The sequence below is a fragment of the Rhodococcus sp. SJ-3 genome, assembly GCF_051918125.1.
Lineage (GTDB): Bacteria > Actinomycetota > Actinomycetes > Mycobacteriales > Mycobacteriaceae > Rhodococcus.
This window is the reverse complement of sequence record NZ_CM123306.1, coordinates 629,199-1,090,571: the sequence shown is the minus strand read 5'-3', so window position 1 is coordinate 1,090,571 and position 461,373 is coordinate 629,199. Positions and strand designations below refer to the sequence as shown.

Here is a 461,373-nt window from a genome sequence, read left to right as displayed (position 1 = left end):
CGGGCACGATGTGCTTGGGGTTGACGTTGACGCCGCGAAGCTAGCGAAACTTGAAGCAGGTGAGGTTCCGTTTTACGAACCTGGCCTCGAAGAAGTACTGAAACGGAATCTCGCGAACGGGCGCCTGCGTTTCACATCATCGTACGAAGCCGCGGCTGATTTTGCTGATGTTCATTTCATTGGCGTGGGAACTCCTCAAAGAAAAGGCGAGTTTGCTGCCGATCTCACATATGTCGATTCGGTTATTGAAACTTTAGCGCCGTTATTGACTCAACCTGCCGTCATATTCGGCAAGTCGACAGTGCCCGTTGGCACTGCCCATCGTCTCGGAGAACGTGCGAGGATGTTGGCGCCGGCAGGGGACGCAGTAGAACTCGCGTGGAATCCCGAGTTTCTACGTGAGGGGTATGCCGTTAAGGACACCCTCCACCCGGATAGGCTGGTGCTGGGGATCGATCGCGCTCGGCCAGGAAATGCAGAGGCGGTGGCACGCGACGTTTATGAGGACCTTCTGGGGGAGGGGATACCGTTCATCGTTACGGATCTGGCCACGTCCGAATTGGTGAAAACTGCTGCGAACGCGTTTCTGGCGACGAAGATTTCCTACATTAACGCGATGGCTGAAGTATGCGAGGCGGCGGGTGCCGATGTCTCGGTCCTTGCGGACGCCATCGGCCACGACGCTCGAATTGGGAGACGGTTCCTCAACGCGGGGATTGGCTTTGGCGGTGGCTGTCTGCCCAAGGATATCCGCGCCTTCATGGCACGCGCCGGTGAAATTGGGGCGGACGAAGCTCTGACTTTTCTCAGAGAAGTAGACAACATCAATATGCGACGGCGCACACGCATGGTGGAGCTGGTCCGCGACATCGTCGGCGGTTCACTGCTTGGGACTAGGGTTGCTGTACTCGGCGCGGCATTCAAGCCTGACTCTGATGATGTCCGGGATTCTCCGGCCCTAAATATTGCTGGTCAGATTCAGCTCCAGGGTGCTTCCGTCAGTGTTTATGACCCAAAAGCCATGGAAAATTCCAGGAAAATATTCCCGACACTTGAGTATTCCACAAGTGCCAAAGAAGCATGTCAGGGAGCTGACGTTACGTTGGTCCTCACTGAGTGGGAAGAGTTTCGGGCATTGATACCGGAGGACCTCGATTCGGTGGTGCGAAACCGGCGCATTGTGGATGGTCGAAACTGTCTGAATCCTGGAACTTGGGAGAACAGCAACTGGACATACCGGGGGCTTGGTAGATGATCGCTCTATGCACAGGATTGGGTATCGAACCTGATTTTCGACGAATCAAGACGGGCGTTTGATACAGGCGGGAAAACTGATGGAATCGATCTCGATCGGGAGAATTCACTCCAACCCAGAGACATTCGAAGGATCGGTCAAACGAATTCTCGCTTTGGCGAAGGACGACCGACCCCACCTTGTTGTAACCCCTAACATCGCGCACGTGTACCAAAGCCGGGCCGACGAAGTACTCTGCCAGGCGTATGAAAGTGCTGACTTCGCGCCTCCGGATGGATGGCCAGTAGTCACTGCGATCCGGTTGCTTGCAGATGAGGCGCTAGCGGTTGAGCGCGTCGCTGGCTCCGACCTTCTACTGGCGCTTTGTAAGGAGCCGGTCTCGGTGGCGCTTATCGGCGGTTCTGGAGATTCGGCAACTGTCGCCGCTGGACGACTCTCTGCTGAGAACCCCGATTTGCGGGTTGCCTTAACTGAGCCCGTACCGCGTGCCGAGTTGGAGGATCAGCACGCTAGAGCTGATTTGATTGCACGGATTAGGAAATCAGCGCCGGACATTATCTTCATTGGCCTAGGTGCTCCACGTCAGGAAGCGCTTGGCCTTGAGTTGCTGGACACCATTGATCAAGGTGTCATCATGTGCGTCGGTGCGTCGATTGAATTTGCGGCAGGAACACTACGCCGAGCGCCGGTCATTCTTCGAAAGTATCGTATGGAGTGGTTCTTCAGGTTGATGGTAGAGCCGCGTAAACTCGCACGGAGATACATGTTATCTGCGCCATACTTTGTCACTATTGTAATTTTAGAAAAGGCTCGCAGGAGCCGGAAAAAGAATGGGATAGCGGCAGACGTGAATACAGAAGGACTTCGGTTTGATCGCCTCATCATCCATCAGTTTGACCCGGCTCGGCCGTCGCCGGGTGGTATCGATACCTGTATTCGAGGTCTGCTCGCGTACGCGCCAACGGATCTGAAGATAGGCGTCATTGGGGTCGATACGTCATCGGCGGGCAACCGGTGTGGAAATTGGGAGAAGCATAACCTAGGAGGGAGCGACTTCTGGTTTATGCCGGTTGCTCACCTCGATCCGGCAGATCAGGTACGTCGAGTTCCACATTCAGTACGATTGGTGGGTGGATTACTGAAATACCGCGCGCGGGTGCCGCGCTCTGCGGTTATTCAAGCGCACCGAATGGACACAGCACTTTCGATACGAGCTCTAATGCGGAAGCCACTCGCCTATTTTGTTCATACTCAAGAATCAGGCCTCACCGGAAGCACCTCTGATTCAATGTGGCGCCACGCAGGGCGAATTCATGCGAAGTTGGAGCGTTTTGTGGTTAGGCGGTCGTCCAAGGTGTTTGTGTTCAACGAAGACTACGCAGAATTGGTGAGCTCCTGGAATCCTGCTGCAGAATTCTCACCTACATGGTTCGACCCTCGAATAATAGATCTCCAGAAATCTGACCGCGACTCCAACCGCGTTGTATGGGTGGGAAGGCTCGAAGAACCGAAAGACCCAATTCTCGCGCTCCGGGCCTTTGAAGAGCTAGTTCGGTTGGATCCAGACCAGAATTGGAGCTTAGACATTCTAGGTACCGGCACTCTACTCAACGAAACGCGACGTTACGCGACAGAAATGGTCGGATCTGATCGAGTCACAGTGCATGGACGAGTCGCGCCGGAGGCCGTAGCGTCGATAATGGCAAGGTCCGAAGTCTTCTTGATGACATCGCATCCGGGATACGAAGGATATCCCCGGGTATTGGTCGAGGCGCTAGCTTCAGGTGCTGCCGCGGTGGTCACTACCGGTGCAGATACGGGTGCTCTTGTGCGGAACGGATCGAACGGGTTCACCGCCGAGAGTCGCGATCCTGCAGAGCTTGCAACTCTGATCGCGAAAGCAGCATCCTGCAGTGGCGAGGCACCGCGCAGGTCTGTCGAACACCTAGAGGCTCCAGCAGTCGTAGCTCGCATTTTCAAATCACAAATTGGCGTTTGATTCCGGCAACTTCCAATAGGAAATGAGGCGCAAGAAGTTGAAGGCAATGGTTACGGGCGCAGCTGGTTTTGTCGGTTCGAATCTTGTGAGCGAACTACTCCGAAGAGGAGACACGGTTGTCGGCATCGATAGCCTCAGCGACTATTATTCGCCGACGTTGAAGCTCGCCAACTTGCATCGACTGAGCCATGAGCGTTTCAAATTCTTACACGCGGATCTGAACTCCGTTGACCTTGTGGAGTTACTGGACGGGGTGGAGGTCGTCTTCCACCAGGCTGGGCAACCTGGGGTTAGGAAGTCGTGGGGGGCAGACTTCGGCGGGTACGTGGATGCAAACGTATCGGCGACCCAAAGGCTGTTAGAACACGCACGTGACAGTTCGAGCCTCAAGCGGTTGGTCTATGCTTCCTCGTCTTCGATCTACGGGGAGGCAGAGCGCTACCCGACGTCAGAAGTTGACCGCCCACAGCCTCGAAGTCCATACGGGGTAACAAAACTCGCTGCAGAGCACTTATGCAGTCTGTATGCGTCGAACTTTGGCGTGCCGACCGTTTCGTTGCGCTATTTCACCGTATACGGCCCTGGTCAACGACCTGATATGGCGTTCACACGATTCACTCGCGCAGCGGTTAACGACACAGAGATTTCGCTCTTCGGTACCGGAGATCAGATCAGAGACTTCACCTATATATCCGATATTGTGGCTGCGAATATTTCTGCATCGGATAATCCTGTGGACCCGGGTTCAGTTTTCAATGTTGCTGGTGGTAGCAATATATCGGTTAATGGTGCGCTGGCTATCATCGAAGGCTTTGCTGAGCGCCCCTTGAAAGTCCGTCGTGAGCCGGTGGTGAAGGGAGACGTATTCCGGACGGGTGGCGATATATCCAGGATAAAAAAGACTCTGGGTTGGGAGCCTGTAGTTCCAATTACGGAAGGACTTCGTCGTCACTTCGAGTGGGCGAAGGAGCTGGGAAATGTCGAGTAAAACAAAATTTGATCGCATTTCGGGCCTGGGAGATTTCCGCCTATTTCGAAGGGCCGATCTAGAAGCATATAACGTGACGCGGTGGCGTTTTCACTATCGGCTCGTTTACCCAGGTTTATACTATCAGAGAATTTTGAGAAGCGTAGAGCTACTATATGCCATTAAATGGCGGCGCGCAGCGCTGGTGAGGCATGCGTACCTTAAACTCGTTGGAATAGTCCTGGGTATATCCGTGCCGCCGGGAGTGTTTGGCCGTGGTTTGTCGATACCTCACTACGGGAGTGTCATTGTCAATGACAAGGTGCGGGCAGGAAGGTACTGCCGGATTCACTCGGGCACTAATCTGGGCGAGCATAGAGGCAGCGCCCCAAATCTGGGCGACGGTGTTTACATTGGACCGGGTGCCGTGGCGTACGGAAGAATTCAAATCGGCGCTGGCTCTGTGGTCGCTGCCAACGCGGTTGTGAATACCGACGTGCCGGTCGGTGTGGTAGTCGCAGGGGTGCCGGCACGCATTATCTCGTCGTCTAACTCGGCGGATGTGATGCCGAGCTGGATCCCAGCCATTCCTGACGCGTGATACTACGGGTCCTGGAGAGAAGAGCCTAGGCCAATTATGCCCAAGATATCGGTGATCCTGCCCGTCAAGAATGGTGAGCGATATGTTCGGAGTGCAATAGTATCGACCCTGCGTGCCCTGCCTCGGGACGCCGAACTTGTGGTGCTGAATGATGGCAGTACGGACATGACTCAGGATGTCCTAGAATCGATTCTTGATATTCGAATGAGAATTCTAACATCATCTGGCTGTGGCGGTCTCTCCAACGCGCTGAACTTTCTTATTGAATCAACGGACAGCGAATTCGTAGCGAGAATGGACGCGGATGATATTTCACTGCCGTGGCGCTTCCGTCACCAGAGTGGACTACTAGATGACTCAGATCTTGTGTTCTCTCCAGTGATTCACCTAGGGCCTAGGCCCTATACATTGGTGCCCACACGTCCTGGACCCTTTGATTCAGAAATCGTTCCCCTCATGTTGGCTCTCGAGAACCCTATTGCGCACTCAACCGCCATTTTTAGAAGGAAATCTGTGGAGTCTGTCGGTGGATACCGAAGTGTGCGCTCCGAGGATTACGATTTGTGGTTGCGATTAGCCTGCGAAAAATACCAAATTAGGCGGTCACAACTTCCGGTTCTGATTTATCGGCATCATGGCGAGCAGATCACCGTGAACTCGAAGTGGGTTGCAGAGTCTCGGGTCGAGCCTCTCCTCCTAGAGTCCCACACTGAACTGGTAAACGCGCATATCGGGCGCTTTGGCGATACTCTATCCGGCTTACGGGATCCGAAGGCGTCGAATGACGCGCTGCAGCGCTCGTTAGATATGGTGGACACAATTGACCGCGGAATTCATGAGAGTACCCGCGTCGCTGGAAACGCTCATTTGGCCCGTCGGATTCGAGAAGTTAGACGTGCCCTCAGGCGTCGATTGGAGCCTGCATGATCATCGCGGTGATATTTGGAGTTTTCTTATGCGTAACGGTTGTACCCGTAGTTCCGGTGAGTGTTCTGGTGGTCGGTCTAGTGATAATCAGGTCACTTTCCGACTATGGAATTTCTACGGGTACTCGTCCAGCTATCTTGAGTGCGGTTAGTCTTGCTGTGTCATTTGTGGCGATCTATGCCCTGGTGCTGCATGCGTCGCGTTGGCAAGGACATCGGCGATGGGGAGCTGTGGCTCAATTGATGCTTGGAGCAATCGCCCTTTGGACGCTCGTTGGTATTTTTCACTACGGTATTAATTTGGATCTTCTTATCGACTCAGTACGGATTTTGTCTGCCGCCGCTGTCTTCGTGCTGGCGTACGCGTACGCAGAGGTGCCTGAGCCGCGAACTGCAGTTATCTGGATGGTCGGACCAGCGGCGCTTTTGGGTGTTATTGGCGGGTTGGCTTCTCTTGAAGGGTTTGTCAATCGATTTGGTCGTCTTGCCGGTACATTTAGCCATCCAAACGCTGCCGCTGCGTTTTATGGAATAGCGCTAATCGCCGTATTGTCCTTGTGGTTGAAAAGTCGAACCAAGTTGCTCGCCGCCGTGGGATTGCTTTCGTTTGTTGCATTGCTACTGACTGGCAGCCTAGGCGGAATTGCAGGTACTGTTGCGGGCATTCTTCTTCTCGTTTGGTCACGACGAGCCAGTTGGCCGATGAGGAGGATTATTCAGACAGTCGGAGTTCTTGGCTCTCTGGTGGTGGCATACTTCCTCACGGGACTATCGGACAGAATTGCCGAGTTTAGTTTCGGAGGTGCCGTCACTATCTCGTCATCGGACCCAGATTCGTTCCAGTGGCGTATTGAGAATTGGCGCCGACTCGTCGTTGAGTGGCGGGAAAATCCCATACTGGGCTTTGGGCTGGGTGCTTCAAACCATGAGGTGATGCCGTTGGGGGGGCCGCCACATAGCCTATACTTTCAGACGCTCGTTGATATGGGAATAATCGGGATTTTGGCGTTAGCGGTGATCTTTGTGTACTGGTGGAGAAAGGCCAGGAGGAATGCAAACGGAGATGGTTGGGAAGGTCCCACTCTTGTTGGTCTTTTCGGGTTTGTATTTGTAAACGGAATTGTAAGCAACTTTCTTGGCTATATGGCGGCGCTGTACTTGACAGTTGCCCTTGTTGGATTCTTACTTGCAGGGCGCGGATTCAGAAATTATGACTCAACCAGTAACGCACGCCCGGCAAATCTCGTATCCACCTCACCAGGAGCAGCCGAATGATCCGGGCAATTCTTCAAGACTTCGATGCTAATAGAGGACGCCCTCACCTGCAGCTGGTCCTAATTCTTCTCCGAGCGAGTCAGGCGTTTCGCGGGTCAGACCGGAAACTGATTCGGATTCTATTTGGATTCCCTACATCGGCTATCTACCGGGCATTCGGGATTGGGTGTTTCGGGATTGATATACCCACCTCGACTCGCATCGGCCCAGGGTTAGCCATACACCATGGAATGGGACTTGTGGTGCACAGTAGGTCGGTCATTGGCAATTCAGTGACGTTGCGGCACTGTACAACCTTGGGGGCAAAGCGCGATGGTCGAGCTCCTGAGCTGGCTGACGGGGTGGATGTTGGTCCGAACAGCGTGATCATTGGTGGGGTTCGGATTGGCGAGGCTGCGGTAGTCGGCGCTGGGAGCGTGGTCGTTCGGGACGTGGACGACAACGCGGTGGTAGCCGGAAATCCAGCACGACCCGTGGGGCACCCCGCTTGATTTCACCGTGTGTGTAGAGCGGCATGCAGTCGAAGACCCGGAGGAGGACTCGGTGTGACGTCGTGGCTTGGAAGAAGTAAAGTCGGCTGACCAGTGAATCCGCTCAGCTTAGTCGATATGAGGTCCCAGCCCAGCCCCTCATATCGTCAAATCGAAATGAGCCAAGTCAGGTGGAGACCTCCAGGTCGAGTACGTCCTGCTCGCCGTCGACGATGCGGCGGGCCCGGGGGAGTAGCACACCGAGTTAGCCATCGGTGTGCCGACCCGAGGTGTTCGATGATCTCGACCCTGCCACGGCTTTTGCGGGCGACCTGCACCGCGACCGCTCCCGACGCGGTCCGCACCTTCCGCACGTATGTCACCGCCGGAACGCTACCTGATTAGTACCCCGATCCACCCGACCGGAATAGCAAACACACAGGTCACGGAGCCGGGCACCTATCTACCTGTCGGTAATGTCTTAACTCAGGCAAGAGCTTGGCGGTCTCTGGTCACGACACGAGCGGAATGATCAGGAACGAAAGTGCCGCATACAACGCGCAGGCAAGTGCTAACGATTTTAGCGGGGCGTATTTCCCAGCGACGGAAACAAGAATTAACATTACGATTACCTCCCGCATCACTGCTAGCCCAGCAGCGAATTGAATTGAGTCGACGGCTGCAATAGCGATGGGGACGGAACACAGCGCTCCAATCATTTTCACAGGGGCAGCCCATTTGACCCGCTCTGCGGCGATAAGGATCACCGTCATGCACCACGCAAATAGGGTGGGTCCTGTGGCTAGGGATAGTATGACGGCGGCGTCTAGTGAATTGTCCCAGGTCGCGTCGAGTAACGGTCGAAGTAAAAGTTGTACCCCGGCGATTGTTGCAATTGTCGCGCCGAATGCGACAGGAGTTGCACGTTTCAAGACGTCCTCGGCGGTCTGACTTACGCGCTCGGGGCTGCGAACCGTGCTGTCAAAAAGTTTAGGGCGTAGAACATTTGCTGTTGAGGTAGAAATCGCGTCGCCAGCGCTGCGTGCAATTGACGTTGCGACGGTGTACTCGCCCAGTTTGTCGGTGCCGGCAATCGGCGTGAGTAGTACTCTGTCGGCTTGACTTTGAGTCCAAGCTATCACGGAATATAGTGATAGATGCGCAAACTCGTGCGCAATTTTGGTCGAGGTCTCCTGATTCCCGTCTGGTCCGCCGGATATCGCGTTTGATTTTCTACGGGATTGTATTGTAAATAATAGTTCGGTGATTAGAAGCTGGAGTGTCGGTGCTAGTAGAGACTGTGCGATTAGTAGTACGGGGACGCTCACTGCGAAGGATGAAATTGCGGCAATTAATTGATAATTGGCAAGAGCTTTCCACTTTCCTGCTTTCTGTAGGCGGGCAATTGCAGTCACGCGGAAGGCCGTGACGGGAGGTATGAATGCAAATAGCAAGAGTGGAACTAGACTCTGGCGATCTTGTGGCTTCAGTGCAAGATATACGCTGGCGAGTGCTAGCGTAATAGCTACCACACCTATGATCGGTGTAATGAGCTTGTACCTGTCCAGAAATCTCCGGCCTGAGGGGGTGTTGAGTGCTGGCACTGCTACCTGGCGGATCGCGGAATCGGTTGCGGCCTGAAATAGTGTCAGGATCAGGATTCCGATTGCGTATACGCCGACCGCTGATGGGGTTATGAAGAAGGTCATTCCCAGCATTACCAGGGCAGACGCTGCTCGAGGGAAGACGCGTTCAAGGAACGCCCAGATGAGATCCTTCATGGCGCCTTCCCTGTTTGCTTTGCCTATGACGTTAGATTAATTGCGTCTGAGAACGAATTGGCGAACCGTATATCTGGTTGTGCGTGCCCGAACCAGGTCTCCGCGTACTTCGTGAGTTTCTTGTTTTTGTTGTCTACTGCGATCACTCGGCGTCCCATCTGAAGCGATATCAACATGGCATGGAGGCGATCCGTGATGACGGTCTCACCTTGGCTGAGAATTGCAATGCCACGGTCGAGACGCTGTTGAGCGATGCGTTCCCAGCCGGATATCGACTTATTCAGAAACCTACCTGCAGGTGGAAGGCGCATAGATTTCCATCGAATAAAGCTCGATATTGCTGGCCGAAATGTGTCTTTCTTCCAGTCTTGCGCTTCGGCTGGGATGTCATTTGCGTTCGACTCTTGGTCTTTACGTGCAAGGACAAGTCTGGATTGGATTGGCGGGGGCGATGCTATCTGGCCGAGGTGATGGACAGCATCGGGCGCGAGAATCGGGTGGGCGATGATCCCAGTGAGATCTTCGACAGCGGTTGCGTCGCGTACGCACATGCGAAGGGCCTGTCTCGAAGAAAATTCCCGTATAAATCTTGAGCGCCCACGGTCGGTTGCGAAGTGTATTGATTGCGGAGCTTGGATCAGAAGGGTGTCTGAGTTGAGTCTTTGGGCAATCGAATTTCGGTGGTCGTCGATTCCATCAAATAGACCGGCAATATTTCCACCGCCGTTGATCATGACGGGTATTTTGGACTCGAACACGGATGATTGTAGCGTCGCAATGCAATATGCCGATTTGACGGATATTGAAGCTGTCGCGAAATAGCGCAATTGACCTAGTGCGATCGCCGAGTCCCCGACATTGGGATAGTCCGGGAAATCTGTGAAAACGAGTTCGCGGACTCCCTGGTAGACCTCATTATATGCGTTCTCGGCGATTCTCCGCATTTGCTCGATATAGGCCACGAGGTCTCCTGGCTGTGTAAATGGATCGGTTGTTTGTGGTTTAACCATATATCTTTGTAGTACTGGGAATTGTGCGGATTTTTACGTCCCTTGCTCTGCCACGTTGTGTGTTTCGATTTTGTTACGTGCAAGTCGGGACATCGGTAAGAATTGTTGCGTCGTCGATAAGCGGTTGCCTCGGAACGCTTGGGGATCCTGGAGCAGTGGGCTCGGTCAAGTTGTAGATTATCTCGACTGTCTCGCCTCGTGGTATTGGAATTTGCGCGTTGAACATAGGATGCCCACGCTCGGTACTGTTGAACACGAAACCAGATACCCCGTTGACTGACGACTTGTTCAGCTTGGCACCTTGGGTAGCGAGGAGCGCAACGTCAGCGAGGTTTGTGCCAACCGGTGCACCGATAGGATTGTCGAACATTCCCGCAACATAGTTGGTGTGGTCACCTGCTGGGAGATTATTCGTAAGCCGAACCGTAACGGTCGATTCGCGGGTCTCGCCCTCGCAGGAGCCAGCGGTGTACTCGATTTCCCGTTCAAGATAGTAGTCGAGCTTATTGCCACCCAGGTTGTTGATCACCACACCCGCGTACGGGGCAGGATCATCAGGGACGGTGTGTCCCAGCGCGGTGCCGGCAAGGACTTCCTGCTCTTCAGGGACTGAACTCCACACCGCAAGCCGACCTTCGCTCGCAGCCCGCCCCAAGGCTTCGAGAAGTGCCTGAGGACGGGAAATGCTACCGGTCAGCTTCTCGACCACCGTCTTGGCGACCAACTCGAGATATGCCTTTCGCGCTGCTTGGTTGTCGCCAAAACGGGAATACGCGGTCGATTCGGTCAATTCCACCACGTTGTCTGCGGTGATCTTCTCGCCGGTCGGCAGCGTGACGTCGCCTACGACCTCCAGTACATAGCTCAGCGCGACAGGGTCTGTCGCAATTGCGCCGTCCACACGCTCGCCGGTTTCTTGCTGCCACATCGACTGCCAGATCTGGCCCGCGTAAGGAAAGTGTGAACTGACATTGCTGTTGCGGAAATCCTGGGTGGCGCGGCTGTGGCCATAGGCCTGCTTGAAGTCGGGCCCGAGATCGAGAGGTTCGTAATCGAACTTCAACTCCCGGTTGCTGGCGACGTCGTCAATAGTCACCGCACCATCGTTGGCTTGCGCGATGGCAAAGCCGCCAAGCAACCCGCCAGTCCCGCGCGCCTCCGCGTTGGTTTGGAACCCGATGAAGTAACTGCGCGGACCGTCCGCACCCAGCATTGCCGGCGCGATTTGCGCTGCCGTCGACGTATTGTTCAGCAGCCCAGACAATTCGGACACCTGACTCTGAAGGTCCAGGCGCGCGTCATCGATCAGGTCGATATAAGTGCTGTCGACTGCTTGGGCCTGCACATCGAGGTCGGTGGCCGCGGCGGAAGTGGTCTCGAGCACCGGAGCAGCATCACGAAGAGCCGCGAGATTGATGCGCGCACCGCCGAGAATCAACTGATCTGGCGACACCGCACTGCCCGCGTCGACCGCGGGAAGCAACACATCGTGTGTGAGACCGCTCACAATTGTGGTCATTTGCCGGGTCGTGTCGAACGGGCTGCCCAACCATGGGACGGCACCGGCGACGCGCCACGGGAACGAATCGACCGACCCCTGCGCGTCCTGAGCGTAACGGTCGGCGTCGCCGGCCGCGCGCGTTGCTGTTTCTGTATCACCCGACAGCAACGCATCTTTGGCCTGCATTGCGAAGTCCTGCGCCTTCTCGAGGCTCGACTTCGCCTGGAGTCCTTCGTATCCGAGCCAGCCTACGAATCCGACCACCGCGAGAACGCCGACACCGCAGCCGATCTGCACGCGACGCCGCTTCTTGCGGCGTGCTGCAATCTCCTCGTCGGACAGACGTCGCCGCACCTTGCGTCGACGCTGGCCTGACGAATCTGACTCACCGGTAACATTGTTCACGCGGCTTGTGCCCCCTTCGTGTTCTCCCGCCGAGACGATAACCGACTTCGAGTTGGCCGTCCGTTCAAGTGGTGAGCTTCCGTAACCATAGATACACTTTGTGCGGTTGATCGTGGCAATGGTGTTGGGAGGCACTGTTCGCGATCTGTCGGGGCGGATGCAACAAAGCTGTCGAGCCTCGAGTACGTGTTTTGTCGGGTGAGGCGAGGGAGCGTGGTGCAAATACTTCCGCTGTCCCCAAGTCAGCGGGGTCTGTGGTACGCGCAGGCGTTGAACCCGGACGTACCCTTCATTACTGCCCAGTACTTGGAGTTTCGGGGCAGTCTCGATCACGGCCTTGTGGCGAAGGCGATGCTCCAGGCCGCGCGCGACGTGGAATCGGGATTTCTTTTTCTCGCCGAGCGTGCGGGTATTCCTGAGCAATTCGTGGACGCCGACTATGACGACGATGTCCCATATGTCGATTTCCGCAGTTTCGATGATCCCGAAGCGGCCGCGCACCGCTGGATGACGACGCGCTTCTCGAAGCCGCTCGATCCGCTTCGCGACCGTCTGATTGCCAGCTCGCTGCTGCAAGTCGAAGACGAACGGTATTTCCTGTCGAGCTATGTCCACCACATTGCGCTCGATGGTCACGGTGCGATGATTCTGCTGAGTCGAGCCGCGGATCTGTATTCCGCGTGGCTCGCCGGCGAGGAAACCCCGCCGGTCACCTCGTTGCAGATCGAGAAGATCATCGAATTCGAGTCCGCCTACATCGGATCGAAACGGCAGGCCGGCGACCGCGAGCACTGGGCCGACCGCCTCGCGGACCTGCCCGAACCGCTTTCTCTGATCGACGACGTTGCGCCACCCACGGTGCCTGCCCGCCGGTCTGCGACTGCAGTTTCTTCGGAGCTTGCGGAGGCGATCACCACACGGGCGCAGGAAGTGAACGCCACCGACGTTCCGATTGTGCTTGCCGCGTTCGCCGCATTCTTGGCACGCACTCGGAGCACCACCGATGTGGTGTTGTCGCTTCCGGTATCGGCGCGCACCACCGCTGCATTGCGCCGCTCGGCGGGCGTGGTGTCGAACGTCGTGCCCCTTCGGGTGCGCCTCGACCTGGCCGCCCCGGTGACAGCGCTGATCCGAGACATCCAGGTGGAGCTCAACGGAGCTCTACGCCACCAGCGATATTCGTACGCCGACATGCTCGCCGACCTCCGCGCGCTCGGCCGCGAACACACCGAGACGCGCAACGCTTTCGGGCCCGTCGTCAACGTCATGAATTTCCACCAGTCGATCGTCTACGGCGACGTGCCTGCCGACTATCACGTGCAATCGACCGGACCGGTCGACGACCTGTCGGTGAACGTGTATGCGGGAATCCCGGGTCGCTCTCTTCGCGTCGATTTCGAGGCGAACCCCAACCTGTACTCGCAGGATTACCTTGATTTCCTGCACCGCAGATTCCTCGATTTCCTGGCGCATTTCGTCAGTGATCCGTCGGCTCCCGTGGGCGACCTACCGTTCGCCACCGCCGATGAACTCGATGGGCTCACCCCGGCGCGTGGCAGAAAAGCACCCGCACCGGCGCTGCTGCCCGACCTGCTGACCGCACACGCCCAGACCTATCGGGTGGCTGTGCGCGACGGCAGCGAAATGCTCACCTACCGGGAGCTCGACGCGCGGTCCGACGAACTGGCCCACCGCCTCGTCGCCGCGGGCGCAGGCCCCGAAGACCGGGTCGCGGTGCTGCTCCCACGCTCCATCGACTCGGTGATCGCGCTGTGGGCCGTCGCGAAGACCGGCGCCGCGTACACCCCGATCGACCCGGAACTTCCCGCGATTCGCCTCGCGGAACTCTTCGCCGACATTCAGGTGGCCGTCGCGGGGGAGCACCCGCATCTGCCAGCGCACATCACCCGCATCATGCCTGGTCGCGAGCACGATGCGACGGTGGCGTTCACCGACGGCGACCGGCTGCGCCCCCTGCACCTCGACAACCCCGCGTGGGTCATCCACACCTCCGGTTCCACTGGCACACCCAAGGCCGTCGCCGTCGGGCACCGCGGCATCGCCGCGCTCGTGACCACTCTGCGCGACCGCTACCGCGCCGACGCCGGCTCGCGTGTGCTGCACCTCGCCGCACCCAGCTTCGACGCATCGCTGCAGGAGCTACTGCTGGCCTTCGACGCGGGCGCGACCGTGGTGGTTTGCCCGCCCGATGCCGTCGGCGGTCCCGCTCTCGCGACACTGCTGCGCACCGAACGCGTCACCCACGTCATCACCGCGCCCGCGGTCCTGTCCGTCACCCCGGAGCACGGGTTGCCCGATCTGACGATGCTCGACGCCGGTGGTGAATCGGTGCCGCAGGCCGTGGCCGACCGCTGGTCGCCCGGGCGCACCATGCTCAACGCCTACGGGCCGACCGAAACCACCGTCCTCGCAACGCTGAGCGCGCCGCTCGAGCCCGGCTCGGGTGTCCCCATCGGGCGACCCATCGACGGCATGACCGCCGTGGTCCTCGACTCTCGCCTGCACCCCGTCCCCGTCGGTGTGTCCGGCGAGCTGTATCTCGGGGGAGATGCCGTGGCCCGTGGCTACCTCGGTGCACCCGCACTCACCGCCGAACGTTTCGTGGCATCCCCGTTCGGTGGTCGGATGTATCGCACGGGCGACGTGGTGCGCTGGCATTCCAATGGTCAGCTCGTCTTCCTCGGTCGCGCCGATCAGCAGGTGAAGATCCGCGGCCGCCGCATCGAGCTCGGCGAAATCGAAACGGCACTCACCTCGTTCGACGCCGTGCGCGCCGCCACCGTGGTGGTGCGCGGTGAGCATCTTGCGGCCTATGTGGTGGGGGACGTCGATACGCCCGCCGTCGCAGACGGCACCTTCGTCACAGACCTCACCATCCACCTCGCCGAACAGCTCCCCGGTTACCTGCGGCCCACGTCGATCACTGTGCTCGACGCTTTGCCGCTCACCCCGGGCGGCAAGATCGACCATCGCGAATTGCCGGAACCCGCGGCCGTTTCCGCAGGTTCGAAACCGCTGAACGGCCCCACCGAAACCCTCGTCGCGGGCCTGTTCTCCGATCTCACCGGCGCCGACACCGTGGGCGGCGACGCCGACTTCTTCGAACTCGGCGGCCATTCGCTCGGGGCCGCGCAGCTCGCCGCGCGCCTCGGCGCTGCGCTCGGCCGCGACGTGCAGCTCCGCGATGTATTCGAGCATCCCACCGTCGCTCGCCTCGCCGTTGCAGCCGAAGCCCGTCCGCTCTCGGCCTCGACGCCTGTCGCGCTGGCCGATACCGGACCGGCGCCGCTCGCCCCGGCCCAGCAGCGACTGCTGCTTCTCGCCCGCGCACACCGCGACCCGGCGGCTTACCATCTGCCTTTCGCCTTGTACCTGGACGGCAGCCTCGACGTGCAGGCGCTGCGGGCCGCGATCTCGGATGTGCTCGGCCGCCACGACATTCTCCGCACTGTCTTCACAGTCACTTCCGACGGGCCGGTGCAGGAGGCACTGCACCTCGACCGCGCGATGCCAGCGCTCGACTTCTCGCTCGAAGACGCCGAAGGGGATGCCGTCGAGTCGCTGATCGCGGCGTGGGCGGCAGCGCCGTTCGACCTCGCTGTGGACATCCCGTTCCGCGTCCGGCTGCTGCGGGTCGGCGAGAACCGGCATGTGCTCGCGGTGGTCGCGCACCACATCGCGCTCGACGGCGCGTCGTTCGTGCCGCTCACCATCGACGTCGCCGCCGCGTACGCCGCGCGCGCAGGAGGGAACGCACCCGCGTGGGAGCCGCTGCCGTTGCAGTACCGCGACTATGCGCGCTGGCACCGCGACCGCCTCGGCGACCCCGCCGATTCTGCGAGCCTCGCGGGCCGCGAACTCGCCTACTGGAACGCGGCTCTCGACGGACTCGACTCCGCAACGCCGCTGCCCACCGACCGGCCCAGGGGCGGTGGGTTCGGCCCGGCCTCCACGGTGGAGTTCACGGTGCCCGCGGAACAGGTCGACGCACTGCGCGCGATCGCCGCTGCCCACGACGCCACCGTCTTCATGGCCGTGCACGCCGCGGTCGCGGTGTGGTTGTCGGTGTGGACTTCGGGCCGCGACATCGCGATCGGCACGGGCACCGCCGGCCGCGACTACCCCGACCTCGACGCCCTTGTCGGCATGTTCGTCGGCACCGTCGCCCTGCGTCTCGACGTCGATCCCACCGCGCCGTTCACGTCGCTGCTCACCGCAGCCAGGAGCGCCGACCTCGACGCGTTCGCGCACGCCACCGTGCCGTTCGAGCAGGTCGTCGACGCACTCGGTTTCAGCCCGTTCAGTGTGATGCTCGCCTACGACAACGTCGACGTCCCCGATCTCGAACTTCCGGGCCTTACGGTGCGGCCGCAGGAAATCGGCTCGGCGCAAGCACGGTTCGACCTCGAGATCTCGATACGCGCCATGCGCGATGGGTCTTTGACGGGCCGGCTCGTCTACGACACGGAACTGTTCGACCACGCCACCATCGCCACGTGGTCGCAGCGACTGGGTGTGGTGCTCGAACATGTGGCGCAGCACCCTACCGCGCCGGTGAGCGACGTCGACCTCGGTGCTGTGCCGGTGACGGTGGCCGAACCCGGACCCGAAGCGACCTTCGCCGAGATCATCGAACGGTCTGCGGCGCGGGTGCTCGAGCCGGGTGGCGAGCCGCTCCATATCGCGACTGCCGCGCGTCCGCTCGCGTGGTCGCTGATCGGCAGGGGAGTGGGAGCCGAAGACCGTGTGGCGGTGATGTTGCCGCGCGGGGCGTCGTCGGTGATCGCGGCCGCCGCGGTGGCACTGACCGGGGCGGCGTTCGTGCCCGTCGATCCCGGTCAGCCCGCCGCGCGCATCACTGCGCTGCTCACCGACTCCGGCGTCGAATTCGCCGTGGCGGGCCCCGATGTGCCCGTCCCGGCCGGTGTGGAGATCGTGCCGTTCACTTTCGACGGCAACACCCGCGAGATCACCGACCCCGACCGCGTGCGCCCGGTGCATCTCGACAATCTCGCCTATCTCGTTTACACCTCGGGTTCGACGGGTAAGCCGAAGGGCGTGGCGGTTTCGCAGCGCGGGCTCGGGCCGCTCGCACACTCCTTCATCGAGCGTTTCGCGCTGCACGACGGCGCCCGCGTATTGCATTTCGCGAACCCGGCTTTCGACGGCGCCGTCCTCGAACAGGTGATGGCCCTGACCGCGGGCGGAACGCTCGTGGTGGCGCCGCCCGATATGTTCGGCGGCGACGAATTGCTCGAACTACTTCGACGTGAACGCATCACGCACTGGTTCACCACACCGTCGGTGCCCACCCAGCTGGATGCGGCAGGTCTCGACGACCTGGAAGTCCTCGCGGTGGGCGGCGAAATGTGGCCTGCGGACACAGCGGCGCGGTGGTCACCCGGCCGCATCATGCTGAATGTGTACGGGCCCACCGAGACCACGGTGATCGCCACGTCCAGCACCCCGCTGCGGCCCGGCGACAAGCTCACCATCGGCACCGGCCTCGTCGGGGTCACCGCGGCGGTGCTCGATCACCGACTGCAGCCGGTGCCCGACGGCGTGACCGGCGAGCTCTACCTCATGGGGCAGGGCGTGGCGCGCGGCTACCTCGACGCGCCCGCTCTCACCGCCGAGCGTTTCGTCGCCGACCCTTTCGGTGGTGGACGCATGTACCGCACGGGCGACCTCGTCCGCTGGACTCGCGACCACGCCCTCGAATTCGTGGGACGCGCCGACCACCAGGTCAAGATCCGCGGGTTCCGCATCGAACTCGGCGAGATCGACACCGTGCTGCACAATCAGCCGGGCGTGCGCACCGCCGTCACCCTCGTCCGCGATGGCGCGCTCGCCGCTTACGTCCACAGCCCCGACACCGAACTCGACGGCCGCGAGATCCGCGATCGGCTTGCCGCGCGCCTGCCGCGTCACATGGTGCCTGCCACCGTCACCGTGCTCGACGCGGTGCCGCTGACCAGCACCGGGAAGATCGACCGTGCTGCACTGCCCGAACCGGCCGGTGAATCCACCGTCCACGGGTTCCGGAGCGTCACCGAAGAACTCGTCGCCGGGATCGTCGCCGATGTGCTGGGTGCTCCTGCTGTGTCGGGCGACGATGATTTCTTCGCGATCGGCGGCAACTCGCTGCTCGCTACCACCCTCGCAGCCAGGCTGGGTGAGGTCGCCGGCCGGCGCATGGGTGTGCGCGACGTGTTCGAGAACCCGACGGTGGCCGATCTCGCGCGCGTGGTGGGATCGTCCGTCGCGGTAGCGGGTATCCCGCTCATCGGTAGCGACGAACCCGGGATCGACGACACCGCCGACGCGCCGCTCGCTCCCGCGCAACAGCGGATGTGGCTCGTCAACCGGTTCGACGTTGCTGCCGAGACGGACGGCGGCGACCACATCGCGTTCGCTGTGGACCTCCCGTCCGACACCGACCTCGACGCCCTGCGCGGCGCGCTGTCGGATGTCATCGCCCGGCACGAGACGCTGCGCACCATCTATCCCGACAGTGGCGACGGCCCGCGCCAGCACCTGCTCGACGCCGTGGAACTCGACCTCGAGCCGCTGGATGCACCCGACCTCGACGATCGGATGGCCGAGTTCGCGCGGACACGTTACGACCTCACCTCCGACGCGCCGATCCGCGCGAGGCTCTACCGCACCGGCGACGGGTTCACGCTCGCTGTGGTGCTTCATCACATCGCAGCCGACGGTCTGTCGCTGCTCCCGCTCGGTCGTGATGCCGCCGTCGCCTACCTCGCCCGCCGCGACGGCCGCACACCGGACTTCGCCCGGACCGATGCCACCGGACGCTCGGCCACCTACCGCAACTACGCGCGCTGGCATGCCGCCGTGCTCGGCGACGAGAACGACCCTGCGAGCCTCGCCGCGACGCAGCTGGCGCACTGGAGGCGGACGCTCGCAGGCGCTCCGCCGCTGCTCGAACTTCCCGCCGACCGCCCGCGTAGCAATGTCACTACCGGCACGGCAGGGCAGGTCGGTTTCACCGTGCCCGCCGAATTGCACGCGGCGATCGACAAACTCGCCCGCGCCAACGACGTCACGCCCTTCATGGTGGTGCACGCCGCATTCGCGACGCTGTTGTCGTCGCTCGCCGCCACCGACGACATCGTCATCGGCGCGCCGGTCTCGGGACGTACCGATGCCGCGCTCGACGACATGGTGGGCATGTTCGTCGGCACGGTTCCGCTGCGCCTGTCGGTGCGGCCGTGGGAGAGCTTCACCGACCTGCTCGCCGACGCACGCCGCGCCGATCTCGATGCGTTCGCTCACGCCGACGTGCCGTTCGACCGCATCGTCGCCGGGGTGGACGCGAGTGCGAGCGGGCATCACCCGGTGTTCCAGGTGATCCTCGCTTACGAGAGCTTCGGCATCGACACCTTCACGGTGCCCGGTGCGACGGTGCGCGAGTTGCCGTCGGGCACTGCGCGGGTGGACCTCGAACTGAACCTTCGCGATCACCGCACCGACGCGGGCACGCCTGCGGGTCTCACCGGAACCTTCAGTTTTCCTGCGGAAATGTTCGACATGGACACCGTGGTTGAGTGGCGCAAATGGTTTGTGGGTATCCTCGACTCGGTTACCGCAGACCCGGCTCTGCCCGTCGGCGGTATTCCACTGCGTGGCGCCGACCACACCCCCGTCGGCGTCACGCTTCCCCCGGTGGCCGCTTCGCCCATCGATCTGCTCGCTGCCCGCGTCGCCGACGATGCCGAGGCCGTCGCGCTCTCTGCCGACGGGCAGTCCCTGAGCTACGGGCAACTGTGGTCGCGTTCGGGTGGGCTCGCCGCGATCCTGCGTGAGCGGGGTATCGGCACCGACGATGTGGTGGCCGTGGCGTTGCCGCGTTCGCTCGATCTCGTCGTCACGCTCCTCGCCGTCGCCCGGGCCGGGGCAACCTACCTGCCCGTCGACATCACTCACCCCGCGGCGCGTCTGCAGGCTCTCTTCGAGGATGCGTCGCCTTCGGTTGTGCTCGCGCAGAGCGGTTTCGACTCACCTGTGCCCGCATTGCACATCGACGACCCCGTGATCGCCGCCCGCATCGACGACGGCGCCGATTTCGACTCGGCCATCCACACCGACAGCGGTGCCTACCTGATCTACACGTCCGGTTCGACGGGCACCCCGAAGGGCGTGCTCGTCACCCATCGCAACCTCGCGACGCTGCTCGCCGCTACCACGTTCGATCTCGGTTGCGTCCCAGGCGATGTGTGGACGATGTTCCACTCGCCTGCCTTCGACTTCTCGGTGTGGGAGATGTGGGGAGCGCTCACCACGGGCGCGCGCCTCGTCGTGATCGATCACCACACCGTCCGCGATCCCTCCGCCTTCGCCGACCTCCTCGGCCGCGAGCGCGTCACGGTCCTGAGTCAGACCCCGCGCGCCTTCTACCAACTCGCAGACCTCGGCGCGGCCCTGCCCGGCCTGCGCCTCGTGATCTTCGGTGGTGAAGCACTCGATCCGGCGCGGGTGATGCCGTGGGCGCGGCGGCACCCGCACGTGCACGTGGTCAACATGTTCGGTATCACCGAGACCACCGTGCACGTCACCGCGGGGGAAGCCACGGCAACGGGAATCGGCAGCCCCCTCGCGGGGATGGGCGTCGACGTCCTCGACGTGTCGCTGCGGCGGGCGCTGCCCGGCGCGATCGGCGAAATGTATGTTGCCGGAGACCAGCTGGCCCGCGGCTACCGCGGCAGGCCCGGGCTCACTGCCACCCGGTTCGTCGCCGCCCCCGGTGGCGCCCGCCGCTACCGCACCGGTGATCTCGCCCGCCGCGACCGCGCAGGCGGGTTGCGTTACCTCGGTCGCGCCGACCACCAGATCGAACTGCGCGGCTACCGCATCGAACCCGGCGAGATCGAGGCGGCACTGCTCGCATGCGATGGCGTGTCCGAGGCCGCGGTGCTGCTGCGCGACGACAAGCTCGTCGCCTACCTCGTCGGCGGCGACAGCGCCGCTGTGCTGGACGAACTGCGCCACACTCTGCCCGACTATCTCGTGCCCGCGGCTGCCGTGTCGCTCGGTGCGCTGCCGCGCACCGCCAACGGCAAACTCGACCGCGACGCGCTTCCTTCGCCCGAGGTCGTCAGTGGTGGGGGAGCGGCCCCACACGGTCCTGTCGAAGAACTCGTTGCCGAGGTCGTCATCGATCTTCTCGACGCCGGCAACGCGAAAATCTCTGCGACCGACGACTTCTTCCACCTCGGCGGCAACTCGCTGCTCGCCACCCGCCTCGCCGGTCGACTCACCGACATCACCGATGTCGACGTCACCGTCCGCGACATCTTCGACGCCCGCACCGTCGCGGGGCTCGCCGCGATCGTCGCGGAACGCACCGGCGCCGGACGCTCGCGTCCGCCACTGGTGGCCGGCGAGGGCCCCGCTCCGCTGTCGGCGGCGCAGCAGCGTTTGTGGTTCGTCAACCGGTTCGACCCGGCTTCGCCCGGCTACAACCTTCCGTTCGCAGTGCAGCTCGATGGTGATCTCGACGTCGACGCGCTCGCCGCCGCCCTGAGCGATCTCGTCGAGCGGCACCGCACGCTGCGCACCGTGTACCCCACAGCGACCGAGCAGGTGCTGCTGCCCGCCGAACCCGTCGCCGCCGACCCCATCGCGATTCCCGCCGACGCGCTCGACGACGCCGCAGCCGAATTCGCTGCTGCCGGATTCGATCTCACCGTCGACCGGCCGATCCGCACCCGCCTGTACCGGACGGCCCCCGGGCGGCACGTGCTCGTGGTGGTGCTGCACCACATCGCCGCCGACGGATGGTCGCTCACCCCGCTGCTGCGCGACATCGCCGTCGCCTACGAGGCCCGCTGCGCGGGAACACCGCCGGCGTGGGCGCCGCTGCCCGTGCAGTACAGCGACTACGCGCGACGGCAACGCGCGATCGCCGACGACCAGCTCCCGTTCTGGCTCGCCGAACTGGCCGGACTGCCCGACGAAACGACCCTGCCCGGCGACCGGCCGCGCCCGTCCGAACCCACCGGGCGCGGCGCTGCGCACGTCGTGTCGCTCGATGCCGAACTGGTCGACGGTCTGCACGATCTCGCCCGTACCGGCCACGCGACGCTGTTCATGGTGCTGCACGCCGCGCTCGCGACCCTGCTGCAACGACACGGCGCCGGACGCGACATCCCCATCGGCACCGTCGTCTCGGGTCGCGGTGAGCCGCAACTCGACGACCTCGTCGGCATGTTCGTCGGCACCCACGTGCTGCGCACCGACGTGAATCCCGATGCGACGTTCGCGGAGTTCCTCGAGCAGGTGCGCGGCCGCGATGTCGCCGCCTACATGCATCCCGACGCGCCGTTCGAGATGCTCGTCGAACACCTCAACCCTGTGCGCAGCGCGGCGCGTCACCCGCTGTTCCAGGTGTCGCTGTCGCTGAGCCGCCCCGCGGCCGGACGCGCCGAACTGCCCGGCGTCGAGGTCTCGGTGCTGCCCATCGACACCCGCTACACGCAGCTCGACCTGCAGGTCACCGCAACCCCGACCGAAACCGGGCTCGATCTCGAATTCTTCTACAGCACAGACCTGTACGACGAGGCGACCATCGCCGCTGCCGCAGACCGGTACTCCGCGATCCTGCGGACCGCCGCCGGAGACCCGCATGTCCGCCTCGGCGACATCGACCTCATCGACGGGCAGACCCCCGTCGTGGAGGGACGCTTCGCCGCCTCGACCCGGTCGCTGCGGCAGCGCCTCGCCGCGGGCGCCGACTTCGGCGGCGACAACCTGGCCGTGCGCGACGGCGACCGTGAACTCACCTACCCCGAACTCGTCTTCTACGCCGACGATCTCGCCGCACGCCTGCAGGACGAGGGTGTGCGACCCGGCGATGCGGTGGCGTGCGCATACCCGCGGTCGCTGGAATCGGTGCTCGCCGTGTGGGGCGTCGTCCGGGCCGGGGCCGCCCCGATGCTCGTCGATCCTGCCCAGCCCACCGGGCGCCTCGCCGCGATGCTCGACGGTGTCGCTGTCGGAGTGGGGGAGAGCAACACCCTGCCGACCGCGGTGACGTGGATACCCGTCGACAACGGCACCGACTACGATCCGACCCCGGTGTTCGAGCCTGCGCCCGATTCGCCCGCGTACTACGTGTTCACCTCCGGCACGTCCGGAAACCCCAAGGGTGTCACCATCACCCAGCGCGGTGTGAGTGCCTTCGCCGACGACATCGCCCAGGATCTCGCTGCCACGCCCGGCGACCGGGTACTGCACGTGGCCGCGCCCAGCTTCGATGCGGCGATGCTCGAGATCCTCACCGCCGGGATCGCCGGTGCGACGCTGATCGTGGCGGGCGCCGACAGCTACGGCGGCGCCGCGCTCGGCGACCTCCTCGACCGCGACGCCATCACCCACGCGGTGATGACCCCGTCCACCCTCGCGACCGTGCCGCTCCGCGACCTGCCGCACCTGCGGGTGCTCATGCTCGGCGGCGACCGGCTCACGTCCGCGCTCGTCGACCGCTGGTCGCCGGGACGCACCCTGATCAACAGCTACGGCCCCGCCGAAACCACCATGTTCGTCACCAACTCGCGGCCACTGCATTCGGGCGACGACATCGTGATCGGCAAGCCTGTGCGCGCGACGTCGGTGGTCGTGCTCGACGACCGGCTGCAGCCCGTGCCCGTCGGCGTGATCGGCGAACTGTATGTGGGCGGCGGACGTCTCGCCACCGGCTACCGCGCAGCCCCGGCCCGCACCGCCGAATGGTTCATCGCCGCACCGGACGGCACCCGCCGCTACCGCACCGGCGATCTGGTGCGGTGGCGCCGCGACGGCAGCCTCGAATTCCACGGCCGCAGCGACAGCCAGTTCAAACTGCGCGGGGTGCGCATCGAACCCGGCGAGATCGACGCGGCATTGTCGGCCCTGAGTGCCGTCGATCGTTCTGTCACGTTGCCGCGCAACGGAATCCTCACCTCGTACGTCACACCCGGCGAGGTCGACGTCGACGAGATCCGCGGCGCCCTTCGCAGCGTGCTGCCCGCGCATCTCGTGCCCACGGTGATCGTGCCGCTCGAGGCGATCCCCCTCACCGCGCACGGCAAGCTCGACGTCGCGGCGCTGCCCGCGTTGTCGTCGCCGGAGTCGTCCGAGCCCGTGACCCCCACCGAGATCACGGTGGCGCGGATCCTGAGCGATCTGCTCGAGCGTGACACGGTGGGTCGCGGCGACGACTTCTTCGGCATCGGCGGCAACTCGCTGCTCGCGACCGTCCTCGTCGGTCGTCTGCGCGACGAGACCGGCGTGAGCGTGTCGCTGCGGACGCTGTTCACCCACCCGACCGTCGCCGCGCTCGCCGCGATCATCGACGCCGGTGGTCCCGCACGTGAGGACGGGCCGGTCGCCGTGTCGCCGCGACCCGACCGCATCCCGCTCAGCCGCGCCCAGCGTCGCCTGTGGAGCCTGGGCACCCTCGCACCCGAGGCATACCGCCTGCACAGCACCATCCGGCTGCGCGGCCCGCTCGACGTGTCGGCCCTCGAAGAAGCACTCGACGACGTGACACAACGCCACGAGATCCTGCGCACCGACTACGTCGTCGACGGCGACGGTGTGCAGCAGGTGGTGACCGGACGGGGACGGTGGTCGAGCCGGCTCGAACCCGTCGCGGAGAACCTGCACGTGCTGCACCTCGACGTCGACCACTCGATTGCCGACGGCGCGTCGCTGCGCCCGCTGCTGCGCGACCTCACCGTCGCCTATCTCGCACGGATCGCAGGTAGGGCCCCACAGTGGCCGCCGCTGCCACTGCAGTACGCCGACTACGCACTGTGGGAGCAGAACCGTGGTGTGCCCGCAGCCGATGTCGAGCACTGGCGGCGCGCCCTCGACGGTCTCGTCGTCACCGAACTGCCCTCGGACCACACCGGAGCCGAGAGCATCGCGCAACGCGTCGATTTCGAGATCCCCGCCGACGTGCGCGACCGTGTCGCGGAGCTGGCGCGCGAACACGGTGCCACCGAATTCATGGTGCTGCATGCCGCGCTGTCGGTGCTGCTCGCCCGCCTCGGCGCGCACGACGACATCGCGGTCGCCGCTGTCACGGGCGGACGCCACTGGGCGCAGCTCGAAGACCTCGTCGGCCCGTTCCTCGACACCCTCGTGCTGCGGGCACGCGTCGCAGCCGATATGCCGTTCGCCGGTCTGCTCGCCCAGGTGCGCGACTTCGACGTCGCCGCCTTCGATCACACCGCCATGCCGTTCGAGCAGGTCGTCGCCGACATCCACGGCACCCCGCAGGTGGCGCTGGCGCTGCAGGACTTCGGCACGGAGCCCCTGCAGGTGGGTGAGCTGACCCTCGAAGCGCAGGAAAGCGTCGACGACACACCGAAATTCGATCTGCAGTTCTCGCTGGCTGCGTCACCCAGCGGCTACGCCGGAACCTTGTTGTTCGACGCGTCCCGTTTCGCCGAGCCCACCGCCGCGCGACTCACCGAGCGATTCGTGACGATCCTGGACGCACTCACCGCCGCACCCGATGCCGCCGTGGGAGAAGCCGAGTTCGCCCCGGTAGCCGAGCCTCTCGCCGGTGGTGCTCCTGCACAGGCGCGCACCCTGCCGGAACTGCTGCGCGCCACCGCCGCGGCGCATCCCGACCGCGAGGCGCTGCGCGGCGACGGCACCTCGCTCACCTACCGCGAACTCGACGAACAATCCGACGCCCTCGCAGCCGACCTGCGCGCATCCGGTGCCGGGCCGGGCCGGGTGGTGCACATCGACCTGCCCCGCAGCGCCGACTACATCCGCATGCTGTGGGCCGTCACCAAGACCGGTGCGGCGTTCACGTCGTCCACCGGCATGGAACCCGCCGGCGTGGGGGAGCAGTGCCCGCCCGACGTCGCCTACGTGGTTGCGACGTCCGGTTCCACCGGCACCCCGAAACGTGTCGCGGTGACGCACCGCGGACTCGCTCCGCTCGCCGCCGAAGTCGGGCGACGCTACCGGGTGAATCCCGGAGACCGTGTGCTGCACGGCTATTCACCCGCCTTCGACGCAGCGCTGCTCGAGCTACTGCTCGCACACACCACCGGGGCGACGCTGGTGGTCGCGCCGCCGGACGTGTATGCGGGGCCCGACCTGCACCACCTGCTCGTCGACGAACACATCACCCACTACCTGTCGACGCCCACGGTGCTCGGCACCCTCGACCCCGACGGGCTACCCGACCTGCGCGTGGTCGCGTCGGGCGGCGAATCGCTCGCACCCGCGCTGGCCGCGCGGTGGGCCGCAGGCCGCACGATGCTCGACGCATACGGACCCAGCGAAGCGACGATCGTCTCGACCCTCGTCGAGATCACCGGCGACGCACCGGCAGGCATCGGAAGCCCGGTGCCCGGCACCGTCGCCCACGTCCTCGACGCCCGACTGCAGCCGGTACCCGACGGGGCCGTCGGCGAGCTCTACCTCGCCGGTGAAGGATTGGCCGCAGGCTACCTCGACGCGCCCGCGCTCACAGCCGAGCGCTTCGTCGCAGCACCGGACGGCGCCCGCATGTACCGCACGGGCGACCTCGTGCACCGCACCGGCAACTCACTCGCCTACCGGGGCCGCACCGACCGGCAGCTCAAGGTGCGCGGCGTGCGCATCGAACCCGGCGAACTCGAAACCTCGCTGCTCGCACAGCCCGACGTGCGGCACGCCGCGGTCCTCGCGCTCGGCGGCACGCTGGTGGCATTCGTCGCAGGTCACCAGCTGACCGCGCATGACGTGCACGCGTCGCTGTCGCTGGTGGTGCCGCCGCAGCGCATGCCCGGCCGGGTGCGTGTCGTGGACGCGCTACCGCTGACCGGCAACGGCAAACTCGACCTCGCGGCGCTCGAAGCACTCGATGCCGCGCAACCCTTCGACGACGTCGTGATCGACGATCGCCCGCTCACCGACGCCGAAGATCTCGTCGTCACGGTCGCCGAACACGTTCTCGGCACCCGGCCGTCGGCGCACCGCAGCTTCTTTGCGGCGGGCGGCGACTCGTTGTCTGCCGTCGGGTTCGCCGCGCGCCTGACCGACGCGTTCGGCACGGAAGTGCCCGTGCGCGCGGTGCTGCACGCACCGACACTCGCGGCGCTGGCCCACGGAATCGGGGGCGAGCGGAGCGACGGGGGGTGCCGGGGCGATGACGACACCCGGGCCCCGCTGCAACGGTCCAGCGCTGACGAACCCGCGCCGCTCGCTCCCGCGCAGCGACGACTGTGGCTGCTGAACCGTCTCGAACCCGACACCGCTGCGTATGTCGTGCCGGTCGTCCTCTCGCTCACCGGTGAACTCGACATCGACGCGTTGGCTGCGGCAGTGGGCGACGTGATCGACCGCCACCGGCCCCTGCGCACCGCTCACCTCGACACCGGCCAGATGCTTGTCGATCCCCCTGTGCTCGAACACCTCTCACCCACGGATATCGCCGCTGCGATCGTCGAGACCGTCACGACGCCCTTCGATCTGGTCACCGAGGCGCCGCTGCGGATCCGCCTGCTCGACGTCGAACCCGGCAAGTGGATCCTCGCCGCCGCGGTACACCACATCGCGTTCGACGGCGGCTCGGTCGGCCCGCTCCTCGACGATCTGTCGTGCGCCTACACCGCGCGCCTCGCGGGGGACGCACCCCGATTTGCGGAGCTGCCCGTCACCTACGGCGACTACGCCCGCTGGCAACGTGAGCTGCTCGGCGACCCCACCGACCCGGGCGCGCTCGCCGCACGGCAACTCGACTACTGGGCAACCACTCTCGACGGCGTCCCCGACAGCCCGCTGCCACTACCCGCCGACCGGCCGCGGCCCCCGCGCCCGACGCACCGCGGCGAGCAGACCGTCGTGCGCCTGGATGCCGAGCTTCACCGCCGGTTGCGCGAGACGGCACGCAGCCACGACGTGACGGTGTTCATGCTGGCCCACGCCGTGCTCGCCGCGCTGCTCGCGCGCCGCAGCGGACGCGACGACATCACCGTCGGCACCGTCGTGGCCGGTCGCGGCGACCGCAGGCTCGAGCGTCTCGTCGGCATGTTCGTCGGCACCGTGCCTCTGCGCACCGTCATCGACCCCGCCCAGCCCTTCGACGCCCTGCTGCGCGATGTGCGCTCCGTGGACCTCGGCGGTTTCGCCCATGCCGACGTGCCGTTCGAAGAAGTGGTCGCGAAGGTCGCGCCGACCCGCGAGCGGGCCTACCACCCGTTGTTCCAGGTGCTGCTCACCCACCGCGGCGTGGCCGGCGAGACGCTGCCGCAACTGCCCGGACTGCAGATCACCGAGGCCGAGGCCGGTGCACCGCCCGCGCAGTTCGACCTGGTGCTCGAGATCGTCGAGCGCGGCCATCGCGACGGCATCGACCTGCGCCTCGTGCACGCCGTCGACCTCTTCGACACCGCCACCGCAGAGTCGCTGCTCGCGGACTACGTGTCGCTGCTCGGTGCTGCCGTCGAGCGTCCGGAACTGCCCGTCGGCGACCTCGACGTCCCCGCACCCGCACCGCTGTCGTCACCCGCCGTCGAGATGCGCACCCTCGTCGACCTGCTCGACGCCGCCGCCGCCGAGCAACCCGGCGCGATCGCTGTGCAGGGCGGAGACGTGGTGTGGACGTACTCGGGCATCTCCGCCCGCGCCGACGAGATCGCCGCTGACCTCGCCCGGCGCGGCGTGGGCCCCGGCGATGTCGTCGCGATTTCGTCGCCGCGCGATCAGCATTGGCCGCTCGCGGTGTGGGCGGTCGCCAAGAGCGGTGCCGCGTGGGTCTCGGTGGATCCGGCGCAGCCCGCCGCGCGCGTCGACGCGATCCTGCGCGACTGCGGCGCCGTCTTCGGACTCACCGTCGGCGAGCACGGCCCAGGCAACCTCACCTGGCTCGACCTCACCGCCGACCGCGACGACCTGCTGGTGCCCGCGTCACCGACCGTGCGCGTCGACGACGTCGCCTACGTCATCTACACCTCCGGGACGACGGGCGTCCCGAAGGGCGTCGAAGTGACGCACCGCGGACTGACCGCCCTCGTCGACCTGCAACGCGAACGTCTCGGCGCCGCGCCCGGCGCGCGGGTGCTGCAGGCGGCATCGCACACCTTCGATGCCGCGGTGTTCGAACTGCTCACCGCGCACGCGCACGGAGGCACGCTGGTGACAGCACCCGAGCACACCTTCGCCGGGGAACCGTTGCAGCAGTTGATCGTCGAACAGCGCATCACCCACGCCAACCTCACGCCCACCGTGCTCGCGACCCTGTCGCCGGAAGTGGAACAGCTGACCCTCGTCGCTGCGGGGGAGTCGCTGCCCGCGTCGCTCGCCGGGAAGTGGTCGGGGCACCGGCTGTTCAACGGATACGGTCCCACCGAACTGACGGTCGGCGTGTCGGTGAGTGGACCGCTGCGCGGCGGCGAGAAGCCCGGCATCGGAATCCCGGTCGCGGGTGCGACCGTGCACGTCCTCGATGCGCGGCTGCACCCGGTGCCCGCAGGCGCGGTCGGCGAGCTGTACGTGAGCGGCACCGGACTCGCGCGCGGGTATCGCAACCGAAGTGCCGATACTGCAATGCGTTTCGTGGCCGATCCGTACGGGGCGCCCGGCGGGCGGTTGTATCGCACGGGTGATCTCGTGCGGGTCGTCCGCGGCGAACTGGAACATATGGGCCGGGCCGACGACCAGGTGCAGATCCACGGCATCCGCGTCGAACCCGCAGAGGTCGACGCCGTGCTCCTCGCCGACCCGCAGGTCGACGCCGCCGTCACCGTCCCGATCGCGGGCGCTGCCGCCCTCGCCTCCTACGTGCAGGGCACCGCGACGATCGAAAGCCTGCGACGACGAGTCGCCGCCCACCTCCCACGCCACCTGCGGCCCGCGAGCATCACCCTCGTCGACGCCATGCCGCTCACGTCCTCGGGCAAGATCGACCGCGCAGCGCTGCCGACGCCCGACGCAGCCGCGACCGAGTTCGTGGCACCGGTGGGGCCGGTCGCGCAGACTGTCGCCGCCCTCTTCGCGCGGCACCTCGACGTGCCCGTCGAAAACGTCTCGGCGGACCGCGGATTCTTCGATCTCGGCGGAAGTTCCATCACCGCCGTCGCGCTGGCCGGTGATCTGCGCACCGCACTCGATCGGGACATTCCACTCGAATGGCTCTTCACCGCAACGACAGTCGACGAGCTGGCCCGGCTCATCGAGCGCGGCGGCGACGTACCCGACCCGTTCGCGACGATCGTCGAACTCGCCCCGGGCGACGCCCGGCCGCCGCTGTTCTGCATTCACCCCATCAGTGGGCTCTCGTGGACCTACCGCGGGCTCGGCGACTACCTGGACGGCCGCGCCCTCTACGGGGTGCAGGCCACCGGATCGGGGGACATGGCGCACAGCATTCCGGAATTCGCCGCGCGGTATATCGACGCCATCCGTAAAGTACAGCCCGATGGCCCCTATCACCTGCTCGGATGGTCGGTCGGCGGCACCATCGCTCACGAAATCGCTGTGCAGCTACGAGAAAGCGGCGACCAGGTGGGGGTGCTGGCACTGCTCGACACCCTGACCCCGGAAACCCTTCCGCTCGGCGACACCCCCGAGCCGGACACCGCCGTCGACACCGCGTCGCTGCCCGACGACCTCGCGGGCGACGTGCTCCGCCGGGTCGACGCGGCAGCCGAAGCCATCGAAACCGCCGCGCTGCGCCACACCCCACGTACCTACGAAGGCGACATCGATCTGTTCGTCGCCACCCCCGATCTCGACCGGCACCCAGAGCTCGCTGCGACCTGGCAGCGATACGTGCGCGGTCTCGTCGTCGAACACCCTGTGCCGTACACGCACTCGGAGTTGACCGGTTCGGACGCAGTCCGTTCGATCGGCCCGGCCCTTGCCAGTGCGCTGGCAGACCGTGACGACCGTCCCACCGTGCCCGCTGGGTGCGCAGTAACCGCAACGAGGGAGACGCCCTGATGGAAGTACACGATTACCTGCGAATTCTGCAGGCGAGGTGGAAGATCGTCGCCGTGACGACGGTCGTCGCGGTCCTCGCCGCGCTCGGTGCGTCACTGCTCACCACTCCGCAGTACGAAGCGAAGACGCGGATGTTCGTGTCGACGTCGTCGGGCGGATCCGTGCAGGAGATCTACCAGGGCAACCTGTTCTCACAGCAGCGAGTCGCGTCGTACACCAAGCTGCTGACGGGCACGAACCTCGCCGAGCGCACCATCGACACGCTCGGATTCACCGACATGACACCCAACCAGCTGGCCTCGAAGGTCACGGCGGCGTCGGCACCCGACACCGTTCTGATCGACATGGCCGTGACCGACCCGTCGCCCGAGCGGGCGCGCGACATCGCCAACGCGATGTCCGACGAGTTCGTCACCATGGTCCGGGAACTCGAAACCCCCGAGAACGGTGGCCCTCCCACGGCGCGTGTCGTGGTGGAAACCCACGCCGCGACCCCGGCTGCGCCGGTGACACCCAAGACCATGCGCAACGTCGCGCTCGGCCTGGCCGTCGGTGTGCTGCTCGGCATTGCCCTCGCGGTGCTGCGCGACCGCCTCGACAACACCGTCAAGAACCGCGAAGCCATCGAGGAGATCGCCGGAGCCGGTGTGGTCGGTGTGATCCCGATGGACAAGGCGCGGCAGGAAACGCCTCCCATCTCGTTCGTCGACGCCAACAGCGGCGACGCCGAGGCCTACCGGGAAATGCGCACCAACCTGCAGTTCCTCGAGGTCGATCACCCGCCGCGCTCGATCGTGGTCACCAGTGCCCTGCCCACCGAAGGCAAGACGACCACCGCGATCAACCTTGCGCTGGTGCTCAGCGAGGCCGGGCACACCGTCGCACTGATCGAGGGCGACCTGCGTCGTCCCCGCGTGTCGAAGTATCTCGGAGTGATGGGCGGCGCCGGTCTGTCGACGGTGCTCGCGAACCAGGCCTCGATCGCCGACGTCATGCAGACCACCAAGTACGACGGCCTGTGGGTGCTCGGCGCGGGTGCGTTGCCGCCGAACCCGTCCGAACTGCTGGGCTCCGACCACGCCCGCGATGTGCTCGAAGACCTGCGGTCGCGGTTCGATTACGTCATCATCGACGCGCCGCCGCTGCTGCCCGTCACCGATGCCGCTGTGCTCAGCACCATCACCGACGGCGCTCTGCTCATCGCGCGCCACGGCAAGACCACCAAGGAACAGCTCTCCCGGGCGGTCGGGAACCTGCGTTCGGTGAACGCAACCGTGCTGGGCACGATCCTCAACATGACCCCGGCGAAGGGTCGCGGCGGCTCGTACGAGTACCGGTACTACTACGAGACCGACAAGCCGGCCGACGGCGGCGCGAAGGCGACGCCTGCGGCACCGGTCGCGGCGCAGCGGGTCGTGAATCCGCCCGTTCCCCAGCGTCAGACCGAGCAGTCCCCGCGCCGGGCGGCCCCCCAGCACCAGGAAAGTTCCGATTCGGGTCAGCATGCGACGCCCGACGCGACGCAGGCGATGCCGTACCGCACCAGCAGCGGTGACCATCCGCGCAGCAACGGCCACGGCAACGACTCGTGGCGGGTATCCGAGTTCCCGCAGGCGCCGGCACGTCACGGCGACGAGCAGTATCCGCCGCAGGCGTACTCGGCCGTGCACGGATTCGGACCCAACAACGGTCATGCAGCCGAGCACCAGGCGTCGCGGCCGGTGATCCAAGCACCGCGACGCCCGGTCGACGAATCAGACCCGGATTCGGGCAAGCAGGGGTAGCAACAGATCGGCAATCTCCGAACCGACCGAGACGAACGTCTCCTCGTCCTGGCCCATCGGATCGGTGATGTCTTCCGGCCCGGGCTCAGCATTGTGCTGAGCCCGGGCCGCTGCCAATTCTGCGACGGTGGTGGCGCTGCTCGCCTCCATGAGGCGGGCCGCTTCCTTGAGTGTGAACGTCACGCGCATCATGCGCGGTGCCACCTCGACGACCTTGTTGCGCTGCCGTTCGCTCATGGTGATAACCATGTCGGAATCTTCCGCGAGCGCCGGTGTGATGCGCTGGGCGGTGAAGCCCTCGGGGTCTCCACCGAGTTGCTGCAGCACGAGTGCTGCCGTGGGTTCCATCCCGTACCCGACCATTGCGCGGGTTCCACCGCTGTGCGCGGTGAGATCGGCCCGGCCGGCCTCTGCCGCGTATGCGGAGGTCAGGCGTTCAGCGGTGGGAGAGCGGCAAACGTTTCCGGTGCACACAAAGAAGATCCGCATTGGGCGATCGTAGGGGACGCTGCCGGGCGTGTCGGGTGTGGGACACCGCTGTGTGGTGTTGCAAACATGTTGTATTTCGCGCGAGCTGTATTGCTGCGAAAGAAAGTCCAGGTGAGCGACGAGGTGTGTCCGTTTCGTGACGGGAGTGTTGTCGTTACGTCCGGTAAGGGTGTTTGGCAGGCCCCTCGATTTCGCGCACACTGAGCTCATGTGGTGGTGGATCGCGGTGGGACTGGTGGCGTGGCTGGCAGTGTCGGCCGCTGTCGCGTTCGCTGCGGGGGTGTTCCTGAGGGTGGCCGAGCGAGAAGAAGAGCTCGTCGAATTGCAGCGTGATCAACGCGATCATGCGCGGCCGCCGCTGCTCAACTGACCTTCCCGATTCCTCGAAAAAGGGGACATTTCGGTTCTTCCCGACGCGTGTGCCTCTTCGTCGCGACACGGATCGTTACCTGCGATAACGTGCAGATGAAGCTGTGCCTGACAGAGGTCGGTTTCGCGTGCCGCTCACGACGCGGGCGCACCAGAAAATTTCGGGGAGGAAATTTATGAATTCTGTCGCGAAGAAAGCTGCCCTCACTGCCGCCGGCGCCGCTGCGCTGGCATTCGCCGTCCCGGGTGTCGCATCCGCTGCCGGCCCCAACGTGTCCGCTTCCGCGGACGACACCTCGATCACCGTCGACTTCGATCTGCCCGAAGGCTCGGTGGAACTCGGCGCCACCTGCGTCACCTACGTCCTCGAGCCGGGCACCGTCGATACCGCGACCCCGTCGGGCCGCATCGACAACCAGCCCGCGGGCACCGAGTTCTCGGTGAAGAACACCCAGACGTCCTCGGCCACCTATGTCAAGGACGGCGCACCCGCGCAGACCGGTGCTCGCGCGCTGACGCCGGGCACCTACGAGGTCTACTGGGGTTGCCAGGACGCCGCCGGTGCCACCTACGACAACATCTTCGACGCGTCGGGTCGCCCGTTCGCGAAGGAGCCCATCACGGTGACCGTCGGCGGTGGCGAAGCTGCACCCGCCGAGGCCGCGCCTGCTCCTGCTCCCGAGGCGGCTCCGGCGCAGGCCGGGCCTGTCTCCGACGAGCCGGTGACGACGCCGGAACCGCCCCTCGACGAACTGCCCATCGATCCGATCCAGTGGTTCCTGGACTTCATTCGTGACCTGCTGGCCCCGCAGTCCTCGCAGCCGTGAGCTGAGCTCGTAGTTCCGGCGGTGCCGTCTTCTGCTGGCACCGCCGGGTCGCTACGAGCCGGTTTGGCAGAGCCCGATTCCAGAGCTATAGTGACGTCGGTCACTCACACGGGGTGGTTGTGACCTGCGTCCGCCGGGCATACCGGCGTCGAGTGCGACGAGGATTGACTTGAGCACCTGCACCACCGATTCGACGTTCGACAGCTCCGCCGCACCGGGGAGCACCGAGTGGATCAAAGCCCACCTCGCGCGGATGGATGAAGACGTCCAGAGCGACGATATGGCAGTAGACCGACGCAACTGACGTCACCGCGTGCTGCGAAGGCAGCCGCGCGTTGCCTGCAGCGCGCGGTTGTCCGTAGCGGAAGTGTTCGGAGGATCGATGGCCGGTGTCCCCGGTTTCGACGATCTCGAGATCGATGCGCTGTCGTCCCGCGCGGGGGCGAAATGGGCGCAAGCGACAGCGGAAGGATTGATTCCCTCCTGGGTCGCAGATATGGATTTCCCTGTAGCGCCGGAGATTCGGCGCGCGCTACTCGAACGGATCGAAAGTAGCGATCTCGGGTACCCGGACTGGTTCCGCGGCACACCGCTCCGCGCAGAATTCGCTCGGCGCATGACCGCGCGATACGGGTGGGAACCCGATCCGGATGCGGTACGCGAGCAGACCGACCTCATCCAGGCGTTGCAGATCATCCTGCATCTCGCCACCACCCGCGGCGACTCCGTCGCGATCCAGACCCCGAACTACCCGCCGTTCCTCGCCACGATCAGGCGAATGGGTTTGCAGCAGATCGACTTTCCGTTCTTCGATGCCGGTGACGGATGGGAACTCGACTTCGAGACCTTCGAGCAGGCGGTCTCGCGCTATCGTCCGCGCGTCTTTGTCCTGGTGAACCCGCACAATCCGACCGGACGCGTGCACACCCGCGACGAGCTCGAGCGCATCGCCGACCTCGCCGAACGATTCGACATTCTCGTCGTCAGCGACGAGATCCATGCCGAACTGATCTACGAGCCGCACCGCCACATCCCGTTCGCGTCGATCAGTAGTGACGCCGCCGCGCGCACTGTGACGATCACGTCGGCGAGCAAGGCGTTCAATCTCGCCGGACTGCGATGCGCTGTCGTGCACTACGGATCGGCCGGGCTGCTGTCCCGGCGCGACGGCGAACCGTTCGATCTGTACGGGGCGGTGTCGGTGCCGGGAGTGGTGGCCACACTGGCCGCCTGGCAGGACGGCGACGCCTGGCAGTCCGACCTGCTGCGCGTGCTCGAACGCAATCGCCGACGCGTGCACGACGTGCTGCGCACCGAGGTTCCCGCCGCCCGGCATCACGTCCCCGAAGCGACCTACCTGTCGTGGATCGATGCCGGTCCACTCGGCATCGACGACCCTGTGGCCCGCATCGGCGAGAGCGGGGTTCTCGTCGACGGAGGTGCGCGGTTCGGGCGGGAATCCCGAAACCACGTGCGGATCAACTTCGCGACGTCGGATGCGCTTGTCGGGAAGATCCTCGACGGCGTCGTCGCGGGTCTGACGACGGGCGAGCGCAGGAAAGCCCCGCCGGCGGATTGAGGGGGGAGGAGCCAGCGGGGCTCTGCGCTGCATCTCCTGTGTCGGGGAGGACTTCAGGGAGATACGGCCACGCGAAGTGGCCGTGGGCAAGTCTAAGCGAGCCTGATTGATTCGTCCAGGATCGAGACCGAATGGTGATGTAACGCGGGGACATAGGCGATCTTATGGTCTAGTCGCCGACACGGACGGGTACCGCACGAGTGTCCTCGGGGCGTCGCTGGCCGGTTCTGTTCGCGGGTCGGCGACGCTGTCGCCGACGCCGGGCCCGGATGCTGTACCAGTAGCCCCACGCGGCGATGCACAGCCCCACGGCCGACAGCAGATCGGATTCGGTCAAGCCGTGATTGGGAGTCACCACATAGAGGACGCGGCCTTCGAGGGGGCCGTTGAGGATCACCCACAAACCGGAAGCGACTGCAGCGGCGAGGCTCGACAGCAGATGCGGACGGGCAAGGCACCACGTGGACGCGGCGAAGAGCGAACACATCGCGACGAGAGAATAGAACTCGACATTCTCCACGGGCGGTCACCGTCCTTCGCGCTGCGTACCCGCACCACTCTACTCAGCGCGCCCCCACGCCCGCCGTAGCAGCGCGAGTGTTCTGGGTTACTGCGCGGAGCCCTGGAGCCCGGTGCGCTCGCGCTGCTCGATCATCCACTTCGGGGCGATGAAGACACCCTCGGCTTCCACGCACACCCCGTCGGGGCCGGAGATGAAGCCCGTCGCGAATGCCTTCGCACCCTCGATCCGATCGAGTCGCGCCTCGCAGTGCAGATCGCCGAGCGGGGTGGGGCGCCGATACTTGACCGTCAGCGTGCCGGTCATCCCCGGAGCGCCCGCATGACGAGCCGTGTCGCCGAGGAGTTGATCGAGCACCATGGCCGAGACTCCGCCGTGCGCGAAACCGGCGGGACCCTCGTAGGCGGCGTTGAGATGGAAGTCGGCCCACACACGACCGTCGTCCTCGAACTGGAACTCGAGCGGCGGCGCAATCGGGTTGCGCAACCCGATCGCGGCATTCCCCCAGGTCCGGAAGCCGCCGGAGTCGTTGAAGCGGGTGCCGTACGGACCGGATTCCCGATCCCGTTCCAGGATCGACCTGGCCTCCGAGAGGTGCTTGCGAGCCTCGAGGATCTCGTCGTCGCCCCCACGAGACTGGATGGACAACACGATCAGGTCGCGCAGATCCTGGGCCAGCGGCTGATAGCGCGCGGCCTGAGCTGCGATTTCTTCGTCCGACAACCCATCGTTGACGTAGAGCCGGAAGGTGTCGAGCGAGTCCATCATCGTCGGTGTTCTCCAAATTCACGCAAGGGGATGCCTGCTATCCGAACAGGGAACATGGGCCCTTGTCAAAGCTCATTGCCGCTGATCGAGACGATTTCGCCAGCGGGCGGGGGCATCGGAGTCCGCCTCGAGGGGGCGCTGGTAGGACAGATCGGACGTGTCGCGGGTGCCTTTGAGGAAGGCCTGTTTCGTGAAGTACGGCGACTGTAGAAGCGACGCATCGGCCGAGGCGCTCCACTCCACCGTCGACCTGCGCACCGCGATCCGCCACGTGCCGTCGCGCTTCTCTAGCCGGTCGATGTATCGACCGCTCATCAATTGCACTGTGGACGAGCCTTTTCCGAGAAGGCCGACGATGACGTAGCTCTCGCAGTGTGCGGTATCGCCGTCGATCTCGCACGTGTGAGTGGTGATGTTGTGGGTGTGGGCGTCCGCCGTCGCGGCATGGACGGAATTGGCCCACTGCGCATAGTCCGGCCCGCTGTTGACGGTCGCGCCGTGCTCGTCGACACCGTCGTCGTGATACGTGCCGCCGAGAAGTTCCGTGTCGTGTCGGTCACACCCGCGCGCGTGGTTCGCGATGCAGTCGAGAATCGCGGCCCGATCCATCAGGTACTGCACGTTGCGCTCGAGGTCGGCGAGATCGGTCATGCCACGGCCTCCTCGCCCACGAGGGTGGTGCGGTGCAGAAGGCGCGGTGACGTCGCTGAATACGGCACGGCGCGGTGCAGCATGCCCGTGTTGTCCCACAGCACGAGGTCGCCGGGCTGCCAGTGATGACGCAGCGAGAACCTCGGCTGCGTCGACCACGCGAGCAGTCTGCGGATCAGATCGCTGCTCTCTTCTTCCGGCATGCCGACGACGTGTGAGGCGGTCGCGCCGATCAGCAACGACTTGCGTCCGCTGCGCCGCGTCCACACCAGCGGATGCTCACGCTCGGGTACCCGAGCCCACGCGGCCTCCTGCTTCTCCGTCGGCTCGGGGTTGGCCAGACGCTGGGCGGCGGCGAAGCTGTGCACCACGCGGAGCGTCTCGAACTCGGCCTTGTCCTGGTCGGAGAGTGCCTCGTACGACGCGTAGGTGTTCGCGAACTCGGTGTCGCCGCCCTCGTCGGACACCTGCAGCGCGGTCAGCAGCGTGCCCTTCTGGGGGACCTCGTCGGTGGCGCCGTCGATGTGCCAGTAGAAGGTGCCGGTGTTGTACGACGCCAGGACCGTCTTCGCGGGGTCGAGGCTGATCGCGGACACCTCGGGGTGGTCTTCCTGGCCGCCCATCGGCGGTACGACGACCTCACCGAGCATGCGGCTCAGTTCGACGAGGTCGCCGTCGGTGATCCTCGCTTCGCGGAACACCACGACGCCGTACTCGTCGACCAGTTCCTGGCAGCGCGCGGCGGCTTTCGGGTCGCTGAGGGTGTGGCCTGCGACGCCGGTGATTTCTGCGCCGATTTCTTCGGAGATGGGGGTGATGTCGGCAAACAAGGTGCGGCCTCCAGGTCGAGCAAGAAGTAGATAGTCTTATTAGGAGAGTACTATTCTCGCTGTGTATAAGTAAGGTTCTCCAAGGAGGCTCGTGGTGCGGATCGGGTTGACAGGTGGCGCATCGACCACCGACAAGATCGTGAAACAAGCACAGAAAGCGGAGGCCGACGGCTTCTCGTCGCTCTGGTACGCCAGCACGGTCGCAGGCGACCCCCTCACGGCGCTCGCCATCGCCGGTCGCGAGACGTCCACAATCGAACTCGGTACCGCTGTGCTCCAGACCTACCCCGTCCACCCGCTGCTGCAGGCGAACCGCGTTGCGGCAGTAGCGGAAGCTATGGGGCGCCCCGGTTTCACCCTGGGTCTCGGTCCGTCCCACGAATCTCTCGTGCGTGACGTGTACGGCATGTCGTACGACCGGCCCGGGCGCAACACCGAGGAATACGTCCGCATCGTCACCGCACTTCTGCGGGGCGAGGACATCGACTTCCAGGGCGGCGAGTGGAGTACCCGGAGCGAGGGCCGGATGGCGCGGGTCGCGCATGAGGTGCCCGTGTTGCTGTCGGCGATGTCGCCTCGGATGCTGCGTGTCGCAGGGCAATACGCCGACGGCACGGTGCTGTGGATGGCGTCGGCGAAGGTCGTCGAATCCGTCATCTCACCCGCGATCCGCGCCGCAGCGGAGAACGCGGGCCGCCCGTCGCCGCGCATTGTTGCGGGGCTGCCGGTCGCGGTGCACGACGACGCCGACGAAGCGCGCGCCGCGGTCGCTGCCACGGCCACCATGTACGCCGGAATGCCGAACTATCAGCGGGTCCTCGAGGTCGGGGGAGCGAGCACCCCGGCCGACGTCGCCATCGTCGGCACCGAGGAAGCCGTGCGCGCCCAACTGCAGAACCTGCTCGACGCAGGCGCCACCGACATCTGGGCCGCGATCTTCCCCGTCGGCGACGATGTGCGCGGATCGGTCCAGCGCACCCGAGACTTCTTGAGCTCACTGACCACCCGATAGTCCGCTTCCCGCGCAGAAATTCGCTTCCCACACCCGTAATAGGCGTTGTGGGAAGCGAATTGCGTCGCGGGAGTTATCCACAGTGACCGGAACCATCCACAGATTTGCGGCTTCCGCCGGATCCGGCACGGTGTGGACGTACCGCGATGAGAGTTTCGGTGTCATGACCTCACCGAAACCCTTCCGCCGCAGCGACGCTCTCAGCTCAGGTCTGAGCGACTCCGAAGTCCGTCGTGCCCTCCGGACCGGCGAACTCGAACGCCTCGCTCCCGGAATCTATCTGGACGGCCCTACCGCCGAGGGCCTCGACGCGATCGAACGACATCGAATCCGAGCGCACACCACGGGAACAGGACTGCCCGACGGGACCGCGATCAGCCATGTGTCTGCCGCCGTTCTGCACGGACTGGCATTGTGGCGTCCCGACCTGAGCCGCATCCACGTGACCCGTGACGGGCGATCGGGTGGCCGTCGCGGCGCCGGACGTCATGTGAATGTCGTACAACTCGGCGCCGACGACGTGGTCCAGGTCGACGGAGTGCCGTGTACGACCATTGCGCGGACAGTCGCGGACCTCGCCTGTACGGCACCGATCGACGAGGTCGTGATCGCCGGGGATTCGGCGTTGGCGGGAAACCCGTCTTGAAGGCGGCACTACCGGAGGCCCTCGAAGCCCTCGGCCGACGGCAAGGCATCGCCGCAGCGCGACGGATCATCGCTTTTCTCGACGGACGTAGCGAAAGCCCCGGTGAGTCGCTGAGCCGGTTGCGGATGGAACAGATCGGGTTGCCCGCCCCCTCACTGCAGGAGGTTGTGCACACCCCGGACGGAGAATTCGTTGCTCGCACCGACTTCTCTTGGAAGGAGCATCGGATCATCGGAGAGTTCGACGGCATGGGTAAGTACAGAGACGACGCCCCCGACGTTTTTCGTCGGGAGAAGCTTCGGGAGGACGCGCTACGCGATCTGGGTTTCCAAGTGATCCGCTGGACGTGGGCTGAACTGCCCCGGTTCGACGTCGTGCGTGCCCGCTTCGATCGGGCAGTTGAGCGGGCGAGGCGTCGCTAGCGATCGTGCGGTCTTCCCGCGCGGATACCAGCTTCCCGCGTCACCGATTGTCGTTGTCGGAAACTGACGGGCGCGCGGGAAGGGCGACTACTCCGGATCGAGGGCCGCGGACTCGTCGAGGCCGGGTACCGGGGAATGCGATCGGCTGCCGCTGTTCTGATTCCACAAGATCACTTCGGAGCCCGGCTCGGCGTCGGTGGCTCCGTTCGGTTGTTGCGCGATGATCACGCCGGTGGTCGGGGCCGGCTCGCCGTCCGGGCCCACCGGCGTGAATCCGGCTCCGAGCACCATCGTGCTGGCATCGTCGGCGTCGAATCCCACGACGTCCGGCACCTCGCGCGTCGGTCTGTCCCGCATACTGCGCATAACTCGCAGTGTACGAGGCTTGGGGAAAATTGGGATCAGACAGCGTGCGGTGTTCGGCGGACTAGCGCTTCGGTCGCTGAAGCGTGATCGTCAGCAGTGTGAGCAGCTTGTCTTCCGCACCGGAATCGACGAGTGCGACCTTGACCACCGAGTGGTCGTCGGCGTCGCGGACGATCGTGCCGTGCGACCGCGCCGGGCCCGTCTTCACCTGCGCCAGGTAGTGGACCTGGATGTCGGTGGCGACGAGACCGGGCCGCATTGCATGCGCGGCGGCCTCGCCGAGTAGGGCCTGTGCGCCGCCTTGGATGGTGCCGATGGAATTGGCGACGAATCCGGTGAGATCGAGCTCGAACTCGCCGTTGGCAGCGTCCACCTCGCGGAGATTCAGGCGGGAGAAGACGTCGTCGTCGATAGGGACCGGCGGGTATTCGCGAATCGTCCCGACCCACTGTTCGGGGGTGTACGACGCGACATCACCGTGGGTCGCGGCGGAGCGGGGGAGCCGCACGAACGTGACGAGACCGCGTGCGGCGAGGGTGAGGCCGCCCGTGCCGGGGGTGTCGATCGAGTTCGCGATCTCACGCAGATCGGTGACACCGTGCGTGTCGTACACGTCGGTCTCCACCAGGATCGTCTTCTTGCCCACGCGGATCAGCTTGGCGTCGACCGCGATCGGCCCGGGACGCAGGAAGCCGGCGGCATGGATCGACAGATCCTGTGTCGCGGTCCAGTCGGGGGAGCCCACGACGAGAGCCGGGGACGACGCGACGATGTCGACCAGTGTCGTGAGGAAACCGAGCGATGCCGTGCCGCTGGGGTTGCACAGCTTCTCGGTGACGAGTGCGCCCATGATCGCGCGGTCCCTCGAAACCTGGAGCGATTTGATGCCGAAATCCGAGGTGAAAGTGTGGTCTGCGGACACGGTCATCCCTCCCAGTGCGGAAATGCCATTCTCATTCATGGAAATGACTCTTCCATAAAAGTGTGCGTAGCGGGAGGGCTACGTTCAGCCGCGGTGCCCCGACCCGTCGGCCGCCAGCCGGATGTAGAGGAGCTTGTCGCGCGCAGCCAAGGCGCTGACCTCGGGTGATCCGACACGGAACAGACTTCCGTTGCGCTCGATCCCGAGCACGATCTGACCCAGATGACGAGGGTCTTGACCCACCTCCTCGAGGTCCACAGCGCGCTCGGCGATGGTGAACCCCTCCTCCGGAGTCAGGATGTCCTCGATCATGTCGACCACGCGGGGAGAGCTCCGCGCGGCACCGAGGAGCCGGCCTGCGGTCTCCGACGAAACCACCACCGTATCCGCGCCGGAGCGGCGCAGCAGATGCGCATTCTCCGACTCGCGGATCGCGACGACGATCTTCGCGTTCGGATTGATCTCGCGGGCAGCGAGCGTGATGAGTACGGCGGTGTCGTCGCGGTTTGCTGCGACGATCACCGATGCCGCACGCTGTACCCCCGCGACACGCAGCACGTCCTGTTTGGTCGCCGAACCGTGCACGGTCACCAGACCTTGCCCCGCCGCACTCTCGAGGACCACGGGATCGGTGTCCACCACTACGATCCGCGACGGCGGAACCTCGTCGCCGAGCATCGCGTCGACCGCGGAACGGCCCTTGGTGCCGTACCCGAGGACGACCGTGTGGTCGCGGACTCGGCGTCGCCAGCTCTGGATGCGGAACGTCTGACGCGACGTCTCGGTGAGCGCACCCAGCGTCGTACCGACCAGCACGATGAGGAAGAAGACACGCAGCGGCGTGATGACGAGGACGTTCATCAGTCGCGCGGACGGGGTGATCGGCGTGATGTCGCCGTAGCCGGTGGTCGAGAGCGACACCGACGCGTAGTAGAAGCAATCGAGCAACGACAGCTCGTTGTCCTGGGCGTCGCGGTAGCCGTCGCGGTCGATGTAGACGAGTGCGACCATCACGAGCAGGGCGACCAGGGCGTAGCCGATGCGCCGCACGATCGCGCGCGCCGGGCTGGTCGACATCTGGGGGACCCTCAGCACACCGACGAGAGCGAAGTCGGGGCGTTCCGTGAGCTGATCGGACCGGCTGAACCGGGCTCGCAACCTGTCAGGCATTACGTCACTCTTGCACGCGAGTGGCCGCTCCGTCGAAGTATCAGGTGACGACGATTTCGCGGAGGTCGGTTCGGATGGTGCGGTAGATCTCCACGAGGTCGGCATCTTCGCCGCGTTCGATGCGCCGGACCCAGGTGTCGAACGCGATACGCGAGACCACACCGGCCGATTCGACGAGTAGCCGCGCGAACGATTCGGAGCGGAGTCCGCGCAGGCGTTCGGCGACGCTCGTGGTGATGCGGCACATGGCCAGGGCATCGGCGGTGAACGCGGCGGCGCGCAAGTGGTCGTCGGAGGCGATGAGCCGGCGGGTGCGCAGAATGCGATCCCGCGTGGTCTCGGAGCCGGTCAGGAGCCGCTGCAGTGAGCGCTCGTAGAAGGCTTCGATGCCCGACAGGTTGATGTCTTCCTGCGGAACCGACCGAAGCCATTCGACGATGTCGGATTCGAGTTCGCGGTCCGGACCCCACACCGATTCCTCTTTGGTGGCGAAGCATCGAAAAAATGTGCTTGAAGACACACCGGCTGTTCGGGCAATCTCGTCGACGGTCGTAGCAGCGAATCCCTGGCGTTCGAACAGCGTCAGTGCGGCTTCGGAAATCTCGAGACGCGTCTCCTGCCTGCGCCGTTCTCGCAGGTCCGGGACACGTGCCTGGGTTTTCGGGGTCATCGGTGGGTTCCTTTCACCTCGGACCGCAGCGTTGAATGTCCGCGTCAATCTAACAGTGAAAATCAAGTTGACAGTCACTTCCAAGCCGGGCGAGACTTTCACGGTTGTCGCATTCGCGATCGATATACCCATTCAGGAAGCAATCGGATATGCAGTCACCTCAGTTGGAAGACCAGGCCGACGTCGGTCGCGAGGGCGATCTGGAGCCGGGCAGCAAGGTGCTGATCGGTGTCCTCGTCGTCGCGGCATTCGTCATGATCCTCAACGAGACGATCATGAGCGTCGCGCTGCCGCCGCTCATGGTGGATCTCGACATCACCGCGAGCACCGCCCAGTGGCTCACCACCGGCTTCATGCTCACCATGGCGGTCGTCATCCCGATCACCGGCTATCTGTTCGAGCGGTTCACGCTCCGCCAGGTGTTCATCGCGTCGATGAGCGTGTTCAGCCTCGGCACACTGCTCGCAGCGTCCGCACCGGGATTCGAACTGCTCCTCGCCGGTCGCGTGACGCAGGCCGCAGGCACCGCCATCATGCTTCCGTTGCTGATGACGACGGTGCTGCGCGTGGTGCCCGCCCACAAGCGCGGCGGCATGATGGGCATCATCTCCATCGTCATCTCCGTGGCTCCCGCTATCGGCCCCACCATCTCCGGGATCATCCTCGACGCCCTCGACTGGCGCTGGATGTTCTGGATCGTCCTGCCCATCGCACTGATCGCGTTCGCCATCGGTGTCGTGCTGGTCAAGAACTTCACCGAGACCAAGAAGGTCCCCCTCGACGTCCTGTCGGTCATCCTGTCGGTCTTCGCATTCGGCGGCATCGTCTACGGCCTGAGCAGTATCGGTCATTCGGCGGAGGAGTCGAGCATCCCGGTGTGGGTGCCGCTCGTCGTCGGTGTGGTGGCGTTGGCTGTCTTCGTGCTGCGCCAGCTGTCGCGGCAGAAGGACGGACGCGCGCTGCTCGACATGCGTCCGTTCGGTTACCCGGTGTTCAGCATCGGCCTGGGCATGGTCGTCGTCAGCATGATGGCGATGTTCGGCGCCTTGATCCTGCTGCCGCTGTACCTGCAGAACGTGCGCGGTCTCGATACCCTCGAGACCGGTCTGCTGTTGCTCCCGGGCGGCCTGGCGATGGGTCTGCTGTCGCCGTTCGTCGGACGCGTCTACGACCGCATCGGTGCGCGCCCCCTCGTCATCCCGGGCGCCGCTGTAGTCAGTGCGTCGCTGTGGTTGATGACGCTCCTCGACGCGGAGTCGTCGACGCCGCTGATCGTCTGCGTCCACGTGATGCTGATGCTCGGTCTGGCATCGGTGATGACGCCGCTGATGACGTCGTCGCTGGGATCGGTGCCGTCGGAGCTGTACTCGTACGGCAGCGCGATCTTCAACACCGTCCAGCAGCTCGCGGGTGCGGCCGGTACAGCGCTGTTCATCACCGTGATGACGGTGACCGCCACGTCCGCCGCATCCGAAGGTGCCAGCGAGCTCGCTGCGAACCAGGACGGCATCCACACGGCGTTCCTGTGCGGTGGCATCGTGTCGCTGCTGGCGGTGGTCGCGGCGTTCTTCATCCGGAAGCCCGCGACGACGCTCGCCGAAGCGAAGTAAGCGGGCCTGTTCAGATGTCGAGGAAGACGGTCTCGCGTCCGCCGTCCGGGGTGTCCTGCAACCGGATATCCAAGGTGTAGACGGGCTTTCCGTCGCGTTCGCTGCGCGTGGCGATCAGCGTATCGCGGCGGACCTCCCACTCGATCGAACTCAGCAGTGGGTCTGCGGCGTTGGCGTCGGGCTCGTCGTCGAAGTAGAGACGGGTGTGCAGGCCGACGTTGATGCCGCGCGCGAACAACACCATCAGCACGTGCGGGGCCTGGGTGTGGCCGTTGTTGCCGGGCACGGGGCCGGGCTTGACGGTCTCGAACGTGTAGACGCCCGTGTCGAAGTCACCCCCGGTGCGGCCCCACCCGCGGAACGACGGATCGACGTCCTTGTCCTGGGTGTCGCCGGGGTGGGCGTACTTGCCGTCGGCATTTGCCTGCCAGATCTCGATGAGCACGTCGCGGACCGGGGTTCCGGAACCGTCGAATACGCGTCCCTCGAGCGTGATTCGCTCGCCGCGCGTGTCGTCGGTGACGAGCACGTTGCCGAAGTTGTTCTCGAAGATGTCGAATCCGGCCTGCTGCGGCGCAAGACCGATGTGTACGTACGGCCCGCCGGTCTGCGAGGGGGTCTCGGGGCGACGCTGCACCATGGGCAACGGGGTGAGCGGCTGGTTCATGGTGGCTCCCTATGCGTTCTCGAAGAAGGTGGCGCGGCGGCCACGCAGCGTGATGTCGAACCGGTAGGCGCGGGCGTCGAACGGGGCGTCGTTCGCAGTGTCGGCCTGGGCGATCAGGCTGCGCACCTGGTCGCGGGAGGGGATGGTCGCGGCGATGGGGCACTGCTCGATCAGCGGGTCGCCTTCGAAATACGACTGCGTGATCAGGCGCTGCGCCCAGCCGTCGCCCATGATCGAGAAGTGGATGTGCGCGGGACGCCACGCGTTGGTGCTGTTGCCCCACGGGTACGGGCCCGGCTTGATGGTGCGGAAGAAGTAGTAGCCGTTGTCGTCGGTGAGCATCCGGCCGCAACCGCCGAAGTTCGGGTCGATCGGCGCGAGATGGTACGAATCCTTCTTGTGCCGGTAGCGGCCACCGGCGTTGGCCTGCCATGCTTCGACGAACGCGCCCTTCACGGGATTTCCGAACTCGTCGCGGACATAGCCGTGCATGATGATCCGCTCGCCGATCGGCAGACCGCCGTGCGCGAAGTTGAGGATCAGGTCGTTGTCGAGTTCGCCGAGTTCGCGTGCGGTGATCAGCGGAGCGGTCTTCTCCGACACCGTGTTCCGCGGTGAGATGAGCGCATTGCGCGGCGAACGCAGGACCGACGTGCGGTAACCCGGCGTGAGCGCCGGGGGATGCTGCGTGTGGTCGCGCTCGACGAACTCGCCGTAGGCGCTTCTTCCAGCGATGCTCATGGAGCCGCTCCTGTCGTGGGCTGTGGGTTGCATCTACGCTATGTGCGCCGAACGCTCATGTAAATTGACGATTCGGGTCGAGTTGCATAACTTGAGGTGATGGATCTTCACGGCCGTGTCCGGTTACGGCACCTGACCTGCTTCGTCGCGGTAGCGCACGAACGCCACGTCGGTCGTGCCGCTGAACGCCTGCATTTGAGCCAGCCCGCCGTCACCAAGACCATCAACGAACTCGAGCTGCTCGCCGGGATGAAACTGCTGGACAGAGGCCGTCACGGCGCCGTCCCGACCGCCGCGGGTGAACGGTTCCTCGACCACGCCGAACGCGTCGTCCAGGCCTTCGACACCGCGGTCGCGGGATTGGCGGGCGCCGGCGAATCCGAGCACACCGCCGTGCGTATCGGGACGTTGCCGTCGGCGGCGTCGGTGCTGCTCCCCGGGGTGCTCGGAGAGCTGCGCGTGCAACACCCCGAACTCGACGTCCGCCTGCGCACCGCCACCAACACCGAACTGCTCGCGGCGCTGCGCGCGGGTGACGTGGACGTGATGATCGGGCGGATGAGCGACCCCGAGACCATGGTCGGCCTGTCGTTCGAGCTGCTCTATGCCGAGGCGCTCGCATTCGTGGTCCGCCCCGGTCATCCGCTGGAGGGCACGCGGGCAACGTTCCCCGCGATGTGCGAATACCCGCTGATCGTCGGGGCTGCAGGCACCGTTCCGCGACACCACGCCGACGTGCTCCTGCGCAGGCACGGCCTGGAATTGCCACCGGGCACCGTCGAGACCATCGACGTCACGGTCGCCGCCGCGTACGTGCGCGAATCCGATGCCGTATGGGCCGTTCCCGAGCGTGTCCCCGAGCGGGACATCGCCGATGGGCGGCTCATTCGGCTTCCCGTCGACACCGTCGGCACGGCCGAAACGATCGGTGTCATCCGCTCGGCTGCGGCGACGTCCGCTATCGTCGACGACGTTGCTGCGCTGTTGCGCCGAGCCGGCCATCGAACAGTCAGTACGTGAAACCACGTTCTGGCACAGCTTTTCCGAGCGCACCCGAACCGATCCCGAGGTCTCCGATGTCACACCCCCACCAGGAATCCACCCGCGGGCCGTTGTTCGATCCCGTCTTCGGGGCCGACGACATGGCACCCGAGGTGTCGGACCGCGCGTGGATCGGAGCTCTGCTCGAAGTCGAGGCCGCGATCACCGCGGGCGCCGTCGGGATCGGGCGTGCGACCGAAGCGGACGCCGCTGCCGTGGCCGTCGTCGCCGCCGAACTCGCCCGCGACCTCGACCCCGCCGAGCTCGGTGCTCTCGCCGCGGCGGGCGGGAATCCCGTCATCCCGCTCGTGAAGCTGCTCCGCGATCGCGCCGATGCCCCCGCGACTGCCGTCCACGTCGGTGCAACCAGCCAGGACGTCATGGACACCGCGCTGGTACTCCTCGCGCGTCGTGCCGGACGACGCATCCTCGACCACCTCGCTGCCGCTGCCGACGCGGCCGCTGATCTTGCACGAGCGCACCGCGCGACACCCATGATCGCGCGCACCCTCGGCCAGCAAGCCCTGCCCACCACATTCGGCGCCCTCGCCGCCGGGTGGCTCACCGGACTCGACGACGCCCACACCGAACTCGACCGCGCACTGTCGGCGCTGCCCGTGCAGTACGGTGGCGCCGCAGGCACGCTCGCCGCTGTCGCACCCGACGGCATGTACTTCGCCGACGACCTCGCCGACCGGCTCGGACTCGCGCGCGCCGTTGTTCCTTGGCATACGGTGCGCACTCCGGTGATGCGACTGGCAGCGGCGCTCGGTGTTGCGGCAGGCGCGGTGTCGAAACCCGCGACCGATGTGGTGCTCATGGCCATGACCGAGGTCGGTGAGGTATCCGAAGGATCGCCCGGTGGTTCATCGGCCATGCCGCACAAGCGAAATCCCGTGGCGGCCGTTGCGGCGCGGGCAGCTGCACGTCGTGCGCCCGGGCTGGTCGCGACCGTATTGTCGTCGGCCGATCACGAATTCGCTCGCGCCGCAGGGGCGTGGCATGCGGAGTGGGAAGCAGTGACCGACCTGCTGCGCCTGACCGGCGGCGCTGCACAAAGACTTTCCGTGTGCCTCGGTGGACTGCGCGTGCATGTCGACGCCCTTGATCGCAACCTCGGGCTCACCGGGGGAGCGGTGCTCGCCGAGAAAGTGGTGAGCGCACTGTCGCGACACGTCGACGATGCACGAGCTGTCGTCACCGACGCCGCCGCCTCCGGAATCCCGCTCGACGCAGACCCGCGCATCACCGCGCACCTGTCGGCCGGCGAACTGGCCGAACTTCTCGATCCCACCCGCTATCTCGGGCACGCCGCCGATGTCGTCGACCGTGCCCTGGCCCGACACGAAGGACGGTCATGACTTCACTCGCCTATGAACGACATGGTGATCCTGCGGCCCCTTCGGTGCTGCTGCTGGGATCGCTCGGTTCCGACCGGCGGATGTGGTCGCCGCAGATCGTGGCGCTGTCGCCGATCGCCGACGTCATCGCGGTCGACCATCCCGGACACGGTGAATCCGATCCTGTCGCAGGCGCTTACACGGTCGCGGAACTCGCGGGGGATGTGCTGGCGTTGCTCGACGAGCTGGGTGCCGGCGCGGTGCACGTCGTCGGCCTGTCGTTGGGTGGTGCCGTGGGCCAATGGCTCGCCGCCCACCGCCCGGAGCGCGTGCGGTCGCTGACCCTGCTGTGCACGGCCGCCGCGTTCGAACCATCGCAGCAGTGGCGTGACCGCGCGGCGACGGTCCGCACGGACGGAGTGGGGTCGATCGCCGAGCAAATCGTCGGGCGTTGGTTCACGGCCGAGCTGGCGGAGCGCGACCCGGATCTGGTCCAGCGACACGTCGCGATGGTGTCGGCGACATCGAACGACGGATACGCCGGGTGTTGTGAGGCGCTCGCCGAGTTCGACGGACGCGCCGACCTCGCGCGAATCGTCGCACCGACGCTTGTGATCGCGGGTGCCCAGGATCCGGCGACCCCGCCCGCGGTCATGCGTGAACTTGCCGACGGTATCGCCGACGCCGACTTCCACATCCTCGACCCGGGCGCCCATCTGGTGAACGTCGAGCAGGCAGGTCGCGTGACGGCGCTGATCCGTGCGCACATCACCGGTTCGGAGCAGGTGGGTGCGTATCGTTCGGCAGCGGTCGAGGTGGGTATGCGGATGCGACGTTCGGTGCTCGGGAATGCGCATGTGGACCGTGCGATGGCGCAGGCCACCGCGTTCACACAGCCGTTCCAGGACTTCATCACCCGCACCGCCTGGGGCGATATCTGGGCACGACCCGGCCTCGATCACCACACCCGACGGCTGCTCACCCTCGCGATCCTCACCGCAGTGGGGAACGAGCACGAGCTCGACATGCACATTCGTGCCGCGCTGCGTGCTGGCGTGGATCCCGACGAGCTCATCGAGGTCTTCCTCCACACCGCCGTCTACGCGGGTGTGCCGAACAGCAACCGCGCCTTTGCCATGGGGAAGCAAGCGTTGGCCGACCTCGAGGGCTGACGTCGTGACCGTGAAGCACGCAACGCAAAGGTGAGGCTCGCAACGCCGATGGTCGACCATTAACGTTGCGAGCCTGAGATAAAGGGTGCGAGCCTCAGCCGAGCAACTCCCGCAACACCGCGGCAAAGCCTTCCGGGTCACCGGGGGTGCCGTATCCGTCGGCCGTGAACCCGGCGTGGCCGCCGGGAAACATGGTGAGCTCGACGCCCAGCCGCCGCGCGACCTCCGCTGCTGCGCGAGACCCGACTCGACCACAGAACTCATCGGCCTGCGACGGAACAACTCGACCGCCGATACCCACACGCCGAATCCCGGACCCGGAAATACTGGAGAGCGTCCGAGTTCACCTCGACCGAAGGACCGAATCGTGACCAGCTCCGACGACATGACAACCGATCGTGTTCTGATCGACCTGTACAAGGACCTTCACAGACATCCGGAACTCGGGTTCCAAGAACATCGCACTGCTGCGATCGTGGCCGAGCGATTGAGTGCTCTCGGGTTCGACGTCACCACCGGTGTCGGGAAGACCGGAGTTGTCGGGGTGTTGAAGAACGGCGCCGGCCCGACCGTGCTGCTTCGGGCCGACATGGACGCCCTCCCCGTCAAGGAGGAAACCGGTCTCGACTACGCCAGTACCGCTACCGCCGTCGACGAGCACGGCGAGTCGACACCGGTTGCACATGCCTGTGGCCACGACATGCACACGACGTGCCTACTCGGCGCAGCGCAGATTCTCTCCACCGACACTGCGAGCTGGTCAGGCACTCTGCTGCTCGTCTTCCAGCCGGCCGAAGAGCTGGGCGCGGGGGCCCAGGCAATGGTCGACGACGGGCTGTTCGTCAGGTTCCCCAAGCCGGATGTGGTCCTGGGTCAACACGTGGCGCCGCTTCCCGCAGGGAAGATTGCCGGACACCCGGGGCTTTCGTATGCGGGGTCGGATTCGCTGCGCGTGCGGGTCGTGGGTAGAGGGGCCCACGGGTCGATGCCGGAGGCATCCATCGACCCCATTGTCATAGCGGCCGAGGTGGTCCTGCGTCTGCAGACGATCATCTCGCGTGAGATCCCGAGCACGGCGACTGCAGTGCTCACGGTCGGCTCCGTTCATGCCGGAAATGCGGCCAATGTCATTCCCGGTGAGGCGGAGCTCCAACTGAACATCCGCAGCTACGACGCGGGGGTACGGCAAAAGATCCTCGACAGCGTCGACCGTATTGTTCGCGGTGAATCTGCGACAGCGGGAGCCCCGGAAGAACCTGAGATTACCTCGATCGAGCGGTTCCCGGTGGTCACGAACGATCCTTCCGCCCTGAACAAAACGTTGGATGCCTTCGCTACGTGGTTGGGGGAAGACAAGATCCTCGACCCGGGAGCGGGCGCGGGCAGCGAGGACGTCGGAGTGCTCGCCACGAGTGCGGGTGTGCCCCTGGCATATTGGCTACTCGGCGGAGCCGACCCGTCACTGTTCACTACGGGCGACATGGCGGATCCCGCGCTGCTCCAGGTGCCCTCGAACCACTCGCCGCACTATGCGCCGGTCATCGAACCGACGATGACGATCGGGGTCACGGCCTTGGTCACCGCAGCACGAACCTGGTTGCCGACGACATAGCCGAGTGCCGACGCGAACCCCCCACTACCACCCTTCCGGATTCTACAACCGTCCATATGGATTGTTACAGTGGTGTGCGTGACCGAAGAACAGACTCTTCCTTCCCGCGCCGGACGTCGCGAATGGTCGGCCCTGACCGTCCTCGTCCTCGTCGTGGTGTTGATTGCGGTCGACAACACAGTGCTCTACCTGGCCGTGCCGTCGATGGCCGCCGACATCGACCCCAGTTCGACGCAATTGCTGTGGATCGGCGACATCTACTCGTTCGTGCTGGCAGGTCTGCTCATCACGATGGGCAACCTGGCCGATCGCATCGGTCGCAAACGGTTGCTGCTCATCGGTGCTGCAGGGTTCGGTGTCGCATCCGTCATCGCGGCGTTCGCACCCAACCCCGAAACCCTCATTGCTGCACGCGTTCTGCTGGGCGTGGCAGGCGCGACGCTGATGCCGTCGACGCTGGCGATCATTCGTGCCACATTCCTCGACGCGAAACAACGCACGACGGCGATCGCCATCTGGGCGATGGGCGCCACCGGAGGCGCCGCGATCGGTCCGCTCGTCGGCGGTGTCCTGCTCGAGAACTTCTGGTGGGGTTCGGTGTTCCTGATCAATGTGCCGGTGATGGTGATCGTGCTGGTCGCCGGGCCGATCCTGCTGACCGAGTCGCGCGGTAGCTCCGCTCAGACGATCGACGTGCTCTCCGCATTGTTGTCGATCCTCGCCATCGTTCCGGTGGTGTACGCCGTCAAACACTGGGCCGGTAGTGGACTGGACTGGAGTGTTCCGGTCACCGCGGTGTTCGGGCTGATCATGGGATATTTCTTCGTGCGCAGGCAGATGCGACTGCCGAATCCGCTGCTCGACCTCTCACTGTTCCGGATGCCCGCATTCTCGGGCGCGGTGGCTGCGAACGGCATGGCCATCTTCGCGTTCCTCGGGCTGCTGTACTTCTTCTCGCAATATCTGCAGCTCGTCCGCGAATACGGTCCGCTGAAGGCCGGCCTTGCCGAATTGCCGTCGACGATCGCATCGATGATCGTCATTCTGTTTGTCGGTGCACTCGTGGCACGTATGGGAACCGGTCGCGCGATCGGGCTCGGGCTCGGGGCGGGGGCGATCAGCCTCGCCGGGCTCGGCCTGACCGTTTCGATGTCCAGCTATTGGGGCCTCGGTATCTCGCTGGTCCTCCTCGGCCTCGGTGTCGGTATCGCGATGACACTGTCGACCGACGCCGTGGTCTCCGCGGTGCCCGCGGAACGTGCCGGGGCCGCATCCTCGATCGCGGAGACCGCTTACGAGCTCGGCGGAGCCTTGGGGATCGCGGTGCTCGGATCCGTTCATCTGGCGATGTACCGGTCGCATCTGGATCTGCCCGCAGGCACCGACCCGTCCGACGCGGCGACCGCCGAAGATTCGCTGGTTTCGACTGTCGCGACCGTCCTCGACCCGATCGTGGTCGACCATGCCCGGTCCGCGTTCGCGACAGCGGTGCAGACCACGTCTTTCGTCGCCGCGGTGATCCTTGCGGTGTCGGCCGTGGTGGCCTGGCGTGTGATCCCTTCTCCGCGGGGTGCGACAGTAGGGACCCATGAAGCGCACTGATCAGGTGGTCACCCGAGACAAGGAACGGACCCGCCGAGCGATCCTCGACGCTGCCGAGCAGATGTTCTCCGAGCGTGGGTCGAAGGTAAGTCTCGCCGATATCGCTGCTGCCGCGGGGGTGACCAAGAGCGGGTTGATGCACCACTTCCCGAATCGGGATGCCCTCGTCTACGGCGTGATCGAACACGGCATCGTGCGCATGTGGGAGGAGGTGCACGCCCACATCGAGTTGTCGGAGAACAAGTCCGGCAAATTCACCCGAGGCTATGTGCGTGCACTCACCGGCGGCAGCGACTACCTCATGGACATCTTCAATCCTGGGACGTTGATCGCGACGCTCGGGAGTTCCGCCGAGGTCGAAGCGCTGTATGGGCGTGATGCCGAGAAGTGGGACGCCGCATTCGCTGCCGACGGCTTGCCGTGGCCACGTGTATTGGTCATCCGAGCGGCTGCGGAAGGACTGGCCATCGCCGCGGCGAGCCCGTATCTGTCCAGCGACGACCTCGCTCTCGCGCGTGCGGAACTGCTGGCGCTCACAGACGAGCCCTGAACGTGCGGAATCGGAGCCAGGTTGCGAGCTTCAGCGAGCGACGTTCTGCGAGCGTCCCCGCCCGATGACGTCTGCACGCCGATCCGCGACACGGTCGGGCGTGAAGCTCTCCAACCACGCCCGCGATGTTGCGTTCTCGACCCGCAGGGCGGGGTCGACGAGGTGCTCTTCGGCCCGGCGGTACGACGCGAGCAGGGTGCGGACACCGGGCTGATCGTTGCCAGCGATCGTCGTGGCGAGTTCGAGGGCGGTGTCGAGGAGGGCGTCGTGCTCAACTACTTCGGTGACCAGCCCCACGCGCAGAGCTTCTTCGGCGCCGACGAAATTTCCGGACAGGCTCATGCGCCGGGCGAACCCGCGACCCACCGCGGCGGGCAGGCGTGACGTCAGGCCCCAGCCCGGGAGTACACCGACGCGGGCATGGGTGTCGGCGAATCGTGCCCGCTTCGAGGCGATGAGAATGTCGCAGGCGAGCGCGAGTTCGAGGCCGCCGGTGATGGCGGCGCCGTTGATCGCACCGATCACCGGCTTCGTCAGGGGCGCCCAGGGATGCCCGACGGGAACGTCGTCGTCCTCCACCTTCAGGAGCGTGTTGCCGCCCGATCCGAGTTCTTGTAGGTCGAGGCCCGCGCAGAAGGCGGGGTCGGAGCCGGTGAGGATGACGACGCTTGTCCGGTCGTCGGCGTCCGCTGCGGCGAGTTCCGCGCGCAGGGTGTCGATGAGCGCCGAGCTGAGCGCATTGCGTTGCTGCGGTCGGTTGAACGTGAGAACGCGGACGGGACCGCGTTGTTCGACGAGCAGGATCGATTCCGACACAACTTCTCCTCAGTGCTCTCGTGCTGCGACTTGACCTCTGTCTACCCGACCGGAGACGTTCGGCGCTATCGGGGCCGGGGCAGTCCGCGCAGCACCTCCAATACCCGGTGGAGTGCGGGAGCGATGTTGTCGCGTCGCCACGCGAGCGCGATCGGAAGTACCGGGCCGCCGTCGAGCGGGATGTACTGCACGCCGTCGACGGTGATGTGCGCGGTCGACGACACGACGACGGCGATCCCCACCCCCGCGCCGACGAGGGCCAGGAGGCTGTACGGGTCGGGGGCTTCACGAGCGATGGTCGGTGCGAATCCCGCTGAGGCGCACACGGTGAAGGTGGCGTCGCGCACGAGTGAGCCGTGCGCTGCGGGATAGACCACCAGCCGCTCACCTGCGAGATCGCCGGGTTCGAGAGTGTCGCGGTCGGTGAGTCGATGCCCGGCCGGTACCGCGACCATCAGGGATTCGTGTCGCACGGTCTCGGTGGCGAAGTCACCGGGGACGGGGAGACCGACGATGCCCATGTCGAGCAGGCCCTGGGCGACGAGATCGAGCACCTCACCCGAATAGGTCTGCGGACGCAGATCGAGTTCGATGCCGGGATGGCGATCCGCGAGCGCCCGGGTCAGTTCGGACAGCACGGCGTAACCGCTCGCGCCGCCGAATCCGGCGCTGACCACGCCGGTCTCTCCGGCCGCGGTCGATCGCACTACCGCGCGTGCCACCTGGAGCTGTGCTGCGATTACCCGCGCGGGGGCCAATAATGCGGTGCCCGCGGCGGTGAGCTGCACCGATCTGGTGGTGCGCTCGAACAATCGGGCGCCGAGCTCTCGTTCGAGGGTGCGGATCATCTGGCTCAGCGGCGACTGTGCGATGTGCAGTCGTTCCGCGGCGCGTCCGAAATGCAGTTCCTCGGCAACCGCGAGGAACGCCTGCAGCTGACGGAATTCCATGTCGCCCTCAACTCAGTGGAATATCAACATAATCATGTCGAATTAGGTCTTGGACTTTACACGATCGTCCGTCGATAGTGATACACGCCTCATTCATTCGCGGACATGGCCCGCACGACACGCCTCGGAGTGCATCGTGAATCCAACCCCAGAGCACACCGCGCACGACACAAAAGCTGCGCGCCGAGCCGGCGTGACCGCCTTCGTCGGCACCACGATCGAGTGGTTCGACTTCTACATCTACGGCACGGCGTCCGCGCTGGTGCTGGGCAAGCTGTTCTTCCCCGATGTCTCCCCGGCAATCGGCACGCTGGCCGCATTCGCGACCTTCGCGGTCGGATTCATCGCACGACCACTCGGCGGCGTCGTCTTCGGCCACTTCGGCGACAAGTTCGGACGCAAGAACGCCGTCATCACCACCCTCGCGATCATGGGCATCGGCACTGTCGGCGTGGGCCTGCTGCCGACCTACGCCCAGATCGGTATCTGGGCGCCCATTCTCCTGGTCCTGTTGCGCGTGTTGCAGGGCATCGCGATGGGCGGGGAATGGGGAGGTGCCGTCCTCATCGCCACGGAATTCGCTCCACCACGCAAGAAGGTGCTCTACGGCGCGTTCGCGCAGCAAGGATCACCTGTGGGCAATCTCCTTGCGACAGTGGCCTTCCTCGGCCTGACCGCGATGTCCGATGCCGCATTCGAAGGCTGGGGTTGGCGGATCCCGTTCGTTGCCTCCGCCGCACTGGTGGTCGTGGCCCTCTACATCCGGCTGCGGATCCAGGAAACCCCCGAGATGAAGGCGGCAGTCGAGTCCCAGGAGAAGAAGCGTCTTCCGCTGGCCGAGGTGCTCAGCACGCACAAGACGGTCTTGCTGCTCGGAGTCGGTGCGGTGGTCGCCGGTGTCGCGATCACCTACGTCAAGACGACCTTCGCGCTGGCCTGGGCCACGACGGATCTCGGATTCGACCGGGGCGACCTTCTGCTCGTCATCACCCTCGCGCTGGTCGCGCAGGTCATCGTGCAGCCGTTCGGCGCCATCCTCGCCACCCGGATCGATGTGCGTCGAGCAGTGCTGTGGATGTTGATCCCCGAGCTCGTCGTCCTGCCGCTGATGTTCGTGCTCATCCAGACCGGCTCGCTCACCTGGGCGATCATCGGCATGGTCCTCGCAACGGCGCCGCACGCGATGTACTACGCGGCGCTGGCGGGCATCCTCGCGCAGGTGTTCCCCACTCACATCCGTTACACGGGAATCTCGCTGTCGTACCAGCTGTCGACGGCAATCTTCGCGGGTACAGCTCCGATGGTCAGCCAGTTCCTGCTCAATCGCACCGGAACGATCTGGCCGGTCGTCGGACTCGGGCTCGGATACGTTCTGCTCTCGCTGGTCTGCATGACAGCGCTCCTGCGCCGATCGGCCACCGCGTCCGGTGCCGACGCCGAACCTGCGGACCCCGCGCCCGCCCGCGCACCCGCTGCCACCCACTGACTTCCGCCGAGAACACACTGCCGAAAGGACGACGATGAACTACGCACACGAGGATCCCGCACTCCGGGCAGTGCTCGACCGGTGGATCGACGAACCCGACCGTGAACTCACCGAGCGTCTCCTCGACCGCCTCGGCGCCGACGCCGCACAGCGACTCGATGCACTCGCCGCCACCGCCAATGCGCACCCCCCGACACTTCGCCAATACGACTGCGACGGCGAGCGCATCGACACCATCGACTACCACCCCGCCTATCTGGAACTGTGCCGCGCCGCGTACTCGGAGTACGGACTCTCTGCGCTCTCGCATCGCCCTGTTCACGGCTGGACGGACGTGCCCCCGCATCTCGTCAAGTACCTCGCGTCCTACCTGTTCGTGCAGGCCGAGTTCGGGCTCGCATGCCCGGTGTCGATGACCGATGCCGCTGCCCGCACGCTGCGCATGTTCGGTGATCCCGACGTGTTCGGGCCCTACATCGACGGACTGACCTCCACCGACCCGGACGCGGCGCTGACCGGCGCGATGTTCATGACCGAGACGCAGGCCGGAACCGATATCGCGCAGACCGAGACCCGCGCCGAGCGCGACGGCACGGCGTGGCGCCTCACGGGCCGTAAATGGTTCGCCTCCAACCCGGACGCCGACGTCATCGTCACGCTCGCTCGGTTCCCCGGCGGCACCGAGAACTCCACGCGCGGCGTGGGAATGTTCATGGTGCCCAAGCGACTTCCCGACGGAACGCGGAACTCCTACACGATCGACCGCCTCAAGGACAAACTCGGCACCCGCTCGATGCCCAGCGGTGAAGTCACGCTGCACGGCGCATACGCCCTGCAGGTCGGCGAACTCGACCGCGGTTTCCGTCAGATGACCGAGATGCTCAACACCTCCAGGCTCTCCAACGCGATGCGTTCCAGCGCGCTCATGCGCCGCGCGCTGCGGGACGCGGTCGAACACACCCGGGTTCGGGAAGTGTTCGGCAAGACCCTGTTCGACCAGCCACTCATGCGCGCGACACTGCTGCCGCTCGCACTCGACGCCGAGGCAGCACTCGCACTCGTCGCCTACAGCGGAGCCACCCTCGACCGTGCCGACCGCGGTGACGACGCTGCACGCAGCATCGTCCGGATCCTCACCCCCGTCGCGAAGCACTACATATGCAAGCGTGCGCGCACTGTCACCGGCGAGGCGATGGAGATCCGCGGCGGCAACGGGTACATCGAGGACAGGGTGTTCGCGCGGCTCGTCCGCGACTCGCACCTCGGGTCCATCTGGGAGGGCTCGAGCAACGTCATCGCCCTCGACGTCCTGCGCTCCATGCGCAAGAACGGTGCACACCGAGTCCTGGCGGTAGCGATGCGCGCGATCCTAGAATCCGCGGGAGGCGACTGCGCACCCGCCGTCGCGGAACTGTGGGAACGGTGGGATGCGCTCGAAGCCAAGGGGGAGGAACTGCTCGCGAGCGACGACGTGCGCGCTCAAACCCTCTGCGCCACCTACACGGACGATCTCGCGCGCACCGTGATGGCCACCCTGCTCGTCGACCTCGCGTCCGACCGCATCGCGCGTGGTCGCGGATACCGGTCGCTGCTGGTGGCGAACGCCTATCTCAGCGGCCTTGCCGGCGAACCGAATGCCGTCGCGCTGGCACACCTCGATGCCGTCGTCGACGGCACCGACATCGACCCATCCGTTGCGCACGCCGCGGCGACGGACTCACTTGCAGGAGCACGCTGATGACCGAGAATCCCGTCACCGGACCGGCGCCCCTCGCCGGAGTCAAAGTGGTCGATCTGTCCAAGATCCTGGCCGGACCGTACGCAACGATGTCGTTCGCCGACCTCGGCGCCGACGTGACCAAAGTGGAGCATCCCGACGGCGGCGACCCCACACGCACGTGGGGCCCCCCTTTCGTCGGGGACGACGCCACCTACTATCTCGCGGTCAACCGCGGCAAGAAGTCGGTGACCCTCGACCTGAAATCGGAGGAAGGGCAGCGGATCGTCCACCGGATGCTCGAGGACGCCGACGTCGTCGTGGAGAACTTCAAACCGGGCAGCGGACTGCAGAAGATCTTCGACTATCGCGCACTGTCGGAACGGCACCCGCATCTCGTCGTCCTGCACATCTCGGCGTTCGGCGACGAAGGACCTTTGGCGGACCAGCCGGGCTACGACATGGTCGCGCAGGCCGCAGGCGGGCTGATGTCGTTGACCGGCGAGCCGGGTGGCGCACCCATGAAGTCCGGTTACGCGATGGGTGACCTCGGCGCAGCCCTGTTCGGTGTGATCGGCGTGCTCGCGGCCCTGGTCGAACGGAGCCGGACGGGACGTGGCCAGTACGTCACCACATCGCTGTTCGAATGCCAGCTCGCGATGCACGTCAACTGGGCGACCAACTACTTCGCGACGAAACAGCGCCCGCATGCCCTCGGCTCCGCGCATCCCAATCTTGCCCCGTACCAGGCATATCCGGCCAGCGATGGCTATTTCGTCGTCGCCGTCGGCAACGACGGATTGTGGGATGCCCTGTGCCGGGCGATGGGTCGCGCAGAACTTGCGATCGACCCGCGGTTCCACCGCAACCGAGACCGCATCGAGCACCGCGACGAACTCGAGCAGGTGCTCACCGAGGCATTCGCCGCGAATACCGTCGAGTACTGGTGCCGGGTACTCGAGGAACACGCGGTGCCGGTCTCGCCGATACGACACCTCGACGAGATCTACGACGACCCGCACACCGCCGCGATCGGCATGATCGGCACCGTCGAGCACCCCTCGGGCCCGCTCGAGCAGATCGCCTTCCCCGTCAACTTCGGGGGAGCGCGTCCACCGCTGCGTTCGGCGCCGCCGGCGCACGGTGAGCACACCGACGACGTGCTGGAGAGGTATCGGACCGCCCCCGTCTGACATTTGTCCTGATTCGGGTGTCGGTAGCGTCGCCATGTGCAGGAAGATCCCTATGTGCCCTGATCAGCTCGCTGCCTCGTGCATTTAGGTGGTCTGTGGTGGTCTCGTTGATAGGCAGTGGCAATGCTGTGCTGGTGGTCGGCTTTTCAGGGGGCATCTTCGCCGCCCAACGTCGATTGCGGACAGTGGGAGATAGATGTGGACGCTCAGATGAGTGTTGCGTTGTATGCCGCGAGGTGGGATCTGATCAACTCCGTCCCGGCGCGGTCATCGAGCGTGATCGGGCCCCGGGACACGGTCATCAGGTCATGCAGCCTCACGCCTGCATGGGATGTGATTGTCATGATGACGGAGAACTTGTCCTCGTCATTGCGTGCCCGGTACTTGATGCCGAGCACGCCGTCGGTCCCGCGCAGGATGGATGCTGCCCAGTCTCGGGTGGTCCGGTAGTCGACGGGGTCGCATTTCGTCGGCCAGGTGTCTTGGCCGATCGCTGCCAGATGAGAGCCGTGCAGCAGTGCGACCGGGACATCGTCGGTGACGGTGACCTGGGACAGGACTCGACCGGCCAGCTTGGCCTTCCTCAGGATTCTGGGAACGTGATCATCCAACGGCAGCGACCGGCAGTAGGTCTCCGCTATACACGTGGAGATGTCCTCCCCGAAATAGCTGTAGTGGTACGACCCGTCGGACGAGTCGAACCGTCCGCCTCCCGCTCCCGCCGGGGTCGGATTCAGGGTCAGGGCTCCCCGGTTCGGGTCGCCGGAGTGGATACGCCAGAGCGTGGTTCCGGCGGTGAGCGACCCGATGTGCGCGGTGACTGATGCCGGTGGTGGGCGGTTAGGCAATGTCGTCCGCGATCTCGGCATCCAGCAACGCGCGCACGGCGTCGAGCGATCCCTCGTTCAGAAGTTGGGCTGGAGACTTGCGGTCTTCGGCCGACGGGTTGGGTGAGAGCCACCATGACGCGACACCCCACGGGTCATCTCGGGCACCGAGATCCACGTTGCCTTTCCGCGCTACCTGATTCGCCTCGTCGGACTGCGAGAACTGAAACTCCGGATACCGGAACTTCCCGGCCCGTTTGAGTCCGATGACTTCGCCTTTGGCGCTGAGTTTGCGTAGCGCATCGCTGGGGTTGGTCCAGTTCTTGTTGTACTGGTTTGCGACCTCTTTGGCGGACAGGTGCGGGAACGACAGGATGTGTTCGACGGCGTCGCCCAGGACTGTCTTTTCGTCGAGGATGTCGTCCGATTCGATGAGTTCGAGGATCGGGTCGTCTCGATCGATCCGTCCGGCGAGCATGATGCGGGTGACCCTGTCGGCGATCAGGCGCATGCTTGGTCTCCTGTACAGCTCGGCTCGCATCCGGGCGATGAATTCGTGGTCGCTTGTGCTGCTGCGTTGTGGTTGTGGATCTGGCTGGTAGCTCGAGCCTGAGGTCTTGTGTGCCATGTCCCTCCTCGGTGCCCGGACGGGTGCCCTGAACACGATTCTATATAGAAGTCTACTGTAGATTGATCGGGCAGTGGCAGCGCGCGGAAAGAGCTCCCACTGTCATTGAGCCCACCTGACCTTGCCGGGTACCTGGACCGCTGCCGGCAGGCGCAGTGCGGGCGCCGGTGGGAAGCACTGTGATCGCCGCCGCGGGCGCGGGGGCGCGCGGAGGTCGCCTTCGTGGTAGCCGAGATGCCGGAATCCGCTCGGTGTGCACCGGCCACGGGTAGCTGATGTTCGATTCGATGTCGACTTTGCGCATGGCCTCGATGACGGCGTCGCTGTGTGGGTGTTGTTCGGGCTGGTGCCCGGCAGTCGGAACCCTCCGGGTTGCTCGAGGTCGGACAGCAGCCCTTCATGGCGTCGGGCGACGGCGTTGCGGCCCGCAGTGTAATGGTCGAGGCGGGTCAGCTTGTGCCCCAGGATGTCCGCTTGCACCTCGCGGAGGCGGGAGTTGTGTCCGGATGAGGGGCGCTCGTACCGCGCGTCCCGTCTGACATTTGTCATCGTGATCTTGTGACAGGCGGGGATCGCGGCGCACCCCGCGACGCAGCAGACTCCTGATCATGGACAACATGGATGGCGCAGCCATCGAGCTGCGCGGCGTCGTCAAGAGTTTCCGGCCCCGTGGCGGCGACGAAGTACGCGCCGTCGACCACCTCGACCTGACCGTGCAGCGCGGCGAAGTCGTCGCGCTGCTCGGCCCGAACGGCGCGGGCAAGACCACCACCCTCGACATGGTGCTGGGCTTCACCGAACCCACCGCCGGAGTGGTGTCGGTCTTCGGGAAACCGCCACGGCACGCCATCGCCGCAGGCCAAGTCTCTGCGGTACTCCAGACCGGAGGGCTGTTGCGCGACCTCACCGTCCGCGAGACCGTGCAGATGATCGCCTCCACCTTCCCCGAGCACCGCGACGTCGACGAGGTCCTCGAGCGGGCCGGGGTCGCGACACTTTCGGGCCGCATGGTGTCGAAGTGCTCGGGCGGTGAACAGCAACGATTGCGTTTTGCCCTCGCCCTGCTACCCGACCCCGACCTGATCGTCCTCGACGAACCGACCGCGGGGATGGACGTCGGAGCGCGCCGCGACTTCTGGACGACGATGCACGCCGAGGCCGACCGAGGACGCACCGTTGTCTTCGCCACCCACTACCTCGAAGAGGCCGACTCGTTCGCGGATCGCATCGTGATGGTCGCCGGGGGGCGCGTCGTCGCCGATGGCCCGACCTCCGAGATCCGTGCGCTCGCGACCGGACGGATCGTCTCCGCCGACATCGCCCACGGACGCGAAGACGACGTGCGCGCGGTGTTGGCGTCGCACCCCGGTGTCGCGGGTATCTCCGTGATGGGCAACCGGATCGAAATCAGGGCAACGGATTCCGACGGGGTGGCCCGCACGCTCCTTGTCGACCTCGGTGCCACCAACCTCGAAATCACCGGTGGTTCGCTCGAAACCGCGTTCCTCACACTCACCGAGAAGGTGCCCGCATGACAACTACGTTCATCCGCCTCGAATTGCGCCGCAAGTTCCGTGATTACGTGAGCGTCTTCTTCATCGCGATCCTGCCCGCCTTCTTCTACATCATCTTCGGTGCATCGCAGTCGTATTCGTCCGAATCGGCCGGCCACGGCAACGTCGCCATGTACATCATGATCTCGATGGCCGCATACGGCGCGGTCACCGCGACCACCGGCATCGGCGGGATGGCCGCCGTCGAACGCATGCAGGGGTGGGGACGTCAACTCGGTCTGACGCCACTGACGGATGCGGGATTCGTCGCGATGAAAGCGACCGTCGCGCTGGTGTTCGCCGCCATTCCCATCGCACTGATCTTCATCCTGGGTGTGTTCACGGGAGCATCGGGGGAGTGGAAGGCCTGGATCCTGAGTTCGATCGCCGTGCTAGTCGGTGCCGCCGTGTTCTCCGTGTACGGCCTGATGTTCGGCCTCGCATTCCGATCGGAGGCCGCTGTCGGCGCCGCGAGCGGCAGCCTGGTGGTTCTCGCATTCCTCGGCAACATCTTCATTCCGCTCTCCGGCACCATGCTCGCCATCGCGAAGTTCACGCCGCTCTACGGCTACGTGGCGCTCGCCCGGTACCCTCTGACCGAGGGCGTCCTGATCGACAGCAACGGCAACCCCCTACCTGCCGAACCGCTGTGGGTACCGGCGCTCAACTTGTCGGTGTGGGCGGTGATCTTCGTGGTTCTCTCGACCTACCTGGTGAAACGAGGGCGGGGCCGGCAGTGACCGAAAGCGGACGAACGGACGAGGACCCGTGGGCTCGGTTCGGATGGTTCATGGCCACCGTGTGGCTACTGTTCCTGATCTACCCCCTGTCCGAGGTGGTGACCACAGGATCGGCCCTCGGCAGGACGCTCGGCAGTGCGGGCATCGCCGCATTCGCGATCGTGTACATCCACGGCTTCCGTTCGCTCTATACCGAGAAGGCACCCCCGGCCCGTATCGCGGCCATCCACTTACCGCTACTGGTGCTGCTGATCTGCGCTGTGAGCCTGCACATCGGTACGGCCGCACTGGGTATGGGTGCTTTCGTCGTGTCCTTCGCGATGTTCACGCTGACGTTCGTGCCGAGGATGATCGTCCTCGCTGTCGTCGCCGCTGTATGCCTGCTGGTGCCGTGGTGGAACGGCACCCTTCGTGACGACTTCTTCTATACGTTGATCGTCGTGCTGGTGGGTGGGATCACCGCGGTGATCCGCGCAGTCGGCGACCGCGACGACGAATACAACGCACTGCGCAACGAACTCGTGATCGCCGACGAACGCGACCGCGTCGCCCGCGACGTGCACGACGTCCTCGGCCACAGCCTCACCGCAGTCACCGTGAAAGCCGAACTGGCCGAACGACTCGTCGACGTCGACCCGCAACGAGCGAAAGCGGAGCTCGCTGCGATCCGTTCCCTCACCCGCGAAGCCCTCGGTGAAGTGCGGGCCACGGTCACAGGGCTGCGTGTCGCGCGGCTCGGCGACGAACTCGACCGCGCAGGCACCGCACTCGGCGACGCCGGGATCGACGTCGAAATACGCGGCGACGCCTCCGTCGTCGACCCCCGCTATCGCCTTGTGCTCGGCTGGGTGCTGCGAGAAGCGGTCACCAATGTGGTGCGGCACAGCAACGCGTATCACTGCAAGATAGACCTCGACGGACATTCGTTGCGCGTCACCGACGACGGTGTGGGCACCGACGGCATTCGCGAGGGCAACGGCCTGCGAGGTCTACGCGATCGAGTCCGATCGGCAGGCGGGAAGTTCACCGTCGGTACAGGACCCGCGGGGGCAGGCACAGAGCTGAAAGTGGAGTTCGGATGATTCGCGTGTTGTTGGCCGACGACCAGGCACTCGTGCGCGGCGCGTTGGCAGCCCTGCTCGGACTCGAAGGGGACATCGAGGTCGTCGCCGAAGTAGGCAGAGGCGACGAGGTCATCGCCGCAGCACGGTCGAGCAACGCCGAAGTGTGCCTGCTCGACATCGAAATGCCGGGGCTCGACGGGATCACGGCGGCCGGGGAACTCGCCCGCGAACTACCCGACGTGCGGTCGCTGATCGTCACCACCTTCGGCAGACCCGGTTACCTTCGCTCTGCCCTCGAAGCGGGTGCGTCGGGGTTCGTCGTCAAAGACACGCCCGCCGCCGAACTCGCCGAAGCGGTGAGGCGAGTTCGGCGAGGCGAACGTGTCGTGGATCCGGCGCTGGCCGCCGAGTCCATCGCCGGTGGCAACAACCCCCTCACCGACCGCGAACGCGACGTGCTGCGCGCGGCATTGGACGGTGTGCCCGTCGCCGCGATCGCCTCAGCTGTGCACCTGTCGCAGGGGACGGTGCGCAACTACCTGTCGTCGGCGATCGGGAAGACGGGGACGACGACGAGGGTCGAAGCGGCACGGCGAGCCCAGCAGAACGGGTGGATCTGAGCGTGATGCCCGCGCTCGGGCGCCTGGCGGCTACTCGGGCCGGCCATCAGGCCGGGGCGCCGATCCGAACCTTGCCAGCGCACGCAACCGCACCCAATCGACCGGAGGCGGTGACGGTTTGGTGCCCGGACGCTCACGTGGCACCCGCACCCGCAGCGCCCCCGGTTCGATCGTGCACCGCACCGGCGTGGTCAACAGGAGAGACTCACCGTCCACCCCCACCGAGATCTCGGCTGTGTCGGCGTCGATGATCACCTCGGACGTCTCGTGCTGGGTCAGGCCGCGCGCATGAGTCCGTCGTAGCAGGGAGACTGCCTGGCCGGCACCGGCGACCGACACCGTCACGACGCCGAGCAGCCCCCGGTCGAGCCGGTCCCGGCGACTCATGCCCGCGAGGTCGCTTCCGCCGTAACGGTTGTTGCTCACCAGCACGGCCTGCGGGGAGCGGACGGTGACGTCGCCGATCTGCGCGACCAGGTTCGGACCGGACTGTCCGGCAAGCAGATCCGGAAGCATCTTCAGCACGGTCCGAGTCTTGTCGTCTCGGTAGGCGGGGCTACGTACCACCTCGGCGTACACACCGAACGACGCGTTGTTGACGAATGCCCGCCCGTTGATCCGCCCGAGATCGATGCGAATGTCGACGCCGTCGCGGAGCGCGTCGAGGCACCGCGTGGGATCGTCGCGATCGAGCCCGAGGTCCATCGCGAAATGATTGCGTGTCCCGGCGCTGATCACCATGAACGGCACCCGAAACTCGGCGGCGACCGCAGCGACACGTGCCTGGGTGCCGTCGCCGCCGGCAACGCCGAGCAGATCTGCGCCGTTCATGACTGCCCGGCGGGCGAGTTCATCGACGGCGGAAAAGTTCGTCTCGTCGAGCAGAACCACTTCGGCGCCGAGTTTCTCCGCTTTGTGCTGAAGATCGAACCGCGTGGCCTTTCCACCCCCGGATCGGGGGTTCATGATGAGGAACGGGTGGCTCGGTGGTGTTGCCGGGATCTCCAACATCACCTCGTCAGAAGCCTTGCGTCGCAACGCTGCACGAGCGCAGGCCGTAGCGAGGGCTGCGAGGGCCAGCGCCGCGATCACCACCGCGAGCAGATTCGCCCGGATGAAGAACACGAATACCGTCAGCGGTGCGAGCACCGCTACGGCCAAGGCCGCCCAGCGCAGCGAACCACGGCCGGCGAGGAACCAGTACAGCGCGGCCGCGAAAACCACCGCACCGCCGACCCCGATGAGGAGAATTCCCATCGTGCTCAGCAGACCGGCGAACAGCACGGGGACGACGACGGCGAGGAATGCGAGGGCGAAGGCGGCACGCGCCCACCAGCGTCGACCGGGTGTTCCGTTCTCGATGATCAGAGTTTCGGGCATGCCGGCCCACCTCTCGCACGCTGGCCCACGGTAGCTATCCGAGTATCGTGTTACGTCGGAATTGTGCCGTTATGCCGTCGAACCGTCCACAAAGGCGCACACTTGATTCCGTCCAATACATATTCGAGACGGGAACAGTCATGGCCGGAGAGCCGGATACCAAGCAGGCTGTCGCCAAGGGAACCGCCATGGGCGCAGCAATTCTTCTTGTCACCGTCGGTGTCCTGCAGATATTCCAGGGCATCGCGGCCATCGCCAAGGACGAAGTGTTCGTCACCGGCATCGAGTACATCTACAAGTTCGACTTCACCACGTGGGGATGGATCCACCTGATCCTCGGCATCCTCGTCACGCTGACGGGTCTGGTTCTGTTCACGGGCGCTCTCTGGGCGCGGTTCGCGGCGATCTGCATCCTCTGCTTGTCGATCGTCGCCAACTTCCTGTGGCTGCCCTACTACCCATGGTGGTCGATCCTGATCATCGCACTCGATGTCGTCGTCATCTGGGCAATCGCGACATGGAGCCCTGACCGGGTCAGCTCCGACCGGGTCGATTCCGGCCGGGTCTGATCGAGGCGAGTGCCGATGTCCGCTTCCGGTGTGGTCGCGCACCCGTCCCGTGAAGAGCGAGCACGGCGCGGTCGTGCTGCCCGGAAGATGACTCCGTTGGAGGCGCTCGCCGAAGTCGACACGGACTCCGCACGCGACCCGATCGGTTTGCTCGAGCAGCAGGCGATGTCACGAGTCCGAGAGCTCGTGCCGGTGCGGTACGGGCGGATGTCGGCCTCGCCCTTCCCGTTCTATCGGGGCGCGGCCCTCGTGATGGCCGACGACTTGTCGCGCACCCCGAACTCAGGTCTGCACACGCAGCTGTGCGGAGACGCGCATCTGAGTAATTTCGGGATCTTCGCGACTCCGGAACGCAAGCTGGCATTCGACGTCAACGATTTCGACGAAACCTACCCCGGCCCGTTCGAATGGGACGTCAAGAGGTTGGTGGCGAGCCTGGCCGTCGCGGGTCTCGAGAACGGGTACCGCCGAAAGCACATCAAACGGATCACACGGGCGTGCGCCGCCGAGTATCGGGAGACGATGCTCGTCCAGGCGGGGCGCGGCAATCTCGCGGTGTGGTACTCGCACATCGAGCCGACGACCGATCTCGTCGAGCTGCGGGACGTACTCGACACGACGATGAAGAAACGCACCCGCAAGATGCTCGAGAAGTCCAAGACCCGCGACAGCGTCCAGGCGTTGAGCAAACTCACCGAGGTCGTGAACGGAGAGCGGAAGATCATCCACAATCCGCCGCTGATCGTTCCGCTCGAGGAAGCCCTGGCCGTTGGTGACACCGCGGCGCTGTACGAAGAGTTGCATCAACGCATGTGCGCGTACCGGTCGACGCTGCAGTGGGACCGTCGCGTCCTGCTCGAACAGTTCGAGTTCGTGCAGGCAGCGCGCAAGGTGGTCGGTGTCGGCAGCGTCGGTACCCGGGCGTTCATCTTCCTGCTGGTCGGCGCCGACGACGGAGACCCGCTGTTCCTGCAGGCGAAAGAAGCGCAGAAGTCGGTGCTGTCCGGATACGTCGACGGCCCGACGTTCCAGAACGAAGGTGAACGGGTCGTCAACGGCCAGCGGCTGATGCAGGCGACCAGCGACATCTTCCTCGGCTGGGAACAGGGTCCCGGCGTCGACGGTGTGCGACGCGACTTCTACCTACGGCAGTTGCGCGACGGCAAGGGGTCGGCCGCGGTCGAGGTGATGTCGCCGGAAGGACTGGCCCTGTACGGACGGCTGTGCGGACGGACCCTGGCCTACGCGCACGCCCGCAGCGGCGACCGCATCGCCATCGCCGAATACCTCGGATCCGGCACCGAATTCGACGAGTCGATGGTGGCCTTCGCGAAAACGTACGCGGCGCGCAATCTCGACGATCATGCGCTGCTGATCGACGCGATCGGTCAGGGAAGGATCACCGCCCGACCCGGCCTGTGAGACGAGTCATCGCCCGGGGCCGGATTCATCGATCGCGATGTGGAGGAAGCAGTTCCGCGATCAAGGACTGCACCTTGGTCTTGATCTCGTCCCGGATCGGACGTACCGATTCGACGCCCTTGTCTGCGGGATCCTCGAGTACCCAGTCGCGGTAGCTCGTGCCCGGGAACACGGGGCACGTGTCGCCGCAGCCCATGGTGATGACGACATCGGAGGTCTGCACAGCGTCGACGGTGAGGATCTTCGGGTTCTCTGCAGAGATATCGATACCCACCTCCGCCATCGCCTCGATCGCGGCGGGGTTCACCCTCTCTGCCGGGGCGCTCCCGGCGGAACGGACCTCGATCGCGTCCCCGGCAAGCGCGGTGAGGAAGCCTGCCGCCATCTGCGACCGGCCCGCGTTGTGGACGCAGACGAACAGGACGGACGGTGTCTCGCTCATGAGGTGATCCGTTTCGGGTCTGGTGTTTTCGGAGAGAACCGGGAGCGCAGCGCGAGGGAGACGTAGACGAGGCCCACGAGAACGGGCACCTCGATGAGCGGGCCGACGACCCCGGCGAGCGCTTGCCCGCTCGTGACACCGAACGTCGCGATCGCGACAGCGATCGCGAGTTCGAAGTTGTTGCCTGCGGCCGTGAACGCGAGGGTCGTGGTGCGTTCGTAACCCAGGTCGATCGATTTGCCGAGCACATAACCACCGCCCCACATCAGGGCGAAGTACGCGAGGAGCGGGAGCGCGATGCGTGCGACGTCCCACGGCTGCGACGTGATCTGCCGACCTTGCAGCGCGAACAGGATCACGATCGTGAAGAGCAGTCCGTACAGCGCCCACGGCCCGATCTTCGGGAGGAAGCGGTCCTCGTACCATTGGCGTCCCTTCGCCTTCTCACCGAAACGGCGGGTGAGGAATCCGGCGACCAGAGGGATGCCGAGAAAGATCAGCACCGACTTCGCGATCTGCCACGGCGACACGTCGAGCGTGGTCTGTTCGAGCCCTAGCAGGCCGGGCAGCACCGACAGATAGAACCAGCCGAGCACGGCGAACATGATCACCTGGAACAGTGAGTTGATCGCGACCAGCACGGCGGCGGCTTCCCGGTCTCCGCAGGCGAGGTCGTTCCAGATGATCACCATGGCGATGCAGCGGGCGAGACCGACGATGATCAGGCCCGTGCGGTACTCGGGCAGGTCGGGGAGCATGAGCCACGCCAGCGCGAACATCAATGCGGGGCCGAGCACCCAGTTGAGCACCAGCGAGGAGATCAGCAGCTTGCGGTCGCCGGTGACGGTGTCGAGGCGGTCGTAGCGGACCTTCGCGAGCACCGGATACATCATGATCAGCAGGCCGAGAGCGATCGGTAGTGAGATGCCGTCGATCTCGATGATGCTCAGTACGTCGCCCAGACCCGGAATGATCCGGCCGAGCAGGAGTCCGGCGACGATCGCCAAACCGATCCACACCGGCAGGAATCGATCCAGCGTCGAGAGCTTGGCGACGACCGGGTCGTGGGTCGAGGTGCTCACGCGGTCACCTCCGGTGCACACGCCGATCCTGCGATCACACCGGTTTCGATCGCCAGCACGGCCGACAGCTGCTCTAGCGCGGACGGGATCACCCGGTAGTAGACCCATGTGCCGCGACGGTCACAGTCGAGGATTCCTGCCTCGCGTAGCACCTTCAGGTGATGTGAGAGCGTCGGCTGCGACAGGTCGAACGACGGCGCGATATCGCAGACGCAACTCTCCCCGTTCTCGTGGCTGGCGATGAGGCTCAGCATGCGCAATCGCACGGGGTCGCCGAGGGCTTTGAACATGCGGGCGAGGTCGGTCGCCGAGCCGGAATCGAGTGGTTCGCGGACGAGGGGAGCGCAGCAGGGTTCGCTGACGCTCGACTGATTCGACATGTGTCTATATTGACGATTATCGATATTCTGCGTCAAACGCACACGGGCGGAGCATGTAGCTGCCGGTCTACGGCTTCGCTTCGGTGCTTTCGGCCGCAGGCTGCTCGGCCGGGGGCTCTTCGTCCGCACGAATCGGCCGGGCGAAGCACAGTGAAGCAACGAACCCGACGGCCAGCACCGCCGCGGGCAGCAGTGTCGACTCGGCCATCGCCGAGCTGAAACCGTCGCGGACGAATTCCGGAATCTCGCCGGCCATGCCCTCCATACCACCGCCCCCACCGGACAGCCCGTTGGCAGACAGGCGCGCGGTGATGAGAGCGCCGATGGCAGCGCTACCGAGGACAGCACCGACCTGCCGGGTGGTGTTGTAGATACCCGAGCCCGCGCCCGCCTGATGCGGCGGCAGGTTGCGTGTTGCGGTCGCGGCAAGCGGCGACCAGATGAAGGCGTTGGCGATGCCCATCAACGAGATCGGCAGCAGCAATTCCCAGATCGCTACGTGCGGGGTCATCACCAGTGCCAGCCAGGCCAGCGAAATTGCGAGCATCAGGAACCCGGGTGCCGCGATGTAACGCGGATGCGTGCGGTCCACCAACTTTCCGACGACCGGCGCGAGCACACCGGACAGCACAGCCATCGGCACCATCAGCAGAGCGGACCCCGTCGGGGACAGTCCGCGCACACTCTGCGCATAGAACATCAGGGGCAGCATCATCGAGGTGATCGAGAAGCCCATCGACGTGATCGCGATGTTGGCCATCGAGAAGTTGCGGTCGCGGAAGAGAACCAAGGGGAGCAGGGGCTCGTCCTTGTTGCGCGACTGGTTCCAGACGAACAGCGCGAGTAGGACGAGTCCGGACCCGATCATCAGCCAGATCCGCAGCGACCAGTCGTAGGTGTTGCCCTCCTGCAGACCGAACACCAGAAGGAACATGCCCGCAGCGCTCAGTACGACACCGGGGATGTCGAACTTGTGCGGGTGTGTTTCGAGGGCGGGGACGTACCGCATCGCGGCGAGGAAGGCGATGACGCCGACCGGCACGTTGACGATGAAGATCCATTCCCAGCCGAGACCGTCGACGAGGATGCCGCCCGCCAGCGGACCGACCAGTGTTGCGACGCCTGCGGTCGCGCCCCACAGGCCCATCGCGGTGCCGCGCTTGTCGGGGGGGAAGGTGCGGGTGATGACGGCCATCGTCTGCGGGGTCATCATGGCGGCGCCGAAGCCTTGGAACACCCGCGCGATGATCAGTATCTCGATGCTGCCGGACAGGCCGCACCACAGGGACGCCACCGTGAACAGTGCAAGGCCTGTCAGATACAACTTCTTCGGGCCGTAGCGGTCGCCGAGGCGCCCGGTGATCAACAGGGGCACCGCGTACGCCAGGAGGTAGGCGCTGGTGACCCAGACGACGCTGTTGATGTCGGCGGAGAAGGCTTCGAGGATTGCCGGGTTCGCCACCGCAACGATGGTGGTGTCGACGAGGATCATGAAGAAGCCCAGGCACAGCGCCCACAGCGCAGGCCAGGGCCTGGCGTAGGTGTGCTGCTGGCTCGTATCGGTCACGCGCTGTTCCTCACCGTTCGTTTCGTATCGGCGACCGGCGAGCAAGGTAATCGTCCGGAACGATCAACGGCACCCGGCCACGGAAGCTCAGACGCATCAACGTACACCCACCATCGGACAACGTACGGACTCTCGCACACGCGAGCTCCGCATTCAGGAACGAGGGTTCGGCATGGGCGACGATTCGCTCACACCTGAGGGCGGCTCGTCTCGCGCGGAGCGCCGCTGGGCCGCATCGGCGTTCGTCCTGGTTGCGATGGCCGTGCCGCTCCTGTTGCCTGCGCGCTATTCGCCGGGCACCGACTGGTTCTTGCCAGCGATCGAAGGTTTCGTGCTCCTCGCGCTGATTGTCGTCGATCCGGGCCGAATCGACCGGCCCGGACGATGGGTGCGGGCGTTGTCGATTGCGCTCGTGGTGGCGATCGCCGCAGGCGCGGCGTGGGGTGCGGGGCGACTCGTCTGGGATCTGCTCCACGGCGCCCCGCAGACGCCGGAGCCGATCGAGCTGCTCGTGGCGGGAGCATTGGTGTGGTTGCAGACGGTGCTTGCGTTCGCCTTCCTGTACTGGGAACTCGACGGTGGTGGACCCGTGACCCGGCATCTGCGGCCGCCGGTCCACCCGGATCTGGCTTTCCCGCAGCAGCTCGACCCACGCCTCGCGCGGCCGGGATGGCGGCCGATCTTCGTCGATTATCTGTATTTGGCCCTGACCAATGCGACCGCGTTCAGTCCGACCGACGTCATGCCGCTGGCGCGATGGGCGAAGCTCACGATGGCGGTGCAGTCGCTTCTGTCGATCGTCATCCTCAGTCTCGTGGTGGCAAATGTAGTGAACCTGCTCGACTGAGATGGGTCGAGGGGGATGATATTCACATGAGCGCCACCGCGGAGGAGCAGGGTATATCCCGAGTGATCCAGCAGTTGAGCAGCCGTTTTCCTCAAGTTCCCGTCGCAGATATCGAGACGCTGGTCGCCGACCTCAGGGCCGAATTCGATGGTCGCAAGATCAGAGAGTTCGTGCCGTTGTTCGTCGAACGTCGAGCACGTGTCCTCCTGTCGAGGATGCCGGCGTCCGGCTGAGTTCGCCCGGGCGGGATGTACACCGGCCGTTCGCGCGGTGCTTCTCGCGGTTTGCCCGTCGCTCACATCCGTTGCGTAACAAGTCTGGTATGCGCTGCGCAGTGTTCGGAACAGGGTATTTGGGAGCCACGCACGCGGCCTGCATGGCCGAACTCGGGCACGACGTGCTCGGAGTCGACATCGACGCCGGCAAGATCGCGAAGCTAGAAGCAGGCGAGGTGCCGTTCTACGAACCGGGCCTGGCCGAGTTGCTCCGCCGCAATCTCGACGCCGGTCGCCTTGCCTTCACCACCTCGTACGAGGACGCGGCAGCGTTTGCCGAAGTCCACTTCATCTGTGTCGGGACTCCGCAGAAGCAGGGGGAATACGCGGCGGATCTGTCACACGTCGACGCAGTCGTCGACGCACTGAGCCCGCTCCTGACCGAGCCCGCATTGATCGTCGGTAAATCGACGGTACCGGTCGGGACGGCAGTCGACCTCGTGGAACGGGTGCGCGCTGCGGCGCACGCCGACGTCGAACTCGTGTGGAATCCCGAGTTCCTCCGCGAAGGATTCGCGGTGCAGGACACCCTGTCGCCGGATCGTCTCGTGTGCGGGGTGGAGCGAAAGGGAGCAGGACGCGGCGAAGCGATCCTGCGCGACGTGTACGCGACGCTGATCGACCGCGGCGTGCCCTTCCTCGTCACCGACCTCGCGACTGCGGAGCTCGCGAAATCGTCGGCGAATGCTTTTCTCGCCACGAAGATCTCGTTCATCAACGCAATCGCCGAGGTCTGCGAGGTCGCCGGGGCCGACGCCGTCGAACTCGCCGACATCCTCGGACACGACGAACGGATCGGCCGGCGCTTCTTGGGCAGCGGGCTGGGATTCGGTGGCGGATGCCTGCCGAAGGACATCCGTGCCCTGATGGCCCGCGCGGGTGAACTGGGCGCCAATCAGGCGCTGCATTTCCTGCGCGAGGTCGACAGCATCAACATGCGTCGACGGACACGGATGGTGGAACTGACGAGACGGGCGTGTGGCGGCTCGGTCCTCGGCGCACGAATCGCGGTTCTCGGAGCGGCGTTCAAACCGGGCTCCGACGACGTCCGTGACTCCCCGGCACTCAACGTCGCCGGTCAACTGCAACTCGAGGGTGCTGCGGTGACAGTGTTCGATCCGCAGGCAATGGACAACGCCCGGCAGGTGTTCCCGACCCTCGGCTACGCGACGAGCGCCATCGAGGCATGCGCTCGGGCAGACGCGGTGCTCGTGCTCACCGAATGGCCCGAATTCCGTGACCTCGACGCGACGGTGATCGCGTCGGTCGTCAACACCAAGGCAGTGCTCGACGGTCGGGCGTGCCTCGAGCGAGAAACGTGGGAAAGCGCCGGATGGACCTATTCGAGGCTGGGCGTCGCAGTTTGATAGTTACTTCACGTAACTGTCACGCGAGGTTCGGCGTGGCGAACCCGGCGCGATGCCAACCCGAATGATATGGAAAATCCCATTGGGTACCATCGTCCGGGTGCGAGGTGCCGGGGGTGGCTGACAGCCGGCGCGACAAACGACTGTCGAAGGCGGCTGATGAGTTCGGTTCTCGGGGTAACCGTGGGGGAAAGCGCCGTCCGGATTGTGCGTCCGATCGACCGGACTGCACCGTCGGCGGGATTCCAATTCCAAGTGGTGGACACGGGTAAGGACGAGCCCACTCGGCTCGCTGCCCGCACACTCGGGGTGCTGAGCCAGACCGGTATCGCCGGGGAGCCGATCGATGCGCTGGGCATCGTCTACCGTGACGAGGCTCAGGCCGAGCGCATCCGCGCGGCGCTGGCCGTCGAGCACCTGAGCAATTTCACGCTCGTCTCCGAGCCGGAAGCAGCGCTCGCGTACCTGCAGGCGACCGGTGAGCTGGGCAGCGACACCGCCGTGTTCTACGACCTCGGCGATTCCGGTCTCACCGTCACCGTCGTCGATCTCGGTCTCCGTGAGGTCCTTGCCGAACGCACCGACACCATCGGGGGCCGCATCTTCGATCAGGTGATCCGCGAGCACCAGCTCGACACCAACGGTGTGTGGCGACCCGACGACCCGGCGACCGACGACGAACTGTCGGCGCAATGCCGGGAGGCAAAGGAGAAGTTGTCGGCGACCGACAGCGTCGCCGTGCCCGGTGCCGCCGGTGTCGTGCTGATGTCGCGCGACACGTTCGACCCTCTCATCGCCCAGTGCGTCGAGTCGTCGGCGCAGTTCGTGCATCACGTCATCGCCCGTTCGGGCCGCAATCCCGAAGCCGTCGTCCTGCTGGGCGGGGGCGCTCACATCCCGCTCGTGCAAGAAGTGCTGCGCTCGTGGATCGGACTTCCGCTGGTCGTGCCCCACGAGCCCGAACTCGTGCTCGCCAAGGGCGGCGCGATTCTCGCTGGCAAACCGTCATCCTCGCAGCCGGTGAGCTCCCTGACCCGCATCGTTCCCCCCTCGGCGGACATGTCGGCGGTCACCGAGCAGATCCCGGTGGTCACCGCGCCGGTGCAACCGTCCGCTCAGCCGGAACCTGCCGCCACTGTGAAGAAGTCGTGGATCGGCGCGCTGAGCCATCGAGGACCCGAGGTGAGCGGCAAGCAGATCTCCGGCGCCGGTCTCGCCGGAACCGCGCTGGCCGTGGTCGCGGTGATCGGCGTGAGCCTCGGTGCAGGCAACGGCCTGTTTTCCGGATCATCCGACGACGATGGAACCAGCCCCACCGAGACGTTCGTGACGCCCACGACGTCGCGCAGCGTCCCGCGCCCGCAGCCTGCCGTCGCACCGGCGACCGTCACCACCACACCTCCCGTCACCACGACGGTGACGCAGAATGAACCGCGCCCGGTTCCTCCTTCCCCGGAGTCCACGCCGCCCCAGCCACCACAGCTGCTCCCAGGAGTCCAGCTTCCCGTCATTCAGCTACCGACGATTGAGCTGCCTCCGCTCCCGCAGATCCAGCTTCCGGGGCTCTGAGCGAGCTTCCCCCGTTTGCCCGGGGTCCCTCGGGTCGTGAGGGAACGGGAAGCCGGGGTAGCGGGGGAAGAATTGCCTCACGCATGCTTTCGGCTCTTGCCCGCGCGTGTGATACAGGCGGCGACGGCGTCGAATCGGTCCAGGTCGCGCCATGTCCAGCGGACGACCTGGAATCCGAGCTCGCGTAGAGCGTCTTCGCGCCGCTTCTCCGCCACCAGGTCGCGACGGTCGTCGTACTTGCCGAGACCATCGAACTCACCGACTACTCCGCTGTCCTTCCAGAAGAAGTCGAGACGGTAGGTGCGCCCATCGCGAGCCCGGACGGTTTGCTGCAGGATCGGCGTGGGTAGGCCGCACTCGGCGATGCGTACCCGCGACCGGGACTCACCGACACTCTCGCTGCGCCCGTCGAGAAACGAGACCACCGCGCGGGCAGCCGCCGCACCATGGCCCCACGATGCGGAGACCACGGCGCCGGGAAGCCGATCGCGGGCGGAGGGATCGAGCCTCAGCGCGGAGTCTCCCGCAACCACTGCCTGCTCGAAAGGCAGTGACCGGGCGAGGTCGACGATGGTCCGCTCGGTCGAGGTGACAGGAACACCGACGTCGACGAGGTCCCCGTCGGAGAATTGGGTCTGGTGCCGATACATGCTTTCGGTGATCCGCCCCTTGCTCCCCGAAACGTGTATCCGGCGCAGGTCGACATCCCACACGTCGAAGCCGTGGACGAGGGCCGCCGAGACATGGCTGAGCGCGTGACCGGGCTGGAGTCGGGACCCTTCATGCCTGGCGCGGACGCGATGGTGGCCGATGGCATCGAGCGCGTCGTAGTCGACCCGGCGGAGATACAGTCCGCGCTATCGATGCGAGAGTTCCGCTCCGAATCGCGTGGGTGATGCGGTCGTCGGAGACGCCACGTGAACGAAGGAGGGCGCGGGTGAGCGGTATGGGATCCGGCATGCAGTGAGCCTGCACCAATACGCGCCCCAAAAACCGAGCAAAGGCGACATTGTGGATAACTCCGGCGCCTGTGGATAATTCTTCCCCCACCACCCCGTCTTCCCTTTCCCTCACGACCCGAGGAAACCCGAGCAAGCGGAGGAAGGTTCGTCACCGTGAGTGACGGCCGGCGGGTGCGGCCGGGGTGCCGGTGCGAGCGAGCACCGCGGCGATACCGGTGGTGAGCGGCACCGACAGCGTCAGCGCGATACCACCGACACACGCGCGAACCACCTCGATGGCGACGGCGTCGCCGGTGAGCACATCCGACACCGACCGGCCCGCGACGGAGAACAGGAGCAGGAGCGGCAGCGCACCACCTGCGTAGGCCAGGACGAGGGTGTAGACGGTGCTGGCGATGTGATCGCGGCCCACGCGCATCGCCGACACGAAGATCTCTCGACGAGAGGCCCGCGGGTCGAGGCCTGCAAGCTCGAACGCCGACGACGCCTGGGTGATCGTCACGTCGTTGAGCACACCGAGCGAACCGATGATGAATCCGGCGAGCAGCAGCCCTGTGATCGACACCTGCTCGATATAGAGCTGTACGTCGGTGTTCTGTTCCTCCGACAGGCCCGTCAGGTGCGTCATCTCGATCGCGACATACGACAACACCGCAGCCAGGGCCATCGACGCGAGGGTGCCGAGGAGGGCGGAGCTCGTCCGCAGGTTGACGCCGTGTGCGAGATACAGCACCGCGTAGAGGATCAGCGAACCACCCACCAGCGCGACCGGGACGGCAGGCTGCCCGTCGAGCAACGCCGGGAGCATGAACATCACGAGCACGCCGAATGCGACACCGAGCCCGATCAGGGCGCGCAGACCGCGCCACCGGGCGACCGCGACGACGACGATCGCGAACGCCGCGACGATCAGCGTGAGCGGCAGTCCGCGGGCGAAGTCGTAGAACGAGTACACCGTCGCGCCGGTCGGATCGGTCTGACGTACCAGACGGATCGAATCGCCGCTGTGCAGTTCGGGTTGGCCGGGGCCCGGAATGACTTCGAGCAGAGTGCGGGTACCGGCGTTGGGGCCCGACTCGATGTCGATGACGCTGCGCTCGCATTCGAACGACTCGGTCGGCGGCGGCGTGGGCTCACCCGTGAACACCCGGCCCATCGACGCGCTTCCGCACCACCCGCTGGTCTGCTCGACGACCGTTCCGGCCTCGGTGACGACGGCGCCGCCGTCGGAGGTCTGGAACGGCGCGGGAATGTCGACGGATTGCTCGCTCGGCCAGAGCATCGCTGTGCCGACGAGCACCACAGCGCCGATCGCGACCAGGAGGCCGACGACGATCCTGGCGGCAAGGGGAGCGAGTGGAGCGGGTCCCTCGAAGTGGCCGTGTCCGTGCCCGTGTCCATGACTCACCGCAACAGGCTAGCCATAGCTGGGAAGAAGACTGGGAAGAAGATCCGCGTTGGGGGAGAAAGGGCTGGTGGTGGCGGGGAGCAGGGGGTGTCCCCGCCACCTTCACCTGGCTTCGCACAGGGGGGATGGCGTGAGCCAGGGAGCCCGGCACTCGAGGTGCCGATCACCAAGTTACTTGTAGTTTCACCAATCGGGGAAGCGGTTTACCGTGTGGGTCTGGTCACCCTAGGGCAATTCGCCTGCGTCGATTCGGGTGAACCTCCTGCGACCTGGTACTTTCTGGGCCAGGACTGCCCAGATATCCGTTTGGCAACGATTCCTACTGCTTGTAGCTGGACAGGAAGTTGCCGAATCGCTCGATCGCCACCGCAAGATCACGTGCCCACGGCAACGTCACGACGCGCAGGTGATCGTGGTTCGGCCAGTTGAAGCCCGTGCCCTGCACCATGAGGATCTTTTCCTGCAACAGCAGATCCTGGACGAGTTTCTCGTCATCGTGGATCTCGTACACCTCGGGATCGAGCCTCGGGAACGCGTACAGCGCGCCGCGCGGCTTGACGCAGCTGACGCCGGGGATGGCGTTGAGACGTTCCCACGCGACGTCGCGCTGCTCGAGGAGACGCCCACCGGGAAGCACCAGATCGTCGATGCTCTGGTAGCCACCGAGCGCCACCTGGATCGCGTGCTGTGCCGGGACGTTGGGGCACAGGCGAGTGGAGGCGAGCAGATCGATGCCTTCGAGGAACCCGGACGCGTGCTCCTTTGGACCGGTGATGACCATCCATCCCGACCGGTACCCGGCTACCCGGTAGGCCTTCGACAGGCCGTTGAACGTCAAGCACAGCAGATCGGGAGCCAGCGTCGCCAGCGAGATGTGCTTGGCGTCGTCGTAGAGGATCTTGTCGTAGATCTCGTCGGCGAGCAGCAGCAGCTGATGTTTGCGGGCGAGTGCGACCAACCGGGTGAGGACCTCCGCCGAGTACACCGCGCCGGTGGGGTTGTTCGGATTGATGACGAGCAGAGCCTTGGTCTTCTCGGTGATCTTCGACTCGATGTCGTCGATGTCCGGGTTCCAGTCGTTCGTCTCATCGCACAGGTAGTGGACGGGAGTGCCGCCTGCGAGCGACGTCATCGCCGTCCACAGCGGGTAGTCCGGCGCGGGGATGAGGACTTCGTCGCCGTCGTCGAGCAGCGCCTGCATCGTCATGGTGATGAGCTCGGACACGCCGTTGCCCAGGTAGACGTCGTTGATGTCGAACTTGGGGAAGCCCGGCACCAGCTCGTAGCGGGTGACGATCGCGCGGCGCGCGGAGGCGATACCGCGTGATTCGGAGTAGCCCTGCGCGTGGGGGAGCGACGCGATCATGTCCTGCACGATCGTGTCGGGGGCTTCGAATCCGAACGGAGCGGGGTTGCCGATGTTCAGCTTGAGGATGCGGTGACCTTCGGCTTCGAGCCGCGAGGCATGGGCGTGTACCGGCCCACGGATCTCGTACAGCACGTTCTGGAGCTTGGACGACTGTTCGAGTGTGCGTGTCATCCGATGATGAAGTTGGCCCTGATCCTCGTTGTTCACGGGGACCATCGTGCCACTGCCCAGCAAACGATTTTCACCCGGTTTTCCACGACACGCGAAATTTGTCGAAACTCGGGGGCGACGTTTGTCCGTATCAGTGCAATGATTGGGGCTCCATGCAAGATCTGCTTCGTCGGGGAGATGAAGCGGGACGATTTAGGAGTACTCGGAATGGCGCAGGGAACAGTCAAGTGGTTCAACGCAGAGAAGGGGTTCGGCTTCATCGAGCAGGACGGTGGCGGAGCTGACGTCTTCGTGCACTACTCCGAGATCTCGGGTTCGGGCTTCAAGAGCCTCGACGAGGGTGCACGCGTCGAGTTCGAGATCGGACAGGGGCAGAAGGGGCCGCAGGCTCAGGGCGTCCGCGTCATCTGACTCGACCCACAGTTTCTGTCGGCGGCGTTGCATCGTGAGATGCGGCGCCGTCGTCGTGTAGGTCGTGGTCGGTGGTGGCCCCTGTGCGTTGGGGCACAAACCTGCAGGGGATTGCTGCAGATGGGGTGAGTTTCGGTAACATCTACCCGCGTCGGGGGGGTCACAGAGATCAGCTTATTTCTGTGGGCAAGCAGGGATCGTGCTCGGGGGATTCTCCCGGGTGGCTTGGAGCGGGTTGATCGTGTCAGTGACAAGGGGAGGAAGCTCTGCTGCGCACAGCCAGCAGCGGCGCAGCAACCAGCGGCAATGGCGTGACCCCAAGCGATATCTGTGGCTGTACGGCCTGGCCATCCCGCTGAGTCCTTTTCTCGCGTGGCTCTTGGTCCACTATCTGCATCTCGGAGTTTTCTGGGCGACCGGCGCCATCATGATCGCCGTCATCTGCCCGCTGGTGGACCGTTACACGAGACTTGACACCAGTAATCCGCCGGACGAGGTCATGAAGGACCTCGAGAACGACAGGTACTACCGGCGTTGCACCTATGTGTATCTGCCACTGCAGTACGCGGGACTGGTCTTCGGCTGCTGGTTGTGGGTGTCACAACCGATGGGCTGGGCCGAACAGTTCGCCTTGGCCGCGACACTCGGCATCGTCGGTGGCGTCGGAATCAACGCGGCGCACGAGATGGGCCACAAGCGAACGAAAATCGAACGACGACTCGCGAAAATTGCCCTCGCCCAGTCGTTCTACGGCCATTTCTACGTCGAGCACAATTTCGGTCATCACATCCGTGTCGCGACCCCGGAAGATCCCGCGACCGCACGCTTCGGTGAGAGCTACTGGAAGTTTCTTCCGCGGTCCGTGATGGGAAGCTTGACGTCGGCGTGGAAATACGAGCGCGCGCGACTGGCCCGGCGCGGTGTGTCGACGTGGAATCCGAAACACAACAACGTCCTGAACGCGTGGCTGCTGAGCGCGGTGCTCTACGCCGCCCTCATTGCCGTGTTCGGCTGGCAGATCGCGCCGTGGCTCGTCGTGCAGGCCGTGATGGCGATCATGTTCCTCGAGGGCGCCAACTATCTGGAGCATTACGGGCTGCTGCGTCGCAAGCGGGACGACGGCAAGTATGTGCGGGTGGCACCTGAACACAGCTGGAACAGCAACCACATGTGTTCCAACCTGTTCCTGTACAACCTTCAGCGACACAGTGACCACCACGCCAACCCGATGCGTCGCTACCAGACATTGCGGTCCATGGAGGATGCGCCGCAGCTTCCCGCGGGATACGCCGTCCTGATCATCTTGTCGTTGTTCCCGCCGCTGTGGCGTCGCGTCATCGATCCGAAACTTCTCGAGCACTACGACTACGATCTGAGTCGTATCAACATGGATCCGGACAAAGTGGATGCACTGCTTGCGCGGTACGGACAGCCCGGTAATCCTGTAACAGGAAGATGAGTTTGCGATAACGATCGGATCGCGACTCGGGGGAGAGCGCGGGTGGGAGGCTAGTGTCAGCGGATTCGGGACCTGATGGACATCACGGGGGCAACGCCTCGCTCGACGGTTTTCCTCTCTCGACCGCCCAACGGGGCATCTGGTTCGCGCAGCACCTACTCGGCGATGTGCCGCTGACGATCGCCCAGTACCTCGACGTCCACGGCGAATTCGACCCCGAGATCTTCGCCGACGCAGGCGCAGAAGCCGCTCGCGAGATCGGTACGGGCATGCTGCGGCTCTACGAGATCGACGGCGAGCCGCTCCAAGCCATCGACGACACCCTCCACGACCGGGCCACGATCCTCGATCTCCGCGGCGAGGACGACCCCGAGGCGGCCGCGATCGAATGGATCCGCGCCGAGTGGATCGCACCGCTCGACATGCTCCGCGACCGGCTCATCGTGTGCGCTGTCCTCCGTGTCGCCGAGCAGCGACATTTCATCTACACCCGTATTCATCACATCGCTCTCGACGGCTTCGGCGCGATGACCTTCAGTAATCGCACAGCCGAGCGCTACACCGCGGTGGTCGAAGGCCGCGACCCCGAGCCGTTCGGCGTGAGCGCGCTACCCGACATCGTGGAGGACGAAGCCCGCTATCGCTCGTCGACCCGGTTCGACTCCGACCGCAACCACTGGGCCGAGCGTATCCGCAACCTCCCGCACCCCATCAGCCTCGCCGGTCGCGCGGCCCCCGTGGGTTCGCACCCGGTGCGGTGGAGTGCTCCGCTACCCGACCGTGTGGCCGAGGCCGTCGACCGGTTGCTCGTCGAACACGAACGCACCACGTTCGCAACGGTGGTCGTCGCGGCATTCGGAGCGTTCCTGTCGCGGGTGACGGGCGAACGTGAAGTGGTGCTGAGCCTGCCCGTCTCCGCACGCACCACCGCGAAACTGCGCCGGTCCGGCGGCATGGTCTCCAATGTCGTCCCGATCCGGATGACGGTGGGACCCGACGACACCGCCGCCGATCTCATGCGTCGCGTGCAGCTCGAACTGACCGGGGCATTGCGTCATCAGCGGTACCGGCACGAGGACATGCGCCGCGACACCGGGTACGGCAGTGCCGACCGCGGATTCTTCGGGCCTGCTGTAAACATCATGATGTTCCAGGGGCATGTCCGCCTCGGCGATGCGATCGGCAAGCTGCACGTGCTCAGCACCGGCCCTGTCGAGGATCTTTCGCTCAACATCTATCCGAGCGACGCCGACGATCCCGCGCACATCGACCTCGAGGCCAACCCGAATCTGTATTCGCGAGCGGAACTGCGTTCGCATCACGCACGTTTCGTGGAGTTCCTCGACGGTTTCGTCTCGACGGCCGGTCCGGTGGGAGCCCTCGATGTGTTGCACGACGACGAGCGCGCCGCACTCGTTCCCGCGCACGGGCCGTCCACCCGCCCGGTGCGGCACCTGCGCGATCTGCTCGCCGACGGTGTCGCGTGCAATCCCGATGGTCCCGCGATCATCGACGGTGCCAGGACCCTGACGTATCGCGAGCTCGATCGGCGCGCCGACCTGCTGGCCGGGGTGCTGAGTGCCGCGGGCGCCGGGCCCGAGGTCTTCGTCGCGCTGAGCATGGACCGCAGCGCGGAGGCCATCATCGCGATGTGGGCGGTGGCGAGGACCGGGGCGGCGTTCGTGCCGATCGATCCGGCGCTGCCCGCCGAGCGCGTCGCCTACATGGTGCGTGATTCCGGTGTGCGACTGGGTCTTACCGTGCGTGCACGGATCGACGGGCTCCCGGAAGGACCGCGTTGGATCGCAGTCGACGATCCGATCACGGCCGAGGAGTCCGCGGCCTCGTTCGTTCCGCCGTCGCTGCACCCCGACCACGCGGCCTACATGATCTACACGTCCGGTTCGACGGGAACACCGAAGGGCGTCGTCGTCGGTCACACCGGGCTCGCGACGTTCGCGGCCGAGGCGCGGCCGGAGCTGGGCCTGACGTCGCAGTCGCGGATGCTGCGGTTCTCGTCGGCGAGTTTCGACGCGTCGATCTTCGAGATGCTGCAGGCGTTCAGCGCGGGCGCCGTAATGGTCGTGGCCCCCGCCGACGTGCTCGGCGGAGACGACCTCGCCGAGGTGCTGCGCTGTCACCGCGTCACGCACATCGTGTCGGCACCGACGGTGCTCACCACCGTCGACCCCGCTGGACTCGACGATCTCGAGGCCGTTGTGGTGGGTGGCGACGTGTGCACCCCCGATCTCGTCGCCCGTTTCGGCGACACGTGCCGTTTCGTCAACAGCTACGGGCCCACCGAGACCACCATCATCGTCACCGCCGGTGAACCATTGACAGTGGGCGCACCGATCACGATCGGCCGCCCGATCGACGGTGTCACGGCCGTCGTCCTCGACCGCAGGCTCCGGCCGGTCCCGGTCGGCTTCGTCGGCGAGCTCTACATCGGCGGCGCCGGCCTCGCGCGGGGTTACCTGAATCGTCCGGGGCAGACCGCAGATCGGTTCGTGGCGAACCCGTTCGACCCCGGCACGCGTCTGTACCGTACGGGCGACGAGGTGCGCTGGACCGCCGATCACGAACTCGACTTCGTGGGACGATCCGACTTCCAGGTCAAGATCCGCGGTTTCCGTATCGAACTCGGCGAGATCGACGCGGCGTTGCGTGCGCTCGACGGAGTGGAGTACGCGGTCACCGTCGTCCACGATGCGGGGCATTCCGTAGTCCCCGTCTCGTACGTGCTGATGGAGCCCGGGGCTCTGTTCGACGCCGAGTCGCTCATCCGCGGCGTGGAACGCACTTTGCCGTCGCACATGGTGCCCGCGTCCGTCGTCGAACTCGACGAAGTGCCCGTCACTCTGGCAGGCAAGCTCGACCGTGCCGCATTGCCTGCGCCGAGGTTCGCGTCGGCCGAGTTCCGCGCTCCCCTCACCGGCACCGAGCGCCTGCTGACCGAAGTGGCGCAGGGTCTGCTCGATGTCGAACGCGTCGGTGCCGACGATTCGCTGTTCGCGCTCGGCGCCGACAGTATCGTCGCGATGCAGTTCGCGGCCCGCGCGAAGGATGTGGGCCTGTACATCACGGCGCGGCAGATCTTCGAACACAAGACGATTGCGGCACTGGCCAGGGTTGCGTCGGTGGTGTCGGACGACTCGGTCCTGCGTGAACTCGACGGTGGGGGCGTGGGGCCGGTACCGCTCACCCCGATCGTCCACGAAATGCTCGGCCGCGGAGACTATTCGACGTTCGCTCAGGCAGTGCTGGTAACCACCCCGGTCGATCTGACCCACGACCAGCTCACCGCCGCGGTCACCGCACTCCTCGGTCGCCACGACATCTTGCGCTCGATGTTCACCGCCGGTACGTGGCTGGTCCCGGAGGGAATTCCCGCGGGTGCGGTGGCGATCGAACGGATCACCGTTCCGGATGCCGAGTCGATCGGCGACCTCGTCGACGCCCGATGCGACTCGGCTGCACAGCGTCTCGACCCCTCCAGCGGGGTGATGCTGCAGTGCGTGTGGTTCGACGCCGCGCAAGGGCACGGCCGGCTGCTGCTCGTGGCGCACCACCTCGTCATCGACGGTGTCTCGTGGCGCGTGCTGCTGCCGGATCTCGCGCAGGCGTGGATGCAGATCGTCGCGAACACCGAACCTGTGCCGGCCCAGGGCGGAACCTCCTACCGCCGGTGGGCGCACGCGTTGCACTCCGATGCCCGCGACGGCGTGCACGCCGACGAACTCGGATTCTGGCAGCGCACCCTCGATGCAGTGACGCCTCTTCCGGGAATCGGTGAACTCGACCCGCGGATCGACACACTCGCGACCACCGAACGCATACGGGTGGACCTCGACCCCGCGACCACCGCCGCAGTGCTCACACGATTGCCCGAGGTGTTCCGTTCGGGCACTGCCGACGGGCTCATCGCCGCGCTTGCGCTGGCGCTGTCGAGGTACGGCCGCGCAGTGCCGATCCTGCTCGAAGGCCACGGCCGCGATTACGAGGGTGCCGACCTCGCGCGCACCGTCGGCTGGTTCACCAGTGTCTATCCGGTGCGTCCCGCCGTGCCCGAGTCGATCGACCTCGACGATGCATTCGTGGGCGGTCCCGCCGCGGGAGCGGTGCTCAAGGCAATCAAGGAGGAGCTCGCTGCCGTCCCGAATCACGGTGCGGGATACGGCATTCTTCGTCATCTCGACGACGAATCGCGCCCCGTCCTCGCCGCATCGCGCGTTCCGCAGATCGGGTTCAACTATCTCGGACGCCTGACCTCCGGGCACATTCCGGAGGAGATCCGCGATATCGGCTGGGTCCCGGCAGACGTCGATCTCGACCCGACACGCACCTCGCAGCTCGCGGTGTCCGCGGCCGTCGATATCAACGCCATGGTGATCGACGGCCCCGACGGGCCTCACCTGACCGCGACCTTCGCGTACGTGCCGCGGGTGGTGCAGGCGGAGTTCGTCACCGACCTCGCGACCCGCTGGCACACCGCTCTCGAAGCCCTTGCCGCGCATGTGGAGGGTCACGGGGCGGGCGGTCTGACCCCGTCCGACGTGCCGCTGGTGTCGGTGCGGCAGCATCAGATCGAACGGTGGGAAGCCGAATACCCAGGTGTGCAGGATATCTGGCCGCTGCCGCCGCTGCAGTCGGGACTGCTGTTCCACTCGCAGCTCGCCGCCGGGTCGCTCGACGTCTACGTCGCTCAGCTCACCCTGAACCTCACCGGCAGCATCGACGCGGCACGACTGCGCACTTCGATCGAGACCGTGGTCGCCCGGCACGCCAACCTGCGCACCGCGTTCGTCCACGACGAGACCGGAGTGCCCGCCCAGCTCGTGCTCGACCGGGTCGACGTTCCGTGGCGTGAGGTCGAAGTGGACGCGGACGCTCTTGCCGCAGTCCTCGATTCGGAACGCACATCGCCGTTCGACAGTGCGCGTCCGCCACTGTTGCGGGCCGTGCTCGTGCGTACCGGCGCGGACGCCGTGCTGGTGCTGACCAACCACCACCTCGTCCTCGACGGTTGGTCGATGCCGCTGCTCGTGCGAGAAGTGCTCTCCTGCTATGTCTCACCCGATGCGCTCGCCGAGCCGGTGCCCTACCGCGACTACCTGCGGTGGTGGAACGCCCAGGACCACGGCCGGTCGCTGCAGGCGTGGGGTGATGCGCTGTCGGGGCTCGCCGACCCCACGCTGGTCGCCCCGCATGCCGGGGAAGTGCTCGACGTCAATCCCGAGCAGATCGACGTCGAACTGCCCGCGTGGCTCCGCACGGGACTTGTCGCCCGCCGCGACACCGATGTCACCGTCAACACCCTGGTGCAGACGGCGTGGGCGCTCGTTCTCGGGCGCGTGCTGGGCCGCGACGACGTCGTGTTCGGCGCCACCGTATCGGGGCGTCCGGCCGAACTGCCCGGTGTCGAGTCCATGCTCGGCCTGTTCATCAACACCCTGCCGGTGCGGGTCCGGCTCGACGAGTCCGACACCGTCGTCGGCCTGCTCCGGCGCGTGCAGGACGACCAGGTCGCGATGCTCGAGCATCACCACATCGGACTCGGCGAGATCCAGGAGCGCGTCGGCGCCGGAACTCTCTTCGACACGCTGACCGTCTTCGAGTCGTACCCCGTCGACCGGGCAGGTTTCGACGAGACCACCGATCTCGCCGGGATGCACGTGACGGACATCGATGCCCGCGACGCCACGCACTACCCGATCACCGTGATGGCGATCCTCGAACCCACCCTGCGGTTGAGCGTGCGTTTCCGCACCGACCTGTTCGATCGCGCCACCGTCGAGCGGCTCGTGCAGCGGTTGCTCGGCGTACTCGAAACCTTCGTCGCCCATCCCGACACGCACATCCGCGACGTCGAAGTGTTCGTGCCGGGCGAACTCGGCGTGATCGCGAACTTCGAGCGCGGCGAGAACGTCGCGCTTCCGGCCAAGACACTTCCCGACCTGCTCCGCGAGCAGTCGGAACGCACCCCCGACGGCACCGCGGTCGTCGTCGACGGCGGCGGCGCGTTGAGCTACGCATCGTTCACAGGACGCGTGAATCGGGTCGCGCGGTCGTTGATCGCCGACGGGATCGGCCCCGGCGACCTCGTGGCGGTCGCGATGCCGCGGTCGCTCGAGCAGCTCATCGCGATACACGCCGTCGTCACCGCAGGCGCGGCCTACGTGCCCATCGATCCCGACCAGCCCGAGCAGCGCACCGCGCACGTCCTCGACACGGCACGCCCCGCTCGTGTGCTCGACGTGCTGCCCGACGCACTGTCGTTCTCCGACAGCGTGGTCACCGACGCCGATCGCCGTCGCCCCCTGCACTCCGACGACCTCGCATATGTGTTGTTCACCTCCGGTTCCACCGGGCGGCCCAAGGGCGTTGCGATCTCGCACCGCAGCATCGTCAACCGGCTGCAATGGATGCAGGGCCGCTACCCGCTGACCGGCGACGACGTCGTCCTGCAGAAAACCCCTGCGACCTTCGACGTGTCGGTCTGGGAGTTGTTCTGGCCACTGCTCACCGGTGCCGCCGTGGTGCTCGCAACCCCGGACGGGCACCGCGACCCCCGTTACCTGTCGCGAGTGATCGCCGAAAATCATGTCACCACAGTGCATTTCGTTCCATCGATGCTCGATGTCTTCCTCGCGGAAGGTGATCTGTCGCGGTGCGTCGCCCTGCGGCAGATCTTCACCAGTGGTGAGGCGCTGACCGCGGCGAGCGTGTCGCGGGTGGCCGAGGCGCTCGCCGTTCCCGTGCACAACCTGTACGGACCGACCGAAGCGGCCGTCGACGTCACCGCCCACGAGACGGTGCCCGGCGAAACCCCGGTCCCCATCGGTACGCCCGTATGGAATACGTCGGTGCGGGTGCTCGACCGGCGACTGCGTCCCGTGCCCATCGGAATCGAAGGCGAACTCTATCTCGGTGGCGTACAGCTCGCGACCGGCTATTACGGTGCCGCAGGGCTGACGGCGGAACGGTTCGTCGCCGACCCCGCAGGCAACGGACGCCTGTACCGTACGGGCGACCTGGTCCGGTGGCGCGCCGACGGCGCGCTCGAGTACCTCGGCCGCAGCGACTTCCAGGTCAAGCTCCGAGGCCAGCGCATCGAACTCGGCGAGATCGAAGCCGTACTGCTCGAGCCCGACACCGTGACCCAGGCCGTCGTCGTGCTGCATCGCGACGATGCCGACGGTGAACATCTCGTCGCGTACGTGGTGGGCGACCGTGATGCGGCTCTCGCACACGCCGAGTCGCGGCTCCCACGACACATGATCCCGACCCTCGCCGTGTCCCTCGACGCGATGCCCGTCACCGCGAACGGAAAACTCGACCGAAAGGCCCTGCCGGAACCCGAATTCGGATCGGCCGAGCATGTAGCACCGGCGTCGGGTACCGAACACATCGTCGCCGGGGTGATCGCCGAACTCGTCGGCCACGACCGTGTCGGAGCGACGACGAGCTTCTTCGACCTCGGTGGCAACTCGCTCACCGCGACCCGGCTCCTCGCCCGGCTCGACGACCACTTCGGCACCCGCCTGCAGGTACGCGACCTGTTCGACAACCCCACGGTCGCAGGACTGGCCCGGATCATCGACGGCCGCCGCGACGATCAGCGGACGCAACCGGCCGCGCGACCACGCCCTGAGCGGATCCCGCTGTCGCCCGCGCAAACGCGCATGTGGTTCGTCAACCGTTTCGACCCCACCTCAGGCGCCTACAACGTCGCGGTCGCATTGCGGCTCACCGGTGTACTCGACGAGGAGGCGCTGCGCGCCGCCGTGATCGACATCGCCGGGCGCCACGAGACGCTGCGCACCCGCTACCCCGACTCCGGCGACGGCCCATACCAGCAGATCCTGCCCGTTTCCGAGCCCGGACGGGTGCCGGCGGCCCAGCCACTCGACGGGCCGCTCGACGAGAGACTGCGCGCGGTGGTGGGACGCGGCTTCGACGTCACCGCCGCGCCGCCCGTCGCGTTGACGGTGCTGCGGGAGAGCAGTGCCGACGGCGCACTCGTCGACAGCCACGTGCTCGTGCTGGTGGTGCACCACATCGCCATCGACGGGTGGTCCATGCAGTCACTTGCCCGCGATCTCGTCGCGGCCTACGGCACCCGCGTCCTCGGTAACGCCCCCACCTGGGAGCCCTTGCCCGTCCAGTACGCAGACTTCGCGATCTGGCAGCACGACCTGCTCGGCGACGTCGATGACCCCGGCTCGCTCGGCGCCCGTCAACTCGGCTTCTGGCGCGACACCCTCGCCGGTGCGCCCGAGGTATCCGATGTGCCGACCGACCGCCGCCGTCCCGCGGTCCCGTCGTTCCGCGGCGGCACCGTGTCGGCCGAACTCGACTCGCAGCTGTACTCTCAGCTCGACGAACTCGCGCGCGTGCGCGGTGCGTCACTGTTCATGGTGCTGCACGCCGCACTCGCGGTGCTGCTGGCCCGGCTGAGCGGCACCGGGGACATCACCATCGGCACACCGGTCGCGGGGCGCGGACAGTCGAACCTCGACGATGTCATCGGCATGTTCGTCAACACGCTTCCGCTGCGCGTGTCGGTGGCCTCCGGTGAATCGTTCACCGATGTGCTCGCGCGGGTACGCGATGTCGACCTCGCTGCCTATGCACATGCGGATCTGCCGTTCGAGCGGCTCGTCGACGCCCTCGGTACGTCACGCGCCACCTCACACCATCCGGTGTTCCAGACCGTCCTGGCACTCGAGGTGCCGCGCCCGGCCTCCGTGTCGCTGCGCGGTCTCGAAATCGACGTTCTTCCCGTCGATTTCGGTATCGCCAAGTTCGATCTGGAATTCGCGGTCACCGAGCACGACGACCACGCCACCGTCGCATTGACGTTCGCACACGACCTGTTCGACGACCGCACCGCCGCCATGATGCTCGAGCGGTATGTACGCGTGCTCTCCGGTGTCGCAGCCGACCCGCAGTCGGCAGTGGGCGACGTCGAGCTGCTGTCGGATGACGAACACCTCACTCTGATGCAGGCCCCGGAATCCGCCCCCTACCGACCCCTGCCCGTTCTGTTCGCCGACGCCGCAGCCGACCCCGAGGCTCTCGCCCTCGTCTCCGGTTCCGCGACCGTGACCTACCGCGAACTGGATCTGCGCTCGAACATCCTCGCCCGCAACCTCATCGAGGCCGGGGCAGTGCCCGGGTCGGTCGTCGCGGTCGCGCTGCCGCGGTCGGTGGACTCGGTGATCGCATTGTGGGCCGTCGCGAAGACCGGCGCCACGTTCCTGCCCGTCGACCCCGGCTATCCCGCCGCGCGTATCGAGCACATGATCACCGACTCCGGTGCGCGTCTCGGTGTCGCGCACACTGCACTGCCCGGTGGCCTCACCTGGGTGGCGCCGCACACCGGCGGTGACGATCGGCCGATCACCGGTCGCCTGCCGCGCCCGGACGAGGCGGCCTATCTGATCTACACCTCAGGGTCGACGGGCGTACCCAAGGGCGTCGTCGTCACTCACCGCGGACTCGCCGCATTCGTCGCCGAGCAGCAACGCCACTATCGGGTGCAACCCGGTGACCGGGTCGCGGCGTTCGCATCGCCGAGTTTCGATGCGTCGCTACTCGAGATCTTCATGGCCATCGGTGGGGGAGCAACACTCCAGTTGATCCCCGCCGACGTCTACGGCGGCACCGAACTCGAAGAGCACCTCACGGGTGTGACTCACCTCTTCCTCACCCCCGCTGCCCTCGCGACGCTGAACCCTGCACGCCTCGAACATGTTCGAGTCGTCGTTGTCGGCGGCGAAGCATGCGAGCCATCGCTCGTCGAGCGGTGGGCACCGGGACGCGAGATGTTCAACGCCTACGGCCCGACCGAGGCGACCATCATGGCCACCCGTTTCGGACCGATGACGACGGGCGAGCCCGTGCGAATCGGCCGGCCCGTGCTCGGTACCGGCGCAGTGGTGCTCGACACGCGGCTGCGTCCTGTCCCGGCAGGAGTCCCGGGGGAGCTCTACGTGTACGGCGCCGGCCTCGCCCGCGGCTACCACGATCAGGCTGCGCTCACCGCATCCCGATTCGTCGCGAACCCGCTGCACGGCGGACTCATGTACCGCACCGGCGACCTCGTCCGATGGGTCGATGACCACCTCGACTACCTGGGGCGCACCGACTTCCAGGTGAAGGTGCGTGGTCACCGCATCGAACTGCCGGAAATCGACGCGGTGCTCGCCGGCCACCACGGAATCGACGCGGCGGTCACCGTGTCGCACGAAGCGACCGGCACCCTCGTGTCCTATGTGACGGCATCGAAGGAGACCGGCGCGCCGGATCCGGCCGAGCTGTCGGTGTACGCCGCGCAGGTGCTGCCCGCGTACATGGTGCCGTCGTCGATCACCGTCGTAGACACTTTCCCCCGCACGGGTGCAGGCAAGATCGACACCCGCGCGCTCCCCGAACCTGTCTTCGCCGCATCCGAGTTCGTCGAACCTCGCAGCGCGGACGAAGTGCGCGTCGCCGAGGTGTACGCCGAGATCCTCGGCGTCGACCGGGTCGGTGCGCACGACGACTTCTTCGCACTCGGCGGCAACTCGCTGTCTGCGACGCGGGTGATCGCGCGGCTCGACTCGTCGTTGGGTGTGCGTGCGCTCTTCGAGAACCCCACGGTCGCGGCGCTCGCGCTCGCCGTCCGTGAAGGCGCCGCGGATCAGCGCCCGCCACTGACCGCAGGTACTCGGCCCGAGCACATCCCGCTCTCGCCTGCGCAACAGCGGATGTGGCTGATCAACCGGTTCGATCCCGCATCACCGGTCTACAACATTCCCGTCGCGGTGCGCCTGACCGGCCACCTCGACATCGATGCGCTCCAGGCGGCGGTCGACGATGTCGTGCAACGGCACGAGACCCTCCGCACGGTGTTTCCTGCGACCGCAACCGACCCGCATCAGGTGGTGCTCGACGCCGCACCGCTCGATCTCACCCCGCGCGCAGCCACCGTAGACACGGTGCGCGACGAGATCGTCGCCGTGGCAGGTCACGGGTTCGACGTCACCGACGAGACCCCTGCTCGCGCAGCGCTGCTCCGGCTCGCCGACGACGAGCACATCCTCGTCGTCGTGGTGCACCACATCGCCGCCGACGGCGCCTCGACGATGCCGCTCGCCCGCGACATACTCGTCGCCTACCAGGCGCGACTGTCCGGAACGGAACCCGCGTGGGCCCCCCTCGCCGTGCAGTACGCCGATTACGCGCTGTGGCAACGCGCCTTGCTCGGCAACCACTCGGACCCCACATCGATCGCGGCGCGTCAGCTCGCGTACTGGACCGACACGCTCGCCGACAAGCCTGCGGTGCTCGATCTGCCCGCCGACCGCCCGCGCCCTGCCGTCGCCTCACAGCGCGGTGCCCGCACCGAATTCCGCATCGGCCCCGACACCGTGCGCGCGCTCGACAACCTGGCCCGAAGCCACGGCGCAACCCGCTTCATGGTGCTGCACGCGGCGCTCGCCGTGCTGCTCTGCAGGCTCGGATCCACCGACGACATCAGCATCGGCACGCCCATCGCCGGGCGCGGAGACGCCGCACTCGACGATCTTGTCGGCATGTTCGTGGGCACCCTCGTGCTGCGCACCCGCATCGACCCGGGTACCGGATTCGCCGAGTTCCTCGAACAGGTCCGCGACACCGACCTCGCCGCATTCGGCCATGCCGACGTGCCGTTCGAGGAGGTCGTCGACGCCGTCGACCCCGTCCGTTCGCAGGCGCATGCACCGCTGTTCCAGGTGTCGCTGTCGGTGCAGAACCAGGGCACCGGAACCCTCGAGCTGCCCGGCCTCGCCGTGGAGCCCCTCGACCCCGGCATCGACGTCGCCAAGGTCGATCTCGAATTCACCGTCCGTGACGGCGATGACGAGTCGCTTGCCGCATCGCTCACCTACGCCACAGACCTGTTCGACGAACACACCGCCGTGACTCTCGCCGAGCGGTGGACACGACTGCTCGGTGCGATCGCGTCCGAGCCGACCCTCGCAGTGGGCGACCTGCCGGTACTCGACGACGCAGAGACCTCCCGCGCACTCGCTCACGCGGTGCCCGCCGCATTGCCCCCGCAGACGTTGCCGCAGATCTTCGCTGCCGGCGTGGCAGCCGATCCCGACGGAATCGCCGCCACCGATGGCATCCGGCGTCTCACCTACACCGAACTCGACCGCGCCTCCACCCGCCTGGCGCACAAACTGACCGCCCACGGCGCCGGACCGGAAACCGCAGTGGCACTGTCGTTCCCACGCTCGATCGACGCGATCGTGGCGTTGTGGGCGGTCGTGAAGACCGGAGCGATGTTCGTACCGATCGATCCGGCGCTGCCCACGGCACGCATCGAATACCTGCTGTCCGACTCGGACGCGAACATCGGGGTCGGCACCGGACCGTCCGGCATCCCATGGCTGTCGGTCGACGCCGAAGACCAGCCCGATACTCCACTCGCACCGGCAATCACGGCACTGTCCGCGGCATACATGATCTACACCTCGGGCTCCACCGGCACCCCCAAGGGCGTCGTGGTCACCCACCGTGGTCTGGCTGCCTTCACAGCCGGGCACCGACCGGAACTCGGCCTCGACACGGCATCGCGGCTGCTGCGGTTCTCGTCGTCGAGCTTCGACGCATCGGTATTCGAACAGATCGCCGCGTTCTCCGCCGGTGCCACCATGGTGGTCGCGCCTCCGGACATCGTCGGAGGCGGCGAGCTCACCGACCTGCTCGGGCGCGAGCGCGTCACACATATCCTCACCGCGCCCGCCGCCCTCGGCACCCTCACCACCGGCGAACTGCCCGAACTCGAAGCCGTCGTCGTCGGCGGCGACGTGTGCCCTCCCGAACTCGTCGAACGGTTCGGCCCGGCCTGCCGGTTCATCAACAGCTACGGCCCCACCGAAACCACGATCATCATCACCGCCACCGCGCCTCTGACACCGGGCGACGAGATCACCATCGGCACACCCATCGAAGGTTCCGGCGCCGTGGTGCTCGACCACCGGCTGAAGCCCGTCGCCGACGGCGTCATCGGTGAGCTGTACCTGTCCGGGGCAGGCCTCGCGCGCGGCTACCACCGGCGCCCTTCCCAGACCGCGTCCCGATTCGTCGCGAATCCGTTCACCGGCGACCTCATGTACCGCACGGGCGACCTCGTGCGGCGCACCCCCGCAGGCGAACTCGATTTCATCGGCCGCAGCGACGCGCAGGTCCAGGTCCGTGGCCTGCGCATCGAACTCGGCGAAATCGAAGCCGCCCTCACCCGCGATGACGGCGTCGCACAGGCAGTCGTCGTCGTGCATTCCGACCCGCACACCGGCGACCGGATCATCGGATACGTGGTGCCCGCCACCGGCGTCACCGTCGATCCGCAGCAGATCCGCGACCGACTCGCAGACGAACTGCCCGCCTACATGGTGCCCGCGCAGATCCTCGTCCTCGACGCTCTGCCGATCACCGCGCACGGCAAGCTCGACCGGAAAGCCCTTCCCGTTCCCGGTTTCGAAGCCCGCGCATTCCGTGCGCCCGAGAGCCCCGTCGAGCAGACCGTCGCCGCCGTCTACGCCGACCTGCTCGGCGCCGCGCGCGTCGGGCTCGACGACGACTTCTTCGAACTCGGCGGCAACTCGCTCACCGCCACCCAGCTCGTCGCACGACTCGGGGCGGCCCTCGACACCACGGTGGCTGTGCGTGCCGTGTTCGAAAACCCGACGGTGAGCGCGCTCGCTGCCGTCGTCGCACACACCGCGGGGGAGGGATCGAGGCCCGCGCTGGTGAAATACGACCGACCCGAAACCATCCCGCTGTCGCTCGCGCAGCAGCGGATGTGGTTCTTCAACCGGTTCGATCCCGGATCGGCGGCGTTCAACATCCCGATCGTGCTGCGGCTGACCGGCACTCTCGACGAACCGGCGCTGCGGGCGGCGTTGTCCGACGTTCTCGAACGCCACGAATCCCTCCGTACCGTGTACCCCGACACCGACACCGGACCGACGCAGAAGATCGTGCCGGCAGATCGGCAGGTCACCGAGTTCGCGACGGTCGATGTCTCCGCGGAGGACATCGGTTCGTACCTCGTCGAATTCGTCTCCCGCGGATTCGATCTCAGTGCCGAAACGCCTGTTCGCGCGCGGCTGTTCAGAGTCTCCGCCGACGAGCACGTGCTCGCCGTCGTCGCCCATCACATTGCCAGCGACGGTGGATCGCAGGCCCCGATGTCGCGCGACCTCGTCACCGCATACCTTGCACGCTCGGGCGGTGCAGCCCCCGGCTGGGCGCCGCTGCCCGTGCAGTACGCCGATTACGCACTGTGGCAGAAAGACCTGCTCGGGAGCGAGACCGATCCGTCGTCCCTCCTCGCGCGGCAGCTCGCCTACTGGACCGCCGCCCTCGCCGATCTGCCCGACCTCGTCGAGATGCCCACCGATCATCCGCGTCCGGCCGTGCAGTCGTCGCGTGGAGCCACCGTCGAGTTCTCACTCGACACCGAACTCGCCGACCGCATCGAGCAGTTCACCCGCGAGCGCCGAGTCACGCTGTTCATGCTCGCGCACGCCGCCATCTCCGTGCTGCTCGCCCGGTGGTCCGACAGCACAGACATTCCGGTCGGCACCCAGATCGCGGGTCGGGGCGAACCCGCGCTCGACGACCTTGTCGGCATGTTCGGCAACACACTCGTGTTGCGCCTGCAGGTCGATCCCGCGGCGACGTTCGACGACATCCTCACACAGGCCCGCGACGTCGACCTCGCCGCGTTCTCACACCCCGACGTCCCCCTCGAACGTCTCGTCGAACTCCTCGACCCGGCACGGTCCACCGCCTATTCCGCGCTGTTCCAGACGTTGCTCGTCGTGCACAACTTCACCCGCTCCGAGGTGACGCTGCCCGGGTTGACCGTCGCACCGGTGGACACCGGCGCGGTCGGCGCGAAACTCGATCTCGAAATCCACCTCGGGGAACGCGTGGATGCCGACGGGCAGCGCACCGGCATCGACGGGTCCATCACCTACGCGACCGACCTGTTCACCGGCCACACAGTCGGCCGGTTGTCCGAACACCTCGTTGCGCTGCTCGACGCCGCGATCCGCGACCCTCGTGCCACGGTCGGCGACATCGACCTGCGCGGACCCGACGAGCGCGCACTCGCGCAGGCGGTCAACAACACCGCGACCGGACGTGACCCCGGCAACTGCGAGGAAACCGACACACTGCTCACCCGATTCACCACGCAGGCAGCGCGCACACCGGACGCGGCCGCACTCGTGCTCGAGGGTGACACGGTCACGTACGGGCACTTCGCTTCCCGCGTGAACCGGCTCGCCAGGCACCTCGTGGAAGCCGGCGTCGGGCCCGATACGCTCGTCGGGATCTATGCCGCACGCTCGGTCGAGATGATGGTCGCGATCTACGCGACGCTGCAGGCCGGCGGCGCCTACGTGCCGCTCGACCCCGAGCATCCCGCAGACCGCACCGAGTACGTGCTCGCCACCGCGCAGCCCGTGGTCGTGCTCACCACCTCGGCCGAACGGTCCACGCTTCCGGGCGAGCACCGGATCGTCGAGGTCGACGGCGCACCGCCCGAGGTGTCCGACGCGCCGCTCACCGACGCAGACAGGCTCGCACCGCTGCGAGGCGGCAACATCGCCTACATCATCTTCACGTCCGGATCCACCGGACGGCCCAAAGGTGTCGCTGTCGAACACCGTGCGGTGGCCAACCAGATCGCATGGATGCGCGAACGCTACGACCTCGGCCCCGGCGACGCTGCGATGCACAAGACACCGATCACGTTCGACGCGTCGGTATGGGAACTGTTCTACCCCTTGCAGGTGGGCGCGCGACTCGTCCTCGCCATCCCGGGCGGCCACCGCGACCCCGTCTACCTCGCGCAACTGTCGCGTGACGAGGGCGTGAACATCCTCGAATTCGTACCGTCGATGCTTGCGGTGTTCCTCGCCGACCCGGAACTCGAACTCCCCGACTCGGTGCGGTACCTGTCGGTCGGTGGCGAAGCGCTACCCGCCGACCTCGCCGCCGATGTCGCGGCGCGCTCCGATGCTGCCCTCGACAACACCTACGGCCCCACCGAAGCCACCGTGACCTCGACGGTGCTGCGCAGCGACGGCCACTACCGCGACACGGTGCCGATCGGCCGTCCCATCCGGAACACCACCGCCCACGTCCTCGACACGCGGCTGCACCCGGCGCCGGTGGGTATCCCCGGTGAGCTGTACCTCGGCGGAATCCAATTGGCACGTGGCTATCACGCCCGGCCCGATCTCACGGCCGAACGATTCGTTGCCGCTCCGGGTGGCGAGCGTCTGTACCGCACCGGCGACCGTGTGCGGCTGATGTCCGACGGCACCCTGGACTACCTCGGCCGCAACGACTTCCAGGTCAAGATCCGCGGTCTGCGCATCGAGCTCGGGGAAATCGAATCCGCGATCGTCGCTGTCGGTGAGGTGGCACGTGCCGTCGTCGTCGTGCACGACAACGACCGCGGGCCACAACTTGTCGCCTACGTCGTCCCCACCGCGGGCGCCGTAGTGGACACCGACGTGGTCCGCGGAACCGTCGGCCGGGCGTTGCCGCGGTACATGGTTCCCGATGTCATCATGGTGCTCGACGCACTGCCGCTCAACGCCTCCGGCAAACTCGACCGACGTGCCCTGCCGGAACCCGAGGTGGCCGCTCGTGAATTCCGCGCACCCCGCAGCGACGTCGAATGTGCGGTGGCAGACGCGGTCGCCGAGGTCCTCGGCGTCGAGCGTGCAGGACTGGACGACGACTTCTTCGCGCTCGGCGGAAACTCACTCGTCGCGACGCGTGTGGTGTCGCGGATCGGTGCGGCGCTCGGAATCGACGTGCCGCTGCGCACCCTTTTCGAACACCCCACCGTCGAAGCCCTCGCGGCGGCGATATCGGGTCTCACGACGAGCGGTGCCCGGAACCCGCTCGTCGCGCAGGAACGGCCGGAACTCGTGCCGCTGTCGTTCGCGCAGCAGCGGATGTGGTTCCTCAACCGGTTCGTTCCGGATTCGGCTGCCTACAACATCCCGATTGCGGTGCGTCTGTCCGGCGCTCTCGACGTCGATGCGCTCGACGCGTCGGTCGCCGACCTGATCGAGCGCCACGAAATCCTGCGGACCGTCTACCCCGAGGCCGACGGCGCCGCCCACCAGCGTGTCCTGCCGCCGCACGAGGCGATCCTCGATCTCACCCCGGTGCAGGCCTCCGACAACGATGTGGTGTCGCTGGCCACCGAATTCATCACGCGCGCGTTCGACGTGACCCGCGACGTGCCGGTACGGGCACGGCTGTTCCATCTCGGCGACAGCGAGCACGTCCTGGTCTTCGTCGTACACCACATCGCGGGCGACGGTTTCTCGATGGCGCCGCTGATCCGCGACGTGATGGTCGCGTACACCGCTCGCGTCGCTGGTGAACGCCCGGCGTGGGCTCCACTTGCCGTGCAGTACGCCGACTATGCGCTCTGGCAGCGTGAACTTCTCGGTTCCGGGGACGATCCCGAGAGCCTCGCATCGCGGCAGATCGCCTACTGGACCGAGACCCTGGCCGGAGCACCCGCCGAACTCGACCTGCCCACCGACCGTCCGCGACCCGCCGTCCGCTCCCAGCAGGGTGCGCTGCACCGGATCACAATCGATCGCGGCCTGCACGCCGGACTCGAACACCTCGCCCGAGAGCATCATTCGACGCTCTTCATGGTGATCCACGCGGCATTCGCGGTGTTGCTCTCCGCGTTGTCCGGCAGCCGCGACCTCACCGTCGGTACTCCCGTCGCAGGCCGCGGCGAGGCCGCACTCGACGACCTCATCGGCATGTTCGTCAACACGCTCGTATTGCGCACCGACGTCGATCCGGACCGGTCGTTCAGCGAGTTCCTCGACTCCGTCCGCACCACCGACCTCGCCGCGTTCGCGCACGCAGATGTCCCGTTCGAAAGCCTCGTCGACGCGCTCGCCCCCACCCGGTCGCAATCGCGGACCCCGCTGTTCGAGGTGATGCTCGTTCTGCAGAACATGCAGCACACCGCGCTCGAGCTCGACGACGTGCGGATGAGCGCTCTCGATGTCGAGTTCGCCGAGGCACGTTTCGACCTGCAGCTGACGATGGGTGAAACCTACGACGACGCCGGGGACGTCACCGGTATGGTCGCTGAATTCACCTACGCGACAGCATTGTTCGAGGCGTCCACGATCGAGACCATCGCGGAGCGCTTCGAGCGTGTTCTGCGCAGCGTGACGGACGAACCGGATCGCACCGTCTCCACCATCGACGTGCTCACCCCCGGCGAACGCGCGCAGCTGCTCACCACCTGGAACGGCACCGCGCCGCGGGAGACCCTCGTGAGCCTGTTCGATGCGCAGGTGCAGCGGTCTCCCGACGCGGTCGCAGTGGTGGCCGACGATGTCATCCTCACCTACCGCGAGTTCGATGCGCGCGTGAACCGGCTGGCGCGTCACTTGATCTCCCTGGGCGTCGGGCCCGAGACCCACGTCGCGTTGGCGATGGCGCGGTCGCTGCACCAATTGGTCGCGATGTACGCGACCGTCAAAGCCGGAGGTGCCTATGTGCCGATCGATCCGGATCTACCCGACGAGCGCAACGAGTACGTCCTCGAGACGGCTGCGCCCGTCCTGATCATCACGACCTCGGGCGAAACCGTCACCGGGCGTAGCGATATCCCGGTGCTGCGCGTCGATACCGTCGAGCTGGCGGATGTATCGGACGTTCCGGTGACCGACGCGGAACGCGCGATGCCGCTGCGTCCCGAGAACACCGCGTGGGTGATCTTCACGTCGGGCTCCACCGGCCGCCCCAAGGGCGTGTCGGTGCCGCACGGGCAGATCGCGGTCGCGATCGACTGGCGGCAGCAACGGTACGGGCTCGGGGCCGACGACACCGTGCTCCAGAAGACCGCATTCACGTTCGACGCGTCGGGGCGCGAATTCTGGTGGCCGCTCACCGCCGGTGCGCGCCTCGTCCTCGCCTCACCCGACGGACACCGCGACCCCTACTACCTCGCCGCAGCCATCGAGCAACACGGCGTGACCTCGTCGTACTTCGTTCCGTCGGTGCTGACCGAAGTGGTCGTCGTCGCGCGCGAAGGTCAACTGAACTCGCTTCGACAGGTGTACTGCTCCGGCGAGGTGCTGACCCCGCAGCTTGCGCAGGCCGTGCACGCGGCGAGCGGAGCCGAGGTGTCCAACGAATACGGCCCGACCGAGTTCACGCTCTCGATCACCCGTCACGTTGCGTCCGATACGGGCGTGCCATCGCTGCCCATCGGTACGCCCCAAGGCAACGCAGGCGCGTACGTCCTCGACAGCAGGCTGCGGCCCGTTCCCCTCGGCACCGCGGGCGAGTTGTATCTCGCGGGGCAGCAACTCGGTCGAGGCTACGTGTCGCAGCCGGAGCTGACCGCGGAGCGGTTCATCGCAGACCCGTACGGACCCGATGGCACTCGCATGTACCGCACGGGTGACCTCGTGCGACGGAACAGTGCGGGCGAACTCGAGTACGTGGGCCGCACCGACTTCCAGGTCAAGCTGCGCGGGCTGCGCATCGAACTCGGCGAAGTGGAAGCCGCGTTCAGCGCGCACCCCGCGGTGCGTCAGGTCGTCGTGGTCCTGAGGAAAGACCCCCACATCGGCGACAGCCTCATCGCCTACCTCGTCGCACACGACGAGGCCGACCTCGACATCGACGAGATGAAGAGCTCGGTGGCGCAGCGAGTTCCGTCCTACATGGTGCCCACGTCCGTAATGGTGCTCGACCGGATGCCCCTCAACCCGTCGGGCAAGGTCGACCGTAAGGCGCTGCCCGATCCCGAGTTCGAGGAACGCGAGTTCCGTGCACCGGTCACACACGTCGAGCAGACCATCGCGTCGGTCTTCGCCGATGTCCTCGGTGTCGAGCGAGTCGGGCTGGACGACGACTTCTTCGCGATCGGCGGCAACTCCCTTGTCGCTACCCGCATCGCCGCCCGTATCGGTGCCGCCCTGCACACCACCGTGCCGGTCCGTGCGATCTTCGAAGCACCCACCGTGGCAGGCCTGGCCGCCGAGGCATTCCGGTTCGGACCCGCCGGCCACCCGGCCCTCGTACCGCAAGAGCGCCCCGAGCGGATCCCGTTGTCGCTTGCGCAACAGCGGATGTGGTTCCTGAACCGATTCGATCCCCGGTCGGCGACCTACAACATCCCCGCGGCGATCAAGCTCACGGGCAATCTCGACGTCGATGCGCTGCGCGGTGCCGTCCGAGACCTCCTCGCACGCCACGAGATCCTGCGGACCGTCTACCCCGAGGTCGACGGCGCCGGAATGCAGGTGATCAGGCCGGTCTCCGAGGTCACCCTCGACCTGCGCGAGGAGGACGTCGAACCGGACAGGGCCCTCGGGGTCGTCACCTGTGCGATCCGGGCCGGTTTCGACGTGACCGCGGACGTCCCGGTCCGGGCACGCCTTCTTCGCATCGGTGAGCGCGAGTTCGTTCTCGTCGTCGTCGTGCACCACATCGCCGCCGACGGCTTCTCCATCGGGCCGATGCTGCGCGACGTGATGGTCGCGTACGCAGCCAGGTCCACAGGGGAAACTCCGGCCTGGACACCGCTCGACGTGCAGTACGCCGACTACAGCCTGTGGCAACTGGGCGCCCTCGGGTCCGAGGACGACCCGACAAGCGTGATCTCACGGCAGATCGATTACTGGGCCGGCGCTCTCGACGACATCCCCGACGTTCTCGAACTGCCCGCCGACCGTGCGCGTCCGGCAGTGGCGTCGTACCGCGGTGCAACCCATCGTGTGCATCTCGATGCCTCGACGCATCAGCACCTGCTCGACCTTGCCCGGTCACGGAACGCGACGCTGTTCATGGTGCTGCACAGCGCCCTGAGCGCAGAACTCGCATGGCTGAGCGGCACCGCCGACATTGCCGTCGGAACGCCCGTCGCCGGTCGCGGCGACCAGGCGCTCGACGACCTCATCGGCATGTTCGTCAACACCCTCGTGCTCCGCACCCGGATCGATCCCGACGAGCCGTTCTCGACATTGCTGTCGCGTTCCCGCGACATCGCCCTCGGCGCCTTCGCACACGCAGACGTGCCGTTCGAGCGCCTCGTCGAGGTTCTCGACCCGCCCCGGTCGCAGGCACGGAACCCGCTGTTCCAGGTGATGCTCACCCTCCAGAACATGGAGCGCCGCCACTTCGAACTCGGCGACGTCCGGATCGAACCGATCGACGCAGACCTCGGCGAAGCCAAGGTCGACCTGCAGGTCACCGCGATCGAACAGTTCGACGACGACGGCGCACCCGCCGGCATCGACGCGGCCTGGACGTACGCGACAGACCTGTTCGACGACACGACCGTCGTCACGTTCGCAGAACGTTTCACACGGCTCCTGTCCGCGATCGTCGCCGATCCGGACCTGCAGGTAGCGGCGTTGCCGCTACTCGACGATGCCGAACGGACCCGAGTGCTGGCGCTCGGAGTCGGTCCGGACGTCGCTGCAGGCGAGGAGGTTGCAGTCGTCGATTCGGAGGCGACCGCAGTCACTTCGGCGGGCGTGTCCTTGTCCCGTGGCGAATTCGACGAGCGTGTCGCGGCGCTGGCCCGCGCTCTGATCGCGCGTGGCGTCGGCCCGGAGACACGTGTCGCGGTGCACATGGAGCGCAGTATCGACCTGCTCGTCGGCATCCACGCGATCCTGCAGGCCGGTGGCGCGTACGTCCCGCTCGATCCCGACCACCCGGCCGAGCGTATCGCGCACATCCTCGATGCCGCGAAACCTGCTCTCGCGCTTGTCCGCTCCTCCGCGGCCGGACTTCCGATTCCGATGCTCGCGGTCGATTCCGTCGGTGCATCCAACGACACATCATCGATCACCGACGACGACCGGCTCGCACCGCTGCGCCCCGACCACCTCGCGTATGTGCTGTTCACCTCAGGGTCGACGGGCATGCCCAAGGGCGTCGCCGTCACACATCGCGCGCTGAACACCCAGCTCGACTGGATGCAGCACACGCTCGGGCTGACCTGCGACGACGTGATCCTGTGGAAGACACCCGTCACCTTCGACGCCTCCGTGTGGGAATTGCTGCTGCCCACACGTATCGGCGCGCGCCTTGTGATGGCACACCCCGAAGGCCACGCCGATCCCGCGTATCTCGCATCGGTGATTGCCGCGGAGAAGGTGACGGTCGCGCAGTTCGTGCCGTCGGTACTCGACCTTGTCGTCGACGAGGATCCCGGACCGTCTCTGCAGCATGTGTTCTCGGGTGGTGAGACACTACGCTCGGCTACCGCCGAACGAGTCCGCAATGCGCTCGGCGCGCAAATCCACAACCTGTACGGCCCGACGGAAACCACGATCCAGGTCGCCCACCGGGCAGGGACATCCCGTGCGGGACAGAGCGTACCGATCGGCACGGCGGTAGCGGGCACGACATTGCTGGTGCTCGATGCGCGTCTGCAGCCGGTTCCCGTCGGTGTGCGCGGCGAACTCTACGTCGCGGGGCCGCAGGTGGCGCGCGGCTACGAGAACGCCACCGGCCAGACCGCGTCGCGCTTCGTCGCCGACCCCTACAGCGCACGCGGCGCACGGATGTATCGCACAGGCGACGTCGTGCGCTGGACGACGGCGGGAGAACTCGACTACCTGGGCCGCAGCGACCATCAGATCAAACTACGTGGCCTGCGCATCGAAATCGGCGAGATCGAAACAGTGCTGCAGGCGATGGACATGGTCGCGGCGGCGGCGGTCGCGGTGGTGTCGGATCGGCTCGTCGGCTATGTCGTTCCCGCATCCGGTTCGGACGTCAACGTCGAATCAGTTAGTGATGCAGCGGCAGATCAGTTGCCGTCGTATATGATTCCGGATGCCCTCGTCGTGCTCGAGGCGATGCCGCTCAACACCTCCGGCAAACTCGACCGCAGGGCACTTCCGGAGCCGGAATTCGAGACGCGGGAATTCCGGGCACCGGTGACGCCGACCGAAGAGATCGTGGCGTCGGTCTTCGGTGCCGTGCTGGGCGTCGAACGTGTCGGCCTCGACGACGGATTCTTCGAACTCGGCGGCAACTCCCTCAGCGCGACTCAAGTCGCATCGCGAGTGGGTGTGGCAGTGGATGCGCGGGTGCCGGTGCGAATGCTGTTCGAGTCGCCGACCGTGGTTGCGCTCGCTTCCGCAGTCGACAAGCTGGCCGGCTCCGGCGGCGCCATTCCGCTCGAGCCCCAGCCACGGGTGGGGCAGATTCCGTTGTCGCTGGCCCAAACCCGGATGTGGTTCCTCAACAGATTCGATCCGCAGTCGGCGGCCTACAACATCCCGATGGCCATTCGCCTTTCCGGTCCTCTCGACGTGGCCGCGTTGCAGGCGGCCGTATCGGACATCATCGCCCGACACGAGGTTCTGCGTACCGTCTACCCCGAGAACGACGGTGCCGGAGTCCAGCAGATTCTCGACGTGTCAGCGGTTCGACTCGACCTGGCTCCGAAGCTGGTCGGATCGGACGAAGTCGTCGATGCGGTGACCGGTGTGGTGGGTGCCGGATTCGATGTGACGACCGAGGTTCCGTTGCGTGCTCGGCTGTTCGAAGTGGGCGAGGCCGACTACGTGATCGTTCTCGTCGTTCACCACATCGCGGGTGACGGGTTCTCCACGGGCGCGATGGCACGGGACGTCATGACTGCCTACGCGGCGCGCGCGCAGGGCGAGTCGCCGCGGTGGACACCGCTTCCCGTCCAGTACGCCGACTACACGCTCTGGCAGCGGGCGATGCTCGGCACCGAAGACGATCCGTCGAGTGTGGTGTCGCAGCAGGTGGCCTACTGGACGAACGCTCTGGACGGGGTTCCGGACCGGATCGATCTGCCTGCCGACCGGCCGCGACCGATGGTGGCGACCCATCGCGGAGCTTCTTATGACTTCAACGTCGAGGCATCGACGCGTGACGCACTGAACCGACTGGCGCAGCAGCACAATGCCACGATGTTCATGGCCGTCCACGCTGCGCTTGCGGTGCTGCTGGCCCGCCTGAGCGGCACCAGCGACATCGTGATCGGCACCCCCGTCGCGGGACGCGGGCATGCCGAACTCGATGATCTCATCGGCATGTTCGTCAACACCCTGGTGCTTCGCACCGACGTCGACGGCGGAAGTACCTTCTCGGAGATTCTCGAGCAGGTTCGCGACACGGACCTCGCGGGGTTCGCGCATGCGGATGTGCCGTTCGAGCGTCTGGTCGAGATACTCGACCCGCCCCGGTCGCAGGCGCGCAATCCGCTCTTCCAGGTGATGCTCGCATTCGAACACGAGAGCGCGACGTCCTTCGAACTGGACGGACTATCGGTCTCCGCGCTGGACGTCGGGGAGATGCCGGTCAAGTTCGATCTGCAGATCACAGTCGTGGAATCCGCTGAATCGGACGGATTGGGCGTGCGATTCCACTACGCAACCGACCTGTTCGACCCCGCGACGATAGCCGGGTTCGCCGACCGGTTCGTGCGGTTGCTCGACGAGGTGGCTGCCGGATCGCAGGTTGCTGTCGGCGACCTCGACCTTCTCACCGACTCCGAACGTGCGCACGTACGCGCCGTCCAGGCCGGTGTCACACATGCGATTTCCGCGGATTCGGTCCTCGAAGCGTTCGAGGCGCAGCTCACCCGGACTCCGAACGCGACCGCCGTACTCACGGGAGCGGTCGCGCTGTCGTATGCGGAGTTCGGCGATCGGGTGAATCGTCTGGCACGCGAACTGATTACCCGCGGTGTCGGACCCGAATCGAATGTCGCGGTGTACATGTCGCGCTCGGTGGACATGCTGATATCGGTCTATGCCGTCCTCGTGGCCGGTGGTGCATACGTGCCACTCGACCCCGAGCATCCTGTCGATCGGACGGAGTACGTGTTGCAGGCTGCAGCACCCGTGCTCGTCCTGACCACCGTAGGTGGACGCGCCGCGTTGTCCGGCAGCATCCCGACGGTATGTGTCGACGACATGGACCTGTCCACGCGTTCCGGAACCGCGGTCACCGATGCCGACCGCTCTTCGCCGTTGCGGCCGGAGAACACCGCCTACGTGATCTTCACGTCAGGCTCGACCGGGCGTCCGAAGGGAGTCGCGGTCAGCCATTCGGCTGTGGTGAATCAGATTGCCTGGATCGCGGATCGATTCGGGATCGGCGCCGACGACACAGTTCTGCTGAAGACCCCCTTCACGTTCGATGTGTCGGTCTGGGAACTGTTCGCACCGCTGTCGAGCGGTGCACGGCTCGTGGTGGCCTCCGCGGACGGACATCGGGACCCGCAGTACCTGGCGGAGACGATCGACGAGCATGCGGTCAGTTTGGTGTCGTTCGTTCCGTCGATGCTCGACGTGTTCGTCGGACAGTTGAGCGGTGATGCGTGCGGTTCCCTTAGGGCCGTACTCGTTGCGGGTGAGGCATTGGCGCCGGCGACAGTCGCCGGATTGCAGACGGCGTTGCCGACTACTTCGGTGCACAACCTGTACGGTCCGACCGAATTCACCGTGCATGCGACCGAGACCGTGGTCGACGGCGCCAACGCTGTGGTGCCGATCGGCTCGCCGGTGTGGAATTCCGGTGCATATGTGCTCGATCACCGGTTGCGGCCGGTTCCCGAGAGGGTGCCGGGCGAGTTGTACCTGTCGGGTCGTCAGGTGGCGCGCGGATATGCGGGTCGCGCTGATCTGACTGCAGATCGGTTCGTGGCTGACCCGTTCGTCGTCGGTGCTCGAATGTACCGGACGGGTGATGTGGTCCGGCGGAACCGCTCCGGCGCACTGGAGTACATAGGGCGCAGTGACTTCCAGGTGAAAGTGCGTGGTCTGCGAATCGAACTCGGTGAGATCGAAGCGGTGCTGCGTGACGACCCCGCAGTGTCGTCGTCCACCGTTGCCGTGATGCGGGACCGGATCGTCGCCTACGTAGTACTCCTAGACGACAACACCGCCACCGAACCCGTGCTGCGCGCGGCGTCGTCCCGTCTGCCGTCGTACATGATGCCGGAGGCAGTCGTCGTCCTCGACGCACTGCCACTCAATGCGTCCGGGAAGCTGGATCGCAAAGCATTGCCGGAGCCGGTGTTCGAAACTCGTGAGTTCCGATCCCCGGAAAGCGCGACGGAACAGGCCGTGGCAGCGGTGTTCGCCGAGATCCTCGACCTCGAACGCGTGGGGCTGGACGACGACTTCTTCGCGCTCGGTGGCAACTCGCTGATCGCCACCCAGGTGGTGTCGCGGGTGGGTGCCGAGGTGGACGCGAAGGTTCCGGTGCGTGTGCTCTTCGAGTCGTCGACGGTGGGGGCATTCGCGGCGGCAGTCGAAGGGCTGACGGGAGCGGGCGGTGCTCTGCCACTGGTGCCCCAGAACCGTCCGGAGCGGATTCCGCTGTCCGTTGCCCAGCAGCGGATGTGGTTCCTCAACCGGTTCGACCCCGAATCTGCCGTGAACAACATTCCTGCCGCGATCCGATTGTCGGGAACACTCGATGTCGACGCGCTGTCGCATGCAATCGATGACGTGGTCGAGCGGCACGAGATTCTGCGTACCTACTATCCCGAGATCCACGGAATCGGCAGCCAGGTCGTACTTCCCACGGTTGACCGGCAGCTCGGTCTGGCGGTGGAAGCTGTAGCGGAGACCGATCTGCTGAGCGCGGTCGCTCGCGAGGTGAGTGCCGGTTTCGATGTGACGCTGGCGCCGCCAGTTCGCGTGAAGTTGCTCCGAGTCGCGGACGCCGAGCATGTGCTGGTAGTGGTCGTGCATCACATTGCGGCCGATGGTTTCTCGATGGGCCCGTTGTCGCGGGACGTGATGACGGCGTACGCGTCGCGGTCGATGGGCGAAGTGCCGCTGTGGGAGCCGCTCGAAGTGCAGTACGCGGATTACGCGATATGGCAGCGGCAGGTGCTCGGTTCCGAGGATAACCCGGATTCGCTTGCATCCCGCCAGCTGTCCTACTGGGCCGGCGCGCTCGAGGAGTTGCCCGAAGAATTGCCGTTGCCGAGGGACCGTGCTCGGCCGTCGGTGGCATCGAACCGGGGTGCGACGTACGAGTTCGTGCTCGATTCTCGAGTCCGGACCGCGGCCGGTTCGTTGGCCGCAGCGCACGGCGTGACACCGTTCATGGTGGTACACGGGGCTCTGGCAGTTCTGCTGGCCAGGTTGTCCGGTACGGACGACATCGCCATCGGGACACCCGTGGCGGGGCGCGGTGAGAAGGCTTTGGACGACCTGATCGGGATGTTCGTCAATACCTTGGTGTTGCGTACTCGGATCGATCCGGGCGAGTCGTTCGAGGACTTGTTGTCACGGGTCAAGGACGTGGATCTCGGTGCGTTCGGGCATGCAGATGTGCCGTTCGAGCGGTTGGTCGAAATTCTCGATCCGGTTCGGTCGCGCTCGCGGAATCCGCTGTTCCAGGTGATGCTGACATTCCAGAACTTCGCACCGACGCGATTCGAGTTGCCCGGGTTGACATTGTCTGCCGTCGAGGCGGACGCGCATCTTGCGAAGTTCGATCTGCAGGTCACGATGGTGGAGCAGGACGACAAGTGGCTCGTCGCACTCGGTTACGCAACGGATTTGTTCGACAGGGCGACGATGGCATCGCTCGCGGAGCGGTTCGAACGGCTACTCACCGGACTTGTGGTTGACCCGTCGCTGTCAGTCGGAGACGTCGACTTCGTGACAGCCGAGGAACGTGAGCGGGTGTTGTCCGCGTGGACCGTGCCCGGGGTCGAGACCGATACTTCGACGACCTTGCCGATGCTGTTCGAGCGTGCTGCCCGAGCGTGGCCCGAGAACATTGCTGCGGTGGCGGGTGAGACGTCGCTGGACTATGCGGCGCTATCCGCGCGCGCGAACCAGTTGGCTCGCAAGTTGATCGACTCGGGCGTGCGTCCCGGATCCCTGGTGGGTGTCGCGCTTCCCCGCGACGAGTCGCTGGTTGTGACACTACTCGCGGTCGTCACCGCGGGCGCTGCGTACCTGCCGGTGGATGTCACTGCTCCGAAGAGTCGGATCTCGTATATTCTCGAAGACGGCGCACCTACCGTTGTGGTGACGTCGTCGGGCCAGGTGCAAGATCTTCCTCAGATGGGGCGCACCGAGGTTCTCGTGCTCGACGAACTGTCGTTGGGGGAGTTCTCGCCCGCTGAGGTCACCGACAGTGACCGTCTGATGCCATTGCGATCGTCGGATCTGGCATACGTCATCTATACCTCAGGTTCGACGGGGCGGCCCAAGGGCGTCGCGGTCACCCATCGCAACGTCGTCGAACTGATAGACAACGCGCAATCGAAGTTCGGGTTCGACGAGTCGGACGTGTGGACGATGTTCCACTCGTACGCCTTCGACTTCTCGGTGTGGGAACTGTGGGGGCCGTTGCTGTTCGGTGGCACGCTGGTTGTCGTCGACTACATGACGTCGCGGTCGCCGGACGAGTTCCGGGCGTTGGTTGCACGGCACGGTGTCACGGTCCTGAACCAGACGCCCTCGGCCTTCTACCAGTTCGACGAGGCGGATCGTGTCGCTGCGGATGAACTGCGCCTGCGGTATGTCATCTTCGGTGGTGAGGCACTTGACCTGGGCAAGCTCGCCGGTTGGTACAGCCGTCACGGTGACGACGAGCCGCAGTTGGTCAACATGTACGGGATCACCGAGACGACCGTGCATGTGTCGTTCCTGGCGTTGACCGAGGAATCGGTGCGCGAGTCGGGTTCCAGCGTAATCGGGCGTCCGCTGCCGGGGCTGAGCATGTATGTGCTCGATGAGCGTCTGCATCCGGTTCCGGTGGGTGTACAAGGAGAGATCTACGTTGCCGGTAACCAGTTGTCGCGCGGATATGTCGGTCAGGCGACACTGACCGCGTCGCGTTTCGTTGCCGATCCATTCGGCGGTGGCCTGATGTATCGTACGGGCGACCTCGCCAGGTGGAACCACGAGGGCGAGCTCGAATATGCGGGACGTTCCGACTTCCAGGTGCAACTGCGTGGTTTCCGTATCGAGCTCGGTGAGGTGGAGGCCGCGCTGACCTCGTGCGACGAAGTGGCGCATGCAGTGGCGATTGTCCGGGCCAACGCACGTGGAGATCAGCTCCTCGTGGCATACGTGGTGCCGAGGGCCGGCTCGCCGGTGGAGTCGGCGCAGGTACGTGCCGAGGTCGGGGAGTTCCTGACCGCGTACATGGTTCCCGATGTCGTGATGGTGCTCGACGCTCTTCCTCTGACGGTGAATGGCAAACTGGATCGGAAGGCGTTGCCGGAGCCTGTGTTCGAGACGCGTGAGTTCCGGGCTCCGATCACACGGGCCGAGCAGGCTGTGGCGTCGGTGTTCGAGGATGTGCTCGGGGCTGTGTCGGTCGGTCTCGACGACGACTTCTTCGCGCTCGGCGGTACGTCCCTCGTCGCGACGAAACTCGTCTCACGTCTGCGCGCGGAGCTGGACACTCAGGTGCCCTTGCAGTGGTTGTTCCAGGAGTCGACCGTCGAAGGCTTCGCCCGTTTGATCGCCGAAGGTTCCGGTACGAGCATGTCGGACGCTCTCCGCCCGGTGCTGCAGCTGCGCACGCAGGGCTCCGGCACACCGTTGTTCTGCGTGCATCCGATCGTCGGGTTGTCGTGGTGCTACACCGGCCTGTCGCAGCAGCTCGCCACTGATGTCTACGGGCTGCAGACGCCGGCCGGGACCGAAGCCGACTTCGCGCCTGCCACCCTCGACGAACTCGCCGCGCGGTACGTCGAGGAACTTCGCCGCGTTCAGCCGCACGGACCGTACCGCTTGCTCGGCTGGTCGCTGGGCGGTGTGATCGCCCACGCGATGGCGGTGCAGCTGCAGGCCGCAGGCGAATCGGTGGGCCATCTCATGATGCTCGACAGCTTCGTGAACGGGTCGTCCGAGCCTCCGACCGGTGAACGGGCAGCGGTGTCCATGGATGATCTGCTCGCGGGATTCGGCTTCGACGGAGACGAGCTGGAGGACGTCGCCGGGCTCGTCTCGGCCGTCGCAGAGCTGACCGGCAATTCGGTCGACGACACCGAAGCGATGGTGCAGCGACTGATCGCCACCGCAGAACACAACTCGATGTTGCTCAGCGAGCACAGGCCCGGAGTGTTCGACGGAGACGTCCTCTACTTCACCGCTTCTGCCGACGGACGCCCTGGAGCCGCAGGCTGGGCCGCCGCCGTCACGGGCAAGATCCATGATCATTCAGTGCCCGTGACGCATTGGCACATGACTTCGCCCGAGGCCCTTGCTGTCGTCGGGCCGACGGTGCGTAGAGTCATCGAACTGCACCCGACTACCGATGAGGGCGAATCCGCTACATGAATGAGTACGTTCTGCGCCGAGCAGCGTTGTGCGCTGCGGTCGCGTTCGCCCTGGCTGTCCCTGCCGTACCTGCGTCCGCCGAACCCGCGGCTCACGTGGACAGCGTCGAGCAGGTCGACGATCGGCACTCGGACATGCTCGTGTATTCGCCGTCGATGGACAGGAACATTCCCCTGCAGGTCATCAAGCCAGCAGATACATCCGTTCCGCGCCCGACGCTGTACTTGCTCAACGGGGCAGGCGGCGGCGAGGACGGCGCCAACTGGCTCAACCAGACCCAGATTCTCGATTTCCTCGCCGACAAGAACGTCAACGTCGTCATCCCCGCCGAGGGAATGTTCACGTATTACACCGACTGGATCAAAGAAGATCCGGTCGTCGGCGTGGCCAAGTGGGAGACGTTCCTGACCGAGGAACTGCCCCCGGTGATCGACGACGCGCTGGGTACAACGGGCGTCAATGCGATCGCGGGTTTGTCGATGGCCGCGACGTCGGTGCTGTCCCTTGCGATCCACGCTCCCGACCTCTACCGCGGTGTCGCATCGTACAGCGGGTGCGCGCAGACCAGCGACCCGCTTGGGCAGACCTATCTGCGGTCGGTGATCGAGGGGATGGGGGAGACCGACGCGACGAACATGTGGGGGCCGTACGACGGAGAAGGCTGGGTCGCGCACGACCCGACCGTCAACGCGGAAGGCCTACGCGGCCTCTCGCTCTACATCTCGAACGGAACGGGTCTGCCCGGCCCGTACGAGAATCCGGAACTACCGCGGACGCCGCAGTCGCCGCCGCTGCTCGACCAGGTCGTGGTCGGCGGCGTGATCGAGGCCGCCACGAATATCTGCACGCATCGACTCCAGGAACGGTTGGAGGAACTCGACATCCCCGCGACCTTCCACTTCCGGCCCGACGGTACGCACTCTTGGGGGTACTGGGAGGACGAGCTTCAGCGTTCCTGGCCGCAGCTGGCGGAGTCGATGGAGTTGTAGAACGCAGCGGAACCTCCTACGGCTGGCCCAGCAGGAGGGCTGTCAACCTACGTTCGGGCTGCTCTCGCTTCGCAGTTCTTCATCCACAGGCAATCGATTCATCCACAGATGTGTTCCGGCACGGGGCATTCGCGGTACCCGGCTCTATCGGTACGCGACGCTGTTCGCATGGGATATGTGCCACTCATCCGACGCAGCGACGCCCTCGCGCTCGGCTACACCCCGGGAGAGATACGCGGCTTCGTCTCGAGTGGACGGTGGGTGCGGTTGACTGCCGGGGTCTTCCTTCCCCGCCAGGACTACGACGCCGCCGACGAATACGGCCGCCATGCATTTCATGCACGTGCCGTGGTGCAGATGGCAGCACCGGACGCCGCCCTCAGCCACGTATCGGCTGCAGTGCTGCACGGGTTGCGTCCTTGGCGCATCTCGCTCGCCGCCGTTCACCTGACCCGTGACCGGGCGAGTGGAAGCAGGACTTCTGACAGGCGCGTGATGCACGTGGCAAGGGTGGATGAGCGTGAGGTGAGGGAGAGCCACGGCGTACGGGTTCTGGCCGTGTCGCGCAGCATCCTCGATCTTGCGGCGTCGGAGCCGCTGGAGCATGTGGTGGCGCTCGGCGACCAGGCCTTGCGTCAGGGACTCACGGAGATCGGCGAACTGGAGCGTGAGGTCGGAAAGATGGGAAGTCGTTCTGGCCGTCCTCGCATGTTGCGGGCAGTGCGTCTTATGAGCGACCGAAGCGACAGCGTGGGTGAGTCGCGCAGTCGTGTGTTGATGATCGGTGAACAATTGCCGATACCCCTGGAACAAGTCGACGTGTTCGACGCGACCGGTCGTTGGTTGGCTCGCGTCGACTTCCTGCTCCCGGACCACGGCGTGATCGGTGAGTTCGACGGGCGGATCAAGTACCGACGCGACGGCGTGGCCACAACTGACGCCGAGGATGTCGTCTATCGAGAAAAGTTGCGCGAGGACCGACTCCGTCACGCAGGCTGGGTCGTGGTGCGGTGGACATGGGGCGACGTCGAAACGCCCGGTGCGGTCGCGGCGAAGATTCGCGGGGCGATCGCGTTGGCGCAGCGGGGGAGCGGGCCGACGGGAACGTTCAAGGTCCGAAGGCTCACAACACAGAAGTGAGGCTCGCAACGCCGATGGTTGACCACCAGCGTTGCGAGCCTCACTTCTTGGTTGCTTACCTACTTACGGCCGGGTGGCTTGGGTCCACCCTTGATCTGCAGTCCGCCGGGCTTCGCCTTCGGCGGAGCCGGTGCCTCCGATACGGGCTTCGCCTCGGGCTCGGCGGAGGGCTCAGGCGCAGCCTCCGGAGCAGGAGCCGACTCCGTCGCCGGTGCTGCTGCCGGTGCGGCCTTCTTCGGGCCGGGGCCCTTGAGCCCGCTCTTGAGCTGCAATCCACCGGGCTTCGCCTTCGGGATCGCGGTCTCCTTCGGCGCTTCGGCAGGAGCCTCTGAAACCGCAGCTTCAGGAGCAGCCTCGGGTGCAGGCGCTGCCGCCGGAGCAGCTGCCTTCTTGGCGCCGGGGCCCTTGAGCCCGCTCTTGAGCTGCAGACCACCGGGCTTGGCGGTCGGAGGTGCCGACTCGGTGGCAGGTGCAGACGCCTCGGCAGGCTCAGCTGCAGGCGCGGCTGCTGCGGGCGCAGCTGCCTTCTTGGCGCCCGGTCCCTTGAGTCCACCCTTCATCTGCAGTCCGCCGGGCTTGGCCTTCGGGACGGCAGGGGCTTCGGCCGACGCAGACTCGGCAGCGGGAGCAGCAGCGGCAGGTGCTGCCGGAGCAGCGGCCGTCTTCTTGGCGCCGGGGCCCTTGAGTCCACCCTTCATCTGCAAGCCGCCGGGCTTGGCCTTCGGAGCCTCAGCGGCTTCGGCAGGAGCAGCGGCGGCAGGCGCCGCGGCCTTCTTGGCGCCGGGGCCCTTGAGTCCGCCCTTCATCTGCAGACCGCCGGCCTTCGGTGCGCCCGTCGTCTTGGGCGCCGCGGGGGTCGCCGCAGCTTCCACGACTTCTTCGACGCGCTCTTCCTCGACGGCTTCGGCGACGGCCTCGGCCTCGACCGGGGTCTTCGGCTCCTGGATCACCTTCAGGTTCTCCGTGAGCTTGTCCGCCTCGATGCGTGAGATCGACTCGAGCATCAGCTGCGCGACGTCGACGACCTCGACACCCTCGCCCTTGCCCTCTTCCTGACGCGCGGTGACACCGTCCGTGAGCATCACGCGGCAGAACGGGCAGCCGGTTGCGATCTTCTTGGGATCGGTGCTCAGTGCTTCGTCGACACGGTCGACGTTGATGCGCTTACCGATCCGCTCTTCCATCCACATGCGGGCACCGCCGGCGCCACAGCACATCGACCGCTCACCGTGGCGAGGCATCTCGACGAGTTTTGCGCCCGACGCCGCCATGAGCTCACGTGGAGCGTTGTACACCTTGTTGTGACGACCGAGGAAGCACGGGTCGTGGTAGGTGACGTCCTCGCTGACAGGCGCGACCTGGACCAGCTTCTTCGCCCGCACCAGGCGGTTGAGCAGCTGAGTGTGGTGGACGACCTCGTAGTTGCCACCGACCTCGGGGTACTCGTTGTTCAGCGCGTTGAAGCAGTGAGCGCAGGTCACGACGATCTTGCGCTTACTCGGCTCGACACCCTCGAACACGCCGTCGAGGACCTCGATGTTCTGCTGCGCGAGCTGCTGGAACAGGAACTCGTTACCCGCACGGCGAGCCGAGTCGCCGGTGCAGGTCTCGTCTGCGCCGAGGACCATGAACTTGGTTCCCGCGGTGGCGAGCAGTTCGGCGACGGCCTTCGTCGTCTTCTTGGCGCGGTCCTCGTAGGCGCCGGCGCAGCCGACCCAGAAGAGGTACTCGTAGCCGTCGAAGCTGTCGGCGTCCTGACCGAAGACCGGGATCTCGAAGTCCATCTCGTTGATCCAGTTGAGACGGTCCTTGGAATTCTGACCCCAGGGGTTGCCCTTGTTCTCGAGGTTCTTGAACAGACCTGCGAGCTCGGACGGGAAGTCCGATTCGATGAGCACCTGGTAGCGACGCATGTCGATGATGTGGTCGATGTGCTCGATATCCACGGGGCACTGCTCGACGCACGCGCCACAGTTCGTGCAGCTCCACAACGTCTCGGTGTCGATGACGGGGGCGAGTTCGCCGGCCTCGACGAGCTCGGCCGATTCGCCGACGAGCTTGCGGCCCGCTTCGGCGCGCGCCGCTTCGGGGATCTTTGCGAGTGCAGCTTCGTTGACATTGCCTTCGCTGTCGACGAGACCGACCTCGTCGCCGCCCATGTCCGTGCGGCCACCGGCCAGCAGGTACGGGGCCTTGGCGTTGCCGTGGTCGCGCAGCGACATGATGAGCAGCTTCGGCGACAGCGGCTTACCGGTGTTCCAGGCGGGGCACTGCGACTGGCAGCGGCCACATTCGGTGCAGGTGCTGAAGTCCAGCCAGCCCTTCCACGAGAAGTCCTCGATGCGTCCGGCGCCTAGCGTGTCGGTGTCGGGGTCGACGTTCTCCATGGTGAGGGCCTTGCCCTTGCTCATCATGGGCTTCGCGGCACCGAGGGCCACGCCGCCGTCGTCCTCACGCTTGAAGTAGATGTTGAAGAACGCGGCGAAACGGTGCCACGCAACGCCCCACGTGATGTTGCGGCCGACGATGTAGAGCCACACCATGCCGGACATCAACTTGATGAACGCGAAGACCGACACCATTTCGGGGCTTGCAGGCAGAAGCTTCGCAAGATTCATCGTGAAGAAGTCGGTCGACATGTGGCCACCGCCGTAGGTGGCGATCTTGCCTGCCTTCACGAAGATCATGCCGAGGCCCTCGATGAGGACGACCGCTTCGACGAAGTAAGCGGCCTTGAAATCCGAGCCGCTGAACCGGGACATCCGTCCGGGCTGACGCGGATGGTTCAACTGGCGGATGATGATCAACACGACGATGCCGATCACTGTGCCGAGGCCGAGCACCTCGTCCATGAAGTGGTAGACGGCGGTGTTGCCGATGATCGGCCAGTGGAACTCGGGGTTGAACGTCTGGCCGTAGGCCTCGAACCAAACGATTGCGCCGAGCATGAAGCCGACCATGACCAGCCAGTGCGCCCAGCCGACGGTACGGAACTTGGTCATCTTCGTGTGCGCGATGAACTCGACGAGCATCTGCTTGAAACGCGGGAAGAACGGACGCCAGCGATCCGGGGCCGGTTGGCCGATCCGGATCGCGCTGACCATCTTCCACGCACCGCTGATGAACGCGAACCAACACACGAGGCTGAGCAGCACGCCGATCGTGCCCAACGTGATCGTCAGGGCATTCATACGTGGCCTTTCGTGTCGGGGGCGGACAGCCCGCCTGGTATAAGCCTCCGCATCGTAACGCACGCTAAGTTACCCGCTGGTAACTAGAGCGAGTCTACTCGTGAGTAACTAGGCGTTGCGGTGCTGAGAGCCTGTGCGGCAGTCACCGTATAGACGAGTAATTCGTCAAAATGAGCCAGGCTGCCCTTACCGCGCCACGCTCGATATACGGCGCGGGAACGCTTCAGGGCACGATTCGGCATCTATCAGGCGTTACCGGGATAACAAATTGTCATGGCGTCGGTTATGATTTCGATCCGGACGTGACTTTCGGACAAAAAGAACGAACGTCGGGGGTTCGAAAGTCTCACGCTTACAGGGAAAATTGGGGGCGTCCTCGGGGCGTGCGCCATGTCACAGAACGGAAACACATGAAGCTCAGGAAGCTTGCCGCCGTAGCGACGATGACCATCGCCGCTATGGGAATCACGGCCGGAACCTCCTACGCGGCCCCGGCGGCCCAGGGTGAAGACAAGATCAACTACGAGGTGCGCGGCGAGGACGACTCGGTCGTGACCGTTATCGACGCCGGCGCCTTCCAGGTCTCGGGCGACGGCACGAGTGTTGAGCTCAAGGATGACGACGGCAACACGGTCATGAGCCTGCCGCTCGCTATTCAGCTCGGTGATCTGCAGCTGCCCTTCGAGCGTGAGATCAGCGAGGACGGCAAGACTCTCACCCTGACCCCGACCACTGATCTGACGCAGGCAACCCCGGTTGCTCCCGAGGACAAGGTCGCTACGGGTATTACGCCGGTTGCGCTCAAGGTGACGGACGTTGCATCGCCCGAGGAGAACCTCAAGGCTCAGCAGAACTTCGTCTCGCAGCTCGGTGTCGCCACCGCAATCGGTACTGTTGCAGGCGCGATTATCGGTTGCATTGTGGGTGCGATCCCGGGCTCGATTGTTCCCGGTGCTGGCACCATCCTGGGTTGCGGCGCAGGTGCTGCGACCGGTGGCACGATCGGAGCGTTCGTGACCGGCGGACCGGCCGCAGTTATTGCGGGAATCGGACTGGTGCAGGATCTCACGGCAGCTCCTGGCACCACACAGTGGGCTAACTGACAGCTAGCTTTACACTTCGGCCCCGCTACCCGGAATGGGTGGTGGGGCCGAAGTCATTGCTGAAGGGACGTCAACTCAGAACAAGCGCCGCAATCAGATTCCACCAGAACTGAGGGCTCCCCGTCAGCACCTCAACGCTTCCCGTGAGTGATCCGAACATTTACGCGTCCTCCCTATGATCCGCCGCCGATGCGGGAACATCCCCATCGTTCGTTTTGCGGCCGAACGAGATTTCCGAGCGTAACCCGGTTCGATCTTGATGCCGCGTCGACACTCCGCACCCGTCACCCCGACGTCCCGGCCCCACCCGCATCCCCGTCTGGCCGAGCGAATATGCAGGCGGAAAGCGGCGTCAGAAAACATCGGTGCCCGCCTTCCGTGTGGAAGGCGGGCACTGATGCTTACGCGGTTACGTGAGGGACTAGCTGGTGCGGAGCGTCAGTCCCGGGTTCTCGGCGAGGATCGAGTTGATCGGCGTCGCGAACAGTTCGGGGGTTTCTCCCAGCAGACCGCTGACGATGGTCGCGATCTCGCACATGCCGTACTGGCCGACGTTCGAGGCGCTCGAGATACCCATGGCGAGGGTGCCGGTGACGAGGGTGCCGCCGCTGTCGCCCTGGAGTGCGCACAGGTTCGTCGAGAAGCCGTTCTGCAGGATGCGATGGCCGATCTCGACGTTCTGGCTCGTCGCGGTCACGAGGCCGCAGCTGTAGCCGGTACGCAGACCGGACTTGCAGACGGGTGTGCCGACGATCGGGTCGGCGGTGCCGGTGATCGGCAGGGGAGCCGCACCGGGCACGCGGACGCCGTTGTTCTCGAACCGGCCTTCTGCCTCTCCGGTCGGGCGGATGATCGCGTAATCGCTGTCGTCCAGGCTGGTCTTCTCGAACTTGCCGAGGTGCTGACCGAGCGCCTCACCGTTGAGCTGGTACACATCGGACGCCCACTGGGTGCCTGCCTGAGCACGGTTGGGATCGCAGTGACCCGCGGTGATGTTGACGGGACCGCGGCGGTCCTCAGCGTTGAAACCGAGCGAGCAACGCAGGCCCGTTCCCTGTCCGAGCGAGGCGTACGCGTCGCCGCCGAGCAGCGCGTCGGGTGCGGCCGTGCCTGCCACGGGATGCAGGTCTGCGGCAGGCTGCGGGGTGAGGTCGGCCGGAGCGAACAGCACCCGCACACCCGAGAGGAACTCAGGCAGTTCCAGCCCGGCGACGTTCTCGGCGCGCACGATGACGTCGTTGTTGATGACGTCGATGGCAACACCGCGAACCACATCGGCGATGGCAGGCGGCTGCGTTTCGAGCCAGTCGTTGAGGGCCTTCAGTTCGTCGTTGAGGGCGTTCTCGCTGTCTTCGGTGCGCTGCACGGCGAACCCGGCGTCCTCGGCGGAGGTGCGCGCCTCATCGAACTGCTCGCCGTCTGCGAGCCCGACGGTGGGCGTGCCGTGGTCGTCGAGCCACACACCGGCGAACACGGCCGCGAACTGCTCGCGTGCCGTCTCTGCGAACCGTGCGAGGTCCTGGCTGCGCGCGGCGTCCTGCAGGAATCGCTCAGGGCTGATCTGAAGATCTCGATCCAACGCTTCGACGAGTTCGGCGGGCAGGTCCGCGGTCTGAGCGGGAGCCGGGTCGGCCTGGGCTACCAGCGCAGCAGGTCCGATGAACAGTGCAGCAGCCGAGCCGAGGACGGCCGCCCGACGTGCGAAGGAGCGTCGCATGGATACCTTTCTCAGTGACCTCCACGCGTGACGTGGAGAGGCCGATCGGAGCGGATCGGCGACACGATTCTATGGGCTGAGGGCGGCAACCGGCGCGGATCGCCGGTTGCCAGTGTGTCGCATGTGACTTGTGTGATTATTCGGGCGCGGATGCTGTGCGCACCCGAGTTCCGGTGGCGTCCGTGATGTCGCCAACCGCAATCCCGAGGCTCGACGTCCCACCCGTGGTGGCGAGCACGAGGTTGGCCTCGACGCAGTCGGGGGCGCCTGCACTGTTCGAGCCCGAGATCACGCCGAGCGCCAGGGTGCCCGTGACGATCGCGCCGCCGCTGTCGCCCGAAAGGGTGCATGCGGTGGTCGCGAAGCCGCGAACAGTGCTGGCGGTGCCGTTGGCGTACACGAGCTGGGTTTCGACATGGTCGGCGGCAACCACACCGCACGTGAACGACGACGACTGCCCGGACTTGCACACGGGAGCGCCCACCACGGGACGCGCGGTTCCGGTGACCGTCAGTGTCGAACCATTTCCACCACGTACCGTCGGGCGGTCGAGACCTGCGTCGACGCCCGCATCGTTGAGCGAGATGATGCCGTAGTCGAGGGTGCTCTCGGTGCCCGCCGTCGAGTCTGTGAACGAACCGATCTGCACGCTTTCGTCGATGTTCCCGCGGTTGGGCAAGTACACCGTGGACCCGCCGTCTTCACGGGCCACCGCGTCGCAGTGACCTGCCGTGATGTTGACGGCATCGCCGTTCGCGTCGACACCGTTGAACCCGAACGAGCAGATGCCGATGCGCTCGAGCGGTGTGTCGCGCACGTCGCCATCGGCGGTGACGTAGGTGTCGCCGCCGAGCGGAGCCGGATCGTTGGGCGGCATGCCGGGCGACAGCTGCACCTGGATGTTCGCGATGAGTGAGGGCAGGTTGAGGGCTCGGCCGAGAGGGGAGTTGACGACGTCGACGACGATCTGGTTGTTCAGCACATCGATGGAGGTGTTGTTGATCTGCGACGACACCTCACGCGGCAGTGCAGCGACCCACCGGTTGAGTTCTTCGAGGGCCCGCTCGAGGCCATCGGCCGAGATGGGTGCGACCGTGGCGTGGTAGCCGTCCTGCTCGGCCTGGCGCGCTGCGTCCCGGTTGGTGACGGCGACGACGGGGTTGCCGTCGGCATTCATCCATGCGCCTGCGAAGTCGGAGGGTCGTTCAGCGCGGAAGTCGCGCGCGTAGGTGTTCAGCTCCTGGGCGCGGGCTGCGCGCTCGAGGTACTGCTCAGGTGTGAGCCCGAGATCTCGCTGCACGGCCTCGACGAGTTCCGCCGGAAGTTCGGGCGTCTGGTCCGCGGGAGCGGCGTTCGCGGTTGCGGTCAGCGGTCCGATCAGCAGCACCGCTGACGCCGCAACCGTTGCGGCACGACGGATGGTGGTACGGACTGCGGCGCGCGACGCCGACGAGTGACGCATGAAGGCCCTTCGTAGTTGGTCGATCTTGTACGTGAACAGCTGTTTTGTGAACTTCGTCGTTGGGTCCGAACGGCCCTGGGACAGCGTACGGCACCGGGTATTGATCTTGAAAGGGTCGAAGGGCCGATTCGCCTATATCTGCGGGGACGCTGTGGTAGTTGTGGCCTCTCCGGAGGGTGCTGCCGTCGTCTCGGTCGGCTCGGGTTGCTCGGTCGGCTCGGGGGAAGGCTCGGTGGGGGTCGTCGGCTCCGGGGAGGATTGTGACGGCGTACTGGTGCTACCACCGGAGCTTCCCCCCGACCCGATGCTCGGCTCGTTCGGCGGATTGCGACGCGACCATCCCGTGCTGCTGCTCGTCGGCGCAGTGGTCGTCGACGTCTTCTCTTCCGCGGACGACGAAGGACCGGCGTTCGAGCCTCCGGTCTCGTCCGGCGTCTGCGGGATGTTCGTGGCCACATATCCGGGCGCTGTGTACTCGACCTGTCCGGCTTCCGCGGTCGTCGAGGTTGCGGTGGTCGGCGAGGGCGTGGGCGTCGCCGACGTCGATCGCGGCTGGGGCTGTGTGCCCGTCGGGACGATCGCGCTCGGCACGGTCGAGGTCGGAGGGTTCGCGTTTGCAGTGGACGTGTCGCGCAGCGTGAAGACGAGGACGCCGACGCCGACTATCAATGCGACTGCAGCGGCCGCGGCCCAGACCCCGAACTTCGACTTCTTCTCGGGATCATCGATGTCGGCTTCCGAACCTGCCGCATCGGTGGACTTGACGGGAGTCACCCGGGTGGGCGACCCCGCGCTCGCGACGCCGGCGCTTCTGCCTGCGTCTGCGGGTGTGGCAGCGGGGGGAGCGGTGGGCGTGATCTTGGCGATCACCGCGGTGGTCTCGGGATCCAGGTCGGCGCGCTTCGGGCCGCTCGGGCGAGTGGCAGGAAGCACCTGTGTGGATCCGAGGAGATCCACCGACCCTGCGGCAGCAGCGAGTGCCGCACCGCGAACCATCGTCTGGTGAGGATCGGGTGCAAGCGCACAGCGCACGCCGAGACCGGCCTTGATGGACTGAGTGACGATCTGCGCGGCGCTCGTATCGACCGTTTCGTCGAGGGTCACGACGATCGCATCGAGATTGGTCACGAGCCAGCCGAACGCTCCGAGTGCAGTCGACAACTGTGCGGAGACCGACGGGGCATCGCCTTCGGCGAAACGGAAGGCCTTACCCGCGACGACACCGGAACGGACGAGCGTGACGGTCGAACCGTGAGGGTCGATGTGGTAGACCGCGACGAGCCTTCCCGTCTGGTGCGCCACCTGCGACTCGAACCACGCGGCGGCGGCCTCGGCGTCGGAGATCAAGGACACGTGACGCAGGCCCACATAGTCGAGGGCGTTGCGGAGCAGCGCGACGGTCGAGGGCGGCCAGTCGGTGGGGTGGGAAGCCACGACAGTGTAGTTCGCATCGCCGATCATCGTCCCGGCGTCGGCGATGAGGCATTCCATTGCCGTTGCGACGAGGTCTTCGGCACGGGACAGGGCGCCGTCGTTGGCCCGGACCCCATTGGAGCGACCCAGCCGGTCGACGAAGTCGGTGAACGAACTGGTGTTGCCATCGGCGACATGGTGTTCGCCTAGCGTGGCGGTGCCGTCGGAGTGCAGATGCACCGCGGTGCGCCGCTCGATGGGGTCCGGGTCCGGCCGTCCGGGAGAGGGGGAAGTAACGGCGACCGACGACACGGTGGTGCCGACCCTCAGGCCTACGCCTACGGACATGCCGAAGTTCCCCCATTCTGGTAGGTCGTGTCACGTCGTCGAACATCGACGCCGTAGCCCATTGCGCGGAGCATGGACAGTAGCTCGGAGCGGCTTCCGGCGCCGAGGCGGCGACGGATCCGGGCGACATGATGTTCCACGGTCTTCGCGGAAATGTACAGGCGATTCCCTACCTCGCGGTAGGTGAGGCCCGAAACTACGAGGTCGGCAACCTCTGCCTCGCGATCCGACAACGGTCCGCAGGCCGGCCGGTCGCTCGATGTGTCCTTTTCCGAGGCCGCGTCGGGAGCAGAATCGGGTGGTGACGGCGTCGCACCGGAGGTTTGCCGGACGGTGCGCGCGAGTTGCAGGAGCGCCGTCGCTGTCGAGGTGTCGGATGCCCGGAGCGCGCCTTCGCTCGCGAGCCGTGCGCCGTCCCACGGCAGCCCGATCGTGGCCAGCGCTTGCGCGGCGTCTCGTATCCGTGTGGCGTCGACGTCCCCCTTGAGCACGGTGAGCCATGCGTGTCCGGCGCGGGCGAGCGCTGCTGCATAAGAAGAGGACTCCGCGGCGGTGGCAAGGGCTCGTGCATGGGGGACGAGGTCGGCGGGGTGGTCGGCCGTGATCGCGGCCTGGACCCCGTACCAGTGCAGAGCAGCGCCCCACAGCGGGGGCTCGCCGAGTGCGGCGAGCAGATCGTGCGCCTGCGTCACCAAGTGCGCGATCCGGTCTGAATCTCCGGCGCGCACCCCTGCAAGCCACAACTCGCCGAGTGGTAGCAGGCCGAACAGGTCGACGGAGTATCCGGCGACCACCTCCTGAGCAGCAGCCCATTCGGTGAGCAACGAACCGAGGTCGCCCGTACGGCGCGCGAGTCCGACGCGCAGTCCATGCAGGAACAGTCGGTCGCGTGCGCGTACGACTTCCGGTGACACTGCTGCCACCTCGGCCGCCGCGGCAGCCATGTCTCCTCCCAGTAGTGACGCCCACGCTGTGAGAAGCCGGTGACGCACGCTGGAGTGGTGGGCGAGGACGGTCCGGGCATGGGACAGTTCGCCCGCGTGCAGACACAACAGCGCGGTGACCGCCTCGATACTGTCGGGTTGCATGCGCCCCGGCTGTGCGCCCCGGGTGGCGAGGGCGCGGGTGAGACGGTTCATCGCGATCCGTCCGTCGCCGCCCACCGATTCGCGGAGCCCCGCCTCGAACAGTTGCGCGGCCGCTGCCGACGATGTGGGCGCACCCGGCTCGGCGGAACGTAGCAGGGCGGCCGCGTCGGGGCGCCCGGCCGCGAGGAGGACTGCCGCGCCGATCGGTGCGTCGGGGCCCGCCCGGCCGGGGCCGAGCCATTCGTACAGATCGGCACTGCGACCGAGCATGCCCTGCTGCGCGGCGGCGGTCGCGGCGATGCGGACCGCGGTGCGCACGTCGGCGACGGGCCGTGACGCCGCGTCTTCGAGGATGCGGTCGGTCAGTCGTTCGGCGGTCGCGAGATCGCCGGCGGCGATCGCGGCCTCGGCACGCCTGCTGGCGAGGGTGTCTGCGTCCGCGCCGGTCTCGACCGCGGTATCGAGCAGCATTGCAGCGACGGCGGAATCTGCCGAATCCGATTGCGCGACCAGATATTCGGAAAGTCCCGGTTCGGTGATGCCGGTGGCGGCCAGTCGCACGGCGAGATCGAGGGTGAGCGCGCCCTCGTGTGCGCGTACCGCAAGCAGAGCCCGGGCCAGTGCGCGTACTGCGTGAGCTCCCAGCAGCGCGGCGGGCACCCCGGCAGCGCCGGGAAGGAGGGCGTCACCGAGGAGAAGACCGCTGGCATGTGCCGCGTCGATGGTGTCGCGCGCCTGCTGGGGGCCGGCCCCGAGGACGGCGGCGAGTTCGGTGGCGTCGAGTGCAATTCCGAGGTCGGCGAGCGCGAGCACTGAGGCGAGTGCCCGGTCGGCCGCAACACGTTCACGGACCCGGGCTGCGACCGCCTGCCGCGGATCGGCGCCTGAGAGTAACGCCGACAATGCCGCCTCGGCGAGGTCGGGTACGCCACCGGTGAGACGGTGCACCGCCTGGATGGTCTCGGGCGACCGGCTCTGGCCGAGTGCGGAGGCGCGACCGGCGATCTCACGAGGAGTCCACGGTCGAAGTTCGACGAGTGCCGAACGGGCACTGAACGCCGAAGCCAGCGCACGCAGATCGAGGCGGTGCGCCCGCGGTTCGGTCGCGACGACGAGCGCGTGAGTGCCGCTCCGCGCGAGGAGGGCGAGGTCTTCGACGACGTCAACGGTCAGCGTGTGGGCGTCATCGACGATCCGCGCGGGTCCGGCAATATCGGTGTCGCGCAGGGCGGCGAGTATCTCGGACTTGCCGGTCCCCGCCCCACCGACGAGCAACAGCAGCGGCGGTTCGGCTGCGAGCGCACGCGTGACCGCGCGCGGCACGGGGCGCGGACGCCCGAGAAGAGACGACATCGAGGCGTGATCAGTTTCCGAGGAGACCACCGACGACGTTTCCGGTGCCGTCGAGAACGCCGCCGACCACATTGCCCGTGCCGTCCAAGACCTTGCCGACTCCGCTACCGACGCCGTCCACGACAGCGCCAGTGCCTTCACCGACGCCTTGCAATGCGTCACCGACGCCGCTGCCGTCGGGTTGTGGTGCGGGCTGCGGCGCTGGTTGAGGCGCAGCTTGGAGTGCGGGAGCCGCCGGCTCCACCGGAGCTGCAGGGGGAACGGGGACCGGCGCTGCGTCGGTCGGCGCGGGTGCCGGTGCACCATCGGCGCCGTCCGCGGGCATGCCGGTTCCGGCCGGTGCGTCCGGAGTGGCGACACCGTTCCCGGTCGTGGCTGCGTGGGTGGCCCCCGCGGGCACTGCCGTGGCGGATCGCCCGGCGTCGCTGATGGTGACGCCAGACGACGGGTCGAGTGCCGGGGCCGACCCGGACGAGGGGGTATCGGTGGTGCTGGTCGTCGCTGCCTCCCGCACCATGTTGTTCGTTCCGCTGTCGCCGCTGCTCCCGAGGGTGCCGATGGCGAGGCCGCCGCCTGCGAGCAGGACGATCGCGGCAGCGGCACTGCCGATGATCGTGGCCCTGCGAGCGCGGGTGCGTATCGGTTCGTTCGGCGCCGGATCGAGCACGGCGGGACGGTGCACCCCGGACACCGCGGCGAGCACGACGGTCTCGGCATCGTCGTTCGTCATGGGTGCAGGTGCAGGTGCAGGTGCCGGGATCGGGGCCGGGGTCGCGTCTGCAGCGAAGAGCGCTGCGCCGTGCGCAGCGGTGAACGTGGGCTGCGGGGATGCGACGACCGGAAGGCCGAATCGAGACGAAACCAATTCGGCAACAAGGGGTATCGACGCTCCGCCGCCGGTGAGCAACACCCGGCCCACGTCGGAGACATCGATGCCGGCGGCACGCAGAGCGTCGTGCACCGTCTCGATCGAGGCCTCCAGTGGTCCGCGCGTGAGCTCCTCGAATTCGTCGCGTACCACCCGCACGCTCTGCCGGACGCCGGGTAGGTCGATCGTGACGGTGGTTTCGGTGTCGGACGAGAGCGCTTCCTTCGCGGCGCGGCAGTTCCAGCGCAGATCGCGCAGCAAGGCCACCATCGCCGGTGCGAGCAGGTCGGTGTCGGGTAGTGCGTCGCGCACCTGGTCGAGTACGTGCGTGGTGAGTGCGTGATCGAGCAGGTCGCCGGAGACCTCGACGTTCACCACCGGCCGTCCCAGGATCGCGGGAGCATTGCCACCGCGGAGCACCGCAACGTCGAGGGTTCGAGCCCCGAGGTCGTACACGACGGTGACATCGTCATCGGCGAGTGCCTCCCGCGCGCCGTCGAGCCACCGCACGGCCGCTACCGGCTCGGCAACGAGGGTTGCGCTCACTCCCGCGCGGTCGAGCGCGGCCTCCAAGGAAGCGACCGAGTGCTCCGACCACGCGGCCGGATACGTCAGCGTGGTCGCCGGCGTCGGTGCAGCCGGATCCACCGCGTCGCGCAGCAGGCACGCGACGGCGGTCGCGGTGAGGTCTTCGCCCAGGTATGCCTCGCCGTCTTCCGTGAGGATGCCGACGGGATCGCCGACGCGTGCCGTGAACCCGGTCAGGGCCCGCGGCCCCGGACCGGTGAGGTGATCGAGATACGGGGCGCCGTCGGTGGGCAGGTGCAGCTCCGTCGCGCGGACCAGCACAGCCGGTGCCCGATGGCCGGCCGGCTCGTGCACGGTGAGCGCCACCGCGTTCGCCGACCCCACCGTGACGCCGAGTCCTGATGCCATGCGCATACTCCTGATCCGGTCGGAGGCCTCTCCGACGTGGGTGCAGGGAACCTGCACGTATCTCGGCTCCTATGTCGTTCGCCGCGGCCGTGTTGTTAGCGGCGCCCACCCGGAGTGGGGCGAATCCCCTAACGCGCCGCGATCCCCCAACCGGCCGGGCGCCGTAGGTAGGGGGCGTGGACCCCTTGGGCGCTGGGGTCGGGGTTCGTAGCGTCGAAGGCAGATTCGACAACCCAGGAGAGACGCGATGTCCAATGCAGTGCTCGACTTCATCCTCGATCTGTTCCGCGATGAGAACGAACTTGCTCGCTACTGCGCGAACCCGGAGGCCGTGCTCGCCGAGGCAGGACTGAACGATGTCTGCCACGCCGACATCGTTGCCGTCGCGCCGCTTGTCGCCGATACCGGCCTGTTCGCAGGATCCACGGCGGACCTGACCGCCGTACTGAACGGTGCCGTAGGTGCTGGGGGCGCGCTGGCGAGTTCAGCGGGCCTTGCGGGGAGCGGTGCACTCGGACTCGGCGGAGCTGCCGGACTCGGCCTCGGCGCGAGCCTCGGTGCCGGACACGCGGGGAGCGTCACAGCCGGGGCGGGCGCAAGTGCAGGTCTCGACGTTGACCTGTCGAGCTCGCTCGGCGCCGCGCTCGAAATCGGTGGTGACCTCGGCGCGAACCTCGGCGCCGCACTCGGCGGTGCTCTCGGTGCAGGTGCAGGACTCGATCTCGGGGCGGATCTCGGACTCGATGTCGCAACGGCGATCACGACCGGACTCGGCCTCGGCGCTGGTGCCGCCGCAGGCTTCGGCGCGACCCTCGATGCTGCCGTCGCTGCGGTCGGCGGACTCGGGGCCGACCTCGGCGCCACCCTAGAGGTTGCGTTCGGTGTGGGCGGTGCGCTCGGTGCCGATCTCGGCGTGGCATTCGGCGGTCTCCTCGACAACGCGATCAGCGCAGGCGGCGAATTCTCTGCGGCGCTCGACGGGGCACTCGCCGGCGGAGCGGAGCTGGGTACGGCACTCGGCGTCGGCCTTGGTGGCGCGCTCGGCGCCGGTGCCGAACTCAGCGGCGCACTCGGCGGTGCCGTGGAATCGGTACTCGGAACCGGGCTCGAAGCCGACGCGGGCATCGGCCTCGTGGCAGGCCTGGGTGCGTCGCTGTCCGCATTGCTCGGCGCCGGAGGTGAGACCGCAGGAGACCTGGGCGCTGCACTCGGAACCGTAATCGAAAGCGGTGCCGACGGCGGGTTCGTGGGCGGCATCGATCTCGGTGGCCTCCTCTCGGGCTCGGGGGAGACGGACCTCGATCTCGGCACGGTCGTCGGTGGCGTACTCGGCGGCGCGCTCGGGCTGGACACAACGGCGACGACGGAGCTGTCCGCGGCACTGGGCGGTGCGCTCGACGCCGGGGTGGGCGCAGGCGCAGACCTCGGTGCGACCGCAGGCGGGGACCTGTCGGCGGTGCTCGGTTCGGCATTCTCCGCAGGCGGAGAAGCCGGTGCCCACCTCGGTGCGCAGCTCGGCGGTGCACTCGAGACCGGAGGTGGGTCGCTCGAAGCGGGCGGTGACCTCGCGACCGGGATCGCCACCACGATCGGCACCGGACTCGGAGCGGGAGCCGACGCGACGGGCCAGCTCGGTTACGCCCTCGACGGAGCGCTCGATGCGGGTGCAGGTCTCGTCGCCGGCGTCGGTGGTGACATCGCGACCGGAATCGACGGGGGGCTCGGGGCAGGCGTGGGTCCGGGAACAGATCTGGCAGGTGGGCTCGGTACCGCGGTCGAGGGGACCTTCGGTGCCGGTGCCGACCTCGGTGGTGGTCTCGGTGCAGGTCTGAGCAGTGGGCTCGGTACCGCGGTCGAGAGCGCAGGCGATGTCGGCGCAGATCTCGGTGCCGACCTGTCGGGCGGACTCGAGTCGGTCACCGACCTCGACGGCACCGCGACCGGGACGCTCGGTGGCGCTGTCGACGGGGCTGTGAGTGGTTGGTCGTCGCTGGACGGCGACGTGTTCGGTGCGGCCGAAGGCGCCGGTGGTCTGTTCGGTTCCGGCGACTTCATGGCCGACAGCGGCCTCGGCGGTGGCCTGTTCGGAACCATCGGCGCCGACCCGGCAGAGACGGTGGCCGGCGACCCGGCAGCACTGGACGACCCGATGCCCTGATCCGTCTTCCGGCTCCGGCCATAATGGCCGGAGCCGGCCCCACGACAGAAAGCGGTGCGACACCTCGCCATGTCACTCTCACCCGCAGATGCCGCCACCCGCCGCGCGGCGCTTGTCGATCTCATCGACGAGACGATTGTGTCGGCACGTGCCGCCGATCGCGTCGACCTCGATGCGCGGCTCGCTGCCGCCCGTACCCGGGTGGCCGACCCGAGGTTGCGTGTCGTCGTGGTCGGTCCGCTGAACCAGGGCAAGAGCAGATTCGTCAATGCGCTGCTGGGACTCGATGTGTGCTCCGTCGGAGACGACGAGACCACCGCGGTCCCGACGCTCGTGCAGCACGGCGACCGGCCTCGCGCCGACCTCGTGCTCACAGGGGACGGGGCGGAGCGCATCGAGATCCCACCAGGCGACCTCGCCCGCGTCACTCCGGCAACCCCGCATGCCGACGGACGAACCGTACAGCGACTCGAGGTCAGCGCGCCCAGCCCACTGCTGGCCGACGGGCTGGTCTTCGTCGACACTCCCGGTGTGGGCGGTCATGGAAACCCGCACACCGCAGCAACATTGACCTTGCTTGCAAGTGCCGACGCGGTATTCGTCGTCTCCGACGCCAGTCAGGAGTTCACCGCCCCGGAGATGTCGTTCCTGCGTCAGGTGCACACGCTGTGCCCGGCGTCGGCGGTGCTGCTCACCAAGACCGACCTGTATCCGCACTGGCGTCGGATTCTCGACGCCGACCGGACACATCTGCGGGATGCGGGTCTCGACGTGCCGCTCGTGCCCGTGTCGTCGCTGTTGCGCGAGTACGCTCTCCGTACCGACGATGCGTCGCTGCAGGCCGAATCGGGGTTCTCAGCGGTGTACGACTTCCTGCGTGAACGCGTGGTCGAGCGAAATGCCGACGCGGCTCGGGTGTCGGTCGCGCGCGACGTGCGGCGCGTGATCGAGCATCTCGCGCTCGGTGTCCAGAGCGAACTCACCGCCCTCCGTGATCCGGCAGCCGGCGCCGCTGCCATCGAGGATCTGCAGCGTGCCAAGACAGCGGCCGAGACGTTGCGGACACGCGCCGCGCGGTGGCAGATCACGCTTGCCGACGGCATCACCGACCTGGCCGCCGACGTCGACCACGATCTGCGCGACCGGCTGCGGAGCGTCACTCGCGCAGCGGAGGAGTCCGTCGACGAATGCGATCCCGGCCGCGAATGGCCCAGGCTCGGTCAGTGGCTCGGAGAGCAGGTCGCCGAATCGGTGGGTGACAACTTCGTGTGGGCGCACGAACGGGCCCTGGCGCTGGCAGGCACCGTCGCCGAGCACTTCGCTCTCGACGACGTGCAGCTGCCGGCGCTGCGCCTCGGTGACCTGTCGGGGCTGCTCGCACCCGTCGGCGACCTGTCGGATCTTGAATCGGGACGTATCGGTGTCGGGCAGAAGGTGCTCGTCGGGATGAAAGGTTCGTACGGCGGTGTGCTCATGTTCGGACTGGTGACCACTCTGATGGGGATGGCGCTCGTCAACCCGATCTCGGTTGGTGCCGGAGTGGTGTTGGGCACCAAGGCATATCGTGACGACAAGCAGGCGCGTGTCGTCAAGCGGCGGGCCGACGCGAAGATCGCCGTCCGAAAGTTCACCGACGACGTCAGCTTCCAGGTGGGCAAGGAATCGAAAGATCGGTTGCGGGTCATTCAACGACAGTTGCGAGATCACTTCACGGACATCGCCGACCAGACCCTTCGCTCGTTGTCGGAATCGATGAAGGTTGCGCAGGACGCCGCGAACGTCGAACAGCAGGAACGGCATCGGCGGGTCGCGGACCTCGAGCGACAGGTGACCGAACTGACCGGCCTGCGCGACCGCATGGCCCGATTCGCCGGGGCCGAAGCGTGAGCGCGGCACTCGACCGCGCGCGCGGTCTCGTCGATGCTGCCCGCGCACGATACGGTGCAGACCCAGCGGTGGCCGAGTCGATCTCCGCCTGTGCGCACCGTCTCGATCAACCGCTGCGCGTGGCTCTTGCAGGGTCGCTGAAGGCGGGAAAGTCGACTCTGCTCAACGCGCTTGTGGGACAAGATATTGCCCCCACCGACGCGACCGAGTGCACTCGCGTCGTGACGTGGTATCGGAACGGTCCCACCCCGACGGTGACCGCCTGGTACGACGGCGGAAGCAAGTTCGGTGTGCCGGTGCAGCGGCATGATCGCCGGCTCACATTCGACCTCGGCTCGCTCACGGCGGACCGCGTCGACTACATCGACGTGCAATGGCCTGCCAGCGCGCTCGCGCACACCACGCTCGTCGATACTCCCGGCACATCGTCGCTGTCGCGGGACGTCTCAGCGCGCACCCTGGCTCTGCTGGCCCCCGACGATGCTGCGTCCGGCGCCGATGCGGTGGTCTATCTCATGCGCACCCTCGGTGCCGCCGACGTCGAGTTCCTCGACCGGATCGGCAGGCATGTGGGTGGCGAATCCGGCCCCCTCGGGGTGATCGGTGTCGTGTCGCGGGCCGACGAAGTGGGGGCGGGGCGCGCCGACGCCATGGCCTCCGCGCGAGATGTCGCGTCGCGGCTCACGGGCGAGCTCGAACGAACAGGATTGTGTCAGGCCGTCGTTCCCGTTGCCGGCCTCCTCGCGCTGGCTGCGCGCACGCTCCGGCAGACCGAGTTTGCGGCGTTCGAGGCACTCGCGCAGGTGCCGGGGGAGCAGCTGCACATCGCGATGCTCTCCGCCGACCGGTTCTCACGACCCGACATCGAGCTCCCCGTCGACCCTGCGATGCGCGCACAGCTTGCAGATCGTTTCGGGCTCTTCGGTATCCGGATGGCCGTCGCGCTCGTCCAGCTCGGGATCCGTGATTCGCCGTCGCTCGCTGCTGAGCTCGTCGCCCGCAGTGGCCTGGACGAGCTGCGCCAGGTGATCGACGTGCAGTTCGGTCAGCGGGCAGATCAGCTCAAGGCGCACTCGGCGTTGCTCGCGCTCGACAAGGTGGTGCGCACATACGGAGACCGGGAGTTGCGTGCGGCGGTGCAGCGGGAGCTGGCCGACGGGCACGGTTTCGCCGAGTTGCGGCTCCTCGGCCGTCTGCGGTCGGCGCGTCTTTCGCTGGGCGATGACGACCTGGCAGACCTGCAACGCCTGATCGGGGGTTTCGGGATCGAGGCGACACAGCGGCTCGGATTGCCCGGTGACGCCCCACCCGCCCAGATTCGAGAAGCAGGTGTTGCTGCGGTCCGGCGGTGGCGTCAGTTCGCCGAGCATCCGCTGCTCGATCCGGCGACCGCCCGGGCGGCCACGGTGGCGGCGCGCAGCGCGGAGGGGATTCTCATCACGAAGGCAAACGAGGCGCGGTCCTCGTAGAAGCGGAGCAACGGACAGATACAAACGTTTGCGAAGGTTGTATCTGTCCGTTGCTGTGGTGATCACCGTCGACGTGCCCTGCCTGCTGCGTCGAGCAGACGTGCGCGCACCGCGTCGAACTCGAACAGCTCTCGCCACGTCCATCGCACGACCTCGTAGCCGAGTGCTCGGATCGTGTCCTCTCGAAGTTTCTCGCGATGGATGGTGTCAGCGGTCGCGCCGGGCTCGTCGGAGCCGTACTTTCCGCGTCCGTCGAATTCACCGACCACGCCGGGGTCTTCCCAGAAGAAATCGGGTCGGGCGACGAACACTCCGGAATCGGTTCGGAGTTCGTGCTGAAGTACGGGAGCGGGGAGTCCTGCGGTGTGGATCCGGAGCCGACTCAGCGATTCGCCGGGGCTCTCGCTGCGGCCGTCGAGGAACTCCACTGTTCGACGTGCCTTCGCGATCCCTTGGCGCGCCCGTCCTGCCGCAAGCATCTCGGGTAACAACAGGGCGACGTTCGGGTGCATCCGCAACGCGGAGTCTCCGGCGATCACCGCCTGGTCGACGGGTAGTGCGCGCGCCAGGTCGACGATCGTGCGAGCGACGGAGGTGACGGGCAGGCCTTCGACGTGGCAGATCTCCTCGGGCCGTAATGACGCCGTGTGGATGTGCCGGGTCTCGCGTCGGCTACCGCCGGAGGCGCGGTCGCGGGTGAGGTGGACGCACCTCGGATCGACGCCCCACAGGTCGAATCCGTGCAGGACGGCAGCCGAGACGTGGCTGATCGCTTCGTCGTCGGAGAAGGTGCCTCGGAGGGCCGTCAGGCGGGCACGGTGCCCGGCGAGGGGGTCGAGGTCGGTGGCGGCGTCGACATAGATTCCGCGTGCGATGCGCTTCAGCGATCCGTTGCGCAGCGCGTGTCGGATCTCGTCGGCGGTGGTGCCGGAGGCAAGCAGATCGGATCGGCGTTTCAGGGGTGGTTCGGTCATGCCTGTCAGCGTCGCGACCCCCTACGACGAGATAGGGCGAATCCGGGGCCGGAGGGCTGGATCTGTGGACAACGCGGTCGCCTGTGGACAACCACGATTGCAACGCCTCCGGACAGATACCGCGCGTCGGGAATGGTGTATTTGTCCGCATGTCCCGTAAGCAAGAGTGATGTGCATCACATCCGGAACATATTCTCGTTACTTGCCGTTGGACCCATCAGACAACTTGAGCGCATATGACTCAACTTGCTTGACAGGCAGATGCCGACAGGTGCAAAGTCGAGTCGACCGCGCTCAGTGTGAGTCGGACAGGCTCAGGTTGAGCAAGGAACATCTCGAAAGCATTTGGAGGAAATCATGGCTCGTGCGGTCGGTATCGACCTCGGGACCACCAACTCGGTCGTCTCCGTTCTGGAGGGCGGCGAACCGGTCGTGGTCGCCAACGCTGAAGGTTCACGCACCACCCCGTCGGTTGTTGCGTTCGCCAAGAACGGCGAAGTTCTGGTGGGCCAGCCCGCCAAGAACCAGGCGGTCACCAACGTCGACCGCACGATCCGCTCGGTCAAGCGCCACATCGGCACCGACTGGACCGTCGCGATCGACGACAAGAAGTACACCTCGCAGGAGATCAGCGCTCGCACGCTGATGAAGCTCAAGCGCGACGCCGAGGCGTACCTGGGTGAGGACATCACCGACGCGGTCATCACCGTGCCCGCGTACTTCAACGACTCGCAGCGTCAGGCGACGAAGGAAGCCGGCACCATCGCAGGCCTCAACGTCCTGCGCATCGTCAACGAGCCCACCGCGGCCGCGCTTGCCTACGGTCTCGACAAAGGCGAGAAGGAACAGACCATCCTCGTCTTCGACCTCGGCGGCGGCACGTTCGACGTGTCCCTCCTGGAGATCGGCGACGGCGTCGTCGAGGTGCGCGCCACCTCCGGCGACAACCACCTCGGTGGCGACGACTGGGACGAACGCGTCGTGACGTGGCTCGTCGACAAGTTCAAGTCGCAGCACGGCGTCGACCTGACCAAGGACAAGATGGCCCTGCAGCGTCTGCGTGAGGCTGCGGAGAAGGCGAAGATCGAGCTGTCGAGCTCGCAGTCGACGTCCATCAACCTGCCGTACATCACGGTCGACGCAGACAAGAACCCGCTCTTCCTCGACGAGCAGCTGACCCGCTCGGAGTTCCAGAAGATCACCAACGATCTCCTCGAGCGCACCCGCGCGCCGTTTCAGCAGGTCGTCAAGGATGCAGGTATCGCTGTCGGCGACATCGACCACGTCGTGCTCGTCGGTGGTTCCACCCGTATGCCCGCAGTCACCGACCTGGTGCGCGAGCTCACCGGTGGCCGCGAGCCCAACAAGGGTGTCAACCCCGACGAGGTCGTGGCCGTGGGCGCTGCCCTGCAGGCCGGCGTCCTCAAGGGTGAGGTCAAGGACGTCCTGCTGCTCGACGTCACCCCGCTGTCGCTGGGTATCGAGACCAAGGGCGGCGTGATGACCAAGCTCATCGAACGCAACACCACGATCCCGACCAAGCGGTCGGAGACCTTCACCACGGCCGACGACAATCAGCCGTCCGTGCAGATCCAGGTCTTCCAGGGTGAGCGCGAGATCGCAGCGCACAACAAGCTGCTCGGCTCGTTCGAGCTCGGCGGTATCGCGCCGGCTCCGCGCGGTGTGCCGCAGATCGAGGTGACCTTCGACATCGACGCCAACGGCATCGTGCACGTCACCGCCCGCGACAAGGGCACCGGCAAGGAGAACACGATCAAGATCCAGGACGGCTCCGGCCTGTCCCAGGAGGAGATCGACCGGATGGTCAAGGACGCCGAGGCTCACGCCGAGGAAGACAAGACCCGTCGCGAGGAGGCCGAGGTTCGCAACCAGGCCGAGTCGCTCGTGCACCAGACCGAGAAGTTCATCAAGGACAACGAGGAGAAGGTGCCTGCCGACGTCAAGGAGAAGGTCGAGGCTGCCATCAAGGAAGCCAACGACGCGCTCGCCGGTTCCGACATCGCCGCGGTGAAGGCTGCCGTCGAAAAGCTCGCGACCGAGTCGCAGGCTCTCGGCCAGGCCATCTACGAGGCGCAGGGCGCAGAAGGCGCAGCCGGTGACGGTGCAGCCGCCGGAGCCGACGATGTCGTCGACGCCGAGGTCGTCGACGAGCCCAACGACACGGAGAAGAAGTGACGTCGAGTACCCCCGAGCAGGAACCGGTCACCGTCACCGACAAGCGGCGGATCGACCCCGAGACCTTCGAGGTTCGTGATTCCGAGCCTCTCGAAGGCGATGTGGTCGAGTCGGCTCCCGGCTCGGAGGGCGACACAGAAGCGTCCACCGAGGCGCCGGTGGAGACTCCGGCATCGGACGAACTCGCCGAGCGCACTGCGGATCTGCAGCGTGTCACGGCCGAGTACGCCAACTACCGGCGTCGGTCCGACGCACAGCGCACGGCAGCGGTGGAGGAAGCCAAGGCCTCGGTCGCGGCGAAGTTCCTCGACGTGCTCGACGATCTCGACCGTGCGCGAGCACACGGAGATCTCGAGTCGGGCCCGCTCAAGGCCATGTCCGACAAGTTGACCACGGTGTTCGACTCGCTCGGGCTGGCCGGATTCGGAGTCGAGGGCGACGCCTTCGACCCTGAACTCCACGAAGCCGTTCAGATGGAGGGCGACGGAAACCATCCCGTTCTCGGGACAGTCCTGCGCAAGGGGTACCGCTACAACGAGCGGATCCTGCGACACGCGATGGTGACGGTGACCGATGGAGATCCGTCGGACACACCGCAGGACAAGTCGTCGGACGAGTCCGGCGCAGAGTAAGAACAACAACAGCGGAAGGAGGAGGCGCCCAGTGAGCCAACGGGAGTGGATCGAGAAGGACTTCTACAAGGATCTGGGCGTTTCCTCGTCCGCATCGGCCGACGAGATCAAGAAGGCCTACCGCAAGCTGGCACGGGACCTACATCCCGACGCCAACCCCGGTGACTCCGCCGCCGAGGAGCGTTTCAAGGCGGTCAGCGAAGCCAATGCCGTGCTGTCCGACCCTGCCAAACGCAAGGAATACGACGAAACCCGTCGCCTGTACGCCTCGGGAGGCTTCCCCGGTGGCGGCGGCTTCCAGCCAGGCGGCGGTGGATTCTCCGGGAGCAGCACCTTCGACCTCGGCGACCTGTTCGGGGGAGGTGCGGCAGGCGACGGTGGGCTCGGCGATCTCTTCGGAGGCATGTTCAATCGCGGCGGAGGCGCAGGCGGGGCAACCCGATCGCGTCCGCGCCGCGGAAGCGATGTCGAGACCGAGACCACCCTCGACTTCCGTGACGCCGTGCTCGGCGTCACCGTTCCGCTGCGCATGACCAGCCCCGCGCCGTGCACCACGTGTCACGGTAGCGGCGCCGAACCGGGCACGAGCCCGCGTGTCTGCCCGCGCTGCAACGGAAGTGGCATCGTCTCGCGCAACCAGGGCGCATTCGGTTTCTCGGAGCCGTGCGACGACTGCCGCGGCAGCGGCTCGATCATCGACAATCCGTGCCACGACTGCCACGGATCCGGCGTGCAGAACCGCACACGGACGATCACCGTCCGCGTTCCCGCGGGCGTGAAGGACGGATCCAAGATCCGTCTCGCCGGGCAGGGCGAGGCCGGACTGCGCGGCGCGCCGTCGGGAGACCTGTTCGTGACGGTGCATGTGCGCTCCGACAAGGTGTTCGGTCGCGAAGGCGACGACCTGACCCTCGTGCTGCCGGTCAGCTACGGCGAACTCGTGTTGGGCGGCACCGTATCGGTACCGACGCTGGAAGGTCGTGTCGGGCTGAAGATTCCGCCGGGCACCGCTGACGGTCGGGTCATGCGTGTCCGCGGCCGTGGTGTCGCGAAGCGCGGCGGCGGCTCGGGCGATCTGCTGGTGACCCTCAAAGTGGCCATCCCGCAGAACCTCGACGACAAGGCGACCGAGGCGCTGCGCACATATCTTCAGGCCGAAGAGGCCGGTGGATTCGATCCGCGTGAAGGATGGGCAGGTGCACGATGAGCGAGACACCAGGTTTCCGTAACCCGCCCGACCCGGATGCACGTGTCTATGTCATCTCGGTCGCGGCCGAACTCGCAGGGATGCATGCGCAGACCCTGCGAAACTACGACCGGCTCGGATTGGTGACCCCACACCGCACCAGCGGTGGCGGTCGCCGGTATTCGCCGCGCGACGTCGAACTGCTTCGTGAAGTGCAGCGACTCTCGCAGGACGAGGGTGTCAGCCTCGCAGGCATCAAGCGGATCATCGAGCTGACCAACCAGGTCGAAGCCCTGCAGCAACGGGTATCGGAGATGTCGGTGGAGATCGCCCGCTTGCGTTCCGCCCGGCGCGATCTTGTTCCCATCCCGCGCAGCAATGCACTGGTGGTGTGGAAGCCGCGCGGACAGCGCGACTCCTGACCGTATCCGCTGCCACGTCAGCCTCCCGATCAGCGGAATCCCACGACCGGAAAGCCCTCCACACGGGCACACTGTGGCGTGTTCCACAGGACCGATCAGCGGAAGGCATCAAGCATGGTGGATTGGGCGGAAGAAACCGACGTACTCGTCGTCGGATCGGGAGCCGGAGGGTGCTGCGGCGCCTACACGGCAGCGCGTGAAGGTCTGTCGGTCACCCTCGTCGAGGCATCCGAGTACTTCGGCGGAACCACCGCTTACTCCGGGGGCGGAGGCGTCTGGTTCCCCACCAACGCCGTCCTGAAGCGCGCCGGCGACGACGACACCATCGACGACGCGCTCACCTACTACCATGCCGTCGTCGGCGACCGCACCCCCCGTGAGCTGCAGGATGCCTACGTGCGCGGCGGCGCGCCGCTGATCGACTACCTCGAGTCGGACGACGAAATCGAGTTCATGGCGTACCCGTGGCCCGACTACTTCGGCAAAGCTCCCAAGGCCCGCGCCGAGGGACGCCACATCGCCCCCAAGCCGCGACCGATCGCGGACGATCCGGAACTCAACGAGTCCATCCGCGGTCCGCTGGGACGTGAACGCAACGGGGACGCGCTGCCGGACGTACTGATCGGCGGACGCGCTCTCATCGGCCGATTCCTCATTGCGCTGCGCAAATACCCGAACGTGTCCTTGTACCGCAACACCCCGCTCGAAGAGCTCGTCGTCGAAGACGGCGTCGTGGTGGGTGCGATCGTCTCGAACGGAGACTCGCGCCGCGCGATCCGCGCCCGCAAGGGCGTCGTTCTCGCGGCCGGCGGCTTCGATCAGAACGACGAGATGCGGGCGAAGTACGGGGTTCCGGGGGCCGCGCAGGATTCGATGGGGCCCTGGTCGAACCTCGGCAAGGCGCACCAGGCCGGTATTGCTGCGGGCGCCGACGTCGACCTGATGGGCGAGGCGTGGTGGTCACCGGGCCTGACACATCCGGACGGCCGATCCGCGTTCGCGTTGTGCTTCACGGGCGGCATCTTCGTCGATCAGGACGGAAAGCGGTTCACGAACGAGTACGCGCCCTACGACCGGCTCGGCCGTGAGGTCATCGCCCGCATGGAAGCCGGTGAGATGACCCTTCCGTTCTGGATGATCTACGACGACCGTGCCGGTGCGGTGCCGCCGATCGCCGCGACGAACGTTCCGTTCTCGGACACCGAGGAGTACGTCGAGAAGGGCCTGTGGAAGTCCGCCGACACGCTCGCCGGGCTCGCCGAGCAGATCGGCGTTCCCGCCGAGGCGCTGGAGGCGACCGTCACACGGTTCAACGAGCTCACCGCAAAGGGCGTCGACGAGGACTTCGGTCGCGGTGACGAGGCGTACGACCTCGCGTTCACCGGTGGCGGTTCGGCGCTGGTGCCGATCGAGAAGGGGCCCTTCCATGCCGCGCAGTTCGGGATCTCCGATCTGGGCACCAAGGGCGGCCTGAAGACCGACACGGTCGGCCGTGTCCTCGACACCGCGGGCAACCCGATCACCGGGCTGTACGCGGCAGGAAACACGATGGCGGCGCCCAGCGGCACCGTCTACCCCGGCGGTGGCAACCCGATCGGCGCGAGCGCGCTGTTCGCGCATCTGGCCGTGAAGGATGCTGCGACCCGCTGACGGGCGCCGACCGAGCATCAAGCGGCCGAACGTCACTCACCTCACAGGGGGAGTGACGTTCGGCCGGTGTCGTTTCAGGGCCGGGCGACCGTGTATGCCACCTTCATGAATGGGAAGCCCGTGCCGACGTGCGACGAGATGGAATAGCCGTGCTGGTTGCCGCCATCGATCCGCGTTCCGTCGGCGTTCGCAGGGCCGGTGCCGTAGTTGCTCGACATCAAGGTCACGTGCCCGTCGCCCGGCATCGTGTAGGTCACCTGGATTCCGAGCCCGCGCCGGTCCGTAGCGACAGCACTGATCGTCTCGGTCGCATGTGCTGCAATCACCGTGGCGGGTTTGTCGACCCACCGCCCGTACTCGTTGCTGTCGCCGGAGTAGATCATCGGCGCGTCACTGGTGTTCGTGACGGTCATGACGATGGTGGGACCGTCGTCGGGAAGTCCATCGGCACCCGCGGTCGCGGGCGCGGTGAGGGTCGCGGTGGCGAAAACGGCTACGGCAAGGACGCGGGTGCGAAGTTTCATTGTGCTCCTGCGGTTGTCGGGGTGCCTGCGGCCGGCGACCGGCCGGCCGACAAAGTGTACCCGCGAGTACGTTTCGCGGGGAGATTCCTTTCCCGTTTCCCGTGCCCGGCCCCGACGGCCGAATGTCACCCTCGGCTACTCGAGGTGCATGAAGGTGACGTTCGGTCAATCGTCAGGCAGGAACCAGTCCGCTGACCTGTGCAACCAGTTCGAGCGACCGCAGCCACGCTTCGCGACCCGGCGCCGTCGACACGACGATCAACTCGTCCGCCTGCGCGCGCTCGGTGAACGCGTCCAGATACGTGCGCACCTCGTCGGGGGTGCCGACGGCGGTGTACCGAAGCATCGTGAGCACCTGCATCCCGGCGGGGGAGTCGAGGAGCATGTCGATCTCTTCCTCGGTGAAGGTGCGGCCGCGCCCGACCATCTGCACGACGCGCTGACGCTTGGCCTTCTCGAACATGTCGACGGCCTCGGCGGTGCTGTCGGCTGCGATCACACCGACACCGGCGATGACGTGCGGCTCCGGGTGCTGTTCGGACGGCTGGTACTCGCTGCGGTACAGCTGCACCGCCTCTTCGAGGGCCTGCGGCGCGAAGTGCGACGCGAACGCATACGGCAACCCGAGGAGCGCCGCGAGCTTCGCGCCGAACAGGGACGATCCGAGAATGTAGAGCGGCACGTCGGTGCCCTTACCTGGGATCGCGTCGACGCCGGGGATGCGGGAATCACCACGTAGATACGCTTGAAGTTCGAGCACGTCCTGCGGGAAGCTGTCCGCCGACGACGGGTCGCGGCGCAGCGCGCGCATGGTCTTCTGGTCGCTGCCGGGTGCGCGACCGAGACCGAGGTCGATACGACCCGGGTGCAGTGTTTCGAGGGTGCCGAACTGTTCGGCGATGGTGAGCGGCGAATGGTTGGGGAGCATGATGCCGCCCGCGCCGAGCCGGATCGTCGAGGTGTGCGCGGCGACGTGCGCGATCAGCACACTGGTCGCCGACGACGCGATCGTCGGCATGTTGTGGTGCTCCGCGTACCAGATCCGGCGGTAGCCCCACTTCTCCGCGAGCTGGGCCATCCTCACGCTGGCCTCGAAACTGTCGCGTGCAGTTTCGCCCTTGCCGATGTGTGCCAGATCGAGAATGGAGAGGGGAACGGTCACCGAGAGATCCTTCGCGTCGGGGCCCGGCACCGGCCGCCGGGCACACCTTCGGTGCAACCCGTTCCCGACGACCGCTATTCCGCCTCGTGTGTCACATGTGCTCGAATGTGCCGTAATTGCCGCGGTAGAACAGCAGCGGGCTGTTCGGATCCAGGGTGGTCAATCCGGTGACGCGGGCGACGACGATGGTGTGGTCGCCTGCGTCGTGTTCAGATTCGACGACGGCCTCCACGCGAGCGAGGGCACCGTCGATGGCGGGCGCACCGTTGTCACCCGGAGACCAGCGGACACCGCGGAACTTGTTTCCGCCGCTCGTCGCGAACGCCCCGCACAGCGTGCGCTGGCTCTCGGCGAGCACGTTGATGGCGAGTGTGCCGACCTCACGGATCCGGGGCCAGGTCGTCGAGGTGCGAGCCGGGCAGAACGACACCAGCGGTGGTTCCAGCGACACCGACGTGAAGGACTGGCACGCGAAGCCCAGCGGCTCGTCACCGTCGAGGGCAGTGATCACGGTGACTCCCGTGCAGAAATTTCCCATCACATCGCGCATCGTGCGTGGATCCAGCACTGCATGTTCCGCGGTCATACTCAGCTCCGTTCCGAGATCGTCGTTCCTCCAGTGTCCGGTACTCGATCGACAAGCGTGGATGGGGCTCCCGATCAGTGGTCGGACACGGCGTGAAATACCGGCCTCTCGCTCAACGGGAAACTGTATCCGCGCGGAGATCCGGCCGCCGTAGCGTCGCGCACATGTCAACAACCGAGAGCATTCCGTCTGCGGATACTGTCCGCGCCACCATCACCGGATACATGGCCGCACTCGAGTCCGGTACGTCGGCGACGATCGCCGCACTGTACGCCGACGACGCGACCCTCGAGGATCCGGTCGGCTCCGAGCCGAAGGTCGGACGTGAGGCGATCACGAAGTTCTACAGCGCACTCGACGGCACGTCGCAGAAGACCGAACTGCTCGCTGTGAAGATCAGCGGGTCGAGCGCCGCCTTCCACTTCCGGGTCACCACCCCGATGGGCGAGGCCACCTACGAGGTCGAGCCGATCGACGTCATGACCTTCGACGAGCAGGGCCGCATCACCTCGATGCGCGCGTTCTGGTCTGCCGACGACATGCGTCAACTCTGATGCCCGGCACAGAACTGACACTCACCGCGGCCGAGCAGGCGATGGCCATCGAGGAGATCAAGCGGGTGTTCGCCGCTCGGCTCCGGGTGATGGACAACAAACAGTGGGAGCTCTACCCGACGCTGCACACCGAGGACGTCGTCAGTGAGACGTTCCGCCTCGAAGGCGGCGACCACAGTCACCTGCCGCCCGCAGAGCGTCCCGGCGCGGTCGTGGGCCGCGAGCCGCTCAAGAACATGATCCAGCAATTCCTCGACGGCGGGGTCACCGTCACCTCGGCCCACCACGGCCACAACCCCGAGATCACGCTCACCTCCGACACCACCGCGACCGGCATCTGGGCGATGGAGGACGTGCTGTGGTGGACCAACGGCGATGTGGAGGAGCACCTGCACGGCTGGGGTCACTACCACGAGGAATACCGCAGGGTGGACGGGACGTGGTTGATCAGCTACCGAAATCTTACGAGGCTGCGGGTCGATCACACGCCGTCGTTCTACTCGTATCGAGGAAAATAACCGCCCACTGTCGTCGGAAACGAATCGGGGCAGGGGCAGGGTATCGGGGCAGGGCAGTGTACTGCCCTGCCCGCGCGGACGGACGAGTTCGAGTATCCGCAAGTGGGTGATCGCTCGCGGGTGTCAGCCGATGGTGGTGGTCGTTGTGATCCGCTTGCTCAGCTTGACGCCGCTGGCATCGAGCACCGCGAGGACGAAGGGCTCCGGATCGATGCATGCTTCGGGTGACATGACGCCCTTGCGGGTGATTCGACCCTCGAGTACCTCGCGAACAGCAGTTGCGGCGGCGTGCGGCGTCGGATCGGACCCGGTGTCGATGATCTGGATCTCGAACACGGCGCGAGCGGGCTCGCCACCGATCTCGCCCTCGGCGATGATCTGCATCGCGGTTCCAGGCAGGCCGGCCGCCCGGACGGCGAGACCCTGCTCCGCTTCAGGGGTAGTCATAAAGCGGGCAAGGTACTGGCGCGGCGACATCGGCAGGCCTTCGAGCTTGTTCGGGTTGGTCAGGCCGAGCCTCTCGAAGAGCTGCCACATCTCGTTGCCTTCCTGCTCGAACCAGGTGAAGCGCACGGTCGCGTTGCGCAGGCCCGGCACGTAGGTTCCGAGTGTGATGCCCTCGGGGTGGCCCATGTAGCCGGTGTGGGCGGTGACGTTGAACGGTGTCTCGAACGAGAACGGCTTCGGCTCGCCCCATGCAGGAACACGCTTCATGGCGCCATCGATGTACTGCACGACTTCGCCGGACATCGAGTGGAGCATGTGCTCGTTGATGGTCATCCCCATGTCGACCATGTAGGGGATCGCCATCGCGACGTCCACGCTGTGCGCCGAGTCGAGTGACTCGACGGCCCAACGACCGATGAGGCTGGTGATACCGGGTGCATAGCCCATACCGAAGATGACACTCACCCCTGCAGCCTTGGCTTCCTCGTCGAGGTCGGTGGCAGCGACGAGCTGTTCGGCGACATCGAATTCGTCACAGACGTCGATGTAGTCGACACCGCACGCGACGGCGGCGCGGATGATCGGCATGCCGAAGCGGTAGAACGGGCCGACCGCGTTGAACACGACGTCGGCGCCGGTGATGACCTCTCGGATACTGGCAGGATCCGCTGCGTCGAACTGCTCGGCCTTGGCGCCGAGCTCATCGGCGACTGCGCTGGCCTTGTCGAGGTCGAGGTCGGCGATGACGAGTTCGTCGTAGCTGCCGGACGGCGCGAGAATTCGCGCGACGGAGCTGGCGATGGAACCGGCGCTGAGGATGACGAGTTTCATGGAAGCGATGTACCTCGATCTGTCTGAGTGGAGGGGCGCTCGTCCCGGAATCGACTGCGGGACATGCGATCTGCACTCATCTCCGAGTTCGTCGCGGAGCTCGGAGGCGGCAGGTGGCAGCCATGCGTATGGCATCGATCACGTTGCCGCGAATGCACTCTACATATCGCTGGGGTGCGGTGTCATCACCACGAACAGGATTGTTCGAACCTGGAATCGACGCGCATCCAGTCGGTGCGGACCGCAACATCGACGTATGAATCCGCCGGGGTTTCGGTCGGCTCGGTGCGAAGTCGCGGTCGGAGCGCACCGCTGTGATCCGGGTGCCGCCATCGACGCGAGGGATGCGGCCCGTGAGGTGTCCCGGTGGCCGGGATCATCCGCTCCGATGGTGAAGCGGCTGGCCTAGCGTCTCCCAACACATTGTGACAATCAGGTACAAGGAGAATTCTCGATGGCGAAACGCGCCGTACCGCCCCTGACTCCCGCCCGAGACACCACCGTCGACCTGCTCGTGATCGGCGCGGGCACGGGCATGGCTGCGGCCCTGGCGGCGAACGAGCGCGGCCTGTCGTCGCTCATCGTCGAGAAGACCGAGTACGTGGGTGGCTCCACGGCCCGATCGGGTGGTGCGTTCTGGATGCCTGCCAACCCGGTCCTGAAGCAAGCACGCACCGGCGACACGGAAGAGCGCGGCCGCACCTATGTGCGCGCAGTGGTCGACGGCACCGCGCCGGTCGAGCGCGGCGACGCATTCGTCGACAACGGCGCCGAGACCGTCTCGATGCTGCAGCGCACCACGCCGATGAAGTTCTTCTGGGCCGAGGGCTACTCGGACTACCATCCGGAGCGTCCCGGTGGTGCTGCGGTCGGCCGCACCTGCGAGTGCAAGCCTTTCGATCTTTCCCAGCTGGGTGCGGAACGGGGCCGGTTGCGTCCCGGTCTGATGGACGCGGGCCTGCCGATGCCCACCACGGGTGCCGACTACAAGTGGATGAACCTGATGGCGAGGATGCCCGTCAAGGGTTTCTCGCGGATCTTCCGTCGCCTCGCGCAGGGTGTCGCTGGACTCGCCCTCAAGCGCGAATACGTCGCGGGTGGTCAGGCGATCGCGGCCGGTCTTTTCGCGGGTGTGCTGAACGCGAAGATCCCGGTGTGGACCGAGACCTCGCTGGTGCGGCTCGTCAAGGACGGCGATCGGGTGACCGGTGCGGTTCTCGAGCAGAACGGCCGTGAGGTGACGGTGACCGCACGCCGTGGTGTCGTCCTCGCGGCAGGCGGCTTCGATCACGACATGGAGTGGCGTCACAAGTTCCAGTCGGAGTCGCTCGTCGCGGGCGAGAGCCTCGGCGCCGAAGGCAACACCGGCGACGCCATCAAGGTCGCGCAGGAGATCGGCGCCGATGTCGACCTCATGGACCAGGCGTGGTGGTTCCCCGCCGTCGCCCCGGCCAAGCAGGGCAGGCCGCCGCTGGTGATGCTCGCGGAGCGTTCGCTTCCGGGGTCGTTCATCGTCGATCAGACCGGTCGCCGCTTCACCAACGAGTCGTCGGACTACATGTCTTTCGGGCAGTTGGTTCTCGAGCGAGAGCGCGCGGGGGATCCGATCGAGTCGATGTGGATCGTGTTCGACCAGAAGTACCGCAACAGCTACGTGTTCGCGGCGGGGCTGATGCCGCGCCAGCCGATTCCGGGCTCGTGGTTCAAGGCCGGTATCGCGCACAGCGGTGCGTCGGCGGCCGAGCTTGCAGGATCGATGGGCGTACCCGTCGACGCGTTCACCGAGCAGTTCCGCCGGTTCAACGAAGACGCTGCGGCAGGCACGGACTCGGAGTTCTCCCGTGGCGGGAGCGCTTACGATCGCTACTACGGTGATCCGACGATCGAGCCCAACCCGAACCTGCGACCGCTCGATCAGGGCCCGTACTTCGCCGTGAAGATGACGCTCAGCGACCTCGGCACCTGCGGCGGTCTGCGCGCAGACGAGCATGGCCGCGTGCTGCGTGAGGACGGCGCCGCAATCGACGGCCTGTACGCGATCGGCAACACCGCCGCCAACGCGTTCGGAAACCGTTACCCGGGTGCAGGTGCCACGATCGGCCAAGGACTCGTGTACGGCTACATCGCAGCACACGACGCCGCCGACGCGAAGGTCGCTCGCTGAGGTGATGGGCATGGACCGGGTCGCCATCGCGGACAGTCTGTTCGCGTTGGCGACCTGTCTCGATGACAAGGACTGGGTGACGCTCGCCGCATCGCTCACCGACGACACACAGTCGTACGGTGTTGTCGGTGTTGCGGAAACTGTTGCACGCGTCCGGAATTGCCTCGACGCGTGCGGTGCCACCCAGCACTTGATCGGCAACGTCCGGATCGAGCAGGCGGGAAGCGACGTCGCGGTACGCAGTAGTTTCCGGGCGTTCCACACCGGGATCGGCGACCTCACCGGCACCACCTACGAATGCATGGGCGACTACGACGACCGGTGGCGTCGCACTGCTGATGGGTGGCGGCTTGCGGCGCGTACCGTCCGAATCCGCGGCGAACTCGGCGATCGTAGCGTGATCGGCCTGTAGCCGATCACACCGCGACCGAAGGATCAGTACGGGTCGAAGCGGATGTTCTCGATGGGGGTACCCGACTCGGTGAGCCGCTGCACCGTCGTCTGCACCATCGCGCCGGGTCCGCAGACGAGCACCTGGTGATCGCCGAATGCCCCGTAGGACGTGACGATTTCGTCGAGGCTGCCCTCGAGCAGTTCGTCGGGGTCGGCGCCGATATCGCCGATGCGGGAGAGGATCCGCTGGTGCCACGGGTCGGGTACCGACGGGTCTTCGACGGACTCGACGACGGGGACCACCGTCAGCCACGGTAGCGCCTCACTGATGAGAGAGAGCATGTCGGCGGCGTACAGATCGCGGGGAGACCGCGCGCCGACGAACAGGAACGTGCGAGGAGGATTCTCGCGTCGGGCCGCGTCGAGGATCAATGCGCGCATCGGCGCCAGGCCCGTTCCTGCGGCGATCATGATGGCGATACGTCCGGTGTCGTCGAGATGGAGATCCCCGCCGCGGGGTGAGGTGATGCTCCATACGTCGCCCGGCTGGGTGTCGGAGACGATGGCGCCGCTGACCCAGCCGCCGGGGACGGTACGGACGTGGAATTCGAGCTTGCCGTCCATCGATGGTGGCAGCGCGGGGGACAGGCGTCGCGGCAGATTCGGGCGTTGGGGAACCGTCACGTCGACGTACTGGCCCGCACGGAACGGCACCATGCTGTCGGTGCATTCGAGTCGGATGACGGCGAGATCGTGTCGGAGGCGGTGGTGCTCGACGACGGTCGCCGACACGGCGATCTCGGTTTCGGACGCTGGCGACGTGGCCGACTGCATGTGGGAATCCTCTTGGGTGGTGGGCGCGCGGTGGTGCGGAGGGCTCGGTGCTGCCATGAACTCTAGGCGAGAATTCGGACAGGTCACAGAATGGAACATGTTTCAGTTTTTGGCCTCGAGCGGTTATCGTGACGGGCAGCATGTGATGGTCGCCATAACGACCTCTCGGCCATCGCACCGACGCCGCCACCACGATCGGAAGGATGCCGATGGCTGAGAAGTCCGTAGAGTCCGGGGAGTACGCCGACCTGCATCGACCCGTCTACAACCCGGATCTGCTCATCACCGCGCTCGACCGCAGCGCCGACCGCCCCGCACTGCACCTGGGCGACGTAGTCCTCACGGGCGCGGAGATGCGCGCGGCCATCAGCCGCTACCAGCAGGCACTCGCATCGGTCGGAGTCGGGCAGGGCTCGTCGGTCGCAGTGTTGTCGAAGAACCGTCCCGAAGTTCTCATCAACATGGGCGCGACCATGATCGCCGGGTGCCGTAACAGCGCCCTCAATCCCATGGGGTCACTCGACGACCATCTCTACATCACCGCCGACGCCGAGATCGAGACCCTCGTCTTCGATCCCGTGCACTTCGAGGAGCGTGCCGAAGAACTGAAGGCGCAGGTGCCGACTCTGAAGAATCTGTTCTCGCTCGGCCCGTCGAAGATCGCCACCGATATCCTCGCCCTCGCCGAGACCTTCACCGAGCAGCGACTCGTCGCGGCGCATGTCGATGCCGAGGACACGTCGTCGATGGTCTACACCGGTGGTACCACCGGAAAGCCCAAGGGTGTGATGGGCTCGTTCCGATCCGGTGTCGCGCTTCCGCAGATCCAGATGTCGGAGTGGCAGTGGCCGGATCAACCTCGCTTCCTGATCTGCACGCCTCTCTCCCACGCGGGAGCCGCGTTCTTCATTCCCACACTGCTGCGCGGCGGTTGCCTCTACGTATTGCCCTATTTCGAACCGGGCCTCGTCCTCGAGACGATCGAGAAGCACCGCATCGACGCCACCATGCTCGTCCCGACGATGATCTACATGCTGCTCGACCACCCGGACTTCGACACTCGTGACCTGTCCAGCTTGCAGACCCTCTTCTACGGGGCCTCCGCGATGTCGCCTGCACGGCTGCGTGACGGCATCGAGCGTCTCGGGCAGGTGTTCTTCCAGTTCTACGGTCAGTCGGAATGCGGCATGACCATCGCGGTGCTGCGCAAAGAAGAGCACCTCGCCGACGATCCCGGCCGCCTCGCGTCGTGTGGCCGGCCGGTCCCGTGGCTCGATGTCCGCCTGCTCGACGACGACCTCCAGGAGGTGCCGCAGGGTGAACTCGGGGAGATCTGTGTGCGGGGACCGCTCGTGATGAAGGGCTACTGGAACAAGCCAGAGGAGACCGCCGAGGCCCTGCGCGGGGGGTGGCTGCATACCGGCGACGTCGCGCGCGCCGACAAGCACGGATTCCTCACCATCGTCGACCGCAAGAAAGACATGATCGTCACGGGCGGCTTCAATGTGTTTCCCCGCGAGATCGAGGACGTCATCTCGGCGCACCCTGCCGTCGCATCGGTCGCGGTTGTCGGTGTCCCCGATCAGAAGTGGGGCGAGGCCGTGAAGGCGTGCGTCGTGCTGCGCGACGGGCAGGATGTTCCGGCCGGCGAACTGATCGAGAAGGTGCGCGCAGCGAAGGGATCGGTGCATGCTCCGAAGTCGGTGGATTTTCTCGACGCCCTGCCTCTGACGCCGCTCGGCAAGCTCGACAAGAAGACGCTGCGCGCGTCGTATCGATAGTTAACGCACGAAAGGTTGTGCGAGGAAATGACTTTCCCGGTGTGACGGGGTGAGATCGGTCACGTGGCAAGCGGAGTTCGTCGACTCGAGTGACCATTGTTTCCGGTGGTCGGGGATTTCGAATCACCCTGAATCACCGCTGTGCATCGACCAGCGGTGCACGGCGTCAACCATCGGAGGGGGAATGAAATGGGTTCCATCGCATCGCTGCTCACCGACGTGCTCGTGGGCGTCATCCTGGAACTGATCTCGTCGGGATCCGCTGAGTAGGTCCTGCACAGGATTGTCCGATCGGGATCTCGTCGGCGGCATGATGGGTGGACCGCTGACGTCGGTAGGTAAGCAGAAGAGCCGGAGGTCCCCAGACGGTTTCTCGGTGGCCACGCCGCACGGCAGGCCGCCGAGAACCATCCTGCATGCTCGTTTCTGCTGGTGAAACGCTCGAAGTCGAGTCACCTCGAGTGTGGCGGGCTTACCGTTGGATCATGTTGTCTGCACAGAACGCTGAGGTTGTGCGCGCGACTCTTCCCGTCGTCGGAGGCGCCATCGGCGATATCACCCCCGTCTTCTACCGGCGCATGTTCGCCGCGCATCCGGAACTCGAGAGGGATCTGTTCAACCGCGGGAACCAGGCACAGGGCGATCAGCAGCGAGCTCTCGCCGGCGCGATAGCTGCATATGCAACTCTTCTGGTCTCGGAGAACGTCGCCGAACCGCACGATCTGCTGTCGCGCATCGCGAACAAACACGCGTCGCTCGGCATCATCGCCGACCAGTACGACATCGTCCACAAGTACCTGTTCGAGGCGATCGCCGACGTGCTCGGAGACGCCGTCACGCCGGAGGTCGGAGCAGCGTGGGACGAGGTCTACTGGGACATGGCGAAAGCCCTCGTCTCGATGGAGAGCGAACTGTATCGCGAGTCCGGTGTCGAACCCGGGGAGGTGTGGCAGCAACTCGTCGTCCGGCAGCGGACTCAGGAGTCCCCCGACACGGTCTCGTTCGCACTGGCGTTGCCGGACGGGTCGACATTGCCGTTCGCGCGGCCGGGTCAGTACGTCTCGGTGGCTGTGCGATTACCGGACGGAGCTCAGCAGATCCGGCAGTACAGCCTGACCCGCGCGCCGCAGCGCGAGTATTGGGGAATCACGGTCAAGGCAATCCCCGAGATCCGCTCGGAGGACGGAAGCGTCGTCCCGGAGGGCGAGGTGTCGAATTATCTGCACCGCAATCTGTTCGATGGCGACGAGGTGAGGGTATCGCGGGCGTACGGTGATCTCCTGCTCGACGACACGGATGCTCCGCTGCTGTTCATCTCCGCGGGTATCGGCTGTACTCCGATCATCGGCTTCTTGCACTACCTCACTCGCACGGAGTCGGACCGATATGTCACCGTGCTCCACGCCGACCGCGCGCCGTCACGGCACGCCCACCGGCGGGAGTTGTCCGAGCTCGTCGAGCGACTACCGGGCGCCGGCCTCCACCACTGGTATGAGAACCTGGGGGTGCGGCCCGCCGCAGGCACCACCCGAGTCGGCCGGATCGATCTGAGCGAGGTCGAGATCAAGCCCGGGACGCACGTCTATCTGTGTGGTCCGTTGCCCTTCATGGAGATTGTCAGAGAGACATTGGTCGAACGCGGCGTTTCGGAACGCGACATCCACTACGAGGTGTTCGGTCCCGACAAATGGCTGCCGAGCTGAGTAGTCGGCCTTGTGAAGGAAGCTTCCCCATTCCGCACGGGTTTCCTCGGGTCGTGAACCAACGGAAAGTCGCACGACGGGTGGAAGGTTGCGGACGGCCCGAGATTTCGCGCGATATGCCCGATCTGTCGAGGGCGGGTGTCGCCTGACATACTGCGTCGCATGGCGAACGGGGACCCTCAGCGGGTGGAAGTGCGAGTGCCGGTGGAGAGCGCGGACGAGGCTCTCTTCGGATCGGCGTTCAGTGGAGAAGGCGCACTGCGGCCGGTAGAGCCGGTGCCGCCGATCTGCTCGCGACACGGAGACCCGGAATCCGACCGGGTGCGGGTGACGGTCAAGTCGGATCGGTCGCAGCCGGACGGTAGTGACAGCCGCCTGGGATCCGCACTCGCTGCGGCCTACACGGTGCAGGTGGCGGCAGTGGAGTGGCCTGTCTGTGCACGATGTGTCACCGCACGTCTGCGCTGGCAGATCGCTGCCGCCGCACTCTTCACCGCGCTTGCGGTGCTGTTCTTGGGGTTGGTCTTCGCGCTGCTGCAGGGCGCGCCTCGTCCCTACGGGTTCGCGCTGCTCGGGGTGTTCGCGGTGTCTTTCATCCCCCTCTACGTCGCGCTGCGGATGATCGAGCACCGGCGAGGTGGCGTAGGAGTGACTCTTGCAGAAGATGGTTCGGCGCTCGTGGTGCGCGACGCGCACCCGGACTTCGCGCGCGCTGTCAGCTCGCGGGCGTGATCTACAGTGGGTCGAAGCTGATGTTCTGCCGGGGCGTGCCCCCGGCAGACAAGGCGTACAGCGTCGTGCGGATCATCGACGGCGACCCTGCGATCTGGATCTGGTGATCGGACCACGATCCGAAACTTGCGACGACCTTGCCCAGCTTCCCCTGAATCGGTTCCTGCAGACCCCGCGGTGTCTCGCGTACGGGGACCGGATGCCAATACGGGTTCTCCAGCTCCTCGGTGACGGGGGTGATCGTGAGCCACGGGTTGGTCATGGCGATGTGCCACAACGTTTCCAGATCGTAGAGATCACACGGGTAGTTCCCGCCGTAGAACAAGTGGGTGCGCGGATTCGTGCCGCACATCGCCATCTCCATGATCTGGGCGCGGAGCGGCGCGAGGCCGGTGCCCGACGCGATCATGAGCACGTCCTGGCCGCTGTCACGGTCGACCTGCAGGCCTCCGAGCGGTGGGCCGATCGTCCAACGATCACCCACCGAGACCTCGCTGACGAGACCCCCGCTGACCCATCCCGTCGAGACGCGTCGGACGTGGAATTCGATCTGCCCCTGGGGATTCGGAGGGATCGCTGCGGACAGGTACCGCCACATCTGGGGACGTTGCGGAATCTGGACGCTCATGTACTGGCCCGCGTGGTATGGGATGGGGGTGTCGGTTTCGAGCCGGATGATCGCGAGGTCGGCGAGAACTCGTTCGTGGCCGACGACGGTGGCGCCCCATGCTGCGGGCAGATCGTCCTCGGCTGCGGCGACAGCCATCGTCTCGGTGAAGTGCGCGATGACTTCGGCCCACGTGCGTTCGAGCGCTGCGGTCCACAGGATCAGCGGCGTGCATTCGCGCACCGCGGTGAGCAGTGCGTGGCCGGCGGCGCGGAAGTGTTCGGGTCGGACTCCGTACTTGCGGTGATCACGGGCCAGTTGGCCGAGGAAAGCGTCCAGGCCGTCCACGTCGGTGAGTTTGTTGACCGCCCACCCGACTGCGGTCGTGAACCGCTGCCGCATGTTCTCCATGCCGGCGGGGAACAGTTCGCGCGTCCCTGACGTCTCGCTCCAGAGTGCGGTGTAGAACGCCGTGGCGAGCCGCTCGGGCCCCGTCGGGGTTGCGGTGATCGATGCGAAGCTGAGTTGCACTCGGGCGATGGCGAACGCCTCCACGCCATCCTCCCACGTACTGCGCCAATTCGGACGCCGCCACTGTAGTCGTTTCCTCGTGGGTCGGCCACATGCGAGTTCCGGACATGTAGCCGGACGTCATAATTGTGATGTGAATCACTCACTTGATGAAAGTTGAGTGGAACAAACTCAACTTTGGGGTCGTTGAATCGATCGAGTGCCCGCGGACCGGAGTCTGCGGGTACAGAATTGACACAGACCCACTCGAGAACGGAAGGAGCCCGTAGTGGACTCGTTCAACCCCACGACGAAAACCCAGGCGGCCTTGACGGCGGCACTGCAGTCGGCATCCGCTGCGGGCAACCCGGACATCCGGCCCGCTCACCTGCTCGTCGCACTGCTCGACCAGACCGACGGCATCGCAGGCCCGCTGCTCAAAGCGGTCGGCGTCGACCCAGCCCAGATCAGGGGCGAGGCCCACGACCTCGTCGACAAACTGCCCACCGCGACCGGCGCGACCACCACACCACAACTCGGCCGCGAAGCGATCGCTGCGCTGTCCGTCGCGCAGAAACTCGCGACCGAACTCACCGACGAATTCGTCTCCACCGAGCACGTTCTCGTCGGCCTCGCGAGCGGCGACTCCGACATCGCCCGGCTCCTCACAGGCAAGGGCGCGACCCCGGAGGCATTGCGCGACGCGTTCACGACGGTGCGCGGCACCGGACGCGTCACCAGCGCCGACCCGGAAGGAACCTTCCAGGCTCTCGAGAAGTACTCGACCGACCTGACCGCGCGTGCCCGCGAAGGCAAGCTCGACCCGGTCATCGGTCGCGACAACGAGATCCGTCGTGTCGTTCAGGTCCTGTCGCGTCGTACCAAGAACAACCCCGTGCTCATCGGTGAACCAGGCGTAGGCAAGACCGCCATCGTCGAAGGCCTCGCCCAGCGTGTCGTTGCGGGCGATGTTCCCGAGTCGCTCCGCGGCAAGACCGTCATCTCCCTCGATCTCGGTTCGATGGTCGCGGGCGCAAAGTACCGCGGGGAGTTCGAGGAACGACTCAAGGCAGTACTCGACGAGATCAAGGAATCCGCCGGGCAGATCATCACGTTCATCGACGAACTGCACACCATCGTCGGCGCAGGCGCGACCGGCGAGTCCGCAATGGACGCAGGCAACATGATCAAGCCCATGCTCGCGCGCGGTGAACTCCGACTGGTCGGAGCCACCACTCTCGACGAGTACCGCAAGTACATCGAGAAGGATGCCGCCCTCGAACGCCGCTTCCAGCAGGTGCTCGTCGGTGAGCCGAGCGTCGAGGACACCGTCGGTATCCTGCGCGGACTCAAGGAGCGCTACGAGGTGCACCACGGTGTGCGCATCACCGACTCCGCGCTTGTGTCCGCCGCGACCCTGTCCGATCGCTACATCACGTCGCGGTTCCTCCCCGACAAGGCCATCGACCTCGTCGACGAGGCCGCGTCGCGGCTGCGGATGGAGATCGACTCGCGTCCCGAGGAGATCGACACCGTCGAACGTATCGTCCGTCGCCTCGAGATCGAGGAGATGGCGTTGCAGAAGGAAACCGACGCTGCGTCGAAGGAACGACTCGACAAGCTGCGCGGTGAACTCGCCGACGAACGCGAGAAGCTCAATCAGCTCACTGCACGCTGGCAGAACGAGAAGACCGCCATCGACTCCGTCCGTGAGGTCAAGGAACAACTCGAAGCGCTGCGCGGTGAAGAGGAACGCGCCGAACGCGACGGCGACCTCGGCAAGGCCGCCGAGCTGCGCTACGGCCGCATCCCCGAACTGGAGAAGAAGCTCGAGTCCGCAGCGCAGGCGTCGGGGGCGGCGTCCGACGGCGATGTGATGCTCAAGGAGGAAGTCGGCCCGGACGACGTCGCAGAGGTCGTCGCTGCATGGACTGGTATCCCCGCCGGCCGCATGCTCGAAGGCGAGACCGAGAAGCTTCTGCGGATGGAAGACGAGATCGGCCACCGCGTGGTCGGTCAGGCCGAGGCCGTGCAGGCCGTCTCGGATGCGGTCCGCCGCGCCAGGGCCGGTGTCGCCGACCCGAACCGTCCCACCGGATCGTTCCTGTTCCTCGGACCCACCGGCGTCGGCAAGACCGAGCTGGCCAAGGCCCTCGCCGACTTCTTGTTCGACGACGAACGCGCCATGGTGCGGATCGACATGTCGGAGTACAGCGAGAAGCACAGCGTTGCGCGTCTGGTCGGCGCACCTCCCGGCTATGTCGGCTACGACGCGGGCGGTCAGCTCACCGAAGCTGTGCGTCGTCGTCCGTACACGGTGGTGCTGTTCGACGAGGTCGAGAAGGCGCACCCCGACGTGTTCGACACGCTGTTGCAGGTGCTCGACGACGGGCGCCTGACCGACGGTCAGGGTCGCACGGTCGACTTCCGCAACACCATCCTGATCCTCACCTCGAACCTCGGTGCGGGTGGGGACAAGGACCAGGTGATGGCGGCGGTGCGGATGGCGTTCAAGCCGGAGTTCATCAACCGGCTCGACGACGTCGTGATCTTCGATCCGCTGTCGGAAGAGCAGCTCGAGAAGATTGTCGACATCCAGATCGACCAGTTGGCGAAGCGCCTCGAGGCACGTCGGCTCACGCTCGACGTCGACGGAGCGGCACGGATGTGGCTCGCGGTCCGCGGCTACGACCCGCAGTACGGTGCGCGTCCGCTGCGCCGGCTCATCCAGCAGGCGATCGGCGACCAGCTCGCCAAGAAGCTGCTGGCGGGGGAGGTCCGCGACGGCGACACCGTGAAGGTCGGCGTCACCGACAATGCCGACGGTCTGGTTCTCGGCGTCTGACACCAGTGCGGGGCCGGTCCCGGTGGCAACGACCACCGGGACCGGCCCCGTATCGGTACCTTGGAAAATGCCATGACGAATCCGAACGATCCGCGCACACCGCAGGAGCGTGCCTATCCGCACGACGAGCCGGGTGACGACGAGACGCGCGTACTGCACACCGACGATCCGACGGAGGCGTACGGCCGGCCGGTGACGAACCCGACCCTGGCGTACCCGCAGTACGACCCGCGCTTCGATTCGGCGGCGCCCCCACCGAACCCCACTCAGCAGCTCGGTGCACCGCTGGGGCAGTACGCGCAGGGCGGGCCCCCGGCCGCCCAGTATCCGGCCGCGCAGTATCCGACGGCCCAGTACCCGACAGCCGACTACTCGCAGACGCAGTATGCGCAGGGGCAATACCCACAGGCCGGTCACCCCGGCGATGGATATCAACCGCCCGGCGCACCCCCGCCCGGATACGGGCCGCACCCCGAGCCCGAGAAGTCCCCCCGCGGTCCGCGCTGGGGGCTGGTGGCTCTCGCCGCAGTTGTCCTCATCGTGCTCGGGGGGATCGTCGGCTTCCTCCTGAGCGGAGGCGACGACGAGCCCGACACCGTCGCGACCGGCCCGACCACGACCCGAACGATGCCACCCGCACCGACGACGACACCGCCACCGGCCGCCGAGCCGGACGGAGCGCCGGGGCTACCGCTGGATCAGCTTCCCGGCGGACTCGGTGAGGCCATCGGGAGCACCGGAGCCGTCGTGGGGTCGATCACGGCCAACGACGGCACGAGCATCACTCTCAGCGGTATCGGCGGGTCGCTCACCACGGTGTTGTTCACGCCGGAAACCCAGATCATCACGTTGAGGGGGTCGTCTCCGGAAGCGCTCGAGATCGGCGCGACGGTGGTCGCGACAGGCAGTCCCGTCGAGAACGGACAGATGACGGCCGAAACCGTCATCAGCGCGTCGCTCCCGTCGTTCGGCAGCCCGGGCAACTGAAGACGCTAGGCTGATCGCGATGACATTCATGTGGTTCGGTCTGGCGGCGATCGCGCTTCTCGGCGCGCTCGCGCTCCTGTACGTCGACCGCACGCGGAGGGAACAGTCCGGGCGTGTGCGGGAGATCTGGGCGCGTGCCCAGGGGTACAAGTACACCGACTCCGACGAGCGGCTGCCTTCCAACTGGCATCGCGCGGCATTGGCCAAGCAGGAGTACCTGGGCGCGATAGACGTCGTGCGCGGGGTGCGCCGGGGTGAAGATTTCATCCTGTTCGACATCGAGGAAACCGCCACCATCGTCGCGGTACGCCGCAAGGTCGGATCCGACGTCGACATCGATCTGCGGCTCAAGTCGACGCCACCTCCCAAGGATTCCGACATGAATCTGCTCGGGTCGATCGGCCCGCGCATCGTGTTCTCCACCGACCTCGAGATCGCCCGTCGCGTGTGCGACCAGCGGATGGTTTCGTTCACCCAGGCGATCCCTGAGCACGTCCAGATGCTGTGGAGTGAGGGTCCGTGGACTCTCGGTTCGATCCCGGTGGGAAGCAACGGGCGCGAATGGGATGCGGCTATCGAGACCGTGGCGCGCCTGTCGGGCATCTTGCATGTCCTCCCGCCCGTGGTCGACCCCGATGATGTCGATCGCAGCTTCCACGACCCGGGACGCCCCTCCGCGCAACGCTAGTCCCCGCTCGTCAGGTCACGGTACGGACACGCCCCGGATGACACGCCGGATCCTTCGTCGTGCGAACTGATCGGGGTCTGTACATTTCACGCCGTGACACCTGTGGCTCTGGTGATAGTTGTGGCAGTGGTGGCCGTTGCGCTGCTCTGGATACGGCTGGGGATGCGCCGGTTGCGGACGCTTCGCACCCGACGCCGAGACGGCCTGAATCTGCTCCTGAACGAACTCGACGATCGCTACGACCTGATTCCCGCGCTGATCGCGGCATCGGCGGGCGCCGGCGTCGAACGCAGCCGCATCAGCCCGGTGGTGGGAGCACGCTCCCTCGCCATCGCGATGCGCGATCAACGCCTCGATCTTCCCGAACGTGCGGCCACCGAGAACGCGCTCTCTGCCGCGTTGCACGAACTCATCGGAGTCCTCGACGGTGTCAACCACTGGCCGTTCATCCGGGTCGCCCGCGAACTGCACACTCGCGAGCAGCGCATTGCAGGTGCAGTTCGTGTCCACAACGATCTCGCGAACAAGCTCAACTCCCAGGTGTCGAGCTTCCCGACATCGCTGTACGCGACGCTGGCCGGCGTGCGGCCGGTCGCAGTCTTCGAGGTACCGGCCGGTCTGGTGACCGATACTGCGACCGAGGTTCCGGTGCCCGAGGAGCGGCCCGACATGCGGCCGTCCACCACTGTCGAAAGCGACGACAAGGACTCGGGGACCGTCGCCGCCTGAGGACGCACCGACAGCGACTAGGCTCGTTCGCGCCGGTTCCGCCACCGGCGGTGGACGAGACGACGGTGAGGAAGTGCAAATGAGCGACCGCGACGAACTGAGTGCACTGGTACGTGAGCTGGCAGTGGTGCACGGCAAGGTGACGTTGTCGTCGGGCAAGGAAGCCGACTACTACGTCGATCTGCGTCGGGCGACCCTGCATCATCGTGCAGCTCCGCTCATCGGCTCACTTCTGCGCGACCTCGTCTCCGACTGGGATTTCGACGCGGTCGGAGGGCTCACCATGGGCGCCGACCCGGTCGCGATGGCCGTCATGCACGCGCCCGGACGTCCTATCGACGCGTTCGTCGTCCGTAAAGCAGCCAAAGCGCACGGCATGCAGCGTCAGATCGAAGGCCCCGACGTCGTGGGCAAACGAGTGCTCGTCGTCGAGGACACGACCACCACTGGGAACTCGCCGCTCACCGCAGTCAAGGCACTGCGCGACGCGGGCGCGATCGTCGTGGGTGTGGCAACGGTCGTCGACCGCGCCACCGGAGCCGACGAGGTCATCGCGGCGGAAGGCGTCGAATACCGGTCGTTGCTCGGCCTCTCCGACCTGGGCCTCGACAACTCCTGACACCGTGAACCAACGGATGCGGCAGACCGTCACACACCTTGCGGACGGTCGCGAACTGATCTTCTTCGACGACACCGAACCGTACGTCGGGGGATCGGCCACCCGTGTCGCACACGACCGTCGCGAACTCCCGACGGTCGTGGCGGCGTCGGAGGTCCGCATCGACCCACTCACCGGAGACCCGGTGACCTTCGCCGCGCACCGCATGGAACGCACATTCCTCCCCTCCGTCGCGGATTGCCCACTCTGCCCGACCCGCCCGGGCGCCTCCACCGAAATCCCTGCGGACAACTACGACGTCGCAGTCTTCGAGAACCGCTTCCCCGCGTTCTCCTCGGGCGGCCGCTGCGAAGTGGTCGCCTTCACCGCAGACCACGATGCCCGCTTCGCGGACTTGACCGCGACACGGGCCCGCACTGTCATCGACGTCCTCGCGTCGCGCACGGCGACGTTGTCGTCGCTGCCGGGGGTGGCCCAAGTGTTCTGCTTCGAGAACCGCGGCGTCGAAATCGGTGTGACACTGGAACATCCGCACGGTCAGATCTACGCCTACCCGTTTCTCCCGCCGCGCACGCGGACGCTGCTCGCCCGCGCCCGCGACCACCACGAACGAACCGGCCGGTCGCTCCAGCGCGACATCCTCGACACCGAACGACGCGCCGGGACTCGTGTCGTGTGGTCGGGCGAATGGTGGACCGCGTACGTTCCCGATGCGGCGCGATGGCCGATCGAGGTACACCTCGCGCCGCATCGTGACGTCCCCGATCTCACCGCGCTCGTCGACGCCGAACGCGACGAACTCGCCCTTGCCTACCGCGATCTACTCGGACGCATCGACCGGTTCTTCGACGACCTCGACCGCGTTCCGTACATCGCGGCATGGCATCAGGCGCCCGTCGGGGACGGACGCGAGTACGGGCGGTTGTTCTGCCAGATCTTCTCGCTGCGTCGTGCACGCGACAAGCTCAAGTACCTGGCAGCTTCGGAATCGGCCATGGGCGCGTGGATCAGCGACACGACCCCCGAACTCATCGCCGAACGACTGCGTGAGCTCGCACCGTGATGTCGCCACAGGGCGCGGTGTGCGACGAGGCGTCGCGTACGTTCGCGACGGAGTTCGGTGGCGGCCCGGACGGCATCTGGTGTGCACCCGGTCGCGTGAACCTGATCGGTGAGCACGTCGACTACGCGGGTGGATTGTGCCTCCCGATGGCTATTCCCCAGGTCACGGCCGCTGCGGTGCGCCGTCGCACCGATGGGCGGTTGCGCCTGTACAGCCCCGGGTTCGGCGTCGTCGACGTGGAGCAGGGCGACCGCGTCGACGGATGGGGCGCGTACATCGCCGGTGTGATCCGGTCGCTCGATCCACCCGGTTTTCGCGGGGCGGACATCGCGATAGCGTCGGAAGTTCCGGTGGGAGCGGGTCTGTCGTCGTCCGCTGCGCTCGAGGGGGCTGTGGCGCTGGCGCTCGCCGACATGTGCGGACTTCCCGTGGACGACGACGGACGCGATGTCCTCGCGCGTGCGTGTGTGCGTGCGGAGAACGATTATGTGGGGGCGCCGACCGGCGGCATGGATCAGCAGATCGCGCTGAGAGGCAGGGCGGGCCACGCGTTGCTCCTCGACTGCACCGACGGGCACGTCGAACACATCCCCGTCGACACCGCTGCTGCGGGCCTCACGGTGCTGGTCGTCGATACCGGGACGGGGCACCGCCTGGTCGACGGTCAGTACGGTTCACGGCGAGCCGCCGTCGAGGAAGCGGCCGGATTGCTGGGTAGGCCACTGCGCGAAGTGGAATCCGTATCTGCACTCGATGACGCGATGTTGCAGCGCCGCGCGCGACACGTGGTCACCGAGATCGCACGCGTCCGTACCGCCGCGGATGCACTGCGCTCCGGTCGCGTACGCGATCTCGGCCCCCTGTTCGATGCGTCGCATCGGTCTCTGCGCGACGATTTCGAGGTCAGCTGCGCCGAACTCGACAGCGCCGTAGACGCTGCGACTGCGGCAGGTGCGCTCGGCGCGCGTATGGTCGGGGGAGGCTTCGGGGGATCGGCAATTGCGTTGTGCGAGAACAACGACGTGCAGAGGATCCAGATGTCGGTGACTGCGGCGGCCGCGGCCCGGGACTTTCCGTCGCCGGTGTTCCTGCGCGCCACACCGTCCGATGGTGCGCGCCGCTGTTGATGCGCAACCCGGGTACTGTGCGCGCATGGGTTGGTTCACTCGGAACAGATGGGGCATCGAGCACGCCGTGTTCGTGGCCGCGAGCGCGGCGACGGTGGTCGGCGGAGCGCTGGGCAACGAAGCGGTGCAGAAAGCTGCAAAGCCGCTGCTTGCGCCGTCGCTTGCCGTCCGGGTGCTGCGGCGTTCTCGCGATCTCGACCGTGCCGACACCGCGTTGCTCCTCGCAGGTCTCACTGCCGCGACCGTGGGCGACGTGTTCATGATCGACCCCGACGACGACAGCCGGATCCTGCGCGGTGCAGGCTCTTTCGCGGTGATGCAGATGTCGTACTCGACGGTGCTCGCCCGGCACGGTGCTCGCCCGACCCGCACCGCGGTGCTACAGCGCGTGCCCGCGGTGCTGGGAGCCGCCTGCCTGCTCGGATGGCGGAGTCGCTCGGTGGCAGTGCCGCTCACCGCGTACGGCACGGTGCTTGCGACCACCGCGACACTGGCTGCCGACCCGTCCCTCGCGCCGGGTGCGAAGACCTCCGGCGGGCTCGTGTTTCCGAGCGCCGACCGGCGCAGTTGGCTCGGGCTCGGCGGGCTGGTCTTCACCCTGTCCGACGGCACCATCGTCGAGCGGCGGACCCTGCTGAGAGGCAAGTCCGCACGGGCGGCGGCGGAGGGTTTCGTACTCGCCACCTACGCGGGTGCGCAGTTGCTTCTGATCGAGGGGATGCTCGCGCTCGCCCGACGCAGGTGACCAGTCAGGGGAAGATCAGGATCCTGGTGCGGTCGTCGGGGTCGACGAGCACCGAGACCACCTGGCCGGCCGTCAGTCGCGGCAGGTCGCGGTGTTCGGCCTCGAACACCACCTTGCCGCTGTACGGCTCGGATCCGGGCACCATCAGATCCAAATCCAGCTCGGTTCGCTGCACATGACCGACCACAGAGCCGAGTGGGGTGGCGGAGCGGATCGTGGCCCAGCCTTCGAGGCCGTCGCGTTCGATCTTCCGGTCTTCGCGGGTGGTGCGATCGGCGATCAACATGCCCGCGCCGAGCACCGCACCGTACAAGCAGACCAGGAACATCACCTGGAATCCTTCGGTGCCTTCGGCGGAGTTCGGGTAGAACAGGTTCAGCCAGAGCGAGAGCAGAATCAAGTATCCGGTCGTGATGAATGCGACCGTGCGCAGGATGCGCGTGTGCTTCATGGCTCCTCCGTCTCCCAGACTAGCGCGTGTCTGCGCTCCGACCGCCGATCGATAGAGTGGCACTTTCTGTGTTCGTCGGAGGGAACGGTGTGAAGGTGCGTGTGTCGTCCGCTGCGGTTGTGTTGGGTGCTGTACTTGTGCTGAGCGGGTGCGGGGGATCCGGAGACGAACCGGATGCCGCAGCTCGGGAAACCTCCACCACGCCCGCAACCTCGAGCGTGACTGCTGCTCCGACCGCGACCGAAGCTCCCACGACGGAGGCCGTCACGGAAGCGCCGGCCCCCGAGCTCGCGCCTGCGGAGACGACGACCGAGCCGGCTCCCGAAGTGCCGCCTACGTTGGAGGCCGTTGCGTTCGAGCAGGGCGAGTCCTACTACTTCACGACCCCCGGCGGCGCATTCGCATGCGGCATCGTGCAGCTCCCCGGACGTACCGAAGCCGGTTGTGAAGGCGTCACGGATCCGGTGCCGCCGCAGCCCGAGAGCTGCGTCGTCAACTGGGGCCACGGGATGCGCGTCGTCGACAGCGGTCCCGGTGAATTCCTGTGCTCGGGCGGGCCTGTCTACCTGCCCGTCGAGGGATCTGCGGAGGTACTGCCCGCGGGATCGCCGCTCTCGCAGCTCGGTTACACGTGCGAGACCACCGAGGCCGACGTGACCTGCACCAACGACAGCACCGGGCACGGATTCACCGTGGCATCCGACTCGAACGAGACGTTCTGACGGTGGCGGCTCAGGAAAGACCGGATCAGGAGCAGGACCCGCTCACTGTTGCCGGACCCACCGAGTGGGGGGAGCACCCGCACGGTATGGGGCCGTGGACCGACGAGTTCGACACGCCCCCACCCACCGACCCGAAGTACGACCCGGAACTGCTCGAACACGGAGACCGGCGCAACGTCGTCGACGCCTACCGGTACTGGACGCGCGACGCAATCGTCGCCGACATCGACACCCGCAGGCATCCGTTGCATGTGGCGATCGAGAATTTCGCGCACGACGCCAACATCGGCACCGTCGTGCGCACCGCCAACGCGTTCGCAGCCGCTGCTGTCCATATCGTGGGGCGACGGCGGTGGAACCGCCGGGGGGCGATGGTCACCGATCGCTATCAGCATCTGCACCATCACTCCGACGTCGATGCGCTCATCGACTGGGCGGCCGAGCACGATCTGACCATCGTCGCAGTCGACAACACCCCCGGTTCCGTGCCACTGGAGACGGCAGAGTTGCCCCGCAACTGCCTGCTGTTGTTCGGGCAGGAAGGGCCGGGCGTGACCGAGCGGGCGCGCGAGGTGGCGACCATGACGGTGTCGATCGCACAGTTCGGTTCGACCCGCTCCATCAATGCAGGTGTCGCGGCAGGAATCGCCATGCACGCCTGGATCGGCCAACACGCCGACCTGGACCGTGCCTGGTAGTCGTCCGGGCTGGTAGTAACACCAACTCGGGCTGCGCGGATGTATGAGCGCGGGCCGTGTGGCCACGCCGCTGTCGTGGGACGAGGATGATTACTGCATGCCAGAAATGTGGACGGGCCGGGCGGATGCAGCCGAAGCTGCCGTCGTGGCCAGGCACGTGCGTCGACTTTGGGGACTACCCGGCACCGAACTCGGTGTCGTCGGCTGGCCGGCGACGCGGCGCGAGCGCATCTTCGGATCGTGGCATTACTGGTGGCAGGCGCACCTGATCGATCTCGCTGTCGATGCAGCAGAGCGGCACGCGAAGGCCGGCGACGGTACCCAGCGCGGCCGGCGCCGCGTCGTGCAGCTGACCCGCAGCCACCGCATTCGCAACATCACAGGCTGGACCAACAACTATTTCGACGACATGGCCTGGCTCGGTCTGGCCCTCGACCGCGCCGGGCGGCACCTGCGCGTCGACCATGGCGCTGCGATCACGACCCTCGTCGGTGAACTGCACGACGCGTGGCAACCCGAGCACGGCGGTGGTATCCCGTGGCGCCGCGGAGACGACTTCTTCAACGCCCCCGCGAACGGTCCGGCAGCGCTGCTACTCGCGCGCTCGGGCAAGCTGGAGCGCGCGCAAGAGATGGCCGATTGGATCCACGAGCGTCTTGTCGATCCGGACAGCGGACTCGTTCTCGACGGAATCCGCCACGGTGTGCTCGAACGCGCCGTCTACTCGTACTGCCAGGGCGTAGTGCTCGGAGTCGAAACCGAACTCGCGACCCGATGCGACGATCCGCGTCATCGCGCACGGGTCCATGCACTCGTCGACGCGGTCGACGAGGAACTCACCGAACGCAGCATCGTCACAGGTGGTGGGGGAGGCGACGGCGGCTTGTTCAACGGTATCCTCGCGCGCTATCTCGCGGTGGTCGCGACCACCTTGCCGGTGCAGGACTCCGACGACGTGCGAGCGCGAGCTACGGCACGTCGCATCGTGCTCGCCTCGGCAGATGCGGCGTGGGAGAACCGCCTGCAGATCGAAGGCCTGCCGCTGTTCGGCAGTGACTGGGCTCAGCCCGCGAAACTGCCGGGCTCGTCGGGCACAGTCGCGCAGTTCGCCGGAGGCACCGTGCGCTCATCGTCGATCGCAGAACGCGACCTGTCGGTGCAACTCGGTGGCTGGATGCTGATGGAAGCCGCAAACGCGGTTGTCGCATCTCCCTGAACTACGACGTCATCGCCGAGTGTTCGGGTCCGAACCGAGCGACGGGATCGGCGTGGTCGGTGCCGAGGTCTGTGCCGCAGACCGGGTCGGGATCGGGGCGGTCGGCGTGTGGTCGGTGCCGGGCAGTGCAGCGGCAGAGTTGTCCTGCCCCGGCGCGGTTTCATCTGCAGACGCGGTTTCTGCTGCAGTGGTGCCCTCGCCTCCGGCGTTCTTGCGTGACGCGAGGAGACGCTTGCCGACCTCGCTGATGATCGGGAGCACCGAGACGAACACGATCAGCAGGAAGATGATGTCGACGTTGTCGGCGATGAACGAGATCTGTCCGAGAAGGTAGCCCAGCAGTGTCACGCCCGCGCCCCACACGATGCCGCCGATGACGTTGTAGGTGATGAATACGCGATACGGCATCTTCGCCGCACCCGCGACGAGCGGCGCGTAGGTGCGGACGATAGGAACGAATCGGGCGAGGAAGATCATTGCGGGACCGTGGCGCAGGAAGAACCGGTGGGATTCGTCGAGGTACTTCTTCTTGAACAGCTTCGCGTCGTCGTTCTTGAACAGCTTTGCGCCGCCCTTGGTACCGATGAAGTAGCCCACCTGATCACCGAGGATCGCCGCGATCGGGATCGTCACCATCAGCACCCACAATGGTGCGAAAGGCTCGACCTCCGTCGATTTCGATGCGGCGATCAGGCCCGCGGTGAACAGCAGCGAATCGCCGGGAAGCAGCGGAAACAGCAGACCGGACTCGATGAACACCACCAGCAGGAGCCCGAGGAGCATCCAGGTGCCGAACGAGTTCAGCAGATTCACCGGGTCGAGGAAGCCCGGCAGCAGGGCCAAATTGGTCGCGGATTCCGAGGCTTCAAGCAAATTCACGATGCCCAGAGTACCGGCGCATCAGAGGGCGCTCGAATCGCAGCGGCCTCGGGCGAGCGGCCCGAGTATCTAAACGCCGTGGCTATTGACATACTGCAGGGACGAAAGAGCACCTGCCACACCCGAGCGGGTAGCCGATCCACTCTCATCTGGAGGACAGCCGCTGTGCCTATCGCGACTCCCGAGGTCTACGCCGAGATGATTGCCCGCGCCAAGGAACACTCCTTCGCGTTCCCGGCCATCAACTGCACCTCGTCCGAAACCATCAATGCCGCTATCAAGGGCTTCGCGGACGCCGGTAGCGATGGCATCATCCAGTTCTCGACCGGTGGCGCAGAGTTCGGCTCGGGCCTCGGTGTCAAGGACATGGTGACCGGTGCGGTCGCGCTTGCCGAGTTCGCGCATGTCGTCGCTGAGAAGTACGACGTCACGATCGCTCTGCACACCGACCACTGCCCCAAGGACAAGCTCGACGGCTTCGTCCGCCCGCTCATCGCGATCTCCAAGGAACGCGTCGACGCAGGCAAGAACCCCCTGTTCCAGTCGCACATGTGGGACGGCTCCGCCACCCCACTCGACGAGAACCTCGAGATCGCTCAGCAGCTACTCGCCGACGCGGTTGCCGCCAAGATCATCCTCGAGATCGAGATCGGCGTGGTCGGCGGTGAAGAGGACGGCGTCGAGAACGCCATCAACGACAAGCTCTACACCACCGTCGAGGACTTCGAGAAGACCGTGGAGGCGCTCGGCGCGGGCGAGAAGGGCCAGTACCTCCTCGCCGCGACGTTCGGCAACGTGCACGGCGTATACAAGCCGGGCAACGTCAAGCTCAAGCCCGGCATCCTCGACGAAGGCCAGAAGGCCGCATCGAAGAAGCTGGGTCTCAAGGACGGCTCGAAGCCGTTCGACCTCGTCTTCCACGGCGGTTCGGGCTCGCTGAAGTCGGAGATCGACGAGGCCCTGAGCTACGGCGTCGTGAAGATGAACGTCGACACCGACACCCAGTACGCGTTCACCCGCCCGATCGCGGCACACATGTTCAGCAACTACGACGGTGTGCTCAAGATCGATGGCGAGGTCGGAAACAAGAAGGTCTACGATCCGCGCAGCTACCTGAAGAAGGCCGAGGCGGCGATGACCGCTCGCGTGGTCGAGGCGTGCAACGACCTCAAGTCCGCGGGACGCTCGGTGTCCGCCAAGTAGGTATCACGATCGACGAAGGGCGCCGGCGCGAGCCGGCGCCCTTCGTCGTCGCGAGGGGTCTGCGCGCTATTCGCTGCACACCTTCCATTCTTCCCCCTGGAGCGCGAGGTCGAAGGTGCGTGCCGTGACGTCGGACGGATCGCCCATCGGGTGAGCTGTGACCTCGACGATCGCGGTGTCGTCGGTGATCTGCACCTTGTCGATACTCGACACGACCGGCACAGAGCCCTGTTCCACGGCCAGCGTGTGAATGCTGTCGAACTCCTCGGGGGCGACCGTCGCGTAGAACTCCGCGAGCCCGCCGCACGTCGAAGACTGCAGTGTTGCAAGGTCGCCTGCACTCAGTGCCTGCACGAACTCGTCGACGCTGGCGCGAATGTGAGACTCGGGGGAATTGCTCTCCCGGTACTGCAGGAACGCGATGACGGCGACGACGGCGATCACCACGACAGCGGCGACACCGGCGAAGACCATCCAACCCGCGCGCTTCTTTCGAGGCGACGGGGGGATTCGGGTAGGGGCAGGCGTGGGCTGGAACGGCGCAGGCTCCGGGCGCGGGGCCTCGGGCACGCGCGGCGCGATGCGCTGCGGCTCCGCTTTCGGGGCGTGGCTCCTGACCGGGATCTGAGTCGTCGGTGCCTCGGACGGATCCGTTGCGGGTGGCTCGGGCTGCTTGCCGTCGTCGGGCTGCTCGGCTTTCTCGACGATCGGCATAGCGACGGTCTTTGCGTCGGCAGGGTCCGGGGTCTTCTCGACGATCGGCATGGCGACGGTCTCGGACTCGACCGGATCCGGGTCGGCGGGTTCGTCGGTTCTTGCGCCGGGGTCCTGCTCGTTGTCGTCGGGCCGGGAATCTTCCGGAGCGGCGGCTGCATTGTCATCCACTGAGGATTCGGTCTCCTCCGACGGGGTGCCCGAGGCAGCGTCGTCCGCGTTGTCCTCGACCCGGTCGGGCGCTGCATCGTCGTGCGCCTCGTCCTCGGAGGCCTTCTCGTCTGCCGCCTCGGTGACCTTCCCCGACGTGTCTGCGTCGTCGACCTTCCCCGAGGTGTCTACGTCGTCGGGCGTATCGGCCGGCCCGTTCTCCGCGACCTCGCCTGCTGACGATTCCGTCGAGTCTTCGGTCGGGTCTTCGTTCTTCGGGTCCGGCACTCGCTGCACCTCGTTCGGATGATGGGTGATTATGTGGGGAGCTTATCCAGGCTCGACGGTGGAGGGGCAGAATGGGCGCCATGACCTCATTCGGTGATCTGCTCGGACCCCAGCCCACTCTCCTCCCAGGTGACGACGAAGCGGAATCTGATCTGCTCGATCACAAGGAGCCGGCGAAGGTTGCGGCCGAGCATCCGACCGCATCGATCGCGTGGGCGTACCTCGCGGAGGCAGCGCTCGACTCCGGCGAGACGATCACCGCGTACGCCTATGCCCGCACCGGCTACCACCGGGGTCTCGACCAGCTGCGGCGCAACGGCTGGAAGGGCTTCGGCCCCGTGCCTTACAGCCATGAGCCCAACCGCGGGTTCCTGCGCTGCGTCGCCGTGCTCGCCAAGGCAGCGAAGGCGATCGGCGAAGCGGACGAGCACGCTCGGTGCCTCGATCTGCTCGAGGACTGCGATCCCCGCGCGGCGGAGGAACTTGGCGTCGAATAGGTCGTTACCCACCCGCGACGACTTCCGCACGAAATTGCGGAAGTCGTCGCTGCGACTGCGCTCGTCCGCGCTGCCGATCGTGCAATGCGCGCTCGCTGCCGGTATCGCCTGGTGGGTTGCGACCACACTGATCGGTCACCCGCAGCCGTTCTTCGCGCCGATCGCCGCCGTGGTGTCCCTGGGGTTGTCCTTGGGTGCCCGGCTGCGCCGCTCCGTCGAACTCGTGTGCGGTGTGACCGTCGGAATCGGCGTCGGGGACCTGCTCGTCTCGTTGATCGGCAGTGGGCCCTGGCAGATCGCTCTGGTCGTGGCGATCGCCATGGCGTCCGCGGTGGCGCTCAACAGCGGGCCTATCTTCTCGATGCAGGCAGGCAATTCGGCTGTCCTGGTTGCGACGCTGATACCCCCCGGCGGCACGGGCGGCATCGACCGGATGGTCGACGCTCTCGTCGGCGGCCTGGTCGGGATCGCAGTGGTAGCGCTGATCCCCACTCATCCGGTCCGGCGCGCGAGGAAGAACGCCGCAGACATTCTCAAGACCGCCGCCGAGGTTCTGCGGAAGGTCGAGACCGGCCTCGTCGAGAACAATCCGAAGCCCATCGAAGCTGCCCTGCGGCAAGCCCGCGACACGCAATCCGCGATCGACTCCATGCGGAGCAACCTCCAGGGTGGCCACGAGGTCAGCCGGATTTCCCCGCTCTATTGGAACAGTCGTCCGCGGCTCGCACGGCTGACTGCCGCCGCCGACCCCATCGACAACGCGATGCGCAATATCCGCGTCCTCGCGCGACGGTCGCTGACTCTGGTCCGTGACGACGAGATTCTCGATTCCCGGCTCGTCGGCATCGTCGAAGAACTCGCCAACGCGGTCGAAGTGCTTCGCGAGATGGTGCTTGCCGAACCCGGCGATCAACCCGACGCGGCCGAGGCCGCCCGTGTGTTGCGCAGTGTGGCAAGGAAGATGAGCCCGGAACTGATCGACGGAGCCGGAGTGTCGGCGACAGTGGTGTTCGCGCAGATCCGCTCTCTGCTCGTCGACCTGTTGCAGACATCAGGGCTCAAACGCATCTCGGCACTCGCAACGTTGCCGCCCACGGTCGAGAAGCCCGCTTATCCGCCGGAGGACTGAGATCGGCCCTGGTGCGGCCGGTTCGTCCCGCGACGATCGCTGTTTCGGACACCCGTTGCAACCGGTGTGCGAAGCAGGAACGGTCGCGGGAACTGTGGGTGATCCTGACGTAGGGACGTAGCGGTTGTACACATGCGCATTTATGCATACGATGGCCCGGACCTGAAAGGGAGGGCCATGAGTTCGGGGCACGGACATTCACACGGCATCGGCCAGGGCCATGGGCAGGGCGCAGGACCGTCGGATCGCACCATCCGCAGGATGGCCATCTCTCTCGCGGTCCTCGGCGTGTTCCTCCTGCTCGAAGCCGGCGTCGGACTGTGGATCGGATCGCTTGCACTGCTTGCGGATGCCGGGCACATGCTCACCGACGTCGTCGGCGTATCGATGGGCATGGTGGCGCTCGTTCTCGCCCGTCGCGGCAGTGCCGCGGCAGCCCGCACATTCGGCTGGCACCGCGCCGAAGTGCTCACCGCGATGGCCAACGCGATCCTGTTGCTCGGTGTCGCGGCATGGGTGATGTACGAGGCGATCGACCGCATCGGTGACACTCCCGAGATCCCCGGCGCCCCGCTGATTCTCACCGCAGCGGCCGGGCTCGGGGCCAACGTTGTCGTCATGTTGCTCCTGCGCGCCGACGCCAAGGGAAGCCTCGCGGTGCGGGGGGCCTACATGGAGGTCCTCGCCGACGCACTCGGCTCCGTCGGAGTCCTCATCGCGGGTGTGCTGGTCCTCGCGTTCGGGTGGAGCTTCGCCGACGTCGTCGTCGGTGTGCTGATCTCCCTGTGGGTGGTGCCGCGTGCAGTGCGGCTCGCGGCAGAATCGCTTCGCATCCTCACGCAGGCGTCGCCGAGCCACCTCGACGTCGACGCGGTGCGCGCCGATCTGGCTGCGCTGCCCGGCGTCTCCGGCGTTCACGATCTGCACGTGTGGACACTGACCACGGGTATGGACGTGGCGACCGTGCACCTGGTGAGCGACCACGACGCGAACTGGGTGCTCGACTCGGCGCGAACCACGTTGTCGTCGCACGGACTCGACCACGCGACCGTGCAGGTGGAACGGACGATCGACGGACGCAAGTGCGAGGAGGACGTGACGTGGTGAGGTTCAGCCCAGCCGCACGGTCCAGCGCCCGACACGGCCGTTGAGCCGCGTCACACTCAGCGGACGGACGTCGACCCTCCAGAATGCCGAGGCCGGCGCTCCGAGTGCGTGCACCACCGCTGCCTTGATGATCGCCGGATGCGTGACGACCCCGATTCGCTCGGGTGACTCGTCGAAGGTGTCCAGCCACGCACCGACGCGCGCGATCAGGTCGACGATCGCCTCGCCGCCGTGCGGAGCGGACACGGGATCGGTCAGCCACGCAGCCAGTTCGACCTCCGCGATGCTGTCCATCGGCACGCCCGACCACTTCGCGCAGTCGAGGTCGCGCAGTGCGGGTTCGACGGTCGCCGACCAGCCCAGAGCCGCTGCGGTGTCCACGGTGCGGACCTCGGGAGCCGTGAGCGCGCGATCGATCACCGGTGCCGCGACACGGTCGAGTTCACGTCGTCCGCGTTCGGAGAGCGGATCGTCGGCAGGGAAGCGCACATGCTGTTGCGCGTGGGTGGAGGCGTGGGAGATCAGGAACAGGCGCGGCACGGGCACAGTGTCCCTCGAGGTGCAGCGCTCTCCGCTTGACACCGACTGACCTGCGGTGCCAGAGTTCGTCGGTACGCATGTGCCGAGGTGCAGGGAATCCGGTGAGAATCCGGAGCGGTCGCGCCACTGTGAACCGAAGATCGCAGATCTCAGGAAGTCAGGGAACTCCCACGGCACATGACCTTTCGGATGGGACGCGTAATCCCAGGAGGTTGTCATGGCGGTAGTCCATACACCCGACGACTCACTCGGCTCGGCCGCGCTCGCTGTAGCGGTGGCCGCAACGGTGATCCTCGCCTTCGTCGTGCTCTATCTGGTCGGATTCGATCAGGGAGCGATATCCCGTACCGGCATGTTCATGCACGAACTCATGCACGACGGTCGGCATCTGCTGGGCCTCCCGTGTCACTGAGTGAAACCCGGCCGACGTCGCCGGGTGGACAAGCGAGCCTGTCCGGAAGTTTCGTCCAATTGTTGCTGCGTGGCCTCCTCGCGGGCCTCCTCGCCGGCCTGCTGGCCGGTGCGGTGGCGTTCGTCGTGGGGGAGCCCCACATAGACTCCGCCATCGCGATCGAAGAAGCCGCAGGTGAAGCAGCCGATCATGATCACGGCGGTGCCGCAGTCGTCGAGGAGGAATCACACAGTCACGGCGACGACGCCGAGGTGAGTCGTACCGGGCAGAAGGCCGGACTGTTCCTCGCGACCGGCTTGGCCGGGCTTGCTCTCGGTGCGCTGTATGCTGCGGTGCTGCACTTCGCTCGTCGCTACACCGACATGCCGGGATGGAAGCTGGCACTGGCCGGTGCGGGCGCGGCATGGCTCGCGATCGAAGCGGTTCCGTTCTTCAAATACCCGGCGAACCCGCCCGCAGTCGGCGATCCCGACACCATCAACGAGCGCACGCTGTGGTGGCTTGCCGCCGTCGTGCTCGGTCTCATCGCCATCGCGGTGGCGGTGGCCGTCGCGAAGGCCCTCGCGAACCAGGGTCTGCACACCGTCCGCCTCGTGGGTCCGGTGATCGCGTTCCTCGTCGTGGTGATTCTGGGATACCTCGTCATGCCGACCATCGACGAAGTGAGTGACGATTTTCCGGCAAGCCTGCTGTGGCAGTTCCGCGTCGCGTCGTTCACCGTTCAGGTCACCCTGTGGGCGGCCCTCGGATTCATCTTCGCGTTTCTCACCGAACGTGCGACGCGCGTTCGGACCGTGGCCTGACGACGTGGGCGAAGGCATTCTCGTCGCCGGGACGACTTCGGACGCAGGAAAGTCCGTGGTCGTTACCGGCATCTGCCGGGCACTGTCGCGGCGGGGCCTGACGGTCGCTCCGTTCAAGGCGCAGAACATGTCGAACAACTCGATGGTCGCGGTTGATGCCGCGACCGGCGACGGGGTGGAGATCGGGCGCGCCCAATGGATCCAGGCCGTCGCCGCGCGAGCCCTACCCGAATCCGCGATGAACCCGGTGCTGCTCAAGCCCGGCAGCGACCGGCGCAGCCACGTCGTCGTGCACGGTCGTCCCGCCGGAACTCTCGAGGCCGGCGAGTTCGCGGGCGGACGAGAACATCTTGCGGAGGCGGCGTTCGCGGCCTTCGACGACCTGCGCAGCCGGTTCGACATAGTGGTGTGCGAAGGCGCGGGAAGCGCTGCCGAAATCAACCTGCGCACCCACGATTACGTCAACATGGGCCTTGCTCAGCACGGTAGGTTGCCGACGTTCGTCGTGGGCGACATCGACCGCGGCGGCGTATTCGCGTCGATGTACGGCACGTTGGCATTGCTCGACGCCGCTGATCAGGAGTTGATCCGAGGATTCGTGATCAACAAGTTCCGCGGCGATGTGGATCTGTTGAAACCGGGGCTCGATTCGTTGTACGAGCTCACCGGACGTCGCGTCCTCGGCGTTCTACCGTGGCAACGCGGCCTGTGGCTCGATTCCGAGGACTCGCTCGCCCTCGCCTCACGACCCTCACACGGCGCCGACGGTGCCCTCACGATCGCGGTGGTGATGGTGCCCCGCGTCAGCAACTTCACCGATGTCGACGCACTCTGCCTCGAGTCCGATGTGCGGGTCCGCTTCGTCGATGACCCGCGGGCTCTCGCGGATGCCGACATCGTGATCCTGCCGGGCACCCGGGCCACCCTCGCCGACCTCGAGTGGCTGCAGTCGCGTGGCCTCGACGTCGCCATTGTCGATCACGCCCGTGCGGGTGGCGCCGTATTGGGGATCTGCGGCGGATTCCAGATGCTCGGATGCGAGATCAGCGACCCGCACGGAGTCGAGGGACGCCCCGGCGCGGTGGCGCAGGGGCTCGGCCTGCTCGACGTCCGAACAGAGTTCGGGCCGGACAAAGTGCTGCGGCTGCCTTCGGGCGCCGCGCTGGGTGCGCCTGCGTCCGGCTACGAGATCCACCACGGACGCGTGGAAGTCGGCAGCGCCGACGAGTTTCTCGGGGGTGCGCGCAGCGGCAACGTCTTCGGAACGATGTGGCACGGCAGTCTCGAAGGCGACGAACTGCGCGCCGCCTGGCTGCGCGAGGTGGCTGCGGCCTCGGGTCGTGAGATCCGCACGGGCACGGTGAGTTTCGCTTCGGCACGCGAGGAGAGGATCGAGCTTCTCGCCGATATGGTCGACGAGCATCTCGACGTCGATGCACTGTTGACGACGCTGACGGATGCGCCGGTGTTGCCGATTCTGTCGGGAACGCTGAGATGACCGTGCTCATTCTCGGAGGCACCGGGGAAGCGCGAACGCTCGCGGTTGCATTGCAGGACAGGGGAGTCGATCTCGTCTCGTCACTGGCAGGGCGCGTCCGGAATCCGCGACTGCCGGTGGGGCCGGTCCGCATCGGTGGTTTCGGAGGTGTCGATGGACTCGCGAATTATCTGCGCGAGAACAGTATCGAATCGATTGTCGATGCCACTCACCCGTTCGCGGCGGGGATCAGCGCCAACGCGGCGGCCGCCTGTGCACACGCAAACGTACCGCTTCTGCGGCTCCAGCGCCCGGGGTGGACGGGAGACGGTTCATGGACCTGGGTCGACGACCACGACACCGCTGCTGCGGCAGCCTCGACGGGCGAAAGTATTTTTCTCAGTACCGGACGTCAGACACTGGGCCGTTTCGCCGGTCCGCTGGCTGGACGTCGGGTGACGGTGCGCGTGGTCGACCCCCTGGACCACGCGGTCCCGCCGTCCTGGGCGGTGGTGCAGGCCCGCGGCCCCTACACCGTCGAAAGTGAGCGAAAGATCATGCAGGACAACGAGATCGATACCTTAGTCACGAAGGATTCGGGCGGCGAACTCACCCGGGCGAAGCTCGTTGCCGCCGATGAACTCGGGGTGCGGATCATCGTGGTGCGTCGCCCCTCAGCGCCGCCCGGGGTCGCGACGGTGGCATCGGTCGACGAGGCTGTCGACTGGGTCCTCAGATCTGTGGCCCCTCCGATCTGAGATCGTCGACCTTCTTCATCGCCTCTCGCAGTTCGGTGAGCCACTCGTCGGTGTGCTGGCCGGCGAGTCGCACCGTCCACTTGAGCGCGTCCGAGCGTGATCGGGCCACTCCGGCGTCGACGAGAGTGTCGAGAACCTTGCGCTCGGGTTGACGCAGTCGCGTCATGACCGGCACCGCGAGATGGGTGAACAAAACGTCGTGGCCGCCGAGCGTGACACCCCACGCGACCTTGCGACCGTAGCGGGCCTCGGCTTCGTCGGCTATGCGCATCCGTTCGGGGCGGGTGCTTTCCCGGAACCGCGAGATGCGTCCTTCGACGACTGCGTCGGAGGTGTCGTCGGGTGCGGGAAGCTCGCCGGTCACGATGATCTCTTCCCGATCGACCTCCACCGTGGCGGGACCGGTGAACCAGTCATCGGGTAGTCGGCCGGAGAACCAGTCGTCGGCGTCGCTCGCGTCGGGCACATCGGCCTGTTGCCATCCGCCGGGGCGGCCGAAGCCACGTGAGTGCATGTGTGGATTTCGCATGATCGTCCTCCTCGGACAGATCGACGTGCAGTTTTGCACTGATTACAGTGTTGCACTGATACGTGATCGGCGCCACATCCGATCGGGCGACCCCTGACCGGTCACAGCCGGTGCTGCACCGTCGTCATGTATGTGAATCCGCGGCGGACGAGGTCGGTCAGCACACCGAGGTCGACGTCGGTGAGCTTGTTGACATACAGGCACGCCGCGCCGGCCTTGTATTTACCGAGCGTGCCCAGGAGTTGTTCGGCTTCAGGAGCGATCGTGAGCCCGTACAGGGCGAGGTTCGACTTACGCGGGGAGAAACCCACCGCGAGCGCATCACCTTCGCGTCCGCTCTCGTAGCGGTAGTGGTAGCGGCCGAAACCGACCATCGACGGTCCCCACATCACGGCACCCTGCCCGGTCACCTCGGTCATCATGTCGTGCAAGGTCCACGCGTCGGCACGACGGACCGGATGTTGGACCGCGTCGAGGAACTCGGCGACGGAGGCGTCGGTGGGCTGTGTCTTGTTCGCTGTCTTGTTCTCGGCCATACGGGCAGTGTGGCAGGGCCATCCGACCTGCAGCAGACGTTCACCGCAGTGGCTGCTCACAGCAAACTGCCAGGTTGATCGAACGTTTCCTCGAGCGCCGCTTGTTGTACTCGATTCGTTCATCGAGATGCGTAGACGAAGGGTGTGCCATGAGTGTGTTCGACCGGTTCCGCAGAGGTTCGCCCGGTGGTGCGGCGCCTGCCGAAGACGTTCCCACCCGCCCCACCGGCTATCAGCAGACCGCGAGCAGACTGCACTCCTTCAATCGATACGAGATCAAATACCTCGTCGACGAGATGCGGGTCCCACAACTGCGTGCGGAACTGGCCGCGCGTATGGAGAACGACCCGTTCTCCCCGCGCGGGGGCTATCCGGTGACGTCGGTCTACTACGACACCCCGAGCCTGCGCTTCTACTGGGAGAAGATCGAGGGGCTGAAGTTCCGCCGCAAGGTGCGGATGCGACTCTACGGCGCGCCGCACGAATGCACCGAGGACTCGTCCGTGCAGATCGAGATCAAGCAGCGCGTCAACCGAGTGACCCAGAAGCGACGCATTGCCTTGCCCTACGGCACAGCGCGAAGCTGGCTCGACGACCGTCAGGCCATCCGGTGCGAACCTTCGCAGCGACCCTTCGTCAACGAAGTGACCACCCTGATCGGCAACCTCGATCTGCGGCCGATCGTGACGACCGGATATCTGCGGGAGGCTTTCGTCGGCGTCGACGCCGATCTGGGCTTGCGTGTGACCATCGACCACAGGATCCACGGCCGCGACCGAGACTTCCATTTCGCTGCGCCCGCAGAGAATCGCTTCACGATTCCCCCCAAGCTTGCGATCGTCGAGATCAAGGCGAACGAACGTGTCCCGTACTGGGTGACGGATATGACCGCGCGTCTCGACATGTCGGTGAATCGGATTTCCAAGTATTGCCAGTCCGTCGAAGCATTCGGTCTCGCACCGCGCTCCCGACTGGGCGCACCCGAACTCGTCGTGCCCGATGAGGTCGACGCCTCTCTGCCCACCGACGTCTTCCGTGCCGTTCCGGCCCACTGATCCACAGACACAGGACAACTTCATGAACTTCGATTTCCAGGACCTCAGTGGAACGTTCACGACACTCGACATCATCATGTCGCTGTCGTTGTCGTTTGTTCTCTCGGCCATCATCGGCTGGGTCTATCGCTACACCCACAAGAATGTCTCCTACAGCCAGTCCTATGTGCAGACCCTCGTCATGGTGGGCATGGTCGTCGCACTGATCATGCTTGTCGTCGGATCGAACATCGCCCGTGCATTCGCGCTCGTCGGTGCATTGTCGGTGGTCCGATTCCGCAACGCCATCAAGGAAACCCGCGACGTGGGGTTCATCTTCCTGGTGATGGCGATCGGCATGACCACCGGCACTCGCTTCTATGTGCTCGCGATCGCCGCGACCATCGCGATCTGCCTGGTGCTGGTGCTGATGAACAAGTTCAACTGGTTCAAGCTCGACGTGCAGCGACAGGTCGTGAAGGTCCAGGTGCCGCCGGAGCCCGGATACACCGACCTCGTCTCCGATGTGCTGATCCAGTACTGCACCGAGTTCGAACTGGTATCCACCGACTCCGTCCGCGGCGGTGCCCTCACCGAGCTGTACTACACGGCACAGCTGAAGAAGGGCAAGCAGTCCAGCGATCTGATCGCCGCGTTGAACGAGGTCAACGCCGGCCAACGCGTCACTGTCCTCACCGGATACGACCAGACGGACATCTGATGGACGAGCCGACGACCGGGCCGCGAAAACGGTTGCGGCACAAAATTCCGACGTCGCTGCGTCAGCATTGGAAGGTTGTCGTAGCGCTGGCCGTCTTCGTCGCGATCGTCGGGACGGTGTTCGGCGCCGCCCGCATCCGTCCTTACATCACCGGCGACGCCACCGTGATCACGTCCGATATCACCGAGAACATCGCGGGCGCCGTCGACCTGTTCGACACGTCGGTCGAGCACGAGGTGTCGCTCGAGATCAGCGATGTCGAATACAACGACATGGTCGACTCGTACGTCGACGACGGCGAGAAGGAGTGGGTCACCGCCGACATCACCATCGACGGCACATCGATCACCGACGTCGGCGTCCGACTCAAGGGCAACTCGACACTCTCGGCGTTGCGAGGTGGCATGGGAGGCGGCCCCGGTGGCGAGGACGGCGGGTTCCGGACGCCGGAAGGAATGGAACCACCGGAGGGATTCGAAATCCCCGAGGACTTCGACCCTGCAGCGATGTTCGGCGGAGGTGGCGGTATGCCTGGGCTGGGCGGCACCAGTATTTCGGTGGACGATCCGACGTCGCTGCCGCTGCTCATCGACTTCTCGAAGAATGTCGACGGCCGGGCATATCAAGGGATGACCCAGCTGTCGGTGCGACCGGGCTCACCGGTACTCAACGAAACAATGGCGTTGTCGCTCACGGCCGCAACCGACCAGGCGACGCAGCGTTACGCCTACTCGGTGTATTCGGTCAACGACAGTGCGACCGCGACGCGTCTACTGCTCGAGCACCCGGACGAGTCGTACGCGAACTCCCTGTTCGACTCCGACGGGTATCTCTACAAAGCCGATGCGTCGTCGAAGTTCGCGTACGTCGGCGACGACCAGGCCGACTACACTGATCAGTTCAAGCAGCTCAATGCCGAGGGCACGGGCGACGTACAGCCGATCATCAGCTTTCTGAAGTGGATGGACTCGGCGAGCGACGAGGAGTTCGACGCACATCTCGCAGACTGGGTCGACGTCGACTCGTTCGCGCGGTACGTCGCCACGCAGAACCTCCTCGTGAACAGCGACGACATGTCCGGGCCCGGTCAGAACTATTACCTCTGGTACGACCTCGACACGGAGAAGATCTCGGTCGTGTCGTGGGATCTCAACATGGCCATGCAGGGCGGAACGACGGCCGGACCGAACGACACCGTCTCCATGGGCGGCGGCATGGCACCACCTGAAGGGATGGCACCACCTGAGGGGATGGCCCGGCCTGAGGGGATGGCCCGGCCGAACCGCGGAGACGGAGGTGGGCCGTCGATGGGCGGGAACACTCTGAAGACCCGGTTCCTGGCGTCCGACGCCTTCACCGACGTCTACGAGGCGGCCTACTGGGATCTGTACGAGCAGATGTACGGCAGCGGGCAGGCACTCGAGATCCTCGACGGTCTCGCGTCCAGCGTCCCGGTCAGCGACGGTCTGGCCGCGGAAAGCCTGCAGTCGAGCGTCGACTCGATGCGGACCTGGATTCAGCAGCGCACTGAGGCGCTCGCAGCGATATAGAAACAACGCGCGTAGACAGCCACAACCGTTCGAAACGGTTGTGGCTGTCTATTACTGCCGCAAACTCGAATCACCGAGTGGCGCAGGCGACGAGCGCGGCCACTGCCAGTGCACCCAGCCCCACGCGGGAAGCGAGCCGCGCAGTGGGACCGATGTCGTCAGGTGTGGGTGCCGGCCCGTCGCCCAGCGTGCCGCGGTCTTCGGTGTCGCCGTGGTAGACGTTGATGCCGCCGAGCTGCACCCCTAGCGCACCTGCGAACGCCGATTCGACGGGCCCTGCATTAGGGCTAGGATGCCGATGCGCATCCCGTCGCCACGCGCGTATCGCAGCGCCCGGACGCGGACCCAGGCCGGCGGCAAGCAGCGCGGACAATCGTGCGGGAGCGAGGTTGAGCAGGTCGTCGAACCGTGCCGAGGCCCACCCGAACTTCTCCAGCCGGGGGGTGCGGTGACCGACTCGGGCGTCGAGCGTATTCGCTGCGCGATATCCCAGTAGTCCGGCAGGGCCGAGCAGTGCACCCCAGAAAAGCGGTGCGACAACAGCATCCGAGGTGTTCTCCGCGACCGACTCGATGGTGGCCCGAGCGACGCCGTTCTCGTCGAGCTGTGACGGATCGCGCCCCACCAGGTGCGTCACCTGAACCCGCGCGGACGCGAGGTCATTGTCACGCAGCTGCGCGTCGATGGTACGGGCCTCGCGTCCGAGTGAGCGACCACCGAGCACCACCCATGTGGCGAGAGCGGTGACTGCGACACCGAGCCAGGGCCGGGAACGGGTGGCGCGATCGGTCGCACCTCCGAGCGCCGCCGCAGACCCCACGAGCAGCGACGTGAACACCACACCTGCGGGGCGATTATCGGCGTAGAGGATCTTCTCCGTGGCGCGCGCGAGCCTGCCGAATCCGCTCACCGGATGCCAGCGACGGGGGTCGCCGAACACCTGATCGGCCGCGTACCCGAGCGCCAGGCCCGCGGCTCTCGACGTGCCGCTCACAGGATCGACCGCCACGCATCCGTCAAGGCGTCGGTCACTGCCCGGTCGCGGACGGCGATCCGCACCCACCCGTCGTCGAGACCCGGGAACGTGTCGCCGCGGCGTAGCGCGAACCCCTTCGAACGCAACGCCTCCCGTGTTCCCCGCACCGCCCGGACGAGAATGAACGGAGCGGTCGGATCTCCCGCGACCTCGAGCCCGAGAGCGGTCAGCGCTTCCACGAGCGCGGCACGATCGGTGGCGAGCCCGTCGGCGATCACGGTCGCCTCATCCGTCGCTCTCGGTGCGGCGCATGCGATCATTGCCGCGGCGGCGGGTGTCGACACCGACCACGGCGGTTGTTGCGCCGCGAGATCGGTCACTATCTCGGGATCGCCGACGACGTACCCCGCGCGCACGCCCGGGATCGCCCAGGTCTTCGTCAACGACCGCACCGTGATCAATCCGGAGATGCTCTCGTTCGACAGCGATTCTGTTTCTCCGGGTATCGCATCCATGAACGCCTCGTCGATCACCACGACCCGGCCCGGACGCACCAGCGACCGCAGCGCCGACGCGGGGTGCAGCACCGAGGTGGGATTGGTGGGATTGCCGACGATCACCAGATCCGCGTCGTCCGGCACCGCGGCCGGATCCAGCCGGAACCCGTCGCCGGCACGCAGCAGCACGCGCCGCACCTCGTGACCGGCAGCGAGGAGCGCAGCTTCGGGTTCGGTGAACTGCGGGTGCACCACCACCGGCATCCGCCAGGAGCGTGCACGCGCGATCAAGGTGAAGGCCTCGGCGCCGCCCGCGGTGGGCAGTACGTCGTCGACGCTGCGCCGATGTCGTCCGGCCAGTGCGGCGCGTGCCGCACTGGGGTCGGGATAGCGGTCGAGCGCATCGAGCGACGACCGCAGCGCCTCGTCGAGCCATCCCGGCCGCGGCCGCCGCGACACGTTCACCGCGAGATCGATCAGGCCGTCGGCGACGTCGCGATCCCCGTGATGATGAAGGTCCGGTACCGCGACACGAGGGATCCGTGGGGGCGAGGCCACAGGCGTGGCCGTACGTGCAGCAGCGACGAAGCGCTCCGCGAGCTGAGGGTGACCGGCCCAGTGCGTGTGCAGGTACGACGCGTGCAGCGTCGCGGTGGCGAATCCGTCGGGCCGTCCGTTCAGTAACCACGCGGGGGTGGGGCCGGGTTCGACTGTGGTGCGGTGGAATTCGTGACCGGTCACTCGGGTTCCTGCGGGGCCGAGCAGACTGTCGGCGGGCGCGATCGCGGTGCGGTAGCCGAGCGTCAGACGCGGTGTCATGCGGGCGGAGAAGTCCAGTGCACCGACCATGTCGGCGCCGTCGACGTCTCGACACAGATACAGCAGTCCGGCGCATTCCGCGACGGTGGGCACACCACCTGTGATGGCGTTCCGAAGGTGTTCGCGCAAAGGAGCGTTGGACGAGATGTCTGCCGCGTGCACCTCGGGGAAGCCCCCACCGAGGTAGATGCCTGCGGTGTCCTCGGGCAGGGTCTCGTCGCGCAACGGGTCGAAGGTGACCGTCCGGCATCCTGCCGCGCGCAAGATCTCCTCGGTCTCGGTGTAGCGGAACGTGAATGCCCGCCCCCCTGCGACGGCGATCACGGGGCCGTCGGTGCCCGAGGCGGGCGGGGCCCACGGTATGTCGGCCAGGTCGGGTGCGGAACGCGCGATGCGCGCGACCTCGTCGAGATCGATGTGCTCGGTGATCTGCGACGCGAGACGATCGAGTTGCGCAGCTGCCTCGGCACGTTCCTGTGCCGGGACGAGTCCCAGATGCCGCGACGGTGCGGAGATCCCGTCGTCGCGTTGCAGTACGCCGAGTACGGGGATGCCGGTGGATTCGAGTGCGGCGATCACCTCGTCCGAATGTCGTGGCGACCCGGCCTTGTTCAAGATCACGCCGGAGATGCGGACACCCCGGTCGTACGACGCCATGCCGTGGACGACGGCGGCGATGGAGCGCGACGCATGCGAGATGTCGACGACGAGAATCACCGGTGCGCCCAGCAGTCCTGCGACGTGGGCGGTGGATGCGTACCCGTCGGTGCCGAGCATCCCGTCGTAGAGACCCATGACGCCCTCGACGACCGCCATGTCGGCGCCGTCCGCGCCGTGCAGGAACAACGGCGCAACCAGATCGTCGCCGACGAGATGCGGATCGAGGTTGCGTCCGGGCCGACCGGTCGCGAGCGCGTGGTAACCGGGGTCGATGTAGTCGGGGCCGATCTTGTGCCCCGACACCGTGTGGCCGGCGCGACGCAAGGCGGCCATGAGACCTGTTGCCACGGTGGTCTTCCCGTGCCCGGATGCCGGCGCGGCAACGACGAAGCGCGGAATCGCTACCACGCTGCACCCGCTACCATTCGATGCCCTTCTGGCCCTTCTGCCCCGCATCCATCGGGTGTTTGATCTTCGTCATCTCGGTGACCAGGTCGGCGACCTCGATCAGCTTGGGGTCGGCGCGGCGCCCGGTGATCATCACGTGTTGATGTCCGGTCCGCGACGTCAGCGTCTCGACGACCTCGTCGACGTCGATCCAACCCCAGTTGATCGGATACGTGAACTCGTCGAGCACGTACAAGCCGTGTTGTTCGGCGGCGAGACGTCGCTGAATCTCGCGCCATCCTGCGAGAGCATCGGCGGCGTGATCCTCGTCGCTGCCTTCCTTGCGCGACCACGACCAGCCCGAGCCCATCTTGTGCCATTCGATCGCACCGCCGGTGCCGCGCTCGTCGTGCAGCTCACCGAGGGTTTCGAACGCCGTCTGCTCGCCGAGCCGCCACTTCGCCGACTTCACGAACTGGAACACCGCCACCGACCAGCCCTGATTCCAGCCGCGCAAGGCCAACCCGAACGCGGCGGTGGACTTGCCCTTGCCGTCGCCCGTGTTGACCATCAGCAGGGGCCGGTTGCGGCGCTGGCGGGTGGTGAGTCCGTCGTTCGGTACGACCTCGGGTTGTCCCTTCGGCATCAGGCTGCCCTCCCACGCACGATCGAGGTGAGGGCGTCGGCGTGAACCTCGCCCACTTGTACATATTCGGCGCCGAGCCGGTCGGCGAGTTGCGCCGCGAGTCCCATCCGGAAGCGACCGGTCTCGGAGTCGACGACGACCGCCGCGACCCCTTGGGCTCGAAGAACATCGGCGGCCTCCAGTGAACGGGCGACCGCGTCGGTGCCCGAGGTCGCGCGTCCGTCGGTGACGACGACGAGCAGCGCCCGCCTGTCCGGGTCGCGCAGCCGATGCCGCCGGATCGTCTCGGCGGCCTCGGCAAGGCCTTCGGCGAGGGGCGTGCGCCCCCCGGCCGGGAGTTCCCGCAGCCGGGCTGCGGCGACATCGACGGAGTTGGTCGGGGGCAATGCGACGGTGGCGCTGTTGCCACGGAACGTCACCAGTCCGACGGTGTCGCGACGACGGTACGCATCGAGCAGCAGCGACAGGATCGCTGTCTTGACCTGTGTCATCCGTTGCTTGGCTGCCATCGACCCGGAGGCGTCGACGCACAGCAACACGAGGTTCGCTTCCCGGCCCTCGACGACCTTGCGTCGCACGTCCCAGCCGCGTGAGGTCAGCGCGCTGGCGCGGATCGTCGCGGGTAGATGGATTGCGCCGGTGTCGCCGGCGCGGTCGCCGACGGTACGCCCGATGGTGGTGGCCGCCTTCGATCGCCTGCCCGCGACGCCACGTCCGGTGCGGTCGACGGAGAACAGCCGTGTCCGGTACGGATCGGCCGGTGCATCCACCGAGTTCGGAACGCTTGCGTTCGAGCCGGACGGTGAGTCTGCAGGGGAGTCCTCCGGGTCGGGCGCGCCGCCACCGTCGGGGTCGTCGTCGGGATCGAGGTCAGGATCAGGCTGCGAATCGGGACGATTCAGCAATTCGTCGAGACGATCGTCATCGGTATCGGGATTGTCGAACGGGTTGCGGCGCCGCCGATGCGGCAGCGCGAGTTTCGCGGCGACCGCCACGTCGTCGCGGGTCACCTCGTCGCGGCCGGCCCACGCCGCATGCGCGACCGCCGTCTTGGCCGTGACGAGATCGGCACGCATACCGTCGACGTCGAACGCCGCGCATATCTCGGCGATCGACACCAGAGCGTCGTCACCCAGGCGCACCGCCGACACGCGTTCGCGCGCCGATGCGATCCGCCGGGACAAATCCTGCTCGGCCGCGGACCACTGCGCGACGAACGAGTCGGGATCCGCGTCGAATGCGAGGCGGCGGCGCACGATCTCGACGCGCAACTGCGGGTCGCGGGGCGCTGCGACGTCGACGGCGAGCCCGAACCGGTCGAGGAGCTGCGGACGGAGCTCGCCCTCCTCGGGGTTCATGGTTCCCACCAGCACGAACGTCGCGGCGTGACTGACGGACACGCCGTCTCGCTCCACCGTCGATCGCCCCATGGCAGCGGCATCGAGCAGCAGGTCGACGAGGTGGTCGTGCAGCAGGTTCACCTCGTCGACGTACAGCACGCCGCGGTGTGCGAGCGCGAGCAGGCCCGGCTCGTATTCGGCGGTACGAGCCGACAGTGCCTTGCCGAGGTGCAGGGATCCGGTGACGCGGTCTTCGCTCGCGCCGACGGGGAACTCCACGAGCCGTGCCGGCCGGATGTGCGACGGCGCGTCGGCCGGATGCGGGCCGTCGGGGCAGTGCGGATCGGGGGAGGACGGGTCGCAGGCGAACCGGCAGCCGTCGACTTCTGCGACCTGCGGCAACAGCCCCGCTTGCGCACGCACCATGGTCGACTTGGCGGTGCCCTTCTCGCCGCGCACCAGCACACCGCCGATCGACGGCGACACCGCGCACAGGGTCAGGGCCAGCGCCAGGTCGTCGGAACCGACGACAGCGCTGAACGGATACACGAGCACTCCAACCTCCACAGGCTCCCGCTGGGATGTCCACTTCGGCAACCGATCGAAGGCCGGTCTTCGGACTTCCCGGTCGAGCGTCGTGCGATCGCCTTCCCGAAATTCTCCGGTGGCTGCGCTCACGCGCATGATCGACGACTCCCGGGTCACCGCAGCGGGCCTGTGCCGGATTCTCACCGGCTTCCCGATTATCCCTGTGAAGGGCACCTTCGATGTGTCTTGCCGTCGCCGAGTCTATCCACACCCGCACGTCTCCCGGGCCACGGGCTATCGTTCACGGCCATGGGTTCACGGATCACCGTCGTCGGAATCGGCGCCGACGGCTGGAGCAGCGTGTCGGCGACCGGCCGCGAGCACGTGCTCGGCGCCGCCGTCCTGCTCGGCGGCGAGCGGCACCTCGCGATGATCCCGCCGACCGACGCGGTCTTCGAACGGTGGCCGTCCCCGCTGCTCAGCGGTCTCGACGACCTGCTGGCCCGGCACCCCGGCAGGGTCGTGGCGCTTGCGTCCGGCGACCCGTTGGTATCGGGTATCGGCTCGACCCTCATCCGTCGCCTGGGCAGCGACGCGGTAGAGGTGATCCCCGCCGTGTCGTCCGTGGCACTCGCCCGGGCCCGCATGGGGTGGTCCGCCGAGGAATGCGACACCGTCACCCTCGTCGGCCGCGACATCGACGCACTGCGTCGTTACCTGACTCGAGGTCGCCGGCTGATCGTCCTGACCTCGAACTCGTCGAGCCTTCCGGAGATCGCGCGGCTGCTCGTGGGGGAGGGGTTCGCCGACGCGATGGTGACGGTACTCGGCGACCTGGGTAGTGAGGAGAGCAGAATCGGCGGTACCGCAGCCGATCTCGTGAATGTCACGGCTCCGCAGCTCAGTCTCCTGTGTATCGACTGCGTCGGGGCGGAGGGGCTGTCCACGATCCCGGGACTCCCGGACGATTGCTTCGAGAACGACGGTCAGCTCAGCAAACGGCCCATCCGGGCCGCCGCGGTGTGTGCACTCGCGCCCCGGCCCGGAGAACTGCTGTGGGACGTGGGTGCCGGTGCCGGATCGGTCGGTATCGAGTGGGCCCGCACCGATCCACGTTGCCGCACCATCGCGGTCGAGAAGGATCCGGCACGGGCCGATACGATCGTAACCAACGCCGCCCGGCTCGGCGTCCCGTCGCTGACAGTTGTGAGAGCCGGGGCGCCCGAAGCTCTTTCCGGATTGCCTGCACCCGACGCGATCTTCGTCGGAGGCGGCGGAAGTCGGGACGGAGTACTCGAGGCCTGCTGGCAGTCGCTGCGGCCGGGCGGCCGGCTCGTCGTGCACGCGGTGACTTTGGAGACCGAGGCAGTGCTGGTGCAGTGGTGGAAGGAATGTGGAGGTGAGCTGTCGCGGTTGTCCGTCGAACAGGCCTCCTCGATCGGCACATTCACCGGATGGCGGTCGCTGCGCCCGGTGGTTCAATGGAGTGTCACGAAAGGGAAGAAATGACAGTGCATTTCGTTGGGTCGGGCCCCGGCGCAGCAGATCTGCTGACGCTACGTGCCGTGAATCTGCTGCGCACGGCGCCGGTCGTGCTGTATGCGGGCACGTATCTCGATGCAGAGATCCTCGCGCATTGCCAAGGTGACGCCGAACTGATCGACACCCAGCATCTCGACCTCGATCAGATCACTGCACACCTTGTCGACGCCGACCGTCGCGGCCACGATGCGGTGCGGTTGTGCTCGGGCGACCCGTCGCTGTATTCGGCGCTCACCGAGCAGACCCGGCGCCTCGACGCCGCGGGCGTGGCGTGGGACGTCACGCCGGGTGTGCCGGCCTACGCGGCTGCTGCGGCGACGCTCGGCGCGGAACTGACCGTGCCGGAACTCGTACAGAGCGTCGTGCTCACGCGCACGCAAGCGCGGTCGACGTCGATGCCCGACACCGAAGCGCTCGCGCGGGTCGCGGGCCTTCAGGCGAGTGTGGTTCTGCACCTGGCCATCACCCGGATACGTGTGCTTGCAGCCGAGCTTTCCGAGACCTACGGACCCGACTGCCCCGCTGCGGTGGTGGCATTCGCCTCGCGCCCGAACCAGATCGTGCTGCGCGGCACGCTCGCCGATATCGCCGACCAGACCGAGGCGGCCGGGTTGAAACACACCGCAGTGATACTCGTCGGGCGTGCCCTCGGTGTCCGGGACACGCCCGACGTAGCGTGCTCGCATCTCTACGATCCGGCACGCGACCGGCTCACTTGAGCATCGCGCCCGCATCGACGGGCAGGGTGACGCCGGTGATGAAGCGGGACTCCTCGGACGCGAGGAACAGCACCGCGTTGCTGATGTCGATCGCGTCGACCCACGGGGTCGGCAGTACATGCATCATCTGCGACAGCGGGGCGAAGTCGTCCTTGGTCGGGTGCTCCAGGTCGGGGCGGAACATCTTGAACGTCGACTCGTTGAGGAGCATCGGGGTGCTCACCTGCGTCGGGCAGATCGCGTTGACGCGGATGCTCTCTTCGCCGAGCTCCATCGCGAGAGTACGCATGATGCCGATCATGCCGTGCTTCGCGGAGACGTAGTGACCGACCTGCGGCAACGCCCGAATGCCGCCGACCGAGCTGGTGAGGATGATCGATCCACCGTTGCCGGCTTCGCGCATGTGCGGCACCGAGACGCGCGTCGTCACCCACACACCGGTGAGATTGACGTCGATCATGTCGCGCCAGCCCTTCTCGTCGAGGGCATCGAGACGATCTCCCGAGCTCGCGAGACCCGCGTTGGCGCAAATGATGTCGAGGCGACCGAACTGCGCGACACCGTCGTCGACGATGGCCTGCATGGCGGCCATGTCGCGGACGTCGGCCTGGGCGGCGTAGATTTTGCCGCCTGCTTTCTCGACCAGCGACACGGTCTCGTCGAGATCCTCGGGAGTCGACATCGGGATAGGCACGCCGTCCAGCTGCTTACAGACGTCGACCGCGATGATGTTGGCACCTTCTTCTGCCAATCTGACCGCGTGACTGCGTCCCTGACCGCGTGCTGCGCCCGTGATGAACGCGACCTTGCCTTCGACCCGTCCTGTCATGTCACTCCCCTGTGCTTGTTGTGGTGGCCGCGGCAGCCTTCACTGCCGCGATGATTCCCTGGTATCCGGTGCATCGGCAGATGTTCCCGGACAGTGCCTCCCGGATCTCTCCATCGGTCGGCGACGGGTTCTCTTCCAGAAATGCCGTGGCCGAGACGATGAACCCTGGTGTGCAGAAACCGCATTGGAGACCATGATGATCGCGGAATGCGGCTTGGACGGGCGACAACGTGCCGTCCTCGGATGCCATTGCTTCGACGGTGGTGACCTCGGCGCCGTCGGCCTGCACCGCGAAGACGAGGCACGCACGCACGGCCTCTCCGTCGAGTAGGACGGTGCACGCACCGCACACGCCGTGTTCGCAGCCGAGATGTGTTCCGGTGAGGCCGCAGTCGACGCGTAGGTAGTCGGCGAGAGTCAGTCGTGGCGGCACCGAATGGCGACGCGGGCTCCCATTGACATGAACTTCGATGTCTATCTTGGTCATTCGGACCCCTCCCGAGAAGTTGCCTCGTCCACCGCGCGACGCCACGCACGTGCTGTGATCGTCGCTCCCACCCGCCGGCGGTAGGCGGCGGGGCCGTGCAGGTCGTCGGAGACCGTGTCGAGCGAGTTCAGTGCGCTCCGCCCGATCTCGTCGGCGTCGATCTCGTGGATGGTCCGACCGAGAATTTCCGACTCCACCGCGGTGACGCGGACAGGCGTCGGGGCCACACCGAACAGCGTGATCGCGCATCGGTCGAGTGTCGACGCGGCATCGAGGCGGATCGCGATGGCTGCGCCGGCGAGTGCGAAGTCGCCGGCGCGTCGGGCGAATTCCTCGATCGCGAATCCGGAGCGCCCGCTCCACGTCGGGAAGCTCACGCCGGTGAGCAACTCGTCGGCTTCGAGATCGGTGGTCCACATCCCGGTGAAGAACTCCGACGACGGGATCGTGCGGCATCCTCGTGGAGACAAAGTCTCGATCTCGGCGTCCAGCGCCAATGCGACCGCGGGGTATTCGGCTGCGCCGTCGCCGTGCGCAATCGACCCTCCGAGGGTGCCGCGGTTGCGGATCTGGAAGTGTCCGATCAACGGGGTCGCGCGGGACAACAGCGGGACCGCGGCCGCGAGTTCGGCGGAACGGCCGACCGTCGAGTGAGTGGTGCCTGCCCCGATCCACATCGAGTCGCCGCGCTTTTCGATGCCGCGCAATTCGGTGAGTTTGCGCAGGTCCACGAGGTGGTCGAACACGGCGAGTCGCAGGTTGAGCATCGGCATCAGACTCTGCCCGCCCGCGATGAACTTTGCTTCGTCGCCCAGTTCGGCGATGAGCGCGACCGCGTCGGCAGCGGTGCCGGGTGCGTGATAGTCGAACGCCGAGGGCTTCATGCCTTCACCGCCTGGACCTCGTCGAGCATTTTGATGATCGTGGCGGGGGACAGGGGCAAACTGGTCACTTCCACTCCGAAGGGTGCCAAGGCATCGGCGACCGCGTTGACCACGGCCGGGGACGCTCCGATCGCGCCGCCCTCACCGACACCTTTGTAGCCGCCTGGCCCGGCGCTGGGGGATTCGACGTGCCCGATCTCGATGTCGGGGACGGTGTCGGTGGTGGGAAGCAGATAGTCCATGAACGTGGTGGTCACGGGGTTGCCGTCGTCGTCGTATGCGAGGTGCTCGTAGAGAGCGCCACCGATTCCCTGGACGGTGCCACCGTAGATCTGGCCTTCGACGATGTCGGGGTTGATCATCGGACCGCAGTCCTCACCGACGATGAATCGGAGGATCTTCACGGCCCCCGTCTCGATGTCGACCTCGCACGTGCAGACGTGGCTGGCGTTGGCCCACAACATCATCGACGGCGAATGGTAGCGGCCGCTGGATTCGAGCCCTGGAGGTACTCCGGGCGGCAGTGTCTCGGCCTGGAAGTAGGAGATCTCGGCGATCTCCTTCAATGTGATCCCGACGTTCGGAACGCCCCGCACCGTCGCGCGACTGTCCACGAACTCGATGTCCTCGACCGCGGCTTCGAGTTTGTGCGCCGCGATGGCGAGGATCCGGTCGCGCAGCACCGACGCGGTGTCCCGCACTGCTCCCGCAATCATCGACCCGGAGCGGCTACCGCCGGTTCCGGCACCGAACGGGGTGATCGCGGTATCGCCCTGGATGGTGTGGACGTCGGCGATATCGACTCCGAGCGCATCGGCGGTGAGCTGCACAGCGGTGGTTTCGAGGCTGTTGCCCGACGACCCGCCGGCAACGTAGACGTTCACCTTGCCCGAGGGCTCGATGCGAATCGTCGCACCCTCGGTGGCGTGGAACGGCGTTGCACCCGTGGTGGGTTCGATGTAGGTGCAGGTGCCGACCCCGATGTAGCGTCCGTCGGCGCGTGCGCGTTCCTGCTCCCGGCGGAATGCGTCGTAGTCGAGGATCGACAGAGCGTGCTCGAATGTCTCGAGCGGTGTCGAGTCGTTGTACGGCATGCCCAGCGGGTTGGCGAGCGGTAGATCGGCGGCGCTGAGCATGTTGCGTCGCCGGAGTTCGACGGGGTCGATGTCCATCTGACGTGCCGCGACGTCGAGCAGCATCTCGCGCGCCAGGGATTCGAACTGCCACGGCCCGCGATACGCGACCCGGCCGACGGTGTTCGTATACGTCAGCTTCATCGAGAACGCGGCGGCGGGCACGCGATAGGGTCCGGGGAACAGCATCCCGACGACCGCCCCGGAGGTCACCGGCGACGGGATCGGGTAGGCGCCCACGTTCTGGACGTGGTCGATCGAGGCGCCGAGCAGCTTGCCGTCGGCGTCGAACGCGAAACGCGCGTCGCCACATTCCTGGCGGGCCATGCCGGCCGACATCATGTGTTCCTGCCGGTCCTCGATCCATTTCACTGCGGCCGGAAGTTTCCTGGCGGCGAGCAGCACGGCGATGTCCTCGCGCTGTGGAACGACCTTCTGCCCGAAGCCGCCACCGGTGTCGCGCATGATCACCCGGACGCTGTGCTCGTCGAGCCCGAGCAGGCGGGCGGTGAAGCCGCGGACCTCGTGTGGGGATTGGGTGGAGGCCCAGACGGTCATCTCGCCGGCCGACCATTCGGCGACGAGGCCGCGGGTTTCCATGGGGACCGCGATGTAGGCCTGCTGATGGATGGTCCGGGAGACCACGTGGGCTGCCTCGTCGAACGTCTTCGCCAGCTCGTCGGGGAGTGGACCGCCCATGGCCGCGGCGATATTCGCGGGGTGCGCGGCGTGGACCAGCTCGTCGGCCCGATCGGCGGCGGTGTAGTCGACGACCGGTGTCAGCGGGTCGTAGTCGACGGCGACGAGTTCGACCGCGTCCTCCGCGATGTACCGGTCGTCGGCCACGACCAGTGCGACGGGATCGCCGACGAACCGCACTTCGTCCTCGGCGAGCGGGGGCCAGTTCAGGGCCGGCATGTACGGCCCGTCGAGCGCGTAGGTCTGCTCGTGGATTCCGGGTGCGAGGTCGGCGGCGACGTACACCGCATGAACCCCGTCGAGTGCGAGAGCCTCGGAGATGTCGATGTCGACGATCCGGGCGCGTGCGAACGGGCTGCGCACAAAGCATGCGTGGAGCATGCCGGGACGTGTCACGTCGTCGACGAACATGCCGGCGCCGGTCAGGAGTCGGGGGTCTTCGACTCGCTTGATGCGAGTCCCGACGTAAGCGGAAATGCTGGGCCTTGTCACAGAAATACTCACCTCGGCCTTCGGTGGATGCTGAGCAAGTGTCTAGCACCCCGCGAAGTGAGGTGTCAATCACATTCTCCCAAAGTGAGCACGTGCTTCTCACTGGCATGAGGCCCCGGCGTGCCGTGTGACGTCGCGGAATGTGAGGCGCAGGGCATTTGACACTCGTGGGATGAACGACGTTCACTGCATTGGGGTGAACGGCGTTCACCGAAGGTGATGGAGGATCGGGATGGATGCAGCGGCCGCGTCGCGGAACCCGGTGCCCAGCGGCGTGATCACGGCGCTGCTGAGTGCGGCGGGTCTCGTCGTAGCCCTCCAGACCACCCTCGTGGTACCCCTGCTACCGGATCTCCCGGAGCTGCTCGATGTCACCGCGGGTGATGTCGGCTGGCTCATCACGATCACCTTGCTGACCGGAGCGGTGGCCACGCCCATCGTCTCCCGGATGGCCGACATGTACGGCAAGCGCCGGATGATGGTGCTGTCGTTGTCGATGATGGTCGCCGGTGCGCTGATCGCGGCGATCGGAGGCGACTATCTGTTCGTGCTCATCGGTCGCGGCCTGCAGGGGTTCTCGTCGTCGCTCATCCCGGTGGCGATGGCAGTCCTGCGCGATGTGCTTCCGCGCGAGAAGGTCGCCGGTGCTGTGGCGCTCACCAGCTCCACCATGGGAATCGGTGGTGCACTGGGCATGCCGGCGGCGGGCGCGTTGTACGACAACTTCGGCTGGACGTCCGTCTTTTGGGTGTCTGCGGCAGTCGGCACATTACTCACGCTGGGCATCCTGCTCGTCGTTCCCGCCTCCGCGACGGGAACTCGGGGCCGCTTCGACATTCTCGGTGCGCTGTTGCTGTCGCTCGCCCTGACCGCTCTGCTTCTGGGGATCTCGAAGGGCCCGGCGTGGGGCTGGTCGAGTGCGCAGACCGTCGCGTGCTTCGTCGCGGCCGTCGCCATCGCGGTTGCCTTCGTGCCCTACCAGTTGCGAGTGAAGGCCCCGATGGTCGACCTGCGCGTGTCGGCGAGGCGCACGGTGCTACTCGCCAACCTTGCAGGACTCTTCATCGGATTCTCCGCGTACGCCAGCCTGCTGGCGACCACACAACAGTTGCAGCTACCCGAGATCACCGGCTTCGGATTCGGGCTCAGCGCCGCAACGGCCGGACTGTGCATGATCCCCGGCAGCCTGGCGATGTTCGTGACCGCGCCGGTGGCCGGGAGGCTCACCATGCGGTTCGGTGGGCGCTTCACCCTCATGCTCGGGACGATCGTCATGACCGCGGCCTACAGTTTCCGTATCGCCTGGGACGACACCGTCGCCCTGATCATCATCGGTGCGGCGATGGTGAGCATCGGCAACGCGTTGGCCTATGCGACCCTGCCGGCACTGATCATGGCTGCTGTTCCGGTCACCGAAACCGCGGCCGCGAACGGCCTCAACAGCCTCCTGCGCACCATCGGGATGTCGAGTATGAGCGCGGTGGTCGCCGCGTTGCTCACGAGTATCACCATCGAAGCGTCCGGCGCGACCTTCCCCGCGCACGGCGCCATCATCGTGATCTTCGTGATCGCGGGTTCGTCCACGTTCGTCGCCATGCTGTGTGCCGTTCTCCTGCCGAAAGATCGGTCGGTGCGCACGCCTCCGGTCGCCGATCCGACCGAGGCAGCGTGAGGCGGCGATGATCGAACGGACGACTCGCGACACCATTCTCGACGCCGCCCGGCCGCTGTTCGCCGAGCGGGGCTTCAACGGAACGACCATCAGGGAGATCGCCGAGGCGGCCGGTGTCTCGCCCGCCCTGGTGATGAAGCTGACCGGCAGCAAGGCCGAACTCTTCCAGGCCGCTGCGCCCGAATCTCCGGGACTCGCCGATCTCGATCCCGCGGAGGAACCGCCCGGATACCGGCTTGTGCGGGCCATCGTCGAACGCCGGAACTCGGGCGACTACGAATTCTGGGCAATGGCCCCGTATCTCGTGCAGGAAGCCCCGGATCCCGAAACTGCCCGCGCGAAGATGACGGAACGAGTGGTGCCTCGGATCGCAGCGGTGATCGGCGAGCAGACGCCCGACAAGGCGCGTGCCCGAATGGTCGTGACGCTGCTGCTGGGCCTGGCGAGCGGCCTGCGCACCTTCGAGATCCTGACGCCCCAGGTGATCGACAGCGCGAAGTTGATCGAGGCGTACGGTGCGCTCGTGCAGCAGATCGTCGACGACACCGAACTCTGACTCCTGGGCGCCCAGGGGCGACGCCGGGTCTACTCGACCGAGCGTTTCGTCCACACAGAACCGGACGGCAACGTCGAAGTGCCTGCCGCGCCGATGATGAGCAGGCACTTCATGTCGATGCTCGCAGGATCCAGTTTCTCGAGGGTGGTGACCTCGAGCGACTCACCCGGCCTTCCCACGTCCCTTCCGATCACGACGACGGTGTCGCTCGGCCGATGCTGCAGGAACAGCGAACGCGCGTCGGCGACCTGCGTCGTCCGCGACCGGGACGCGGGATTGTAGATCCCCAGCACGAGATCGGCTTCTGCAATTGCGGTGAGCCGCTTCTCGATCACCTTCCACGGCTTGAGCCGATCCGACAGGCTCATGACTGCGAAATCCCCGCCGATGGGTGCGCCCGCCCGGGCTGCGACGGCCTGCACCGCCGACACTCCCGGCAGCACACGGATCGGCACGGACGCGTATTTCTGATCCTGCGCGGCCTCGAACACCGCCGACGCCATCCCGAACACCCCGGCGTCACCGCCGGACACCACGGCCACCTTCTCGCCGGACAATGTCAGGTCGAGTGCGAATCTGGCGCGATCGACCTCGACGGTATTCCCACTCGAATGTCGTTGCAGGCCGGAGCGAACCGGAACCCGATCGACGTACGGACCGTATCCGACGACGTGATCGACCGACGCGAGAGCCGACGATGCCTCGGGAGTGAGCCATCTGTCGTCGGCGGGGCCGAGTCCGATCACCAGCAATTCGTGTGTCTCGACCGAGGTCTCCGTCTCGGGCGCGGCGGGGCGGGATCGGTCGAGCACTCCGCGATTGCGAGGAGCCTTGTCGCCGGCGGTGAGGATCACCGAAAAGTACGGGACCGTATCGGGATCCACGTCTGCGGCTGCGACGATGCGTTGCCCGCCCATGGTTGCACGCTCGACGTACACGGCATCGCCGAGTCGTCCGGACTGTTCCAGGGCGTTTCGCACCGATTCGAAGGTGCGGCCCAGTTTCATGATGACCGCGCCGTCGGTATCGGCCAGTCGCCTTGCCAGTTCGGGCTCAGGAAGGGTTCCCGGGAGGATGGTGAGGACATCGGTGCGGCGCACAAGCGGCTCGGCGGCCGCGGCTGCCGCAGCCGAGAACGACGTGACCCCGGGGATCACCTCGGCAACATACTCTTTCGACAACCGGTCGTGGAGGTACATGTACGACCCGTAGAACAACGGGTCGCCTTCGCACAGCACGACGACGGTGCGATCGGCGTCGAGGTGGGTGGCAAGGCGCGCAGCGCACTCATCGTAGAAATCGGCGATCGCCCCGTCGTATCCGCCGGGGTGGTCAGTGGTGCCGACGGTGACGGGGTACACCAGCTTCTCTTCGATCACGCCGTCCGGGATCAGTCCGGCCGCGATCCCGCGCGCGATCGACCGGCCATGCGTGCCCGAGTGGTAGGCGATGACGTCGGCCTCCGCGATCAGGCGAGCGGCCTTGCGGGTGATGAGTTCCGGGTCGCCGGGTCCGAGCCCGACCCCGTAGATCCTGCCGGTCATTCCGCCTCCTGAGCCAGTGCGTTGAGCGCCGACGACGCCATTGCCGACCCGCCCCGCCGACCCCGCACCACGAGATGGGGGATCTGCAGATCATGTTCGATCAGGGCATCCTTGGATTCGGCGGCGCCGATGAATCCCACCGGCACACCGATGATCGCTGCGGGTCGCGGTGCGCCGGCATCGAGCATCTCCAACAGGTGGAACAGTGCAGTGGGCGCGTTACCGATCGCGACCACCGATCCCTCCAGCCGCTCCGTCCACAGGGACACGGCCGCAGCCGAGCGCGTGGTGTTCCACTGCTGGGCCAGGCCGGGCACGCGAGGATCGCCGAGCAGGCACAGCACCTCGTTGTCGGCGGGCAGCCGTGTACGGGTCACCCCGGCGGCGACCATGTTCGCATCGGCCAGGATCGGTGCGCCCGCGTTCAGGGCCGTGCGGGCCGCGGACACCAGATCGGGATGGATCACCAGATCCTTCGCCAGGTCGGTCTGCCCGCTCGCGTGGATCATCCGCACCGCGACCTTCTCTGCATCGTCCGGGATCGCCGCGAGGTCGGATTCGGCGCGGATCGTCGCGAACGAACGAACATAGATATGCGCGCCGTCCGTCTCGTACTCGTAGCGGCGGGGTGGTGGCTGAAGGGTCACGTCGAGCTCCTGTGTGACGTCGAGCGGCTGGCGAAAACAAGGGTGTGCGGGGAATTCGGTGCACCGCAGGCGCGTTCGCAGCCCACGACATGTAGGCGGTCTGCTGTGGTGCCGGAAGCGACGGCGCGACGGGCCAGAGCCCGGGTATCACCTCGGGCGAGGCTACACCCGGGGGATCCGGTGCACGCGGTGACCCGGGGCCACGCGGAGTCGTCCGACAACACGAATCCGGCGTCGGACAGCGCGGCCGGATCGGCGCCGGTGGGGAGTACGATGCCGCGCCACGGGGTGACGATCACGTCGTCGTCGGGCAGGGCCGTAGCCATGGACGGCGAAAGGATTCCCAGCGGGACCAGCGCCGATACCGCACCGGCGAGCATTCCGTAGGGCATCGCATACGACGGGAGCGCGGGAGTCCGGCCGTCACCCCCGAGTTCGGTGCCGCGCCCGGGTAGTTGCCGCACATGCCAGAGCGTCCCGCGTGTCCGCACGAAGTCGAGGGCAAGACCGATCAGCGTGTCGACGACCTGCGACATCGGCACCGTCGGCCCGGCCAGATCGCCGATCACGATCCGTATGGTTGCCATGTCCACGGCGACAGCGGCGAGATCGCAGCGGAGCCCGGCGACGTCGCCGCGGCCGTCGTCGAGACCGAACAGGAATCGGCCGGGCAGCTCGGCGAGCGCCGGTTCTGCGCACAGCGCAGTATCGAGTGCACCGATCAGAGGCCTGATGTCGGCGACCCCGCCGACGAGCCCCGACAACGGCGATGCGACCACGTTGCGGACCCGCTCGTGCGAAGGTGACGGCAGGAAACCGGCGGTCGCGATTGCGTCGGTGAGACCGGCGGGCACATTGCCGCACGCGTCGAGAGAGATTCCCCTGATCTGCAGGTTTCCGCGGGATGTGAGGTGCACGTCACCGTCGGCGAATTCCTGCGACGCGGCTGAGAGTCGACCGAGCCCGCCGGAGGGAAGACGGCCCCCGGGGGCGCGCAGACGCACCAGCGCCCCGTCGGCTGCGACGTGCGGTCGCAGCAGCCCGGGGCAGCGGTCGGGGGGAAGATCGGGCGAGACGTGCTCCACAGGACCACATGGTTGCACATCCTCAGAAAATGGTGCGCTACGCTGGCGACGCCGTGGTTACGGGAAGCCGGTGAGAAACCGGCGCGGCCCTCGCCACTGTGAGCGGGTAGTTGCTCGCCCTCGTCCGTACCGGCCTGCCGGAACGGAGACCACTGGACGGCAGTCCGGGAAGGTCGGCGCAGTAGCGATGATCCGTCAGCCAGGAGACCGGCCACGGCATGAGTACGTCCACGAGGGTTTTGGAGACTGAACATGGCCGTGTGCCTCGAGTTTCGGGTTGCGTCGTGACGCGCCTCGCTTTGCTGTCGACATCGGACACCGACCTGTTGTCGGCCCGCTCGAGCGGCGCCGACTGGGTGGTCGGGAACCCGTCGCGCCTCGACGTGGACGCAGACCTGGGCGGACTCCTCGACGGCGCCGACCTGGTCATCGTGCGGATTCTCGGCTCTGCCAGGTCCTGGCAGAACGGGCTCGACGCCGTCCTCGGACGGGGTGTTCCGGTCGTCGTCCTGGGTGGTGAACAGACACCGGACGCCGAGCTCATGAGTTACTCGACGGTGCCGATCGGGACCGCTGCCGAGGCGCATCGCTATCTCGCCCACGGCGGCCCTGCCAACCTTGCGCAGCTCCACGCGTTCCTGTCGGACACCGTGCTGCTCGGCGGTGAGGGCTTCGAGCCGCCCGCCGAATTACCCGAATGGGGTGTACTCGACCGGCCCACGCCGGTCGACGAGTCGCTGCCGCGGGTGGGGGTGCTGTTCTACCGCGCCCACCACACCAGCGGAAACGTGCAGTTCGCGCATGATCTGGCCGACGCGATCGACGCGACGGGTAAGGCCCGGGGAGTGGTCGTGCACTGCGCTTCGCTGCGTGGTGCTTCCGACGACCTGCTCGCCGAACTCGGCAGCCTCGACGCGCTCGTCGTGACCGTACTCGCCGCCGGTGGCACCAAGCCCGCCACGGTGAGCGCAGGCGGCGAGGACGAGGCCTGGGATGTGGGAGCCCTTGCCGCGCTCGATATTCCGATTCTGCAGGCGCTGTGCCTGACGTGGAGCCGCGACAGCTGGGCAGACTCCGACGACGGCGTGTCCCCGCTCGACTCCGCGACCCAGATCGCGGTTCCCGAATTCGACGGCCGCATCATCACGGTGCCGTTCTCGTTCAAAGAACTCGACTCCGACGGCCTGCCCCGCTACGTCACCGATCCGGAACGCTGCCGTCGCGTGGCGGGTATTGCGGTTGCGCACGCGCGGCTGCGGCATGTCCCGCCCGCGGACCGGCGTATCGCGATCATGCTGTCGGCCTATCCCACCAAGCACTCACGCGTCGGCAACGCCGTCGGTCTCGACACTCCCGTGTCGGCGATCAAGATGCTGCGAGCACTGCGCGATCTCGGATACGACCTCGGCGCAGGCTTCCCCGGGATGGACGTCGACGACGACACAGAAGCCGGAAACACCCTCATCCACGCGCTGATCGATGCAGGTGGTCAGGACGAGGAATGGCTCACAGCCGACCAGCTGGCCGGTAACCCGGTGCGAGTGACCACATCCGAGTACGTGGAGTGGACGAAGGACCTGCCCGCCGAGCTCACCGACGCGATGACCGAGGCGTGGGGGCCCGCGCCTGGTTCGTTGTTCGTCGATGGTGACGCGATCGTCCTGGCTACGTTGCAGGCCGGCAATGTCGTCCTCATGATCCAGCCGCCGCGCGGATTCGGGGAGAATCCGGTTGCGATCTACCACGATCCCGACATGGCTCCGTCGCACCATTACCTCGCCGCATACCGATGGGTCGAGCAGGGTTTCGGTGCCGATGCCGTCGTCCACCTCGGGAAACACGGCTCGATGGAGTGGTTGCCCGGGAAGAATGCGGGGATGTCTGCGTCGTGCGCGACCGACGCCGCCATCGGGAACCTGCCGCTGATCTACCCGTTCCTGGTCAACGACCCCGGTGAGGGCGCGCAGGCGAAGCGCCGCGCACACGCCACGATCGTCGACCACCTGATTCCGCCGATGGCCCGCGCGGAATCGTACGGCGACATCGCGCGGCTCGAGCAGCTGCTCGACGAGTACTCCAACATCGCGGCGATGGACCCGGCGAAGCTGCCCGCCATCCGCGCACAGATCTGGACGTTGATCCAGGCCGCGAAACTCGACCACGACCTCGGCCTCGACGACCGGCCGCACGACGCCGAGTTCGACGATTTCCTGCTGCACGTCGACGGCTGGTTGTGCGAGGTCAAAGATGCTCAGATCCGCGACGGGCTGCACGTGCTCGGGGCCGCTCCCGAAGGTGAAGCACGCGTCAACCTCGTGCTGTCGATCCTGCGCGCCGCCCAGGTCTGGGGCGGCAAGAGTCACGCGGTGCCCGGGCTGCGGACCGCACTCGGACTGAAGACCGACGCGCCGCTTGCCGAGGTCGATGCGATCGAAACCCAGGCTCGCGCGCTCGTGCAGGCGATGGAAGACGGCGGATGGAGTGTCGATAGCGCTCCGGCCACAGTCGAATCGGTACTCGGCCACGCCGACAGCGAGGTGTCGCGGGTGCTGGCCTTCGCCGCCGAACAGGTGGTGCCGCGCCTAGCGCAGACCACCGACGAACTCGATGCCGTCCTGCATGCTCTCGGCGGCGGATACGTTCCCGCAGGCCCCTCGGGTTCGCCGTTGCGCGGCCTCGTCAACGTGCTGCCCACCGGCCGCAACTTCTACACCGTCGACCCCAAAGCCGTACCGAGCCGACTCGCCTACGACACGGGAGTCGCGCTCGCGAACGCACTGATCGAGCGGTATCTCGCTGACACCGGGGAGTACCCGCAGTCCGTGGGTCTGTCCGTGTGGGGCACCTCCGCGATGCGCACCGCCGGCGACGACATCGCCGAGGTACTCGCCCTCATCGGCGTCCGCCCCGAGTGGGACCCCGAATCCCGTCGCGTCCGCGAACTCACCATCGTGCCGCTCGAGGAACTCGGCCGTCCGCGCATCGACGTCACCGTGCGCATCTCCGGATTCTTCCGCGATGCGTTCCCGCACGTGATCGGCATGCTCGACGACGCGATCCGGATGATCGCCGCCCTCGACGAACCCGACGAGATGAACTACGTGCGTGCCCACGCGCAGCGCGACGAGGCCGAACACGGTGACGCCGAGCGAGCCGTGCGCCGCATCTTCGGATCCAAGCCGGGTTCGTACGGTGCCGGAATCCTCCAGCTCATCGACTCAGGAAACTGGCGTACCGACGCCGACCTCGCCGAGGTGTACACCGCGTGGGGCGGGTTTGCGTACGGACGCGACCTGCACGGTGTTGCCGCAGCCGACGACATGCGCGCCAACTACCGCCGGATCACAGTGGCAGCGAAGAACACCGACACGCGCGAGCACGACATCGCAGATTCCGACGACTATTTCCAGTACCACGGCGGCATGGTCGCCACGGTGCGCGCACTCACCGGCACCGATCCCAAGGCGTACATCGGTGATTCGACGATCCCCGACACGGTGCGCACCCGCTCGCTCAGCGAGGAAACCGCGCGCGTGTTCCGCGCGCGTGTCGTCAACCCGCGCTGGATTTCCGCGATGCGCAGGCACGGCTACAAGGGCGCGTTCGAACTCGCTGCGACCGTCGACTACCTGTTCGGTTACGACGCCACCGCCGGAGTTGTCGAGGACTGGATGTACGAGTCGCTGGCGCAGAACTATGCGCTCGACCCGGAGAACCAGCAGTTTCTGCGCGAGGCCAACCCGTGGGCACTGCGCGGTATCGTCGAACGACTCACCGAGGCGGCCGATCGTGGACTGTGGGCAGAGCCGGATCCGGAAACCCTGAATGCACTGCAGCAGGCGTACCTCGACGTCGAGGGTGATCTCGAGGACCGAGGATGAGGTTGCGACTGATCGGGATCGGGCCGGGGGGTCCGGACGATCTCACAGTCGCGGCCGTCAAGGCACTCGAGAGCGTCGACGCGTTCGTCGTCGCCGACAAGCAGCGCGGCGTGGACGATCTCGTGTCGGTGCGCGAACAGATCCTGCGTCGTCACACCACCGGGCGATACCGCACGATCGTGGTGCCCGACCCCCCGCGCGACCGGGCACCGGAGCAGTACGGGACGGAGGTACGCGACTGGCATGCGGCCCGTGCCGAGGCGTACGAGGCGGTGCTGCGCACAGAGATCCGTGACGAGGAGACGGTCGGATTTCTGGTGTGGGGCGATCCGAGTCTGTACGACAGCACCATTCGTGTCGTAGAGCGGATCCGTGATCGCGGTGTGCTCGACATCGACTACGACGTCGTGCCAGGTGTGAGCAGTATTCAACTGCTCGCTGCCCGGCATCGTCTGGTGTTCAACAGAATCGGTGGCCCGGTCACGATCACCACCGGTCGGCGCCTCGGTGAGGAGGTCGCATCGGGAGCGGACAATCTCATCGTCATGCTCGACGGTCAGCTTGCCTGCCGGGAACTCGACGGCGATTGGGACATCTGGTGGGGCGCGAACCTCGGAACGGAAGACGAGGAACTCGTCGCGGGACGTCTGCATGAGGTGCTCGACGCCATCGACGTGGCCCGGACGCGGTCCAGGTCCGCGCGAGGCTGGGTGATGGACACCTATCTGCTGCGCCGCGCTGGTTGAGCCGCGCAGAAACGATCGGGGTCAGTGCGAGCGAATCAGAGTCGGTCGTGGGCGTGGATCGGTGGGCGACTTGCTGAGCGCGATCGGTAACCACTGCGAAGTCAGCGCGACCATCGACACCCACGCGATCACCATCCCGATCCCAGGAGCGTGCGGGCCGTCGATGATCATTCCCGTCTGCGACCAGTAGCCGAAGAGGCCGAAGAACGAGCCGAGACCGCAGCCGAGCGTCGCTGCAACCGCGAACCTCCAGCTGCGCCGGGCCAGTGCTATCGACGACACGAGCACCCCGAACACCGCCGCGAGCGTCACGAAGATCCGCAGCGGCATGGAGACGGGGGCGCCCCCACCGAACCAGTCGGCGAGCGCCATCCACGACCACTGCGTCGACGTCAACGGCAGCAGTAGCCCGATGGCCAACAGGGTCATGAACCCGGCGAGCACCCAGCGCCGCTTCCCGGCATCGAACTCCCCGGCGATCCGCTTCTCGATCCGCGCGAAGTCGCTCCGGTACGCCGACAGGTTTTCACTCACGGGCACGCCTCCTCGTTCGACCACACGAGAGGCCATTATGGACGTCCGCGCACGATCCGGTACAAGGTGTCGACTACCAGGGTAAACCCAGAATCGGTAGAGGCGTCAGTCTTCGTCGGTATCCGTCGCGGGACCCGACGGGGTCGCGCCGCCTTCGTCGGTCCAGTCGGAGGACCGGTCTTCCGTCGACTGCGCGGGGTCGGACACCACATCGGGAGCAGCACCGTTCTCCTTGCGTGTCGCTCCGTCCGTCTTCGGATCCTTCTCTGCGTTCATCTCTCGTCCTTTCGTCGGGGGGTGTCGCGTTTCTGCATCCCCAGACAGCGTCATACCCAGACAGCGTCGCGACGAACCGCGTGTGCCGCCTCGGCGGACCGGGTATGCCGAGAGTCACCCCGACGTCCGGAGGACCCGATGCCAGACCAGCACCGCATGCAGAATCCGAAAGAGCAATTCGCGACGCCACCACTTGCGGACCAGGGGGAGATCCCGTATCCGGGTCGCACCTCCGAGATGGTGTCGGCACCCGATCACGGAGAGCGGACGTATCGGGGAAGCGGCCGTCTCGAAGGCAGGCGTGCCCTCGTCACCGGTGCCGACTCGGGTATCGGGCGGGCCGTCGCGGTCGCGTTCGCACGCGAAGGCGCCGATATCGTCTTGAGTTACCTCGAAGAAGACGACGATGCGCGGCAGACGGCCACGCTGATCGAGGATGCGGGGCGCCGGGCGGTGCTCGCCCCCGGCGATATTCGTTCCGAAGATCTGTGCCGTGGGCTGGTGGACACCGCTGTTCTGGAATTGGGCGGACTCGATATCCTCGTCAACAATGCCGCCTACCAGCATATGGAGCCGGGCGGCATCGCCGACATGACGACCGAGCAGTTCGATCGCGTGATGAAGACCAACCTGTATGCGCTGTTCTGGCTCTGCAAGTACGCAGTCGCCGAAATGCCTCCGGGGTCGACGATCGTGAATTCCACGTCGATCCAGGCCACGAACCCGTCACCCGGTCTCCTCGACTACGCAACCAGCAAAGCGGGCATCGTGAACTTCACCAGGGGGCTGGCAGCGGACGTCGCGTCCAAGGGAATCCGCGTCAATGCGGTAGCCCCAGGTCCGATCTGGACTCCGCTGATCCCGGCGACGATGACCCGGGATGCCTATGAACACTTCGGTGCCGATGTCCCCCTCGGCCGGCCGGGGCAACCGGCCGAACTTGCCCCCGCCTATGTCTTTCTCGCATCACAGGAATCGAGTTATGTCACGGGCGAGGTCGTTGCGGTGACCGGTGGTGTGCCATTCGCCTGACCTCGGACGAGGTCTTGTACTGTGTGACTCGGCGTAGGGAACACCGGTGCGAATCCGGGGCTGTCCCGCAACTGTCACCGAGGAGCGATCCCCCAATTCACGGTCACGGCCCGTATGGGCTGGAAGGCCGGGGGAAAGCGTCGATCCGGGAGCCAGGACACCTGCGTCGGCCGAGGCATTACCACGAGGATGGACATGAGTATTTCGATTTTCGCCGCCCGTACGGGGCGGCACACGGTGCTGCGCACAGGCGTCGCGCTCGTCGCGGTTGCACTGACCGTCGCCGGCTGTTCGTCGAGTGATGCGGACTCCGATGCCGCCGACCGGCAGGAGAGCAGCGCCGCGGCGGGCTCGACGAACTACCCGCTGACCATCGAGAACTGTGGCCACGAGGTCACGGTCGACGCCGCGCCGCAGCGTGCCGTATCGCTCAACCAGGGGTCGACCGAGATCCTGTTGTCGCTCGGCCTGGCCGAGCGCATGGTCGGCACCGCGACGTGGACCGATCCGGTGCGCGAGAACCTCGCGGCCGAGAACGAGCTGGTCCCGCGCCTGGCCGACAACAATCCGTCGTTCGAGGTCGTGCTCGATACCGAACCCGACTTCGTGTCGGCATCGTTCGGCGGCACCCTCGGCGAAGGCGGCGTCGCGACGGCGGAGCAGTTCGAGCAGCTCGGGGTACCGTCCTACCTCTCGCCCACCGACTGCGACGGCAAGGACGACAACAGCGTCAACTCCGACGGCAACCGCACCGAGCCACTGACGATGGACGCGGTGTACAAGGAGATTCGCGAACTCGCCGCGATCTTCGACGTGACCGAGCGCGGTGAAGAGTTCGTCGCCGAACTCCAGCAGCGGTACGAGACGGCCGCGGGTGAGATCGACGCCTCCGGGGTGTCTCTCGCGTACTGGTTCGCCGACACGGCCACCCCGTATGTCGCGGGGTGCTGCGGTTCGTCGGGCATCATCACCAACTCCGTCGGCGCGAAGAACGTCTTCGACGACACCACGAACGAGTGGCCGCAGGTGAGCTGGGAGTCGGTCCTCGATCGGGATCCCACGGCCCTCGTACTCGGAGACCTGAGCCGGCGCAGCATTGCGGGTGACGCGCTGGACAGCAAGATCGAATTCCTCGAAACGAATCCGGTGACCCAGCGTCTGACGGCCGTGCAGAACCAGCGGTACATCGTCGTCAACGGTGCCGACATGAACCCGTCGATCCGCACGATCGACGGAATCGAGAAGGTCGCCGCCGCACTGCGCGAGTGGAATCTCGCGGGCTGATGGTGTCGGCGACGAAGGATCGGTCGCCTACCGAGCGCGGCCCTGTCGCAGCAGTCGTCGTTGCGATCGGACTGGTGGTACTGGCGCTTTCGATCGCTGTGACGGTCACGATCGGCCCGGCCGAACTGTCCGTGCCGGACGTCTACGCCGTCATCTTCGACCGGTTGGGGCTCGCTGACAGTTCGGTCAGCGCGATCCGTGAGGGGATCGTCTGGGAGCTGAGGCTGCCGCGGACCCTGCTGGCCGCGGTGTGCGGCGCCGGTCTCGCGGTGTGCGGCGTGATCATGCAGTCGCTCCTGCGCAACCCGCTGGCCGATCCGTTCGTTCTGGGGATCTCGTCGGGTGCCTCGACGGGCGCCGTGATGATTGCGGTGCTGGGTATCGGGGGCGGCGCCGTGTCGCTGTCGGGTGGCGCATTCCTGGGTGCGCTCGCGTCGTTCGCGCTCGTGTTGTTGCTCGCCACCGGCGCAGGTGGCGGCACCTCGCGTGTGGTGCTCGCAGGAGTTGCGGGAACCCAGCTGTTCTCGGCATTGACGTCGTTCATCGTGATCTCGTCCGCCGATGCGGAACGCACCCGCGGTGTGCTGTTCTGGCTCCTGGGATCGCTGTCGGGCGCCACGTGGAGCGATGTGGCGCTCTGCGGCACGGTGTGCGCGCTCGGTATCGTCGTGTGTCTGATCAAAGCATCCTCCCTGGACGCATTCACATTCGGTTCGTCGACCGCCGCGACACTCGGCATCTCGGTGGGCCGTACCCGTCTGATGTTCCTGCTGGTGACCGCTCTGATCACTGCCGTGCTGGTCAGTGCCGCGGGTGCGATCGGGTTCGTCGGTCTCGTCCTTCCGCACGCAGCACGATTCCTGGTGGGCCCCCGGCACAGTCATCTCGTGCCCGTCACCGCGGTGGTGGGCGCGGTGTTCATGGTGTGGGTGGACGCGGTGGCCCGCACTGTGTTTGCGCCACAGGAGGTTCCGGTGGGTGTAGTGACCGCTCTGATCGGCGTCCCGGCATTCGCGCTGATCCTGTTCCGTACGAGGAGTACGCCGTGACACTCTCTGCGCAGTCGCTGCGGTGGAGCCGCGGCGGAAACCTCGTCATCGACGACGTGACGATCGACCCGGTGCCGGGGGAGACTATCGGGCTGCTCGGACCGAACGGATCGGGAAAATCGTCGCTGCTGCGCCTGCTTGCCGGCATCGATCGTCCCGACGACGGGACGGTGACTCTCGACGGAACCGATATCGGGAGCCTAGGCCGGCGAGGTCTGGCGCGCAGGGTTGCGATGGTCGGGCAGCATGCACACACCGAGGTCGACATTCGGGTGCGAGATGTGGTGCGGCTCGGCCGCATTCCGCACACCGACGCATTCGGGCGCGACGAGCGCGGACGCGCCGCTATCGACCGGGCGCTCGACGTGACGGGGATGGTCGAGTTCGCCGACCGGTTGTGGCGCTCGATGTCCGGTGGTGAACGTCAGCGAGCACAGATCGCCCGGGCCCTCGCGCAGGAACCCGAAGAACTGTTGCTGGACGAACCGACGAACCACCTCGATATTCAGCATCAGCTCGACATTCTCGAACGGGTCGCGGCTCTTCCGGTGACCAGTTACGTGGCGTTGCACGATCTCAATCTCGCGGCGATGTTCTGCGATCGGGTGGTGGTGCTGTCGCGGGGAAGGATCGTCGCGCACGGCACGCCGGTCGAGGCGCTCACCGCTGACCTGGTCGAGCAGGTGTACGGCGTTCATGCAACGGTCGAGGTCGATGACGGAGTTCCCGTGATCCGTTACCACAGGTTGCGCAGCCCGGCTGCCCGTGCGTGATTCTGTTAGTTCCGGATACCGAAATCACGCACGGGTCAGGGACTTACGTTCCCGTTCCGAGGTCCCACCCCAGATCCCGAACTGTTCGCCGCTGTCGACCGCGTACTGAAGACACTTGTCGGCGACAGAGCAACCGGCGCAGATCCGCTTGGCGTGGTTCTCGCGGCGGAGTCGCTCGGCGGGCGATTCCGAGTCGGGCCCGAAGAAGGCCGAGGGACCGAAGAACCGGCAATCGGCCTGCGCCCACCAGTCCACATCCTGATCGAGGTGTCGCTCGTGCATCTCACCGGCTCTCGGTGGCGGAGTAGGGCACGAGGCCCGCGTTGTTCTCGTCGATCCGGATGGTGCGGCCCAGATGCGGGAATGCCCGCTGGGTGCACGACGGACGATCGCACACTTTGCAACCCGCGCCGATGGGCACCGTGGTGTCGGGATCGTCGAGACGCAACCCTCGCGAGTAGACGAGTTTGTCGGCGTAGCCGATATCGCAGCCCAGACCGACCGCGAAATCCCTTTTGGCGGCGAGATATCCGGGGGCGCCCTCATGGGTGGTGCGGGCGATCCACAGGTAGGTACGGCCATCGGGCATCTGCGACACCTGCGTCAGGATGCGCCCCGGCGACGTGAACGCATCGTGCACAATCCACAGCGGGCAGCTGCCGCCCACACGGGAGAAATGGAAAGCGGTGGCGGACTGGCGCTTCGAGATGTTTCCGGCACGGTCGGTGCGGACGAAGAAGAACGGCACCCCACGCTGCCCGGGCCGCTGCAGAGTCGACAACCGGTGACACACCGTTTCGAAACCCACCTCGAACTTCGCGCCGAGAAGGTCGATGTCGTAGCGCATCGCCTCGGCGGAGCGCAGGAACTGGGTGTACGGCAGGATCAGTGCCCCGGCGAAGTAGTTGGCCAGGCCTACACGCGCAAGGGCACGTGAGCGTTCGGGCAAGCCCTCGGCATCTGCGACAACTGCGTCGACAGTGCCGGCGTGCGCGATGAACGCGAGTTGCGTGGCCAGCTGGAATGCGCGTTGACCGGGGGTCAGGCGTCGCGCGAGGGTCAGGACCTTCGTGACCGGGTCGTAGGTGCGCTTCGGCCCGATCCGGTCGGGTTCATCGGTGCGGATGACCACTGTGATGCCGTGCTCGTCGTGCAGCAGACCGCTCAACTGCAGATCGAGCCCGCCGACTGTCAGTCCCCGGCTGGTGAACAGTTCCTCGGCGGCATCGTCGAGTTCGGCGATGTGGTTGCGGCGGTCGTAGAAGAAGTCGCGGACTTCCTCGTAGGGTGTCGTGGCGGACTGGTCGGCGACGACGCCCGGATCGCCCGGGGCGAGTTGTTCGAGCTGCTCGGTGACGCCGCGCAGTCTCCTGTGAAGGCCGACGAGTACCCGCGCGGCGAAAGGATTCCGCGACAGCAATTCGTCGATCTCCGACGGTGAAACATCCACGGCCTCAGGGCTCTCCGCGAGCACATCCTGTAGATCGGCGAGTAGTCGCGCGTCGGTGTCGGCAGCGAAGAACGTCATGTCCAGGTCGAACATCGAGTTCAGGCGTAGCAGTACCGGCACCGTGAGTGGGCGGTGGTCGTTCTCCAGTTGGTTGACGTAGCTCGTCGACAGTCCGAGCGTGTGCGCAAGCGCGGTCTGCGTCAGGCCGCGCTCCTCTCGCAGGCGGCGTAGCCGCGCACCGGCGTACATCTTCTGCATGGCTGTGAATCTAACATTTCCAACATTCGCAAGATTTACAAATTTGCTCGATGTGTTCCGCAACAATAGGCATATGCAAGGGATTTCCAACTTGGCGAAGCCTGCGTAGCGTGCAAATCGAAGCGTCAACGTTCGGAGGATCCAGTGAAGACACATCTCGTACGCACCCATCGGTCCGCGGAAGAATTTTCGAAGGAAGAGCACCTCGCCTGGCGGATCGCGGAGGTTGCGACCGACCCGGTCGAGGTCCCGGACGACACCGCAGACATGATCGTGAACCGCATCATCGACAACGCCGCAGTCGCGGCGGCGTCGCTCACCCGCCGCCCCGTGTCCAACGCTCGGGCACAGGCTCAGACCCACCCGTACGCACCGGGCTCGACGGTGTTCGGTATCGGCGGCACCTACTCACCGGAGTGGGCAGCGTGGGCGAACGGGGTTGCGGTGCGCGAACTCGACTTCCACGACACCTTCCTCGCCGCCGAGTACTCCCACCCGGGCGACAACATCCCGCCGATCCTCGCCGTGGCCCAGCACGCCGGACGCAGCGGTGTCGATCTGATCCGTGGCCTCGCCACCGGCTACGAGATCCAGGTCGACCTGGTTCGCTCGATCTGCTTGCACGAGCACAAGATCGACCACGTCGCACATCTCGGCCCGTCCGCCGCAGCCGGGATCGGCACGCTCCTCGGACTCGACAGCGAGACCGTGTACCAGGCCGTCGGGCAGGCTCTGCACACGACGACGGCCACGCGACAGTCCCGCAAGGGCGAGATCTCCAGCTGGAAGGCCTACGCTCCCGCTTTCGCAGGCAAGATGGCGGTCGAGGCCGTCGATCGCGCCCTTCGCGGCGAGGGTGCGCCGTCTCCCATCTGGGAGGGTGAGGACGGCGTGATCGCGTGGCTGCTCGGCGGACCGAAGGCCGAATACCACATTCCGCTGCCCGCGCCGGGGGAGGCCAAGCGCGCCATTCTCGACACCTACACCAAGGAGCACTCGGCCGAGTACCAGAGTCAGGCTCCGATCGACCTCGCCCTTCGCATGCGAGAGCGCATCGGCGACCTCGAACAGATCGAGTCGATCGTGCTGCACACCAGCCATCACACGCATGTCGTGATCGGTACCGGCTCGAACGACCCGCAGAAGTTCGATCCGCAGGCCTCGCGTGAAACCCTCGACCACTCGGTCATGTACATCTTCGCGGTCGCGTTGCAGGACGGCGTGTGGCACCACGAGCGCTCCTACGCACCCGAGCGTGCGCAGCGCCCCGACACGATCGGGCTCTGGAACAAGATCTCCACCGCAGAGGATCCGGAGTGGACGCGCCGCTACCACTCCACCGACCCGGCGGAGAAGGCATTCGGTGCCCGCGCCGAGGTCACACTGAAGAACGGCGAGGTCATCGTCGACGAACTCGCCATCGCCGACGCTCACCCGCTCGGTGCGCGCCCGTTCGCCCGCACCCAATACATCGAGAAGTTCCGGATCCTCGCCGAGGGTGTTGTCGCGACAGCAGAGCAGGAGCGCTTCCTCGAGGCAGCCCAGCGTGTCGCGGAACTGAAGGCCGGCGAACTGAACCAACTCACGTTCACCGTGTCCGACGACGTGCTGGCGCGTGCACCGAAGCTGCCGAAGGGCCTGTTCTGATGACGGGTCTGATCGCTGCCTCCACCACGCCCGCGGACAAGCGCATCGCTTTCCGGAAGAGCCTCGAATCGGGCAGCATCACGCGTCTGCCCGGCGCTGTCAACCCGCTCACGGCCAAACTCGTCCAGGAGATCGGGTTCGAGGGCGTCTACATCTCCGGTGGGGCCTTCTCGGCCGCACTGGCGCTTCCCGATATCGGGCTGACCACCCTCACCGAGGTCACCGCGCACAGCGCCCAGATCGCCCGCGTGACCGATCTGCCGGTACTCGTCGACGCCGACACCGGCTTCGGTGAGCCGATGAGCGCGGCCCGTACCATCACCGTCCTCGAAGACGCGGGGGTCGCCGGACTGCACCTCGAGGATCAGGTCAATCCAAAGCGGTGCGGGCACCTCGACGGCAAGGCCATCGTCGGCACCGACGAGATGGTGCGCCGGCTGCGTGCTGCGGTGGCGGCTCGTCGCGACCCGAACTTCGTGATCTGCGCCCGCACCGACGCCGCAGGCATCGAAGGAATCGATTCTGCGATCGACCGTGCGAAGGCGTACGCCGACGCCGGTGCCGATCTCATCTTCACCGAGGCACTGCACACCGCGTCGGACTTCGAGAAGTTCCGTGCGGCAGTGGATGTCCCGCTACTCGCGAACATGACCGAGTTCGGCAAGTCGCAGCTGATCCCGGCGCAGGTCCTCGACAAGATCGGCTACAACGCGGTGATCTACCCGGTGACCACTCTTCGGTTGGCCATGGGCGCCATCGAGAAGGGACTACGGGTCATCCACGAGGAGGGGACGCAGGAAACCCTCGTCGACGAGATGCAGACCCGCTCACGTCTCTACGAGTTGCTCGAGTACGAGCGCTACAACGAATTCGATTCCGGCATATTCAATTTCACTCTCTCGACCAAGCAGTGACGACTGGCCTCCGCTGGAGGCAGCGTCCACGAGACCTCCGAAGGAGGCAGTGATGACGGACACCGCTGTTCCGACGATCTACAAGGGCCTGGCCGGCGTCGTCGTCGACACCACCGCGATCTCCAAGGTGGTGCCCGAGACCAACTCGCTGACCTACCGCGGCTACGCCGTGCAGGATCTGGCCGCCCACTGCAGTTTCGAGCAGGTCGCCTACCTGCTGTGGAACGGTGAACTGCCGACCGACGCCGAACTGGCGTTGTTCATGCAGCGTGAGCGCGCCGAACGCCGCGCGGACCGCTCACTGCTCGCGCTTGTCGCGAAGTTGCCGGAGAGTTGTCACCCGATGGATGTGGTGCGGACTGCGATCAGCTATCTCGGTGCCGAGGATCCGGCGGAGGCCGACAGCACTCCCGCCGCGAATCGCGCCAAGTCGCTGCGCATGATGGCGGTCCTGCCGACGATCGTGGCAGCGGACCATCGACGTCGCCATGGTCTCGACCCGATCCGGCCGCACCATTCTCTGGGCTTCGCCGAGAACTTCCTGAGCATGTGCTTCGGATCGGTGCCGGAGCCCGAGATCGTCAAGGCGTTCGAGGTGTCGCTGATCCTGTACGCGGAGCACAGTTTCAACGCGTCCACGTTCGCAGCGCGCGTGGTGACCTCGACGATGTCGGATATCTACAGTGCCGTGACCGCGGCGATCGGTGCACTCAAAGGTCCGCTGCACGGCGGTGCCAACGAGGCCGTCATGCACGACATGCTCGAGATCGGCGAACCGGAACGTGCCGAAGAATGGATGCGCGGCAAGCTCACTCGCAAGGAGAAGGTGATGGGTTTCGGCCACCGCGTCTACAAGCACGGTGATTCGCGGGTGCCCACGATGAAACAGGCGTTCCTCGACGTCGCCGCGCACACCGGAGGCGACAAGTGGGCACGGATGTACGACATCCTCGAGAAGACGATGGCCGACGCCACCGGAATCAAACCGAACCTCGACTTCCCCACGGGGCCTGCGTATTACCTCATGGGCTTCGACATCGAGGTGTTCACGCCGATCTTCGTCATGAGCCGCATCACCGGCTGGACGGCCCACATCATCGAACAGAGCGAATCCAACGCGCTGATCCGTCCGCTCAGCGAATACACGGGTGTCCCGCAACGGTCCGTCGTGGCCTGATACCCACCGCAGCGGCGCCCCGGGCTGTTTCCGTCACCGTCTCCTGACCCGGGACGCATTCCTGAAGTGGCTCCCACCGATGACCCGGTGGGGGCCACTTCAGGTCATTGCGGAGGTTGCCATACCGACGTTCGTGTCATGCCCGCCACGCGTCCCTTGCCGGAAATGACCAATGCCATCTTGCGGGAGGCCTCGTCGATCATCTCGTCGCCGAGCATCGCCGCGCCGCGGGATCCGCCTGCTTCCGAGGTGCACCATTCGTACGCGTCCAAGATGTTCTCGGCGTGATCGTAGTCGGCCTGATCGGGGCTGAAAGTCTCGTTGATCACGTCGGCTTGGGTGGGGTGGAGTACCCATTTGCCGTCGAATCCGAGTGCCGCCGCCCGTCCGGCGACGCGTCCGAGTCCGTCGAGGTCCTTGATAGCGAGGTAGGGGCCGTCGATGGCCTGCTTTCCGTGGGCGCGCGCGGCCATGAGGATCGACATGAGGATGTGGTGGTAGGCGTCGCCCACGTCGTATCCGGGCGGCTGCTCGCCGACTACGAGTGACTTCATGTGGATCGACGCCATGAAGTCGGCGGGGCCGAAGATGAGCGTTTCGATTCGCGGGCTTGCCTGAGCGATGGCGTCCAAAGCGATGAGTCCCGAAGCGGTTTCGATCTGTACTTCGATTCCGATCCTGCCGACCTCGAGCCCGACCGACTTCTCGATCTGGGTCAGGAGCATGTCGAGGGCGCGCACTTGCGCGGCGTCCTGCACTTTGGGGAGCATGATGCAGTCCAGATTCGCGCCTGCGCCTTCGACCACGTCGACGACGTCGCGGTAGGTCCAGGGCGTTGTCCAGTCGTTGACGCGCACCGTCCGGATCTTGTCGCCGAATCCGCCGGCCTCGAGTGATTCGACGATGATCTTGCGGCCTGCGGCCTTCGCGTTCGGCGCGCACGCATCCTCGAGGTCGAGGAACAGTGCATCCACGGGCAGCCCGCGGGCCTTGTCGATCATCTTGGGATTCGATCCGGGTACTGCGAGGGTGCTGCGCCTCGGGCGGATGGTGCGGGTGCTCATGGGACACCTTTCATATATTCAGACTGTACTGATGTATCTGATTATGAGTAATATACGGTCGTGTCCACGACTTCAACCCCGAGCCGTTTCACCGCTGCGTTCCGCGCTCACCCGGCGGGCGTCGCACTCGTCACCGCTGACGCAGGGGGCGGGCCGGTGGCGCTTACGGCCACGTCGGTGGCATCGGTGAGCGCTGACCCTCCGATGCTGATGTTCTCGGTCTCCGACGCTTCGTCGAGTTCGCCGACGATCGCTGTGGCCGACACCGTGGTGGTGCACCTCCTCAGGGCGGAACAGTTGCACCTCGCCAAACTCGGCGCCACCAGCGGAATCGATCGCTTCGCCGATGTGTCGCTCTGGGAGAGGATGCCCACCGGAGAGGTGTATTTCCGCGACGTGCACACCCGTATCCGTGCTCGGGCCGTGGAACGCGTGAAGGCGGGGGCCGCGTGGGTGATCGTCGTCGAGGCGATGGATGTCGATGTGCAGGAAGGTGACATGTCCGGCGTCGACGACCGTATGGGCGGGCACTCCAGTGCACCGCTCGTCTACCACGACCGCGGGTGGCACAGCCTCGGCGACCACTCGCGGCTCGAGTAGGAAGAGCGCTCGAGGAGGAAGAACTATCGGGGCGGGGTGCCGTTGCGGGTGGCCTGGGCGATGTAGGTGCTCAGCATCTGTGCCGCTCCAGTGAAGTGTTGCTCGGTGATGCGCCGGGCTTCGGCGCCGTCGCCTCTGGCGAGCGCTCCGATGAGGGCGTCGTGTTCGTCGAGGCTGCAGGGGACGCGTTCGGGAAAGAGTTCGAAGTATCGCTGGGGAATCATGCGCCCGGCGTCGCTGAGCATTCCCTGCAGGCGTGTCGACCCGCACGACTTGTTGATCTCGCGGTGGAACAGCCAGTTGAGGGTGGCGATGTCGTCGCCGGAGGCTGCGGCGACGCGGATCTCTCGATGCAGTTCGCGTACGCGGAGGAGCTGTTGGTGGGTGATCCGACCTGCTGCCCACTGAGATGCGACCCCGGACAACGCGGCCATCAGCGCGAAATTCTCGATGATGGTCTCCGGAGAGACCCCGATGACGGTGATGCCACTGCGTTGCGCGACGCGGACCAGGCCTTCTTGCGCGAGCGCCAGGCACGCCTCCCGCACGGGGGTGCGGCTCGTTCCGAACTCCTCTGCGACAGCGTCGAGGTCGATGCGATCGTTGGGGGAGAGGTCGCCGGACAGGATCCGGTGACGTAGCGCTGCGCGCACACGCTCGCGGCCAGTCTGCTTCGACGATGTCTCATCGGACGTCTCGCCGACGATCCACGGACCCCGGTCGGTCTCCGTCATCGTGACCGCCCTTCCCTGTGCGCATTTTTGGTGTTGACAATCTATCACCGAGCATTAAATATATCAGTTGACATCAGATGTGTTTATTTCCGGTAAGGGAGCCTTCCATGGCAGAGCGCAGAACCGACCAGATGACGCTCGTGGCGTTCATGCAGGCGTCGAACGTGTCCGTGTACTCGGGATCCTGGCGATACCCGAACTCGGCGCAGGACTACTTGAGCCTGGACTACTACCAGCGGATCGCACGGGTCCTCGAAGAGGGCAACTTCGATCTGATGTTCTTCGACGACCGGCTTGCGATGCCGGGTATCTACGGCAACTCCGTGGCCGACGCCGTCCGCTACGGTGCCAGGCCCATCAAGCTCGACCTCACCGCGATTCTCGGTGCTGCCGCAGCCGCGACCACGCATCTGGGACTCGGAGCGACCTACTCCACGACCTACTACCAGCCGTTCCACGTCGCAAGGACATTCGCGACACTCGACCATCTCAGTGGTGGACGCGCGGCCTGGAACATCGTCACGTCGGTGAACGACGCCGAGGCGCGCAACTTCGGTGTGGACAAGCACTTCGACCACGACAAGCGTTACGACCGCGCCGAAGAATTCGTGGAAGTCGTTGCCAAACTGTGGGATTCGTGGGAAGACAATGCGATCGTCGCCGACCGGCAGTCGGGTATCTTCGCCGACGCGGAGAAGGTCCACGAAGTCGATCATCACGGTGAATTCTTCGATGTCCAAGGCCCGCTGACCGTGCCGCGGACGCCGCAGGGCAGGCCCGTGCTGATCCAGGCCGGCCAATCCGGTCGCGGCCGCCAGTTCGCCGCCAAGTGGGCAGATCTCATCTTCACCGGCGACCCCAGCCAGGCCGTCGCTGCAGAGCACTACGCCGATCAGAAGGCGCTCGTCACCGAGTACGGCCGGGCGGCGGACACGGTGAGGGTTCTTCCCATGGTCTACGTCATCCCGGGCGAGACCGAGGAGATCGCGCAACAGAAGGAGAGCATCTTCCTGCACGACCTCGTCCACCCCCAGGCGTCGCTGACCCTGTTGTCCGAGGTCACCAACCACGACTTCTCGGGTCACAGCCTCGACGACGTCGTCACCGACGAGCTGATCGAGAGCGTATCCGGCATCCGGGGCCTTGTGCAGGGCGTCAAGCGTCACATCGGAGACCAGGAACTGACCCTGCGCGTCCTCGCCAACCACCGCGCCACCCTGCTGCAGGGACCTCGCTTCGTGGGCACCGGCCCCCAGATCGCAAAGCAGATGGAGGAATGGTTCCAGTCGCGGTCGTGCGACGGATTCGTCATCGCTGCAACTCATTTCCCTGGCGCATTCGAAGACTTCGTGCGGCTCGTCGTGCCTGAACTCCGTGCGCGCGGACTCGTCCGTGAGGAGTACACCGGGTCCACGCTGCGTGAGAACCTGGGGCTCGAGCGACCCGAGAACCTCATGACTGCAAGCGCGCAGACCGAACTTGTGGACGACCGGGTGGTCGAGCATGCCTGATCCCGAACCGTCGCGCAGCACCATGCTGCACGGTATCCGGGTTCTCGATCTCGCAACCCTGGCGGCCGGACCACTTGCGGCCACGTATCTCGGCGAGTTCGGCGCCGACGTGATCAAGGTCGAGCAACCGCAGGGCGGCGACCCCATCCGGGGATGGGGTGTGCAGAAGGGCGGGATCGGACTCGTCTGGAAGAGCCTCGGACGCAACAAGCGTTCCGTCACTATCGATCTCCGCACCGAGGACGGTCAAGAACTCGTACGACGTCTCGTTGCGGAGTGCGACGTCGTCGTCGCGAACACCCGGCCGCACACCCTTACCCGATGGGGGCTCGACTACGAGTCTCTCAGAGCGGTCAACCCGAAGATCGTCATGTTGCACGTCACCGGGTTCGGCCTGACCGGACCCAAGTCGTCGCGACCGGGATTCGGGACGCTCGGTGAAGCCATGAGCGGATTCGCCCACACCGTCGGCGAATCCGACGGCCCACCGACACTCCCGTCGTTCATGCTCGCCGACGGGGTGGCCTCGTTGAATGCCGCGTATTCGATCATGATGGCGCTGTACCACCGGGATGTCCACGGTGCGGACGGTCAGCTGATCGACGTGAATCTGGTCGACCCGTTGGCGCGTCTGCTCGAACAGTCGCTGCTCACCTACGACCAGACCGGCGAGATCGCGCAGCGCACGGGGAACCGGTGGGGGATCTCCGCACCCCGCAACACGTACCGGACGCAGGACGACCAGTGGCTCGCGATGTCGGCAAGCTCTCCGACGATCGCGTTGCGGGTGTTCCGGGCGATCGGGCGCGACGACCTCGTCGACGATCCCGATTTCTCCGATCCGCAACGGCGTCTCGCGCATGTGGACGAGGTCGACAAGATCGTGGCCGAATGGGTGGCGCAGCACACGCTCGACGAGGCGATGGCCGTGTTCGAGGCCGGAGAGATCGCCGCAGCGCCCGTCTACGACATCTCCCAGCTCGTCGAGGACGAACAGATGAAGGCCCGTGAGGTGTTCGTCCGTGTCGAAGACCCGGACCTCGGGAGCATGCTCGTCCAGGCGCCGGTTCCGCGATTCTCGGGGAATCCCGGAATCGTCGACGGTCTCGGGCCGGCATTGGGCGCCCACACCGAAGAGGTCCTCACCGAACTCCTCGGTCTCGGCGACGAGCAACTCGTCGATCTGTGTGAACGCAACATCATCACGTCGGAAAGGAATTCGTCATGACCTCCCAGCCCCGTCCGATCCGAAGGTCGGAACTGGCGACACCGGCGTCCAACGAGCGGATGTTCGCCAAGGCTGCCGCTTCCGATGCCGACCTCGTGTTCCTCGACCTCGAGGACGCCTGCGCCCCCGCGGAGCGGGAAGAGGCCCGCGGCAAAGCTGTTCGTGCGCTCAACGAACTCGATTGGGGACACACCGCCCGCGCGATCAGGATGAACGGTATCGACACCCGCTGGGCGTACGGAGACATCGTCGAGGTCGTCACCGGAGCGCGCGAGAACCTCGATGTCGTCATAGTTCCCAAGGTCACCGCCGCTCGTGACGTGTGGTGGGTCGACACCCTCCTCACGCAGGTCGAGGACACCCTCGGCATGACGAAACGTATCCGGCTGGAAGTGCTCATCGAGGACGTCGCCGGTGTCGCGCACGCGGAGGAGATCGCGCTGTCCAGCCCCCGGTTGGACGCACTGATCTTCGGCGCAGGCGACCTCTCGGTGTCGCAGGGAGCCCGGGTCGACACGAACTTCCGGCCGCGCGACGAATACCCCGGTGACTTCTGGCATTACGCGCGAATGACCGTGCTGACCGCTGCACGCATCGGTGGGCTGCTCGCCATCGACGCCCCGTATCCCGATTTCGCGGACGCCGACGGATACGAACGCGAGGCCCGTCGTGCATCGGCGTTGGGTTTCAGCGGCAAATGGGCGATCCACCCGTCTCAGATCGACATCGCCAACGAGGTGTACTCACCTACGGAGGAGGAGATCGGCCAGGCGAAGCGGAATCTCGAGGCCTATCGCGAGGCGGAAGCTCAGGGTCTCGGTGCGACGAGCGTGGACGGGCAGCTCGTCGACGCCGCGCACGTCAAGCTGGCGCTTGCCGTTCTGGAACAGGCGGAGCGGGCGCGACGCTGAACTGCTCACCGTCGTCTACGGAGTGGTGCGACTGCTGGACGGGATCGACGGTGAGCGTGTGCCCGGTATCGCCTGGACCGTCGGGCACGTGGCCTTCCTCGCCTCGCTGGGATTCTTCGCGGGTGGTCATGCTCACGATGTGCGATCAGGGCGATTACGTCTTGGATGCCCTGCGGCACGCGACGCAGTCGGCGTCCGGGATCGAGGTTAACGGGATACCGGTGCTTTCGAGCGCCTTCAGCATCAGAGCCCGGCCCCGGCCGTGATCGAGCGGGAGATCCAGAAGCCGGTTGTGTCGGTCGACGGCGACCTCGACGTCGTCGGAGCAATCCCACAGTGCGAGGGCGCGGTCGCCACGGTAGGCAGATCGGTAGTGGATCCCTTCGATCTTCGTGGCGGCGGGTTGATCCTCGTAGATCGCGCGGGCCCATTGTTGGGTGAGCTCGCGGTTCTCGTTGCCGGAAGCGAGCGCGGGCAACGCGCCGATTGCCATCGCAGCACCGGGTTCGTCCAGGTCGAACGTGACGATCTCGCGTAGCGGGCGTACCTGGGCGGCACGCCACTTCGAGCACAGTGCCGCGACCCCGGCCTCGCCGAACACTTCACCGGCGCAGGTTGCGAGGTCGATTCCGAGGTAGAGGACCGAACGACCGTCCGGATCGATCGACGGGTCGGTGAACGAGGGGGTGTGGTGATCGAACCGGCCGCTCGGACCGTAGGGCTTGAACGCTGCGCCACCGGAGGTGAACCGATCGTGGTGGTAGATCCGGTACCAGGGTGCCGCGGCACCATCAGCGGGTGTCCATGTCCACAGATGGTTCGCGGCAGGCAGTGGACGGGCAGGCGGATCGAGGGGCTTGGCCATCAGGCGGTTGCCAGTGTCCGGACGACAGCGAACACGTGGTCACTGTTCCGGATCATCTCCTGCGCGGGTGTACGACCGTCGAAGTTGTCGTTCGGCCGGCTCATCCACCGCGACAGGCTCACCTCCCCGCCGGGGAAGGTATCGGCGAGTCGCGTCAGGCCGGGTAGAACCGGATCGGCATTGTCCGGAGTGAACTGCCACGCCGGGAAACGCCACTCGCGACCGTCCTTGAGGCCGATCAGGCGACGCTGAGCAACCCACTCGGACACTGTCTGCGGGGAGATGCCGAGAACGTCAGCGGCTTGGGTTCGCGACAGGGACACGCTCAGCTCGGCGCGCCGCTGCTCGACCTGTAGTGCCAGGTTGGCCTGCTCGAGCGCTGCGGCCTCTTCGGCCGAGATTCTCGGTCCCCAGTCGTCCTCGGCGTCGACCTGCAGCGCAGGGACGCTTGCGAGCAGGTGATCGACCAGAGACTGACTGAGCGTCCTCCGGAGCGTCCCGCTGAGACCCATCTTGGCCTCGGTGACCGCGTCGGCTACGGCCTGCGAGACTTGTTCCAGTGTGGTAATCGGGGTCGTTGTCATGTGTGTCGTCATCCCACCCATCTCCTGTATCTGCTCGTCTACCAGCATACGCGGGATACGCGGGATCTGCGTGATATGGAGGAGGTGCTGCATGGTGGGCTGCTCGCCATCGACGCCCGTATCCCGATTTCGCGGACGCCGACGGATACGAACGCGAGGCGGAAGCTCAGGGTCTCGGCGACGAGCGTGGACGGGCAGCTCGTCGACGCCGCGCACGTCAAGCTGGCGCTTGCCGTTCTGGAACAGGCGGAACGCCGCCGACCGAAGCGCCTTCGCGACGGGAACGGCGGCCGTGGCACTCCTCGACATCCGCATGCCGGGGATGGATGGAATGGAGGCGCGCGTATCGTCTGCGCCGAGACTCCGTCGCGGGTGGTCATGCTCACGACGTTCGATCAGGACGAGTGCATCGTCGATGCGCTGCGTGCCGGCGCCAGTGGTTTCCTCCTCGAGGACGTCAGACGCGACGACCTCGTGTACATGCTCTACGGGTTGCGGCAGCAGAGTCGCTCCTGGCACGTCTGTCACCCGCACGCTCATCGAGGCCTTCGCCTCCGGCGCGGCCGCCCTCCCGCTACAGCCCTCGCGACTCGGTCTGTTGACCGCCCGTGAGGTCGAGACGCTGCGGTTGCTGGGTGCGGGGTTGTCCAATGCGGAGATCGCGGTGTCCCTCCTCCCTGCGTGACCGGGTCCAGGCCGTCATCGCCGCATATGAAACGGGTCTCATCCGCCCGGGAACCGGTTCTGCTTGAACGCCCACGCGGAACGTGGGTCGGAAGGGTCACACGCGCTCACGTGCAGAAGCGCCGCAGTGCGTGGTTCCGGTGGCAGTCGCCACCGGAACCACGCAGGAGCCGCACCGATTACCAGAGACGCGCGGATGCCAGTTCTGCACCCTTGGTGAGCGATTCGAGCTTCGCCCACGCGATCTGCGGGTGGATTCGACCGCCCAGACCGCAGTCCGTCGAGGCGATCACGTTCTCGGGGCCGACGACACTCGAGAACCGCTCGATCCGGTCCGCGACGAGTTCGGGATGCTCGACCACATTCGTGGCGTGACTGATCACGCCCGGCACGATCTGCTTGCCGTCGGGTAGCGTCACGTCTTCCCAGACCCGCCATTCGTGCTCGTGACGGACGTTCGCGGCCTCGAGCGAATACGAACCGGCATCGATCGTCAGCATCGTCTCGACGAGGTACTTGAACTCGAGGTCCGTGGTGTGCGGCCCGTGCCAGCTGCCCCAGCACAGGTGGAAACGGATCCGGTCCTGTGGCAATCCGCGCAGTGCATGGTTGAGTGCCTCGATGCGGATGCGGGTGAAGGCGAGATAGTCCTCCACCGTCGGTTCCGGGTTGATCTGATCCCAGTTCTCGGCGATCGACGGATCGTCGATCTGCAGGATCATTCCGGCATCGATGATCGCCTGGTACTCCTCGCGCATCGCGTCCGCGCATGCCCAGATGAACTCTTCTTCGGATTTGTAGTACTCGTTCCCGATCCGCGATGCGCTACCGGGCGAGAGCGAGGTGATGAAGCCGTTGTCTGCACCGGACGCGGACAGGGCGACTTTCAGGTTCGCGATGTCCGATGCGATCGCATCATGTCCGGTGTAGGTGACGGGGCCCGTCGCGGTCGGAAACACCGGTGCCTCGTCGCCGACGGAGACACCGCTCCTCGGGTCGCCGTACGCGTCGGCGAACTTCGTCCAGTCGCGTCGGTCCGGGAACGTCGTGAGCTGCACGTTGCCCGGAGTCGACCGGGCAGGCTCGCCGCCGAACGGCCCACCTTCGGCCAGTTCCAGCCCGGACACGCGCTGGAACGAGTACGACCACCAGGCACCGTAGTCGACGGCCGAAGACATCGCCTTTCCGTACTCACCGTCGCCGGGAGTGGTGATCCCGAGGTCGACCTGGCGACGGACCAAGGCCTCGACCTGTCCGGCGAGTAGTTCCGAGTACTCGGTCGTCGTGTCGAGTCTGAACCCGTCTGCGGCCTCCCGGCGTGCCCGGTTGGCGGCCACCAGTTCGTCGGTGCGAGGGAGGCTCCCGGCGTGGGTGGTGCGAATGTGTTTGGTGCTCATGGTGATCGAGTTCTTTCTGGGAATCGTTATCGGTCGAGCTCGGATCGAACTGTTGCCGCCGCGGCGACGAGGTTCGTCAACGACGCCGTGACTTCGTCGGTGCCGCGCGTCTTGAGGCCGCAGTCCGGGTTGACCCACAGGCGCTCGGCCGGAACAGCGCGCAGCGCCTCACGGAGAGACTCGGCGATCTCGTCCTCACTCGGAACACGCGGTGAGTGGATGTCGTAGACGCCGGGACCCACGCCGAGATCGAATCCGACTGCGTTGAGGTCGTCGAGAACCTCCATGTGTGAACGTGCAGCCTCGATGGAGGTGACGTCGGCATCGAGTTCGGCGATAGCCTCGATGACCTCGCCGAATTCGGAGTAGCACAGGTGGGTGTGGATCTGGGTCGAATCCGCCACGCCCGACGTCGCGAGCCGGAAGGCTCCCACAGCCCACTTCAGGTACTCGGCCTGCTCGGAGACGCGGAGCGGCAACAACTCTCGCAGTGCGGGCTCGTCGACCTGGATGATGCGGACTCCTGCGGCCTGCAGGTCCACCGTCTCGTTGCGTATGGCCAGGGCGATCTGATCGGCGGTGTCGGCAAGGGACTGGTCGTCGCGGACGAACGACCACGCAAGGATCGTCACGGGACCGGTGAGCATGCCCTTGACCGGCTTCTCGGTGAGCGACTGAGCGTAGGTGATCCACTCGACGGTCATGGCGTCGGGGCGCGCGACGTCGCCGTAGAGGATCGGCGGACGCACGCAACGGCTGCCGTAGGACTGGACCCAGCCGTTCTCGGTTGCGAAGAAACCGTCCAGTTGCTCGGCGAAATACTGCACCATGTCGTTTCGCTCCGGCTCACCGTGCACGAGCACGTCGATTCCGAGCTTTTCCTGCAGGGAGACCACCTCGGCGATCTCGTCACGCATCTGCTGCACGTACTCGGCCCGCTCGATCTCGCCCTTACGCAGTGCAGCGCGGGCAACGCGGATCCGGGTGGTCTGCGGGTACGACCCGATCGTCGTGGTCGGCAGCAAAGGCAGGTCGAGGTGCTGCTGCCGGATCTCGCGGCGCTGATCGGCCGACGTGCGACTGCGATCCCCCGTGATCGAGTCGAGCATGCCGCGCACCTGGTTGTTGCGCAGACGAGGATCGGACGCGCGCAGCTCGGCGGCGGCACGAGCCGCGTCGAGCTCGGACGCCACGGCGTCGCGGCCACTGCGCAGCGCGGTCGACAGCGTGGCCACCTCGGCGAGCTTCTCCGCACCGAACGCCAGCCACGCGCGCAGCGACTCGTCGAGGCCTGATTCTGCCTCGACCGTGTACGGAACGTGCAGCAACGAGCACGAGGACGACACCGCCACCGAACCCGTCGAGCCGAGCAGTGTCGCGAGGGCCGCCAGCGCCTTCTCCAGGTCGGTGCGCCACACGTTGCGGCCGTCCACCACACCCGCCACGATCAGTTTGTCCGACAGAGTAGGCAGTCCGGCGATGCCGGCCGCGTCACCTGCGACGAGGTCGACTGCGAGGCCTTCGACACCGGTGCGGGCGAGCGCAGCGAGCGCCGGACCGAGGTTGCCGAAGTAGGAGGCGACGAGGATTGCGGGACGGTCCTGCGCCTGCGAGAGCGTGCCGTACACCTGCTCGACCGCGGCGACGGTCGCGTCGTCGAGATCGCGGACGAGTGCGGGTTCGTCGAGCTGCACCCACTCGGCCCCGGCGGCGGCGAGCTGCGCCAGCAGATCCCGGTAGAGCGGGACGAGTTCACCGACGCGGTCGAGCAGCGGGCCTTGCCCGTCGACGGCCTTCGACAGCAGCAGGAACGTCAGTGGTCCGACGACAACCGGGCGGGCAGGAATACCGAGCGCACGGGCCTCGGCGACCTCGCCGAGAACCTTCGAGGTGTCGAGGGCGAAGACGGTGTCCGGGCCGATTTCCGGCACGAGGTAGTGGTAGTTGGTGTCGAACCACTTCGTCATCTCGAGCGGTGCGACGTCGTCGTTGCCTCGCGCTGCGGCGAAATAGCGGTCGAGGTCGTCGGCGATTCCTGACACACGAGGCGGCAGTGCGCCGAGCATGGCTGCGGTGTCGAGAACGTGGTCGTAGTACGAGAACGTGTTGACAGGGATCGAGTCGAGCCCGGCATCGCGCTGTGCGGCCCAGGTGTCGACGCGCAGATCGGCAGCGACCTTATCCAGGGCGTCGCGATCGATCTTTCCGGCCCAATAGGATTCGACGGCTTTCTTGAGCTCGCGGTTCGGTCCGATCCGTGCGGATCCGAGAACGGTGGCGTGGAAGGCCGGTGCAGAGGATGTAGACACTGGTGGTACTCCGGTGGTCGGTCCGTGGTGGCCTACCGCCCGTTGGGTGCACGAATCCGACCGAGCCCAGTCGACTCCGATCCAGCCGGAGCGAAAGAATGCGATGCCGGTCCGCGCGCCCTGTCCACGAGGCGGCACACCGCCGGGCACGGCGTGCCCGGCGCAGATGGCAGGTCTTCGGACTTGCAAGCGCCCGGGCCTGTGGGCCCGTACCTAGTGGCCGTCGCTTCCCGGGATGATGCCCAGTGCTGATGACGGCGGTCGTTCCTGCATACCGCTGCGGGACAGTCCCGGATTCTCACCGGGTTCCCTCTCCGCATCCCGATCGAGGATGCGTCGACGCCGCCACGGTCTTCGGGGCTCCTCACGACCGGCACGGCGAACCAACTACATCCCGGAGTATAGCCACGTCCTCGTTCGAATGGGCAATCGCTGAAGCGGAACGGCTACAACGCAATCAGACAGATACCGCCCTTCCCAAGGGTTGTATCTGTCTGCGCGGGTTGTAGTTTCGTCGGTGCGTTCCTGTCGGCTGTGCTGGTCAGGAGTGGCGAAAGCCTTTACCGGTGCGGTCGCGGGGATCCGGCTCCAGGCCGAGGAACTCCGAGCGGATCCGATCCCACGCCTCGAGGTGCTCCCACACAGGTGCCTCGGTCAGTTGCTGCATGTTGGTGAGGAACGGGGTGGGCAACATGACAGTGAGCATCTGCTCGTCGCGGCCGTTGAACAGGCGTACACCCCACGATGTCGGGGCGTCGTCCTTGCCGATCCTGCGGTACAACTCGGCGCGGCTGCAGCGGCGGATACGGCCGAGTTCCGGGCCGCTCGCGGTGTGCTCGCCGATGCACAGATGGAAATGCCAGCGACCGAAGTCGACGGTCGCATACCCGTCGTACATCGAGATCTTCTTCGGAGCGTTGGGCGCGGCGACCTCGAGCGCCGAACCTTCGATGAGCAGGCCGAACCACATGTCGTTCCAGTACTCGTCGAACAGCAGCCGGATCAGACGCAGCAGTGAGTCCTCGTCGGTGGGAAGTGCCCAGCGCTGTTCGCGACCGCCGTCCTCGGTGTCGACGATCTCGGGGTCGAATACGACTGTCACAGAATCTCCTTCGTCGATGTTTTCGGTGGGCTGGGGAAGACGCAGTCGCCGCACACTCCGCCCCCGGGGACGCGGTAGTACAGGCAGCAACTGCGACGCCGGCCGGTCGAGCGAACCAGCGCGCCGGCCAGACGGGGATCGTCCAAGAGCGTGTCGATGTGTGTCTGCGCTGCTTCACCGATCACTCGTCCGGCCCCGATGAGCGCAGACGCGGAGTTCCCCCACATCAACCCGGGGGCGACGATGTCGCTCCACGCCTCGATAAGCGGTTCGAGCTGGTCATCGAGAACTTCACCGGTGGCCGAACCGAATTCGGGGTCGACGATGTGCAGACGCAGACCCCCGTCGTTGCGCCACAGCAACGTCTCCGGGTCGAGCCGGATGCATCGGCCGGAGTCCACGACCGAGCCCAACGCAACGGACCACATTCGTGCGGCGTAGCCGAAGAACAGAGTCGACGCGGCCACTCGCGTCTCCCCGGTTCCCATTCGGTGCGCCGTGTCCGACACCAGAGGATCGCGAACCGTACAGTCGCGCAGCGCAGAGGTCGGTTGCCACCGGCTGTCCGATACCGGACCGGTGCTCACCGCGAAGTAGGGACTCAGCGCGGCGATGCGTTCGAGTACTGCAGCAGCATCAGGCACGGCTGTCCTCCGGTTCGAGGTCGAACACCAGTGTGCGCGGATCGAAGCGCATCCGCCCACGATCGAATGCTGCCCCGATACGCCCTGATTCGGCCAGCGCAGCGGGGGAGTCGCAGGTCAGTGTCCGGTCGCCGTCGAGCAACCACATCCGGTCCGACACACGCAGCGCGAGTTCGAGTTCGTGGGTGGACATGATCACGGCCAGGTTCTGTTCACGAGCGAGCCGACGTAGCACGTCGACGAGCTCGACCCTCGAGGGAACGTCGAGAAACGATGTCGGTTCGTCGAGTACGAGCAGCGAGGGATCCTGAGCGAGCGCGCGGGCAGTGAGCGTGCGTTGCCGTTGCCCATCGGACAGCTCGCTGAACTGCCGGGACGCCAGTTCTGCCGCGCCGACCGCGTCGAGCGCCCAGTCGACCGCGGCCTTGTCCTCCGGTGAGAGCCGTGCGTTGGCCGGGAGGTGCGGTGTGCGTCCCAGGGACACGAGTTCGCGCACTGTCAGCAGACCGGGATCGATACGTTCGGTCAGGACCACGGAGATGCGGGTCGCGAGGTCTGCGGGACGGATCGACGACAAGTCGTCGCCGTCGATCAGGACCTGCCCGCGCAGCGCCGGTTGCAGTCCGCACAGGGTGCGGAGCAACGTCGACTTCCCTGCTCCGTTGGGGCCGACCAGCGCGGTGAGTTCACCGCGGCGCGCGACGGCATCGAGACCGGTCGCGATCTCGGTGACGCCGCTGCTCCGCAACGCGCGGCGGCGTGTGTAGCCGATCGTCACCTCGCGCAGTTCCACACCGTTCGTCAGTCTGTTCACAAGGCCGCTCCCAGCGCTCCACGCCGGCTGCGCACGAGGACGATGATGACGACCGGCGCGCCGACGAGTGCGGTCACCGCATTGAGCGGGAACACCGTGTCGGTGCCGGGCATCTGGCTGGCCACACCGCACACCAACGCCACCACCGCACCGAACAGTGCGACTCCGGGCAGCAGTACTCGATGATCGGAAGTGCCGAATGCCATGCGCGACAGGTGCGGAACGATGAGACCGAGGAATCCGATGGGCCCGCAGAAGGCAGTGGTGACGCCTGCGAGCAGTGCGGCCGACACCACCGTCGTCAACCGGACGACGCGGATATCGATGCCCATGGAGCGGGCGTATCCCTCACCGAGGAGCAGCGCGTTCAGTGCCCGCACCGTCAGGAGCGCCACGGCTGTGCCCCCGATCACCACGGGTATCAGCAACTTCAGATCCGACCATGTGGTCGCGGTGAAACTGCCCAGGCCCCATACGAGGAACTGCTGAGCGCGCTGCGGGTCGGCGTAGACCAGGAGTACGGAGACGACCGCTGTGGTCGCCGATCCGAGCATCACACCGATGAGCAGCAGTGTCACTGCCGAACGCACCCACCGCGACAACACCACGATCAGCATCAACACGGCCGCTGCGCCGAGCGCTGCAGCGATGACGACTCCCGTGCGGCCGAGCCCGGCGAGATTCGCTGTGAATCCACTGGCTCCGCCGCCACCGGCCACGACGACGATCGCAACACCGAGACTCGCACCCGAGCTCGCGCCAAGGATGTACGGGTCGGCGAGGGCGTTGCGGAACAGGGTCTGCATCTGCAGACCGGCGATGCCGAGTGCCGCGCCCACCGCGATCGCGGTGAGCGTGCGGGGCAGCCGTAGGTCGTGGATGACCATGCCCCAGCGAGGATTCTGCGCGTCCTGCCCGATCAGGACGCGCAGAGTTTCGTCGAGAGGCACCGTGACCGACCCCACCGTCACCGATACCACGGTGGCGACCACGAGCGCGGCGACGAGCGCGGAGAACGCCACCGCCACCCGCCGGGCGCGGACGGGGGGAGCAGAGTTCTCAGCGACCGCAGGTGCTGCGCCGAGCACGGTGGTCATGCCGGCAATTGCTGGTAGAACGTGAACTTGTGATCGGGCAGCAGTTCGGGATGCAGGATCGCTACGAGGTCGGACAGGACCAGGTCGGGTCGGAGCACGCCACGCTCGTAGTAGTCGTTGCCGCCGCCCGGCCCGAGGGCTTTGTTCGCGTTCCATACCTGACCGGTGCCGACCGCTGCGAGTTCGCCGTAGCGTTCGTCGTCGGCGAGGGCGTCACCGATGGAGGTCCAACTGTTGACGACGAGCCAGGTGGGGGCGTCGGAGGACTCCGCGATCACGGCTTCGAAGTCGAGGGGTAGCGACCCGGTGCTGGTGACGTCCTGCCACGGCCACGTGGCCCCGGCATCGCTGAACAGGCGGCCCATGTAGCTGCCGCCCGACGACATGTACCAGGTGCCCTGCGACATACCGCCGAGCAGCGCCGGTGCGGGCTCTGCTCCCGCAGCCTTGTCGGCGACCTCCAGGTAGTCGCTGCGGATACCGTCGTAGACCTCTTCGGCGCGGGCTTGCGTGCCCGTCAGGGCGGCCATCACCTTGATCCACTCGGCGCGACCCAGCGGTGACGATTCGAGCCACTCGGCGTTCGCGACCACACCGATCCCGGCTTCACGCAGCTGCGTGTATGCGGGGTCGTCCATTCCGCCGGTCATCACGACGTCGGGTGCGGCAACCACGACGGCTTCGGTGTCGATCGTGCCGCCGGACGCGTACTCGGTGACATCACCGGCGGCGATGCGGTCGACGACCGCGGTGTCGCTGACCATGGATCCATTGGACACACCGGTGAGGACGTCGAGCACGTCGAGTTCGGTGACGAGCGGAAGGTGCGTGGTCGAACCGGAATACAAGCTCGAGATCGGCACCGTGATCTGCTGGGCATCGGCCAGTTCTGCGGACAGTTCCGGAGCGGGTGCACCACACTTGACCAGCACGTACGATTCGGGGGAGCCGCCGGGGAACGGTTCCTCCACGGTGAGTACCTGGTAGCTGTTCTCGTAGGTGATCGAGAAGTTCTCGGCATCGACGATCTCGGACTTGTCGGGGAAGTAGTCGACTGTCGCGTCGAAGTCCGTGATACACCCGTCCGCCGTGGTGTCCATCTCGGGTGCGGTCGTGGCGGTCGAGCAGGCGGTCAGCACCACGCCTGCAGCTACCAGTGACACGAGAACTTTCGGAGATGCTGCGCGCACACGCATGGCGATGACGCCTCTCTCGGGGAGATCCGCCCCGGACAGTGAGGTGTGGCAACGTGAGTATCTGGCTCCCGGGATTTCCCGGATACAGTGGCGGGACCGCGCCGGATTCGCACCGGCTTCCTCATCTGTCGTCACAATGACGCGCTGAAATTAGCACAACCGTCTGAGCGGGGATTCCACCGCGGCGCGAACCCACCGGCAGGCAGCGACATCGTGTTCGACGAGACCCATGCGTTCGAACTCGTCGAGCCAGCCCCGCATGGGCCACCACCCCCACCGCCGATGGAACAAGGCCGCGTTGACGAGGATGTCATCGAGGTGCTCGACCGGAGGGCTCGACACCGGGTGGTACTGGTGGAAGGCGTGCGCGCCGCCGACCCACGCCATCGGTACGTCCGCTCGCGCAGCCAGTTGTCCGAAGTCCGTGTCCTCGCCGCCGTAGCCGTGATAGTCGGTGCAGAACCCGCCGATCCGTTGCCACACCGGAACTCGTACCGCGAACGACAGCGACCAGAAAACGTCATGCGCCGTGTTCACGACGATCTCGCCGTCGGGCGGAAATGGACGAGCCGGATGCGGTGCAACCGAATCGGTGAGGTGGTCGAGGGCGTACCCCTGCGGGCCGGGTTCCGGAAGATAGGTGACCGGCCCGTTGAGCAGAGCCCCGGGATGGGATTCGGCAGCGTCCGCATACCGTCCGAGCAGGCCGGGTGCGGGGATGCAGTCGACGTCGAGAAACACCAGCAGATCTGAGGTCGCCGCCTGCGCGCCCAGGTTCCGTGCAGCCGCGACCGGGAGTGTCGCTCCTGGGACATCCATCGGCACGACCTGCGCGGGTGCTCCTGCCGCTGCAACGACCCCGGCAACCGCGGGATCACCCATCGCCACCACGATGTGCTCGTCGGGTACGTACCCGCTCCGGGCCACTCCTTCGAGTTGCCGACGCAGATGCACACTCCGGCCTGCGGCGACGGTGATCACCGCGACGGTCACGATGTGCCTGCCAGCTGGTCCACGACCGCCGCGGCCCTTGCCGCCGCGCCCTCGACCCGCCACCGTTTCCATTCGATCGGGTCCAGGTTGCGCGCACGTCCGATCAGCTCGGGCCACTGTCCCGGGTCGGGCCAGCCGTCGAGCCCCACGGCCAAGCCTTCGGCGTCGAGAGCGGCAGCGCTCGAGCGCTGTTCGTCGAAGGGGCGTGGCTCCGCAATGATGACGGCCGGTCGTGCGGCAGCGGCGATGTCGGCGACCGTGTTCTGTCCGGCGTGTCCGATCACCACGTCGGCTCCGGTGAGAAACTGCCACGGGTCGTCGACCCAGGACCCGCCCTCCAGGCCGAGTCCACGCCACTCGTAGGCGGGGAAACGCGTCGAGTATCCGTGCAGGTCGCGGTTCGTGATCGACGACCCCCCCGCTGCCGCTCATCACCACCACCCGCGGACGGATGCGCGAGGTCCGGGAGGGAGCGGGCCGTCCGTCGAAACGGCTGATGCCGCCGACGTACGTCGTCTTGTCCGCGTACGGATGCAGCCACGGCGGGTCGTATACCTCCCGCGACCACGGAGCAATCAGATGGTCGGCGACCCGGTAAGCGAGTGTGTGTGCTGTATCGGTGCGATCACCCGGCATCGCGAGGACGACCACGGGGATCCCGTACAAGCGGGCGAGAAGGGTCACCTCGACGGACACGTCCACCACCAGCAGGCGCGGACGTGCCTCGGCGATCCAGGAACCGAGCGCGTGCATGCGCTCGCGCAGGCCATCGTCGTGTGTCGGCACCCAGTGCAGGACATCGTGTGCGGTGGGGTCGTGCGCGGTGTCCACGGACCGGTCGTCGCGAGGCAGCGCCACCACATCGTCGACGACGTCGGCGCACAACCCGAGCGGGGCCGACGACAGCGCTGTCACCGGGGTCTCCAGATGCGCACAGATGCTCGCCGCACGAGTGCGGTGCCCGTGCCCGTGGTGATGAATGTAATAGCCGATCATGTGGCCCCCGCGAGTTGCCGGTACAAAGCAACGTAGGCATCGACCATCGTGCGTTCGGAACACCGTTGCTCTGCGCGTGCGCGGGCGGCGGCACGCGAGAGCGTCACGGCGTGCGGTATCGCTGCGGCCAGTGCCGCGGCATCGTCCGGGCCGACCAGGCAACCGCTGGTCTCGTCCACCAACTCCGGGATTCCACCGCGAGCCGTCGCGACGACCGGGGTTCCGCATGCGAGGGATTCGGCGACCACGAGCCCGTATGGCTCGTCCCATTGTGGAGTGACGATCGATGCGGCTGAATTGCCCACTGCAGCAGCGAGTTCCTGCTGGGGGAGGTGCCCCAGGTAGGTGACGTCCGCGCCGAGACGTGGTTCGACGTTGGTGGTGAAGTAGGTGGGGTCGCTGATCGGTCCGGCAAGCCGTAACCGGTATCCGGCGCGCCGGGCCGCGTCGATCGCGACGTGCGCCCCCTTCTCGGGCACGAGCCTGCCGAACCAGATCAGGTCGTCTCCACCCGGTCCGACCGGCCAGGCAGACAGGTCGACGCCATTGGGTACCACCGAGATGGGCCCGGTCGCGTGCTCCCACGCTGATGCGGTGTGCCGGCTGACCGCGACGAATGTGCCGGGGCAACCGCCGGGTGCCGCGATGGCCGACTCGAGCCATGGCGTGGGTGAGGTGTGGAGGGTGCACAACATCGGGGTATGCAGTGTGCGCGCCATCGCGATGGGAAGATAGTGCAGGCTGTGGTTGTGGACGACGTCGTATGCATCGCCCGCAGATCCTGCCAATGCGAGCATCAACGACAGGTAGGCGTGGTGGTCGCCGAGGAACCCGCGCGCAGGCATCGATTCGTCGCGGCAGGCCGCTGCGCTGACGTCGAGCTCGGGTACTTCGAGGAAGGAGGCGGGCAGGTCGGGATCCGAACCCGGCGCGGCATAGAGCGTCACCTCGTGTCCGTCCTTGCCGAGGGCGCGTGCCAGGTGCCACACGTGCGTTTCGAGGCCGCCCGCGAACGGTTGCCGGATGGGATACCGGTTCGACGCGATGAGCGCGATCCGAAGTGGCTTGATCGTCACAGCACACCGCACCTGGCGATGGCCCGCTCGTAGATGTTCCGATGGGCGCACGCGAGGTCGTGACGTTCGTCCATGCGCGCAGTCCATGACCCGCGCGGAAACCTCTTGCTGTGGTGGAGCTCTCGCACGTTTCGGTCGAGGGAGGCGGGATCGAACCTCGTCTCGTCGAAGGTGTAGACCCCGCACGGACGTTGTTCGCCGTAGAATCCACAGCTCGGCGCGACCACGGCGGTTCCGAGGTCGAAGCATGCTTCGAGCCAACCGGAATGGGTTCCGAAACGATACGGAAGCACCGAGACCGACAGGCCGGAGAGGTATCGCCACAGTTCGTCGTCGGAGAAGTATCGGTGTACGCGGACGTCGACTTGCGCATCGTCGCCGTAACGCTGAATGTGCGCACCGCCTTGGGGTTGAACCAGTATTTGTTGTCCGGGTCGAAGACCTCGTCGTGCACGTTGATCTGCAACACCGCGCCGGGCAGCGTCCTTACGGTTTCGCTGAGGGTGTCGAGCACCGGGAACAGATCCATATTGGCGCGCAGACTCTTGGCATGCACTCCCACGACGAACGGGCCGGGCGTGCGCGGACGTTCCATCCAACGCCGTTCGACGACGTGAGGGTGCGGCAGGACCGTCGGGCGTCGACCCCACTGCCGGTGGATGTAGTCGGCCGCCCCCGGGGTGAGGGTGACGAGTTCGTCAGCCGACGGGATCAGCACGTCGAGCTGCTTATGGTGGTCCCCGGGCTCCGAATGGTGAGGATTACGCAGATCGTGCACCGTGTAGACGAGCGGCTTGCGATGCCGGGCGAGTTCGGCGACCACATCCTGCAATTGCTCCGCGCTCACCGCATCGAACCCGAAGTGAAGATGGAAGACGTCGAATTCGGTGTGGTGGTCGTTCACCCAGCCGGGTTCGAGCATCAACGGCGGCCACCAGCTCCCGGGGATCTTGCGTCCATCTTCCGGCACCGGATCTGCAAGCCGGGTCACGTCGTCGCCGTCCGGACATGCGAGGTGCCGCACGTAGACGTGCGAGGCGGGCACGGACGCAACACGAACTGTCACACGAACCTGCCTTCTTCTGGGGCGCCCTCTCGGCGACTGCGCGCGGGCGCATTTTCTGCTGCTCCTGGTCTTCGAACGGGATACCCGGGCCGACGGGTCTCTACACCGGAGAGGTAGTACCGCCGCACTCATGCCCGATTCGGGTGATCTGGCTAGGGTGGCAGGTAACGACCATCGAACGAAGGGACCGGTATGGGTGTCAGCTTGGCCAAGGGTGGAAACGTCTCGCTTTCGAAGGAGGCACCGAACCTCACGGCAGTGACGATCGGCCTGGGCTGGGACGTCCGCGCAACCACAGGCACCGACTTCGACCTCGACGCCAGCGCTCTGGTCGCGGGAGCGGGCGGCAAGGTGCTCTCCGACCAGCACTTCGTGTTCTACAACAACCTGCGTTCGCCCGACGGCGCTGTCGAGCACACCGGCGACAATCTCACGGGTGAGGGCGACGGCGACGACGAATCGATCAACGTCGACCTCGTCGCCCTGTCTGCGGACGTGCAGTCGATCGTGTTCCCGGTGTCGATCCACGACGCCGACGCGCGCAGCCAGTCCTTCGGTCAGGTCCGCAACGCGTTCATCCGCGTCGTCGATCGCTCCAACGACCGCGAACTCGCCCGCTACGACCTGACCGAGGATGCCTCCACCGAGACTGCGATGGTGTTCGGTGAGCTGTACCGGCACGGCGGCGAGTGGAAGTTCCGTGCCATCGGACAGGGCTATGCGTCCGGGCTCGCGGGTATCGCGCGGGACTACGGCGTGAACATCGGCTGAGCGCGCGGACGGAAAGGCAAAGGTGGGGTGCCCGGCGTCTGCCGGGCACCCCACGCGTCGTTTTCGGCCGGGCTCAGTCCTCGATCCAGAGCTCCTCGGGTAGCGGCGAGGCCAGGGTGTAGAGCCGCAGCCCGTGAACGTCCTCGCCCATCATCACGGACGGCGTGGACCGGACATACCAGACTCCCGGATGGAGTTCGGTGATCCGTTGCTGGACGACTTCATAGGCCTGGGTGCGTTCGTCGATCGTCTCCGCGGTTCGGCCTGCATCGAGTGCTTCATCGAGTCGAGGGTCGGAAACCCCCATGAAATTGCCGGTCGACTCGGAGTGGAACGCTGTCCAGAGCGCGTAGTCCGGGTCCTGGGTGATCGCCGACGAGACCATCATGTCGAAATCGTGCGCACCGGCCCTCGCGGCGCCCGTGGGGAAGTCCACCACTTCGACCTCCACCGAGACGTTGTCGTAGGCGCCGAGCTGTGCTTGCAGGGATTCGGCGGTGGCCACATTGTCGACGCCGGTGTATGTCGTGAACGTGAACTCGACGGGTTTTCCCTCGGCGGCCAACTCGTCGAACAACGCCTGAGCGGTCGCTTTGTCCTGCTCCGGTAGCGGGATATCGGAATAGAACGGTGAGTCCGCCGGGAAGAGAGTATGCGGCACTTCGCCGTCACCGTTGAACACGACGGAGTTGATCATGTCGCGGTCCACGGCCAGCGCGACCGCCCGGCGAGCACGCACGTCGTCGAACGGCGCGCGTCGAAAGTTCATTCCCAGGTACTGCCCGCCGCCGGCAGACACGGTGGAAACCTGTGCTCCCGAGTTCTGGGCCCTGGTGATGCTCGATGGATTGGTTTCCGCAGAGAGGTCGGCGTCGCCGGTGGTGATCGCGTTCACCCGCTGGTTGGTGTCCGATACCGAACGAATCGTAATCGCGTCGAGGTAGGGCTTGGGCGCATCCCAGTAATCCGGGTTGCGTTCGAGTTCGATTGCACCCTGCCGCATCCATCGCGTGAGCTCGAACGGTCCGGCCCCGACAGGCGCTTCGTCGAATGCTGCTCGGCCCTTCTCGAGCGCGGCAGGTGATGCGATCCAGTTCATGGATGTGGCCAGCATCCCCTGCGGGAAGCTGGGATTCGGTTCGTGCAGAACGACCTTCAGCGTGGTCGCGTCCACCACTTCGGTAGTTGCGATCTGTGAAGCCTGGCGGACGGCGGTGGAGCCGAGTGCCGGGTCGCGGAGCCGCTCCCAGTTGAACTGGACGGCGGCAGCGTCGAGCGGCGTGTCGTCGGTGAACATGAGACCTGGCCGAAGCGTGAGCTCGTAGGTGGTACCACCGTCGGTGCTGTCGAATCCTGACGCCATGGTGTATTCGATTTCGTTGGTGTCGGGATCATTGATCATCAGGTTCCCGTAGAGGGCGTTACCCAGCATGGGCTGGTGCACCCATGTATTGGAAAGACCGGCGGGATCGAGTGTTCTGGGCTCGCCGATCTGCAGAACGCTCAATTGCCCTCCGGGCACCGGGTCGCCTGCGACGGACGGAGCGGGTGATTCGCTCGGGCTCGAGCCGCACGCGGTGAGGAGTAGCACCGAGAGGGTGGTGAAGAGCACGGTCGTTGCGAAATGGGGTCTGATCATCATCAACCTCTCGGGCGGCTTACCGAACGGGCGAAGCGCAGAGGGCGGACGGCGGATGCCGGACGCGTCGGAATCGATCCGAAAGTAAGCCTCGAACTCCGGTTAAGTCAACCGTTCGAACCCAAACTGCTGAAAATTTCCCGGAATAGAAATTTCTCGATTCGAACGGTTGACTTAACTGTGAACCGGGGATAGCTTGCGAGAATCGATCGACTGAAACCGGAGACCGGAACTGTGAAAGACTCGAAGAGCATGCAGGATTCGAATCCTCTGCAGCCTGTCGACGGATCGAAGACCAGATTGCTTCTGATCTCGGCGGCCGAGAAGCTGGTGGCCGAGAACGGGCCGGAAGGCGTGTCGTCACGACAGATCGCGGCAGCTGCCGGGCAGACCAACAATTACGCGGTCCAGTATCACTTCGGAAGCAAAGAAGGATTGCTCGACGCAGTATTCGCTCATCGTCTCCAGCGCGTCGATGCGGTGCGTGCCGAACTGTTCGAAAGCGCGATGTCCAGTGGAGAAGAGCCGTCGGTGAGGAAGTGCCTCGACGTCGTGCTTCTTCCCTTGGCCGACGAGGTACCCGACCCGGACAGCCGATACGTCGGTTTCCTCACTCGTGTGTTCCTGTACCGGTTCAACGAGATTCCAGCGTGGTTCGGCGGCGGCGAACGGCCGATCAGTCCGATCGCGATTCGCGTGGCAGAGATGATCAGGGCGCAGATGTCGTACGTACCGGCGGCCCTCCGGAACCGGCGGATTCACATCGTTCTTGCCAACTGCCTGCTCGCTCTGGCGAGTTTCGAACAACAACTGTCGAACGGTGAGACTCCGGAGCTGCCGTTCGACGTCTTCGTCACCGACCTGCTGGACACTGCCGCGCAGGCGCTTGCCACACCCCTGTCGGAAGCGACGGCCGCTGCTTTGCGCGCACACGAGAACCGATCGGAAACTTCATGAGCATTCCCCTGAATCGGGCCCCCGAAGGGGCACCGAATATCGTCGTCATCCTCCTCGACGACCTCGGATTCGGGCAGATAGGTTGCTACGGGTCCGATATCGCGACTCCGAACATCGACCGGCTCGCTTCGGGTGGGCTGCGATTCAATCGTTTTCATGTGACGGCACTGTGCTCACCCACTCGTGCGGCGCTGCTCACGGGCCGTAACCACCACGCCGTGGGGATGGGCTTCCTCTCCGACATTCCCACTACCGAACCGGGGTATACCGCGAGTATCCCTCCGACGGCCGCGGCATTGCCGCGGATCTTGCGGGACGCCGGCTGGAGCACCATGGCGGTGGGAAAATGGCACCTGACGCCGCCGGGCGAACGGAGCAGCGCGGGGCCGTTCGATCGGTGGCCGCTCGGGATGGGTTTCGAGAAGTACTACGGTTTCCTTCGCGGCGACGCCAATCATTGGGCGCCCGAGCTGGTGCGCGACAACACCTATGTCGCCCCTCCGAGCGGACCAGGAGATGGGTACCACCTGACCGAAGACCTCGCCGACGAGGCAATTCGGATGGTCGTCAGCCAGCAGGAGTCGGCGCCCGGGAAGCCGTTCTTCCTGTATTTCGCGACCGGGGCCATGCACGCGCCGCATCATGTCGAACGGTCGTGGGCCGATGCCTACGCAGGGCAGTTCGACGGCGGCTGGGAACGTTGGCGAGCGGAGGTGTTCGAGAGGCAACTCGCAACCGGGGTCGTACCCGCAGGCACGACACTGACCGACCGGCCGTCGTGGGTACCCGACTGGGATTCGCTGACCGATGAGGAGCGCCGGGTCTACGCGAGGATGCATGAGGTCTACGCAGGCTTCCTCACCCACACCGACGCACAGATCGGGCGGGTCGTCGACAGTCTCGACAAGCTCGGGGTCCTCGACAACACACTGATCTTCCTGATGTCCGACAACGGTGCCAGCGCCGAAGGTGGGGTCGGCGGTACGCACAACGAGCACAGGTTCACGCATCACATCCGCGACGACGTCTCGGAAAGTGCGGCACTCCTGGAGGATTGGGGCGGACTCGACGGATATCCGCACTACGCGTGGGGATGGGCATGGGCAGGCAACACGCCGTTCCGGCTGTGGAAGCGCTACACCTGGCTCGGCGGCACCCGCGTTCCCATGATCGTGCACTGGCCCAGCGGAATCCGCGACGCCGGTGGGGTTCGTGATCAGTTCGCCCATGCGATCGACATTCTGCCCACGATCCTCGACGCGTGCGGCGTGACGATGCCGGATACGGTCGGCGGTGTCGATCAACTCCCGGTCGATGGCGCGAGTCTGCTCCCGTCGTTCGAGGATGCTGCGTCGCCGCCGCCCCGAACGACCCAGTACTTCGAGATGCTCGGATCCCGCTCGATCATCGCCGACGGATGGAAGGCCACGACCGACCATGTATCGAAAGGTGTTCTCGACGAGGAACTCCTGATGGAGGGGAGCAGGGACTTCGACACCGACGCCTGGTCGTTGTTCCGCCTCGACGAGGACTTCTCCGAGGCGCACGATGTATCCGGCGAACACCCGGCCGTCGTCCTGGCCCTCGAACGCCAGTGGTTCATCGAGGCAGACCGCAACAACGTGACCCCGCTCGCCGACAGCCTGAGGGGTCGAGGGGCGGGCATCAGGCCGCGACATTATCCGGTCCCCTCGGTGCTCACCCTGTACCCGGAGGGCGGGCCCATCTCCGACGACTCGCTGCCACGGATGACCGGTGGTGGTCGTGTCCTCGCCGACGTGGATGTGCTCGCAGGAGACGCCGAGGGGGTTCTGTTCGCGCTGGGCGACTGGACCGGCGGATTCGCCGGGTTCGTGGACCGCGGCATCCTGACGGTGGTCGCCGCGACACCGGGCGGAGAGATCCGAGTGGTCGCGGATCGGCCGCTGACGGCAGGACGGCACAGCGTCGGATGTGCATTCCGGCCCGCACCGAACGGGTTGCTGAGAGTCGAAGCGGTCATCGACGATGCCGTCGTCGGGGCCGCCGACAGCAACCACGAACTGCCTCACGCGTGGCAGCACGGTGGCGCATCGTTGACCCTCGGACACGACAGGGGGCTGCCCGTGTGCAAAGACTACGAACCGCCGTTCGCGTGGAACGGCGTGCTCCATCGAATCACCGTCGAAACGACCGGAAGCCGACCGGTAGCGGAGAAGGACGTCATCCGATTCGCGATGCAGATCGATTGACAATACCGATGAAAGGAAGTCGCACCATGATCGACTCGTCCGTAGGAACCCCCGTCTCCACAGGAACATCCGCCGACGCCGCATTCGAGATCTACGCGAACGGGGGAATCACGGTCCATAAGGTCGGCCACCGACTCGGGGCCGTCATCGACGGCGTCACGCTCTCCGGAGACGTCTCCGACGAAACGTCTCTCGCAATCAGGTATGCGCTCGCCGTGAACAAGGTGATCTTCTTCCGTGGCCAGCACCACCTGACCGACGAGATCCAATACGAGTTCGGTGAGCGAATCGGCGTTCCGACCACAGCGCATCCGTCCCTGGGCGCCGACGACAGAAAAACACTGGTCCTCGAAGGAGCCGCGAGTGGCTGGCACACCGACGTCACCTTCGTCGACAGGATCCCCAAGGCATCGGTTCTTCGTTCGGTGAAAGTGCCGCCCTACGGAGGTGCCACGACGTGGGCGTCGACCACTGCCGCCTATGAGCAGTTGCCCGACCCGCTGCGCCTGCTCGTCGAGAATCTGCGGGCGGTGCATTCCAACCGTTCCGACTATGCCGCAGCGCTCGCTCCCGAACAGTTGAGCGGAAACTACTCGAAGTCGAAGGAGGACTTCCGGAGTGGATTCGCGAGGCTGCCGTTCGAGACCGAGCACCCGGTGGTGCGTGTACACCCCGAAACGGGGGAGCGAAGCTTGCTCCTCGGCCACTTCGTCCGCGATTTCGTCGGCCTGAAGGCCTCGGAGACCAGCGTCCTGTTCTCGTTGCTGCAGAATCGCATCACGAAACTCGAAAACACAGTGCGGTGGGCCTGGGCGGACGGAGACGTCGCCATCTGGGACAACCGCAACACTCAGCACTACGGTGTGGCCGACTACGGCGACCATCCCCGGGAGCTGCGACGAACGACCCTTGCGGGGGACGTGCCGGTGGACGTGCACGGCAACACCAGCCGAGTCCGTGAGGGCGACGCCTCGTCCTATTCCGTGGTCGACAATCCAGTGCGGCTACCGGGATTCGCAAGCGTATAGAAGTGGACTCGTCTCAGCGCACCAGTTTCCACTTCGTCTCGTGGCGGTAGAAGGTCGACCGCTTGAGCGCGCGAGAATTGGGGACACCGTCGCGGGTGAGGAAAGCCTCGGGAGAACCGAGCTGGACGGCCCTGCCGGTGAGCCACTTGTAGCCGCCGAACCATCGGGCCCGGTCGACGGCGGCGCGTAGTCCCGGCATCTGTGGAGTCGGCTCGATCCGGATGCCGGGCACCGTGCCGGAGAACAAGCGGGTGTCGTCGACGTATGCCTCACCCACGAGCCCGTTCTCGTCGCCGCGGACGAGCGCGCGCCCCACGAGAGCCACCCCCGCGTCGTCGCGGATGAGCGGGATCGACTTGGCCTCACCCTGTAGTGCAATGGACGCGGCCTTCGAACCGGTGCGCAATCCGTAGGCTTCCGTCGCGGGTGTCCGCGACTCGGGGACGAACGCGACCTCGACCCCGAGGCGGTCGGTGCGCATCAGCCGTGTCAGTGTTGCCGCGAATGCAGCGTCGTCGCCCACGATGATCAGTCGGGGATCGTCCACCGACTCGATGTGGGCGAACACATCCTCGAAGTCGTCCTTCTCCGGAATCGCAGGAGCCGACAGCGCGGTTACTGAGGTGAGTGCCAAGGGGAGTGGCACATCGCCGCATCTGAGCACTACCGGGGTCAACTGATCTCCTTGCTGGTCACGATCGGGCGGCCGTCGGTCAGGCGTCCACTGTAATCCGAACCGGTGCCGGTCGTGGGGACCCCGGATCGTGGCGGGCCGGGCAGAGTAATCGGATACCGAAACCGGAGCTCGGTCGAAGGTGGACTACACTGTGGTCCCGGCTGCTGCCCGGAATCGGGCAGGACCCTGCAGGCGAGACCGCCCGCACGAACAACCTGCTTGAGGAGCGCGAGATGCCGGCAATCGTCCTGATCGGAGCCCAGTGGGGCGACGAGGGCAAGGGCAAAGCAACCGATCTGTTCGGCGGACGTCTGCAGTGGGTCGTGCGCTACCAGGGCGGGAACAATGCAGGCCACACCGTCGTGCTGCCGAACGGTGACAAGTTCGCGCTGCACCTGATCCCGTCGGGCATCCTCACGCCGGGCGTCACGAACGTCATCGGAAACGGTGTCGTCGTCGACCCGGGCGTGTTGCTCGACGAGCTCGCAGGCCTCGAAGAGCGCGACGTCGACACCTCGCGTCTGCTGCTCTCGGCCGATGCTCACCTGATCATGCCGTACCACGTGGCCATCGATAAGGTCACCGAACGTTTCCTCGGCGCGAAGAAGATCGGCACCACGGGCCGCGGTATCGGCCCGTGCTACCAGGACAAGATCGCGCGTGTCGGTGTCCGCGTCGCCGATGTCCTGGACGAGAAGATCTTCACCCAGAAGGTCGAGGCGGCTCTCGAGTTCAAGAACCAGGTGCTCGTCAAGATCTACAACCGCAAGGCTCTCGACCCGCAGCAGGTCGTCGACGAGGTCCTCGGCCAGGCCGAAGGATTCAAGCACCGCATCGCCGACACTCGTCTGCAGCTGAACGAGGCGCTCGAACGCGGCGACACCGTGCTGCTCGAAGGCTCGCAGGGCACGTTGCTCGATGTCGACCACGGCACCTACCCGTACGTGACGTCGTCGAACCCGACCGCAGGCGGCGCGGCTGTGGGCTCGGGCATCGGACCCACGAGGATCACCACGGTCCTCGGGATCCTCAAGGCGTACACCACGCGTGTCGGCTCCGGTCCGTTCCCGACCGAGCTGTTCGACAACCACGGCGAATATCTGGCCAAGCAGGGTGGTGAGGTCGGCGTGACCACCGGTCGCGCGCGCCGCACCGGCTGGTTCGACGCAGTCATCGCCCGCTACGCCACGCGCGTCAACGGCATCACCGACTACTTCCTCACCAAGCTCGACGTGCTGTCGGGTCTAGACACCGTGCCGATCTGCGTCGGCTACGAGGTCGACGGTGTGCGCGTCGACGACATGCCGATGACGCAGACGGACATCCATCACGCCAAGCCCATCTACGAGGAGATGCCCGGCTGGTGGGAGGACATCTCCCATACCCGCACCTTCGAAGAGCTTCCCAAGAACGCACAGAACTACGTGCTGCGTCTCGAGGAGCTGTCCGGCGCGTTCATCTCGTGCATCGGTGTCGGGCCGGGCCGCGACGAAACGATCGTCCGGCGCGACATCCTCGCCTGACCGGAACATTTGCCCGGAAACGCCGAATGCTGGACGCGACCAGGATGGACGCGCGACAGTGGAGTGCATGTTTCGTACAGCAGAGGTGAATGCAGCGGGGCCGGGTAGGGCGCGTTCGAGAGCTCTCATGGTCGCCGTCACCGCCGCGGGACTGATCGCGGCGGGGCAAGGCACCGCGCATGCACAACCGGAATCGACGCCGCTCTCGCCTGCCTACACGATCGGCCACGGATCACTCGGGTCGATCGCGATATGTATCGGCCGGCTCGATCTCGAGGTGTACCCGTCCGCGGACGGCCCGCAGCCGTACGTGGTGCGGTTCGAGAGCAACTTCGTCGGTGTCACACCCGTGTGCATGGTCGATGGCACATTCACGTGGCACAACATCGACACTGGCGCCTCCGGGTCGGACGACTGGGCGCTGTCCGGCTGGGATGGGCCGACCGCGGGCACCGTGCGCTACTTCGACCCCGGTCCGGGACGCGTGGAGGTCACTATCTCCCCGTCGACACCGCACCTGCCGGGCGGGGGCGAGTTCACGGCGTCCTGAGTGCGAATCTTCGAGGGAGACAAGGAATTACAGGCGATTCTCGGTCCGGTCGTGTTTCTCGACGAAACTCAGGAAGCGCGGGATCACCTGGTCGGGATTCGCCCACAGTAGGTCGTGTCCCACTCCCGGCTGAATCTCGACGTCGGCGGACGGGATGTGCTTGCGGACGCGCGCTGCCTGGATCTCGGGGTTGTTGGTGATCGTCTCGGCGCCGAACAGGACCAGCAGCGGCGCTGCGACACGGGCCAGTTCGTCGTCGGTGATCGTGCGCTCCCACGGCACGCCCATCCGATACTTCAGTCCGGCCACGATCATCGCGAATTCCTCGTCGGTGTGCTCGTATCCGGGCATCATCCACTTGTTGAACTTCCGGAGTCGCTCGGGCGTCGGCCGGATTCCCATGACGAGGAACTTCAACAGGACGCTCGCGCGCGGCCGGGCGAAAGTCGCGCCGCCCGGTTCGAACAGCGTCACGCTCGCCAATCGCTCGGAATGGTGTACGGCGATGTTCATCGCTATCCAGGCGCCCATTGAGTTTCCGGCGAGGTGGATGTGCTCTTCACCGAGCCCATCGAGTAGTTCGACCATCCACCGGGCCAGATCTGCGCCGTTCCCGAGTGGTGCTGTCTGTGTGCTGCGTCCCGCCCAGCCGACGACGTCCGGTGTGTAGACGACATGGTCGCGGGCGAGGTCCTCGATGAAGGGAGCCCAGATCTGCCCGTTGCCGGAGATTCCCGGGAGTAGGAGCAGCGGTACACCGTCCCCGTTCCCGGATCGGCGCAGATACGTTGTGCCGAAGGGTGTTTCGATGTCGATCTCGGTCGACGGTATGGGCCATCGCGACGCGAAGGTGTCGTACGCGCGCATGAATTCGTCCCTGGCCTCGTTGTTCTTGAACTGCCCGATCTTCGGCATGCGTCCCCTCCATTTTTCATGGTATGTACGTATCACGTTTATGATACGCACATACCAGCAAGATGAGGAACGTCCGGAACGAAAGGCTGAGCAACCCGTGCCACGATTGGTCGACCATGAGGTGAGGCGACGGGAGATCACCGACGCCGTACGCCGTGTCATCGTCTCGGGCGGAATGGAAGGAGTGACCTTCCAATCGGTCGCGGCGGAAGCGGGGATTTCCGTGCGGCTCGTCCAGTACTACTTCGGAACCAAGAACGAGTTTCTCCTTGCTACCCACAGATCGGTGATGGAAGACGCCGGCGTCAGGTTCGGTGAACGACTGGCGGCACGCACTGCTGCGGCGCCGCGTGAAGCGATCCGCACGGTTCTCACCGAATTGCTTCCGCTCGACGATCGACGCCGAGAAGAGGCGATCGTGCTCGGAGCATTCAATTCGGCGGCGATCGTCGGCCGAGGTCTCGCCGCGGAGGAGACCCATGCGGCACCGCGCGCGCTCGTCACGATCGTGACCCACCATCTGAGGCGGGCTGGGAATCCGGACGGCACGACCGATCTCGATGCCGAACTCGTCCTCGCCGCGGTCGGTGGTCTCGCCCAGGGCATGTTGTCGGGCGTCTACACCGGCGAGCGCGCGGTCGAACTCGTCGACCACTTGCTCGACCGAACGCTGCATCATTCCTGATCTTGACTCTCGAGGATCATGTCGTGTTCACGGCATGTTGGCATCGACACGGGACCGTCGCTCTCGCCTTGTCGTACCCTCCCGAGGAGAGAACACGTGTACTTGTCCCGACGTGCCTTGCTCCGCAGCTCGGCCATCGGCCTGCTGGCGGTTCCCGCAGCGGCCTGCTCGTCTGCTGGATCCGGATCGGCACCGGCTTCCTCGCCGGCGCTGGTTCGACAGCGCCCGACGCTGACTCACGGCGTCGCGGCCGGCGACGTCCGCGGCGACGGCGCACTGATCTGGGCGCGCTCGGACAGCCCGGCAACCATGATTGTGGAGACCGCGAGCTCCGACTCGTTCACGAATCCCACCCGGCATCTCGGCGGGCTACTCACCCCCGACACCGACGGCACCGGACGCCTACGACTCACCGGTCTGCCGTCCGGTGAACAGGTCTTCTACCGGGTGACGCTCGAAGGCGACGACGGTGCCACCTCCGAACCCGTCACCGGCATGTTCCACACGGCACCCAGTGCGCCCGGCGATATCCGGCTGCAGTGGTCGGGCGACACCGCCGGTCAGGGTTACGGGATCAATCCCGACGTCGGAGGCATGGCGGTGTTCGACGTCATGGCCCAGCGCGACCCGCACCTGTTCGTGCATTCCGGCGACGTCGTGTACGCGGACGGGCCGCTCGAGGAGACTGTGACGCTGCCGGACGGCCGCATCTGGCGCAATATCGTCACCGAGGCGAAATCGGCGGTGGCCCAGACGCTCGACGAGTATCGCGGCCAGTACGCCTACAACCTGTCCGATGACAACTACCGCCGCTTCAACGCTTCGGTCGCACAGATCGTGCAGTGGGACGACCACGAGACCGTCAACAACTGGTATCCGGGGGAAATCCTCGACCTCGAGCAGTACACCGAGAAGAACGTCGACGTCCTGGCGGCCCGTGCGTTCCAGGCGTTCCACGAATGGAACCCGCTCGACCCCACCGAAGCCGTCGACGGGCGCGTGTACCGGTCGATCCCGTACGGTCCGCTGCTCGACGTCTTCGTCCTCGATATGCGCACCTACAAGGACGTCAATGGTGTCAATACCGCTGCGGCAGGGCAGATTCTGGGTGCGGAGCAGACGCGCTGGCTCATCGACTCGCTCGCTGCGTCCACCGCGACGTGGAAGATCATCGCGGCGGACCTGCCGATCGGTCTGGTCGTCCCCGACGGCGACACCGCATTCGAAGGGATCGCCAACGGCGACAACGGGCTGCCGTCCGGTCGTGAGAACGACATCGCCCAGGTCCTGTCGGCGATCAAGGCTCGCGGGGTCACCGGGACGGTGTGGTTGACGGCGGACGTCCACTACACCGCGGCACACCACTATTCGCCGGAGCGGGCGGCGTTCACCGATTTCGTGGAGTTCTGGGAGTTCGTCTCCGGCCCCCTCAATGCGGGTGGGTTCGGGCCGAACGATCTCGACGGCACCTTCGGCCCGGAAGCGGTGTTCGTGCATGCGCCGCCGGAGAGCAACTCGTCACCGCTGGACGGGTTCCAACACTTCGGTGAGGTGTTCATCGACGGCGACACGCGGGAACTGCGGGTGGACCTTCTGGACGCGACCGGTGCCATCCTGTTCACCCAGGTCCTGGAGCCGCCCGCCTGAGTGTCCGGCACCTGTTGTCCGGCACCTGCGGCACTGGCTTGCCCTAGGAAGGCCAGTATGCGGGATACTGGACCGGTGATTACGCGTGCGATAGGGGCCGGTTCACTCGTCCGCGACCTCGGAAACTGGCAGGACGCCGGCAATGTTCGGCCGGCCTATCGGGCCCTCGCCGACGGCATCCGCCTCCTGGTGCACGACGGTAGGGTCCCACAGGGTGTGGCATTGCCGAGCGAGCGCGAACTCGCATCTGCGTTGTCGCTGAGCCGCACCACCGTCACCTCGGCGTATTCGGCGCTGCGTGACGAGGGTTACCTGCGCAGCCGGCAAGGCGCGCGCAGCACCGTTGCTATGCCTGCCGGGTCGCGTGCTCGCGGTGCCGTCAAGGTGATGGCAGCACCCGGAAACGACGCGATAGACATGAGCAATGCCTCGCTCCCCGCTCCCGCCGCCGAAATCGAGGCCGCGTACGGACTGGCTTTGCGGTCGATGTCGGCGTACCTGTCGTCACACGGCATGGAACCGATCGGTGTGATAGCGCTGCGCGAGGTGATCGCGCGCCGGTACCGGGAACGCGGGCTTCCTACCTCGCCCGAACAGATCATGGTCACCAGCGGCGCCCAGCACGCGATGCGTTTGCTGCTCGGTGTGCTCACCGATCCGGGCGACCGAGTGATCGTCGATCATCCGACCTATCCGAATGCGCTCGAAGCGATCCGGCGGCACGGTGCGCGTCCGATCCCGGTGCCGGTGCGACCGGAGGCCGGGCCCTCCGGCGGGTGGGACCTCGGAGCGCTCGCCGGTGCCGCCCGCCAGACCGCCGCGCGCACAGCGTTTCTCGTCCCCGATTTTCACAACCCCACCGGTCTGTGTCTCGACGAGGACGGTCGCGCCGAACTTGCGCGCATCATGTACGACGCCCGCATGACCCTGGTGGTGGACGAAACGATGGTGGACCTGTGGCTCGACGCGCCGCCGCCCCCGCCTGTTGCGTCGTTCCCGGCCGGTTCCTCGGTGGTGACGGTCGGATCGACCGGCAAATCCCTGTGGGGCGGGTTGCGCGTGGGATGGATTCGCGCCGACCGCGAGATGATCGTGCGGCTCGCCGGAGCCCGATCGGGTGTGGACCTCGGCACGCCCGTCATGGAGCAGTTCGCGGCTGCGCACCTGCTGTCGGACGTCGACGACCTTCTCGAGCAACGGCGCGCGCAGCTCCGAGAGCAGCGGCAGACGCTGTGTCAGGAACTCGACGACCGCTTGCCCGAGTGGCAGTACGCCCCGGGCCAGGGTGGGATGTCGTTGTGGGTGAGGATGCCGGAGCCGGTGTCGACGGCACTTGCGGCCATCGCACCGAGCCACGGTGTGTTGCTCGCGGCCGGACCGCGTTTCGGAGTGCAGGGGGCATTCGAACGATTCGTGCGATTGCCGTACACACAGCACCCAGGCATGCTGCGGAACGCGGTGGCGGCAGTGGCCGACGCGTATGTACAGCTAGCGCAGGGCGGCGACATCGAGACGTCCCGGCTCGTCGTCTGATCGCTGGGTTCGTTGACCTGTCGGTCAGGCGACCAGATCCGGCCTGTTCCCCGGGATCGGTTTACGGAACACATCCACACTCACGGGCGGGATGAACTGCGGCCGACGCTCGCCGGTCATCTCCACCTCCCACTCGGTGTGATGCATCAACCGATGATGATGACCACAGAGCAATACCAGATTGTCGAGATCGGTATCACCACCATCGACCCAATGGCGAAGATGATGCGCATCCGCCCACGCCGGTGGTGACGAACACCCCGGGAAAGCGCATCCACCGTCACGGACTGCCAGGGCACGTCGCTGCTCCCGACTCGCGGTGCGGCGGGTCTGCCCGTGCGCGAGCGGCACCCCGTGTTCGTCGAGAAGGATCCGGGTGACCTGACAATCACACGCAAGCATCCGGGCAGCGTCGATCGACAACGGCCCGGCCCACGGCTCGGTCGCATATCCATGCTCGGGACTGTTCGCGAATAGTTCTTTCACCGCAGTGTTGGTCGTCAGGTCGTTGATCGACGCGGTGACCGTCACGTGCGGTTTCACGCCGCCTTCGACCGGGACGAGTCCGGCGGCTTCGACGAACTGAAGGAGTTGATCGAACCCGTCGGCGTTGCGTTTCGACGCCGGCCGATCGTCCTTGACGCCATTTACCTCCGGTCGTGGTGTGGCCAGCGGGGACAGCAGATGCCGCAGACGCGCGCCGGTGAGCGCGTCGAACTCGCCTTTGATGACGACCCGGCCGTGCCAGGTGGTCGAGACGAACAGTTCGTTGCGTGAAGAGTCTTCACCCGGTGGTGGTCCGTCGCCGGTGCCAAAGAGGTGTTCGAGTCGGCGGATCAATGCCCGCACGGTCGCTGTGGTCGCGACCTTCTTGCTGGCGTGCTCGATGAGGATGTCGCGGGCCTTCTCGAACTCGCAGGGGTTCATGGTGCGGGGGTAGTGCTGGCAGAAGTAGGCGATCTGCCGTGCCTTCTGTGCATCGAGAAGGCCGGATGAATAGGCTTCGCGCACTTCCGGTTCCAACCGTAAGAGCCGAGCGAGTGTTTCGATGCGGTGGCATTCCCCGAGTTCGAGGTTGGTGGCGGCGCACAGCCAGTGGGCGGGGCTGCGGTAGCCGGGCTCTTTGACGGTGTCGCGTTCGATCATCGCGATGATCAGGTCCACCCGGTGTACCTGCCAGGTATGGATTTCGGCGGAGACGGCGAGCGCCTCGGCCGTCAGTTGTGTGTCGTCGTATTTCCAGAGGTCCCCACCCATGATCGAATTCTATAGAACGCAGATTCGAATTACAAGGAGAAGTGCGAACATTTGTTCTAGTATTTCGAGTGAATGTTCGGCTTCATGGATAGGGGAGAACGACGCGCCCCGCCTGTCGAGCAACATCGAGATCAACACAGCTTCCTGCTGTTGTTCGTCGACCATCGACAGCGCCCGGGCTCGCACAGCCCAGGTCCCGCCGATCATCGCGGGCTCGGTCAACAAGGCGGGTGAAAACGGGATTCGCGGGGTCGCTGACGTCCAGGACCTGTAGCCCGGCGTCGGGCCCGAGAAGCCCGAGAAGATTGGTCGGCCACGTCGAGGCAATGCACAGTTCTTGTAGGTAGGGCCGACCGGTCCGGCCCCGCGACCCTGGTGCTGCTCAGACCCTGGTACTGCTCCGAGGAGCTGCTCACGATGCTGTCGGACGGAACACCGTCACCGCTCGCACGGGCGTGGCGCCCTTACCGGTCGGTCTCGCGGACCCGCCGTGCTGTGTCGGTGGTCGGCGATATCGTGGATACAGGACTCGAGACCGGGTCTGTGTTCGACGAAGTGAGGGTCGATCGTGGCCGCGCAGGATCCGCTGCAGACGCAGCGCGACGCCGGACCCGACGTCGCCGCGGAGTTGGCTGCGGCCGGATTCGTCGAGGCGGAAGAGATCGGCCGCGGCGGGTTCGGAATCGTCTATCGCTGCCGGGAGGTCGCGCTCGACCGGATCGTGGCGGTCAAGGTCCTCACTTCCGATCTCGACATCGACAACCTCGAACGATTTCTGCGCGAGCAGCGCGCGATGGGGCAACTGTCGGGCCACCCGAACATCGTCAACGTGCTGCAGATAGGCACCACAGATTCGGGACGGCCGTACCTGGTGATGCAGTATCACCCCCGCGATTCACTCGACGCGCTGATCCGCCGGTCCGGCCCGCTGCACTGGCACGACGCACTCCAGCTCGGCATCAAACTGGCAGGCGCCCTGGAGACCGCCCACCGGCTCGGCATCGCGCACCGCGACGTCAAACCCGCGAACATCCTGCTCACCCAGTTCGGTGAACCGCAGCTCACGGATTTCGGGATCGCCCGAATACGCGGGGGATTCGAGACTGCGACCGGTGAAGTCACCGGTTCGCCCGCCTTCACCGCACCGGAAGTGCTTTCCGGTCGCGCCCCGACCCCCTCCTCCGACGTCTACAGCCTTGCAGCGACGACCTTCTGTGCACTCACCGGTCACGCGGCGTTCGAACGCCGCAGTGGCGAGCGCGTCGTCGCACAGTTCGTACGCCTGACCACACAGCCGATTCCGGATCTGCGGGCAGATGGAGTGCCAGGCGAGTTGTGCGCGGCGATCGAGCAGGCCATGTCGGTGGACCCCGATTCCCGACCCGAGACCGCGGCCGAATTCGGCGAGATCCTGCGCACTGTGCAGGCCGAACACGGTTTGCGTGTCGATGATCTCGCGGTTGCGGACGCCCTGAAGGACTCCGGCACGGCTGCGGCTCACACGGCAGCGTCCGCCGCGACGAGCGGGCGGGTGCGCACGCGGCGCACAGGCAGTCGATCGACCACTCCGCCTGCCCCGGCGACGAGGTTCCGCCCGCCGGTTCCGTCCAAGCGTCTCGTCGCACGCTGGTCGTTGCTGGATCTGCTCGGTGAGCAGCACCGCCGCAGGCTCGTCGTGGTGCATGCGCCGCCGGGCTTCGGGAAGACGATGTTCGCCATCGAATGGCGGTATCAACTCGACGATCAGGGTGTCGCGGTGGCGTGGCTCAACGTCGACCACGACGACAACAACGTCGTCTGGTTCCTCGCGCATCTGATCGAGGCGATCAGGCAGGTGCGACCCACCCTCGCGCAGGAACTGGGTCAGGCGCTCGACGAACACGGCGACGATGCCGAACGCTACGTGCTCACCTCTTTGATCGACGAGATCCACACCGCTGCAGAACGACTCGTGGTGATAATCGACGACTGGCATCGTGTCACCGACCCGGCGACGATCGCAGCGTTGGCATTCTTGCTCGACAACGGGTGCCATCACCTCCAGGTCATGGTGGTCGGACGTACCCGTGCGGGGCTGCCGGTGAGTCGCATGCGGGTGCTCGACGAGCTCGTCGAGATCGATCACCGCATGCTCACTTTCGACATCGACGAGACCAAGAAGTTCCTTGGGCGACATCTCGATACGGAGCTCGACGACGCCACCGTCGCCGATCTCGTCGCAGCAACCGAAGGCTGGCCCGCGGCCCTGCAGTTGGCATCGGTGTCGTTGCAGGGGCACGACGATCCGGCGCATCTGGTAGCGCACCTGTCCGGTCGGCACCGCGGTATCGGGCAGTTCCTCACCGAAAATGTCCTCACCTCACTCGACGACGAACTCCTCGACTTCCTGCTCACCGCGGCGGTGACGGAACAGACGTGCGGGAGCCTGGCGTCGGTATTGAGCGGCCACGGGCACGGTCAGGCGATGCTCGAAGACATCGAGGACCGCGATCTGTTCCTGCACCGCGTCGACGAGGACGGACGGTGGTTCCGCTTCCAGCCGCTGTTCGCCGAGTTCCTGCGACAACGACTCGAACGCGACTTTCCGGAGCGCATGCCCGGACTTCACCGGACTGCAGCACAGTGGTTCGAACAGCATGCGATGACCGGTGAAGCCGTCGACCATGCCCTCGCGGCTGCCGACGGCGACTACGCGGTCGACATCGTCGAACGTCACGCCCGAGACCTCCTGGCCGATGGCCGCGCCACCACATTGGTGGGGTTGGTCTCGAAGCTTCCGCGCGGGGCCGTGGCGGTCCGGCCGCTGCTGCAGCTGGCCCTGGCGTGGGCCTACGTCGTCACCCACGACACCGAACGCGGTCAGCGTGCGCTCGCGAGGGTCGAACGTGGTCTCGACGCGGACCGGATCATCGGCGACGAAGCCGTCGACGCCGCCATCGAAGTGGAAGTGGTGCGGAGCATCCTCGACGTGCGGCGCGACCGAACCGGCGCCGCCGACGGGCTCGTCGAGAGACTCCTGGATCGCGCCGACACACTCGCACCGATCGTCGTGTCGTCGGGTCTCAACGCCGCGACGTTCGACGCCGTCTACCGCGGCGAATTCTCGAAGGCGCGGCAGTTGCAGGATCTCGCAGCTCCCTACCACGATCTCAACGCCGGGCCGTACAACCTCATGCACGGCAACGCGCTCCTCGGACTCGCCGCACGCGAACAACTCGACCTCGATGCGGCGGGCGATCTACTGCGAGAGGCCTGGCGCTTGTCGCGACTCGGCAGCGGACCGCACTCGTCGTCGGCCTTGCTCGCCGGGTCGGTGCTGGGGGAGTACCTGTACGAGCAGGGAGATCTCGACGAGGCCGAACGACTACTCGACGACGGCTACGAGCTGGGGGCCGAGGGCGGCGTCGTGGATTTCAAGATTGCGCGGTATGTGATCGGTGCTCGGGTGAAGGCGCTGCGCGGCAGGCATGACATCGCGGCGACCCGATTGGAGGACGGTGCGCGCGCTGCCGCGACGATGAAACTGGACCGTCTTGCTGCGGCCGTCGAGAACGAACGTGTCCGGTTGGGGTACCCGATCGCACATCCACGGCCGGTCGCCGAATACGGCCGACCCCGTCCCGAGACGGGAATTGCGTTGCACACCGCCCAGATCGAGGAGGATACCGCGATCCGGTTGCTACTCACTGATCCCTCGCCCGAGCACGTCGTGCTCGCCCACCGGTGGGCGAGCGAGTGGTTCGTGTTGCTGCAGCAACGCGGATTCCTGCACCGCGCGCAGCGTGCTCTCGAACTCGTCGAAGAGTGCGAAAAGCACGGTGCCACCCCGGATCGCGACTGATCCGGGGTGGCAGCGAATCATTGCGCTCGTCTGGTCAGACCCAGAGGGTCGTGATGTCGGTGGCCTCGCCGGCAGGCGCGGCCGGTGTGCCCGCCGGGGTGCGGGAGAACCGCGGAGCGGGAGCGTGTTGGGTGATGCCCTCTAGCTCGATGAGCGACCCCCGTGCAGCGATGTGCTCATTCGCGGGTGCCTCAGCGAAGGTGAGTACGGGGGAGACGCACGCGTCGGTGCCGAGGAAGATCGCCGACCACTCGTCGCGCGTCTTCGACAGGAACTTCTCCGTGAACAACTTCTTCATCTCCGGCCACGACGACATGTCGTTCTGGGCGGGCAGCTCGGCTGCGTCGAGGTCGAGACCCTTGAGCAGCAGCGCGTAGAACTGCGGTTCGATCGATCCGACGGCCATGTACTTGCCGTCCTTCGTCTCGTACACCTCGTAGTACGGGGCGCCGGTGTCGAGCATGTTCACACCGCGTTCGTCCGACCATGCACCGCGGCCGCGGAACGCCCACATCATGTGCGACAGTGCCAGCGCGCCGTCGACCATCGCCGCATCGACGACCTGCCCCTTGCCCGACACACCTCGCTCGACGAGCGCGGAGAGAATGCCGAAGATCAGGAACATCGAACCGCCACCGAAGTCGCCGACCATGTTCAGCGGCGGCACCGGACGTTCACCCTTACGGCCGATCGCGTGCAGCACGCCCGTGAGGGAGATGTAGTTGATGTCGTGGCCGGCCGCGTTCGCCAGCGGACCTGCCTGACCCCACCCCGTCATCCGGCCGTACACGATCCGAGGGTTGCGTTCGAGTACCACGTCGGGGCCCAAGCCCATGCGTTCGGTCACTCCGGGACGGAAGCCCTCGATGAGCACGTCGGCGCGCTCGAGCAGCGAGAGTACGTTCTCGATGTCATCGGGGTTCTTGAGGTCGGCCTCGATGATGCGGCGGTTGCGCTGGATCGGATCGCGTGCGCCTTCCGGCGGGATGCCGCCGGGACGCTGGACCGTGACGACGTCGGCGCCGAGATCGGCGAGCAGCGTCGCAGCGTGCGGTCCGGGGCCGAGCCCCTTGAACTCGACGACGCGGATACTCGCGAGGGGACCCTTCTTCTCAACTGCTTCAGCTGACACTCGTCGAACCTCACTCCGGTGCGTAGGGACTAACGCCTCGGAGAGTACCTTAGCGAGCGTTCAACATATGGGTTGCGTCACTGCTCGTACAGGTCGGCTTCGCCGAGCCCGGTCGCCTCGAAGGCGTCCTGCAGGTCGGCGTGGCGTACGACCGTGACGACCTGGTCCTCGACCACACGGAAGGCGATGGCTTCCTCGACCGGCGTATCAGGGTCGGACGCCCAGGTCGACGTCTCTTCGACGACGACGATGCCGTGGTGCACGAACATACGTCCCATCTCGAGGGTCACGCCCGACGAGGTCGCCCATTCGCGCAGTTCGTCGAGGCCTTGGTCGGGATCATCGTCATCGGTGGGCAACACGATGTCGTCGCTGGACAACTCCACAAGGGTCTCGATGTCGTTGCTGTTGACGGCATCGTGCCAGGCCAGAACGGTCGCGATCTCCGAGGTGCTCATAGGTCCAAGACTAGGTGAACGCGGTCGGTGTCAACACGAATGTGACCCGATCTGTTGCCGACCGAGGCGCGTACGGAGCAGAGTGGTGCCATGACGATCAGCGGCCAACTCGTGAGCTTCGTGCCCAGCACCGATCTCGATGTCTCGGAGATGTTCTATGTCGACACCCTCGGCTTCCGGAAGATCGATCGGGACAACTTCACGCTGGTGATCGACGGGGGCGAAGGAGCCCCCGTGCGGGTCACCCTCGTGCAGTCGCGCGGCGAGACCGGTTACACCGCCCTGGGCTGGCGGGTGCTCGACCTCGACGAGACCGTCGAACGACTCCGCTCCAAGGGCGTCGACTTCATTCGGTACACCGGTATGGATCAGGACGACCACGATGCGTGGACCGCGCCCGACGGGCTGCGGGTCGCGTGGTTCCGCGACCCGCACAGCAACGTACTCTCGCTCATCGAGAATCACGCCTGACCCAGGTCACGTCAGGAAGCTCCCCTTCACGAACCCGGCGAGCAGCACCGCGAACCCGCCCATCTCGCCGACGATGAGCGCGGCCATCGCGACGCCCAGACCTCGCGTGGGATGCGCGAACTGGTTGGTGGTGTCGCGCCACGCACCGTGAAGGACGTAACTGGCGATCGCGCCGACGAAGAACACCACGAGCACGGCGGTAGCCGCAAGATTCACCCAGGTCGGCCACGCGCTGAGCTCGACGAAGACAGCCACGAGCAGCGTCGCGAAGGAATACATCAACGCCGAACGGTGCGCGATGTCCACATACGGGTGCGCGAGATGCGTCTCCGATGTTGCCATCTGGCGGTATTTCCACACGCCCAGCGCCAGCGCGAGCAGGAATATCGATCCGGCCGCGAGCAACGTCAGTTCTGTGTCGACCCCCAAGTCCATCCGGCCAGTATGCGATACGAGCGCCGATCAGCTGCAGCCACTGGTGTTCCCACACGACGGGCAGGCGTGACACGATCCCGACCGCTGCATCTGTACGCCGCACTGCATACAGTACGGCGCATCCGAACCGGAGCCGGACCGCGCAGGACCCGACGCAACGTGCCCCTCGCGGGTGTCGGCGGTGACGTGTGCCTCCTCCGAGGCCTGCAGCTCGGGTGCGAGTCCGTCGTGTGCGGCGCGTTCACCACCGGTACGCACACCGAGTTCCATCCGCTCCTCGGTGTCGAGATAATCCACCGCAAGCCTGCGGAAGATGTAGTCGAGTATCGACGACGCGATCCGCAGATCCGGATCGTCGGTGATGCCCGCCGGTTCGAATCGTGTACTGGTGAACGCCCGCACGAATGTGCGCAGCGGAACCCCGTATTGCAGGCCGTAACTGACCGCCATGGAGAACGCGTCCATGATGCCTGCGAGGGTGGAGCCCTGCTTCGACACGCGGAGGAACATCTCGCCGGGACGCCCGTCGTCGTATTCGCCGATCGTGACAAAACCCTTGCAGTCGGCAACCCGGAACTCGAACGTGCGCGAATTGCGGGTGCGCGGCAGACGCTCGCGACGAGCAGTCGCAACCGGAGCAATTGCCGGAGACGACGGTATCGACGTCGACAGTGGCTGCCCGAGTTTGCAGTTGTCGCGATAGACGGCGAGCGCCTTGAGCCCCAGCCGCCACGCATCGAGGTACAGGTCGGCGATGTCGTCTACGGTGGCGGACTCCGGAAGATTCACGGTTTTCGAGATCGCACCCGACAGGAAGGGCTGTACTGCAGCCATCATCGTCACATGTCCGCGCGGCGCAATGGCATTGCTGCCCATCGATGTTGCGAACACCGGATGATGCTCGGTGCGTACATGCGGAGCGCCCGCGAGGGTGTGCTCCCGATCCAGATGAGCGACGATATCGGCGACCTCGGCCGGACCGTATCCGAGTCGCGCCAGTGCTCGTGGCACACTGCGATTGACGATCGACAAACTGCCCCCGCCCACGAGTTTCTTCGTCTTGACCAGGGCCAGGTCGGGCTCGATTCCGGTGGTGTCACAGTCCATCGCCAGGCCGATCGTGCCGGTGGGAGCGAGCACGGTGACCTGGCTGTTCCGCACGCCGTGCTCGGTGCCGTCGGTGACCGCACGATCCCACGCCTGGCGGGCCGCGGCCAGCACGGCCGGAGGGGCGAGTGCGGCATCGATGTCGTCGACCGCACCGCGGTGCCGTGCGAGCACGCCGAGCATCGAGTCGCGGTTCTCGTCGTACCCATCGAACGGCCCCATTCGCTCCGCGAGACGAGCCGACACCGCATAGGCGTGCCCCGTCATCAACGCGGTGATCGCGGCGGCATATGCCCGACCGGCGTCGCTGTCGTACGGAAGACCCGACGCCATCAGCAGCGCACCGAGATTCGCGTATCCGAGTCCGAGTTGCCGGAACCGGCGGGACGTCTCACCGATTTTCTCGGTGGGGTAGTCGGCGCGACCGACGAGAATCTCCTGCGCGGTGAGCATCACCGCGACGGCATGACGGAAACCGTCAACGTCGAACACGCCGTCTTCCCGCAGGAAGGTCAGCAGATTCAGGCTCGACAGGTTGCATGCGGAGTCGTCGAGGTGCATGTATTCCGAGCACGGGTTGGAGCCGTTGATCCGGCCGGTCGACGCAGCGGTGTGCCAACGGTTGATCGTGGTGTCGTACTGCATGCCCGGGTCGGCGCACTCCCACGCGGCAGCAGCGATGCGCTGCAGGAGGTCTCGCGCTCGGACCGTGCGGACGGACTCGCCGGTCGTCACCGCGCGCAACGGCCACTGCGCGTCGTCGACGACGGCCTGCATGAATTCGTCGGTGACCCGCACCGAATTGTTCGCATTCTGATACTGCACCGAATGGATGTCGGAACCACTCAGCCCCATGTCGAACCCGGCGCCCGCGAGCACTCGCGCCTTGCGTTCCTCGATCGCCTTGCAGTCGACGAACTCCTCGATGTCGGGATGCGCGACGTCGAGGATCACCATCTTCGCGGCGCGGCGGGTCTTGCCACCCGACTTGATGGTCCCCGCTGATGCGTCGGCCCCGCGCATGAAGCTGACCGGACCCGACGCCGTGCCACCTCCTCCGAGATGCTCGACGGACGATCGGATGCGTGAGAGGTTCACGCCGGCCCCGGAGCCACCTTTGAAGATCACTGCTTCTTGCCGGTACCACTCGAGGATCGAGTCGATGCTGTCGTCGACGGACAGGATGAAACAAGCGCTGGCCTGCTGAGGAGTGTCGGGCACGCCGATGTTGAACCACACCGGGCTGTTGAACGACGCCTTCTGATGCAGGAGCAGGTGTGTGAGCTCGGCGGCGAACGCGGTCGGGTCGTCGAGGTGACCGTCGGAGGTGCCCCACGCGGTGATCGTGTCGACGATGCGCGCGACCACATCACGCAGCGAATGTTCGCGCGTGGCGGTGCCGAGCTGCCCGCGGAAGTACTTCTGCGTGACGATATCCGTGGCGTTCTGCGACCAGAATTCCGGGAACTCGACGCCCGGTTGCTCGAAGACGACCTCACCGGTGCCGTGGTGGACGATGCGGGCGTCGCGGCGCTGCCAGGTCACCTCGTCGGCGGGATCGACCCCGGGTGTCGTGAACCGGTGGACATCAGCGCGAGCGCGGTGGGCATCGTCGCGAGCGTGATCGGGACGCGCAATCATGGTGCGCCGCCCTGTGCTGCTCGACTGTGGTGCACTGCTCATCGCTTTCCTTCCGGGCGCGGCGACGGTTGCCACATATAGTCCCACCATGGTCCCACCGCGTCCCCGAATATCTCCACGTCTCGGCACTCCGCTGTCGCCGGGCGCCACCCGTGTCCTGCTGCTCGGGTCGGGCGAGCTCGGCAAGGAGGTGACCATCGCATTGCAGCGACTCGGTGTCGAGGTCATCGCAGTGGATCGCTACGCTGACGCCCCCGGCCACCAGGTCGCGCACCGCGCCCACGTCATCGACATGGGCGACCCCGACGCAGTCCTCGCCGTCATCGAGGCCGAACGACCCCACCTCGTGGTCCCGGAGATCGAAGCCATCGCCACCGACGCGCTCGCCACCGTCGAAGAACGCGGCCTCGCCGAGGTGATCCCCACCGCGCGGGCCACACAGCTGACGATGAACCGGGAAGGCATCCGCAGGCTCGCCGCAGAGGAACTGGGCCTGCCGACGTCGCCGTACCGGTTCGCGGACTCCCTCGACGAGATCCGAGCAGCTACCGAGACCATCGGCTTCCCCTGCGTGATCAAACCCGTCATGTCGTCGTCCGGTAAAGGCCAGTCGACGGTGCGTTCGGCCGACGACCTGGACGCCGCGTGGGAATACGCTCTGGCCGGGGGACGCATCAACTACGGCACCGTCATCGTCGAAGGGTTCGTCGACTTCGACTACGAGATCACACAGCTCACCGTGCGCGCCGTCGGCGAATCGGGTGAGGTCGAGACCTACTTCTGCGAACCGATCGGCCACCTGCAGCGCGACGGCGACTACGTCGAATCGTGGCAGCCGCAGCCGATGAGCGACGCCGCGCTGTTCCGGTCGCGGGAGGTCGCGGCGGCCGTGACGACAGCGCTCGGGGGCCGCGGGGTGTTCGGCGTCGAATTGTTCGTCAAGGGCGACGATGTCTACTTCTCCGAGGTGAGTCCCCGCCCCCACGACACCGGCCTCGTGACCATGGGCAGCCAGCGCTACTCCGAGTTCGAACTGCACGCCCGCGCGATCCTCGGGCTGCCGGTGGACGTGGAGCAGTTGCGTCCGGGTGCCTCCGCGGTGATCTACGGCGGACTCGACGCGACCGGTATCGCATTCGACGGACTCGTCGAGGCACTGCGTACACCGGAGACGGATGTGCGCCTGTTCGGTAAGCCCGAATCGTTCCCGCGTCGCAGGATGGGAGTGGCCGTCTCTACCGGCCCGGACGTCGACAGCGCCCGCGAACGCGCGACGCATGCCGCATCGCTCGTTCGCCCGGTCGCGCCGTGAGCGCAGGGGGCGAGCTTCTCGTCGGTCTCGCGATCCTCGTCGGGCTCGTCGGGATCGTCGTGCCGATCCTGCCGGGTGTGCTGCTGATCTTTGCGGCGATCGCGGTATGGGCGTTCATGACCGGCGGCACCGTGGCCTGGGCTGTATTCGCGGTGGCAACGGTCGCGCTGCTGGTCACCGGGGTCGTCAAATACACCTGGCCGGGTAAGCGACTTCAGCAGTCGGGGGTGCCCACGCGGTCGCTGATCATCGGCGGGGTGGTCGGCATCGTCGGTTTCTTCGTGATCCCGGTGATCGGCCTGTTCCTCGGGTTCCTGCTCGGCATGTACGCGTCGGAGGCACAGCGGCATCGGACGCACAAGGACGCGTGGCGCTCGACGGTGGAAGCGACGAAGGCGGTCGGCTTGTCGATGCTCGTCGAACTGCTCGGTGGGCTCGTAGCTGCAGGCGCGTGGCTGGGTGCGGTGTTGTTCGCCTGAGAACGAGACCGGCCGGATGCCGCATCAGTAGATGTGGCATCCGGCCGGAGACGCGGTAGTGCGCAGCGTCTACTTGTGGGGTTCCGAGGCGCGGAACATGTCATCGCGCTCGACGACCTTGACGCGCTCGCGGCCTTCCGCCTCACCGAGGCTGCGCTCGTGCGCATCGAGGCGGTACCAGCCCTGCCACGTGGTGTAGGGCAGGTTCTTCTCTTCGAGGAACTTCACGACGTCGTCCTCGCCCGGAAGTTCAGGAGCGGAGAGGCGGCCCGCCGCGCGATCCTCGAGGAGGTTCGCGACGGTTTCGTTGGCGTCGCCCTTGGTGTGGCCGATCAGGCCAACCGGGCCGCGCTTGATCCAGCCGGTGACGTACGTGCGCGGCATGAACCGGTCGGGACCGTCGACGGTGTCGTCGGCGAGCACGCGTCCGGCCTCGTTGGGGACGGTGCCTGCCTGGTCGTCGAACGGCAGGTTCGCGATGTTCTGAGACAGGTAACCCACTGCGCGGTACACGGCCTGCACGTCCCAGTCGCGGGTCTTGCCGGTGCCGCGCACGTTGCCGGTGCCGTCGAGTTCGGTGCGCTCGGTGCGGAGGCCGACGACCTTGCCGTCCTCGCCGAGAACCTCGGCGGGCGACTCGAAGAAGTGCAGGAACAGCTTGTGCGGGCGATCGCCTGCGTCGCGGATGGCCCAGTCCTGCAGGGTGTTGGCGACCATGTCGACCTGCTTGGAATTGCGGCGCGCCGCCTCGGAGCCTGCGTCGTAGTCGATGTCCTCGGGGTCGACGATGACCTCGATGGTCGGCGAGTGGTCGAGTTCGCGCAGCTCGAGCGGGGTGAACTTGGCCTGGGCCGGTCCGCGACGCCCGAAGACGTGGACCTCGACGGCCTTGTTGTTCTTCAGGCCCTCGTAGACGTTCGGCGGAATCTCGGTGGGCAGCAGTTCGTCGCCGGTCTTGGCGAGCACGCGCGCGATGTCGAGCGCAACGTTGCCGACGCCGAGGACTGCGACCTTCTCGGCCTCGAGCGGCCAGGCGCGCGGAACATCGGGATGGCCGTCGTACCAGGACACGAAGTCTGCGGCGCCGTAGCTGCCGTCGAGATCGATGCCGGGGATCTTCAGTTCCCGGTCGGCGTTGGCGCCGGTCGAGAAGATCACCGCGTCGTAGAAGCGGTAGAGGTCGTCGAGCGTGATGTCGACGCCGTAGTCGAGATTGCCGAGCAGTCGCACGTTCGGCTTGTCGAGCACCTTGTGCAGTGCGGTGATGATGCCCTTGATGCGCGGATGGTCGGGCGCAACGCCGTAGCGGATGAGGCCGAACGGGGCCGGCATGCGTTCGAACAGGTCGATGCTCACCCCGGGATCCTGCGCAGTGTCGGACTTCATGAGTGCATCGGCGGCGTAGATACCGGCGGGGCCGGCACCGACGATCGCGACGCGAAGGGGACGGCTCTGATCAGTCACAGGGGATCAACTACCTCTTCGATGTGCGGACGGACATATCCAGCTTAAATTAAGGCTGCCCTCAGTGGGCGCGCGCAGGTCGCGCGGGATGACGGTGGATGAGAACTCCGGGAAACGTCGGGAGAATCGCTTCAGCGACAACACATGTGGGCACTCACGCGGCACAGGTCGACGGCGAGGCGTCGAACGAGCGGAGTGGTGGCCATGGTCAATTCCTACCTCACTAGGGTTTATTGGCGCAAATGCGGCCGACCGGCGCGGATCTGCCGACGATAGGATGATCCGCATGGCACAACGGCGTGATCCCGAACCCGACCCCGACGGTCTCGACCCGGACGGGCCCACTCGCAGCACGCCCTGGCCGTTCATCGGGGCCGTGCTCGTGATCGCCGTCCTCGCGCTGGTGCTCGTCGTCACGCAGATCCTCTCGCCCGAGGGCGAGAACCTCGACGACAACGAACGGATCACACGCACGACCAGCGACTACGTCAAGGCCCTCAACGCAGATGACGAGGACGTCCTCGTCATTCTCCGCTGCGGCGAACTGAGCCGCGGTGAGGGGCCGCTCGCTGGGGCCGACGGCGACATCGACCTGCAGCGCAGCGACAACGTGGTCATCGACGGCGACAAGGCCACCGTCGACGTCACCACCGCGATCGACGGGGAGTCGACAACCGAGACGTGGCACTTGACTCTCGTCGACGACGTCTGGCGCGTCTGCACTGCCTGATCGACCCGGTGCGATCCTGCGGGTCGTGGACCGCCCACTATCCCGCGTAATCGCTCGGGTCTGACCTGTGAAAAGGTATTCCCGTGAGCTACGCAGGTGATATCACGCCGCAGCACGCCTGGGAGCTGCTGCAGGAAAATCAGGATGCCGTGCTCGTCGATGTGCGCACCGACGCCGAATGGAAATACGTGGGTGTGCCCGACACCGCATCGATCGGGCGCCGCACGTTGTTCGTGGAATGGGTGTCGTATCCGGCCGGGGCCCCCAACGAGCGCTTCGTCGACGAGTTGAAGGACGCTGGGATCAGCGGTGGTCCGGTGATCTTCCTGTGTCGTTCGGGTCAGCGTTCGATCGGCGCCGCCGAAGCTGCGACGGCCGCGGGCCTGGCCCCTGCGTACAACGTTCTCGAAGGATTCGAAGGGCCGCTCGATGCCGACAAGCATCGCGGCGGACAGGGCTGGCGGGCCGCGGGCCTGCCGTGGAGGCAGTCGTGAGTGCAATTCCCCAGGGCGGTGCGTTCAGCAAGGCGCTGCCCGATTCCGTGCGTCCCGCCACGCTCGGCGTGCGCGGTGGCGTGCTGCGATCCGGCTTCGAGGAAACGTCCGAGGCGCTCTACCTCAACTCCGGGTTCGTCTACGAATCAGCGGAAGCCGCCGAACAGGCATTCACCGGCGAGGTCGACCACTTCGTGTACTCCCGGTACGGCAACCCGACGGTGACGATGTTCGAGGAGCGGCTGCGCCTGCTCGACGGTGCCGAAGCCTGCTACTCCACGGCATCGGGCATGTCGGCGGTGTTCACGGCGCTTGCCGCGCTGCTCGGCAAGGGTGATCGACTGGTCGCAGCACGCAGCCTCTTCGGATCATGCTTCGTGGTGTGCAACGAGATTCTGCCCAGGTGGGGGGTGGAGACGGTGTTCGTCGACGGTGAAGACCTCGACCAGTGGGAGAAGGCGCTGTCGGTGCCCACCACAGCCGTGTTCTTCGAGACCCCGTCGAACCCGATGCAGACCCTCGTCGACGTCCGCAAGGTGTCCGAGATGGCCCACGCGGCAGGTGCAAAGGTGGTGCTGGACAACGTCTTCGCCACCCCGTTGCTGCAGCGCAGTCTCGATCTCGGCGCCGACATCGTCGTGTACTCGGGTACCAAGCACATCGACGGGCAGGGCCGGGTGCTCGGCGGAGCGATCCTCGGGCCCCAGGACTACATCGACGGCCCGGTCAAGAACCTCATCCGCCACACAGGCCCGTCGCTGAGCCCGTTCAACGCGTGGACCCTGCTCAAGGGTCTCGAGACGATGCCCGTCCGGTTGCGTGCCGCGGTCGATTCCACTTTGCGCATCGGCAAGTTCCTGGAGTCGCATTCCGAGGTGAGCTGGATCAAGTACCCGTTCCTCGAATCGCATCCGCAGTACGAGCTGGCGAGGTCCCAGATGAGCGGGGGCGGGACCATCCTCACCTTCGAACTCGCCGCCGCTGAGGGGGAGGGCAAGAAACGGGCGTTCGAGCTGCTGAACAAGCTGCGCGTCGTCGACATCTCCAACAACCTCGGCGACTCCAAGTCGCTCATCACCCACCCCGCGACCACGACCCACCGGGCGATGGGCCCCGAAGGACGCGCCGCGATCGGCCTGTCCGACGGCGTCGTGCGCTTGTCGGTGGGGCTCGAAGATCCCGAAGATCTGCTCGAAGACCTGGAGCAGGCGCTCGCCTGATCCCGAAACGCTGTGGGATACGCTGCGGGTGCTCTGCCAATCGGGCAGGGCACCCGCAGCGTTTCGGTGAAGCCGGTGAGAATCCGGCGCTGTCCCGCAACTGTGAGACCGGTATTCGACCGGTGAGTCAGGTCAGCCGGCGCCGCGGGCACGTACTGGTCCTCGGACGAAGGACGGTGTCGTGCCGCAACTTCTCGTTGCAGCCGTGCTGTTTTCGTCCTCCGAGCCACGGAGGATGGTTGTGTCCCTCACTTCCCGCAGGTTTCTCACCGCCGGTGTCGCTGCCCTCGCACTGGTGATCGCCGGTTGCGGCAGCGGTGACGATGCCGCGTCCGACAGTGCTCCACCTGCTGAATCCGGAACTCCGCAGGCCATCGTGTCGCTGAGTCCGACCACCACCGAGATGCTCTACGCGGTCGGTGCGGGCGACCAGGTGGTCGCCGTCGACGACCAGTCCGATTACCCAGAGGGCGTGCCGGTTACCGATCTGTCCGGCTACAACCCCAACGTCGAGGCCATCTTGGGCTACGACCCCGATCTCGTCGTCGCCACCGACGACAACGGCGACCTCGTCGCCGGACTCGGGAACGCCGGCGTCGACGTGCTGCTCCTTCCCGCTGCGGTCAGCCTCGACGACACCTACGACCAGCTCGAACAGGTGGGTGCTGCAACAGGCCATGTGGGGGACGCCGCGGAACTCGTCGCGCAGATGCAGACCGAGATCAGCGAACTCGTCGCCTCCGTGCCCGAGCGTGAGACACCTCTGCGGTACTACCACGAACTCGACAACACGTACTACAGCGTCACCGACGACACCTACATCGGCGAGATCTACTCGCTGCTGGGACTGACCTCCATCGCGACCGGCGGCGACGGATACCCGCAGCTGTCGTCCGAGTTCATCGTCGAGCAGAACCCCGATCTGATCTTCCTCGCCGACTCGCAGTGCTGCGGTGTGACACCCGAGACGGTCGCTGAACGGGCCGGCTGGGCAGAACTCACCGCAGTCCGCGACGGACAGGTCCATGTCCTCGACGAGGACATCGCGAGCCGGTGGGGTCCACGCGTCGTCGACCTCGTGCGTGAACTCGCCGCGATCGTCGCCGCCGTCCCCGCAGACCAGCCTGCACCGTGATCACATCGCGTCGCCGCGCAGTCGTATTGGGTGGCGCGGTGGTCGCACTCGTTGCGGCGATGCTCGTCGGGATCCTCGTCGGTCCGGCCGGGCTCACCCCCCAAGGCGTCCTGCTCGATGTGCTCGACAAGATCCCGTTCGTCGACGTCGACTCGGGCCTGAGCACCCGACAGCAGGCGATCCTGTGGAACATTCGCATGCCTCGGGTGGTGCTCGGCGTGATCGTCGGCGCGATGCTCGCGATCGCCGGAGCCGCCTACCAGGGCGTTTTCCGTAACCCGCTCGCCGACCCGTACCTGCTCGGTGTGTCGAGCGGTGCGGGCCTCGGCGCGACACTCGCAATCGTCGTGGGGGGCGCAGCCGGATTCGCCGGGGTGCCCGTGGCCGCGTTCGCAGGCGGGATGCTCGCCGTCGGAGCCACCTACGCCCTGGGGCGCACCGTCGGTGGCAGTCGCACCGAGGTGATCATCATCCTCGCCGGTGTCGCGGTCGCGGCATTCGCCAACGCCATCCAGACGTTCTTCATGCAGCTCCACGACGACACGCTGCGCCAGGTCTATTCGTGGATGCTCGGACGTCTTGCCACCGACGGCTGGTCCGATGTACGGACCGTGCTGCCGTACGTGATCGTCTCGGTCGTCGTGATCATGCTGCACAGGCGCACTCTCGACGTCATGTCGGTCGGGGACGTCGAAGCCTCGAGCCTCGGCATCAACCCGGCCAGGGTCCGGCTGATCCTCGTGTGTATCGCGACGCTCGGCACGGCCGCCGTCGTCTCTGCCAGCGGCCTGATCGGGTTCGTCGGCATCGTCATTCCCCACGCCGTCCGGTTGCTGATCGGTCCGGGGCACCGCATGCTGTTGCCGCTGTCGCTGATGGTCGGCGCAGCGTTCCTCGTACTCGCCGACGTCCTGGCCCGCACGGTGATGTCCCCGGCCGAACTGCCGATCGGCGTCGTGACCGCGGCGATCGGTGCGCCGTTCTTCCTCGTCGTGCTGCGGCGGAGCCGGGGTGTGGCATGAACGGCGTGACCTGCCGAAGTCTGTGCGCGGAGCGCGGCGGCGTGCAGGTGCTGCACGACGTCGATCTCGTCGTCGGCGCGGGGGAGTGGGTGTCGCTGGTCGGGCCCAACGGGTCGGGCAAGACCACGCTGCTGCACGCGCTCGCCGGGCTGGTGCCCGTGGCCGGCGATGTCGAGATCGCGGGGGTGACACCTCGGCACTCGGGTCGTCGCGCCATCGCGCGTGCGGTCGCGTTGATGCCGCAACGACCGATCGTTCCCGAGGGCGTCACCGTGCGTGAGCTGATCCACCTCGGCCGCACCCCTCATGTTCCGCGCTTCGGAAGTGAACAACCGCGCGACCGCGAGATCGTCGAACGGGTCATCGCGAGGCTCGAACTCGAGAACTTCGCGTCGCGGCTCGCGACCGCGCTGTCGGGTGGTGAACTGCAGCGGGTCGTGCTGGCCCGGGCGCTTGCGCAGCAACCGCAGGTGCTGCTGCTCGACGAGCCCACCAGCGCGTTGGACATCGGACATCAACAGCAGGTGCTCGACCTCGTTGACTCGATGCGCCGCGAAGGTGAGCTCACGGTGATCGCGGCGATGCACGACCTGACGTCGGCGAGTCAGTACGGCGAGCGGTTGGTGCTGCTGGACCGGGGTCGGATCGTCGCTGACGGACTATCCGCCGAAGTGCTCACCGTCGAGCGCATCGCCGAGATCTACGGTGCCCGCGTCGAGGTGCTCGACCGCCCCGCGGGTCGCGCGGTGCTGCCCTTGCGTGACCGGCCCGAACCCGTCGAACCACAGGAGCTGTGATGGAGGTATTGCTGCTGGGCACCGGTGCTGCGGACGGGTGGCCCAACCCCTTCTGCCGATGCGATTCGTGTGGGGATGCGGCACGCAGGAACGAGGTTCGCGGGCAGACGGCAGCACTGGTCGATGGTGTGCTGATGCTCGACTGCGGACCGGAGGCACCCCGCGCGGCGGTGCGATTCGGCCGGACCCTCGCGGATGTGCGCCACGTCCTGCTCACTCACGCGCACCCGGATCACCTGGGACCGCAGGCCCTGCTGTTCCGGTCGTGGGTGGACGCGGGGCATGTCATCGATGTTGTCGGCCCACCTGGCGCCCTCGATGAGTGCCTGCCGTGGGTCGGGCCCGGGGACCCGGTGCGGTTCGTGCCGGTCGAGGCCGGCGACGAACTGCAGGTCGGTGAGTACACGGTGCGGGTACTGGAGGCGCAACACAAGGTGTTCCGTGACGGAGATGCCGTGCTCTACGACATCACCGGGCCCGACGGGTCGCGGATCCTGTGGGCCTGCGACACCGGGCCGCTATCGGAGTCCTGGTTCGAGGCGGTGCGTGACGCCGCGTTCGATGCGGTGTTTCTCGAAGAGACCTTCGGGGACCGATCCGACCTGTCTTCCGGGCACCTGGGCCTGCCCGAATTCGCCGAGACCGTCGAGTCTCTGCGCGGATGCGGCGCAGCGGGGGACTCGACGGATGTCGTCGCAGTGCACCTGGGACATCACAACCCGCCGATCGCACAGCTTCGTGAACGGTTACGGCATTGCGGTGCCCGCGTGGGAACCGATGGGGAGGTTCTGCGCATGGGATCCGGATCGTCAGGATCGTCGGGTTCCCGCACTCTCGTGCTGGGCGGGGTTCGCTCGGGTAAGTCGCGTCACGCGGAGGAACTGTCCGCAGGATACGAATCGGTGACGTACGTCGCGACCGGGGGCGCTCGCGAAGGGGACGAGGAATGGGCACGCCGTGTCGCGCTGCATCGTGAGCGGCGACCCGATACGTGGGCAACCATCGAAACAGTCGACGTCGCGCAGGTGTTGCGTGAGGCCACCGAGCCGCTGCTGATCGACTGTCTCGGCACGTGGCTGACCGCGCGACTCGACGTGCACGATGTGTGGAACGGCGGGGATGTCGCGGCGGTCGACGCCGACATCGACGAACTGCTCGACGCGTGGAAAGCGTGTCGTGTGCCCGTGGTTGCGGTGAGCAACGAGGTGGGCAGCGGAGTGGTGCCTGCCACTGCTTCCGGGCGATTGTTCCGTGATCTGCTCGGCCGACTCAACGCGTCGGTTGCGTCCGTCTCGGATTCCGTGACGATGGTCGTTGCCGGCATCCCCATGCCGTTGCGCTGATACGCACGCATCCAAATTGGACGTGGGCCACATTTCCTAGTTTCCGGCCTCGAATCGTGGCACACTGGATCCTCGGTGCCAGCGGCCGGAATGTGGAGAGGAGGACTCGGATGCGTACCAACCCATATCTGTGGAATGGATCGCGATCGATGATCCGACTCCTCGACCATGAAGTCGAAAAGTCCGGTCGACCAACCGGATTCAGCTGCTGACACCCCGATTCCCGGGGTGTGTGCGCCCCGGGTTGCCAGTCGCCTCACGGTGACACCCCGGGCCGTTCACTCTTCGAGAATGTGCAATCCCAGAAGGACATGACGTCCCCGCTGCCTGTGTGGGACACACCTGTGCCGCGACGGCCCGGAAGGAGACAGACCGATGACCATGACTTTGGCAGACCTGCTTGCTCCCACCTACGATGCCCCGGACTGGGACGTCGCCGCATGCCGCGGTGACGCACACCCCGATCGGTGGTTTCCGGACCCGAGCGAGGACTTCGACTACGCGGCACGCGTCTGCGCGCGCTGCCCGATCCTCGATGCCTGCCGCACCTACGCTGCCGAGGACAAGCAGTCCGGTGTGTGGGGTGGCCACGAGTACCGCCGCGGCAAGATCATTCGCTGACGCTGGGATTCGAGTGCGCGATGGGCACGCGGAAAAGCTTGGACCGGATGCCTGTTCGCGTCAGCGTCAGAACGGGTTTCCGGTGCGGCCCACCAGATCGGCAACCGAGTCGATGATTCGCGTCGGACGATAGGGATACATCTCCACCGAGGCACGGGTGCTGATTCCGGTGAGCACGAGCAACGTCTGAAGTCCCGCTTCGAGGCCACAGACGATGTCGGTGTCCATACGATCGCCGATCATGAGCGTGTGTTCCGAGTGCGCGCCGATCGCTCGCAGAGCCGAACGCATCATCAAAGCATTGGGTTTACCGACGAAGTACGGGGCGCGGCCGGTGGCACGGGTTATCAGCGCTGCGACCGAACCGGTCGCGGGCAGCGACCCTTCGGGCGACGGGCCCGTCGGGTCGGGGTTGGTCGCGATGAACCGCGCACCGCGCTCGACGAGCCGGATCGCGGTGGTGATCGCCTCGAACGAGTACGTTCGGGTCTCGCCGAGTACCACGTAGTCAGGATCGCTTTCGGTCAGCACATAGCCGATGTCGTGCAACGCCGTCGTCAGGCCCGATTCGCCCACCACATAAGCGCTTCCGCCGGGACGCTGATTCGCGAGGAATGTCGCGGTGGCGAGGGCCGAGGTCCAGATGGATTCCTCGGGTACGTCGAGGCCCGTCCGCAGAAGACGGGCCTTCAGATCGCGCGGGGTGCGGATCGAATTGTTGGTGAGGACCATGAACGGGATCTCGTTCACGCGGAGTTCTTCGAGCAAGGCATCGGCGCCAGGGATCAAGACGTCCTCGTGCACGAGGACACCGTCCATGTCCATGAGGTAGTTCCAGACAGGCGCAGTAGGGGGAGCATCGTCTTCCGAACTCACCCGCCCAGTCTCTCACCGGAACCTCAGGCGAGCAGTCGATACAGTCCGATGAGTCCGACCACGACGATCACCGCACGCAGCGCGACGGGCGACAGGCGCCGGCCGTAATGGGACCCGAGCCACCCGCCGATCAAGGAGCCCACCGCGATGAGCGCTGCGACGGTCCAGTTGATCCGGTCGAACGCGACGAGAATGTACGCCGTCGCTGCGACTATGTTGACGATCAGGGACAACAGGTTCTTCGCCGCGTTCTGCCTCTGGATGTGGTCTTGCAGCAACGCCCCGAACAATCCCATGAGCAGGATGCCCTGAGCTGCGGTGAAGTAGCCGCCGTAGATACCGACGGCGAAGGTGCCGACGATCAGCAGGGTCGTGCGCACCGGACCGAGGTCGCCGTCGGCGTTGTCCCCGGTGCGTTGCAGGACCCACTTCTGGATCTTCGGCTGAAAAACAACGAGTAGCAGCGCCAGGATCAGCAACACCGGCACGACTGTTTCGAACACGGTCTCGGGCAGGTGCAACAGCAGCCACGCACCGAGAATGGCTCCCGCGAAAGACGCGGGGATCTGCCAGCGCAGCCGCGGCCACTGACCCCTCAGTTCCTTCCGGTACCCCCATGTGCCGGATACGCCGCCCGCAACCAGCCCGATCGCGTTGGACATCGTCGCAGTGACGGGCGGGACCCCGAACGCGATCAGGGTGGGAAACGTGATGAGGGTGCCGGAGCCGACGAGCGAATTGATCGCCCCGGCCCCGAGCCCGGCAAGGGCGATGAGAAACAGTTCGAGCGGGGTCACCGGGGGAAGTCTACGGATCGCTTTCACGCGCCGAAGGGGAGGTCGTGTGCGGTTCTCGCCCAGAAACCGCACACAACCTTCACCTCGGTCGCTATCCGGATACCCCCGCTCGACGAAGCGCGCTTCGGACCCGCTCGACGAGTACACCTGGGCGCCGATACAGCAGATCAGCGCCGACGCGGATGACCGTCCAGCCCAGTTCGGACAACCCGGCGTAGCGATCGATATCGCGGGTGCGCTGGTCTGCGTCGGTCCAGTGGTGCGCACCGTCGTATTCGACCAGCACGCGCCATTGTTTCCAGCCCATGTCGGCGCGCTACGAAATCGGCGCCGTCGTGTACCAACAGGTGAGTGGCGTTGCACAGTGCATCGAAGATCTCCACCCTCCGCTGGAGACCGTCGTCCCGTCGTGCGAGGTCGAATGCCATCTGCGAGGGGGTCGTGACGATCATGCCGTCGACCGTGCAGGTCTCGATGCAGGAGGCCTTGCGCACGACGATTCCGGGCACGGAGCGGACATGCCCGGTTCTCACCAGTTCTGCCGGTGCGGTCGCGTCCAGCCATCGGGTACCGTGCACTGCTGCTGCAGACATCCCGACGAGGACTCCGCTCGAACCGGCCCACAGTCGAGCAGCTTTCGCGCGGAGCAGGGGAGTGGGCTGTATTTCCCGGGCGATGTAGACGTCGCGGTGTAGACGGACGAAATGGTGCCGTAACCGGTGTCTCGTCACGAGTCCGGCGGCGACGGCTGCCGTGCCGGAGAAAGGCTCACCTTCGTCGATCATGTCCCACAGCGTGCACGGTTTCGAGATACGACGAAATCCCCTGTGCACGAACCTGTGTACCGCCGTGAGTTATCCACAGATGAGCACCGCAGCAGCGGGTCCAGGGGGAGGTTGTGCGCGCAGAATCGAAGATATTCGTACACAACCTCCCCTTCGGCAACACGGGATGCGGGCATACTCGAGGCAACTGCAGACGAAAACAGGAGACGTTCGGTGGCACAGGCACTCAAGTTGGGATACAAGGCATCGGCCGAGCAGTTCGGTCCGCGTGAACTGGTCGAGCTCGGTGTGCTCGCCGAGGCGCATGGGATGGATTCGGCGACGGTGTCGGATCATTTCCAGCCGTGGCGGCACAACGGTGGGCATGCGCCGTTCTCGTTGGCGTGGATGACGGCGGTGGGGGAACGTACCGAGCGGTTGCAGTTGGGGACGTCGGTGCTCACGCCGACGTTCCGGTACAACCCGGCGGTGATCGCGCAGGCGTTCGCGACGATGGGGTGTTTGTATCCGGGGCGGGTGATGCTGGGTGTGGGGACCGGTGAGGCGCTCAATGAGATCGCGACGGGGTACAGCGATGCGTGGCCGGAGTTCAAGGAGCGGTTTGCTCGTCTTCGGGAGTCGGTGCGGTTGATGCGGGCGTTGTGGACCGGTGATCGTGTGGATTTCGAGGGGGAGTTCTACCGGACGGTGGGGGCGTCGATCTATGACGTGCCCGACGGTGGTGTTCCGGTGTATGTCGCGGCGGGTGGTCCGGTGGTGGCGCGGTATGCGGGTCGGGCGGGTGATGGGTTCATCTGTACCTCGGGTAAGGGGATGGAGTTGTACACCGACAAGTTGTTGCCTGCGGTGGCCGAGGGTGCGGCAAAGGCCGAGCGTGAGGTGGCGGGGATCGACAAGATGATCGAGATCAAGATTTCGTATGACACGGATCCGGAGTTGGCGCTGGAGAATACGCGGTTCTGGGCGCCGTTGTCGTTGACGCCGGAGCAGAAGCATTCGATCGAGGATCCGGTGGAGATGGAGGCGGCTGCCGACGCTCTGCCGATCGAGCAGGTGGCGAAGCGGTGGATTGTGGCGTCGGATCCGGATGCCGCGGTCGAACAGGTCAGGGCGTATATCGATGCCGGTCTCAACCATTTGGTCTTTCACGCGCCGGGTCATGATCAGAGGCGTTTTCTGGAGTTGTTCGAGCGGGATCTGGCTCCGCGTCTGCGCGCTCTCGCCTGAGTCCGGATCGAGCGGGCCGCTCCACACACCAGTGCGGCCCGCACTCCGCGCATCAGTGCGGCCCGCACTCCGCACATCAGTGCGGCCCGCATTAGGGTGAGATCCATGAGCGCCAACGCAGGGTCAGTGTCGAGCATCTACATCGCGGCACCCGAGGGCGACACCGGGAAATCGGCCGTTGCGCTCGGCGTACTGCAGATGTTGTGCGCCTCCACCGCACGTGTCGGGGTGTTCCGGCCCATCGCCCGCTCCGACAGCGACACGGACTACATCCTCGAACTCCTCCTCGAATACACGACCGTCGACCTCGACTACGACGACTGTATCGGCGTCACCTACGACGATGTCCATGCCGACCCTGAAGCGGCGCTCAGCGACATCGTCACCAAGTACCATTTCGTCGCCGATCGGTGCGACGCCGTCGTCATCGTCGGCAGCGATTTCACCGAGATCGCGAACCCCAGCGAGTTGTCCTACAACGCGCGGATCGCCGCGAACCTCGACGCACCCGTGCTGCTCGTCCTGCGCGGTGCGGGCCGTACCCCCGACGAGATCGCCCAATTGGCCGCGGTGTGTGCGAACGAATTGTCGGCGCACCACGCGCACCTCGGCGGAACCGTCGTCAACCGCTGCGACCCGGACCGCCTCGACGACGTCACTGCGGCGCTCGCGGACCGCACCGAAACTGTATGGGCGCTGCCCGAGACCCCGATCCTGATGGCTCCCACAATGGGTGAGCTGCAGACGGCCATCGACGGCGAGCTCTACAGCGGTGACCCCGACCTGCTGCAACGCGAGGTGCTGCGCATCATGGTCGGAGGTATGACCGCCGAGCACATCCTCGAGCGCCTCACCGAAGGCGTCGTGGTCATCGTGCCCGCCGACCGCACCGACGTCATCCTCGCGCTCGTCAATGCCAATGCGGCAGAGGGGTTCCCGACGCTCGCCGGAATCATCATGAACGGCGGGCTGCTGCCTCACCCGGCCATCGCGCAACTCGTCGCAGGTCTCAAGCCGAGCCTGCCGATCCTCACCACCGCGCTGGGCACCTTCGACACGGCCTCGGCGGCCGACCGCACACGCGGACGCATGGCGCTGTCGGCACAGCGCAAGATCGAGACCGCGCTCGCGCTGATGGAGCGGCATGTGGACGCGTCGGAACTGCTCGAACGGCTGCGCTTGCCGCGCCCTTCGGTGACGACCCCGCAGATGTTCGAATATCAGCTCGTCGACCGGGCCCGCGAGCAGCGACGCCACATCGTGCTGCCCGAGGGGGACGACGACCGGATCCTGCGCGCCGCCGGACGGGTCCTGCAGCGGCGCATCGCCGATCTGACCATTCTCGGCGACGAAGCCGCGGTGCGTCAGCGTGCCTCCGAACTCGGCATCGACATCTCGGCGGCGAACATCGATGATCCGCGCACGTCCGCACACATCGACACGTTTGCCGAAGAGTACACGCGGCTTCGGGCCCACAAGGGCATGACCGTGGAGCGGGCACGCGAAATCATGGGTGACATCTCTTATTTCGCCACCATGATGGTGCACCTCGGGATCGCGGACGGCATGGTCTCCGGTGCTGCACACACCACCGCGCACACGATCCGGCCGTCCTTCGAGATCATCAAGACCGAACCGGGCGTGTCGACGGTGTCGAGCATTTTCCTGATGTGCCTGTCGGATCGCGTACTGGCCTACGGCGACTGCGCCGTGGTGCCCGACCCGACCGCCGACCAGCTCGCCGACATCGCAATCTCATCGGCGGCCACCGCAGCACGATTCGGTATCGAACCGCGCATCGCGATGCTTTCGTACTCGACGGGCGAGTCCGGCTCAGGTGTCGACGTCGACAAGGTGCGCACCGCAACGGCTCTCGTGCGGGAGCGGCGACCGGACCTGCCGGTGGAAGGGCCGATCCAGTACGACGCTGCGATCGAACCTTCGGTGGCCAGTACGAAACTGCCCGACTCCGCTGTGGCGGGGAAAGCGACCGTATTCATCTTCCCCGACCTGAACACCGGTAACAACACCTATAAGGCGGTGCAGCGCAGCGCGGGCGCGGTCGCGGTCGGCCCCGTGCTCCAAGGACTGAACAAACCCGTCAACGACCTGTCGCGCGGCGCACTCATCCAGGACATCGTCAACACCGTGGCGATCACCGCAATTCAAGCTCAGGGAGATGCCCAGTGAGTACTTTCGATCCGCTCACGGCGGGCACCGTCCTCGTGCTCAACTCCGGATCGTCATCGATCAAGTTCCAGCTGGTCGACCCCCAGACCGCGGAAGCACCTGCACACGGGCTCATCGAACGGATCGGTGAACCCGACGGGCGCATCGTCTTCCATCACACCACTGGCACCGACGAACACATCGGACAGATCCCCGACCACCGCTTCGGCCTGCGCAAAGTTCTCGAGATGCTCGAAGGACTCGGGCGCCCACTCGAAGAAGTCGGGATCGTCGCCGTCGGACACCGACTGGTCCACGGCGGCGACCGGTTCTACGAGCCGACCCTCATCGACGACGCGGTGGTGCAGGCTGTCTCCGACCTGTCCGTCCTCGCGCCCTTGCACAACCCGGCGAACGTCGTCGGTATGGAGGTTGCCCGCGAAGAGCTGCCCGACGTCCCGCACGTGGGAGTGTTCGACACGGCCTTCTTCCATTCATTGCCTGCTGCTGCGGCGACATACGCAATCGACCGGGACATCGCACGGAACAATGGGATTCGCCGCTACGGATTCCACGGCACCTCACACGAATACGTCTCGAACCGTGCCGCCGCGTTCCTCGGCCGCGACTACGGCGAGCTGAACCAGGTGGTGCTGCACCTCGGCAACGGTGCGTCCGCGTCGGCGATCGCCGGTGGCAGCCCGCTCGACACGTCGATGGGTCTGACGCCCCTCGAAGGGCTCGTGATGGGCACACGCAGTGGCGACATCGACCCCGGCGTACTGATGCATCTCAACCGGGCCGCGGGTATGAACGTCGACGAGATCGACCGCATCCTCAACCGCAGTTCCGGGCTGAAGGGTCTCTCGGGCGTCAACGACTTCCGGGCGCTTCTCGGGTTGATCGCCGACGGTGACGCCGACGCGAAACTCGCCTACGACGTGTACGTACATCGGTTGAAGAAATACATCGGTGCCTACCTCGCGATCCTCGGCGGCACCGACACCATAGTGTTCACCGGTGGGGTGGGCGAGAACAACGTCGATATCCGCCGCGACAGTCTCGCGGGACTGGATAGGCTCGGCATCGTCCTGGACCGGGAGCGCAACGAAGCATCCGGGGGTGGTGAGCGCAGGATCTCGGCGGACGACTCCCGGGTCGAGGTACTCGTGATTCCTACCAACGAGGAACTCGCGATCGCGCGCGCCGCAGTGGCATTCGTGTAACTCGGTGGACTGCGAACGGCATCGGAAGCCCGCCCCCGTGCGCGGACGTCGTTACAACAGGCTTCGGGGACGGATGGCATTGGCGAGGTCGACGAGAGTATAGCGATGCATGCGCGCCGGGGCTTGTCTTGCGAGCTGACGCAACGCTCCCTCGGTTCCCCGTCGCAGCCCTCGTTCTGTGAACGGTACATCCAGGAACCTGCTGTGCTCGTGCCGGGAGTGGTTCCCTGCACGCACCCAGTCGAGCGCAGTACTGAGAACGAGCGCCTCCATCTGAAGAGCTCGCCCCTCGTCCGGTGGTAGCGCGGACACCCGTCGCGCGGCCTCGCGGAGATCGGATTCGGTGATCGAATCGATATCGCCCTCGCGCAACAGGATCAGCGTGCTCGTCATCGTCGCGGCGCTGTGATGGCGCGACGTGGCGGGCACCTGATCGAGAATCTCCACAGCCGCGGAGAGACTCACGCGCGCGGTGAGCTGACGTGCCAGACCGAACGCGGCACTGACGATGTTGTGGTCGGTACGCCACACCGTGCGATAGGACTCCTCACAGAACTGGCGCCACGCGGACGGGTCGTCGCTCTCCCAATGCTGCAGGATCAACTCGGCGGTCGCGGCGAGCGCGAGCTTCGGGGCGAGCTCTCCCGGCAACGCTTCGAGCACCTTCTCGAATCGCCCGAACGCAACCTCGAATTCCTCCATGAGCATCGAGGCGAGTCCCGCATACCAGTCGATGCGCCAATCGGAGCCGATGTCGCTCTCCAGACGCTGGAGGAGCTCCACAGCATGCTGGGCTTCTCCGAGATCGAGATAGGCGCGCGTCTCGGCGAGGGTCAGCTCGCGGGAGAACGCCACATCCGCACTGCCGACGACGCGTTCGATGCCGCTCTCGCGAGCATGCCGCAGCGAGTCCAGGGTCTGCTGCGGTTCACTGTGCACTGCGGCAGCGAGCAACGCCGCGCTCGGATCGTTCGGATCCAGCAACGGAACAGGCAGCGCTGCAGCGACATTACGTGCCTCGATGGCGGAATCACGTTCCATTCCGTCGACATACACATCGGTTTCTGCGACCGCCTCGTCGGTCCCGAACGTGGTGCGTGGAGGGCTGAACATACGCGACAGACCGGGATGTTCGGTGCCGCTCTTCTGCGAAAGGATCTCGCGCAATACCCCCGTCAACTGGCCGGCCAGTTCATCGGCCGACGCAAATCGCCGGTTCGGATCAGTGTTGGTGGCGCGCAGCAACAACCGGTGGAACGAATCGTGCTCGGCAAGAATCGGTTGTTCGGTGGGCGTAGGCAAACCGTCGAGGTATCGCCCCTTGTCGGAGGGCATGTCGAGAGTGAGCACCGCCAGAGTCCGTCCGACCGTGTAGATATCGCTGGCGACCGTAGGTCCTGTCCGTGCGATCTCGGGTGCCTGGTAGCCGGGGGTGCCGTACAGGTACCCGTAGTCCTCGATACCGGCGACCGCACCGAGATCGATGAGTTTGAGCTGCTCGTCGGTGACCATGATGTTCTCGGGCTTGAGATCGTTGTAGACGAGCCCGATCTCGTGCAGGTACCCGAGTGCGGGAAGGGTCTCCAAGAGATACCCGATGGCCTGCTCGACGGGCATCCGCTGGTCGGGGCACGTGCGCAGCACCTCGCGGAGCGAATGTCCGCCCACATATTCCATGACGATGTACCCCATCGGGGTGCCGTCGGGCCGGGGGTGTTCCACGAAGTTGTAGATCCGCACGATGCTCGGATGGCTCACCTCGGCGAGGAACTGCTTCTCGGCGACTGCCACCGCCTGAGCTTCCGCGTCGCCGGTGTGCAGAAGTCCCTTGAGAACGACCCACCGGTCACTGACGTTTCGATCGATCGCGAGGAAGATCCACCCGAGGCCGCCGTGGGCGATACAACCCTGTACCTCGTACTGTCCGGCGACGAGCTCTCCGGGCTGCAGGGCAGGTGTGAACTCGAACCGCGAGCCGCACTTCGGGCAGTTCCCGGACGTCGGCCCGGGGCCCTTCGGGCTGCTGCGTCCCACCGGGTTGGCGCACTTCCAGCAGAACCGTTTCCCCTCGGCCACATGAGGATCGCGTAGAACTGCGGACGCGGGATCGATCGGCGAGGGCACCGGCACGTCGACCAGATCGGCGACCCGTCGGTGCAGATGTCCGCGCGTGCGGGAGCGTCGAGTCGAGGACCGCCCCGACGGGGTGCTGCTGTGCGGAGCCGAATCGGGAAGCGCCGAACGCTGCGTTGCGGGCGCCGAACGCTGTGTTGCGGGAGCTGAACGCTCGGTGGCGGGAGCTGAACGCTCGGTCGCAGGCCCGGAGTCGGGTGGATCGGCTGATTCGTCGCGTGTCATGACATCCTCAATCGACGTACGTCGGGGCCGGTGGGGCAGGCGCCTGGCCGAGAACCGCGAGATACCGGTTGTACAACTCGGTCCACGTGCCGTCGGCGCGGATCCGCGCGAGGGTGCCATTGACCGCTCTCACCAGATCGTCGTTGCCCTTGGCGATCCCGATGCCGTACGGTTCGGATCCCAACGACGGTCCGACCAGTTCGAGATACGGGTCCTGGGAGGCGAGTCCGGCAAGGATCGTGTCGTCGGTGGACACAGCGTCGACCTGTCGCTGTTGCAGGACGACGAGACAATCGGCCCACGAGGGCACGGTCAGTATCGACGCTGCCGGTTGCAGTTGCTGCATGCGCGTGAGCGACGTCGTGCCCGCAGCGATGCACACCCGTCGGCCCGCGAGATCTGCGGCGCTTCGGACATCGGAATCCTTGACGACGAGCACTCGCTGCTGCGCGAGGAAATAGACCGTGGAGAAATCCACGCGCTCGCGTCGTGCGCAGGTGATGCTCATGGTCTTCGCGACGATGTCGACGGTTGAATCCTGCAGGGCCTGCTCGCGTTCCGAAGAGTTCAGGATTCGGAAATCCACTGCCTCCGGATCGCCGAGAATGTCGCGGGCGATCTCCCGGGCGATCTCGACGTCGAATCCGGTGATGCGGCCGGTTGCGGGGTCGCGGTAGCTCATGAGATTGCTGCCCGTGTCGAGTCCGACGATCAGCCTGCCGCGGGCGCGGATGGCGTCGAGGGCAGGCCCGGTCTCGTTGCCGGTGGGACGCAGACTCGCAGTGGGATCGCCGCACTGCGGCGCCGTGGGCACCGCAGACGGGGAGGGCGCGAAGGCGGCGTCCTCGGGCATCGGAAGCGAGACGGTGGAGGTCTCGGTGGTCGACTCGCGGGGCGGGACCTCGGTTGAACACCCTGCCGCAACCGCCGCGACCGCACACAGGGCCGCGATCCACACACCCGCAGGGCGCCGCGCTGTCACTGGTACTCCCGAAGTCGTGGCCACAGTCCGATGATGACAGCGGTCAGCGACAGCACCATCAGGGCGATCGCCACGGGAGCGAGACCCGACAACGTGCGCGACGCACGGAACTCGTTGTCGCGGAGTTCGTGACGGGTGTCCTCGATGCCTTCGCTCAGCGCCGCATCGAGACGGGCGAATTGCGCGGTTGCCTCATCGGGCCCGGGGCCGGTGGCGAGCACCGCAGCAGCGGTGAAATCGCCGCGTTCGAGCGCCGCCACGGTTCGCGAGTGCGACCTGATCCACGCCTGTCTGGCTGCTTCCGCCCGGGACGCGGCGTCGGTGCCGATCTCCACGGTGCCACCCTTGGTGTAACCGTCGAGCCGATCCCCGAGACGGGTGATCGTCTCGTCGTAGACCCCGATATATGCCCCACTCGCGTCCCGCCGCGCGAGGAGAAGTGTCTCGGCGGTGCGGGACTGCTGCGCGAGGATGCGGCTCGCCGTGAGATCTGCAAGCGGCTCCGCGCCCTGCTCGATGGCGCGTTCGGTTGCGCTCGAGGACACCAGGCCGGCGATGAGGAGCCAGCACAGCAACGCCCCGGTTGCACCGATCGCGAAGATCAGACCCGGGTTGAGGGTGCGTCGGGTCTTTCGGCTCACGAGGATATGTGCTGCACACAACGCCGCCAGGGTGACCAGAAGCAGCCCGATCGCACCCCACGGAGGGGCCACTGCGGCGCGCTGCGTCGAGTTCACTGCGATCACGCCTTGCGTGTGCAGCTCCTGGGCCACCGGCAGCATCGACGTCTGCATCATGTTCGATGCCTCGGCCAGGTACGCGGCGCCGACCGGGTTGCCTGCGCGATTGTTGGCACGGGCGGTCTCGATCAGCCCCGTGTACATAGGGAGCATGCGCGCGACCGCGGCAACGTTCACTGCGCCGAGCTCGTCCTGCTCTGCGAGCCCCGCTGCGGCGACTACGAGCTGCCCGGACGCTTCCGCAATCGCCTCGACATAGCGGTCGCGCACCGGGGCAGGCTCGATCCCGCCCGAGATGAATCCGGTGACGGCAGCCGCATCGGCGATGGACAGCGCGCTGTACAGGTTCTGGGCGGCGTTCGCGAGCGGCTCGGTGGTTGCCAGAAGGCGATCATGGGTGGCCTTCCGGCTACTCGCGACCTGCGCGGATGCCACACCGGAGATCACCAGCAGTACTGCGAGTATCAACCCGAGCGAAATCAGCTTGGCCGGTGTCGACCGGAACAACTCACGTACTCCGTCGCTGCGGTCACGCCGCCCGTCGTGATCCTCGGCCGAGCCTCCCGACCCGCCGACGGAATCGATCGGAGGGGTCATGCGCACGTTCACGGCACAACCCCTTCCTCGAGAAACCCGATTGTGGCGAGCATATAAGTTGAATGGGACGTATTGGCAGGCGTCCACATCGTCGGAGTTCATCCGGAGTTCGAAAGCGCCGGTACCGACCCCCAATGGGGACGTCGTGCCCTCGCGACGGCCGAGGGCGAGGAGGGCGGATTCGATGCGCGGTGATGGGGACGGCTGGGCAGTAGGGCCGGACGGAGGACGTCGATGGGGCGTGCACGGTGCAGCGGGATTGCTGCTGCGCGCCCCGCGGAGTGACGGGACCCCTGCGGTGTTGCTCCAGCTCCGCGCGGCGTGGAGCCACCAGGGCGGTACATGGGCGTTGCCGGGTGGCGCCCGCGACAGTCACGAATCCACAGTCGACGCCGCGGTACGCGAGGCGCAGGAGGAGGCGGGAATCGACAGTACGTCGGTCGCGGTACGTGCCGAACGGGTCACCTCGGGAAGGCCCGGCTCCTGGTCCTACACGACCGTGGTGGCCGATGCGCCCGCACCGCTCGACACCACCATGAACGGGGAGAGCACCGAGTTGCGGTGGGTGGGCGAGGACGAGGTCGAATCGTTGCCGTTGCACGCGGGATTCGCCGAAGCCTGGTCTGCTCTGCGCACCCGCCCGGTGAGGATGCTGCTCGACACCGCGAACGTTCTCGGAGCCGGTGGGCCGTCCGGATGGTGGCGAGACCGTCCCGGTGCGACAGGTGCCCTGCTCACCGGCATCGCGGCGGCCCTCCCACGCACCGTCGAACTTCCCGACAGAACATTCGGGTGGGTGTCGCGGGTCGAGGCGGTGCTCGAAGGCCGTGCGCGTAGCGCGATCGTCGACAACGACCGCACCCGCGTGCACACCGCGGACGGCAGTGGCGACGACGAACTCGCGCGGCTTGCCGCAGCAGTTGCTCCCGATACTTCGGCTGTTCCCGCTACGGCGACCGCGCTCGATCCGGCCGTGACAGTGGTGGTGACCGCCGATCGGGGACTGCGTGCGCGTCTGCCCCACGGCACGATGACGCTGTCCCCGTCGGCAGTACTCGGCTGGCTGTAGGACGTCAGACAGGCAGCGCAGCCTTCAGCGCTGCCGCGGCAGCGCGCGGGTCGTCGGCCTTCGTGATCGCGCGCACCACCGCGATGCGCTGGGCGCCCGCGTCGAGCACCTGCGGGAGACGTTCGAGATCCACACCGCCGATCGCGAACCACGGTCGCTGCGGATGCGAAGCGTGTACCTCCCGGAGGACGTCGAGTCCGGCTGCTGTGCGCCCCGGCTTGGTCGGGGTGTCCCACACCGGACCGGACGCGAAATAGTCCACTCCGTCCTCGCCGTCGGCGAGCACGGCCTGCGCGCGGCTGGCCGTGGACCGGCCGATGACGATGTCGTCGCCGAGGATCCTCCGCGCCTGCTTCACCGGCAGGTCGCCCTGTCCGAGGTGCAGAATGTCGGCGCCTGCGGCGAGCGCAATGTCGGCGCGGTCGTTGACCGCGAACAGTGCCCCGTGGCGTGCACACGCATCGGCGATCACCTCGAGCGCGGCGAGTTCCTCACCGGCCTCCAGGCGGCCGAACTTCTTCTCACCTGCGGAGTCCTTGTCGCGCAACTGCACGATATCGACGCCGCCGACCAGGGCTTCCTCGATGAACCGGGCGAGATCGCGGGTGTCGCGACGGGCATCGGTGCACAGGTACAACCGCGCGGTCGCGAGGCGTCCACGGGGGTCGGGATGGCTGCCGCGGTAGGTGGTCGGGTAGGTCGTCACGGACAAGACGGTAGCCTCTACCTCGAAAGTGACAACACGGGAGTCCCGAGGAACGCGGGGCTGAGAGGGGGCCTGCCGGCCCCGACCGTTATGACCTGAACCGGATCATGCCGGCGCAGGGAGTGAGGTGGATGTCGTGTCGACAGTAGCGGTCATCGGTGGTGGCGTGATCGGTCTGGCCGTCGCGTGGCGTGCAGCCCGCGCGGGATGGACGGTCACCGTCCACGATCGTGCCCCGGGCACCGGCGCATCCTGGGTTGCGGGCGGAATGCTCGCACCGTTGTCGGAAGGGTGGCCCGGGGAAGAGCACGTCCTCGATCTCGGGGCGGCCTCGCTGCAGCGCTGGCCCGCACTCGCGCACGACCTCGAATGCGAGACCGGCATCGACGTCTTCACCGCGGGTGCATCGCTGACCGTTGCTCTGGACGCCGCGGACGCCGCCGACCTGCGCACGATCGCAACCTGGGTGGCGGAGCAGGGCCACGAGATGCGCATCCTCACCCGGGCCGAGATCCGTGATCTCGAACCGTCGCTGGGTCCGCGGATCAGGCTCGGCCTGCTGGCCCCCACCGAACTGTCCGTCGACAACAGAAGGCTCGTCGAAGCGCTGCATCGCGCTGCCGTCGCCGCGGGTGTGCAGTTCGTCCAGGCTTCCGTCGGCGACCTCGACGAACTGTCCGACGACCGCGTCGTGCTCGCCGCGGGGTACGCATCGGCGCGACTGTGGCCGGACCTTCCGGTCCGGCCGGTCAAAGGTGAGATCCTGCGGCTGCGCGTACGCCCCGGAGCAACCCCGCCGCCGCAGCACACCGTGCGCGGCAGTGTGCACGGACGCCCCGCGTATCTGGTGCCACGCGCCGACGGGATCGTCGTGGGAGCGACCCAGTACGAAGCGGACGACACCGAGGTCACGGTCGCGGGAGTGCGCGACCTGATCGCCGACGCCGAAATGCTGTTTCCCGCGATCGGTGAGTACGAACTGCACGAGGCGAGCGCGGGGCTGCGCCCGATGAGTCCTGACAATCTGCCGCTGATCGGCAGATTGTCGGATCGGGTGATTGCTGCTACCGGGCACGGCCGCAACGGAATTCTGCTCACCGCGATCACGGTCGACTCGGTGCTCGCCGAGCTCGCCGACGACCCGCTCGCCGAGGTGGCACATGCAGATCCCCAACGATTCGCGAAGGAGAGCGTGCGATGACGAATCAGATTTCGGTCGGTATCACCGTCAACGGTGAGGAGAAATATTTTGCAGACGAACCGACCATGACGGACCTGCTGGCCGAGATGGGACTGCCCGAGAAGGGCATCGCGGTCGCCGTCGACGGGGTGTTGTTCCCCCGGGGACGCTGGAGCGAGAAAATCGGCAAGGGTGCGCAGATCGAGATCCTCACGGCGGTGCAGGGTGGCTGAACACGCACTCGCGCGGGTGGACCCGGGGCAGGATCTCCCCCCGCTGACCATCGCCGGGCGATCGTTCTCGTCCCGGTTGATCACCGGCACGGGAGGTGCTGCGAACCTTGCAGTGCTCGAGGACGCGCTCGTTGCCTCGGGTACCGAATTGACCACTGTGGCGATGCGTCGGGTCGACGCGACGTCGGGAACGGGCGTGCTGGACCTGCTGGTTCGGCTCGGGATCGCGCCGCTGCCGAACACCGCGGGGTGCCGCGGAGCGAAGGAGGCGGTCCTCACCGCGCAACTGGGCCGGGAAGCGCTCGAAACCGATTGGGTCAAGCTCGAAGTCATCGCCGACGAACGAACCCTGTTGCCCGACGCGATCGAATTGGTCTCTGCTGCAGAGCAGCTCGTGGACGACGGGTTCAATGTCCTGCCGTACACCACCGATGATCCGGTGCTCGCGCGTCGCCTGGAGGATGTCGGGTGTGTCGCGGTGATGCCGCTCGGATCGCCGATCGGGACGGGGCTGGGTATCGCCAATCCACACCACATCGAGATGATCGTGGAATCCGCTGGGGTACCCGTCATTCTCGACGCCGGTATCGGTACTGCCTCGGATGCTGCCCTCGCCATGGAACTGGGCTGCGACGCGGTGCTCCTCGCCACGGCGGTCACCCGAGCGAAGGACCCGGCGTTGATGGCATCAGCGATGCGTCACGCGGTCGAAGCCGGCTTCCGTGCTCGGCATGCCGGACGCATTCCCAAGCGATTCTGGGCCCAGGCATCGTCGCCCCTGGATCCCTGAGGCCCTGGTCGCGGGCGTGATGCTGCGCTCGGACCCATTTTCCGGCAGTCTATGGTCCATGATCGAAGTGACCGGACTGACCAAGACCTTCGGTTCAACCACTGCTGTCGACGACGTGACGTTCACTGTCCCCCCGGGGATCGTCACCGGATTCCTCGGCCCCAATGGGGCAGGCAAATCGACGACGATGCGCATGATCCTGGGGTTGGACCGTCCGACATCGGGCACCGCGCTCATCGAGGGCAAGCAGTATCGGGACCTGAAACGTCCGCTGCAGACCGTCGGTGCGCTGCTCGACGCCAAATGGGTGCATCCGAACCGCTCAGCTCGCGCACACCTGAGGTGGCTTGCCGCCTCCAACGGATTGCCGGATTCCCGCGTCGACGAGGTACTGCGTCAGGTCGGGCTGACGGAGGTCGCAGGCAAACGCGCCGGCGGCTTCTCGCTCGGCATGTCGCAGCGCCTCGGCCTGGCAGGTGCGCTGCTCGGCGACCCGAAGGTGTTGCTGTTCGACGAACCCGTCAACGGTCTCGATCCCGAGGGCATCGTGTGGATCCGCCGGTTCATGCAAGCCCTTGCTGCGGAGGGCCGCACGGTGCTCGTGTCGAGTCACCTGCTGTCGGAGATGGCCCAGACCGCCGATCACCTCATTGTGATCGGACGCGGCAAGCTCATCGCCGACATGTCGGTCGAGGAGTTCGTCGATCGGGCGTCGGAATCCCTCGTGGTGGTTCGCAGCCCCCAACTCGATGAGCTGCGCAGCGCGCTCACCGAACGCGGGCACACGGTGATCGACGAGGACGGTGCGTTGCACGTCTCGGGTGCCGGTGCCGCAGAGATCGGTGAGCTCGCCGCGGCACGCTCGATCGTCCTGCACGAGCTGGCGGGCCGCCATGCATCCCTCGAGGATGCGTTCATGAAACTGACCGGAGGCGACGTGGAGTTCCACGGCACCGGTTTCGACGACGTGATGAAGGGCAGCCTGTAATGGCATCACCAGCATTGGACACCTTGCGTGCGGAACGCATCAAATTGACGTCGGTGCAGTCTCCGTTCTGGTGCCTGGCGGTGATCGTCGCCCTTGGCATCGGTTTCGCCGCGATGATGGGCGCGGTTGCCCGCAGTTCCATGTCGATCGACGACGAGGCCGCCCGGTTCTATCTGACCCCCGATGTCGCCGCTACCGGTGTCACGGGCTTCGGCATCATGGTGCTGATGATCCTCGCGGCACTGTCGGTCACGAGCGAGTACCGCTTCGGCGTCATCAGGACGACCTTCATCGCCAATCCCAACCGTTCTCTCGTGCTGACCGTGAAATCGGTTCTCATCGGTGTGATCGGAGCTGTCGTCACCGGCGTGGTGGGCCTGATCGCCGTGTACGTCGCGAAAGCGCTCGCGGGTTCGGAGGCAGGCCGCGACCTCGTGCTCGAGGGCGACACGTGGCGCGCGATCTACGGCATTGCGTTCTACGCGTTCCTGGCGGTGTTCCTCGCGGTGGGTGTGGGGACATTGCTGCGGCAGTCGGCGGGCACGATCGCGCTCCTACTGTTGTGGCCCTTGCTCATCGAATCGTTGTTCTCGTTGTTCGGCCGGGTCGGTCGTGAAATTCAGCCGTTCCTGCCGTTCGCCAACATCAACCACTTCCTCGGTATGGAGCAGGGGGTCGACTTCCATTGGGGGCCGTGGGGTTCGCTGCTGTACTTCGCATTGTTCACGGCAGTCGTGTTCGGTGTGTCGCTCGCGGTGGTCGGTAAACGCGACGCCTGAACTGTGCCGGGTCAGTATGCTCGGGCAATGATCGACACGGTGGTCGGCCGCCGCATCGCAATATTGACGGTGGCGGCCGTGGTGATCGCGGGCTGCGCGGACGACGCTCGCACGGACTCCTCGCCCGTCGATCCGGCCGCTCTCGCCGACAGCGTGCCGATCGATGCCCTGATGGGCCACCTCACCGAATTCGAGCGCATAGCGACCGAGCACGGGGGTAACCGCGCGCTCGGCACCGCCGGTTACGACGCGAGCGTCGACTACGTGGCAGGCGCGTTGCGCGACGCCGGATTCGACGTGCAGACACCCGAATTCGACGCCACCACCTTCGAGGTCGAAGACCAGACCCTCGAGGTCGGCGGCCGGCCCCTCGATGTGCGGGCGCTGGGCCACTCGCCCACGACCGGACCCGAAGGGCTGACCGCGCCCGTTGTGCGGGTACCCACCGACGACACCCCGGGATGCGAGGCCACCGACTACGACGGTCTCGACGTGGCGGGAGCGATCGTGGTGGTCGACCGCGGCGTATGCACCTTCTCGACGAAAGAGACGGTCGCTGCAGATGCGGGTGCTGCGGCACTGCTCGTCGTGAACACCGAGGACGGTCCCCTCGCCGGGGCGACGCTCGACGAGACCGCGCCGCGACGGATTCCCGTCGGCGGAATCGGCCTGGCAGACGGCGAGCGGGTTGCGGCGTCACCGTCGGCGGATCTCGTCCTCGACACGAAGACCGAGACGCAGCGTTCCCGCAACGTCATTGCGCAGACCGAAACGGGCTCGACCGACGATGTCGTGGTCGTCGGTGCACATCTCGACAGCGTGCCCGAAGGACCGGGGATAAACGACAACGGCAGCGGTGTCGCGGCCGTCCTCGAGACCGCACTGCAGATCGGTAGCGACCCCGGCGTCACCAACGCTGTGCGGTTCGCGTTCTGGGGCGCCGAGGAGATAGGGCTCGTCGGGTCGACCGAGTATGTCGAGTCCTTGTCTCCCGAAGAGCACGAGGCGATCGCCCTCTACCTGAATTTCGACATGATCGGCTCGCCGAACCCCGGCTATCTTCTCTTGGACGGCGACGATTCCGACGCGCAAGGTGCCGGACCGGGGCCCGAGGGATCGGCCGGTATCGAGCGCACCATCTCGGGCTTCTTCGCCGAGCGCGGGATCGATGCCGACGGCACCGATTTCGACGGTCGCTCCGACTATGGCCCGTTCATGGCAGTCGGCATCCCCGCCGGTGGCACATTCACCGGCGCCGATGAAGTGAAGTCCCCCGAAGAGGCCGACAAGTGGGGCGGCACCGCAGAGCAGGAGTACGACCCGAACTACCACCGGCCTGAGGACACAGTGGACAACATCGACCGCGACGCCTTCGCAGTCGCAGCGGCGTCCGTCGCCTACAGCACCGCGGTCTACGCGGACTCGCTCGACGGCCCGGACGGAGTCCCGGGCGGGCCTGCGCGCACCGAGGCACGCGCGGGATTCACGGAGTAGGCATTCACGCAGTAGCCGGACCCGCGAGACCTCAGTCCGTCAGGGCTGCCCGTGAAGTCGCCACAGCGGGTTGACCGGGCCGTGGCCGTGGCCGAGGTCGTACGACCACTCGAGGCACTTCGTCACCCATTCCTTCGCGAACGCCACCGCATCCGGCACCGACCGGCCGTGGGCGAGCGCTGATGCGATCGCCGCAGCCAGTGTGTCGCCGCCACCGTGGTCGTTGCCCGTGGCGAGGCGCGGGCTCGGGAACTCGAGAAAACGGTCGCCGTCGAACAGCAGATCGGTGCTCGACTCCGAAGTGCGGAGATGGCCACCCTTGACGATCGACCACTGTGCGCCGAGTGTGTGCAGCGCTTCCGCGGCCTGTCTCGCAGTGCGGTCGTCGACCACCTCGATGCCGGTGATGAGCCTGATCTCGTCGAGGTTGGGGGTCACGACGGTCGCCAGCGGGATCAGCGCCGAGCGGACGGCCTCGAGTGCGCTCGCGTGGAGGAGGGGATCGCCGTGCATCGACGCACACACGGGGTCCACGACGAGTGGGACGTCGGTGTCGCGGCCGATGCCGACTTCCGAGCACACCGCAGCGACGGCTTCGATGATCTCCGTCGACGCGAGCATGCCTGTCTTGGCCGCGGACACCCCGATGTCATCGACGACGCATCGCACTTGGGCTGCCACCGTCTCCGGGGGGATCTCGTGGAAGCCGCTCACCCCGACCGAGTTCTGCACGGTTACCGCGGCCACCGCGACGCACGCGTGGACACCGCACATCGCCATCGTGCGGGAGTCGGCCTGGATACCTGCGCCTCCGCCGGAGTCCGTGCCGGCGATGGTGAGCACACGAATCGGGGTATGGCCTTGTTCGGCCAGGGGAAGCAGCTGCACGGAGGTGACCCTACCGGTCGTCGTTCGGGCAGCTGCCGGTGTCAGCACTTCGTCGGTGGGAGTGCCATCCCGGAGGCGCGCGCGTGTGCTCTATAGTGGCGTGCGTCACACTACGGAAGAAGTCGGGGAGGCGTTCATGATCAACTTGTCGACGGCGGAGGTGTCCGACAATGCCGATCAGAACCGATTCGAGTTGCGTCTCAATGGTGACCTCGTGGGCATTCTCGGGTATTTCGATTCCGAGCATCCGGCGGGCATCCCCGGGCGGGGGCGTCCCGTGGTCGATTTCCTGCACACCGTGATCGTCGAGGACTTCGGGCACCGGGGCCTTGCCGGCCTTCTCGTCGGCGGTTCGCTCGACATTGCACGGAGGCGGGGCTGGAGAGTCCGGCCGGTGTGTACGTACGTGCAGCGGTATCTCACGTCGAATCCGGGCTATCGCGACGTGATCGTGCCGATCGCATCGGCGAGGAGGGCTTGACGCAAGAGCTCCGGCTCACTCGGAGAGGTCGACGATCACCGGTGCGTGATCGCTTGCGCCCTTGCCTTTGCGCTCGTCGCGGTCGATCGACGCGGACGTGACCTTCGCCGCGAGGGCCGGTGACCCGAGCACGAAGTCGATGCGCATGCCTTGCTTCTTCGGAAAGCGCAGCTGCGTGTAGTCCCAGTATGTGTACACACCGGGCCCGGGCGCGTGCGGGCGCACCACATCGACGAACCCGGTCTCGGCGAACGCCGAGAATGCGTCGCGCTCGGGTTGCGAAGTATGGGTCTTGCCCTCGAAGAATGCCGGATCCCACACGTCCTCGTCGGTGGGTGCGACGTTCCAGTCGCCGACCAGCGCGACCGGTAGATCGGGGGCGGCAGAGAGCCAGCCCTGCGCGTCGGCGCGCAGCTTCGCGAGCCAATCGAGCTTGTAGGTGTAGTGGGGGTCGGCAAGCTCGCGGCCGTTGGGCACGTACAGGCTCCATACTCGGACACCGCCGCAGGTGGCACCGATCGCGCGCGCCTCACGCGCGGGGGAGAGGTCCGGATCCTTCGAGAAGCCGGGCTGATCCTCGAAACCGATCTGGACGTCGTCGAGTCCGACGCGCGAGAGGATCGCGACACCGTTCCATTGGTTCAGGCCGACATGCGCCACCCTGTAGCCCAGCTCTTCGAACCTGGCGTACGGGAACTGCTCGTCCTTGCACTTCGTTTCCTGCATCGCGAGCACGTCGGTGTCGGTTCGCTGCAGCCAATCGACGATCCGATCGGTACGGGCACGGACCGAGTTCACATTCCAGGTAGCGAGGCGCACGGCCACCACTGTAGGCGACCTAGCCGACGGGCTCCGTCACGTACCCGTAGCGGTGGTGATCGACGAAACCCAACCCTGAATACAGCTCCCGGGAGGCCGTGTTGTCCCCCTCGATCTGGACGTAGGCGTGGGTGGCGCCGAGTTCGCGGCCCCACCCCAGCAGTGATCCGCTCAGCAAGGTGCCCACGCCTCGCCTGCGATGCTCGGGGGCGACCTCGATCGCGCTCAGGCCGATCCAACGGCGGCCGTCGGGAGCGTCGGTGATCGCGGCTCGCCCGATCGCGACCGGCCGGGCTCCGGGTGGACCGATGCGGCCGAAACCGAGCGTGCCCGCAACGACCGCGCCGAGAACCACGCCTGCGACATCCGGAAGGTCGCCGCCACGGTAGAGCGAGAGCCAGTCACCGTCGGGAGCCGGAGAGACGACCACCGGGCCGAGACCCGGGGGGAGCGGAACATTGTCGAGGTCTGCTGCCATCACCTGGACCGGGTTGCCGATGGGCACCCAACCTCGGGGAGCCGGGGCGAGTCGGTCGGGGAGCAGCAACCGCAGAGGCAGCCCACGCTCGGCGAACCATTCACGCAGCCGTGCCCGCACGTCGGGATCGTTGGGGTCCCCCACGGTGCCGCGTGGTCCGAGAGGTGTCGCGGAATTGGCCCGTCCGGTGAACCCGCCACCGGCGCGCAGGAACCAGCCATCGACCCAGGCCTGCTCGAGACCGGGCCACCCCGCGGCCGTGGCGTGTTCGAGCGAGCGGATCTCGGCGATGCGGATCGGGCGGGCAGACAGCGCCTTGAGCGCCACTACAGTGCTCGGAGAGACCTGGACGAGCTTCTTCTCGGCGGTACGCACGACCACCACCGGTTCGAGCGACACCAGATCACCGATGACGTCGGTCATCGGATGGCTGTACCCCGCGGGCAGGCGATACCGGACGACGACGCGCGTGCCGAGCGGGATCGCCGCCCCTGCCGGGTTGTCGGTCGTCGCCGGGTTGTCAGTCGTCATCGTCGTCGTGCCCGAACGGGTCGTCGACGCTCCCCGGCAGCCACGTGAGGCCGGGTACACCCCAGCCCGCGCGCTTGATCGTCTTCTTGGCGGCGCGCGCGTTGCGTCCGATCAGGACGTCGACGTACAGGAAGCCGTCGAGGTGACCGACCTCGTGCTGCAGCATCCGGGCGAAGAATCCGTGGCCCTCGATTTCGACGGGCTCACCGTTCTCGTCGGTACCGGTGACCTTCGCCCAGTCGGCACGCCCGGTGGGGAAGTTCTCCCCCGGGACCGAGAGGCAACCCTCGAGGTCGTCTTCCGGGTCGGGCATGGTCTCCGGGATCTCGGAGGTCTCGAGCACCGGGTTGATCACTGCGCCGCGGCGGCGGACCACATTGCCGGATGCGTCGCGATCCGGGCAGTCGTAGACGAACAGGCGCTTGGCGAGCCCGACCTGGTTCGCGGCGAGCCCGACGCCGTTCGCGGCGTCCATCGTCTCGTACATGTCGGCGACCAGTTGCGCGAGTTCCGCGGGTGTTTCGGTCACCGGCTCGGTGGGGTTGTGCAGAACGGGGTCGCCGGTGATGACGATGGGAAGGATGGCCATGGTGAACCAGGATAATGCGCGCGAGTCGTCCCTTCGTCCGGCCGGTATGTGTCGCACCCCCATGATTGAATGACTCGCGGAAACACACAGGTGTAATTGTCGTTGCGGTGTGATTCGAGCAGTCGAGGAGTGAGATGGACGGCGCAGCAGCGCACGGTACGGACCCATCCGAAGCGGACGATGCGCGTCAGGTCGCCGAGAGCAGCCCGATCGACAGCGGGAGCCCGCACGATATCGGCGAGCACGGCCTGAGCCGTCGGGAGCACGACGTCCTGGCGTTCGAGCGGCAGTGGTGGAAGTACGCCGGTGCCAAAGAAGAGGCGATCAAGGAGTTGTTCGGGTTGTCCGCAACCCGCTACTACCAGGTGCTCAACGCTCTGATCGACCGTCAGGAAGCCCTCGCCGCAGACCCGATGCTCGTCAAACGCCTTCGTCGATTGCGGTCCAGTAGGCAGAAGGCGCGCGCTGCTCGACGCCTCGGATTCGAGACGACACGCTAGCGCGCGACACGTGTCGGCCGATCGGGCAACTATGGTCGAAGACGTGAGCAGAACCGCAGAGAACGCGAACCGGGGATCCTCCGGGTTACCGCTACGAGCCATTGCGATGCTGCTGATCTCCCTGGCGATCCTCTTCGCCGGGCTCGGATTCGCATCACTCGGCGGTTCGGACGAGGACGCAGCGTCGACAGCTGCGGCCACCACCGAAACCACCTCCGCGGTTGCGCCGGCGCCGGCGACCACCCGGCCTCCCGTTTCTGCGCCCGGCGCTGCGGGCGCCGCATCGGCGCCCGCGGTTTCGGCAACCTCGCCGGGGTCGGCCCCCGGTGCAGGGGCAACAGGTACAGGAGCATCGGGCACTGCATCGCCGGGCACTGCATCGTCGGGTTCGCTCTCGGGTGCGTCTGCGTCGTCGGCGAGCGTCCGCGTCTACAACAACAGCAACATCGCCGGGCTCGCTGCGCAGACCGCAACCCTGCTCGAGGACGAAGGCTTCACGATCGCCGAGACCGGAAACTACAGCGAAGGACTTCTGGCGCAGACCTCCGTGTACTACGGCACCGGCTCCGGTGAGCAGGAAACCGCTGAGTCCGTGGCAGCCGCCCTCGGCGTCACCGCGCAGCCGCGTTTCGAGGGAATCATGGATTCTGCGCCGGGCGTGATCGTCATCGTCGCGGAGCCGTGAAACCGGTCGAGACGGACGACAGGACCATCACGACAGGGCGCAGAATCGGGCCCGGCTATGATCAGATGACTTTTCGGTACTTCGAAGGAGCGGTTTGATGGCCCCCAGTTCCACTCGTCGCATGACCTGGCGTGCCCTGGCCCCGATCGTCGCGATTGCCGCGGTGGGCCTGAGTGCATGCTCGAACAACGAGGAAGCCACCACCGTGCCGGGCACGACGCCGCCGGTGTGGACGGGGTCGGCCGCGCCGGAAGGCGAATCGCACGGCAGCGATGCGCACGGCACCGATTCGCAGGGTGGCGAGGCAGGGGCCAGTGCGTCCGGCGGCTCGGGTGCATCGCTCACCGCCGACCTGCAGAACGTCGCCGGCGACTCCGCGGGCACCGTCAGCTTTGCCGAGCACGACGGCAACGTCGAGGTCACCATCGAGGTCGACGGTCTCGAGCCCGGATACCACGGCGTCCACATCCACGAATTCGGTGTGTGCGAGCCCGAGTCCGCGCCTCCCGCCGGTGGCGAACCGGGTGCCTTCCTGTCGGCCGGTGGCCACCTCCAGGTTCCGGGCCACACCGCGATTCCGGAGAGCGGCGATCTGCTTTCCGTCGTCGTCCACGAAGACGGCTCCGCGACCGCGACGGTCACCACCGCCGAGTTCACTCTCGAAGATCTCCAGGGCGAGCGGGGCACCTCGGTGGTCGTGCATCAGGACAACGCCGGCGACCGTCTCGCCTGCGGTGTCGTGGCCTGAGTGCATCAGCCGTAATTCCTCTCACAGGGCCCACCCGACCGGCACTCGGTCGAGTGGGCCCTGTGGTTGGATCGAGTGGTGGTTGTCGAATTTCCGGGTTCTCCGCGCCCGACACTCGGTGTGGAATGGGAGATCGCGCTGGTCGACAAGACCACCCGTGAGTTGTCCAATACTGCAGCGGTCGTCTTCGATGCCGTCGGTGAGCTTCCGGGCGACACGCCGCGGCTGACCAAGGAGTTTCTGCGCAACACCGTCGAACTGGTCACCGACGTGCACGACACGGTCGGTGAGGCTGTCGACGATCTGAAGGAATCGTTGGATCTGCTGCGGCGCGCCGCCGATCCGCTCGGCGTCGACCTGATGTGCGCGGGCACCCACCCGTTCGCGCAATGGACCGACCAGGTCGTCACCCAATCGCCCGAATACGACGAGATGATCGAGCGCACCCGTTGGTGGGGCCGACAGATGCTCATCTGGGGTGTGCACGTGCACGTCGGAGTGTCGTCCTCGCACAAGGTCATTCCGATCCTCAACGCCATGCTGGTCAAATATCCCCACATGCTGGCGCTGTCGGCATCATCGCCGATCTGGGCGGGGCTCGACACCGGGTACGCGAGCAACCGGGCACTGATGTTCCAGCAGTTGCCCACCGCGGGGCTGCCGTACCATTTCGCAGACTGGGAGCAGTACACCCGGTTCATCGAAGATCAGCTCAGATCGGGTGTCATCAGTAAACCCGGTGGGATGCACTGGGACATCCGACCCGCACCCAAGTGGGGCACGCTGGAAGTCCGGGTTTTCGACGGCATCACCAACGCGGCCGAACTTTCAGCGCTTGTCGCGCTCGTCCACTGTCTGGTCGTGTACTACGACGAATGCCTCGATCGCGGCGAAGAACTACCGACGCTCCAGCCGTGGCACGTCAAGGAAAACAAGTGGCGAGCGGCCCGCTATGGTCTCGACGCCGAGGTGATCCTCGACCCCGCGTGCCATGAGCGCCTCGTCACCGACGATCTGCACGATCTACTCGAGCAACTCACGCCGACGGCGGTGCGGCTCGGGTGCTCCGACGAACTCGCTGCGGTCGCCGAGATCCCCGTTCGGGGTGCGTCGTACCAGCGTCAGCGACGTGTCGCGGAGGGGCATGAGGGAAGCCTGCTCGCGGTCGTCGATTCGTTGGTCGAAGAACTACGCGGCTGAGTACTTCCAGCTCGTCGCGCAGTAGGTCTAGGCGCGGTACGGGGGGAAGTCATCGTCGTCGAGGAGTCCGTCGCGACCGAGCTGCTCCCGGTACGCGATGCGGCCCACACGATGCGCGATCACGGGTGCGGTGAGCACCATGAACATGCCCGCCAATGCGAGCATCCATACGTCGAACGAGCCCCACAGGTTGAGCATCGCCCCGCCGAGCACGAACAGCAGGCCGATGACCTGAGGTTTCGTTGCAGGATGCATGCGCGAGAGGGTGTCGCGGAAGCGGACGACTCCGATCGCCGCGGTCAACGAGATGATCGCACCGATGAGGATGAAGACATGTCCGACGACGTCGAAGAAGTGACTCATTCTTCGTCACGCACCCGGAATCGTGCGACGGAGACGGACCCGATGAACCCGACCAGAGCCAGCGCGACGACGGCCGGCGCAATCGTGGTGTCGCGGGTGTACACCATCCACGCCGCCAGACCACACATCGCGATGGCCAGCAGGGCGTCGACTCCGACGAGGCGATCGAGCGAATTGGGTCCTGCCAGTACCCGATATCCGATCAGGAGGGCCGACGCGAACAGCAGAACGCCCGATATCACGAGCATCACGGTCATCATTACTCCGTTCCGCTTCGCCACGGGCTCGGCTGCCATTCCGAGTCCCGTTCGAATGTGTCGATGAGAAGACGTTCGATCAACCGTGCCGAGCGGTAGAAGTCGGCGACGGCCTTGTCGGTGCTGACGTCCAGCACGTGGACGTAGACGATTCGGCGAACCTGGTCGATCTCGAGCACCATGGTGCCCGGAATGTTGTTCATGATGTCGGTCCAGAGCGTGAGCACCAGATCGGACTTGATCGTCAACCGGCAGCGCAGCACCCCGGTCACCGGGGGTGCGGCGGGCCGGATCGCCAGCCACGCGACCGAGATCGTCGACTTGATCGACTCGAAGAAGATGTACCCGCCCAGCCGCAGGGCAGACAACAGATGGGCACGGCCTTCCACCGGAACTTTCGGCAGCGGCAACAGTATCGCGAGGAGTCCCGCGACGAGGAGCCCACCGAGAACATTGGCGACGCTCAAGGTGCCCCACAGCATCACCCACACGAACGCCATCCAGAGCACCACGGAGACGCGTAGCAGATTGCCGCGTTTGATCATGGAGTCTCTCCCAACACGGCTTCGATGTACACCGAGCGGTCACGCAGATTCTCGGCGGCGCGGCCGCTGATGTCGAGCAGCGGCCCTGCGAATACGGTCAGCCCGAGCCCGATCACAACGAGCGCGATGGTGGGGACCACCATGCCCATGGGCATCTTCCCCACGTCCGCCCGCTCCTCGAACGCGATGTCGGCTTCGGACTCGTCGATCAGTGCCGACGGCCCGATGTCGGCGAGTTCACCTTCTGGCGCGTCGGCGCGGGCCCGCCAGAATGCCTTGGCCCAGACACGGGCCACCGCGTACAACGTCAGCAGGCTGGTGATGGTGCCACCGGCGACGAGAATCCACGCGAGAGCGGATCCGTCTTCTGCCCCGGCCTGCAACAACGCGATCTTTCCGATGAAGCCGGAGAACGGTGGGATGCCGCCGAGGTTGAGTGCAGGGATGAGGAACAGGACGGCCAGGAGTGGACTGGTCACGGCCAGGGAGCCGAGTCGACGAAGTGACGCAGACCCCGCTTGTCGTTCGATCAGGCCCACGACGAGGAACAGCGTGGTCTGCACCAGGATGTGGTGTGCGACGTAGAAGACTGCGCCGCCGAGGCCGGTCTGGTTCGACAACGCAATTCCGAACACCATGTAGCCGATGTGGCTGACGAGCGTGAACGACAGGAGACGTTTGATGTCGTTCTGCGCGATTGCACCGAGGATCCCGACAACCATCGTCAGAAGACCGGCGATGAGCAGGACGTCGTCGAGCTCGCCCTGCGGGAAGATCAAGGTGTGCGCACGGATGATCGCGTACACACCCACTTTGGTGAGAAGGCCCGCGAAGACCGCGGTGACGGGGGCGGGTGCGGTGGGGTAGGAGTCGGGCAACCACGACGACAGCGGGAAGATCGCGGCCTTGATGCCGAACGCCACGAGCAGCACACCGAAGATCGCCGTACGGGTGCCTGAATCCACGTCGTCCATCCGCAGTGCCATCTGCGCCAGATTCAACGTTCCTGTAGCGGCGTAGGCGAACGCCATGCCCATCAGGAAGATCATCGACGACACCATCGAGACCATGACGTACGAGACCCCGGCGCGGACGCGATCGGCGCTCGCACCCAAGGTCAACAGCACGAACGACGCGGCGAGAAGCACCTCGAATCCGACGAACATGTTGAACAGGTCGCCCGCGAGGAACGCGATGTTCAGGCCCGCGGTGAGTGCGAGGTAGGTGGGCAGGAAGATCGACACCGGCTGTTGCTCGTTGCCGTCGTGGATACCCTGACCGACGGCGAACCACATGACCGACAGCAGCACGATCGCCGCGATCACGAGCATCAGTGCGGCGAGCCGATCGGCCACGAGAGAGATACCGAACGGTGCTTCCCATCCCCCGACCTGCACCACTTCGATGCCATCTTGATCGGCGAAGTAGAGCAGTGCCACTGCTACCGCGAGCGACGCGACGAGGGCCGAAATGGTGACGAAGCGCTGAGCCCGTGGCCGCCGGCCCAGGATCAGGGTGACCGCGGCCGCGAGCAGCGGAATGAGGATCGGCAGGGGAATGAGAACGGCGGTTTCCAAGGTCATCGGTCGCTTTCCTTCCCGTCGTCCTCGGTCCTTGCCTCGACTTCGCTGACGCCGTCCCCCTCGTCGGTGCCCCTGTCCTGTGGCTTCTTTTCGCCCTTGTCTTTCGGTGCGTGCTTGTCTTTCGGCGCGTGCCGCGGATTGCCGCTGCCGGGGTTGCGGGGATCGTCATAGGCGGAATCGGTGGGATCGTCGAAATCACCGTCGTGCAGATCCTCGTAGACCTCGAGGTCCTCGATGTTGGTGAGGGCATCGAGCGGGATCGGATTGCCTTCGGCGTCGAACGCGTCGCCACTCATGCTCGGTACGCCGGTGACCGGGTCGTCGGACCGGTCGCGGCCCGGGGCCTCGGCAAGGGTCCGCCGCTGCGACACCATGGTGTCCTCAGGGTCGTTCTCGACTTCGTCGCGTGCGCGGATGGAGTACGAGCGGTACGTCAGTGCGAGCACGAAGGCTGCGACACCCATGGTGATCACGATCGACGTGAGCACCATGGCCTGCGCGAGCGGATCGGACATGTCCTCGCGTCTCGCATTGTCGGACCCGACGACCGGGGCGTCCCCGGCCGGGCCGCTGAGGGCGATGATCAGCAGATTGACGCCGTTGCCGATGAGGAGCAGGCCGAGCAGCATCTTGATGATGCTGCGCTCGAGCAGGAGATAGACACCGCAGGCGACGAGTACGCCGACGATGACGACCAGGGTCAGATTGGTGGTCATCGGCGTTCACCCACGACCTCGGCGTCGAGCCGGGCTCCGAGGCTTCGGAGCACATCGAGGATCAGGCCGACGACGATCAGATACACACCCAGGTCGAAGAAGAGTGCGGTGACGAGTTTGATGTCGCCGATCAACGGCAGTGTCACCTCGAGAACCGCAGAGGAGAGCACCGGCGCTCCGAGGAACAACGAGAACAATCCGGTGCCTGCGGACAATGTCAGGCCGAGTCCGAGGATCTTGCCCGCGTCGATGGGAACCGCCTCTCCGAGTTCGTATCGTCCCCCTGCCAGATAGCGCAGGACCAGAGCCAGCCCCGCGACGAGGCCTCCGGAGAATCCGCCGCCCGGGGCATTGTGGCCGGCGAAGAAGAAGTACACCGACAGCACCATCATCGTGGGGAACACCAGCCGTGTGGTGACCTCGAGGACCAGTGACCGGTAGCGCGGATCGATCAGATCACCGCCGCGCAGCCACGTGATCTCGGAGTTGGCCCCCGCCGCATCGAGCTGGGCGGCGGGTGCGTCGGAGACACGCGGTGCGGTACCGAACCTGCGGGTCCGGAATACCAGGCTCGCGACACCGGTCGCGGCGACGAGCAGCACGGAGATCTCGCCCAGGGTGTCCCATGCGCGGATATCGACGAGTAGTACGTTCACCACATTCTTGCCGTGGCCGAGTTCGTAGGCGAGTTCGGGAAGTTGCAGTGAGATCGGGTCGGCAGTGCGCGCGGCCACCGCGAACGCTCCCACAACGGTCACCACTGAACCCACCGCGATGCCGAGCAGGGCCCGGGGGCCGCGCTTGCCGATCTCGGCTTGTCGATCGTTTTCGGGAGGCAGTTTCCGTAGCACCAGCACGAACATCACCAGGGTGACGGTTTCGACGAGGAACTGCGTCAACGCCAGGTCGGGGGCGCCCTGCAATGCGAACAGGACGCCGAGACCGTAACCGGTGACACCGACCATCAGGACTGCGGCGAGCCGGTTCCGCATTACCGTCGCGGCCAGTCCCCCACCGATCATGATCAGACCGACGGTGAACTGCCACGGCGTGTCCCACGCGCGTAGCTCCGGTGTGGTCCTTGCACCGAAGACGAACAACAGCACGGTGGGAAGCAGCGCGAGCGTGATGAGGATGGTGGCCTGTGTCAGTGGTAGCGAACCGCGCTGGATGAAACTCGTCAACCTCGTCGACATGTTGTCCATGCCGCGCAGCGTTGCGTCGTAGATGCGGTCGGCGTTACCGAGTGGCGGGTGCTCGAAACGAAGGCGGGCAACCGTACGGTGCGCGAGATAGAGGATGATTCCTGCCACGATCACGACGGCGGTGAGGGCGAGTGGCAACGTCAAGCCGTGATACAACGCCAGGTGGTAGGGCTCGGCGAGTGAGGCAGGCAGTGTGTCGGCGTAGGGCGCGACGAGGGTGTCGACCCACGGCGCCGCAAGACCGGCTGCAAGACCGGCGACCGCGAGCAGAGTGGGTGCCGACAGCAGCAACGCGCCGGGAGCGTGAAAATTCTGCACCGACGGGCTGGGCCGCTTGAGCTGCTTGCGGCCGAAGGCTCCCCAGATGAACCGGATGCTGTAGGCGAGGGTGAGGATCGAGCCGAGCACCATGCCGCTGACGATGGCGATGCGCGCCCAGTCCGGGACCACGTCGGCGGACAGCGCTGCTTCGAGCGCGGCTTCTTTGCCGACGAAACCGATGAACGGTGGCAGTCCGGCCATACTCGCAGCGGCCATGGCCGCCACCACCGCCAATATCGGAGTTCGCAAGCCGAGGTGGGCGAGCTTGCGGATGTCGCGAGTGCCCGTCGAGTGGTCGATGATCCCGACCACCATGAACAGGCACGCCTTGAACATTGCGTGCGCAATCACCATCGTCAGTCCGGCGAGCGCGGCCTCACGACTGCCGATGCCGACGAGCGCGGTGAGGAATCCGAGCTGGCTGACGGTGCCGAACGCGAGGATCAGTTTCAGGTCGAACGCACGGAAGGCGCGCCAGCCACCCAGGATCATCGAGGCGAGGCCCAGGGTGATCACGATCGGGCGCCACGGCGCCGCGTCGGCGAACGCCGGTGCCAATCGTGCCACCAGGTAGATGCCGGCCTTCACCATCGCGGCGGCGTGCAGATAGCCGGACACGGGTGTGGGGGCGGCCATCGCACCGGGAAGCCAGAAATGCAGCGGCACGACCGCGGACTTCGACAGCGCACCGATGAGCACCAGCACGATGGCAACACCGGCCAGCCAGCCTTCGGGTGCCGCCTCGATCACCGCGGAGAGGTTGTAGCTGCCCACGAGCTGGCCGAGGATGATGATGCCGACGAGCATCGCGAGGCCACCGGCAGTGGTCACGAGCAGCGCCTGGGTGGCAGCTCGCCGACTCGACGCACGTTCGGCATAGTGGCCTACCAGCAGGAACGACAAGACTGTGGTCAATTCCCAGAACGTGTAGAGCACCAGCATGTTGTCGCTGGTGACCAGGCCGAACATCGCGCCGGCAAATGCCACCATCTCGGCTGCGAAGATCCCCAGACGCGGCTCGTCGTCCTCGAAATAGCGCGCGCAGTAGAGCAAAATCAGTGCGCCGATGCCCAGCACCAGCAGGCACATGATCGCGGAGAGGGAATCGAACCGCATGTCGATGTCCATCGACACCGCCGATGCCCATCGGATGCTCAACTCCTGCTCGGTACCCCAGTTCGCGAAGACCCAGCCGAGGCTCGCGAGCGGGACGACCGCCAACGGCAGGAAAGCATTTCTCCCCATGACTCTGACCAGCGGCGGTGCCAGGATCGCGGCGACCGCGTGAGCGATGAGTATGGCGAGCAAAAGGCACTCCGTCGGGGTCGGGCCAGGCGGCGGCGTGAAACTGTTCTGTTCTCAGCATCTGCAGCGGCGATGACCGTCGCAGAATTGACAATGCGTTCGACACAAGAGCCGAAACGCGGGACGCCCCGACATGCGCGCCGTTCGCCGTTTAATGGGCAAACCGGAATGACCCCATACTAACGAGAGGCTTCGCATCGTTGCGAATCGGGGGTTGCGTGCACGGAAGTGTGGCTCAGCGCACCTGCCAGGCGCAGACGGCGCCCGTCGCGGCGAGTGCGAGCGCCGTCCACATGGTGTCCGCCGGGAGCAACCACACTGCTCCGATCACGGCGGTCAGTGGCACCGGCAGCGACAAGCCGAGTGCGGCAACGGACGCGGATCCGGGTAGCGACGACGCGAGGGCCAGGCCTGTGCCCGCGGCGATGAGGGCCAGGCGAACCGGCAGGGGAACGTTGTCGGCGAACTGTGGCCACAACACCGCGGCGGTCGAGACCGCCAGCGCCAGCGCGAGACCCGCGGCCGCGTACGGAATGTATGGGGAACAACACACGCCGAGAGCGGCGGCCGCGACCACGAGCAACGGCAGCCACCACTGCTCGCTACCGAACAGGTCGAGCATCACCGGGTATCCCGCAGCCACCGCCCCGATGACCGTCAGCACGAACCGGTCGTCTCCGGCGGGCACGACACGGGCGGTGACCTCGGCGCCGATCACCACCGCCACGAGAGCTCCCACCGCCACCACCCACATCCTTGCCCAGCCGGAACCGGACTCGGAGGTCACGAGTTCGCCGAGCAAGCGGCAACCGACGGCCAGCACGCCCGCGGCGAGCGCCGTGACCGTGAGAAGTTGCGGATCGAACCGCTGGGTACGACCACCGGGTGTTGCGGTCAGTGCCGCGGCCATGAGCGTCACCAATGCGAGCGCCAGCAGCCACTGCGTGATCGTCCACCGCACCGAATCGATCGGCACCTGGGTGCCGACCGCTGCCGCGGTGAGGAACGCAGACCACGCACCTGTGAGCAGTGCCCACGGTCCGTTCGGCACCGCCCATGCACCGGCGACGGCCGTGCCCAGCAGTACTCCGGTAGTACCGGAAGCGACCAGCCCGACGGTGGTCGAGGTGTCGGCCGACGCGCCTGCAGGCACCAGGTACCGGAGGGAGCCGAGCACGAGAACGGCGCCTGCGCCCAACGACCACGCAGTCCGCGGGGACCCCGACCGTTGCAGACCCACCACCGACACCACAGCGAGCACCGCGGTGATCATCGGCGAGAAAACACTGCGGGTGCCGGTCGGGAGCGCCGCCTCACCGACCATCAGGACGAACACCGCGACCGCGCCGGCGCACGCAGCCGCAGCGAGCGCAGCCGGCGCGCTTGCTCGCACGGACGTCGAGGTCGGCGACATATCAGCGTCCGTCCGCGTACGCCCGTAGATGCTCGACCTGGACGGGATCGAGCGACGGCCGTATCGCCTCGCGGGCGGCGGCGACATCCTCGGAGGTCACCGCGGCCGCATCGACCCGCCGCCGCATCGCGGCCAGCGCGGCCTCGCGCAGCACCGCCGCGCAGTCGGCCGCGGAGTAGCCGTCGAGCTCCTCGGCGAGCGCCTCGAGGTCGACGTCTTCGTCCAACGGCACCGACCGGCCTGCGGTCTTCAGGATCGCGGCGCGCGCTTCGGCATCCGGCGGCGGCACGAATACCAGGCGCTCGAGCCGCCCGGGACGCAGCAATGCCGGGTCGATCAGATCCGGGCGGTTGGTCGCCCCGACCACGACGACGTCGCGCAGCGGCTCGACGCCGTCGAGCTCGGTCAGCAGAGACGCCACGACCCGATCCGACACCCCGGAGTCCGAACTCTGGCCGCGGCGTGGAGCGAGGGCGTCGATCTCGTCGAGGAACACGAGCGAGGGCGCCGAGTCCCGCGCGCGTTGAAACAGTTCTCGCACCGCTTTCTCCGACGCGCCGACCCATTTGTCCATCAGTTCGGCGCCCTTGACGGCGTGCACACTCAATCGCCCGGTACTCGCCAGTGCGCGCACGAGGAAGGTCTTGCCGCAGCCGGGCGGGCCGTACAGCAGCACCCCGCGAGGCGGATCGACACCCAGTCGGGCAAACGAATCGGGATGCTGCAGTGGCCACAGCACTGCCTCGGTCAGCGCCTGCTTCGTCTCGACCATGTCGCCCACGTCGTCGAGACTTACACTGCCGATCGCCAGCTCCTCCGAGCCCGAGCGGGACAGCGGCCGGATCACCTCGAGCGCGCCGACCAGGTCGTCCTGCGTCAGCTTCGGCTCGTCGGTGTCGCGGCTCGCGCGGGACGCGGCGCGCAGTGCAGCCTCGCGACACAGCGCTGCCAGATCGGCGACCACGAAGCCGGGAGTGCGTTCGGCGATCGCATCGAGGTCGAGACCCGTGGACGGCACCGCCCTCAACAGCACCTCGAGCTGGGCCCGGCGGGTGGCCCCGTCGGGCAGGGGCAGCGACAACTCGCGGTCGCAGAGCTCGGGTGTCCGCATCCGCGGATCGACGCCGTCGGGTGCGGCGGACGTCGCGACAAGTGCAACACCGTCCGTCTCGACCGCGCGGCGGAGCTGCTCGACGATCAGTGCCGCCACCGGTTCCGCGTCGGCAGGCAGGACGGTGTCCACATCGGTGACGAGCAGGACACCGCCGCTCTGCACCGCGTCGACGGCCGCGGTGATCCGCGCCAGCCGATCGGCGGCGGCGAGGGCGCCGACGCTCGGGCCGTCGACTTCGACGACGCGACGCTTCGCGAGTACCGCCCGGGCGAATGTGGTCTTCCCGACCCCCGCGGGGCCGGTGACCATCACACCCAGGTGCGGAGATGCACCGAGGGTTCGCAACAGTTCCGGTTCGTCGAGGGCGAGGCCGAGCCATTCGGAGAGCTTGCTCACCTGCGCCTGTAGCCCGACGAGGTCTTCGACGGAACGCGACGACAGCCGTTGGGGCTCCGACTCGGATACGTGTCCGGAAAGTGGTGCGGTGACCGACATGGTGGCTGCCTCCGCGGACAGAGGCACGGCGCTACCCCCGTGGCTCCAGGAGACCGCGGTGTTCGGTTGAATGCTGACCGGCCCCGATGGATCGACCGCCGCGACGGTGAGCAACTCTGTCGTCCAGGCGATGCCGAATGTCCGCGACAGTGCGCGCGTGGTGTCGGCGCTGCTGGTGCCGGGGCCGAGATCGCGCGGCAGCAGCGACACCGCGTCGCCGACGGTGACGACCTTGCCGAGCAGCGCCTGCCGCAAGGTTGCGTCGGGGATCGCGGTGCTGGCCAGGGTCGAGCCCGAGACGGTCACCGAGCGTGCTCCGTACACGGTGACCGGTCCGACGACCACCGTGGCGTCCTCGCGTAGCCCGGTATTGGAGAGAGTCACGTCGTCGAGCAGGATCGTCCCGGTGGGGGTACCCGCCGGTGCGTGCCCCGCGACGGCCGCGGTGCGTCGCGCCCCGGTGAGTGCGATCGCATCCCATTCGCGGAGTCCGAGCGCGGTGAGCACCTCCGGGTGCAGGCGGACGAGTCCGCGGCGGGCATCGGCCGCGGAAGTGTTGAGCCGGACGGTCAGCGCGAGTTGTGGGGTGGTCACCCGCACGAGCCTAGATCGTGGTCAGCCTCCGCGCGGGCGACGCAGCCCGAGGCGCGCCGAGGAACGCCCCGTGGCTGTGAGCATGCGCCGGCCGACGGTGCGGCCGGGCCGCAGCGCGCGGGACTCGGCGCGGATCGCCCGACGTTCGGAGGGCTTGATGTCCCATGTCGCCGGGCGTGCCGCCACCCACCGCTTCGAGCGGATCGCGAAGGGAATGTGCACGAGGTACACGCCCACCAGCACCAGCATCAGGACGAACGGGTAGGTGACCAGCGCTGCCGCACCGGCGGCCACGAGCGCCAGGAGAAGGATCGCGAGACGCGGCGGTACGGATACGGACTTCATCGCGAGGGTCGGGATCCGGCTGACGATCAGGCCGGCGGAGATGAGCGTCCACGTGACGACAAGGGGGAACGAGGTCCACCATCCGTCTCCCCACTGGACGTACGCCGCAATCGGGCTCAACGCGATGATGGCGCCGGCAGGTGACGGCACGCCAACGAAGTATTCGCGGGCGTACGCGGGGACGGAGTCGTCCTCGAGCAGGGTGTTGAAGCGGGCAAGACGCAGAACGATGCTCACCGCGTACAGCAACGCGATGATCCAGCCCAACGCGCTGCCGTCGAGCAACGTCACATACAGCACTAGCGCGGGTGCGACGCCGAATGCGATGGCGTCGGAAAGCGAGTCGAGTTCGGCGCCGATCTTGCTGGTCGCATCGAGCAAGCGCGCGATGCGACCGTCGAGCGCGTCGAGGACCGCGGCGGCGCCGATCATGCCGAGGGCGATGCCGAGTTCCCCGTCGAGCGCGAACTTCACGGCCGACAACCCAGCAGAGAGCGCAAGAATCGTGATCACGCTCGGAAGCAGGCGCACTGCTGCCGGGCGACTTCGGGTCGCGTGGTTGTCGTCCCCTACGGGGACGTTCGGTTTGAGGGGGGTCACAGCACCGGAGCGGACGGAAGCGCAGCAATGACCGTCTCGGCTCCGATCGTGCGCTGACCACGCTCGACGAGCAGCGTGCTGCCCGCGGGCAGATAGGTATCGACGCGGGAACCGAAGCGGATGAGTCCGTACGTGTCGCCGATGGGAACCGTGTCGCCCACCTGTGCGTCGCACACGATGCGCCGGGCAAGCAGACCGGCGATCTGCACGACCCCGACCAGCGCGCCGTCGCGCATCTCGAGCAACATGCTCGTGCGTTCGTTGACTTCACTCGCGTCGGAGAGATCAGCGGAGAGGAACTGCCCGGGGCGGTGTACGACCTTACGGACGATGCCGCCGACGGGGCTGCGCTGTACATGCACGTCGAGCACCGACAGGAAGATGCTCACGCGGGGGAGCGGCTCGGTGCCGAGTCCGAGTTCGGCGGGTGGGACGGCCGTGTCGACGAGCGCGACCTCACCGTCGGCGGGTGCGACTGCGATGCCGGTCCGGTTCGGTGGCACTCGGTGTGGGTGCCGGAAGAAGGTCGCCGTCGCGGCGGCGGAAGCGAGGCCGGCGCGGCGGACCCACTTGCGGTTGCGGCCGAGTGCGGCCACCACCAGGGGTGCAGCGACGAACGGCACGCCACCGGGGTGAAGCGGCGGAATCGCCTTCTTGATCAGGTCGACGACATGTGCTGCACCGCTGGTCGGTGGTGTTCCGACGGGTGTGGGCTTACGTGCCACGGCTCCTCTTCACTCACGTTCATCGGGTTGCCCGGCCGGGCTGCCCCCAGGACACCCGAGAGTACGTGAGTATAGACGCGCGTGGTCAGACGGATGCGCGCCCCTCGGCTTCGTTCTTGATCCGGGCGAGTGTGGAATTCATGCCGACGACCATGTCGTCGTCGAAGTTCTCCTGACCTCCGAGGATGTATTTGATGAGGGTCTGCGAGACCTTACTGGTGCCGGTGGGGGCTTCGCGACGCTGCACGATCCGGGTGCCCGTCGCGGTGGGTTCGAGGACGAACGACCAGATCGAGCGGTTCTCATTGATGCGGAAACGCAATTCGCGACCGGGTTCGAACGTGAGGACCTTCGATGTGGTCGGCCACACGAGCAGACCCTTGCGGTTGATGTTGATCGTCGAGGTTCCTGCGCCGACGCTGCCCCCTCGGATGATCATCTTGCGACACTGAGGGCTCCACTCGCCCATCCGCTGCAGATCCGAGACCACACTCCACACCCGGTTCGGGTCTGCTGCGACGTCGATGGTGGCTTCGAGTGTCTTCGACATGTCTGCTCCTGCTCGGTGTGTGGTACTCGAGGTTACAAAAAATGATCCGGCGTCGATCGTATCCGATGATGTGGTGGCGGTCACCGGGTCAGTCGCAGGAACGCTCCGAGGTCGACGAGTTCGTCGGGTGTTGCCGGGAGATGATCCGTCAATGCACGCGAGCGGATGACGATCGCACACCATTGTCCTCGTGAGAGCGCGACGTTGAGCCGGTTGCGTGAGAGCAGGAACGACATCCCGCGCGGTACGTCCTCGATCGCCGACGCCGTCATCGACATCAGCACCACTGGAGCCTCACGACCCTGGAATTTGTCGACCGTGCCCACATCCACCCGGGTCAGCCCGACGTCGGACAGCCCGGACCGGATCATCGCTACCTGCGCGTTGTACGGTGCGACGACGAGCACATCCTTTTCCTCGATCGGTCTCGGTGCGGTTTCTGTGTCGTCGCGCCACCCGGTGCCCAGCAGTGCCTGCACCCGCCGTATCACCTCGTTGCTCTCCTCGACCGAGCACGTCGCGTTGCCGACATGGTCGACGGTCACCGTGTGCACGCCGGGTGCGAGGCCGTCGAGGGCGCGTGCCGTGGTGTGGCCGGACTGGGACAGCAGCCGCCCGTCGTACGACAGGTCCGACACCCGCGCGCACAGGTCGGGATGCATGCGCCAGGTTCGCGACAGGAAGAACCCACGGTCGGCGGGCAGTGCACCGTGACCTTCGGCGAGCCAGCCGAGGGCCGACTCGTCGGCGGGTTCGGGGTGCGTGCCCTGACTGACCTGAGGCAGTTGTTGCGGATCACCCAGGAGCAGCAGGTTCCGTGCACTGGTGGCGACGGCGACGGTATTGGACAGGCAGAACTGCCCTGCCTCGTCGATGACCAGCAGGTCCAGGCTGCCCGGTGCGATGCAGTTCGTGTTCGTGAAATCCCATGCGGTGCCGCCGACGACATAGCCGTCGTGGAGTCCGTCCAGATATCCCGTCAGGGCCTTGGTGTCCTTCGCGGGTGTCCATGTCGGCTCGGCGGTCCTTGCCTTGGCCTTCGCGACGGCCTCGCCTGGCACGCCCGCCCTGACGATGCCGTCGAGCATGTTCTCGACCACGGAGTGCGACTGCGCGACCACCCCGACCCGCCAGCCATACTCGCGGACGAGTGCGGCGACGACGCGGGATCCCGTGTACGTCTTCCCGGTGCCGGGCGGACCTTGCACGGCGACGTACGAGTCGTCGAGGTCGAGGACGGCAGCAGTGATCGCGGCAGGGAACCCGCCGTCGCCGACCGGAGGGAGCGCGCCGGAACGCGTGCGCGGCGGGGTCCTTCGCAGGATGTCGACGCCGGCCGTGGACGGCAGATCCGGTAATGACGCGCACATGGCGCCCGCCGCCGATTCGATCGCCTTCTCGATGCTGGCCGCCCCGATCGGGGAACCGGGCGTGATCGCCATCGGCAGAGCCGCATATTCGTCGTCGGTCTGCAGCAACTCCTCGATCACGAGCACATCGTGGAAATCGCTGCCGGACCGGCGTTCGAGGATCTTCCCGCCCGACCACGCCCGCGTCCACGGGCCGCCGTCGGGTAGTCCGTGCGGTGCCGGCGCTTCGTACAGTACGAACACAGAATCCCCCGCGCGCACCGTGCTCCCGGTGTCGAAATCACCCGTGACGGCCAGATGGCGCCGGGCCTTGCGCTTGCGCGGCGGCAGGTGCCAGTCGGCCTCGACCGCGACGGAGGTCGCGACGAGCGTGTCGCGGGTGTCGGCCCATTCGTCCACCGGATTCGACAGGCGATCGAAGTGGGCCCACCAGAACGGTTTCCGCTCCCGCCGGTGGTAGCCGAGCGAGGCCGCCATCAATGCTGCGGCCTGCTGGTCGTCGGTGCGCTCGCTCGTTGCCTCACCCGCGAACTCCCAGAGCGTGACCTCTGCGGGGTGCGGTTCGAAGGGGGGCGCGGACTCCTCGTGTGTGACCCCGGTGGTGGCGATACCGTGCTCTGCGGCCCGGTCGAGTAACCAGTTGCGCAGCCGCCACGTCGATGCGCAGTCGTCCTCGTTGTACGACGCGATCGAGTCGAGCAGCTTCGCGGCCTCTTCGGTCCGGTCGGCGTCGCGGAGATCGCAATAGTCCGCATACGCGACTATCGACGCACCGGCATCGAGCACCTCACCCTGCCGCGCCGGCATGTACAGCGGCTCGAGCTTCTTGATGCTGTACGACGACTCGCCGGCCCGAAGAGCAGCGCGCACAATCGGATACAGGTCGACCAGAACGCCGTCGCGGAGCAGGCTGTCGACCTGCTCCTCGCCCACGCCGTGCCGGCCCGCCAGGCGCAGCAGTGCGGACTTCTCGTACGGTGCGTAGTGGTAGACGTGCATCTTCGGGTGCGTTCGGCGGCGCTGTTCGACGTACTCGAGGAAATCGAGCAGTGCGCGTCGTTCCTCGGCGCGCGTATGAGCCCAGAACGGGCGGAACGTCGGATCGGTCGCACTCGGACCCGAACCTGGTCCTTCCAGCACACCGAACAGGTACTCGAGTCCCCAGTCGGGGCCACCGTCCTCGCACCACAGCGGGTCGCCCTCGAAGTCGAAGAAGATGTCTCCGTCGTCCGGCTCGGGCAGTGCGGCAAGGGAACCCGGTTCGTAGACGTCGACGACCGGTTCGCCGGTCTGCTCCTGCCGCAGCTGTACCTGCGCTTGTGCACGCAGTGCGGCATATGTGCGATGAGACATTCCCGGCACGGGCGCTTCCCGCGTGCAGAAATCGTCGATCGTCGTGACGCCGCCGGCGATCAGGCGGGCGCGCTGTATGGACCGCATGCCCGCGACCAGCAGCAGATCGCGGTGGGCGGCCACCTGAGGTTCGCACGTGTCGCAGCGGCCGCACGCAGTGTGCCCCGCGTCGGCCCAGCCCACGGGAACTCCAGAGTCGTGATGGCCGTCGACCAGGCGCTGCAGATGAAGCCGGCGCTGCGAGTAGACGGGAGCGATGTCGGCGAGGGGGTACGACGAGGTCGTGCCGTCGCCGAGGATCAGGTGTGCGTGCGGCGCGACCGGGACTCCGGTGTGTGCGAGGGCATCGGCGTAGGCGGCGAGCTGCAGGAGCGCTTCGACTTTCGCGTGCCGCGCGAGTTTCGTATCGTACACGGCGTACGTGTCGCCCGTGCGGACGAGGAAATCGCAGAAGCCCACGAACCGGCCGTCGAAGAACGTGCCCTGGTAGATGACGTCGGCACCCGATCGAGCGGCCTCGATCGTGGCGCGGGCAGCAGCGTCGTAGCCCTCGCGGGTGTGATCGGGGCGGGCGAGCTGCACGACACCGTCGCCGAATTCGGCACGGTACCGGTCCAGGACGCGTTGCTCGTGGGCGCCACCGAGACGGGCGGTGCGATCGAGCATCGGATCGTCGACGGCAGTGGGTCGTGGCCCGCGACCGAGGACGGCGTCGACCGTGCTGAGAAGTGAGAACTCGCACCGGGCGGCATCGGCCAGATCGCGCGAGCTGTAGACCAGCACATCGTCGAGCAGAAACATCGGCGCCGCCTCCCGCGTGGTGTCGTTGCCCGACTATGGCAGACGCGGGTGACAGCTGACGGCTACCTCGCGGACGGAGTTACCAACGCCGATGCGAGGTCGCTGCGAGCGGTGCGAGCGGTCGTGTCCGTGGGAGCGGTGCGCAGCGGAGCTGTCCCCGGTGCGCGATCGAGTGGGCGCGCATGGCCTCCCGGTGCGCGATCGAGTGGGCGCGCATCGCCTCCCGGCGGGCGAGCATTGCTGCCCGGGCGGCGTCTCGTCGTGGGTCGTGTGCGCGCGAGGAGCATCCGCCTCCTTCGATTCCGAGTACGGTCCGGCCGAGGAGTACCAGGCCCCACGGGCCGATGACCCACAGCGGCCACGGGTAGACCATCGATGCCGTCCCGAGTGACACCAAGGCCCAGACCAGCACGTTGATCGCGCTTACGCCGAGCCACGCAGTCCACTCGATCCTCTGATGGACGGGGAGTCGTCGACGAGCACGTGCTGTGGTCGGCGCTGGAGGAGCGGACTGCGGAAGGTCGGTGAACTGCGCGCGCGCCTCGTCGACGCTCGTCGATGCGTAGACGGCCGAGGCACGGGTGTCGAACTCGTCGATGGTGAGGCGTCCGGTGCCGACGTGCTGTGCAAGTTCGTCGACGAACTGCTCGCGTTCGGAATCGGAGATCCTCTCGGAATCGGGAATGTAGGGGTTCTCGGTGGCCATGGGGGTCTTCCTCCAGCGGAGATTTCCTGCCCTGAAGAGCTTCCATTGTGGAACGTCGTTGCTTCCATGATGGATATGACACAGTGGAATGTCAACGGTTTTCCGGATGGCAGGATGAAGGGAGCGCGTGATGGCCGGACGTCCGCTCAACGCGACCGCAGCGTCGCTACTGGGTTTTCTGCACGAGGGCCCGAAGACGGGCTGGGACCTGGTGACCACCGCGCAGGAGCGCATCGGCAAGTTCTGGTCGCTCACCACCAGCCAGGTGTATCGCGAACTTGCCGCGATGGAACGAGACGGCCTGATCGTGCCCGGTGAGAAAGGCCCGCGCGATCGCAAGCCCTACACCCTCACCGACGCAGGAGCGCAGGCGTTCGCCGAATGGATCGATCGCGACCCGGGACCGGAGAACATCCGGCATCCCCTGCTTCTCACCGTCGCCTTCGCCGATCACCTGCGTCCGGAACGGCTCGCAGAGATACTCGCGCATTACCGCGCAGCGCACGAGAAACAGCTCGCCGGTTACGAAGACCTCGTCGCAGACGACGGGCTACCGGACTTCTCGGCCGCCACCGTCGAGTTCGGTATCGCGTACGAGCGCGCAGTGCTCACATGGCTGGACGGCATGGACCAGCGCCTCGCGAACAAGCGGTAACCGTCACCGCAGAGGATCGAAATGCCGTAGCAACGGGTCGGTGTCACCTGTCATCGCATCCGCGAGGAACCGGCCGGTCAGCGGTCCGAGCGCGACACCCCACATACCGTGACCGCCCGCAACGAACACGCGCGGTGATCGGGTGCCACCGATCAGCGGCAACCCGTCCGCCGTGCACGGCCTCGAACCGACCCATTCCTCACTCCGGCCGGCCCAGTCGACGTCGCGCAGGAGCGGGCGGGTCGTATCGACGATCGCGCGGACCCGTCGTGGATCGAGCGGTGCGTCGGGACTGCGGAACTCCATCATCCCGGCGATGCGGAGCCGATCGCGCAAGGGAGTGCAGGCCACCCGCTGCACCGGGAAATACACGGGATTCTTGGGTAGTTCGTCGGGCACGACACTGAAGCTGTACCCCCGGCCTGCCTGAACGAGGGTGCGCACACCGAATTCATGCGCCAGCGCGTTCAGCCGCGCTCCCGTCGCAAGGACCACCGCATCGACGGACACGGCGTCCCCGCTCGCGGAGATCACGTCGACCACGCCGTTGCCGGGGTCTCGTACGTCGGTGACATCGAAACCGGTGAGGATCCGACCGCCGCGTGCGCGCACCGCATCGGCGAGGGCGGCGACGAATCGAGGTGGATCGATGAATCGCTGGCCGCGGATCCGCAACCCCGCGCGCACTTTGTCGCCGAGCAGAGGCTCCAGCGAGTGCACTGCGTCGGCATCGAGGATGTCGTAGTCGACTTCGCCCCCTGTGGCCTGTACGTGATCGAATTCTTCGAGGAGGTGGTCGCGGTCGGTCTCCGCGATGAACGCCGCGAGGAAGGGGTCGGCGTCGCGGGTGTGTTCGGCAACGCCTCCGGCCGCGAGATCGTCGTAAGCCTGCAGTGCAACCCTGTTGGCCTGGCCGAACACCTCGAGCGCCGCCATCTGATGACGTGTGGTGCAGTGCCGCGCGAAGTCCGCGAGGAAGCGGATCAGCTTGAAGTCGAGCGTCGGCGGCACGTATACCGGTGACGACGGCGTGAGCATTGCTCGCAGCCCGTACCTCAGGATCGACGGCTCGGGTAGCGGCAGGGTAAGGGCGGGCGCGAGCCAACCTGCGTTGCCCCACGACGCGCGTTCGGTCGCCTCAGTGGCGTCCGATGCGACGCCTGCCCGGTCGACGACGGTGACCGCCACACCTCGGTCCTGCAGAAACCATGCGGTGGACAGCCCCACGATGCCGGCACCTGCCACGGCCACTCGACGAATCGTCATGACCAACTCCTGTCGATGCAGAGGTACGTCCCTCCATCATGGCTCTATCGGGGGCTTCTGCACGCGTGTCGCGGGCCGTCCTAATATTCGAGGGGGAAATCTGCTTGTCGAAGGGGACAGTGAGTTGAGTACACACGTCGAACAGCGCGAATTCCAGGCCGAGGCGCGCCAGCTGCTGGATCTGATGATCCACTCGATCTACTCCAACAAGGACACCTTCCTGCGTGAGTTGATCTCCAATGCGTCCGACGCGCTGGACAAACTCCGCCTGGAATCGTTCCAGAACAAGGACCTGAACGTCGATACGTCCGATCTGCACATCGAACTCGATGTCGACAAGGACGCCCGCACCCTGACCATCCGCGACAACGGCATCGGCATGTCGCGCGACGAGGTCGTCGAGCTGATCGGAACCCTCGCGAGGTCTGGCACCGGGGAGCTGCGAAAGAAACTTCGTGAGGCCAAGGACGCCGCGGCATCGGAGGAACTGATCGGCCAGTTCGGCATCGGTTTCTACTCGGCGTTCATGGTGGCCGACAAGGTCACGCTCGTCACCCACAAGCCGGGGCAGGACGTCGGAACCCGGTGGGAGTCGAGCGGCGAATCCACCTACACGATCGAAGACGTCGAAGACGCGCCGCAGGGAACATCGGTCACCCTGCATCTCAAGCCAGAGGATGCCGACGATCATCTTTTCGACTACACCTCGCAGTGGAAACTCGAGGAGATCGTCAAGAAGTACTCCGACTTCATCGCGTGGCCCATCCGCATGGAGGTTTCCCGGACCACCAAGGGCGAGGACGGCACCGACGAGGTCACCTTCGAGACCAAGACCCTCAACTCGCAGAAGGCCCTGTGGGCACGCTCGCGCGACGAGGTGTCCGACGACGAGTACCACGAGTTCTACAAGCACGTCGCCCACGCGTGGGACGAACCGCTCGAGATCATCCCGATGCGCGCCGAGGGAACCTTCGAGTATCAAGCGCTGCTGTTCATTCCGTCGCATGCGCCGTTCGACCTGTTCGCCCGCGAACGCAAGACGGGCATCCAGCTCTACGTCAAGCGCGTGTTCATCATGGACGACTGCGAAGACCTCATCCCCGAGTACCTGCGCTTCGTCAAGGGTGTCGTCGATGCGCAGGACCTGTCGCTCAACGTCTCCCGGGAGATCCTGCAGCAGGACCGCCAGATCCGGGCCATCCGTCGTCGTCTCACGAAGAAGGTCCTGTCCACCGTCAAGGACATGGCGAGCCAGGACGCCGACAAATACCGGACCTTCTGGAACGAGTTCGGACGCGTCCTCAAGGAAGGTCTGATCTCCGACACCGACAACCGCGACACGTTGCTCGCGATCTCGTCGTTCGACTCCACGGCGAGCGCCGACGAGCAGACCACGCTCGCCGGATACGTCGAGCGCATGAAGGACGGCCAGGACGAGATCTACTACATCACCGGCGAGTCCCGTCAGCTGCTGGAGAGCTCCCCGCACATGGAGGCATTCACGGCAAAGGGAATCGAGGTGCTGTTGCTGACCGACCCCGTCGACGAGATGTGGGTGACCTCGGTACCCGAGTTCGAGGGCAAGGCGTTCCGGTCGGTGGCGAAGGGCGAGGTCGATCTCGACACCGAGGACGAGAAGAAGGCGGCCGAAGCCGAACGTGAGGAGCAGGAGAAAGAGTTCGGTGATCTCCTGACGTGGATGAAGAGCAGCCTCGACGAGTACGTCAAGGAGGTGCGTCTGTCGTCCCGCCTGACGACGTCGCCTGCGTGCATCGTGGGCGACACTTTCAGCATGTCGCCTGCGCTCGAGCGCATGTACAAGGCGTCGGGCCAGCCGGTGCCGCAGACCAAGCGAATCCTCGAGCTGAATCCCGGTCACCCTCTGGTTTCGGGGTTGCGCACGGCGCACGGCGGTAATCCGGACGATCCGGCTCTCGCCGAGACCGCGGAGTTGCTGTACGGGATGGCCTTGATCGCCGAGGGCGGCGAGGTCGACGATCCCGCACGCTTCACTCATCTGCTCGCAGACCGGCTCGCCCGCACGGTCTGAAGCAGGCTCTCTCCGGGCGATAGGCTCGGGGGTATGAGTGACGTGGCGGGAGTGCTGTTCGACATCGAGGGCGTGATCGTGACGTCGTGGGAACCGGTCCCGGGCGCCGCCGACGTCCTCGCGGGTCTCCGGGAAGACGGTGTGGCGCGAGCCTTCCTGACCAATACCACGTCACGGACGTGTGCCGAGATCGCTGCAACGCTCAGCGATCTCGGCATGCCCGTGGAGCCGAGCGAGATCGTCACCGCCGCATCGCTCACGGCCGAGTATCTGAAGCAGACCTATCCGGGGCGCCGGTGCTGGGTGCTCAACGACGGCAATGTCGATGCCGACCTAGAGGGGGTCGAACGGGACGACGACGAGCCTGAGGTGGTGGTGCTCGGCGGTGCGGGGGAGGTGTTCACGCATCGGACGTTGAGTCGTGTTGCCGAGTTGATGCTCGACGGTGTACCCGTCGTTGCGATGCACCGCGCGGCGAGCTGGCAGGGAACCGACGGGCTGCATCTCGATACGGGTGCTTACCTTGCCGGGTTGGAGGAGCTCAGCGGTCAGTCGGTGGTGGCGGTGGGGAAGCCATCGATGCAGGGTTTCCTTGCAGCTGCGGACATCATGGATGTCGACCCGTCCCGCATGGTCGTGGTCGGTGACGATCTGTACGGCGAGGTGCTTCCCGGGCAGCGGCTCGGAATGACAGGAGTGCTGGTGCGTACGGGAAAATTCCGGCAGTCCGTGCTCGAGCTCGCCCTCGACCGGCCCGACCACGTTCTCGACTCGGTCGCCGATCTTCCGGAGCTGCTTCGAGCGGTGTGATCGGGCTCTCGCGTGCTGCACCTCACGCCCGGTACCCTGCGCGCGGGGGCTTTCTCCCTCCTTCTTCCAGCGCAGAGGAGCACTTCTTGTCCATTCGTTCTCTCCGGTCCGTCCTTTCCGGTCGTCGTGTTGCGCAGGCCTTCGCAGCGGTTGCAGTCGGGGCAGCATCGTTTGCCTTGGTGGGCACGGGTACGGCGTCGGCCGCGCCGGTGACGTGCGTGTCGCCGCCGTCCGAGAATCAGATCCTGGTGTCGGATACGGCGAGCTGTGGTGCGACGACCACCGGTGAGGGTTTTGCGCGGGCGTCGGCAGCCGACAGCGGCACTGCGGTGTCGGTCGCCGAGTCCGCGGGTACGGCCGAGTCCCAGGCAACCGGGTTCGGTACTGCACTCAGCGCAGCGCGTGACGGTGGGCGGTCGTACGCGTTCGCGCTCGGCGGCGGCCTGAGTCATTCGTGGGCGCAGGGTCCGGCGACGACTTTGTCGGTGGCGGGCTGGGGTTCGGGAGCGACGGCGGACACGACCGGTGTCACCTGCGTCGGTGCCCAGTCGTTCGCTGTCAACACCGCCACGGGGCAGTGGTGTGCCGTGGGGGTCGGCTCTACACGTCGCTAGTCGCTGCAGCGTCGTCAGTTGATGCGTGCAGAAAACTTCTGCACCGCGACGAGGGTGGTCGAGTGCCGGTAACCTTGCACTCGCCACCCTCGAGTGCTAAAAATGCAGTTGGCACTCGCAATGAGGGAGTGCCAGGTCGGGAGGGTGAGACCGGGAAATATCGACACCCCTGGTCGTCCGTCGCGGGCACTGATTCCGACCGAATGCACAACAACGGGGCGTCCCGACGAGCGGCCGTCCTAGGTGTCACCCCGATATCCGGAGGATCACTTCGCAATGGCCAAGATCATCGCGTTCGACGAAGAGGCCCGTCGCGGCCTCGAGCGTGGCCTGAACAGCCTCGCCGACGCAGTCAAGGTGACGTTGGGCCCCAAGGGTCGCAACGTCGTGCTCGAGAAGAAGTGGGGCGCGCCCACGATCACCAACGATGGTGTGTCCATCGCCAAGGAGATCGAGCTCGAGGATCCGTACGAGAAGATCGGCGCCGAGCTGGTCAAGGAAGTTGCCAAGAAGACCGACGACGTCGCGGGCGACGGCACCACCACCGCCACCGTTCTCGCTCAGGCGCTCGTGCGTGAGGGCCTGCGCAACGTCGCTGCCGGCGCCAACCCGCTGGGTCTGAAGCGCGGCATCGAGAAGGCCGTCGAGGCCGTCACCGCCAAGCTGCTCGACACCGCCAAGGAAGTCGAGACCAAGGAGCAGATCGCTGCGACCGCCGGTATCTCCGCTGGCGACCCCGCGATCGGTGAGCTCATCGCCGAGGCCATCGACAAGGTGGGCAAGGAAGGTGTCATCACCGTCGAGGAGTCGAACACCTTCGGCCTCCAGCTCGAGCTGACCGAGGGCATGCGCTTCGACAAGGGCTACATCTCCCTCTACTTTGCTACGGACGCCGAGCGCCAGGAAGCCGTCCTCGAGGACGCGTACATCCTGCTCGTCAGCTCCAAGATCTCGACGGTCAAGGACCTGCTGCCGCTCCTGGAGAAGGTCATCCAGTCGGGCAAGCCGCTCGTCATCATCGCCGAGGACGTCGAGGGTGAGGCTCTGTCCACCCTCGTCCTGAACAAGATTCGCGGCACCTTCAAGTCCGTCGCCGTCAAGGCTCCGGGCTTCGGCGACCGTCGCAAGGCTCAGCTCGCCGACATCGCCATCCTCACCGGTGGCGAGGTCGTCAGCGAAGAGGTCGGCCTTTCCCTGGAGACCGCAGGCCTCGAGCTGCTCGGCCAGGCCCGCAAGGTCGTCGTCACCAAGGACGAGACCACCATCGTCGAGGGCGCGGGCGATCCCGACGCCATCGCAGGCCGCGTCAACCAGATCCGCGCCGAGATCGAGGCATCGGATTCGGATTACGACCGCGAGAAGCTGCAGGAGCGCCTGGCCAAGCTGGCCGGCGGCGTTGCAGTCATCAAGGCAGGCGCTGCGACCGAGGTGGAGCTCAAGGAGCGTAAGCACCGCATCGAAGATGCCGTGCGCAACGCCAAGGCTGCTGTCGAAGAGGGCATCGTCGCCGGCGGTGGCGTGGCCCTGCTGCAGGCCGCCCCGGTTCTCGACGACCTCAAGCTCGAGGGCGACGAGGCCACGGGTGCCAACATCGTCAAGGTCGCCCTCGAGGCTCCGCTGAAGCAGATCGCGTTCAACGCAGGCCTCGAGCCGGGCGTCGTCGCGGAGAAGGTTCGTAACCTGCCCGCAGGTAGCGGCCTCAACGCTGCCACCGGCGATTACGAGGACCTCCTCGAAGCCGGCATCAACGACCCGGTCAAGGTCACCCGCTCGGCGCTGCAGAACGCCGCATCCATCGCGGCTCTGTTCCTGACCACCGAGGCCGTTGTGGCCGACAAGCCGGAGAAGGCCGCCGCTCCCATGGCCGACCCGACCGGTGGTATGGGCGGCATGGACTTCTGATCCGGTCCTGACTGCTCCACCCGAGCTGCACAGCGAGGCCCGATCCCACTTCGGTGGGGTCGGGCCTCGCTGCATGTTCGAAGCGTGGTTTGTGTTGCATACCAAGATCTTGACCTTCTCGTGACCTTCACATCGGAATCGTGTAAGAACGATGGTGTTATTCGGGGCTGGTCGGGGAGCGCCGCCGGGGCGAGCGTTGGACTCGCCGTGGGACGGGACGGTTTTTCGAGGGGTGTGGGTCTTTTGTCGATGTGGTTTCGGCGTGCGTGTGGTGTCGTGACGGTCGGATTGGCGGCTGCGGTGTGTGTGCCCGCAGGGGTATCGGCCGAGCCGGTTCCGGGGTCGCCGACAGTGGGGGAGCGGGTCTCGGCACTTTCGCACATCGAGGTGGAGAACGACGGTACTGTCATTGCGCACGTGTATTCGGCGTCGATGGATACCGTCGTGCCGCTCCGGGTGCGGTTGCCTGCCGACACCAGTGAGCCGCGACCCACGCTGTATCTGCTCAACGGGTCCGGTGGTGGCGAGGGTGTTGCCACATGGGACGAACAGACGGATGTCGACGAGTTCTTCGCCGACAAGAACGTCAATGTGGTGACTCCGCTGGGCGGACGCTACAGCTATTACACCGATTGGGAGCGGGACGACCCAGAGCTCGGCAGGAACAAGTGGACGACGTTCCTCACCGAGGAGTTGCCGCCCATCATCGATGAGCAGTTCGAAACCACCGGGGCCAATGCGATTGCGGGTCTGTCGATGTCGGGTACATCGGTGCTCGGCCTGGCAACAGCCGCGCCCGAGTTGTATCGCGCTGTCGGTGCGTACAGTGGTTGCGCCGAAACGAGCACACCGGTGGGGCAGGCCTACGTTCAGGCGGTGGTGCGGGTCAAGGGAGGAGACCCCGAGAACATGTGGGGGCCGGTCGGCGGGCCGGGGTGGATCGAGAACGATCCGTACCTCAATGCGGAGAAGCTCCGAGGGATCGAGTTGTACGTGTCGGCGGCTACGGGTCTGCCGGGTGAACACGATAACTTCGGTTCGAGGTCGATCAACTACGACCCCCTCGGTCTGGTGGGTCAGCTCGTCGTGGGCGGGACCATCGAAGCGGCCGTCCATCACTGCACGACGCGCCTCTCGGATCGGCTGGAGGAGTTGGAGATTCCCGCGCACTTCGAATGGAGGAATGGGACGCACTCGTGGGATTACTGGGAGGACGATCTGCACAAGTCGTGGCCCATGATGGCGGCAGCCATCGGGTTGTGACGGTGGCGGCAGCCATCGGGTTGTGACGGTGGCGGCAGCCATCGGGTTGTGACAGTGGTGTCGTGCCTTCGGTGACGCCGGCTCCGATGAGTCGGCCCTCCTTGCACGGTGTCCGCAACTCGGATTCCGAAATTTTGACCGTTTCGTGACCGTTGGGTGGTTTTCTGGTGTAGAAATGGTTTCATCCCGGCCGGGGAGGCCTTGAGATCGAGGTTTGTCCGGCCGGTTTCCAAGACTCGGGAGGCGGTCGGGTGGTGTCGTTCCGGCGGGCTTGCGTGGCATTGTCCGTGGTCGCTCTGACGTCGATTCCCTCTGCCCTGTGGGTGAATGTAGCTGCTGCGCAGACAGTGTCGGGGCTCTCCCGCATCGAGGTCGAGAACGATCGCACGATCGTCGCGCACGTCTATTCGGCGGCGATGGACCGTGTCGTCCCTCTGCGGGTGCGGACGGCGGCGGATGTGAGCATCCCGAGACCTACGCTGTATCTCCTCAACGGAGCCGGAGGTGGGGAAGGGCAGGCCACGTGGGATGCCCGAACTGACATCGACGAGTTCTTCGCCGATAAGAATGTCAATGTCGTCACGCCGTTGGATGGTTCTTTCACTTATTACACCGATTGGGAGCAGGACGACCCCGCGCTGGGCAGGAACAAGTGGACGACGTTCCTCACCCAGGAGCTGCCGCCGATCATCGATACGACCTTCGGTGCCTCGGGGGTCAATGCGATAGCAGGATTGTCGATGTCGGGTACGTCGGTGTTGAGTCTTGCGATCGCTGCGCCTGAGCTGTACGAGGCCGTGGGTGCGTACAGCGGGTGTGCCGAAACGAGTACGGAGCTGGGGCAGCTCTATGTACGTACCGTTGTCGAGAGTCGGGGGGACGCAGACGTCGAGAACATGTGGGGTCCGCTCGATGGGCCGGGATGGGCCGCGAACGATCCGTACGTCAACGCGGAGAAGTTGCGGGGCATCGAACTGTATGTCTCGTCGGCGACGGGCTTGCCCGGTCCGCATGAGAACTTGGGCGCGAGGTCGGTCGACGGGGATCCGGGTCTTCTTCTGAACCAGATCGTCGTCGGGGGTGTCATCGAGGCTGCGGTGAACGACTGTACGCACCGTTTGGCTTCTCGTCTCGATGAACTCGGTATTCCTGCCACCTTCGAGTTCCGGACGCGGGGAACGCATTCCTGGGACTATTGGCAGGATGACCTGCACACTTCCTGGCCGATGATTGCGAGTTCTATCGGTTTGTGACAAGGATGCCGACCGCCCCTGGCCCAGGGGCGGTCGGCATCCTGCCGTCATCAATGAATGCTGTTGTGTTGCAACAGTATCAGTACGAAAGATTTCAAAGATCTTCCAACGCAATAACACTGTCGGGGACTGAGACCGTGTCGTAATGTGAGTTACGGCACGATGCGATCTCGAAGTGCGTGCCGTATCAGCTCGACCGTCCCGGCGTAGGAGGATCAATGGGTAGCACCACCATCACCGAAATCATCGTCTTCATCTTCTCTCTGCTGTCGCAGAGTGCAGAGTTCCTCAGCTGAATCTGTTGATATCCAGGTAATTCCGATGTCCGGAGGTATGAGACCTCCGGCGAAGCACAGGAGGAAAGATGGGCAGCATCACCGCAGGTCTCGAAGTGATCAACCAGCTCGTCGGGTTGCTGCTGGCGATCGGGCCGGCGCTCCTCACCGGCTCGCTGTAGCCCTGAGTGTTCGAACGCCGTGGGTCTCGGATCGAGATCCACGGCGTTCACTGTCTCACTCCGGAATCAGCATCCAGAGCGCGAGATAGATCAAGATGGCGGTGCCGCCGGTGATGAAGGTGGCGACAACAGCAGCAGCCCGGACGATGTTGACGTCGATGCCGAAGTATTCAGCGATCCCTCCGCAGACACCGGCAAGCATGCGAGACGTGGTCGAGCGGGTGAAGATGCGAGGTTCGTTGCTTTCGAAGGACATAGGTTGATCGTGCCTTTCGTCGTGCGTGCGCACATCAGGTGGTGCCCCGATCTTCACCCTGATCTTCTTCTCGGGGTGCAGCCGGCGGGTTGGTGCGAGCAGCGTGTGGCAGTGCCGAGAACTCGTCCATTCATTCGGGCACGAGCATCCAGAGCGCCACGTACAGCAGGACGGCGGTACCACCGGTGACGAACGCTGCAAGTACGGCGCCGGCTCGTACGAGGTTGGTGTCGATGCCGAAGTATTCCGCGATTCCGCCGCACACGCCACCGAGCATGCGCTGTGAGGTGGAGCGGGTGAAAGGTCGCGGTGCATTGTTGTCGTAGGTCATGACGAGATCATTCTCCCTGTCGAATGTGTGTCGAGCCGAGCGGCTGAGGTCCGGTGCGTATTGAATGACGCTGGATGTCAGCGGCATACGATGGTCAGTCCGATGCCGCGCCAGACTTTCGTTTCTTTACGATCCCAGTTGCCGGTGCTGGAGTTGTAAGTTGATTCGGTCTCCGTCCGGTAGCCACGGTCGCGCTGCTCAGTTACCGCGCAGGTGCCCGCGATGTTCCCCGAGCGGTTGGTGACCGAGTACGGCGTACCGGTGGCGGAGAGCGTCGAGGCGGCTACGTGCTCCTCCATCCCGACGACGTTGGGAGCGGATTCTGCTGCAGCAACACCTGTTCCGATCGTCAGTGCTGCGGCGCCGGTGAGCAGTGCGGTCATGATCGTCTTACGCATGGGGACTCTCCCGAAGTCTGTGAGGCTCGCTGAATCGATGTATCGATCGTGCGCCACAGACCACGTCGGGCACATCGGGGACAGACCCCCGTCTGTACCCTGAACCTTCTTTCAGGGTTTTCTGCGACGACACCCGCACGGGGTTGTCCCGTGCGGGTGTCTGCGAAATGATGCGGGGCAGCTGTCAGGCAGCTCTGCGTTTGGCGAGTGTCTTCTTGAAGACGATATAGGGCAGCAACAAGCGGGCGATCAGTGCGACAGCCCAGACGATCACGGTAGCGAGGATCCAGGTCGTGAGGCCGTCGATCCGGAGGCCGTCGCTCAAAATCGCGGTGACGATGAGCGCGAGTAGTGTCGAGATCAGCGCGCTGCTCCCGATGAGTACCGGGGTCTTCGTCATCGCAACCTGACGGATCAGGGGGTCGAGAAGGACCGTGGCCACGGTGAAGATCACCACGGCGATGACGAACGCGAACGAGCTGAGCGTCATGCCGGGCAGGACCCACGCGCCGACGATCAAGGCAATCGCATTGGCGATCAACGCAACAACTGTGGTGGCAAGCAGCCTGATCATGGTGTCAGGGTATCTCCGCTCGGCCGGCTGCGGCGGTATTACAGTGCAGAGTCCCGCCGCACTGCAGAGCGTCCGGCCATGGCACCATCGGGGCCATGGCCGATCGGAAACGCGTCGCACTCGCTCTCGGTAGCGGGGGTGCCCGAGGTTACGCCCACATCGGAGCCATCCAGGTCCTGGAGGAGCGCGGCTTCGAGATCGTCGGTATCGCGGGGTCGTCGATGGGCGCGCTTGTCGGCGGTGTCCGTGCTGCGGGAAAGCTCGATGAATACACCCAGTGGGCGGAGAGTCTGTCCCAGCTCGATGTTGTCCGGTTGTTGGACGTGTCCGTCACGTCTCCGGGGGTCATCCACGCAGAGAAGGTTCTCAACAAAGTGCGCGATCTCATCGGAGACGTCGTCATCGAAGACCTTCCGATCCCGTTCACCGCTGTGGCAACCGACCTGGCGGCGGGCCGCCCGGTGTGGTTCCAGCGGGGACCTGTCGACGTCGCAATCCGCGCGTCGATCGCGATACCCGGTGTCATCACCCCGTATGTTCTCAACGGCCGCGTCCTCACCGACGGCGGCACACTCGCTCCGCTACCGGTGGCCCCGACAGTCGGTGTCCCGTCAGATCTGACGATCGGGGTGAGCCTCGGAGCCGAAGAACGCGGTCGTACACACGCGCCGGAGAACGCGAGTGCGGAACCGCGTCCCGCGGAAGAATGGGTCGGACGCTTCCGGCGGTCGGCGTCGCTGCTGCTCGACAGTGACATCGTCCGTTCGGTCGTCGGCAGGTTCGGTACGGGAGCGACCGACGAAGAGTTCGGCCGTGACGATCTCCACCCCGAGTCCCCCGACGGCGCCGCCTCCGAAATCCACGTCGGCCATGGGGAAGCCGCAGCGCCGAAGTTCAGTCGGGTCGCAGTGATGAACCGTTCGCTCGACATCATGCAGTCCGCTCTCGCTCGCCACCAGCTTGCGGCGTATCCGCCGGACGTGCTGGTCGAAGTCCCCCGCACGGCTTGCCGCAGTCTCGATTTCCACAAGGCTGTCGAGATGATCGCCCTCGGTCGGGAGCTCACCGAGACCGCGCTCGACGCTGCGGGGCTCGGAACCGCCGCATCTCGGTCTGCTGACCAGGACGGTGATTCGGGCCTAGTCTGAGTTGGTGGAGACCGTACCGATCCAGCTTCCAGATGGCACGACAACCGCGGTGCGCTTGTTTCCGGGGCCGGCTCACGAACATGAGAGCCGGCTCGACTCGTCGCGGGCGGTGGTGGCGATCGTTCCGGGCCTCGGTATCTCCGCGGGGTACTACGAACCGTTCGCGCATGCCCTCGCCGAACGCGGATTCGATGCGGCGATCTGCGAACTCGCAGGTCAGGGCGATAGTCGTCCCAGACCAGGGCCCGACAGCGCGTACGGTTACCAGGAGATCGTCGCAGTGCACTTCCCCGCGATGTTCGAGGTGGTGCGCGAACGATTCCCCGATTCGACGCCATTCCTGCTCGGGCACTCGATGGGCGGTCAGTTGGGTGTGATGTACGCAGCGCGTAGTCGTGGTCGCCTCGGTGGGCTGGTGCTCGTGGCCTCCGGAACCCCGTACTACCGCCAATTCCCCGGGGTACACGCCCCCCGCCTCCTGCTCGGCTCGACGGCGATGTCGCTCACCGCGAGCGTCGCCGGATTCTGGCCCGGCGACCGGTTGGGCGTCGCGGGTTTCGGACGGCAGTCGCGTCCCCTGATCTCCGACTGGGCGAGGCTGGCGCGCAGTGGCCGATTCGAGCCGGCCGGTGCCGACATCGACTACGAGGAGCGTCTCGCCCTGCTGGACCTTCCGGTTCTGTCGGTCACCGTCGAGGGGGACGACATGACCCCGGTGATGTCGGCACGCCACCTGGTGGAAAAGTTGCCTGCGGCCGATGTCACCACGTGGCACCTGGAACGAGCACTCGGTCACAACGGCTGGATCCGTGACAACGACGATACGATCGAGCGGATCGTCGCCTGGCTGCGCGACCGGTGACCGACGGTGTGGATCCGAGCCCGGAACCGAGCTCGGATCCACTTCTTGCTAGAGCACTTCTGTCAGGAACGTGAAGGTCAGCGCAGATTTGAACGCTGCCTGCGCGTTGTCTGCGGCACCACCGTGCCCGCCCTCGATGTTCTCGTAATACCAGACTTCGTGGCCCTGCTCCTCGAGGAGCGCCACCATCTTGCGGGCATGCCCGGGATGCACACGGTCGTCACGCGTGGACGTCGTGATCAGGATCGGCGGGTATGTCGCATCGGGATCCGTGTTCTGATACGGCGAATATTCGGACAGGAAAGTCCACTCGTCCGGGTTGTCGGGGTCGCCGTACTCCGCCATCCACGAGGCGCCGGCGAGCAGCAGATGATAGCGCTTCATGTCGAGCAGTGGGACCTGGCACACGATGGCGCCGAACAGCTGCGGATAGCGGGTGAGCATTACACCCATCAGCAGGCCGCCGTTGCTGCCTCCCTGGATCCCCAGTTGCTCTGTAGTCGTGATTCCCCGCGCGACCAGGTCTTTGGCGACCGCGGCGAAATCCTCGAATACCTTGTGACGGTTCTCTTTCAGGGCCTGGGTGTGCCATGTGGGGCCGTACTCTCCACCTCCGCGAATGTTCGCGATCACATAGGTGTTTCCGCGTTCGAGCCATGCCCGCCCCACACCGCCGCTGTACGCCGGGACCATCGAGTTCTCGAATCCGCCGTACCCGTACAGCAGGGTCGGGGATGCCGTATCGGTGTTGCTACCGACGACGAAATAGGGGACCTGCGTTCCGTCGTCGGACGTCGCGAAATGTTGTGTGACGGTGACGTCGTCGGAGTCGAAGAAGGACGGCGCCTGCTTGATCGGCTCGAGTGCTTGTCCGACCGTGCCGGAGAGGAGGGTAGCGGGGGTCGTGAAACCACTGGAGTTGAGGAAGAATTCGTCGCCCTCGCGCGGATCGACGTCGATGATGGCCGTGGAGGTCGCGTCGGGCAATCCCTCGAGTTCCTCGTCGGTCCATCCGTCGGGTCCGGGCGTGAGGACACGCATGCGGGTCTGGACATCGCGCAGGGTCACCATCAGCAGATGGTTCTGCGTCCAGGTGTACTGCTCGAGAGAAGTGTGTTCGTCGGGTGTGAACAGCACCGTCATCTCGCGCGAACCGTCGAGGAACGAGGGGTAGTCGGCCGCGAGCAGGGAACCGGCGGGGTGCCCGAGCCACTCGGATCGGGGTCGGACGAGCATGTGGTTGCGGTACACGCTCACCCGCGCGTCGTCGGGGACATCGAGCTTGATCAGGGTGCCGTCGGGCTTCAGTTCGTACTGGTATGCGGCGTGGAAGTCGATGGCGCGGTCGACGAAGCTGCGTTCGTACCCGGGAGTGTTGTCGTATCCGGCGCCCACGGCGACGTCGGTGGTCTCGCCCTCGAACACGGTCTCGGCGTCGGCGATCGGTGTGCCGCGGCGCCAGCGTTTCGCAATCCTCGGGTATCCCGAATCGGTGAGGGAGCCGTCGCCGAAGTCGGTTCCGACGAAGACGGCGTCGACATCGATCCAGCTGATGTCGGTTTTCGCTTCGGGGAGTTCGAAGCTGTCGGCACCCGAAACGAACCGTCGTGTGACCAGATCGAACTCGCGGATCACAGTTGCATCGGCACCGCCCCGCGACAGGCTGATGAGCGCGCGGTTCTGGTCAGGACGGAGAACCTGAGCACCCGACCACACCCAGTTCTCGTTCTCGTCGGCGGCCACCGCGTCGAGGTCGACGAGGACATCCCACTCCGGATTGTCGAGGACGTACTGGTCGAGAGTGGTGCGTCGCCACAGTCCGCGCACGTGCTCGGCATCGCGCCAGTAGTTGTAGAGATACTCGCCGCGACGTCGCGCGTAGGGGATGCGCGCGTCGGTATCGAGGATCTCCCGGATCCGGGATTCCAGCGTCGTGAAATCGTCGGTGCGGGTGTACGCATCGACCGTGCGGTCGTTACGTGCGCGCACCCAGTCGAGTTGCTTTTCGCCGGTGACGTCCTCGAGCCAGAGGTAGGGGTCGGTGGTATCGCTCATGCCCTATTTCTACCTGGACCGGAGCGGTGGGGTGCCGACGGTGGGGCCCCGTGAATGGGTCGACGGTACGCTCGCGGCCGTGCAGCTCACCCCTTCCGACGCGCAGATGTACTGGCTCGCGGAGCGGATCCGCAGTGATCAGTTCCTGCTGTACTGCTTCGCAGGTGACGCCGACGCCGATGCGGTGCGTGTCGCGGTTCGGCGACGTGTCGCGGGGGTGGGGGAACTCCGGTGCAGGATCCGCGAAGTTCCGAAGAACCTCGACTACCCGTATTGGGAGCCGAGGGAGTACGGCGACGACCTGGTGGTCGAGCACGTCTTGACCGACCACACGTGGGCCGAGCTTCAGAAACGCTTGGGGTCGCTGGTGGCCACCTCGATCGACGCGCGGACGAGCCCGTGGCGGGTGCACGTCTTCACCGGTGTGCGCGACGCTCCTCGCTGTGACGGGACCGCCGTTGTTGTGGTGTTTCAGGTGTCGCACGCTTTCGCCGACGGGGCTCGGGCGACGGAACTGGTGCGCGCATTGTTCGGCACCGAGGAACCACCGCGCTCGTCGGCTCCGGACGCTGTCTCGATGTCCTTGATGCTGGCACGATCCTTCCGGTTCCCGGTCCAGTTCGCGCGACTCGTCGCGGCAGGCCGCCGAGCCGCCGCTGCTGATCGAGGGTTGACGGACGCAACTGCCGCAGGAGAGATTCCCGAGCCGGCCGCGGGGCGTCCCCTCGTCGGTATCAATACCGCCCCCGGCGACGAGCGGGCCGTGCGCATGGTGGTGTGCCCCGTCGAGGAACTCCGCGGAACCGGCGTCACCGTCACCGTGGCGGCGCTGACTGCGATCTCCGTCGCCCTGTCCCGCTTCCTGGTGTTGCGCGGTGAGACGGTGCCGGATCGGCTCGGCGCCGAGGTCACCATCGCGGTCGACGCGACAGGGGTGTCGCGCAACAACTACCGCAACGCCGGTGTCGACCTGTTCGTGACCGAACCTGATCTGTCCGCGCGGGCCGCGCTGATCGCTGACGACATCGCCGATCGCCGCGCACGACTGTCGAGCCCGCTGTTGGCGCAACGTGATTCGGCGAAGGAGTTCGTTCCCGCGCCGCTGCTGAAGTTCGGGATCGATCGGTACCCTTTGGGCGAGGTTCCCGAGACCGTCACAGGGAACACGGTGGTATCGAGCGTGAACCGCGGCCGTGCCGACCTCGAACTCGCGGGTGCCCCGGTCGTGTTCAGCGCCGGATTTCCGGGGTTGTCACCGGTGATGGCACTGACGCACGGTGTGTACGGCCTCGGCGACACCGTCACGATCGGTATCAACTCGAGCCCCCGTGCGGTGCCCGATGTCGACGAGTACGAGTCGATGCTGCGGGAGGCGATCATCGAGGTTCGGGTCGCACTCGGTGGGTGACCGAGACATACGCACGCTCGGAAGACACGCGCACCTTGTCGGCACGGTGTTCCTATCCGTGCGAGTCGCGGCTCTGTGGTGTCTTCCGGCGTCGCGCGTCCTCGTGCGCGCGGCGGAGAAGATCGCCGGCGGTGGCCGACGTCCGGGCACCGGGGTTGACGATCGCAATCCACCCCTGAGCTCGATAGACCGGATGGGGAAGGACGGTGTCGGCGGCACTGAAGTCCACCGCGGATTCCGTTGCCCGTGGTTCCTCGCCGGTGAGTTCGGTAAGCCTCGCCCGGCCGACGTGGATGTTCAGTCTCCACCGGTCCGGCGAATCCAGCTCGGACTCGGTGTCGCCGGGATAGTCCTTCGTCACGATCGTCGCGAACGGCTGCCCGCGCTGGGGGACCTGCCCGTCGGGGGCGTAATAGAAGAAATGATCGCCCCACGCGACCTCGGGGAACTCACTGCCTTCGGCGGGTGCGAGCTCGAGAATCCCTTCGAAGCCGCGCACCGTCTCGAGAATCTGCTCCATACTCATACTTCAAGTGTGTAGTTGAAGTGCTTATGGAGGGTTTCGGCAATGGCGCGTGGCGAGGTGGTCGACCTGGGCACCGCCGCTGTCGCCGAGGCCACGTGCTATTCGGTACAGCAGATCCGAGACCTCGAAGCACACGGCGTCATCGACCCTGCACCCAGGAGGCACAACGGATACCGGGTGTTCTCCGCGCGACACGTTCGCGACCTGCACGCCTACCGCGACCTCGCAGTGGCCGTCGGTCCGGTGGAGGCGCGGAGAGTGATGCGTGAGATCCGCTTCCTCGCGCCGTCCGATGCGCCTGCCCCGGTGGCATTGCTCCACGTCGAACTCGCTCGCGAGCGAGATCAGGCACTCGAAGCACGGCGGGCCCTCCTCCTCATCCGCACGGAGGCGGAGATCGACGTCGAGCCCACCGAGAGCGACACCATGACGATCACCGAACTCGCCGACGCCCTCGGTGTTCGTACCTCGACGCTACGTTTCTGGGAGAAAGAGCGGCTCGTGACGCCACAGCGGGTGGTCACGAACGCGGGGTCCGCCCGCCGCTACCCGCTCGCGGCGATCCGCGAGGCTCGTATCGTCGCGGCGTTGCGTGCCGCCGGCTATCGCATACCCGACGTCCACAGAGCCCTCACCGATCTTCGCGACCTCCAGGACATCGACGTGTCGCTGACGGCGCTGGACTCGAGGATCGACGACATCGCAGCGCGAACACTTGCGCTGCTGCGTGCCGGAGCCGTCCTTGCCGAGATCATCTCCCATCGATGAGCGGGCCGGGTCCACATGTTGTACTGGTCCGCACGCAGTGAAGGGGGACACATGGGTATCTATGTAGTGACCGGGGCGGCATCCGGGATGGGCAAGGCGAGCGCCGAGCGATTGCGCGCGAAGGGACACACGGTCATCGGGGTCGACCGATCGGACGCCGACGTCGTCGCGGATCTGTCGACGCCGCAGGGTCGCTCCACGGCGATCCGGCAGACGCTCGAGCTTGCCGGCGGACGCCTCGATGGCGCCGTGCTCGCCGCCGGGCTGGGACCCGTGGCAGGAAAGGAAGCGGTGATCGCCCAGGTCAACGTGCGAGGTGTGATAGATCTGCTCGTCGGCTGGCGACCCGCCCTCGCCGCGACCGGCAACAGCAAAGCGGTGGTGTTCGGATCGAACTCGACGACGGCGACTCCCGGTGTGCCGAACTCTGCGGTGAAGGCCTTTCTCGCCGGAGACCTCGACAAGGGTGTCAAGCGTGCAGGACGCATCTCCGCTGCGGCAGCCCCGTTCACGTACGCGGCGACGAAGATCGCGGTTACCCGGTGGGCTCGTCGTATCGCGGTCACCGACGACTGGGCCGGTTCCGGGATTCGTCTCAACGTCATTGCACCGGGCGCAATTTCGACACCATTGCTGGAAACGCAGCTGGCCGGTCCGCAAGCGAAGCGGGTCGAGGGCTTTCCAGTACCGATCGGTGGTTTCGGTGACGCCGAGCAGATCGCCGAGTGGGTCGAGTTCATGCTTTCCCGCGCAGCAGATTTCATGGTGGGAAGTATCGTGACGGTGGACGGCGGAACCGAGGCGTACTTCCGCTCGGATGACTGGCCCGTTGCCGTTCCGCTCAGCGGAGTTCCCGGGTACATTCTGCAGATGTTCCGGTTCCGTCCTTGACACAATCGCGTACCGGCCTGCATCAACCGATCGGTTGATGCGGATTCGACCCGCTCGGTCGATGTGCACGACCCGTGCCGGCGGGCACGCTCGACGCATGCCAATCGTAGAAGTGACAGACCTACGCAAGTCGTACGGCGGGCGCACCGTCGTCGACGGCGTGAATTTCCACGTCGACGACGGTGAAATCTTCGGGATTCTCGGCCCCAACGGCGCGGGGAAAACCACCACCGTCGAATGCCTCTCCGGATTACGCACACCCGACTCCGGTACCGTCCGCGTCGCAGGACTCGATCCGATCGGTGACCACCGCGCCGTCACCGAACTGCTCGGAACCCAATTGCAGGAAAGTCAACTGCAGCCGAAACTGACCGTGCGTGAGGCCCTCGAGCTGTACGCCTCGTTCTACACGCGGCCTGCGGATGGTCTGGCCCTTGCCGAACGTCTCGGGCTCGGGGCTCTGCTCCGCACCCAGTTCGCGAAACTGTCGGGAGGGCAGAAACAGCGTCTGTTCATCGCTCTTGCGCTCATCGGGACACCGCGCGTGGTGGTGCTCGACGAACTCACCACCGGCCTCGACCCCCGCGGACGTCGCGACACGTGGGAGCTGATCGAGGAAGTCCGTGACGCCGGTGTCACCGTCCTGCTCGTCACACACTTCATGGAGGAAGCCCAGAGGCTGTGCGACCGGGTCGCCGTGTTCCGCTCGGGCCGGGTCGAAGCGCTGGGCACACCTACGGAACTGATCGGCAGGTCGTCCACCGCTGTCGTCGTCTCGTTCCGCCCTTCGGGTCCGTTCGACGTCGGCAGGTTCGAGTCGTTGCCCGGCGTTGCTGCAGTACGAACGGATCACGATCGGGTCGTGGTGGAAGGCGGTGAGGAATCGGTCGTGGCCGTGCTCTCGGTGCTCGCCGGGGCGGGATTGAGCGCCGAACGACTCCGTGTGGCCGACGCAACCCTCGACGACGCCTACCTGGACATCACCGGATCGAAAGGCACATCATGACCACCTCGATCATGGGCAGCGCGACGACCACGCCGGCGATCGCGGTGTTGCGCACCGAGACGCGACTGTTCGCACGCCAACCCGCGGCGTTGTTCTGGATCCTCGTCTTCCCTGTTCTGCTCCTGACGATTCTCGGTCTGATCCCGTCGTTCCGGGAACCCGATCCCAACCTCGGTGGTTTGCGGGTGATCGACCTGTACGTGCCGGTGACGTTGCTGCTGGCGATGATCGTGGGTGGTATCCAGACGATGCCCACGGTGTTGTCTGCATACCGCGAGCAGGGCATTCTCCGCAGGTTGGCTGTGACTCCGGCACGCCCGGCGTACCTGTTGGCGGCACAGATCGTCGTGCACGCCGTGGCGATTGCCGTGTCGGTGGTCCTCGCGCTCGTCGTCGGCCGTGTGGTGTTCGATGTGACGTTTCCCGCGCAGCCGTGGGGCTATGCTCTCGCGGTACTCGTGACCCTCGCTGCGGCACTGAGTCTCGGCGCCGCGATCTCGGCGTTGTCGTCGTCGCAGCGTGTAGCGCAGACTTTGGGCACGATCGTGTTCTTCCCGATGATGTTCTGTGCGGGGGTGTGGCTTCCGGTGCAGGCGATGCCCGAGGTACTGCAACGGATCGTCGAACTCACCCCCTTCGGGGCGGCCGCGCAGATTCTCGACCAGGCTGCAGCGGGCGACTGGCCCGCCTGGAGTGGGCTGGCCGTGGTCACGGCGTGGGCGGTGGTGCTCACCGCCGCAGCGATCCGCTGGTTCCGTTGGCAGTGACGCCTCCAGCCGTCATCCTGGACACCGTGGCGACAGAGCGAACAACGACGCACGAGCTGGATGACGACCCGTGGAGCCGCTTCCACCGGTGGGGTCCGATCGCGCTGCTCGCGACCGGAACACTACTGTCCGCAGGCACCGCATCGTTGCTGATGGCCCCCGATCAACGGATCCCGGCGTCGCTGCTGGTAGTGGTGCTGACGGGCTGGGAGATCCGGCGGCTGCGTGGTCATCAGGGGTCCGGCACGATCTACTACATCGCCCGCACGGTCCTGGCGTTCGTCCTGAGCCTGTTCAACCCGTTCTTCGCGATCTACGCCGTGATGGGCTACTTCGATGCGCCCTGGTTGGTCGGGGAACGGTGGGCCCGTGCCGGGTTGGTCGCGACGGCGGTGACGTTGGCCGGCTCGCAAGCGGGGGGATTGCCTCCACGAGATCCGGAGATCTGGATCGTCTTCGTCCTGCTGTTCTTCCTCAACGCTGCGATAGCGATGGTGGCGTACCGGATCGGGGAGCGCGACCTGCGTAGGACCGAAGAACGGATCGACGCGATCGCCGAGCTCGAACGTGCGAATGCCCGTCTCGAACAGGCGCTGTCGGAGAACCAGGCATTGCATGCGCAATTGTTGAGGCATGCACGAGAAGCCGGAATCGACGACGAGCGGCGTCGTCTTGCAGCGGAGATCCACGACACCCTGGCGCAGAGCCTCGCCGGAATCGTCACCCAGCTGCAGGCCGCTGGCGCCACTCCTGATCCAGACGCGGCGAGACGTCACGTGGCCGAGGCCGCGGACCTTGCCCGACGCAGCCTCGGTGAGGCGCGACGCTCTGTGCACAATCTCGCGCCGGAAGTGCTCGAGCACGACACACTCGAAACAGTCCTGGCCGAATGCGTGGACCGTTGGTCCGCCGAGCACGGGATCCGGGTCGACTTCACGGTGACGGGAACTGTGGAACACCTGCACGACGACATCGCCGCCACGCTGTTTCGGATCACGCAGGAGGCGCTCGCGAACGTCGCCAAACACGCGTCGGCGCACCGCGTGGGTGTCACCGTGTCGTACATGGACGACGAGGTCAGCATCGATATCCGTGATGACGGGCGCGGATTCGACCTGTCGGCGGAGACGGTGGATGGATTCGGTTTGAGGGGCATGCGTTCCCGCATAGCCCGCATTGCCGGGGTTCTGGACGTCGAGTCCGAAATCGGCGCCGGAACAGCAGTATCGGTGCGAGTGCCGCTGGTGAAGGCGGGGTCGGTGACGTGAGCAGCGACGAACAGGGCATCACCGTACTGATCGTCGACGATCATCCCGTCGTCCGTGATGGACTGCGCGGAATGTTCTCTGCCTCGGATGAATTCACGATCCTGGGTGAAGCCGGGGACGGGAAGGAAGCGGTGGCGCTGGTCGCCCGATTGGATCCCGACGTGGTACTCATGGATCTGCGGATGCCGGGAGGCGGGGGTGTCGAGGCGATCGCCGAGCTGACCTCGAGCGGTGCCCGCAGTCGCGTTCTGGTCTTGACGACCTACGACTCGGACTCCGACACCATTCCCGCGATCGAGGCAGGCGCCACCGGGTACCTGCTCAAGGATGCACCGCGCGACGAACTGTTCGCCGCGGTGCGGGCAGCTGCAGAAGGACGTACGGTCCTGTCGCCGGTGGTCGCGTCGCGTCTGATGTCGCGGGTGCGCGGTGCGGGCGCTCCACGGTCACTCAGTGCCCGCGAGCGTGAGGTTCTGGTGCTGGTGGCGAAGGGGACATCCAACCGGGAGATCGCGCGGGTGTTGTTTGTCAGTGAGGCGACTGTGAAGACACACCTCATCCACATCTTCGGGAAGCTCGACGTGTCGGACCGTGCCGCGGCGGTGGCTGCCGCCTACGAGCGCGGAATCCTCGGCTGAACTCCGCATGGCCGAACGTCACCTCGATGCCGTTGGACTGCATGAATGTCACCTTCGGCCATGGGGAGTCGTGTCGGTGGCGTGCGGTGGTGCGATGCCGAAGAGCATCGCGTCGATGCCCGCGACGAACGCCGCGTCGTTGTCGAGTGGAGCGGCGGGAGAGTCTTCGCCGGTGCCGGTGAACAGCGCTGCCAAGTGCGGATAGTCACCGCGCGCGAGCATGGCCGCCAGATGTCCGGCGCCGCCGCCCGACCGGGAAGCGACCATCCCTGCGGATTCTTGTTGGGCGAAGTTCGCCACCCACCCATTGAGCAGCGCGACACCCATCATGGTGGCCGTCGGGGCGAGTTTCGCCGGGGCGAGTGCACCGATGAGGTGATCGAGATAGGCGATGGTGTTCGGTCCCATGTCGGTGGTGGGGATCTCACGTAGCCACGAATGTTTCCGATGTAGCGCTCGAGATTGTTCCGCTATGGCCAGGACATCGGCGCGCACGTCGCCGGTGAGCGGTGCGAACTCGTATTCACCTGCGACGCGGTCGGCCATCAGAGCGAGCAGATCATCCTTTCCGGACACGTACCGGTACAGCGATGCGGCGGAGGTGCCGAGGGTGTCGGCGACGCGGCGCATGGACAGTGCGCGTATACCTTCTCGATCGACGAGGTCGACGCAGGTCTCGGCGATATCGCTGAGCGTGTGAGTGGGGCGTGGTCCGCGCTTCGGTTCGTCGGATCTCAGCCACAGTGAGGTCGGCATGACCTCAGCATGCCTCGAGAAGCCAGTTGCGAACAGTGTTCGCAGATGCTTACACTAAATCTGCGAACGCTGTTTACAGATGAGGAGATGCGCGTGAACGTCATCGAAACGGAAAGCCTGACCCGCCGCTACGGTGAACGCGCGGTCGTCGACGGGGTGGATCTTCGCGTGCGGGAAGGGACGGTGCACGCATTGCTCGGGCCGAACGGGTCTGGCAAGACCACCACTGTGCGGATGCTGTCGACGCTCCTGCGCCCGTCGTCCGGGTCGGCGCGGGTTCTCGGTTTCGATACCGTCGTCGACGCCGTGCAGGTGCGACGACGCATCGGACTGGTCGGCCAGTTCCACTCCGTGGATCCACGGCTTACCGGCTCTGAGAACCTCACGATGTTCGCGCGGCTCTCCGGGATGCGGGCGCGCGACTCCCGGCGTCACGCCCGCGACCTGCTCGAGCGCTTCGGTCTTGCCGACGCGGCCGATCAGCAGGTCCAGAGCTATTCCGGTGGCATGCGGCGCCGTCTCGACATCCTCGCGGGAACCGTCGTACGCCCCGCAGTACTGTTCCTCGACGAACCCACCACCGGCCTCGACCCGCACAGTCGCAACGACATATTCGGATACATCCTGGATTTCGTCGCAGAAGGCACCACGGTGGTGCTCACCACCCAGTATCTGGACGAGGCCGAACGGCTCGCGGACGCAATCACGATCCTCGACGGCGGCCGCACCGTCGCCACCGGTACGCCTGCCGAGATCACCGCCGCGGTCGGCGCGGGGGTCGACCTGGTCGTCGCATCTGCCGACTGTGGCCGGGCTGTGAAGATTCTGAACGAATTCGGTGCACGAGAAGTGGGATCGGCTGTGGTGCAGGAACACTCGATCCGACTGGCCTTCGGTATGGATGGTGAACCGGAATTGCTCCCGATCCTGCGGGTCCTCGACGCCGACGGAATCGACGTCTACGACATAGGCAGACGCCGCGCGAGCCTCGACGAGGCATTTCTCGCGCTCACCGAAAGGACCCCGGCATCGTGACCATCGATCACCCGGTGCAGTCCTCAGTAGGTACGGTCGCGGCAGCACGCGTGGTGTTCGGTCGCACCGTCGCCACATACCGGCACTCGCCGGCGCTGCTCGCAGTCTCGCTCGCCGCGCCGCTGGGCATGGTCGTGTTGTTCGGCTACGTCTTCGGCGGCGCGCTCGCCGGTGACTCCGACCCCTCGGTGTATCGGTCGTACCTGATGCCGGGTGTGTTCGTCCTCGTCGCCGCATTGGGCCTGATGGGCACCGCGAGCACTGCCAATGCAGACATGAACAGCGGGCTCACCGACCGGTTCCGCGCGCTGCCCATCGCACGGTCCGGGGTGCCGACGGGGCTCGCGCTCGCGGAGACGGTGATCGGTGCGGTTGCCCTCGCCGCAATGATGGGGATCGGGTACCTCGCCGGGTGGCGTATCGACGCACCCGCAGGTGACGTCGCCCTGGCGATCGTGCTGCTGTTCGCGTTCCGGGCGGCGCTCAGTTGGCTCGGCCTCCTCCTCGGTATGGCGATCCGTGACGAGCAGCTGCTCCAGCAGGCGGCGCCGATGATCTTCGGGCTCATCATGTTCTCGAACGTGTTCACACCCACGGAGGCAATGCCGTCCGTCGTCCGCATCATCGCGGAGTGGAATCCGATCAGCTCGGTGGTGGCTGCACTGCGGGAGTTGTTCGGTTCGGGAACCGTGGTGGCAGCCGACTCGGCGTGGCCGATGCACCATCCTGCCGCTGCTGCGTTCGGATGGATCGCGGTGATCCTCGCGGTGACGGTGCCCCTCGCTGTGAGGCGGTACGGCGCGCAGCGTTGAGTGCGAAAACTCTCCCTACCGGCGGGTAACCGGACCATCGGCAGACAGCCGGATCGGGCAGGACTACCCTCTATGGCTGTGACCTCACACTATGACGTCGTTGTCCTCGGAGCCGGCCCCGGTGGGTACGTCGCTGCTATCCGCGCGGCACAGCTGGGATTGAGCACCGCCATCATCGAGCAGAAGTATTGGGGTGGTGTCTGTCTCAACGTGGGCTGCATCCCCTCGAAGGCGCTTCTCCGCAATGCCGAACTGGCACATCTCTTCACGAAAGAGGCCAAGACGTTCGGCATCTCGGGGGACGTGTCGTTCGACTTCGGTGCAGCCTTCGACCGCAGCCGCAAGGTGGCAGACGGTCGCACCAAGGGCGTGCACTTCCTCATGAAGAAGAACAAGATCACCGAGTACGACGGTAAGGGGTCGTTCGTCGACGCCAAGACCATCGAGGTGGCGCTCACCAAGGGCGGCACCGACCGGGTGACCTTCGACAACGTCATCATCGCCACCGGCTCGGTGACCAAGCTGCTGCCCGGCACCGAACTCAGCGACAACGTCGTGACCTACGAGGAGCAGATCCTCACCCGCGACCTCCCCGACTCGATCGTCATCGTCGGCGCCGGTGCCATCGGCATGGAGTTCGGCTACGTCCTGAAGAACTACGGGGTCGACGTCACGATCGTCGAGTTCCTCGACCGGGCCCTGCCCAACGAGGACGCCGACATCTCCAAGGAGATCACCAAGGCGTACAAGAAGCTCGGCATCACCATCAAGACGGGTGCTGCGGTCCAGAAGATCACCGACAACGGCTCGGACGTCACCGTCGAAATCAAGGACAACAAGACCGGCAACGTCGAGACGATGACCGTCGGCAAGGTGCTGCAGTCCGTCGGTTTCGCCCCGCGCGTCGAGGGCTTCGGCCTCGAGAAGACCGGCGTCGAGCTGACCGATCGCGGTGCGATCGCGATCGACGAGCGCATGCGTACCAACGTCCCCGGCGTCTACGCCATCGGTGACGTCACCGCCAAGCTGCAGCTCGCGCACGTCGCCGAGGCCCAGGCCGTCGTCGCCGCCGAGACCATCGGCAACGCCGAGACCCTCGAGCTGGGCGACTACCGCATGATGCCGCGCGCGACTTTCTGCCAGCCGCAGGTCGCGTCGTTCGGTCTGACCGAGGAGCAGGCGAAGGCCGAAGGTTACGACATCAAGGTCGCGACCTTCCCGTTCACCGCCAACGGCAAGGCGCACGGTCTCGGCGATCCGAACGGCTTCGTGAAGCTGATCGCCGACAAGACGCACGGTGAACTCATCGGTGGACATCTCATCGGCCCTGACGTTTCCGAGCTGCTGCCCGAGCTCACCCTCGCACAGAAGTGGGACCTGACCGTCAACGAACTGGCGCGTAACGTCCACACGCACCCGACCCTGTCGGAAGCGCTTCAGGAAGCCATTCACGGCCTCGCAGGACACATGATCAACTTCTGATCTTCCGCGCGGGTGGATCCCCGCTCGGATGTACCGACTCAGCTCGTGTCGACTCGACCGTCGCCGCGAGCTGCTGTCGTTCCGGGCCCGTGTCGTGCCGGGCGCAACACCAGTTCGACCAGGCAGTTCCCGTCCTGAGGATCGGGGAAGACGTCGACGGTGTAGGAAGCTCCGAGCGCGGCGGCGTGGTCGTCGAGGACCCGCTGGATCAGGCCGCGCTGGATTCCGCGCACGACTTCGGGATTGCTGCGGGCGATCTCGGCGAGCGGGCACGTGCAGAGGGTGATGCTGTGCGTGCCGAATGCGTTGGTGGCCGATTGTGTTTCGAAGCCCAGCTGTTCGAGGGACTCGATGACGAGTGCGCCGGCGTCGGTCGTGGGGGCGGGAACGAGCCCGAGCATCCCGGCCCAGTCGTCGCCGACCTCGAAGGCCTTGAGCTCGCGCTCGGCTGCGCTACCGCCGATGCGCGCCGCGAGCAGGGCGACGAGATCGGTGTAGGACGGCTCTTTCACCGCGATGTAGCCCATGCGGGGCCGGCCGACCTTCTCGGCGGGCAGCGCCTGGGTGCGGACGAGTCCTTCCTCGACGAGCCCGGAGAGGTGGAACCGGATCGTCGTGACGTGCAGGTCGAGCGCGGCCGCGAGGTGGTGTGCGTCGAGGGGGCCCGTCGAATCCCGAAGCATGTCGAGTACGCGCTCGCGCTGCTTCACCCGCTTTGCCAACTCGCACTCCTGTCACGATCCCGGGTGACCTCAGGTGAGGCTCACCTTATTAAAATGATGAAATTCCTCTATAGTCGTCCCCATGAAGGCTACGACCGATTCACCGTCCACGGTACGACCAGGTCGAAACCGACTCGGAACTGCGGCTACCCTTGCTCTCGCACTTATCGCCGTGGCGTCGGTCGTGGTTGCGGTGGCGTCGGTGTTCGTTGCCGTGGAGGTGCGTGAGCAGGGCCGGCAGCCGGTCGCTGAGTCGACGTCGAACGCCGCGATCCTCGCCGCGCTCCAGTCACTCGCCGCCGATCGGGGCGCCGGCGCTGCAGAGGTCCCGGCCGGTGAAGCAGCGCCCACCGGCCAGGCCGAACCTGCCCCGGACGTGGGTGCTCCAGAAGGGCCTGTTCCCGCGGCAGCTTCCCCCGCCGTTACGGCTCCGGCACCTGGCCCTGCTCCTGCACCCCAGGTCTCGGCTGCCCCGCCGTCCGACCCTGTCGCCGCGACACCGCAGGTGCCCGCGCCCAGCGCCGAACAACTCACGGCCACGCTGCACTCGGCCGTCGCCCCGTCCAATTCGCTCTCGTACCGCCAGTCCCACGTCGAACGCGGTACCGAGGCCGGAGCGGTGCTCGAACAGATTGGGGCACGCGCCGGGACGATGCTGCAGGTCGTCCGGCCACGCGTCATCGACCCGATCGACTTCGACGGCACGCAGGCCTCGGGTCGTCTCCAGGTGACCTTCGCGGGCGCCCCCGGTCCCGAGACCCCGCTGCGCCTGACCTTCGTGTACCTCGACGGGACGTGGAAGTTGTCGGCGCGCAGTGTGTGCGATGTGGCGTCGTTCAACGGATTCGCGTGCCCTTCCGGGTACGTGCGGTAGCGGCACGGTCACTCGGTGAGAACAGGGCGGTCCATCTCTTGACGACGACTCGGATGGCCAGATCCACCAGCAGCGCGCAGACGATGATCGCGAGTGTCCATGCGAACAACTTCGGTGTCTGCAACAGGGTCCGGGTCTGCGCGATCGCCGCGCCCACCCCGTCCGGGGCCGACAGCAGTTCGGCCATCACCGCGACACGCACCGACCCGGACGCGACTGCGCCCGTCGCCGCCACGATCGGGGGCAGGATCGACGGCGCGACGATGAATACCAGCCGACGTGTGCGGCTCAACTGCAGCCCGGCGCCGAGTTCGAGCAGATGCGGGTCGATCGACTGCAGCGCCGACGCGGTGGCCGCAGCGATGAGCGGCACCATCACGGTCGCGCACACGATGATCGTGATCGAGGGGTCGCTGCCCATCCACAGCACGAGACACACGATCAGCACGATCGGGGGAAGCCCCTGCAGAATCGCGCGCACCGGCGCGAGGACGCCGTCGGCGAACCGCGACACGGTCGCGGCCCAGCCGAACAGCAGGCCGACGCAGAGCGCGAGCATCGTCGCGGTGGCCGCGCGCAGCAGCGTGATCGCCAGCTCGGTGGCGAGGGAGCCGTCCGCGGTGATCTCCCACAGCGCCTCGAGCGTCTGTGCCGGACTCGGCATCACGGCGGGGGACTGACCCAGTGACAACCAGTGCCAGGTGGCCAGCAGCGCGACGACGCACAGAGCGGCGCCGAGAGCGTACTGCGGCGAGCGGCCCTGCTTCACAGGCGTTCCCATCGCGTTCGTCAGCCCACTCCGTAGAAGCCGTCGGCGGGCAACTCTCCGCCGATGGACTCCGGGACCGTCCGCATCAGCGACTCGTAGAGCAGTTCGGTGTCGGCGCGACCGTCCGCGGCCGGAAGGTAGGTGGGGCGCAGTTCGGGCAGAACCTCGGCGACCACCTCGGCGGGAATCGGCACCACGTCGGCGATCGCCGACGCCCCGGCCTGCGGGTCGGAGACGACGTCGACGACCGAACCCAGCAGGTTCGTCTGCAGGGCACCGAGAAGATCCGGGTACTCGCGCGCGACCTCGCCGCGCAGCACGAATCCCGCGAACGGCAGGGACGAGGCGTCGGTCTGCTCGATCCACAGGTCCTGCATGCTCTGTGCTTCGACGATGTTCTCGGTGGCTCCCGCCACCACCGTCGAGAGGTGCTCCGGCAGGATCGCGTACTGCATCGTCCCCGACGTCAGGCCGGTCGCGATATCGAGCGGTGTGGGGTGGTACTGCAGCGTGACATCGGGATTCTCACCGTCGTAGGTCATTCCGGCGCTGTCGAGGATCTGCCGCGTCACCAGATCGATGATGTCGTTCTCGAAGGGGATGTGGACGGTCTGCCCGCGCAGATCGTCGAGAGTAGTGCCGTCCGGACCCATCAGGTACACGATGTTGCCGCTGACCGTACCCACGAGGACGAGGTCGATGCCTTGCGCGCACAGGTTCGCTGCGATGTTGATCGGCATCGCCGCGAGGTCGTAGTTGCCGGCGATGAAGTTGGTACGCAACTCTTCCGGGGTACTCGCGGTGTTCGTCGAGGTGTCGTCGACGCCGAGGTCGCCGAGTCCGGTCAGGGGCGCCGCCATCGCCACGTTGTTCGCGACTCCGACGTTCAGCGAGTCGGGCAGGCCCGAGGCGGCATCGGTCCCGGAGTCCGTGGTGCCACATGCCGAGGTGTCGTCGTCACTGCTGCACGCCGTGAGCACAGCGGTGGCCACAGCGAATGCCAGCAGCAGGGAGCCGACCTTCGGTGCGCGAATCCTCGATGCGCGAACCTTCAGTGCACGAATTTCAGGGGGGAGATGATGACGGTTCACGGAGATCCTTTGATCGAATTCGACAGGGTAGGTCTGTCCCGCGGTGACAAGGTCATCGTGGACGATGTGTCTCTGCGGCTCGACGCAGGCGAAATCCTGGTGATACTGGGTGAATCCGGTCTGGGCAAGACCACGGTCCTGCACGCCGCTGCCGGACTGCTCGAGCCCTCGACGGGCACCGTCACCCGTCGGATCGAACGGCAGAGCATCCTCTTCCAGGAGGCACGGTTGTTGCCGTGGATGTCCGTGGGGAGAAATGTTCTGCTCGGTGCGCCCGGACGTGATGTGTGGAGGTCCGGGCCCCGCCCGGACGTCGAACGCGCGCTCGACGAGGTGGGGCTCAGGGATGTTGCGCATCTGCCGCCCTTCCGATTGTCCGGCGGGATGCAGCGCCGCGCGGCTCTCGCCCGGGCACTGTTCGCGTGCCCCTCGGTGGTGTTCGCCGACGAACCGTTCGCGCACCTGGACTCTGCATCGGCGAAGACGGTGGGCGTCGCGCTGGGGCGGGCCGCGGCCGAGGGGGCAGGCGTGCTGATGACCGCCCACGAGATCACCGACATATTCACCACCATGGGGATTTACCGTACATTATTCCTGTAAATAGGATGTGCACCGAGAAGGGTCGACCATGAACGACAAGCACGGAGCCGACGACGCACTGCCGTTGGCCGATCGGGATGCCGCCCATCTACCCGGCCATTGGCTGCTCGCGCGCCTCGGAAAGCGCGTTCTGCGTCCCGGAGGGAAAGAACTCACGGAACGGATGCTGTCCGACGCGAAATTGCGCGGCGTCGACGTCGTCGAGTTCGCGCCTGGCCTCGGCCGCACGGCGCAGAACATCCTGGAGTTCGCTCCCAAAAGTTATGTGGGTGTCGAATCCGACGAGAGTGCAGCCGAATTGACCCGCAAGGCCATCAATTTCTCCGGGACGGTCGTCGGCGGTGAGGCGTCGAAGACAGGGCTCGACGATGCGTCCGCGGATGTCGTGGTCGGTGAGGCGATGCTCACCATGCAGACCGACAAGCACAAGAGCGAGATCATCGAGGAAGCACTACGCGTGCTGCGACCGGGTGGGCGCTACGCGATCCACGAATTGGCGATCGAGCCAGACGAGGTCGACGACGAGGTCAAGACCGAGATCCGCAAGTCTCTTGCGCGGTCCATCAAGGTCAACGCGCGTCCGCTCACCGCGGCCGAATGGACGAAGCTTCTCACCGACGCTGGATTCGAGGTCGAGACCGTGGGCTTCGCACCTATGGCACTGCTCGAACCCCAGCGCATCCTCGCCGACGAAGGGCTCGTCGGTACAGTGAAATTCGTGGGCAACGTACTACGGGACTCCGACGCGCGAGCGCGTGTGCTGCAGATGCGGTCCACCTTCACGAAATACAAGAAGCACCTCGTCGCGATCGAGATCATCGCGAAGAAGAAGGCGGCATGATGACCGACGCAACCGACTCCGACGGCACGATGACCGTGATCGAAGGACTCACGCATCTCGACGTCAAGGACGGCGACGCCCCGCGCCTCGAGAAGCTTGTGTCGCGGCCGGGTGCCACGGTGATCCGAATGGGTTTCGCTGCGGGGCAGATCCTGAAGGACCACCGCGCGCCTGCACCGATTCTCGTGCAGGCAACCAGTGGCGACGTGTCGTTCAGTACCGCCGACGAGACGGTCTCGCTCGTCCCGGGTACCGCGGTGCATGTCGACGAGGGCATCATGCACAAACTCGTTGCAAACACCGACTCCGTCGTGATGCTGACGATCCTGCGCTGATTCGGCGCATCGCAAGTGGGGCTCAGCGGTGGCCCGGACCGGATTCGACAATCCGGGCCGCGATCACTGAAACAGGCGTGTTGGTCTCCTGCGACAGTTGAACCATCATCTGGAACGCCTGTTCGGCTCCCACAGCGAACCGCTCCATGAGCATGCCCTTCGCCTGGCCGATCAGGTCGCGGCTGGCGAGCGCGGACTTGAACTGCAGTTCCTTGCGGGAGGAGAGGACCGCGATGGCCGCATGCGCAGCGAGGACCCCGCCGACGTGCATCGACTCGGCATCGAATGCCCCGGCTTCGGACGCGAACAGGTTGAGGGCACCGGACTCGTTGCCGTGGGTGAACAGGCGAAACGACAACATACTGAATACGCCCGCCTCGACCGCGGCTGCGGAGAACTGCGGCCATCGGGGTTCCGATCGCAGGTCGGCGGTGTGTGTCATCTCCGCTTCCAGCGCAGCATCGACGCACGGGCCCTCCCGGAGTTCTGCCTGAATCTTGTCCACCCGCCTCGTCAGTTCGGAGGTGGCGGCGTGGGTCTCGAACTCGGACGGTCCGGTGACCATGAGAACCCCGGCAGAATCCGCACCCGGAATCAGTGCGATCGCGGCCGTGGTGAGGCGTTCGAGCGACGACTCGAGATCGGTAGCGTCTGTCATCGACCGAGCAAGCTCAGCCATGATCCCGCTCAATCGTTCGTCCTGATCCGACATCGCCCATCACCCTTCTTCGCGTACCTGGTCGACGATAGTCCGCTCGCTCCACCGCGGTCGTCATCTGGCTCGAACAACGGCGAGCGGCCTGCCTCGGACCGTACGACCGGCACATGAGACCGACACGGCGTGGCCGTCAGCTCGTCGTATAGGCCAACCAACCGCCGAATCCGGTGATGTCGAGTGCATCGGCGGATGCGTCGTGGGTGCAACCGAATCCGACGACCCAGCGGCCGTCCGAGAGTTCGACGCTCGTGAGAGTCATCGGTGCGGGCAGAGTCGAGAGGAACCTGCCGAGCCCGGCCTCGGACACGCGGAACAGCTCACCGGCGATCGCGGCGCCCTCACCGCCGCCGTGTCGCACCAGGCCGGGCTTCGGCGGGGTGGTGTTCAGCGCCATCAGCCGGTACGCGTCCGAGGTGTGCACCTGCTCGGAGAAGCGGGCGCCGATGGCCTCCAGCTGGAAGTACAATGGCTGACCCCGCAGGTGGGCTCCGAATACCACAATTTCGACGCCTGCGTCGACGAACTGCGGTGCTTCCACACCGGTGAGGCGCGCCGCGATGTCGATCGCCACTTGATCGTCGAACCCGGGCACCACCACCATCACCCCGAACGGATGGCCTTCGGATGTGACGGCGCCGGGCACCGCAACCGCAGCCATGTCGAGCAGGTTGCAGAAGTTGGTGTACGTACCCATCCGGCGATTGATGGCCACCGGTTCACTCTGAACCGCAGCGATCGTCGGATGCTCGGTAGTGGTCGGAAGCAACAGGCCGTCGAAGCCGTCCAGCAGCACGCGCGCATATGTCCGCGTATAGACCAGGGAGTCGAGATCGGAGACCAGTTCGTGTGCGGAGGGGCGCGCTGCAGACGAGACGATTGCGGCCACCGTGGGATCGGCACCTGCCCGCTCGGTTTCGAGAAACCTGCCTACTGCCGCATACCGTTCGGCAACCAGGGCTCCGTCATACAGCAGGGTTGCGGCCTCGAGGAGCGGTGAGATGTCGACCTCGGTGACCTCGATGCCCGAGCGGCAGGCCTCGCGCACGGTCGCGTCGAACGCGTCGCGGTACTCGGCGCACAGGGCGACGAGGTCTTCCGGCCGGGGCACCGCGAGCCGGATCTGTGCGGGAGCTGCAAGCGGTACGTCAGCGGGCCACGTGCGGCTACGCGGGTCGCGTTCGTCCGGTGCTGCCATCGCGGCAGCTGCGCGTGTCGCGAGGTCGAGCGAGTCGGCGAAGACGGTGAGGCAGTCGTAGTCGACGCACGCGGGCACCACACCGTGGGTCGGAATCACTCCCAGCGTGGCCTTGATGCCGACGATGCCGTGCAGGGCCGCAGGCACGCGCCCCGAACCGGCGGTGTCGGTGCCGATCCCGATGTCGGCGATGCCCAGGGCCACAGCAGCCGCAGAACCCGAACTGGACCCGCCGGAAATGCGCTCGGTATCCCATGCACACCGCACCGCACCGTACGGGCTGCGGGTTCCCACGAGACCCGTTGCGAACTGGTCGAGATTGGTCTTCCCGAGCACCACCGCACCCGCGTCGACGAGCCGGGTGACGCCCGATGCAGTCGTCTGCGGTGTGTACGCGAACTCGGGGCATCCCGCGGTGGTCGGCAGGCCGGCGACATCCACGTTGTCCTTCACCGCGACCACGAGGCCCGCGAGTGGAAGCGACTCGTCGGCCGCGACACGTGCGTCCACAGCGGCGGCGTCGGCGAGGAGGTCGGCTGCATCGCGCAGGGTGATCCACACCTCCGGGCGGTCGACCTCCTCGATCCTGGCCAGCGCGCGTCGCACGCGGTCGGTCGCGGTGGAAGTGACGAAATCGGTGGTCATGGGCTCTATCCGATCACGAGAAGGGGGGTGCCCGGCGCGACCCTCGCGCCCGGTGTGACGAGTACCTTCAGGACTGTTCCTGCCCGCTCACTGCGGATGGGCATCTCGAGCTTCATGGCCTCGAGGATCACGACGGTGGTGTCGAGGCCGACGATCTCACCTTCGGCGACCTCGACGCGCCATACGTTGCCGACGAGCGACGCCGCGACGACGGTGGACCCGTCGGGCATTCCGGTAAGCGGGTCGACCGTGGTGGAGACTTCGATCGGCACGGTTTCGATGCGGTCGAACTCGCCGGAGTCGTGCCACGCTTTCTTCTCGATCTCGAATGCGGCGGACTGCTTCGCGTCGAACTCCGCGATGGACTCGGCGTTGTTCTCCAGGAATCGGAGATGGTCGGCCAATGCGAACGTTCCCTCCGAGATGTCGGCGTCGAAGCGTCCGGCCGCCGAGGCAGCCCGGTACTCGAGCAATTGCTCCGGGGAGACGGGCTCCCAGACGATGCGGTCGAAGAACCGGAACAGCCAGGGTTTGCCGTCCTCGAACGGCCCCGACTGCCGGTAGCCGGACCAGATCGGCACCGTACGGCCGACGAGCTGATAGCCGCCCGGCGACTCCATTCCGTAGACGCACAGGTACTTGCCACCGATGCCCACGGCATCCGACGGTGTCCACGTCCGGGCCGGGTTGTACTTGGTGGTCACGAGCCGATGCCGAGGATCGAGCGGAACTGCCAGAGGCGCACCGAGATACACGTCACCGAGACCGAGAACGAGATACTCGGCATCGAACACGGTGTCGCGAACCTCGTCCACCGACCCGAGACCGTTGATGCGGCGGATGAACTCGATGTTGGAGGGGAGCCACGGCGCGCTGTCGCGCACGCCGCTGCGATAGCGGGACAGCGCCTCGGAGATGGACGGATCGTCGAACGACAGCGGCAGCCGGACGGTGCGGCTGGGCACCACGAGATCATGGGTCGGCGGCAGTTCGGCTTCGAGATCCTGGAGTACGCCGAGCAACCGGTACTGGGGGAGGACGTCCGGGTCGAAATGGATGTGCAACGACCGCACACCCGGGGTGACGTCGATGATGCCGGACGCTTGCGTTGCGGTGAGCGCTTCGGACAATGCGTGGACCCGCATACGCAGGCCGAGATCGAGAGTCCTCTCGCCGTACTCGACAAGGATGTTGTCGTCGCCGCCGCGCAGGTACACCACCTCGGGCCTGTCGAACATCGAGTCGAAGTGGCCGAGGCGTCCGCCGTCGAGAGTCGTGCGCGGTGCGAACGGTGGCACATCGACGGTGCAGTTCGCGCCGTGCCGGAGAGCGATGGCGTCCTCATCGGAGACCGGCACGAACCGCACCGAATCGCCCGGACGGATCTGGCCGAGCTTCCAGCGATGTCCCGACACCACGGTGAGGGGACACGCGAAACCGCCGAGGCTCGGCCCATCGGGTCCCAACAGGATCGGTGTATCGCCGGAGACGTTGAGTGCCCCGATACTGTACGGATTGTCGTGCAGATTCGACGGATGCAGTCCGGCATCGCCGCCATCGCTGCGCGACCAGGCGGGCTTGGGACCATCCAGCCGGAGTCCTGTCCTGTTCGCGTGCGCCTGCACCGTCCATGTCGTGTCGTAGAACTGCGCCATGTCCTCGCGGGTGAAGTAGTCGGGCGCGGGCTGGGGGCCTTCGGTGACAGCAAGATGCCAGGTGTGAGCGAACTCGGGTCGGCGGTCTGCGGGTACGGGTGCCGGAGCGGCGGCTGCGGTGGGGTCCGCAAGGCCCAGCACGTCACCGGTAGCGACCGCCGCGCCGGTCGGTCCACCGAAACCGCCGAGCGTGAAGGTGGCGGCGCTGCCGTGGAAGAGTGGCACATCGAGGCCGCCGCGCACCGCCACATAGGTGCGCAGGCCAGCGTCGGCCGGGGTTCCGACGTCGAGCACCGCACCAGCGGAGACCGCGATCGGTTCCCACATGGGCACGGGCTCACCGTCGAGCGTGACGTCGGCCGGCGCTCCGGTTACGCACACGATGGTCTCGTCCGAGAAGCTCAGTCGCGGTCCCTGGAGCGTGCATTCGAATCCCGGAGCACCTTCGACATTGCCGACCGCGATGTTCGCAGCGCGAAACGACAGGTCGTCCATCGGCCCGGACGGGGGAATCCCGACCTCCCACAATCCCGTTCGCCCCGGAAAGTCCTGAACGGTGGTCATGGTGCCTGCGCGCAGCACGTCGATCCGACGTCCGATGCCGGAGACACCCGCGAGTGTTGCCGTGCTGTGCTCGGCGCGCAGGACCGATTCATCGGAACAGACCTGCTGCAGCAGAGAAAGATTCGTCTGCACGCCGTACACGCTGGTGTCGTCGAGGGCTTCTGCCAGTCCGGCGAACGCGGTGCGGCGTGATTCGCCGCGTACGATCACCTTCGCGATCATCGGATCGTAGAAAGAGCTGACCTCGGTACCGGTATCGACCCAGGTCTCGACGCGGGTGTGCGCGGGGAACTCGACGTGCGTGAGCAAGCCGGAACTGGGCCGGTGCTCCCGTCCTGGGTCTTCCGCATACACGCGGGCCTCCACGGCGTGTCCCGTGATCTCGGGCCCCGAATCCGGAATTGCGTCGAGCAACGTCGCCTCGCCACCGGCGAGCCGGAGCATCCACTCGACGAGATCCACTCCGGTCACTTCTTCGGTGACCGGATGTTCCACCTGCAGGCGGGTGTTCATCTCGAGGAACGACACTTCGTCGCGCGAGGTGTCGTATACGAACTCGACCGTGCCTGCGGAACGATACTGCACCGATGACGCAAGCGCCCGCGACGACGAGAGCATCTGCTCGACGAGTTCGTCGGGCAGATTCGGTGCGGGTGCTTCCTCGACCACCTTCTGGTTGCGTCGCTGCAGTGAGCAGTCGCGCGTGCCGAGGCTGACCGTGCGGCCCAGGCCGTCGCCGAAGACCTGCACTTCGACGTGGCGGGCGTGCACGATGAACCGTTCGAGGAAGACTCCCGAGGACGAGAAGTTCGCCGACGCCAGTCGCAGCACGCGGTCGTATGCTTCGCGGAGGTCGTCGGGGTGGTGACAGGCCTGCATTCCGATACCGCCGCCGCCACCGACGGCCTTGAGCATCACCGGATACCCGATTTCGTCGGCCGCGGCGAGCGCGTCCTCGAGGGAGGCGAGGAGCCCGCTTCCGGCGACCAGGGGAACTCCCACCGCGCGTGCGGCTTCGCGCGCTGTGTGTTTGTCGCCGAACACGCTCAGCTGGTGGGCAGTCGGGCCGACGAACACGATGCCTGCGGCTTCGCATGCGGCGGCGAACTCGGCATTCTCGGAGAGGAAGCCGTAGCCAGGATGGATCGCGCCGGCACCGGAAGTGAGTGCCGCCTCGATCACGCGGTCGGCCCGGAGATAAGATTCCGAGGCAGGCGCAGGGCCGAGACGTACTGCCATATCGGCAGATTCGACGTGTGCGGCGGATGCGTCGGCATCCGAATAGACCGCCACCGTCTTCAGCCCGAGCAGGTGCGCGGTGCGCATGATGCGGCAGGCGATCTCACCGCGATTCGCGACCAGAAGGGTATCGAATCCGAATGCCACGGCGTGCTCCTTCGAAATTGGCGGGCGAACAGGATTCACATCGAGAAATGCAGAAGTGGTTGTGCCACCCCTGTATCCGCCGTTGTGGACACTGTTGTATACGCTATGAGCCCGGTGTTTCGTCCCGGTTTCCTGCGGTAAAGCGTCGGTTAGGAAGAGCTGTCACCGTTGATACCGGGTGGAGCGCACGATGCAGGAATAGCCCGCACGTCAGGAGAGGGAAGCGTTACTCGCCGCCGAAATCGCGATCGAGTCGAAGCACACCGATGGTGGTGGCGAGGCCGTCGTACTGGGTGACAAGGAGGCAGAATTCGATCATGCGCCGGTCGTCGAAGAACTGCGCGAGCGCCGACCACGTCTCATCGGTGAGGTTCCGAGTGCCGACCAATTCGTCCACGGCCGTCAGGACTGCGCGCTGCCGTCGGCTCAGGCTCTCTGCGGACGGCCCGGTGACGATCCGTTCGCGCATCTCGTCGGTGATTCCGGCTCGCGCGCCGAGGCGCGTGTGATGGTCGAATTCGTAGTCGCAGGCCCGCAAGTGAGCCACACGCAAGATGACCATCTCCGCTTCGAAGCGGCTCAGCTTGCCGAACGGCATCAGCATGCCCGAATAGTGCAGCCAGCCCCGGAACAGCCGGCCCGATCGGCCCAGAGTGCTGAACAGATGCGCGTCGTCCGTGCCCGCGACGCGGGACAGTGCCTTCCACGCAACCCAGTTGATCGGGCCGAGTTCCTTCAACCGTCCGGGCTGGATTCGTGGCGTCACGGTCGTAGTGTGCACGAACGTCGCGCATCAGTCACGTGCGACACGTGCTCGTCAGTCCCGCAGTGCTTGCGCGAAGCGGGCCATCGCGCGTGCTTCCTCGGCCCGTCGGATCACGACGGCCCTGGAGGTATCGATGTGGCCGAGCAGGACCCGGTGAGCTTCGTCCAGTTTCCCGTCGAGAAGTAGTTCGGCCACCTCGATGTGTTCGTCGATGGTCGCAGTCATGCGGTCCGGAGTAAGGTAATCGAACATTCGCACCGGCCGGACCTTGCCGTTCACCGTAGCGAGGGCGTCACACAACGCGCGGTTTCCGGATGCTGCGAGCACTGCCAGGTGATACCGCTCGTCGAGGGCCACGAAACCGGCATCGGGCGCGGGCGGGTCGGCACGCAGCGTGTGCCAGAAGTCCAGTTCCTTGCCGAGGACGGCCGGATCGTGACGGATCGCCGGATTGTCGAGTGCCCGGCGGATTCCGTGAAGTTCGAGGGTGATGCGCAGTTCGTACAGGTCGGCAAGGTCGTCGAAGCGCGGACGGTACGGGAACAGTCCACCGGCGCGCCGTTCGACGAGCCCGTCGGAGACCAACCTGGCCAACGCCTCCCGTACCGGTGTCCGCGATACCTCGTAGCGATCCGCGAGCTTCTCCTCGCCGAGTCGCTCGTCCGCTGCCAAGGCGCCGGACATCAGGTCGTCGCGCAACGATCGATATACCCGATCGCGGTGAGTTGCGGTTGTCATCAGATCGCCATCGCTTCACGCACGGTGCGTGCGGCCTCGGTGCCACCGGCGCCGGTGGAAGTGACGCGGCCGGACTCGACGACGTAGTAGCGCAGGGCGTTGTCGAGCGCGAATCCGATGTGCTGTTCGACGAGCAGCACGCCGAGGTCGCCCGAGCGGCTCAGCTCGACGATGGTGTTCTCGATCTCCGCGACGACCGACGGCTGGATGCCCTCGGTGGGTTCATCGAGAATGAGCATGCGCGGCTCGGTGATGAGCGCTCGGGCGATGGCGAGTTGTTGTCGCTGGCCGCCGGATAGAAGACCTGCGCGCTGGTCGAGAAGCGGGACGAGAGCAGGGAAGAGATCGAGCATATTCGCGATCAGGTTCCTGCCGTTCCTGCGTCCGTCGGCGACGACCTGCAGGTTCTCGGAACAGGTGAGCTGACCGAACGACTGCTGGCCCTGCGGCACGTACGCGAGTCCGCGCGCGACACGGGCGGCGGGGCGCAGTCCTGTGATGTCCTCGCCGTCGAAGAGGATCTTTCCTCGCGTGACGGGCAACAACCCGACCGCGGCACGCAGCAGCGTCGTCTTGCCTGCGCCGTTGTGGCCCATCACCGCGACCACTCCGTCGGAGGGGACTTCGAGGGACAGTCCGTGGATGATCTCTGTGCGTCCGTATGCGACATGCACGTCGACGAATTCGAGCATCTCACGCCTCCTGTGCTGCGGCGGTGGTCCCGAGGTAGACCTCCTGGACCTGCGGGTTGTTCTGTACTTCGTCGACGGTGCCGTCGGCGATGACCTTTCCGCGGGCGAGCACCGTCACCGAGGTCGCGAACGCGCGCATGAAGTCCATGTCGTGTTCGACGACGACCACGGTGCGCTGCGCGCCGATTCGGCGGAGCAATTGCCCGGTCTCTTCGCGTTCCTCGCCGCTCATGCCTGCGACAGGCTCGTCGAGGAGGAGCACGTCGGCGTTCTGCACGAGCAGCATCCCGATCTCGAGCCACTGCTTCTGGCCGTGGGCGAGGATCCCTGCGGGTGTATCGCGGTGTGTGGTGAGGCCGATCGTCTCGAGGGCCTGCTCGATCTCGGGCAGGATCTCCTTGCGTCGGCGGAGCAGCTGCCACGGTGAGCGGCCTGCGCCTGCGGCGATGTCGAGATTCTGCAGCACCGACAGTTCCTCGAACACCGACGCGGTCTGGAAGGTGCGGCCGACGCCGAGACGCGCGATCTTGTGAGTCTTTCTGCCGAGCAGTTCGACACCGGATCTGGTGACCGACCCGGTCGCGGAGACGAGACCGGTGACAGCGTCGACGAGTGTCGTCTTGCCTGCCCCGTTGGGGCCGATGAGGAACCGCAGGTCGCCCTGGAACAGCGTCAGATCGACGCCGTCGACGGCAGTGAACCCGTCGAATTCGACACGCAGGTCGCGGATTTCGAGGTACTCGGCGGACATACCTGCGTTGCCGCCGTATTCGGGTGCGCTCATCGGGCAGGCTCCAATTCGGGTTCGGACGAGGACGTCGTCGGGTCGTCGGTGGAATCCGCCTTCGCGCGACGTCGGCGGAGCTTGGCGAGCCCGGCGATTCCCGCGGGAAAGAAACCGATGACGACGATGAACAGGAGTGCCTGAGCGTAGGTCCAAGCCGACGGGAAGCTCTCGGACAGGGCGGTTTGGGCCCATGCGACCCCGATCGCACCGAGGACGGGGCCGAGCAAAGTGGTGCGGCCGCCGATCGCGACACCGATGAGGAAGGCGATCGAGGGGACGATCCCGATGTCGGCGGGGGAGATGATGCCTACGATCGGAACGAACATCGCGCCTGCGATCCCGGCGAAGAATGCGGCCACGGTGTAAGCGACCACCTTGATGTTGGCGGGGTCGTATCCGAGGAATCGGACTCGCTCCTCCTGGTCGCGGACTGCGACGAGCAGTTCACCGTAGCGGGACTGCATGAGCTGCCGGGTCGCGGCAACGACGAGGAGCAGGATCGCGGCGACGATGAAGAAGAGCATCCGTTTGTTCACGGGATCGGCCAGGTCGAAACCGAAGAAACTTCGGAAACGGTTGAGGCCGTTGGATCCTCCGGTCGACTGCTGACCGACGAGCAGGATCGCGAAGGCGGCGGCGAGCGCCTGCGAGAGGATCGCGAAGTAGGCACCCTTGACGCGTCGTTTGAAGACGCCGAGGCCGAGAAGCAGTGCTACGAGGGCTGGGACCAGGGCGATCGCGAGGATGGTCACCAGGGGCGAGGAGAACGGAACCCAGTATGCGGGTAGTTCGCGGATGCCTGCGATCTGCATGAAATCGGGGACGGTGTCGCCGCGGAGCTCGGCGTCGGCCATCTTCAGATGCATCGCCATGATATAGGCGCCGAGTCCGAAGAACACGCCTTGACCGAGGGTGAGCATGCCGCCGCGGCCCCACGCGAGTCCGATGCCCACGGCCACGATCGCGAAGCACAGGAACTTGCCGAGCAGTCCGAGGCGGAAGTCGGACAGCGCGGCGGGGGCGACGCCGAACAGCATCAGTGCGGCGAGAGTGAATCCGGCGGCGGTGCGCACGGGTCCGGGGCGGGTGAGGTCGCGGGCGTGGAAGGTCATCGACATCAGACCAGGCTCCTTGTCTTGACCGCGAACAGGCCCTGCGGGCGGGCCTGGAGGAAGATCACGATGAGCACGAACACGATCACCTTCGCGATCGAGGCGGTGGTCGAGTACTCGATGAACGAGTTGAGCAGGCCGAGGGCGACTGCGGCGATGACGGCACCTTCGATTCGGCCGAGACCACCGATGACGACGACGAGAAACGCGTCGATGAGATAGGCGGACCCGATGGTCGGACTGGTCGATCCGATGAGCGTCAACGCCACGCCGGCGAGGCCCGCGAGTCCGGATCCGATGAAGAAGGTGGTCAGGTCGGTGCGGCGCGACGAGATCCCGACCGTTTCCGCGAGGTCGCGGTTCTGCACGACCGCACGGATCCGCCGTCCCATCGATGTGTACTTCATCGTGGTGATCAGGGCGACCACACACACTGTGGCGAGAACGAGGATGAACAGGCGGGTTCTCGGGACCACCGCGCCGAGGATCTCGATACCGCCGGAAAGCCATTCCGGTGCAACAACGTTGACGGCGGGTGCGCCGAAGATGTCGCGGGCGAGTTGCTGGAGGAGCAGACCGACGCCGAAGGTGACGAGCAGCGTGTCCAGCGGGCGGTGGTACATCCGCCTGATGAGGGTGACCTCCAGGAGGACTCCGAGTGCGCCGCCGACGAGGAAACCGACGAGGAGAGAAACGAACAGGGAGACTCCGGCGGACGAGATCACCTGTTGCACCACGAAAGCGGTGTAACTACCGGCCATGATGAATTCGCCGTGGGCCATGTTGATGACGCCCATCTGACCGAACGTCAGCGACAGCCCCAGTGCTGCCAGCAGCAGGATCGAACCGATACTCAATCCTGTGAACAACTGTCCTGCAACAATATCCATATCGGTACTCCTCGTCGACGGTGGTACCGGTCAGTTCCCGGAGAGGGATGCGGCCCAGTCGTAGGTCTCGAGGTACGGGTCGGGGTCGACCGGTCCGTCGGACTCCCAGATCGTGTAGATCAGACCGTCACCGCGGATCTCACCGATGCGGGCGGTCTTGGTGATGTGGTGGTTGTCACCGTCGATCGTCACGGTGCCTTCGGGTGCCTCGAAGCTCACCCCGTCGGCCGCTTCCTGGATCGCTGCGACATCGAACGATCCGGCCTTCTCGACGGTGTTCTTCCACAGGAACACCGAGGTGTAGGCGGCTTCCATGGGGTCGGACGTCGGCTTCGCGTCACCGTACTTCGCCTTGTATGCCTCGACGAACGAGGTGTTCTCGGGCGTGTCGACTGTCTGGTAGTAGTTCCACGCGGTGAGCTGGCCCTCGATGTTCTGCGCGCCGATACCCACGACCTCTTCTTCGGCGATCGAGACCGACACGACGGGCATGTCAGCGGCCTTCAGGCCTGCGTTCGTGTACTCGCGGAAGAAAGCGACGTTGGAATCACCGTTGAGCGTGTTGAACACGGCATCGGCGTCGGCGGTGCGAACCTTGTTGACGATGGTGGAGAAGTCGGTCGAGCCGAGCGGGGTGTAGTCCTCGCCCTTGATCTCGATGCCGTTCGCATCGGCGTAGGCGCGGATGATCCGGTTGGCCGTCTGCGGGAAAACGTAGTCGCTACCCACCAGATACAGGGACTTCACGCCCTGCTCCTTCAGGTAGTCGAGGGCGGGGACGATCTGCTGATTGGTTGTCGCCCCGGTGTAGAAGATGTTCGACGACGACTCGAGCCCCTCGTATTGGACGGGGTAGTACAGCAACGAGTTCCGGTCCTCGAACACCGGAAGCATCGCTTTGCGGCTCGACGAGGTCCAACCGCCGAACACCGCCGCGACACAGTCGGAGCTGATGAGCTTCTCCGCCTTCTCGGCAAACACGGTGGGCTCGGACGCGCCGTCTTCGGCAACGATCTGGATCTGCTTGCCGAGCACACCGCCGTCGGCGTTGATCTGCTCTACTGCCAGCGCAATCGAGTCGCGCACGGTGACCTCGGAGATTGCCATGGTTCCGGACAGTGAGTTCAAGGAACCGATCTTGATGCTGTCACCGGAGGTGTCGACGCACGATGTCCCGTCAGAGACGGATGCATTCGCTGTGGAGGTGTCCGCCGCCTTGCTTCCGCACGCGGTGAGGGTGAGGCCGACGGCGACCAGCGCTGCGGCGCTCGTGGCGAACTTGGTTCGGGCAACTGTCATGGGGTGTCCTTCGTGGAAGGGGACCGGGCGGCGTATACAGCGCTGTATCCGTGGGTCCATACCCTAGGTGGGTGTTGTTGCGCCGGAGTGTCTTCCAGTGACCGTTCCGTGAAGTTGATGACACCGGTGTTACGACATGCTCACATCGGCCCGCGAGTGTCGAGCAGGCCGATGCGCGAGTCCGAAGCCGGTCGCTGTTACGTCTGTTCATCGCTGCCACGATTCGAATGCGATCGTGGCAGGCAAACTTACGTGCGAGGAGTTATGCAGGCTCGAGGACGGAGCCCATGACCCGCTCGACCGTTATTTCGATGACGACGCGTCGAGGATTGGGTCTGGGTTGCCGGTAGCGGGCCGCGTACCGGCGCTCGGCGTCGATGACGGAGTCGGCGTCGCGGGCCACGCGTGCCGGGCCTTCCAGAGTCAGCCAGCGTCGACCGTCTATCTGACTGACGGCAGCGTATCCGCCGCGCTCGGCGTTGAGAGCCTTCTGTGTGCCCTCGGACGTGATGATTCGCGCCGACCTCGTTGTGGCGTCCCACGTGAATCCGACCGCGACGACGTGCGGGGTCCCGTCCTTGCGCGACGTCGTCAGGGTCGCGAGGTGGTACTCGGAGAGGAACTCGAGGGCCTTGTCGCCCAGCGTGTCGGGGGTGCGTGCCATGAGGAGAAAGAGTACTCAGCGCACGAGGTACGGCGAGACAGAGCTGCGGTGTTCGTTGATGTCGATGTCCTTACCGAGGGGCGGGAACGCACGTTGCGGACAGTTCATCCGCTCGCACACGCGGCAGCCTGAACCGATCGGAGTGCCGGGGTTCGATTCGTCGAGGTCGAGGCCTTCCGCGTAGACGAGCCGGTGCGCATGGCGTAGTTCGCAGCCGAGGCCGATCGCAAAAGTTTTCGACGGCTGCCCGAAGCGCGCGGCACGGCGTTCGACGGTGCGTGCGACCCACAGGTAGCGGCGACCGTCGGGCATCTGCGCGATCTGCGTCATGATCTTGCCCGGGTACGCGAAGGTTTCGTACACGTTCCACAACGGGCAGGTGCCACCGCTCGTCGAGAAGTGGAAACCGGTGGCGGATTGCCGCTTGGACATGTTGCCTGCCCTGTCGACGCGTACGAACGAGAACGGCACACCGCGCAGTTTCGGGCGTTGCAGGGTCGAAAGGCGGTGCGCGACCGTTTCATAACTCTGTCCGTAGAACGCCGAGAGACGTTCGATGTCGTAGCGGAAGTCCTCGGCGATCTCGTGGAACTGGGAATAGGGGAGGATCAGTGCTGCTGCGAAGTAGTTGGCGAGTCCGAGCCGTGCGAGGGTGCGCGACGGGTCGCTGGTGAAGCCGCCGTCGTCGACGAGCTTGTCGATGAGATCGCCGCACTCGAGGTAGGCGAGTTCGGTCGAGAGTTTGAACACCTGCTGTCCTCCCGACAGCTGCGGTGCGATCTCGAGGACTCGGGTCTCGGGGTCGTAGCGGTGCAGGACGTTCTCGCCGAGATCGATTCGTTTGACGACCTGTACGTCGTGGAGTGCAGCCATGCGTTTGGCGATCTCGCCGCCGACATCACCTCGATGGAATCGGATCCGGTTGGCGAGCTCCTCGGCGGCGGTGTCGAGTTCGTGGAGGTAATTCTGTCGCTGATAGAAGTAGTCGCGAACTTCTTCGTGCGGCATCGTGATCGCACCGCTTCCGCTGCCATCGCTGTAGCGGTCCTCTGTCGCGGCGGCGAGCTGCGCGGTGGTGTTGCGGAATCGGCGGTGCATGTTGACCATCGCGCGTGCCAGACCGGGATGAGCGGTGACCATCTCGGCGATCTCCTGCGCGTCGGCCTCGATCCCCATTTCCTGGTCGAGCGCGACCTCACGCATCTCGGCGATCAAGCGCGTATCGTCCTGCGACGAGAAGAACGTCGTGTCGACGCCGAACACTTCGCTGATCCGTAGCAGCACCGGCACGGTCAGGGGACGGACGTCGTGTTCGATCTGGTTGAGATAGCTCGCAGAGATTTCGAGTGTCTTGGCGAGTGCGGCTTGGCTGAGTCCACGCTCGGTCCGTAGCTGGCGCAAGCGGGCGCCGACGTAGGTCTTGGCCATTCGCCCAGCGTAAGGCGGTTCTACCAGCTTTGCAATGTAGGGTTCGCAACACGGCTAAGGAACAGGTGCGTGCTCGCTCTCGAGGCCGAGCCATGAGCCGGGCGCGAATGCTTCGAAATGGATCGATGCCGGGGACAGACCTGCGCCGATCAGTTCACGACGGATCGACCGCATGAAGTCGATCGGTCCGCACACATACGTCTGCGCGTTCGAAGGTAACGGGACGCGGGTGAGCGGGTTCCTTCCGTCCTCGTGCTCCCCGTCGAAATCGGTATAGCGCAGGAACAACTGCGAGTTGGGTAGTGACTTCGCCACCGCGCTGAACTCGATGCGCCGTACGTGTTCGTATGCGGACCTCTCCACGTGGATGATGGTCACCTCCCGGCCGGGGTTGTACGTGGCCAGATACTGGAGTGTCGCGAGGGTGTTGGTGACGCCGATTCCGGCAGACACCAGGAGCAACGGGCGGTTGTCGTCGCTGTCGACGACGACTCCGCCGAACGGCTGTGAAATGGTGAGCTGGTCTCCTTCCTCCACCTGGTCCACGAGGATCGGTGACACCAGCCCGCCCGGCACCCGTTTGATGGACAGGGCCCACTCACCGGTTTGGCGACCATGGGTCACCGTGTACTGGCGGATCTGTTCCGTCCTGTCCGCGAAGCGGATGCGGACCGAGGTGTATTGGCCGGGACGATGTATGCGGAACGGTTTGCCATCGAGGGGGCGCAGGAACAGGGTTGCGGAGTGCTGGCCGTCGTACTCGCGCGCGGCTACCAGCGCTTGCCTCCACACCTGGCCGGCGGCCACACCCGCGTGCCGGTACAGCTGTGACTCCTGTTCGGCCAGGGAGTTGGCCATCAGGGAGTAGACCTCGTTCCAAGCCGTTGCGACCTGGGGCGTGACGGCGTCGCCGAGGACCTCCACGATCGCAGCGAACAGGTGGGTGCGCACGACCTCGTAGAGGTCGGATGTCACGCCCAGCGACGCATGCTTGGCGGCGATTCGGCTCATGATCGCGTCGATATCGTCGGGTTCCTGCGTCACGAGCAGCGTTGCGAAGGAGGCAACGGAGCTCGCGAGTGCCTGTTGTTGCGAGCGATCGGCTTGATTCGCGCTGTTGAACAGGTTTGTGCGCAGAGAGGGGACTGCGGCAAACAGTTTCTCGTAGAAGACCTCGGAGATCACGCCGATGTGTGCCCCGACCACGGGCAGGGTCATCTCGACGATCGGACGCGACGTGGCTGAAAGGATGACTGCTCCTCGGTTGTGCGGATGTCAACCGAAGCAGGAGGCGCGCAGCACTCTGCGCGACCGGCCCCGATCCGGTCGTGCGGCACATCGTACGACTGAGCAGGGTGCTTTCAAGGTCATTTACATGGCGTGTGCAGGCCTGGAGGTGTTGTGAAGAAGGTCACATCGGGGAACCGTAGCGGGTCTCTGCGAGGTGGCGGGCGTCGCGGGGTGTTGTGCGGCGGGCAACGGCAAGCGGGGAGCAAAAGTCGAGGTCAGTGCTACTGGCGGGTAACTTTCATATCTTGCGACGCGGTTGTTGGTCTCACCATTGATTAGCAATCTTTGCAAAGCTGCCGGTAAAAATTGCCGAGATTGGCATTAGCAACAGGTAGCGGGGCGTTTTCTGGTGTGTCATTGTCTTCATGTACATCCGAATGGGCCGCAAAGGATGTGAAGTAGTACGAATGTACTGCCTGACGCCGAGCGGAGTAGATCTAGAGAGTGGAGCTTTGATGTCGACCACCGGCACCCCGAGGACCGCTGAAGAAATCCAGAAGGACTGGGACACAAACCCCCGCTGGAAGGGGATCACCCGCAACTACACGGCCGAGCAGGTCGTCAAGCTGCAGGGCACCGTCGTCGAGGAAGCCACCCTCGCCCGTCGTGGTTCGGAGATCCTGTGGGACCTCGTGAACAACGAGGACTACATCAACTCGCTGGGCGCCCTCACCGGCAACCAGGCCGTTCAGCAGGTTCGCGCAGGCCTCAAGGCCATCTACCTGTCCGGCTGGCAGGTCGCGGGCGACGCCAACCTGTCCGGCCACACCTACCCGGACCAGTCGCTGTACCCGGCGAACTCGGTGCCGCAGGTCGTTCGTCGCATCAACAATGCGCTGCTGCGCGCCGACGAGATCGCCAAGGTCGAGGGTGACACCTCCGTCGACAACTGGCTCGCTCCGATCGTCGCCGACGGTGAGGCAGGCTTCGGTGGCGCGCTCAACGTCTACGAGCTGCAGAAGGCCATGATCGCGGCAGGCGTCGCCGGTTCGCACTGGGAGGATCAGCTCGCGTCGGAGAAGAAGTGCGGTCACCTCGGTGGCAAGGTGCTCATCCCGACCCAGCAGCACATCCGCACCCTGACCTCGGCGCGCCTTGCGGCCGACGTCGCGGACGTCCCGACGGTTGTCATCGCCCGCACGGACGCCGAGGCTGCCACGCTGCTCACCTCCGACGTCGACGAGCGCGACCGCGAGTTCCTCGACGGCACCCGCACGGCCGAGGGCTTCTACGGCGTCAAGAACGGCATCGAGCCGTGCATCGCCCGCGCCAAGGCATACGCACCGTACTCCGACCTCATCTGGATGGAGACCGGTGTGCCGGATCTCGAGGTCGCCAAGAAGTTCGCCGAGGCAGTCCGCAGCGAGTTCCCCGACCAGCTGCTGGCCTACAACTGCTCGCCGTCCTTCAACTGGAAGGCTCACCTGGACGACGCGACCATCGCGAAGTTCCAGAAGGAGCTTGGCGCGATGGGCTTCAAGTTCCAGTTCATCACCCTCGCCGGCTTCCACTCGCTCAACTACGGCATGTTCGACCTGGCCCACGGCTACGCCCGTGAAGGCATGACCGCCTTCGTCGACCTGCAGGAGCGCGAGTTCAAGGCTGCGGAGGAGCGCGGCTTCACCGCCATCAAGCACCAGCGTGAGGTCGGCGCAGGCTACTTCGACTCGATCGCCACCACGGTCGATCCGAACACCTCCACGGCTGCCCTGAAGGGCTCCACCGAAGAAGGCCAGTTCCACTAGGAGCTCGCACCGCCTCTCCGGGGCTTCAGCGAACCAGCCAGGCGGCCCGCAATCAGCATTGCGGGCCGCCTGTCCGGAATCCGGGGCTTTGGCCGTACCCGGTGAGTTACCCGTGTACTCGCCGAATCCGTAGTCGCCGAGCACAGGTAGTTGAGGAGATTCGACGTGACCAGTGAAAAGATTCAGCGCGTCGGTGTGATCGGCGCCGGCATCATGGGATCGGGTATCGCTGAGGTGTGTGCGCGGGCTCATGTGGACGTGCTGGTGTTCGAGCAGACTCGCGAGCTCGCAGCGGCCGGACGTGCGCGGATCCTCCGGTCCCTCGACCGCGGTGTGAGTACCGGGAAGATCACTGAACGCGAGCGTGAGCAGGCCGCATGGCGGCTTCGTTTCACCTCGGACCTCGAGGACTTCGCGGATCGGCAGCTCGTGGTGGAGGCGGTCGTGGAGGACGAGAAGGTCAAGGCCGAGATCTTCGCGGAGCTCGACAAGGTCGTCACCGATCCCAACGCCGTGCTCGCTTCCAACACGTCGTCGATCCCGATCATGAAGCTCGGAATTGCGACAACGGCACCCGAACGTGTCATCGGGATGCACTTCTTCAACCCGGTCCCGGTACTTCCCCTGGTGGAAGTCGTGACCACCCTCAAAACCAGCCGCGCGGTATCCGGACGCGCGGAGGCCTTCGCAGGCGACATCCTCGGCAAGCAGGTCGTCCGGTCGTCCGATCGGGCAGGATTCATCGCGAACGCCCTGCTCGTGCCGTACCTCCTTTCGGCGGTCCGGATGGTCGAATCCGGTTTCGCCACCAAAGAGGACGTCGACAAGGCGATGGTGCTCGGCTGCGCCCACCCGATGGGACCGCTCGAACTGACCGACCTCGTCGGGCTCGACACCGTCAAATCGATCGCGGACTCCATGTACGACGAATTCAAGGAGCCCCTCTACTCGGCACCTCCGCTGCTTCTCCGTATGGTCGAGGCGGGGCTCGTCGGCAAGAAGTCGGGCGCCGGATTCTACGAGTACGCAGAGAACGGCCGCGCGGCCAAGAAAGCCGGTTAGTCAGGCAACACCTACCGTGATGGGTATTGAGGGAGAGGTCGATTCCGGCATGGCACGCCACGGCTCGAGTATTCTCGGGTACCCGCGCATCGGACCCCGTCGCGAACTCAAGCGTGCTCTCGACTCCTACTGGCACGGCGACGGCACCCGCAAGGAGATCCTCGAAGTCGGCCGTGAGCTACAGGAGAACTTGTGGCGTGAACTGTCCGCTACCGGGTTGACGCAGGTCCCCGGCAATACGTTCTCCTTCTACGACCACGTGCTCGACAATGCACTGCTTTTCGGTGCGGTTCCGGAACGGTTCCGCCCGCTCGTCGACGAACTCGACCCGCTCGACTTCTACTTCATGATGTGCCGGGGCCGCGCAGACTTCCCGCCCCTCGAACTCGTACGCTGGTTCGGGAGCAACTACCACTATCGTCAGCCCGAACTCGACGAACACACCTCCTTTCATTTGAACTCGGACGCATTGCTCGACGAGTTCGATCGGGCGATGTCCGAGGGTGTCGAACTGCGGCCCGTCGTACTCGGCCCGGTCTCGCTGCTGCTGCTGTCGAAGGTTGCGCCGACCTCCGAACAGGACGGGTTCTCGCCACTCGCTCTGCTCGACCCGCTGCTCGAACAGTACAAGCGACTCTTCGAGCAACTTGCGAAGCGCGGTGCCACCTGTGTGCAGCTCGACGAGCCGTCGTTCACCGAGGACCGCACTGCTGACGAACTCGCGGCCCTGAAACGGGCCTACCACGTGCTCTCGCACGCACCGCTGCGACCCCGCATCCTCGTGACCGGGCCGTACGGCCATTTCGGTGCGGCACTACCGATCCTTGCGGCGTCGAAGATCGAAGCACTCGGTCTCGACCTCGTCAACGGCCGGATGACTCCCGACGAGCTCGCCGCCGTGCCAGGCCTGAAACGCAAGCGGATCTACGCCGGCGTCGTCGACGGACGCAATGTGTGGAAGGTCGATCGGCGCCGTACTCTCGACTACCTGCATTCGCTCGCCGCAGTCGCGCCTGATCTCGTCGTCTCCACATCCTCCTCGTTGCTGCACGTGCCGTACGACCTCCTGGTCGAGTACGACATCCCCGGCGACGTCGCGGATCGGCTGGCGTTCGCGAAACAGAAGGTCGGTGAGGTCGTCTCGCTTGCGAAGGCTCTCACAAGCGGGACCGAGGAGAAGTGGCGCCGGCCGCCCGTTTCGGTGCATTTCAAGCAGAGGCACACCGTGCGGGCCCGACTCAACGCGCTCACCGCCGAGCATCGTATCCGCGCGCCCTACGAGGAACGTCGTGTCGCCCAGCAGAAGCGTTTGGCGCTTCCACCCGTCCCCGCAACCACGCTCGGCTCGTTCCCCCAGAGCGCGGAGGCGCGCACGGCGCGGTACGAGCTCGGCCAGGGACGCCTGTCCTACGCGGAATACGCCGCGCTCATCGAAGCCGAGATCGAGTCGACGATCCGGTTGCAGGAGGACATCGGCCTCGACGTTCTCGTGCACGGCGAACACGAGCGCAACGACATGGTGCAGTACTTCGCCGAACTGCTGGAAGGCTTCGCGACCACCCATTTCGGATGGGTGCAGTCCTACGGGTCGCGCTGCGCACGCCCGCCGATCCTGTACGGCGACATCGTGCGGCCGAGACCGATGACGGTGGAGTGGACCGCATTTGCTCAGTCCCTCACCGAAAAACCGGTCAAGGGCATCGTCACCGGACCCGTCACGATGCTGGCGCGGTCCTATGTCCGGATAGACCAGCCGCGTCATGAGACGGCCGACCAGCTGGCACTCGCGATCCGAGACGAAATCTCCGACCTGGAGAAGGCGGGGATCGCAATCATCCAGGTCGACGAACCGGCGATCCGTGAATTGTTGCCGTTGCGGCAGGACGGGCGCGCCGAGTACCTCGACTGGTCCGTCGATGCGTTCCGCCTCGCGACCGGCGGGGCCCAACCCGAGACTCAGATCCACACACACCTGACGTATTCGGGTCAGAAATCGGTGGTCGACGCCATCGAACGACTCGATGCCGATGTCACCGCGATCGTCGCGACCAGGTCGATCAGCTGGGTGCTCGGGGCGCTCGAGGATCGGGCCCTGACGCACGGCGTCGGGCCGGGCGTCTACGAGTCGCGTTCGGCGCGCATTCCCGACATCGACGAACTCGACGAGTTGCTGACCGAAGCAGCTGAATCCGTCGACCTCGACCGGCTGTGGGCGAACCCGGACGGTGGACTCAAATCCCGGCGGAGCTGGCAGGTCGAGCCATCGCTGCGCAACCTCGTCGCAGCGGCGCGTCGGTTGCGTCGCCGGGCCGTAGCCACGGCGGAATCCTCGGAACGACTCTGACGCCGTGCACCCGCGGGCGAGCTGTCACTCGTGGGGGAGTAGGTATAGGAACATGAATGACTCTGCTGTTCCTGTTCCGGCTATCACCGCGACGGCGTTCGCTGCCACCGCTGCAGATGCTCCCTTGACGAAGACCACGATCGAGCGGCGTCCGCTGGGTCCGCGTGACGTTCTGATCGAGATCGAATTCGCCGGTATCTGCCACTCGGACATCCATGTGGCCCGCAACGAATGGGGCGGTACCAAGTATCCGGTTGTGCCCGGACACGAGATCGTCGGGCGCGTCGCGGCGACCGGCGACGACGTCACGAAGCACGTCGTCGGCGACCGGGTCGGCGTGGGATGCTTCGTCGATTCGTGTGGTCAGTGCGATCCGTGCGCGACCGGATTCGAACAGCATTGCCTCGAGCGAGTCACCGCGACGTACAACTCCGTCGGCCGCGACGGCCAGGTCACCCAGGGCGGCTACTCGACACACATCGTCGTCACGGAGCACTTCGTACTGAAGGTGCCGGACAGGCTCGATCCTGCTGCGGCGACACCGTTGCTGTGTGCAGGTATCACGTTGTACTCACCGTTGAAGCGCTGGAAGGCAGGTCCCGGCACCAAGGTCGCGATCATCGGGATGGGCGGGCTGGGGCACGTCGGCGTCAAGATCGCCGCTGCGCTGGGCGCGGAGGTGACCGTGCTCAGCCATTCCTCGGCGAAGAAGGAAGATGGCTTGCGCTTCGGTGCCGTCGACTATCGCGCAACCACCGACCCGGAGATCTTCAAGGAACTTCGCGGCAAGTTCGACCTGATCCTCAACACCGTGTCGGTCAACCTCGACCTGGACCGGTACCTGTCGCTGCTGTCGCTGCAGGGTGTTCTCGTCGAACTGGGGCTACCCGAGAATCCACTGTCGCTGCGGGCGTTCTCACTCGGCAACAACGACCGGGCGATCGCGGGATCGAACGTCGGAGGGATTGCGTCCACTCAGGAGATGCTCGAGTTCTGTGCAGCGCACGGCATTGCCGCAGAGATCGAGCTGATCTCCGCCGATCGCATCGCCGAAGCCTACGACCGGGTCGTGACGAGCGACGTGCGGTACCGATTCGTCATCGATGCCGCGACCTTCTGAGCCGAGGCGGAGGGATCGGCTCGGCTCAGAAGTTGTCGCCGAGCTGATCCCGCAGCTGTGCCAGAGTTTTCGCCAGTAGACGGGAGACGTGCATCTGGGACACTCCGACGCGTTCGGCGATCTGTGTCTGCGTCATGTTTCCGAAGAATCGCAGCATGATGATGGAGCGTTCGCGTTCCGGTAGCGCGTCGAGCAACGGGCGCAGTGCTTCGTTGTTCTCGACCTCGTCGAGGGCCGTGTCGTACTCGCCGAGTGTTTCGGCCAGAGTGAGACCGTCGTCGGTCTGCGACGACGACCGATCCACAGAAATCGTGGTATAGGCATTGCCGGCGACCAGCCCTTGGAGCACTTCCTCCTGGTCGATACCCAACTCCTGCGCGAGCTCGCTCGCTGAGGGCGCGCGTCCGAGACGCTGCGACAGATCTGCGGTGGCGTGACTCAGTGACAGGTGCAGTTCCTTCATGCGGCGGGGAACCCGCACCGCCCACGCGGTGTCGCGGAAGTGCCGCCGGACCTCACCCATGATCGTGGGCACCGCGAACGACACGAAGTCGGCGCCGCGCTCGGGATCGAACCTGTCGACCGCGTTGACCAGCCCGAGACGCGCGACCTGCAGCAGGTCTTCGAACGACTCACCGCGCCCGTCGAAACGCCGCGCGATGTGTTCTGCGAGTGGGAGGCAGCGTTCGACGACGCGTTCGCGGATCACGGATCGTGCCGCGTCCTTCTCGCCGAGAACAGAGAGCCCTTTCAGATCGTCGAAGACATCGGCGTAATCGTCATTCGACCGTCGGTTCTTCTCTTTCACCGAGCCGCGCTACGGTCGGAGATGGCCATCTCGATAGTGCTCACTGTGTCGCCGCGCTCGTCGACGCCCGACGATACGGCCACCGAATCGGTGAGCGAATTCAGAACATGCCATCCGAACGAGCGGGGCTGCCGGGTAGGAGCGTCCGGGCGGGTGGGGGCCGACAAGCTGATCTTCACTCCGGTCGGTGAGACCTGGAAGCTGCACAGAAGGGTCGACAGCTCAACAGAATTCACGATCAACCGTGTTGCTGCCTCGTCGACCGCGAGTTTGATGTCCTCGACGGTGTCGAGATCGAGGTCGTGTTGCAAGGCGATCGCTGCTGCGACAGCGCGCAGCACCGAAAGCTGGTCGGCATCGGCCTTCACCCGCAGCTCGACTGTGGGTGAAGCATCTTTGTGTGCCGAATCTACCGACGCGGATTTCGCCATGAGTGCCTGTTCTCCGTGACTGCATGTAGCGGTGCTGAGTGTCCTCTTCCAGTTTCTTCGAGGGGAAGACTACCCAGCCTATGAGTTCTCGAAACACCGCCCTCCGACGCTGCTCCGCTGCGAGTTGGAGATGACTGATCCAGTTGAGTGCCGGGCGCATCTGCACTAGTGTTGAGTCCGGTTGAGCACACAGCCTGAAGTCGAAGGTGCCGCTTATGGGTGGTATTCCGGCGGACGAACTGTTGCTGCTGCCGCGCCTGTAGCGCCTTTGAAATTCCTCAGACGTTGGGAAGTGCAATGACTGCTACAGAAAGCCCTATCGAGCCGAGCCACACCATTCGCGCCGTTCCGAGCCTTGCCGCGATCAGCTGGGCCGTCGGTGCACAATTTCGCGCGCAACAGATCAGTTCGGCCTTGGTTCGTTTGGGCGTCACCGGAGAGATCGACCTCCGTAACGCTTCTGCACTGAGTGACTACGCCTGTAGACAGCTTCGCTCCTCGCAGCGGATGATCCTGGATCTGTCCGAAGTAGGGTTCTACGGAACGGCGGGCTTGACGGTGTTCCGTGACCTCGATGAGGTAAGCCGCCAGAGCGATGCACGTTGGGCACTCGTTGGCGGGAGACCGGTTCAGCGACTGCTGCGTATCGCCGACCCCGACAAGCGGATCTCTCAGCATCTCTCTCTCGAAAGTGCCATGAGATCGCTGAGTTTCGCCGCCTGATGCCATCCGAAGAGCGCGGCAGACTGAAGTGGTCAGTGTGTCGCGACACCGTTGCCGTGCAGGGTGGAGGCTTGCACGGCAACGGTTTTTCTACGCCGATACTGTTGCGATGGTAGGCGTCCGGCACGCTATTTCTCTTTCATGCCGCTGAGGGATTCTTCGCGCGGGGATTCTTTGCACGGCACAGGCAGAATCCGCTCGTACGCCCGTGCTGTGTCTGCTGCGACGCGATCCCACGAGTACCGTGCGACGGCGCGGTCGCGGCCCGCGATCCCGTAGGTGTCGCGCGTCGTGGGATCGCCGAGTAGCCGCCGTGCGGCCTTCGCGAGTGCCTCGGGAAGGCGGGGTGGTACGAGAATGCCCGTAATACCGTCGACCACGATATCGAGCACGCTGCCTGCTGCAGCCGCGATCACGGGTCGTCCACACGCCATGGCCTCGAGAGGCACAACGCCCAACGTCTCGTACCAGGGGGTGCTCACGACGATGTCCGCTGAACGCAACAGGGCGGGCACCTGGGAGGGCGCGATCCGGCCGGGTATCCGCACGCGGTCGGCTATGCCGCACCGGCGTGCGACGTCGGCAAGCCGTGCTGCTTCCGGGTCGTCGGACAGTTCACCGCCCGCAGTGCCCCCGGCCACCACGAGTTCGGTCTCGGGAAGTGCCCGCAAGGCTTCGATCGTGATGTCGAAACCCATTCGAGGCATGAGCTTTCCGACGGTGACGATGCGGTACTTCGTTCGGCGGGGGAGGAGCGTGGGCCCGACAGGTTCGAATCGTCTCACATCGACGCCGCAAGGAATGACGGACGTACGAGTGCGAGGAAGCCCCATGCGAGCGAGTTCGGATACTTCGTCGGAGCAGGCTGCCAATACTCTGGTGGCCCCATGGGCGACGAGTTTCTCCAGCCGGATCCGATCCGCCCGGCCGGGATCCCCGGTGCTCCGAGGCCGGCCGTTCTGATGTCTGCGTTCGACTATTCCCAGTGCGTGGAAGGTCTGTACGGTGGGAACTCCCAGTTCTCTCGCTGCCAACTGTGCCGCGATTCCCGAGATCCAGAAATGGGCATGTGCGATGTCGGGAAGTTCGCGTGACCATTCCTTCCGGAGGAACGAACTGAACTCACCCGTGAAGGGAAGTAGTTCCTCCTTCCTGAGCGGCTCGGGCGGACCGGCCGGAACATGCACTACCTCGTAGTTCGCTTCGGTGCGCACTCGCTCGGGAAGGTCGCTGCTGTCGCGGCGGGTGTAGACCACCACGCGGTGCCCTGCGCGAGCCAAGGCAGAAGACAGTTCGGCGATGTGGACGTGTCGTCCATCGACATCGGCATCGTCGAGAGCAGCGAGCGGACTCGCATCCTCCGACACCATGGAGATGTGCATCGGCTTCCTTCCCGGGCGCCGAGGCGCAGGTTGTTCGAAAGTCGGGCTACGTCGCTGCCGTCGCCGAGATACCGGCGTACATCACCATCAGAACGAAGAGCGCCCAACCGGTTCCGTGCCAGATAGGCCACCGGCCGCCGGCCTTCCACACCTGATAGGTGCGTACGAAGGCACCGAGTCCCCCCAGAAGAAGCACGACAACGGGGCCGAACATGAGGATCTGGCGGGCGGGATCGGTGCACACGGCAAACTCTGCGTCCGCGCAGCTGTCACCTGACATGGCGGACCAGACGATCACTCCGAACATGATCAGTAGGGCGATCACGATCACCGCAGCCGCATACCGAACGGCGCTTCGGAAGGCCTTCGGGTCGCGCCAGCGTTTCTCCACATCTTGGCTCATACCGAAGGTCAACTTCCGACGCGGTCGGTGAGCTGGTCCTGACCGACTTGACGGGCACAGTGGGCGCAGCAGAACATCACGCCGTTCGCCTCTACTCCGTGTCCGAGGATCCTGCAATGACAGTGGGCGCACTCCGGCGCCATCGCGACCGCCGCGCACTCGAAACTGTCGTATGTGCCGGTCACGTTCTCTCGAGTGACCGTGAAGGTCTTGTCGTAGTTGTTGCCGCATGTATCGCACGTAGGCATGCCGAAGCTCCTTTCGTGTGAACTTCCGTATCCACCGGATGCCCCGCCTCGTGGCTGAGCAAACCCAGGTTCCCCACGGAGGAACCCGGATCGCCCCGAACGATGGTTTGGAACAGCCGGCATCGGGCATCCGGTGTAGGTCCGGCCGACAGAATCCGCGACCCGAGGGTTGCGGTTGCCGAGTTCGGGTACTCGTCCGACACGATGCGGAAACGACCAGAGGAGGGCACATGAGCGTCTCCGATCCTGAACCGCACGGTAATACAGACCCGAGCCCCGACAGCACTCCCGATCTGGATGAGGGCGGTGGAGTACGCCCTGGATCGACACCGCCCGAGTCGTCGGGCACCTCGGGTCTGTCTGCGCCGGAACCGCGTACGAGCTTCAGGTTTCCACCCACCGGGTGGCTCTCGCTCGCTGCGGTCGTGGTGATCGTCCTGATCTTCGTGGCTCTGATCATCGGACTGCTGCTCTGAGCAGCGGTGGACCGGGGCATGTCACGGAGAGCGGAAGACACGGGCCCGAACAGGTGAATTCACAGCAGTTGAATCCACACGAGAAGGGATCAATCGCAATGACTGATGACAAGAGCGGCCCCAGCGAGGGCATCAAAGGTGCAGTCGAAGGAGTGAAAGGTAAGGCCAAGGAAGCCGCCGGAGCTCTGGTCGGAAACGACGACCTCGCTCGCGAGGGACGCGCCCAGCAGGACAAGGCCGAAAGCCAGCGGGAAGTGGCCCAGAAGGAAGCCGAGGCGGAGAAGGCCCGCGCCGAAGCCGAGGCGGACGAAGCGCGGCAGCGGTCACAGCAGTAGCTCGCACCCGTAGTTGTCGGGGGGTGCCCGGGGTCTGGATCAGGCCTCGGGCACTCGGTCGTGCAGCGTCATCAGGAGATGGTCGAATTCGGTGCGCGCGATCGGCTGTGCGCCGGAACCGCCTGCTGCCTCGGCGACCAGTTGTTCCGCAAGTGCTCGCACCTTGACATTGGTCTCCTGGGAACGCCAGGTGAGTACCTCGAAGGCGCGTTCGGCGGATACGGCGTACACCACCATCAAGATCCCCTTGGCCTGTTCGATCACGGCGCGGGCCCCGGCGAGGGCCGACACAGCCACATCCACGCCTTCCCGGATGTCTTCCTCGATGGCTTCGGAAAGATCGAGATAGAACCCGCTGGTGCCGAGTATGGTGCCATCTCTGTCGAACAGCCGGTCGCCGATCACCGCCACGCTCTTGACGTTGCCACCGGTATCGATGATGCGATGTTTACTGCTGAACGGTTCTCCCGTGGTCCGGACCGCCTCGAGCAGCTTTGCGAGTTTCTTCTTGTCGTCGGGATGCTTGTGATGCAGCAGCAATGCGGTGGTGGGATGAACTGTGCCCGGCACGTAGCCGTGCATCGCCGCCACCGCGTCGGACCACTCCCACGTGTCGTCGGCGAGCAGGTAGCGGAAGCTTCCGACATGCGGGGACTGGGTGCCCTCGAAGCGGCGCGCTACGGCAGCCGTGTCGGGAGAAGAGACGCTTTCCTTCATAGGTCAGATTATGCTTCACCCCCTACCGGGATGGTTCACCGGAAGGTACATACGGGGCGTGACGCGCCGTGGTGGGCTACGCCGTCTGCAGATCGTCGAGGAAGGTGCGCGCCCACCGGGCAACATCGTGCTTCATGACGTGGTCGTGCATCGTGCGCATACGCCGAGTCAACCCGGGATCGTCGAATCGGACGGCGCTGAGTATCGCGTTCTTCACGTCCTCGAGATCGTGGGGATTCACCAGGAAAGCGCGGCGCAATTCTGCCGCGGCCCCGGCGAATTCGCTGAGGACAAGTGCACCTCTACCATCGGCGTGGCAGGCCACGTATTCTTTCGCGACGAGGTTCATTCCGTCGCGCAGCGGTGTCACGAGCATGACGTCGGCGCCGGTGTACATCGCAACGAGCTCGTCCCGTGCGACCGGACGATGGATGTAGTGCACGACAGGGCCGCGCAGACGACCGAACTCGCCGTTGATCCGGCCCACTTCCCGCTCGACGTCGTCCCGCAACGAGGCATAGGCTTCGAGACGTTCGCGGCTGGGGGTGGCGAGTTGCACCATCACAGTCTTTTCGGGATCGAGTTCTCCCTCCACGAACAACTCCCGCAAGGCCTCGACACGCAGCTCGATGCCCTTGGTGTAGTCGAGCCGATCCACGCCCAGCAGAAAGATCTCGGGATCACCGAGTTCCGCCCGGATCTGTTCGGCGCGCATCACGGTGTTCGGCTCGGCGGAGGAGTCGCGCAGCCGCGCCGAGTCGATGGAGATCGGATAGGCGCCTACCCGCACACTCCGTGTACCGAGGTCGATGCGGCCGCCCGCGGACAGATGAGTGCTGGACGGGCCGGAAAGTCGTCGTGCGAGATACCGGAAGTTCTCGGCGCCTCCCGGAAGGTGGAATCCGACGAGGTCGGCGCCGAGCAGGCCCTCCACGATCGCCTTTCGCCACGGCAGTTGCAGGAACAGTTCTGGCGGTGGGAACGGAATGTGCAAGAAGAAACCGATCCTGACATCCGGCCGCAACTTGCGGAGCATATGCGGAACGAGTTGGAGCTGGTAGTCGTGGACCCACACGGTGGCACCCTGTGCGGCGGCCAGCGAGGCGGCTCGGGCAAAGCGGCGGTTGACTTCCTGGTAGGTATGCCACCATTCCCGGCGGAAGGTCGGGGCAACCAGGGCGTCGTGATAGAGCGGCCAGAGCGTCGAGTTGGCAAACCCCTCGTAGTATTCGGCGACCTCGTGTTCGTCCAGGGGCACCGGATGGAGGGCCAGTCCGTCTTCGATGAACGGATCGAGTGCGACACCGGCGGTACCCGTCCATCCCACCCACGAACCTTCGACGGAGCGGAGGACCGGTTCGAGAGCCGTGACGAGTCCACCGGGACTGCGCTGCCATCGTGCGGGACCATCGTCGGACTGCTCGACGAGATCAACGGGAAGGCGGTTCGCCACCACGACGAAATCGCTCGGCCTTGCTTCTCTCATGCTTGTAGCTCCGGCCCCTCACCCGGCCGGTTGCCGATCGGCGAAGACGTCGATCACTGCCGAGCAGAACGCGGGCAGATCTGCAGGGTTACGGCTGGACACCAGGTTCTTGTCGATGACCACTTCCTCGTCCACCACCGTGCCACCCGCGTTCCGGATGTCGGTGCGGACGCTCGGATACGACGTCAACGTCCGATCGCGCACGACGTCGGCTTCGACGAGCGTCCACGGACCGTGGCAGATGACGCCGACGGGTCGGCCCGATGTGACGAAATCACGGACGAATGCGACCGCCTTTGCGTCCTGACGGAGCTGGTCGGGATTGGTTGTACCACCGGGTAGGAGGAGACCGTCGAAGTCGTCCACCGCCGCGTCTGCCACAAGCTGGTCCACCGAGTGCTTGCCCGCGGCGTGCACATCCTTCTCCATCGCCTGGATCTCCCCGTTCTCCAGCGACAGCAACCGCACCGTGGCACCCTCCCGCTCAACCGCGCGCCGAGGCTCGACGAGCTCCACTTCTTCGACGCCGTCGGTCGCGAGGATGGCGATGGTCCGGCCGGTCAGACGTCCAGGCTGTGCTGTGTCCATGATGGTCACCCCTTCTTCGAAGTCGATGGTTCCCGCATACCCGCTGCCAGCTGGTGAGCAAACGTGACACCCGCGCGTGAGTCGGTGCCGGGCCGGCCCGAACAGCTGACCGGATTCTTCTGCTGCCCAGTCCGTTTGCCTTCCCGGACTGCGGGTACGCCGGTGTGCACCTATCGACGAGCGGAGGAACGATGAAAGCAGTGACATGGCAGGGACGACGTCACGTGAGTGTCGATACCGTCCCCGACCCGCGAATCGAAGAACCGACCGACGCTGTCATCAAGGTCACGACCACCAATCTGTGTGGCTCCGATCTGCACCTGTACGAAGTACTCGGTGCGTTCATGACTCCCGGCGACATCCTCGGTCATGAACCCATGGGCATCGTGGAAGAGGTGGGCTCTGCCGTCACGAAACTGGCGCCCGGCGACCGGGTAGTCATCCCCTTCCAGATCTCGTGCGGTGGGTGTTTCATGTGCGATCACGGTCTTTACTCGCAGTGCGAGACCACCCAGGTGCGTGAGCAGGGGAGCGGGGCCGCGTTGTTCGGATACTCGAAGCTGTACGGCAGCATTCCCGGCGGGCAAGCGCAGTATCTGCGCGTTCCCCACGCCGACACGACCCACATCAAAGTCCCGGACGGCCCCGCCGACGATCGATTCGTGTATCTCTCCGACGTACTTCCGACCGCATGGCAGGCCGTCGAGTACGCCGAGATCCCGGAGGGCGGCACGGTCACCGTGCTCGGACTCGGCCCGATCGGCGATATGGCAGGTCGTATCGCGATGCACCGTGGCGCTCGGGTCATCGCCGTCGACCTCGTGCCGGAACGGCTTGCGCGGGCCGCCGCAAGGGGCATGGACGTCATCGATCTCGGTGACGTCGGTTCCGGACTCGCAGATCTCATCCGGGACCGCACCGATGGCCGGGGCACCGATTCGGTCATCGACGCAGTAGGTATGGAAGCTCATGGCTCACCCGTCGCCAAGTTGGCGCAGACGGCCACCGGCTACCTTCCGTCGGCCATTGCCGCCCCGATGATGGAGCGGATGGGAGTCGACCGGCTGAATGCGCTGTACACCGCGATCGACGTGGTGCGCCGCGGAGGAACGATTTCTCTGTCCGGTGTATACGGCGGAATGAGCGATCCGATGCCGATGCTGACCATGTTCGACAAGCAGATTCGGCTTCGCATGGGCCAGGCCAATGTGTTGCACTGGGTGCCCCGGATATTGCCTCTTCTCACCGACGACGACCCACTCGGAGTGGATACGTTCGCCACCCACCGGTTGTCATTGGCAGAGGCACCCCATGCATACGACATCTTCCAGCGAAAGCAGGACGGCGCGGTGAAGGTCGTCTTCACGCCTTGACCGACCGACCGGACGCAAGTCCCCGTGGGGGCGATCGCCCGCGATCTACGCCAGGACCGGATCGAACGCCGGCCCAGCGGCCGGAGGCTGCTGGGATCGGCGCTCCACCCGGGCACCCAGCGCGAATGCCAGGTGCCCGCCGAGGGTGCCCCCGAAGCCGATCATCGCGGTCGCGACCGTGCTCGCTGCCCTCGCCGCGGGACTGCTGCCTCGACGCCGGCCCAGATAGGACAGCCCCATCAGCGCAATGCCGGTGCCGTTGACTGCTGCATGGACCAGACCGACCCGTCGCTGCTGGGTATCGCATTCAGCGAAGTCGGCCCAGCCGGTCAACGCCGAGGGAACAGCTGCGATCAATCCGATGCCGATCAGCTGCTGTGCGGTTTCCGGTTTGCGGAATACGAAGTCGAACAACGGAGCGCACGACCAAGCGCCGATCGGAATCGCCACCAGCGCGGGGTGAAGCGGATGCCCCGGCGCCACGTCGCCGCGCAACAGGTCACCCGCTATACCTGACGTGGCACGGCGGACAGCATCGCGGATGGTCCTCGACGGACGGTCGAGGACGGTCGCGGATTCCAGTGTGGAGAACAATCCCGTCATGGAAGAAGGGGTACCTCGGACGAACTATCCGAAACTCCGATCACCCGCATCTCGATCGGCGGCGACGGACCTCAGAAATCGGTGTCGATGCACGCGAGCCGATCGCCCGCCATCCCGGCCTCACCCGGCCCGGTCATGGTGTGCTGCGCGTGGAGCACGAGGGAATTGGCCTCATCGTCGCGGAACTCCCAGTCGACGGTCGTCGAAGCCTGGGCTGCGCCGTTGTCGTCGGTCGTGATGTCGAGCCAGACCTCGTTCTGGGGATTCGCGTAGGCAGGGTCTGTCGATGGCGAATCCGGGGTCGCGGCAGGGTCCACCTCGTTCTGATAGTGAGGCCCCGCGTCCGATGGCTGCGGCCCGCACGGCTGGGTGTGCACGTGCACGCCGAAGTCACGCATCGGTGCCAGGCCCGTCGCGTCGAGGGTGATCGTCGTGCGGCCGTCCTCCTCCTCGGAGTCGACTCTCACCACGGAGCCGACGGGCACGGCGGCCTCGTCGTAGGTGAAGGCATCGTCGTCGTCGCTGGGTTCTCCGGGTACCTGGAATCCGCCTGCCATACCGGGCGCGGGCGTGGGGATGTCGTCGGTTGTTGTTTCGGCGGTGGTCAGGGGTGGTGTCTCGACGGTGGCGTCATCGGTTGTCGCTTCGTCGTCGCCGCAGCCGACAGCCAGGAGCGCGGTCAGTGACACCGTCGCGATCAAAGTGGTGTGTCGTGTGTTCATGAAGGTCGCGTACCCGCAGTGCACGGCACCGAACCCTCGCTGCCATCGAAGTCGAGGGCGCCTCGCGTACCCGGTACCGCCACCGCGTAGCCGCCTGTGGGCATTTCACACGAAGCCCGGCGCGTGGGTCATGATCGTGGGAGATTCGGACGATGGACGCCTCCGATCGAATCCCGGACTCGGTACTGGACGATGTCGGGACCGTCGCCCGTTCCCCGGCTGTCGCCTGGCTGCGGCGAGGTGCGATAGGTCTTCTCCTCGTCGTGGTCGTAGTCGGCTTCACCGGGCGTCTGGGGGTCTACAGTGCGACCGCACATGCATCCGGTGGCGGATACGAACTCGACCTCGAGTACCCGCGGGTCGCTCGGCCAGGATTGGACGTCCCCTGGAATCTGACGGTCCGGAAACCAGGGGGTTTCACGGAGCCGGTGGTGATCGTCGTCGAGTCCGATTATTTCGATATCTTCGAAAGTCAGGGGTGGACGCCTGAGCCGTCGGCGGAGACCTCCGACGCCGATCGCACCTATATGACCCTCGACCCACCTCCCGGCGACACCCTCTCACTCGGGTTCGACGCGTATATCCAACCGTCCAGCCAGACAGGAGCATCGGGCTCGGCATCCGTACACGAGAACGGAATCGATGTGGTCACTGTGGAATTCAAGACGTGGGTGTTGCCCTGATGGAGATCATCATCCGCGCGGCGGTTCTCTTTCTGTTCCTGTGGGTGGTCACGCGGATCGTCGGGAGGTCGACGGTAGGCGAACTGAGTACCTTCCAGCTGATCCTCTACATCGCGATGGGCGATCTCATCCAGCAAGGAGTCACGCAGCAGGATTACTCCGTCACTGCGGCTGTCCTGGCGGTCGGCGTGTTCGCCTTGCTCACCATGGGACTGTCATGGATCAATTCCCGGTTTCCCCGCATGCGGGGTGTCACGCACGGAATCCCTGTCATCATCGTCCGCGACGGAGTTCCCGATCTCGACCGACTGCGCACCGAAAGGATGTCGCTCGACGATCTGATGAGCAGCGCACGCCAGAAGGGCATCCGCCGGTTCGACGAGATCGAACTCGCAGTCCTCGAGACCAACGGACGCGTATCGTTCTTCACGCGGACCGGCGGGGAGGGCGCGGACGAACCCGTCCATCCGGACATCAGCTGACCGAGGATCGATCCTGGGCCACTACTCGAAATAGTTGCAGCGACGAGTCGGTTGCGTCGGGGAGGTTCATCCCGGCGTCCAGGCCGCTCCGCAGATAGTCGATGACGGACTGGTCCAATCGCTCGCCCGGCACCACGGTAGGGATGCCCGGTGGGTAGGGGGTGATCTGTTCTGCTGCGACCCGTCCTGCGGCGCGATCGCCGGAAACCATCTCCGTGCGGCCGAAGAACGCTTCCCGTGGCGACATGACGGACTCGAGTTGGATCTCGTCCGGAGTGGGTAAGTGAATCTTCGGCGGCGACTCGAACGACTCCGCGGCGAGCACCAACCGCTCGAGGGATTCGACGAGCCGGTTCACGGTCGTCTCGTTGTCGGACATCGACATCGTCGCAAGAATCCGGCGGTGATCGGTCATTCCCACATCCACATGGCAGTGCTCGCGCAGCCAGTCCGCGCATTGGTAGCCCGAGACGCCGAGCGCGCAGACGTCGACGAGGATCTGCAGTCGATCCAGTTCGTGTGATGCTTCTTCTCCGAGCAACCTGTCTTCGAGAACGTCGAGGCCATCGATCGCGGAGATCCGATCTCGCGCGTGCTGGGCCAGACCGAGTGTATTACCGAGCAATTCGGTGCCGCGTTCGACCATTTGACGCCGCCAGCCACCGATCGCCGCGTAGATCAGCACATTGGGGCTCGTGGTGGTCAGCAGATCGGCGCAGGCCGACAGGTGGACGCTGTCGACCAGATCGCCCTGCACGTGATAAACCGATCCCTGTTCGAAGCCTGCTCCCATTTTGTGGACACTGACCACGCACACGTCGGCGCCCGCATCCATCGCCCACGTCGGTAGATCTTCGTGGAAGGGCAGATGCGCACCCCACGCCTCATCGATGATCAGCGGCTTGCCCCGGTCGTGACATACCTCCGCGATACCGGCGATGTCTGCGCACGTGCCGTAGGGACTCGGGCTGACGATCAGCGCTCCCGCGGCATCGGGATGTGATTCCCACGCCTGCTCGACCTGTTCCGGCGACGGCGGATGGGAGAAATGCATTTCGTCGTCCCAGCGCGGCGTGATCCATCGGGGAGTGACTCCACTGAAGACCAATCCGGCGACGACCGATTTGTGTGAATCGCGCCCCAGCAACAACCCCCCGGGGTCATCGCCGGCAACTGCCATCATTGCGGCTTTCACCGACAGTGAGCTTCCGCAGGTGGAGAAGAAAGCCCGCTCGGCTCCGACGGCTTCGGCCATGAGTGCCTCGGCTCGGGGCAGGTAGCCGTTGCGCGTTCTCCGGTCGTCGAGCCCGCCGGATGCGAGCACGTCGGACCGAAATGGGTCACCGCCGAGTACTCGGGTGACATGCTCGTCGACCCCGCGACCCTGACGGTGCCCGGGTGGGGAAAACCCGTAGCGGTCGAGCCGGTGATACTGCTCCAAGGCTGTGAGCAACGGTGTTTCCGACTGATCCATGCTCTGGCGGCTACCCGGGACTCGTGCCCCGTAATCCTCGCGCATCGAGGAGGCGCACAGACGTCGCACCGAGCACATCATCCGCAACCTCGACGGAACCATCGGGGAACGCAACAGTTACGGAAGCGATCCGCGTGAAGTGAAGGGCTGACGCATGTCAGGGGCGTCTATTGATTCGGCGGCGGGCCACAACGAAAGCCACTACTGCAACGAGCGCGACGATCACAATGAGTTCCATGGGTCGGTGCGTACCCTCTTTTTCCCCATGGAATCCACCATCCACGTCGGGGTTGTCGAGGACCGGCCGGGCGCGGAGGCGGCCGGTCACGCCGCCGAGAACGTCAACGCGCTGAGATCGGTCCCGGACACTTCGAACGGCATCGTCAGCATTGTCGCGGTGGCCCAGCCGCGATGCAGCAGTGCGGCATCGCTCTCTCGAGTTTCGTCGATGACGACGCTTCGGAAGGTCACCGCGACGCTGCGGGCCTGGCGACCGTCCTCCCGTACCTCGCCGATTTCCGCTTGCACGGCGCCGAATTCGGCCAGGGGAGCAGTCCGTAAGCCCTGCAGTTCCTCTAGAGGGATGTCCGGAATGTTCACATTGAGTACCTGTCCCGCAGGAGCATGATCGGTTGCCCAGCGCACGGCACGGGCAGCCACTGATTCTGCTGTCTCCCATCGGGAAGGCGTCGTCCCGTCCAACGACAATGCGACGGCACGCGCTCCGTGACTCGCGGCGGTCAACGCGGCGCCCACAGTGCCCGAGTGCAGGATTGCGTGACCGGTATTGGGGCCGAGATTGATGCCTGAAAGCAGGATGTCCGGTGGCGGGCCGAATACGCCCTCCGCAGCGAGAAATGAGATCAGCGCGGGGGAACACTCGACAGCGAAGGCTTCGATGTCGGGAAAACCGGGGAGGGCCCGCCGCGACATCGACAACGTGCCGTCCTCTTCGAGTGCGGACAACGATGCGCTCGCGCCGCTGCGCTCGAGGTGCGGTGCGGCCACGCTCACGTCCAGTCCGGCCTCCACTGCGACCCGTGCCAATACTGTGAGGCCCGGACTGTCGATGCCGTCGTCGTTGACGATGAGTGCCTTCATCGTTGCCCCTCTTTCATCCGCCGCACCTGCACATTCTCTGCCATCCGCGCGACCGCACCGGCATGTCCGGTGGCGAGCCCCCTGCGGGTCACGTTGACGGCGCCTGCTGCGGCCCCCAGCCGAAGTGCTTCGACGTCAGGCTTTCCGGTCGCGAAGGCCGCCGCGAAGCCCGCCGTCATGGAATCTCCCGCACCGTGGTGGTCGACGATCTGAACGGGTGGCGTCTCGACCTCCCACAACTCGCCGTCGCACAGCGCGATGGCGGGGTCGCCTGCCCGGGAGACCACAACGGTCTCCGCCCCTTCGTCGTGCAGCCTGCGCATCGTGGCGACAAGGTCATCGACGTGGTCCGACGGTGCCAGACCGTCCTCGATGAGGTCTTCGTGGCTCACCTTGAGTACTGTGACTCCACCTTCCAGGGCGGCGGTCAGAGTCGGACCCGAAAGGTCGGCCACCACCGGAATGTTCAACGCGGACAGATCCGCACACAGTCTCCGGTAGACCTCGACCGGAACCGCCTCGTCACAGTGGGGGCCACCGATGATCGCTACGTCGGCGGCCATGGCGGCAGCGAGCGACGCACTGAACAGGTCGTCCGTCTCGTGCCGCGTCAGGGGAGGGGGCGGTACTTCCACCACCACTTTGCGTTCGCCGCCCCGGCGATCGTGGACGTACGAGCCGTTCTCTCGCGAGGTCGTCACAGGGTGGACCGTGAGGCCTTCGCGGTTGATGAGGTCGACGAGAATACGTCCCGCTTCGCCGCCGAACGGTCCGCACAGGTGTACGTCCATGCCGAGGATCGCTGCCATCCGGCCGATCCAGAACCCCTGTCCGCCCGCGTGGACATGCAATTCGTGACCGTCGTCGGGCGCTGTCTCGATCGTGACCGTCAACAGTGGTGAAGGAGCGAACACGAACGCACACGGAGAGGCGTCATCAGCATCGGACGTGGTCGTGTTGCCGGGGGCAGATTTCATGTTCTTCTGGTACCCGCGCCGGTGCTGCGTCACACCCGATCTCCGGTCGTGTGCATCGAACCCCGAATGGGTACGCCCAACCGCAGTTCGCAGATACGCAGACGTCGGCTCACGAACGATCGACCATGGAGGATGCAATGTCGCGAATCGCCTGGCAGGAAACTGCTGCTTCGCCCGAAGAGGTCTGGGATGTGCTTGCCGACGGGTGGAGGTATGCAGGATGGGTCGTGGGTGCCTCGCGAATTCGCCAGGTGGATGCCACCTGGCCCGAGGTGGGGAGTCGGATCCACCACTCGGTGGGCCTGTGGCCCGCGATGCTTCACGATTTCACGGAGGTGATCGCGCGTACTGCAGAGCACGAACTCCTTCTCTCTGCGCGGGCGTGGTTCTTCGGCCGTGCCGAAATCGGATTGACCGTCGACCCCTCGGGCAGCGGATCCCGGATCACCATGTCCGAACGCGTCGTCGGCGGCCCTGCACGCATCATCCCGGGTGTGCTCCAAGCAGAGCTGGTTCGTCCGCGCAATCGCGAGTGTCTGCACCGCTTGGCGTTGATCGCCGAACGCGCGACACCGGAGGGGAGGACAGCATGAGTGCCGACATCGATCACCGACAAGAGACAGGAGTGGGAACGGTGGACGCGGTCGTCATCGGCGCCGGGCCCAACGGATTGACCGCGGCGGCCGCGCTCGCCGACGCGGGCTGGGATGTGGTCGTACTCGAAGAGCAACCGACGCCGGGTGGTGCAGTTCGCAGCGCCGAACTGCATCCGGGCTTCATCGCCGATCTGTTCAGCGCGTTCCATCCGCTTGCTGCCGCATCGCCTGCCTTCCGCGCGCTGGACCTCGAATCGCACGGCCTGCGCTGGTGCCGTTCTGCGGCGGCATTCGGTCACCCGGACGGACCGGAGGACGACGACGCGGTGGTGGTACGACCGGACCCCGCCGACACAGCGGCCGACCTCGAACGGCGGTGCGCCGGCGACGGGAGGTCATGGCTGGCACTGGTCGAACAGTGGGAGCGGGTCCGCACACCGTTCCTGCATGCGCTGCTTCGGCCGTTTCCTCCCGTGGCCGGAGCGGCATCGCTGGTCCGCGCGTTGGGAACCGGGGAGACAGTGCGTTTCGCGAGGATGCTCGCGCTGCCGGTTCTACGAATGTCCGAGGAACTCTTCGGTGGATCGTCGGCGCGCTTGCTGATGCTCGGTAATGCGATGCACGCGGACGCCCCACCGGATGCACCCGGTAGCGGAGTCATGGGGTATGTCCTGACCATGCTCGCTCAGGACGTCGGGTTTCCGGCGCCTGCGGGAGGCGCAGGGGCGTTGACCGACGCGCTCGTGCGCCGCGGAGAGAGTGCAGGTGCGCGTGTGCTGTGCGGGCAGAAGGTCACCCGCATCGAGGTCGAGCGTGGACGGGCGGTGGCAGTGCAAACCGCGTCCGGTGAGCGCATCCGTATTCGTCGGGCAGTGCTCGCCGATGTCTCGGCGCCCGCACTGTACGGGCAATTGCTTCCGTCGGACGCGGTGAGCGATCGGATCCGTTCAGATCTTCGGGGTTTCCAATGGGACACCCCTGTCGTCAAGGTCAACTATGCACTCGATCGGCCTGTGCCCTGGCGGTCGCGATCTCTGGCCGGAACCGGAACAGTGCACGTCGGTGCCGATTCGCGTGCAATGGTGCGGTGGGTGGCAGACCTCGAGACCGGTGTGGTGCCCGAATCGCCGTTCATGCTGGTCGGGCAGATGACCGCCACCGACCCGTCGCGCTCTCCAGCAGGAACGGAGAGCTGCTGGGCCTATACCCATCTGCCCCGGGGAATCACCGACAACAACTCGGCGGATCTTCTCGCCGAACGCGTCGATACCCAACTCGAGGCGTACGCGCCGGGATTCGAGCAATCGATTGTCGGGCGCACCGTGCAACGACCGCACGATCTGGAGGCTGCCGACGCGAACCTTGTCGGAGGAGCTGTCAATGGGGGAACAGCACAGATCCACCAGCAGCTCTTCCTACGCCCCCTTCCCGGTTTCGGGGGTCCACGCACCCCCGTCGACGGTCTGTTCCTCGCGAGCGCCGGTGCTCACCCCGGCGGCGGAGTGCACGGGATGTGCGGATGGAACGCTGCCCGGGCAGCGCTGGAGGACATGAAGCCCACCGGAGGGCTGCGTCGTGGGCTGCACGGACTGACCCGGCGACTGCTGACGTGATGTCGCCTCCGGACTCTGATCGGCGCACCGGCGGGGTTTGATCGCATCACCACGGGGTATTCCCCGTGCGCCCCTAGGATCCGAGGTGATGATGTCGTGACAGCTCCACCAGTGCCCATCCATAGGCAGCCTGCCCGAGTGTGGCGAGTGCCGGGCGTATACCGACCGCAGGAAGATTCGTTTCTGCTCGCGCAGGCTCTCGGCGAGGCAGGTGGTGCTCGCAATGCACACGTGCTCGATTTCTGCACAGGTAGCGGATTTCTTGCCGTCACCGCGGCCAGACTCGGCGCTGCTTCGGTGACAGCCGTCGATATCGCGTCCCGTGCGGTGCTGACAGCACGATTCAACGCCCGCACACGCGGGCTGCCAGTGCGAGTGTTCCGTGGAGATCTGGAAGTCGCCACCCGGTCCGGGCCGTTCGATATCGTCGTGTCCAACCCGCCTTATGTCCCGCACGAGGGCGGGCAGGCCGACCCACGATGGGACGCAGGTCCTGACGGCCGCTGTGTCATCGATCCGTTGTGCGACGAACTACCGAATTTGTTGTCGGCCGACGGATTCGCGCTGATCGTGCATTCTGGATTCAGCGGCGTCGACGCTACCCTGGACCGGCTGCGTGGGAAGGACCTGAAAGCGGCAGTTGTTGCCCGGCAGAGTATTCCATTCGGTCCCGTGCTGCAGAGCAGGATGCGATATCTCCAGGAAGCGCGTCTGGCAGGCCAGAACGTCACCAACGAGGAAGTGGTGGTGATCCGTGCAGACAGAATGCGCCTCGGCGGTGAGAGTGAGCGTCTCCCAGATGAGTGAAGACGTCACGCGGGATCTGCGGGTGGTGCGTCTGGTGAAAGGCGGGCCCGCGCTTGTCGAAGGGCCCGTGCGCATTGTGACGGAAGACGGCAACGAGACCGTATCCGATCGGTTCATGGTCGCGGTATGCCGATGCCGACGCAGTGACACATATCCGTTGTGCGACACCAGCCACCGCAGATCTCGTCCGACTCCGAAGTGAGCGAACTCGACGCCTGTACGGCTCGATGAGACAACAGCGGGCCGAAGCGTCGAAACGCCTCGGCCCGCTGTCAACCCAGAAGTGAACCCTTCCAGGCCGCTCCTCGGAGGTCGATGCCAACCTGGAGGTCATGCCGATGGGGGTCAATACCAATGGGCGCGGCCTCCGATGGCTCGACCCGTTGCACCCAGGATGGCGAGGATGACCCCGACCACCAGAAGAATTACCCCGATCGTGGTGAGAATCGAGATTCCTGTCAGCCATCCGACCACCAGCAGAACCAATCCCAGAATGATCATCGCGTCACCTCGCTGTGTTATCCGTCGCCCGTTGGCATCGGAGGTTGAGTTCCGAATACCCGTACACGCGTACTGCAAAACCCGATTTCCGCGGGGAGATTCCCACAGCCTCAAACGATGGCGAGGCTCGAGTCGGAGTGGCATCGTCTGAGATATGCCTACATCGGAAAACCCCGGCGCCAGCGTTCCCGGCGAGTACAGCGTCGACGACGAAGACCAATTGCAGCCCGAAGACACCCTCATCGACCGCGGCCAGGACGACGTTCTGGACGAAGGATATTCGCCGCCGGACCGTCCGCTCGCGATGGAACCTCACGAGAGCCTCGAATCGCGTCTCGCGGAAGAAGAACCGGACTCGGCTCTGACCGCGATGCAGGGCGCCACCGCCGCGCCGGACGACGCCCGACTGGATTACCCGTCCAGGAGCGACGAAGTGGGCGGCGAACGGTCCGGCCGGCTCGTAGCGCCCGACGAGGGAACCGGCGAGGATGTCGACAAGGACCTGGTCGGCGACGACGTCGGAATCGACGGCGGTGCTGCTTCCGCTGAGGAAGCGGCTGTACACCGACTGGACGAGGAAGACATCGATCCGGACAGCTGAACCGGACCGGAGCATACGGGTCCACCTCGACCGGTCGACGGCCTTCAGGCCTGCGAGGCTCGTTTCACGAGTGTGCGGATGGCTTGTGGGTCGTCGCGGTCGACGACGGGAAAACCGGCGCCAGGCTCGCCGACCCAGTGCAGCGAAATCCCGGGGTTGTGGACGTCGCTTCCATCGGCGAGGAAGAAATGGGGGCTACCCTGTACCTCTGCTGTGTTCCTGCGGTAGTCGCGCATCATCGCGGCCCGAGCCGCGCCCGCGTCGAGCGTTTCGGCAAGGACATCGACATCGACGTGCGGACAGCGCGTCGCGATGTCGACAAGCTCGTGATGCAACGAGATCGTCCGGCTGTCGCGGAAGAAGGCCAGCCGGATTTCCATATCGAGCTCCTCTGCGGCCTGAAACGACTGGAGTTTCGCGGCGTGCACAGCCTCGTTCGCCGGTAGCGACGTACACGGCCAGGTTGCAGAGTCTCTCTGCCACGGCTTCCAGCCGAAATCCGGCTCGCATGCTCCCAGCACAGGAAACTCGGCGTCCAGATAGCGTTTCGGTACAGGAAACCTGTTGATGTCCTCGAGAGAGAACAGCCGGTGGTCGAGCCGGAGGCTGTCCGACAACCCAGCGGCATCCCGTTCCCGTATGAAGCGGGCGAGCGCAAGGGTGGACCAGCCGCACACCACATCCGTGTACACCACAACGGTGCCGGGTTCGACCGAAATCATGGTTCCTCCTAGTCGGTGAAGTTGTCTTTCTCCGAGTGGGTGCCCCGGCTCGCGGAGAAGAAACACGCGGAGGTCCCCGCCGAACACAGGGGATCGGCGCCGGGCGCATATCGGGCGGAACGCACCGATTTCAGAGCGTGGCGTAGAACGGCGCGGGTGTGGGCGGTTCTGTCTTTAGGAGGTTTCGGATGAGCGACATCCGGGGTATGCGGTGGTCACCTACAAACAGCACCCCCCAAGGAGACGAAACATGTCGAAATACACGGTGCCCGGTCTCAGCGACAAGGACGGCGCCGCTGTGGCGCGCGCACTCCAGGAACGCCTCAGTGCCTACAACGATCTGCACTTGACGTTGAAGCACATCCACTGGAACGTGGTGGGTCCGAACTTCATCGGTGTGCACGAGATGATCGATCCCCAGGTGGAGCTTGTCCGCGGGTATGCCGACGAGGTGGCAGAGCGAATCGCTGCGCTCGGAGAATCGCCGCTCGGAACACCCGGTGCTATCGAAAAGTACCGCACGTGGGACGACTATTCGGTGGTTCGCGACACGGCGCAGGCACACCTTGCCGCCCTCGATCTGGTGTACGACGGCGTGATCACCGACAATCGCAAGGCGATCGAGAAGGTCGGCAAGCTGGACCCCATCACGGAGGACATTCTCATCGGGCAGACCGGCCAGCTCGAGAAGTTCCAGTGGTTCGTGCGTGCCCACCTCGAGAACGCTTCCGGAGCGCTGGCGAATTCCGATGCGCATACCGAGAAGAAGGCCGCGAAGTCGGCCCGCTGATCAGCGAGGCGACCAATCATGAGTGAAAGCAAACGAGAGTTCGTTGCGCTCCGGCTCGACGAAGTGATTCACGAACTCGAAGCAGACGCGCCGATCGACGAAGAGACTGCGGGAACAGGTCGTCCGGAAGGTGTATTGGTGACCGCCCAGCGACACCGCGCGGAGATCGATACAGCCGATGATGCGACGCTCGACCGTATTGCGGCTGCCTACCCGCAGATCGAAGAGGCATGGCAAAGCCGCTGAATCGGATCGTCGTCACGGGAGCAAGCGGAAATGTCGGCACTGCAGTGCTCCGGCGTTTCGCGTCTCGTGCCGTGCGGCCTGAGATCATTGCCGTCGCGCGCCGGATTCCTCCGGCGCGCGACGTCTATGCGTCGGCCCGCTGGCACAGTCTGGACCTCGCGGATCCCAATTGTCACGCCCAGCTTCGGTCGATCGTGCGCGACGCCGATGCGATCGTTCACTTGGCGTGGGGATTTCAACCGTCGCACCGCCGTGATTACCTTCGCCGCACTGCGCTCGGGGGGACCAGAGCGGTGTTCACTGCGGCGGCCGAGGCCGGAGTGCCGCACGTGGTGCACATGTCATCCGGCGCGGTGTACGCAGCAGGCGCGAACGAGCGGTTCGTCGACGAATCCTGGCCTGTGACCGGGGTGAGCTCCTGCGATTACAGCGCCGACAAAGTGCAGGCCGAGAAGATCCTCGATGATTTGTCCGCCGATGCCGACGCCCCTGCACTAACTCGATTCCGGCCCGGCTTCATCGGCCAGCGAGCTGCCGGAACGGCCTTGCGACGCTACGTATCTCCCGACTTCCTGCCCGGTGTGGTACTCCGGCATCTGCCGCTGTTGCCGATCGATCGTAGTCTCAGAATTCCCGCTGTGCACGCAGATGACGTGGCAGCGGCGATAGTATCCGCTCTCGAACAACGTGTTCCTGGAACTTTCAACCTGGGTTCCGAGCGCGCGGTGCTGGCGGCCGACTTCGTGGCGCCCTTCGAGTGCGCAGCGCTTCCGGTTCCGTGGCGTGCCCTGGCAGCAATCGCCGATGCGACCTGGGGCCTGCGCATTCAGCCTGTCCAGGGCGGGTGGATCGAGCTCGCGTATGCGACCCCCATGCTCGACTGCAGTCGGGCCATGAGCATGCTGGCCTGGAAGCCCGCCTACGACGGTCCACAGGTGTGGAACGAAACGGTGAGCGGGATGCGGTCCGGTGCGGGGACACCGAGCCCGGTGCTGCGTACGCGTACCGTGCGCGAGACGGCGGCGACACTCGTCGAGCGCGGACCGATCGATAGGCGGATCCCGCCGTAGGCGCGTACCTGGCTCGCAGTGAGTGTTTCACCGTGGAGGTGAGGTGGGTATACCCGAGGCATGACCAACGCACCCCAGCACAACCGACCCACCACAGGTAGTCGCGCGGCCGGATGGGTCGGATATGGCTGTGTCCTCGTCGGGATTGCACTCATCGCCCTCGTGCTTGCCGCGGCCGGCGATGGCTTCGAGGGTTGGGCGACTCTCGGAATCATTGCTGGGATCGTCGTGTTCCTGGTGGGCGGAGTGATGATCGCCTTCAATTTCCGGCGTCGCACCTCGGACTGAGTGGCTCGGCCCGGTGAGATTCGGCCAGATCGCGCAGCGCGATGGTGTGTATCTCACCCCGGTGGGGGTACTCGACCGCCATGGACGACGGTAGGGAACGGGAACCTCACACCATCGACTACCCGGGAGAGACCGGGCAGATGGCAGAACGCCCGCGCGACGAGATGCGGGACTATCGAGGACGAGACCTCCTCGTCGGGCGAAAAGCGCTGATCACGGGCGGTGACTCCGGTATCGGACGAGCGGTGGCGGTGGCGTTCGCGAAGGAAGGTGCGGACACGGCTATTGCCTATCTGGAAGAGCATCCCGACGCCGAACACACCGCCGCTCTGGTGCGTAGGGCGGGTCGTTCGTGTCATCTGTTGCCCGGGGACCTTGCAGATGCGCAGCACTGCCGATCCGTGGTCGCCGAGGCAGCCGACCGGCTGGGTGGGCTCGACATCGTCGTCAACAACGTGGGCACCCAGCAACCGGTGGACGATCTGGCCGAGCTGAGCGACGAGCAGTGGCGCCGCACGTTCGCAGTCAACGTCGACAGCTTCTTCCACGTGACGAAGGCAGCGTTGGCCTACCTGCCTCGCGGGTCTGCGGTGATCAACACCGCCTCGATAAATGGCCTGCGCGGCAACAAGAGTCTCATTGACTATTCCGCAACCAAAGGCGCAATCATCGCCTTGACGTATTCGCTCGCGCAGACGTTCCAGGACAGGGGAATTCGCGTCAACTGCGTCGCACCCGGACCTGTCTGGACACCGTTGATTCCCGCAACCATGGATGCCGGCAAGGTGTCGGAGTTCGGACAGCAAGCGCCGTACGGACGCGCCGCACAGCCCGACGAGATCGCACCGTCCTATGTCTTCTTCGCGTCCGACACGATGTCGTCTTACTACAGCGGCGAGGTGCTGGCGCCCATCGGCGGCGAGACGTTGCCCGGTTGATCTGCGAGGCGAGCAAGAACGGTCAAGCGCGGGCCACACCCTCTGGGTGACACTGGATTCATGACCGGACCCGGACGCGACAGACTACGCGAACTGCTCGATGCCGTCCTCGACGAGGACCACGCGAACCTCGGTGACATGGCGCGTGGCGCCTTCGCCTCGCCATGGCATTTCAGTCGCCAATTCTCGATGGGCACAGGGGAATCCCCGGTTGCGCTGCGACGAAGGGTGATGCTCGAGCGTGCTGCGTGGCAGTTGCGTGACGGCTGCGGTGTCACCGATGCGGCTTTCTCTGCCGGATACAATTCGGTGGAGGGGTTCAGCCGCGCGTTCTCCCGAGCGTACGGATATCCACCGAGCGCGACCGGGGGCCGCACACTCGCGCCCTCCGGCTACTCGCACTGGCTACCCGCTCCCAACGGAGTCCACTTTCATCCCCCCATGCATCTGTGGGTGGAGGATGACGCCGGCGGATACGGACACCGCGCAGGAACAGGTCAGGTGACTGCGCAGATGGTTCATCATGATCTCGACGACACACGGGCGCTGCTGAACGTCGCGACCGATCTCGACGTGGTCGAGTACGAACGAGTGAGATTCCCGGACCTCGTGGTGCTCGAATGGGACGGCCCAGAAGAGTCGATCGCACAGGTACTCGGCAATCTGGTGTGGGCGAAGCAGATGTGGCTCGCATCGATGATCGGTGCCGACGAACCCATGCGTTCGGACGGGGACGCGGCCTCATTGTGCAAGCAGTTCGAAGTGATCGCGCCGCAGTGGGCGGAAGCCGTACGCGACATCGATCGTCGCAATGCTTGGAGCGATCGTCTGATCGACGCATTGTGTGACCCGCCGGAGAGTTTCATGCTCGGTGGTGTCATCTCCCACGTGCTCACATTCGCGGCGCATCGACGGCAGCTCGTGCGTCACATGCTGCGAAATGCAGGCCGCAACATCGACAACGGGGACCCGCTCGAATGGCAGCGCGGACTTTCCCCACTCACGCTCGGCGACGAGCCGGAAGGAAGCGCGACATGACTCGGATGACCTTCTTCACCGCAAGCACACTCGACGGATTCATCGCGACGGAGGATCACAGCCTCGACTGGTTGCTGTCGCGTCACATCGACCACGACGGACCCGGAGGGGGTTCGGCATTCATGTCCAGGATCGGTGCGGCTGCAATGGGCGCCTCGACGTATCAATGGGTGTTGGACCATGAAGGGCTCGACAAGTGGGAGTACACGTTTCCTTGCTGGGTCTTCACGCACCGAGATGGCATGCCGGTGGCGCAGGGGCCGGACGGGCCGGGCGACATCCGGTTCACGCAGGACGATGTTCGCACGGTCTACGCCGAGATGGCCGAGGCCGCCGGTGATCGTGAGTTGTGGATGATCGGAGGTGGAGACCTGGCAGGTCAGTTCGCCGATCACGGCCTGCTCGACGAGATGATCGTGTCCCTTGCTCCGGTCACGATCGGTGCCGGTAAGCCGCTGTTGCCGAGGCATCTCGAACTGGAACTGACCGATCTCACCCGCAACGGGGAGTTCGCGATCGCGACCTATCGCGTGAAACCGCCTGTCACGCCGGACCGCTGACCTCCGGCGACGACCATCCGACCTTGTGACGGACGGCACTCGAGGGTACCGTCGGGGACAACCGAAACGCAGTCCTCGGGGAAGGAGACAGGCTATGAAGCTCAATCTCTTCGTCGCGTGGTCGGGATACGCGCTCGCGCTGATCGCAGTGATCACGATCGCATTCACACTGGTTGCAGCGGGGTCCGGACATACCGCGTTCGCACTCGCCAGCGGAATTGCGGCAGCCGCGGCCCTGCTCCTCGCATTCGGCATGGTGGCAGGCACCATCCGGCGAGATCACCATCGTCATATCGAGACTCCGCACTTGTTCTGACCGGTCAAGATTCTTCCAGTCGTTTTCTCTCGGCCTCGACGTCGAAGTTCGGTTCCGGCCAATCGAGGTCGAGATTCTCGAAGGCGTCGATGAGTAGCTCCATGACGGCGATTCGGCTGTACCACTTCCGGTCGCACGGCACGACGTACCAGGGAGCGTGCTCGGTGTTGGTCTTGTCGAGCATGTCCTGATAGGCCTGCTGGTACTCGGGCCACAGTGCGCGCTCGTCGACATCGCTGGCGTTGTACTTCCAGTGCTTGTCCCGACGCTCGAGCCGCTCGGCCAATCGATGCTTCTGTTCGTCGAGGGAGACGAACATCGCGACCTTGACAATGGTGGTGCCGTTGGCCGCGAGGTCGCTCTCGAAGCGGTTGATCTCGTCGTAGCGCCTACGCCAGACGGTCTCGGGCACCAGATTGCGGACGCGGGCGACGAGGACGTCTTCGTAGTGCGATCGGTCGAATACCCCGAGTTGGCCGTCCCGGGGGAGAGCCTTGTGGACACGCCACAGGAAGTGGTGACGCTTCTCCTCCGGAGTCGGCACACCGAATGCCTTGTGATCGACCCCCTGGGGGTCCACGTGTCCGATCACGCTGCGGACCATCCCGCCTTTGCCGGCGGTGTCCATGCCCTGCAGGATGAGGAGCACCGAACGTTCGTCGCCCAGGCGCCCGTTCGCGAAGAGCATCTCCTGTAGATCGGAGAGCACGGCGCCACGTTCCTCTATCAGCGTCGTCCCGAGTTCCTTGCCTCCGCTGAAGCCCGGTGTGCCGTTGGTGTCGAGGTCGGCGACCTGGTTGTGTGGTCCCGCGCGCAGTACCGCCGCTGCCGGGGTGTGCCATCCGTCGCCGTTGTTTCCCATGGCGATGAGCGTGCCACACGCACGTCGGTTCGGTCCGTTCCTTCGTCCGTGTTCGGTGAGAGGGTTCGGTGAGAGGGTCCCTGAGGGGATTCGGTATGGCTTCAGTAGGGCGGTGCGGAGATGCCGTCGATCATGTGGCTTCCCCACAGGTCGATCTCGGTGACGCGTCCGGTGGCCGTGGCGATACTGCCGTCGGCTGCCGGGATCCGGAGCGTCACTTCGGTGCCCGGGCCCGAGGGGGTATCTGGTGTGAGGGCCGCGCCGAACTCGCGGAGGCGACCGCGCCACACATGCCGACCCACGATCGGATCGAAGTGCCCGGACAATTCGACCTCGACGGTGGCGTGTTGCTCTCCGACCGCGACGTCGGCCGGTCCCTTGTAGCGGTCGGTCTGTTCGTGCGCGTTCTCGTCTCCGTGCGGCGACGTCGTATCAGGCATGACCCGAGATTACACGTAACTCACAGTAACGTGAATGGCGTCACTATTCTTCGGTCGGGAGCAGCGGGTGCGGCCGCGACTTGAACCGTCCGGGCGATCCCGAGACCTGGGCGATTCCGGTGATCCCACCCCAGACCATCATCGTGAGGTAGTCGACGAGGTCTTCGGCCGTCATGGACTTGTTCGAGATCCACCAGTGTGTCGCCAGTTGGATCGCGCCGACGATTCCGTACGCCCACGGTACCGAGCCGCCCGAATCCATCTCGAGCAACCGCAGCCGCTCGCCGAGCACCGCCGACACGAGTTCTGCGATCATTCGCTCGGAATCGGCGACGACGTCGCGGCTCGCCGACGAGCTGTTCGACATGATGTAAAGGTAGACCTCAGGATCCTCGGCAACCGTCTCGACATACGTCGCGATCGCGACCCGGGCGAGGTTGTACTCGTCGAGGTCCTCGGACACCGCCGAATAGATGCGCGGCGCGAGAACTGTCTCGACGTACCGCATCATGGTCGCCGTCGTCAGATCGTTCTTGTCGGTGAAGTACCGGTACAACACGGTCTTGGATACACCGATCTCGGCGGCGATCTCGTCCATCCCGATCTCGTGTCCGCGGGTGCGGATGGCCTTGATGGTGCCCTCGACGAGTTCTTCGCGCCGCGCGATCTTGTGCTCGTGCCAACGACGTTTGCGACCGTCCTGCTTCGTGGGCGGGGTGTCGGTCGCGGGAGGTGGGGAAGAAGGCATCTGTTTCGGCACATCCATTCGGTCTCGATCGTCCGCTCAGTCTACGGGCGCGTGCTCCTCGGGCGATTCGGTGGTGTGCCCGGTGATGTCTACGCAGAGTCGGTGGCGCCGCGACGCGCGGGGTCCGGTGGCGACGATCGAATTTCGGCACAATGGTCCGGTGCAGTACATGAATTTCGAGGACGACACCAAACGCCGGGATCTGCGCCGGATGAAGACGGTCGCGACAGGCTTTCTGATCGTGGCCGCAGCGGTGTACCTGTTCTGCCGGTGGCAGGAGACCCAGGGTGCCGGTGCGTGGGTCGGATACGTTCGTGCTGCGTCCGAGGCGGGTATGGTCGGCGCCCTCGCCGACTGGTTCGCTGTGACTGCGCTCTTTCGTCATCCGCTCGGGATTCCGGTCCCGCACACTGCGATCATCAAGCGGAAGAAGGATCAGCTCGGCGCGAGCCTGAGCTCCTTCGTCGGAACCAACTTCCTTGCGCCCGACGTGGTGTCGGCGAAGGTCGAATCCGCTCGGATTCCGCTGAGGCTGGGTGGGTGGATGGCGCAGCCGCAGAACGCCGAGCGGGTTGCGAAAGAGACCTCGACGATCCTGCGCGGGGTGGTGGGCATCCTCCGCGAGGACGATATCGCCCAGATCATCGACCACACCATCGTCAAGAGGATTGCCGAGCCCGAGTGGGGGCCGCCCCTCGGCCGCATTCTCGGTGAGCTCCTCGCCGAGGGGCGGCAACGTCCGCTGATCGACATGCTTGCAGAACGCGCACATCAGTGGGCGCTCGGCAGTCAGGAAACCATCGACCGCATCATCACGAAGGATTCGCCGGCGTGGTCCCCGAAGTTCGTCGACCTGATGCTGGGCGAGAAGATCCATCGGGAACTGGTCGACTTCACCTGGAAGGTCCGTTCCAACCCGGAGCACGAGGTCCGGCTTGCGGTCGAGAAGTTCCTCGTCGACTACGCCCGTGATCTGCAGTACGACCCGGTGACGATCGCCAAGGCAGAGAAACTCAAGGCCGAGATCATGGGCCGCGAAGAGATCACGCAATTGGCCTCGGCGACGTGGAAGGTCGCCAAGCGGATGATCCTGGAGTCGGTGGACGACCCGGACAGCACGCTGCGCAGGAAAGTGGCCGAGAACGTCGAACGTTTCGGTATCCGGCTGTGCGAGGACACCGATATGCGCGGCAAGGTCGACGGATGGCTGCTCGCCGGTGTTCGCTTCGTTGCCGCAAACTACGCCGACGAGATCACTTCGGTGATCAGGGAGACCGTCGAACGCTGGGATGCGGAGGAGGCGAGTCGCAAGATCGAGCTCGCGGTAGGACGCGATCTGCAGTTCATCCGCATCAACGGCACCGTCGTCGGGGCACTCGCGGGGCTCGCCATCTACACGATCTCCGAGCTGCTGTTCGCATGACCTGCGTCACGTGCTAGCAGAGCGCTTGCTGTAGCTAGCACCTCTGCGTACGCTGGGTGCCATGTCCACGATTCGAGATTCGGCCGCGTCGGCCGGGGACGACCAGGACGGGAACGCAGGGTTCACCGAGAATGCAGGGCCTACTGACATCGCTGCGCGAGTGGTCAACAACGCCGCCCAGGACATCGGAGGCTTCATTCGCTCACAACGTGAGGCCGCCCAGGTGTCGCTGCGGCAGCTGTCGCAGCTGGCCGGGGTGAGCAACCCGTACCTCAGTCAGATCGAGCGTGGGCTGCGCAAACCGTCCGCGGAAGTGCTTGCGCAGATCGCGAAGGGACTGCGGCTGTCGGCCGAAGTTCTCTACGTGCGAGCGGGAATTCTCGAGGAGCGACCTCACAGCGCGGTGCGCGACGCGCTGTTTGCCGACGCCGCCTTGTCGGAGCGGCAGAAGCAGGTCCTGCTCGACATCTACGACTCTTTCTGCCGCGAGAACGAGTCGGTACCGCCGGAATCGGCGCCCGGGAGCGTCGCCGCCCGTGTGGTTCCAGCAGATCGCGCGAATCCCACTGACCTAGACGAGGAGAATTGACATGACCGATCCCAACGCTGCACTCCGAACATCCCTCTACGCAGCGGTCGGTGCCGGCGACGCCGTCGTCCAGGCCGTTGCCGATGTCGTGGCTCAGGTGCGCGAGCGCGCCGAGAACACCCAGACCGATGTGAACGGCCGCGTCGAGACGGCCCGCGAGCGCATCGCGTCGGTCCCGGCCGATTTGACCGAGACCATCGAGTCGCTGCGGGCCCGTCTGAGCGAACTGCCTTCGGAACTTCCCGAGGAAATCGCCGACCTGCGCGAACGATTCAGCAGCGAGGAGCTGCGCAGGGTCGCCGAGGCGTACCTCAAGGTCGCTTCCGATCTCTACTCTGCATTCGCCGAGCGGGGCGAAGAGACCATCGAACGTCTGCGTCAGCAGCCGGCCGTCGAAGAGCGCCTCGGTCGCGCCGAGGCCGCCTTCGGCGACGTCGTCGATCTCACCGAAGAAGCTCTGGGGACCGTCGCACGGCAGACGCGCGTGGTCGGCGAACAGGCCGCCAAGTTCGCAGGACTCACCGCGGACCGCATCTCCGACACGGCCACCGAGGTCGGCACCGTGATCGCCGATGCGGGTGATGACGCTGCCCTCCGCGTCCTCGAGCTCGGTGAACAGGCCGAAGAAGCGAGCAGCGAAGCGGCAACGCGCGTCGAGTCCGTCAAGGACGATGTGGACGAGGCAGCGGAGGCTGTGACGGAGAAGCAGGACGCGGTGGCTCCGAAGCCTGTCGTGAAGTCGGCCCCGGCCAAGACCGCGGCGAAGGCACCCGCGAAGAAGGCCCCGGCCAAGGCGGCGCCTGCCAAGCCTGCGGCGAAGGCGCCCGCCAAGACGGCTGCGCCTCGCAAGACCACCGGCAACTGACTGCAGCAACTCGGCCCTGACCGGGTCGATCCGGATCGGCTCTCGCGCACGAAGTTGCGCGGGAGCCGATTCTCGTAGACTGGGTCTTGTGCCCAACGTCGATTCTCTCGCCGGTCTGATCATGCTCGCTCTACAGGTCCTTGCGCTTGTAGGAGCCGGCTTCGCTTTGTTCCATGCAGTTCGTCAACCCGCCGAGGCGTTTCCTGCGGTTGACAAGCTCACCAAACCCGTATGGCTCGGAATTCTCGTGGCCGCGTTGATCGTCCTGCTGCTCTTCGGGGCCGTCGGGATGCTCGGCATCATCGCCGTGGTTGCGGTCTGCGTATACCTGGTCGATGTCCGCCCGCGCGTGGAAGAGGTGCAGAAGCCGCGCTGGTGACGCCAGATTGCCTCGATCTGCGATCGTCTCGACCCACCCCTTGACAAGTGCGATTCAGATAATGACACTTCGAGTAACGGATATCATTCGAGACGAGGTGGTTCGCGATGTCCATCACTCGAACCAACGGGTCGATCGAGAGTGCGCCCGGTCGGGTACGCGGGTCGCACGCAACCGACGGTAAGCAGGGCACAGCACAACGACTCCTCGACTCAGCGGCACGCAAGTCGTACGACCCCGCATTCGAGATCGACTGGGACGCTCCGATCCCGGGCGACAAATACGGGATGACTCCCGAATGGTCCAGTCTCTACGGCACGGACCTGTGGGAACGGATGTCGGAGCAGCAGCGGATCGTTCTCACCACGCACGAAGCAGCGAGTATCGCCGGCACGGGCATCTGGTTCGAGATGATCCTCATGCAGATGCTCATCCGAGACCTCTACCAGCAGGATCCTTCCAGCGCGTACGTCCAGTTCGGTCTCACCGAGATCGCCGACGAGTGCCGTCACTCCATCATGTTCGCGCGTTCGGCGAAGCGACTCGGCGTGCCGTCGTACCGCCCGAAGCGGTGGATCCGCGTGAGCGGACGGGGCTTCAAGGCCGTCGCGTCGGGTGCACTTGCGTTCGGTGCAACGCTGTTCGCCGAAGAGATCCTGGACATGATGCAGCGTGACTTCATGCGCGACGAGCGGGTGCAGCCACTCACCCGCACCGTCAGCCATATTCACGTCGTCGAAGAGTCGCGGCACATTCGGTACGCCCGCGAGGAAACCGAACGCAGGATGCGCACGGCCACGCGAGCCCAGCGCGCGTACGTCCGCATGCATCTGGGCGTATCCGGCTACTTGATCGTCACGAACCTGATCAACGACCAGGTGTACGCGGCGGCAGGCCTGGACATCGCCGAGGCGAAGGCCGCCGTACGCGCAAACACGCACTACCACGACAAACTGCGGCAGGGTACGCGACGCACGGTCGAGTTCCTCGACTCGGTGGGCCTGATCGGTGGTCCGTCGGCGCACCTGCTTCGCAAGGCCCACGTGCTGTGAGCCGTGTGCCCACCCCACGCTGACTCGACCACACCGACAACCGATCACCGGGACTACCCGGACATGCACGCAGGAGAACATACGTGAACAAGCCCACCCGTCGTCAGGCCATGCTTCTCGCGGCAGGCGCCAGTGCGCTCGCCGGTGTCGTGACGGGCATCGTCGCCGCGCGTCGCTCCCGCTCCACCGTGGTGCGGACAACGGATGTGGCTCCCCACGCACTGCTTTCCACCCCGAGCCTGGAAGCCGAGCAGATCGAGGTCCGGACGGACGACGGTGCCCGGCTCCACGTGCTCGCCTACGGCGATCCGGACGCGCAACCGCTTGTGTTCAGTCACGGGTGGACGTGCAGCGGGATGTACTGGGCGCCGCAGATCAACGCATTCGCCGACCGATACCGAGTTGTCGTCTACGACCAGCGCGGACACGGCTCGAGTGAGGCAGGCACGCGCCCACTCGGACCGGACGTCCTGGCCGACGACCTCGCTGCGGTCCTCGACGCGGTGGTCCCGGCCGGTCGCAAAGCGGTGCTCGCCGGGCACAGCATGGGCGGAATGAGCATCATCGCGTGGGCCGAGCGGTTCCCCGAGCAGGTCTCGGAGAAGGCCGCGGGTGTGCTCCTGGCCAGTACCGGGATGGACAACCTCGTCGCGCACGCCGCTCTGATCGCGCTTCCCGAACGGTTCCCGCGGGTGCCGGTGAAGGTGGCACGTCCGCTGCTGGGTGCACAGGTGCCGCTGGTGGAATCGAAGTTCACGACTCGGGCCCTCAAATACGTGGCACTCTCCCCATCGGCGAGTGTGGCAGAGGTCGACTTCTGCGAGAAGATCGTGCTCGGGTGCCCTCCGCGCACGCGGGGCGGCTGGGGCTTCGCACTGAGTACCCTCGACATCCACGAAGGCCTGGAAAACCTCAACGTTCCCACGACGGTGCTCGTCGGCACCGCCGACCGGCTCACACCTCCGGTGCATGCGCGACGGCTCGCGGCCGGCCTGGAGGAGGCCGGAAATCTCGAGCGCCTGGTCGTGCTGGACGGCGTCGGCCACATGAGTTCCGTCGAAGCCATCGACGCGTTCGACGATGAAGTGCTGCACCTCGTCGAGCGCGCCGGAGCCGTGGTCTCCTAGACCGGACGACGAATGCTCAGTTGAAGATCACAGTCTTCCGGCCGTGCACGAGCACTCGATCTTCGAGGTGCCAGCGCAGGCCGCGGGAGAGGACGAGCTTTTCCACGTCGCGTCCCTGCCGAACCATGTCTCCGACGCTGTCGTGATGGCTCACCCGAATGACGTCCTGTTCGATGATCGGGCCCGCGTCGAGTTCTGCCGTCACGTAGTGGCACGTCGCGCCGATGAGCTTCACACCGCGGGTGAAGGCCTGATGGTACGGCCGGGCGCCCACGAAGGACGGCAGGAAGCTGTGGTGGATGTTGATGGCGCGTCCGGCCCAGTGCTCGCACAGGTCTGCAGGCAGGACCTGCATGAACCGTGCGAGGACGACAGCGTGTGGATCGTGTGCGTCGACGATCTTGCGAACCTGCTCGAACGCGGGGCCGCGCTCGGCGGGGTCGGACGGGAACGAGACGTAGTGGTAGTCGATGCCGTGGCGGCGCGCGACTTCCTCGAGGTCGCGGTGGTTGCCGACGACCGCGCGCACCTCGGCCTGGAGCTCGCCGGCCGCGACCCGTCCGAGTAGATCGTGCAGGCAGTGCGCTTCCTTGCTGACGAGCAGCACCACGCGCTTGCGCTGGCCGGTGTCGGACAGCGTCCATTCGGTGTTCGGACCGATTCCGTCCGCCACCACGGCGAACTTCTCCCGCAGTTCGTCGATGCCGAACGGGATGGAAGAGGCCCGCACCGCCTGCCGGGTGAAGAACCAGCCGCTGTCCTGATCGGCGTGGTAGGCAGCCTCGACGATCGACCCTCCGACCTCTGCGAGGAAAGTGGAGATCTTCGCGACGATCCCGGTGCTGTCGGGGCAGCCCAGGGTCAACACGTAACGGCGGTCGTCGGTCGAGGTGGAACGAGTCATGGTCGCGATTGTCTCAGGTGCCTGGAAGCGGCTGTCGGGGGACGTCGTACGGTGGCGGTGCCCACCAGCGTGGTGAAGTCGATGGTGTGTATACCGCGCGCGGTCACCTCGTCGGCGATGCCGCGCCGGACCGCCGCGATCTCGTCGGCGTCGAGACCGTTCAGCGCCGCCCGGTAACCGGTGCCGGTAACGAGATTCCAGCAGAGTTCGTCGGTGGCGGGCAACAGATTCGACAGGACACGCACTTCCACGGAGTGGGTGCCTGCGTCAGTGAGCCACGCTTCGAGCGTGTGGGGAGTGTCGATCTCGCGGAGGGGTGTCCTCGCACGTAGTGATCCGCGCTCGGCGAGGTCGGGGTCGAAGCGCGATGCGACATCGAACACGACCCGTGAGTACTCCTCCAGCGATCCCTCTCGCCACACTGTCACACCCACGCGGCCGCCGTGTCGCACGAGACCGGCGAGGCGTGCGAACGCCCGGTGCATGTCCGGAAGGAAGAACACGCCGTAGGAGATCGCGAGGGCGTCGTACCCGTCGGTGGCGATGTTCGACGGCGCCTCCCAGGTCGTTACGTCCGCACACACGAAATCGATGTTCTGCAATGCTCGTGCCTCGGCGATCAACCGGGCTTTTTCGAGTAGGTCGGAAGAGATGTCGACGCCGTGCACGCGGCCCGACGGGCCGACTGCTGCCGCGATGGGGAGTGCTGACGCACCCGCGCCGCAGCATGCGTCCAGCACCGTCGCGCCCGGACCGAGTCCGAGTTGGAAGGACAATGCGTTTCCGGCCGGGCCCCATACCGTGTCGGTGAGAAGGTCGAAGGTGAGGCTCGCGTCGTCGAATGTGCGGGCCGTCTCTGCCGGATTGTCGCTCATTTCGTCAATCTACTGGCTTCGGCGACACGTGCGGGCCCGTCCCACCCTCCGCGAGGGGGACGCTCGGAAGTGTGTTTTTGACGACAATTCGTCACAATAATACGGCTGTGTGAGGTTTCCGGAATCGCGGTAATGATGCAGAACACGGCCGGATTCCGTGCGAGATGCGGGCGTGGTCACAACTCCGTGCGGGATACATCCCGGGGTGGTGTAGCGCCGAACTGTCTGCTGAGATCGCGCTGGGCCGAATTCGCATTTCGGCGCCCGTTTTGTTCGTGCCGCGAGGTTTATGTGACGACACGTCATCATAAAGGAGGAGTCGGTGGATCTACTGGTAATCCAGTCCGAGGGAGGCGGGGCGAGGAACGGGCGTGCGCACGCACTACTTCGTCGTAGTGCGTTGCTCGGTATCGCAACCGCTGCAGCGACCGCCGCGCTGGTCGCAACCGCGCTTCTGGTCCTCAGCGGGCAAGGGGCGACGAGTACGCAGCTACTGCACGACCTCGGCCACACGGCGCGGTTCGCGGCGCTTGTGCTGTTGCCACTCGTGGTGATCGCACAAGTGGGAGAGCGGGTGACCGCGCTGTCCTTGGCACTGTTCACCGCGTCGATGTTCCTGCCGGTGCTGCAGCGGCACGCCTCCGGCCTCGCGCCGATCGAAATCCTGTCCTGGGCCAACGCGGCGGTGGTCGCGGTATTGGCGATCAAGGTGGTGCGCACCGTACTCGACAGCGCGCGCCGAAGCGACGACGTTGCTGTGTGCTGACGTGCGCACCAGCCCATCGGGAATCGTCCACCTCGTACAGCACGAAGTGCGACGGACCATCACCGCCGAACTCGAGCGCCTCACCCGACGCACACAACTCGGTGCCGCCGAGGTCGACACCGTAGCCGAATCACTGGCCCGCCTGTCATCGGTGCTGGTTCTCGACCACGTTGCTGCGTGGCAAGGTGATCATCGGGTGGTGGCCGATCTGTTCGATCTGCCGACGACAAGCGAGTGCGAGGGTATTGCCATGCCGAAACTGACCGGTGGTGCCACAGTGGCGGAACACAAAGCCGTCACCAGGGCGGCAATGCTCGATGCGTTCGCGGTCGAGTTCCACGAAAATGGCTGGGAAGGCGTCAAATTGCAGACGATCGCCGAGAAGGCGGGCGTCGCGCGGACCGCGGTGTACAACTACTTTCCCGACAAGACCACGCTGCTCATGGCATGGTCCGAGCGGGAGATGACGCGCTTCATGGCGCTGGCACAGCGAGAACTGGAGGACCGGGCAGACCCTCTCGACCGGCTGCAGGTGCTGATCAAGCTCGTACTGATCGAGTTCTCGCTGCAACGGGGTGTCGGAGAGTCGGTGGCTTCGGCGCTGCCCCCGAAGGATCGTGAACAGTTCTTCACCCATATCGCACCATTGGTCGAACTTGTCGAAGCACTCCTGCGCGACGGCATGGACCATGGAGTGTTCGAGGAGGCGGACCCGACCGATACGGGCCGGCTCGTCATGGCCTGTCTGGAGACGCAACGCTCGGCCTTGATCGCCGGGGGTCGACCGGACGAGGCAGTGGCCCGGACGCTCCCGTTCATTCTCCGAGCGCTCGGAGCGTCACCGGAAGGGCAGTGACCGGAACGTCGGTCGAGTTCGTAGTACACCACGACACCTCGCCGACATTCGAACGATTCTGACGTGTGGAAAGCTGACAGCATGCCGGATCTCACGTTCTCCCGCTCACAGGTCGCCTCGATGATCGACCACACCCTGCTCAAGCCCGAAGCGTCCACGGCGGACGTGCAGGCCCTCGTCGACGAAGCCCGGGATCTCGGTGTGTACGCGGTATGTGTCTCACCGTCGATGCTGCCGGTGCGTGCGGACGGTGTGGTTGTCGCAACGGTGGTGGGCTTCCCGTCAGGTAAGCACCATTCGCTCATCAAGGGTGCCGAAGCGCGCCTCGCCGTCGAGCAGGGTGCCCGCGAGGTGGACATGGTCATCGACGTCGGAGCTGCGGTCGCAGGCGACTACAACGCTGTGCTCGCCGACATTCTCACCGTCCGCGAGGCGATCGGATTCGATCCGGTGCTCAAAGTGATCATCGAGTCGGCTGCGCTCTCCGACGAAGCGATAGTCGAAGTATGCCGAGCGGCGGAGAAAGCCGGCGCGAACTTCGTCAAGACCTCCACCGGGTTCCATCCCGCCGGGGGCGCATCGGAGCACGCGGTGCAGCTCATGGCGGAAACGGTCGGTGGGAGACTCGGGGTCAAGGCGAGCGGCGGCATCCGCACCGCGGAGGCCGCGGTGCGGATGCTCGAAGCCGGAGCGACACGGCTCGGACTATCAGGAAGCCGCGCGGTGCTCGATGACCTCGCGAGTGACCCACTCGATTGACTCCGGAGAGGCTGTCGGATCAGTTGACCCAGAGTTCCTCCACCAGCGGCGAACCCAGAGTATAGAGCTCCACACCGTGGACATTCTCGCCGTAGATGATGCCCGGTGTTGCCTTCGTGTAGAAGACTCCGACCGAGAGGTCCGCGAGACGCTCCTCGACCGTGTTGTAGGCCGCAACGCGTTCGTCGTGTGATGCGGACTCGCGCCCGCGGTCGAGTGCGTCGTCGAGCTCCGGGTCGCTGACGCCCATGAAGTTGCCGGGCGACGTGGAATGGAAGGCCGACCACAGGCCGTAGTCGGGGTCCTGGATGATCGCCGAGGTGATCGACATGTCGAAGTCGCGTGCCGCGGTGCGCGCCTGGGCGTTGGCGATATCGTGGATCTCGACCTTCACATCGACATTGTCGTAGGCGCTGAGCTGGGCTTGGACGGCTTCGGCAAGTGTCTTGCTCTCACTTGCCGGATACGACATGAACGTGAACGACACGGGCTTGCCCTCGGCGGCCAGTTCGTCGAACAGTTTCTGCGCCTCCTCGGAGTTCGTCTCGGGGAAGGGAAGGTCCTGATAGTACGGGGATTCCTCTGCGAACAGAGTTTCCGGCACGACGCCCTCACCGTTGTAGACGATGAGATTCAGATTGTCGGTGTCCAGCGCGAGCTGTACGGCCTGCCGGGCACGGATGTCGTCGAACGGAGCTCGACGATGGTTCATTGCGATGATCTGACCACCGCCGGTCGGAACTACCTCGGTGTTCAATCCCTGCGCCTCGGCAGCAGTGATGTTGTTGGCACTGGACTCGGATGCGAGATCTGCTGCACCGGTGGTCATTGCGTTCATACGCTGAGTGGCTTCGTGGGCGGTGCGAATCGTCAATGTGTCGAGGTACGGTTTGGGCGCGTCCCAGTAATCCGGGTTCTTCTCCATTTCGATCTCGCCCTGGCGCGTCCAGCGCACAACCTTGAACGGTCCGGCCCCGGCCGGATCATCGTCGAATGCCGTTGCGCCCTTCTCCAGCGCGGTGGGAGAAGCGATCCAGTTCAGCGACGTCGCAGCGATTCCCTGGGCAAATTGGAGGTTCGGCGCCACCAGGGTGACGCGGAGGGTCTCGGCATCGATCGGGTCGGTGTTCGCGATCTGACTGGCGACCCGGATCGCAGTAGACCCTGTCGCCGGTTCCTTCAGCCGGTCCCAGTTGTACTTCACCGCCGCGGCGTCGAGAGGCGTGCCGTCGGTGAAGGTCAGACCGGGCTGCAGCTTCAGATCGAAAGTGGTTCCGCCGTCGGTTGTGGAGAAGTCGGTGGCCATCTTGTATTCGATTTCGAAGTCTTCGGTGCTGTTGACCATCAGGGTGCCGTAGAGAGCATTTCCCAAGGGCGCCATATGAGCCCAGGTGTTCGACAGCTTGGCGGGGTCGAGCGTCGGCGGTTCTGCGATCTCGAGGATCGTGGCGGAGCCGCCGGCGACGGGTTCCCCGTCGTTGCCGGTGGCGTCCGCGCCGGAGGTGTCGCCACTGCCACACGCGGCGACGAACGTGAACAACGTGAGGGACAGTAGTGCGGCCGGTAACTTCCGTATTCGTCTACGGCGGATCATCGACGACCTCTCGATCAGGTTGTGGGTTGGGAGATTTCGACGAGCGATGCCCGATGGTTCTCGTGACGACTCGGATGCCGGCTGTGAGTGCGCGCGACGAGACGAATCGAGCGGAAAGATCTGCGGCCGGGGACGGCCTCGAATTCGACTGGGCGTCGGCCCTATCGGATCCGATGAGGAGCGAAGGTCAGCGCAGCGAACCACCGAGAGCGCGGAGGCAGAATTGCCACAACTGCTCTTGGACCTCCGCGACGGTGCCTGCCGCGTACGCATAGTGGTGGTACACCGAGCGGGTGAGCTCGACGATGAACCATGCGTCCTGTTCGGTGTCGGTGGACGTCACCAGGCCGGCGTTCGCGGCCGCCCGGATCTCGGTGTGGATGAGATCGACCAGGGGGCGGTCGGCCTCGGCCAGCTCCTTCGGGAAGACACGATGCAACCGCCAATGGGTCGCCACGATGAACTGGGCCAAGGTGTAGCGTTCCGGGTCTCTCGACCGGCCCCCCAACGATGCAGTGATGAAGAAGCGCAGTCGCTGCAATGGGTCGGTGAGATCGTCGGCAGCGGCGGTCATCTGTCGGCATGCGTCGCTGAGCCCGTCGCTGATGACGGCGAGGAGCAACTCGTCCTTGCTCGCGAAGTAGCGATAGAAGGTCTGGAGGGCCACTCCGGCTTCCTTCGCGAGTTCCTGGGTGGTGAACGCGTCGCCCTTCGCCTCGACGAGCCGGTGCGCCGCGTCGAGAATCGCCCGGATCTGATTCTCGACGCGCGAACGTGACCGTTGTACGGCCACGGATCGTTCGACCGCTCGTTCCTCAGCCCGGGACATGGTGTCCGATTCTAGACATCATCACGTTGGTGACAGGACCACGACCGGGATATCCCGGTCGGTGCGGGACTGGTAGAGGTCGTAGTTCGGCCACGTGTCGGTGACGATCTTCCAGAGCCGGGGCTTCTCCTCGGGCGTAGCTGTCCGCGCCAGCACCGACATCGTCCTGTCCTGTACCTGCACCTCGGCATGGGGATGGGCCTGCAGGTTCACGTACCAGAGGGGGTGCTTCGGTGCGCCGCCCTTCGACGCGACGACGAGGTAGTCGTCGCCGTCCTGGGCGAAGATCAGCGCGGAGGTCTTCGGCTCGCCCGAACGTCGGCCCGTCACGGTGAGGAGGAGCGTCGGCACACCGTTCCAGATGTAACCCTCTTGTCCGCCGCTCTCGCGGTAGACGCGGATGTGCTCGTCGCCGCGGAGGCTGATGTCCGTCTGTGTGTACTCGGTTTCGGCCATGGGCACCTCACTTCGTATCGAAGAGGACTGGGATCGCGGTGGCTCCGCGCTCGTACATCCCGACGAGTCGCGGCGGTTCGGCGGCCGGATCGAGCCGTAGCCCGGGGAGCCGGTCGAGCAAGGCGTTGATGCCCACGGTCATCTCCCCGCGCGCCACGTGCATTCCCAGGCAGATGTGGGCGCCCTGACCGAATGCGAGCGTCGACCTCGTGGGCCGGGTGATGTCGTATTCGTCGGGTCGTTCCCATCGCTCGGGGTCGCGGTTCGCCGCACCGACGCACAGGTGGACGACCGAGCCCTTCGGGATGTCCTGCCCGTAGAACTCGATGTCCTCGGTGACCCACCGTGAGAACATCGGGTCGGTGGGCATCCACCGCAGCGTCTCCTCGATCGCTGCGCGCAACCGGCCACGATCGTCGCGCACCGCCTCGAGCACGTCCGGACGTTGCACCAGTGCCGTGATCGTGGTGCCCATCTGCTTCCACGTGGTGCCCGAGCCCGCCGCGAGCAGCAGTTGCGAGAAGGTGTGGATCTCTTCGTCCGAGAGGCGTTGTGTGGCACCGGATTCGTCGGTGCGCTCGGCCTGGACGAGAACACTGATCAGATCGTCCTGCGGCTCCTCCCGCCGGGCGGTGATGATCGGATCGAGGATATCGATGATCTTCTGCCGGTCGCGGGTCAGGGCCTCGCGGATGTCGAGGGCCTGCTCGATCGGCACACCGAAACTGCCGGTGATGGTGAGAACCGGGATGGCAGCGCAGAAGTCGACGTTGAGCTCGGCGTGTCCATCGTCGACGAAGCCGTCGATGAGCAGGTGAACCGCTTCCTCGATCCAGTTCCGGATCCACCACTCGGCATTCGACGGGAGGAACGACGGCTGGACGAGACTGCGGTACTGCCGGTGCTGGCGTCCGCCCATCGACAACATGCTCTTGTGCAGCAGCGAACCGGACTCGGGATCGACATCCACGGCCTCGGGAGAAGACGCGAACACCTTCGGGTTCCGAAATGCCTCGTTGCATGCTTCGAAGCTGAACACCGAGAAGTGGTCTCGGTCGGGAAACGGGAGCCCCTGGAACATCAGTGGATCCGATATCCCGGTGAGCTCGTGGACGGTACCTCGGTGGACCGGCTTCTCGCTGCGGAGTCGATGCCAGATCGGGTACGGATCCTCGGAGAACTTTCCGCCGGTGGCCTCGTTGTACGACCCTTGCAGGTCGAACAACTCGCGTACCCGGTCTCGGTCGAGCGATGTGGTTTTCATCGTGCGACGTACCCTCCATCGACGGGCAGGACGACACCGGTGACGTTCTTCGACATGTCGGATGCCAGATACAGAATCGCTTCCGCACAGTCCTCGGCGGTGATGAACCGCCCGAGGGGATGCTGGGTGGCGATACGGTCGGTGACCTCGGAGCGTGCACCCATTTCCGGATCCAGTCCGCCCGCGGTCATGAATCCGGTCAGCGGCATCCCCGCGGGGGCGATGGCGTTGACCCGAATACCGTGAGGTGCGCCCTCGATTGCCACCGCGCGCGTCAACTGGTGTACGGCACCTTTGGTTGCGCCGTACACCGAACCGCCCCACGCGACGAGTCCGGCGACCGACCCGGTGTTGACGATCGCACCGCCCGAACCCTGCTTCTTGAACTGCAGGACGGCATGCTTGCTCCCGAAGAAGACGCCACCCAGATTCACCCCGACCAGGCGCTGGAAGTCCTCGCGGGTGTGTTCCTCGAAGGTTGCGCCCAGTCGTGGAGTGGGGATCCCGACATTGTTGACGAGGATGTCGAGTCGGCCGTACTGCTCGACCGCTGCCCGCACCATCGCTTCGACCTGGTCTTCGTCGGACACATCGGCCCCGACCGCCGTTGCGGCGCCGCCGTCGGCCTCGACTAGACGGACGGTTTCTTTCGCCTGATCGGCATCGATGTCGGCGCACACGACCCGTGCGCCCTCTTCGGCGAGGCGCAAGGCGGTCGCGCGGCCCACTCCCGAGCCCGCTCCCGTAACGATGGCGGATTTGTCTTCGAGCAATCGATTCATGGCATATTCCTGTTCGGTTCCTTGTTCGGGCGGAGCAAGGTCAGACTCCGGCCAGGACCGGGGGCTGCGCCGGAGTGAAGCGGTACAGCCGCTCGGCATTGCCACGCAGAATCTTGTACTGCTGTTCGGTCGTCAGATGCTCGATCTGCTTCTTGACCACCGAGATGCAGTTGGGCCACGTCGAATCGGAGTGCGGGTAGTCGGTCTCGCACATGATGTTGTCCTCGCCGATCTCGTCGATGCTGGCGATTCCGTGATGATCCTCGATGAAGCAACCGAAGATGTGCTTTCGGAATACTTCCCGAACATCGAGGTTGTCCAGATCCAGGTCGTTGTTGCCGTGGTCGCTCCACTGCGCACCGCGCTGGATCCAGTACCGCTGCTTGTCGAGTACCTGCTCGGCACGTTCGAGAAAGTACGGCACCCAGCCGATCTCACCCTCGGACAACGCGATCTTGAGGTTGGGGTAGCGCTGGAACATGCTGCTGAACAGCCACGTCAGCATTGCTCCCGAAGTCCGTGTCGCGCCCCATGCAAGATTGGCCAGGAACGGCGAATCCTTCGAGACTCGCGGCACCGTGGATGACGAGCCGACGTGCATCGAGACCACCATCTCGAGATCGTTCGCGGCAGCCATGACCGGGTCCCAGTAGCGGTCCTTGTCGTGAATGGTGGGCAGACCCAGCGGTTCGGGGTTCTCGGAGAAGGCGAAGGTCGTGGCGCCCTTGGCGGCGCAGCGTTCCATCTCCTTCGCCGCGAGGGCGGGATCCCACAATGGGATGAGGATCAACGGAATGAAACGGCCCGGAGCGGCGCCGGCCCACTCCTCGAGGTGCCAGTCGTTGTAGGCCTGCAGACAGGTGAATCCGAACTCGCGGTCGCTGGCTTCCATGAACATCTGACCGCAGAAACGGGTGACCGTCGGGAACGACAGCGACGCGAGGATGCCGGCCTTGTTCATGTCCTCCACACGGGCGAGCGGGTCGTAGCAACCGGGGCGCATCTCGTCGTAGTTGAGGGGTTCGGGGCTGAACTCCTCCTTGGACTTGCCTGCGACAGCGCTCAGACCGCTGCTCGGGAACTTCTTGCCGTCGTAGACCCAGACGTCCATCCCCGTCTTGTCGTCCTTGATCATGTGGGGTGCACGATCGCGGTCTTTCTTGGCGACGCGATCGACCCACAGGTTGGGGGGTTCGAGGATGTGGTCGTCGACCGAGACGAGCCAGTCCAGGTTGAGGTTCGGGGTGCCGTTCGATGTGGTCATTGTGCGAGCTCTCCAATCGACATGTGCTTGACTTCCTGGAATTCGCGGATGCCCTCGGGGCCACGTTCGCGTCCGAGTCCGCTCTGCTTGTAGCCCCCGCTGGGTGCGAGTGCGCTGAAAACGGTGGTGTTGACGTTGACGGCGCCCGCGCGGATCCGGCGAGCGACTGCGACTGCGGTAGCGGTGTCGGCGCCGTAGACCTGGCCGGACAGCCCGTAGACGCTGTCGTTGGCGATCCGCACTGCGTCGTCGACGTCTCGGTAGCCGATCACCCCGAGAACGGGTCCGAAGATCTCTTCCTGCGCTGCCGGGTTGGCGTTGTTCGGCAGATCGAGGACGGTCGGCTCGAAGTAGTAACCCCGATCGAATCCTTCCGGTCGCTTGCCGCCGGTCCGGACCTTGGCGCCCTGTTGTTCTGCGAGTTGCACGAACTGCTCGCACTTGGATCGTTGCGCTGCGCTGATCACCGGACCCATCAGTGCGGTCGGATCGGTGGGGGATCCGACCTTGATCGAGTTGTACGCGGCGGCAACGCGCTCGAGTACCTCTTCCTTGTGCTCCTCAGGGACGAGCATGCGTGTCGCCGCGACGCACGCCTGCCCTGCGGTGCGTGCCACGACGCCCATGGCGCCGATGCCGACCCGCTCGAGCGCGTCGGGCAGGTAGATCTGTGCCGATTTGCCGCCGAGTTCGAGGGAGAGGCGTTTCACCGTCGGGGCCGCCTGCGCGATGATATTGCGTCCGGCGACGGTGGATCCGGTGAACGAGACCATGTCGACCGCGGGATGGGTCGTCAGCAACTGCGCGCCCTCGGTGCCTTCCTCGGCGACCACGCTCAGTACGCCGGGCGGCAGGCCTGCGGCGTCGGCGGCATGTCCGAAGATCAGCGACGAGATCGGAGTGAGGGGACTCGGCCTCAGGATCACCGAGTTTCCTGCCATGAGTGCGGGGATCAGCTTCTGCAGGGCCATGATCAGTGCCGCGTTGTACGGGGTGATCGCGGTGACGACTCCGACCGGTTCGTGCCGGAGGATACTGAGTGCAACCCGTCCCCGTGTCAGATCGTCGACCGGAACCGGCGTGGCCTCTTCGTGTCGCATCGACTGATAGAGGTCGATGGTCTGACGGGCGATGGATATTCCCGTGCGGCACTGGGTTTCGTCGGCAAACCGCACGGGCTGCCCGGCTTCGGCGACCAGGGTGTCGACCAGGGTCTCGTGGTTCGCCTCGAGGTGGTCGATCAGTGTGTGCAGAACCTGGGCTCGGTCGAGGGGTGTGCGCTGCGCCCACACTCCGTCGTCGAAGGCGGTCCGGGCGGCGAGAATCGCGCGTTCGACTTCGGCGACGGGTGTCGCGCTGACATCGGCTACGTGGGTTTCGTCGGCCGGATTCTCGACTGCGATGACCTGGTCGCCGGTGACCCATTCACCGGCCACATAGGTACGACGTTCGGTGAGGATACTCAATTCGTCCCCCTTTTCCCTGCTAGTAGTAGAACATAATTCTCGTTAGGACAACAGCATGATTGCAATTTGTTGAACGATGATGTGTCAGAAGTGTTCGGCGGAGTACACGACGGCACCGCCGTAGTGTGGCGAAGAATGGCAGGCGACAGCGGTTGTCATGCCCTCGCGTCCCCGAACACCTGCGCGCCCGGAGAGTTGGAGATAGCACTCGAGCATCTGCGGCACGCCGTGCATCCGGCCGTTGCCGAGCGCACCGCCCCCGGACAGTGCCGGAATCGCACCGGGCCGGTCGCTGTCGATACCGCCTTCCTCGACGAATCGGTGAGCCTCGCCCGCTGGGCACAGGCCCAGGGATTCGAGCCAGAACCATACGAACGGGGAGAAACCGTCGTAGACCTGGGGTAGATCGATCTCCCTCATGCCGATCCCGGAGGACTCCTCGAGGCGACGTACCAACTCGGCTCCTGCGCCGAGGATGTCGTCCAGCGGCCAGTGGAGGGGGAGTCGTCGTCGCGAAGGTATTCCGTTCGCATATCCGGCGATGTACACCGGCGGGTGCGGGAGGTCCTTCGCGCGCTCGGCGCTCGTGAGCACGAATGCGGCCACGCCGTCAACGGGGATATCGCAGTCGAACCTGCACACCGGGTCGAACAGCGCTGGCGCAGAGAGGTAGTCGTCCCGGTCGAGTGGACGGTTGTACCAGTACGACCACGGGATCCGCGCCCCGTTCTTCCGGGCCTCGGTGACCACGGCCGCCATGGATTCCGGTTTGGCTCCGTACCGCTGCAGATACTCGTTGTACGGCAGGGCGATCATGGCCAGCGGACCGAAGAAACCCTGGGGCGCGGTCCACTGCTGCGGGCCGTGCACCTCCTGCATCGGATTACCGTGATAACTCCCCGTGGGGTTGTGCAGCGTGCGGTGCACGATGACGTAGTCGGCGGCGCCACTGGCAATCGCGTTGACGGCCATCGACACCGAGCCGGTCAGCTGGCCGATCCCGTCGAACCCTGCGACATAGCGCGGGGTGCCGCCGAGACGCCCTGCCAGCCACGCGGACGACACGGTGCTGACGCCGTCCTCCGCGAGGCGACCGCTCGCGCTCGGTAACAGACTCGAACTGACATAACCGTCGATCTGCGCGAGTTCGAGTCCGGCATCTGCGACGGCTGCGCGGGCCACGTCGACGGTGAGGGCACCGAGCGTGCGACCGGCAGTGCGTCGAATATCGCTTTGCGCGTAGCCGACGATCGCCACCTCGTTGCGAGCGAAACCGCTCATGACGCGACCTCGAAGGCAGGAACCGACACCTCGGGGGTCAGCTGCTCGAACGCTGCGACGACCGGCGTCCCGATTCGGAGTTCGACGTCGGGTCCGTCGAGCAACCGGCCGATCAACCGGAGTTCGGACTGCTCGGCGAGTTCGACGTCGACCAGGACGAACGGGAGGTCGTCGAATCCGGGGAGGAAGGATTGGCGGACGGTCGTCCACGATCGTACGGTGCCGTGCCCGCTCACAGGAACGAATTCGAAAGCGGGATCGGTGGATCCGCAGTTCGGGCACACGCTGTCGGGCGGGTGAGCGAAAGCGCTGCACTCCCGGCAGCGCGCCAACTCGAGACGATGTTCCGCTGCCGCGGCCCAGTACGGTGCCGACGTCGCGTCGGCCACCGGCAGGGGGCGGTGTGTCTTCGCTTCGTGTGCCGTCACGGGATGACACCTTTCTCGGCGAGCGACCCGATCCGTTCCCAGTCGTAGCCGAGTTCGAGCAGTACGGCTTCGGTGTGCTCACCGTGCTCGGGGGCCCGTCGCAGGATGGGAGGCTCCTGATCCAATTGGACCGGGACCGCGGGCAACCGGTAGGTGTGCCCGTCATCGAGCCGGACCTCGCCGACGTAGCCGTTGGCCGCGACCTGCGGATCGTCGATCACATCGTGCACCGACTGCACCGGCGCCCACGGGGCGTCGAGCTCGGCGAGGATCTGCTTCCACTCGTCCAGCGTGTACTTCGCGAAGATTCCGTCCAGTTCCTCGACGCACGCCGCACTGTTCTCCCGCCGTGCGGCCATGTCGACGAACCGGGGATCGTCGATGAGGTCGTCGCGTCCGATGAGGCGGGCGAATGCCGGCCAGTATCGATCTCCCTGCAGGAACATCAGCTGGATGTGCCGAAGATCCCGGGTCCGGTATGTCCCGGTGAGCGGATTGACCTGCGGCCCACGGTCTGTAACCGGCATCACGTCGCCGCCGTTGAGCGCGACGAGCAGGTCGGACGACAGCATCCACATCGCGGTGGCGAGCAACGAGACATCGACGACGGTGCCCGCGCCGGTCTTCTCCCGCTCGTGCAGCGCGGTCGAGATTCCGAATGCAAGGGCCATCGCGCCGTTGCGGTCACCCATCGCGCCGCGCTGGCTGATGGGGTAGTCGCGTTCAGTGGGGGTGAGCGTGTGACCGACTCCGCCGCGTGCCCAGAAGGCGGAGCTGTCGTATCCGGGCTTGTCGGAGTCGGGTCCGCGGGCACCGAACCCGTGCCCGCGCGCGTAGATCAGGCGCGGATAGCGCCGACGAAGGGTCTCCGCGTCCAGGCCGAGGCGAACGAGTGCACCCGGACGGAGGCTGGTGATGAACACGTCCGCCGAGGAGAGGAGTTCGTGCAGGACAGTGATCCCCTCGTCGCTCCGGACATCAAGGGCGATGGAGCGTTTACCCCGGTTGGCCAGTGCCATCGAAAGGTTGGGGCCACCTCGATCAGCACCGATACCCTGGGTCGCGAGGCCACGGTACGGATCGCCCTCGGGTGGCTCGATGCGGACGACATCGGCGCCCCAGTCGGCGAGCAGCGCCGCGGCGACGGGCACGAACACCCATTGCGCGAGCTCGACGACGCGGACTCCGTCGAATGCACGCGGCGCGGTATTCGCTTCCTGCTCAATCATTGCTCTTTGCTCCCAGGGTGCGGCACGTGACGGTGATGGCGCCGGTAGGGCAACCGGACGCGGCGACCTCGACATCCGATACATCCGTCACGATCGGGCTCGTCACCTGGGCAGCAGCGTCGCTGCCCATGGCGAAGATGTCTGCGGCATACGAAACGCAGACCCCCGATCCCATACAGATCTCACGATCGAGTTCGACCACGTACTGTTCTTCAGGCATGTGTCGTCTCCGGTACATCTTGTAGTGCAGCATCTGCGACGAGCTTCCGAATTCGGTTCTTCTGAACCTTTCCCGACGCGGTGCGCGGGAAGTCGTCCACCCGGTGCAGTTCTTCCGGCCACTTCTGCCGTGCCACACCCGCGGCCGCGAAGTGTGCCTTGACCTCGTCGAGTGTGGGCATCGACTGTCCCTCTCCGAGTCGCAGGACCGCTGCGACACGCTCGCCGAGACGCGGGTCCGGTGCGGCGACGACGACGGCCTCGACGACGGAGGACATGGTGAGCAGTGTGTCCTCGACCGCTGCTGCGCCGATGTTCTCACCACCGCGAATGATGAGATCGGACATGCGATCGGTGATGGTCAGGTAACCGTCGTCGTCGAGAGTTCCGACGTCTCCGGTGTGATACCAGCCTTCGTCGTCGAATGCGCGGGCGGTCAGGGACTCGTCGGTGTATCCGAGGCACAGATCGGGACCGCGGCTGACGATCTCGCCGTCCTCGGTCAGGCGGATCTCGACGCCCGGCCGCGGGCAACCATCCGTCAGAAGACGCTTGTCTTCCGGTGCGGTGGTGGCGGATCCGGTGATCGAGGGGTGCTCGGTGCTCCCGTACGAGCGCGTGACGACGAGACCGAGATCGGTCAGGCGGCGTGGGACGGACGCGGGTACGGTGGATCCACCTAGGCCGATCGGGCCGAAGAAGCGTAGATGGTCTGGCGCGAAATCGGGATGGTCGAGCAGGCTGGTGACGAAATACGGTGGGCCACCACCGATCGCTACGCCATCGGAGTCCATGAGCGAGATGACCCGGGTGGGGTTCCACTCGTCGCACATGTCGGCGGGGATCGCGTCGAGGACGGGGAACAGAACCGCGCCCAGCATCCCGATGAAATGCCCGACAGGCAGGGCGGTGAGCTGGCGCCCGCGACCGGGTTCGTAGTTCGACATCAGTTGCCGCGTCTCGCAGATGAGTGTCTGATGAGTGTGAATGACGCCCTTGGGGTTCCGGGTGGTGCCGGAGGTGTATGCGATGAGCGCGGGGGCTGCGGGGTCCACCTCGGCGACGTCCTGCAACGGCTCATCGGCGAGCAGATCGTCGAAGTCTCGGCTCTGCGGTGAGCGAAGAGACGGGGAGAGCCCGACCACGCCGACGATCGGTACGTGCGCGCTCGCTTCCGGAGAGTACGTCATGCGCCCGAACTGGGATGCCGTGATGAACACCTGAGGTTCGGAATCTTCGAGAATGAAGCCGAGTTCCTTCGAACCGTAGAAGTGGACGATCGGCACCGTCACCGCGCCGAGCAGGGCGGATGCCCAGAAAGTTGCGGCGGCTTCCATCCAGTTCGGCAATTGCATTGCGATGACGTCGCCGGGACCGATCCCGCGGGCCTTCAGGCCCGCCGCGAGTCTGCGTGCGACGAGTTCGACCTCGGCGAAGGTCCCCTTGTACGGACGGACGTCCGAATGCACGTGAAATCCCATGTCGGGGTGCTTGTTCAGCCCGTCTGCGAGAATTTCTCCGAGTGTCTCGCGGGTCCACCACCCGTTTTCTTCGTAGTGGCTGCGCAGAGGCGGGGGGATTTCGCGGACAATCGAACTCAGTCGATTCGTAACCAACGTTTTCACAACACCTTTCACAGATGCATGGTCGAGATCAGCGCGCGGCATAGAGAGAGGCTGTTGCCGCGTATGCGCAATAGATGCATGTCGAGGTAGAACGTGATTCTTGCTCAGACTGCCATGATTCTCATCCGGATTCAATACCGGGTCGGTGTGTCAGTGAGGAGTCGAGAACAAATCGGGGGAGAGGGCGTCGTGATCGGCAACCGCGGTGCCGAGGCGGTGCAGGAGGATTTCGATCAGCCGTGGCTCCACCTTGACGGTGATACCCCAGAGGTAGAGGCCGCGCACCATACCTCGTCGGAGCGCGCGTCGTGCGGCATCGACCTGTGGTGGCTCGATACCGTGCGAGGCAAGGCAATCGAGGTAGTGAACGAGAAGATCGTCCTCGGTGCGGCGCCGTTCCTCCGGCGACAGTGCGGTCGCGATATGGGTGCCGACGTCCATGTACCACATGCCACGTTGGACGAGTTGCCAGTCGACGAGGCTCGGTCGGCCCTGTCCGTCGAGATAGATGTTGCCGACATGCGCGTCGCCGTGGATCACGCACCAGTCGGAGGTCTCGTACTCGGCCGCGAGGGCGTCGACGAGGCCCAGATAGGCGGAGACGAGCCGAGAGGCGTCCTTCAGTTCGGCGGGAACTCGTATGCCGTTCGGTCCGTGGAAGTTCCGGTCGATACGTGCGGTGATCTCCTCGGTGCCCATTGCTCGGATGGCGCCGGTGAGTCGGGGTGCCAGCCACTGCTGGTGTTCCCACTTCGGCTTACCCCACGTGGCGGCGTGCAGTGTGGCGTACTCTCCGAGGCTTTCTGCCACCTGGTCGGCGGTGTAGCTGCTGGCGGCATCGAGGAAGATGCTGTTCTGGCTGACGATGTCCTCGGTGATCACGACGCCATGGCGGGTGTCCGGATCGAAGTCCGCGTAGTGGCTTCGCAGGGTGCGCGCTCCGATGTGGTCGCGGAGATCGCGATAGAACAATGCTTCGGGTTCGCCTGCGGCGCGGGTGGTCCGGCCTTCTTCGTTGAAGTAGCCCTTGACGCAGAGCTCGGAGGGCAGGCCTTCGGGGAGTCCTCCGGCGCACTCGATCGTGAAGCGCGCATTGGTGGATACGCGGTCCACGATCGGACCGAGCTTCGCGGCCGTGACTTCGATCCCCGGGAACCTGGGCTGCAGCGCCGCTGTAAGCCACCGGGGGGAGAGGGCTTCGTCGAGGGTGTCGGGAACGGCGATGGTCATACGACACGCCTCGATCCATTTGTCCTGCAAGAAGTAGAATGTGATTTCGCCATGACAAGAATGTAGTACTTCTTATGGCGAGAGTCACACTCTTTTTTTGAAGGTCCTGCTCGCGCAGGTCAGGAGAGCAGACCGCAGCTTCCCTGCTGCTGAGGTTGCTGCTGGCCCTCCGGTGCCTCCGGCATCACGAAGTGTCCGCCTTCGAGTGTCATCTGTACGCCGGAGTCGGCGACCTTCACCTCGGTGGCCTGCATGCCCAGCGGATACTGCTGCAAGCCGGAAGTGAGGATCTCCACCACGCCGTCGACGAGTGCCGTCGGCAGGCCGATCCCGAAGAGCGACGCATCGGTGGTTTCCACCGCGACCGTTCCATTGCTCACCACCGGCCGCGCGGTGAACTCGGCGAGCCCTTGCCCGCCGACGGTGAAGGTCAACGTGCCCGCCGACTCGTCGGCGGTGACATCGGTGACGAGTGCGCCCACCGACTGGCTCTGCACCGTCGCGAGGATCCCGCTCGTAGGCCAATCGATTTCGGCGCGGGAGCTACCGATCGTCCCTGCGCCCTCGGCGGAATCGCGCAGATCGACGTCCTGAACCTCGGCGTGCACCTGCATCTGCTGCGCGGGGCCGAACGCGGTGTCGTCGCTGTCGAATCTCACCGACGGCACCTGGCGATCGAGTAGTTGCAGGAGCACCGGTTTCCAGCTCAGGTCGACGTCGACCCCGGTGCCGAGTTCGCTCTCGAAGGATTGGGCGAGGCATGTCGTTGCGCGATTGCGCACGTAGACCTCGGCGCCCACCAGGACCGCGACAAGCGCGGCGATGACGATGACGGCGATCATGGCGAGGCGGCTGCGCTTCGGTTGCGTCATGGGGCCGATTGTTCCCGACGAGTCTGAAATTCCCATGAGCAGACACGTACCAACTGGGTGAATAATGTGAGCTTCGACACATTCGTTGGGTACTGTGGGCGCCATGACTGGGTGGACGGATTCAGAGTACGGCGCATCCGGGCGGGCGGATGCAGATGAGCTGCTTCGGCGCCTGGCGGTGACGCAGGCCGGCTTCTTCACCGCCCGCCAAGCCGTGGGGCACGGCATCACGGCCGAGCAGTTTTCCACGCGGGTCGATTCCGGGCAGTGGCTGCGGGTGGAGTGCGAACTTTTCCGCCTCGGCGACAGCCCACCGACCAAGTTCGACGAGTTCGCGCAATGGTGCGCATGGTACGAGGGCACCGCCGTGGTCTCGCATCAGAGCGCCGCAGACCTCCACGGAATGGGACACCTGCAGCCCAGATTCCTGCACCTGTCGACGGTCGACCAGCGGACGGTGCCGAGCAACCGACTGGCCTTGCATCATCGCGAACTCGCCTCTTCCGACGTCGAACTGGTGGGGTGTTTCCGGGTCACCACGCCTGCCCGCACTGCCGTGGATCTCGCCGCCGGTGGTGTGTCGCAGGAGGTTCTCGACGAACTCGTCGGAGACGCGATCACTCTCGGCCGGGCAGACGCCGATGATCTGCACGCTGCCGTTGCCGGCCAGCCGACCGCCGTCGCCGATCGCATCGAACTGGCGTTGCTCTCGGCGGACTGACCGGCATCCCGGTTCAGTGCGGCGCCACCGTGCTCCACGGCACGGTGAGAATACAGTCGCGCACCCGGCGTCGCTGCTCCTGCACCTCGAATCCCTGATTTCGGAGTAGATCCAACGTCGCGCGCCACCGAAGGCGGGGACCGAACGCCGAGTGCGGTGCGGAGGTCGCCCACGCGCGGTCCGCAGCCGTGAGCAGTTCATGGATCGGCTCACCCGGCACATTGTGGTGGATCAGCGCTTTGGGGAGTCGCTCTGCGAGGTCCGACGGACAGTCGACGTGAAACGGGCTCCACGCCAGGGTCAGGGTACGTGGGCCTTGCTCGTCGAGCAGCACCCACGCGCAGCGGCGACCCAGTTCGTCGCATGTGCCGTCGATGATCAACCCACCAGGTGCCAGTCCCGCGCGCAGTCGCGCCCACGCCGGGGCCACCGCCTCTTCCGGATACTGGCGAAGAACGTTGAATGCACGGATCAGCGCCGGCCGCAGGCCCGCCAGTTCGAAGCCGCCACGGGCGAACTCCACCCCGTTCCGTCCCGGAACCACGCGCTCGGGGTCGATTTCGAGGCCGACCACGCGCAGGTCGGAACGTACTGTGCGCAGACGCGCAGCCCATTCGAAAGTGGTCACTGGCATCGCTCCGTAGCCGAGATCGACCGCCAGTGGGTTCGGAGTCTGCGTCAGCATGCGTGTCGTAGCGGGCTCGTGCACCGTCCAGCGATCGCTGCGCCGCAAGCGATTGATCCCCGTGGTACCGCGGGTGACGACGCCTTCCGGGGGCCGTCCGACCGCTGTGTTCTGTGACCGCACCGTCCTACTGCCGCGCGAGCCAGTCGGCGGTGATCGCCGCCTCGGTGCGGAACACTTCGACGAGATTGCGCAGGATCATCTCTTCGAGCTTGCCGCCGATGAACGGCAGATCGACCTTCGCGGCCGACGAGGTCCGCAGTGTGCACCCGGGCGCGCTCTCGAACAGCGTCATGGTGCCGGAGAGGCTTCCCGGGCCCGCGGGGATCGAGGCCTCGTAGCGACCTGTCGCCGTGCCATCGAACGGGCCGTACGACTCCGTGCGCGTGATGATCATGTCCTTCTTGATGACCGTCTGCGCGATCTCCGGCAGTTCCGACCGGGGTATCACGTGGTGTAGGACGAGATCGATACCGCTGTCGGTGACGGTGAACTCCTCCACGTGGTTCTCCGAGTACTTCCGCATCTCCGACATGCGGGCTTCCCAATGATCGGGGTCGGACAGCGCCGAATAGACCCGCTCCGGGGAATACGGAAAGCGGGCAGAGTAGTCGCTATGGCGTGCCACGGCAGGCCAGCGTACCGGCCTGCGCGCGGTCCGGAAAATCGTCCGCGGGCGCAGACCGGTCGATCGAGCCCTAGGTCAGGACTGCTGCGCGCGACCGAGCCAGTCGGCGGTGAAGGCTTTCTCTGCGTCGAACAATCCGACCAGTTCGTCGACGATCATGCCCTCGATCTTGGACCCGAGGAACGGGATCTTCACCTCGACCGTGCCCTCGATCAGGACTATGGACCCGGCGTCGTCGGGAATGAGCATGAGGGTGCCCTCGACCTTGCCGGGCATCCCTTCGACACCGGCGGAGAATCGGCCCTGCGCCCGATCACCCTCCAGAGCGCCCCACGCTTCGTGGCGTCGAATGACGAGATCGCCCGGACGGATGTTCGTCACCACCGCGGGGAGATGCTCCGCGGGGATCGCCTGATGGAGGTCGAGTTCGATCGTGCCGTCACCGGTCGTTGCGCTCTCGACAGCCGCGCCAGGGCCGCCGGCCTCCGCGAGGCGGCTGTCCCAGTACCGCGGGTCGACGAATGCCGCATGCACTGCCGCAGGCGGAAACGAGTAGTGCGTCGAGTGGTCGATAGGGCTGCCCATATCCGGCACGCTACCGTTTGCAGGTGCTTGATCCACGTATCAGGGCCCGGCTCGTCGACGCGGGAGCTGCAGTCACCGAATCCGTGCCTCTGTCGACGCTGACGACATTGCGGCTCGGCGGGCCCGCCCGCTACCTCGCCGACTGCACCTCGACCGACACGTTGATCGACGTGATGCGCTGTCTCGACGCCGAGAAGATCCCGGTCCTCGTTCTCGCGGGCGGGTCGAATCTGGTGATCGGTGACGGCGGATTCGACGGCGTGGTCGTCAAGATCTCGAACCCACGTGTCGACCTCGGGAGCGGAACGGTCCGCGCCGAGGCGGGAGCGGTATGGGACGACGTCGTGGCACGCACCGTCGCGGCCGGACTCGGGGGTCTCGAATGCTTGTCCGGCATCCCGGGCTCCGCCGGCGCGACCCCCGTGCAGAACGTCGGGGCGTACGGCGTCGAGGTCGGGTCGGTGCTGCGGCGCGTGAGACTCCTGGACCGGTGCAGCGGCGACGCCGAGTGGGTCGGTCCGGAGGCTCTCGGGCTCGGGTACCGAACGAGCATCCTCAAACATTCCGATGAGGCGCTCGTTCTCGAAGTCGAACTCGAGGTGCGTTCCGACGGATCCAGCGCTGCCCTCGGCTACCGCGAACTGGCGGCGTCGCTCGGCGCCGACGAAGGGGACCGACTTCCCGCCGCACAGGTGCGTGACCGGGTGCTCGCGCTGCGTCGGGGCAAGGGCATGGTGCTCGATCCCGACGACCACGACACGTGGAGTGCAGGTTCGTTCTTCACCAATCCGATCGTCCCCGACGACCGGTTGCCGGGGGTTCTCGCGGCGATCACCGAGCACGTCGGCATGGACGTTCGAATTCCACGGTACGACGCGGTGGGGGGAACGAAACTGTCGGCGGGATGGCTCATCGAACGCGCCGGGTTCGTGAAGGGCTTCCCGGGGAGCGAGGCGGCTGCGCGCTTGTCGACGAAGCACACGCTGGCGTTGACCAATCGAGGATCAGCGACCACCGCGGATCTTGTGACCCTCGCCCGCGAGGTGCGCGACGGTGTCGAGGATGTGTTCGGCGTGCGGCTGCACCCCGAACCCGTGACCGTCAACTGCGTGATCTGACCTCACCAGCGGTTGCGGACCTCTTCGGCGAACCCGAGGAGGTTCTCGACCTCGATGCGGGTGCCGTCATCGAGCAGTACGAATCCGGTGTAGCGGCCGAAAACCTGGTGCTGTGTCGAGCGGATGGCGACGGCATTGACGTCTGCGGCGCGGTCGAGGATGGGATCGAATTCCATCTCGAAGCGGTTGTCGCTGCTCGTGAACCGCCACGGTGCGCCGTCGTAGGTGTCGGCAGGGCGATGGAAATGCACGCGGTCGAGCTTGTGGGCGACTCCGTCGTGGAACACCATGTTCTCGGACGCCGCCGTGGTGTCGCCGAAGCCGTAGCCGATGTTGAATCCGAACGGGGCGGCATCGACGACCCCGGATGCCGAACCCCAATACCAGGTGTTGTCGTAGGTCCACACCCCGCGCCCCCAGTCGAAAACCCCGAATGCGCTCGTAGCGTCGAACTCGTGGGTCACGTGGTCGACCCTGATCGACCCCCACGCAGGCAGGCAGTTGATCTTCTGGTTGTAGTAGAAGGCCTTCGGTGCGCGTGGGAACGGAGTGGCGATCGCCATCCGGTCCATCGGTGGCTGTGACAGCAGCAGCTCACCGGACAACCCGCGGCCACCGTCGAAGCCCGGATGATCGACGATCAGGCGCCGCGCCTGCCCCTCGTTCCGGTACTCGATCCGCATCGCGCCGCGGTGGATCACGACGTCTCCGGTATCGGCGCTGCCCGGCATGCCCATGCGTCCGAGGGGAAACGGGACGAGCTTGTTCTCGGTCACCTCCGTGCGGCCCGCCAGATCGAGCCAGCTGATACCGAGCAGACCGACGTATCCGTTGTCGGCGACGGTCAGCGCGATGCCGTATGGGCCCGCGTCACCATCGGACAGGACGCAGTAGTAGTCCCATTCCTTGATCCGCAGCTTCGAGGCCGCGACACGCTTCCGCTCGTACGTACGGACTTCGCTCGTCGCCCAGCCGGCTTCTGCGAGGATGCCGTTCTCGTCGAGCAGGGGACCGGGAGACAGGCGTTGTTGCTGCATACCTCGCGAGACTACTGCCGCGAGACGACCGTCAGTCGGCGGTGCGGTTGAACCGTCCCGCACTTGCCTGATCTCGGGGCCTGACGATGATCTGATCGAGGTTCACATGCGACGGCCGCGACGCGACGAATCCGATGATTTCCGCGATGTCCTCCGCGACGAGCGGCGTGATGCCCTCGTAGACCTTGTCGGCACGCTCCTGATCGCCCTCGAAGCGAACCAGCGAGAACTCCGTCTCGACGGCACCGGGCGCGATCTCCGTCAGGCGGACGGGCTTGCCGAGCAGTTCCCCGCGCAGCGTGCGGTGCAGGACCGCCTGCGCATGCTTGGCCGTTGTGTATCCGGAGCCGTTGTCGTACGCCTCGAATGCGGCGACCGACGTGATCGTGACGATCAGTCCGTCACCCGAATCGATGAGCTTGGGAAGCAGAGCCTTGGTGATGCGCAGGGTGCCGATGACATTGGTTTCCCACATCCATCGCCAGTCGTCCTCGACAGCGTCGAGGACCGTGGCGAGGCCCTTCGCACCACCGGCGTTGTTGACCAGCACGTCCACGCGCGGCAGTACCGTCGTGAATGCTTCGACGGAGTCCTCGTCCGTGACATCCAGTTCGAGGGCCGTGCCTCCGATTTCGTCGGCCAGCTTCTGCAGACGATCGAGGCGTCGCGCGCCGACCACCACGTGATAGCCCTGCGCCGCGAGGGTGCGCGCGGCGGCTTCTCCGATGCCGGAGGAAGCTCCGGTGACGACGGCAATGCGGGACTCGGCAGTAATGGTCATACGCCGAATCGTAGTGCGGGTGGTGCAAGCGTGCCCGGCCGATTCTCCGACAGCTCCGAGCAGCATGCTTGCCATGCGGATCGTCGTAACCGACACTAACGTCGTCTGCTATGACGACGAGTCGCGGGCGCTACAGCTCGGGAGAGCGGACTCGCATCCGTCTGATCGAAACCGCGGAGAAGCTGTTTGCGCGGCGCGGATATGACGGGGTCACTCTCGCCGATATACGGAAGGCTGCAGGCCAGCACAATTCGTCGGTCATCGGTTACTACTTCGGTACGAAGGACGGATTGCTGGACGCGGTGGCCGACCATCGGTTCCCCGCGGTCGATGCCGAGCGTGGCGCGCTCGTTCGGCGATTCCTTCAGGACAGGCACGCACTGTCCACCCGAGACGCCCTGTGGGCGGTTGCAGAACCGCTCGCGAACACGCTCGGCCGCAACAATCACTATGTTGCGATGCTCTACCGGCTGCTCGACGAAGGGCGGCTGGCCGAGCACGTGGCCGCCGCGATGGCGACATCGAACGGCTACCTCGCCGACAACACGTTGAGAACATCGGCCGGGCACCTGCCGGCCGATGTGGCCGAGCAGCGTCTCGATCTCGTCTACGAAAGCATCGTTCGAGCCCTGTCGCGGTGCGACGCCGTAGGCAGGCCCCCCACGTACGCTGAGCTGTCGGCGCTGGTCGACGCGTGGGAGGCCGTGCTCGTGGCACCTCTGTCCGAGGAAACACAGGCGGCCCGCGAGGTGCGCTGAGCGCTCATCCGAGGCAGTCGCCGGTGCCTGTTCCGCGGCGCATCGCGCCAGGAACTGGCCGCGCGTCGTGCTCTCTCATGTGTGCGGAGGAGCGCAATTGCCACGGCACGCTTGTCACCATCACACCGCGCTGGAACAACAGCCGGCTCTTGAGGCGCAGCGCGCTCTGGTTGTGCAGGATCTGCTCCCACCAATGCCCGACGACGTACTCGGGGATGAACACTGTCACGACATCACGCGGTGACGACCGCCTGATGCGCCGCACGTAGTCGAGAACGGGGCGGGTGATCTCCCGATAGGGGGAATCGATCACTTTCAGCGGGACGGTGACGTCACTGCGATCCCACGCCTGCACCAGCGCCCTGGTGTCGTCGGTATCGACGTCGACCGTGACGGCTTCGAGGGTGTCCGGCCGGGTCGCACGCGCATAGGCCAGAGCGCGGAGGGTGGGTGCGTGGAGGCTCGAGACGAGGACGATCGAATACGTCCGGCTCGGCAGGACATCGTCCCACTCGACCGGCCAGAGTTCCATTGCGACGCTGTCATAGTGGCGACGGATTGCCTTCATCGTGGCGAAGACCGCTGTCATCGCCACGATAGCGATCCATGCGCCTGCGAGGAACTTCGTGATCAGCACGATCACGAGGACGGAGGCGGTCAGTGCCGCACCCACCCGGTTCGCTACGCGTGATCGCCTTATTCGCGCTCGCACACGGGAGTCGGTTTCTGCCGAAAGCTGCCGTGTCCAGTGCTTGACCATCCCCGTCTGGCTCAATGTGAACGAGACGAACACCCCGACGATGTAGAGCTGGATCAGGTGGGTGACCTCGGCGTGGAAGACCCCGATGAACGCGCACGCCGAAGCTGCGAGGAAGAGGATGCCGTTGCTGAGCGCGAGCCGATCGCCGCGGGTGTGAAGCTGGTGCGGCATGTAGCGGTCTCGAGCCAGAATCGCGCCGAGCACAGGGAAGCCGTTGAACGCGGTGTTTGCCGCAAGCACCAAGATCAAGGCGGTCAGTGCGGTGATCAGATAGTAGGCGGGCGGGAAGCCGGAGAAGACGGTCTCCGCCATCTGCACGATCAGCGTCTTCTGATGGTAGTTCTCCGGAGCGCCCCGCAACTGGGTGGCAGGATCCTCGGCGATCACCGCTCCGATCCTCTCGGCGAGCACGATGATCCCCAGGAGCAGGGTGATCGCGAGCCCGCCCAGCATGAGAAGCGTTGTCGCGGCGTTGCGGGATTTCGGTTTCCGGAAGGCAGGCACCCCGTTGCTGATCGCCTCGACGCCGGTAAGCGCCGCACATCCCGACGAGAACGCCCGTGCGATCAAGAACGTGAAAGCGAGTGCCGTCGCGGGGGAGTGCTCGGCGACGAGTTCGAAAGACGACGATTCGGCACGAAGATCGCGGCCGAGGACGTAGATCTGTGTCAGCCCCCAGCCGAGCATCACGATGATCGAGATCATGAATGCGTATGTCGGTGCGGCGAACGCGATCCCCGCCTCCCTCAGTCCGCGGAGGTTGACGGCGGTGAGGATCACGACGGCGCCCACGGCGAACAACACCTTGTGGTGTGCCACGAACGGCACCGCAGACCCGACGTTCGATGCTGCAGCGGAGATCGACACGGCGACGGTGAGCACATAATCGACGAGCAGGGCACTGCCGACGGTCAAGCCCGCAGTGGCACCGAGGTTCTTCGTCGCCACTTCGTAGTCTCCACCCCCGGACGGATACGCGTGGACGTTCTGCCGGTAGCTCGCGACCACCACCGCGAGAACGACGGCGACGAGGACTCCGATCCACGGGGTGAACGCGTAGGCGGACAGGCCGGCAACAGACAGTACGAGAAAAATCTCTTCGGGTGCATACGCAACCGACGACAATGCGTCGGACGCGAACACGGGAAGTGCGATGCGTTTCGTGAGCAACATATGGTCGAGCGCGTCGCTGCGGAACGGTTTGCCGAGCAGCAGCGATTTCACCGCGGACGGTGCACGAGACACCAGCAAAGCATAGTCCTTCCCGGCGTCAGCGGTGCCCGTCACGGGCCTATTTCCCTTCGGCTTGTGGACAATCCGAACCGTGACATAACCTTCGTGGCATGTCGTCCGGTCGAGTTTCCGCTCTGCGTGTCACTTACGTGACCGCCGCTCTGGGCTCCCGGCTTCCCCTGGCGCGCGAACTCTGTTGTCGCCTCTGCGGTAGGTAGATCCGCGCCGATTCGGGGCTCCGGTCCGGGATCCTTCAGTTGCGTGCGCTGTGCACGTCGAGGTCAGGCGCGTCGATGTCCGAATCGTGCCATCTCCGGGTCAGATCATTCACGTTCGAGCGTCACGCTCGCGTCGAGATGCCCGGGACCGAGTTTCCAAGGAAAACACGTGTCAGCTCCCACCCTGTCCCGTCCGGATTTCTCCCGATTTTCGCTCGCCCCGGCCGCCACGCGTGCGCGGATCGTCGTTCCGGATCTGCGTATCGCCGACGGCGCCACAGGATCGGTGTTCCGTGTCGCGGCCGACCGCGGTCCCGTCTCCCGCGACGTGATCGCCAAGGCAACCGGCCTGAGCATCGCCACAGTGAACCGGCAGGTGAGCGCTCTACTCGCGGCCGGTCTGCTGCGCGAACGCGCCGACCTCACCGAATCCGGTGCCGTCGGTCGTCCGCGGATTCCGGTGGAGGTCGAGCACGACCGGTTCCTCACCGTCGGAATCCACATCGGCGCAGTCGTCACCGGGATCGTCGCCACCGACCTGCGCGGCCGAATCATCAGTGCTGTGGAGATCCCCACCCCGAGCGGAGAGCAGAGCCTCGCACTCGCCTCGATCACGGCAAGTGCCAAGGCCTTCGTCTCCCGATGGCACCGCCGCACTGCGCTGTGGGCGGGTGTCGCGATCGGCGGTCGCGTCGACTCCGCAGCCGGACTCGTCGACCATCCGCGCCTCGGCTGGTCGCAGGCCCGAGTCGGCGAGGCGGTGAGCAGTGGTCTGCACCTGCCGGTGTCGGTGGCGGCCCACGTCGAAGCGATGGCGGCAGCGGAACTGCTGCTGACCCCGAACAAGACTTCCGGTGGCACGGCAGGTGCCCACCTCTACATCTATGCACGGGAAACAGCGGGTGTCGCCATCACATTCGACGGCAAGGTCCATACGCCGGCGACCGGGCCAGGGTCGATCTCGCACTTGCCCACCGGTTCGTCGGCGCGGTGCACCTGCGGTGGCACCGGATGCCTCGAAGCGACGATCAGTGATCGGGCAGTGCTGGAGCGTGCCCACCTCGAAGGAGTGCTCACACCTGGCGACCGGTCGATGCGGGCACTGTACGAAGTGGCGCGAGCAGGGTCGGATACGGCACGCGCCATTCTCGCCGACCGCGCATCCACGCTCGGACGGACCGTGGCGCTTCTGCGCGACCTGTTCAACCCCGATCGCGTCGTTCTCGGTGGGCAGGCCTTCACGGAGTATCCCGAGGGAATCACGTATGTGGTAAGAGCGCTCGAGCGCGCATCGTCGTTGCCACACAAGAATGTTCACATCACCGGGTTCGGAAACAGGGTGCAGGCCCATGCCGCCGGTGCCGTGTCGCTCAGTTCGTTGTACTCCGATCCGCTCGGTGTCATGCGACCAGTCACGGTATGAGGATCGGGACGGCGTCGGTCACCGCGAACCGTAGGAGTCGAGCATCTCCTGTGGCAGGGGCTGCTCCATCACCACTTGTGTCCCGTCCCACGTGAAGTCGATGACGGCCGGGCCACCCGATGGACAGCAATTCGCGTCTTGCGGAGCGAGCCACCGGTACTGTACCGACACCGTCGAATCGTTCGCGCCCACCACACGGGTGTAGGCGTAGAAGTCCGAGGTGGCGGTACCGAGGTAGGTGCCGTCGTGGAAGAACAGCACCTGCGAAGGGGAACTGACTGTTCCGCCGGGTGTTTCGGCCATCATCCACAGCAGCTGCGGGCATTCTCCGGCCGCATCGGTGGAGGCTCCCGCGACCCAGGGGTCCCCGTTCGGCGTGGTGTTTCCGAGTGAGGCGAGAGCGTCGGAGACCACCGACGAGGCCGGATCCAGGCACGGGCCGGTGCTGTCCTCCGGAACCGGTGAAGCGACGGGGTTGTCGGGCGCGGGTGTGGCCTGAGGCCGGGCTGTGCCCTCCGCCGGTGCGGGCGCCGGGACGAACTCCGCCGCTCCGGGAGTCGTCGTTCGCTCGGCTGGCTCCGGTTTCTGCAGGTCATCGGCGTCGGCCGGAGTCGTGATCGGTGTTGTAGTCGTCGTTGTGAGCGTCGTGGTGTCGCTGCCACCGCATGCGGTGAGCAGGGCTGCGGAAGCAACAAGTGCGATCGATGTGCTGATCCGGCGGTTCGTCATGTCTCACCTTCCTTCCCCGACGTGGCCGTGGACTCATGTGGATCGTCGTCGATGTGCGTGTATCTGTTAGCGACAGTTACGAATTCGTTACTGCAGCGTGGGAGGTGCGTCTGTTGCGTCCGATTTCGACCTCCGGCGACGGAGTTCGGCCCCCGCCGGTTCGAGTCCTCCGTGTTCGAGTGCGGCGAGCGCGGATTCGTCCTCCCACACCACTGCGCCCCGTTCCCGGACGGTCACGCGCAGTGTCCCGGCCAGGTGCTCGATCGAGCCGGCCACGTTGCGACGCTCCGAGGGAAGCGGTACCGGCAGCACGTGCGCACGCCCGATCGGAGAGTACCCCTCGATCTCGACGTGCCACCATCGGTTACCACCGCGCAGTGACCACGATTCGTCGGTGACGTCGGCGCGGATCGGGGACACCACCGGATTGCCGAGACGGACGACACGCCCATCGGGCAATACCACCACGACCGCCGTCACGGTCGTGCGCAGCGGCCCGGTGTGGATCTCGCCGCCGGCAAACGCGACGCACGCCGACGAATCCGCGAATCCCTGCGCTTGCCCCCACCACCAGGAGTCGGGGAAACCACCTCGTCCCCAATTCTTCTCGCCGTACACTTGGGCACCGCCGAGATCCCACACCTCATCGCCGAGAACGGCGCGCCCTTCCGCGCGCCCGCCGAGCAGCCACGGATGCCAGTACTGATTCAATGCGGGGACCGACTGGAACACGCTCGAACCACCGAATCGGCGCCGCGGCCACGGCAGCGTCGGGGTAATACGGACGTCGAGCTGCGCGTCGCGCCCCAGATCCATCCGGACACGTTCTGCGCCACCGCTGAACGCGGTCCCGGCGATCGCACCGAGCCTGCCCGGATGCGCGGTGCCCTCCGGGTGCGCCTCGGTGCGAACAAAGCCGCCGGGATGGGCTGCGAGCCCGAGAGTCGCCCAGTTCCCGTCGGATGCCTGGTTGACACCGCACAGCGCGATGACCACGCGCCCGGTCTCGGGTTGGGTGAATCGCCAGAAGTATCCCTCCATGGCAACGCCGTGCGCGGTGAGAAGATCGCCGAACGGGAGGGTCGCGCCACTTTCGCGGTACCGCCGGAGAAGCTGCACTCGCCTAGACCGATCGTTCCGCGGCGGCAGCGACGTCCTCGAGGTCCTGACGCATAGCTTTGACCGTCGCGCGTTTCGCCAGCGGGCCGGTGAGCGTCATCACCAGTTGTGCCGCGGCGCCGAGCGGGCCGGAGTCGCCCGAGAAGTCCATCGTCAGATCCGTGCCTGTAGCGGTGGGTGACAGCTCGAAGACCGTCCGGTAGCGCGCGCGTCCGGATTCGGCCGTGATGACAGTGCGTTGCTCGGGCACGGACTCGGTCACCTGCATCTCTTCGGTCGCGGACCTGCCGAACATCACCCGGGTCTCGCGCCACCGGGTTCCGACCCGGTACTCGCCACCTCCATCGACGCGTTCGACGGCGGTGACGCCCCTGAGGGTCTCGGGAGCGGACTCGAGGTCGGTCAGAACAGCCCACACCGCGCTCGGCGGCGCAGCGATCGATCGCGTGAGAGTGATTCGTTGTTCCACAGATTCGCCTTTCGTGGGGGATTACCGTTCACAAACGCAGCGACGTCTCCTGCAGGCCCGGGGCGCTGCCGCGTCGCCGGAACCACTCGATTCCGAACGCGGCTTTCAACTGGTCTTCGGACATGGCGAGCATCGGACCGAAATCGCCGACCTGAGACTCGTGGGCACGCATGGCGGCGACCTTCGCGGCGATGGTGCCGGTGACATCGACGGCGGTGGTGAGTTCCGATTCGGGTAGACCGAACGTGTCGAGGTCGGGCGGTTGTGCCTCGCTCGTCACCTCGGGGTTCGCCGCCAGCAGCCGCCGCAGGTGATCGCGATTCATGGCCGACTCGTACACCGCATCGTGACCGGTCGATTCCGCTGCCCGAACCCCGACACGGTGGACCTGGATGTGATCGGGATGCCCGTAGCCGCCGTTGGGGTCGTAGATGGTGACCGAGTCGGCGCGTTCGGCTTCGATTATCGATGCCAACCGCGCGGCCGCCTCGCCTACATCGACGTTCGCGAAGGCCGCCGCGTTGCCGTTCTCCGGGGTCCCCGCCATTCCGGAATCCGGATATCCGAGCTGCACGAGCCGCGCCACTCCGAGTGCCTCCGCGGATCGTTCGAGCTCCCGCATCCGACGATCCGCGAGCGATTCACCCGCAGACAGCAGCCCCGCGGGGTGCTCACCGGCCGCCCCGTCCGTCGCGACGACGAGGACCACGCGGTGCCCCGCGTCGGCGGCGAGTCGCATCACTCCACCCGTAGTGAAGACCTCGTCGTCGGGGTGCGCGTGAAAGCAGACCAGAACGCTCATATTCTGCATGCTGGCACGGCGCGGCCGTGCGCGGTACCGAGAGAGGAAATCCCACAGAGGTGTCACAGAAATCGGGCGGTTCCTACCGCGATCTGTTCACTGCGCCGGGTTCCATCGCATTCTGTGCGGCAGGTTTCGTAGCGCGCCTGCCGATCGCGATGATCGGGATCGGCATCGTCACGATGTTCTCGCAGTTGCGCGGCGACTACGCGCTCGGTGGCGCGCTGTCGGCGGTATTCGCGTTGTCGTACGCGCTCCTGACGCCCCTGGTGTCGCGGTCGGTCGACCGGCTCGGTCAGTACCGCGTCCTGCCTGCGGCCGCGACGATCAGTGCGGCCGCCACCCTCACGATGCTCCTGGGTGTGCGGTTCGAGTGGCCTGTGCTGCTGCTGTTCCTGTGTGCGATCCCGGCAGGTCTGATGCCGACGATCGGGGCGATGGTGCGCTCCCGCTGGACCCAGCTCTACGGCGGGACACCGCAGTTACGCACGGCGTTCGCACTCGAAGCGGTGATCGACGAGTTGTGTTTCATCGTCGGCCCGGTCCTGTCCGTCGGACTCAGCATCGCGTTGTTTCCCGAGGCGGGCCCCTTGCTGGGCGCGATCCTGCTTCTGGTGGGCACGTTCGTTCTCGCAGGGCTGCGCGGAACGGAGCCGCCGGTGCAGTCCCGCACGGCCGAGACGCCGAGTGTCAACCTCTTACGGCTGCCGGTGCTCGTCGCGCTCATCGCCGTCATGTTCGCGATGGGTGTGATCTTCGGGGTCGTCGACGTCGTCGGGGTCGCGTTCACCGCGGAACACGGTGCGCCCGGAGCAGCGACGGTCGTGGTGGCGTTGTTCGCCTTCGCCTCGGCGCTCAGCGGCATCATCTTCGGCGCACGAGCGACGACATCGTCGCTGACCCGTCAACTGCTGATCGCGACCACCCTGGTCGCACTGCTGCTGTGGCCGCTGCTGCTCGCCGGATCCGTACCCGTGCTTGCGGTGCTGTACTTTCTCGCGGGCTCGGCGATTTCGCCGACGATGATCGTCGCGACTTCGCTCACCCAGCAGATCGTTCCGTCAGATCGGCTCACGGAGGCAATCACCTGGACTGTCGCGGGTCTCGGTGTGGGCGTGGCTGCGGGGTCGGCCCTCGTCGGCCAGGTCATCGATCGAGTCGATGCAGGTGCGGGATACGGGGTCGGTGCCGTGGCAGGCCTGATCGCGGTGGCATGCGCGGCCGGGATCCACCTGCGCGCGCGGCTACAGTGACCGCCATGACAGTGCGTGAAGTCTCCAGCAGCGATGGCACCCCGATCGTCTACCGCACGTTCGGACCGGAATCCGCGCGCCCGCTCGTTCTCCTGCACGGCTGGGCGCAGTCGTCGCGATGCTGGGGCGAGGAAGTCCTCGGCGATCTCGCACGCAGCTTCCGGGTCATCGCGCTGGACCTGCGCGGTCACGGGTACAGCGGGGCTCCGCGCGAGGGCTACGACAACTCAGAGAACTGGGCAGCAGACGTGCACGCGGTGCTCGAGGCCGAGCACGCGGACGATGCGGTGTTGCTCGGGTGGTCCTACGGGGGCCTGGTGATCTGCGACTACCTCACGATGCACGGCTCCGCGAATGTGTCCGGTGTGGTGCTCGTCGGCGCGATCACGAGCATCGGACGCGGCGAAAAAGGCGGAAAGGTCGGCGCGGCAATGCGTGCCGCGATCCCCGCTGCGATGTCGGAGAAGCCGCGCGAGGCAATCGCGGCGCTCGGCTCGTTCGGGAACGCTCTGACCGGACCGCCCCAAGGAAAGGGCGTGGCGTCGCAGGCGCTGTTCGGTGCCTCTCTGGGCACCGCTCCCCACGTGCGTGCCGCGCTGTTCGACCGGTCCGTGAGCAATGACGATCTGCTCCGCAGCCTCGACATCCCGGTTCTCCTCCTGCACGGCACCGCGGATTCGGTGGTGGATGTCTCCGCAGCACGCCATGCCGAGTCGTTGCTCCCCAACGCGTCGACGTCCTATTGGGAGGGGGTCGATCACGGTCCGTTCGTCGAGGATCCCGCGCGGTTCGTGGCCGAGGTGACCGAGTTCGCCGAGTCGGTCGACGCATAGCCGGCATGGAGGTCGATTCCCGGCGGGAACGACCCGCAAGGCAGTATGGAGGGGTGACGTCCCAGCCCAGCCGCCCGCACCGCGTGGCCGTGATATCGGTCCACACCTCGCCGCTGGCGCAGCCCGGCACAGGCGACGCCGGTGGCATGAACGTGTACGTCCTCCAGACCGCAATCCAGCTGGCGCGTCGCGGCGTGGAAGTGGAGATTTTCACCCGCGCGACGTCGTCGGCCGATCCGGCCGTGCAGCATGCCGCTCCCGGCGTTCTGGTACGCAATATCGAGGCAGGACCGTTCGAAGGCCTGGACAAGCACGATCTGCCCACGCAGTTGTGCGCTTTCGCGGCGGGCGTCCTGCGGGAGGAAGCCCGCCACCCCCAGGGTTACTACGACCTGGTGCACTCGCATTACTGGCTGTCGGGCCAGGTCGGGTGGCTTGCCCGCGATCGCTGGGGAGTGCCGCTGGTCCACACCGCACACACGTTGGCGGCGGTGAAGAACGCCTCCCTTGCCGCAGGCGACAAGCCGGAATCCGCCGCGCGCCAGATCGGGGAACAGCAGGTCGTCGCCGAGTCGGACCGTATGGTCGCGAACACCACCGACGAGGCTGCCGCGCTCGAACGAATCTACGGTGCTGATCGGTCGCGGATCGACGTCGTCGCGCCGGGAGCGGATCTGTCGCGTTACCGTCCGGGCGAACGGGATGTTGCGCGGGCCGAGCTCGGGCTCGATCCTCGAGAGACGATCGTGACGTTCGTCGGCCGGATCCAGCCGCTCAAGGCTCCCGATGTACTACTGCGCGCTGCGGCGCAGGCAATCGCCGATGCGCCCGGCATTCCGTTGCGGGTGCTCGTCGTCGGCGGACCGTCGGGAAGCGGGCTCGAACGACCGGATTCACTGATCGAACTCGCCCGTGATCTCGGGATCGCCGCGCAGGTGACGTTCATGCCTCCCCAGCCGTCCGAACGTCTCGCCCAGGTGTACCGGGCCTCGGATCTCGTTGCTGTGCCAAGCTATTCGGAATCGTTCGGGCTCGTGGCGATCGAAGCGCAGGCCTGCGGGACACCGGTCATCGCGGCCGATGTAGGCGGACTCGGTGTCGCGGTGCGGGGCGGTGAGACCGGTGTGCTCGTGCGCGGACATCGTATCGACGACTGGGCGGCCGCGCTGGGGTCGCTTGTTTCCGACCCGGGCAGGCTCGCCGCATACGCGGCGGCCGCGCCGAAGCATGCCGAGAACTTCTCGTGGGAACATACCGCGGAGGGCCTGCTCGAGAGCTACCGGCGCGCGGGTATGCGTCGGAACCGGGTGTCCGGTTCGACCGAGTATTCGCTGCGCAGGCAGCGGGGATTGTGGAAGTTGCGTCGTACGAGCGGAGTGAAGGCGTGAGTGAACGGCTGAGCGAACTGATCGAGGCGACACTGCGCGATCGCGAGTTGGAGTTCTCGAGGAAGGAGGGCGGCCACTTCGTGGTCGAACTGCCCGGTGAGAACAAGCTCAAGACCACCACACTGCTCACGGTCGGCACGCACGGTCTCCGCGTCGAGGCGTTCGTGTGCCGCAAGCCCGACGAGAACTTCGAGGGTGTCTACAAGTATCTGCTGCGGCGCAATCGCCGCCTGTACGGGGTGGCGTACACCCTCGACAAGATCGGCGACATCTATCTCGTCGGCCGGATCTCGGAGCAATCCGTCACCGCGGAGGAGCTGGACGCAGTGCTCGGTCAGGTCCTCGAAGCCGCCGACTACGATTTCAACATCATTCTCGGGATCGGCTTCCTCACGTCGATCAAGCGCGAATGGGAGTGGCGCATCTCCCGCGGTGAATCCCTGCGCAATCTCGAACCGTTCCGGCACCTCATCGAGCAGGAAACCGGGACCGATTTCGAACCGCCGAGTAGTACCGGCAAATAACGTCACACTTCGGATTCGGCGCGATTCGGACGCATTTATATTGTCCGATTCGAGAGGTCTGCACAGGATCCAATTGTGACGATCCCCACAACATGAGCGTGTGCTTCCATGTCGGAAGACAGCTTCTTCCATTTGCTCACCTGGTGAAACCCCTGTTGATCAAGGTTTTTTCTGCACGAATGTGCCAGTAAACCGGTCCGTGACCTTTTCGTGATTGGCATTTAACGTTGTTATCGACCGACAACGAACAGGTCGTTACACCGGACCCGTAGCCGCTGAATCTGCCCCGCGGGAAATCCGGATCAACCCATACCCGAGGGGCAGTGCGAGACAAATCGGGTCGCCGATAATCCGGCGATCGATATCCGACCGACATTCGGTCCCGGGTCCCGCAAAAAGCAGCCGAGAGGATTCACCAGACATGGCACAGTTCAACATCAAGCGCACCCTGGGCACCGTCGCAACCGCGGCTGCCCTCGTCGTCACCCCCTTCGCCCTGGGAACCGGCACCGCGAGCGCAGCGTCCGGCAACTGGGATGCCGTCGCTCAGTGCGAGAGCGGCGGAAACTGGGCCATCAACACCGGTAACGGCTACTACGGTGGTCTCCAGTTCAGCCAGAGCACCTGGGAGGCATACGGCGGCAGCGGTGTTGCCAGCAACGCCTCCAAGGCCGAGCAGATCCGCGTTGCCGAGAACGTTCTCGCAGGCCAGGGCGCCGGTGCGTGGCCGGTCTGTGGTCAGTACCTCTGATCCGATCACCTCTGATCTGATCGCTCCAGCAGATTTGTGGCCTGTCCCGCGTGTACCCGGTACGCGCGGGACAGTGCTCTGAGGGGCGCTGGAGGCAGGGCCGCTGGGGGCGGGCGCTCGTCTCGCCCAGGAGTCCGAGGCGCTTCGCATGCTCACGCAAGCAGATGTGGCAGTCCGGAGCGATAGCGATCGGCGTCGATCTGTCTCAGCGGCTGTAGTTCAGGCGGCTCGTGCAGCGTGAACATCGCAGGTGGCGGCGCAGGGGAGTCGGCGGCATCGAGCAGAGCGCCTACTGCGGCACGGGCGGATTCGTTCGCCGACTCCATGGTGGCCAGGTCGATGTCGGTCCGCACGTAGTCGCCCGCCAGGAACAGATTCGGGATCGCGGTACGGGCATCGGGCCGATTCGCGTGTGATCCCACCGTGTTGATCAGCAGCGGGGTGTCGTTGGCATTGCGGCCTTCCGCCGCATTCCAGCGCACGCCGGGATCGATGAACCACGACACGAGATCCTCCTCGCGGAGATTCTGTTCGCCGGTGTCGTCGAGACACATCTTCATCTGCGCCCAGGTCTCGCGAGCGATCTCCTCGCCCGTGCATGCCTTCGCGGTCTTGCCGTAGAGGATTCCGGGGGTGTCCCAATCGGAGATGTCGACCGAGAGACAGTCGACCGCGTTGCCGTCGCCATACCGCTCGGCGAACGATCCACGCCAGAATTGTGCTTGGCTGATCGACGTGAGCGCCCACGGTGTCCCGAGATACGCGACGTGTCCCGCGGCAATCGGAGTGGGCCTTCGCATGAAGTACTGGATGCCGACCATCCAATCGGTGGTCAGGTGCTGCATGAGTTCCAAACGTGGTTCGGCATCGAGCATCTCGCGCGACCACAGCGGAACGGCGCGTTCGACGGGCATCGCGGCGACGAACCAGTCGGCGTCGACCTGTGCGCGATTTCCTGCCGTATCGACGACGCGGGCGCCGGTGATCTTCCCGCCCGACATGTCGAACGATTCTGCTGCCCAGCCCATTTCGAACCTCACTCCGAGGTCTCGCAACAGCTGGGCCCACGGGTCGATCCACGCTTCGTTCGTCGGTGCCGACAGTAGGCGATCGAGGTGTCCGTAGGTCGGCACGACACCCATCGCATTCCAGACGAAGGCCTGCCCCATGATGCCGATAGTGCGGGTGGAGACCCTGTCCGGACGCGCGGCCACGAGCTGCCGGGTCAGTGCCGATACCAGAATGTCGTGATAGCCCTTCGACTTCCCTTCGGCTTCGAGTGTCTGTGACCAGGTCTGATGTTCCCATTCGTGATCACGGCGCTCGATGCTGCTGGTCAAGAACATCGTGAGCTTCCGGAGGAAGACGGACAGTTCGTGCGGTGGGATGGCGCCGCCGAGTGAGAAGGCGGCGGCAAGTGAACGCTGCAGCGACTCGGCGTCGTACACATCGAGCCGGTCGAGCGCACTCGGTGCCGTCAGATCCGGTCCTCCTGGGATCGACATGCGGAACGCCGGGCCTGCAACCAGATTGTCGAAGACTCCGTTCGGGTTGTGCGGAAAGGGGATTCGGCGCATCGTGTCGGGGATGTGCTGATAGAAGCCTGGAAAGAAGCGGAATCCGTGTTCGCCGGGAAGATCGAGACGCCCGCCTGCCGCGGTGCCCGGAGACGGCATGCTGCGGGCCTTGCCGCCGAGGGCAGTCGGTTCGAACACCGTCACGTCGAATCCGCGCTCGATGAGTTCGTGGGCTGCCGCGAGCCCGGCCATCCCGCCGCCGAGGACGGCGACACGATGTCCGGTCGAACGGAGGGCGGGGGAGCGGGGTGTGATCCCGGCATGTGGCCGGCTGTCGGCGATCCCGGGCAAGGCGGCCGCAGCGCCGAGTGCGCCGAATGCGGTCAGGACGGTGCGGCGGGTCATGCGGAATTCGGTCAAGTGGATACCCCCGGTTCGCAGTGGCACCTGTCGGGCGGCGCCCGACAGGTATGGCAACGCGCGTTGTCAGATATAGCGGACATTCGACGCGCCCGTGGAGGAATCGCCCACGCGATCGTGTCAGGATTGGAGCCATGAGTATCGGAACACTTGTTCTGCTCCGCCACGGCGAGAGCGAATGGAACGCGATGAACCTGTTCACCGGCTGGGTGGACGTGCACCTCACCGACAAGGGTGTGGCCGAGGGCAAGCGCGCAGGTGCCCTGCTTGCAGAGCAGAACGTCCTCCCCGACGTCCTCTACACCTCGCTGCTGCGCCGTGCGATCAGCACCGCGAACTTCGCTCTCGACGCTGCCGACCGCCACTGGATCCCGGTGGTGCGCGACTGGCGACTCAACGAACGTCACTACGGCGCCCTGCAGGGCAAGAACAAGGCCGAGATCAAGGGCGAGTTCGGCGACGAGCAGTTCATGCTCTGGCGTCGCAGCTACGACACCCCTCCGCCTGCGATCGAGCCCGGTTCGAAGTACAGCCAGGACCAGGATCCGCGCTACGCAGACGTCGACGAGGTGCCGCTGACCGAGTGCCTGAAGGACGTCGTGACCCGGCTGATCCCGTATTGGGAAGAGACCATCTCGAAGGACCTGCTGGCGGGGAGGACGGTGCTGGTCACCGCGCACGGAAACTCGCTGCGGGCCCTGGTCAAGCATCTCGACGGAATCTCCGACGACGACATCGCCGGCCTGAACATCCCGACCGGTATCCCGCTGCGTTACGACCTCGACGAGAATCTGCGTCCGCTCAATCCCGGCGGAACCTACCTCGACCCCGAGGCTGCCGCGGCGGGCGCTGCGGCCGTCGCGAACCAGGGTGCGAAATAGGTGTGAACAGACAAACCGGACCCCGCGTGACTCTTCGTCGCGCGGGGTTCGGCAAATTTCGGGTGAACACCGGGCCAACCGTTGAAAAATGGCTTGTGACGTGCAGAGAGTGTTGACGACCCCCTGTGGCTGCACGGACAGGTGTCATTACGATTCGAATCGTGAATGTTCTGCAGATCGTCCTGGTGGCCGTTGTCGCCGCAATACTGGGCGCACTGCTCGCCGCTTCAGTGATGTGGTCGCGCCGACGTAGCGACCGTGGCAGCGACGACGAACTCACGATGGCGACCGTGCTGGACCGCGTCGTATACGGTGCCTCCACCGGTATCGCGGTCGTCGACAAGTTCCACGACGTCATCCTCTACAACCCGCGCGCAGAGGAACTCGGCCTCGTGAGCCGGCGGCTGCTGGACGAACGCGCCTGGACCGCCGCAGGCCGGGTCCTCGACGACGGGACCACTGTCGAAATCGACCTCAGCCGGAAGAGCCCGCACGGACGCGACCGTGTCGCGGTGCGTTGCGTCGCCACGAAGCTGCTCGACGACGATCCGCGTTTTGTGGTGCTCTACGCGTACGACGACTCCGAGCAGGTCCGGATGGAAGCCACCCGCCGGGATTTCGTTGCCAACGTCAGCCACGAACTCAAGACTCCGGTGGGGGCGATGGCGTTGCTGGCCGAGGCCCTGCTCGAGTCCGTCGACGACCCGGAGAGCGTGCGCCACTTCGGGCAGCGGGTCCAGAGCGAAGCGACCCGGCTCGGCAACATGGTCACCGAGTTGATCGCGTTGTCGCGGTTGCAGGGCGCCGAAAAGCTCCCGGACCTCGAAGAGGTCGATGTCGACACGGTGATCGACGACGCCCTCGACCGCACCCGGCTCACCGCCGAGAACGCGAACATCGAGATCAACACCGACCGTCCGAACGGATATCAGATGCTCGGCGATCATCTCCTGCTGGTGACGGCGCTGACCAATCTGATAGAGAACGCGATCGCCTATTCCCCGCCGGGCAGTCCGGTGACGGTGAGCAGATCGCTGCGCGACGGCTGTGTCGCGATCGCGGTCACCGATCGGGGGATCGGGATCGAGCGTCAGGACCAGGAGCGCGTCTTCGAGCGCTTCTTCCGCGTCGACAAGGCGCGGTCGCGGGCAACGGGTGGTACCGGCCTCGGTCTTGCGATCGTCAAACACGTCGCGGCGAACCACCACGGCGACATAGTGCTGTGGAGCAAGCCGGGAACAGGCTCGACATTCACTCTGCTCATCCCCGCCCATTTCGAGAAGGGCGACGACGAGCCCGCCGCAACGCGGCACGATACGACGGTCGGGCAATGAGTCCGATCGGAACCGCACCCGGAATCGGGTGGCATAGGACAGAGAAGCAACGGAGGACGCAACGGTGACGCGTGTGCTGATCGTGGAAGACGAGGAGTCGCTGGCGGATCCGCTCGCATTCCTGCTGCGCAAGGAAGGTTTCGAGACGACAATCGCGGGGGACGGGCCCACCGCGCTGGCAGAGTTCGACCGGGGCGGGGCGGACATCGTCCTCCTCGACCTGATGCTTCCGGGCATGAGCGGTACCGATGTGTGCAAGCAGCTGAGAAACCGTTCAGGCGTGCCGGTCATCATGGTGACCGCGCGTGACAGCGAAATCGACAAGGTCGTGGGACTCGAACTCGGCGCCGACGACTACGTGACCAAGCCGTACTCGGCGCGGGAGCTCATCGCCCGGATCCGTGCGGTACTGCGGCGAGGCGCCGACCCGGACGTCGAGATCGGGCAGGATGACGCGGTGCTTGCGGCCGGTCCGGTGCGCATGGACGTCGACCGGCACGTCGTGCAGGTCAACGGTGAGGACGTGGCCCTGCCGCTCAAGGAATTCGATCTGCTCGAGTACCTGCTGCGCAACTCGGGGCGCGTACTGACTCGTGGGCAGCTCATCGACCGAGTCTGGGGAGCCGACTACGTCGGCGATACGAAAACCCTCGATGTCCACGTCAAGCGGTTGCGTTCGAAGATCGAGACCGATCCCGCGAAGCCACAGCATCTGGTCACCGTGCGGGGGCTGGGTTACAAGCTGGAGGGCTGATACAAGCCGGAGGGCTGACGCCCGAGGCGCCCGGCGCGTGGTTTCGGTAGCCGGAGCCATCGAAACCACGCGCGGGTTCAACGGTGGTGCTCGGCGGCCGCGGTGGCCGGATGGATCGCGATCAGACCAAGACCCTCGCGGCGCTTGCACAGCCGGGCGAGTTCGTCGTAGGCCGGTTTCCCGATCAGTTCCCGGAGTTCGGGTGCGTACGACTGCCACACCGGCTTCGCACCGACATGTGCATCGGGGGAGCCGGAGCAGTACCAGTCCAGATCGTGGCCCCCTTCACCCCAGCCTCGCCGGTCGAATTCGGTGATCGCGGTGCGCAGGATCTCGGTGCCGTCCGGTCGTTCGACCCAGTCCTGGGTCCGGCGGATGGGGAGCTGCCAGCACACGTCCGGCTTCATCTCGAGCGGTTCGATTCCGCGGCGCAGCGCCATCTTGTGCAGCGCGCAGCCCACGCCGCCTGAGAATCCCGGGCGGTTGAGGAAGATGCACGCGCCCTTGTGGCGGCGGGTGCGCAGCGCGGGCTCGTCCTCGAGTTCGTCCTCCTCGAGATAGCCCTTCTTCCCGAGGCCCTTCTCCATGAATTGCCAGTCGTCCGGAGTGAGATGCTTCACGGCGCCGGCCAGCTTCTTCCGGTCGTCGCTGTCGGTCAGGAACGCCCCGTGCGAGCAGCATCCGTCGTCGGGTCGCTCGGCGATGATGCCTTGGCATGCGGGTGTCCCGAACACGCAAGTCCACCGGGAGAGCAGCCAAGTCATATCTGCAGCGATGATGTGTTCGTCGTTGTCGGGGTCGGTGAACTCGACCCATTCGCGTGGAAAGTCGAGGGGAACTTCTGGGGCCGGAACGAGCTTGGGCCGAGTTCCGGACATACCTGCTGTCACAACCCCTGACGGTAGACCCAGTACCGTATCAATGTGCGCCTAGGGGTACTCGACGTCGGAAGCAACACCGTTCATCTGCTGGTGGTGGACGCCCATCGTGGCGGCCATCCCACACCCATGAGCTCGACCAAGGCAACACTGCGGCTGTCCGAGAACATCGACGACGACGGGAACCTGACGATGTCCGGTGCCGATCGGCTCGTGGAGACGGCAGAGGAGTTCGCAGGCATCGCCGCAACCTCCGGATGCGGGGAACTCATGGCGTTTGCCACCTCGGCGGTCCGCGACGCCGGAAATTCGGAGGAGGTTCTGGCCCGGGTCCGGAACGAGGCCGGGGTGAACCTCGATGTGCTGTCCGGTGTCGACGAGGCCCGACTGACGTTCCTCGCGGTGCGCCGCTGGTACGGATGGAGTGCCGGTCGCATCCTCAATCTCGATATCGGTGGCGGCTCGCTCGAGCTGACCTTCGGTGGTGACGAGGATCCTGATGTGGCGTACTCGCTGCAGTTGGGTGCCGGACGCCTGACCCGGGACTGGTTCCGGGACGATCCTCCCGGCAAGCGCCGTATCGCGGCGTTACGCGACTGGCTCGACGCCGAACTCGCGGGGCCGACGAAACATCTGCGTCGTGCAGGCGACCCCGATCTTTGCGTCGCGACTTCCAAGACTTTCCGTACACTGGCACGATTGACGGGTGCAGCACCCTCGTCGGCGGGTATTCATGTCCGGCGAACGTTGACGGCGAGCGGTCTGCGGCAGCTGATCGCGTTCATCTCGCGGATGACCACCTCGGACCGCGCGGAGCTCGAGGGCGTGAGCTCGGACCGGTCCCAGCAACTCGTCGCAGGTGCACTGGTGGCCGAAGCAAGTATGCGGGCGCTCGGGGTGGAGACCCTGGAGATCTGCCCGTGGGCGCTGCGTGAGGGTTTGATTCTTCGGAAGCTCGACACTGAGATGGGCGGGGAACTGGTGGTGGCATCCAAGTGACCGACAGCAAGGGCACGGATACCGGACAGATATCGGTAGCGGAACTGCTCGCGCGTAACGGCAAGAAGGTCGGTACACGCAGCAGCGGCGGTGGCCGCCGCCGCCGCGGCACCACCGGTGGCATCTCGGTTGCGGAACTGACCGGCGAAATACCGATAACCCGGCCGGCCACCGAAGCGCAGCCGACCGCGACGCCGGAGTCCGGGCGCGGTCCGGCCGGGGACGATCGCAGCCCGCAGGCGCCTGCGGTGGCGACCCCCAGGACGCCGAAAGTGGAGCCTGTCGTTCCCGAGACACCGCAGGTCGAGCCGGTCGTGCCCGCCACTCCGAAGGTAGTGGCACCGGAGTTGTCGACCCCGGCGCCACCGTCTGCCAACGAGCTGACGACGATCACCTCGACTGTGGCCGACGTGGACGCGACGACGGTGACGCCCGCTGTCGTCGAGCCGGTCGCTGCCGAGCCCGTGGTCCGCACGCGGGCGGTCCGCAAACCCGCCGTCGGCAAGACCGAGTTCGGGCAGACCGCCGCGCCGGACCGTCCGGCCACGATCGCGGATGGCGCCAAGGTCGAATCGCCGACCGAGGTCATCCGTCCGGAGGCTCTACCGCGTCGAGCCAGGGCGCACCTGGACAATGTGACCGGGTCCGTCCCTGTGGTCCAGCAAGCATCGCCGTCTCCGCGTGCATCCGAGACCCCCGAGCCTCGACTGCTTTCCGGCCCGGCAAGCGATCTCCAAGGAACCGGCGCGGACAACGAGGGCGACGAGACCGCCACCATCGGCGTGGCCAAGGACGAGGGCGGCGGCAAGTCGCCTTCCAAGAGCAAGTTCCCGTCGAAGAACAAGGCTGCGCCGAGCAAGTCCTCGGGCAAGGCCGCTTCGGGTAGTGGGACAGCAGCGAAGGACGGGGCGCGGGCGTCGGGCACCTCCTCCAAGGGCACCTCCGGCAAGAGCGCATCCGGCAAGGCCAAGCCCGACACCGATTCGGACGACGTCGTCGACGGGTCAGGGAGCAGTGCCAAACAGTGGATGTTGCTCGTCGGCGAGAGTATCGCCGCGATCGTCGTCGGCGGTCTGTTGTTCAAGGGCTTCGAGAAGCTGTGGGACATGATGCCGTGGGTGGCGTTCGGTCTGGCATTGCTTGTGATCGTCGGCCTCGTGGCACTGGTGCGGGTTCTGCGCCGTACGGACGACATCACCAGCCAGTTGATCGCTGTCGGGGTGGGGGCGTTCGTGGCATTCGGTCCGCTGTTGTTCCTACTACCCAACGGATGAGGCTGCAGTCGTGGTGACAGCGCGGCGAATCCCGGTCGGGTTGTCGACGGCTTCGGTGTATCCGGAGAACACCGAGGCGGCGTTCCGGTTCGCCGCCGACCTCGACTACGACGGGGTCGAACTCATGGTGTGGGCGGACCCGGTAAGTCAGGATCCGGGGTCGGTACTCAGGCTCGTGCGCAAGTACGGAGTTCCCGTCCTCGCGGTGCATGCGCCGTGCCTGCTCATCTCTCAACGGGTCTGGGGTGCGGATCCGGTGGCGAAGCTCGGACTGTCGGTCGAAGCGGCCGAGATCCTCGGTGCATCGACCGTGGTGGTACATCCGCCTTTCCGCTGGCAACGTCGGTACGCCGAAGGATTCGTCGATCAGGTGAAGACACTCGAGCAGGGCAGCCACGTATCTGTGTCTGTCGAGAACATGTACCCGATGCGTGCGGACGTGTTGTTCCGTGACCGGGGGACCGATCGTCTGCGGCGCCGTGGTGGTCCAGGCCCGGCAGTGTCGGCCTACAGCCCGTCGCTCGATCCGACCGACACCGGCTTCGATCACTACACGCTCGACCTGTCGCACACCGCCACCGCGGGGATGGATGCGCTCGCGCTCGCAGGCCGGATGGGAGCGGGTCTCAATCACCTGCACCTCGCAGACGGCCGAGGGTCGTCGATGGACGAACACATGATCCCGGGGGACGGGGAACAGCCGTGCGCCGACGTGTGCAGGCAACTCGCCGGCAGCGACTACGCGGGCCAGGTCGTGCTCGAAGTGAGTACGCAGAGCGCGCGGACCCGGTCCGAGCGGTCGGTGATGCTCGGCCGGGCGCTCTCGTTCGCGCGAGAGCATCTCGACCGCCCCGCGCAGAGCGCGATCGCCCCTGGTCCCGAGCACCCGCGTGCGGCAGGTGTCGTTCGAGTCCCGCATGCGGACGCAGCCCGGGTACCGGGTAGCTCCGAAGTGTCAGAGAGCGCCGATCCCGGCGCAGAGAACCGCGACACCTGAGATCGCGACACCGACGGTCAGTGACGCGGCGCCGAGCCACACCGATGCCATCATCCGGCTCGGACGTGTGGGATCCGCGCCGAGCACCGAGAGGAAGAATCCGGCAGGGATGAGGATCGCGGAGGTCAGCACGGCGATGGAACCCGCGGCTCCCCATTCCGGTGATGCACCCGTGACGTAGGTGGTGACGGCGATCAGGGTGCCGAGCGTCACGAGGACTCCGGCGTGCGCGTGGCCCGCGCGGAAGAAGGACTTCTGAAGGTCGTTGACGGGTACGCCGCCGTTCGCGATGCGCAGTAGGAAGGTTCCCCCGAAGGCGATACCTGCAACGGTCAGCAGAGTGACCCCGACGGCGATGACGAGCACGGGATGCATGGGAGGCCCCTTCCTTTCGGATTGGATACTACAACTATCCAATACTGGATAGTTGTAGTATCTGATGTCAACAGCAAATCGGAGGTGACATGCGAATCTCGGAATTGGCGGCGCGTAGTGGTGTGCCGCTGGCCACCGTGAAGTACTACCTGCGCGAGGGGCTGCTGATGCCGGGCCACGCAACGAGTGCTACGCAGGCCCGATACGATGACGAGCACGTACGCCGGCTCGGTTTGATTCGTGCGCTCGCAGGTCAGGGCCTGCCGCTCGACAAGATCAAGGCAGTGGTGGCGCTCGCGGAGAATCCGGACGAGGATCTGTTCGTCACTCTCGGCAAGGCAGTGATGGCGCTCCCGCCATATGTCGACAACCCACCCGACGCCGACTATCCCCGCACTCGCGCACTGCTCGAACGGCTCGGGCAGCTGTACGACCCGAAGTTCACCGCGGTCGCCCAGCTCGAAGCTGCGCTCGCAGCACTCGACTCGGCCGGTCTGACCATGTCCGACCGACGTATCGACGTCTACGGCGAGCACATCCGCGAGATCGCCGACCTCGACGTCGATCTCCTTCCGACGAGCACTCGGCAGGAAACCGTCGAAGCTGCCGTGCTGGGCACCGCGTTGTACGAGCCGGTACTCGCCGCGATGAGGCGTCTCGCGCACCAGCACCGCGCCGCCCGGATCTTCGCCGCGGCGGCAGACGCCGACCAGACAGGTTCCACAGAACCCGCTCGAAACACAGAACCCGCTCGAAACCCGCAGGAGATCCAGTGACCACCGACCATCCGTTCCGTGACCTGACCACACTCACGGCCGACGGCGAGGGCGCCTGGTCGGCGCACATCGCACCCACCTGGACCATCGGACCCAAGGTGCACGGTGGCTGCATGCTCGCAGTGAGCGCAGCCGCAGCCCGCCGCGCAGGAATAGAGGCCGGAGCCGACCCCGCAGTTCAACCTCTCGCGGTGAGCGCGTCTTTCGTATCCGCGCCCGACCCGGGGGAGGTCGAGATCACCACCGTGGTCCGGAAGCTGGGCAAGCAGGTCTCCGTCGTGGATGCCACCCTCGGACAGGGTGGCCGCGTCGCGGTACGCGCGAGTATCACGCTCGGCGTGCCCGACGGCGGCGACCCGCGGTACGTCGTACCGCATCCCGCCACCGAGATGCTCGCTTCGCCGCCCGAGGACGTTGTGGTGGTCACTCCTGACCACCCGATGGGCCAGATCGTGAACCTGTGCGGGTCCGTCGACATCCGTGTCGACGAGTCCACTGCCGGATTCCTCCGCGGCGACCAGGACGGCGATCCACGCATCGCGATGTGGACGAAGCTCCGCCCCGCCGACGAGGCGGACCTCGACACGCTGGCCCTGTTCGCGCTCATGGCAGGAGACATCTCGGCGCCCGTGACGATGAACCGCGGCATGTTCGGGTGGGCACCCACCGTGCAGCTGACCGCATATCTGCGCGCGCTTCCCGCGCCGGGCTGGCTGCGCCTGACGAATGAAAGCATCGTGCTCGGGCAGACGTGGTTCGAATCGGATCACACCGTGGTCGATTCGTCGGGGGCAGTGGTGGTGCAGTCCCGCCAGCTCGCGATGATTCCACGCTGACCCGTTCCGCCGTCGAAAGCGTCGGCCTGTCGACCGCGGGACTGCGATGCGTGCCACACGGGGGACCCGTGGCACGCTGTCACCCATGACGAGAATTGCGGTGATCGGTGGCGGCAGAATCGGTGAGGCCCTGATCTCGGGGCTGCTGCAGAACAGCTACGCCACCAAGGACCTCGTGGTGGTCGAGAAGCTGCCCGAGCGAGCAGACGAACTGGCGCGTGCGTATGCGATCCGCGTCACCGACGGCACGGCCGACGCGGTCGAGGGTGCCGACGTGATCGTCGTGGCGGTCAAACCCGGCGACGTCGACCCGGTAATCGCCGACGTGGCCTCGGCGGATCTCGACAACGACACCGAGCAGATCGTCGTTTCGCTCGTCGCGGGCGTCACCACTGCCCAGTACGAGAACAAACTCCCCGCAGGTGCTCCCGTCGTCCGAGTGATGCCCAACACCCCGATGCTCGTCGGGCAGGGCGCGAGCGTGCTTGCCGCAGGACGCCACGTGAAGGGTGAACACCTCGACCTCGTGCGCGAGTTGCTCGGATCGGTGGGCACCGTTTCGGTCGTACCCGAATCGCAGATGGATGCGGTCACCGCGGTGTCGGGTTCCGGCCCCGCGTACTTCTTCCTCGTCGCCGAGGCGATGATCGACGCAGGCGTTGCGCTCGGGCTCAGCCGTGCCGTCGCCACGGATCTCGTGGTGCAGACCATGACCGGTTCCGCGGCAATGCTCGCCCGATCCGGAGAGAACGCGGCGGATCTGCGTGCAGCCGTGACGTCGCCCGGAGGTACGACGGCCGCAGCTATCAGAGAATTCGAGCGAGGTGGGATCCGCACCGCGTTCTACGACGCGCTCGAGGCCGCGCGGCAACGATCGGCGCAGCTAGGCGCACGTTCCGACTAGCCGAACATCAGGTGGACGGGCCTCGCGACACGCCGTACTGGTGTGACGGAAGTGGAATTGGTGGCCGTCATCGTCGCACAGGAACCATTCGTCACGCTAAGCTCGAATGAGCACGTGCGTGTCTGTTCCGCCGGAGGGGAAGCCGGCGGCGCGGACGTGCCGGAGGTGTGTAATGGTTTCAGGAAATACACCGTCGAAGGGTCAACCCCAAGACGGACAGTCGGTCCTCGCAGGCACCCAATTCCTGACGGTCGCCGAAGTGGCGTCGTTGATGAGGGTATCGAAGATGACCGTGTACAGGCTTGTACACAGCGGTGAACTGCCTGCTGTGCGCGTCGGACGCTCGTTCCGGGTGCACGCAAAGGCGGTTCACGACTATCTCGAGACATCGTATTTCGACGTCGGGTGAACCTGGCTCGGAAGGCTGTGGGAGCACGGAGCGGACCTCGATTTCATCCGGTCGTTCCTGCACCGGTACGATTGCAATTCGTCGTACCGGTCAGCCGGTGTCGTGAGGCGCTGAGCTCGTCACCACGAGGCCCAGCGTCCGACAGAAGAAGGCGTACGTCACCGGCGTGCGCAGGAACGCTATAAGAACGCGAGGGAACCCACATGGGGTCTGTGATCAAGAAGCGCCGCAAGCGCATGTCGAAGAAGAAGCACCGCAAGCTGCTCCGCCGCACTCGCGTGCAGCGTAGGAAACTCGGCAAGTAGGCCACTGTCGATCATCGGCATCCGAGCTGCCGCCGGTAGCAGTACTGCCGAACGAATGCCCGTCACCCATGGTGGCGGGCATTCGACGCTTCTGCACGGCGAGCAACCGGACGTTTACCCGGGTGTCATGCGATGTTGCCGATGTCACCGTATCGTTGTAGCGCATACCGTCCTGCGGCCGAGGTGGGACCGCCGACGGAGATGTTCTGCAAGCAGGGGGTGCTGTGACTTCACACGGGCGACAGGCCGAGCCGCCAGGTGTCGTATTGGTGACGGGTGCGAGCCGATTTCTCGGTGGCTTCCTCGTCACCCGGCTGGCTCAGAACCCCGACATCGAACGGGTCATCGCAGTCGATACCCAGTCGCCCACCAAAGACATGCACCGACGCATGGGGCGCGCCGAATTCGTCCTCGCCGACATCAGGAATCCACTGATCGGCAAGGTCATCAGAAACATGAACGTCGACACCGTCGTGCACGCGTCGGCGGTCACCAAGGCGCCCAAATCCGGAGCACGCGCCGCGATGAAAGACATGAACGTCATCGGCGCGATGCAACTGTTCGCGGTGTGCCAGAAGGCGCCGTCGGTGCGCAAGGTCGTGTTGCGGTCGTCGTCGGTCGTCTACGGCTCCAGCGCCAAGGACCCCGTGAAATTCACGGAGGAGATGAGCGCGAGGCGCCGCCCCACCGGCGCGTTCGCCCGCGACATGATCGAGATCGAGGGTTACCTGCGAGGTCTGGCCCGGCGACGCAGCGACATCGCCACCACGATCCTGCGTCTTGCGCCCACAGTCGGGAACCGCCTGCCCGGTTCGCTCTCGAACTACCTCACCTCACCGCTGGTTCCCAATGTCCTCGGTCGCGACGCACGATTGCAGTTGCTGCACGAGGAGGATGCGCTCGGCGCTCTCGAGTGCGCAACGCTCGGCGGTCCGTCCGGTACCTACAACGTGGCAGGCGACGGCATCGTGATGATGACACAGGCCGTCCGACGGGCAGGTGGCCTGACCGTGCCGATGCCCTACAGCCTGTTCCGCAATGTGGGTCACGCCCTTGTGGGATCGGTCATGAAGTCGTTCACGAAGGAAGAACTCGACTACTTCCACTTCGGATGCGGACTCGACACGACACGCATGCGCGAAGAACTCGGATTCGAACCACGCTGGACCACCAAGGAAGCCCTCGACGACTTCGCGCGAGGAATCGGGATGTCCCGCATCGTGAAGTCCGAATGGATCGACAAGGCCGAATCGATGCTGCTTTCCACTCTCGGGGAGCGGACGGAGGTGCGATGACTCAGGTTGCCAAGGTCATACCGTTGCACGGAGGAAGTCGGCGCACCGCTTCGGGCCGGCCCGCGGAGTCCTTCGAAGTGCACCCGTCGCAAGGCGCCCCGGCCGGGGATGTCGCATCGCAGCACACCGTCGTCGACGGACTCCTCGACGATCTGCGTACCGCACTGATCGGGCACGTGACAGGGGGTGCGGAGTTCCTGAGGCGCCGGATCACAGGTGACTACGAGGTCGACGACTTCGGTTTCGACCCGCATTTCAACGACAACATCCTCATGCCCGCGCTGCGTCCACTGTTCGACAAGTGGTTCCGCGTCGAAGTGCGGGGGGTGGAGAACATTCCGGCCGACGGGCGAGCACTCATCGTCGCGAATCACGCGGGCACTCTGCCCGTCGACGCCCTGATGACCTCCGTCGCCGTGCACGACCGCGCACACCGGCCGCTGCGGATGCTTGCGGCCGATCTCGCCTTCGACATGCCGGTCGTCGGCACCGTGGCGCGTAAGGCGGGGCATACCCTCGCGTGCCATCCCGATGCCGAACGGCTTCTCGAACAAGACCAGGTCGTCGCCGTGTTCCCGGAAGGGTACAAGGGGCTCGGCAAGCCGTTCAAGGAGCGGTACAAGCTGCAGCGTTTCGGACGCGGCGGTTTTGTCTCGGCAGCGCTGAAGACACATGCACCGATCATTCCGTGCTCGATCGTGGGATCAGAGGAGATCTACCCGAACATCGGCGATCTCACCTCGCTTGCACGGTTGTTGGGGTTGCCCTACTTCCCGATCACTCCGCTTTTTCCCGCGCTCGGCCCGCTCGGTGCGGTGCCGTTGCCATCCAAGTGGTACATCGAATTCGGTACGCCCATTGCGACCGACGTCCACGACGAAGTCGCGGCCGACGATCCGATGGTGTTGTTCGAGGTCACCGACCACGTTCGTGAAGTGATTCAGCAGACGCTCTACAAATTGCTCACTCGCCGCAGAAACGTTTTCCTCGGCTGAGGGCAGGCCGGGTCAGACACCCCATGTCGTTTGGTGTCAAGCCGCATGGGGTTCCGGGTGGGCGTGGTGCGACCATGCGGTCGCTTCGTCATAGCGGGTGCGGGTCTTGAGGCAGCCGTGGAGGACGCCGACGAGGCGATTGCCGAGCTGGCGCAGGGCGGGGTTGTAGCCGGCCTCGCGGGCACGCTGTTTGTCGTAGTAGCGGCGAGCCCCGGGCGAGGCCCGCAGGGCGGAGAACGCCTGGGTCTGCAAGGCGTCGGCGAGCCGGTTGTTGCGCACGAAGCGGGCCTGGACGGTGTGGCTCTTGCCGGAGGCCCGGGTGATGGGGCTGGTGCCGGCGTAGTTCTTGCGGGCCTTGGCGGAGGCGTAGCGGGTGGGGTCGTCTCCGAACTCGGCGAGCACCCGGGCACCGGTGATCTCCGCGATGCCGGGCATCGAGAGGTAGATGTCAGCGTCCGGGTGCGCTCGAAAATGTGCCTTCACCTGCCCCTCCAGCTGAGCTATCTGCTCGTTCAGTGCGATCAGCAGCTTCGCGTGGGCCACCGCCGTGGCCGCATAGGCGGCCGTGACCGGCCCGGGCAGGCCGAGTTGCTCCGTGCGCAACGCGGCCTGGATCGTAGCCGCCTTCGCATCCCGGTTGCGCCGGCGGGCACGGGCCAGGACGGCGGTGATCTGGGTGCGCGTCAGCTTCGCACCGGCCGCGGGGGTGGGCGCCTTGGTCAGCAGTTCCAGCGCATCCGTGCTGGTCAGCGACAGGTCCGCGTAGGCGGCCAGGGCGGCGGGGAAGTACTCGCGCAGAGTGGTGCGCAACCTTTGGAAGGTGCGGGTGCGTTCCCAGATGAGGGTCTGGTGGGCACGGGCGACGACCTTGACGGCCTGCGCCTGCTCGCTGTCCCCGGCCACCGGCCGCAGCTGGGCGCGGTCGATGCGCACCATGTCGGCCAGCGCGTGCGCGTCACCCTTGTCGCTCTTGGCGCCCGAGGTGCCGTACCGCTCCTTGAACCGTGCGACCTGCCGGGGGTTGATCGCGTACACCTGGTAGCCGGAGGCGATCAGGGCCTGCACCCACGAGCCGCGGTCGGTCTCGATCCCGATCACCACCACGGCCGCGTCCAGGTCCGCGCCGCCGTGCTTCGCGACGAGCTCGTGCAGCTTCGCGATCCCCTCTACGCCCTCGGACAGCCTCGCGGCGGCCAGCTTCCGGCCGGTCGCGTCCTGGACCTCGACGTCGTGGTGGTCCTCGGCCCAGTCATCACCGATCAGCAGCAACTCATCCTCCTCGGTCAGGCACTTCGCTTCCCATGCAGCCTGCGGAAGGCGCGGCACGCGGCCTAATGGATCCAGTGCTCACGCCCCACTGCCCGGCGGGCACGCCACCCCATCAGCGGTCTGGCCTCCCGGCCGACCAGCAGGGGCACGATCTGACCTCAGAAGTCGAATGCTTCCGGCGGCGTAAGTGCTCACCTGCTGGCGGCTACGGCACCGAGTCTCTACGACCCGACAGCTCCCATTAGGCGGCTCGGTCGCGGCGCCGTCCGAGCGCAATGGCGACTGCGCCGCCGGCCGCGCCGAGGCCGAGGGCCGTCGGCACTCCGACCTTGGCTGCCTTACGTGCCGTGCGGAAGTCTCGTACTTCCCACCCCCGGGTGCGTGCGACCTGCCGCAGATCGGGATCGGGATTGATCGCAACCGCCGTACCCACGAGCGACAACATCGGTACGTCGTTGTGGCTGTCGGAGTACGCAGTGCACCGTTTGAGATTCAGGCCCTCGCGGATCGCGAGGGCGCGCACCGCGTGGGCCTTGCCGAGTCCATGCAGGATGTCGCCCACCAGACGGCCGGTGAACACCCCGTTCTCCGACTCTGCAACGGTTCCCAGGGCGCCGGTCAGGCCGAGGCGTTTGGCGATGACGTCGGCGAGTTCGACCGGGGTGGCCGTGACGAGCCACACTTGCTGGCCCGCGTCGAGATGCATCTGCGCGAGCATGCGGGTGCCTGGCCAGATCTTGTCGGCGATTATGTCGTCGTAGACCTCTTCGCCGAGTCGGCGGAGTTCCGCTGTCGACCTGCCCTGCACGAAGGACAGTGCCTTGTCGCGGCCGCTTGCGACGTCGGCGCTGTTCTCCTTACCCGTGATCCGGAACTTCACCTGTTGCCACGCGAACTCGAAGAGGTCGGTCTTTCGGAAGTAGTTGCGCGCAACGAGGCCGCGGGCGAAGTGGATGATCGACGCGCCCTGCACCATCGTGTTGTCGACGTCGAAGAAGGCGGCTGCGGTCAGATCGATCGCGCCGCGGGCCTCGGGTTCGGCTCCTGGCTCGGGCGCTGCTTCCGGTTCTGTCCGTGCACCGTGCAATGCGAGTGCAGCGTCGGCACTCGCTTCGCCGGCGAGGTTCGCGCGGACCTCTTCTTCGCTCGGACCGAATTTGCGCGACAACAGGCGCCTGCCGGGACGGATGAACCGTGCCCACGCTTCACCCATACCCCGCCCGTATGGCAACGAACGTTCAGGCACTCGCACCTCCCGTGTCGTGACGGTCGTGCCGACCTATCGTCACACCCCAATGCACGACCCGCCGCAAGCGTAGCCCGTGGTGGACGCGCTATCAGGGTTCGGCGGTCACCCCCTTTGCGGGTGTGACGTTCGTCTCCGGGCCCCATGTCGCACAGTGGAGGACATGACCGATCGACACTCCGGCCCGGCCGGAACCCCTGTATCTGCACACGAGGTGACGCTCCTGATCCGTGCCGGGTGCGGTAGTTGTGGACCTGCGCGCACCGTTCTCGAAGCACTGTGCGCGGACTTCGGGGTGCAGGTCACCTGCATCGATGTCGACGAAGCCGCCGCCACCGACCCCGAATTGCGGGCCGAGTTCGGGGACCGTCTTCCTGTTGTGCTCCTCGACGGCAAGGAGCACAGTTACTGGGAGGTCGACGAGCAGCGATTGCGCGCAGATCTCGCCCGGTGAGGCTGTCGCGCCAGGTCGTGGCGCAGGTGGGAAGCACATTCGGGGGCCTTCGAGCAACTTTGTGCATGGCTTCACAAGCGGTTACCGTGGTGAGGACGAAATCCCGGATCACCGTGAGGCCGGACGTGTCCACCGGCCGGACGAGGAGCCACGAACGTGACGCAACCGCACCCACCGCAGGGCGACGACGCCCGCGGCAGCGCCGGGACCGGCGAGGGTGCCACTCGGAGTTCCGAGCGTGTCGCTCCTGGTTCTCAGTACCGGGATATCCCCCAGGCTACTGTGACGCGTCTCGCCAACTATCTGCGGGTCCTCGGAAGCCTCTCCGAAGCGGGCACGCTCATCGTCTCGAGTGAAGAATTGGCGAGCGCCGCCGGGGTCGGTTCGGCGAAGCTCCGCAAGGACCTCTCGTTCCTCGGCCCCAACGGCGTACGCGGCGTCGGCTACGACGTCATCCGCCTGCAGGCGCGCATCGAGAATGCACTCGGGCTCGATCGCGGCCACCATGTCGTTCTCGTAGGAGTGGGCAGTCTCGGTCGCGCTCTCGCCTGCTATCCAGGTTTCGATCGTCGCGGATTCACCCTCGCGGGGCTGTTCGATGCCGACCCCGCTCTGGTTGGGACGACCGTGGGTGGCCTTGTGGTCCGGGGCGTCGACCGGCTCGAATCCGACGCTCACGAACTGGGCGCCACCATCGGTGTCGTGGCCACGCCCGAGGATGCCGCGCAGGACGTCTGCGATGTGCTCGTGCGTTCCGGCGTTCGCAGCGTCCTGAGCTTCGCGCCGATCGAGCTCGAGGTGCCCGAACACGTCGAGGTGCGCCGCGTCGACCTCGCGGTCGAACTACAGGTGCTCTCGTTCAACAGCGCACGAAACGACGAACTTCTCCGGGTTGCCGGGGGAGCGCACACGACGAGCGTTCAGCCCGCCCGCGGCCCGCTCGGGTCTGCTGTGTCCACGCCGAGTCCGGCTCGGCGATCCAGAACAGGCAAGGCGGGCCCCTTGGGTTCGGCCGTGACCAGAAACGGATCGGTGATTGCGCCGTGAGTGTCCTCCTCGTTGGCATTTCGCACCGGAGCGCCCCGGTATCGGTTCTCGAGAAGGTGGCCGTCGCGGACACCGATCGACCCAAGCTGACCGACAAGATGATGGCGTCGGATCACATCTCCGAGGCGATGATCGTCTCGACCTGCAACAGGGTCGAGATCTATGCCGTCGTCGATGCCTTCCACGGTGCGCTCGCCGATGTCAGCGGATTGCTGTCGGAGCACGCCGGACTAACTCTCTCGGACCTGCACAAGCACGCATACGTGCGCTACAGCGAAGCTGCGGCGGAGCATCTCTTCGCGGTGGCCAGCGGCCTCGACTCCATGGTCGTCGGTGAGCAGCAGATTCTCGGTCAGATCCGCACTGCCTACGCCACCGCCGATGCGCAGCAGGCTGCGGGGCGTGCATTGCACGAACTTGCTCAGCAGGCGTTGCGAGTCGGTAAGCGTGTGCATTCGGAAACCGGGATCGACGCAGCAGGCGCGTCGGTCGTGTCGGTCGCACTCGACAAGGCCGGTGCACTGTTCGGTAACGGCGGCCTGCAGGGGCGCACCGCCGCAGTGATCGGTGCGGGCGCAATGGGCGGTCTCGCGGTAGCGCATCTGACCCGTTCGGGCGTTGCCGAGATCATTCTGACGAACCGCACCCGCGACCGCGCCGAACGCCTCGCCGCCACGGCCCGCGGCAACGGCGTCGACGCTCAGGTCGTCGATTTCGGTGATCTTGCTGCAGCTCTCGCCAAGGCCGATGTCGCTGTCACCTGCACCGGAGCGGTCGGCACGGTCGTCACCCTCGCTGACGCCCACCGTGCTCTCGCGCAATCCGAACGCGGTGAACGCCCGCTGGCGATCTGCGATCTCGGACTTCCCCGCGACGTCGAACCCGCCGTGTCGGGGCTCCCCGGCGTGACGGTCTTCGACATGGAGGCATTGCAGCGCGACCCCGCCGCGGGTGCTGCCTCCGCCGATGCCGAGGCAGCGCGCGCCATCGTCGCGTCGGAGCTCGCCGGATACCTGACCACGCAGCGGCTCGCGGAGGTGACGCCCACTGTCACCGCGCTGCGACAGCGTGCAGCGGAAGTTGTCGAGGGCGAACTCATGCGTCTCGATTCCCGGCTCCCTGATCTCGGAGACGGTCAGCGCGACGAGGTCGCGCGTACCGTGCGCCGCGTCGTCGACAAGTTGCTGCACGCACCGACCGTGCGGGTCAAGCAGCTTGCTTCGACGCCGGGTGGCGACCAGTATGCCGAGGCGCTGCGGGAGTTGTTCGAACTGCGACCGGGGGCAGTCGAAGCAGTTGCGACTCCCACGAAGGAACTGGGGTCACTGGCCGACCCGACCACGTCGGCGGATCTGTCCGCCGCACTTGATCCGGTCATCACGACGGAGCTGCGTGCTCCACGAAAGGACGGCAAGGTATGAGCGCCGAAGCCACCCGGATCGACGCATCGCGCGAGCAGCGCACATTGCGCATCGGTACTCGGGGCAGCGTGCTCGCCACCACGCAGGCAGGCACTGTCCGCGACGCCCTGATCGCGGCCGGGCATCCAGCGGAGCTCGTGGTCATCACGACGAAGGGCGATATCACGCCGGGGCCCGTGCAGCGCATCGGTGTCGGTGTGTTCACCGCAGAACTCCGCGAGGCCCTGCTGGCCGGCGAAGTGGACGTGGCGGTGCATTCGTACAAGGACCTGCCCACGAAGCAGGATCCGCGCATGGTCGTCGCGGCGGTTCCTCCTCGTGAGGACCCGCGCGATGCCCTGGTTGCTCGCGACGGGCTGGTACTCGGAGAACTACCCGCCGGATCGAAGGTAGGCACGTCCGCCCCGCGGCGCCGCGCCCAGCTGGCAGCGATGGGCCTCGGTTTGCAGCTGGAGCCGTTGCGCGGCAACATCGACACCCGCATCGGCAAGGTCGATTCGGGCGAGCTCGACGCGATCGTCATCGCCCGCGCCGGTCTGTCGCGGATCGGGCGGCTCGACCGGGTCACCGAAGCGCTCGAGCCCGTCCAGATGCTGCCCGCGCCGTCTCAGGGAGCGCTCGCCGTCGAGTGCCGCGCCGAGGACGACGTCCTGATCGAAATCCTCTCCGGTCTCGATGATCCGGCGAGTCGCGCGGCGGTTGTCGCCGAGCGTGCACTGCTCGCCGAGCTCGAAGCAGGGTGCACCGCGCCGGTCGGCGCGATCGCAGAGATCGTCGAGTCGCTCGACGACGACGGCCGTGTCTTCGAGGAACTGTCCGTACGCGGGTGCGCGGCCGCACATGACGGATCGGACGTGCTCCGCGCGAGCATCGTCGGTTCACCCGACCGCGCAGAGGAACTCGGAAGGGCACTCGCCCGAGAATTACTCGACCTCGGTGCGAAAGAACTGATCGTCGACGACGAGCAGTGGGCCGCCGATGATTGACGTTTCCGTTCAGCCCCGAATTTCCCTTACCGCAGATTTGATTGCACTGGAGAACAACCGATGAGCCGAGTCCGTAAGAACACTCCCGGACGGATCCTGTTCGTGGGATCGGGTCCCGGCGACCCGGCGCTGCTCACCGTCCGAGCGCGCGATGCCCTCACGGGTGCCACAATCGCCTTCACCGACCCGGACGTCGACAGGGATGTCGTGGCTCTGGTCGGCACCGACCTCGGCACCGACCCGGAGACAGGCGAGCCGATCGCCGACGTGCGTCCCGCACTGGGGGAGCCCGCGGAGGTCGCCAAGACGCTGGTCGCCGAAGCGAAGAACGGTCACGACGTGGTGCGTCTCGTCGCGGGCGATCCGTTGACCACCGATTCTGTGATCGCCGAGGTCAACGCTGTGGCCCGCACGCAGGTGGTGTTCGAGGTGCTTCCCGGACTGCCCGCCGGTTCCGCAGTTCCGAGCTACGCGGGTATGGCCCTCGGGTCGTCCCACACCGAGGCCGACGTCCGCGGCGAGGTCGACTGGGCGGCGTTGGCCGCCGCTCCCGGTCCGCTGGTGCTGCACGCGACGTCCGGACATCTCGCCGAGACCGCGAGCGCGCTCGTCGAGCACGGTATTGCTCCGCAGACCCCCGCAGCCATCACGGTGCGCGGCACGACGCGTCAGCAGCGCACCGTCGAGGCCACGCTGGCGACCCTCAACGACGCAGGCTCCGAATTCGTCGGACCGCTGGTCGTGACGGTCGGCAAGGTCGTGTCGCAGCGCAACAAGATGTCGTGGTGGGAATCGCGTGCTCTTTACGGCTGGACCGTACTGGTTCCCCGGACGAAGGAGCAGGCAGGTGAGATGAGCGATCGGCTCGTCTCCCACGGCGCCATTCCGATGGAGGTGCCGACGATCTCCGTAGAGCCTCCCCGCAGCCCCGCCCAGATGGAACGGGCCGTCAAGGGCTTGGTCGACGGTCGCTACCAGTGGGTGGTGTTCACCTCGACGAACGCCGTACGCGCCGTGTGGGAGAAGTTCGAGGAGTTCGGACTCGATGCTCGCGCGTTCTCCGGAGTGAAGATCGCTTGCGTCGGCCAGGCCACCGCCGAGAAGGTGCGCTCGTTCGGTATCACCCCTGAACTCGTCCCCGCGGGCGAACAGTCGTCCGAGGGTCTGCTTGCCGAGTTCGCGCCGTACGATGACGTGTTCGATCCGGTCAACCGGGTGCTCTTGCCCCGTGCGGACATTGCGACCGAGACGCTCGCCGAGGGCTTGCGTGAACGCGGCTGGGAGATCGACGACGTCACTGCGTACCGCACCGTCCGGGCTGCTCCGCCGCCGGCCGAGACCCGCGAGATGATCAAGACCGGCGGTTTCGACGCGGTGTGCTTCACCTCGTCGTCCACGGTCCGGAATCTCGTCGGTATTGCCGGGAAACCGCACGCGCGCACCATCGTCGCGTGCATTGGTCCGAAGACCGCCGAGACCGCGATCGAATTCGGGCTGCGGGTGGACGTGCGACCCGAGACCGCGCAGGTCGGTCCATTGGTCGAGGCGCTCGCCGAGCACGCAGCGCGACTGCGTGCCGAGGGAGCTCTGCCTCCGCCGCGTAAGAAGTCCCGCGCCCGCCGCTGACCCACTCGTGCGCGGTTCCGGTAGTAACCGCTACCGGAACCGCGCACGACCTGTATCCAGCTCCGAAAGGGTCCTGACGACATGTTCCCCGATATCCGTCCCCGCCGATTGCGTACGACCGCGGCGATGCGTCGCCTGGTCGGGGAGACCTCGCTCGAACCCAGGCACCTGGTGCTTCCGATGTTCGTCGCCGACGGGCGCACCGAGCCGTGGGAGATCCCGTCGATGCCGGGCGTGTACCAGCACACCGACGACTCGTTGCTCACGGCCGCGACCGCTGCCGTCGAGGTCGGTGTCGGTGGTCTCATGCTGTTCGGTGTACCGCGACCCGAAGACAAGGATGCGCGCGGTTCGGGCGCAACGGATCCGGACGGAGTGCTCAACCGTTCGCTTGCTGCGCTGCGCAGCGAACTGGGCGATGCAACGGTGATCATGGCCGATACGTGCCTCGACGAGTTCACCGACCACGGGCACTGCGGGGTACTCACGGCGTCGGGTGTCGTCGACAACGACGCAACACTCGAGCGGTACGCGGAAATGGCGGTGGCACAGGCTGAATCCGGCGCTCATGTACTCGGGCCCAGTGGCATGATGGACGGGCAGGTGGCTTCGATCCGGGCGGCGCTGGACGCTGCCGGTCACGCCGACGTCTCCCAGCTCGCCTACACCGCGAAGTACTCGTCCGCGTTCTACGGGCCGTTCCGTGAAGCGGTCGGCTCGTCGCTCGAAGGCGATCGCCGTACCTACCAGCAGGATCCGGCGAATCGGCGCGAGGCACTGTACGAACTCGACCTCGACCTGGCCGAGGGGGCCGACATGGTAATGGTCAAACCGGCCATGTCCTACCTCGACGTCCTGCGCGAAGTGGCCGACCGGTCGCCGGTCCCCGTTGCCGCATACCAGATTTCAGGGGAGTACTCGATGATCACCGCGGCGGCGGCGAACGGCTGGATCGACCGGGACGCTGCGATCCACGAATCGCTGCTCGGGATTCGTCGCGCAGGGGCGGACATCGTGCTGACGTACTGGGCCGCCGAAGTTGCGGGCAGGTTGTCGTGAGCTTTCCACTACCCCCGACGCCCGGCCCTTCCGCACACGCAGCCCGCCCGGCCCCGCAGGACGTCGTCACCGCCTACCAATTGTGGTGCGGAGTTCTGCTTCTCACCGTGATCACCCTGCTGTTCGGGGCATTCGACCTCTGGAGCGGGCGGACCGAACTCGTCGACATGATGGTCGAGATGACAGCCGACACGGGGACGGAGGAACTCTCCCGCTCCGACCTCGATGCCGCGATCCCGATGGTCGTTGTCCTCACCGTGGTCTTCGGACTTGTCATCGTCGGCATGCTCTATCTCGTGGTCCGGCAGATGTACAAGGGCAAGAACTGGGCACGCATGGCACTGACCCTGATCGGTGTGTTCATGACCCTGTCCACGTTGCCGACCGTGTTCGGGGTGGGTGTCGGTGCCGGGGGATCCGGATTGGCGCTCGGCATCATCTCCATCGCCTCGGCAGTGCTCACGGTGGGTGCGATCGTGCTGATGCATCGGCGCGAGTCCAACGCGTATTTTCTACGGCTACCGGAGAACTGACCTCACGGCACTCGGGTTTGCGTACCGCGCAGTGCCGGGTTTGCGCACCGCGCAGTGCCGGGTTTGCGCACCGCGCAGTGCAGAGTACGGTGGGCTCACCATCGTCGGCCCGTGGCCGCACTCCGTCGAGCGTAAGGACGTCATGCAGGTGGAACCCCGGCCCTACGGTCGTCGTCGCGAACTTGTGCTGATCGGTCTGATTGCCGTACTCGGTGTTGTGACAACGCTGCTGGTCGTGATTCCCGGGGCGCTCACCGCTTGACCGGCCAGACCGAACCTCGAGGCGTATCCGAGCCGCTGTTCTACGAGCCGGGCGCGAGATGGCGCACGGTCGCTTTCGGTCCGGTGTTCTGCGCGGTGGCGCTGATCGTCGAACTCACGACAGGTCCCGTCGTGCACTGGGTTGCACTGCCGGTGCTCGCGATCGTGCTCGCCGGATTCGCCTACGTCATGGTCACCGCGGCGCGGCGTCACGTCAGCGTCGAACTCACTCGCACTGCGTTGCGGCAGGGAACCGAGGAACTCGAGGTCGGCGAGATCGAGGCGGTACTGCCTCCCGCGATGGATTCGTGGGACGAACCGCAGCGCTGGGAGAGCGCCCGTGTACTCGGAGAACTCGCCAACGTTCCCCGCGGGCGGACCGCCGTCGGCTTGCGGCTGCGGGGCGGGACATTCGTACGAGCGTGGGCCAAGGACGCCGACCGGCTCCGCGTGCGTCTCGGTGAACTGGTCGGCGCCTGAGGCCCTC

Annotated in this window: 398 protein-coding genes, 4 pseudogenes and 8 riboswitches (1 of these 410 cut by a window edge); of the genes and pseudogenes, 218 read left to right on the top strand and 184 right to left on the bottom strand. The window is 65.8% G+C overall.

Features of this window, described 5'->3' with window-relative positions; genetic code table 11:
- The 6 genes from ACTDXD_RS04760 to ACTDXD_RS04735 all read left to right on the top strand — a co-directional run.
- Positions 1-1,255, top strand: the 3' portion of a protein-coding gene (locus ACTDXD_RS04760) for a UDP-glucose dehydrogenase family protein (protein WP_440126025.1). 71 nt of this gene lie to the left of the window's left edge; the window shows 1,255 of its 1,326 coding nt (coding positions 72-1,326); its start codon lies off the left edge, out of view; it ends in the stop codon at positions 1,253-1,255.
- Between the two features lie 79 nt (positions 1,256-1,334).
- Complete coding sequence (locus ACTDXD_RS04755) at positions 1,335-3,254, top strand: WecB/TagA/CpsF family glycosyltransferase (protein WP_440126024.1); 1,920 nt, start codon at positions 1,335-1,337, stop codon at positions 3,252-3,254.
- Positions 3,255-3,276: 22 nt separating this feature from the next.
- Positions 3,277-4,242, top strand: coding sequence for an NAD-dependent epimerase/dehydratase family protein (locus ACTDXD_RS04750; RefSeq protein ID WP_440126023.1), 966 nt, complete (start codon positions 3,277-3,279; stop codon positions 4,240-4,242).
- Complete coding sequence (locus ACTDXD_RS04745; protein ID WP_440126022.1) at positions 4,232-4,822, top strand: serine acetyltransferase; 591 nt, start codon at positions 4,232-4,234, stop codon at positions 4,820-4,822. Before ACTDXD_RS04750 ends, ACTDXD_RS04745 begins: the two co-directional genes overlap by 11 nt.
- 36 nt (positions 4,823-4,858) lie before the next feature.
- Entirely contained in the window at positions 4,859-5,749 is an 891-nt protein-coding gene (locus tag ACTDXD_RS04740) for a glycosyltransferase family 2 protein (RefSeq protein WP_440126021.1), read from the top strand.
- The gene (locus ACTDXD_RS04735; protein WP_440126020.1) at positions 5,746-7,023 is read left to right on the top strand and encodes an O-antigen ligase family protein; all 1,278 of its coding nucleotides are present in this window, start codon (positions 5,746-5,748) and stop codon (positions 7,021-7,023) included. The genes ACTDXD_RS04740 and ACTDXD_RS04735 overlap by 4 nt, the downstream gene beginning before the upstream one ends.
- Before the next feature lie 663 nt (positions 7,024-7,686).
- On the opposite strand, the pseudogene ACTDXD_RS04730 reads toward ACTDXD_RS04735, so the two are convergent.
- The 4 genes and pseudogenes from ACTDXD_RS04730 to ACTDXD_RS04715 form a co-directional block, all read right to left on the bottom strand.
- Positions 7,687-7,876 (bottom strand): annotated as a pseudogene (locus ACTDXD_RS04730) (IS1634 family transposase); the annotation flags it as partial.
- Positions 7,877-8,005: 129 nt separating this feature from the next.
- Positions 8,006-9,274, bottom strand: a complete 1,269-nt coding sequence (locus tag ACTDXD_RS04725; RefSeq protein WP_440126019.1) for a lipopolysaccharide biosynthesis protein — start codon at positions 9,272-9,274, stop codon at positions 8,006-8,008.
- A gap of 23 nt (positions 9,275-9,297) precedes the next feature.
- Positions 9,298-10,236, bottom strand: a complete 939-nt coding sequence (locus ACTDXD_RS04720; protein WP_440126018.1) for a polysaccharide pyruvyl transferase family protein — start codon at positions 10,234-10,236, stop codon at positions 9,298-9,300.
- A 121-nt stretch (positions 10,237-10,357) separates the two neighbouring features.
- The gene (locus ACTDXD_RS04715; RefSeq protein WP_440127537.1) at positions 10,358-12,139 is read right to left on the bottom strand and encodes a DUF4012 domain-containing protein; all 1,782 of its coding nucleotides are present in this window, start codon (positions 12,137-12,139) and stop codon (positions 10,358-10,360) included.
- A 267-nt stretch (positions 12,140-12,406) separates the two neighbouring features.
- Here ACTDXD_RS04715 and ACTDXD_RS04710 point away from each other — a divergent pair, with 267 nt between their 5' ends.
- On the top strand, positions 12,407-31,165 hold the full coding sequence (locus tag ACTDXD_RS04710; RefSeq protein WP_440127536.1) for an amino acid adenylation domain-containing protein: 18,759 nt from the start codon (positions 12,407-12,409) through the stop codon (positions 31,163-31,165).
- Entirely contained in the window at positions 31,165-32,949 is a 1,785-nt protein-coding gene (locus tag ACTDXD_RS04705; RefSeq protein ID WP_440126017.1) for a polysaccharide biosynthesis tyrosine autokinase, read from the top strand. Before ACTDXD_RS04710 ends, ACTDXD_RS04705 begins: the two co-directional genes overlap by 1 nt.
- Here ACTDXD_RS04705 and ACTDXD_RS04700 read toward each other — a convergent pair.
- Positions 32,920-33,438 carry an arsenate reductase/protein-tyrosine-phosphatase family protein gene (locus tag ACTDXD_RS04700; RefSeq protein ID WP_440126016.1) on the bottom strand — a complete coding sequence of 173 codons (519 nt, stop codon included), beginning with the start codon at positions 33,436-33,438 and terminating at the stop codon, positions 32,920-32,922. The two genes, ACTDXD_RS04705 and ACTDXD_RS04700, sit on opposite strands and share 30 nt — an antisense overlap.
- A gap of 208 nt (positions 33,439-33,646) precedes the next feature.
- Here ACTDXD_RS04700 and ACTDXD_RS04695 point away from each other — a divergent pair, with 208 nt between their 5' ends.
- The 4 genes from ACTDXD_RS04695 (at position 33,647) to ACTDXD_RS04680 (ending at position 36,213) form a co-directional block, all read left to right on the top strand.
- Positions 33,647-33,808: a hypothetical protein gene (locus ACTDXD_RS04695; RefSeq protein WP_169687123.1), complete on the top strand. Its 162-nt coding sequence runs from the start codon at positions 33,647-33,649 to the stop codon at positions 33,806-33,808.
- Positions 33,809-33,983: 175 nt separating this feature from the next.
- Positions 33,984-34,634: a hypothetical protein gene (locus tag ACTDXD_RS04690; RefSeq protein ID WP_440126015.1), complete on the top strand. Its 651-nt coding sequence runs from the start codon at positions 33,984-33,986 to the stop codon at positions 34,632-34,634.
- 169 nt (positions 34,635-34,803) lie between these two features.
- Positions 34,804-34,938: a hypothetical protein gene (locus tag ACTDXD_RS04685; protein WP_277351980.1), complete on the top strand. Its 135-nt coding sequence runs from the start codon at positions 34,804-34,806 to the stop codon at positions 34,936-34,938.
- A gap of 78 nt (positions 34,939-35,016) precedes the next feature.
- Positions 35,017-36,213 (top strand): MalY/PatB family protein, encoded by a 1,197-nt coding sequence (locus tag ACTDXD_RS04680; RefSeq protein ID WP_440126014.1) that lies wholly within the window; start codon positions 35,017-35,019, stop codon positions 36,211-36,213.
- Positions 36,214-36,382: 169 nt separating this feature from the next.
- Here the strand turns inward: ACTDXD_RS04680 and ACTDXD_RS04675 are convergent, their stop codons facing one another.
- The 4 genes from ACTDXD_RS04675 to ACTDXD_RS04660 all read right to left on the bottom strand — a co-directional run bounded on the left by ACTDXD_RS04675 (position 36,383) and on the right by ACTDXD_RS04660 (position 38,982).
- Positions 36,383-36,733, bottom strand: coding sequence for a hypothetical protein (locus tag ACTDXD_RS04675; RefSeq protein WP_440126013.1), 351 nt, complete (start codon positions 36,731-36,733; stop codon positions 36,383-36,385).
- Positions 36,734-36,820: 87 nt separating this feature from the next.
- Positions 36,821-37,501 (bottom strand): PaaI family thioesterase, encoded by a 681-nt coding sequence (locus ACTDXD_RS04670; protein WP_440126012.1) that lies wholly within the window; start codon positions 37,499-37,501, stop codon positions 36,821-36,823.
- A gap of 72 nt (positions 37,502-37,573) precedes the next feature.
- Positions 37,574-38,152 carry a nuclear transport factor 2 family protein gene (locus tag ACTDXD_RS04665; protein WP_440126011.1) on the bottom strand — a complete coding sequence of 193 codons (579 nt, stop codon included), beginning with the start codon at positions 38,150-38,152 and terminating at the stop codon, positions 37,574-37,576.
- Positions 38,149-38,982, bottom strand: coding sequence for a TauD/TfdA dioxygenase family protein (locus ACTDXD_RS04660; protein ID WP_440126010.1), 834 nt, complete (start codon positions 38,980-38,982; stop codon positions 38,149-38,151). The genes ACTDXD_RS04665 and ACTDXD_RS04660 overlap by 4 nt, the downstream gene beginning before the upstream one ends.
- A 94-nt stretch (positions 38,983-39,076) precedes the next feature.
- Here ACTDXD_RS04660 and ACTDXD_RS04655 point away from each other — a divergent pair, with 94 nt between their 5' ends.
- The 3 genes from ACTDXD_RS04655 to ACTDXD_RS04645 all read left to right on the top strand — a co-directional run bounded on the left by ACTDXD_RS04655 (position 39,077) and on the right by ACTDXD_RS04645 (position 41,062).
- Positions 39,077-39,994 (top strand): TIGR03564 family F420-dependent LLM class oxidoreductase, encoded by a 918-nt coding sequence (locus ACTDXD_RS04655; RefSeq protein WP_440126009.1) that lies wholly within the window; start codon positions 39,077-39,079, stop codon positions 39,992-39,994.
- Between the two features lie 82 nt (positions 39,995-40,076).
- Positions 40,077-40,640 (top strand): type IV toxin-antitoxin system AbiEi family antitoxin domain-containing protein, encoded by a 564-nt coding sequence (locus ACTDXD_RS04650; RefSeq protein WP_440126008.1) that lies wholly within the window; start codon positions 40,077-40,079, stop codon positions 40,638-40,640.
- Positions 40,637-41,062 carry a hypothetical protein gene (locus ACTDXD_RS04645; protein ID WP_440126007.1) on the top strand — a complete coding sequence of 142 codons (426 nt, stop codon included), beginning with the start codon at positions 40,637-40,639 and terminating at the stop codon, positions 41,060-41,062. Before ACTDXD_RS04650 ends, ACTDXD_RS04645 begins: the two co-directional genes overlap by 4 nt.
- 87 nt (positions 41,063-41,149) lie before the next feature.
- Here ACTDXD_RS04645 and ACTDXD_RS04640 read toward each other — a convergent pair whose 3' ends face one another.
- The 4 genes from ACTDXD_RS04640 to ACTDXD_RS04625 all read right to left on the bottom strand — a co-directional run bounded on the left by ACTDXD_RS04640 (position 41,150) and on the right by ACTDXD_RS04625 (position 44,190).
- Positions 41,150-41,428, bottom strand: coding sequence for a PASTA domain-containing protein (locus ACTDXD_RS04640; protein ID WP_440126006.1), 279 nt, complete (start codon positions 41,426-41,428; stop codon positions 41,150-41,152).
- Positions 41,429-41,489: 61 nt separating this feature from the next.
- On the bottom strand, positions 41,490-42,389 hold the full coding sequence (locus ACTDXD_RS04635; RefSeq protein ID WP_440126005.1) for a hypothetical protein: 900 nt from the start codon (positions 42,387-42,389) through the stop codon (positions 41,490-41,492).
- A gap of 45 nt (positions 42,390-42,434) precedes the next feature.
- Positions 42,435-43,520: a potassium channel family protein gene (locus ACTDXD_RS04630; RefSeq protein ID WP_440126004.1), complete on the bottom strand. Its 1,086-nt coding sequence runs from the start codon at positions 43,518-43,520 to the stop codon at positions 42,435-42,437.
- A 40-nt stretch (positions 43,521-43,560) separates the two neighbouring features.
- Entirely contained in the window at positions 43,561-44,190 is a 630-nt protein-coding gene (locus ACTDXD_RS04625) for a TetR family transcriptional regulator (protein ID WP_440126003.1), read from the bottom strand.
- A gap of 149 nt (positions 44,191-44,339) precedes the next feature.
- Between ACTDXD_RS04625 and ACTDXD_RS04620 the strand changes: the two genes are divergently transcribed.
- Positions 44,340-45,800 carry a DHA2 family efflux MFS transporter permease subunit gene (locus ACTDXD_RS04620; RefSeq protein ID WP_440126002.1) on the top strand — a complete coding sequence of 487 codons (1,461 nt, stop codon included), beginning with the start codon at positions 44,340-44,342 and terminating at the stop codon, positions 45,798-45,800.
- A 10-nt stretch (positions 45,801-45,810) separates the two neighbouring features.
- Here the strand turns inward: ACTDXD_RS04620 and pcaG are convergent, their stop codons facing one another.
- Together pcaG and pcaH are read right to left on the bottom strand one after the other, a co-directional pair.
- Positions 45,811-46,467 carry a protocatechuate 3,4-dioxygenase subunit alpha gene (gene pcaG / locus ACTDXD_RS04615; RefSeq protein ID WP_440126001.1) on the bottom strand — a complete coding sequence of 219 codons (657 nt, stop codon included), beginning with the start codon at positions 46,465-46,467 and terminating at the stop codon, positions 45,811-45,813.
- A gap of 9 nt (positions 46,468-46,476) precedes the next feature.
- Positions 46,477-47,208: a protocatechuate 3,4-dioxygenase subunit beta gene (gene pcaH / locus ACTDXD_RS04610; protein ID WP_054719276.1), complete on the bottom strand. Its 732-nt coding sequence runs from the start codon at positions 47,206-47,208 to the stop codon at positions 46,477-46,479.
- A 99-nt stretch (positions 47,209-47,307) separates the two neighbouring features.
- Between pcaH and ACTDXD_RS04605 the strand changes: the two genes are divergently transcribed.
- From ACTDXD_RS04605 to pcaDC, 3 genes are read left to right on the top strand one after another with little or no spacing between them, the layout of a single operon-like run.
- The gene (locus ACTDXD_RS04605) at positions 47,308-48,228 is read left to right on the top strand and encodes a LysR substrate-binding domain-containing protein (protein WP_440126000.1); all 921 of its coding nucleotides are present in this window, start codon (positions 47,308-47,310) and stop codon (positions 48,226-48,228) included.
- A 56-nt stretch (positions 48,229-48,284) separates the two neighbouring features.
- On the top strand, positions 48,285-49,610 hold the full coding sequence (locus ACTDXD_RS04600) for a lyase family protein (RefSeq protein WP_440125999.1): 1,326 nt from the start codon (positions 48,285-48,287) through the stop codon (positions 49,608-49,610).
- A complete protein-coding gene (pcaDC, locus tag ACTDXD_RS04595) occupies positions 49,607-50,761 on the top strand; it encodes a bifunctional 3-oxoadipate enol-lactonase/4-carboxymuconolactone decarboxylase PcaDC (protein ID WP_440125998.1) in 1,155 nt (384 codons plus the stop codon). The genes ACTDXD_RS04600 and pcaDC overlap by 4 nt, the downstream gene beginning before the upstream one ends.
- Positions 50,762-50,855: 94 nt before the next feature.
- On the opposite strand, the gene ACTDXD_RS04590 is transcribed toward pcaDC, so the two are convergent.
- Complete coding sequence (locus ACTDXD_RS04590; RefSeq protein WP_440125997.1) at positions 50,856-51,062, bottom strand: hypothetical protein; 207 nt, start codon at positions 51,060-51,062, stop codon at positions 50,856-50,858.
- An 84-nt stretch (positions 51,063-51,146) separates the two neighbouring features.
- On the opposite strand from ACTDXD_RS04590, the gene ACTDXD_RS04585 reads away from it, so the two are divergent.
- From ACTDXD_RS04585 to ACTDXD_RS04575, 3 genes are all read left to right on the top strand, one after another.
- On the top strand, positions 51,147-52,373 hold the full coding sequence (locus ACTDXD_RS04585; protein ID WP_440127535.1) for an amidohydrolase: 1,227 nt from the start codon (positions 51,147-51,149) through the stop codon (positions 52,371-52,373).
- 78 nt (positions 52,374-52,451) lie between these two features.
- The gene (locus tag ACTDXD_RS04580) at positions 52,452-53,975 is read left to right on the top strand and encodes an MFS transporter (RefSeq protein ID WP_440125996.1); all 1,524 of its coding nucleotides are present in this window, start codon (positions 52,452-52,454) and stop codon (positions 53,973-53,975) included.
- A complete protein-coding gene (locus ACTDXD_RS04575) occupies positions 53,962-54,525 on the top strand; it encodes a TetR/AcrR family transcriptional regulator (RefSeq protein ID WP_440125995.1) in 564 nt (187 codons plus the stop codon). Before ACTDXD_RS04580 ends, ACTDXD_RS04575 begins: the two co-directional genes overlap by 14 nt.
- Positions 54,526-54,555: 30 nt before the next feature.
- Here the strand turns inward: ACTDXD_RS04575 and ACTDXD_RS04570 are convergent, their stop codons facing one another.
- Together ACTDXD_RS04570 and ACTDXD_RS04565 are read right to left on the bottom strand one after the other, a co-directional pair.
- Complete coding sequence (locus ACTDXD_RS04570) at positions 54,556-55,341, bottom strand: enoyl-CoA hydratase (RefSeq protein ID WP_440125994.1); 786 nt, start codon at positions 55,339-55,341, stop codon at positions 54,556-54,558.
- Positions 55,342-55,406: 65 nt separating this feature from the next.
- Positions 55,407-56,291 carry a LysR substrate-binding domain-containing protein gene (locus ACTDXD_RS04565; RefSeq protein WP_440125993.1) on the bottom strand — a complete coding sequence of 295 codons (885 nt, stop codon included), beginning with the start codon at positions 56,289-56,291 and terminating at the stop codon, positions 55,407-55,409.
- Positions 56,292-56,427: 136 nt separating this feature from the next.
- Between ACTDXD_RS04565 and ACTDXD_RS04560 the strand changes: the two genes are divergently transcribed.
- Genes ACTDXD_RS04560 through ACTDXD_RS04550 form a run of 3 tightly spaced genes read left to right on the top strand, consistent with a single transcriptional unit; the run spans position 56,428 to position 60,687 of the window.
- A complete protein-coding gene (locus ACTDXD_RS04560) occupies positions 56,428-57,777 on the top strand; it encodes an MFS transporter (protein WP_440125992.1) in 1,350 nt (449 codons plus the stop codon).
- 34 nt (positions 57,778-57,811) lie between these two features.
- Positions 57,812-59,515, top strand: a complete 1,704-nt coding sequence (locus ACTDXD_RS04555) for an acyl-CoA dehydrogenase family protein (RefSeq protein ID WP_440125991.1) — start codon at positions 57,812-57,814, stop codon at positions 59,513-59,515.
- Positions 59,515-60,687, top strand: a complete 1,173-nt coding sequence (locus tag ACTDXD_RS04550) for a CaiB/BaiF CoA transferase family protein (protein WP_440125990.1) — start codon at positions 59,515-59,517, stop codon at positions 60,685-60,687. The genes ACTDXD_RS04555 and ACTDXD_RS04550 overlap by 1 nt, the downstream gene beginning before the upstream one ends.
- A 206-nt stretch (positions 60,688-60,893) precedes the next feature.
- On the opposite strand, the gene ACTDXD_RS04545 is transcribed toward ACTDXD_RS04550, so the two are convergent.
- The 3 genes from ACTDXD_RS04545 to ACTDXD_RS04535 all read right to left on the bottom strand — a co-directional run bounded on the left by ACTDXD_RS04545 (position 60,894) and on the right by ACTDXD_RS04535 (position 62,691).
- Positions 60,894-61,535, bottom strand: coding sequence for an RES family NAD+ phosphorylase (locus tag ACTDXD_RS04545; protein WP_440125989.1), 642 nt, complete (start codon positions 61,533-61,535; stop codon positions 60,894-60,896).
- A complete protein-coding gene (locus tag ACTDXD_RS04540) occupies positions 61,528-62,025 on the bottom strand; it encodes a hypothetical protein (RefSeq protein WP_440125988.1) in 498 nt (165 codons plus the stop codon). The genes ACTDXD_RS04545 and ACTDXD_RS04540 overlap by 8 nt, the downstream gene beginning before the upstream one ends.
- A gap of 219 nt (positions 62,026-62,244) precedes the next feature.
- Positions 62,245-62,691, bottom strand: a complete 447-nt coding sequence (locus ACTDXD_RS04535; RefSeq protein ID WP_440125987.1) for a DegT/DnrJ/EryC1/StrS family aminotransferase — start codon at positions 62,689-62,691, stop codon at positions 62,245-62,247.
- Positions 62,692-62,759: 68 nt separating this feature from the next.
- On the opposite strand from ACTDXD_RS04535, the gene ACTDXD_RS04530 reads away from it, so the two are divergent.
- Genes ACTDXD_RS04530 through ACTDXD_RS04515 form a run of 4 tightly spaced genes read left to right on the top strand, consistent with a single transcriptional unit; the run spans position 62,760 to position 66,119 of the window.
- Positions 62,760-63,677, top strand: a complete 918-nt coding sequence (locus tag ACTDXD_RS04530) for an ABC transporter ATP-binding protein (RefSeq protein ID WP_440127534.1) — start codon at positions 62,760-62,762, stop codon at positions 63,675-63,677.
- Positions 63,674-64,435 carry an ABC transporter permease gene (locus ACTDXD_RS04525; protein ID WP_440125986.1) on the top strand — a complete coding sequence of 254 codons (762 nt, stop codon included), beginning with the start codon at positions 63,674-63,676 and terminating at the stop codon, positions 64,433-64,435. The genes ACTDXD_RS04530 and ACTDXD_RS04525 overlap by 4 nt, the downstream gene beginning before the upstream one ends.
- Entirely contained in the window at positions 64,432-65,517 is a 1,086-nt protein-coding gene (locus ACTDXD_RS04520; protein WP_440125985.1) for a sensor histidine kinase, read from the top strand. The genes ACTDXD_RS04525 and ACTDXD_RS04520 overlap by 4 nt, the downstream gene beginning before the upstream one ends.
- Positions 65,514-66,119, top strand: a complete 606-nt coding sequence (locus ACTDXD_RS04515) for a response regulator (protein ID WP_440125984.1) — start codon at positions 65,514-65,516, stop codon at positions 66,117-66,119. Before ACTDXD_RS04520 ends, ACTDXD_RS04515 begins: the two co-directional genes overlap by 4 nt.
- A 30-nt stretch (positions 66,120-66,149) precedes the next feature.
- On the opposite strand, the gene ACTDXD_RS04510 is transcribed toward ACTDXD_RS04515, so the two are convergent.
- A complete protein-coding gene (locus tag ACTDXD_RS04510; protein WP_440125983.1) occupies positions 66,150-67,499 on the bottom strand; it encodes a diacylglycerol/lipid kinase family protein in 1,350 nt (449 codons plus the stop codon).
- Between the two features lie 140 nt (positions 67,500-67,639).
- Between ACTDXD_RS04510 and ACTDXD_RS04505 the strand changes: the two genes are divergently transcribed.
- Complete coding sequence (locus tag ACTDXD_RS04505; RefSeq protein ID WP_440125982.1) at positions 67,640-68,068, top strand: DUF7144 family membrane protein; 429 nt, start codon at positions 67,640-67,642, stop codon at positions 68,066-68,068.
- A 15-nt stretch (positions 68,069-68,083) separates the two neighbouring features.
- Entirely contained in the window at positions 68,084-69,490 is a 1,407-nt protein-coding gene (locus tag ACTDXD_RS04500) for a DUF2252 domain-containing protein (protein ID WP_440125981.1), read from the top strand.
- 25 nt (positions 69,491-69,515) lie between these two features.
- Here the strand turns inward: ACTDXD_RS04500 and ACTDXD_RS04495 are convergent, their stop codons facing one another.
- The 4 genes from ACTDXD_RS04495 to ACTDXD_RS04480 form a co-directional block, all read right to left on the bottom strand.
- Positions 69,516-69,932 carry an arsenate reductase ArsC gene (locus ACTDXD_RS04495; RefSeq protein WP_440125980.1) on the bottom strand — a complete coding sequence of 139 codons (417 nt, stop codon included), beginning with the start codon at positions 69,930-69,932 and terminating at the stop codon, positions 69,516-69,518.
- Positions 69,929-71,014 carry an ACR3 family arsenite efflux transporter gene (arsB, locus tag ACTDXD_RS04490; protein ID WP_440125979.1) on the bottom strand — a complete coding sequence of 362 codons (1,086 nt, stop codon included), beginning with the start codon at positions 71,012-71,014 and terminating at the stop codon, positions 69,929-69,931. The genes ACTDXD_RS04495 and arsB overlap by 4 nt, the downstream gene beginning before the upstream one ends.
- Complete coding sequence (locus ACTDXD_RS04485; protein ID WP_440125978.1) at positions 71,011-71,394, bottom strand: ArsR/SmtB family transcription factor; 384 nt, start codon at positions 71,392-71,394, stop codon at positions 71,011-71,013. Before ACTDXD_RS04485 ends, arsB begins: the two co-directional genes overlap by 4 nt.
- 67 nt (positions 71,395-71,461) lie before the next feature.
- Entirely contained in the window at positions 71,462-72,961 is a 1,500-nt protein-coding gene (locus tag ACTDXD_RS04480; RefSeq protein ID WP_440125977.1) for an MFS transporter, read from the bottom strand.
- A 172-nt stretch (positions 72,962-73,133) separates the two neighbouring features.
- Here ACTDXD_RS04480 and ACTDXD_RS04475 point away from each other — a divergent pair, with 172 nt between their 5' ends.
- The 4 genes from ACTDXD_RS04475 (at position 73,134) to ACTDXD_RS04460 (ending at position 77,019) form a co-directional block, all read left to right on the top strand.
- On the top strand, positions 73,134-73,808 hold the full coding sequence (locus ACTDXD_RS04475) for a hypothetical protein (protein WP_440125976.1): 675 nt from the start codon (positions 73,134-73,136) through the stop codon (positions 73,806-73,808).
- Positions 73,809-73,834: 26 nt separating this feature from the next.
- Positions 73,835-74,041, top strand: a complete 207-nt coding sequence (locus ACTDXD_RS04470) for a three-helix bundle dimerization domain-containing protein (protein ID WP_440125975.1) — start codon at positions 73,835-73,837, stop codon at positions 74,039-74,041.
- A gap of 89 nt (positions 74,042-74,130) precedes the next feature.
- The gene (locus ACTDXD_RS04465; RefSeq protein WP_440125974.1) at positions 74,131-75,450 is read left to right on the top strand and encodes a UDP-glucose dehydrogenase family protein; all 1,320 of its coding nucleotides are present in this window, start codon (positions 74,131-74,133) and stop codon (positions 75,448-75,450) included.
- 159 nt (positions 75,451-75,609) lie between these two features.
- On the top strand, positions 75,610-77,019 hold the full coding sequence (locus tag ACTDXD_RS04460) for an Hsp70 family protein (protein WP_440125973.1): 1,410 nt from the start codon (positions 75,610-75,612) through the stop codon (positions 77,017-77,019).
- Between the two features lie 77 nt (positions 77,020-77,096).
- Here ACTDXD_RS04460 and ACTDXD_RS04455 read toward each other — a convergent pair whose 3' ends face one another.
- The 3 genes from ACTDXD_RS04455 to ACTDXD_RS04445 form a co-directional block, all read right to left on the bottom strand.
- On the bottom strand, positions 77,097-77,732 hold the full coding sequence (locus ACTDXD_RS04455; RefSeq protein ID WP_440125972.1) for a hypothetical protein: 636 nt from the start codon (positions 77,730-77,732) through the stop codon (positions 77,097-77,099).
- Positions 77,733-78,129: 397 nt separating this feature from the next.
- On the bottom strand, positions 78,130-79,389 hold the full coding sequence (locus ACTDXD_RS04450; RefSeq protein ID WP_440125971.1) for a YibE/F family protein: 1,260 nt from the start codon (positions 79,387-79,389) through the stop codon (positions 78,130-78,132).
- A gap of 319 nt (positions 79,390-79,708) precedes the next feature.
- Positions 79,709-80,974: a pyridoxal phosphate-dependent aminotransferase gene (locus ACTDXD_RS04445; protein ID WP_169687089.1), complete on the bottom strand. Its 1,266-nt coding sequence runs from the start codon at positions 80,972-80,974 to the stop codon at positions 79,709-79,711.
- Positions 80,975-81,136: 162 nt separating this feature from the next.
- Here ACTDXD_RS04445 and ACTDXD_RS04440 point away from each other — a divergent pair, with 162 nt between their 5' ends.
- From ACTDXD_RS04440 to ACTDXD_RS04420, 5 genes are all read left to right on the top strand, one after another.
- Positions 81,137-81,340: a cold-shock protein gene (locus ACTDXD_RS04440; RefSeq protein ID WP_054807297.1), complete on the top strand. Its 204-nt coding sequence runs from the start codon at positions 81,137-81,139 to the stop codon at positions 81,338-81,340.
- A gap of 247 nt (positions 81,341-81,587) precedes the next feature.
- Positions 81,588-82,799, top strand: a complete 1,212-nt coding sequence (locus ACTDXD_RS04435) for an alkane 1-monooxygenase (RefSeq protein ID WP_440127533.1) — start codon at positions 81,588-81,590, stop codon at positions 82,797-82,799.
- 53 nt (positions 82,800-82,852) lie between these two features.
- Entirely contained in the window at positions 82,853-113,185 is a 30,333-nt protein-coding gene (locus ACTDXD_RS04430; protein ID WP_440125970.1) for a non-ribosomal peptide synthase/polyketide synthase, read from the top strand.
- On the top strand, positions 113,182-114,174 hold the full coding sequence (locus tag ACTDXD_RS04425) for an alpha/beta hydrolase (RefSeq protein ID WP_440125969.1): 993 nt from the start codon (positions 113,182-113,184) through the stop codon (positions 114,172-114,174). The genes ACTDXD_RS04430 and ACTDXD_RS04425 overlap by 4 nt, the downstream gene beginning before the upstream one ends.
- 168 nt (positions 114,175-114,342) lie before the next feature.
- Entirely contained in the window at positions 114,343-115,314 is a 972-nt protein-coding gene (locus ACTDXD_RS04420; protein ID WP_440125968.1) for a hypothetical protein, read from the top strand.
- A gap of 59 nt (positions 115,315-115,373) precedes the next feature.
- On the opposite strand, the gene ACTDXD_RS04415 is transcribed toward ACTDXD_RS04420, so the two are convergent.
- A complete protein-coding gene (locus ACTDXD_RS04415) occupies positions 115,374-118,505 on the bottom strand; it encodes a (Fe-S)-binding protein (RefSeq protein ID WP_440125967.1) in 3,132 nt (1,043 codons plus the stop codon).
- 410 nt (positions 118,506-118,915) lie between these two features.
- On the opposite strand from ACTDXD_RS04415, the gene ACTDXD_RS04410 reads away from it, so the two are divergent.
- Entirely contained in the window at positions 118,916-119,608 is a 693-nt protein-coding gene (locus tag ACTDXD_RS04410) for an ammonium transporter (RefSeq protein WP_440125966.1), read from the top strand.
- Positions 119,609-120,029: 421 nt separating this feature from the next.
- On the opposite strand, the gene ACTDXD_RS04405 is transcribed toward ACTDXD_RS04410, so the two are convergent.
- From ACTDXD_RS04405 to ACTDXD_RS04385, 5 genes are all read right to left on the bottom strand, one after another.
- Positions 120,030-121,325 carry a S1 family peptidase gene (locus ACTDXD_RS04405; protein ID WP_440125965.1) on the bottom strand — a complete coding sequence of 432 codons (1,296 nt, stop codon included), beginning with the start codon at positions 121,323-121,325 and terminating at the stop codon, positions 120,030-120,032.
- A 136-nt stretch (positions 121,326-121,461) separates the two neighbouring features.
- Complete coding sequence (locus ACTDXD_RS04400) at positions 121,462-122,787, bottom strand: S1 family peptidase (protein WP_440125964.1); 1,326 nt, start codon at positions 122,785-122,787, stop codon at positions 121,462-121,464.
- Between the two features lie 132 nt (positions 122,788-122,919).
- Positions 122,920-124,548 (bottom strand): hypothetical protein, encoded by a 1,629-nt coding sequence (locus ACTDXD_RS04395; RefSeq protein ID WP_440125963.1) that lies wholly within the window; start codon positions 124,546-124,548, stop codon positions 122,920-122,922.
- Positions 124,539-126,989: a LuxR C-terminal-related transcriptional regulator gene (locus tag ACTDXD_RS04390; protein WP_440125962.1), complete on the bottom strand. Its 2,451-nt coding sequence runs from the start codon at positions 126,987-126,989 to the stop codon at positions 124,539-124,541. The genes ACTDXD_RS04395 and ACTDXD_RS04390 overlap by 10 nt, the downstream gene beginning before the upstream one ends.
- Positions 126,990-126,999: 10 nt before the next feature.
- A complete protein-coding gene (locus tag ACTDXD_RS04385) occupies positions 127,000-128,793 on the bottom strand; it encodes an Hsp70 family protein (protein WP_440125961.1) in 1,794 nt (597 codons plus the stop codon).
- A 247-nt stretch (positions 128,794-129,040) separates the two neighbouring features.
- Here ACTDXD_RS04385 and ACTDXD_RS04380 point away from each other — a divergent pair, with 247 nt between their 5' ends.
- The 3 genes from ACTDXD_RS04380 (at position 129,041) to ACTDXD_RS04370 (ending at position 134,307) form a co-directional block, all read left to right on the top strand.
- Positions 129,041-130,951, top strand: a complete 1,911-nt coding sequence (locus tag ACTDXD_RS04380; protein WP_440125960.1) for an IniB N-terminal domain-containing protein — start codon at positions 129,041-129,043, stop codon at positions 130,949-130,951.
- A gap of 69 nt (positions 130,952-131,020) precedes the next feature.
- The gene (locus tag ACTDXD_RS04375; RefSeq protein WP_440125959.1) at positions 131,021-132,838 is read left to right on the top strand and encodes a dynamin family protein; all 1,818 of its coding nucleotides are present in this window, start codon (positions 131,021-131,023) and stop codon (positions 132,836-132,838) included.
- Positions 132,835-134,307 (top strand): dynamin family protein, encoded by a 1,473-nt coding sequence (locus ACTDXD_RS04370; RefSeq protein ID WP_440125958.1) that lies wholly within the window; start codon positions 132,835-132,837, stop codon positions 134,305-134,307. The genes ACTDXD_RS04375 and ACTDXD_RS04370 overlap by 4 nt, the downstream gene beginning before the upstream one ends.
- Before the next feature lie 62 nt (positions 134,308-134,369).
- On the opposite strand, the gene ACTDXD_RS04365 is transcribed toward ACTDXD_RS04370, so the two are convergent.
- Positions 134,370-135,281, bottom strand: a complete 912-nt coding sequence (locus ACTDXD_RS04365; protein ID WP_440125957.1) for a hypothetical protein — start codon at positions 135,279-135,281, stop codon at positions 134,370-134,372.
- Between the two features lie 357 nt (positions 135,282-135,638).
- On the opposite strand from ACTDXD_RS04365, the gene dnaK reads away from it, so the two are divergent.
- From dnaK to ACTDXD_RS04340, 5 genes are all read left to right on the top strand, one after another.
- Complete coding sequence (dnaK, locus tag ACTDXD_RS04360; RefSeq protein WP_440125956.1) at positions 135,639-137,477, top strand: molecular chaperone DnaK; 1,839 nt, start codon at positions 135,639-135,641, stop codon at positions 137,475-137,477.
- Positions 137,474-138,109, top strand: a complete 636-nt coding sequence (gene grpE / locus ACTDXD_RS04355; RefSeq protein WP_440125955.1) for a nucleotide exchange factor GrpE — start codon at positions 137,474-137,476, stop codon at positions 138,107-138,109. Before dnaK ends, grpE begins: the two co-directional genes overlap by 4 nt.
- A gap of 31 nt (positions 138,110-138,140) precedes the next feature.
- A complete protein-coding gene (dnaJ, locus tag ACTDXD_RS04350) occupies positions 138,141-139,316 on the top strand; it encodes a molecular chaperone DnaJ (RefSeq protein ID WP_440125954.1) in 1,176 nt (391 codons plus the stop codon).
- Complete coding sequence (locus ACTDXD_RS04345) at positions 139,313-139,717, top strand: heat shock protein transcriptional repressor HspR (protein WP_440125953.1); 405 nt, start codon at positions 139,313-139,315, stop codon at positions 139,715-139,717. The genes dnaJ and ACTDXD_RS04345 overlap by 4 nt, the downstream gene beginning before the upstream one ends.
- 114 nt (positions 139,718-139,831) lie before the next feature.
- Entirely contained in the window at positions 139,832-141,367 is a 1,536-nt protein-coding gene (locus ACTDXD_RS04340; RefSeq protein WP_440125952.1) for an FAD-binding protein, read from the top strand.
- Between the two features lie 74 nt (positions 141,368-141,441).
- Here ACTDXD_RS04340 and ACTDXD_RS04335 read toward each other — a convergent pair whose 3' ends face one another.
- From ACTDXD_RS04335 to ACTDXD_RS04325, 3 genes are all read right to left on the bottom strand, one after another.
- Entirely contained in the window at positions 141,442-141,891 is a 450-nt protein-coding gene (locus tag ACTDXD_RS04335; RefSeq protein WP_440125951.1) for a hypothetical protein, read from the bottom strand.
- A gap of 172 nt (positions 141,892-142,063) precedes the next feature.
- A complete protein-coding gene (locus ACTDXD_RS04330) occupies positions 142,064-143,053 on the bottom strand; it encodes an LLM class flavin-dependent oxidoreductase (RefSeq protein ID WP_440125950.1) in 990 nt (329 codons plus the stop codon).
- 91 nt (positions 143,054-143,144) lie between these two features.
- Positions 143,145-143,639, bottom strand: coding sequence for a flavin reductase family protein (locus ACTDXD_RS04325; protein ID WP_440125949.1), 495 nt, complete (start codon positions 143,637-143,639; stop codon positions 143,145-143,147).
- A gap of 164 nt (positions 143,640-143,803) precedes the next feature.
- Here ACTDXD_RS04325 and ACTDXD_RS04320 point away from each other — a divergent pair, with 164 nt between their 5' ends.
- Positions 143,804-144,193, top strand: coding sequence for a nuclear transport factor 2 family protein (locus ACTDXD_RS04320; protein WP_440125948.1), 390 nt, complete (start codon positions 143,804-143,806; stop codon positions 144,191-144,193).
- Positions 144,193-144,711 carry a nuclear transport factor 2 family protein gene (locus ACTDXD_RS04315; protein ID WP_440125947.1) on the top strand — a complete coding sequence of 173 codons (519 nt, stop codon included), beginning with the start codon at positions 144,193-144,195 and terminating at the stop codon, positions 144,709-144,711. Before ACTDXD_RS04320 ends, ACTDXD_RS04315 begins: the two co-directional genes overlap by 1 nt.
- A gap of 123 nt (positions 144,712-144,834) precedes the next feature.
- Here the strand turns inward: ACTDXD_RS04315 and ACTDXD_RS04310 are convergent, their stop codons facing one another.
- Positions 144,835-145,989 carry a saccharopine dehydrogenase family protein gene (locus ACTDXD_RS04310; RefSeq protein ID WP_440125946.1) on the bottom strand — a complete coding sequence of 385 codons (1,155 nt, stop codon included), beginning with the start codon at positions 145,987-145,989 and terminating at the stop codon, positions 144,835-144,837.
- A 454-nt stretch (positions 145,990-146,443) separates the two neighbouring features.
- On the opposite strand from ACTDXD_RS04310, the gene ACTDXD_RS04305 reads away from it, so the two are divergent.
- Both ACTDXD_RS04305 and ACTDXD_RS04300 read left to right on the top strand, forming a co-directional pair.
- Positions 146,444-148,153, top strand: a complete 1,710-nt coding sequence (locus ACTDXD_RS04305; RefSeq protein ID WP_440125945.1) for a 3-ketosteroid-delta-1-dehydrogenase — start codon at positions 146,444-146,446, stop codon at positions 148,151-148,153.
- 10 nt (positions 148,154-148,163) lie between these two features.
- Positions 148,164-148,565: a nuclear transport factor 2 family protein gene (locus tag ACTDXD_RS04300; RefSeq protein ID WP_440125944.1), complete on the top strand. Its 402-nt coding sequence runs from the start codon at positions 148,164-148,166 to the stop codon at positions 148,563-148,565.
- A gap of 23 nt (positions 148,566-148,588) precedes the next feature.
- Here ACTDXD_RS04300 and ACTDXD_RS04295 read toward each other — a convergent pair whose 3' ends face one another.
- Positions 148,589-149,380: an FAD-binding oxidoreductase gene (locus ACTDXD_RS04295; protein WP_440127532.1), complete on the bottom strand. Its 792-nt coding sequence runs from the start codon at positions 149,378-149,380 to the stop codon at positions 148,589-148,591.
- Between the two features lie 209 nt (positions 149,381-149,589).
- Between ACTDXD_RS04295 and ACTDXD_RS04290 the strand changes: the two genes are divergently transcribed.
- The 3 genes from ACTDXD_RS04290 (at position 149,590) to ACTDXD_RS04280 (ending at position 153,596) form a co-directional block, all read left to right on the top strand.
- A complete protein-coding gene (locus ACTDXD_RS04290) occupies positions 149,590-151,161 on the top strand; it encodes an AMP-binding protein (RefSeq protein WP_440125943.1) in 1,572 nt (523 codons plus the stop codon).
- 485 nt (positions 151,162-151,646) lie between these two features.
- Complete coding sequence (locus tag ACTDXD_RS04285; RefSeq protein ID WP_440125942.1) at positions 151,647-152,864, top strand: globin domain-containing protein; 1,218 nt, start codon at positions 151,647-151,649, stop codon at positions 152,862-152,864.
- Positions 152,865-153,026: 162 nt separating this feature from the next.
- Positions 153,027-153,596, top strand: a complete 570-nt coding sequence (locus ACTDXD_RS04280) for a hypothetical protein (RefSeq protein ID WP_440125941.1) — start codon at positions 153,027-153,029, stop codon at positions 153,594-153,596.
- A gap of 1 nt (position 153,597) precedes the next feature.
- Here the strand turns inward: ACTDXD_RS04280 and ACTDXD_RS04275 are convergent, their stop codons facing one another.
- Positions 153,598-154,758 (bottom strand): FAD-binding oxidoreductase, encoded by a 1,161-nt coding sequence (locus ACTDXD_RS04275; protein WP_440125940.1) that lies wholly within the window; start codon positions 154,756-154,758, stop codon positions 153,598-153,600.
- Between the two features lie 244 nt (positions 154,759-155,002).
- On the opposite strand from ACTDXD_RS04275, the gene clpB reads away from it, so the two are divergent.
- The 8 genes from clpB (at position 155,003) to ACTDXD_RS04235 (ending at position 163,516) form a co-directional block, all read left to right on the top strand.
- The gene (clpB, locus tag ACTDXD_RS04270; RefSeq protein WP_169687060.1) at positions 155,003-157,558 is read left to right on the top strand and encodes an ATP-dependent chaperone ClpB; all 2,556 of its coding nucleotides are present in this window, start codon (positions 155,003-155,005) and stop codon (positions 157,556-157,558) included.
- Between the two features lie 72 nt (positions 157,559-157,630).
- Entirely contained in the window at positions 157,631-158,545 is a 915-nt protein-coding gene (locus ACTDXD_RS04265) for a DUF5666 domain-containing protein (protein WP_440125939.1), read from the top strand.
- 28 nt (positions 158,546-158,573) lie between these two features.
- Positions 158,574-159,233 (top strand): hypothetical protein, encoded by a 660-nt coding sequence (locus ACTDXD_RS04260; RefSeq protein ID WP_440127531.1) that lies wholly within the window; start codon positions 158,574-158,576, stop codon positions 159,231-159,233.
- Between the two features lie 93 nt (positions 159,234-159,326).
- Positions 159,327-159,962, top strand: a complete 636-nt coding sequence (locus ACTDXD_RS04255; RefSeq protein ID WP_440125938.1) for a LemA family protein — start codon at positions 159,327-159,329, stop codon at positions 159,960-159,962.
- Positions 159,963-160,041: 79 nt separating this feature from the next.
- The gene (gene pyrE / locus ACTDXD_RS04250; protein WP_169687058.1) at positions 160,042-160,581 is read left to right on the top strand and encodes an orotate phosphoribosyltransferase; all 540 of its coding nucleotides are present in this window, start codon (positions 160,042-160,044) and stop codon (positions 160,579-160,581) included.
- 16 nt (positions 160,582-160,597) lie between these two features.
- Positions 160,598-161,644 (top strand): galactose-1-phosphate uridylyltransferase, encoded by a 1,047-nt coding sequence (gene galT, locus ACTDXD_RS04245; protein ID WP_440125937.1) that lies wholly within the window; start codon positions 160,598-160,600, stop codon positions 161,642-161,644.
- The gene (gene galK / locus ACTDXD_RS04240) at positions 161,644-162,771 is read left to right on the top strand and encodes a galactokinase (RefSeq protein ID WP_440127530.1); all 1,128 of its coding nucleotides are present in this window, start codon (positions 161,644-161,646) and stop codon (positions 162,769-162,771) included. Before galT ends, galK begins: the two co-directional genes overlap by 1 nt.
- Before the next feature lie 25 nt (positions 162,772-162,796).
- Positions 162,797-163,516 (top strand): lysoplasmalogenase family protein, encoded by a 720-nt coding sequence (locus ACTDXD_RS04235; RefSeq protein WP_440125936.1) that lies wholly within the window; start codon positions 162,797-162,799, stop codon positions 163,514-163,516.
- A 4-nt stretch (positions 163,517-163,520) separates the two neighbouring features.
- On the opposite strand, the gene ACTDXD_RS04230 is transcribed toward ACTDXD_RS04235, so the two are convergent.
- Positions 163,521-163,967 carry a hypothetical protein gene (locus ACTDXD_RS04230; protein WP_440125935.1) on the bottom strand — a complete coding sequence of 149 codons (447 nt, stop codon included), beginning with the start codon at positions 163,965-163,967 and terminating at the stop codon, positions 163,521-163,523.
- Between the two features lie 95 nt (positions 163,968-164,062).
- Between ACTDXD_RS04230 and ACTDXD_RS04225 the strand changes: the two genes are divergently transcribed.
- From ACTDXD_RS04225 to ACTDXD_RS04215, 3 genes are all read left to right on the top strand, one after another.
- Entirely contained in the window at positions 164,063-164,689 is a 627-nt protein-coding gene (locus tag ACTDXD_RS04225; RefSeq protein ID WP_440125934.1) for a hypothetical protein, read from the top strand.
- Positions 164,690-164,775: 86 nt separating this feature from the next.
- Positions 164,776-165,387 carry a TrmH family RNA methyltransferase gene (locus ACTDXD_RS04220; RefSeq protein ID WP_440127529.1) on the top strand — a complete coding sequence of 204 codons (612 nt, stop codon included), beginning with the start codon at positions 164,776-164,778 and terminating at the stop codon, positions 165,385-165,387.
- Positions 165,388-165,484: 97 nt separating this feature from the next.
- Positions 165,485-166,603 carry a glycoside hydrolase family 76 protein gene (locus ACTDXD_RS04215; protein WP_440125933.1) on the top strand — a complete coding sequence of 373 codons (1,119 nt, stop codon included), beginning with the start codon at positions 165,485-165,487 and terminating at the stop codon, positions 166,601-166,603.
- Positions 166,604-166,612: 9 nt separating this feature from the next.
- Here the strand turns inward: ACTDXD_RS04215 and ACTDXD_RS04210 are convergent, their stop codons facing one another.
- Complete coding sequence (locus ACTDXD_RS04210) at positions 166,613-167,491, bottom strand: VTT domain-containing protein (RefSeq protein WP_440127528.1); 879 nt, start codon at positions 167,489-167,491, stop codon at positions 166,613-166,615.
- A 156-nt stretch (positions 167,492-167,647) separates the two neighbouring features.
- Between ACTDXD_RS04210 and fbaA the strand changes: the two genes are divergently transcribed.
- Complete coding sequence (fbaA, locus tag ACTDXD_RS04205; RefSeq protein ID WP_440125932.1) at positions 167,648-168,685, top strand: class II fructose-bisphosphate aldolase; 1,038 nt, start codon at positions 167,648-167,650, stop codon at positions 168,683-168,685.
- Positions 168,686-168,751: 66 nt separating this feature from the next.
- Here the strand turns inward: fbaA and ACTDXD_RS04200 are convergent, their stop codons facing one another.
- Entirely contained in the window at positions 168,752-169,837 is a 1,086-nt protein-coding gene (locus ACTDXD_RS04200) for an Rv0361 family membrane protein (RefSeq protein WP_440125931.1), read from the bottom strand.
- 80 nt (positions 169,838-169,917) lie between these two features.
- On the opposite strand from ACTDXD_RS04200, the gene ACTDXD_RS04195 reads away from it, so the two are divergent.
- The 3 genes from ACTDXD_RS04195 (at position 169,918) to ACTDXD_RS04185 (ending at position 172,570) form a co-directional block, all read left to right on the top strand.
- Entirely contained in the window at positions 169,918-170,334 is a 417-nt protein-coding gene (locus tag ACTDXD_RS04195) for a DUF3151 domain-containing protein (RefSeq protein ID WP_440125930.1), read from the top strand.
- A 34-nt stretch (positions 170,335-170,368) separates the two neighbouring features.
- Positions 170,369-171,463, top strand: coding sequence for an FUSC family protein (locus ACTDXD_RS04190; RefSeq protein ID WP_440127527.1), 1,095 nt, complete (start codon positions 170,369-170,371; stop codon positions 171,461-171,463).
- Positions 171,464-171,640: 177 nt separating this feature from the next.
- The gene (locus ACTDXD_RS04185; RefSeq protein WP_440125929.1) at positions 171,641-172,570 is read left to right on the top strand and encodes a cation diffusion facilitator family transporter; all 930 of its coding nucleotides are present in this window, start codon (positions 171,641-171,643) and stop codon (positions 172,568-172,570) included.
- Between the two features lie 3 nt (positions 172,571-172,573).
- On the opposite strand, the gene ACTDXD_RS04180 is transcribed toward ACTDXD_RS04185, so the two are convergent.
- The gene (locus ACTDXD_RS04180; protein WP_440125928.1) at positions 172,574-173,110 is read right to left on the bottom strand and encodes a histidine phosphatase family protein; all 537 of its coding nucleotides are present in this window, start codon (positions 173,108-173,110) and stop codon (positions 172,574-172,576) included.
- Positions 173,111-173,178: 68 nt separating this feature from the next.
- Positions 173,179-173,297, top strand: a riboswitch (cobalamin riboswitch).
- A 30-nt stretch (positions 173,298-173,327) separates the two neighbouring features.
- On the opposite strand from ACTDXD_RS04180, the gene ACTDXD_RS04175 reads away from it, so the two are divergent.
- Genes ACTDXD_RS04175 through ACTDXD_RS04160 form a run of 4 tightly spaced genes read left to right on the top strand, consistent with a single transcriptional unit; the run spans position 173,328 to position 176,560 of the window.
- Positions 173,328-173,522: a CbtB domain-containing protein gene (locus tag ACTDXD_RS04175; protein ID WP_054714377.1), complete on the top strand. Its 195-nt coding sequence runs from the start codon at positions 173,328-173,330 to the stop codon at positions 173,520-173,522.
- 38 nt (positions 173,523-173,560) lie between these two features.
- Positions 173,561-174,325 (top strand): CbtA family protein, encoded by a 765-nt coding sequence (locus tag ACTDXD_RS04170; RefSeq protein ID WP_440127526.1) that lies wholly within the window; start codon positions 173,561-173,563, stop codon positions 174,323-174,325.
- 4 nt (positions 174,326-174,329) lie between these two features.
- Positions 174,330-175,823: a cobyric acid synthase gene (locus ACTDXD_RS04165; protein WP_440125927.1), complete on the top strand. Its 1,494-nt coding sequence runs from the start codon at positions 174,330-174,332 to the stop codon at positions 175,821-175,823.
- Positions 175,820-176,560 (top strand): cobalt-precorrin-6A reductase, encoded by a 741-nt coding sequence (locus tag ACTDXD_RS04160; protein WP_440125926.1) that lies wholly within the window; start codon positions 175,820-175,822, stop codon positions 176,558-176,560. Before ACTDXD_RS04165 ends, ACTDXD_RS04160 begins: the two co-directional genes overlap by 4 nt.
- Here the strand turns inward: ACTDXD_RS04160 and ACTDXD_RS04155 are convergent.
- Positions 176,535-177,089, bottom strand: a complete 555-nt coding sequence (locus tag ACTDXD_RS04155) for a hypothetical protein (protein WP_440125925.1) — start codon at positions 177,087-177,089, stop codon at positions 176,535-176,537. The genes ACTDXD_RS04160 and ACTDXD_RS04155 overlap by 26 nt on opposite strands.
- 101 nt (positions 177,090-177,190) lie before the next feature.
- A complete protein-coding gene (locus ACTDXD_RS04150) occupies positions 177,191-177,625 on the bottom strand; it encodes a DUF1801 domain-containing protein (protein WP_440125924.1) in 435 nt (144 codons plus the stop codon).
- Between the two features lie 149 nt (positions 177,626-177,774).
- Here ACTDXD_RS04150 and ACTDXD_RS04145 point away from each other — a divergent pair, with 149 nt between their 5' ends.
- The 3 genes from ACTDXD_RS04145 to ACTDXD_RS04135 are packed head-to-tail and all read left to right on the top strand — an operon-like array spanning position 177,775 to position 180,930.
- Positions 177,775-178,680 (top strand): polyphosphate polymerase domain-containing protein, encoded by a 906-nt coding sequence (locus ACTDXD_RS04145; protein ID WP_440125923.1) that lies wholly within the window; start codon positions 177,775-177,777, stop codon positions 178,678-178,680.
- Positions 178,681-178,702: 22 nt separating this feature from the next.
- On the top strand, positions 178,703-179,380 hold the full coding sequence (locus ACTDXD_RS04140; RefSeq protein WP_440125922.1) for a DUF4956 domain-containing protein: 678 nt from the start codon (positions 178,703-178,705) through the stop codon (positions 179,378-179,380).
- On the top strand, positions 179,380-180,930 hold the full coding sequence (locus ACTDXD_RS04135) for a CotH kinase family protein (protein ID WP_440125921.1): 1,551 nt from the start codon (positions 179,380-179,382) through the stop codon (positions 180,928-180,930). Before ACTDXD_RS04140 ends, ACTDXD_RS04135 begins: the two co-directional genes overlap by 1 nt.
- Before the next feature lie 70 nt (positions 180,931-181,000).
- Here ACTDXD_RS04135 and ACTDXD_RS04130 read toward each other — a convergent pair whose 3' ends face one another.
- From ACTDXD_RS04130 to ACTDXD_RS04115, 4 genes are read right to left on the bottom strand one after another with little or no spacing between them, the layout of a single operon-like run.
- The gene (locus ACTDXD_RS04130) at positions 181,001-181,939 is read right to left on the bottom strand and encodes a cobalamin biosynthesis protein (protein WP_440125920.1); all 939 of its coding nucleotides are present in this window, start codon (positions 181,937-181,939) and stop codon (positions 181,001-181,003) included.
- A complete protein-coding gene (locus ACTDXD_RS04125) occupies positions 181,921-184,338 on the bottom strand; it encodes a cobyrinate a,c-diamide synthase (protein WP_440125919.1) in 2,418 nt (805 codons plus the stop codon). Before ACTDXD_RS04125 ends, ACTDXD_RS04130 begins: the two co-directional genes overlap by 19 nt.
- Complete coding sequence (gene cobO, locus ACTDXD_RS04120) at positions 184,301-184,915, bottom strand: cob(I)yrinic acid a,c-diamide adenosyltransferase (RefSeq protein WP_132475815.1); 615 nt, start codon at positions 184,913-184,915, stop codon at positions 184,301-184,303. The genes ACTDXD_RS04125 and cobO overlap by 38 nt, the downstream gene beginning before the upstream one ends.
- Complete coding sequence (locus tag ACTDXD_RS04115) at positions 184,915-186,810, bottom strand: VWA domain-containing protein (protein ID WP_440125918.1); 1,896 nt, start codon at positions 186,808-186,810, stop codon at positions 184,915-184,917. The genes cobO and ACTDXD_RS04115 overlap by 1 nt, the downstream gene beginning before the upstream one ends.
- Positions 186,811-186,844: 34 nt before the next feature.
- Positions 186,845-187,036, bottom strand: a riboswitch (cobalamin riboswitch).
- Between the two features lie 56 nt (positions 187,037-187,092).
- On the opposite strand from ACTDXD_RS04115, the gene cbiE reads away from it, so the two are divergent.
- Together cbiE and ACTDXD_RS04105 are read left to right on the top strand one after the other, a co-directional pair.
- Positions 187,093-188,292, top strand: a complete 1,200-nt coding sequence (cbiE, locus tag ACTDXD_RS04110; protein WP_440125917.1) for a precorrin-6y C5,15-methyltransferase (decarboxylating) subunit CbiE — start codon at positions 187,093-187,095, stop codon at positions 188,290-188,292.
- Positions 188,289-189,044 carry a cobalt-precorrin-4/precorrin-4 C(11)-methyltransferase gene (locus ACTDXD_RS04105; RefSeq protein ID WP_440125916.1) on the top strand — a complete coding sequence of 252 codons (756 nt, stop codon included), beginning with the start codon at positions 188,289-188,291 and terminating at the stop codon, positions 189,042-189,044. Before cbiE ends, ACTDXD_RS04105 begins: the two co-directional genes overlap by 4 nt.
- Here ACTDXD_RS04105 and ACTDXD_RS04100 read toward each other — a convergent pair.
- The 4 genes from ACTDXD_RS04100 to ACTDXD_RS04085 are packed head-to-tail and all read right to left on the bottom strand — an operon-like array spanning position 189,037 to position 193,568.
- The gene (locus ACTDXD_RS04100; protein WP_440125915.1) at positions 189,037-189,873 is read right to left on the bottom strand and encodes a mycofactocin-coupled SDR family oxidoreductase; all 837 of its coding nucleotides are present in this window, start codon (positions 189,871-189,873) and stop codon (positions 189,037-189,039) included. The two genes, ACTDXD_RS04105 and ACTDXD_RS04100, sit on opposite strands and share 8 nt — an antisense overlap.
- A 1-nt stretch (position 189,874) precedes the next feature.
- Positions 189,875-190,360: a (2Fe-2S)-binding protein gene (locus ACTDXD_RS04095; RefSeq protein WP_440125914.1), complete on the bottom strand. Its 486-nt coding sequence runs from the start codon at positions 190,358-190,360 to the stop codon at positions 189,875-189,877.
- A complete protein-coding gene (locus ACTDXD_RS04090; protein ID WP_440125913.1) occupies positions 190,357-191,244 on the bottom strand; it encodes an FAD binding domain-containing protein in 888 nt (295 codons plus the stop codon). Before ACTDXD_RS04090 ends, ACTDXD_RS04095 begins: the two co-directional genes overlap by 4 nt.
- Positions 191,241-193,568, bottom strand: a complete 2,328-nt coding sequence (locus ACTDXD_RS04085) for a xanthine dehydrogenase family protein molybdopterin-binding subunit (protein ID WP_440125912.1) — start codon at positions 193,566-193,568, stop codon at positions 191,241-191,243. The genes ACTDXD_RS04090 and ACTDXD_RS04085 overlap by 4 nt, the downstream gene beginning before the upstream one ends.
- Before the next feature lie 232 nt (positions 193,569-193,800).
- Between ACTDXD_RS04085 and ACTDXD_RS04080 the strand changes: the two genes are divergently transcribed.
- Together ACTDXD_RS04080 and ACTDXD_RS04075 are read left to right on the top strand one after the other, a co-directional pair.
- Positions 193,801-195,240 carry an MFS transporter gene (locus tag ACTDXD_RS04080; protein WP_440125911.1) on the top strand — a complete coding sequence of 480 codons (1,440 nt, stop codon included), beginning with the start codon at positions 193,801-193,803 and terminating at the stop codon, positions 195,238-195,240.
- A gap of 7 nt (positions 195,241-195,247) precedes the next feature.
- Entirely contained in the window at positions 195,248-195,796 is a 549-nt protein-coding gene (locus ACTDXD_RS04075) for a TetR family transcriptional regulator (RefSeq protein ID WP_440125910.1), read from the top strand.
- 29 nt (positions 195,797-195,825) lie between these two features.
- Here ACTDXD_RS04075 and ACTDXD_RS04070 read toward each other — a convergent pair whose 3' ends face one another.
- Genes ACTDXD_RS04070 through ACTDXD_RS04060 form a run of 3 tightly spaced genes read right to left on the bottom strand, consistent with a single transcriptional unit; the run spans position 195,826 to position 199,072 of the window.
- Positions 195,826-197,340 carry a precorrin-2 C(20)-methyltransferase gene (locus ACTDXD_RS04070; RefSeq protein WP_440125909.1) on the bottom strand — a complete coding sequence of 505 codons (1,515 nt, stop codon included), beginning with the start codon at positions 197,338-197,340 and terminating at the stop codon, positions 195,826-195,828.
- A complete protein-coding gene (locus tag ACTDXD_RS04065; protein ID WP_440125908.1) occupies positions 197,337-197,987 on the bottom strand; it encodes a precorrin-8X methylmutase in 651 nt (216 codons plus the stop codon). Before ACTDXD_RS04065 ends, ACTDXD_RS04070 begins: the two co-directional genes overlap by 4 nt.
- Complete coding sequence (locus ACTDXD_RS04060) at positions 197,984-199,072, bottom strand: cobalamin biosynthesis protein CobG (RefSeq protein ID WP_440125907.1); 1,089 nt, start codon at positions 199,070-199,072, stop codon at positions 197,984-197,986. Before ACTDXD_RS04060 ends, ACTDXD_RS04065 begins: the two co-directional genes overlap by 4 nt.
- A gap of 13 nt (positions 199,073-199,085) precedes the next feature.
- Positions 199,086-199,302, top strand: a riboswitch (cobalamin riboswitch).
- A gap of 54 nt (positions 199,303-199,356) precedes the next feature.
- Between ACTDXD_RS04060 and cobN the strand changes: the two genes are divergently transcribed.
- Positions 199,357-202,953 carry a cobaltochelatase subunit CobN gene (gene cobN / locus ACTDXD_RS04055; RefSeq protein ID WP_440125906.1) on the top strand — a complete coding sequence of 1,199 codons (3,597 nt, stop codon included), beginning with the start codon at positions 199,357-199,359 and terminating at the stop codon, positions 202,951-202,953.
- Positions 202,950-203,699, top strand: coding sequence for a precorrin-6A synthase (deacetylating) (gene cobF / locus ACTDXD_RS04050; protein ID WP_440125905.1), 750 nt, complete (start codon positions 202,950-202,952; stop codon positions 203,697-203,699). The genes cobN and cobF overlap by 4 nt, the downstream gene beginning before the upstream one ends.
- Before the next feature lie 21 nt (positions 203,700-203,720).
- Here cobF and ACTDXD_RS04045 read toward each other — a convergent pair whose 3' ends face one another.
- Both ACTDXD_RS04045 and ACTDXD_RS04040 read right to left on the bottom strand, forming a co-directional pair.
- Complete coding sequence (locus tag ACTDXD_RS04045; protein WP_440125904.1) at positions 203,721-204,233, bottom strand: Rv2732c family membrane protein; 513 nt, start codon at positions 204,231-204,233, stop codon at positions 203,721-203,723.
- A 105-nt stretch (positions 204,234-204,338) separates the two neighbouring features.
- Positions 204,339-204,509 carry a hypothetical protein gene (locus ACTDXD_RS04040; RefSeq protein ID WP_440125903.1) on the bottom strand — a complete coding sequence of 57 codons (171 nt, stop codon included), beginning with the start codon at positions 204,507-204,509 and terminating at the stop codon, positions 204,339-204,341.
- Positions 204,510-204,647: 138 nt separating this feature from the next.
- On the opposite strand from ACTDXD_RS04040, the gene ACTDXD_RS04035 reads away from it, so the two are divergent.
- The 4 genes from ACTDXD_RS04035 to ACTDXD_RS04020 all read left to right on the top strand — a co-directional run bounded on the left by ACTDXD_RS04035 (position 204,648) and on the right by ACTDXD_RS04020 (position 208,647).
- Positions 204,648-205,541, top strand: coding sequence for an SDR family oxidoreductase (locus ACTDXD_RS04035; protein WP_440125902.1), 894 nt, complete (start codon positions 204,648-204,650; stop codon positions 205,539-205,541).
- Positions 205,534-205,724, top strand: a riboswitch (cobalamin riboswitch). It overlaps the preceding gene by 8 nt.
- Positions 205,725-205,736: 12 nt before the next feature.
- Positions 205,737-206,825, top strand: a complete 1,089-nt coding sequence (locus ACTDXD_RS04030) for an ABC transporter substrate-binding protein (RefSeq protein ID WP_440125901.1) — start codon at positions 205,737-205,739, stop codon at positions 206,823-206,825.
- A complete protein-coding gene (locus tag ACTDXD_RS04025; protein ID WP_440127525.1) occupies positions 206,825-207,874 on the top strand; it encodes a FecCD family ABC transporter permease in 1,050 nt (349 codons plus the stop codon). The genes ACTDXD_RS04030 and ACTDXD_RS04025 overlap by 1 nt, the downstream gene beginning before the upstream one ends.
- On the top strand, positions 207,871-208,647 hold the full coding sequence (locus tag ACTDXD_RS04020) for an ABC transporter ATP-binding protein (protein ID WP_440125900.1): 777 nt from the start codon (positions 207,871-207,873) through the stop codon (positions 208,645-208,647). The genes ACTDXD_RS04025 and ACTDXD_RS04020 overlap by 4 nt, the downstream gene beginning before the upstream one ends.
- 24 nt (positions 208,648-208,671) lie before the next feature.
- Here ACTDXD_RS04020 and ACTDXD_RS04015 read toward each other — a convergent pair whose 3' ends face one another.
- A complete protein-coding gene (locus ACTDXD_RS04015) occupies positions 208,672-208,929 on the bottom strand; it encodes a WhiB family transcriptional regulator (RefSeq protein ID WP_440125899.1) in 258 nt (85 codons plus the stop codon).
- A gap of 1 nt (position 208,930) precedes the next feature.
- The gene (locus ACTDXD_RS04010; protein WP_440125898.1) at positions 208,931-210,355 is read right to left on the bottom strand and encodes a short-chain fatty acyl-CoA regulator family protein; all 1,425 of its coding nucleotides are present in this window, start codon (positions 210,353-210,355) and stop codon (positions 208,931-208,933) included.
- A 144-nt stretch (positions 210,356-210,499) separates the two neighbouring features.
- Here ACTDXD_RS04010 and prpD point away from each other — a divergent pair, with 144 nt between their 5' ends.
- Genes prpD through ACTDXD_RS03995 form a run of 3 tightly spaced genes read left to right on the top strand, consistent with a single transcriptional unit; the run spans position 210,500 to position 214,093 of the window.
- Positions 210,500-212,002, top strand: coding sequence for a 2-methylcitrate dehydratase PrpD (gene prpD, locus ACTDXD_RS04005; RefSeq protein WP_440125897.1), 1,503 nt, complete (start codon positions 210,500-210,502; stop codon positions 212,000-212,002).
- Positions 212,002-212,916, top strand: coding sequence for a methylisocitrate lyase (prpB, locus tag ACTDXD_RS04000; RefSeq protein ID WP_440125896.1), 915 nt, complete (start codon positions 212,002-212,004; stop codon positions 212,914-212,916). The genes prpD and prpB overlap by 1 nt, the downstream gene beginning before the upstream one ends.
- Positions 212,917-212,968: 52 nt before the next feature.
- Complete coding sequence (locus tag ACTDXD_RS03995) at positions 212,969-214,093, top strand: bifunctional 2-methylcitrate synthase/citrate synthase (protein WP_440125895.1); 1,125 nt, start codon at positions 212,969-212,971, stop codon at positions 214,091-214,093.
- A 104-nt stretch (positions 214,094-214,197) separates the two neighbouring features.
- On the opposite strand, the gene ACTDXD_RS03990 is transcribed toward ACTDXD_RS03995, so the two are convergent.
- Complete coding sequence (locus ACTDXD_RS03990) at positions 214,198-215,157, bottom strand: HpcH/HpaI aldolase/citrate lyase family protein (RefSeq protein WP_440125894.1); 960 nt, start codon at positions 215,155-215,157, stop codon at positions 214,198-214,200.
- Between the two features lie 60 nt (positions 215,158-215,217).
- On the opposite strand from ACTDXD_RS03990, the gene ACTDXD_RS03985 reads away from it, so the two are divergent.
- Positions 215,218-215,757 carry a flavin reductase family protein gene (locus ACTDXD_RS03985; RefSeq protein WP_440125893.1) on the top strand — a complete coding sequence of 180 codons (540 nt, stop codon included), beginning with the start codon at positions 215,218-215,220 and terminating at the stop codon, positions 215,755-215,757.
- 23 nt (positions 215,758-215,780) lie between these two features.
- On the opposite strand, the gene ACTDXD_RS03980 is transcribed toward ACTDXD_RS03985, so the two are convergent.
- Positions 215,781-216,491, bottom strand: coding sequence for a GntR family transcriptional regulator (locus ACTDXD_RS03980; protein WP_440125892.1), 711 nt, complete (start codon positions 216,489-216,491; stop codon positions 215,781-215,783).
- A gap of 107 nt (positions 216,492-216,598) precedes the next feature.
- Here ACTDXD_RS03980 and ACTDXD_RS03975 point away from each other — a divergent pair, with 107 nt between their 5' ends.
- From ACTDXD_RS03975 to ACTDXD_RS03965, 3 genes are read left to right on the top strand one after another with little or no spacing between them, the layout of a single operon-like run.
- Positions 216,599-218,002, top strand: a complete 1,404-nt coding sequence (locus ACTDXD_RS03975; RefSeq protein ID WP_440125891.1) for an LLM class flavin-dependent oxidoreductase — start codon at positions 216,599-216,601, stop codon at positions 218,000-218,002.
- A gap of 22 nt (positions 218,003-218,024) precedes the next feature.
- Positions 218,025-219,230 carry a CaiB/BaiF CoA transferase family protein gene (locus ACTDXD_RS03970; RefSeq protein ID WP_440127524.1) on the top strand — a complete coding sequence of 402 codons (1,206 nt, stop codon included), beginning with the start codon at positions 218,025-218,027 and terminating at the stop codon, positions 219,228-219,230.
- Positions 219,227-220,141 (top strand): HpcH/HpaI aldolase/citrate lyase family protein, encoded by a 915-nt coding sequence (locus tag ACTDXD_RS03965; protein ID WP_440125890.1) that lies wholly within the window; start codon positions 219,227-219,229, stop codon positions 220,139-220,141. The genes ACTDXD_RS03970 and ACTDXD_RS03965 overlap by 4 nt, the downstream gene beginning before the upstream one ends.
- 154 nt (positions 220,142-220,295) lie before the next feature.
- On the opposite strand, the gene ACTDXD_RS03960 is transcribed toward ACTDXD_RS03965, so the two are convergent.
- From ACTDXD_RS03960 to ACTDXD_RS03900, 13 genes and pseudogenes are all read right to left on the bottom strand, one after another.
- Positions 220,296-221,006, bottom strand: coding sequence for an RES family NAD+ phosphorylase (locus ACTDXD_RS03960; RefSeq protein ID WP_440125889.1), 711 nt, complete (start codon positions 221,004-221,006; stop codon positions 220,296-220,298).
- Positions 221,006-222,118 carry a helix-turn-helix domain-containing protein gene (locus ACTDXD_RS03955; RefSeq protein ID WP_440125888.1) on the bottom strand — a complete coding sequence of 371 codons (1,113 nt, stop codon included), beginning with the start codon at positions 222,116-222,118 and terminating at the stop codon, positions 221,006-221,008. Before ACTDXD_RS03955 ends, ACTDXD_RS03960 begins: the two co-directional genes overlap by 1 nt.
- A 335-nt stretch (positions 222,119-222,453) precedes the next feature.
- Entirely contained in the window at positions 222,454-223,671 is a 1,218-nt protein-coding gene (locus ACTDXD_RS03950; protein WP_440125887.1) for a cobalamin-independent methionine synthase II family protein, read from the bottom strand.
- Between the two features lie 26 nt (positions 223,672-223,697).
- Positions 223,698-225,980: a 5-methyltetrahydropteroyltriglutamate--homocysteine S-methyltransferase gene (gene metE / locus ACTDXD_RS03945; RefSeq protein ID WP_440125886.1), complete on the bottom strand. Its 2,283-nt coding sequence runs from the start codon at positions 225,978-225,980 to the stop codon at positions 223,698-223,700.
- Between the two features lie 151 nt (positions 225,981-226,131).
- A riboswitch (cobalamin riboswitch) is annotated at positions 226,132-226,336 on the bottom strand.
- 185 nt (positions 226,337-226,521) lie between these two features.
- A complete protein-coding gene (locus ACTDXD_RS03940) occupies positions 226,522-227,082 on the bottom strand; it encodes a DUF7676 family protein (protein WP_440125885.1) in 561 nt (186 codons plus the stop codon).
- Positions 227,079-227,726, bottom strand: a complete 648-nt coding sequence (locus tag ACTDXD_RS03935) for a (2Fe-2S)-binding protein (protein WP_440125884.1) — start codon at positions 227,724-227,726, stop codon at positions 227,079-227,081. Before ACTDXD_RS03935 ends, ACTDXD_RS03940 begins: the two co-directional genes overlap by 4 nt.
- Positions 227,719-228,540, bottom strand: a complete 822-nt coding sequence (locus tag ACTDXD_RS03930) for an ABC transporter ATP-binding protein (protein ID WP_440125883.1) — start codon at positions 228,538-228,540, stop codon at positions 227,719-227,721. The genes ACTDXD_RS03935 and ACTDXD_RS03930 overlap by 8 nt, the downstream gene beginning before the upstream one ends.
- Positions 228,537-229,637 (bottom strand): FecCD family ABC transporter permease, encoded by a 1,101-nt coding sequence (locus ACTDXD_RS03925; protein WP_440125882.1) that lies wholly within the window; start codon positions 229,635-229,637, stop codon positions 228,537-228,539. Before ACTDXD_RS03925 ends, ACTDXD_RS03930 begins: the two co-directional genes overlap by 4 nt.
- Positions 229,634-230,833: an ABC transporter substrate-binding protein gene (locus ACTDXD_RS03920; protein WP_440125881.1), complete on the bottom strand. Its 1,200-nt coding sequence runs from the start codon at positions 230,831-230,833 to the stop codon at positions 229,634-229,636. Before ACTDXD_RS03920 ends, ACTDXD_RS03925 begins: the two co-directional genes overlap by 4 nt.
- Before the next feature lie 35 nt (positions 230,834-230,868).
- Positions 230,869-230,987: riboswitch (cobalamin riboswitch) on the bottom strand.
- Positions 230,984-231,826 (bottom strand): glycosyltransferase family 2 protein, encoded by an 843-nt coding sequence (locus ACTDXD_RS03915; RefSeq protein ID WP_440125880.1) that lies wholly within the window; start codon positions 231,824-231,826, stop codon positions 230,984-230,986. Its footprint overlaps the riboswitch before it by 4 nt.
- A pseudogene (locus ACTDXD_RS03910) lies at positions 231,823-232,822 on the bottom strand (glycosyltransferase). The gene ACTDXD_RS03915 and the pseudogene ACTDXD_RS03910 overlap by 4 nt, the downstream one beginning before the upstream one ends.
- Positions 232,819-233,898: a glycosyltransferase gene (locus ACTDXD_RS03905; protein WP_440125879.1), complete on the bottom strand. Its 1,080-nt coding sequence runs from the start codon at positions 233,896-233,898 to the stop codon at positions 232,819-232,821. Before ACTDXD_RS03905 ends, ACTDXD_RS03910 begins: the two are co-directional and overlap by 4 nt.
- Positions 233,895-234,943: pseudogene (locus tag ACTDXD_RS03900) on the bottom strand (glycosyltransferase family 1 protein). Before ACTDXD_RS03900 ends, ACTDXD_RS03905 begins: the two are co-directional and overlap by 4 nt.
- Positions 234,944-235,156: 213 nt before the next feature.
- On the opposite strand from ACTDXD_RS03900, the gene ACTDXD_RS03895 reads away from it, so the two are divergent.
- Positions 235,157-235,735 carry a TerD family protein gene (locus ACTDXD_RS03895; protein WP_440125878.1) on the top strand — a complete coding sequence of 193 codons (579 nt, stop codon included), beginning with the start codon at positions 235,157-235,159 and terminating at the stop codon, positions 235,733-235,735.
- A 73-nt stretch (positions 235,736-235,808) separates the two neighbouring features.
- Here ACTDXD_RS03895 and ACTDXD_RS03890 read toward each other — a convergent pair whose 3' ends face one another.
- Entirely contained in the window at positions 235,809-237,377 is a 1,569-nt protein-coding gene (locus tag ACTDXD_RS03890) for an ABC transporter substrate-binding protein (protein WP_440125877.1), read from the bottom strand.
- A 249-nt stretch (positions 237,378-237,626) separates the two neighbouring features.
- Here ACTDXD_RS03890 and ACTDXD_RS03885 point away from each other — a divergent pair, with 249 nt between their 5' ends.
- The 3 genes from ACTDXD_RS03885 to ACTDXD_RS03875 are packed head-to-tail and all read left to right on the top strand — an operon-like array spanning position 237,627 to position 241,590.
- Positions 237,627-238,331 (top strand): TetR/AcrR family transcriptional regulator, encoded by a 705-nt coding sequence (locus tag ACTDXD_RS03885; RefSeq protein WP_440125876.1) that lies wholly within the window; start codon positions 237,627-237,629, stop codon positions 238,329-238,331.
- A complete protein-coding gene (locus ACTDXD_RS03880; RefSeq protein WP_440125875.1) occupies positions 238,328-240,562 on the top strand; it encodes an arylsulfatase in 2,235 nt (744 codons plus the stop codon). Before ACTDXD_RS03885 ends, ACTDXD_RS03880 begins: the two co-directional genes overlap by 4 nt.
- Positions 240,563-240,588: 26 nt before the next feature.
- Positions 240,589-241,590 (top strand): TauD/TfdA dioxygenase family protein, encoded by a 1,002-nt coding sequence (locus ACTDXD_RS03875; protein ID WP_440125874.1) that lies wholly within the window; start codon positions 240,589-240,591, stop codon positions 241,588-241,590.
- Between the two features lie 13 nt (positions 241,591-241,603).
- On the opposite strand, the gene ACTDXD_RS03870 is transcribed toward ACTDXD_RS03875, so the two are convergent.
- Positions 241,604-242,254, bottom strand: a complete 651-nt coding sequence (locus ACTDXD_RS03870) for a hypothetical protein (RefSeq protein WP_440127523.1) — start codon at positions 242,252-242,254, stop codon at positions 241,604-241,606.
- A 245-nt stretch (positions 242,255-242,499) separates the two neighbouring features.
- On the opposite strand from ACTDXD_RS03870, the gene ACTDXD_RS03865 reads away from it, so the two are divergent.
- Positions 242,500-243,789 (top strand): adenylosuccinate synthase, encoded by a 1,290-nt coding sequence (locus ACTDXD_RS03865; RefSeq protein ID WP_440125873.1) that lies wholly within the window; start codon positions 242,500-242,502, stop codon positions 243,787-243,789.
- 67 nt (positions 243,790-243,856) lie between these two features.
- Complete coding sequence (locus tag ACTDXD_RS03860; RefSeq protein WP_440125872.1) at positions 243,857-244,339, top strand: hypothetical protein; 483 nt, start codon at positions 243,857-243,859, stop codon at positions 244,337-244,339.
- 27 nt (positions 244,340-244,366) lie between these two features.
- Here ACTDXD_RS03860 and ACTDXD_RS03855 read toward each other — a convergent pair whose 3' ends face one another.
- A complete protein-coding gene (locus ACTDXD_RS03855) occupies positions 244,367-245,254 on the bottom strand; it encodes an alpha/beta fold hydrolase (RefSeq protein WP_440125871.1) in 888 nt (295 codons plus the stop codon).
- Between the two features lie 97 nt (positions 245,255-245,351).
- On the opposite strand from ACTDXD_RS03855, the gene ACTDXD_RS03850 reads away from it, so the two are divergent.
- From ACTDXD_RS03850 to yczR, 3 genes are all read left to right on the top strand, one after another.
- Entirely contained in the window at positions 245,352-245,939 is a 588-nt protein-coding gene (locus ACTDXD_RS03850) for a TetR/AcrR family transcriptional regulator (RefSeq protein ID WP_440125870.1), read from the top strand.
- A gap of 96 nt (positions 245,940-246,035) precedes the next feature.
- Entirely contained in the window at positions 246,036-247,586 is a 1,551-nt protein-coding gene (locus ACTDXD_RS03845) for an alkaline phosphatase D family protein (RefSeq protein ID WP_440125869.1), read from the top strand.
- Between the two features lie 75 nt (positions 247,587-247,661).
- Positions 247,662-249,119: a MocR-like transcription factor YczR gene (gene yczR / locus ACTDXD_RS03840; protein ID WP_440127522.1), complete on the top strand. Its 1,458-nt coding sequence runs from the start codon at positions 247,662-247,664 to the stop codon at positions 249,117-249,119.
- Positions 249,120-249,143: 24 nt separating this feature from the next.
- Here the strand turns inward: yczR and ACTDXD_RS03835 are convergent, their stop codons facing one another.
- On the bottom strand, positions 249,144-250,376 hold the full coding sequence (locus ACTDXD_RS03835; protein ID WP_440125868.1) for a DUF222 domain-containing protein: 1,233 nt from the start codon (positions 250,374-250,376) through the stop codon (positions 249,144-249,146).
- A 568-nt stretch (positions 250,377-250,944) separates the two neighbouring features.
- Between ACTDXD_RS03835 and ACTDXD_RS03830 the strand changes: the two genes are divergently transcribed.
- A complete protein-coding gene (locus ACTDXD_RS03830; RefSeq protein ID WP_440125867.1) occupies positions 250,945-254,217 on the top strand; it encodes a protein kinase domain-containing protein in 3,273 nt (1,090 codons plus the stop codon).
- Positions 254,218-254,251: 34 nt separating this feature from the next.
- On the opposite strand, the gene ACTDXD_RS03825 is transcribed toward ACTDXD_RS03830, so the two are convergent.
- The gene (locus tag ACTDXD_RS03825) at positions 254,252-255,349 is read right to left on the bottom strand and encodes a CaiB/BaiF CoA transferase family protein (protein ID WP_440125866.1); all 1,098 of its coding nucleotides are present in this window, start codon (positions 255,347-255,349) and stop codon (positions 254,252-254,254) included.
- Between the two features lie 77 nt (positions 255,350-255,426).
- Positions 255,427-255,807: a nuclear transport factor 2 family protein gene (locus ACTDXD_RS03820; protein WP_440125865.1), complete on the bottom strand. Its 381-nt coding sequence runs from the start codon at positions 255,805-255,807 to the stop codon at positions 255,427-255,429.
- Positions 255,808-255,897: 90 nt separating this feature from the next.
- Here ACTDXD_RS03820 and ACTDXD_RS03815 point away from each other — a divergent pair, with 90 nt between their 5' ends.
- Positions 255,898-256,278 (top strand): VOC family protein, encoded by a 381-nt coding sequence (locus tag ACTDXD_RS03815; protein ID WP_440125864.1) that lies wholly within the window; start codon positions 255,898-255,900, stop codon positions 256,276-256,278.
- Between the two features lie 6 nt (positions 256,279-256,284).
- Here the strand turns inward: ACTDXD_RS03815 and ACTDXD_RS03810 are convergent, their stop codons facing one another.
- Both ACTDXD_RS03810 and ACTDXD_RS03805 read right to left on the bottom strand, forming a co-directional pair.
- The gene (locus tag ACTDXD_RS03810; protein ID WP_440125863.1) at positions 256,285-256,713 is read right to left on the bottom strand and encodes a hypothetical protein; all 429 of its coding nucleotides are present in this window, start codon (positions 256,711-256,713) and stop codon (positions 256,285-256,287) included.
- 27 nt (positions 256,714-256,740) lie between these two features.
- Positions 256,741-259,461: a vitamin B12-dependent ribonucleotide reductase gene (locus tag ACTDXD_RS03805; RefSeq protein WP_440127521.1), complete on the bottom strand. Its 2,721-nt coding sequence runs from the start codon at positions 259,459-259,461 to the stop codon at positions 256,741-256,743.
- An 88-nt stretch (positions 259,462-259,549) separates the two neighbouring features.
- On the opposite strand from ACTDXD_RS03805, the gene purT reads away from it, so the two are divergent.
- Entirely contained in the window at positions 259,550-260,773 is a 1,224-nt protein-coding gene (gene purT, locus ACTDXD_RS03800; protein WP_440125862.1) for a formate-dependent phosphoribosylglycinamide formyltransferase, read from the top strand.
- Complete coding sequence (locus ACTDXD_RS03795) at positions 260,770-261,252, top strand: DUF456 domain-containing protein (protein ID WP_440125861.1); 483 nt, start codon at positions 260,770-260,772, stop codon at positions 261,250-261,252. Before purT ends, ACTDXD_RS03795 begins: the two co-directional genes overlap by 4 nt.
- Positions 261,253-261,321: 69 nt before the next feature.
- Here ACTDXD_RS03795 and ACTDXD_RS03790 read toward each other — a convergent pair whose 3' ends face one another.
- Positions 261,322-262,716 (bottom strand): FAD-dependent oxidoreductase, encoded by a 1,395-nt coding sequence (locus ACTDXD_RS03790; protein WP_440125860.1) that lies wholly within the window; start codon positions 262,714-262,716, stop codon positions 261,322-261,324.
- Positions 262,717-263,002: 286 nt separating this feature from the next.
- On the opposite strand from ACTDXD_RS03790, the gene ACTDXD_RS03785 reads away from it, so the two are divergent.
- From ACTDXD_RS03785 to ACTDXD_RS03750, 8 genes are all read left to right on the top strand, one after another.
- The gene (locus tag ACTDXD_RS03785; protein WP_440125859.1) at positions 263,003-263,446 is read left to right on the top strand and encodes an Rv0361 family membrane protein; all 444 of its coding nucleotides are present in this window, start codon (positions 263,003-263,005) and stop codon (positions 263,444-263,446) included.
- Between the two features lie 83 nt (positions 263,447-263,529).
- Positions 263,530-263,940 (top strand): rhodanese-like domain-containing protein, encoded by a 411-nt coding sequence (locus tag ACTDXD_RS03780; RefSeq protein WP_440125858.1) that lies wholly within the window; start codon positions 263,530-263,532, stop codon positions 263,938-263,940.
- Positions 263,937-265,160, top strand: a complete 1,224-nt coding sequence (locus ACTDXD_RS03775) for an O-succinylhomoserine sulfhydrylase (RefSeq protein WP_440125857.1) — start codon at positions 263,937-263,939, stop codon at positions 265,158-265,160. The genes ACTDXD_RS03780 and ACTDXD_RS03775 overlap by 4 nt, the downstream gene beginning before the upstream one ends.
- Positions 265,161-265,172: 12 nt before the next feature.
- Positions 265,173-265,318: riboswitch (cobalamin riboswitch) on the top strand.
- Between the two features lie 83 nt (positions 265,319-265,401).
- Positions 265,402-266,295 carry an ABC transporter substrate-binding protein gene (locus ACTDXD_RS03770; RefSeq protein ID WP_440125856.1) on the top strand — a complete coding sequence of 298 codons (894 nt, stop codon included), beginning with the start codon at positions 265,402-265,404 and terminating at the stop codon, positions 266,293-266,295.
- 59 nt (positions 266,296-266,354) lie between these two features.
- On the top strand, positions 266,355-267,317 hold the full coding sequence (locus ACTDXD_RS03765) for a FecCD family ABC transporter permease (protein ID WP_440127520.1): 963 nt from the start codon (positions 266,355-266,357) through the stop codon (positions 267,315-267,317).
- Positions 267,314-268,114: an ABC transporter ATP-binding protein gene (locus ACTDXD_RS03760; protein WP_440125855.1), complete on the top strand. Its 801-nt coding sequence runs from the start codon at positions 267,314-267,316 to the stop codon at positions 268,112-268,114. Before ACTDXD_RS03765 ends, ACTDXD_RS03760 begins: the two co-directional genes overlap by 4 nt.
- Entirely contained in the window at positions 268,114-269,457 is a 1,344-nt protein-coding gene (gene cobU, locus ACTDXD_RS03755; RefSeq protein ID WP_440125854.1) for a bifunctional adenosylcobinamide kinase/adenosylcobinamide-phosphate guanylyltransferase, read from the top strand. Before ACTDXD_RS03760 ends, cobU begins: the two co-directional genes overlap by 1 nt.
- Before the next feature lie 375 nt (positions 269,458-269,832).
- Positions 269,833-270,078 carry a WhiB family transcriptional regulator gene (locus ACTDXD_RS03750; RefSeq protein ID WP_330136120.1) on the top strand — a complete coding sequence of 82 codons (246 nt, stop codon included), beginning with the start codon at positions 269,833-269,835 and terminating at the stop codon, positions 270,076-270,078.
- Positions 270,079-270,144: 66 nt separating this feature from the next.
- Here ACTDXD_RS03750 and ACTDXD_RS03745 read toward each other — a convergent pair whose 3' ends face one another.
- From ACTDXD_RS03745 to ACTDXD_RS03735, 3 genes are all read right to left on the bottom strand, one after another.
- The gene (locus ACTDXD_RS03745) at positions 270,145-270,903 is read right to left on the bottom strand and encodes an HAD-IIA family hydrolase (protein WP_440127519.1); all 759 of its coding nucleotides are present in this window, start codon (positions 270,901-270,903) and stop codon (positions 270,145-270,147) included.
- A 74-nt stretch (positions 270,904-270,977) separates the two neighbouring features.
- On the bottom strand, positions 270,978-271,751 hold the full coding sequence (locus ACTDXD_RS03740; protein ID WP_440125853.1) for a sulfite exporter TauE/SafE family protein: 774 nt from the start codon (positions 271,749-271,751) through the stop codon (positions 270,978-270,980).
- Between the two features lie 91 nt (positions 271,752-271,842).
- Positions 271,843-272,058: a DUF559 domain-containing protein gene (locus ACTDXD_RS03735; RefSeq protein ID WP_440125852.1), complete on the bottom strand. Its 216-nt coding sequence runs from the start codon at positions 272,056-272,058 to the stop codon at positions 271,843-271,845.
- A gap of 691 nt (positions 272,059-272,749) precedes the next feature.
- Here ACTDXD_RS03735 and fgd point away from each other — a divergent pair.
- The 3 genes from fgd (at position 272,750) to ACTDXD_RS03720 (ending at position 277,158) form a co-directional block, all read left to right on the top strand.
- Entirely contained in the window at positions 272,750-273,763 is a 1,014-nt protein-coding gene (gene fgd, locus ACTDXD_RS03730; RefSeq protein ID WP_440125851.1) for a glucose-6-phosphate dehydrogenase (coenzyme-F420), read from the top strand.
- A gap of 105 nt (positions 273,764-273,868) precedes the next feature.
- Entirely contained in the window at positions 273,869-275,953 is a 2,085-nt protein-coding gene (pta, locus tag ACTDXD_RS03725; protein WP_440125850.1) for a phosphate acetyltransferase, read from the top strand.
- Positions 275,950-277,158 (top strand): acetate kinase, encoded by a 1,209-nt coding sequence (locus ACTDXD_RS03720; RefSeq protein WP_440125849.1) that lies wholly within the window; start codon positions 275,950-275,952, stop codon positions 277,156-277,158. Before pta ends, ACTDXD_RS03720 begins: the two co-directional genes overlap by 4 nt.
- A 51-nt stretch (positions 277,159-277,209) precedes the next feature.
- On the opposite strand, the gene ACTDXD_RS03715 is transcribed toward ACTDXD_RS03720, so the two are convergent.
- The 3 genes from ACTDXD_RS03715 to ACTDXD_RS03705 are packed head-to-tail and all read right to left on the bottom strand — an operon-like array spanning position 277,210 to position 281,835.
- Entirely contained in the window at positions 277,210-279,516 is a 2,307-nt protein-coding gene (locus tag ACTDXD_RS03715; RefSeq protein WP_440125848.1) for a tetratricopeptide repeat protein, read from the bottom strand.
- A gap of 7 nt (positions 279,517-279,523) precedes the next feature.
- The gene (locus ACTDXD_RS03710; RefSeq protein WP_440125847.1) at positions 279,524-280,498 is read right to left on the bottom strand and encodes a glutamate ABC transporter substrate-binding protein; all 975 of its coding nucleotides are present in this window, start codon (positions 280,496-280,498) and stop codon (positions 279,524-279,526) included.
- Positions 280,495-281,835 carry a hypothetical protein gene (locus ACTDXD_RS03705; protein WP_440125846.1) on the bottom strand — a complete coding sequence of 447 codons (1,341 nt, stop codon included), beginning with the start codon at positions 281,833-281,835 and terminating at the stop codon, positions 280,495-280,497. Before ACTDXD_RS03705 ends, ACTDXD_RS03710 begins: the two co-directional genes overlap by 4 nt.
- Before the next feature lie 72 nt (positions 281,836-281,907).
- Between ACTDXD_RS03705 and ACTDXD_RS03700 the strand changes: the two genes are divergently transcribed.
- Together ACTDXD_RS03700 and ACTDXD_RS03695 are read left to right on the top strand one after the other, a co-directional pair.
- Positions 281,908-282,030, top strand: coding sequence for a hypothetical protein (locus ACTDXD_RS03700; RefSeq protein WP_440125845.1), 123 nt, complete (start codon positions 281,908-281,910; stop codon positions 282,028-282,030).
- Positions 282,020-282,904, top strand: a complete 885-nt coding sequence (locus ACTDXD_RS03695; protein ID WP_440125844.1) for an NUDIX hydrolase — start codon at positions 282,020-282,022, stop codon at positions 282,902-282,904. Before ACTDXD_RS03700 ends, ACTDXD_RS03695 begins: the two co-directional genes overlap by 11 nt.
- 4 nt (positions 282,905-282,908) lie before the next feature.
- Here ACTDXD_RS03695 and thiE read toward each other — a convergent pair whose 3' ends face one another.
- Positions 282,909-283,610 carry a thiamine phosphate synthase gene (gene thiE, locus ACTDXD_RS03690; RefSeq protein ID WP_169686969.1) on the bottom strand — a complete coding sequence of 234 codons (702 nt, stop codon included), beginning with the start codon at positions 283,608-283,610 and terminating at the stop codon, positions 282,909-282,911.
- Between the two features lie 26 nt (positions 283,611-283,636).
- Positions 283,637-283,751, top strand: a riboswitch (TPP riboswitch).
- On the opposite strand from thiE, the gene thiO reads away from it, so the two are divergent.
- The 6 genes from thiO (at position 283,747) to ACTDXD_RS03660 (ending at position 289,074) form a co-directional block, all read left to right on the top strand.
- Positions 283,747-284,811: a glycine oxidase ThiO gene (thiO, locus tag ACTDXD_RS03685; protein ID WP_440125843.1), complete on the top strand. Its 1,065-nt coding sequence runs from the start codon at positions 283,747-283,749 to the stop codon at positions 284,809-284,811. Its footprint overlaps the riboswitch before it by 5 nt.
- On the top strand, positions 284,808-285,023 hold the full coding sequence (gene thiS / locus ACTDXD_RS03680) for a sulfur carrier protein ThiS (RefSeq protein WP_440125842.1): 216 nt from the start codon (positions 284,808-284,810) through the stop codon (positions 285,021-285,023). The genes thiO and thiS overlap by 4 nt, the downstream gene beginning before the upstream one ends.
- Positions 285,016-285,813, top strand: a complete 798-nt coding sequence (locus ACTDXD_RS03675) for a thiazole synthase (protein ID WP_440125841.1) — start codon at positions 285,016-285,018, stop codon at positions 285,811-285,813. Before thiS ends, ACTDXD_RS03675 begins: the two co-directional genes overlap by 8 nt.
- Positions 285,814-285,871: 58 nt before the next feature.
- Positions 285,872-286,801, top strand: coding sequence for an ABC transporter ATP-binding protein (locus ACTDXD_RS03670; RefSeq protein WP_440125840.1), 930 nt, complete (start codon positions 285,872-285,874; stop codon positions 286,799-286,801).
- On the top strand, positions 286,801-287,580 hold the full coding sequence (locus tag ACTDXD_RS03665) for an ABC transporter permease (protein ID WP_440125839.1): 780 nt from the start codon (positions 286,801-286,803) through the stop codon (positions 287,578-287,580). The genes ACTDXD_RS03670 and ACTDXD_RS03665 overlap by 1 nt, the downstream gene beginning before the upstream one ends.
- Before the next feature lie 27 nt (positions 287,581-287,607).
- A complete protein-coding gene (locus ACTDXD_RS03660) occupies positions 287,608-289,074 on the top strand; it encodes a M28 family metallopeptidase (RefSeq protein WP_440125838.1) in 1,467 nt (488 codons plus the stop codon).
- A 39-nt stretch (positions 289,075-289,113) separates the two neighbouring features.
- On the opposite strand, the gene thiD is transcribed toward ACTDXD_RS03660, so the two are convergent.
- Positions 289,114-289,962 (bottom strand): bifunctional hydroxymethylpyrimidine kinase/phosphomethylpyrimidine kinase, encoded by an 849-nt coding sequence (gene thiD / locus ACTDXD_RS03655; RefSeq protein ID WP_440125837.1) that lies wholly within the window; start codon positions 289,960-289,962, stop codon positions 289,114-289,116.
- A gap of 136 nt (positions 289,963-290,098) precedes the next feature.
- Between thiD and ACTDXD_RS03650 the strand changes: the two genes are divergently transcribed.
- Positions 290,099-290,443: a GNAT family N-acetyltransferase gene (locus ACTDXD_RS03650; protein ID WP_440125836.1), complete on the top strand. Its 345-nt coding sequence runs from the start codon at positions 290,099-290,101 to the stop codon at positions 290,441-290,443.
- Positions 290,444-290,458: 15 nt separating this feature from the next.
- Here ACTDXD_RS03650 and ACTDXD_RS03645 read toward each other — a convergent pair whose 3' ends face one another.
- From ACTDXD_RS03645 to ACTDXD_RS03635, 3 genes are read right to left on the bottom strand one after another with little or no spacing between them, the layout of a single operon-like run.
- The gene (locus ACTDXD_RS03645) at positions 290,459-291,262 is read right to left on the bottom strand and encodes an exodeoxyribonuclease III (RefSeq protein WP_440125835.1); all 804 of its coding nucleotides are present in this window, start codon (positions 291,260-291,262) and stop codon (positions 290,459-290,461) included.
- A gap of 19 nt (positions 291,263-291,281) precedes the next feature.
- The gene (locus ACTDXD_RS03640; protein WP_440125834.1) at positions 291,282-292,271 is read right to left on the bottom strand and encodes an N-acetylglutamate synthase, CG3035 family; all 990 of its coding nucleotides are present in this window, start codon (positions 292,269-292,271) and stop codon (positions 291,282-291,284) included.
- Complete coding sequence (locus tag ACTDXD_RS03635; RefSeq protein WP_440125833.1) at positions 292,261-292,860, bottom strand: peptide deformylase; 600 nt, start codon at positions 292,858-292,860, stop codon at positions 292,261-292,263. The genes ACTDXD_RS03640 and ACTDXD_RS03635 overlap by 11 nt, the downstream gene beginning before the upstream one ends.
- Positions 292,861-292,994: 134 nt before the next feature.
- On the opposite strand from ACTDXD_RS03635, the gene ACTDXD_RS03630 reads away from it, so the two are divergent.
- The 4 genes from ACTDXD_RS03630 (at position 292,995) to ACTDXD_RS03615 (ending at position 295,993) form a co-directional block, all read left to right on the top strand.
- Entirely contained in the window at positions 292,995-293,360 is a 366-nt protein-coding gene (locus ACTDXD_RS03630; protein ID WP_440125832.1) for a DUF3263 domain-containing protein, read from the top strand.
- A gap of 43 nt (positions 293,361-293,403) precedes the next feature.
- Complete coding sequence (locus tag ACTDXD_RS03625; RefSeq protein ID WP_440125831.1) at positions 293,404-294,045, top strand: LytR C-terminal domain-containing protein; 642 nt, start codon at positions 293,404-293,406, stop codon at positions 294,043-294,045.
- Between the two features lie 97 nt (positions 294,046-294,142).
- Positions 294,143-294,793 (top strand): superoxide dismutase family protein, encoded by a 651-nt coding sequence (locus tag ACTDXD_RS03620; RefSeq protein WP_440125830.1) that lies wholly within the window; start codon positions 294,143-294,145, stop codon positions 294,791-294,793.
- A gap of 78 nt (positions 294,794-294,871) precedes the next feature.
- Complete coding sequence (locus tag ACTDXD_RS03615; RefSeq protein ID WP_440125829.1) at positions 294,872-295,993, top strand: glutamate--cysteine ligase; 1,122 nt, start codon at positions 294,872-294,874, stop codon at positions 295,991-295,993.
- Between the two features lie 27 nt (positions 295,994-296,020).
- Here ACTDXD_RS03615 and mnhG read toward each other — a convergent pair whose 3' ends face one another.
- From mnhG to ACTDXD_RS03550, 13 genes are all read right to left on the bottom strand, one after another.
- On the bottom strand, positions 296,021-296,356 hold the full coding sequence (gene mnhG / locus ACTDXD_RS03610; RefSeq protein WP_440125828.1) for a monovalent cation/H(+) antiporter subunit G: 336 nt from the start codon (positions 296,354-296,356) through the stop codon (positions 296,021-296,023).
- Positions 296,353-296,613 carry a monovalent cation/H+ antiporter complex subunit F gene (locus tag ACTDXD_RS03605; protein ID WP_169686955.1) on the bottom strand — a complete coding sequence of 87 codons (261 nt, stop codon included), beginning with the start codon at positions 296,611-296,613 and terminating at the stop codon, positions 296,353-296,355. Before ACTDXD_RS03605 ends, mnhG begins: the two co-directional genes overlap by 4 nt.
- A gap of 2 nt (positions 296,614-296,615) precedes the next feature.
- Positions 296,616-297,155: a Na+/H+ antiporter subunit E gene (locus ACTDXD_RS03600; RefSeq protein ID WP_440127518.1), complete on the bottom strand. Its 540-nt coding sequence runs from the start codon at positions 297,153-297,155 to the stop codon at positions 296,616-296,618.
- A complete protein-coding gene (locus ACTDXD_RS03595) occupies positions 297,155-298,741 on the bottom strand; it encodes a Na+/H+ antiporter subunit D (RefSeq protein WP_440125827.1) in 1,587 nt (528 codons plus the stop codon). The genes ACTDXD_RS03600 and ACTDXD_RS03595 overlap by 1 nt, the downstream gene beginning before the upstream one ends.
- On the bottom strand, positions 298,738-299,457 hold the full coding sequence (locus ACTDXD_RS03590) for a Na(+)/H(+) antiporter subunit C (RefSeq protein WP_440125826.1): 720 nt from the start codon (positions 299,455-299,457) through the stop codon (positions 298,738-298,740). The genes ACTDXD_RS03595 and ACTDXD_RS03590 overlap by 4 nt, the downstream gene beginning before the upstream one ends.
- Positions 299,454-302,291, bottom strand: a complete 2,838-nt coding sequence (locus ACTDXD_RS03585; RefSeq protein WP_440125825.1) for a Na+/H+ antiporter subunit A — start codon at positions 302,289-302,291, stop codon at positions 299,454-299,456. The genes ACTDXD_RS03590 and ACTDXD_RS03585 overlap by 4 nt, the downstream gene beginning before the upstream one ends.
- Before the next feature lie 232 nt (positions 302,292-302,523).
- Positions 302,524-303,702, bottom strand: a complete 1,179-nt coding sequence (locus tag ACTDXD_RS03580; RefSeq protein ID WP_440125824.1) for a hypothetical protein — start codon at positions 303,700-303,702, stop codon at positions 302,524-302,526.
- Position 303,703: 1 nt separating this feature from the next.
- Entirely contained in the window at positions 303,704-305,905 is a 2,202-nt protein-coding gene (locus tag ACTDXD_RS03575) for an AAA family ATPase (RefSeq protein ID WP_440125823.1), read from the bottom strand.
- Positions 305,906-305,926: 21 nt separating this feature from the next.
- Entirely contained in the window at positions 305,927-306,850 is a 924-nt protein-coding gene (locus ACTDXD_RS03570) for a CDP-alcohol phosphatidyltransferase family protein (RefSeq protein WP_440125822.1), read from the bottom strand.
- Complete coding sequence (locus ACTDXD_RS03565) at positions 306,847-307,575, bottom strand: phosphatidylserine decarboxylase (protein WP_440125821.1); 729 nt, start codon at positions 307,573-307,575, stop codon at positions 306,847-306,849. Before ACTDXD_RS03565 ends, ACTDXD_RS03570 begins: the two co-directional genes overlap by 4 nt.
- A gap of 85 nt (positions 307,576-307,660) precedes the next feature.
- A complete protein-coding gene (locus ACTDXD_RS03560; RefSeq protein ID WP_440125820.1) occupies positions 307,661-308,125 on the bottom strand; it encodes an SRPBCC family protein in 465 nt (154 codons plus the stop codon).
- 80 nt (positions 308,126-308,205) lie between these two features.
- Positions 308,206-311,649, bottom strand: coding sequence for a TM0106 family RecB-like putative nuclease (locus ACTDXD_RS03555; RefSeq protein WP_440125819.1), 3,444 nt, complete (start codon positions 311,647-311,649; stop codon positions 308,206-308,208).
- A 79-nt stretch (positions 311,650-311,728) separates the two neighbouring features.
- Positions 311,729-312,355: a DUF1707 SHOCT-like domain-containing protein gene (locus ACTDXD_RS03550; protein WP_440125818.1), complete on the bottom strand. Its 627-nt coding sequence runs from the start codon at positions 312,353-312,355 to the stop codon at positions 311,729-311,731.
- Between the two features lie 130 nt (positions 312,356-312,485).
- Here ACTDXD_RS03550 and ACTDXD_RS03545 point away from each other — a divergent pair, with 130 nt between their 5' ends.
- Positions 312,486-313,010 (top strand): PadR family transcriptional regulator, encoded by a 525-nt coding sequence (locus ACTDXD_RS03545; protein ID WP_440125817.1) that lies wholly within the window; start codon positions 312,486-312,488, stop codon positions 313,008-313,010.
- A gap of 3 nt (positions 313,011-313,013) precedes the next feature.
- Here ACTDXD_RS03545 and ACTDXD_RS03540 read toward each other — a convergent pair whose 3' ends face one another.
- Positions 313,014-314,276 carry an NAD(P)/FAD-dependent oxidoreductase gene (locus ACTDXD_RS03540; RefSeq protein ID WP_440125816.1) on the bottom strand — a complete coding sequence of 421 codons (1,263 nt, stop codon included), beginning with the start codon at positions 314,274-314,276 and terminating at the stop codon, positions 313,014-313,016.
- A 124-nt stretch (positions 314,277-314,400) separates the two neighbouring features.
- Here ACTDXD_RS03540 and htpG point away from each other — a divergent pair, with 124 nt between their 5' ends.
- From htpG to ACTDXD_RS03510, 6 genes are all read left to right on the top strand, one after another.
- On the top strand, positions 314,401-316,326 hold the full coding sequence (htpG, locus tag ACTDXD_RS03535) for a molecular chaperone HtpG (RefSeq protein ID WP_440125815.1): 1,926 nt from the start codon (positions 314,401-314,403) through the stop codon (positions 316,324-316,326).
- Between the two features lie 33 nt (positions 316,327-316,359).
- On the top strand, positions 316,360-317,136 hold the full coding sequence (locus ACTDXD_RS03530) for an HAD-IIA family hydrolase (RefSeq protein ID WP_440125814.1): 777 nt from the start codon (positions 316,360-316,362) through the stop codon (positions 317,134-317,136).
- A gap of 86 nt (positions 317,137-317,222) precedes the next feature.
- The gene (locus ACTDXD_RS03525) at positions 317,223-317,750 is read left to right on the top strand and encodes a DUF6764 family protein (protein WP_440125813.1); all 528 of its coding nucleotides are present in this window, start codon (positions 317,223-317,225) and stop codon (positions 317,748-317,750) included.
- 276 nt (positions 317,751-318,026) lie between these two features.
- Entirely contained in the window at positions 318,027-319,652 is a 1,626-nt protein-coding gene (gene groL, locus ACTDXD_RS03520; protein WP_169686940.1) for a chaperonin GroEL, read from the top strand.
- Between the two features lie 249 nt (positions 319,653-319,901).
- Complete coding sequence (locus ACTDXD_RS03515) at positions 319,902-320,915, top strand: alpha/beta hydrolase (protein ID WP_440125812.1); 1,014 nt, start codon at positions 319,902-319,904, stop codon at positions 320,913-320,915.
- Positions 320,916-321,211: 296 nt separating this feature from the next.
- Positions 321,212-322,168, top strand: a complete 957-nt coding sequence (locus ACTDXD_RS03510) for an alpha/beta hydrolase (RefSeq protein WP_440127517.1) — start codon at positions 321,212-321,214, stop codon at positions 322,166-322,168.
- Between the two features lie 512 nt (positions 322,169-322,680).
- Here ACTDXD_RS03510 and ACTDXD_RS03505 read toward each other — a convergent pair.
- From ACTDXD_RS03505 to ACTDXD_RS03490, 4 genes are all read right to left on the bottom strand, one after another.
- Positions 322,681-322,881, bottom strand: a complete 201-nt coding sequence (locus ACTDXD_RS03505) for a PspC domain-containing protein (RefSeq protein ID WP_440125811.1) — start codon at positions 322,879-322,881, stop codon at positions 322,681-322,683.
- 130 nt (positions 322,882-323,011) lie between these two features.
- On the bottom strand, positions 323,012-323,212 hold the full coding sequence (locus ACTDXD_RS03500; RefSeq protein WP_440125810.1) for a PspC domain-containing protein: 201 nt from the start codon (positions 323,210-323,212) through the stop codon (positions 323,012-323,014).
- 77 nt (positions 323,213-323,289) lie between these two features.
- Positions 323,290-323,610 carry a hypothetical protein gene (locus tag ACTDXD_RS03495; RefSeq protein ID WP_440125809.1) on the bottom strand — a complete coding sequence of 107 codons (321 nt, stop codon included), beginning with the start codon at positions 323,608-323,610 and terminating at the stop codon, positions 323,290-323,292.
- 184 nt (positions 323,611-323,794) lie between these two features.
- The gene (locus tag ACTDXD_RS03490; protein ID WP_440125808.1) at positions 323,795-324,184 is read right to left on the bottom strand and encodes a phage holin family protein; all 390 of its coding nucleotides are present in this window, start codon (positions 324,182-324,184) and stop codon (positions 323,795-323,797) included.
- Between the two features lie 95 nt (positions 324,185-324,279).
- Here ACTDXD_RS03490 and ACTDXD_RS03485 point away from each other — a divergent pair, with 95 nt between their 5' ends.
- Positions 324,280-325,332 carry a patatin-like phospholipase family protein gene (locus ACTDXD_RS03485; protein ID WP_440125807.1) on the top strand — a complete coding sequence of 351 codons (1,053 nt, stop codon included), beginning with the start codon at positions 324,280-324,282 and terminating at the stop codon, positions 325,330-325,332.
- 4 nt (positions 325,333-325,336) lie between these two features.
- Positions 325,337-326,194, top strand: a complete 858-nt coding sequence (locus tag ACTDXD_RS03480; RefSeq protein WP_440125806.1) for an alpha/beta hydrolase family protein — start codon at positions 325,337-325,339, stop codon at positions 326,192-326,194.
- A gap of 48 nt (positions 326,195-326,242) precedes the next feature.
- On the opposite strand, the gene ACTDXD_RS03475 is transcribed toward ACTDXD_RS03480, so the two are convergent.
- Entirely contained in the window at positions 326,243-328,249 is a 2,007-nt protein-coding gene (locus ACTDXD_RS03475; RefSeq protein ID WP_440125805.1) for a prolyl oligopeptidase family serine peptidase, read from the bottom strand.
- Between ACTDXD_RS03475 and ACTDXD_RS03470 the strand changes: the two genes are divergently transcribed.
- Positions 328,248-329,657 carry a wax ester/triacylglycerol synthase domain-containing protein gene (locus ACTDXD_RS03470; RefSeq protein WP_440125804.1) on the top strand — a complete coding sequence of 470 codons (1,410 nt, stop codon included), beginning with the start codon at positions 328,248-328,250 and terminating at the stop codon, positions 329,655-329,657. The genes ACTDXD_RS03475 and ACTDXD_RS03470 overlap by 2 nt on opposite strands.
- 52 nt (positions 329,658-329,709) lie before the next feature.
- Here the strand turns inward: ACTDXD_RS03470 and ACTDXD_RS03465 are convergent, their stop codons facing one another.
- Positions 329,710-330,183: a DUF6194 family protein gene (locus tag ACTDXD_RS03465; RefSeq protein WP_440125803.1), complete on the bottom strand. Its 474-nt coding sequence runs from the start codon at positions 330,181-330,183 to the stop codon at positions 329,710-329,712.
- Positions 330,184-330,225: 42 nt separating this feature from the next.
- Here ACTDXD_RS03465 and ACTDXD_RS03460 point away from each other — a divergent pair, with 42 nt between their 5' ends.
- The 6 genes from ACTDXD_RS03460 (at position 330,226) to ACTDXD_RS03435 (ending at position 335,521) form a co-directional block, all read left to right on the top strand.
- Positions 330,226-330,951 carry a MerR family transcriptional regulator gene (locus ACTDXD_RS03460; protein ID WP_440125802.1) on the top strand — a complete coding sequence of 242 codons (726 nt, stop codon included), beginning with the start codon at positions 330,226-330,228 and terminating at the stop codon, positions 330,949-330,951.
- A 51-nt stretch (positions 330,952-331,002) separates the two neighbouring features.
- The gene (locus ACTDXD_RS03455; RefSeq protein WP_440125801.1) at positions 331,003-331,842 is read left to right on the top strand and encodes an SDR family oxidoreductase; all 840 of its coding nucleotides are present in this window, start codon (positions 331,003-331,005) and stop codon (positions 331,840-331,842) included.
- 97 nt (positions 331,843-331,939) lie between these two features.
- On the top strand, positions 331,940-332,848 hold the full coding sequence (locus tag ACTDXD_RS03450; RefSeq protein WP_440125800.1) for an ABC transporter ATP-binding protein: 909 nt from the start codon (positions 331,940-331,942) through the stop codon (positions 332,846-332,848).
- The gene (locus ACTDXD_RS03445) at positions 332,845-333,615 is read left to right on the top strand and encodes an ABC transporter permease (RefSeq protein ID WP_440125799.1); all 771 of its coding nucleotides are present in this window, start codon (positions 332,845-332,847) and stop codon (positions 333,613-333,615) included. The genes ACTDXD_RS03450 and ACTDXD_RS03445 overlap by 4 nt, the downstream gene beginning before the upstream one ends.
- A 26-nt stretch (positions 333,616-333,641) precedes the next feature.
- Entirely contained in the window at positions 333,642-334,883 is a 1,242-nt protein-coding gene (locus ACTDXD_RS03440) for a sensor histidine kinase (RefSeq protein WP_440125798.1), read from the top strand.
- Positions 334,880-335,521: a response regulator gene (locus ACTDXD_RS03435; protein WP_440125797.1), complete on the top strand. Its 642-nt coding sequence runs from the start codon at positions 334,880-334,882 to the stop codon at positions 335,519-335,521. Before ACTDXD_RS03440 ends, ACTDXD_RS03435 begins: the two co-directional genes overlap by 4 nt.
- A gap of 48 nt (positions 335,522-335,569) precedes the next feature.
- Here the strand turns inward: ACTDXD_RS03435 and ACTDXD_RS03430 are convergent, their stop codons facing one another.
- Positions 335,570-336,277 carry a TetR/AcrR family transcriptional regulator gene (locus ACTDXD_RS03430; protein WP_440125796.1) on the bottom strand — a complete coding sequence of 236 codons (708 nt, stop codon included), beginning with the start codon at positions 336,275-336,277 and terminating at the stop codon, positions 335,570-335,572.
- A gap of 87 nt (positions 336,278-336,364) precedes the next feature.
- Here ACTDXD_RS03430 and ACTDXD_RS03425 point away from each other — a divergent pair, with 87 nt between their 5' ends.
- The 3 genes from ACTDXD_RS03425 (at position 336,365) to lpdA (ending at position 339,606) form a co-directional block, all read left to right on the top strand.
- A complete protein-coding gene (locus ACTDXD_RS03425) occupies positions 336,365-337,312 on the top strand; it encodes an ABC transporter ATP-binding protein (protein ID WP_440125795.1) in 948 nt (315 codons plus the stop codon).
- Entirely contained in the window at positions 337,309-338,124 is an 816-nt protein-coding gene (locus tag ACTDXD_RS03420; RefSeq protein ID WP_440125794.1) for an ABC transporter permease, read from the top strand. Before ACTDXD_RS03425 ends, ACTDXD_RS03420 begins: the two co-directional genes overlap by 4 nt.
- A 78-nt stretch (positions 338,125-338,202) precedes the next feature.
- Positions 338,203-339,606: a dihydrolipoyl dehydrogenase gene (gene lpdA / locus ACTDXD_RS03415; RefSeq protein WP_440125793.1), complete on the top strand. Its 1,404-nt coding sequence runs from the start codon at positions 338,203-338,205 to the stop codon at positions 339,604-339,606.
- Between the two features lie 38 nt (positions 339,607-339,644).
- Here the strand turns inward: lpdA and ACTDXD_RS03410 are convergent, their stop codons facing one another.
- Positions 339,645-340,328, bottom strand: a complete 684-nt coding sequence (locus ACTDXD_RS03410; RefSeq protein ID WP_440125792.1) for a helix-turn-helix transcriptional regulator — start codon at positions 340,326-340,328, stop codon at positions 339,645-339,647.
- Between the two features lie 82 nt (positions 340,329-340,410).
- Here ACTDXD_RS03410 and ACTDXD_RS03405 point away from each other — a divergent pair, with 82 nt between their 5' ends.
- Positions 340,411-341,202, top strand: a complete 792-nt coding sequence (locus ACTDXD_RS03405) for a hypothetical protein (protein WP_440125791.1) — start codon at positions 340,411-340,413, stop codon at positions 341,200-341,202.
- On the opposite strand, the gene ACTDXD_RS03400 is transcribed toward ACTDXD_RS03405, so the two are convergent.
- Positions 341,165-341,983, bottom strand: a complete 819-nt coding sequence (locus tag ACTDXD_RS03400) for an ABC transporter permease (protein ID WP_440125790.1) — start codon at positions 341,981-341,983, stop codon at positions 341,165-341,167. The genes ACTDXD_RS03405 and ACTDXD_RS03400 overlap by 38 nt on opposite strands.
- Positions 341,984-341,991: 8 nt before the next feature.
- The gene (locus tag ACTDXD_RS03395) at positions 341,992-343,062 is read right to left on the bottom strand and encodes an ABC transporter substrate-binding protein (protein ID WP_440125789.1); all 1,071 of its coding nucleotides are present in this window, start codon (positions 343,060-343,062) and stop codon (positions 341,992-341,994) included.
- Between the two features lie 9 nt (positions 343,063-343,071).
- On the opposite strand from ACTDXD_RS03395, the gene ACTDXD_RS03390 reads away from it, so the two are divergent.
- Genes ACTDXD_RS03390 through ACTDXD_RS03380 form a run of 3 tightly spaced genes read left to right on the top strand, consistent with a single transcriptional unit; the run spans position 343,072 to position 344,838 of the window.
- The gene (locus ACTDXD_RS03390) at positions 343,072-343,662 is read left to right on the top strand and encodes an ATP-binding cassette domain-containing protein (RefSeq protein ID WP_440125788.1); all 591 of its coding nucleotides are present in this window, start codon (positions 343,072-343,074) and stop codon (positions 343,660-343,662) included.
- Positions 343,663-343,690: 28 nt separating this feature from the next.
- The gene (locus ACTDXD_RS03385; RefSeq protein WP_440125787.1) at positions 343,691-344,503 is read left to right on the top strand and encodes a methyltransferase domain-containing protein; all 813 of its coding nucleotides are present in this window, start codon (positions 343,691-343,693) and stop codon (positions 344,501-344,503) included.
- Positions 344,500-344,838, top strand: coding sequence for a cupin domain-containing protein (locus ACTDXD_RS03380; RefSeq protein ID WP_440125786.1), 339 nt, complete (start codon positions 344,500-344,502; stop codon positions 344,836-344,838). The genes ACTDXD_RS03385 and ACTDXD_RS03380 overlap by 4 nt, the downstream gene beginning before the upstream one ends.
- 22 nt (positions 344,839-344,860) lie before the next feature.
- Here the strand turns inward: ACTDXD_RS03380 and ACTDXD_RS03375 are convergent, their stop codons facing one another.
- The 13 genes from ACTDXD_RS03375 to ACTDXD_RS03315 form a co-directional block, all read right to left on the bottom strand.
- Positions 344,861-345,517 (bottom strand): ANTAR domain-containing protein, encoded by a 657-nt coding sequence (locus tag ACTDXD_RS03375; protein ID WP_440125785.1) that lies wholly within the window; start codon positions 345,515-345,517, stop codon positions 344,861-344,863.
- Positions 345,518-345,686: 169 nt separating this feature from the next.
- Positions 345,687-347,396 carry an allophanate hydrolase gene (gene atzF, locus ACTDXD_RS03370; RefSeq protein WP_440125784.1) on the bottom strand — a complete coding sequence of 570 codons (1,710 nt, stop codon included), beginning with the start codon at positions 347,394-347,396 and terminating at the stop codon, positions 345,687-345,689.
- Positions 347,397-347,401: 5 nt separating this feature from the next.
- Positions 347,402-350,941, bottom strand: coding sequence for an urea carboxylase (gene uca, locus ACTDXD_RS03365; protein ID WP_440127516.1), 3,540 nt, complete (start codon positions 350,939-350,941; stop codon positions 347,402-347,404).
- A gap of 286 nt (positions 350,942-351,227) precedes the next feature.
- On the bottom strand, positions 351,228-351,767 hold the full coding sequence (locus tag ACTDXD_RS03360; protein WP_440125783.1) for a carboxymuconolactone decarboxylase family protein: 540 nt from the start codon (positions 351,765-351,767) through the stop codon (positions 351,228-351,230).
- 51 nt (positions 351,768-351,818) lie between these two features.
- Positions 351,819-352,505 carry a GntR family transcriptional regulator gene (locus tag ACTDXD_RS03355; protein WP_440125782.1) on the bottom strand — a complete coding sequence of 229 codons (687 nt, stop codon included), beginning with the start codon at positions 352,503-352,505 and terminating at the stop codon, positions 351,819-351,821.
- On the bottom strand, positions 352,505-353,197 hold the full coding sequence (gene urtE, locus ACTDXD_RS03350; protein WP_440125781.1) for an urea ABC transporter ATP-binding subunit UrtE: 693 nt from the start codon (positions 353,195-353,197) through the stop codon (positions 352,505-352,507). The genes ACTDXD_RS03355 and urtE overlap by 1 nt, the downstream gene beginning before the upstream one ends.
- 1 nt (position 353,198) lies before the next feature.
- Positions 353,199-353,981, bottom strand: coding sequence for an urea ABC transporter ATP-binding protein UrtD (urtD, locus tag ACTDXD_RS03345; protein WP_440125780.1), 783 nt, complete (start codon positions 353,979-353,981; stop codon positions 353,199-353,201).
- A complete protein-coding gene (urtC, locus tag ACTDXD_RS03340) occupies positions 353,978-355,102 on the bottom strand; it encodes an urea ABC transporter permease subunit UrtC (RefSeq protein ID WP_440125779.1) in 1,125 nt (374 codons plus the stop codon). Before urtC ends, urtD begins: the two co-directional genes overlap by 4 nt.
- Entirely contained in the window at positions 355,102-355,986 is an 885-nt protein-coding gene (gene urtB / locus ACTDXD_RS03335; protein ID WP_440125778.1) for an urea ABC transporter permease subunit UrtB, read from the bottom strand. Before urtB ends, urtC begins: the two co-directional genes overlap by 1 nt.
- Before the next feature lie 30 nt (positions 355,987-356,016).
- Positions 356,017-357,285, bottom strand: a complete 1,269-nt coding sequence (gene urtA / locus ACTDXD_RS03330) for an urea ABC transporter substrate-binding protein (RefSeq protein WP_440125777.1) — start codon at positions 357,283-357,285, stop codon at positions 356,017-356,019.
- Between the two features lie 262 nt (positions 357,286-357,547).
- Positions 357,548-357,949: a PPOX class F420-dependent oxidoreductase gene (locus ACTDXD_RS03325; RefSeq protein WP_440125776.1), complete on the bottom strand. Its 402-nt coding sequence runs from the start codon at positions 357,947-357,949 to the stop codon at positions 357,548-357,550.
- A 15-nt stretch (positions 357,950-357,964) separates the two neighbouring features.
- The gene (gene ramB / locus ACTDXD_RS03320; protein ID WP_440125775.1) at positions 357,965-359,377 is read right to left on the bottom strand and encodes an acetate metabolism transcriptional regulator RamB; all 1,413 of its coding nucleotides are present in this window, start codon (positions 359,375-359,377) and stop codon (positions 357,965-357,967) included.
- 54 nt (positions 359,378-359,431) lie between these two features.
- Entirely contained in the window at positions 359,432-360,595 is a 1,164-nt protein-coding gene (locus tag ACTDXD_RS03315; RefSeq protein ID WP_440125774.1) for a globin domain-containing protein, read from the bottom strand.
- A 527-nt stretch (positions 360,596-361,122) separates the two neighbouring features.
- Between ACTDXD_RS03315 and aceA the strand changes: the two genes are divergently transcribed.
- The 4 genes from aceA (at position 361,123) to ACTDXD_RS03295 (ending at position 366,938) form a co-directional block, all read left to right on the top strand.
- Entirely contained in the window at positions 361,123-362,412 is a 1,290-nt protein-coding gene (gene aceA, locus ACTDXD_RS03310) for an isocitrate lyase (RefSeq protein WP_169686904.1), read from the top strand.
- A 165-nt stretch (positions 362,413-362,577) separates the two neighbouring features.
- A complete protein-coding gene (locus tag ACTDXD_RS03305; protein WP_440125773.1) occupies positions 362,578-363,474 on the top strand; it encodes a 3-hydroxybutyryl-CoA dehydrogenase in 897 nt (298 codons plus the stop codon).
- Between the two features lie 19 nt (positions 363,475-363,493).
- Positions 363,494-365,818, top strand: a complete 2,325-nt coding sequence (gene metE / locus ACTDXD_RS03300; protein WP_440125772.1) for a 5-methyltetrahydropteroyltriglutamate--homocysteine S-methyltransferase — start codon at positions 363,494-363,496, stop codon at positions 365,816-365,818.
- A gap of 52 nt (positions 365,819-365,870) precedes the next feature.
- The gene (locus ACTDXD_RS03295) at positions 365,871-366,938 is read left to right on the top strand and encodes an NAD(P)-dependent alcohol dehydrogenase (protein ID WP_440125771.1); all 1,068 of its coding nucleotides are present in this window, start codon (positions 365,871-365,873) and stop codon (positions 366,936-366,938) included.
- 25 nt (positions 366,939-366,963) lie between these two features.
- Here the strand turns inward: ACTDXD_RS03295 and ACTDXD_RS03290 are convergent, their stop codons facing one another.
- Together ACTDXD_RS03290 and ACTDXD_RS03285 are read right to left on the bottom strand one after the other, a co-directional pair.
- Positions 366,964-367,746: a SigB/SigF/SigG family RNA polymerase sigma factor gene (locus tag ACTDXD_RS03290; RefSeq protein WP_440125770.1), complete on the bottom strand. Its 783-nt coding sequence runs from the start codon at positions 367,744-367,746 to the stop codon at positions 366,964-366,966.
- Positions 367,743-368,177, bottom strand: a complete 435-nt coding sequence (locus ACTDXD_RS03285) for an ATP-binding protein (protein ID WP_440125769.1) — start codon at positions 368,175-368,177, stop codon at positions 367,743-367,745. The genes ACTDXD_RS03290 and ACTDXD_RS03285 overlap by 4 nt, the downstream gene beginning before the upstream one ends.
- A gap of 297 nt (positions 368,178-368,474) precedes the next feature.
- On the opposite strand from ACTDXD_RS03285, the gene ACTDXD_RS03280 reads away from it, so the two are divergent.
- Positions 368,475-368,900 carry an STAS domain-containing protein gene (locus ACTDXD_RS03280; protein ID WP_440125768.1) on the top strand — a complete coding sequence of 142 codons (426 nt, stop codon included), beginning with the start codon at positions 368,475-368,477 and terminating at the stop codon, positions 368,898-368,900.
- 128 nt (positions 368,901-369,028) lie between these two features.
- Here the strand turns inward: ACTDXD_RS03280 and ACTDXD_RS03275 are convergent, their stop codons facing one another.
- From ACTDXD_RS03275 to ACTDXD_RS03265, 3 genes are read right to left on the bottom strand one after another with little or no spacing between them, the layout of a single operon-like run.
- A complete protein-coding gene (locus ACTDXD_RS03275) occupies positions 369,029-370,282 on the bottom strand; it encodes a glycosyltransferase (RefSeq protein WP_440125767.1) in 1,254 nt (417 codons plus the stop codon).
- A gap of 46 nt (positions 370,283-370,328) precedes the next feature.
- Positions 370,329-370,685 (bottom strand): hypothetical protein, encoded by a 357-nt coding sequence (locus ACTDXD_RS03270; RefSeq protein ID WP_440125766.1) that lies wholly within the window; start codon positions 370,683-370,685, stop codon positions 370,329-370,331.
- A gap of 8 nt (positions 370,686-370,693) precedes the next feature.
- Positions 370,694-370,933: a hypothetical protein gene (locus tag ACTDXD_RS03265; RefSeq protein WP_440125765.1), complete on the bottom strand. Its 240-nt coding sequence runs from the start codon at positions 370,931-370,933 to the stop codon at positions 370,694-370,696.
- Between the two features lie 230 nt (positions 370,934-371,163).
- Between ACTDXD_RS03265 and ACTDXD_RS03260 the strand changes: the two genes are divergently transcribed.
- Both ACTDXD_RS03260 and mbp1 read left to right on the top strand, forming a co-directional pair.
- Positions 371,164-371,409, top strand: a complete 246-nt coding sequence (locus ACTDXD_RS03260) for a DUF6480 family protein (protein WP_440125764.1) — start codon at positions 371,164-371,166, stop codon at positions 371,407-371,409.
- 98 nt (positions 371,410-371,507) lie between these two features.
- A complete protein-coding gene (mbp1, locus tag ACTDXD_RS03255) occupies positions 371,508-371,744 on the top strand; it encodes a microaggregate-binding protein 1 (protein ID WP_440125763.1) in 237 nt (78 codons plus the stop codon).
- A gap of 39 nt (positions 371,745-371,783) precedes the next feature.
- On the opposite strand, the gene ACTDXD_RS03250 is transcribed toward mbp1, so the two are convergent.
- The 3 genes from ACTDXD_RS03250 to ACTDXD_RS03240 form a co-directional block, all read right to left on the bottom strand.
- Positions 371,784-372,461: a PAS and ANTAR domain-containing protein gene (locus ACTDXD_RS03250; RefSeq protein WP_440125762.1), complete on the bottom strand. Its 678-nt coding sequence runs from the start codon at positions 372,459-372,461 to the stop codon at positions 371,784-371,786.
- Between the two features lie 76 nt (positions 372,462-372,537).
- A complete protein-coding gene (locus ACTDXD_RS03245) occupies positions 372,538-373,947 on the bottom strand; it encodes an alpha,alpha-trehalose-phosphate synthase (UDP-forming) (protein ID WP_440125761.1) in 1,410 nt (469 codons plus the stop codon).
- Between the two features lie 18 nt (positions 373,948-373,965).
- Positions 373,966-374,535: a type 1 glutamine amidotransferase domain-containing protein gene (locus tag ACTDXD_RS03240; protein WP_440125760.1), complete on the bottom strand. Its 570-nt coding sequence runs from the start codon at positions 374,533-374,535 to the stop codon at positions 373,966-373,968.
- A gap of 191 nt (positions 374,536-374,726) precedes the next feature.
- On the opposite strand from ACTDXD_RS03240, the gene ACTDXD_RS03235 reads away from it, so the two are divergent.
- Positions 374,727-375,908 carry a zinc-dependent alcohol dehydrogenase gene (locus tag ACTDXD_RS03235; protein ID WP_440125759.1) on the top strand — a complete coding sequence of 394 codons (1,182 nt, stop codon included), beginning with the start codon at positions 374,727-374,729 and terminating at the stop codon, positions 375,906-375,908.
- 45 nt (positions 375,909-375,953) lie between these two features.
- On the opposite strand, the gene ACTDXD_RS03230 is transcribed toward ACTDXD_RS03235, so the two are convergent.
- Both ACTDXD_RS03230 and ACTDXD_RS03225 read right to left on the bottom strand, forming a co-directional pair.
- Positions 375,954-376,511: a DUF2231 domain-containing protein gene (locus ACTDXD_RS03230; RefSeq protein ID WP_440125758.1), complete on the bottom strand. Its 558-nt coding sequence runs from the start codon at positions 376,509-376,511 to the stop codon at positions 375,954-375,956.
- Positions 376,512-376,582: 71 nt separating this feature from the next.
- A complete protein-coding gene (locus tag ACTDXD_RS03225; protein ID WP_440125757.1) occupies positions 376,583-377,233 on the bottom strand; it encodes a superoxide dismutase family protein in 651 nt (216 codons plus the stop codon).
- A 152-nt stretch (positions 377,234-377,385) separates the two neighbouring features.
- Here ACTDXD_RS03225 and ACTDXD_RS03220 point away from each other — a divergent pair, with 152 nt between their 5' ends.
- Positions 377,386-377,916, top strand: a complete 531-nt coding sequence (locus tag ACTDXD_RS03220) for a hypothetical protein (RefSeq protein ID WP_440125756.1) — start codon at positions 377,386-377,388, stop codon at positions 377,914-377,916.
- A complete protein-coding gene (locus tag ACTDXD_RS03215) occupies positions 377,916-378,398 on the top strand; it encodes a DUF421 domain-containing protein (RefSeq protein ID WP_440127515.1) in 483 nt (160 codons plus the stop codon). The genes ACTDXD_RS03220 and ACTDXD_RS03215 overlap by 1 nt, the downstream gene beginning before the upstream one ends.
- Here the strand turns inward: ACTDXD_RS03215 and ACTDXD_RS03210 are convergent.
- The 3 genes from ACTDXD_RS03210 to ACTDXD_RS03200 all read right to left on the bottom strand — a co-directional run bounded on the left by ACTDXD_RS03210 (position 378,391) and on the right by ACTDXD_RS03200 (position 381,950).
- Entirely contained in the window at positions 378,391-379,872 is a 1,482-nt protein-coding gene (locus tag ACTDXD_RS03210) for an aminotransferase class I/II-fold pyridoxal phosphate-dependent enzyme (protein ID WP_440125755.1), read from the bottom strand. The two genes, ACTDXD_RS03215 and ACTDXD_RS03210, sit on opposite strands and share 8 nt — an antisense overlap.
- A 324-nt stretch (positions 379,873-380,196) precedes the next feature.
- Positions 380,197-380,973 (bottom strand): 5'/3'-nucleotidase SurE, encoded by a 777-nt coding sequence (surE, locus tag ACTDXD_RS03205; RefSeq protein WP_440125754.1) that lies wholly within the window; start codon positions 380,971-380,973, stop codon positions 380,197-380,199.
- Complete coding sequence (locus tag ACTDXD_RS03200) at positions 380,970-381,950, bottom strand: PfkB family carbohydrate kinase (protein WP_440125753.1); 981 nt, start codon at positions 381,948-381,950, stop codon at positions 380,970-380,972. Before ACTDXD_RS03200 ends, surE begins: the two co-directional genes overlap by 4 nt.
- A 137-nt stretch (positions 381,951-382,087) precedes the next feature.
- Between ACTDXD_RS03200 and ACTDXD_RS03195 the strand changes: the two genes are divergently transcribed.
- The 4 genes from ACTDXD_RS03195 (at position 382,088) to ACTDXD_RS03180 (ending at position 385,168) form a co-directional block, all read left to right on the top strand.
- Positions 382,088-382,543 (top strand): SRPBCC family protein, encoded by a 456-nt coding sequence (locus ACTDXD_RS03195; RefSeq protein WP_440125752.1) that lies wholly within the window; start codon positions 382,088-382,090, stop codon positions 382,541-382,543.
- The gene (locus ACTDXD_RS03190; protein ID WP_440125751.1) at positions 382,540-384,159 is read left to right on the top strand and encodes a phytoene desaturase family protein; all 1,620 of its coding nucleotides are present in this window, start codon (positions 382,540-382,542) and stop codon (positions 384,157-384,159) included. Before ACTDXD_RS03195 ends, ACTDXD_RS03190 begins: the two co-directional genes overlap by 4 nt.
- Positions 384,160-384,255: 96 nt before the next feature.
- Positions 384,256-384,966 carry a HemK2/MTQ2 family protein methyltransferase gene (locus tag ACTDXD_RS03185; protein WP_440125750.1) on the top strand — a complete coding sequence of 237 codons (711 nt, stop codon included), beginning with the start codon at positions 384,256-384,258 and terminating at the stop codon, positions 384,964-384,966.
- Positions 384,959-385,168 (top strand): CDGSH iron-sulfur domain-containing protein, encoded by a 210-nt coding sequence (locus ACTDXD_RS03180; RefSeq protein ID WP_440125749.1) that lies wholly within the window; start codon positions 384,959-384,961, stop codon positions 385,166-385,168. The genes ACTDXD_RS03185 and ACTDXD_RS03180 overlap by 8 nt, the downstream gene beginning before the upstream one ends.
- A gap of 143 nt (positions 385,169-385,311) precedes the next feature.
- Here the strand turns inward: ACTDXD_RS03180 and ACTDXD_RS03175 are convergent, their stop codons facing one another.
- On the bottom strand, positions 385,312-385,467 hold the full coding sequence (locus ACTDXD_RS03175) for a DUF6131 family protein (protein WP_169690105.1): 156 nt from the start codon (positions 385,465-385,467) through the stop codon (positions 385,312-385,314).
- 154 nt (positions 385,468-385,621) lie between these two features.
- Between ACTDXD_RS03175 and ACTDXD_RS03170 the strand changes: the two genes are divergently transcribed.
- Positions 385,622-386,068 carry a DUF5709 domain-containing protein gene (locus ACTDXD_RS03170; RefSeq protein ID WP_440125748.1) on the top strand — a complete coding sequence of 149 codons (447 nt, stop codon included), beginning with the start codon at positions 385,622-385,624 and terminating at the stop codon, positions 386,066-386,068.
- A gap of 44 nt (positions 386,069-386,112) precedes the next feature.
- Here ACTDXD_RS03170 and ACTDXD_RS03165 read toward each other — a convergent pair whose 3' ends face one another.
- Positions 386,113-386,790, bottom strand: a complete 678-nt coding sequence (locus ACTDXD_RS03165) for a DsbA family oxidoreductase (RefSeq protein ID WP_440125747.1) — start codon at positions 386,788-386,790, stop codon at positions 386,113-386,115.
- 250 nt (positions 386,791-387,040) lie between these two features.
- Here ACTDXD_RS03165 and ACTDXD_RS03160 point away from each other — a divergent pair, with 250 nt between their 5' ends.
- The 8 genes from ACTDXD_RS03160 (at position 387,041) to ACTDXD_RS03125 (ending at position 392,036) form a co-directional block, all read left to right on the top strand.
- Positions 387,041-387,580 carry a Dps family protein gene (locus ACTDXD_RS03160; protein ID WP_440125746.1) on the top strand — a complete coding sequence of 180 codons (540 nt, stop codon included), beginning with the start codon at positions 387,041-387,043 and terminating at the stop codon, positions 387,578-387,580.
- An 18-nt stretch (positions 387,581-387,598) separates the two neighbouring features.
- Entirely contained in the window at positions 387,599-387,826 is a 228-nt protein-coding gene (locus ACTDXD_RS03155; RefSeq protein ID WP_440125745.1) for a hypothetical protein, read from the top strand.
- Positions 387,811-388,896, top strand: coding sequence for an NAD-dependent epimerase/dehydratase family protein (locus ACTDXD_RS03150; protein ID WP_440125744.1), 1,086 nt, complete (start codon positions 387,811-387,813; stop codon positions 388,894-388,896). Before ACTDXD_RS03155 ends, ACTDXD_RS03150 begins: the two co-directional genes overlap by 16 nt.
- 60 nt (positions 388,897-388,956) lie before the next feature.
- Positions 388,957-389,184 (top strand): hypothetical protein, encoded by a 228-nt coding sequence (locus ACTDXD_RS03145; RefSeq protein WP_440125743.1) that lies wholly within the window; start codon positions 388,957-388,959, stop codon positions 389,182-389,184.
- 80 nt (positions 389,185-389,264) lie between these two features.
- A complete protein-coding gene (locus ACTDXD_RS03140; protein ID WP_440125742.1) occupies positions 389,265-390,122 on the top strand; it encodes an SDR family oxidoreductase in 858 nt (285 codons plus the stop codon).
- A 60-nt stretch (positions 390,123-390,182) separates the two neighbouring features.
- Positions 390,183-391,160: a helix-turn-helix transcriptional regulator gene (locus tag ACTDXD_RS03135; RefSeq protein ID WP_440125741.1), complete on the top strand. Its 978-nt coding sequence runs from the start codon at positions 390,183-390,185 to the stop codon at positions 391,158-391,160.
- Complete coding sequence (locus ACTDXD_RS03130; protein ID WP_440125740.1) at positions 391,157-391,720, top strand: dihydrofolate reductase family protein; 564 nt, start codon at positions 391,157-391,159, stop codon at positions 391,718-391,720. The genes ACTDXD_RS03135 and ACTDXD_RS03130 overlap by 4 nt, the downstream gene beginning before the upstream one ends.
- 94 nt (positions 391,721-391,814) lie before the next feature.
- Positions 391,815-392,036, top strand: coding sequence for a hypothetical protein (locus tag ACTDXD_RS03125; protein ID WP_440125739.1), 222 nt, complete (start codon positions 391,815-391,817; stop codon positions 392,034-392,036).
- Between the two features lie 4 nt (positions 392,037-392,040).
- Here ACTDXD_RS03125 and ACTDXD_RS03120 read toward each other — a convergent pair whose 3' ends face one another.
- The 3 genes from ACTDXD_RS03120 to ACTDXD_RS03110 form a co-directional block, all read right to left on the bottom strand.
- On the bottom strand, positions 392,041-392,898 hold the full coding sequence (locus ACTDXD_RS03120) for a polyphosphate kinase 2 family protein (RefSeq protein WP_440125738.1): 858 nt from the start codon (positions 392,896-392,898) through the stop codon (positions 392,041-392,043).
- A gap of 101 nt (positions 392,899-392,999) precedes the next feature.
- Complete coding sequence (locus tag ACTDXD_RS03115; RefSeq protein ID WP_440125737.1) at positions 393,000-393,338, bottom strand: DUF4873 domain-containing protein; 339 nt, start codon at positions 393,336-393,338, stop codon at positions 393,000-393,002.
- Between the two features lie 43 nt (positions 393,339-393,381).
- The gene (locus ACTDXD_RS03110; protein ID WP_440125736.1) at positions 393,382-394,086 is read right to left on the bottom strand and encodes a TetR/AcrR family transcriptional regulator; all 705 of its coding nucleotides are present in this window, start codon (positions 394,084-394,086) and stop codon (positions 393,382-393,384) included.
- Positions 394,087-394,255: 169 nt separating this feature from the next.
- Between ACTDXD_RS03110 and ACTDXD_RS03105 the strand changes: the two genes are divergently transcribed.
- From ACTDXD_RS03105 to ACTDXD_RS03080, 6 genes are all read left to right on the top strand, one after another.
- Complete coding sequence (locus tag ACTDXD_RS03105) at positions 394,256-395,509, top strand: DUF445 domain-containing protein (protein ID WP_440127514.1); 1,254 nt, start codon at positions 394,256-394,258, stop codon at positions 395,507-395,509.
- Positions 395,510-395,570: 61 nt separating this feature from the next.
- Positions 395,571-396,098, top strand: a complete 528-nt coding sequence (locus tag ACTDXD_RS03100; protein ID WP_440125735.1) for a helix-turn-helix domain-containing protein — start codon at positions 395,571-395,573, stop codon at positions 396,096-396,098.
- Between the two features lies 1 nt (position 396,099).
- Positions 396,100-396,963, top strand: a complete 864-nt coding sequence (locus ACTDXD_RS03095) for a heparin-binding hemagglutinin (protein ID WP_440125734.1) — start codon at positions 396,100-396,102, stop codon at positions 396,961-396,963.
- Between the two features lie 88 nt (positions 396,964-397,051).
- Positions 397,052-397,342, top strand: coding sequence for a DUF2516 family protein (locus tag ACTDXD_RS03090; RefSeq protein WP_169690090.1), 291 nt, complete (start codon positions 397,052-397,054; stop codon positions 397,340-397,342).
- 107 nt (positions 397,343-397,449) lie between these two features.
- On the top strand, positions 397,450-398,394 hold the full coding sequence (locus ACTDXD_RS03085; protein ID WP_440125733.1) for an AurF N-oxygenase family protein: 945 nt from the start codon (positions 397,450-397,452) through the stop codon (positions 398,392-398,394).
- A gap of 83 nt (positions 398,395-398,477) precedes the next feature.
- Entirely contained in the window at positions 398,478-399,521 is a 1,044-nt protein-coding gene (locus ACTDXD_RS03080; RefSeq protein WP_440125732.1) for an alpha/beta fold hydrolase, read from the top strand.
- A 16-nt stretch (positions 399,522-399,537) separates the two neighbouring features.
- Here the strand turns inward: ACTDXD_RS03080 and purU are convergent, their stop codons facing one another.
- Together purU and ACTDXD_RS03070 are read right to left on the bottom strand one after the other, a co-directional pair.
- On the bottom strand, positions 399,538-400,425 hold the full coding sequence (gene purU / locus ACTDXD_RS03075; RefSeq protein WP_440125731.1) for a formyltetrahydrofolate deformylase: 888 nt from the start codon (positions 400,423-400,425) through the stop codon (positions 399,538-399,540).
- Positions 400,422-401,300: a class I SAM-dependent methyltransferase gene (locus tag ACTDXD_RS03070; RefSeq protein WP_440125730.1), complete on the bottom strand. Its 879-nt coding sequence runs from the start codon at positions 401,298-401,300 to the stop codon at positions 400,422-400,424. Before ACTDXD_RS03070 ends, purU begins: the two co-directional genes overlap by 4 nt.
- A 322-nt stretch (positions 401,301-401,622) precedes the next feature.
- On the opposite strand from ACTDXD_RS03070, the gene ACTDXD_RS03065 reads away from it, so the two are divergent.
- The 3 genes from ACTDXD_RS03065 (at position 401,623) to deoC (ending at position 403,681) form a co-directional block, all read left to right on the top strand.
- Positions 401,623-402,066 carry a hypothetical protein gene (locus tag ACTDXD_RS03065; RefSeq protein WP_440125729.1) on the top strand — a complete coding sequence of 148 codons (444 nt, stop codon included), beginning with the start codon at positions 401,623-401,625 and terminating at the stop codon, positions 402,064-402,066.
- Between the two features lies 1 nt (position 402,067).
- Positions 402,068-402,922: a TetR/AcrR family transcriptional regulator gene (locus tag ACTDXD_RS03060; RefSeq protein ID WP_440125728.1), complete on the top strand. Its 855-nt coding sequence runs from the start codon at positions 402,068-402,070 to the stop codon at positions 402,920-402,922.
- Between the two features lie 81 nt (positions 402,923-403,003).
- On the top strand, positions 403,004-403,681 hold the full coding sequence (deoC, locus tag ACTDXD_RS03055) for a deoxyribose-phosphate aldolase (protein WP_440125727.1): 678 nt from the start codon (positions 403,004-403,006) through the stop codon (positions 403,679-403,681).
- Positions 403,682-403,700: 19 nt separating this feature from the next.
- Here the strand turns inward: deoC and ACTDXD_RS03050 are convergent, their stop codons facing one another.
- From ACTDXD_RS03050 to ACTDXD_RS02985, 14 genes are all read right to left on the bottom strand, one after another.
- Positions 403,701-405,275 carry an ABC transporter substrate-binding protein gene (locus ACTDXD_RS03050; RefSeq protein WP_440125726.1) on the bottom strand — a complete coding sequence of 525 codons (1,575 nt, stop codon included), beginning with the start codon at positions 405,273-405,275 and terminating at the stop codon, positions 403,701-403,703.
- A 187-nt stretch (positions 405,276-405,462) separates the two neighbouring features.
- Positions 405,463-406,104: a TetR/AcrR family transcriptional regulator gene (locus ACTDXD_RS03045; protein WP_440125725.1), complete on the bottom strand. Its 642-nt coding sequence runs from the start codon at positions 406,102-406,104 to the stop codon at positions 405,463-405,465.
- Between the two features lie 21 nt (positions 406,105-406,125).
- A complete protein-coding gene (locus ACTDXD_RS03040; RefSeq protein ID WP_440125724.1) occupies positions 406,126-406,560 on the bottom strand; it encodes a nitroreductase family deazaflavin-dependent oxidoreductase in 435 nt (144 codons plus the stop codon).
- A 7-nt stretch (positions 406,561-406,567) separates the two neighbouring features.
- Positions 406,568-407,824 (bottom strand): cytochrome P450, encoded by a 1,257-nt coding sequence (locus ACTDXD_RS03035; RefSeq protein ID WP_440125723.1) that lies wholly within the window; start codon positions 407,822-407,824, stop codon positions 406,568-406,570.
- Complete coding sequence (locus tag ACTDXD_RS03030) at positions 407,821-408,606, bottom strand: SDR family NAD(P)-dependent oxidoreductase (RefSeq protein WP_440125722.1); 786 nt, start codon at positions 408,604-408,606, stop codon at positions 407,821-407,823. Before ACTDXD_RS03030 ends, ACTDXD_RS03035 begins: the two co-directional genes overlap by 4 nt.
- A 40-nt stretch (positions 408,607-408,646) precedes the next feature.
- Positions 408,647-409,870, bottom strand: coding sequence for an amidohydrolase family protein (locus ACTDXD_RS03025; protein ID WP_440125721.1), 1,224 nt, complete (start codon positions 409,868-409,870; stop codon positions 408,647-408,649).
- The gene (locus tag ACTDXD_RS03020) at positions 409,867-411,336 is read right to left on the bottom strand and encodes an aldehyde dehydrogenase family protein (protein ID WP_440125720.1); all 1,470 of its coding nucleotides are present in this window, start codon (positions 411,334-411,336) and stop codon (positions 409,867-409,869) included. Before ACTDXD_RS03020 ends, ACTDXD_RS03025 begins: the two co-directional genes overlap by 4 nt.
- Before the next feature lie 84 nt (positions 411,337-411,420).
- The gene (locus ACTDXD_RS03015; RefSeq protein WP_440125719.1) at positions 411,421-412,617 is read right to left on the bottom strand and encodes a thiolase family protein; all 1,197 of its coding nucleotides are present in this window, start codon (positions 412,615-412,617) and stop codon (positions 411,421-411,423) included.
- Complete coding sequence (locus tag ACTDXD_RS03010; RefSeq protein WP_440125718.1) at positions 412,614-413,045, bottom strand: Zn-ribbon domain-containing OB-fold protein; 432 nt, start codon at positions 413,043-413,045, stop codon at positions 412,614-412,616. The genes ACTDXD_RS03015 and ACTDXD_RS03010 overlap by 4 nt, the downstream gene beginning before the upstream one ends.
- Positions 413,042-414,274, bottom strand: coding sequence for a CaiB/BaiF CoA transferase family protein (locus tag ACTDXD_RS03005; protein WP_440125717.1), 1,233 nt, complete (start codon positions 414,272-414,274; stop codon positions 413,042-413,044). Before ACTDXD_RS03005 ends, ACTDXD_RS03010 begins: the two co-directional genes overlap by 4 nt.
- Positions 414,267-414,494: a ferredoxin gene (locus tag ACTDXD_RS03000; protein ID WP_440125716.1), complete on the bottom strand. Its 228-nt coding sequence runs from the start codon at positions 414,492-414,494 to the stop codon at positions 414,267-414,269. The genes ACTDXD_RS03005 and ACTDXD_RS03000 overlap by 8 nt, the downstream gene beginning before the upstream one ends.
- On the bottom strand, positions 414,487-416,109 hold the full coding sequence (locus tag ACTDXD_RS02995) for an AMP-binding protein (protein WP_440125715.1): 1,623 nt from the start codon (positions 416,107-416,109) through the stop codon (positions 414,487-414,489). The genes ACTDXD_RS03000 and ACTDXD_RS02995 overlap by 8 nt, the downstream gene beginning before the upstream one ends.
- 159 nt (positions 416,110-416,268) lie before the next feature.
- Positions 416,269-417,348: a phosphotransferase gene (locus ACTDXD_RS02990; protein ID WP_440125714.1), complete on the bottom strand. Its 1,080-nt coding sequence runs from the start codon at positions 417,346-417,348 to the stop codon at positions 416,269-416,271.
- 119 nt (positions 417,349-417,467) lie between these two features.
- Complete coding sequence (locus ACTDXD_RS02985) at positions 417,468-418,220, bottom strand: LmeA family phospholipid-binding protein (protein ID WP_440125713.1); 753 nt, start codon at positions 418,218-418,220, stop codon at positions 417,468-417,470.
- Between the two features lie 103 nt (positions 418,221-418,323).
- Here ACTDXD_RS02985 and ACTDXD_RS02980 point away from each other — a divergent pair, with 103 nt between their 5' ends.
- Positions 418,324-418,941 (top strand): type IV toxin-antitoxin system AbiEi family antitoxin domain-containing protein, encoded by a 618-nt coding sequence (locus ACTDXD_RS02980; protein WP_440125712.1) that lies wholly within the window; start codon positions 418,324-418,326, stop codon positions 418,939-418,941.
- 13 nt (positions 418,942-418,954) lie between these two features.
- Here the strand turns inward: ACTDXD_RS02980 and ACTDXD_RS02975 are convergent, their stop codons facing one another.
- The 3 genes from ACTDXD_RS02975 to ACTDXD_RS02965 form a co-directional block, all read right to left on the bottom strand.
- A complete protein-coding gene (locus ACTDXD_RS02975; protein ID WP_440125711.1) occupies positions 418,955-419,749 on the bottom strand; it encodes a class I SAM-dependent methyltransferase in 795 nt (264 codons plus the stop codon).
- A 4-nt stretch (positions 419,750-419,753) separates the two neighbouring features.
- Complete coding sequence (locus ACTDXD_RS02970; protein WP_440125710.1) at positions 419,754-420,254, bottom strand: DUF2505 domain-containing protein; 501 nt, start codon at positions 420,252-420,254, stop codon at positions 419,754-419,756.
- 75 nt (positions 420,255-420,329) lie between these two features.
- Positions 420,330-420,839, bottom strand: a complete 510-nt coding sequence (locus ACTDXD_RS02965) for a DUF2505 domain-containing protein (RefSeq protein ID WP_440125709.1) — start codon at positions 420,837-420,839, stop codon at positions 420,330-420,332.
- A 23-nt stretch (positions 420,840-420,862) separates the two neighbouring features.
- On the opposite strand from ACTDXD_RS02965, the gene ACTDXD_RS02960 reads away from it, so the two are divergent.
- Positions 420,863-421,957, top strand: coding sequence for a UDP-N-acetylmuramate dehydrogenase (locus ACTDXD_RS02960; protein ID WP_440125708.1), 1,095 nt, complete (start codon positions 420,863-420,865; stop codon positions 421,955-421,957).
- Positions 421,958-421,959: 2 nt separating this feature from the next.
- Here ACTDXD_RS02960 and ACTDXD_RS02955 read toward each other — a convergent pair whose 3' ends face one another.
- On the bottom strand, positions 421,960-422,994 hold the full coding sequence (locus tag ACTDXD_RS02955; RefSeq protein ID WP_440125707.1) for a DUF2804 domain-containing protein: 1,035 nt from the start codon (positions 422,992-422,994) through the stop codon (positions 421,960-421,962).
- 31 nt (positions 422,995-423,025) lie between these two features.
- Positions 423,026-423,775: an SDR family NAD(P)-dependent oxidoreductase gene (locus tag ACTDXD_RS02950; protein ID WP_440125706.1), complete on the bottom strand. Its 750-nt coding sequence runs from the start codon at positions 423,773-423,775 to the stop codon at positions 423,026-423,028.
- A gap of 110 nt (positions 423,776-423,885) precedes the next feature.
- Here ACTDXD_RS02950 and ACTDXD_RS02945 point away from each other — a divergent pair, with 110 nt between their 5' ends.
- Complete coding sequence (locus ACTDXD_RS02945) at positions 423,886-424,533, top strand: TetR/AcrR family transcriptional regulator (RefSeq protein WP_440125705.1); 648 nt, start codon at positions 423,886-423,888, stop codon at positions 424,531-424,533.
- A 4-nt stretch (positions 424,534-424,537) separates the two neighbouring features.
- On the opposite strand, the gene ACTDXD_RS02940 is transcribed toward ACTDXD_RS02945, so the two are convergent.
- Positions 424,538-426,538 carry an APC family permease gene (locus ACTDXD_RS02940; protein WP_440127513.1) on the bottom strand — a complete coding sequence of 667 codons (2,001 nt, stop codon included), beginning with the start codon at positions 426,536-426,538 and terminating at the stop codon, positions 424,538-424,540.
- Positions 426,539-426,913: 375 nt separating this feature from the next.
- On the opposite strand from ACTDXD_RS02940, the gene ACTDXD_RS02935 reads away from it, so the two are divergent.
- A complete protein-coding gene (locus ACTDXD_RS02935) occupies positions 426,914-428,167 on the top strand; it encodes an ROK family protein (RefSeq protein ID WP_440125704.1) in 1,254 nt (417 codons plus the stop codon).
- An 18-nt stretch (positions 428,168-428,185) separates the two neighbouring features.
- Here the strand turns inward: ACTDXD_RS02935 and ACTDXD_RS02930 are convergent, their stop codons facing one another.
- From ACTDXD_RS02930 to ACTDXD_RS02915, 4 genes are all read right to left on the bottom strand, one after another.
- Positions 428,186-428,896, bottom strand: coding sequence for an LppP/LprE family lipoprotein (locus ACTDXD_RS02930; protein WP_440125703.1), 711 nt, complete (start codon positions 428,894-428,896; stop codon positions 428,186-428,188).
- Positions 428,897-428,983: 87 nt separating this feature from the next.
- Positions 428,984-430,015 (bottom strand): tocopherol cyclase family protein, encoded by a 1,032-nt coding sequence (locus ACTDXD_RS02925; protein WP_440125702.1) that lies wholly within the window; start codon positions 430,013-430,015, stop codon positions 428,984-428,986.
- Positions 430,016-430,019: 4 nt separating this feature from the next.
- Positions 430,020-430,484 carry an SRPBCC family protein gene (locus tag ACTDXD_RS02920; protein ID WP_440125701.1) on the bottom strand — a complete coding sequence of 155 codons (465 nt, stop codon included), beginning with the start codon at positions 430,482-430,484 and terminating at the stop codon, positions 430,020-430,022.
- 28 nt (positions 430,485-430,512) lie between these two features.
- A complete protein-coding gene (locus ACTDXD_RS02915) occupies positions 430,513-431,286 on the bottom strand; it encodes a PIG-L deacetylase family protein (RefSeq protein ID WP_440125700.1) in 774 nt (257 codons plus the stop codon).
- Between the two features lie 59 nt (positions 431,287-431,345).
- Between ACTDXD_RS02915 and ACTDXD_RS02910 the strand changes: the two genes are divergently transcribed.
- The 5 genes and pseudogenes from ACTDXD_RS02910 to ACTDXD_RS02890 all read left to right on the top strand — a co-directional run.
- Positions 431,346-432,539, top strand: a complete 1,194-nt coding sequence (locus ACTDXD_RS02910) for an MFS transporter (RefSeq protein ID WP_440125699.1) — start codon at positions 431,346-431,348, stop codon at positions 432,537-432,539.
- A gap of 5 nt (positions 432,540-432,544) precedes the next feature.
- Positions 432,545-433,372 carry an alpha/beta fold hydrolase gene (locus ACTDXD_RS02905; protein ID WP_440125698.1) on the top strand — a complete coding sequence of 276 codons (828 nt, stop codon included), beginning with the start codon at positions 432,545-432,547 and terminating at the stop codon, positions 433,370-433,372.
- Between the two features lie 5 nt (positions 433,373-433,377).
- Positions 433,378-434,760 (top strand): D-inositol-3-phosphate glycosyltransferase, encoded by a 1,383-nt coding sequence (mshA, locus tag ACTDXD_RS02900; protein ID WP_440125697.1) that lies wholly within the window; start codon positions 433,378-433,380, stop codon positions 434,758-434,760.
- On the top strand, positions 434,757-435,284 hold the full coding sequence (locus ACTDXD_RS02895) for a YbjN domain-containing protein (protein WP_440125696.1): 528 nt from the start codon (positions 434,757-434,759) through the stop codon (positions 435,282-435,284). The genes mshA and ACTDXD_RS02895 overlap by 4 nt, the downstream gene beginning before the upstream one ends.
- A 421-nt stretch (positions 435,285-435,705) precedes the next feature.
- Positions 435,706-436,032, top strand: a pseudogene (locus tag ACTDXD_RS02890) (transglycosylase family protein); the annotation flags it as partial.
- 155 nt (positions 436,033-436,187) lie between these two features.
- Here ACTDXD_RS02890 and ACTDXD_RS02885 read toward each other — a convergent pair.
- Entirely contained in the window at positions 436,188-437,957 is a 1,770-nt protein-coding gene (locus tag ACTDXD_RS02885; protein ID WP_440127512.1) for a hydroxysqualene dehydroxylase, read from the bottom strand.
- Positions 437,958-438,097: 140 nt separating this feature from the next.
- On the opposite strand from ACTDXD_RS02885, the gene ACTDXD_RS02880 reads away from it, so the two are divergent.
- From ACTDXD_RS02880 to ACTDXD_RS02870, 3 genes are all read left to right on the top strand, one after another.
- Positions 438,098-438,853 (top strand): phosphoglyceromutase, encoded by a 756-nt coding sequence (locus ACTDXD_RS02880; protein WP_440127511.1) that lies wholly within the window; start codon positions 438,098-438,100, stop codon positions 438,851-438,853.
- Between the two features lie 161 nt (positions 438,854-439,014).
- The gene (locus ACTDXD_RS02875) at positions 439,015-440,187 is read left to right on the top strand and encodes a sensor histidine kinase (protein WP_440125695.1); all 1,173 of its coding nucleotides are present in this window, start codon (positions 439,015-439,017) and stop codon (positions 440,185-440,187) included.
- Between the two features lie 64 nt (positions 440,188-440,251).
- Positions 440,252-440,941: a winged helix-turn-helix domain-containing protein gene (locus ACTDXD_RS02870; RefSeq protein ID WP_440125694.1), complete on the top strand. Its 690-nt coding sequence runs from the start codon at positions 440,252-440,254 to the stop codon at positions 440,939-440,941.
- Positions 440,942-441,018: 77 nt separating this feature from the next.
- On the opposite strand, the gene ACTDXD_RS02865 is transcribed toward ACTDXD_RS02870, so the two are convergent.
- Complete coding sequence (locus ACTDXD_RS02865; RefSeq protein ID WP_440127510.1) at positions 441,019-441,819, bottom strand: hypothetical protein; 801 nt, start codon at positions 441,817-441,819, stop codon at positions 441,019-441,021.
- A 45-nt stretch (positions 441,820-441,864) separates the two neighbouring features.
- Here ACTDXD_RS02865 and ACTDXD_RS02860 point away from each other — a divergent pair, with 45 nt between their 5' ends.
- The 3 genes from ACTDXD_RS02860 to ACTDXD_RS02850 are packed head-to-tail and all read left to right on the top strand — an operon-like array spanning position 441,865 to position 445,089.
- Positions 441,865-442,818, top strand: a complete 954-nt coding sequence (locus ACTDXD_RS02860; protein ID WP_440125693.1) for a Ppx/GppA phosphatase family protein — start codon at positions 441,865-441,867, stop codon at positions 442,816-442,818.
- Positions 442,815-444,092 (top strand): hypothetical protein, encoded by a 1,278-nt coding sequence (locus ACTDXD_RS02855; RefSeq protein ID WP_440125692.1) that lies wholly within the window; start codon positions 442,815-442,817, stop codon positions 444,090-444,092. Before ACTDXD_RS02860 ends, ACTDXD_RS02855 begins: the two co-directional genes overlap by 4 nt.
- Before the next feature lie 10 nt (positions 444,093-444,102).
- Positions 444,103-445,089, top strand: a complete 987-nt coding sequence (locus tag ACTDXD_RS02850; RefSeq protein WP_440125691.1) for a sugar phosphate isomerase/epimerase family protein — start codon at positions 444,103-444,105, stop codon at positions 445,087-445,089.
- Here ACTDXD_RS02850 and ACTDXD_RS02845 read toward each other — a convergent pair.
- Positions 445,048-445,464 carry a hypothetical protein gene (locus tag ACTDXD_RS02845; RefSeq protein ID WP_440125690.1) on the bottom strand — a complete coding sequence of 139 codons (417 nt, stop codon included), beginning with the start codon at positions 445,462-445,464 and terminating at the stop codon, positions 445,048-445,050. The genes ACTDXD_RS02850 and ACTDXD_RS02845 overlap by 42 nt on opposite strands.
- An 89-nt stretch (positions 445,465-445,553) precedes the next feature.
- On the opposite strand from ACTDXD_RS02845, the gene ACTDXD_RS02840 reads away from it, so the two are divergent.
- The 7 genes from ACTDXD_RS02840 to ACTDXD_RS02810 all read left to right on the top strand — a co-directional run bounded on the left by ACTDXD_RS02840 (position 445,554) and on the right by ACTDXD_RS02810 (position 450,984).
- On the top strand, positions 445,554-446,240 hold the full coding sequence (locus ACTDXD_RS02840) for a MerR family transcriptional regulator (protein ID WP_440125689.1): 687 nt from the start codon (positions 445,554-445,556) through the stop codon (positions 446,238-446,240).
- Positions 446,237-447,076 (top strand): thioesterase family protein, encoded by an 840-nt coding sequence (locus ACTDXD_RS02835; protein ID WP_440125688.1) that lies wholly within the window; start codon positions 446,237-446,239, stop codon positions 447,074-447,076. Before ACTDXD_RS02840 ends, ACTDXD_RS02835 begins: the two co-directional genes overlap by 4 nt.
- Before the next feature lie 85 nt (positions 447,077-447,161).
- Positions 447,162-447,980 carry a pyrroline-5-carboxylate reductase gene (gene proC, locus ACTDXD_RS02830; protein ID WP_440125687.1) on the top strand — a complete coding sequence of 273 codons (819 nt, stop codon included), beginning with the start codon at positions 447,162-447,164 and terminating at the stop codon, positions 447,978-447,980.
- A 172-nt stretch (positions 447,981-448,152) separates the two neighbouring features.
- A complete protein-coding gene (locus ACTDXD_RS02825) occupies positions 448,153-448,389 on the top strand; it encodes a helix-turn-helix domain-containing protein (RefSeq protein ID WP_054719598.1) in 237 nt (78 codons plus the stop codon).
- 203 nt (positions 448,390-448,592) lie between these two features.
- A complete protein-coding gene (locus tag ACTDXD_RS02820; protein WP_003402602.1) occupies positions 448,593-448,694 on the top strand; it encodes a 30S ribosomal protein bS22 in 102 nt (33 codons plus the stop codon).
- 224 nt (positions 448,695-448,918) lie between these two features.
- Complete coding sequence (locus tag ACTDXD_RS02815) at positions 448,919-449,989, top strand: NAD-dependent epimerase/dehydratase family protein (RefSeq protein ID WP_440125686.1); 1,071 nt, start codon at positions 448,919-448,921, stop codon at positions 449,987-449,989.
- Positions 449,986-450,984 carry a lysophospholipid acyltransferase family protein gene (locus ACTDXD_RS02810; protein ID WP_440125685.1) on the top strand — a complete coding sequence of 333 codons (999 nt, stop codon included), beginning with the start codon at positions 449,986-449,988 and terminating at the stop codon, positions 450,982-450,984. The genes ACTDXD_RS02815 and ACTDXD_RS02810 overlap by 4 nt, the downstream gene beginning before the upstream one ends.
- A 36-nt stretch (positions 450,985-451,020) precedes the next feature.
- Here ACTDXD_RS02810 and ACTDXD_RS02805 read toward each other — a convergent pair whose 3' ends face one another.
- Positions 451,021-452,253: an IS110 family transposase gene (locus ACTDXD_RS02805; protein WP_440127509.1), complete on the bottom strand. Its 1,233-nt coding sequence runs from the start codon at positions 452,251-452,253 to the stop codon at positions 451,021-451,023.
- Positions 452,254-452,494: 241 nt separating this feature from the next.
- Positions 452,495-453,499, bottom strand: coding sequence for an HAD family hydrolase (locus tag ACTDXD_RS02800; RefSeq protein ID WP_440125684.1), 1,005 nt, complete (start codon positions 453,497-453,499; stop codon positions 452,495-452,497).
- A 163-nt stretch (positions 453,500-453,662) separates the two neighbouring features.
- On the opposite strand from ACTDXD_RS02800, the gene ACTDXD_RS02795 reads away from it, so the two are divergent.
- The 9 genes from ACTDXD_RS02795 (at position 453,663) to ACTDXD_RS02755 (ending at position 461,366) form a co-directional block, all read left to right on the top strand.
- A complete protein-coding gene (locus tag ACTDXD_RS02795; protein ID WP_440125683.1) occupies positions 453,663-453,953 on the top strand; it encodes a glutaredoxin family protein in 291 nt (96 codons plus the stop codon).
- Between the two features lie 156 nt (positions 453,954-454,109).
- Entirely contained in the window at positions 454,110-455,000 is an 891-nt protein-coding gene (locus ACTDXD_RS02790; protein ID WP_440125682.1) for a redox-sensing transcriptional repressor Rex, read from the top strand.
- A complete protein-coding gene (locus tag ACTDXD_RS02785) occupies positions 454,997-456,421 on the top strand; it encodes a glutamyl-tRNA reductase (protein ID WP_440125681.1) in 1,425 nt (474 codons plus the stop codon). The genes ACTDXD_RS02790 and ACTDXD_RS02785 overlap by 4 nt, the downstream gene beginning before the upstream one ends.
- Positions 456,418-457,407, top strand: coding sequence for a hydroxymethylbilane synthase (gene hemC, locus ACTDXD_RS02780; protein WP_440125680.1), 990 nt, complete (start codon positions 456,418-456,420; stop codon positions 457,405-457,407). Before ACTDXD_RS02785 ends, hemC begins: the two co-directional genes overlap by 4 nt.
- A 60-nt stretch (positions 457,408-457,467) precedes the next feature.
- Positions 457,468-459,033 (top strand): uroporphyrinogen-III synthase, encoded by a 1,566-nt coding sequence (locus tag ACTDXD_RS02775; RefSeq protein ID WP_440125679.1) that lies wholly within the window; start codon positions 457,468-457,470, stop codon positions 459,031-459,033.
- 81 nt (positions 459,034-459,114) lie between these two features.
- Positions 459,115-460,092: a porphobilinogen synthase gene (gene hemB, locus ACTDXD_RS02770; RefSeq protein ID WP_440125678.1), complete on the top strand. Its 978-nt coding sequence runs from the start codon at positions 459,115-459,117 to the stop codon at positions 460,090-460,092.
- Complete coding sequence (locus ACTDXD_RS02765) at positions 460,089-460,625, top strand: hypothetical protein (RefSeq protein WP_440125677.1); 537 nt, start codon at positions 460,089-460,091, stop codon at positions 460,623-460,625. Before hemB ends, ACTDXD_RS02765 begins: the two co-directional genes overlap by 4 nt.
- 31 nt (positions 460,626-460,656) lie before the next feature.
- Positions 460,657-460,887 carry a hypothetical protein gene (locus ACTDXD_RS02760; RefSeq protein ID WP_440125676.1) on the top strand — a complete coding sequence of 77 codons (231 nt, stop codon included), beginning with the start codon at positions 460,657-460,659 and terminating at the stop codon, positions 460,885-460,887.
- Complete coding sequence (locus ACTDXD_RS02755) at positions 460,884-461,366, top strand: hypothetical protein (RefSeq protein WP_440125675.1); 483 nt, start codon at positions 460,884-460,886, stop codon at positions 461,364-461,366. The genes ACTDXD_RS02760 and ACTDXD_RS02755 overlap by 4 nt, the downstream gene beginning before the upstream one ends.
- Positions 461,367-461,373 lie beyond the last annotated feature (7 nt).

Excerpts from the sequence above, each read along its gene's own strand:
- cobU (WP_440125854.1), top strand. The coding sequence starts at position 268,114 with ATGGAGGTATTGCTGCTGGGCACCGGTGCTGCGGACGGGTGGCCCAAC.
- ACTDXD_RS03530 (WP_440125814.1), top strand. The coding sequence starts at position 316,360 with ATGAGTGACGTGGCGGGAGTGCTGTTCGACATCGAGGGCGTGATCGTG.
- ACTDXD_RS04630 (WP_440126004.1), bottom strand. The coding sequence starts at position 43,520 with ATGCCTGACAGGTTGCGAGCCCGGTTCAGCCGGTCCGATCAGCTCACG.
- ACTDXD_RS04280 (WP_440125941.1), top strand. The coding sequence starts at position 153,027 with ATGGCGAACGGGGACCCTCAGCGGGTGGAAGTGCGAGTGCCGGTGGAG.
- ACTDXD_RS02840 (WP_440125689.1), top strand. The coding sequence starts at position 445,554 with ATGCGAATCTCGGAATTGGCGGCGCGTAGTGGTGTGCCGCTGGCCACC.
- ACTDXD_RS04530 (WP_440127534.1), top strand. The coding sequence starts at position 62,760 with ATGGATGGCGCAGCCATCGAGCTGCGCGGCGTCGTCAAGAGTTTCCGG.
- ACTDXD_RS03125 (WP_440125739.1), top strand. The coding sequence starts at position 391,815 with ATGAAGCTCAATCTCTTCGTCGCGTGGTCGGGATACGCGCTCGCGCTG.
- ACTDXD_RS03405 (WP_440125791.1), top strand. The coding sequence starts at position 340,411 with ATGAAGGCTACGACCGATTCACCGTCCACGGTACGACCAGGTCGAAAC.
- ACTDXD_RS03070 (WP_440125730.1), bottom strand. The coding sequence starts at position 401,300 with ATGAGCGACAATCCGGCAGAGACGGCCCGCACATTCGACGACGCGAGC.
- ACTDXD_RS02965 (WP_440125709.1), bottom strand. The coding sequence starts at position 420,839 with ATGGGCAGCCCTATCGACCACTCGACGCACTACTCGTTTCCGCCTGCG.
- ACTDXD_RS04325 (WP_440125949.1), bottom strand. The coding sequence starts at position 143,639 with ATGACCGCGGAACATGCAGTGCTGGATCCACGCACGATGCGCGATGTG.
- ACTDXD_RS03665 (WP_440125839.1), top strand. The coding sequence starts at position 286,801 with ATGGCATCACCAGCATTGGACACCTTGCGTGCGGAACGCATCAAATTG.
- ACTDXD_RS03000 (WP_440125716.1), bottom strand. The coding sequence starts at position 414,494 with ATGCCTGAAGAACAGTACGTGGTCGAACTCGATCGTGAGATCTGTATG.
- ACTDXD_RS03150 (WP_440125744.1), top strand. The coding sequence starts at position 387,811 with ATGGCAAAGCCGCTGAATCGGATCGTCGTCACGGGAGCAAGCGGAAAT.
- ACTDXD_RS04460 (WP_440125973.1), top strand. The coding sequence starts at position 75,610 with ATGAGTTCGGTTCTCGGGGTAACCGTGGGGGAAAGCGCCGTCCGGATT.
- ACTDXD_RS04305 (WP_440125945.1), top strand. The coding sequence starts at position 146,444 with ATGGCGAAACGCGCCGTACCGCCCCTGACTCCCGCCCGAGACACCACC.
- ACTDXD_RS04425 (WP_440125969.1), top strand. The coding sequence starts at position 113,182 with ATGAATGAGTACGTTCTGCGCCGAGCAGCGTTGTGCGCTGCGGTCGCG.
- ACTDXD_RS04290 (WP_440125943.1), top strand. The coding sequence starts at position 149,590 with ATGGCTGAGAAGTCCGTAGAGTCCGGGGAGTACGCCGACCTGCATCGA.
- ACTDXD_RS04095 (WP_440125914.1), bottom strand. The coding sequence starts at position 190,360 with ATGACCAAGATAGACATCGAAGTTCATGTCAATGGGAGCCCGCGTCGC.
- ACTDXD_RS04140 (WP_440125922.1), top strand. The coding sequence starts at position 178,703 with ATGAACTTCGATTTCCAGGACCTCAGTGGAACGTTCACGACACTCGAC.
- ACTDXD_RS03115 (WP_440125737.1), bottom strand. The coding sequence starts at position 393,338 with ATGCCTGATACGACGTCGCCGCACGGAGACGAGAACGCGCACGAACAG.
- ACTDXD_RS04035 (WP_440125902.1), top strand. The coding sequence starts at position 204,648 with ATGCCAGACCAGCACCGCATGCAGAATCCGAAAGAGCAATTCGCGACG.
- ACTDXD_RS04260 (WP_440127531.1), top strand. The coding sequence starts at position 158,574 with ATGTGGTTCGGTCTGGCGGCGATCGCGCTTCTCGGCGCGCTCGCGCTC.
- ACTDXD_RS04565 (WP_440125993.1), bottom strand. The coding sequence starts at position 56,291 with ATGGAATTCCGTCAGCTGCAGGCGTTCCTCGCGGTTGCCGAGGAACTG.
- ACTDXD_RS03765 (WP_440127520.1), top strand. The coding sequence starts at position 266,355 with ATGCTCGTCGGGATCCTCGTCGGTCCGGCCGGGCTCACCCCCCAAGGC.
- ACTDXD_RS03240 (WP_440125760.1), bottom strand. The coding sequence starts at position 374,535 with ATGGACACAGCACAGCCTGGACGTCTGACCGGCCGGACCATCGCCATC.
- ACTDXD_RS04375 (WP_440125959.1), top strand. The coding sequence starts at position 131,021 with ATGTCACTCTCACCCGCAGATGCCGCCACCCGCCGCGCGGCGCTTGTC.
- ACTDXD_RS03425 (WP_440125795.1), top strand. The coding sequence starts at position 336,365 with ATGCGCGTGAACGTCATCGAAACGGAAAGCCTGACCCGCCGCTACGGT.
- ACTDXD_RS04540 (WP_440125988.1), bottom strand. The coding sequence starts at position 62,025 with ATGCGCCTGATCGCCGACAGGGTCACCCGCATCATGCTCGCCGGACGG.
- ACTDXD_RS04145 (WP_440125923.1), top strand. The coding sequence starts at position 177,775 with ATGAGTGTGTTCGACCGGTTCCGCAGAGGTTCGCCCGGTGGTGCGGCG.
- ACTDXD_RS03630 (WP_440125832.1), top strand. The coding sequence starts at position 292,995 with ATGGACGGCGCAGCAGCGCACGGTACGGACCCATCCGAAGCGGACGAT.
- ACTDXD_RS03805 (WP_440127521.1), bottom strand. The coding sequence starts at position 259,461 with ATGATTGCGCGTCCCGATCACGCTCGCGACGATGCCCACCGCGCTCGC.
- ACTDXD_RS02980 (WP_440125712.1), top strand. The coding sequence starts at position 418,324 with ATGACTGGGTGGACGGATTCAGAGTACGGCGCATCCGGGCGGGCGGAT.
- ACTDXD_RS02955 (WP_440125707.1), bottom strand. The coding sequence starts at position 422,994 with ATGCAGCAACAACGCCTGTCTCCCGGTCCCCTGCTCGACGAGAACGGC.
- cobO (WP_132475815.1), bottom strand. The coding sequence starts at position 184,915 with ATGCCGAAGGGACAACCCGAGGTCGTACCGAACGACGGACTCACCACC.
- ACTDXD_RS04535 (WP_440125987.1), bottom strand. The coding sequence starts at position 62,691 with ATGACAAATGTCAGACGGGACGCGCGGTACGAGCGCCCCTCATCCGGA.
- ACTDXD_RS04515 (WP_440125984.1), top strand. The coding sequence starts at position 65,514 with ATGATTCGCGTGTTGTTGGCCGACGACCAGGCACTCGTGCGCGGCGCG.
- ACTDXD_RS04090 (WP_440125913.1), bottom strand. The coding sequence starts at position 191,244 with ATGAAGCCCTCGGCGTTCGACTATCACGCACCCGGCACCGCTGCCGAC.
- ACTDXD_RS04735 (WP_440126020.1), top strand. The coding sequence starts at position 5,746 with ATGATCATCGCGGTGATATTTGGAGTTTTCTTATGCGTAACGGTTGTA.
- ACTDXD_RS03105 (WP_440127514.1), top strand. The coding sequence starts at position 394,256 with ATGAATTTCGAGGACGACACCAAACGCCGGGATCTGCGCCGGATGAAG.
- ACTDXD_RS03855 (WP_440125871.1), bottom strand. The coding sequence starts at position 245,254 with ATGCCGAAGATCGGGCAGTTCAAGAACAACGAGGCCAGGGACGAATTC.
- ACTDXD_RS03965 (WP_440125890.1), top strand. The coding sequence starts at position 219,227 with ATGACCTCCCAGCCCCGTCCGATCCGAAGGTCGGAACTGGCGACACCG.
- pcaDC (WP_440125998.1), top strand. The coding sequence starts at position 49,607 with ATGACTTCACTCGCCTATGAACGACATGGTGATCCTGCGGCCCCTTCG.
- ramB (WP_440125775.1), bottom strand. The coding sequence starts at position 359,377 with ATGGCCAAGACCTACGTCGGCGCCCGCTTGCGCCAGCTACGGACCGAG.
- ACTDXD_RS04185 (WP_440125929.1), top strand. The coding sequence starts at position 171,641 with ATGAGTTCGGGGCACGGACATTCACACGGCATCGGCCAGGGCCATGGG.
- ACTDXD_RS04475 (WP_440125976.1), top strand. The coding sequence starts at position 73,134 with ATGGGCGACGATTCGCTCACACCTGAGGGCGGCTCGTCTCGCGCGGAG.
- ACTDXD_RS04215 (WP_440125933.1), top strand. The coding sequence starts at position 165,485 with ATGCCAGAAATGTGGACGGGCCGGGCGGATGCAGCCGAAGCTGCCGTC.
- ACTDXD_RS04070 (WP_440125909.1), bottom strand. The coding sequence starts at position 197,340 with ATGACCGGCAGGATCTACGGGGTCGGGCTCGGACCCGGCGACCCGGAA.
- ACTDXD_RS04470 (WP_440125975.1), top strand. The coding sequence starts at position 73,835 with ATGAGCGCCACCGCGGAGGAGCAGGGTATATCCCGAGTGATCCAGCAG.
- ACTDXD_RS04725 (WP_440126019.1), bottom strand. The coding sequence starts at position 9,274 with ATGAAGGATCTCATCTGGGCGTTCCTTGAACGCGTCTTCCCTCGAGCA.
- ACTDXD_RS03495 (WP_440125809.1), bottom strand. The coding sequence starts at position 323,610 with ATGCGTAAGACGATCATGACCGCACTGCTCACCGGCGCCGCAGCACTG.
- ACTDXD_RS04285 (WP_440125942.1), top strand. The coding sequence starts at position 151,647 with ATGTTGTCTGCACAGAACGCTGAGGTTGTGCGCGCGACTCTTCCCGTC.
- ACTDXD_RS04315 (WP_440125947.1), top strand. The coding sequence starts at position 144,193 with ATGCCCGGCACAGAACTGACACTCACCGCGGCCGAGCAGGCGATGGCC.
- ACTDXD_RS04075 (WP_440125910.1), top strand. The coding sequence starts at position 195,248 with ATGATCGAACGGACGACTCGCGACACCATTCTCGACGCCGCCCGGCCG.
- ACTDXD_RS03970 (WP_440127524.1), top strand. The coding sequence starts at position 218,025 with ATGCTGCACGGTATCCGGGTTCTCGATCTCGCAACCCTGGCGGCCGGA.
- ACTDXD_RS03555 (WP_440125819.1), bottom strand. The coding sequence starts at position 311,649 with ATGTTTCTGCTCGACGATGTGCTGGTCTACAGCTCGCGCGATCTGGCC.
- ACTDXD_RS04600 (WP_440125999.1), top strand. The coding sequence starts at position 48,285 with ATGTCACACCCCCACCAGGAATCCACCCGCGGGCCGTTGTTCGATCCC.
- ACTDXD_RS03195 (WP_440125752.1), top strand. The coding sequence starts at position 382,088 with ATGTCGCGAATCGCCTGGCAGGAAACTGCTGCTTCGCCCGAAGAGGTC.
- ACTDXD_RS04625 (WP_440126003.1), bottom strand. The coding sequence starts at position 44,190 with ATGACCCCGAAAACCCAGGCACGTGTCCCGGACCTGCGAGAACGGCGC.
- ACTDXD_RS03750 (WP_330136120.1), top strand. The coding sequence starts at position 269,833 with ATGACCATGACTTTGGCAGACCTGCTTGCTCCCACCTACGATGCCCCG.
- ACTDXD_RS03745 (WP_440127519.1), bottom strand. The coding sequence starts at position 270,903 with ATGGACATGGACGGTGTCCTCGTGCACGAGGACGTCTTGATCCCTGGC.
- urtD (WP_440125780.1), bottom strand. The coding sequence starts at position 353,981 with ATGAGCGCACCCGAATACGGCGGCAACGCAGGTATGTCCGCCGAGTAC.
- ACTDXD_RS03810 (WP_440125863.1), bottom strand. The coding sequence starts at position 256,713 with ATGGACTTGGGGGTCGACACAGAACTGACGTTGCTCGCGGCCGGATCG.
- urtE (WP_440125781.1), bottom strand. The coding sequence starts at position 353,197 with ATGCTCGAATTCGTCGACGTGCATGTCGCATACGGACGCACAGAGATC.
- ACTDXD_RS03995 (WP_440125895.1), top strand. The coding sequence starts at position 212,969 with ATGACGGACACCGCTGTTCCGACGATCTACAAGGGCCTGGCCGGCGTC.
- metE (WP_440125772.1), top strand. The coding sequence starts at position 363,494 with ATGGGTATTGAGGGAGAGGTCGATTCCGGCATGGCACGCCACGGCTCG.
- ACTDXD_RS04405 (WP_440125965.1), bottom strand. The coding sequence starts at position 121,325 with ATGCGACGCTCCTTCGCACGTCGGGCGGCCGTCCTCGGCTCGGCTGCT.
- ACTDXD_RS03210 (WP_440125755.1), bottom strand. The coding sequence starts at position 379,872 with ATGGATCAGTCGGAAACACCGTTGCTCACAGCCTTGGAGCAGTATCAC.
- ACTDXD_RS04040 (WP_440125903.1), bottom strand. The coding sequence starts at position 204,509 with ATGAACGCAGAGAAGGATCCGAAGACGGACGGAGCGACACGCAAGGAG.
- ACTDXD_RS03165 (WP_440125747.1), bottom strand. The coding sequence starts at position 386,790 with ATGATTTCGGTCGAACCCGGCACCGTTGTGGTGTACACGGATGTGGTG.
- ACTDXD_RS04390 (WP_440125962.1), bottom strand. The coding sequence starts at position 126,989 with ATGTCGTCTCTTCTCGGGCGTCCGCGCCCCGTGCCGCGCGCGGTCACG.
- ACTDXD_RS03455 (WP_440125801.1), top strand. The coding sequence starts at position 331,003 with ATGGGTATCTATGTAGTGACCGGGGCGGCATCCGGGATGGGCAAGGCG.
- ACTDXD_RS04320 (WP_440125948.1), top strand. The coding sequence starts at position 143,804 with ATGTCAACAACCGAGAGCATTCCGTCTGCGGATACTGTCCGCGCCACC.
- mshA (WP_440125697.1), top strand. The coding sequence starts at position 433,378 with ATGGAGGTCGATTCCCGGCGGGAACGACCCGCAAGGCAGTATGGAGGG.
- ACTDXD_RS04640 (WP_440126006.1), bottom strand. The coding sequence starts at position 41,428 with ATGCGCAGTATGCGGGACAGACCGACGCGCGAGGTGCCGGACGTCGTG.
- galK (WP_440127530.1), top strand. The coding sequence starts at position 161,644 with ATGTCGCCACAGGGCGCGGTGTGCGACGAGGCGTCGCGTACGTTCGCG.
- ACTDXD_RS03215 (WP_440127515.1), top strand. The coding sequence starts at position 377,916 with ATGGAGATCATCATCCGCGCGGCGGTTCTCTTTCTGTTCCTGTGGGTG.
- pcaG (WP_440126001.1), bottom strand. The coding sequence starts at position 46,467 with ATGAACCAGCCGCTCACCCCGTTGCCCATGGTGCAGCGTCGCCCCGAG.
- ACTDXD_RS04080 (WP_440125911.1), top strand. The coding sequence starts at position 193,801 with ATGGATGCAGCGGCCGCGTCGCGGAACCCGGTGCCCAGCGGCGTGATC.
- ACTDXD_RS04385 (WP_440125961.1), bottom strand. The coding sequence starts at position 128,793 with ATGGCATCAGGACTCGGCGTCACGGTGGGGTCGGCGAACGCGGTGGCG.
- ACTDXD_RS02950 (WP_440125706.1), bottom strand. The coding sequence starts at position 423,775 with ATGACCATTACTGCCGAGTCCCGCATTGCCGTCGTCACCGGAGCTTCC.
- atzF (WP_440125784.1), bottom strand. The coding sequence starts at position 347,396 with ATGACCACCGATTTCGTCACTTCCACCGCGACCGACCGCGTGCGACGC.
- ACTDXD_RS04445 (WP_169687089.1), bottom strand. The coding sequence starts at position 80,974 with ATGGTCCCCGTGAACAACGAGGATCAGGGCCAACTTCATCATCGGATG.
- mnhG (WP_440125828.1), bottom strand. The coding sequence starts at position 296,356 with ATGAGTCACTTCTTCGACGTCGTCGGACATGTCTTCATCCTCATCGGT.
- pta (WP_440125850.1), top strand. The coding sequence starts at position 273,869 with ATGAGCGCCAACGCAGGGTCAGTGTCGAGCATCTACATCGCGGCACCC.
- ACTDXD_RS03170 (WP_440125748.1), top strand. The coding sequence starts at position 385,622 with ATGCCTACATCGGAAAACCCCGGCGCCAGCGTTCCCGGCGAGTACAGC.
- ACTDXD_RS03275 (WP_440125767.1), bottom strand. The coding sequence starts at position 370,282 with ATGCACATCTCCATGGTGTCGGAGGATGCGAGTCCGCTCGCTGCTCTC.
- ACTDXD_RS03925 (WP_440125882.1), bottom strand. The coding sequence starts at position 229,637 with ATGACCACCGTGCTCGGCGCAGCACCTGCGGTCGCTGAGAACTCTGCT.
- ACTDXD_RS04300 (WP_440125944.1), top strand. The coding sequence starts at position 148,164 with ATGGACCGGGTCGCCATCGCGGACAGTCTGTTCGCGTTGGCGACCTGT.
- ACTDXD_RS02845 (WP_440125690.1), bottom strand. The coding sequence starts at position 445,464 with ATGCATCCCGTGCTCGTCATCGCCGTCGGGGTCACTCTGCTGACCGTT.
- ACTDXD_RS03560 (WP_440125820.1), bottom strand. The coding sequence starts at position 308,125 with ATGTCGAAGACACTCGAAGCCACCATCGACGTCGCAGCAGACCCGAAC.
- ACTDXD_RS03005 (WP_440125717.1), bottom strand. The coding sequence starts at position 414,274 with ATGATTGAGCAGGAAGCGAATACCGCGCCGCGTGCATTCGACGGAGTC.
- ACTDXD_RS02915 (WP_440125700.1), bottom strand. The coding sequence starts at position 431,286 with ATGAGCGTTCTGGTCTGCTTTCACGCGCACCCCGACGACGAGGTCTTC.
- ACTDXD_RS04030 (WP_440125901.1), top strand. The coding sequence starts at position 205,737 with ATGAGTATTTCGATTTTCGCCGCCCGTACGGGGCGGCACACGGTGCTG.
- ACTDXD_RS02885 (WP_440127512.1), bottom strand. The coding sequence starts at position 437,957 with ATGACCCGCCGCACCGTCCTGACCGCATTCGGCGCACTCGGCGCTGCG.
- ACTDXD_RS03120 (WP_440125738.1), bottom strand. The coding sequence starts at position 392,898 with ATGGGAAACAACGGCGACGGATGGCACACCCCGGCAGCGGCGGTACTG.
- ACTDXD_RS04345 (WP_440125953.1), top strand. The coding sequence starts at position 139,313 with ATGAGCGAGACACCAGGTTTCCGTAACCCGCCCGACCCGGATGCACGT.
- ACTDXD_RS04695 (WP_169687123.1), top strand. The coding sequence starts at position 33,647 with ATGTGGTGGTGGATCGCGGTGGGACTGGTGGCGTGGCTGGCAGTGTCG.
- ACTDXD_RS04575 (WP_440125995.1), top strand. The coding sequence starts at position 53,962 with ATGAAGCGCACTGATCAGGTGGTCACCCGAGACAAGGAACGGACCCGC.
- ACTDXD_RS03650 (WP_440125836.1), top strand. The coding sequence starts at position 290,099 with ATGATCAACTTGTCGACGGCGGAGGTGTCCGACAATGCCGATCAGAAC.
- surE (WP_440125754.1), bottom strand. The coding sequence starts at position 380,973 with ATGAAGGCACTCATCGTCAACGACGACGGCATCGACAGTCCGGGCCTC.
- ACTDXD_RS04295 (WP_440127532.1), bottom strand. The coding sequence starts at position 149,380 with ATGCAGTCGGCCACGTCGCCAGCGTCCGAAACCGAGATCGCCGTGTCG.
- deoC (WP_440125727.1), top strand. The coding sequence starts at position 403,004 with ATGCCGGATCTCACGTTCTCCCGCTCACAGGTCGCCTCGATGATCGAC.
- ACTDXD_RS02985 (WP_440125713.1), bottom strand. The coding sequence starts at position 418,220 with ATGACGCAACCGAAGCGCAGCCGCCTCGCCATGATCGCCGTCATCGTC.
- ACTDXD_RS03545 (WP_440125817.1), top strand. The coding sequence starts at position 312,486 with ATGGCCGGACGTCCGCTCAACGCGACCGCAGCGTCGCTACTGGGTTTT.
- ACTDXD_RS04125 (WP_440125919.1), bottom strand. The coding sequence starts at position 184,338 with ATGCGGGGCAGAAGGGCCAGAAGGGCATCGAATGGTAGCGGGTGCAGC.
- ACTDXD_RS03470 (WP_440125804.1), top strand. The coding sequence starts at position 328,248 with ATGCCCTATTTCTACCTGGACCGGAGCGGTGGGGTGCCGACGGTGGGG.
- ACTDXD_RS03375 (WP_440125785.1), bottom strand. The coding sequence starts at position 345,517 with ATGGCTGAGCTTGCTCGGTCGATGACAGACGCTACCGATCTCGAGTCG.
- ACTDXD_RS03315 (WP_440125774.1), bottom strand. The coding sequence starts at position 360,595 with ATGACCCTGCCCGTGGTCGGGGCACACATCGGCGTGATCTCCGAGGTC.
- ACTDXD_RS03225 (WP_440125757.1), bottom strand. The coding sequence starts at position 377,233 with ATGAACACACGACACACCACTTTGATCGCGACGGTGTCACTGACCGCG.
- ACTDXD_RS04740 (WP_440126021.1), top strand. The coding sequence starts at position 4,859 with ATGCCCAAGATATCGGTGATCCTGCCCGTCAAGAATGGTGAGCGATAT.
- ACTDXD_RS04395 (WP_440125963.1), bottom strand. The coding sequence starts at position 124,548 with ATGTCCGTAGGCGTAGGCCTGAGGGTCGGCACCACCGTGTCGTCGGTC.
- ACTDXD_RS03140 (WP_440125742.1), top strand. The coding sequence starts at position 389,265 with ATGGACGACGGTAGGGAACGGGAACCTCACACCATCGACTACCCGGGA.
- urtB (WP_440125778.1), bottom strand. The coding sequence starts at position 355,986 with ATGGATATTGTTGCAGGACAGTTGTTCACAGGATTGAGTATCGGTTCG.
- ACTDXD_RS04195 (WP_440125930.1), top strand. The coding sequence starts at position 169,918 with ATGACCTCATTCGGTGATCTGCTCGGACCCCAGCCCACTCTCCTCCCA.
- ACTDXD_RS03035 (WP_440125723.1), bottom strand. The coding sequence starts at position 407,824 with ATGAAAACCACATCGCTCGACCGAGACCGGGTACGCGAGTTGTTCGAC.
- ACTDXD_RS03270 (WP_440125766.1), bottom strand. The coding sequence starts at position 370,685 with ATGAGCCAAGATGTGGAGAAACGCTGGCGCGACCCGAAGGCCTTCCGA.
- ACTDXD_RS03590 (WP_440125826.1), bottom strand. The coding sequence starts at position 299,457 with ATGACCACCAATCTGACCCTGGTCGTCATCGTCGGCGTACTCGTCGCC.
- ACTDXD_RS03485 (WP_440125807.1), top strand. The coding sequence starts at position 324,280 with ATGGCCGATCGGAAACGCGTCGCACTCGCTCTCGGTAGCGGGGGTGCC.
- cobF (WP_440125905.1), top strand. The coding sequence starts at position 202,950 with ATGAGGTTGCGACTGATCGGGATCGGGCCGGGGGGTCCGGACGATCTC.
- ACTDXD_RS03950 (WP_440125887.1), bottom strand. The coding sequence starts at position 223,671 with ATGAGCACCAAACACATTCGCACCACCCACGCCGGGAGCCTCCCTCGC.
- ACTDXD_RS03505 (WP_440125811.1), bottom strand. The coding sequence starts at position 322,881 with ATGTCCTTCGAAAGCAACGAACCTCGCATCTTCACCCGCTCGACCACG.
- ACTDXD_RS03475 (WP_440125805.1), bottom strand. The coding sequence starts at position 328,249 with ATGAGCGATACCACCGACCCCTACCTCTGGCTCGAGGACGTCACCGGC.
- ACTDXD_RS03145 (WP_440125743.1), top strand. The coding sequence starts at position 388,957 with ATGACCAACGCACCCCAGCACAACCGACCCACCACAGGTAGTCGCGCG.
- ACTDXD_RS03100 (WP_440125735.1), top strand. The coding sequence starts at position 395,571 with ATGTCCACGATTCGAGATTCGGCCGCGTCGGCCGGGGACGACCAGGAC.
- ACTDXD_RS04025 (WP_440127525.1), top strand. The coding sequence starts at position 206,825 with ATGGTGTCGGCGACGAAGGATCGGTCGCCTACCGAGCGCGGCCCTGTC.
- ACTDXD_RS04635 (WP_440126005.1), bottom strand. The coding sequence starts at position 42,389 with ATGAATGAGAATGGCATTTCCGCACTGGGAGGGATGACCGTGTCCGCA.
- ACTDXD_RS03235 (WP_440125759.1), top strand. The coding sequence starts at position 374,727 with ATGAAAGCAGTGACATGGCAGGGACGACGTCACGTGAGTGTCGATACC.
- ACTDXD_RS03160 (WP_440125746.1), top strand. The coding sequence starts at position 387,041 with ATGTCGAAATACACGGTGCCCGGTCTCAGCGACAAGGACGGCGCCGCT.
- ACTDXD_RS04620 (WP_440126002.1), top strand. The coding sequence starts at position 44,340 with ATGCAGTCACCTCAGTTGGAAGACCAGGCCGACGTCGGTCGCGAGGGC.
- ACTDXD_RS02865 (WP_440127510.1), bottom strand. The coding sequence starts at position 441,819 with ATGTCCGGAACTCGGCCCAAGCTCGTTCCGGCCCCAGAAGTTCCCCTC.
- ACTDXD_RS04745 (WP_440126022.1), top strand. The coding sequence starts at position 4,232 with ATGTCGAGTAAAACAAAATTTGATCGCATTTCGGGCCTGGGAGATTTC.
- ACTDXD_RS03245 (WP_440125761.1), bottom strand. The coding sequence starts at position 373,947 with ATGAGAGAAGCAAGGCCGAGCGATTTCGTCGTGGTGGCGAACCGCCTT.
- ACTDXD_RS04605 (WP_440126000.1), top strand. The coding sequence starts at position 47,308 with ATGGATCTTCACGGCCGTGTCCGGTTACGGCACCTGACCTGCTTCGTC.
- ACTDXD_RS03015 (WP_440125719.1), bottom strand. The coding sequence starts at position 412,617 with ATGAGCGGTTTCGCTCGCAACGAGGTGGCGATCGTCGGCTACGCGCAA.
- hemC (WP_440125680.1), top strand. The coding sequence starts at position 456,418 with ATGAGCGCCGAAGCCACCCGGATCGACGCATCGCGCGAGCAGCGCACA.
- ACTDXD_RS03920 (WP_440125881.1), bottom strand. The coding sequence starts at position 230,833 with ATGCGTGTGCGCGCAGCATCTCCGAAAGTTCTCGTGTCACTGGTAGCT.
- ACTDXD_RS03175 (WP_169690105.1), bottom strand. The coding sequence starts at position 385,467 with ATGATCATTCTGGGATTGGTTCTGCTGGTGGTCGGATGGCTGACAGGA.
- groL (WP_169686940.1), top strand. The coding sequence starts at position 318,027 with ATGGCCAAGATCATCGCGTTCGACGAAGAGGCCCGTCGCGGCCTCGAG.
- ACTDXD_RS03265 (WP_440125765.1), bottom strand. The coding sequence starts at position 370,933 with ATGCCTACGTGCGATACATGCGGCAACAACTACGACAAGACCTTCACG.
- ACTDXD_RS04705 (WP_440126017.1), top strand. The coding sequence starts at position 31,165 with ATGGAAGTACACGATTACCTGCGAATTCTGCAGGCGAGGTGGAAGATC.
- ACTDXD_RS04555 (WP_440125991.1), top strand. The coding sequence starts at position 57,812 with ATGAACTACGCACACGAGGATCCCGCACTCCGGGCAGTGCTCGACCGG.
- purT (WP_440125862.1), top strand. The coding sequence starts at position 259,550 with ATGGTCCCACCGCGTCCCCGAATATCTCCACGTCTCGGCACTCCGCTG.
- aceA (WP_169686904.1), top strand. The coding sequence starts at position 361,123 with ATGTCGACCACCGGCACCCCGAGGACCGCTGAAGAAATCCAGAAGGAC.
- pcaH (WP_054719276.1), bottom strand. The coding sequence starts at position 47,208 with ATGAGCATCGCTGGAAGAAGCGCCTACGGCGAGTTCGTCGAGCGCGAC.
- ACTDXD_RS04220 (WP_440127529.1), top strand. The coding sequence starts at position 164,776 with ATGGGGCCGTGGACCGACGAGTTCGACACGCCCCCACCCACCGACCCG.
- ACTDXD_RS03490 (WP_440125808.1), bottom strand. The coding sequence starts at position 324,184 with ATGATCAGGCTGCTTGCCACCACAGTTGTTGCGTTGATCGCCAATGCG.
- ACTDXD_RS03835 (WP_440125868.1), bottom strand. The coding sequence starts at position 250,376 with ATGGGTGGGGACCTCTGGAAATACGACGACACACAACTGACGGCCGAG.
- ACTDXD_RS03500 (WP_440125810.1), bottom strand. The coding sequence starts at position 323,212 with ATGACCTACGACAACAATGCACCGCGACCTTTCACCCGCTCCACCTCA.
- ACTDXD_RS03325 (WP_440125776.1), bottom strand. The coding sequence starts at position 357,949 with ATGGCACGCACCCCCGACACGCTGGGCGACAAGGCCCTCGAGTTCCTC.
- ACTDXD_RS04335 (WP_440125951.1), bottom strand. The coding sequence starts at position 141,891 with ATGAAACTTCGCACCCGCGTCCTTGCCGTAGCCGTTTTCGCCACCGCG.
- ACTDXD_RS04380 (WP_440125960.1), top strand. The coding sequence starts at position 129,041 with ATGTCCAATGCAGTGCTCGACTTCATCCTCGATCTGTTCCGCGATGAG.
- ACTDXD_RS03430 (WP_440125796.1), bottom strand. The coding sequence starts at position 336,277 with ATGCCGACCTCACTGTGGCTGAGATCCGACGAACCGAAGCGCGGACCA.
- proC (WP_440125687.1), top strand. The coding sequence starts at position 447,162 with ATGACGAGAATTGCGGTGATCGGTGGCGGCAGAATCGGTGAGGCCCTG.
- ACTDXD_RS03540 (WP_440125816.1), bottom strand. The coding sequence starts at position 314,276 with ATGACGATTCGTCGAGTGGCCGTGGCAGGTGCCGGCATCGTGGGGCTG.
- ACTDXD_RS04690 (WP_440126015.1), top strand. The coding sequence starts at position 33,984 with ATGAATTCTGTCGCGAAGAAAGCTGCCCTCACTGCCGCCGGCGCCGCT.
- ACTDXD_RS04340 (WP_440125952.1), top strand. The coding sequence starts at position 139,832 with ATGGTGGATTGGGCGGAAGAAACCGACGTACTCGTCGTCGGATCGGGA.
- ACTDXD_RS04135 (WP_440125921.1), top strand. The coding sequence starts at position 179,380 with ATGGACGAGCCGACGACCGGGCCGCGAAAACGGTTGCGGCACAAAATT.
- ACTDXD_RS02945 (WP_440125705.1), top strand. The coding sequence starts at position 423,886 with ATGACGACGAGTCGCGGGCGCTACAGCTCGGGAGAGCGGACTCGCATC.
- ACTDXD_RS04100 (WP_440125915.1), bottom strand. The coding sequence starts at position 189,873 with ATGACAGGACGGGTCGAAGGCAAGGTCGCGTTCATCACGGGCGCAGCA.
- ACTDXD_RS04750 (WP_440126023.1), top strand. The coding sequence starts at position 3,277 with ATGAGGCGCAAGAAGTTGAAGGCAATGGTTACGGGCGCAGCTGGTTTT.
- ACTDXD_RS03595 (WP_440125827.1), bottom strand. The coding sequence starts at position 298,741 with ATGACCTTGGAAACCGCCGTTCTCATTCCCCTGCCGATCCTCATTCCG.
- ACTDXD_RS02905 (WP_440125698.1), top strand. The coding sequence starts at position 432,545 with ATGACAGTGCGTGAAGTCTCCAGCAGCGATGGCACCCCGATCGTCTAC.
- ACTDXD_RS04670 (WP_440126012.1), bottom strand. The coding sequence starts at position 37,501 with ATGATGGACTCGCTCGACACCTTCCGGCTCTACGTCAACGATGGGTTG.
- ACTDXD_RS03260 (WP_440125764.1), top strand. The coding sequence starts at position 371,164 with ATGAGCGTCTCCGATCCTGAACCGCACGGTAATACAGACCCGAGCCCC.
- ACTDXD_RS04465 (WP_440125974.1), top strand. The coding sequence starts at position 74,131 with ATGCGCTGCGCAGTGTTCGGAACAGGGTATTTGGGAGCCACGCACGCG.
- ACTDXD_RS04585 (WP_440127535.1), top strand. The coding sequence starts at position 51,147 with ATGACAACCGATCGTGTTCTGATCGACCTGTACAAGGACCTTCACAGA.
- ACTDXD_RS04680 (WP_440126014.1), top strand. The coding sequence starts at position 35,017 with ATGGCCGGTGTCCCCGGTTTCGACGATCTCGAGATCGATGCGCTGTCG.
- ACTDXD_RS03620 (WP_440125830.1), top strand. The coding sequence starts at position 294,143 with ATGGCCCCCAGTTCCACTCGTCGCATGACCTGGCGTGCCCTGGCCCCG.
- ACTDXD_RS03095 (WP_440125734.1), top strand. The coding sequence starts at position 396,100 with ATGACCGATCCCAACGCTGCACTCCGAACATCCCTCTACGCAGCGGTC.
- ACTDXD_RS02795 (WP_440125683.1), top strand. The coding sequence starts at position 453,663 with ATGACCGATCGACACTCCGGCCCGGCCGGAACCCCTGTATCTGCACAC.
- ACTDXD_RS04365 (WP_440125957.1), bottom strand. The coding sequence starts at position 135,281 with ATGACCGAACCACCCCTGAAACGCCGATCCGATCTGCTTGCCTCCGGC.
- ACTDXD_RS04155 (WP_440125925.1), bottom strand. The coding sequence starts at position 177,089 with ATGCGAAATCCACACATGCACTCACGTGGCTTCGGCCGCCCCGGCGGA.
- thiS (WP_440125842.1), top strand. The coding sequence starts at position 284,808 with ATGACGAATCAGATTTCGGTCGGTATCACCGTCAACGGTGAGGAGAAA.
- ACTDXD_RS03635 (WP_440125833.1), bottom strand. The coding sequence starts at position 292,860 with ATGGCCATCCTTCCCATCGTCATCACCGGCGACCCCGTTCTGCACAAC.
- ACTDXD_RS03250 (WP_440125762.1), bottom strand. The coding sequence starts at position 372,461 with ATGAAGGAAAGCGTCTCTTCTCCCGACACGGCTGCCGTAGCGCGCCGC.
- hemB (WP_440125678.1), top strand. The coding sequence starts at position 459,115 with ATGTTCCCCGATATCCGTCCCCGCCGATTGCGTACGACCGCGGCGATG.
- ACTDXD_RS03110 (WP_440125736.1), bottom strand. The coding sequence starts at position 394,086 with ATGCCTTCTTCCCCACCTCCCGCGACCGACACCCCGCCCACGAAGCAG.
- ACTDXD_RS04420 (WP_440125968.1), top strand. The coding sequence starts at position 114,343 with ATGGGATATGTGCCACTCATCCGACGCAGCGACGCCCTCGCGCTCGGC.
- ACTDXD_RS03380 (WP_440125786.1), top strand. The coding sequence starts at position 344,500 with ATGATGACCGACGCAACCGACTCCGACGGCACGATGACCGTGATCGAA.
- ACTDXD_RS03025 (WP_440125721.1), bottom strand. The coding sequence starts at position 409,870 with ATGACCACATCGAACGGCACCCCGAACCTCAACCTGGACTGGCTCGTC.
- ACTDXD_RS03285 (WP_440125769.1), bottom strand. The coding sequence starts at position 368,177 with ATGGCGAAATCCGCGTCGGTAGATTCGGCACACAAAGATGCTTCACCC.
- ACTDXD_RS03400 (WP_440125790.1), bottom strand. The coding sequence starts at position 341,983 with ATGGGAACGCCTGTGAAGCAGGGCCGCTCGCCGCAGTACGCTCTCGGC.
- purU (WP_440125731.1), bottom strand. The coding sequence starts at position 400,425 with ATGACTCGTTCCACCTCGACCGACGACCGCCGTTACGTGTTGACCCTG.
- ACTDXD_RS02775 (WP_440125679.1), top strand. The coding sequence starts at position 457,468 with ATGAGCCGAGTCCGTAAGAACACTCCCGGACGGATCCTGTTCGTGGGA.
- ACTDXD_RS04150 (WP_440125924.1), bottom strand. The coding sequence starts at position 177,625 with ATGGCCGAGAACAAGACAGCGAACAAGACACAGCCCACCGACGCCTCC.
- ACTDXD_RS03695 (WP_440125844.1), top strand. The coding sequence starts at position 282,020 with ATGCGCGGTGATGGGGACGGCTGGGCAGTAGGGCCGGACGGAGGACGT.
- ACTDXD_RS04495 (WP_440125980.1), bottom strand. The coding sequence starts at position 69,932 with ATGAGCGAGACACCGTCCGTCCTGTTCGTCTGCGTCCACAACGCGGGC.
- pyrE (WP_169687058.1), top strand. The coding sequence starts at position 160,042 with ATGAGCGACCGCGACGAACTGAGTGCACTGGTACGTGAGCTGGCAGTG.
- ACTDXD_RS03385 (WP_440125787.1), top strand. The coding sequence starts at position 343,691 with ATGAACGACAAGCACGGAGCCGACGACGCACTGCCGTTGGCCGATCGG.
- ACTDXD_RS03465 (WP_440125803.1), bottom strand. The coding sequence starts at position 330,183 with ATGAGTATGGAGCAGATTCTCGAGACGGTGCGCGGCTTCGAAGGGATT.
- ACTDXD_RS03715 (WP_440125848.1), bottom strand. The coding sequence starts at position 279,516 with ATGACACGCGACGAATCAGCCGATCCACCCGACTCCGGGCCTGCGACC.
- ACTDXD_RS04550 (WP_440125990.1), top strand. The coding sequence starts at position 59,515 with ATGACCGAGAATCCCGTCACCGGACCGGCGCCCCTCGCCGGAGTCAAA.
- ACTDXD_RS04500 (WP_440125981.1), top strand. The coding sequence starts at position 68,084 with ATGTCCGCTTCCGGTGTGGTCGCGCACCCGTCCCGTGAAGAGCGAGCA.
- dnaK (WP_440125956.1), top strand. The coding sequence starts at position 135,639 with ATGGCTCGTGCGGTCGGTATCGACCTCGGGACCACCAACTCGGTCGTC.
- prpB (WP_440125896.1), top strand. The coding sequence starts at position 212,002 with ATGACGGGTCTGATCGCTGCCTCCACCACGCCCGCGGACAAGCGCATC.
- ACTDXD_RS03980 (WP_440125892.1), bottom strand. The coding sequence starts at position 216,491 with ATGACGGAGACCGACCGGGGTCCGTGGATCGTCGGCGAGACGTCCGAT.
- ACTDXD_RS02820 (WP_003402602.1), top strand. The coding sequence starts at position 448,593 with ATGGGGTCTGTGATCAAGAAGCGCCGCAAGCGCATGTCGAAGAAGAAG.
- ACTDXD_RS03295 (WP_440125771.1), top strand. The coding sequence starts at position 365,871 with ATGAATGACTCTGCTGTTCCTGTTCCGGCTATCACCGCGACGGCGTTC.
- ACTDXD_RS03670 (WP_440125840.1), top strand. The coding sequence starts at position 285,872 with ATGATCGAAGTGACCGGACTGACCAAGACCTTCGGTTCAACCACTGCT.
- ACTDXD_RS04160 (WP_440125926.1), top strand. The coding sequence starts at position 175,820 with ATGACCGTGCTCATTCTCGGAGGCACCGGGGAAGCGCGAACGCTCGCG.
- ACTDXD_RS04440 (WP_054807297.1), top strand. The coding sequence starts at position 81,137 with ATGGCGCAGGGAACAGTCAAGTGGTTCAACGCAGAGAAGGGGTTCGGC.
- ACTDXD_RS03045 (WP_440125725.1), bottom strand. The coding sequence starts at position 406,104 with ATGTCCCGGGCTGAGGAACGAGCGGTCGAACGATCCGTGGCCGTACAA.
- ACTDXD_RS03445 (WP_440125799.1), top strand. The coding sequence starts at position 332,845 with ATGACCACCTCGATCATGGGCAGCGCGACGACCACGCCGGCGATCGCG.
- ACTDXD_RS02990 (WP_440125714.1), bottom strand. The coding sequence starts at position 417,348 with ATGACCATCGCCGTTCCCGACACCCTCGACGAAGCCCTCTCCCCCCGG.
- ACTDXD_RS03580 (WP_440125824.1), bottom strand. The coding sequence starts at position 303,702 with ATGTCGCCGACCTCGACGTCCGTGCGAGCAAGCGCGCCGGCTGCGCTC.
- ACTDXD_RS04485 (WP_440125978.1), bottom strand. The coding sequence starts at position 71,394 with ATGTCGAATCAGTCGAGCGTCAGCGAACCCTGCTGCGCTCCCCTCGTC.
- ACTDXD_RS03190 (WP_440125751.1), top strand. The coding sequence starts at position 382,540 with ATGAGTGCCGACATCGATCACCGACAAGAGACAGGAGTGGGAACGGTG.
- ACTDXD_RS04410 (WP_440125966.1), top strand. The coding sequence starts at position 118,916 with ATGAAGCTCAGGAAGCTTGCCGCCGTAGCGACGATGACCATCGCCGCT.
- ACTDXD_RS03030 (WP_440125722.1), bottom strand. The coding sequence starts at position 408,606 with ATGAATCGATTGCTCGAAGACAAATCCGCCATCGTTACGGGAGCGGGC.
- ACTDXD_RS03865 (WP_440125873.1), top strand. The coding sequence starts at position 242,500 with ATGCCGGCAATCGTCCTGATCGGAGCCCAGTGGGGCGACGAGGGCAAG.
- ACTDXD_RS04175 (WP_054714377.1), top strand. The coding sequence starts at position 173,328 with ATGGCGGTAGTCCATACACCCGACGACTCACTCGGCTCGGCCGCGCTC.
- ACTDXD_RS03815 (WP_440125864.1), top strand. The coding sequence starts at position 255,898 with ATGACGATCAGCGGCCAACTCGTGAGCTTCGTGCCCAGCACCGATCTC.
- ACTDXD_RS03885 (WP_440125876.1), top strand. The coding sequence starts at position 237,627 with ATGCAGGATTCGAATCCTCTGCAGCCTGTCGACGGATCGAAGACCAGA.
- ACTDXD_RS03880 (WP_440125875.1), top strand. The coding sequence starts at position 238,328 with ATGAGCATTCCCCTGAATCGGGCCCCCGAAGGGGCACCGAATATCGTC.
- ACTDXD_RS04105 (WP_440125916.1), top strand. The coding sequence starts at position 188,289 with ATGACAGTGCATTTCGTTGGGTCGGGCCCCGGCGCAGCAGATCTGCTG.
- ACTDXD_RS04010 (WP_440125898.1), bottom strand. The coding sequence starts at position 210,355 with ATGCAGAAGATGTACGCCGGTGCGCGGCTACGCCGCCTGCGAGAGGAG.
- ACTDXD_RS04400 (WP_440125964.1), bottom strand. The coding sequence starts at position 122,787 with ATGCGTCACTCGTCGGCGTCGCGCGCCGCAGTCCGTACCACCATCCGT.
- ACTDXD_RS03135 (WP_440125741.1), top strand. The coding sequence starts at position 390,183 with ATGACCGGACCCGGACGCGACAGACTACGCGAACTGCTCGATGCCGTC.
- ACTDXD_RS03355 (WP_440125782.1), bottom strand. The coding sequence starts at position 352,505 with ATGACAACCGCAACTCACCGCGATCGGGTATATCGATCGTTGCGCGAC.
- ACTDXD_RS03550 (WP_440125818.1), bottom strand. The coding sequence starts at position 312,355 with ATGGCCACCGAGAACCCCTACATTCCCGATTCCGAGAGGATCTCCGAT.
- ACTDXD_RS03705 (WP_440125846.1), bottom strand. The coding sequence starts at position 281,835 with ATGACCCCTCCGATCGATTCCGTCGGCGGGTCGGGAGGCTCGGCCGAG.
- ACTDXD_RS04700 (WP_440126016.1), bottom strand. The coding sequence starts at position 33,438 with ATGCGGATCTTCTTTGTGTGCACCGGAAACGTTTGCCGCTCTCCCACC.
- ACTDXD_RS03280 (WP_440125768.1), top strand. The coding sequence starts at position 368,475 with ATGACTGCTACAGAAAGCCCTATCGAGCCGAGCCACACCATTCGCGCC.
- ACTDXD_RS02825 (WP_054719598.1), top strand. The coding sequence starts at position 448,153 with ATGGTTTCAGGAAATACACCGTCGAAGGGTCAACCCCAAGACGGACAG.
- ACTDXD_RS03990 (WP_440125894.1), bottom strand. The coding sequence starts at position 215,157 with ATGAGCACCCGCACCATCCGCCCGAGGCGCAGCACCCTCGCAGTACCC.
- ACTDXD_RS02810 (WP_440125685.1), top strand. The coding sequence starts at position 449,986 with ATGACTCAGGTTGCCAAGGTCATACCGTTGCACGGAGGAAGTCGGCGC.
- ACTDXD_RS03785 (WP_440125859.1), top strand. The coding sequence starts at position 263,003 with ATGGCACAACGGCGTGATCCCGAACCCGACCCCGACGGTCTCGACCCG.
- ACTDXD_RS03155 (WP_440125745.1), top strand. The coding sequence starts at position 387,599 with ATGAGTGAAAGCAAACGAGAGTTCGTTGCGCTCCGGCTCGACGAAGTG.
- ACTDXD_RS04415 (WP_440125967.1), bottom strand. The coding sequence starts at position 118,505 with ATGAATGCCCTGACGATCACGTTGGGCACGATCGGCGTGCTGCTCAGC.
- ACTDXD_RS04755 (WP_440126024.1), top strand. The coding sequence starts at position 1,335 with ATGGAATCGATCTCGATCGGGAGAATTCACTCCAACCCAGAGACATTC.
- ACTDXD_RS04665 (WP_440126011.1), bottom strand. The coding sequence starts at position 38,152 with ATGACCGATCTCGCCGACCTCGAGCGCAACGTGCAGTACCTGATGGAT.
- urtA (WP_440125777.1), bottom strand. The coding sequence starts at position 357,285 with ATGACAGTTGCCCGAACCAAGTTCGCCACGAGCGCCGCAGCGCTGGTC.
- ACTDXD_RS03515 (WP_440125812.1), top strand. The coding sequence starts at position 319,902 with ATGTGGTTTCGGCGTGCGTGTGGTGTCGTGACGGTCGGATTGGCGGCT.
- ACTDXD_RS03660 (WP_440125838.1), top strand. The coding sequence starts at position 287,608 with ATGATCGACACGGTGGTCGGCCGCCGCATCGCAATATTGACGGTGGCG.
- mbp1 (WP_440125763.1), top strand. The coding sequence starts at position 371,508 with ATGACTGATGACAAGAGCGGCCCCAGCGAGGGCATCAAAGGTGCAGTC.
- ACTDXD_RS02930 (WP_440125703.1), bottom strand. The coding sequence starts at position 428,896 with ATGACGAACCGCCGGATCAGCACATCGATCGCACTTGTTGCTTCCGCA.
- uca (WP_440127516.1), bottom strand. The coding sequence starts at position 350,941 with ATGCGCACCGCGCACCTGCTCGGGCTGAAGACGGTGGCGGTCTATTCG.
- ACTDXD_RS03200 (WP_440125753.1), bottom strand. The coding sequence starts at position 381,950 with ATGAAATCTGCCCCCGGCAACACGACCACGTCCGATGCTGATGACGCC.
- ACTDXD_RS03230 (WP_440125758.1), bottom strand. The coding sequence starts at position 376,511 with ATGACGGGATTGTTCTCCACACTGGAATCCGCGACCGTCCTCGACCGT.
- ACTDXD_RS04265 (WP_440125939.1), top strand. The coding sequence starts at position 157,631 with ATGACGAATCCGAACGATCCGCGCACACCGCAGGAGCGTGCCTATCCG.
- ACTDXD_RS03450 (WP_440125800.1), top strand. The coding sequence starts at position 331,940 with ATGCCAATCGTAGAAGTGACAGACCTACGCAAGTCGTACGGCGGGCGC.
- ACTDXD_RS03860 (WP_440125872.1), top strand. The coding sequence starts at position 243,857 with ATGTTTCGTACAGCAGAGGTGAATGCAGCGGGGCCGGGTAGGGCGCGT.
- ACTDXD_RS03220 (WP_440125756.1), top strand. The coding sequence starts at position 377,386 with ATGGACGCCTCCGATCGAATCCCGGACTCGGTACTGGACGATGTCGGG.
- galT (WP_440125937.1), top strand. The coding sequence starts at position 160,598 with ATGCGGCAGACCGTCACACACCTTGCGGACGGTCGCGAACTGATCTTC.
- ACTDXD_RS03975 (WP_440125891.1), top strand. The coding sequence starts at position 216,599 with ATGGCAGAGCGCAGAACCGACCAGATGACGCTCGTGGCGTTCATGCAG.
- ACTDXD_RS03085 (WP_440125733.1), top strand. The coding sequence starts at position 397,450 with ATGTCCATCACTCGAACCAACGGGTCGATCGAGAGTGCGCCCGGTCGG.
- cbiE (WP_440125917.1), top strand. The coding sequence starts at position 187,093 with ATGGGTTCACGGATCACCGTCGTCGGAATCGGCGCCGACGGCTGGAGC.
- ACTDXD_RS04235 (WP_440125936.1), top strand. The coding sequence starts at position 162,797 with ATGGGTTGGTTCACTCGGAACAGATGGGGCATCGAGCACGCCGTGTTC.
- ACTDXD_RS04230 (WP_440125935.1), bottom strand. The coding sequence starts at position 163,967 with ATGAAGCACACGCGCATCCTGCGCACGGTCGCATTCATCACGACCGGA.
- ACTDXD_RS03460 (WP_440125802.1), top strand. The coding sequence starts at position 330,226 with ATGGCGCGTGGCGAGGTGGTCGACCTGGGCACCGCCGCTGTCGCCGAG.
- ACTDXD_RS04505 (WP_440125982.1), top strand. The coding sequence starts at position 67,640 with ATGGCCGGAGAGCCGGATACCAAGCAGGCTGTCGCCAAGGGAACCGCC.
- urtC (WP_440125779.1), bottom strand. The coding sequence starts at position 355,102 with ATGTCGATGACCTTCCACGCCCGCGACCTCACCCGCCCCGGACCCGTG.
- ACTDXD_RS03890 (WP_440125877.1), bottom strand. The coding sequence starts at position 237,377 with ATGATGATCAGACCCCATTTCGCAACGACCGTGCTCTTCACCACCCTC.
- ACTDXD_RS03760 (WP_440125855.1), top strand. The coding sequence starts at position 267,314 with ATGAACGGCGTGACCTGCCGAAGTCTGTGCGCGGAGCGCGGCGGCGTG.
- ACTDXD_RS03875 (WP_440125874.1), top strand. The coding sequence starts at position 240,589 with ATGATCGACTCGTCCGTAGGAACCCCCGTCTCCACAGGAACATCCGCC.
- ACTDXD_RS03050 (WP_440125726.1), bottom strand. The coding sequence starts at position 405,275 with ATGATCCGCCGTAGACGAATACGGAAGTTACCGGCCGCACTACTGTCC.
- ACTDXD_RS03605 (WP_169686955.1), bottom strand. The coding sequence starts at position 296,613 with ATGACCGTGATGCTCGTGATATCGGGCGTTCTGCTGTTCGCGTCGGCC.
- ACTDXD_RS04310 (WP_440125946.1), bottom strand. The coding sequence starts at position 145,989 with ATGAAACTCGTCATCCTCAGCGCCGGTTCCATCGCCAGCTCCGTCGCG.
- ACTDXD_RS03735 (WP_440125852.1), bottom strand. The coding sequence starts at position 272,058 with ATGGGCTGGAAACAATGGCGCGTGCTGGTCGAATACGACGGTGCGCAC.
- ACTDXD_RS03130 (WP_440125740.1), top strand. The coding sequence starts at position 391,157 with ATGACTCGGATGACCTTCTTCACCGCAAGCACACTCGACGGATTCATC.
- ACTDXD_RS03895 (WP_440125878.1), top strand. The coding sequence starts at position 235,157 with ATGGGTGTCAGCTTGGCCAAGGGTGGAAACGTCTCGCTTTCGAAGGAG.
- ACTDXD_RS03820 (WP_440125865.1), bottom strand. The coding sequence starts at position 255,807 with ATGAGCACCTCGGAGATCGCGACCGTTCTGGCCTGGCACGATGCCGTC.
- ACTDXD_RS04525 (WP_440125986.1), top strand. The coding sequence starts at position 63,674 with ATGACAACTACGTTCATCCGCCTCGAATTGCGCCGCAAGTTCCGTGAT.
- ACTDXD_RS03180 (WP_440125749.1), top strand. The coding sequence starts at position 384,959 with ATGAGTGAAGACGTCACGCGGGATCTGCGGGTGGTGCGTCTGGTGAAA.
- ACTDXD_RS03640 (WP_440125834.1), bottom strand. The coding sequence starts at position 292,271 with ATGACGACTGACAACCCGGCGACGACCGACAACCCGGCAGGGGCGGCG.
- ACTDXD_RS04015 (WP_440125899.1), bottom strand. The coding sequence starts at position 208,929 with ATGCACGAGCGACACCTCGATCAGGATGTGGACTGGTGGGCGCAGGCC.
- ACTDXD_RS03040 (WP_440125724.1), bottom strand. The coding sequence starts at position 406,560 with ATGGCCGAAACCGAGTACACACAGACGGACATCAGCCTCCGCGGCGAC.
- ACTDXD_RS03960 (WP_440125889.1), bottom strand. The coding sequence starts at position 221,006 with ATGGCCAAGCCCCTCGATCCGCCTGCCCGTCCACTGCCTGCCGCGAAC.
- ACTDXD_RS04510 (WP_440125983.1), bottom strand. The coding sequence starts at position 67,499 with ATGCCCGAAACTCTGATCATCGAGAACGGAACACCCGGTCGACGCTGG.